Raw genomic sequence first — 342,566 nt, forward strand, 5'->3', positions numbered from 1 at the left:
GCTCTCCCGGGGCGAGGACGGGGGCGCCCGGTCTCCCGCACGTATGGAACTGGCCACGGAGCTGGTCGTCCGGGCCTCCACCGGCCCCGTCCCGGCAGTCGCGCCGTCACCGCGCTGACCGGGGCGGGCGGCCCCGGCCGCCCGCGTCAGGACGGCGCAGGCGTCACGACCTGAAGGACGAGTCGGCTCGGACGGGCCGCGCCATGACGGATCGTGTAGACCGCGACGACGGGCTCCGCCGCCTGCCCGGCCGGGTCGAAGACATTGCTCCCGACGTCCCAGCGCGGTGACGAACTGGGTGCGATGTCGACGCGCACCCGGTGGCCCGGCAGGAACGTGTGGGCCGTCGACCAGAGATCGATGACAAACTCGTGGTCCCGGCCCGGCTCCAACGGCCGCCGCTCGCCCACTCCCGTGACCGGGTCCACGAACCGCGCCGACCCGCGCTGCACCCCGTCGGAGACGACGCGGCTGACGCCGTCCGGGCCCTCGTCGCACAGTCGCACGATCACGTCCGCGTCATTCCCCGTGGTCGTGAGGTGGACGACGGCGCGGACCGCGCCCATCACGGTGAGTTCACCGGTGAGCGGCGCGGTGCGCCAGGAGACCACATCACGGCGCGCCTCGACCGCCGTCTGGTCGGCGGGCCCCGCCCCGAACGGCCCGAAGAGGAGCACCGGTCCGCCGCACGTGGGAACGGGGCACGACGGATCGCTCGTCAGCCGCCGTTCGCCGGGCCCGGCAGCCTCTGTCGTCAGCGTGCCTTCCGCGTTCAGGTACAGCTCAAGCGACCGTGAGCCGGGCGGAGGGAACTCCTCCAGTTCGATCCACCGGTTCGTGCCCATGAGGAACACGCGCACCGGCGGAAAGTCCGCCGGCGCAGCGCGCAGAGCGGCGTCGAACCACAGCACGTGCTGGGTGGTGAGGTCGCCGTGGCCGCCGAGATCGTCGGCGGACGCCTCCGGTCCGAAGTCCGCTCCGCCGGCCCGGCCCGAGAAGTCGTCGTGCGTCCAGGGGCCGACCAGAAGGCGGGGGGCCGGCCCGCCGGTGCCCTTGGCACGGCGCAGCAGCCGCCGGTAGAGCTCCAGGGTCGAGCCGAGGAAGACGTCGAACCATCCGGCGATCAGGAAGGCCGGTACGTCGACGTCGTCGATCCGGTCGACGACCTTCCCCTCGCGATGACGTGCCGATCCGAGCGGCTCCCGCAGCAGCTCCAGACCCCACGCGACGATCGCCTCAGGGTCCCGCCCGGTGTGCAGGGCTCCGGCCCGGAACGCCGAACGGTCCCTGACGGCCCGCTCGGTGGCTTCCCACCGTTCCGTCTCTGCCTCCCGCTCGCGTGCGGAACCGATACGCCCGATCAGTGCCGGGGCGATCGCGTAGTGGGTCCACGCCAGGGTGCTGCCGATCTCAGGCACCCCGCCCCGGAACCGGAAACCGTCGAGCGCCGACATCGCCGGCGTCATGGCCGGGGCGACCGCCCGCAACCCCGGTGAGCCTCCGAGCAGGGCGGCGAACTGGGTGTCCGAGGCGTAGGAGGCACCCCACATCCCGACGGTGCCGTCGCATTCGGGGAGCCCCGCGAGCCACGCCACGGCGTCCACGCCGTCGTCCACCTCCTGCGCACAGGGGACGAACACCCCTTCGGAGCCGAAGCGGCCCCGGACGTCCTGGAGCGCGACGAGGTATCCGGCGGCGACGAGCCGTCCCACGTCGAGCATTCCCTCGCGCTCCTCACGGGCGATGTCGTAGGGGTGGCGGGTCAGCAGAGCAGGCCAGGGCCCCTGTCCGTGCGGAATGAGGAGCAGGGTGCGCAGGCGCGTCCCGTCGCGCAACGTGCACCTCGTCTCGCGGCGTTCGGCGACCGGAGCCGCCGGCTCGTCCGCAGGGGCGGTCGCCCGGAAGCCGGTCCGCCGTTGAGCCGCGCTCGTGCCGTCGCTCACCGCAGGGCGACCGCCGTCCAGGAGGTCGGCGGCAGCTCGATGGTGAGCAGGCCTTCGGCGAGTGCCGCGCCGGTGTTCGGGACCGGGGTCACCCGGTCCCGGTGGGCGAGCGTGTTCCTGGCGTAGACGTCGGAGTCGGCCAGGGTCACCGCCTCCGTGATGCGCGAGCGGCCGAGGCTGCGCACGTCCACCGTGACCTCGGCCGCCTCCGCGATGTCGCGGTTGACGAGGAAGAGCGCGGCCCGGTCCTCGTCGGCGGTCGCCACGGCGTCGATGACGGATGCCTCACCGTAGCGAGCCGTTTCGTACGTCGGCGCGTCGATCAGAGGCCGGAGCACCTCGCCGGTGGCCAGCCGGCTCGTGATCGAGAACGGATAGAAGGTCGTCTGCCGCCAGGCCGGGCCGCCGGGTTCCGTCATGATCGGTGCTATCACGTTGACGAGCTGGGCCAGGGATGCCGAGGTGACGCGGTCGCTGCGGCGCAGCAGTGTCATCAGCAGGTTGCCGACGACCACGGCGTCCGCCACGGTGTAGGTGTCCTCCAGGAGACGGGGTGCGTGCTGCCACTCGTCCTGGACCTTGTCGGACTCCTGGTGCTCCTTGAGGTACCACACGTTCCACTCGTCGAAGGAGACGGCGATCTTCTTGGACGAGCGCTTCTTGTGCCCCACGTGGTCGGCGGTCGCGACGACGGTGTCGATGAAGTAGTCCATGTCGGTCGCCGAGGCGAGGAAGGAGCCGAGGTCGCCGTCGTGCTCCTGGTAGTACGCGTGGCAGGAGACGTAGTCGACGTGGTCGTAGCTGTGTTCCAGTACGGTGCGTTCCCAGTCGCCGAAGGTCGGCATGGTCGATCCGGAGGAGCCGCAGACGACGAGTTCGAGGTCCTTGTCGGCCCGCTTCATGGCGGCGGCGGTGCGGGCGGCGAGCTTGCCGTAGTCGTCCGCCGTCATGAACCCGGTCTGCCAGGGCCCGTCCATCTCGTTGCCGAGGCACCACATGCGCACGTCGTGCGGTTCAGGAGTGCCATGGGCGACGCGCAGGTCCGACAACGTCGTGCCGGACGGGTGGTTGGCGTATTCGAGCAGATCGAGTGCGGGCAGGATGCCCCGGGTGGCGACGTTGACGGCCAGCATCAACTCGGAGCCGGTGAGCCTGAGCCACCGGGCGAACTCGTCCAGACCGACCTGGTTGGATTCGAGTGAACGCCAGGCGAGGTCGCGGCGCACCGGCCGCTTCTCGCGCGGGCCGACCGAGTCCTCCCAGCGGAACCCGGAGACGAAGTTGCCGCCCGGGTAGCGGACGGTCGTGCTGCCGAGTTCCCGGACGAGATCGACGACGTCCATGCGGAACCCGTCCGCGTTCGCACTCGGGTGACCCGGCTCGTAGAGACCGGTGTACACGCACCGTCCGAGGTGCTCGACGAACGAGCCGAAGGTGCGGCGCTGGACAGGGGCGATGACGGCCTGCCTGTCTAGTTCTATATGGGCGCGGGGCAATGCGGCGGTCCTTTCGCGGTGATGGCGCGTGCCGGGCGGTCGGCATCGGGCAGCGGCCCGCCCCCGCCGAGACGTGCGGCAGGGGCAGGGCAGAGGTGGACGGTCCGGCGTGCCGGAAGCCCGCGTCAGCCCTTCACGGCGCCGGTGAGGCCACCGACGATGCGCCTCTCGAATATCGAGAAGAAGATCAGTGCGGGCAGCATGGCGAGTGAGGTGAAGGCCAGAACCTTCGCGGTGTCCGTGGAGTACTGGGAGGTGAAGACCTGGACACCGAGCGGCAGGGTGTAGTTCGCCTGCGTGTTGAGGATGTACAGGGGCAGGATGTAGTTGTTCCAGCTGCCGACGAATCCGAGAATGCCGACGGTCACCACCCCGGGAAGTGACAGCGGCAGCACCATGCGGAAGAAGAAACCGAGCCGGCCCAGCCCGTCGATCGCGGCGGCCTCTTCGATCTCGTTCGGGATGGCCCTGAGGAACGGTACGAGGATGATGACGGTGGTCGGCAGGCCGAAGGCGATCTGCGGGATGATTACGCCGAGCAGGCTGTCGACGAGTCCGAGGTCCTTGATGACGAGGTACAGCGGGGTGATCGCGATGACCAGAGGGAACATCAAGCCGGCGGCGAACAGGGAGTACATCGCCCCCTTGAGCTTGAAGTCGTAGCGCGCGATGACGAAGCTCACCATCATCCCCGTGGCCACGATGCCGACGGTGCTGGCGATCGCGACGATGAGGGAGTTGGCGAACTCGCCCCAGAAGACGTTCGACGTCAGGATGCCGGTGTAGTTGCCGATCACCCAGGGGCGCGGAAGGCCGGCCGGGTCCGTGGTGATCTGCGAGTTGGAGCGGAATCCGCCGAGCACGATGTAGAGAACCGGCGCGACGCACACACCGACGAAGAGCAGCGCGACGAAGTAGACGACGGGGCTGCCCCACTTCTGCGGAGCGTCGCGGCGGCCGGCGGGTGGCGTCGGCTCCGGCGCGGAGGACGTCCGGGATACGGAGGTCGTCACGCTCATCACACGGTCCCTTCCGTGACGGCGCCCCGGAGGTCGCGGCGCAGGACGAAGCGCTGGTAGATCAGGGCGACGACGAGCGAGATGACGAACATGACCACCGCGACGGCGCTGCCGTAGCCGTAGTTGCCCGCGTTGCGTCCCTGGGCGAGCATGTAGATCGCCATCGTCGACGTGCCGGTCGTGCCCGCGACGTACGGGCCCCAGATGATGTAGACGAGGTCGAACAACTGCAGTGAGCCGATGATCGACAGGAAGGCCCAGATGCGGATCGTCGGCCCCAGCAGCGGCAGCGTGATGCGGCGTTGGATCTGCCAGTAGGTGGCACCGTCGATCTGCGCGGCCTCGAAGATCTCCTCGGGGATCGACTGGAGGCCGGCGAGCATCAGGATCACCGCGAAGCCGATGTACTTCCAGGTGATGATGGCGACCAGGGTCCAGATGGCCAGGTCCGGATCGGCGATCCAGTCGGCTGCCAGGGAGCCGAGACCGATCCTTTCCAGCAGGCCGTTGGCGGCTCCGTCGCTCTGCAGTATCAAGCCCCAGCCGATGCCGACGATGATCTCGGACACGATGTAGGGCACGAAGATCAGCACGCGGATCGCCGAGCGGCCGCGGATCTTCTGGTTGAGCAGCAGGGCGAGGGCGATCGCTATCGGGCCCTGGACGACCAGTGACAGCACGAGGAGCAGACCGTTGTGCCACAGGACGTCGTGGAACGCGGGGTCGGTCAGGATCAGCTTGTAGTTGCTCAGGCCGACCCAGTCGGTGGGATCTCCGTAGCCCTTCCACCGGTAGAACCCGTAGTACGCGGCGAGCACGATCGGGAAGATCACGAAGGCCAGGAACATGATGATCGCCGGCGCGGACAGGGCCGCGATCTCCAGTCGCATCCTGGCACGGCCTCGGCGGTGGGCAGCCGCTCGCGGCGGAGCCGGGGTTGCGGACTTCGCCGCACCCCTGGCCCCTTGCATGCCCTGCGACTGGCGGCCACGGGCCGGTTCAGCGCCCAGGGTGTCGCTCATGTCTGCTTACTCAGCCCTTCTCGGCGGCGGCTTTGACGTCCTTCACGATGTCGTCGGCACTGCCCTTGCCGGCCATCAGGTTCACGACGGCGATGTTCATGGCGTTGCCGACGTTCTGGCCGTACACGGTGTCGAGGAACTGCATCGAGTACGCCGCCTTGTTGAACGCCTGCAGCGCCGAGATGTTGTACGTCTCGGTGACGACCCCCTGGGCGGCCTTGTTCACCGGAATGGTGTCGAACGCCTTCCCGTACGCTTCCTGCTGCTCCTTGGTCACGACGAACCGGAGGAAGTCCGCTGCCTCCTTCGGCGCGTTCTTGGCGAGGGAGTAGCCCCCGGCACCGCCCATGATGGCGGTCGGGTCGCCCTTGCCACCGGGCACCGAGGGGAAGGGGAACCATCCCAGGTCGGGCAGCTGCTTCTTGTCGGGCGTCAGGTCGGCGATCACACCGGGGTCCCAGTTGCCCATGAGCTCCATGGCCGCCTTGCGGTTGGCGAGCATGCCGGCGGACGATCCGGCTCCCTGCTGTGACGTCGCCGTCAGGAAGCCCTTCTGGAAGGGCTCGTGCCCCAGCAGACCTGCCAGGTCCTCGCCGGCCCTGTTCCAGCACGGGTCGTCGAACGTGAGCGACTTGGCGGCCTCCTGCATGGTCTCCTGGCTGCACTCACGCAGAACGAAGTTGTAGTACCAGTGCGCGGCCGGCCAGGCGTCCTTGGCGCCGACGGCGATCGGCGCGACCTTGACCGTCTTCAGCTTGGCAACGGCGTCCGTGAGCTCGTCCATCGTCGTGGGCGGCGCGGTGATGCCGGCCTTCTCGAAGAGGTCCTTGCTGTAGTAGATGCCTTCGGGCTGCGTGTCGAGCGGCATCGCGTAGACCTTGCCGTCGATCGAAACACCTTGCAGGGCCGCCTCGCCCACGTTCGCCCGGTCGGTGTCCGTCAGGTCCAGTGCCCGGATCTGCCCGGCGTCGACCATGGCCTGCATCTTGCCGCCGCCGCGCTGGAGGAAGATGCTCGGCGCGGAGTTCGAGTTGAGCGCGTTCTGCAGCTTGCCGTCGAGGTCCTCGTTCTGGACCGACTGGATCTTGACCGTGACGTCCTTGTGCAGGGCCTGGTACGCCTTCGCGGCGTCCTTCCAGTACTTGGCCCCCCGGCCCTCCATGGCATTCGTCCAGACGGTCACCGTGGCGTGCCCGTCGGACGTACCGCTGCCGTCGTCGCCGCCGCCCGCGCAGCCGGCAGCGGCGAGTGCGACGCACAAGCCGATGGCGGCACCGGTCGTGCTGCGGATTCTCCTCGTCATCGTGGGAACTCCTGATCTGTTGCCGGTGGTCCAACTGCCGGATTTTTTGCGCAAATTAATGAGCCATCCGTGAGGTAGGTGCAAGGTCTACCGCCTGAAATGAACGCCGAGCAACCATTAGTTTTCGCAAGTTGCGGGATCGTTATCGATCGTTTCGAAAGCTGGGGGAGCGGGTCGCGAAGGGGCCACCGAAGATCACCGGACGGCCCGTCCGACGTCTTGACACCGCTTTCCCGATCTCCCTACGGTGCGCAGCACATTGAGCGAGCGCCGGCCTTCCGCCCGCCCGTCCAGGCGCGCCTCGCGCCGCACCGCAGCAGAGGAACCCCACCATGCGGATCGTCGTCCCCCGACAGCCGACAGCCCGACTCTCCGATGCCTGGCGTCATTGCGTCGGCACCGGCCGCCTCGATCTCGCGCTCCGGCGCGACTACCAGGAATCGCTTGCCCTCATTCAGCGTGACATCGGCTTCCGGTACATCCGGGGGCACGGCCTCCTCAGCGACGGGATGGGTATCCACCACTCCTACCACCACGCAGGCGAGCGCCGCGTACGTCACGCTTTCACGTACGTCGACCAAGTGGTCGACGCCTACCTGGAGATGGGCATCGCACCCTTCCTCGAACTCGGGTTCATGCCCTCGGGGCTGGCCTCCGGCGACGACACCGTGTTCTGGTGGAAGGGCAACATCACTCCTCCGCGTGACGAGAGGGAGTGGGCGGACCTCGTCCGGGCCGTCATGCGGCACCTGATCGACCGCTACGGCGCCGACCAGGTGCGCCAGTGGCCGGTCGAGGTGTGGAACGAGCCGAACCTGGCTCCGTTCTGGGCCTCCGACCAGGACGGCTATCACCGCCTGTACGAGGTGACCGCACTGGCCCTCAAGGAGGTCGACGCCGAACTCCAGGTCGGCGGCCCGTCGCTGGCGCCGGGTTACCAGGACGAGTGGATCCAGCGCTTCGCGGAGTTCGTGGTGGCTCGCGACCTCCCCATCGATTTCGTCAGCCGTCACGCCTACTCGTCCGGCCCCGTCCAGCCCGTACCGTTCGGCGCTCACCAGACCCTCATGCCGGCGTCGGCGCTGCTGGAGCAGTTCGACGCCCCGCGGCGGCAGCTGGCAGGCACAGGACTCGCCGATCTCCCCTTGCACATCACGGAGTTCAACTCCTCGTACCGGCCGGACAATCCGATCCACGACACCGCGTTCCACGCGGCGTACCTGGCGCCGGTACTCGTGAACGGAGGGGACCTCGCGGACTCCTTCTCGTACTGGACCTTCAGTGATGTCTTCGAAGAGGTGGGCATACCGACGGCGCCGTTCCACGGCGGCTTCGGCCTTCTGACGCACCGCCAGATCAAGAAGCCCACCTACCACTTGTACGCGTTCATGGCGGAGATGGGGGAGCAGATCCTCGCCCGGGGCCAGGACCACCTGGTGACACGGCACGACGACGGTCGGATCACCGTGCTTGCCTGGGCACCGGCCGACCCGGCGGGCGGCGATCCAGTGAACGGGCACTCGCTCCGGCTGTCCCTGCCCGTCGGAGCCCCGGACGCGCGGGGCTCCGCCTATCTGCGTCGCCGCGCCGTGAGTGAGGAGGCGGGCAACCCCTGGGCCGCCTGGTGCGACATGGGCCGGCCGCTCGCGCCCGGCCACCGTCAGCTCGACGCCCTGCGCGAGGCGGCCGAACCGGCCCACTCGCACGGGAACATCCCCGTCGTCGGCGGGCGTGCCGATGTGCACCTCGTCCTGAGCCGGCACGAGGTGACGCTCGTGGAGCTCACGCCGGTCGCCGACGAGACGCCCGAGTGGTGGAGCGAGGACCGCCTGTTCGGACTCGGTGGTGAAGGGATCGACGCCGCCGCGAGCCAGGACTGAGCACTCCACCCCACCGCATGAGAGGAGCACACCCGTGCCGAAGGCGACCGTCTCCCTGCGGGATCGCCTCCACACGGCGGGCCTGACCGATGTCATCGCGGTCGAGCCGACCACTGGAGGCTTTGCCGCGTGGCCCGCCGCGCCGACGGCACGTCGGTCTTCGTCAAGGCATTCGCCGAGTCACCGTCGGACGACGTCTTCGCCGCGGAGGCCGAAGGGCTGACCGTGTTGCGCGAGGTGGGAGGCGTCACCACACCCGAGGTCGTTCTCGCCGACCGCGACGTACTCGTGCTGTCCGCGCTGGACCCCCGGCCGGAGACCGAGTCGTTCTGGGAGCAGCTCGCGCACGTGCTGGCCCACCTGCACACCGCCACGCGGCACACCCGGTTCGGGTGGCACCAGGACAACTGGCTGGGACGCCGTCGTCAGGTCAACACCTGGGCCGACGACGGATTCGAGTTCTTCGCCAGGAACCGTCTGCTGCGCCGGCTCGGCGAGCGACGCGTCGAGCAAGCACTCGACGCCGCGGACCGGGCGGCGCTGGAGCGGCTGTGCAACCGACTGCCGGATCTGCTGCCGGTCGCGCCGGCGTGCCTGACGCATGGCGACCTGTGGACGATGAACGTCATGGCCACCCCCCAAGTGCAACCTGCGCTGATCGACCCGGCCGTGTCCTACACATGGGCGGAGGTCGACCTCGCCCACCTGTGGACGACGTCGCCACCTCCGGAATCGCACGTGTTCTTCGAGGTGTACGCGGAGCTGACCGGCCTCGACCGGGACTGGCGCGCACGCATGCCGGTCCTCCAGTTGCGCCAGCACCTGGCCGTCATCGCCCAGTTCGACGCCGACTGGGGAGCCGCAGACCTCGTGCGTGCCACGCTCGCTCCGTTCCGGCGGTGCTGAGTTCCGGGATGGGGCACCGCCGTGCCCGGTGCCCGAGCGTGGGGGGCAGCGGCTGAACGCGGCCGGCGGTGCGACAACCAGAGCCCGACCCTGACCTCCTGAAACAGATGCACATCGCTGGCCTCCTCCGTCTCAGAGGGAGGGGGCCGGCCTGCCGCTCGGATCAGTCGCCGTGCAGTGCCCCGTGCAGGAAGTCCACAGCGAGCTTGCGGGCCACGTTGGCGGCGCGGGTGTCGCGCAGGCTGTCCAGGAGCAGGAAGTCGTGGACCATGCCCGCCACCCGGACGGAGGTCACGTCCACACCGGCCTCGCGCAGCCTGTTGGCGTACTGCTCGCCCTCGTCGCGCAGGACGTCGGCCTCATCGGTGATGACGAGCGTCCTGGGCAGGCCCTTGAGCTGGTCCAGGGAGGCCCGGAGCGGCGAGGCGTGGTGCTCGGCGCGCTGGGCGGGGTCGGTGGTGTAGGCGTCCCAGAACCACTTCATGCCGTCGAGGGTGAGGTAGTAGCCCTCGGCGAACTGGTGGTACGAGGGGGTGTCGAAGCCCGCGTCGGTCACCGGGTAGAGCAGCGCCTGGGCCTTGAGGTCGATCCCGCCGCGCTCCTTGTTCATCAATGCGAACACCGTGGACATGCAGCCGCCGACCGACTCGCCGGTGACGGCGATCCGCGAAGTGTCCAGGCCGTGGTCCGCGCCGTGCTCCAGGACCCACCGCCCCACGGCGTAGTTCTGCTCGACCTGGGTCGGATACCGCGCCTCGGGCGCGCGGTCGTAGACCGGGAAGACCCCGGCCGCCCCGGCGCCGACCGTGAGCTCGCGGAAGAGGCGGTCGTGGGTCTTCTCGTCCCCGAAGACCCACCCGGCGCCGTGGATGTAGAACACCACCGGCAGCGGCCCCGTGGACCCGGCGGGCCGGATGATGCGGGTACGTACCGTGCCCCACTTACCGGCGTCCACGTCGACCCATTCCTCGTCCACGTCGGGACGGGCAACGGACGCGTCGCTCTGCAGCCCGAGCAGGATGTCCCGGCCCTTCGCAGGCGGGACCTCGTAGATCCGAGGATGCGGATCCGTCGCCTCGCACAGCTCCTTCGCGGCCGGTTCCAGGTAGGGGGTGATCGGAGGAGGAAGATCAGTCATGTCCGCTCCATGTCATGACGCACGAGCGCCCTGTCCACGCGCCCTCGCGTCTCGGGAATCGGGCCCGACTCCATCGTTCGCGCTGGTTCCGCCCTTCGCAACGTGGGGGAGAGGGGGGCAGCGCGGTCCTACGTGGGAGGGCGTGGGCTCGTGGCTTTACGGGGCCGCCGGTCCAGTGGTGAAGAACGCCGTCATCTGCCGCAGATGCCACGATCCATGACCGCCATCCCCGAACGGTGCGGCGACCACGGCCACGACGAGCGTCCATTCCCCCCGTCGGGTCCCGGAACCGCATCGGGTCGAAGAACAACTCCAGCCACAAGGCATGCCGCTCGCCGCCCTCGGGCCCGGAAACCGGAGGCAGGGGCACCGCTCATCGAAATCGACATAACGGAATTATGTGCACCCGCACATGTCTCTCTGTGGCGCTTTGCGTGAGGGGTGTCGTTGGCTTCTGGGAAGTAGCCGGGTCACTGCTTGGGCGGAGCGACGGATTCCTGGCCCATGGCGGCCGATTTCCCCAGGCGCGGCCCGCTGGGCCATGTTACGTGCGACGCGGTGCTGGTCATAGCCACCCACCACATCGTCAGCGACTACACCTCGCACCACCTGATCCTGCGCGAGCTCCTCATCCTGCATCGGGAGTTCGCCGACAGTTCCGTCCCGGGTCCCGCACCCGCGAGCGGCGGCCCGGACATCCACGCCGAGCAGGTGGCGGCCGAACGGCGGTTCCTCTCCTCGGCCCGAGGCGTTCGGGCCGAGACGTACTGGCACCAGGTGCGTGCCGGTGCGCTCCCCGCTGAGCTTCCGACCGACCGGCCGCGCCCGGCCACCCAGCGGTTCTGCGGGGCCACCCATGAACTGCCCCTGCCCATAAGCACGGTCGAGCGGCTGACGAAGGCCGCGCGGTCGCTCGACGTCACACCGTTCGCCTTTCTCCTCGGTGTTTTCCAGGCCGCCCTGTACCGCCACTCGGGACAGCCGGAGGCCCTGGTCGGCTGCCCGATGTCCACCCGGGGCACCCTCGGAGCGGGACGCCGGACGGAGGCCGCGGTGGGCTACTTCGTCAACACCATTCCGGTACGCGGGAGCTTCCGGCCAGGCGACCGTATGAGCGACGCGATCCTGGCCGCGCAGCGGCAGCTCGTCCGGGGCCTGGCCAACGCCGGACATCCGGGCGCCCTGTCGGCCACCTCATCGGGCCGGCGCACCCCGCCGTTCCGTACCGCCGTGACCCTGATCGCCACGGACCGCACGGAACCGCGGCTCGGCCCTGTACACGCCGACGGTGAAGGGGAGCCCAGGCCGTACCAAGGGCTGCACGTCGCACGGATCGGAGTCCCGCGGCAGGAGGGGCAGTTCGACCTCATGCTGCGGATCGAGCAGAGCGGAGACACGCTCGACGCGATCTTCAGCTATGAACCTCACTCCCGGCGCACGCCCGGTGCCGGGGCCAGCGGGTCGTGGAATCGGGCCTGCGCCGTGTCCAGGGCCAGCCGGACCGCACCGAGCACGACCGCCCGGTCGCTCAAGGGGGAGAAAGCCAGCTTCGGAGGGGCCTTGGTCAGCCGGGCGACCATGTCTTCGAGCGGGGACAGCAGCACGTCACCGGCGTCGGCCACCGCGCCGCTGATCACGACGAGTTCCGGGTCGAGGAGGAGCGAGACGGTCGCGATCGCGCGCGCGGCCGGGCCCAGCACGTAATCCAGGACCTCCGGCGCCGAGGTGTCGCCCGCACGCAGGGCGTCGAAGACCAACGGGGCGTTCACACGCGCCGCGTCGCCCGCTGCCAGGGCGTGCAACACCGCCCCGGGGGTGTCGTGGGGGAGGTGCCGTGTATGCCGCGTGGCCAGGGCCGCAACACGACGCCGTCCCTCCGACCGGGCGCGGGATGCCAGCCCTTCGGCCGCGGTCAAGCCGTCCATCATGTCCAGGAAGCCGAGCTCACCCGCGCCCCCGCAGTAGCCGCGCACCAGGCCGCCGCGCACAACGATGCCGGCTCCGAGCCGCTCACCCGCCAGCATGCAGACCACGTTTTCGGAGCACGAGGCGACCCCGCGCCAGCGCTCGGCGACGACGGCCAGATTGCAGTCGTTCTCCGCGATGACGACGCAGTCGAAGGCTTCGCCGAGCGCGTCGGGCAGGTTGACGCCCACGAAGCCGGGGATGCCGGAGCGGACCCGCACCGTACCGTCCGCCGCGACCGTTCCACTGGATCCGGCACACACGGCGAGGAGCCGTTCCCCGGGGACGCCGGCAGCAGCCAGAGCGCCGGTGGCCGTCCGGATCACCGCTGCCAGCCGTTCACCGGAGGCCATGCCCGGATCGCTGAAGAGGTGCTCGTCCTCGGTGACGAGACGGCCGGCCAGGTCGGCCACCGCGACTCTGACCGTGCGTGCGCCGATGTCCATGCCCAGCACGTACCCGGCGTCCCGGCGGAAGGCGAATGCCCGGGAAGGACGGCCGCGCCCGGCGGCGGCCCGGCTCACGGAGCCGGTGACCCAGCCGAGCTCCACCAGACGGCCGGCCGCGGCCAGGACGGTGGGCCGGGACATGCCCGTCTCCTCGACCAAGTCGTTGGAGGACCAGGGGGCGTCGGGCGCTGCCCGCAGCACCGCCAGCAACCGCGAGGCGTTGAGCTGCCTCACCATCGCGGAGTCCACTCCGCCCCTTGACACGTCCTTCATGGCCTGCGAGCCTACCGCAGCCCGTTTTATTAAAATGGTCTAATTAAATGTGTGGGGTGGCCGCAGATGCCCATTCACCTGACCGCCGCAGGCGTCAGCCTGGTCGCCGACGAGACGGACGGGCGCGTCCTGCACTGGGGGAGAGGGCTCTCCGAGGGCACCGCCCGGAGCCTGGGTGACGCGGGCGCCGGGACCTCGCTCCTCCCGCTGAACGCCCAGGTCCACCAGGGCCGCCCCGGCCTCATCGGCCACCGGGCGGGCACGGCCTGGTCGCCCTGGTTCACCCACGGCCGCACCGTTCACGCCGACGGTGCCCGGCTCACGGTGCACGCCGAGGACCCGCACAGTCGGCTGGCGTGGCGGGCGGAGTTGGAGCTGACGGCTTCCGGGCTGCTGCGGATGCGGCACGGGCTGCGCAACACCGGGAGTGACGCGTACCAGTTGGACGAGCTGACACCGATGCTGCCGATTCCCTCGCGGGCGGTGGAGGCCATGGACTTCAGCGGCCGGTGGGCCAAGGAGCGCCAGCCCCAGCGTCATCCGCTCAGCCACGGCACGCATCTGCGGGAGAGCCGCCGGGGCCGTCCCGGTCACGACAGCCCGTATCTGGTGTCCGCCGGCACGCCCGGATTCGGCTGGGACGACGGCGAGGTCTGGTCGGTGCACCTCGCGTGGAGCGGAAACCAGCGCTCCTACGTGGAGCGCATGCCGTCCAACGGCTGCGTGATCGGCACCGGCGAACTGCTCCTGCCCGGCGAGTGCGCCCTCGCACCCGGGGAGGAATACGTGACGCCCTGGCTCTGTGCCGCGTACTCCGCGACCGGACTCAACGGCATCACGCCCCGGTTCCACGACTGGTTGCGGGCCCGCGCCCACCACCCCGACCCCGGGGCTCGGCCCCGCCCCGTCGTCCTCAACAACTGGGAGGCCACCTACTTCGACCACGATCCGCGGCGCCTCATGCCGCTGGTCGAGCGTGCGGCGGAGGTGGGCGTCGAGCGCTTCGTCCTGGACGACGGCTGGTTCCTCGGCCGACGCGACGACACCGCGGGTCTGGGGGACTGGTACGTCGACCCGGACGTCTGGCCGGACGGGCTCGACCCGCTGATCCGTCATGTCCGGGCGCACGGCATGGAGTTCGGGCTCTGGTGCGAGCCGGAGATGGTGAACCCCGACTCCCGGCTCCTGCGGGAGCACCCCGACTGGGCGCTGCACGCCGCCGACCGGCTCCCGCCGGACTGGCGCAACCAGCAGGTGCTCGACCTGTGCCGGCCGGAGGCGTACGCCTATCTGCTGGAGCGGTTCGACGCGCTGCTCTCCACCTACGACATCGCCTACCTCAAATGGGACCACAACCGCGACCTGGTCGAGCCGGGCCACGAGGGCCGCGCCGCCGTCCGGGCCCAGACCGGCGCCGCGTACCGGCTCCTGGCCGAGTTGCGCGGGCGCCACCCCGGTGTGGAGATCGAGAGCTGCGCGTCGGGCGGCGGCCGCGTGGACCTGGGCATCCTGGAACACACCGACCGGGTGTGGACCTCCGACTGCAACGACGCCCTGGAACGGCAGGAGATCCAGCGGGGCACCAACCTGCTGCTGCCCCTGGAACTGACCGGCGCCCACGTCGGACCGACCACCTGCCACAGCACCGGCCGTACGCACACCCTCGCCTTCCGCGCCGCGACCGCACTGTTCGGGCACTTCGGTATCGAGTGGGACATCACCACCGCCACCGACGCCGAGCGCGCCGAACTCGCCGCCTGGGTAGGGGAGTACAAGCGCCACCGCACCCTGCTGCACACCGGACGCCTCTACCGCCACGAGAGCCCCGACGACGATGCCGCCGCGCTCACCGCCGTCGTCGCCCCCGACGGCAGCGAGGCCCTGCTCGCGTATGCCCAACTCACCGCGACCCGCGCGGAGATCCCGGCCCGCGCCCGCTTCACCGGCCTCGACCCGGACGGTCTCTACCGCCTCACCCCGGTCGGCCCCCCGGCCTCTGCGGACGGGCCGCGCCCGGCTCCTCGCCCGTCCCCGGAACAGACCGAGGTCACGGGTGAGTTCCTGGCCGAAATCGGCCTCCAACTGCCGCGCCCGCACCCGGAGTCGGCGTTGGTTCTGCACGCCGTCCAGATCAGTTGACGGTACGTCAGCACAGCAGTGCCGTGCGCAGGTCCAGGCGGTTGTCCAGGCGGGACAGATCGCGGCCGGTGAGGAGTTCGATGCGCTGGACGCGGTAGTGGACCGTGTTGACGTGGACGTGCAGGGCCTCCGCGGTGCGGGCCCAGGAGCAGTCGTGGTCCAGGAACGCCTGCAAGGTCTCCAGGAGCATGGGGCCCGACTTCGGGCCGGCGGCCACGAGCGGGCCCAGGACCGTCTCGCGGTACACCTTCCGTACGTCGGCGGGAACCCCGGCCAACAGCACCGCCAGGCCGCCGAGTTCGCCCTGCACGACGACCGGCCGAGTGTCCGGCGCCGGGGAGCGGGCCGCCGCGAGGGCGTACCGGGCCTGCATCAGCGCCGTGTTCAGCCCGGCGGCGGTGGCGACCGGTGCGCTGACTCCGGCCCGCCAGGCGCTCTGCGGCCGGCAGTCCCGGATCAGGGGCCCGATCTCGCGCAGCCGCTCCCCGATCCCGGCCGCCGCGTCCCCCGTGTGCGCGACCACCGCCGTCGCCTCGTCGCCGGCGCCCCGGGCCACGGCGAACGTCACCGACCGCAGATGGGCCAGCGCCTCACCGAGGGCAGCGGTGCCGTCGTCCCCGGGTTCCAGCGCCGCCGTCACCACGGTGTACGAGGACATCCCGGCCAGGTCGCACGCCTCCAGCGCGCCCCGCAGGCCGTCCGGATCGGGGCGCAGGGCGCCGACGGCGGCCACGAGCCGGGCGGCGGCGGTGTCGCGCGCCGCCCGGTGCTGGTCGCGGCGGCGCCGGAACCTGCCGAGCAGCCCGGATATCTCCTCCAGCACGCGGGGCGGCACCTGCTCGCCCTCGGGGAGGTGCAGGTACCAGGTGTCGAAGGCCGTGCTCTCCGACTCGACGCGCACCGTCGTGCCCCGCCCGCCGCGCAGGGCCTCCGCGGCCCGGGGCGCGGGCAGGCGCGGCGCGCCGCCGGTCCGGGCGACGGTCCGGCCGCTGCTGGTGAGCAGATGGCAGGCGGGCGCCCCGAGGTGGGCGAACGCGCGGTCGAGCAGCTCCCCGGCCTCCGCCCCGCCCTCCAGTGCGTGGTCCAGGTCCCGGCGCACGTTCTCCGGCAGGGCGTGATGGTCGCCGGGGCGGCCGCTGAGGTCGCCCCACTGGCGCAGATAGACGGCTTCGGTCACGGCCCGGAAGCTGGTCTGCGGGGGTACGGCGATGAGCGCCACGCGGAACTTCCGGCAGGCGTCCACGAGCTGGCGCGGCACCTCCCCGTGGGTCTCCTCACCGGCCAGCAGCGCCACGGCGCCCGCCTCCCGCAGCGCCGACACGAAGCGGTCCGTCCGCCCCGGCCCGCCCTCCGGGGTCCACCACACGAGACCGCTCAGCACCACCTCGCCCCGCTGGAGGAAGCGGGCCGGGTCCTCCAGATCCGTCGCGGTGACTCCGGCGATCTCCTGGCCGAGCAGGGTCTCGTCGCCCCAGACGAGGGACAGATCCAGACGGTCCATCCGGAGGAGGTGGTCGACGTGCATACGGACTCCTTGCGCGGTCACGGGGCGAGCCCGCACTCGCATTCACGAGGCGAATGCGAGTAATCGCATCGTAGATGCAAAGCCGCAGGCGGAAAACGGCTCTTGTTTGATCCTCCAGGCGCAGGGGGTCGGAGGTGGACGTTTTCCGGGTTCGCGTCCAGTCGTGTCCGGACATTCCGGGGGCTTCACTGGCTCGAAGACATCGGTCGGAGGGCTGGGGCGGCATGGATCTGAACACGATCACCGACGTGCGGGACGCGCGGCTGCGCGAGCCGTGGCGGGCCGGAGACGCCTGGCTGGGAGGAGGGACCTATCTGTTCTCGGAGCCGCAGCCGCACCTGCGCCGGCTGGTCGACCTGAGCCGGATGGGCTGGGAGCCCCTGACGCGCCACCCGGACGGTTCGCTGGAGATCTCCGCGACCTGCACGATCGCCCAGCTGTCCCGCTACGGGCGGCGCTCGCTGCACGCGCCCGCCGCCCCGCTCTTCGAGCAGTGCTGCCGCGCCTTCCTCGCCTCGTTCAAGATCTGGAACATGGCGACCGTCGGCGGGAACCTGTGCAACGGCCTGCCGGCCGGGCCGATGATCTCGCTGACGGCCGCGCTCGACGGCAGCTGCCTGCTCCGGGCGCAGGACGGCTCCGTCCGCGAGGTGAAGGTGGCCGAATTCATCCGGGGCGCGGGCCGCAAGGACCTCGCCGAGGGCGAACTGCTGCGCTCGGTCACGCTGCCCGGCCGGGCACTGGAGTGCCGCACGGCCTTCCGGCAGGCGTCGCTGTACGGGCTCGGCCGCTCCGGCGCACTCGTCATCGGCACGCTCGATCCGGTGGACGGCTCCCTCGCCGTCACCGTCACCGCCGCGACCACCAGGCCCTTCCGGTTCTGGTTCCCGCTGCCGCCGACGGCCGGGCGGCTGCGGTCCGCGATTGACTCGGCGGTGTCCGGCACCGAGTGGTTCGACGACATCCACGGACTGCCCGAGTGGCGCCGCCACATGGGGCTGCGCCTCGCCGAAGAGGTCCGCCGCGAGCTGACCGAAGCGCCCGGGAGGGACGACCGATGAGCTACGAACTCCACGTCAACGGACGGACGTCCGAGGAGGAGCCCCGCGCAGGCCAGTGCCTGCGGACCTATCTGCGCGAACGCGGCTGGTTCGGGGTGAAGAAGGGCTGCGACGCGGGTGACTGCGGCGCCTGCACCGTCCACGTCGACGGCGAGCCCGTGCACAGCTGCCTCTACCCGGCGGCACGCGCCGCAGGCCGTACGGTGACGACCGTCGAGGGCCTGGCCACGCCGGACGGCGAACTCCACCCCGTCCAGCGCAAGTTCCTCGACGCGCAGGGCTACCAGTGCGGGTTCTGCACCGCCGGGTTCCTGATGACCACGGCCGCCCTGGAGGCGGAACGCGGCACCGAGCACGACGACGGCAAACTGGACGACCTGCCGCGCGCGTTCAAGGGCAACCTGTGCCGCTGCACCGGATACCGGGCGATCGAGGACGCGGTACAAGGGGTGCGGCACACCGAACGCCCGTGCGCCGGGCAGGCGGTGGGGCGGAACGTCGGCGCACCGGCCGGGCCGCAGATCGTCACCGGCACCGCCCGCTACACCTTCGACACCGAGGTCCCCGGCCTGCTCCACATGAAGCTGCTGCGCTCACCGCACCCGCACGCCCGGATCCTCGCCATCGACACGGCCGCCGCGCTGCGCGTGCCCGGGGTCGTCGCCGTACTCACCCACGAGGACGCCCCGGACACGCTGTACTCGTCGGCCCGCCACGAGCACCCCACCGAGGACCCCGACGACACCCGGGTCCTGGACGACGTCGTCCGGTACGTGGGCCAGCGCGTCGCGGCCGTCGTCGCGGACGGCGAGCAGGCAGCCGAGGAGGGGTGCCGCCGGATCGAGGTGACGTACGAGGTGCTGCCCCATGTCACCGACCCGGAGGAGGCGATGCGCCCCGGCGCGCCCGTCATCCACGCCGGGAAGGGCCCCGAGGTGCGCATCGCCCGGGTCGCGGACAACGTGGCGGGCGAGGTGCACGGCGAGACCGGCTCCGTCGAGGACGGGTTCGCCGAGGCGGACATCGTCCACGAGGAGACGTTCCGGACCCAGCGGGTGCAGCACGCCAGCCTGGAGACCCACGGCTGCGTCGCGTACTTCGAGCCGAAGGAGGACGGCACGGGGGAGCGGCTGACCGTACGCTCCTCGACCCAGACCCCGTTCCTGACCCGCCGGGCGCTCTGCGCGCTGTACGGACTGCCCGAGGACGAGGTACGGGTGGTCGCGGGGCGGGTCGGCGGCGGCTTCGGCGGCAAGCAGGAGATGCTCACCGAGGACATCGTCGCTCTCGCCGCGCTCAGGCTCCGGCGGCCGGTGAAGCTGGAGTACACCCGCGCCGAGCAGTTCTACGGTGCCACCACCCGCCATCCGTTCCTCATCGGCGTCAAGGCCGGGGTCCGCAGGGACGGCACGCTCACCGCCCTGCAGATGCGGGTGGTGTCGAACACGGGCGCCTACGGCAACCACGGTCCGGCGGTGATGTTCCACAGCGTCGGTGAGTCGTTCGCGGTGTACCGGGCCCCGCACAAGAAGGTCGACGCGTACTCCGTGTACACCAACGTCGTCCCGGCCGGTGCCTTCCGGGGCTACGGCCTCGGCCAGGTCACCTTCGCCGTGGAGTCGGTCATGGACGAACTCGCGCGGCGCCTCGGCATGGACCCGCTGGTGTTCCGCGAGAAGAACATCATCGGCCCCGGCGAGGCCATGATCAGCCCGATCGGCGAGGAGGAGGACCTCCACATCGCCTCGTACGGGCTCGACCAGTGCCTGTCCGTCGTACGCCGGGCCATCGCCGAGGACCGCAGCGCCGACGACGTCCCCGAGGGGTGGCTGACCGGCCAGGGCACCGGCATGGCGATGATCGCCACCGGTCCGCCCGGCGGCCACTACGCCGACGCCCGGGTCTCGCTCCTGGCCGACGGGACGTACGACATCGCCGTCGGCACCGCGGAGTTCGGCAGCGGCACCACCACCGTGCACAAACAGCTCACCGCGGGGGCCCTCAACACCACCGAGGACCGCATCGCGATCCGCCAGTCCGACACGGACGTCGTCCGCCACGACACCGGCGCCTTCGGCTCGGCCGGAACCGTCGTCGCGGGCAAGGCGGTGCTCCTCGCCGCGACCTCCCTCGAACAGCGCCTGCGGACCCTGGCCGCCCGCCACACCGGAGTCGCCCGGCACCTGTGCGTGCTCGGCGCGGAGTCCGTCGACTGCGCCGGGCGGCTCGTCACGCTCAAGGAACTGTACGAGGCGGGGCACGCCCTCGGCGCGGCGGACGAGCTCGCGGCCGACGGGCACTGGGGCGGCTCGCCGCGCTCGGTCGCCTTCAACGCCCAGTGGTTCCGGATCGCCGTCGACCCCGGCACCGGCGAGATCCGCATCCTGCGCAGCGTCCACGCCGCCGACGCCGGGAAGGTCATGAACCCGATGCAGTGCCGCGGCCAGGTCGAGGGCGGAGTGGCCCAGGCGCTGGGCGCGACGCTCTTCGAGACCGTCCGGGTCGACGACCGGGGCGAGGTCACCACGGCCGCGTTCCGCCGCTACCGGCTGCCCCAGTACGCCGACGTCCCCCGGACCGAGGTGCACTTCACGGAGACCTCCGACTCGATCGGCCCGCTCGGCGCCAAGTCCATGAGCGAGAGCCCCTTCAACCCGGTCGCGCCCGCGTTCGCCAACGCCCTGCGGGACGCCACGGGCATCCGCTTCACCGAGCTGCCGGTGACCCGCGACCGGGTGTGGCTGGCGCTGAACCTGCGGGCGGAGGGGGTCGGCCGATAGACCCGGGTCATGCCAGGCCCGTACTCGTACATAGCTCAGAAATGCGAGCCGAAGAGGCGACCTGGCATGGCAATCGCGGTTCACCGCTCCGGCGGTCGGGTATCACTGCGCGCAGCCGCCTCACCGACCGCCGCGAGGGGACCGACGATGAACCGACCGAGTACCGCCCCGCGCCCCACGCCCACGGGCACCTTCGCGCTCTGGGGCGACCTGGCCGATCCGGTCACCCTGTCCGTCGCCCGGCTGCGGCGGGACTGGGAGCAGCACCGGGCCGAGGTCGTCTTCGACTGCGCGACCTCCGGCCCGCAGCGCCACACCTTCGCCGGACCGCTGCTGCGCGAGGTGGTGGCCGCCACCCTGCCCGGTTTCGCCCCGCTCCGCCGCAAGGAGCGCTCGCGCTTCCTGCTCGCGGTGAGCGGCGGCGACGGCCACCACACCGTCCTGTCCTGGGCGGAGATCGACGCGGACTTCGGCAACGCGCCGGTCCTGCTCGCCACCCGCATGGACGGCCACGACCTGGACGAGGCCGGTACGCAGCTCGTCGTCCCGTCCGACCGGTGCGGCGCGCGCTACGTCAGCGCCGTCACCGGCATCTGGCTCGGCTGCCACCACCGCGAGGAGGCCGTCCCCGCGGTGGTGTGACCGTGCCTCAGGCGCCCCAGCGCAGGGCGATCGTGTCGCCGACACCGATGGACCGGTTGCGCGCGGCCGTGGTGAAGGCCGATCCGTCGACGCTCGCCTTCCAGGTGCTGGAACCGCTGTTGGCCTTGCCGTTGAGCGAGGTGAGCTGCCCGGTCCCGGAGGACGGGGTGACGCCGCTGACGCAGCCGGACGGGGTGGCCGCACTCGTGGCCGCGTCGAGAACCGCTCCGAGCGTGGTCGTGGACCCGGTCGGGGTGAGGGCGACGGAGCACACCTTCAGGCTGCCCGTGCCGTCGTCCACGGTCAGCGCGAAGGACGTCGCGGTGCCCGAGGTCAGGGCGGCCTGGCCCACCCACTGGGGTGCGCCCGAGGTGACCGGAGTCGGCGGGGTCGCCGTGAAGCCGCCGCCCGCCACCGCGCGCAGCCCGTCGATCGACGCGTACGCCTGCGGGGTGGTGTCGGTGGGCAGGTACTTGAACCCGCCACCGGGGTTGAATTGCTGGCCGATCAGGAAGTCGACCGGGGTCTTGCCCTTGCTGGTGAGGAAGTCGCCGGTCTGGGGGTTGATCCCGCAGGCGTTGAGACCGGAGACCGCCCAGCCGTTGGAGTCCGTGTTGACGCCGAACATGGCGTCGAACGCACCGGTGTTGGCGATCAGCTTGCCCTTGAGGAACGTCTTCGCCTGGACGATGTCCGGGTCGGTGTTCGCGACGCCCGACACGCAGAGCGCGGCCATCGCGGCGCCGGTCATGTCGATGTCGCTGTCGGCCGCCAGCGCGCCCGGATCGCCCTCGGCCTTGCTGTAGTTCCAGCCGCCGTCGTCGTGCTGGTTGGCCCGGATGCGGCTGATCACCGCGTCGCGCAGGGACTGCGGGACGCGTATCTGGCCGGCGGTGGTTCTGGCGCCGTTCAGCGCGAGCGCCGCGAACACCGTGCCGTTGAAGTTCGCGGACGGGCCGAAGTAGCCGGGCTCGGCGGTCTGCCAGTACCGGTACATGTCCGCGACGAGGTTGCGTGCCGCCGAGACGCGTGCGGGGTCGATGCCCGCCGCGTAGGCGTTGAGGGCGGCCCGCTCGTAGTCGGTGACGACGGGGGACGCGGAGGGCCAGGCGCTGGTGGCCAGGAGGTTTCTGTACACCGTCCGCGCGTTCTTGGTCGCGTCGCCCCCGGGGGTGACGTCCACTGCGGCGGTGCCCGCCGCCGCGAGCGCGCTGAAGGCCCACTCGTTGGACAGGCCGGTGCCCGCGTACGAACCGTCGGGCTGCTGAAGGGACTTGAGGTACGTCACACCGTTCGTCTTGGACGTGGCGATCTGCGCGGGCGTGGCGGTCGCCGCGGCCGGCAGGGTGGTGAGCGCGAACGCGCCCAGTGCGGCGACCGCGGTGAGGGCGGTGCGGTGGACAAGGGCGGGACGGGGCATGGCGTGCTCCAGGGTGAAGGGACGCCGACCCGCCCGGCGGCCGGCCCTTTCGAGCGCACGCAGCGGACTTGGCCGCCGTCCGCGAACGCGTGGACCGACTTCCAGATAGCCATCACCGCTTGGGCATTCGGGCTCGGAGGCGGTCGTCGCCCCCACACCGCTGCGCGTCAGCCCCGGATTCCCACCGGGTTCCCCCACTCGGCAGTGCGGGACAGTACCCGACGCCGGGCAGGGTCCGCCACAGGGCCCGGTGTGCCCGGGCGTCACGTCAGGGGCGGCCTTGACGGACCGTACGAACGCATGCTCCACTCGCTCCGATACGCAAGCTGTTCCAGGGGAAGCCGGTCGAATTCCGGCGCTGACCCGCAACCGTAGACCCGGCCTGGCCGGGTGAGCCGGAGTACCTGGGGCTTGTTCCACAGCAACAGACGCCGTCGCGGACTACGGCGTGGTGCGACCCGTAACGACGCGCGGTTCCCTGCGGAATCCGGGCGGCGTACTGCTGCCACGTCTTCGTACCCCCGCATCGGCCACACCCGAGGGGGGCCCGGTGGGGACCATGCAGCGCCCGGACACAGGCGCACGAAGACGGCAGGGCATTTTCACGGCCGCGCTCTGCGCACTCGGCCTCCTGGCCGCGGTCTGCTTCGCCTTCCTGCCCGGCGCCCAGCGCGCCGCGGCGGCCCCGGTCGGCGACTGCACCGCCACCAAGGGCGCGATCGTCGCCGTCGACTTCGGACCCTTCGGCGGCACCGTCGAGCGGGGCTGCGACACGACCCCCACCACCGGATACGAGCTGCTGCACGAAGGCGGATTCAGCACCGCCGGCACCCAGCACGACGGACCGGCCTTCATCTGCCGCATCGGGTACGGCGCCTTCAACTCCGGTACCCAGTACCCGACTCCGGACAAGGAAGCCTGCGTCCTCACCCCGCAGGCCACCGCGTACTGGTCCTACTGGGTCGCCGCCCCCGGACAGGACGACTGGTCCTACAGCCAGTACGGGGCCATGGGCCGCAAGCTCAAGGACGGCGACGTCGACGCCTGGGTCTACGGCGGCACCGACATCGGCGGCACCACCGGCAGGCCCACCTTCAGCCCCGACGACGTACGCGCCGGAGGCGGTTCGACCCCCGACCCGGGCGGCGAACCGACCGGGGCACCGGGCCGGGTGGACGTCGCCTCGGCCGCGGCCTGGCTGAAGAGGGGCCTCACCGACGATGAACGCATCGTGGACGAGGGCGCCGAGGATCCCAACTACCTGCTGACCACGGAGACCGCGTACGCGCTGGCCGCCGCCGACGGCAGGAGCGACACCCTCGACAAGGTCACCTCGTTCCTCGCCGCCCACGTCGACGACTACGTCGCACCCAACGGCAAGGACCAGCCCCCCGCGACCGGCGCCGCCGCCCGGCTCGCGCTGCTCGCGGAGTCCACCGAGGGCGACGCGCACTCCTTCGGCGGCCGGGACCTGATCGCCGACCTCACCGGCAACGTGTGCACGGAACGCGCCCCCGGCGAAGGCTGCACCGCCCCGGGCGACATCCGGAACATCACCTACGCCGACGAGCAGGCCCGCGCGGTCCTCGCCCTCCTGCGTGCCGGTGAGAAGCCGGACCCGGCTTCGGTCGAGCGGCTGACCCAGGTCCAGTGCAAGGACGGCGGCATCACCAGCATCCTCATCCAGCCGGGCGAGCGCTGCGAGGGCGACGCGGGCTCCACCGGGCTGATCGCCCTCGTCCTGCACACGGCGGGCGGCCACGACGACGCCGTCACCAAGGCCCGCGACTACCTCGCGAAGCAACAGCTCGACACCGGGGCCTTCCCGGGCTACGCCGGGTCCACCACCGGTGACGTGATCGCCACCGCCTACGCCGCCCAGACGCTGCGCGCGGTCGGCGACACGAAGCGGGCCGACGCCGCCGAGGGCTGGCTCTCCCGCGTTCAGCTCAAGGGCGGCGGCTTCGGGTTCGACCAGGACGCCGTCGACCCCACCCTGTACGCGACCCCCGTCGCCGTACTCACGGGAGCACGTACCGACATCGCGACGCTCACCACCGAGAAGGCCGAGCCCACCACCCCGCCGACCACCACCCCTCCCACCACGGAGGCTCCGACTCCCGGCAAGGGCCCCGACCTGAAGAAGGGCGTCGCCTACCTCACGGGTGCGGCGCAGCTCAAGCAGGGCCGGTACTACCCGGTCGGCCCCGGGTCCGGGCGCGCCGACTTCGGTCTGACCATCGACGGCGCCTACGCGCTCGCCGCCACCGGCCTCGACAACGCGAAGCTGCGCGGCATCGTGGACTTCCTGGACGACGAGGGCAAGGACGGCGAAGGACGGACGGTCAACGACTGGACGGGCGCCGGCACCCAGTACGCCGCCGGCGGATCGCTCGGCAAGACCGCGCTGCTGGCCGAGGCCGTCGGACGCGACCCGCGCGACTTCGCCGGACACGACCTGATCGCCGCTCTGGACAAGGCGGTGTGCCCCGCCGCGAGCACCGCCCCGGACCGCTCCTGCGCGGCCGAGGGCGCCTACACCTACGCGCCCTCCGTCTTCTCGCAGGCCCTCGCCGTGATGGCCCAGCTGCGCGCGGGGGACGAGGACCACGCGAAGGCCCCGGTCGCCTACCTGGAGAGCCTGCAGAACGACGGCAGCGGCGCCTGGCCGAGCCTGATCCCGCCGACCGGTGACTCCGACGTCGACTCCACCGCCATCGCCGCGATGGCCCTCGACCTCGCCGGTGGGAAGACGGCGGACGCCGCGGTCGGCAAGGCCCTGAAGTGGATCGCCGCCCAGCAGCTTCCCGACGGCGGATTCCCGGGCGCGGCGGGCAACTCCGTCAACTCCGCGGCCCTCGCCGTGCAGGGGCTGTCCCTCGACAAGGACACGTACAAGAAGGAGATCGACGCGGCGCTGAAGTTCCTCGCCGGGCAGCAGAACGCCGACGGCGGCTTCAAGGTCGCCAAGGAGGGCCAGCCGGGCTCCGACCTCCGCGCGTCGACCCAGGCCGTGGGCGGCGCCACCGGCATCTCCTTCGGGAAGCTGGACCGCAGCCTCGACGGCACCTCCGCCCAGCCCACCCCCAGCGACGACACCGACGGCACCCCGCAGATCATCACCCCGGGGGATGACGACTCCGGTTCGGGCGGCGGCATCGTCGACGCGGACAGCGGTGACGGAGGCGGCGCCCTGGCCTCCACGGGCGTCCAGGTCACCGCGCTGGCGGCCTTCGCCGTGCTGCTCACTGCCCTCGGTTGGTGGGCCGTCGTCGCCGCCAGGCGCCGCGTCGCCGGGGAGGCCGGGCGATGAGGCCGGTCCTGCCCACGCTCGCGCGCCTCGTGGCCGCGCTCGGCCTCGCGCTCGCGGGCCTGGGCGCGACCGCGTCCCCCGTCGCGGCCGACCCGCAGCCCATGGGCCGGTGCACGACCACGTCGGGCGCGGTCCTCGCCGTCGACTTCAGCCACTGGGGCGGGCCCATCTACCGGGCCTGCGGGACGACTCCGACGACCGGCTACGAGCTGCTGAACCAGGCCGGCTGGCGCACGGTGGGGACCGGGCACGACGGACCCGCGTTCATCTGCCGGATCGGCTTCAGCGGCTACAAGAGCGGCAAACAGTTCCCGCCCACGTCGGAGGAGGACTGCGTTTTGACGCCCCCGGCGTCCGCCTACTGGTCGTACTGGCACGCGGACCCCGGTGCGAACGACTGGGAGTACAGCCAGCTCGGCGCCATGCTCTACCGGCCGAAGCCGGGCAGCGTCGACCTGTGGATCTTCGGCGGCACCGACATCGGGGGGACCAAGGGCCGCCCCAAGGTCACCCCCGACCAGCTGCGGGCCCACAACACCAAGCCCACCGGGGCCGGTTCGCCCGCCTCCACCGAGAAGGCGCCCGACCTGCCGCCGGACGTCGACACGGGTCCCGCCCCGGAGCAGGGCGCCACCCAGGAGGACACCCCGCCTCCGACGCACTCGAAGAAGCCGAAGGCCTCCAAGAAGCCCGAGAAGAGCGAGTCGCCCTCACCCTCCCCGTCGCCGACTCCGTCGGACACCCCCACCCCCTCGGACTCCCCGAGCGCCGACGCGGCGGCCGCGAAGGGCAAGACGCCCGTGCTCGACGCCGAACCCACCGCCGACGCCCCGCACGACTCCGGTTCGGTGCTGCCCGTCGTCGCGGGCGCGGCCCTCGTGGTGCTCATCGGGGGCGCCGCGTTCTACGCCGCCCGCCGCAGGCGGCACGAGTGAGCGCGGTCGCCCGCACCGCCGCGCAGCCGCCGGCCGCCCCGCCCGGTCCCGGACCGGACCGGGGCGGCCGGCGGCTGCCGCGCGGCCTGCACCCGCTCGCCTGGTGGATCTGGGCCCTCGCCCTCGCCACCGCGGTCAGCCGCACCGCCAACCCGCTGCTGCTCTTCCTGGTGCTCGCGGTCCTCGGCTACGTCGTCACGGCACGCCGCACGACGGCGCCCTGGGCCCGGGGCTTCAAGTACTACCTCTATCTGGCGCTGACCGTCGTGGCGATCCGCGTCATCTTCCGCGCGGTCTTCGCCACCGGCATCACCCCGCACGACCACTTCCTCTTCGCCCTGCCGCACATCCCCACCCCCGACTGGTACGCCGGCATCCAGCTCGGCGGCCCCGTCTCACTGGAGGCGGTCCTCTCCTCCGCCACGGACGGGCTCCGCCTCGCGTGCATGCTGTGCTGCATCGGCGCCGCCAACACCCTCGCCAACCCGAAGCGGGCCCTGCGGGTCCTGCCCGGTGCGCTGTACGAGCTCGGCGTCGCCGTGACCGTCGCGATCAGCGTCGCCCCGCAGCTGGTGCAGAGCGTCCAACGGGTGTCCCGGGCGCGGAAGTTGAGAGCAGGCCGGACCCGGGGCCTGGGCGCCCTGCGCGGCATCGTCGTGCCCGTACTGGAAGACGCCCTGGAGCGGTCGCTGCGCCTGGCCGCCGCCATGGACTCACGGGGTTACGGCCGGGCCGGCACCGCGACCCGCACCTCCCGGCGCATCACCGGTGCCCTCATGCTCCTCGGCATGTGCGGACTGTGCGCGGGGGCGTACGGGCTCCTCGACGCCACCGCCCCCGCCTTCCTCGGCCTTCCCGCGATGAGCGTCGGCGCGGCGCTGTGCGTCGCCGGGCTCCGCCTCGGCGGCCGTCGCGTCACCCGCACCACCTACCGGCCCGACCCCTGGCGCGCCGCCGAGTGGCTGGTCGCGGGCAGCGGTGTGCTCTCGGCGGTCCTGCTCTTCGCGAACCTCGGCTACGACCCCGCCCAGCTCAACCCCACGTTCTACCCGCTGACGTGGCCGGAGCTCCCGCTCGTCCCGACCTCGGCGATCCTGCTGGCCGGGGCGGCCGGATTCCTCGCCCCGCCGCCCGCCGCGACCCACCGCACCGACCCGAAAGCCGGCACCGCGTGATCACCTTCGACCAGGTCACCATCGAGTACGACGACGCGGCGGGCCCCGCGCTCCGCGACGTCGACCTGACGGTCGAGGAGGGCGAGTTGTGCCTCGTCGTCGGCCACACCGGTGTCGGCAAGTCCACCCTCCTCGGCGCGGTCAACGGCCTCGTCCCGCACTTCACCGGCGGCACCCTGTACGGCAGGGTCACGGTCGACGGCCGGGACACCGCCCATCATCCGCCGCGCGAACTCGCGGATGTGGTGGGCGTGGTGGGCCAGGACCCCCTCGACGGATTCGTCACCGACACCGTGGAGGAGGAACTCGCGTACGCCATGGAGCAGCTGGCCGTCCCGCCCTCCACCATGCGCAAGCGCGTCGAGGAGACCCTGGACCTGCTGGGGCTCGCCGACCTCCGCCACCGAGCCCTGCACGAGCTCTCCGGCGGCCAGCAGCAACGCGTCGCCATCGGCTCGGTCCTGACGAGCCACCCCCGCGTCCTCGTCCTGGACGAACCGACGTCCGCCCTCGACCCCACCGCGGCCGAGGAGGTCCTGGCCGCCGTCACCCGGCTCGTCCACGACCTCGGCGTCACCGTCCTCATGGCGGAGCACCGCCTCGAACGCGTCGTCCAGTACGCCGACCGCGTACTCCACCTGCCCGGCGACGGCCACGTCCGCATCGGCGCCCCCGCCGACGTCCTGCGTACCTCCGCCATCGCACCCCCCATCGTGGAGCTCGGCCGCGCAGCCGGATGGGACCCGCTCCCGCTGTCCATCCGGGACGCCCGGCGCACCGCCCGCGAGCTGCGCACCCGGCTCACCGGCCGCACCCCGGCCCCCGTCCGCCGGGCACCCGGCCCCGACCGGCCCGACCTGCTCACCGCCCGCAAGGTGACCGTCGCCTACAAGGGCGTCCCCGCCGTCCGCGAGGTGGACCTGACCCTGCGCGCGGGCGAGGTCACCGCGCTGATGGGACGCAACGGATCCGGCAAGTCCTCGCTGCTGTGGGCCCTCCAGGGCACCGGGGCCCGGCACTCCGGCACCGTATCCGTGGCCGACGGCACACCCCGGGGCGCCGACCCGCACACCCTGCCCGCCGCGCGGGCCCGGCAACTGGTCGGCCTCGTCCCGCAGACCCCCGCCGACCTCCTTTACCTGGAAAGCGTCGAGCAGGAACTCGCCCAGGCGGACACCGAATCCGCGAACGGCCGGAACGCGCGGGAGATCCTGGACCGGCTCGCACCCGGCATCCACGGCTCCACCCACCCGCGGGACCTCTCCGAAGGGCAGAAACTGGCCCTCGTCCTCGCCATCCAGCTCACCGCGGCCCCCGACGTCCTGCTCCTGGACGAACCGACCCGGGGCCTCGACTACCGGGCCAAGAACCGGCTCGTGGAGACGGTCGACGCGCTGGCCGCCGAAGGGCGCGCGATCGTCGTCTCCACCCACGACGTCGAGTTCGCCGCCCGCGCCGCCGACCGGGTCGTCGTCATGGCCGAGGGTGAGATCGTCGCCGACGGGCCCACCACGGACGTCATCGTCGCCTCCCCGGTCTTCGCACCGCAGACGGCGAAGATCCTGGCACCGCTGCCCTTCCTCACCGTCGACCAGGTCACCGCGGCACTGGCCGCACCCCGACCGGAGGGCGATCAGCCGTGACGACGCCGAACACACCGACCGTGCCCGCGATCCAGCTCAACCTGCGCGTCACCCTCGTCATCGCCATGGCGGCGCTTCTCGGGATCGTCGCCTTCTTCTGGCCGTTCGTCGTGGCGCCGGGCACCTTCGGGTCGAACTACGCACCGCCCCTGATCTTCGGCGTGCTGCTCGTCCTGATCCTGTGCGTCGTGCTCTCCGAGATCGCCGAGGGCGGCATCGACTCCAAGGCCCTCGCCATGCTGGGGGTGCTGTCCGCCGTCAACGCCGCGCTGCGCCCCCTCGGCGCGGGCACGGCGGGCATCGAGACCGTCTTCTTCGTCCTCGTTCTCGCAGGCCGGGTCTTCGGCCCGGGCTTCGGCTTCACCCTCGGCTGCACCTCGCTGTTCACCTCCGCGCTCATCACCGGCGGCGTCGGCCCCTGGATGCCGTACCAGATGTTCGGCTGCGCCTTCGTCGGCATGCTCGCCGGGTTCCTCCCGCGTGCCACCGGCCGCCGCGAAGTACTCCTGCTCGCCGTCTACGGCTCCCTGTCGGGATACCTCTTCGGATTCCTCCTCAACCTCTCCTTCTGGCCGTTCTCCCTCGACCCGAACAGCTCCATCGCCTACCTGCCCGGCCTGCCCTTCACCGAGCAGTGGCACCGGTACGTCGCCTTCGACCTGGCCACCTCCCTCGGCTGGGACACCGGCCGCGCCGTGACGAACTTCGTGTGCGTCATGCTCGCCGGCCCCGCCGTGCTCACGACCTTCCGCCGTGCCTCCCGCCGGGCCCGCTTCCGCGCCCCGGCCCGCTTCACCGCACCTCAGCCGGTGGACCGCCCCGGGGGTCATGAGACGATGACCGCCGAATCGGGCGACGGGAGCTGAGGAAGCCGGTGTGAATCCGGCGCGGTCCCGCCACTGTGACCGGGCACGACCCGGGAGCCAGACACTCACACCGTCGCCACCTCCACGATGTCCGGGGCGGACCTCCCCGGTGAGAGGCGGACGGCCGCATGCCGGAAACAACTGGCCCTGCCGCAACGGCTTCCGCGCCCAGCAGGGTGACGGTGTGCCGGGACTGCTGCTGCGGCACGGTCAAGGTGCCGGGCGACCACGCGGCCCAGACCGCGCGCCTGCGCTCGGCCGTCCCGGTGCGCGTCTCCGCGTGCCTGGACGTGTGCGAACAGGCCAATGTCGTCGTCGTCCAGCCGTCGGCCGAGGCCCGTCGCGCCGGGGCCCGGCCGGTGTGGCTCGGCCTGGTCAACGACCCCGACGCCACCGAGGACGTCATAGCCTGGGTGAACGCCGGAGGCCCGGGCACGGCCCCGATGCCCGAGATCCTCGACCTGTACGCGTTCGACCCGGGCGCGCCCGGCCGGGGGCCGGGACGCGAGTGACGTCCCGGCCCCCGGCAACCCCGTTCAGGAGGAAGGCAGTTCCGCCCGGACGGTACGGGCGGCGGCGACCAGGTTCTCCAGGGAGGCCCGGGTCTCGGGCCAGCCACGGGTCTTGAGGCCGCAGTCGGGGTTCACCCAGAGCCGTTCGGCGGGGATCGCCTTCAGCCCCGTACGCAGCAGCTCTGCGGCCTCCTCGGCGCTCGGGACGCGGGGCGAGTGGATGTCGTAGACCCCCGGTCCCGCCTCACGCGGATAGCCGTGGGCGGCCAGCTCGCTGGCCACCTGCATGTGGGAGCGGGCGGCCTCCAGGCTGATGACGTCGGCGTCCAGGTCGTCGATGGCCTGGACGATGTCGCCGAACTCCGCGTAGCACATGTGGGTGTGGATCTGGGTGTCCGGCCGCACCCCGCCGGTCGTGAGCCGGAACGCCTCCGTGGCCCAGGCCAGGTAGTCCGCCCGGTCGGCCGCCCGCAGCGGCAGCGTCTCGCGCAGGGCGGGCTCGTCCACCTGGATCACCGAAGTACCGCTCACCTCCAGGTCGTTGACCTCGTCGCGCAGGGCGAGAGCCACCTGCCGGGCGGTCTCCCCGAGCGGCAGGTCGTCGCGGACGAACGACCAGGCGAGCATGGTGACCGGACCCGTGAGCATGCCCTTGACCGGGCGGTCGCTCAGCGACTGGGCGTACGAGGTCCAGCGCACCGTCATCGGCTCGGGGCGCGAGATGTCCCCGGCGAGGACCGGCGGACGCACGTACCGGGTGCCGTACGACTGCACCCAGCCGTGCTGGGTGGCGAGGTACCCGGTCAGCTGCTCGGCGAAGTACTGCACCATGTCGTTGCGTTCGGGCTCGCCATGCACCAGGACGTCGATGCCCGTCTTCTCCTGGAAGGAGATGACCTCCTGGATCTCCGTCCGGATGCGCTCCTCGTAACCCGCCGTGTCGATGCGTCCGGCGCGCAGGTCGGCGCGGGCCGTCCGCAGCTCGCCGGTCTGCGGGAACGAACCGATGGTCGTCGTCGGCAGCAACGGCAGTCCCAGGTGCGCCCGTTGGGCCGCGGCCCGCTCGGCGTACGGCTGGGAGCGGCGGCCGTCCGCGTCCGTCACGGCCTCCGCCCGGGCGCGTACGGCCGGGTCCCGGGTGATCGGGGAGTCCGCCCGGGAGGCCAGCGCGGCCTTGTTGGCGGAGAGCTCGCCGGAGATGGCGTCGGTGCCCTGCGCGAGAGCCTTCGCCAGGGTGACGATCTCGGCGGTCTTCTGCCGGGCGAAGGCCAGCCAGCGCACGATCTGCGGATCGATGTCCCGTTCGGCGGCGGCGTCCAGCGGCACGTGCAGCAGCGAGCAGGAGGCGGCCACGTCGACGCGGTCGGCCAGCCCGAGGAGGGTGCCGAGCGTGGACAGCGACTTCTGGAGGTCGTTGATCCAGATGTTGCGGCCGTTGACGACACCGGCGACCAGGCGCTTGCCGGGGAGTCCGCCGACGGCCGCGAGGGCGTCCAGGTTGGCGGCGGCGGAGTCGGTGAAGTCCAGCGCCAGGCCCTCGACGGGGGCCTTGGCCAGGACCGGAAGCGCCTCGCCCAGCCGGTGGAAATAGGAGGCGACGAGCAGCTTCGGGCGGTCGGTGAGCGCGCCGAGGTCGCGGTAGGTGCGCTCGGCCGCGTTGAGCTCGGCCGGGGTGCGGTCCTGGACGAGCGCCGGCTCGTCCAGCTGCACCCACTCGGCACCCGCCGCGCGCAGATCCGCCAGGACCTCCGCGTACACCGGCAGCAGCCGGTCCAGCAGGGTCAGCGGCTCGAAGTCGGCGGGCACGCCGGGAGCGGGCTTGGCCAGCAGGAGATAGGTGACGGGGCCGACCAGCACCGGCCGCGCGGCAAGGCCCTGGGCCAGGGCCTCCTTGAGCTCCGCGACCTGCTTGGCGGAGTCCGCGGTGAAGACGGTGCCGGGGCCGAGCTCGGGGACCAGGTAGTGGTAGTTCGTATCGAACCACTTGGTCATCTCCAGCGGCGCCACGTCCTGGGTGCCCCGGGCCATGGCGAAGTAGCCGTCCACCGCGTCGGCCGCGACGGCCTCGCGGTGGCGCTCGGGGATGGCACCGACCATGACGGTGGTGTCCAGGACGTGGTCATAGAACGAGAAGTCACCGGTGGGGACTTCCTGGATGCCGGCGTCGGCGAGCTGCTGCCGGTTGTCGCGCCGGAGCTGCGCGGCGGTCTGCCGGAGGGCGTCCGCGCTGACGCGGCCCTTCCAGTAGCCCTCGACGGCCTTCTTCAGCTCCCGGTCCTGGCCCTGGCGGGGGTAGCCGTACACGGTGGCGCGTGCTGCCGCGGCTGCGGACTTGGATGTCACGGAGATCTCCTTCGCGAGATGAATCCCTGAGATCCCGGAGACGGGACGGGGGCGCGAAGGTGACGACGACCCGACGGACACGGTCTGCGCGCGGCGCGGCGCGGCTGTTCCGTCTGGTGTGTACGCCGACCCGCCCACGAGGTCACCGGGATGTCCGCGTACGGAATGGTCCGTGCGCGGGCAGTTGGCAGGTCTTCGGACTCGCGGGCACACCCTCCGTACCGGAGGACACCTACTGGCCGTCGCTTCCCAGACCCGTCCCGGGTCCAGTGCGTATGACGGCGGTCGTTCCCGCTCACCGCTGCGGGGCAGTCCCGGATTCCCACCGGGTTCCCTCTTACGACACCCCGCCTGGCGGACGGGGCGAACCAGCTGCTGCGGCCACCTTACGCGGTGCCGCCGGGGGGAGGGGCACCCGTCTCACGCCGGGCTCCGCCGGTCCTCGGCCGGTCCTCAGCCCTGCCAGGGCGGGCCGGGTCCCGTCGGCAGCCCGGGGGCGAAGCCGGACCACGCCCCGGGCGAGCCCACGGGCCGGTGTCCCTGGAAGACTGGCCGCATGAGCACGGAACAGCGCGCGATCCTCGTCATCGGCATCGGGGCGGGCGACCCCGATCAGCTGACCCTCCAGGCCGTGAAGGCGATCCGGCGCACCGATGTCTTCTTCATCGTCGGCAAGGGCCCCCACAAGGCATCCCTCACCGACCTGCGCCACCACATGATCGAGGACCACGCGCAGGGCCCGTACCGGGTGGTCGAGGTCGAGGACCCCAGCCGCGACCGGCGCCCGATGGGTCGCTCCGACTACACGGCGGCCGTCCAGGACTGGCGCGAACGGCGCGGCGAGGTCTTCGAGGAGGCGATGCGCGAGGAGATGGCGGCCGGGGAGACGGGCGCCTTCCTCGTCTGGGGCGACCCCTCCCTGTACGACAGCACGCTGGGCATCCTCGGGGACATCGAGGACCGCGGTGCGCTCTCGGTGAGCGTCGAGGTGATCCCCGGCATCACGAGCGTCGCCTCCCTGACCGCCCGTCACCGGATCCCGCTCAACCAGGTGGGCCGGCCGGTGCACATCACCCCGGCCCGCCGCCTCGCCGACGTCGGCCAGAACGACGACGGCGACATCGTCGTCATGCTCGACGCCCACGAGTCGTTCACCCGGATCGCGGGCGACGACGTGTGGATCTACTGGGGCGCCTACCTCGGCACGCCGGACGAACTCCTCGTCGCCGGACCGGTCCAGGAGGTCTCCGACCGCATCCGGCGGCTGCGCGCCGAGGCCCGCGAGCGGCACGGCTGGATCATGGACACCTATCTGCTGCGCTTCACCCCGCCGACGGACGCCCCGTAAATCAGGGGGCCAGCCCCAGATTCCTGTAGATCTCCGTCGTCACGGTGGAGAAGTTCATGGTCATGAAGTGCAGTCCCGGCGCGTCCTCGGCGATGAGCCGACGGCACATTTCGGTGGCGTGGTCGATTCCGATCGCACGCACGGCGGCCGGGTCGCTCTCCGCGGCCAGCATACGGCCGGCGAGCTCGTCCGGGAATGCGGCCGTGGAAAGCTCCGGAATTCTCCGCAGCGAGCGCAGTGTGGTGACCGGCATGATCTCGGGAATGATGGGTGTGTCGCATCCCGCGGCGGAGACGAGGTCGCGAAACCTCAGGTAGGCGTCCACATCGAAGAACATCTGCGTGATGGCGTAGTCGGCACCGGCCCGGCACTTGTCGATGAAGTGCCGTAGGTCACTGGCGGAATCGGACGATCGCGGATGCATTTCGGGAAATGCCGCGACCCCGACGCAGAAGTTGCCCGACTTCTTGATCAGGGCGACCAGTTCCGCCGCGTGGCAGACGCCCTCGGGGTGTCGCGTCCAGGTGCCCAGGGGATCACCGGGCGGGTCGCCGCGCAGGGCCAGAATATTGCGGACTCCCTGGTCGGCGTAGTGACCGAGGATGTTGCGCAGTTCGGCCACGCTGTGGTCGACGGCCGTCAGATGGGCGACGGGGGTGAGGGTCGTCTCCTGCGCGATACGCCCTGTGACATTGATGGTGCGGCCCCGCGTGGAGCCGCCCGCGCCATAGGTCACCGAAACGAAAGTGGGCGAAAGGGATTCCAGTTTGCGGATGGCTTTCCAGAGGCCTGCCTCGGCCTCCGGGGTGCGCGGGGGCATGAACTCGAACGAATAGGAGCGGTCCCCCTCGGAGAGGAGATCGCGAATCGACTGAGCACTGTCCGACCGTGTGCTTGGGGTACCGAGAGCCATGGCGGAACCTTAGCGACAAGGTGAACTCCGCAGGATCGCAGTCCACTTTTTGATACGGTCTCCGGAAGTCGTTCATGCTTTTCCGGATCCCCCTGTACAGCGTGAATGCGGATGGGACATGCTTTCCCCATGAATGCGCACCCCCGTCCTTCTTCCGCGGCGCTGTCCTGGGACCGCTGCGGTGTCATGGGAATCGTGAATGTGACACCGGACTCGTTCTCCGACGGCGGCCTCTGGCTCGACCCGGGACGGGCCGTCGCGCACGGCCTCGAACTCGTCGCCGAAGGCGCGGACCTGATCGATGTCGGAGGGGAGTCCACGCGTCCCGGCGCCTCGCGGATCACCGGCGAGGAGGAGCTGAGGCGCGTGCTGCCCGTGGTGCGCGGTCTGGTCGCGGGCGGGGCCGCGGTGAGCGTCGACACCATGCGGGCTTCGGTGGCGCGGGCGGCGGTCGAGGCGGGAGCCTGTCTGATCAACGATGTGAGCGGCGGCCTCGCGGACCCCGGCATGGCCGCGGCCGCCGCCCGCAGCGGCGTCCCGTTCGTGGTCATGCACTGGCGCGGCCCTTCCGACGCCATGGACGGACTGGCCGGTTACGCGGACGTGCGCGCGGACGTCGTCCGCGAGCTGGACCGGCAGGTCGACGCGGTCGTGTCCGCCGGAGTCGACCCCGGCCGGATCATCGTCGACCCCGGGCTGGGATTCGCCAAGGACCGCGACGGCGACTGGGAACTGCTCGGCGGCATGGACGAACTGACCCGGCTGGGCTTCCCCGTCCTGGTGGGGGCCTCCCGCAAACGGTTCCTCGGCACACTGCTCGCCGACCCGGTGACCGGTGCGCCCCGTCCCGCCCGTGACCGCGACGCCGCCACCGCCGCGGTCTCCGCGCTGGCCGCCGCACGAGGCGCATGGGCCGTGCGGGTGCACGACGTGGCCGCGTCGGCGGACGCCGTACGCGTCGGATCGGCCCTGCGCCGGGTGGAGACGCGGGGCGGCCGGCACCCGCGTACGGCCGCGATGTCGGGTTCCTGAGGCGCGCCCGGAGGCCGCCGTCACCTGCGAGACCTCGCCCGCGTCGGTCATGGAGTCCTCCCTCGAGAGACGTATCCCTGGGATCCCGAGGACTCGCGTGCGCGAAGGAAGCGACAGAAGCGGAGGTACGACCAAGGCGCGGCAAAGGCGCGGTCGTCCGCCGGATATGTACGCCGACCCACCCACGAGGCCACCGGAATGTCCGCGCACGCGTCGTACGCGCACGGGCAGTTGGCAGGTCTTCGGACTCGCGGGCACACCCTCCGTACCGGAGGACACCTAATGGCCGTCGCTTCCCGGACCCGTCCCGGGTCCAGTGCGTATGACGGCGGTCGTTCCCGCTCACCGCTGCGGGGCAGTCCCGGATTCCCACCGGGTTCCCTCTTGCGACGCGTCCCGCCTGGCGGACGGGGCGTACCAGCTGCGGGGCCCACCCTACGACATGCCGGGGCGCACCTCTGGATTTACTAGGACGTCCAACTATATAGTCGCGAGTACAAGGCCCGCGGTGCAGGGAAGCCGGTGCGAATCCGGCACGGTCCCGCCACTGTGACCGGGGAGTACGCCGTCGAGCGTTACGCCACTGACGAGTTGGACGTCGGGAAGGCGGACGGCGCGCGCTGATCCGGGAGTCAGGATACCGGCCGCGGGATGTTCTGTGTTGTCCACGAGGATGGAGCTGACACGCATGGCACCGGTATGTATCCACGACCCAGGTGAGCCCGCCGTCTGACGGGGCCTCCGGCCATTCGCGATCTCGCGCCCACCGCACCCGTACGCCTCCGGCGCGGGTGCGCGCCCCGGCGCGCCATCCCCGGATCCCTCCTGACGGGAGCAGGCAGTCATGGTCCGCGAGCACGAACGCGCCTCCGTGCGCGAGTTGACCCACTTCGTCGGCGGAAAGAGCGTCCCGGGAACGTCGGGGGCGTACGGCGAGGTGTACGACCCCAACACCGGCGAGGTCCAGGCCCTGGTGCCCCTCGCCGACCGCACCGAGACGGAGGCGGTCATCGCCGATGCCGTCGAGGCGCAGCGCGGATGGGGCGAGTGGAACCCGCAGCGGCGCGCGCGGGTCTTCATGAAGTTCCTCCAACTGGTGGAGGGGGAGAAGGACGCGCTGGCCCGGCTGCTGTCGGCCGAGCACGGCAAGACGGTCGCCGACGCGCACGGCGACATCCAACGGGGCCTGGAAGTCGTGGAGTTCGCGGCCGGCATCCCGCACCTGCTCAAGGGGGAGTTCACCGACAACGCCGGTACCGGCATCGACGTCCACTCGCTGCGCTCCCCGCTCGGCGTCGTCGCCGGGATCACCCCGTTCAACTTCCCCGCGATGATTCCCCTGTGGAAGGCCGCGCCCGCCCTCGCCTGCGGCAACGCCTTCATCCTCAAGCCCTCGGAGCGCGACCCCTCCGTCCCCCTGCGGCTCGCCGAACTGTTCGTGGAGGCAGGGCTGCCGCCCGGCGTCCTGAACGTCGTCAACGGCGGTCGCGAGACCGTCGACACCCTCCTCGAAGACCCACGGGTCGCCGCCCTCGGCTTCGTCGGCTCCACTCCGGTCGCCGCACACGTCTACGCCACGGCCGCCGCGCACGGCAAGCGCGCCCAGTGCTTCGGCGGGGCCAAGAACCACATGATCGTGATGCCGGACGCCGATCTCGACCAGGCCGTCGACGCCCTGATCGGTGCGGGCTACGGCTCGGCGGGGGAGCGCTGCATGGCGATCTCCGTCGCCGTCCCGGTCGGTGAGGAGACCGCTGACGCGCTGGTGACCCGGCTGAAGGAGCGCATCGGCACGCTCCGGATCGGCCGCAGCGACGACCCCGACGCCGACTTCGGCCCGCTGGTCGGCCCGGAGGCCGTCGAACGGGTCCGCTCCTACGTCGGCCTCGGGATCGAGGAGGGCGCCGAACTCGTCGTGGACGGGCGGGACTTCGTTCTGGACGGGCACGAGGGCGGCTTCTTCGCGGGGGCCTCCCTGTTCGACCGGGTGACGCCGTCCATGCGCATCTACCAGGAGGAGATCTTCGGCCCGGTGCTGTGCGTCGTACGCGCCGCCGACTACGAGGAGGCCCTGCGTCTGCCCAGTGAGCACCTGTACGGCAACGGGGTCGCGATCTTCACCCGTGACGGGGACACCGCCCGCGACTTCACCCGCCGCGTCGACACCGGGATGGTCGGCGTCAACGTGCCCATCCCGGTGCCGGTGGCGTACCACACCTTCGGGGGCTGGAAGCGGTCCGGCTTCGGCGACCTCAACCAGCACGGCCCCGACGCCATCCGCTTCTACACCCGCACGAAGACGGTCACCTCGCGCTGGCCCGCCGGCCTGCGCGAGGGTGCCAGCTTCACGATCCCCACGATGGGCTGAGCGGCCATGACCAGCACCCTGCTCACCGAGGACCAGCAGGCCCTCACGGAGACCACCCTCGACTTCGCCCAGGACCACCTGGCCCCGCACGCCCTCGACTGGGACCGCGACAAGCACTTCCCCGTCGACGTCCTGCGCAAGGCCGCGGGGCTCGGACTCGGCGGCGTCTACGTCCGGGAGGAGTCCGGCGGCTCGGGGCTCAGCCGCGCCGACGGCGTCCTCGTCTTCGAGACCCTCGCCTCCGGCTGCCCGTCCATCGCGGGCTACCTCTCCATCCACAACATGGTCGCCTGGATGATCGACCGCTACGGCGACGACGCTCAGCGCGAACGCCATCTGCCCCGGCTGTGCGCCATGGAGGATCTCGCCAGCTACTGCCTGACCGAACCCGGCGCGGGCTCGGACGCCGCCGCCCTCACCACCCGCGCGCAGCGGGACGGGGACGGCTGGCTGCTCACCGGCGTCAAGCAGTTCATCTCCGGGGCCGGAGCCACACAGCTGTACCTCGTCATGGCCCGGACCGGCGGCCAGGGCGCGGACGGCATCTCCGCCTTCCTCGTGGACAAGGACGACCCGGGCCTCTCCTTCGGGCCCAACGAGCGGAAGATGGGCTGGAACGCCCAGCCGACCCGACAGGTGATCCTGGACGGCGTACGCCTCCCCGCCGACCGGCTCATCGGCCGCGAGGGCGAGGGCTTCCGCATCGCCATGAACGGCCTGAACGGCGGCCGCCTCGGCATCGCCGCCTGCTCGCTCGGCGGCGCCCGCAGCGCCCTGGACCGCAGCCTCGCCCACCTCGCCGACCGGGAGGCGTTCGGGCAGCGGCTCCTCGACGCCCAGGCGCTGCGCTTCCGCCTCGCCGACATGGCCACCGAACTCGCCGCCGCCCGCGCCCTGGTGCAGCAGGCCGCCCAGGCCCTGGACCGGGACGATCCGCAGGCCCCGTACCTCTGCGCGATGGCCAAGCGGTTCGCCACCGACACCGGATACGCGGTCGCGGACCGCGCGCTCCAGCTGCACGGCGGCTACGGATACCTCAACGAGTACGGCATCGAGAAGATCGTCCGCGACCTTCGTGTCCACCAGATCCTGGAAGGCACCAACGAGATCATGCGCGTCATCGTCGCCCGGGGACTGACGGAGGCGTTCGGATGAACGACGTCCTCTTCCGTACCACCGGCCACGCCGCCCACATCACCCTCAACCGCCCCAAGGCCCTGAACGCACTCACCCACGAGATGGTGCTCCGCATCGACCGGGCGCTCACCGAGTGGGAGCACGACCCCGCCGTCGAGACCGTCGTCCTCACCGGCGCGGGAGAGCGCGGCCTGTGCGCCGGAGGCGACATCCGGGCCATCCACGACGACGCCCGCCACGGGGACGGCACGGCCGCTGCCGCCTTCTGGCGCGACGAGTACCGCCTCAACGCCCGGATCGCCCGCTACCCCAAGCCGTACGTCGCCGTCATGGACGGCATCGTCATGGGCGGAGGCGTGGGCGTCTCCGCGCACGGAAGCGTGCGGATCGTCACCGAACGGTCCAGGGTCGCCATGCCGGAGACCGGTATCGGCTTCGTCCCCGACGTCGGCGGCACCTACCTGCTCGGCCTCGCCCCCGGCGAACTCGGCACCTTCCTGGCCCTGACCGGCGCACCGATCGGAGCGGCGGACGCCCTGCTCTGCGGGCTCGCCGACCACTTCCTGCCCTCGGCCGCCGTCCCGTCCTTCGTGGCCGATCTCGCCGGGCTGCCGGTACGCGACGCCCTCGCGCGCCATGTGCAGGACCCGCCACCGGGGCAGCTGGCGGCCGGGCGGGCGTGGATCGACGACTGCTTCTCGGCCGGGACCGTCGAGGAGATCGCCAAACGGCTGCTCGCCCAGGACGTGCCGGCCGCCGACGAGACGGGTGTCACCCTGCTCGCCAAGTCCCCGACCGCGCTCAAGGTCACCCTGGCCTCGCTGCGCCGGGCCTGTCGGCTCGGCGCCCTGGAGCGGGTGCTCGACCAGGAGTACCGCGTCTCCCGCGCCTGCCTGCGCAGCCCGGACCTGGTGGAGGGCATCCGGGCCCAGGTCATCGACAAGGACCGCCGGCCGCAGTGGTCGCCCCCGGCGCTCGCCGACGTCACCGAGGCGGACGTCGAGCGGTTCTTCGCCCCGCTGGGCGCGCACGAACTCGGGCTCGCCGCAGCAACCGACACGACCGAGGAGGTGGTCTGGTGAGCAGGACCGTCGCGTTCATCGGGCTCGGACACATGGGCGGCCCGATGGCCGCCAACCTGGCCGAGGCCGGTCACCGGGTGCTCGGCCACGACCTGGTCCCCGTGCTCTTGGAGGCCGCCGCCGGCACCGGCGTGGAGCCGGCCGCCTCCGCCGCCGACGCGGTCGCCCCCGCCGACGTGGTCATCAGCATGCTCCCCGCCGGGCGCCAGGTGCTCGGCCTGTACGACGACATCCTCACCGCGGCCCGGCCGGGCACCCTCTTCGTGGACTGCTCCACGATCGACGTCAGCGACGCGCGGACCGCCCAGGAACGCGCGGCGGCCGCCGGGATGCGGGCCCTGGACGCACCGGTCTCCGGCGGGGTGGTCGGCGCCGAGGCGGGCACCCTCACCTTCATGGCGGGCGGGGGAGAGGCGGAGTTCGCCGAGGCGCTTCCCCTGCTGGAGGTCATGGGCAAGAAGGCCGTGCACTGCGGCGGCGCGGGCGCCGGCCAGGCGGCGAAGGTCTGCAACAACATGATCCTCGGCGTCTCCATGATCGCGGTCAGCGAGGCGTTCGTCCTCGGCGAGAGCCTCGGCCTGACCCACCAGGCGCTGTACGACGTCGCCTCCACGGCCTCCGGGCAGTGCTGGGCGCTCAGCGTCAACTGCCCGGTCCCCGGACCGGTGCCGGCCAGCCCGGCCAACCGCGACTACCGGCCCGGGTTCGCCGCCGCGCTGATGGCCAAGGACCTCGGACTGGCCGCGAACGCACTGCGCGAGGGCGGCATCCACGCGGAACTGGGACTGCGCGCGGCCGAGTTGTACGCCGCCTACGCCGAACAGGTCGGTGACACGGAGGACTTCTCCGGCATCGTACGTACCATCAGGGACCGGACCGGAGACGCCGCATGACCACCGAGTACGAGACCGTCCTGGTCGAACGCAAGGGCCGCACGGCCCTCCTCACCCTCAACCGGCCGAAGGCCCTCAACGCCCTGAACCTCCAGGTCATGAACGACGTCGTGGCCGCGACCGAGGCCCTGGACCGGGACCCCGGCTGCGGCTGCATCGTGATCACCGGATCGGCGAAGGCGTTCGCGGCCGGCGCCGACATCAAGGAGATGCAGCCGCAGGGCTACCTGGACATGTACCTCGCCGACTGGTTCGCGGCCTGGGACCGGCTCGGGCAACTGCGTACCCCGACCGTCGCGGCCGTCGCCGGATACGCCCTGGGCGGCGGCTGCGAGCTGGCCATGCTGTGCGACATCCTGCTCGCCGCCGACACCGCGGTCTTCGGCCAGCCGGAGATCAGGCTCGGGGTGATCCCCGGCATCGGCGGCTCCCAGCGGCTCACCCGGGCGGTGGGCAAGGCCAAGGCCATGGAGCTGTGCCTGACCGGGCGCACGATGGACGCGGAGGAGGCCGAACGGGCGGGGCTGGTCTCGCGGGTTGTGCCCGCCGGTGAACTGCTCGGGGAGGCCCTGGCGGTCGCGGAGACCGTCGCTGGCATGTCGCTGCCGGTGGCGATGATGGCCAAGGAGGCCGTCGGCCGGGCCTTCGAGACGACGCTCACGGAAGGCGTGCGCTTCGAACGCCGCCTGTTCCACGCGGTGTTCGCGACCGCCGACCAGAAGGAGGGCATGGCCGCCTTCACCGACAAGCGGCCACCCGTCTTCGGGCACCGCTGATCCCGTGGCGGGGTGCGTGGCCCCGGAACCCCTCCGGGGCCACGCACGTTCCAGCTCACACGGCCAGGAGAACGGGGACTCGCATGAGCAGGCGTCCACAGCCCTTACGTATCGTCCTGGAAGGGGTGGAGTCGGTCGCCCTCTCGGTCGAGGAGTACGAACAACTCCTCGCGAGCCGGAGACAGGTGGGCGGCCAGAGCGCCCGCCTGCGGGCCCTGGGCGAGAGGATACGGAGAACCGACCAGCTGCTGAGCGACCTCCGGAGACTGGTGGAGGACCCGGGGCCGGAGACCGCCGACGCGGAAGCCCTCCGCAAGGCCGTGGCCGAACTGCTGGACGGCCGGGGCAAGCCCGCCTGAGAACCGCGCCGTCAGAGCACCGTGCTCTCCACCGGATACGGCACATAGGTGCGCCGGTCCGGATCGATGGCGAGCCGCCCGCCGGCCGGCGGACGGGCCCGCTGCGCACAGTCGCGGCGCTCGCAGATCCGGCAGCCCAGGCCGATCGGAGTCGCCGCACGGGGGTCGTCCAGGGCGACGCCCTCGGCATACACGAGCCGGTGGGCGTGGCGCAGTTCGCAGCCCAGCGCGACGGCGAACTCCGCACGCGGCGCCCGGTGCCCGAAGCCACCGCGCGCAACGGTCCGCGCGACCCAGAAGTACCGCTTGCCGTCCGGCATCTCCGCGACCTGGGTCAGGATTCTGCCGGGCGCCGAGAACGCCTCGTACACCGTCCACAGCGGGCAGGTGCCGCCGAGCCGGGAGAAGTGGAAGTCGGAGGCGGACTGGCGCTTGGAGATGTTGCCCGCCCGGTCCACCCGCAGGAAGGAGAACGGCACTCCGCGGCGCCCGGTGCGCTGCAGCGTGCTGAGGCGGTGGCAGACCGTCTCGAACCCGACGCCGAAGCGGGCCGACAGCAGCTCGATGTCGTAGCCCAGCTCCTCGGCGGCGGTGTGGAACGCCGTGTACGGCATCAGCAGGGCGCCCGCGAAGTAGTTGGCCAGGCCGATGCGGGCCAGCGCGGTGGACTGCGGTGAGGTCAGCTCCGCGGCGCTGTCCGCCAGCAGGCCGAGCAGCGGCCCGTGCTCCAGCAGGGCCAGTTGGGTGGCCAGCTGGAAGGCGCGCCGGCCGTCGCTCAGCCAGGGGGAGAGGAACAGCAGCCCGGACTCGGGGACGAAGCGCCGGGCGTCGCCGGTCCGGCCCGGAGCGGCCTGCACGACACGGACGCCGTGGCGCTCGGCGAGCAGCGCCACGAGAGGGTCCGCCGTCCGGCCCGGGCGCAGGTCCAGCGCCTGTGCGGTCCGCTCGGCCTCCTGGTCCAGGGGCTCGAAGTGATTGTGGTGGGCGTAGAAGAAGTCCCGTACCTCGTCGTGCGGCTCCGTGGGAGGCAGCAGCCCGTCGGCCGGTCCCGGCGACCCGGGCGCTCCGAGCGCGGCGGCCTGCTCGACCGTGTCGCGGTAGCGACGGTGCAGCGCGACCAGGGCACGCGCCAGATCGGGCTGGTCGCGGGCCGCCTCGGTGATCTCCTCGGGAGCGAGCGGCGGCAGCCCGCACGCCTCGTCGGCGACCGCCGCCCGCAGATCGGCGGCGAGCCGGTCCTCGTCGGCGTCCGAGAAGAACTCCGCGTCGACCCCGAAGACCTCCGCGATCCGCAGCAGCACGGCGGCGGTCAGCGGGCGCTGACTCTGTTCGAGCTGGTTGGCGTAGCTCGTGGAGATGCCGAGCGCGCGGGCCATCTCCACCTGGTTCATACCGCGCTCCCGGCGGAGCCGGCGCAGCTTCGCATGGGCGTAGACCTTGCGGTCGGTCGCTCCTCGCGCCATCGCGCACCTCCCCGTCACAGGCCGGTGGACACCTCGCGCACCGGCGCCCGCAGATTGCGAATTTAGCATCCGCCTTCTTCGCAGATTCCGCAGATTCGCAGCTCCGGGATGTACATGATCCGCAGATTGGAGAGGTGTCCGGGCCACCCCGGACCGGGCAAGGTCGTCAGCACCGGCAACGATCGTCCACACCCCCGAGGAGTCCCGTGAACGAGCACCACGTCCGTGTCCACCCGAGCGCCGACCGGCTGCCGCGCGAGGAACAGCTCGCCTGGAAGCTGGCCGCCGTGGCCACCGGCACCGAAGCCCCCGAGGCGGACAGCGCCGCCATGGCCGTCAACCGGGTGATCGACAACGCCTCGGTGGCCGTCGCCTCCCTGCTGCGCCGCCCGGTCGCCGTGGCCCGCGCCCAGGCCACCGCCCACGGCCCGGCCGCGCCCGGCGCCTCCGTCTTCGGCAGCACGGCCCGGGTCTCCCCGGAATGGGCCGCCTGGGCCAACGGCACCGCCGTACGCGAGCTGGACTTCCACGACACCTACCTGGCCGCCGACTACTCCCACCCCGGCGACAACATCCCGCCGCTGCTCGCGGTCGCCCAGCACACCGGCCGCTCCGGCGCCGACCTGCTGCGCGGCATCGTCGCCGCGTACGAGCTCCACGTCGCCCTGGTCAAGGGCATCTGCCTGCACGAGCACCGCATCGACCACGTGGCACACCTCAGCGCCGCGACCGCGGGCGGGCTCGGGGCGCTGCTGCGGCTGCCCACCGGGACCGTGTACCAGGCGATCCAGCAGGCCGTGCACACCACCACGGCCACCCGGCAGTCCCGCAAGGGCGAGATCTCCAGCTGGAAGGCGTACGCCCCCGCCTTCGCCGGAAAGGCGGCCATCGAGGCCGTCGACCGGGCGATGCGCGGCGGGACCTCGCCGTCCCCCGTCTACGAGGGCGAGGACGGCTTCCTGGCCTGGATGCTGAACGGCCCGGACTCCGACTACACGGTCCACCTCCCGGAGGCGGGCGAGCCGCGCCGCGCGATCCTCGACACGTACACCAAGGAGCACTCCGCCGAATACCAGGCCCAGGCGATCATCGACCTGGCGCGGCGGCTGCGCGAGAAGGCGGGCCCCCTGGACCGGGTGCGCTCCGTCGTCCTGCACACCAGCCACCACACCCACCACGTCATCGGCTCGGGTGCGAACGACCCGCAGAAGTACGACCCGGCCGCCAGCCGGGAGACCCTGGACCACTCGGTGCCGTACATCTTCGCCGTCGCCCTGGAGGACGGGACCTGGCACCACGAGCGCTCCTACGCCCCCGAGCGGGCCCGGCGCCCGGAGACCGTGGAGCTGTGGCGGAGGATCAGCACCGTCGAGGACCCGGCGTGGACCCGCCGCTACCACGACCCCGACCCGGAGCGCCGGGCCTTCGGCGGCCGTGCCGTGCTCACCCTGGACGACGGCGCCGTGATCGAGGACGAACTCGCCCTCGCCGACGCCCACCCGGCCGGGGCCCGGCCCTTCGACCGCCCGGCGTACGCGGCCAAGTTCCGCACCCTCGCCGAGGGCACGGTCGAGGAGGCCGCGCAGGAGGCGTTCCTGGACACCGCCGCCCGACTCGCGGAGCTCCCGGCGGCCGGTCTGGACGGGCTGTTCCCCGCCGTCGGCCCCGACGCCGTCGCCGCGTACGACGCGCACCTTCCGAAGGGACTGTTCTGATGGTGCTGCACACCCGCACCACCCCCGCCGAGCGCCGTCGCGCGTTCCGCGAGCAGCTGGCCTCGGGCCGTCTGCTGCGCGTCCCCGGCGCGGTCAACCCGTTGTCGGCCCGGCTCATCCAGGACACCGGCTTCGACGCCGTCTACCTGTCGGGGGCCGTGCTCGCCGCCGACCTGGGCCTCCCCGACATCGGCCTGACCACCTCGGCCGAGGTCGCCGCCCGCGCCCAGCAGACGGCCCGCGTCACCGACCTGCCCGTCCTGGTCGACGCCGACACCGGATTCGGTGAACCCCTGAACGCCGCCCGCACCGTCCAGCTCCTGGAGGACGCCGGAGTCGCCGGACTCCACCTGGAGGACCAGGTCAACCCCAAGCGCTGCGGCCACCTCGACGGCAAGACCCTCGCCCCGCGCGAGGAGATGGCCCGCCGCGTCCGGGCCGCCGTCGACGCCCGCCGGGACCCGGACTTCCTGCTGATGGCCCGTACGGACGCACGCTCGGTCGAGGGCCTGGACGCCGCGATCGACCGGGCCAAGGCGTACGTCGACGCGGGGGCGGACGCGATCTTCCCGGAGGCTCTGGCGGACGCCGCCGAGTACGAGGCGTTCCGCGCGGCGCTGGACGTACCGCTCCTCGCGAACCTCACCGAGTTCGGCAAGACCCCGCTGCTCGACACCGCCACCCTGGAAGACCTCGGCTACAACATCGCGCTCTACCCGGTCACCCTGCTGCGCCTCGCCATGGGCGCGGTGGAGGACGGGCTGCGCACCATCGCCGCGGAAGGCACCCAGGCATCGCTGCTGCCGCGCATGCAGACCCGCTCCCGCCTGTACGAACTCCTCGGCTACGAGGACTACGCGGCCTTCGACTCGGCCGTCTTCGACTTCACCCTCCCGCCCGGCACCTGATCCACGAAGGCAGGCACCCCATGACCACCACCACGCCCGAGATCCGCCGCGGCCTCGCCGGTGTCGTCATCGACACCACCGGGATCTCCACCGTCATCCAGGAGACCAACTCCCTCACGTACCGCGGCTATCCGGTCCAGGAGCTGGCCGCTCGTCGCTCCTTCGAGGAGACCGCCCACCTCCTGTGGTACGGCGAACTCCCCGACGCCGCCCAGCTCCAGGACTTCACGGCCCGCGAGCGCGCCCTGCGCCCCTTGGACCGCACCACGCTGGAACTGCTCACCCGGCTGCCGGAGACCTGCCACCCGATGGACGTGCTGCGCACCGCCGTCAGCTTCTTCGGCGCCGAGGACCCCACCGAGGACGACGGCTCGCCCGCCGCCAACCGGGCCAAGTCCCTGACCCTGTTCGCCAAGCTGCCCACCGTGGTCGCGGCGGACCAGCGGCGGCGGCGCGGGCTGGCACCCATCCCGCCCGACCCCTCGCTGGGCTACGCCGAGAACTTCTTCCACATGTGCTTCGGCCACGTGCCCGCCCCCGAGGTGGTCCGCTGCTTCGAGATCTCCCTGACGCTGTACGCCGAGCACAGCTTCAACGCCTCCACCTTCACCGCCCGGGTCGTCACCTCCACGCTCTCCGACCTCTACAGTGCGGTGACGGCGGCGATCGGCGCCCTCAAGGGCCCGCTGCACGGCGGCGCCAACGAAGCGGTGATGCACATGCTGCTGGAGATCGGTGACCCCCGGCGCGCCGAGGAATGGCTGGACGAGGCACTGGCGGCCGAGCGGAAGATCATGGGCTTCGGACACCGCGTCTACAAGAACGGCGACTCCCGCGTCCCGATCATGCAGGAGGCGTTGGACCGGCTCGTGGCCCGGGCGGGCGACCCGGAGGTCACCCGGCTGGCCACACTGCACGCGGCCCTGAGGCACGCGATGATCACCCGCAAGGGCATCCACCCGAACCTGGACTACCCCGCCGGGCTCGCCTACCACCTGATGGGCTTCGACATCGCGGCCTTCACGCCCCTCTTCGTGATGAGCAGGATCACCGGCTGGACGGCGCACATCACCGAACAGTTGGCGCACAACGCGCTGATCCGCCCCCTGGCCTCGTACGACGGCCCGGGCCAGCGAGTCGTGCCGGGCGCCGCCTAGCCACACCGAGGAAGGGGCCGGGACGCGAAACGCGTCCCGGCCCCTTCCTCTTCCCGGCCGGGTGGCCCCGGTCAGGAGACGGGCCCCTCAGCCCTGGTCATAGGTGTGGAACCCCCGGCCGGTCTTCCGGCCCAGCAGCCCTGCCTCCACCATCCGTTGGAGCAGCGGCGGCGGCGCGTAGAGCGGTTCCCTGAACTCGGCGTAGAGCGATTCGGCGATCGAGGCCACGGTGTCCAGCCCGATCAGGTCCGCGAGCTTCAGCGGCCCCATGGGGTGGGCGCAGCCCAGCTCCATCCCGGCGTCGATGTCGCCGGCCGTGGCGAAGCCGGACTCCGCCATCCGGATCGCGGACAGGAGATACGGCACGAGCAGGGCGTTGACGACGAAGCCCGCCCGGTCCTGACTGCGGATCACGGTCTTCCCCAGCACCCGGCTCGCGAAGTCCTCCACGGCGGAGACGGTCGCGGCCGAGGTGTGCAGGGAGGTCACGACCTCGACCAGCGGCAGCACGGGCACCGGATTGAAGAAGTGGAGCCCCACGACCCGGTCGGCGCGGCTCGTGGCCATGCCGAGCCGCATGACGGGCAGGGACGAGGTGTTGGTGGCCAGGACGGCCGCCGGATCCTCGATGATCTTGTCGAGGGCGGCGAAGACCTCGGTCTTGGCGTCGGGGTTCTCGATGATGGCCTCGATGACGAGCTGCCGGTCGGCCAGATCGTCCAGGCTGCCGGTGAACACGGTCCGGGCGAGCGCGTCCCGTGCCGCCACCCGGTCCAGCTTGCCGCGCCGCACCGCCCGGTCCAGCGAGGCGGCCACCCGTTCGCGGGCCGTACGCGCCGCCACCGCGTTCACCTCGCAGACCACGGTGTCCAGCCCGGCCCGCGCGCACACCTCCGCGATGCCCGCCCCCATCTGCCCGCCGCCGACCACGCCGACGCGTGTGATGCCCGTGCTCATGCCCGCACCTCCGGCCGGCGGACCAGGTGACGGGTGTAGGCGGCCGGAGTGAAGAACTGCGGCAACTCGCCCTGCATGGCGGTCTGTTCGAAGAGTTCGCGGATGCCGTCGACGGGCGCCCACGGGTATTCCGCGCCGAGAGCGGCGATCTCGTCGTCGAGCAACGCCGTCACGGTCTCCCGGTCGATCACCCGGTGCCGCAGCCACTGCCAGATCTGCACCCGGGCGATCTCGGCGGTGGCCGCGTCCTCCATCAGCCCGTCGATCGCCACCGCGCCCTGGCCGCGCAGCCATGCCGCGTAGTACCGCAGGGCGACGGCGATGTTGGTCCGGACACCCTCGGGGGTGGGCGGGCCGCTGATCCGGCGGACGGACAGCAGCTCGGCCGGGGCGACCTCGACGTCGTCGCCGGTACGGTCCAGTTGGTGCGGCCGTTCGCCGAGGACACTGTCGAACACCTCGCGGCAGACGGGCACCAGTGCCGGGTGGGCCACCCAGGACCCGTCGAAGCCGTCCTCCGCCTCCCGCTCCTTGTCGAGCCGGACCTTGGCGAACGCGGCCTCATTGGCGGCAGGGTCCTTCCCGGGGACCTGCGCGGCCATGCCGCCGATGGCATGGGCGCCGCGCCGGTGGCAGGTGCGCACCAGGAGTTCCGTGTACGCCCGCATGAACGGCGCGGTCATCGTCACCTTGGCGCGGTCGGGCAGCAGGAAGTCGGAGCGGTGGCCGAAGGTCTTGATGATGCTGAAGAGGTAGTCCCAGCGGCCGGCGTTGAGCCCGGCGCTGTGTTCGCGCAGCTCGTAGAGGATCTCCTCCATCTCGAAGGCCGCGGTGACCGTCTCGATGAGGACGGTGGCCCGGACCGTGCCGCGGGGGATCCCGAGGAGTTCCTGCGCGAGGACGAAGACGTCGTTCCAGACCTGGGCCTCGTAGCGGTTCTCCAGCTTCGGCAGGTAGAAGTACGGGCCGTACCCGGCGTCGATCTGCCGCTGCGCGCAGTGGAAGAAGTACAGCCCGAAGTCTACGAGCGCGGCGGGCACCGGGCGGCCGTCGTACTCCAGGTGCTCCTCGTCCAGATGCCAGCCGCGCGGGCGGACCATGAGGGTGGCCGGCCGGTCGCCGAGGCGGTATTCCCTGCCCTCCGGCGTGGTGAAGTCGATACGGCGCTCGACGGCGTCCAGCAGGGTGAGCTGGCCGTCGATGACGTTGTCCCACAGGGGCGCGGTCGCGTCCTCGAAGTCGGCCATCCACACCTGCGCGCCCGAGTTGAGCGCGTTGACGGCCATGCGGCGGTCGGGCGGCCCGGTGATCTCCACCCGGCGGTCGGCCAGTCCCGGCGCGGGAGGCGGCACCCGCCAGGTGGGGTCGTCGCGCACCGAGGCGGTGATCAGGGGGAAGTCGAGGGGCGATCCCGAGGCCAGTCGCAGTGCCTGGCGGCGGCGTTCCTTCAGCAGCCACTGGCGGCGCGGCTCGAATGCCTCGGCGAGGCGGCCCAGGAAGTCCAGGGCGGCGGGGGTGAGGATCTCGTCGTGCCGTCGCCCGGGCGCGGCGAGGACACGGACCTGCTGGGTGAGTGCGGTGGTGGTCATCGGGCTCTCCTGAGGTGTGGAGGCTGAGGGGGACGGGGACGGTCGTCCCCCTCAGCGGCCTAGTGGAACTGCTCTTCCTCCGTGGAACCGGACAGGGCGGTCGTGGAGGAGGCCGGGTTGACGGCGGTGGAGACCAGGTCGAAGTAGCCGGTGCCGACCTCGCGCTGGTGCTTGACGGCGGTGAAGCCCTGCGCCTGCGCGGCGAATTCCTTCTCCTGGAGATCGACGTACGCGGTCATGCCGTGGTCGGCGTAGCCGCGTGCGAGGTCGAACATCCCGTGGTTGAGGGAGTGGAATCCGGCCAGCGTGATGAACTGGAACTTGTAGCCCATCGCGCCCAGTTCGCGCTGGAACTTGGCGATCTGGTCGTCGTCCAGCGCCGCCTTCCAGTTGAAGGACGGCGAGCAGTTGTACGCGAGCATCTGGTCCGGGTACCGCGCGTGGATCGCCTCGGCGAACTCGCGGGCCTGCGCCAGGTCCGGGGTGCCGGTCTCGACCCAGATCAGATCGGCGTACGGCGCGTAGGCGAGACCGCGGGCGATCACCGGGGCCATCCCGTTGCGGACCTGGTAGAAGCCCTCCGCCGTACGCTCACCGGTGACGAATTCCGCGTCCCGCTCGTCCACGTCCGAGGTCAGCAGGTTGGCGGCCAGTGCGTCCGTACGGGCGATGATCACGGTCGGGGTGCCCGCGATGTCCGCGGCGAGGCGGGCCGCGTTCAGCGTACGGATGTGCTGCGAGGTCGGCACCAGGACCTTGCCGCCGAGGTGGCCGCACTTCTTCTCGGACGCCAGCTGGTCCTCGTAGTGGATGCCGGCCGCACCCGCCGCGATCATCGCCTTGGTCAGCTCGAAGGCGTTGAGCGGACCACCGAACCCGGCCTCCGCGTCCGCGACGATCGGCGCGAGCCAGTCGGTGGTGTCCCCGGCGTCCTCGGCGGTGGCGATCTGGTCGGCGCGCAGCAGGGCGTTGTTGATGCGCCGGACGACCTGGGGGACCGAGTTGACGGGGTAGAGGCTCTGGTCGGGGTAGGTGTGCCCGGCCTGGTTCGCGTCGGCGGCCACCTGCCATCCGGAGAGGTAGATCGCCTGAAGCCCCGCCCTCACCTGCTGGACGGCCTGACCACCCGTCAGCGCGCCGAGCGCGTGGACGTAATCGAGGTCGTGGAGCTGCCGCCACAGCCGCTCGGCGCCGCGCCGGGCCAAGGTGTGCTCCTCGCGGACGCTGCCGGAGAGCCGCACCACGTCCTCGGCGCCGTAGGTGCGCTCGATGCCCTTCCAGCGCGGGTCGGTCGCCCACTGCCGCGCCAGGTCCTCGATCGCCCGCTTCGTCTCTGCCATGGCTCTCTCCGTCTCCTCGGTTTGTGCTGGCTGCCAACATCGCGGCCCGGATGGACTGGAGGTGGCACCAAGTGTCTTTCGATGAAGGGTGCGGCCCGCCGGCGCCGGGCGATGGAGCTGAGCAATGTTGCCGGGCAGGGGGTGTCACCTCGGCCGGGATCTCCGGCGTCAGGGAATGAACCGGGCCCCGGTGCGGGCTGTTGTCCCTGCCGGTACCGGCGGGCCGCACCACGACTCTGGCACTGGCACGGAGTGCCATCAAGCAGGGATGTGTGCCAACCTTTGCGAATCTTCCCGGGCGTTTTTGCCAAGGTTGCAAAGGGTAGGGGGCGTGTTCCGTCCCGTACGCTGAGCCGGAAGACCCCGGCTTCGAGGAGCGGACTGGTGAGCAAGACATACGCGGGTGCGCGGCTGCGCCAACTGCGCACGGAGCGCCGGATGAGCCAGGCGGACCTCGCGCGGGTGCTCGGCATCTCGCCGAGCTACCTCAACCAGATGGAGCACGACTCGCGCCCGCTCACCGTGCCCGTCCTGCTCCGGCTGACCGAGGCGTTCGGTGTGGACCCGGGGTTCTTCTCGGAGCGCGATACGGCCCGCCTGCTGGCGGACCTGCGCGAGGCGCTCGCCGGGGAGATCACCGAATCCCAGGTGTCCGCCGCCGATCTCGGCGACCTGGCCACCCGGCTGCCCGCGGTCGCGAAGGTCCTCGTGGAACTCGGCCGCCGCAACCAGGAGTTGTCCGAGCGCCTGGCCGGGGTGGCGGACGGCCGGGTCCCCGGCCGCGCCACCACCACGCCGCACGAGGAGATCCGCGACTTCTTCTACCGCCGCCAGAATTACCTGCACGAAACCGACCTGGCGGCCGAGCGCCTCGCCGCTGAGATCGGCATACGGCCCGGAGAGGTGATCGGGGCCCTCAGCACGCGACTCACCGAGGCTCACGGCGTCCGCCTGGCCGCGAAGCCGGGCGAACGGCTGCACCATTACGACGACAGAAGCCGCACACTGCACCTCTCGTCGCGGCTGCGCCCCGGCCAGCGCGCCTTCCGCATGGCGACCCAGCTCGCCCTGCTGGAACACGGCGAAGAGCTCGGCCGACTGGCCACCGAGGACTTCGCGCCCGCGTCGGCCGCCCACGGCCTCGCCCGGATCGGTGTCGCCAACTACTTCGCGGCCGCCCTGATCCTGCCCTATGCCGCCTTCCACACGGCAGCCGAGGACGCCCGCTACGACATCGAGCGCCTGACCGACGACTTCGGCCTCGGCTACGAGACCATCTGCCACCGGCTGAGCACCCTGCAACGGCCGAGACTCCGCGGGGTGCCCTTCTCCTTCGTACGCGTCGACCGGGCCGGCAACCTGTCCAAACGCCAGTCCGCCACCGGCTTCCACTTCTCGCGCGCCGGTGGTACCTGCCCCCTGTGGAACGTGTACGAAGCCTTCTCCGCCCCCGGCCGCATCCACGTCCAGGTCGCCGAGATGCCCGACGGGCAGCGCCACCTGTGGACCGCGCGCGCCGTCACCCGGCACCGCGGCGGCTGGGGAGAACCCGGCAAGACGTACGCCATCGGCCTGGGCTGCGAGATCCGCCACGCCCACCGGCTCGTCTACTCCGACGGCCTCGACCTCACCAACGCCTCCATCGCCACCCCCATCGGCATGGGCTGCCGCGCCTGCGAACGCCTCGACTGCTCCCAGCGCGCCGCCCCACCCCTGGGCCGCCCCCTGCTCATCGACCAGAACAGCAGCACCTTCGTGCCGTACCCGGTCCGGGGCGACCAGAGCGCCGATTGACTGTGTCCGTGCCCGGCACGTCCCTTCGGCCACGCGTCATCGTCCGAGGGGAGGGGGGAGTCGTCAGCGGGCGTCGACGGCCGTGGGCAGGGCCGCGAGTGCGTCGGTGACGGCGTCGGGCCCGAGACCGCCGCCCTGGGCGACCTCGGCCGAGCCGCCGCCTCGGCCGCCGAGGAGTTGCTTGACCAACTGCGCGGCGTTCAGGCCCGCTTCCCGTGCCCGGGCGTTGAGGGCGAGGACGAGTGCGCCGTCCTGGGTGCCGACCGCGACCGCGCCCTGCGCGTCGGCGGGCAGACGGTCGCGTACGGCCAGGGCAAGGGCGCGGGCGTCCTGGGCGTTGCCGCCCACCGTGGTGGTGACGACCCGTACGCCGTGCGTCTCGGCCGCCGCGTCGGCGAGTTCCCCGGCGCGGGCGAGGGTGGCCTGCTGCTTGAGGCGTGCGTTCTCCCGGTCGGCGGTCTTGATCCGGTCCAGGAGACCGGCGATCCGGTCGGGCAGTTCGGCGCGCGGAGCACCGAGCTGTTCGGCGATCCGCGCCACCAGGTCCCGTTCGCGGGCGAGGTAGCCGAAGCCCTCGATGCCCACGGCCGCTTCGAGGCGGCGCATGCCCGCGCCGACGGAGCCCTCCGAGGTGAGCGCGACGGTGCCGATCTGCGCTGCGTGCTCGACGTGGGTGCCGCCGCACAGTTCCCGGGACCAGGCACCGCCGATCTCGACGACGCGTACCTGTTCCCCGTACGTCTCGTCGAAGAGGGCGAGCGCGCCGAGTTCCTTCGCCTCGGGCAGCGTCATCCACCGGACCCCGACGGGCAGGTCGCGGCGCAGGGCACGGTTGGCGGCCTCCTCGATCTCGCTGCGGACGGTCGTGGACAGGGCACCGCGCCAGGGGAAGTCGAGGCGCAGGTAGCCGGGGCGGTTGTAGGAGCCGGCCTGGAGGGCGTTGGGGCCAAGGATCTCGCGGAGGGCGGCGTGCAGGACGTGGGTGCCGGAGTGGGCCTGCCGGGCGCCGAGCCGCCACTCCGCGTCGACGGCGGCGTGGACGGTGTCGTGGAGGGCGAGTTCGCCCGCGGTGACGCGGACCTGGTGGACGACGAGGCCGGGCAGCGGGCGCTGTACGTCGATGACCTCGGCCTCGGCCGAGGCGGCGGACAGGAGCCCGGCGTCGCTGTCCTGGCCGCCGGACTCCGCGTAGAACGGGGTGCGGTCCAGGACGACGCCGACGATGTCGCCGGTGCGGGCCACCCGTACCGGGCCGGCCGGGCCGAGCAGCGCGAGCACGCGGGATTCGGTTTCCAGGGCTTCCCAGGCCCGCCAGTCGGTGGGGCCGTGCGTGTCGAGGACCGTGCGCAGGGCGGTGGTGTCCACGACTCCGCCGGCCTTGCGGGCGCGGGCGTCCGCGCGGGCCCGCTCGCGCTGTTCGTTCATCAGCGCGGTGAAGCCCTCGCGGTCGACCTCGACGCCCTGCTCGGCGGCCATCTCCAGGGTGAGGTCGATGGGGAAGCCGTAGGTGTCGTGCAGGAGGAACGCCTGCGCGCCGGGCAGCGACCGGCCGCCTTCGGCCTTGACCCGGGCGACGGCGGTGTCGAGGACGGTGGTGCCCTGCTTGAGGGAGGAGCGGAAGGCGTCCTCCTCGGCCCCGGCCTGGTCGGCGATACGGGGAAAGGCGTCGGCGACCTCCGGGTAGCTCGGCGCCATGCAGTCGCGTGCCACCGGCAGCAGCTCGGTCAGCGCCAGGTCCTCGTAGCCGAGCAGCCGCATGGAGCGGACGGCGCGGCGCAGGATGCGGCGCAGGACGTAGCCTCGGCCCTCGTTGCCCGGCGCGGTGCCGTCCGCGAGGAGCATCAGGGCGGTCCGCACATGGTCGGCGACGACCCGCAGCCGTACGTCGTTCTCCGGATCGGCGCCGTAACGCACCCCGGCCAGGTCCGCGGCCCGCTGGAGGACCGGGCGGGTCTCGTCGATCTCGTAGAGGTTGTCCACCCCCTGGAGAAGGGTCGCCATGCGCTCCAGGCCCATGCCCGTGTCGATGTTGCGGCGGGGCAGCTCGCCGAGGATCGGGTATCCGGACTTGCCGGGGCCCGCGCCGCGCTCGTACTGCATGAAGACGAGGTTCCAGAACTCCATGTACCGGTCCTCGTCCACCGCCGGGCCGCCGTCGCGGCCGAAGGCCGGACCCCGGTCGTAGTACAGCTCGGAACAGGGGCCGCACGGTCCCGGGACGCCCATGGACCAGAAGTTGTCCTCGTCCCCCCGCTCCACGATCCGCTCGTCGGGCAGGCCCGAGACCCGGCGCCAGATACCGCGCGATTCGGTGTCGGAGTGGTGGACGGTCACCCAGATCCTGGCCGGGTCCAGCCCGTAACCTCCCTCGCCCTGCAGGCTCGTGGAGAGGTCCCAGGCGTAGGCGATGGCCTCTTCCTTGAAGTAGTCGCCGAAGGAGAAGTTGCCGTTCATCTGGAAGAACGAGCCGTGCCGGGTAGTACGTCCTACTTCCTCGATGTCCAGGGTCCGTACGCACTTCTGCACGCTGGTGGCTCGCTCCCACAGCGGGGCCGCCTCACCGGTGAAGTACGGCTTGAACGGCACCATGCCCGCGTTGACGAACAGCAGCGTCGGGTCCGGGGTCGGCAGGGGTGCGCTCGGGACGATGGTGTGGCCCCGGGCAGCGAAGAAGTCGAGGAAGCGGCTGCGGATGTCAGCGGTACGCACAAGAAGTCCTTCGGTCGGTCACAGGGGGAGGGGGACGGCGGTCCGGCCCGGATGCCGGGGGCCGAGGAAGACCGCGATGCCGGTGTCCTCGCACGCGGGGTGCGTGGCCTGGGCCCAGCCCAACCGTCGGTAGAAGCTCATCGCGTCGCGGGCCCGTACGGAGGTCAACAGCCGGCACCGGCCACCCGGAGCGTCCACGGTGACCCGCTCCAGGAGACCCGCGCCCACTCCTTGGCCCCGTGCGTCGGCGGACACCGCGAGCTCGCCGACCTCACGGCTTCCGCAGAGCCACTGCGCCGTACGGTCGGGCCCCAGGGCAGACGCCGCCTGGGGATAGCAGCGGCTGGAGGGAAAGGGCGCAGTGCCACGGCGCTCACGCGGCTCTCACAGGTGCGGCGGCCGGATTGAGGGAGGCGTACTCCAGGGGAGCCGACGGGTCGATGGACACGTTCAGCTGCGCCGGGTCGGCGCCCGCCCGCACCAGCAGGTCGCCGACGGCGGCGATCATCGCCCCGTTGTCGGTGCACAGCGTCAGCGGCGGTACGCGCAGCTCGACACCGGCCGCCGCGCACCGCTCCTCGGCCAGGGCCCGGACCCGGGAGTTCGCCGCGACACCGCCGACGACGACGAGGGTACGGACGTCGTACTGGCGGCAGGCGGCCAGCGCCTTGCGCGTGAGGACGTCGGCGACGGCTTCCTGGAGCGAGGCGGCGCCGTCGGCCAGCGGGATGTCCTCGCCGCGCAGGCGGTGCTGCTCGGCCCAGCGGGCGGCGGCGGTCTTCAGGCCGGAGAAGGAGAAGGCGTATGGGTCGTCCTTCGATCCCAGCAGCGGCCGGGGGAAGGCGACGGCGCACGGGTTGCCGTCCCGGGCGGCCCGGTCGATGGCAGGTCCACCCGGATACGGGAGCCCGAAGACGCGGGCGACCTTGTCGAAGCACTCGCCCGCCGCGTCGTCCACGGTGTCGCCCAGGTGCAGGATCGGATCGCGCACCAGATCGCGTACCAGCAGCAGCGAGGTGTGGCCGCCGGAGACGATGAGGACCATGCAGGGGTCGGGCAGCGGGCCGTGTTCCAGGGTGTCGGCGGCCACGTGCCCGGCCAGGTGGTGCACACCGTACAGCGGCACCCCCGCCGCATAGGCCAGGGTCTTCGCCCCGGCCAGGCCGACCTGGAGGGCGCCGGACAGACCGGGGCCGGTCGTCACCGCGACGGCGTCGATCTGGTCCACGCGGAGCCCCGCCTGGCCGAGTGCTTCCTCCACCACAGGGTTGAACGCCTGGAGGTGGGCACGGGCCGCGATCTCAGGCACGACCCCGCCGAACCGGGCGTGCTCGTCCATGCTCGACGCCACCACGTGCGCCAGCAGCCGGCCACCGGAGACGATCCCCGCCCCGGTCTCGTCACACGACGACTCGATGCCCAGCACCACCGGAGTCCGCACGGCACCCTCTTCTCGCACATAGTTCGTTACTGCAATCTATGTGCAATAAGGTACTCGCTCGCGAAGAGGCCGGCCGATCCCCATGGGGTCGGCGAGTGTGGGGCACGGGTCCTGGAACGCTTGAGGAGGGCTGCCGGGAACAAGCGACTCGCTGTACGCTGGGCAGCCAGCCCTTGACCTGTAAGAACGCAGGCAGGGAGCCGTCCTCCAGGAGCCCCGCATGCTGCGCACCATGTTTAAGTCCAAGATCCACCGCGCCACCGTCACCCAGGCCGACCTGCACTACGTGGGTTCCGTCACGGTCGACGCCGAGCTCATGGAGGCGGCGGATCTGCTGCCCGGGGAGCTGGTGCACATCGTGGACATCGACAACGGTGCGCGGCTGGAGACGTACGTCATCGAGGGGGAGCGCGGTTCCGGGGTGATCGGGATCAACGGGGCCGCCGCTCATCTGGTGCACCCGGGTGATCTGGTCATCCTGATCAGCTACGCCCAGGTCGAGGATGCCGAGGCGCGTGCCCTGGTCCCGCGTATCGTGCACGTCGACGCGGACAACCGCATCGTCGCACTCGGTGCCGACGCCTCCGCGCCCGTGCCGGGCAGTGACACCGAGCGCAGCCCGCACGCGGTGCCCGCGGCGCGCTGAGGCGGCTCTCCGAACGAGGGGCACAGCGCCATGGCAGAGCAGACCGGGCCCGGGATCCGTGACGACCGGGCGGCCGGCAAGCTGTCCGCGTACGAGGACGGCGAGGCCGTCGGCGTGATCGCGTACTTCGTGATGGACGGTGAGCCCGCCGGGCTCGTCGCCGTCCACACGGTCGTCGGGTCCGGGCACGAGGGCAAGGGCATCGGCGGCTCCCTGGTCAGGGAGTTCTACGCCATGGCGGGGCGCGAGGGCGTCCCGGTCGTGCCGCTGTGCCCGTACGCCGCCAAGTGGGCCTCGCGCCATCCCGACGAGGCCCCCGAGGCGCCCGAAGGGCTGGTCGAGCGCGCGAAGACGCAGCTGGCCTCGCACCCCGAGCTGTACTGAACCGGAAGGAGCGGCCCGGCCATGACGCTCGCGCTGCTGCACACCTCACCCGTCCACGTCCCGGTCTTCGACGCCCTGCGCGACGCCGACCACCCGGGAACCGCCCTGCGCCACGTCGTACGGGAGGAGCTGCTGACCACGGCGGCCGCGCTGGGGCCCGAGGCGGTGGCCGACGAGGTGGAGGCGGTCGTCGCGGACCTGGTGGCCGAAGGCGCGGACGCCGTGCTCTGCACCTGCTCGACCATCGGGGCCGTGGCGGAGGCCGCGGGGGTCGCGGTCGGCGTCCCGGTCCTGCGTGTCGACCGGCCCATGGCGGCGGCGGCCGTCCGGGCCGGCCGGGTCACCGTCCTCGCCGCCCTCACCTCCACCCTGGAGCCGACCCGCGCGCTGCTCACGGAGGAGGCGGCCGGTGCCGGGCTGCCGGGGGCGGACGTGCGTACCGTGCTGGTGGAAGGCGCCTGGGACCGCTTCACGGCGGGGGACAACGACGGCTTCCTCGACCTGGTGGCGGCCTCGGCCGACGAGGTGCGCGACGCGGACGTCATCGTGCTCGCCCAGGGCTCCATGGCCGGCGCGGCCGAGCGTACGACCACCGCGATCCCGGTCCTGTCCAGCCCCCGCCCCGGCCTGGCGGCCGCCGTGGCGGCCGCGGGGCGGTGACCGGGCGGGGGCGCCCGTGTCATCCGTACGCGGCACTCTTCCGCGTTCGGACGTATGGCCTCGCCGGGCGCGGGCAGCCGCTCCGGGAGACGGTGGAAGAGGTCCACCCCCGATCGTTCGGAGGCCCGAGATGACTCATCCGTTCCCCGACCCCGTCCCTCCGGCGCCGACCCCGGGTCCGCTGCCGGAGCCGACGCCGCCCGCGCCGACCCCGCCCGTGCCCACGCCGCCGGGCCCGACGCCCACTCCGCCGGGGCCCGCGCCCGATCCGATCCCGCAGCCGCCGTCGCCGAACCCCGACCCGGTGCCGCCGCCCGAGCCCGAGCCGTCACCGGTCTGACCGGACGGACCGGCGGCCCAGTAGCGCGGCAGGCCCTCAGCCCGCGGCCAGCATCGCGTCGGCCCGGGCGGTGACCTCGGTCAGCACCCGGCCCGCCGCGGCCAGGTCCCCGGCCGGGAGGTCCCCGTAGAGCCGGGCCGCGAGGTCGGCCACGCCCGCCTTGTACGACTGGATCAGCGCGTCGCCCGCAGGGGTGAGCGCGAGCAGGTCACCGGGCCGCTCCTCCACCAGACCGGCGGACGTCAACTCGGCGACAGTGGCCTCTGCCGCCGGGACGCCGAGCTTCACGGCGCCGGTGAGGCGCTCGACCAGCGCATGGCGCCCGACCGTGCCGCCCGCGGCCTCGGCGGCGCCGAGCGCCAGGGCCTGGTGGAAGGTGGTGCCCCGGGGCAGCAGCCGTTCGGCGAGCGCGCGGGTGGCGTAGTGGGCCATGCCGATGACCTGGCCGTTCACGGTGGGTGGGGTGGTCATGATGACTCCTCGCGGGAAGCGGTGACTGGGGGGACCGGCACGTCGAGCAGGGCCGTCAGTGCCTCGGTGAACGCCTCGGTGCCCTGGCCGCCGAGACCGCCGAGGGGTGCGAGCAGCCCGTTGACGAGCTCCCGCACCACCGCGACCGCGCGCTCCGTCGTCGCGCGGCCCTCCTCGGTCAGCGAGAGCCGGACGGCCCTGCTGTCCGCGGGGTCGGTGGTCCGTTCGACCAGGCCCGCCGCCTCCAGGGCGCGGGCCAGCTTCGAGACGTAGAGCGCTTCGAGTCCGGTGTGGTCCGCCAGCGCCCGCTGACTCGGCCGCAGCCCCGCGTGCTCCATGCCCTGCAGGGATGCGACCAGCGAGTACTGCGCGTGTGTCAGGCCGAGTGGTGTCAGCGCCCGGTCGATGGCCACCCGCCACTTCATGGACAGGCGCCAGACCAGGAACCCCGGGGTCGCGCCCTCGATCGCGTTGCTCATGACGAATAACGTACATGGCTACTATGTCCATGGCTACTAAAATCTGCCAGGCCACCGCGGCGCGCACACCCGCCCGCTCAGTTCCGCAGATTCAGCAGCGCGTCGGCGTGCGCCAGGCCGCTCTCGGCGGAGACCGAGTCCAGCGACTGGGCGTCGCGGACCGGAGCGAACCGCACCACCGGATCCTCGCGGCCGCTCGTGCCGGCGAGGTCGAATCCGTACACCGCCGGGCGCGGCAGGCTGTTGTACGACCACGGGGTGGAGAAGTAGTACGCCCCCGTGTCGTACAGCACCACGAAGTCGCCCGACCGCAGCTCGGGCAGCTCCCGGGCGTGCGCGACGACGTCCCCGGCGAAACAGCACGGCCCCGCGATGTCCTGGACCACCATGGGCCCGTCCTTGGGGCGTCCTTCGGCGTCGAAGGTGCCGACCCGCAGGGGCCAGGCGTCCGGCATGAAGACGGTACGGGTGGCGGTCTGCGCCCCCGCGTGGGTCAGCGCGATGCGGCGGCCGCCCGCGTCCTTCGTGTACTCGACCAGCGCGCCGATGAAGCCGTTCTTCGCGAGCAGGGACCGCCCGAACTCGGTGACCAGCTCGTACCGCCCGTCGAAGAGCCCCGGCACCGCCGCCCGCAGCGCCGCCGCGTACGCCGCGAAGGTGGGGCGCACCTCGTCGTCGGCGAAGTTGACCGGCAGGCCGCCGCCGATGTCGAGCCCGGTGACCTGGCGGCGGCCCAGCGTCTCGTTGATCTCCTCGGCCAGCCGGTACGTCTCGGCGATCCCGGCCGCGATCAGCTCCAACGAGCAGCCCTGCGAACCGACATGGGCGTGCAGCCGGGTCAGCCACGGGTGCGCGGCGAACGCCTTCACGACCTGCTCGCGCGCGCCGGGGTCGCGCAGCGCCACGCCGAACTTCGAGGTCGCCGTGGCCGTGCTCATCGCGCCGATCGAGCCGCCGCCGACCTGCGGGTTGACCCGGAGGCCGATGGCGGACACCGCGTCAGCCGGGCGCAGCGAGGCGATCCGGGCCACCTCGTCCAGGTTGTCCGCGTTGATCGCCACGCCCACGGCCAGGGCGCGCCGGATCTCGTCCCGGGTCTTGGCGGGGGAGTCCAGCACGATCCGGGACGGCGCGAACCCGGCGTCCAGCGCCAGCCGCAGCTCACCCGGGCTCGCGACCTCGCAGCCCATCCCGCACCGGGCGAGCAGCCGCAACACGGGGACCAGCGAGGACGCCTTCGCGGCGAAGGTGTGCAGCACGGCGGGCACCCCGGGGAACGCCTCGTGCAGAGCGGCGACCGAGGCGCGCACGCCGTCCGTGTCGATGAAACCGGCGACCGGGCTCGCCTCGCCGAGCAGACCGGCGGCCACGGCGTGGCGGACGACCGCCGCGACACGCGCGGAGCCCGCCGGGATCGAGGGGGAGAGGGCGGAGGAGGGCGAAGAAGGGCTCATGGAGCCAGAGTCGGCGATGAGTGCCCCCAGGTCTCTGTCCGGGCGGCCAAGAATGGTGCGCTTCCTTGTCCGGTCGGCCAACAGCGCAGGGCGTGAGAAGCCGCAGCCGTACGGACAGACCGCAACCTACCCGCTGAGCCGGACGGCGAGCGTGACCAGCAGCCGGGTGTCGGGGTCGTCCAGATCCACCCCGAACCGCTCCCGGGCGCGCCGCAGCCGGTAGCGCAGCGTGTTCGGATGGACGACTAGGCGCTCCGCGGCCCGCGCCACGTCGCCCGACGCGTCGAGATAGGCCGTCAGCGACCGGACCAGCTCGCCCCCGGCCGCCAGATCCGTCCGGACCAGTTCGTGCACCGGCCCCCGCCCCGCCTCCCAGACCGGCCGCGCGGCGTCCAGGACCCGGGCGACGTCCAGCGAGGGGCCCACAACCGCCGCGTCCGCCGACCGTCGGGCGTCCCCCGCCGCCGCCCGCTCGCGCAGCACCCGTACGACGAGCAGGGCCTCCTCGCACGACTCCCGCACCCCGGCCGCCCCCGCCGCCACCGGACCGGCCCCCGCCAGCACCCCGGCGTCCTGCGCCTGGCCCGCCAGCTCCCGGGCCAGCGCCGCAGCACCCCGGTCCGGCCCGGCGTCCACGGGCAGCAGCACCAGCAACCGGTCGCCGTCGCGCAGCACGCGTACGGACGGGCGGTACGTCGCCGCCTGGAGCGCGGCCACGTCGAGGGTACGGTCGCCCGGGGCGGGCGCGGCGGCCAGCGGCTCGGCGACCACGACCGCGCAGGCGGCGTCGGGTGAGAGGCCGAGCGACCAGGCGTGCGTCCGGGCGTCGCCGTCCCCGTACAGCAGTCCGCGCAGGGCGAGTTCGCTGCGGCGGGCGGCGCCGCTCTCGCGCAGCCGGTGCCGCACCAGCAGGGGAGCGGCGACCTCGGCGGCCCGGCGCAGCGCGTCCGGCGCGTCCGGGCGCAGCGGCCGTCCGTCGCCTGCCACCCAGATCGAGCCCAGGACCTCAGGACCGCTGCGGACCGCGATGATCAGGCGCTCCGGTCCCTCGGCGTCGGCCGCGCGGTGGATCACGTCCCGGGACGTCCACAGCGTCCGCAGCAGCCCGCTGCGCCGCAGCTCCGCGACCCGCCACTCCGGGACCCGGCCGCCCAGGATGGTGGACCGGCGCAGCACATCGGCGTCGGGGCCGGTGGCGGAGTGGGCCAGCACCCGCAGGCGGGTGTCCTCGATGGTGATCGATCCGCCGGTGTACTCGGCGACGGCCGCCGCGAGCGCGCTCAGGCTCTCCGGCCCCCCGGGTGCCAGTCGGCCGGTGGCCCCGTCGTCCGCGCCCGCCCGGGCGCAGGCCAGCGCGGAACGCAGCAGCGCGGCGGCGTCCGTCCAGTCGGCCCACTCCGCGCGGGTGAGCAGGGCCACCCCCGCCTCCTCGGCGGCGGCGAGCACCTGCGGCGCGACGGCCACCCCCTCCACGGCGCGCAGCACCACGCCGGACGCGCCCCGGCGCGCGGCCTCGCGGACCGGGGCGGCGGCTTCAGGGGACGAGGCGGGCGCCCCGGTGACCAGGACCAGGCAGCCATCCAGCGACCGGGCCGGGCCCTCGTCGCCCACGGCCACCCCGCGCACCCCGACGTCACGGCCGGACGGGGCGAGCAGCAGTCGCAGGCTTCCCCCGTCGTCGAAGGCGAGGACCTCGCGCAGCGCGACGGACGGCTCCGGCGGGAGGGCGGCACGGCTCGTCATGGCAGCCGAGCATACGAGGAGCCCGCTGCTCGGGATGGGGGCTCACTCGTCGTTGAGGTCGTTCCGGCTGCACGCCAGGACCCCGGCCGTGCCCGCGAGCCGTGCCGTCAGCGCGTCGGGGTCGCCCCGCCCCTGCACGCTCAGCGCGATCTCCACGGTCCCCTCGGCGTCCGGCTGCGCGCGCCGCCGCCGGTATCTGCCGGACCCGGAGAGCGTGGTCAGCTCGGACACCGCGAACCCGGTTTCCGTGCAGTGGTTGACCAGCTCGCGCAGAGCCCCGACGCCCTCGGTGTACGTGATGCGGTAGCCGATCGACGCGTTGCGCAGGGTGGGGAGCCGGTGGGCGAGGGGGCGTACCCCGTACGACACCAGGAAGTACGCGAGCGTGGCCAGCGTCGCGAGCACGGGCAGCCCGGCGCCGGCCGCGCAGCCCACGGCGGCGGTGAGCCAGATGGAGGCCGCCGTGGTGAGGCCCCGCACCGATCCGCGGTGGACGAAGATGACGCCGCCGCCGATGAAGCCGAGCCCGGACACGATCTGGGCCGCGACCCGCGAGGGGTCCAGCTCCACCTGACCGGTCACCACGACGTCGGAGAAGCCGAATTTGCTGACCAGAGTGAAGAGCGCGGCCCCGAGCCCGACGATCGTGTAGGTGCGCAGCCCGGCCGCCTTCTGGCGGATCTCACGCTCGATCCCGATCGCGCACGACAGGACGAACGCGATGCCGAACTGCGCCGCGTGCGTCCAGTTCTGACCGAACGGTTCGTTGATGTCGAGTGCCACGCAGCCTCCGTACCCGTCCGGCGGAACATGATCGGACAGAGTCCACCGTACCCGCCGATTCGGGGCCCGGCGGCAGGAGGCGGGGCGGTCACGGGTCAAGGCCGCGGCAAGAAGGCGGCGGCTCCCTGGTCGTCCGGGAACCGCCGCCGTCCGCGTCAGGGGTTACGGGCTGACGCAGCCGATCGAGCCGACGGGGAAGTCATTGCCCGTCGAGGTGGCCGTGAAGCCGAACGTGACGCTGCCGTCCGGCGGGATCGACCGGTTGTAGTCGGCGTTCTTCACCGTCAGCGTGCCGTCGGACCCGGTGCTCAGCACCCCGCTCCACACGCTGCTGACCGTGGTGCCGGTGCCGGGCTTCCACTGCACGGCCCAGCCGTCGAGCGCCGTCGTGTTGTGGTTCATGACCTCGACGGAGCCCTGGAAGCCGCCGCTCCAGGAGTTGGTCACGTTGTAGACCGCCATGCACCCGGTGTGCGGGTCGGTCGGGTCCGTGGGGTCCGTCGGGTCCGGGGTCGGGTCGGTGGGGTCCGGGTCGGGGGTGCTGCCCGAGCCTCGGATGCCGGTGACCTCGCCGTTTCCGCCGTCGAAGACGATGTCGGAGCAGGAGAAGAAGTTCTCCTGGCTGTCCGAGCGCACCCACTGGATGAACATGACCGCGTCACCCGAGCGGCCCGAGGGCAGGGTCAGGTCCCAGTAGTAGTGACCGCCGTCGGTGCCCGGCGAACCCACCTGGGGCGGGTTGGAGACCGTCTGGATCAGGTCGAGGTCGTCCCAGCCCAGCTCGGTCGTGGGGGAGTACCCGGGCTTGGACATGTACACCCTGAACTCGCCCGGGTGAGCGGCCCAGTTGCTGTGGTCCACCTCGATCTTGGCGCCCGAGGTGAGGTGCGTACGCGGCCAGTCGCCGCGCGCCGCGTTGTAGCCGGTGAAGTTGTACGGAGAACGGTCACCGGCGCTGCACAGCGTGCCGTCCGGGACGTAACCCGCGCCCCGGCCGCCCGCGTTGGAGTCCAGCACGGCGAACCAGTTGTACAGGGAACTCGCGCCGCTCTCCGCGAGCGCGGCCTTGCACGCGGGGTTGGTCGGGTCCAGCGAGCCGGTGCTCGTCTTGGCGTCCAGCCAGCAGAGGTAGGTGCGTGAGCCCGGTGACATGGTGACACCGTGGGCCTGCGCGCTGCCCTGGCCCAGCAGGGTGAAGGCGATACCGCCGAGCAGTGTCGCCAGCACCGCCGCCAGGGAGGCGAGTTGTGTTCTGCGTCGTGCCATGGTGTCTCCTTCTGCGGGTGCGGGTGCGGGTGCGGGTGCGGGTGCGGGTGCGGGTGCGAAGGGAATACGCGGGTGCGAGATGTGGGAGCGCTCCCATGCTTTCGTTGGTAGGGGACTGTAAGGCAGTAGTCGTGTCCCTGACAACCCTGCGAACGGCATCGACTGAAACGGGCCGCGATTGGCGCGCGCATCCACCTTCGGCCGTCAACGACCCAGTGGATCAACCGGATTGACGCACCATCAGTCGCGTACGAAGAATCACGTGGTGCCACGCGACCTTCGGCCGGCTCATCTCCTCCAGCAGCAGCCGCACCATCGCCCGGCCGATCTCCTCCATCGGCTGCTGGACCGTCGTGAGCGGCGGGTCGGTCTGCTCGGCGAGCTCGAAGTCGTCGAAGCCGACCACCGCCACGTCCTCCGGCACCCGCCGCCCCGCCGCGCGCAGCGCGGCCAGCGCCCCGGCCGCCATGCTGTCCGACGCGGCGAACACCGCGTCGACCTCCGGGTGCCGCTCGATCAGGCGGGCCATCGCGCGCCGCCCGCTGGCCTCGGTGAAGTCGCCCTGGGCCACCAGGGACGGCGGCTCGGCGCAGCCCGCCTCGCGCAGGGCCTCCCGGTAGCCGCGCAGCCGGCACTGGGCGACGTACATCTCGGGCGGACCGGCGATCGCGGCGATGGTCCTGCGCCCGCCGCGCACCAGATGGCCGACCGCGTCCCGCGCCCCGCCAACGTTGTCGGCGTCCACATAGGTGACCCGTTCGTCGCCCGAGCGGCGGCCGAGGAGCACGGTGGGCACCCCGGCGTCCGCGAGCATGTCGGGCAGCCGGTCCTCGGCGCTCACCGACATGAGCAGCACCCCGTCGACCCGGCCGCCGCGCACGTACTCCAGGAGCCGTTGCCGTTCGCTGTCCGTGCGGACGAGGGTGAGCAGCAGTTGCACGCCCTGCTCGTCCAGGGCGTCCCCGACCGCGCGCACGATCTCCGAGAAGAACGGCTCCCCGAACAGCCGCCAGTCCGTCTTGGTCATCACCAGGGCGACGGCGCCCGCGCGTTGTCCGGCCAGCGAGCGGGCGGCCAGGTTGGGCACGTAACCCAGTTCGTCGATGGCGCGCTGCACGGCGCGGCGGGTGGACTCCCGGACGCCCGCCGCGTTGTTGATCACTCGGGAGACGGTGCCCCGGCCCACCCCGGCGAGCGCCGCCACCTCTTCCAGCGTCGGCGTGCCGGAACCCCTGTTCAGCATGGACCACCCCCAAGAGGCACCGATCCTACGGCCAGGAGGGTGAACGGCCGGTGGAGTCGGATCAATTGACGGCGTGATCGGGCCGTTCGTCTGGGAGCGCTCCCAAATTAATTTGTGCATGACAGCGTCGAATGGCTATGCGCGGAGACCCGCGGCGTGTACGGTCCAGGGCCGATGGGTTCTGGGAGCGCTCCCATCCAGTTGTTCCTCAGTTGGTCCCCCTACGAACGAGGAGAAATGCTGTGAAACGCTTCTTGGCTCTACTGGCGGCCGGTGCCACGGCCACGGGCCTGACGGTCCTGGCCGGCCCTCCCGCGGCGGCCGCCACCGGCTGCAAGGTGGAGTACACGGTCACCAGTCAGTGGGAGGGCGGCTTCCAGGGCGGGGTGAAGGTCACCAACCTGGGTGACGCTGTCAGCGGATGGCAGCTCAAGTTCACCCTGCCCGACTCGGGCCAGAAGGTGGTCCAGGGCTGGAACGCCACCTGGTCGCAGTCCGGCTCCGCGGTCACCGCGGCCGGCGTCGACTGGAACGGCTCCCTGGCCACCGGCGGCACGGCGGACCTGGGCTTCGTCGGCTCCTTCTCGGGCGCCAACCCGGCGCCCACGGGCTTCACGCTCAACGGCGTCGCCTGCACGGGGACCGTCGGCGGCGGGGGCGACGACGACGATCCGCCACCGGCCACGGGGGGCGGCACCCCGGTGGAGACCAACGGCCAGCTCCACGTGTGCGGCACGAACCTGTGCAACCAGTACAACCGCCCGATCCAGCTACGCGGCATGAGCACGCACGGCCTCCAGTGGTTCAGCCAGTGCTACAACAACGCGTCGCTGGACGCGCTGGCGAACGACTGGAAGGCGGACCTGCTGCGCACCGCCATGTACGTGCAGGAGGACGGCTACGAGACAGACCCGGCGGGCTTCACCAACAAGGTCAACAGCCTGGTCGACATGGCCGAGGCCCGTGGCATGTACGCCCTGATCGACTTCCACACCCTCACGCCGGGCGACCCGAACTACAACCTGGAGCGCGCCAAGACCTTCTTCGCGTCCGTCGCCGCCCGTAACGCCTCGAAGAAGAACGTCATCTACGAGATCGCCAACGAGCCCAACGGCGTGAGCTGGGCGGGCATCAAGAACTACGCCGAGCAGGTCATCCCGGTCATCCGGGCCGCCGACCCGGACGCGGTCGTCATCGTCGGCACGCGCGGCTGGTCGTCGCTCGGTGTCTCGGACGGCTCCAACGAGAGCGAGGTCGTCAACAGCCCCGTCAACGCCACCAACATCATGTACGCGTTCCACTTCTACGCCGCCAGCCACAAGGACAACTATCGCGCGACGGTGAGCCGTGCCGCCTCGCAACTCCCGCTCTTCGTGACGGAGTTCGGCACGGTGAGCGCCACCGGCGGCGGCGCGCTGGACCAGGCGAGCACGACCGCCTGGCTGGATCTGCTCGACCAGCTGAAGATCAGCTACGCGAACTGGACCTACTCGGACGCCAATGAGAGCAGTGCCGCCTTCAAGCCCGGCACCTGCGACGGCGGCGACTACAGCAGCAGCGGTGTCCTCACCGAGTCGGGCGCGCTGCTCAAGTCCCGGATCAGCACCCCGGACAACTTCCCCACCAGCTGATCCGTGAGATGCGGGGCCCCGGCGCGGCCGGGGCCCCGCATCCGTGTGTCCACGGGCCGAACCTTGACACTCCGTCGATAGCGGCGAGACACTGTGAGCGCTTTGGGAGAGCGCTCTCCCGGGCGATCCCGGCCACCGTGTCGACCCACTCCCCGCTGTCGGCGCGGTACGGAAGCCCGCGGCGGTCACGGCCATCCGTGACCACCGCGGGCTTCTGTGTATATTCGGCGGAGCGCAAAGCTAAGGGGTCTAGGAAACACGTCGGCAGGGGTGGACATGGTGCGCGCGGGGCTCACGACCGAACGGGTCGTGGCGGCTGCGGCCGATCTGGCGGACACGGCCGGCTTCGACAAGGTCACCATCTCCGCACTGGCCCGGGGCTTCGGCGTCAAGGACGCGAGCCTCTACTCCCACGTCAAGAGCCTGGGCGACCTGCGCACACGCGTCGCGCTGCTGGCCGCCGAGGAGTTCATCGACCGCATCGAGGCGGCGGTGGCCGGCCGGGCCGGGAAGGACGCGCTGGTCGCCTTTGCCGACGCCTACCGCACCTTCGCGCTGGAGCACCCCGGCCGGTACGCGGCCACGCAGTACCGCGTCAACCCCGAGATCGTCGCCGAGGCCCCCGCGTACCACCGCACCCTCCGCACCACCTCCGCGATGCTCCGCGCGTACGGCCTGACCGAACCCGACCTCACGGACGCGGTACGCCTGCTGCGCAGCACCTTCCACGGCTTCACCGCCCTGGAGGGCGACGGCGGCTTCGAGGCGCCGCGGCCCGTGCAGAAGTCATGGGAGCGTGCGGTGGAGGGGCTGCACTTCCTGCTGTCGAACTGGGCGCGCGCGACCGGGGCAGTGCAAGGCCGCTGATTGCCTCCTGCTCACCACGGTGCACATCTCGATCGGTCTGCTCTGGTCCGCCGTCCTCATCGGTTTCGCCCGCGCCCTGCGTGGGTGGCTCCGCAAGCCCCGGGCACGCCGGCTGCTCGACCGGGTCACCGGTACCGTCATCGGCGTCTTCGGAATCAGGCTGGCACTGAGCGACTGACGATCTCAGTGCCGGGTCGCACAGGGGCGTCCGGCATCACCGACAGCCTGGGTCCCGGCCTCCCGCCCGAGGACGTGGTGGTCGAAGAAGTTCAGCACCGTCTCGTACATGAGGCGGATGTGGTTCGGTGCCTCGATCCTGTGGCCCTCGTCCGGGAAGTGCAGGAAGCCGGCGGGCGTCCCGAGTCGTTGCAGGTCGCTGTGCAGGCTCAGCGCCTGGCCCATCGGGACGCGGTGGTCCTTGCCACCGTGCGCGATCAGCATCGGCGTCGTCAGCTCGGACGCATGGAAGTGCGGCGAGTTGGCTTCGTACCGTTCGCGCCGCGTCCGTGGGTCGCCGAAGATCTTCCGGAAGTACGCGTGCATGTCGGTGCCGCTCTGGAACGCCTCAAGGTTCCACATCCCGGCGTGGGTGACGATGGCCCGGAAGCGGTCGGTCAGGGTCGCGGCCCGGTTGGCCAGGTAGCCGCCGAAGGACCAGCCGGCGAGGCCGGTCCTGGTCGCGTCGAGGTCGTCGCGTGCCAGTGCCGCGTCCGTCAGCGCGATGAGGTCACGGTAGGGCTGACCGCCGTACTGGCCCCGGCCTCGTTCCTGCATGTGTTGCCCGTAGCCCGTGGACAGCGCCGGATCCGGCAGCAGCACCGCGTAACCGCGGGCCGCGAACGGCCATGGGTTCCACAACCACGTCCAGGCGCTCCAGGACGTCTGCGGTCCGCCGTGCGGGGCGATGATCAGCGGCGCCGGGCGCTCGGCCGAAGCATCCTCGGGCAGCGCGAGCCAGGCGTGCAACGGGAAACCGTCGTCCGCCTCGACGCGCACCTCGGTGAGCGTGCCGGGAAGCCGGTCGAGGCTGCCGGGCGCCCTGAGGAAGACGGGTTCTTGACCGGCTGTGACGGCGTCCAGCCGGACCACGCGAGGCGGGCCGTCGATCGTGCTGCGCAGCGCGTAGAGGGTGGCCCCATCGGGCGACACACAGAGCGAGGCGTACGCGCCGGAGGCCGTCAGACGGGTGATCGTGCCGTCCGCCTCACGGCGGAAGACCGGGCAGTGGCCCTGCTCGTCACCGGTGAACCACAGCGTTGCATCCCCACGGACCGGGGAGAGGACCGCCCGTCCCGGCCACGGCCAGTTGTCGAACTCCGGCAGGAGATCGGTCTCTTCACCCGAGGCCAGATCGAACGCGACCAGCGTGACTCGCCACTCCGTGTCGTACGTTTCCTCTCGCTGGCGCTGGCAGACCAGCGCCGAACCATCGGCCGTGAACGTCGGGTGGTAGTACCGCTGACCGGTGCGCGAGAACGCGTGGTGCTCGACACCGGTGGCCGCGTCGGCAACCACCACGACGTTCATGTCGGCAGCGAGGCCCCTCGCGTCACGCGTGTAGGCCACCAGCGATCCGTCCGGCGAGAGCGCCATGTCTCCTGCGCCCGCCGGGCCCTGGCCGCCGGCGTTCACCGGAGCCCTGTCGGCGTGCAGGACGAAGGTGTGGGGTTCGTCAGGGCCGAGTCCCGCGTCAACGGCCGACGTCATGGCCGCGTCGTACAGAACCGCGTCGACCAAGGCGCTCCGGCGCTCACGGAGAAGTACGGCGGATCCCTCGGAATCCACCGCGCCGGGCGGCAGATCAGCGGTGTAGGCGACCGTGCGGGCGTCCCCGGCGACGGCGAAGGCGGATATGCCTCCCGGGTGGTGGGCGATCTGCCTGGGCTCGCCGCGGTGCGGCAGTGCCCACAGCCCCACGCCCTGGCTGTCGCTCTCGCCCTTCGCGGCGGCGGAACCGGCGTTCTCGCGGCCGGAGAGAAACAGAAGTGTGCCGTCGGCGGCAAAGGCGGGAGCGAAGTCGCCCTGCGCGGACCGGGCCACGAGACGGCTCCCGCGTTCCCCTGAGGGGTCCACCTCCCACAGCCTCGAAACGTACCTGTTTTCCTGGTCGTTGATGGTCTGCACGGACGCGATCAGCCGCGTTCCGTCGGGAGACAGGACCAGGTCGGTGAGGCGGGGATGCGTGGCGAACAGTGCGTGGAACGAGGTGCCGTCACCCAAGGCACGGATCATGCCCATCATCCCCTACGGCAGAGAACGCGCGAGCCACACCAGCTCGCCGCGGTCGTCGGACGAGACGTGGTCGCGCTGGAACCCCAGCTTTTCGAGGACGCGGAACGATGGCGCGTTCCAGGGACGCACCGTCGACCAGAGCCGACTCCGCCCCGTCGCGATCGCCGCGTCGAGCACCGCGGACGCCGCCTCGGTGGCATAGCCCTGCCCGTGCACGTGCCGGAACAGCTCAAAGGCGATCTCCGGTTCGTCGATGGAAGCCCGGCCGACGGTGAGCCCGCAGTATCCGATGAAGTCACCCCCATCCCGGCGGATCACAGGCAGCAGAGCAATCCCTGTCAGCGACGAAGCGGTCCGCTGATCCTCGATCATCCGCCGATTGTCCTCGACCGACGGCATGCCACCACCCCGTTCGGCGACGAGCACGCGATGGGCATCGATGTCGGACTCGGTCCACTGGCGCAACGCCAGCCGGACGGTGTCGAGTTGGAGCGGCATCGGCGAATACGGCATGGCGCCACCCTACCGACGCCGCTCCCCGGGAGAGTCCGCCGGTCGCCGCTTCCCGCAGCGCGAAACCCCCGGCGGCGGCGGTGGTCCGTCGCGGCCGGGGGCTGCCGGTATGCCTGGTGGGGCGTCAGGCGGCCTTGCGGGAACGGGGTGTTGTCGCTTCGCGGATCAGCTCGGCGTAGCGGCGGCCGCTGGTCTTGACCGTGCGGCGCTGGGTCGCGTAGTCGACGTGGACCAGGCCGAACCGCTTGTCGTAGCCGTACGCCCACTCGAAGTTGTCGAGGAGCGACCAGGCGAAGTACCCGGCCAGCGGGGCGCCCTTGCGGACGGCGCGGGCGCAGGCCGCGAGGTGTTCCTCCAGGTACTGCGTGCGCTCGGGGTCGTGCACGGACCCGTCGGGGAGCACGACGTCCTGGTAGGCCGAGCCGTTCTCCGTGACGTAGATGCGCTCGACGCCGTACTCCTCGGTGAGGCGCAGGAGCAGCTGCTCCAGGCCCTGGGCGTGCACCTCCCAGTCCATGTGGGTGTGGCGGGACCCGGGCAGGTACACCTGCTTGGCGTGCGGGACCGGGCCGGACGGGTCGGCGGTGACGACCTGGCGGAAGTAGTAGTTGACGCCCAGCCAGTCCAGCGGCGCGGAGATGATCTCCATGTCGCCGTCCTGGACGGGGAGTTCGACTCCGTACAGGTCCACCATGTCCTGCGGGTAGCCGCGTCCGAGGATCGGGTCGAGCCACCAGCGGTTGATGTGCCCGTCACCGCGCACCGCCGCTGCCCGGTCCGCCTCGCGGTCGGTGGCCGCCTCGACGGGGCTGAGGTTGTTGACGATGCCGACCCGGGCGTCGGGGGAGATGCTCCGGATCGCCCGCACCGCGAGGCCGTGGCCCAGGTGCAGGTGGTACGAGGCGCGGACGGCGGCGGTCAGGTCGGTGAGACCCGGTGCCATCGTGCCCTCCAGGTGGCCGATCCACGCCGAGCACAGGGGCTCGTTGAGGGTCGCCCAGTCCTTGACCCGGTCCCCGAGGCGTTCCACGACGACCGAGGTGTACGCGGCGAAGTGCTCCGCGGTCTCCCGTACGGTCCAGCCGCCCCGGTCCTGGAGCGCCTGCGGCAGGTCCCAGTGGTAGAGCGTGGCGAACGGGGTGATCCCGGCCTCCAGCAGCCCGTCCACCAGCCGGTCGTAGAAGTCGAGGCCGGCCGCGTTGACCGGTCCGTCGCCGCCGGGCACGATGCGCGGCCAGGCGAGCGAGAAGCGGTACGCGTTCGCCCCCACCTCCTTGATCAGGCCGATGTCCTCCGGGACCCGGTGGTAGTGGTCGCAGGCCACGTCGCCGGTGTCGCCGCTGGCCACCTTGCCCGGGGTGTGCGAGAAGGTGTCCCAGATGGAGGGGGCGCGGCCGTCCTCGGCCACGGCTCCCTCGATCTGGTACGCGGCGGTGGCGACGCCCCAGGTGAAACCGGCCGGCAGGGCGCTGAGGTCGTTCACGGACTTCCTTTCCGGGGCGGTCACTTGACGGCTCCCGCGGTCAGGCCGGCCACCAGGTAGCGCTGGAGGAGCAGGAAGCCGGCGACGATCGGCACGCTGACGACGAGCGAGGCGGCCATGACCTGGTTCCAGTACACGTCGTTCTGGGTGGCGTAACCCTGGAGGCCGACGGCCAGCGTGCGGGTGGCGTCGTTGGTCATGACGGAGGCGAAGAGGACCTCGCCCCAGGCCGTCATGAACGCGTACACCGCGACGGCCACGATGCCCGGCACGGCGGCCGGAACCACGACCTGGAACAGGGCGCGGATCGGCCCGCAGCCGTCGACGAGCGCCGCCTCGTCCAGATCCCGGGGGATCGAGTCGAAGTAGCCGATGAGCATCCAGATGGAGAACGGCAGCGAGAACGTCAGATACGTGAGGATCAGACCGCCGCGCGAGCCGTACAGGGCGACGCCCGTGCTGTTGCCGATGTTCACGAAGATCAGGAACAGCGGCAGCAGGAAGAGGATGCCCGGGAACATCTGGGTGGAGAGGACCGTCACGGTGAAGACGCGCTTGCCGCGGAACTTGTAGCGGCTCACCGCGTACGCGGAGAAGATCGCGATGATCACGGAGAGGACCGTCGCCGCGCCCGCCACGATCAGTGAGTTGACGAAGTACCGGGCGAGCGGAACGGTGTCCCAGATGTCGATGTAGGGCTTGATGGTCAGCCCGGACGGGATCCAGTGGAACTTCCCCGACACGTCCTGGAGCGGCTTCAGCGAGCTGCTGATCATCACATAGACGGGCAGCAGGACGAATCCGGTCAGGAGCGTCAGGATGATCCGGCGGGTCCAGAGGAAGGACTGCGGCGCGGCCATCGGGGAACGGGGGCGGGAGCGCCCCGTCGTCTTCGCCGGCAGCACGGACGGCTGGGCAGGGCTGCTAGGCATCGGCACCCTTCCTTCCGCGTGAGGTGATGAACAGGTAGACGGCCGTCACGACCAGCAGGAACAGCAGCAGCAGCACGGACATCGCGGAGCCGGTGCCGAAGTTCCAGGTGACGAACGAGGACTGGTAGATGTGGATCGAGATCAGGTCCGCGTTCTCCGGGGCGGCCTTCCCGAACAGCACGTACGGCGTGTTGAAGTCGTTGAACGTCCACAGGAAGAGGACGAGCACCAGGACCTGGTTGACCGGGCGCAGCGAGGGCAGCGTGATCTTGCGGATCTGCTGCCAGATGCCGGCGCCGTCGATCGAGGCGGCCTCGTACAGCTCGCGCGGGATGTTCTGGAGCCCGGCCATCACGATCAGGAAGGCGAAGGGCCAGCCCTTCCAGACCGAGACGATGATCAGCGCGTAGATGCTGTTGTCGCCGATCAGCCAGAACGACGGCTGGTCGGTGATCCCGAGCTGGTCGTGGAGCACGTGGTTCACCAGGCCGTTGTCCCGCTGGAACATGAAGGCCCAGGTGATCACGGCCGCGTAGACCGGCAGGGCGTACGGGACGAGGAAGATCGCCCGCAGGAAGCCCCTGCCGCGGAAGTTCTCCTGCAGCATGATCGCCGCCGCGACCCCGAACAGCCACGCCAGGCCGACGGCGAAGAACGTGAAGACGCAGGTGACGAAGAACGAGTGGAGCAGTGCCTCGCCGATCGGGGCGTTGACGTCGACGGCGATCTTGTAGTTGTCGAAGCCACTCCAGGGCGCCCCGCCCCAGTTGTTGATGTAGAACTGCGTGAACTGGCGGAAGCTCATCACGATTCCGATGATCATCGGAATCACATGGACGAGGAGTTCGAGCAGGACGGCCGGCAGGAGCAGGAGATAGGGCAGTCCGCCCTGGCGGATCCGGTCGGGGATGCGCGGCAGTCTCCTGCGCGCACCCCCGCTGCCCCGGCTCGTCACCCTGTCCGACTTTTCCGTCAGGCTGTCGGTGGTCACGGTGGCGGTCATGAAGGGAGCCTTACTGCTGCATCGTCTGCTGGGCCTTTTCCAGGCGCGCCTTGACGGATTCGGTGGTCACGGGGCGTCCGGCGGCCGCGTCGGCCCACAGCTCCTTGACCGCGGTGCCGACGGCGGTCTCGAACTGCGACTCGTTGGGGACCTGCGGCAGCGGGGCCGCGCTCTTGGCCAGCGTGTCGCGCAGGACCGCGAGGTCGGGCGCCGAGAACGCCTCGTCGGCCTGGGCGGTCTTGACCGGCGGGATCGACCCGTAGGTCTTGTTGAGCAGCTTCTGCTCGTCGTCGCTCGTCATGAACTTCACGAACTTCTTGGCGCCGTCGATGTTCTTGGTGTTCTTGAACACCGCCATGTTGATGCCGGCGACCATGGAGTTGGTGTTCTTGCCCTGGCCGGGGGTGCCGGAGGCGACCGGGACGGGGGCGGCGCCCCAGTCCTCGGGCTTCATGCCCTGCGAGGCGAAGGTCGAGGCGGCGGCCTGCCACAGCACCATCGCGGTCTTGCCCTTGGCGAAGTCCGTCAGGGACTGGTTCTGGGCGTACTCCGCGTTGCCCGGGGCGATGATCTTGTCCTTGGCCATGAAGTCGATGTACTGCTTCACGGCCGCGACCGCGCCGTCCGAGGTGAAGGTCGGCTTGCCGTCGGCGTCGAAGAAGTCGGCGCCGTGCTGCTGGCCCAGGACGAACGTCTGGTGGATGTTGTTGGAGAGGTTCGAGCCCTCGGCGCCCAGCCCCCACTTGCCGTCCTTGGAGAGCTTCTTGCCGTCCGCGACCAGCTCGTCCCAGGTGGCCGGGGGCTTCTCGATGCCGGCGTCGGCGAAGCTCTTCTTGTTGTAGTAGAGGGCGTACGCGAGTGAGTACAGCGGGACGGCGGCGGGGTCCTGGCCCTCCGCACCGGCCGAGGCGACCGCCGAGTCGACGAACCGGTCACGGCCGCCGATCGCGTCGAAGTTCTCCTTGCTCCAGGGGAGCAGCGCGCCGGTGGCCTGGAGCGAGGCCGACCAGGTGTTGCCGATGTTCAGCACGTCCGGGCCCTGACCGGAGGTGGTGGCGGCGAGGATCCGGTTGAGCAGGTCGGCCCACGGCACGACCTCCAGCTTGACCTTGATGCCGGTCTGCTTCTCGAACTTCTTCAGCTCGGGCGTCAGGATCTTCTTGTCGGCCTCGATGCTGGGTCCCTGGTTGGAGGCCCAGTACGTGAGGGTCTTCGGCGAATCGTTGCTGCCGCCGCCCGAGGACGTACCGCCTCCGCAGCCGGTGACACCGGCGGCTATGGAGATCGCGAGGGTGACGGCTGCCGCGGCTCTGATGGTGCGCATACGGGATGGCCCCTTTCCGGGGAGGAAGGCTGTGTTCGAGAACCGAACGACCTTCAGGACTTAATTTATGACGTGATTTAAGAGGTGAGAGAAGGTCGCGTCAAGTCCCGGGGTCGCGGTATGTTTCCGCCAGGGAAGGAGCCACATGGCTGAGCGCAACAGACGGACCGTGCGTGACCTGCGACGCGGCAACCGGTCGCGGGTATTGCAACGGTTGTATTTCGACGGCCCGCTGAGCCGCCAGGAGCTCGGTCCGGCGACCGGGCTGAGTTCGGGTTCCATCAGCAACGTCGTCGCGGAGCTCTCCGCGGAGAACCTCCTGGAGGAGGCCGGGGTCGTGGACTCCGACGGCGGCCGCCCCCGCACCCTGCTGCGCGTCGCCCCCGGCGGCGGCCTCCTCATCGGCATCGACATCGGTGAGACTCGGATCAGGGTGGAGCTCTTCGACCTCTCCCTGACCGAACTCGCCCGCACCGAGCGGCTGCTCGCCCAGCACGGCTACGACGTGGACCGCATCGTCGGCCATGTCCGCAGCGGCGTCGCCGACGTGCTGCGGGACGCCGGCGCCGACCCGCACCGGCTGCTCGGCATCGGGATCGGCGTCCCCGGCATCATCGAGCGCCACGCGCCTGACGGCTCCGTCGGCGACGTGGGCTCCGTCGTGCACGGCCAGACCATCGACTGGAGCGCCGTCCCCTTCGAGCGGCTGCTCCGGGACGCCGTGCGGGTGCCGCCCGAGGTCCCGTTCTTCATCGACAACGGCGCCAAGACGCTCGGCCAGGCCGAGATGTGGTTCGGCGGCGGGCGGGGCGCGGGGGCCTCCGCGATAGCGCTCATCGGTTCCGGCGTCGGCGCCTGCGTCAACCACGGCGGACTCCTGGACGAGGACCGCAGCAGCCAGGCCCTGGAGTGGGGCCACAGCACCGTGCAGCTGCGCGGCCGGAGGTGCCGCTGCGGCTCGATCGGCTGCCTGGAGGCCTACGCGGGTGCCGAGGCGATGCGCGAGCGCTGGCACGAGGCGGGCGGCCCGCTGCCCGCCGACGCCGACGACGAGACCGCGCTCGCCGCGCTCCTCGGCGCCGCCTACCCGCCCCCCGGGGTCGAGCCGGACCCGGTCGCGGTCGCGCTCCTGGACGAGACCGCCGAGTGCCTGGGCGCCGCGCTGGGCGACCTGATCAACCTCTTCCTGCCCGAGCGCATCCTGCTCGGCGGCTGGGCGGGCCTCCTCATCGGCCCGCACCTGCTGCCCGACATCCGGCGGTACGCCCAGGAGTACGCGCTGAAGCACGCCGCGGCCCGGACCACCATCGAGATGGGCCGCCTCGGCCCGGACGCGGTCACGGTCGGCGCGGCGACCCTGCCCCTGGCCGACTTCCTGGCGCGCGGCGGCAGCCGCCCCGCACCGGCGACCCGGCCCGGCCCCACGTCACCGGCGGCGCTCCGGACCCCGGCGGACGCCGTACGCAGCAGGGAACGGCCCCGGACGGGGTGAGCGGGGCTCTCCGGCCGGGCAGGCCCTACGCCGAGTCCCGCACCACCAGCGACGGTTCGAAGATCACGGACGTCGCTGCGCCCTCCGGCTTGCCCAGCCGCTCGATCAGCAGCCGGGCCATCTCGGCGGCCATCGCCTCCACCGGCTGGCGGATCGTGGTCAGCGGCGGGCGGCAGGCCAGGGCCGCGCTGCTGTCGTCGAAGCCGATCACCGCGACGTCCTCCGGGACCCGCTTGCCGCGCTCACGCAGGACGTGGCAGGCGCCCGTGGCCATCAGGTCGTTGGCCGCGAACACCCCGTCCAGGTCCGGATGTTCGACGAGCAGCCGCTCCATCGCGGTCTCGCCGCTCTCCTGGGTGAACCGCCCCTCGGCGATCGCGATGTAGGGGTGCCCGTTCTGCGTCATCGCGTCCCGGAAGCCGGCCAGCCGCTCCTGCACCGCGGGCACGTCGAGGGGGCCGGTGATGGTCGCGATCCGGCGGCAGCCCCGGGCCAGCAGATGCTCGGCGGCCAGCCGCGCGCCGTCCTGATGGGCGACGTCGACGTAGCTGATCCGGGCCGCCCGCGCCGGGCGCGCGTACAGCACGGCGGGCAGCCCCGCGTCCGTCAGCATGCCCGGCAGCGGGTCCTCCGCGTGCGTCGAGACGACCAGCGCGCCGTCCGCGCTGCCCTGGCGCAGGAACGCCACCACGTCCTCCCGCGCCCGCGACGTCTCGGCGAACATCAGCACCGGGTGCATCCCGCGCGGCCGCAGATAGTTGACGACTCCGGTTACCACCCGCCCGAAGAACGGGTCGGCGAAGACCTGCCCGGTGAACGAGGCCCCCTCGCCCCCGTCCGCCTCGTCCACCGGCGCGTCCTCCTCCGTCTGCGTCTCCGGCTCGACGCCCGCGCCGGACACCACCAGCGCGATGGCGTCGGTGCGCCGGGTCACGAGCGAGCGCGCCGCGCGGTTGGGCGCGTAGCCGGTGGAGGCGACCGCGCGGCGCACCGCCTCCTGGATCACCGGGTCGACATTCCGTACGCCGTTGATCACCCGGGAGACGGTGGCGCGGGAGACACCGGCCGCCCTCGCCACGTCCTCAAGGGTGGGTGTTCCGGCCGGTCGCAGATCATCCGTCATGAGCGCATTTATAGCATCAGCGGAGAGCGCTCTCCATCGTGCTCCGAACCGTTACCGGATCCTTTCCCGGCCGAGTCCGCACCCGGCCCGGCCACGATCAGCGCGGTGAGCGGCAGATCGCCCGCCGAACGGCCCCCGAGCAGCGTGAACGCACCCGCCTCCGTCTCCCAGCCGCGCCCCCCGGGCGACCAGTGCGCCAGCGCCCGCCCGTCCACCCGGACCACCGCGACCGCGCTCTGCCCGGGCTCCGCCACGACCGCCGCGTAACCGATGAGCTTGCGCACCGGCCGCTCCACTGCGGACCCGCTCCGCGCCAGGTACACCTGCACCACCTCGCGGCCGCGCCGCCGCCCGGTGTTCCGCACCCGCACCCGTACGTCGAAGGGCTCCCCGGCCGGCACCTCCGCCGGGGCCGTCAGCTCCTCGTACGCCCAGCCGGTGTAGCCGAGCCCGTGGCCGAACCAGTACGCCGGAGCGGCCCCCGACCGCAGCCAGGCCCGGTAGCCGATGTGCGGGCCCTCCGCGTAGTGCAGCCGCCCGTCGCCGTCGGGCGCGGTCCCGAGCACCGGTACGTCGGCCTGGGCGGCGGCCCAGGTGGTCGGCAGCCGGCCGCCGGGCTCGGCGTGCCCGAACAGCACGTCGGCCAGCCCGTCCCCGGCCTCCTGGCCCGGGAACCAGGTGAGCAGCAGCGCGGGCACCCGGGTGTGCCAGGGCAGGGCGATCGGGCCGCCCGCGTTGACCACGACGACGGTGCGCGGGTTGGCCCGCACCACCGCCCGCACCAGCGCGTCCTGGCCCTCCGGCAGGTCCAGGTTCTCCCGGTCGTGGCCCTCGGACTCGCTCTGTTCCGTCGTGCCCACGACCACCACCGCCACGTCGGCGGCGCGTGCGGCGGCGACCGCTTCGGCGAGCGCGGTCTCCGCGTCACCGGCGGGCGGGGCGGCGGCGAGGATCGTCGCGACCCCCGATCCCGGGGCGAGCGAGCGGAGCGCGACGACCTCCACCTCGCGGCCCGCCGTCAGTTCCACGCGGGCGGTGCGGAGCGGTGGGGCGACGTGCACCCGGGTCGGGTCGTCGCTGTCCAGCGGGAAGGTGCCGGACAGCACCTCGTGCCCGTCGACGGAGAGCGAGATGTCGCCCCAGCCGCCCACCGCCCAGGTCCAGGTGCCGCCCTCGGCCGGCCGGTAGAGCGCCCGGATCTCGACGAACGCCGCGTCCCCCGCGGGCGCCGAAGGCTCCACGATCCGCCCGGACAGCCGGTGCTCCGCGTGGAGTTCGGCCCCGTCCGCGTCGAGCAGCCGCACGAGCACCCCGGGTTCGCCGTCGCGCGGATCGCGGGCCCGGTCGCGGCCGAGCGGTTCGGGCCGTCCGGACGGGGGAAGACCCGGCCGGTACGTCACCGCCGCCACCCCGTCGAGCTCCCGCTCGATCCCGGCCAGCGGAGTCACCACGTGTGCGGGGAACACCTCCGCGCTGCCGCCGCCCTGGATGCGTACGGCGGTGGCGTGCGGCCCGATCACGGCCACGGACTTCAGCGCCGACGCGTCGAGCGGCAGCAGCCCGTCCTCGTTGCGCAGCAGCACCGCACCGGCGGACACGGCACGGCGCAGCAGGGCGCGCCCGGCCTCCGGAGCCGTCGCGGGCCTGCGCGCCGGGCGGTCCGGGCCGAGCGCGTCCACCCGGCGGGCCAGCCGCAGCAGCCTGCGTACCTTGTCGTCCACGGCGTCGGCGGGGACCAGGCCCGCTTCGAGCGCCGCGAGGAGACCGGCCGCCCAGGGGCTGTCCGGGCCGGGCATCGCCAGGTCCTGTCCGGAGCGCGCGGCGTCGAGGAGGGTCCGTACGCCGCCCCAGTCGGAGACCACGAGACCGTCGAAGCCCCAGTCGTCCTTGAGCGGGTGCTCCAGGAGCGGTGAGGCGGACATGGTGACGCCGTCGACCTTGTTGTACGCGGACATCACGGCCCAGACCCCGGCCGCGACGGCTTCCTCGAACGGGGCGAGATACACCTCGCGCAGGGTGCGTTCATCGATCCGGACGTCGACGGTCAGCCGGTCCGTCTCGGCGTCGTTGCCGACGAAGTGCTTCGCGGTGGCGGCCACTCCGCCCGACTGGATGCCCCGGATCAGCGCCACGCCGGTGCGGCCGGTGAGCAGCGGGTCCTCTGAGAAGCACTCGAAGTGCCGCCCGCCCAGCGGGGAACGGTGCAGGTTGAGGGTGGGGGCCAGGAGGACATCGACGCTCTTGCGCCTCGCCTCGGAGGCGAGCAGCGCACCGAGGTCCGTCAGCAGTCGCTCGTCCCAGGAGGCGGCGAGCGCGGTGGGGGAGGGGAGGACGAGTGAGGTCTCGCGCTCGTCCCAGGTCTCGCCCCGGACACCGGCCGGGCCGTCGGAGAGGGTGAGCGCGCGCAGCCCGGCGGCCGGTTCGGCATACGTGCGCCAGGTGCTGGCGCCGGTGAGCAGACGAACCTTCTGTGCCGCGTCCAGCTTGTCGAGCAGCGGTTCGGTCTCTTCGTCCGTCATGGCGGCCATGCTCCTTCGTGCACCGCGCTCCCACGGATATCGGAGAGCGCTCTCCCAGCAGTCGCGCCCAGCGTCCCCGCTCGCCGCCGACCGTGTCAATGGGGGCCCGGGGCAGGCCTGTTCGGGCTCCCGGCCCAGGGACGGGGCTTACGATGCCCCCGGTCCTTGTTCTGGGGGGAAACATGAGAGCCATACGCGTCACGGGCGTCCTCGCCCTCGTCGTACTTCTGGCCGGGTGCGGCGGCAGCGGTCCCGGTCCGGAGCCGAGCCCGTCCGCCTCGCCGCCCGTGGGCGTCCGGCTGGAGACCATCGGCACGCCGGGGGACACCCGCCTCGGCCTGGCGATGCACCTCGACAACGAGGGGCCCACCCGCCCCGGAGTCCGCGTACGGGTCCACATCGGAGCCGCCCGGGCCGGCGATCCCCTTCCGGAGCTGGAGGAGAGGTCCGACGCGGGGTGGAAGGTCATCGCGCTCACCGCCGACCGGGACAAGCGCGGCTGGACCGGCACGTTCCGGACGAGCATGCCGAAGGGTGGCCTGCTCGGCTTCCTGGACGTCACCCCGCACGCCGGCCCCCGGGTCGAGGGCGATGAACTCCCGGTGGACGTCACCCTGTCCGACGGTTCCAGGACCCTCGCGCGCGGGCACGCGTCGGTGCGCCCGGCCACCCTGTCGCTCGACCACGCCGCCGTGGACGAGCCCGCCGCGCTGGGACACGGGCGCTGGACCGAGGTGACGTACACCGTCGTCAACCACTCCCACAGCGGCTACCCGCAGGCCCAGGTTCAGGCCGAATTCGGCGCCTGTGAGGCGGGGCCGGACAATCCGCTCGAAGGGGTCGGCTGCTCCGGCTCGCGGCGCCATGCCGTGACCACCCGCCTGCGCACCCAGTGGTACGACGACGGCCGCTGGCAGGACGTCTCCGCGCCGGACGACGGCACCCTGCTCGCCGAGACGTTCACCCTGCCGCTGGGGGAACTGCCCGCGGACTCCAAGCGGAAGGTCCGGCTCAGGTTCGCCGGAACCGGGGACCTCGACGGGAAGGACCGTCTGCTCACGATCACGTCGCGGGTCAACGGTCAGGCCGTCGGCGCGTCGGAACGCTCCCTGGGCACCGGGTGGCCGCTGACCTTCGCCCTCCGCTGACCGCCCCGCACCCGTGCGGCGCGACGATGGCCGAAACGTACCGTGGTCTTGTCATCACCCGCTGTCTGCCCATAAGTTGACCGCTTGCGACATGTCCTACAGCCAGTGGGGGAGCCAAGTCATGGCCGCGAACGGACGGCACCGCAGATACCAGCCGAGCCGCATCAACCGGGCTTCGCTCACCGTCACGGCAGGAGGCGCCGGCCTCGCCCTCCCGCTCCTCACCGCCGCCTCGGCGGGCGCCGCTTCGACGGACGTCTGGGAGAAGGTCGCCGCCTGCGAGTCCACCGGCAACTGGCACATCAACAGCGGCAACGGCTACTTCGGCGGCCTCCAGTTCACCCGCTCGACCTGGGCGGCGTACGGCGGCACGGTCTACGCGGCGCGCGCCGACCTCGCCACCAGGGACCAGCAGATCGCCATCGCGGAGAAGGTCCTGGAGGGCCAGGGCCCCGGCGCCTGGCCGGTCTGCTCCGGAAAGGCGGGCCTGACCCGGGGCGGTGCCACGCCCGACGTCAGCCCGCAGAGCGAGCGCAGGGCGAGCGTCCCGACGCCGAAGAAGCAGGACAACGCGTCGTTATCGTCCCGCCCCGTGCGGACCAAGCAGTCCACACCCCCGGCCACGCCGACCACGGTCCCGGGCAAGCGCGAGTCGTACACCGTGACGCCGGGCGACTCGCTCTCCGGAATCGCGGACGACCAGCACCTCCAGGGCGGCTGGCAGCGGCTCTACGCGGCGAACCGCGCGGTCGTCGGCGACGACCCGGACCTCATCTTCCCCGGCCAGCGCCTGACCCTGACGGGAACGCCCAGGACGGCCACGAAGGCCACGCCGAAGACGGCCACGAAGGCCGAACCGAGGACGGCATCCAAGGCGGCGCCGAAGACCGCGCCGAAGACCGCGCCGAAGCCCGTCCAGACGCCCAAGCCGCAGCAGAAGCAGCAGCCGAAGCCGCAGCCGAAGAAGACCCAGCCGCACAAGACCGAGACCCGGAAGACCCAGACCCACAAGACCCAGACGCACAGCGGGCTCACCGCCCCCGTCGTGGCCCGCACCGGCACCCCGTACCACCAGGCCGGTTCCTGGTCCAGCGGCTACCACACGGGTGTCGACTTCCCCGTCCCCACCGGCACCTCCGTCAAGGCGATGGCGGCGGGCACCGTCGTATCGGCGGGCTGGGCGGGCCCGTACGGCTACCAGGTCGTCATCCGGCACGGGGACGGCAAGTACAGCCAGTACGCGCATCTGTCGTCGCTGCTCGTGCGCGGCGGTCAGCACGTCGGCGGTGGCCAGCGGATCGCCCGCTCCGGCGCCACCGGCAACGTCACGGGGCCGCACCTGCACTTCGAGGTCCGTACCGGCCCCGAGTACGGCTCCGACATCGACCCGCTGGCCTACCTCCGGGCCGGCGGCGTCAAGGTCTGAACGCCCCGGTCACCGGCCTCCCCGGCGGCGGCCCGGCGCGCGGCGCCCGGGGGAGGGCCGAACTCCACCCGCCCGGCCAGGCCGTCCAGCGGCATCCGCACGGGCAGCGCCGGGCGCGGCATCCGAGGACCCGCTCCGGGACCGGCCGCGGCGGCCGGAACCGGCTCCACCGTGCGAGACAGGGTGCCCGTCGAGGCCGGCGGCCCGGCGGGCGCGGCGAAATCCGCGGGTTCCGCCGCGTCCTCCGCGGCCGCGGCCTCCGGCTCCGGCCCCTCGGCGGTCAGCCGTTCCGCGGTCATCCGTTCCGTGGTCAGCATGATCAGCCCGCCTGCCGCGACCGCCCCGCACACCAGGGCCAGCACCGTGCCCGTGACCCCGTGCCGGAACTGCTCGCCGAACAGCGTGATCCCCACCGCCGCGGCCACCACCGGATTCACCACGGTCACCGTCGCCAGCGGGGCCGTCAGACCCGCGCCCCGGTAGGCGGCCTGGGAGAGCAGCAGACCGGCGCCCGCCAGCGCCGCGATGACCAGCAGCGGCAGCAGCCCGGACTTCACGGCACCGGCCGTCCACTCCATGGCCACGGTCTTCGTGTACACCGACGCGATGCCGAACGCGACACCCGCTGCCCCGGCCAGCACCACACTCCGCATCACCGGCCGGCGCATCGCCCGCGAGAGCAGCATCAGCGCGGCCACCGCGCCGAAGGTCACCATCGCCAGCATCAGCTGCTGCGGCGCCCCCAGGCTGTGCGCGTCGGAGCTGCCCGTCAGCGCGAGCAGCCCGGCCAGACCCACCGTCGCCATGACCGCGCCGCGCCAGGCCGTGGCCCCGGCCCTGCGGCGTACGAACAGCGCGGCCATCGGCAGCGCGAAGACGATCGTGAGCGCCCCCAGCGGCTGGACGAGGCTCAGCGGGCCGTACGCCAGCGCCACGACGTGCAGGACGGCGCCCAGCCCGTTGAGCGTGACGGCCGCCCACCAGACGCGGTTGCGCAGCGGCGCGAGCGAGCGGCCGTCGGAGGCCGTGGCCACGCGCTCCTGGACGATCGCCCCGGCCGCGTAGGCGACCGCGGAGACCAGTGACAGGAGCACGGACAGCGCAAGGGAACTCATGTACACCACGATCCCCTTTTCCAGCCGCCGCGTCGTCGTCCCTGAGGCGGCGATCCGGCGTACTGCTTTGGTAGTACGGCAGTGGTCCGGGTGTCCTCCTCCTGACGGTAGTCCTCCGCGCGCCGGACGTCAGAAGGATCTTGCCGAGGGCGGCCTTCACGGGACCGACACGGATGGTGTCCGTCCGACCCCTTGACGCGGTCACAGCGGAATCCAAGAATGATCGCGCTCTGACAACGTTGTCCTAAGGAGTCTCACCATGCATCGGACCCCACGGCCGGGACTGCGCGGCCCGGCGGCCGTACTCGCCGCCGCCGCGCTCCTGGGCGGTGTCCTCCTCCCCGGGGCCACGGCCGAGGCCGCCCCCCGGAGCGACGGCCGGCTGACCGATCTGGTCAACCCGTTCATCGGCACCCAGAACGAGGGCAACACCTACCCCGGCGCCTCCGTGCCCTTCGGCATGGTGCAGCTCTCGCCGGACACCGGGCACAACACCGGTTACGACTACGGCGAGAACCACATCCGCGGCTTCTCCTCCGTCCACCTCTCCGGCGTCGGCTGCGGCCTCGGCGGCGACCTGCCGACGCTGCCCACCACCGGCGACGTCACGGAGACCGACTACGCGAAGTACGCCGCGGAGTTCAGCCACGACGACGAGAAGGCGAGCCCCGGCTACTACCAGGTCGGGCTCAAGACCGGCATCGAGGCCGAGCTGACCGCCACGCAGCGCACCGGCGTGCAGCGCTACACCTTCCCGGCCACCGACAAGGCCAACGTCCTGCTCAACGCGGGCCAGTCGCTGCACCGGACGCTCTCGTCCGACGTGGAGATCCTGGACAACCGCACCGTGCGGACCGCCATCACCGGCAGCGGCTTCTGCCAGGACACCAAGCCGTACACGGTCTACACGATCACCCGCTTCGACCGCCCCTTCACCACCTCCGGCACCTGGAACGGCGACTCGGTCACCGGTGCGAAGAAGTCCACGGCCACCGACGCCCGCAACGGTGCCTGGCTGCGGTTCGACACCACCAAGGACCGCACCGTCGAGGCCACCACGGCCCTCAGCTACGTCGACGCCAAGGGCGCCGCGCTCAACCTCCGCGCCGAGGGCGGCCACAGCTTCGACCACGTCCTGCGCTCCGCCGAACGCACCTGGGAGGACCGCCTCGAAGGCGTGAAGGCCCAGGGCGGCAGCGACGAACTGCGCCGGACCTTCTACTCATCCCTCTACCGGTCCTTCCTCGCGCCCAACGTGGGCAGCGACGTGGACGGCCGCTACACCGGCTGGGACCAGAAGAAGCACCGCGCCGTCGACGCGCACGGGACTTTCACGTACTACCAGAACTGGTCGCTCTGGGACACCTACCGCACCCAGGCCCAGCTGCTTTCCCTGCTCGCCCCGCGCGAATCCCGCGACATGGCGATATCCGTCCTGCGTATCGACGCGGAGAGCGGCTGGCTGCCCAAGTGGGGCTACGGCACGGTCGAGACCAACATCATGACCGGCGACCCGGTCACCCCCTTCCTCACCAACGCCTACCAGCAGGGCCTGCTGAAGGGGTACGAGGAGGAGGCGTACCGCGCGCTGAAGAAGAACGCGGACGGGGTGCCGCCCACCGACTCCGCGCCCGTGGGCCGCGAGGCCAACGTCCAGTACCTGAAGGACGGCTTCGCCCCGTACATCAAGGACCGGCCGCACGCGAAGCCCGGTGACTCGGACTTCGACCACGGCGCCTCCGCGACCCTGGAGTACGCCCTCTCCGACGGCATGCTCGCCGAGATGGCCCGCGACCTCGGCCACAAGGCCGACGCGGCCCGCTACGACGCCCGCGCGCAGAACTACCGGAAGATCTTCGACCCCTCGACCGGCTTCTTCCGCGCCCGCGACGCCGCCGGTGCCTTCACCGGTCCCGCCGACCCGGCCGAGAGCGAGGGCTTCCACGAGGGCACGTCCTGGCAGTACCAGTGGCTGGTCCCGCAGGACATCCCCGGCATGGTCGACCTCATCGGCGGGAAGGACGCCGCCAACCAGCGGCTCGACTCGTTCTTCGCGTACGACAAGCTCCTCGCCGACCCGGCGAAGACCGCCCGCGAGGTGTGGGTGAACGGCCCGTACGCGTACTACAACGCGGACAAGTACAACCCGCAGAACGAGCCCGACCTGATCGCCCCGTACACCTACCTCTCCACCGGCCAGCCGTGGAAGACGACCGACGTGGTCCACGCGGCCCTGACGCTCTTCACCAACGGCCCGACCGGCATGACCGGCAACGACGACCTCGGCACGATGTCCGCCTGGATGGTGCTCTCGTCCATCGGCGTCTTCCCGGTCCAGCCGGGCACCGACACCTGGGGCCTGTCCACGCCCGCGTTCGAACGCGTCGACATCAAGCTCGACCGCCGCTACTACCCGCGCGGCGCGCTGACCGTCAGGGCCCCCGGCACCTCGGACGCCGACCGCTACATCCAGTCCGCCCGGCTCGACGGCGCGACGCAGTCGCGTACCTACCTGACGACGGACGACATCCGCTCGGCCCGCTCGCTCTCCTTCACGGTGGGCGACGAGCCGTCGGCGTGGGGCACCTCGCCCGAGGACGCTCCGCCCGCCCTGGACTGACCGGGCGGCCGCACGGCCGAGCGCCCTTCTCCCCGTCGGCGGGGAGAAGGGCGCTCGGTGTTTGCCTCTTCGCTACGCGGGAAGCGGCGGGTCGATCGCCTCGGCGACGCTCGGGAAGACCGGGACGGCGCTGTCCAGGCCCAGAACGGAAATCAGCCGTTCCATGAAGACGGAGGGTGCGGCGAGCCGCAGCCGTGGGCCGAGGGCCGTCTGTCCCTGCAGCAGCACGTTCACCGTCGTGGAGTCGGCGAAACTCACGTCCGAGAGGTCCACGACGACCGGCCCGGCACCCTCACGCGACGCGTTCTCCAGCGCGGTGCCGAGGGGCGCCACGTTGTCGATGTCGAGGTCACCGGTTACAGCGAGCACCAACGCCCCACGTTCATGCCGTGGGACGATCTGCATGGCTCTGCCGGCGCTGGGCGGTGGAAGCACGTTCACCTCGTGTTGCACTGGGCGGCGGGGGTAACGCCGCGATCGGACGGGCAGTCCGATTCTGCTCCGTCCCTGCTCGCGGCGGGAATGCTCAACGATAAAAGTAACAGTTGCCATTTGACAACATTCTTCGTGGGGCAACAATCTGTACCGAACGATCAACGTGAGCGCCCGTCCGAGCGGCGCCTTCGGAACGCGGAAGCAGGGGCGTGCATGAAGCTAGGCGCTGTCCGCGACATCGTCGCGAAGCCGGGCGGCGGTACTCCGCTCACCGGTGAGCCGCTGCGATGCCGCCGAGCGGAAGGCGGCGAGCCCCACGGCCAGAGCCGCGACCTCGGAGGGTTGCATCCGCTCCAGCACTGCGGTCAGCTCCCGCGTGCGGATCGCCCGGTACTCCTCCAGCAGCTCCCGGCCCTGAAGGGTCAGCCGGAGCTCGACCTCCCGGCGGCTCGTCGGGCTCGGATCGCGCTGGACCAGGCCCATGGCCTCCATCCGGTCGCACAGCCGGCTCACCGACGGGGCCCGCGAGCCGAGCGCCTCCCCGAGCGAGCGCAGATTGCTCCCCTCCTGCTGCTCGATGACGAGGAGCGCGCGAAGCTGGGAGGGGGAGACAACTCCCCGGGCGGCGGCCTCCTGGCCACGCCCCCACAACACCTCCAGAAGTTCGGACGCGGCACAGACGTCCTCGGACACCTGTTCAGGGCGGTGAGGGAGTCCGGTGCGGTGGGGCATTCTTCCACTCTGTCACCCGTAGCGTGCTCCTGTCAGCCTGGCTCCGCTCCCGTTGGCCACCGAAGAATGGGCGAAACAGCGTGAATGCCCCCACGGATATCGAACGAGCGCTCCGCGCGGCGCCGCCGTATGCCCTGGTGAAGACGGTGCGCGAGATCCTCGCGAAATCGTACGGAGCCCTCTCGGTGCAGCTTCTGCTGGCGGATTACGGAATGACCGTGCTCAACCCGGTCGACGCCGGCGACGGACCCGGGCAGCCGCTCTCCCTGAACAACAGCCCGCAGGGCCGCGCCTTCGGCAGCCAGCGCCCGCACCAGGGCCGCACCGGCTCCGACGACGCGGCCGACCACCACTTCCCGGTCACCGTCCGGGGCGAACGCCTCGGCATCCTCACCGTCCGGCTGCCGTCCGCGCGGGCCACCCCGCAGATCACGGACGACCTCACCCATGTCGCGGACCTCCTCGGCCACGAGATCGTCGTGGCCGAGCGGGACACCGACCACTACCAGCGGGCCCGCCGCACCACGCGCCTCACCCTCGCCGCCGAGATGCAGTGGCAGCTGCTCCCGGCCAGGTCCTTCGTCGCCGCCGAGTACGCCATAGGAGCCCAGCTCGAACCCGCCTACGCCATCCACGGCGACAACTTCGACTGGGCGGCCGAGGGCGACCAGCTGAGCGTGGCCGTGACCAACGGCCTGGGGGAGGGCATCCGCGCCTCCCTCCTCACCAACCTCGCCGTCAACGCGCTGCGCAACGCCAGAAGGGCCGGGATCGGCATCGCGGACCAGGCGGCCCTGGCCGACCAGGCCATCTACGAGCAGCACCGCGGCGCCGCCCACGTCTCCACCCTGCTGCTCCGCTTCGACCTGCCCACGGGGTCCGTAGAGGCGGTGGACGCGGGCTCCCCGCAGCTGTGGCGGCTGCGGGGCCGCACGGTCACCCGGGTCGCGCTGGACGCCCAGCTCCCGCTGGGGATGTTCGAGGAGTCTCAGTACGTCGTCCAGCACCTCCAGGCCCGCCCGGGTGACCGGCTGCTGCTCGTCAGCGACGGGGTCTACGACGCGATCACGCCCGCCGGCGAGACGTTCGCGGAACGCGGCCTGCCCAGGGCCGTCCTCGCCACCCGGCTGCTGCCGGCGGCCGCCGTGCCCGGCGCGGTCCTGCGTGAACTGGCGGAACACCGGGTGTCCGACACCCTGGACGACGCCCTGGTCATGTGCATCGACTGGTTCGGCCGGCCCGAGGCCAGGGGCTGAGCCCGAGGCGATCGCTTGTCGCTCGAGCCCGGGCCGGGACACCGCCCGCCCGGCTCAGCTGCTGAGCGTGAACTCGGCCCGGATGCGCTTGCCGACCGGCACCCGCTCGGCCGTGACACGGTCGCAGAGAGCCACCACGATCTCCATGCCGTGGCCGCCCAGGCGGCTCGGGTCGGGGGCGTAGAAGACGGGCAGCGCGCTGCTGCTGTCGTACACCGTGATGCTGATCCGCTCCGCCGTGCCCTCCAGCTCCAGCAGATACGGGCCGTGGCTGTAGCGCTCGGCGTTGGTGACCAGCTCGCTCACGGCCAGCATCAGGTCGTTACGGGTGTGCGTGCCGAGCACGGCCATCCACTCGGACACCAGTCGGCCGAGAAAGCGGTCCGCCAGTGCCCGCGCCTGGGAAATGCACCCCGGCTCACCGTCGAACACCTCGGCGCTGTGCAATGCCTCCGTGGGCGGACAGCTCCGGGGGGAGTCGTCCGGCGGGGAGATCGCCTGTTCGTTCATGTGCTCCAGCCAGGGCGCAGCGGGGAGGTCGCAGACCTCTTTCTTGTGATCGTGTACCCGCGTCGGGAGATCCCACTCCCATGCGTCGTCAGCGAATATTACGCGCGGCCGGGAAGCCGCACCACGGTGACGAAGAAGTCGTCGATCTGCCGGACGGCCGCGATGAACTGGTCCAAATCGACCGGCTTGGTCACATAGGCGTTGGCGTGCAGTTTGTAGCTGCGCAGGATGTCCTCCTCGGCGGAGGACGTCGTGAGCACGACGACGGGGATCAGCGCGAGCTCCGGGTCCTGCTTGATCTGCTCCAGCACCTGGCGTCCGTCGTACTTCGGCAGGTTCAGGTCGAGCAGGATGAGATCGGGCCGGGGCGCGTCGGCGTGGGCACCCCGGCGGTACAGGAAGTCGAGCGCCTCCTCGCCGTCGCGGGCCACATGGAGCGTGTTGCGGATCTTGTTGTCCTCGAACGCCTCACGGGTCATCAGCTCGTCGCCCGGGTCGTCCTCGACCAGAAGGACCTCGATGGGCTCTACAGGGGTGTTCACGTGGTCGCTCCGGAGATCTCCGCAGGGGCTGCGGCGTCGTTGGTTTCCGCGGGTTCGGGTTCGGGCTCGGGGTCGGCGGGCAGCGAGAAGTGGACCCGCGCCCCCTGACGGGAATCGGGATCGAGCCAGATCCTGCCCCCGTGGAACTCGATGATCTTGCGGCACAGGGCGAGGCCGATGCCCGTCCCGTCGTACTCGTCACGGGCGTGCAGGCGCTGGAAGATGACGAAGACCTTCTCCGCGAACTCCGGCGCGATGCCGATCCCGTTGTCCGCCACCGTGAAGTGCCAGTCGTCGCCCTCCCGCTCGCAGCCGACCGTGATCACGCACGGCTCGTCGGCGCGGCGGAACTTCACGGCGTTCCCGATCAGGTTCTGCCAGATCATCGCGAGCGTCGTGGGGTCGCCGGTGACCGAGGGGAGCGGGTCCTCGCGGACGACCGTGGTCCCCGACTCCTCGATCACCATCCCCAGGTTGGCCAGCGCCCGGTCCAGGGACCGGTCCAGCTCCACGGGCGTCCAGCTGTCGTGGACCCGGCCGACCCGGGAGAACGTCAGCAGGTCGTTGATGAGCACCTGCATGCGCTTGGCGCCGTCGACCGCGAAGTCGATGTACTGCTTGCCGCGGCCGTCGAGCTCGTTCCCGTACCGCTTGTCCAGCAGCTGGCAGAACGAGGCGACCTTCCGCAGCGGCTCCTGGAGGTCGTGCGAGGCGACGTACGCGAACTGCTCCAGCTCCGAGTTGGACCTGCGCAGCTCCACGGTCTGCTGCGCCAGCACGTCCTCCCGCTCCTGCACGGCGTCGAGCTCGGCCACCAGCCTGCCCCGCATGTCCTCGACCGCGGCGGCCACCGCCCGTACGTCGGCGGGCCCGCGCACCTCGATCCGCTGGCGGCGGAAGCTGCTGGAGCGGACCCGCCGGGACGCCTCGGCCAGAGCGTTCAGCGGCCGCCCCACGGTGCGCTGGAGCAGCATGCTGAGGGCGATCACGCAGAGCGCGAACACGACCAGCAGGGCGGTGAGCACCCGGTCGCGGGTGTGGCGGGCGTCGTCCAGCTCACCGCGCACCCGGTCCCGGGCGTCGTCGAGATGCGCCTGCTGGGTGCCGTACAGCTGCCGCAGCTTGTCGAACGCGGCCTTGCTCTCGGCCGTCCCGGCGGCCGAACGCGCCCCGGGCCCGTCGCGCCGGACATCGGCGATCAGCGGGTCGGCGTGCACCCGGCGCCACTCCGCGGCGGCGGCGGCGATCCGGTCCAGGTCGCGGCTGTACGGCTGCTCACCGCCCATCGCGGAGCGCACCCGGGCCAGCCGGTCCGTCTCCTCCTTCTTGCCGGCGGCGAACGGCTCCAGGAACGAGTCGTCACCGGTCAGCACATAGCCCCGGACCCCCGTCTCCTGGTTCAGCAGCGCGTTCTGGAGCTGGAAGGAGGCGGAGCGGGCGGGCTGGATGCGGTCCACCAGCTCGGTGGTCCGGTCCGAGATGCCGGCCAGGACCAGGCCGCCCGCGACCACGCAGCCGCAGACGACGAGGACGAAGGCGCCCAGGATCAGATGGACCCAGTTCTGTACGGACAGCCGCGCCCACCTGCCGGCGGGCTGTACGACGGGGTCCGGTATCTCACTGCTCATGCGGGGTGCTTCTCCAGCCGAGGTGCAGGACGGCGACGTCGTCGGCGAGACCCCCGTGCGGGGCCGCGGCCTCCGAGGCGCCGGCGACCAGTGCGTCGATGAACGGGCGGGCGCCGAGCGGCGCCAGCTCCCGGGCCATGTCGAGCAGCCCCTCCTCGCCCAGCCGGCTGTGCGGTCCGGTGCGCCCCTCGAAGAGGCCGTCGGTGAACAGGACGAGGGCGGCGCCGGGCGCGAGTTCCACATCGGTGACCGACCACTGGCCGTGCCCGGGCAGCAGCCCGAGCGCCATTCCGCCCTCGGGCTCCACCCAGTCGACCTCCGAGCCGTGCCGGAGCAGCAGCCCGGGGTGGCCGGCCCGCATGACGCGGACGCGGTCGCGGCCGGGCGGGAAGGCCAGCGAGGTGACCGTCGCGAAGACATGGGGGTCGGAGCGCTCGGCCACCAGGATCGACTCCAGGAGCCCGAGCTGTTCCAGCGGGTCGGTTCCGCACAGGACGGCGGTGCGCCAGGCGACCCGTAGGCACACCCCGAGCGCCGCCTCCGCCGCACCGTGCCCCGACACATCGCCGATGACCGCCCACACCGTGCCGTCCGGCGTCTGGACCACGTCGTAGAAGTCACCGCTGAGCAGCCCGTGGGCCCGGCCCGGCTCGTAGCGGGCGACGGCCTGGAAGCTGTCGTCGTTCAGCAGGGGCACGGGCAGCAGACCGCGTTCCAGGCGCGCGTTCTCCTGCGCCATCAGCTGGTTGGCGCGCAGCGCGGAGGCGGCCCGCTCGACCTGCTTGCGCTGGAGGGCGTACCGGATGGCGCGCGCGAGGGCCTGCGGATCGAGCAGCCCCTTCATGAGGTAGTCCTGTGCGCCGGTCGCCACGGCGGCGAGCCCCGCGTCGGACTCGGCCAGGCCGGTGAGCACCACGATCGCGGCGTCGGGGGACGTCTCCACGATCTGGGTGACGGCCCTCAGCCCGTGCACGTCGGGCAGATGCAGATCGAGCAGTACGCAGACGGGAGCGTGGTGCGACCGCAGGAAGGCCAGGGCCTCGGACAGGGTCTTGCACCAGGTCAGCGTCGGGTCCAGCTCACCGTCGGCGAGCATCTCCTCGACGAGCAGGGCGTCACCCGCGTCGTCCTCGACCAGCAGAATGGTGCCGCCGACGTCCCACACTGAGTCGCGGTCGTCCGCCTCGGATGCCGCCTGGACCGGGAAGGCCCCTGGGACGGGAGGTCGGGCCGGGGCGCCCAGGCGCATCTCAGCCACGTTTCACTCTCTCCTTGTACCGAGCGGGCCGCCCGCCGGTGTTGCGCAGCATATGTGAACGACGCCCGGCGATCTGCCGCCGGGCGTCGTTCACATCGTCTTCGGCCACACTCCGTCGGTGTGTGACCGGATTGGAGAGGGTCAGGCCTCCACGGACATCCCCGCCCGCAGCCGCTTGACGATACGGGCGAGCAGCCGGGACACGTGCATCTGCGAGACCCCGAGCTCCGCGCCGATCTGGGCCTGCGTCATCTCCTCGCCGAACCGCATCTGGACGATCCGGCGCTCGCGCTCGTCCAGCTGCTCCAGCAGGGGCGCCAGCGTGTGCAGGTTCTCGACGGTCTCCATGCCGGGGTCGGCCTCACCGATCACATCGGCCAGCGACCGCTGCTCGTTGCCGGAGTCCGTCTCGGCGGTGGGGGTGTCGATCGAACCCGCCGAGTACCCGTTGGCCGCGACCAGGCCCTCGATGATCTCCTCCTCGGAGAGATCGAGGTGGGCGGCCAGCTCGGCGACCGTCGGATCGCGGTCCAGCCGCGCCGACAGCGCCTCCTTCGCCTTCGCCAGATCGACCCGCAGCTCCTGGAGACGGCGCGGCACGTGCACCGCCCAGGTGGTGTCGCGGAAGAAGCGCTTGATCTCGCCGACGATATAGGGGACGGCGAATGTGGCGAACTCCACCTCGCGCGAGAGGTCGAAGCGGTCGATGGCCTTGATCAGGCCGATGGTGCCGACCTGGATGATGTCCTCGGTGTCGTCACCGCCGCGGTTGCGGAACCGCGAGGCGGCGTACCGCACCAGCGAGAGATTCATCTCGATGAGGGTGTTGCGCGCGTACTGGTACTCGTGCGTGCCCTCCTCCAGCGTCTGCAGCTGGTCCAGGAACATCTTCGAGAGGGCCCGGGCGTCCTTGGGGGCGACCTTCCCGGTGTCCTCGATCCACGGCAGCTCCGCAGTCCCCGCACCGAGGGGTGCGCCGTCCTGTACGGGGAGCGTGCACGCGTCGCCGAGAACTCCGTCGGTCTGCTCCGTCGTGGTCGCCATGATGTGTGGCCCCTCCTGCTCGCCAAGTGCTTCGCACACCGCCTGCCCCGGATCCGTGAGGCCATGCACAACTGATGCGAAACTTTTTTGCGCGCCTTCCGCCGGGCCCCGTGCTCACCCGATCGGAGCAGCGCGTGGATCATGGCAAACTTGACCGAGCCCCACGTCCCCGGTGAGGCCGGCGGCACGAGCACAGAGGAACGGCGATGACGGTGACAGAGGACGGCCCCGAGATCGTGGCCGGGACCGAGACCTTCGGCCCGGGTATCGACCCCGAGCGGCTGGCCGTCTGCCTGAGCGTGCTCGACGAGCTCGACACCATCGAGGTCGACCACCCGGACGCCATCGCGGTGCGCCGGGCCACCGCCGGGATCTACCGGACCGTGAAGCAGCGCCGGCGCCAGGAGCGCCGGGCCGCCAAGACCGCGCACGACAAGGCGGTGACCGAGGCCACCGCCACCGGCTCGGCCGAGCGCATCGACGACGAGACCCAGGGGGTCCTGCCGTCCTCGTCCGCCCGGAGCGAGATCGCCGGCATCCTCCAGCGGCCCCGGTCCTGCTACGTGTGCAAGACGCGGTACGTCGAGGTCGACGCGTTCTACCACCAGCTCTGCCAGGACTGCGCCCGGGAGAACCGCGCCCGCCGCGACGCGCGCACCGACCTGACGGGCCGCCGGGCGCTGCTCACCGGCGGCCGCGCCAAGATCGGCATGTACATCGCGCTGCGGCTGCTCCGCGACGGGGCGCACACCACGATCACCACGCGCTTCCCCAACGACGCGATCCGCCGCTTCAAGGCGATGGAGGACAGCGACGAGTGGATCCACCGCCTGAAGATCGTCGGCATCGACCTGCGCGACCCGGCCCAGGTCGTCGCGCTCGCCGACTCCGTGGCGGCCGAGGGCCCGCTCGACATCCTGATCAACAACGCGGCGCAGACGGTCCGCCGCTCCCCGCAGGCGTACAGCGAGCTGCTGTCCGCCGAGTCCGCCCCGCTGCCCGCCGGTGAGCTGCCCGCCGCCGAGGTCATCGGCACCTTCGGCAGCGGCAGTGTCGACCGGGTCGCCGCGCTGCCCGCCGCGCGCAAGGAGTCCCTGAGCGCCCAGGAGGTCACGGACCTGGCCCTGGTCTCCGGTTCCGCGTCGCTGGACCGGATCGCCGCCGGTACCGCGATCGACGCGGGCGGTCTCGTCCCGGACCTGCACGACACCAACAGCTGGATCCAGACAGTCGACGAGGTCGAGCCGATCGAGCTGCTGGAAGTCCAGCTCTGCAACTCGACCGCGCCGTTCATCCTGATCAGCCGGCTCCGTCCGGCCATGGCGGCCACCGCCGCCCAGCACGCGTACGTGGTCAACGTCTCCGCGATGGAGGGCGTGTTCGGCCGGGGCTACAAGGGCGCGGGCCACCCGCACACCAACATGGCCAAGGCCGCGCTGAACATGCTGACCCGCACCAGCGCCCAGGAGATGTTCGAGAAGGACGGCATCCTGATGACCGCCGTCGACACCGGCTGGATCACCGACGAGCGCCCGCACCCGGACAAGATGCGGCTGGCCGAGGAGGGCTTCCACGCCCCGCTCGACCTGGTCGACGGCGCCGCCCGGGTCTACGACCCCATCGTGCGCGGCGAGGCCGGCGAGGCGCTGTACGGCTGCTTCCTGAAGGATTACGCCCCCGCCAACTGGTAGGGGAGCGGGGGCGGTCGCCCCGGAATGCGGAGACCCGGCAGGGATGATTTCCTGGCCGGGTCTTTTCCGTACGCGGTGGCTGAAAGTGACCCATGGCACACGTTCCATCGAGCGCGGACGCGCTCATTTGGTTACTCTGATGTGAACGGACGTCATCGAGGAGTCCACGAACCTTCCTCGACCGTCCTGGGACAGGCTTGTCAACCAAGTCGCCGTCCCGCCCCGTACCCGGCGCCACCGCGACCGAACTGTTCCTGCCCCTGCCCCGCATGGGCGGCTGATTCCCGGCAATGAGAACCGGAGCGTCGGCGACGCCCGGGGCTACGCGACACGAAGGAGTGCGCGGTGACGACACCGGAATTGACGAAGCAAGAGAAGCGTCCGGCCGAACGGCACGCAAAGCCGGGGCGCGGCAGCGACAAGCTCCAGAACATCGAGGTCTGGGCCAGATCCGCGCCGATCCGCCTGGCCGGTTACGAGGAGGACCTCGCCGAGCCGCACATCCTGCCCGGCATCGACTGACCCCTCGGACACGCACTGTGGCCCGCCCCCCACCGGGGCGGGCCACAGTGCGTTCCGCCGCCCCTCAGAACACCGCGCGCGCCACGGCGGCCCCGGCGAAGGAGAGCCCCAGCCCGGTGGCGACGGTGAGCAGCAGATAGGCCGCCGCCAGGCCCAGCCGGCGGGCCGAGTTGAGGGTGAGCAGTTCGTACGAGAACGTCGACCAGGTCGACAGGGCCCCGCAGAAGCCGATGGCCAGCAGCAGATTCAGCCGGGTGCCCAGATCGCCGTCGGTGGCCGCCTCCGCGACGAAGCCGAGGAACATCGCCGCACCCGTGTTGGCCGCGAAGGTGCCCCAGGGGAAGACGCTGTGCAGGCGGAACTTCGCGTCCACGCCGAGCAGATAGCGCACCGGCGCGCCCACCAGGCCGCCGGCCAGCACGAGCAGCCAGTCGGTCACGACGCCTCGCCCCGCTCGCCGTAGGACCGGCCGAAGGCGAAGTGCGCCGCGAACGCCCCGGCCGTCACGGCGGCCAGCGCCGCCGCCACGGTCAGCACCAGGCAGCCGATCGCGTAACCGGGCTGATGGTTCTCGAAGAGCTGCCGCACATTGTCCATGTAGTGCGAGAACGAGGTGAAGCCGCCGAGCACCCCGGTGCCGAGCAGCGGACTGATCAGCCGGGGAGCCCCGGGGAACCGCAGCTTCAGGGTGACCATCAGGACCCCCATCAGGAAACAGCCCACCGTGTTGACCAGCAGGACCGTCCAGGGGAAGGCGAAGGTCCCGGTCGGCCACAGGCGTTCGGCCGCGTACCGGGCGCAGGCCCCCGCGGCCCCGCCGACCGCGACGGCCATCACGACCGGGAACTGCACGCCGGGATGGTGATCGGGGTGGCTCTGCTGGTGCAACCGCATCTTCTGGGCCATCCCGCGAACGCTACGGACGACGGCCGGGCACCCGTGGCCGGGACGGCGGCGCGCCTCCCGCGGTGTACCCGAGTGGGCTACCCGGATCACTCCCAGCGCGAAGAAGCCAACTTTGTATGACTTCATGGCATATGACGGATGTCCTCGTGCATCCGTCGCGCCCCGACCCCATGTGACGACGAGCCGCTGGAGCCTGCCTTGTCCCTCGCCGAGCCGGATCTCGTCCGGAGGCTGGAGAGCCGCCAGCCGTCCGCGTACCTCCTGGCGTCACTGCGAGGCGTCGGGCAGGTCGACTTCCAGGCCAGCCTGTACACCGGCGCCGCGATCCTCGCCGGTCTCTGGGCGGCGGGCTGGCAGACCGGTCTGTTCGCGACGATCGGGACACTGGTCGCCACCGCCACCGCCTACGCGCTGGCCGTCGACCGGGGGAGCATCGCGCTCGGCATGCAAGGGTTCGCGGGCTGCCTGACCGGCATCGCCCTCGTCTCCTCGCTGGGCCACCACCCGGCCACCTATGTGCTGACCGTCGTGGGCGCCGTCCTCTGCGTCATCCTCATGGCGACCCTGGCCACGTTCCTCACGCCGTACAACCTCACGCCCATGACCGCGCCCTTCTGCCTGGTCTCCGGCGTGATGGTGGTCGGCGCCCCGTCCTTCGACCGCGTCTGGCACGGCGCCCCCGCGGCCGTCTCCAGCACGACGAGCGGCGACACCGGGATCACCTGGAACGACCTCTGGCACGCCTTCTTCAACAACGTCTCGCAGATCTTCCTGGTCGAGAGCTGGTACGTCGGACTGATCATGCTCGTCGGACTGGCCTTCGCCGGCCTGCGCGTCGTGCTCTACGCGGCCGTCGGCAGCATCGCCGGAATCGTCGCCGCCTGGCTGCTCGGCGCGCCCACCGACCTGATCGCCAACGGCATCTACGGCTACAACGCGGTGCTCGTCGCCATCGGCCTCGGAGCCGTCTTCATGGCCAACACCACCTGGACCGCGGCCTACGCGATCTTCGGCGCGATGGTCAGCACCGGCCTCACCGCCACCCTGACCTCCTTCTTCAAACCGTTCGGCGGCCACACCTTCACCTGGCCGTTCATCCTCACCACCTGGACGCTGCTGGCGGCCGTCCCCCTGCTGCCACGCCTGCGCCGCAGCTGACCCACCGCACATCCCGAGGAAGGCACCCACGATGAACCTCGCCCCCCGCGAGATCGACAAACTGCTCGTGTACGTCGTGGCCGACCTGGCCCGCAAGCGCCGGGACCGCGGCCTCAAGCTCAACTACAGCGAGTCGGTCGCGCTGATCACCGAGGCGATCCTCGAAGCGGCCCGCGACGGAAAGAGCGTCGCGGACTGCATGGAGCTGGGCCGCCACATCGTGGGCGAGGACGCCACCATGCCCGGCGTACGGGAGATGCTCGGCCTCCTCCAGGTCGAGGCGTCCTTCGTGGACGGCACCAAGCTGGTCTCCGTCCACGACCCCATCGGCGGCTGACCATGGCCCAGGACGCGGCCGTCATCGCCGTCTGCGGCCACGAAGCCGCGTACGGCCGGGCGCTGGAAGGACGGCTCGGCCCGGACGTGGACGTCGTCCCCAACGGGCGCGCCCTCTTCCGGGCCGCGGCCGCCCGTCTGCGCCGGGGCGAGCGCGTCGTCGTCGTCCCGATGACCCTCGGCCGTGAACCCGGGCTCGTCGCGGACACCGCCCGCACCCTGCGCGCCGTCCCCGACGCCGACCGGGGCGCCGTGCTGCTCGCCGAGCCGTTCGGCACCGCCCAGCACCTCGTCGCCTGGCTGCGCGCCGCCGCCGGCCGGGTGCCCGCCGACTCCGCGCTCCTCGTCGCCGCGCCCTCCGGCGACCCCTTCGAGGACGCCGAACTCCACCGCGTCGCCGCGCTCGTACGCCGCTACGGGCGCCACGAGCTGGTCGAGGTCGCCTTCGACGGCGGCGACCCCGACCCGGCCGGAGGCGTCCGGCGCTGCGCGCTGCTCGGCGCGGAGCGCGTGGCGCTGCTGCCCGCCTCGTTCGCGGCCGTGGACCCGGGCGGCGCGGGGCCCGTGCCGGTGGCGGACGCGGGCCCCCTCGTGCCGGACCCGGCGCTGCGCCGGGTGCTGGACGAGCGCGTGGCCGACGCGCACCGGCGCTGGGACGAGCACGGCGACGACGGCATCACGACCGGCCTGGCAGCGGCCGACCACCACGGCCACGCGCACACCCACCCTCCGGGCGAGGGCCACGGACACAGCCACGGCCACGAGCACGGCCCCGCGCACGAGCACGGCCCCGGGACCGGGCACCGGCATCACCACCACCCGTCCGCCGCTGGGGCGGACCTTGGCATCAGGAGCATCGCATGACGTTCCGTCAGCAGTACCTGTACGGGGACGACCCCATCGAACTCAACGCGGGCCGCCGCACGGTCAAGGTCACCGTGAGCAACACCGGCGACCGGGCCGTGCAGGTCGGCTCGCACTACCACTTCTTCGAGGTGAACTCGGCGCTCTCCTTCGACCGCGAGGCGACCCTCGGCACGCACCTCAACATCGCCGCCGGCACCTCCGTACGGTTCGAGCCCGGCGGGACGCGCGAGGTCGAGCTCTGCGCGTACGCCGGAACCGGCCGGCTCACCGGCTTCAGCGGGCTGCTCAACGGCAGCCTCGCCTCCCACCCCGCCCGCGTCGAAGCCGTCCGCAAGGCCATCGAACGCGGCTTCCAGGGTGCGCGGAACATGCCCGCCGGGACCGGCTCCAAGACGGGGTCCAAGGCCTCCGGCAAGGACGGGGCCAAGGGTTCCAAGGCCGCCAAGGACAAGAAGAAGGGTTCGCTCTGATGCCCATCCTGCCCCGCAAGCAGTACACCGACATGTTCGGTCCGACGGTCGGTGACCGCTTCCACCTCGCCGACACCAACCTCGTCGTGGAGGTCGAGAAGGACTACAGCGAGGGCCTGTACGGCGACGAGGTCGTCTACGGCGGCGGCAAGACCATGCGCGACGGCATGGCGTCCGACCCGCAGGCCACCGCCGCTCAGGGCGCGCTCGACACCGTCATCACCAACGTGGTCGTCATCGACCCGATGGTGGGCGTCGTCAAGTGCGACATCGGCATCAAGGACGGCTTCATCGTCGGCATCGGCAAGTCCGGCAACCCGCAGACCCAGAACAATGTCGATCCGGACCTGGTCATCGGCCCCGGCACGGAGGCCATCGCGGGCGAGCACCTGATCGCCACCGCGGGCGCCATCGACAGCCACGTCCACCTGATCGCCCCGCAGCAGGCCGAACAGGCGCTGACCAACGGCATCACCACCCTCATCGGCGGCGGCACCGGCCCCACGGACGGCTCCAACGGCACCACCTGCACCCCGGGCCCGTACAACATCGGCCTGCTCCTCCAGGCGGCCGAGACGCTGCCGGTCAACCTCGGGATCATGGGCAAGGGCAACGGCAGCCTCCCGGGCGCCCTGGAGGAGCAGGTCACCGCCGGTGCCTGCGCGCTCAAGGTGCACGAGGACTGGGGCTCCACCCCGGCCGTGATCGACAACGCGCTGAACGTCGCGGACGAGCACGACGTCCAGGTGGCCATCCACACCGACAGCCTGAACGAGGGCGGGTTCTTCGAGGACACCCGCTCCGCCATCGACGGCCGTGCCATCCACACCTTCCACAGCGAGGGCGCGGGCGGCGGCCACGCCCCCGACATCCTGCGCGTCACCGGCGAGCCCAACGTCATGCCGTCCTCCACCAACCCGACGCTGCCGTACACCAAGAACTCGGTGGACGAGCTCCTCGACATGGTGATGGTCTGCCACCACCTGAGCCGCGAGATCCCCGAGGACGTCTCCTTCGCGGACAGCCGGGTCCGGGCCGAGACGATCGCCGCCGAGACGGTGCTGCACGACCTCGGTGTGATCAGCATGTTCTCCTCCGACTCCCAGGCGATGGGCCGCATCGGCGAGTCCGTGACCCGGGCCTTCCAGACCGCGCACCACTGCAAGGACAAGCTCGGTGTGCTGGAGGGCGACTCGGAGCGCAACGACAACCAGCGGGTGCTGCGCTACCTCGCGAAGATCACCATCAACCCGGCCATCGCCACGGGCATCTCCGACTACGTGGGCTCGATCGAGAAGGGCAAACTCGCCGACATCGTGCTCTGGCCCATCCACTCCTTCGCCGCCAAACCGAAGATGGTCATCAAGGGCGGTCTGGTCTCCTGGGCCCAGATGGGCGACCCCAACGCCTCGCTGCCCACCCCGCAACCGGTCACCTACCGGCCGATGTTCGGGCAGTACGGCAAGGCGCTCCAGGCCACGCACGCCACGTTCATGTCGCAGGCGGGCATCGCCGCCGGGGTGCCGGAGCGGCTCGGCCTGGACCGCAAGATCCTGCCCGTGCGCCGCACCCGCACCGTCGGCAAGCACAACATGGTCCGCAACGACGTCCTGCCGGACGTGCAGGTCGACCCGGAGACGTTCAAGGTCACGCTCAACGGCAAGGTCGCCACCATCGACCCGGCCGAGAAGCTGCCCCTGAACCACCTCTACTTCCTGGTCTAGGGCCGATGTACCGCAAGGAGGGCGACATCGCGGGCGACCCGGGCCCGGCGGGTACCGCGGCGGCCACCGGCCTCGGACCGCTGCTGGTCAGCCTCCAGCTGACCGACTCGGCGTTCCCCAGCGGCTTCTACACCCTCTCGCACAGTCTGGAGGGCTTCGCGCAGGCGGGTGCCGTGGACGCGGAGAGCCTGCCGCGGCTGCTGGCGGACCTGCTGCTGCACGGCGTCGGTCCCGCCGACGCCACCGCGCTCGCCCTCGCCCACCGGGCGACCGCGGCGGGCGACCCGGAGGCCGTCGTCCGGATCGACGAGCACCTGTTCGCCACGAAGCTGGGCCGAGAGATGCGCCAGGCCGCCACCCGGACCGGGCGCCAGCTCCTGGACCTGGGCCACGAGGTGTTCGGCCGCCCGGAGATCGGCGACTACTACGACCGGGTCGTGCGCCGCGAGGCCCCCGGCACCCAGGCGGTGGCGGCCGGGGTCGTCTACGCGGCGACCGGCGTCCCGGTCCGCCAGGCGGTCGCCGCCGACCTGTTCGCGTTCTGCGTCAGCTTCGCGGGCGCCGCCCTGCGGCTGAGGCTGACCGATCACCGTACGGCGCAGACCCTGCTCCGAGGCGCCGCGCCCGTCATCGAGACCACCGTCGACGCGGCGCTGCGCAGGGAGTTGGACGACGTCGGCGCCACCGTCTTCGCCTCGGACGTCATGTCGGGCCGTCATGAACGCGCCGAGGCCCGCCTCTTCGCCAGCTGAGCACCCACCACGACACCCCTAGGAGCACCATGGACGACAACGTACTGCGGGTCGGCATCGGCGGACCCGTCGGCTCCGGCAAGACCGCGCTCATCGAGGCGCTGGTCCCGGTCCTGATCGCACGCGGTCACCGCCCCGCCGTCATCACCAACGACATCTACACCCAGGAGGACGCCCAGCACGTCCGCCGCACCCTGGCCGGCGTCCTCGAACCCGAGCGCGTCGTCGGCGTCGAGACGGGCGCCTGCCCGCACACAGCCGTGCGCGACGACCCGACGATGAACCTCGCGGCCGGCGCCGAGATGCTGGAGCGCTTCCCGGACACCGACACGCTCCTGTACGAGTCGGGCGGCGACAACCTCACCCTGACGTTCAGCCCCGCGCTGGTCGACCTCTTCCTCTTCGTGCTCGACACGGCGGAGGGCGAGAAGATGCCCCGCAAGCGCGGACCCGGCATCACCGACTCCGACCTCCTGGTCATCAACAAGATCGACATCGCGCAATACGTGCGGACGGACATCAACGTCATGGAGTCCGACGCCCACCGGGTCCGGGGCGACCGCCCGGTCGTCCTCACCGACTGCCTGACCGGGGTGGGCGTGGAGGAGATCGCCGGCTACCTCGAATCGCGCCGCAAGGTGCTGATCTGACATGCCGCTCGCCCCGCAACGGCCGAAGGACCGGCTCACCGAGGAGTACTACACGCCCGTCCGCCTCCCCCCGGACGTGGCGGCCCTGGCCTCCGTGCCGGACACCCTGGCGCCCGGCTCCCCGGCCAAGGTCGGCATCCTCGACCTCGCCTTCGCCGTACGGGGCGGGCGCACCGAACTCGTCGGGCGCTACCAGAAGACCCCGCTCCAGATCATGCGCCCGCTGTGGATCGACCCCGCGCAGCCCGGCATGAGTTACGTGTACCTGATGGCGACCGGCGGCGGCATCGCCCAGGCCGACCGCTACCGGATGGACTTCCACTGCGGCCCCGGTACGCAGGTCCACCTGACGACCCAGGCCGCGACCAAGGTCTTCCGGATGGAGCACGACTACGCGAGCCAGCGCGTGCACCTGACGGCGGAGGCCGACAGCTACGTCGAATACCTCCCCGACCCGCTCATCCCGTTCCGCGACGCGCGGTTCTACCAGCGCACCGAGGTCACCGTCGCGCCCGGCGCCACCGTGCTCGTCGGCGACACCCTCACCGCCGGCCGGCTCGCCCGGGGCGAGCGCCACGCGTACCGGATGCTGGCCACCGACCTCCGCGTCAGCCGGCCCGACGGCACCCTCCTCGCCATCGACACCCTGCGCCTGGCGCCGGGGGCCGGAGTCCTCGGGCCCGGGGTGTTCGCCGGGCACGACCACGTCGCCTCGCTCTTCGTGGTGACCGACCGCGTTCCCGCCGCCGGGCTCGCCGACACCCTGCACGAGGCGCTGGCCGGGCTCGGCGTCCTGTACGGGGTGAGCGTGCTGCCCCGGGACTGCGGGGCGTGGGTGCGGCTGCTCGACGACAGCCCGGTCCGGGTCGCCGAGGCGCAACGGGCCGTCTGGCACGCCGTACGCCGTCTGCTGACCGGCCACCCGCCGCCCGACCTGCGCAAGCCGTAGCGCTTCCCGCCCCGCCCGCTCCCTACCCGAGGTACCGCCGATGATTACCGCTCCCGCGCCCATGCCGGCCGCGTACGACTCCGGGGACACCGCCTGGCTGCTCGCCGCCACCGCCATGGTCCTGCTGATGACGCCAGGACTCGCGTTCTTCTACGGCGGCATGGTGCGCACCCGGCACGTGCTCATGATGATCAAGATGAGCTTCGCCGCGCTGGCCTTCGGCACGCTCGTCTGGTGGGTCATCGGCTACACCCTGGCGTTCGGGCCGGATGTCGGCGGTGCCGGGGTCATCGGGAACCTCGACCACGTGTTCATGAAGGGCATCGAGCTCAACACGCTGACCGGGGCCATCCCCACGTACATCTACAGCACCTTCCAGATGGGCTTCGCCGTCATCACCGTGGCGCTGATCAGCGGCTCCATCGCGGACCGCGCCACGATGCGGGGCTGGCTCGTCTTCGTCGTGCTGTGGCTGCTGATCGTCTACATCCCCCTTGCGCACTGGGTGTTCGACAAGGACGGCTGGATCGTCAAGCACCTCGGCGCCCTCGACTTCGCGGGCGGGCTGCCGGTGGAGCTCAACTCCGGGGTCGCCGGGCTCGCCGTCGCGCTCGTGCTGCGCGCGCCCCGCGACTTCGCCCGCCGCGAGGAGCGCCCGAACAACATCCCGCTCGTGGTCGTCGGCGTCGGGCTGCTGTGGTTCGGCTGGTTCGGCTTCAACTCCGGCTCCGCGCTCACCGACCAGGGCACGGCCGCGGCCGCCTTCATCAACACGCAGCTCGGCGCGGCGGGCGCCATGGTGACCTGGCCACTGGTCGAGAAGTGGCGCACGGGCCGGGTCACCACCATGGGCGTCGTCTCCTCCGCCGTCGCGGGTATGGTCGCCATCACCCCGGCGTGCGGCGAGATCAACACCCTGGGCGCGGTGATCACCGGCCTGGTCGTGGGCGCGGTGAGCGCGTACGCGGTCACCCTCAAGTTCCGCTTCAACGTGGACGACACGCTCGACGTGGTCGGGGTGCACGGGGTCGGTGGCTTCATCGGCCTGGTCATGGTCGGCCTCTTCGCCACGGCTCGCATCAGCGGCAAGGAGGGCCTGTTCTACGGGGGTGGCTGGGGCCTGCTCGGCAAGCAGTTGGTGGCGATCGTGTCCGTGATCGCGTTCTCGTTCATCCTCACCTGGCTCATCGCCAAGGCCGTCGACCTGACCGTCGGCTTCCGGGCGAAGGAGGAGTACTCCAACGTCCCGGGCGAGGAGGCCGAGCGGGCGTACGACTTCCAGACCGCCGAGCGGCTCGGCGCGCTGGTCTCCGGGCGGCGGGTGGCGAGCGACGACGAACTGGTCCAGCAGATCAAACGGTTGCTGAGGGCCCGCGAGAGCGAGAAGTAGCAGCTCACGCCCGGGTCGGGCGCAGGAAGTCGCGTACGAAGGTGCGGTGCCACCAGCAGCCGGTGGCCCGCAGCTCGCGCCAGGTCGTGAACCGGTAGCGGTAGACCCGGGCCCGCACCTGGGCGGGCGGGGCATCCGGGAACGGGTTGTGCCGCAGCAGCCGCAGCGTGTCCCGGTGGTTCTCCAGCAGCCGCTCCACGAACGGCCCGAACCAGGATCTGGCGTACGCGGGGGACAGGGCCGCGAACCACATCATCCAGTCGAGCCGCAGATGGTACGGGGCGAACTGGCGCGGCAGCCGGCGCGGATCACCCGGCTTGCCCTTGAAGCCGTACTCCTTCCACACCGTGCCCGGATGCACCACCGCGTCGTCCGTCCCCTCCACCACCACCTCCAGGCGGACCCGGCTGATGCTGCCGAAGGCGCCGTACGTGTTGACCAGGTGCAGCGGGTCGAAGGACCGGTTCATCACCTGGCGGCGGGAGACCAGATTGCGGGCCGGACGGTAGCTGAGGACCAGGACCAGCGCGGTGACCGCGATGACCACCACCTCGTACCAGACGGGTGCGCCCCGCTGGGCGGGCGGTTCGGTCAGCGGCGACCAGTCGACGGCCGGCAGCGCGAGGGTGATGGTCAGCCAGTTCAGCCAGGCGAAGTTCCCCGAGAGCACCAGCCACAACTGCGTGACGATCATCAGCCCGGCCGCCGCGCTCGCCACCGGCTGCGGGGTGAACAACAGCACCGGAACGAGCAGCTGCGTCACATGGTTGGCCGCCACCTCGACGCGGTGCACGGGCCGGGGGAGACGGTGGAAGAACCAGCTCAGCGGGCCCGGCATCGGCTGCGTCTCGTGGTGGAAGTCCAGACACGTCAGCTTCCGCCAGCAGGCGTCCCCGCGCCACTTGATGAGCCCGGCGCCGAACTCCACCCGGAACAGCAGCCACCGCAGCAGCCAGAGCACCAGCACCGGTGGCGCCGTGCCCGCGTTCCCCAGGAAGACGGCGAGAAAACCGGTCTCGAGGAGCAGCGATTCCCAGCCGAACCCGTACCAGACACCGCCCACCTGCACGATCGACAGATACAACAGCCACGGCACCGCCCACAGCGCCATCGCCGCCCCCAGCGGCACCTGGTTGTCCGCCCCGGCGAGCAGCGCGACCGAGACGGCGCACCCGGCCCAGGCGACCACGGCGAACAAGCGGTCGGAGTAGCGGAGCCGGAAGAGCCCGGGGGCGGTGCGCCAGGAGGTACGTCGCAGCTCCCCGGTCGCGGGCAGCATGCCGCGCTCCCCGATCAGTGCCCGGAACTGAAGCGCCGCGGTGAGGAAGGCGGTCAGGTAGACGACGGCGAGGGCCTTCTGGAAGACCAGCCGGCCGAGCCAGTACCCGTCAGCGGTGAACCACTCCATCGCTACCAGTATGGCCCGGTCCCGCCCCCGGGCTCATCGGCCGGGCGCCTCGCGCCGCTCGCGCTCCTCCGTGACGATCCGGCGCAGCGTACGGCCGAGCCGGCGCGCGTACCACCGCTGGAGCGGCGGCACCAGCGGACCGCCGAGCCGCGAGTACCAGCGGGCGGGCCGGCTGAACGCCATCACCCTGAACCAGACCGTGCCGTCCTCGGCGAGTTCGGCCGTGAAGCACTCCTCGCCGCACTCGGGGTGGCCGGTCTCCGTCCCGTATCCGAACCCGATCCGCTCCGGACCGTACTCGGCCCAGATCACCCGGCAGGGGACGGCGAGCCGCAGCGGGCCGGCCTGCACCGCCACCCGAACGGCCGTCCCCGCGTCGGCGCGTGGCGTGGACGCCGCCACACGCGCCCCCGACGCGCGGTGCATCCGGAACTCGGTGATCGCCGCCCCGGCCGCCTCGAAGTCGGCGCGGCCGCGCCCGACCCGGGTGCGGTGGTGCAGGTGGTGGTAGCCGTCGGGGAGCGGGCCGAGGCGGGTGACCCCCGCCTCCGGGTAGTTGAGGCTGCTCATCGGATGCTTCCTTCGCCGTCGTGGACAAGGCGCGGGCGCCGCCAGGCGAGCACCGAGCAGAGTGCGAACCCCAGCGCGTTGCCCACGCCGTGGGTGGCGGCCATCCAGAGAAGGCCGGGGTGCGGCAGCCCCGTCGCCTCGCCCAGCGCCCAGATCAGTGCGAGGACCATGGTCACCGCGAGCACGGCGGCCGAGACGGCGAGCAGCAGCCGGGTGGCGCGGTCGCGGTGGGCGGGCCGGACCGTGCGCCAGGTCAGCAGCGCCACGGTCCACATCCCGGCCGTCAGGACCACCGCCCCGGCGAGTTCGGCCCAGTCGCCGATGAAGTAGCCGGCCAGCACGGACAGGGTGCCCAAGGGCACGCTGAGCGCCGCGAACCGGCCCGCGGGACCGTCGGCCACCCGGCTCACCAGACCCGCGACCAGTGCGGCGGCGAACCCGGCGAAGTGGAAGTGCGGCACGGTCAGCGCCAGGATGCCGGGACCGAAGCCGAACAGCGGGTGTCCGGCGCGTTCGGCGACCAGCGCGGTGGCGGCGACGGCCGGGGTCACCAGTGCGGTGAGCAGGGCGATCTCGGCCGGCGCCGTGGTCGGGGAACGCAGGGGACCGTCGCGGCGGGCGGCACGGGGCACGGCGTGCAGCGCGAGAAGCGCGGCCCCGATTCCGTAGCAGAGGGCCAGGACCGCGGCGGCCGTACTGCGCGGCAGCCAGAGCGACACCGCGCCGGGGGCGGCGAAGACCGGCCAGAACCGTCTGATCCGGTCCAGTTCCGGTGCGTCGGCGAGCCGCAGCCCGGCCGGCACGATCACCAGCATCCCCAGCATCACGATCAGGCCGACAAGGACCGACATGACTCACCCACCCCCGAGTTGAACGCGTTCAAATCGTTGTCGACGCAGACTCTACGCTGCTTTGAACGCGTTCAAGAAGGCGGGGGCGTACACCTCCGGGGAAGCGGTTGGCTTGCGGCGGCGGGGGAAGTGCGGCAGACATGGAGGAGCGACCGGGAGACCGGTGACCAGGCAGGAGAACCGCCCGTGCCCCCACGCATACGCATGCGCCGCACCGCCCCCGCCCTGCTCTGCGCCGGCCTCCTCCTCACCGCGGGCTGCGCCCGGGACACCTCCGGCGGCGTCCCGGCCACGCGAACGGGCGCCGCCACCGGCCCCGTCCTCCAGCCCGCGTCCGACCCCGGCACCGCCCCCTTCACGGCCTCCACGGCGGGCGGCCCGGCACTTCCCCCTCACGCCGCACGCACCGGGGCACCCCGCTCCCCGTCGGCGCCCGGACAGGCGCTCAAGCGCACCGGATCGACGCCCGGCCTGTACGCCGGAACACGCGCCGTTCCCTCCTGCGACGTCGAGGCGCAGATCCGGATGCTTGCCGTGGACCCGGCGCGGGAAGAGGCGTTCGCGCACACCGTGTCCGTCGCACGCGACAAGGTCGCCGGCTTCCTGCGCGGCCTGACGCCCGTCCTGCTGCGCGCCGACACCCTGGTCACCGGGCACGGCCTCCGGGACGGCTCCGTCACCACCTACCAGTCCGTGTTGCAGGCGGGCACCGCGGTCATGGTCGACGCACGCGGGCTGCCCCGGGTCCGCTGCGTCTGCGGCAACCCGCTGGACCCGCCCACCGGCCGGGGCGACGCGGCCGCCGGGACGGGGAAGCGGTGGGAGGGGTTCGACCCGGCGCGGACCGTCGTGGTCGAGCCCGCAGCGCGGCCCGTGGCGGAGCTGGTGATCGCCGACCTGGCCCACCACAGCTGGATCGCCCGCCCGGCGGGCGACGCGGGGACCGGCGACCGCGTTCCCGCGAAGCCCCCGCCCTACACGCCCGACACCGACATCACCGGCCCGCTCCCCGACGTCACACCGCCCGGTACGAAGCGGCCGGAGTCCCCGACGGAGTCCGCGCGGCCGGAGGAGCCGACGCCGTCCCTGTCTCCGGAGGACTGCCCGACGCCCGACGTGCCCGCGCCGGAGACGCCGACACCGCCCGGTCAGCCGGCGGCGGCCCGCGGCGTACCCGCCCGGGCGCCGGGGGAGACGCACTGCCCGGCGCCGACCGGTGAGCCGACGGACGAGCCCACCGGGGAGCCGTCGATACCGGAGCGGACGCCCGCGTCCGACGAGCCGCCGACGTCCATCCGGCTGCCCCGGGGCGCCGACGACGGCCCGGCCGTGCGGTGGTGACCGGCAGCGGGTCCCCGCTCCCCGGCGGTCCTCACTCCTCGGTGGGCAGCCAGTTGCCGTGGAGGCCCAGGGGGACGCGGACCGGGATGCGGACCCGGGCGACCGGGCCCGATGCCGGGTCCTCGGACGGGATGACGAGCAGCCAGCTGGTCCCGTCGGTGCGGTCGGTGGCGTACGTCATCCAGTAACCGCCCTCGCCCGGCCCGGTGCCGGGGACGGGCGCGAAGACCGGCTCACCCACCGACAGGTCCCCGGCCCGCCACGCCACATGCGGACCGGCGGGGTCGTTGCCGTCGTACCAGCGCAGGGTGTCGTACTCGCCCGGCAGCAGGTCCAGGCTGCCGGAGTCCGAGGCCACGGCCAGCTGGTGGTGGCGCCTGCCGATCAGCCGGTCGTCGGTGCGGGGGAGTTCCATCCGGACGTCGTCCAGCACGGTCCGGCGCATCGTGCCCGCGTCGGGATCGATGACCGCGCGCACCAGTCCCGCGTGGTTCGGCCCCGCCCCCTCGGCGGGCGCGCCGAGCGACAGGCGGGTCCACTGCACGTAGTCCAGCACCACATCGCCGCCGCCGGGCTCGGTGTCGAACGCGTTGACCGTGTGCCACAGCCAGAAGGCGTCGTCCGAGGCCCAGCGCACCGGGCTGCCGTCGCGCGGGATCAGGGCCAGGCGGGTGCCGCGTTCGGGGCGCCAGTCGAGCATGGAGCCGCCGTTCATGGCCGCCGCGATGTCGAAGAACACCGGTGCCAGCACGATCACCAGGAAGCGCGGGGTGATCGCCATGTCATGGATCATCATCGGCTCGTCGGCCCCGTCCACGGGGGTGGGGCCCCGGAGCACGTCGCCCTGCGGGCCGATCGCGGACCAGGTGAGGTAGGGCGGCTCCAGGCCGTAGCAGAACACCAGCATCTCGCCCGTGACCGGGTCGGTCTTCGGATGCGCGGTGATGCCCGCAGGCAGCGCCCCGCCGAACGTCTCCTTGCCGACGGTCGCCAGGTCGGGCGTCATGAGGAACGGGCAGTCGGACTCCGCGAGCGCCAGCAGCCGTCCCGCGTGGCGCACCACGTTGATGTCGGGCATGTCGCGGAAGGTGCCGGCCAGCTCAGGGCCGACGTCCGGCTCCTGCGGCAGGATCATCGACTCGATGCCGCCCCACAGGGCCCGCCCGGCCCGCTCCTCGGCGACCACGGCGGGTGTCCGGACGAACCGGTTGCGGTAGCGGGCCCGGCCTTCGGAGATCCACACGCCGTGCAGCATGCCGTCGCCGTCGATCGGGTAGAGGTACGAACCGATCGGCGTGAAGCGGGGGTTGGGCCCGTTGCGCAGGAACACCCCGTCCAGCTCGCCGGGCAGTGCGCCCGTCACTTCAAGGTCCGCCTCGTCGACCTCTTCGGTCACGGGGGCGAAGCGCCCCGAGAGGTGGACGACCCGGCTCGGGTCGAAGGCGTGTGCGGCATGTGCGGCCATGGCGGCCTCCCTTGCCGGGACGTGGGGGCGCGCCCGGATGCGGGCCGGGCTGACTCCTCATTCAATCCCCGGGCCAGGACCGCCGCAACGCGGGTCGCTGCGTGCGAAGGGCCGTCCCCGGGCCCACCATGGAAGACGCGGCAGATCGCCGCGCCGGGCCACACCTTCGGAGGTGTCCGGTGTCCGAAGCCGAAACCCGCTCCGGGCGGCGGACGGGGAACCTGTTCTTCGCGTTCGCGCCCTGGATCATCTTCATCGTCGTCGCCTCTCCCAGCACCTGGGAGTACGCCGCCCTGGCCGGCCTGGTGGTCGCCGTGGTGCTCAACCTGCCGGACATGCGCCGGGGTTCCTTCAAGATCCTGGAGGTCACCGGCATCGTCTTCTTCGCGCTGCTGAGCGTCCTGGCCCTCTTCCTGGACCGTCAGGACCTGGACTGGGTCGAGAGGTACGCCCAGGTGCTGTCCAGTGGCGTGATCGCGGTGGTGGCGCTCGGTTCGCTGGCGTTCGTCCCGTTCACCGAGCAGTACGCGCGTGAGTCGACGCCCCGGGAGGTGTGGGGGACGCCGGTGTTCCGCCACGTCAACCGGGTGCTGACGCTGCTGTGGGGCGCGGTCTTCGCGGCCACCGCACTGCTGGGTCTCCTCGCGCTGCACACCTCGTCGGGGCGCGACTGGTTCAACTGGATCATCCCGATCGTGCTGCTGGTGTTCGCCGTCCGCTTCACCGAGCGCTATCCGGACCGGGTGCGCGAGCGGTCGCGTCAGGCGCACGCCTCCCCGTAGAGCACACCGGCCCCACTTTGGTCCAGACCTATTGACGGAAGGTCTGGACCACTTTACGTTGGGCGGCGTTCACGATTCCGCTGCGTGTTGTCAGGGGCATGCCACTTCAGGAAGAGGTCCCGCCATGTTCGGTCGCACATCACGTCTGCTGGGGGTTGGCCTGGCGGCGGCGTGCATCGTGCAGATGCTCGTCGGCGCGACGCCGAGCTCCGCGCAGGAGGACACCTGTGCGGTCAAGTCGAAGCCCGCGGGCAAGGTGCTCCAGGGCTACTGGGAGAACTGGGACGGCGCGTCCAACGGTGTGCACCCGCCGCTGGGCTGGATCCCCGTCACCGACAGCCGCATTCCGCAGCACGGCTACAACGTGATCAACGCGGCCTTCCCGGTCATCCTCTCGGACGGCACCGTCCTGTGGGAGGACGGGATGGACTCGACCGTCAAGGTGCCGACCCCCGCCGAGATGTGCCAGGCGAAGGCGTCCGGGCTCACCACCCTGATGTCGATCGGCGGCGCCACCGCCGGCATCGACCTCAGCTCCACCGCCGTCGCGGACCGCTTCGTGGACACGGTCGTGCCGATCCTGAAGAAGTACAACTTCGACGGCATCGACATCGACATCGAGACCGGCCTGACCGGCACCGGCAACATCAGCCAGCTGTCCGCCTCGCAGTCCAACCTGATCCGCATCATCGACGGCGTGCTCGCGAAGATGCCGTCGAACTTCGGCCTGACGATGGCCCCCGAGACGGCCTACGTCACCGGCGGAAGCGTCGTCTACGGCTCGATCTGGGGCGCGTACCTCCCGGTCATCAAGAAGTACGCGGACAACGGCCGGCTCTGGTGGCTGAACATGCAGTACTACAACGGCAGCATGTACGGCTGCTCCGGCGACTCGTACTCCGCCGGAACCGTGGAGGGCTTCACCGCGCAGACCGACTGCCTCGACAAGGGCCTCACCATCCAGGGCACCACGATCCGGGTGCCCTACGACAAGCAGGTCCCCGGTCTGCCCGCCCAGCCCGGAGCGGGCGGCGGCTACATGTCGACCGGCCTCGTCTCCCAGGCGTGGAACCACTACGGCAACAGCCTCAAGGGCCTCATGACCTGGTCGCTGAACTGGGACGGCTCGAAGAACTGGACCTTCGGCGACAACGTGAAGGCGCTCCAGGGGCGCTGACCCCGCAGACCCCCCTCAGGGCGACAGCCCCGCACCCCGCTTCGGGGAGGTGCGGGGCCGTCGCCGTGCGTGGTGTCAGTGGCCGGTCTCCGAGGCGTCCAGCATGGCCTCGCGCTCCACGACCTTGACGCGCTCGCGGTCCTGCTCGGCACCGAGGGCGCGCTCGTGCGCGTCGAGGCGGTACCAGCCCTCGCGGGTGGTGTAGCGGACGCCGCGCTCCTCCAGGAACGCGGTGACGGCCTCCGGCTCGGGCCGCGCCGGGGCGGGCAGCCGCCCGGCGGCGTGGTCCTCCAGCAGGCAGGCGACCGTCTCGTTGGCGTCGCCCTTGGTGTGGCCGATCAGGCCGACCGGGCCCCGCTTGATCCAACCGGTGACGTACACCGACTCCATCGGCTCGTCGCCTTCGAGGACCCGGCCCGCGGCGTGCGGGACCGTGCCGGACGCGACGTCGAACGGCAGCTTCGGCAGCTCGCGCGAGTAGTAGCCCACCGCGCGGTAGACGCTCTGGACGTCCCAGTCGTGGAAGGTGCCGGTGCCGCGCACGTTGCCGGTGCCGTCCAGCTCGGTGCGCTCGGTGCGCAGACCGGTGACCCGGCCGTCCTCGCCGGTGATCTCGACGGGGGACTCGAAGAAGTGCAGGAAGAGCTTGTGCGGCCGGTCGCCGATGTCGCGGATCGCCCAGTTCTCCAGCGTGGAGGCGACCATGTTGGCCTGCTTGTTTCCGCGCCGGGTCTCGATCGAACCCTCGTCGTAGTCGATGTCCTCGGGGTTGACGATGACCTCGATGTTGGGCGAGTGGTCCAGCTCGCGGAGCTCCATCGGGCTGAACTTCGCCTGGGCCGGGCCGCGCCGTCCGAAGACGTGCACCTCCAGCGCCTTGTTCGCCTTCAGGCCTTCGTAGACGTTGGCGGGGATCTCCGTCGGCAGCAGCTCGTCGGCGGTCTTCGCGAGGATGCGGGCCACGTCCAGGGCGACGTTCCCCACGCCCAGCACGGCGACCTTCTCGGCCTCCAGCGGCCAGGTGCGCGGGACGTCCGGGTGGCCGTCGTACCAGGAGACGAAGTCGGCGGCCCCGTACGAGCCGTCCAGGTCGTGGCCGGGGATGTCGAGCGCGCGGTCCGCGTCGGCGCCGGTCGAGAAGATCACCGCGTCGTAGAACGTGCGCAGCTCGTCGAGGTCCAGGTCGTTCGGGTAGTCGACGTTGCCGAACAGGCGCAGCTGCGGCTTGTCCAGCACCTGGTGCAGCGCCTGCACGATGCCCTTGATGCGCGGGTGGTCGGGCGCCACGCCGTAGCGGATCAGGCCGAAGGGGGCCGGCATCCGCTCGAAGAGGTCGATGGAGACGCCCGGATCGGCGGCCGCGTCGGATTTGAGCAGCGCGTCCGCCGCGTAAATGCCGGCGGGACCGGCTCCGACGATGGCGACGCGGACGGGGCGTGTCATGGCGAGCTGTTCCTTCGAACGGGCGAGCAGAAGCGGGGCCGGTTGGTAAGGCAAGGCTTAGTCGACCCCTCGCACACGTTAGCCGCTGCTCGGACCCGCTTTCGGGGCGGGGCGGCGTTACCGGGCGGTATTCGGGCCTCCCGTCCGCACCGGGATGCCGGGAATCCTTGTGACGCGGGCCTCCGGCACATTCCGTGAATGTGTCCTATCGCACGTTCACCAAATGGACGGTTCAGTCGAAGAATCGGACAAATGGTGGCAGAGTGACGCACATGGATGATCGGGTAGCGGGTGCCCTGTCACTCCCGGACGACTGGCCCGCCCACCCGGATCTCAGCCTCGCCCTGAACCGAATGGGCAGCTTCGACTGGGATCTCGACAGCGGCCTCATGCACTTGGACCGGCCCGCCCTCGAGGTGTTCGACCTGAGGGCCGACGAATACGACAACCGGCCCGAGACGCTCGGGCTGCGCGTGCCGCCCGACGAGGGCGTCCGGCTGGACGCCATGGTTTCGGAGGCGCTGAAGAGCGGCCGCAGCAACTACGGGGCGTACTTCCGCCTCCAGTCGCGCGACGGCACCCTGCGCTGGGCGCACACCCAGGGCTTCGTGCGCCGCGACGACGACGGCCGCCCCCGCCGGATCATCGGCATCGTCAGGGAGGCCGGCCCCGAGCTCGCCGAGTCCGCCGCCCGCCGCGAGTTGGACGAGGAACTGCGCCGCCGCACCAGCCTGGTCGACTCCACCACGGCGGCCCTGGCCCACGCCCGTACCGTCAAGGACGTCATCGAGGTCCTGAAGAACTCCGAGGGCCTGGCCCTGCTCGGCGCGACCAGCCTGGTCATGGGGCTCATCGAGGCCGGGCGCATCCACCTGGTGGCCGACGGGCCCGAGGGGTCGTTCGTGCCCGGCACCCGGTACACCCGGACGGACGAGCAGTACCCGATGAGCGAGGTCGTCCGCACACTGGGCCCTCGCTTCATCGAGTCGGCCGAGGACTTCGCCACCTCCTACCCCGTCCTGTGGCCGCACATCAGCCACCTCGGCATCACCTCCGCCGCCTACCTCCCGCTGATCGCCCAGGCCCGCCCCATCGGCGCGCTCGGCCTCCTCTACAGCGGCAAGGACGGCTTCACCGCCGACGAGCGGAACCTGCTCCTCGCCCTCGGCAGCTCCATCGCCCAGAGCCTCCAGCGCGCCATGCTCTACGAACAGGAGCACGACCTCGCCGAAGGGCTCCAGCAGGCCATGCTGCCGCGCCGGATCCCCGACGTGCCCGGCGCCCAGATCGCCGTGCGCTACCGCTCGGCCCGGCTCGGCCGGGACATCGGCGGCGACTGGTACGACGTCATCCCGCTGCCCGGCGGCCGGGTCGGTGCCGTCATCGGGGACGTCCAGGGCCACGACACCCACGCCGCCGCCGTGATGGGCCAGCTCCGCATCGTGCTGCGCGCGTACGCCGCCGAGGGGCACAGCCCCGCCACGGTCATGGCACGGGCCTCCGTCTTCCTGCACGAACTCGACACCGACCGCTTCGCGACCTGCACCTATGCCGAGGCCGACCTGACCACCGGCGTGGTCCAGCTGGTCCGCGCCGGACACGTCGACCCGCTCGTCCGCGACGCCGACGGCGGCTGCCGCAGGGTGCCGTCCGAGGGCGGGCTGCCGCTCGGGCTCTCCGCCGAGTTCGGCCGGCTCGAATACCCGGTCGGCACGGTCGAGCTGGACCCCGGCCAGACCATGGTGCTGTTCACCGACGGGCTGGTGGAACTCCCGGGCGCCGATCTGGACGAGGGCACCCAGCGGCTCACCGCCCTCATCACCAACGGCCCGCAGGACCTCGACCAGCTCGCCGACCGCCTCTGCGCCTCCGTGGACGAGCGCGGCGGCGAGGACGACGTGGCCCTGCTGCTCCTGCGCCGCAAGGCCGCCCAGGCCCCGCAGCCGGGCGGCCGGCTCCAGCAGCACGTCGGCCAGAACGACCCCGAGGCGCTCAGCTCGGCCCGCCACATGATCCGCGCGGCGGTCCGGGCCTGGGGCGCCAAGGACCGGGCCGACGAGGTCGAGCTGGCCGCCGACGAGCTGGTCACCAACGCCCTGATGCACACCGACGGCGGCGCGATCGTCACGATCCGGGTCCTCACCGGTCCCGAGCGGCGCCTCCGGGTCGACGTCGAGGACCGGTCGAGCGCACTGCCGCGCCGCCGGGAAGCCGGCGAGGCCGGGGTCTCCGGACGCGGCCTGCTGCTGGTCGACCAGCTCGCGGACGCCTGGGGCGTCGAATCCCGGGGCACCGGCAAGTGTGTCTGGAGCGAATTCGTCGTTCCGCCACGTGAATGACCCGCCGACCGGTTCTCGCCCGTCCGGCCGGGAAGTTGCACGCAATGGGAATGTAACTGAACGTAACGTGTCTGTACTTGACCGTGATGGACCACCGGAGATTGACTGCGACCTGGTCGGTCTCCCGTCTTCTACGACATGAGGACCCGTTGGGCACTGAGCTACTGGCACCCCTCGATCTCGCCTTCTGGCACCTCGAGTCCGCTGCCCACCCCATGCACCTCGGCGCGCTCGCCGTCTTCGCACCGCCTCCCGGCGCCGCCCCCGGCCCCGACGCGCTCCTCGGTCTCCTCGGCGCCCGCGCCGCCGCGATTCCCCGGCTCCGCATGCGGGTACGCGACGTGCTGCTGCCCGTCGGCGGCGCCGCCTGGTCCACCGACCCGGAGTTCGACGTGCACCGCCACGTCCGGCGCGTACGGCTGCCCGCCGAGGCGACGGAGCCCGGCGGCGCGGGCTTCATGCCGGCCGCGACCCGGCTCGCCGGAGAGCTGATGGAGCGGCCGCTCCGCCGGGGCCTGCCGCCCTGGGAGATGTACCTCATCGACGGACCGGACGGCGGCCCGTTCGCCGTGCTCGTCAAGCTCCACCACGCGCTCGCCGACGGGATGCGCGCGGTCACCATCGGGGCCGGGATCTTCGACGAGATCGCCTCCGCGACGACCCGCCCCCGCCCCTCCGCCCGGCCGCGTCCGGTCCCGCCCCGGTCCTGGATGCCGGGCCCGCGTCAGGTCGCCGGGTTCGCCCTGGGCCGCATCGAGGACCTGGGCCGCGCCTTCGGGGTCGGCGCCTCGCTGGTCCGGGCCGGCCGCCTCGACCCGCGCGGCGCACCGGTGCTCCGGGCCGGCTCCAGCGGGACCCGGCGGCTCGCCACGGCCGACCTCGACCTCGACGCCGTGCGGCGCGTCCGCCGCGTGACCGGGGGCACCGGCAACGATGTGCTGCTCGCCGTCGTGGCGGGTGCGCTGCGGCGCTGGATGCTGGAGCGCGGCGAGACCCCGCCGCGCGACGACCCGCGCGCCCTGGTCCCGGTCTCCCGCCGCCGTCCGGGCGGCGCGGCCGTGGCCACCGGCAACCGGCTCTCCGCCTACCTCCTGGACCTCCCCGTCTCGGAGCCGGACCCCCGGGAGCGGCTGCGCGCGGTACGTGAGGCGATGGACCGGAACAAGTCGGCGGGCCCGCTGAGGGGCGCCGGGGCGGTCGCGGTGCTGGCCGATCAGCTGCCGTCGCTGGCCCACCGTTTCGGCGCCCCGCTCGCCGGGAACGCGGCCCGGATGCTCTTCGACGTGCTGGTCACCAGCGTGCCCCTGCCGCGCTCGCGCCTCTCGCTGGCCGGCTGCCCGCTGAGCGCTCTGTACCCGATGGCGCCGCTGGCCCGGGGCCAGTCGATGGCCGTCGCGCTGACGACGTACGGCTCACGCGTCCACATCGGGATCGTGGGCGACGGCAAGGCGCTGCCCGGACTGGCCGGTCTCGCGCGGTGCGCCGACGAGGAGCTGGAGGCGCTCCTCGCAGAGGTGATCACGGCATAGATCGGACAAGTCGCTGCCAGATCGCCGTAATTGGCGGTTGCACGCGGGTTGACGCGCCCAAGTGATCCGATGAATATTCGCTGTGTGGCAGCGATCATCGGGGAGGGCGACGACAGGATGCGGCGCGGCAGGCTGGGTGGCAGCGCGGTCGAGATCACCGAACTCTCCTTCGGTGCGGCCGCCATCGGCAACCTCTTCAGCGAAGTGGAACCGGAACGGGCGGCGGCCGCCGTCGACGCCGCCTGGGACGCGGGCATCCGCTACTTCGACACCGCGCCGCACTACGGACTCGGCCTCTCCGAACGCCGCCTCGGGGAGGCCCTGCGCCACCGCCCCCGTGAGGCGTACACGCTCTCCACCAAGGTCGGCCGCGTCCTCGATCCGCTGCCCCCCGAGGAGACCGCCGCGTCCGACGGGCTCTCCGAGGGCTTCGCCGTACGCGCCACGCACCGCCGACGCTGGGACTTCAGTGCGGCCGGAGTCCGACGCAGCATCGAGGACAGCCTCGACCGCCTGGGCCTCGACCGCATCGACGTCGCCTACCTCCACGACCCCGACGACCACGCGGAACCCGCCTTCCGCGAGGCGTATCCGGAACTCGAGAAACTGCGCGCCGAAGGGGTCGTCGGGGCGATCGGCGCCGGGATGAACCAGACCGCGATGCTCACGCGCTTCGTCCGCGACACCGATGTGGACGTGGTCCTGTGCGCCGGCCGCTTCACCCTCCTCGACCAGTCGGCCCTCACCGACCTGCTGCCGGCCGCAGCCGCGCGCGGCCGGAGCGTCGTCGTCGGCGGAGTCTTCAACTCCGGCCTCCTCGCCGACCCGCGCCCCGGGGCCACCTACGACTACGCCACCGCCCCGGCCGGTCTGCTGGACCGCGCCCTCCGGCTGAAGGGCGTCACCGAGGCCCACGGCGTACCGCTGCGGGCCGCCGCCCTGCACTACCCGCTCACTCACCCCGCCGTCGCCGGGGTCCTCGTCGGCACCCGCTCCCCGGACGAGGTGCGCGACGCCGCCGCACAGCTCGGCCGGGAGATCCCCGGCGCCCTGTGGGACGACCTGCGCGACCAGGGCCTGCTGCCCGGGAACGGACACTGACATGCGCATCGCCCTGCACACCAAGGTCCGCGCCGACCGCGTCGCCGAGTACGAGGCCGCGCACCGCGAGGTCCCGCCGGAGCTGACCCGGGCGATCCGGGCGGCCGGCGCCGGTTCCTGGACGATCTGGCGCAGCGGCACCGACCTCTTCCACCTCATCGAGTGCGACGACTACGCGCGCCTCCTCGCCGAGCTGGAGCAGTTGCCCGTCAACGTCGCCTGGCAGGCCCGGATGGACGGCCTCCTGGACGTCGTCCACGATTACTCCGCCGAGGGCGCCGAGGCCGGGCTCCCCGTCGTCTGGGAGCTGTGAGATGACGGCCGGGCCCCGCGTCGTGGACGCCCACCACCATGTGTGGGACCTCGCGGTCCGCGACCAGGACTGGATCACCGGCGAGGCGCTGGCCCCCCTGCGCCGCGACTTCACCCTCGAAGACCTGGAGCCCGAGGCGCGCGCGGCCGGGGTGAGCGCCACCGTCCTCGTCCAGACCGTCACCGTGGCCGGGGAGACGCCCGAGTTCCTGGCGCTCGCCGACCGCAGCGAGCTGGTCGCCGGGGTCGTCGGCTGGACCGACCTCACCGCACCGGACATCGCCGACACCCTGGCCGCCCTGCGCGAACTGCCCGGGGGCGACCGGCTCGTCGGGCTGCGCCACCAGGTCCAGAGCGAACCGGACCCCGAGTGGCTGCTCCGGCCCGACGTGCTGCGCGGTCTGGCCGCTGTGGCCGCCGCCGGGCTCGTCCACGACCTGGTGATCCTCCCGCACCAGATGCCCGCCGCGACCCGGGCCGCCGCCGCGCTCCCGGGGCTCGTCCTCGTACTCGACCACGCGGGGAAGCCGCCCGTCGCCACCGGGCGCACCCGGCCCTGGGCCGACGACCTGCGGGCCTTCGCCGCCCTCCCCAACACCGTCTGCAAGCTCTCCGGACTCGTCACCGAAGCGGACTGGGGCGCCTGGACCCCCGAGGATCTGCGCCCGTACGCGGAGACCGTCATCGACGCCTTCGGGCCCGGGCGGCTCATGTTCGGCTCCGACTGGCCGGTGTGCCGCCTCGCCGCCACGTACACCGAGGTCCTGGACACCGCCCGCGCCCTGATCCAGGAACTCAGCGAGGACGAGCGGGCCGCCGTGCTCGCCACCACCGCCGAACGCGTGTACGGCCTTCGGTAGGCGTCCCGGGCGCGGCTGCGGCAGGCTGGGACCATGCCCGAACTGCCGGAAGTCGAAGCCCTGCGGCTCTTCCTGGACGACCATCTCGTCGGCAAGGAGATCGACCGCGTCCTGCCGCTCGCGATCAGCGTCCTCAAGACGTACGACCCGCCGCTCACCGCCCTGCACGGGGGCACGGTCACCGACGTGCGGCGGCACGGCAAGTTCCTCGACATCGGCGTCGGCCCGCTCCACCTCGTCACCCACCTCGCCCGGGCCGGGTGGCTCCGCTGGAACGACGCCTTCCCGGCGGCCCCGCCGCGCCCCGGCAAGGGCCCGCTGGCGCTGCGTACCGTCCTCACCGGCGGCGACGGCTTCGACCTCACCGAGGCCGGCACCACGAAGCGCCTCGCCGTCCACCTCGTGCACGACCCGGCCGAGGTCCCCGGGATCGCCCGCCTCGGACCCGATCCGCTCGGCCCGGAATTCGACCGGGACGCGTTCGCCGCACTGCTCGACGGGGAACGCCGCCAGATCAAGGGAGCCCTGCGCGACCAGTCGCTCATCGCGGGCATCGGCAACGCGTACAGCGACGAGATCCTGCACGTCGCGAAGATGTCGCCGTTCAAGCTCACCGCGAACCTCACCGACGACGAGATCACCCGGCTCCACGAGGCGATGCGCACCACCCTGGAGGACGCCGTCGCCCGGTCCGGCGGCGTCGAGGCCGGACGCCTCAAGGCCGAGAAGAAGAGCGCGATGCGCGTCCACGGACGCACCGGCCAGGCGTGCCCGGTCTGCGGGGACACCATCCGCGAGGTCTCCTTCAGCGACTCCTCGCTCCAGTACTGCCCGACCTGCCAGACGGGCGGCAAACCGCTCGCGGACCGCCGCCTGTCCCGGCTGCTCAAGTAGGGGCGCGATGCGCGGGGCACGCCCTACACTCCGGCCTCATGCTCCGCGTACTCGCCGTCGACGACGAAGAACCCGCCCTGGAGGAACTGCTCTACCTCCTGCGCGCCGACCCCCGCATCCGCAGCGCGGAGGGCGCCACCGGGGCCACCGAGGCACTGCGCCGCATCGGGAGCGCCGTCGACGCGGGGCCCGACGACCCGACCGCCATCGACGTGGTCTTCCTCGACATCCACATGGCCGGTCTCACCGGGCTCGACGTCGCCCAGCTCCTCGCGGGGTTCGCCGCCCCGCCGCTCATCGTCTTCGTCACCGCCCACGAGGGCTTCGCCGTGCACGCCTTCGACCTCAAGGCCGTCGACTACGTCCTCAAACCGGTCCGCCGCGAGCGCCTCGCCGAGGCCGTACGACGCGTCGCCGAGCAGGTCCAGGACCGTTCCGCCCCCGCCGTCCACGACACCGCGCAGGACCAGATAGCCGTCGAACTGGGCGGCGTCATCCGCTTCGTCCCGATCGGCGACATCACCTACGCCGAGGCCCAGGGCGACTACGCCCGGCTGCACACCGCCCACGGCAGCCACCTGGTCCGCGTCCCCCTCACCACCCTGGAGGAGCGCTGGCGCACCCGCGGCTTCGTCCGCATCCACCGCCGCCACCTCGTGGCCCTCGGCCGGATCGACGAACTGCGCCTGGACGCCGGCAGCATGAGCGTCCGCATCGGCACCGCGGAACTCGCCGTCAGCCGCCGCCACAGCCGCGCCCTGCGCGATCTGCTGATGCGGCGGACCGGCCGCTGACCAGCGGCTACCGGGCTCCGAACCCCTTCCCAGCGGGGCCGGGTGCCGCCTACACTCCGGCCCCATGTCCGCAGAGCCCACACCCCGGCGCGAAGTGGTGACGGGGGAGCCCCGGCGGGTGCGCCCGCTGCCCCGCTACCGCACCCAGTCGGAGATCGAAGAGCAGACCGCGCTCGGCGGCGCCTACGTCCGCTCGCTGATGCGGGGACAGCTGCGGGCCGGACTCACCGCCTTCGCCGTCCTCGCCGCCGTCGTGGGCACCCTGCCCCTCGTCTTCGAGGCCCTGCACAGCTCCGCCGTCGTCTGGGCGGTCCTCGGCTTCGCCGCCTACCCGCCGCTCACCCTGCTCGCCTGGTGGTACGTGCGCCGTGCCGAGCGCAACGAGAGCGACTTCGCCCGGCTCGTGGAAGGCCGCTCCGCCCCGTGAGCCGTACGTACGCGGTGACGGCCGTCGCCGTCGTCGTGCTGGCCACCGTCCTCGTCGGCGGCTTCGGGCTGCGGATCTCCCGCACCACCTCCGACTTCTACGTGGCCTCGCGCACCGTGCGTCCCCGGCTCAACGCGGCCGCCATCAGCGGCGAATACCTCTCCGCCGCCTCCTTCCTCGGCATCGCGGGCCTGGTCCTCGTCCATGGGCCCGACATGCTCTGGTACCCGGTCGGCTACACCGCCGGCTATCTCGTCCTGCTGGTCTTCGTCGCCGCTCCGCTGCGCCGCTCGGGGGCGTACACCCTGCCCGACTTCGCCGAAGGGCGGCTGGAGTCCCGGCAGGTACGCAGACTCGTCAGCGTCCTCGTCGTCGGCGCCGGCTGGCTCTACCTGGTGCCCCAGCTCCAGGGCGCCGGACTCACCCTCAAGATCCTCACCGGGGCGCCCGGCTGGCTCGGCGACGTGCTCGTCGCCTCCGTCGTCGTGCTCGCCGTCGCCGCCGGGGGCATGCGCTCGATCACCTTCGTCCAGGTCTTCCAGTACTGGCTGAAGCTGACCGCGCTCCTCGTCCCCGCGATCTTCCTGGTACTGGCCTGGCAGGGCGACGGACAGCCCCGCATCACCTTCGACGAACACCTCTCCGCGTTCCGCGCCGACCACCCGCTGTACGCGACCTACGGCCTCATCGTCGCCACCTTCCTCGGCACCATGGGCCTGCCGCACGTCGTCGTCCGCTTCTACACCAGCCCCAACGGCCGCGACGCCCGCCGCACCACCGTCGCCGTCCTCGCCCTCATCGGCGTCTTCTACCTCCTGCCACCCGTCTACGGCGCGCTGGGCCGCCTGTACGCCCCCGAGCTGATCCACGGCGGTGACGCGGACGCCGCCGTGCTCCTGCTGCCCGGCCGGGTCATCGGCGGACTCGGCGGCGATCTGCTCGGTGCGCTCGTCGCCGGCGGCGCGTTCGCCGCGTTCCTCTCCACCGCCTCCGGGCTCACCATGGCCGTCGCCGGGGTCATCACCCAGGACGTGCTGCCCTCGCGCGGGGTGCGGCACTTCCGGCTCGCCACCGTCCTCGCCATCTCCGTGCCCCTGGCCGGTTCACTGATGGTCAGCCGAGTCCCCGTCGCCGACTCCGTGGGCATGGCCTTCGCCGTCTCCGCGTCCTCCTTCTGCCCGCTGCTCGTCCTCGGCATCTGGTGGCGCCGACTCACCCCGCCCGGGGCGGTGGCCGGTCTCCTGCTCGGCGGCGGCTCCGCGCTGGTCTCCGTCGCCATCACGGTCAGCGGCGCGGTCCGCCCGCCCGGCTGGCCGCACGCCCTGCTCGCCTGGCCCGCCGTCTGGTCCGTGCCCGTCGGCTTCCTCGCCATGATCCTGGTCTCGCTCGCCACGCCGAGCCGGATACCGCCCGGCACCAACGCCGCCATGACCCGCTTCCACCTGCCCGAAGCGCTCACCACCGGGAGGCACCGGTGACCGGGGCCGGATACGCCGTCATCGTCGTGCTCGCCCTCCTGCTGTTCGGCGGGGGCCTCCTGCTCGGCCGCCGCACCGCCCGGCCGCTGCGCACCAGCGACGTCGGCACGCCCGTCGAGCACGCCACCTTCGAGACCCTGCACACCGCGTCCCTGGCCGCGCCCCCGCTCCGCGCCGGGCTCACCGAGGACAGCGCCCGCCGGTCGGCGCGCCGACTGCGCTCGCTGCTCGGCACCGACGCGCTGTGCCTCACCGACCGCGACGGGGTCCTCGTCTGGGACGGCGAGGGCGACCACCACGACCGGGACGTCATGGAGCAGGTCGCGGGCGTCCTGGAGACCGGCCGCGACACCGCCTTCCACAGCGACTGCGACGACCTGGACTGCCCGCTGAAGTGGGCCGTCGCCGTGCCGCTGACCGTCGACCACCGCGTCCTCGGCACCCTCGTCGCCTACGCCCCGCGCGAATCGGCCGTCCTGGCCCGGGCCGCGGGCGAGGTCGCCCGCTGGGTCTGCGTCCAGCTGGAACTGGCCGAACTCGACCGCTCCCGCACCCAGCTCATCGAGGCCGAGATCAGGGCCCTGCGCGCCCAGATCTCCCCGCACTTCATCTTCAACTCCCTGGCGGCCATCGCGTCCTTCGTCCGCACCGACCCGGAGCAGGCCCGCGAACTGCTCCTGGAGTTCGCGGACTTCACGCGCTACTCGTTCCGCAGCCACGGCGACTTCACGACCCTCGCGGACGAGCTGCACTCCATCGACCAGTACCTCGCCCTGGTCCGGGCCCGCTTCGGCGAACGGCTCTCCGTCACCCTCCAGGTCGCCCCCGAGGTCCTGCCCGTCGCCCTGCCCTTCCTCTGCCTCCAGCCGCTCGTGGAGAACGCCGTCAAACACGGCCTCGAAGGCGCCGTCACCTCCAGCCGCATCACCATCAGCGCCCTGGACGCCGGTTCCGAGGCCGAGGTCGTCATCGAGGACGACGGCACCGGCATGGACCCCCAGCGGCTGCGCCACATCCTGCGCGGCGAGGGCGGAAGATCGACCGGCATCGGCCTGCTCAACGTGGACGAACGGCTCCGCCAGGTGTACGGGGACGAGTACGGGCTCGTCATCGAGACGGGCATCGGGGCCGGGATGCGGATCACCGTACGGTTGCCGAAGTACCGCGCCGGGGTGCACGGGTCCTGAGCGGCGCCCCGTCGTGCGGGAACCCCGCCCTAGTACAGGTGCACCGCGAGGTGCCCCAGCGGCAGGCCCAGCTGCCAGGCCGGGGTCCACACCTGCGCCTCCTCCTCCGGGGCCTGTGCCGCGCCCTCCACCGGCTCCCAGGGCGGCAGCGGGCCGATGGCCTCCAGATCGGCGGCCAGCAGCTCGGTCTCCTCCAGCCACCGCCAGGCCGACCGGGCCAGCGCCAGATCCGCTTCGGTGCCGCCCGCCACCGGGGCGGCCAGCCGGGTGCGCACCCAGTGGCGCCACGGAGTCCCGGACGCGGTGAGCAGCCGCAGCTCGTCCACCCGCGCGGCCGGCAGCGCCCCGGCCACCGCACCGTCCAGCAGGAAGATGGTCAGCGCCAGCGCGTCCCGCCCCGCCCGGAACTCCAGCGTCGCCGGCTCCATCAGGTCGCCGGTGCGCAGCAGTTCGTCGGCCAGGTACTCCGCGTACATCCAGGCCATCGGGACCGGCAGCTCGCCCGCGCCGGACCCCTCGTGATGTTCCGGAGGCATCCCGTATCGCCCCATTCCCTCGGTCTCGGGCCCGTACGGCCGGCGGGCCGCCCGGCCGGTCGCCCACGCAGCATTGAACCGGGGGAGCGCGCCCCGCGTGGCCGGAAATGCAGGATCCGCCGCACCGGATCCGTCACAGGCACGAGCTGCCGACGACCGTCCGTCCCTGCGAAGGGCGGCGCGTGTAGCCCGGGAGGTTACGGGAGAGCAGCCGCAGCGCGTAGTGCGAACGCGACTTGACCGTGCCCGCCGGTATCCCGAGCACCTCGGCCGTCTCGCCCACGCTCAGCCCGCGGAAGTAGATCTGCACCAGCACCGACCGGTGCTCCGGGCTCAGGGCGCGGACCGCCTCGCGCACATCCAGCGCCGCGACCGCGGACTCCGCCGTGTCGGCCCCCGCCGGTGCGCACTCCAGACCGGCGTCACTGACCTCCGCCGGCCGGGCCAGCCGGGAACGCCGGGCGTCGATCGCCAGTCGGCGGGCCACCGTGAACAGCCAGGGCCGCATCGACTCGTACGGCCCGTCGAACGCCTCCGGGTGCTGCCAGGCCCGCACCAGCGTCTCCTGGAGCAGGTCCTCGGCCCGCTGCCGGTCACCGAAGGTCAGACCGAGCAGGAAGTGGAACAGGGCGGGGCCGTGGTCACGCTGGAGCTCCGCGAGCGCCCGCTCATCGGTCTTCGTCGTGGTCATGGTGAACGCCCTTCCCGCCAAGGTCCGCCTCGTTGCCGACCTGGCGTATACGAACGCATTCAGGCCACGGGGAACAGGACAAACACCGCCCCGTGCGACGAGCGGTCGCTCAGAGCGGCGAATGGTGCGGTGAACGGTCGGGCGGCACCCCGGGCGGGCTCACGGCACGACGGACGGGCAGGACTACGGCACCACGGTGACCGGCCAGCGGCCCGCCTTGACCAGGCGTACGGCCACCGAACCGATGAAGCGGTGCCCCGCCGACTCCGAGGCCCCCACCACCACGGCATCCGCCTTGAGTTCGTCGGCGGCGGTCACCAGACCGTTGTACGGGTCGCCCCGGAAGGTGTGGAACTCCCAGCGGACATCCCATATGTCCTTCATCCGGGCCGTCGACTGCCGGATCTCCTCCACCAGCCCCTCGGCCACCTCGGCGGTCGCGTCGCCGACCGGAGCCCCGAGCGCCGCGCCCGCCGCCAGCACCGGCTGGACGTACACCAGCGCCAGCATGGCCCGCTGCCGGCGCGCGAGCCCGGCCGCGTAGGCCGCCGCGCGCATGGACGACTCGGAACCGTCGAGGCCCGCGACGATCACCTTCGGTCCGTCTGTGCCACGTTCGAACTGGTGGGAGTGCTGATCTGTCACGGCAGTGAGGCTATCGGCTCGCCCCGGGGCTTCCGGCCCGGCCTCCCGGCGGCCGCGCCCCGCTCACCTCGGCCGTCGGGGCTTTCCCGCCATCCGGGTGCAAAACCCCCGGCGGCCGGTGTCGCTCAGGCGGGCGGCGGGACAGGCGTGCGAGCAGTGGGGGATGAAGAGTGAGCACAGGCTGCCCTCGCGGAGAACGGTCCTGCGACTGGCCGCCGGCCTGGGAACAGCCACCGCCGTGGGGCTCGTCGCCACGGACCCCGTCACCTCCCCGCCCCGGTCGGCGGCCCCCGTCACGGGGGCGGCGGGGGCCCCGGCCGTCGCCTTCCGCAGCGGGCCGCTCGCCTACCGGCTGCGGCCCATGACCGGACAGGCACCGCCCCGCTACCGCCCCGCCGCACCCCCGGTCCGCACCCGGCCGTTCGAGCACCTGCCCGACATCGGGAACGCCATGGTGCTGTCCTTCGACGACGGACCCGACCCGCTCTACACCCCGCCCATCCTGGACACGCTGCGCGCGCACGACGTACGGGCGATGTTCTTCCTGTGCGGGGAGATGGCGAACGACAACCGCGACCTGGTCCGCCGGATCTCCGACGAGGGGCACACCGTGGGCAACCACTCGTGGACGCACCCCCTGGTCACCAAGCTCTCCCGGGCCGGGGTCACCGACGAGCTGGGGCGTACCAGCGAGGTCATCGAGAAGATCACCGGCGAGGCGCCGCTCTGGTACCGGGCGCCCTATGGCGCCTGGAACCGCGACTCCTTCGAGATCGGCGCCGCGATGGGCATGGAACCGATGGCCTGGACCGTGGACACCCTGGACTGGACCGTGCCGGCACCGGCACCATCGTCCGCCGGGTCAGACAGGGCGCCGGTGCCGGGGTCGTGGTGCTCTCGCACGACGCGGGCGGCAACCGCTCGCAGAGCGTGGCGGCGCTGCGCCGGTATCTGCCGGAGCTGCTGGACGACGGATACCGGCTCACGGTGCCGCAACGACGCTGACGGGCGAGGGTCAGCGGGTCTCCACCAGGCGGGCGAAGACCACCACGTTCCCGTCGTAGCCGTTCGCCTTGGTGTAGCCGCCGCCGCAGGTGATGACCCGCAGCTCCGGCTGCCCGGTGTCGCCGTACACCCGGGCGCCGGGGAAGTCGTTCTTGGCGAAGACCTCGACGCCGTACACCTCGAAGACCGCCACCCGGTCGTCGCTGCGGTCGATCTCGATGTGGTCCCCCTTCTTCAGCGAGCCGAGCCCGTAGAAGACGGCGGGCCCCGCCTTGTTGTCGACGTGGCCGACGACGACGGAGGTGCCGGCCTGACCGGGGGAGACGCCGTTCTGGTACCAGCCCGCCAGGTTGGGGTCCTCCGGCGGCGGGGTCTCGATCCAGCCGTCCGGGTCGAGATTCACGTCGATGACCGGTGCGTCGACCTGGATGTCGGGGATCGCCACGCGGGTGACCGGGGCGTACGGGAGCGGCTTGACGACCGGGCCCGCGGCGGGTGCGGCGGGGGCGTTGTTCTGGTGGCCCACGGAGGCGGCCGCGACCGGCTGCGGGGGGCCGGGGGAGAGGTCGGCCCCGTTGCGCATGAGTGCCAGACCGGAGAGCATCGCCAGGGCGAGCGCGCCCCACGGCGAGTGTCGGATCCGTTCCGGTCGCCAGTTGTCCCGGCCCATGGTTCTCCCTTCGTCGCGACGAGCAGAACGCTAGGCGCGGCGCCACCGGGCGGCGATCAGAGAAGGGCGAACGGGTGGCGGCCCGCCACCCGGATGCTTATCGGAGTAGCGCGCGGATAAAACTTCTGACGGCCCGTGACCTGGGCATCCGTCAGCTTCCGGGCTCTCCGCACGGCGTGTCGGATCACCGGTCCGGAGCAGCGCCGAAATGCGGGCGATCAAGGTTCTGGTGAGGGTTCGTCATGGGAGGCGTTCTCGTCGATCCATCCCGGTGCACAGAGCCCCGGGGCGCTTCCCGGTGGAGGTTGGAACGATGCGTGCTACACGCGCTCTGGTGGTCGCGGCGGCCGCCGTCGCCGCCCTCGGGGCCGGCGCCCCGATGGCGACCGCCGGCGGAGATGTCGGGAACAACCAGAACAACAATCAGAACAACGGCAACAACCAGAACGACTGGAACGACCCGGGCGGCTGGAACAATGGCAACGGGAACAACAACGGCAACGGGAACAACAACGGGAACGGCAACGGGCGCAACAACGGCCCGAACAACGTGACCGTCGACCCCGAGCGCGTGCACCAGGGCGCCGCCATGCAGGTCAGCGCCGAGGGCTGCGGCCGGGGCGGCAGCGTCTCGTCCAACGCCTTCCGCACCACCCGGCTCTCGGCCGGCCGGGTCGGCCACGCCCGGGTCCGCATCTTCGACGACGCGACCCCCGGCACGTACAACCTGACGGTCCGGTGCGACGGCACCGACCGGACGGCGGGTCACCGCTTCACCGTGCTCGACAGCCGGGGCGCCCAGGGCGGGCTCGGCGGCTCGATGGCGGCGACCCCGGCGGAGATGGGTGTCGGCGCCGGTCTCGTCGCCTCGGCGGCCCTCGGTGGAGGCGTGTACATCATGCGCCGCCGGAGGACGGGCGATGCGACGGCCTGACCGTCAGGACGCCGCCGCCGGACCGATAACGAAGTCGCCCCGAGTCCTGAGTCAGGACCCGGGGCGACTCTCGTTTCCCATCCGCTCGAACCGGTCAGTGCGAGCGGCTCTCCCTGCGGCGGCGTACGAAGAACACGACACCGGCACCGGCGGCCACGGCGAGCGCGGTGCCCGCCACGATCTCACCGGAGTTCACGCTGTCGATGCTGCCGCCCAGACCGCCCTGCACACCGGCCGGCGAGGCCGTGGCCGCCGCCGTGCTGGTCGAGCTCGTGGTGGGCGTGCCCGTGGCCGCGCTGACGGTGAGATTCACCTTGGCCGTGGAGCTGGGCGAGGTGTTGCAGATGAACGTCACCTCGTAGGCGGCGCCCGGTTTGGCATCCCAGTCCACGGTGGCCTGGGCGCTGCCGTTCACCGGGATGGTGACGGTGTCGAACACCCCCGAGGACGCCGTGGCCGTCGTGGAGCAACCCCGGGCCGCCAAGGTGACCTTGCCCCCGGGCGCGACCACCGACGGCGTCACGGTGTACCCGTTCCCGCCGCCCGACGGACCGCCCGCGGTCGCCGCGTACGCGGTCACGGCCGGGCCGGTCAGGGCGAGTGCGGCGGCGCCGAGCAGAGCGACGGGGGCGACACGTATTGCGCGCATGGTGAATCCTCCGGGTCCCCGAGGAGCAGCTGCGGAACGGATTTCCACAAAGTGTCAGAAATGCACCTCGAATGCCGCCCACGCTAGAAGTGGTGCATTTCGCCCGCGATCGGGGTCCGGCGAATGGGGCACCGCTGTCCCCCGGGCGGCGCACCGGCCCCGGCTACCCGTCCGCCGCTCCCGGGAAGAGGTCGAGGAAGGGGGCGGCGGTGGCCGAGAAGCCCCGTCCGAACGGTGCGTCGAAGTCCCAGATCAGGAAGAGGAGGAAGGCGATCAGCACACTGAAGAGCCCCGCGAGCAGGAGTTCCCGGAAGGTGCGGCGGATCTGCAGGGTGAAGATCAGCCCCACGGTCACCAGGGCGCCGATGACCAGCCCGAACCACACCACCCCCGGCATGGTCGCGCCGGCACTCTGTCCCCGTGCGCTCCGGGCGTCGTCGGCGGCGGCCACCTGGTCGACCAGCGGCTGATACGCCTGCCCCTCGTGGTCCGTCTTCGGCCGGTAGTCCGTGACGTCGTCGCGCACCCGGTCCAGCAGTTCGGCCCCGCGGTCGCTGAGCGTCCCGTGCTCGGTCATGGTCCGCCACTCGTCGTGCACCACGTAGCTCACGTACGCGTCGACGTCGGCCCGGATGCGGGTGCGCACCTCCTGCGGATAGACGGCGGAGCGTGCGCTCACCTCGTGCAGGGCCTGGGCCTCCTGGCGTACGTACTCCTGCGCGGCGCCCCGGCCCTCCCAGACGCCCGCGATGGCGAGGCCCAGCACGATCGCGTAGATCACTCCGATCATCATCGTCATGTACTCGATGACGTCGGGGGTTTCGGACGGGTCGTCGTCCTCCGGGAGTCTGCGGTTGCTGAGGACGGCGATGGTCAGGACGACGGCGGTGGCCGCGACCATGGCGAGTGTGAGGACGAGCCATTCCGACATGGGCGTCTCCGGGATTCATCGGGAACGGGGGCGCAGCACGGCGACGGCGAACACCGCGGGGGCCGTGACCATCAAGCTGAGCGTGACCAGGGAGGTGTGACGCTGCGGCGGCTTCCGCACCGGTTTGCGGTAGGCGGGGAGGGCGACGTGGACGGAAGGCGAGGGTCGTACGGACGGCGAAGGGCTCGGCTTGGGCTTGGGCTTCGGCTCGGGCTTCGGGGCCGGCGGCGGAGGGGGCGGTGGCGGAGGCGGCGGTGCCGGTACGGGCTCGGGCGCCGGGGGCGGCGGAGGGGGAGGTGGTGGTGGTGCCGGCTTCGGGGGTGGCGGGGGCGGCTTCGGTTTCGGCGGCGGCGTCGGTGTGGGCTCCGGCAGCGGGCCGGCGAAACAGCTGCCGTCGCCGCTGACGGCCACGGCCATGCCGCCGTCGCCGTCCCCGATGGACGCGTACGCGCAGCTGTCGGCGGCCGCTGGGGTGGGGGCGGTCAGCAGCCAGGTGAGCGCGAGCGCCGCGGCCAGCCGCCAGAAGAGTGATCCGTACACGACCGGGAGCATGTTCCGGGCCGTGCGGCGGCACGCCGGACCCCCTGCGGATTCGCCTGATGGAGGGGACCTGGGGCGCGCGGGGTTTGGCGCCGGTGAAATGGAACAGGGGCCTGCCGGACCCCGGTCTCCGGAAATGGCCGATTGTCGACCCTCTCCGCGGGAATGCCGCCAAAGGCCGTGTCACCGGCCCGGGGTATTCCCGGGCTTGGGGCCGCGACGGGGAGGCGCGCGCCGGGCCGCCGGTCCCCGGGCGTCCCCCTCGCGCTCCGAGCGCTTCCGGCCCCCGAACGCCAACGTCCAAGGCACTCACGGGACATGGTGCCCGGCCTTCGCCGACTCCGACTTCACTGACGTGCCAAAGTAGTCCGGGAGTGAACTATTTGATACCTCTCGTTCGGCGAATGTGACGGGCAGCGACGAGTCGGTTGCACATGCCATGAGAGTGTGACCAATAACGGACGGCTAATTTCCGTTTCCGCTCGCTCTCTTGGCGGTCGATCAGTAGCCTCTGGTCCACACTGACCATGGACATGGCCGGATCGCCGTGGCGACTTGTTGGAGACATCGATGGAGCGTCCCGCCTGGGCACCGCAAGGCATAGACATTTCGGTGCCGAGCGTGTCCCGAATGTATGACTTCTATCTGGGCGGCTCGCACAATTTCGAGGTGGACCGGGAAGCGGCCCGGAAGGCCATGGAGTTCATGCCGGGACTTCCCAAGGCGATGCAGGCGAACCGGGCGTTTATGCGGCGGGCGGTGCGCTTCGCGCTGAGCGAGGGCGTCACCCAGTTCCTCGACATCGGTTCCGGGATACCCACCTTCGGCAATGTCCACGAGGTCGCCCAGGCGGTCGATCCGGCCGCCAGGGTCGCCTACGTCGACCACGACCCGGTCGCCGTCGCGCACAGCCAGGCCGTCCTCGACGGCAACGCCGGCGCCACGATCTCCTCGGCCGACCTGCGCCGGCCCCAGGAGATCCGGGACAGCCCCGAGGTCGCCAAGCTCCTGGACTTCGACCGCCCCGTGGCGCTGCTGCTCGTGGCCGTCCTCCACTTCATCGAGGACGCCGACGACCCGCGGACCGCCGTCGCCGCGCTCCGCGACATGCTGGCGCCCGGCAGCCTCCTGGTCGTCACCCACGCCGCGTACGAGGGCATTCCACTGCCCCGCGAGGAGGCGGGCGGCACGGTCGGCGTGTACCGGAACATCCGCAACCCGCTGGTCATGCGCACCCGCGAGGAGGTCGCCCGGTTCTTCGACGGCTTCGAGCTGGTCGAGCCCGGCCTCGTCGCGATGCCGGAATGGCGCCCCGAGAACGCCGCGGCCCCCGAGAACGAGGACCCATACGCCTTCTCGGGCATCGCGGGAGTGGGACGCAAGGCGTGAGCATTCCCGCCCAGCCGTCCGGATCCCCGGAGGCGGCACCCGACGGCCCCGAGGACCGGCTCCGGAGGTTCGCCACCATCTGGAGCCGGGCCATCTTCCCGTCGACGGCCACCTCCCTGACCCGGCCCGAGTTCGAGCAGCACCTGCTGCCGCTGGCCCGTGCGCTCAGCGAGACCCTGCACGCCCGCCCGTTCGACCCGGCCGCGGCCACCGGGGTGGGCGGCGCGCTCGTCGCCGCCCACTGCACCGACCCCGACGCGCTCAGCTCCACGCTCGGCGTCGTGGACTCGTACCTGGTGCTCTACTGCGGCAGCAACGGACCGGTGGACCTCACCACCGAGGACAGCCGGTCCCGCTGCGCCCGCATCCAGCACGCGGTGGCCGCCGGCTTCACCCAGGCCCTGCGCGAACGGACGCTGGCCGAGCAGGAGGCCATCGCCCGCTCGGCGCTCGCCGCCCGCTCCCACGCCGAACAGGCCCTGCACGCCACCGAGGCACGCTTCCGCGCCGTCTTCAAGGACGCGGCCATCGGCATCGGGATCGCCGACCTCGACGGCAACGTGCTGGAGGTCAACGACACCCTCACCCGGATGTTCGGCGGCCTGGAGAACCACGTCCTGAGCCACCGGGTCAACGAGTGGGTCCACCCCGAGGACTCCCCGCAGGTCTGGAAGTACTACAACGAGCTGGTACGCGGCGAACGCGAGCACTACCGGGTCGAGAAGCCGTACTACCGCAACGACGGCACCGTCCTGTGGACCAACCTGACGGTGTCGCTGCTCCGCGACTCCGAGGGCCGGCCCGAATACCAGCTGGCGTTGCTGGAGGACACCACCGAGCGCCGCCTGCTCAACCTCCGCCTCCGCTACGAGGCGACGCACGACGCGCTCACCGGCCTGCCCAACCGCACGCTCTTCTTCGAGCGCTTGGAGAAAGCGCTCTCAGCGGGCGACGGCAGCCGTTTCGGCCTCTGCTACCTGGACCTGGACGGCTTCAAGGCGATCAACGACAGCCTGGGCCACGCCGCGGGGGACCGGCTGCTCGTGGAGGTCGCGGACCGCCTCCAGAGCTGTGCGACCGCCTCCGGCGAGATGGTCGCCCGGCTCGGCGGCGACGAGTTCGTGGCGCTCACGACGAGCTTCGACAGCCCCGCCGAGGTGGACGAACTCGCCTGCCGCATCCTCGGCGTCCTCGGCACGCCCATCCGGCTGGACGGACGCGAGCTGACGGTGCGCGGCTCGATCGGGGTCGTGGAGGGCCCCGCCGGGGAACGCAGCGCCGCCGAGGTGCTGCGCAGCGCCGACATCACCATGTACCGGGCCAAGTCCGCGGGCGGCAACCGCTTCGAGCTGGCCGACGCGGAGGCGGACGCCCGGGCCATCACCCGGCACGGCCTGACCACCGCCCTGCCGGCCGCCCTGGAACGCGGCGAGTTCTTCATCGAGTACCAGCCGCTGGTGCACCTCGGCGACGGTACGGTGCACGGCGCCGAGGCGCTGGTGCGCTGGTGCCATCCGCAGCACGGGGTGCTGGGGCCCGACCGCTTCATCGCGCTGGCCGAGCACACCGGGCTCATCGTGCCGCTCGGCCGCTGGGTCCTTGAAGAATCGGTCCGGCAGGCCAACTTCTGGCAGGAGCGGCACACCGACGGCGGTCCGCTGCGGATCAACGTCAACCTCTCGCCGGCCCAGCTGCACCACCCGCAGCTGGTCGCGGAGACCGTCGAGGTCCTGGAGCGCTCCGGGCTCGAAGCGGGCGCGCTCTGCCTGGAGGTCACCGAGTCGGCGCTCATCGGGGCCGACGAGGACGTGCTGAAGCCGCTGCGCCAGCTCGCCGAAATGGGCGTCGACATCGCGCTGGACGACTTCGGCACCGGCTACTCCAACCTCGCGAACCTGCGCAGGCTCCCGGTGAGCGTGCTGAAGCTCGACCGGTCCTTCACCCAGGGAATGCAGCACCATCCGGCGGACCCGGTCGACCTGAAGATCGTGGAGGGGATCGTGTCGCTCGCGCACAGCCTCGACCTGGCGGTCACCGTGGAGGGCGTGGAGACGGGCGCCCAGGCCGAGCAGCTGAGGCAGCTGGGCTGCGACACGGCCCAGGGCTGGTACTACGCCCGCCCCGGCGCCCCGGACCGCATCCACTCGCTGCTGCTGGCCGACGCGGTGTGAGGCGGGCGGGCGCGGGGGCCCCTCCGGGCGTACGACGGGACTTCCCGGATACGCCTCAGGGGCTCGCTGTGCCCGCCCGCCCCCTGGGCCTGTCTGACCGTTCCCGTCTGCCGGGCGACGCCATGCACGCACTCTCGCCGCACCGGCCCCAGACCCCAGTACATCCAGTACAGGGGTCTGGGGCCGGCACGCCGAGAGCACGCACCTGACGCCGCCCGGCCCGCCCTCCGGGCGGACGACGGGAACGGTCAGACAGGCCCCAGCAGGACCCGCTGGAGCTCGCGGGCCGCGCGCGGCGGGGCCACGTCGCTGCGGTGCGCCAGCGCGATGGTGCGGCGCAGCCCGGGCCGGGCCAGCGGGGTCGCCCGCAGGTCGGCCCCGGAGCGGGCGGCGACCATGTGCGGGACGACCGCGATGCCCAGGCCCGCCCGGACGAAGCCGAGCACCGCGTCCATCTCGCCGCCCTCCACCGTGAACGACGGCTCGAAGCCCTCCGCCCGGCAGGCGGCCACCGTCAGCTCCCGCAGGTCGTAGCCGTGCCGGAACATCACCAGCGGCTCGCCCTCCAGATCCGCGATCCGGACCCGCCCGCCCCGGCCCGGCCGGGGACGCTGCGCCGACGAGACGACCACCAGGTCCTCCTGAAGCAGCTCCACCGTGGTCAGCGCCGGTGAGGCGGCCGGCAGCGGCAGCACCACCAGGGCCAGATCCAGCGCCCCGCGCGCCAGCTCCCGTACGAGATCGTGCGAACCGCCCTCCTCCAGCAGCAGCTGGATGCCCGGATGCAGGTCGTGGAAGGCGCGCAGCACCTCCGGCAGCAGGCCCGTGCACACGCTGGGCGTCGCCCCCAGCCGCACCCGGCCCCGGCGCAGCTGCGCCAGCTCCTGCACCTCGTGGCGCGCGGTGTCGGCGTCGGCCAGGATGCGCCGGGCGAGCGGGAGCAGCGCCTCGCCGGCGTCCGTCAGCGTGATGTTGCCGCGTGCCCGGCTGAACAGCTCGGCGCCCAGCTCGTTCTCCAGGGCCCGGATCTGCTGGGAGAGCGAGGGCTGCGAGACGTGCACCTCCTCGGCGGCGCGGGTGAAGTGCCGGGCCTCGGCGACGGCCACGAAATAGGTGAGCTGCTGGAACTGCATCACCCCACGCTACCCCGCTTCATAGGCAGGGGCTATGGAGATCAGCTGCTCGATGACTTGGACTGATCGCAGATCCGGCCCTAGCGTCGTGTCCATGGCATTGGCAACCCGGACGGACCGACGGCCGTCCATGACGCGTACGCTCTGGGGCTCGACCGTCGGCAAGAAGGCGATCATGGCCGCCAGTGGACTGGTCATGCTCCTCTACTTGGTCGTCCACATGATCGGAAACCTGAAGATCTTCTTCGGGTCCGGTGAGTTCAACGGCTACGCGCACTGGCTGCGCGTGATGGGCGAGCCGTTCCTGCACTACGAGTGGGCGCTGTGGATCGTACGCGTGGTGCTCGTCGCCGCCGTGGTGCTGCACGCGGTCTCCGCGTACCAGCTCAGCCGTCGTGACCTGCGGGCCCGGCCCAGCAAGTACGTACACAAGCGCGCGCGTGCCAGCTATGCCACCCGCACCATGCGCTACGGCGGGGTGATCCTCGGGCTGTTCATCGTCTGGCACATCCTGGACCTGACGACCGGCACCGTGCACTCCGGCGGCTTCCAGTCCGGCCATCCGTACCAGAACGTCATCGACACCTTCTCGACCTGGTACGGCAATGTCATCTACATCGTCGCGATGCTCGCCCTGGGGCTCCACGTCCAGCACGGGTTCTGGAGCGCCGCGCAGACCCTCGGCGCCGGCCGCGCGAGCCGCGACCGCGTCCTGAAGACCCTCGCCAACGTCCTCGCGCTGGTGCTGACGGTGGGCTTCATCTCCGTACCCGTCGCCGTCATGACCGGAGTCGTGAGCTGACATGAACGACTACACGCACTACACGACCGGCGAACCCGTCGCCGACACCAAGGCTCCCACCGGCCCCGTCGCCGAGCGCTGGGACACCCGCCGCTTCGAGGCCAAGCTGGTCAACCCCGCCAACCGGCGCAAGCACACCGTCATCGTCGTCGGCACCGGCCTGGCCGGCGGCTCTGCCGGTGCGACCCTGGCCGAACAGGGCTACCACGTCGTCCAGTTCTGCTTCCAGGACTCGCCCCGCCGGGCCCACTCCGTCGCCGCGCAGGGCGGCATCAACGCCGCCAAGAACTACCGCAACGACGGCGACTCGGTGCACCGCCTCTTCTACGACACCGTCAAGGGCGGCGACTTCCGCGCCCGCGAGTCCAACGTGCACCGGCTCGCCCAGATCTCCGTCGAGATCATCGACCAGTGCGTCGCGCAGGGCGTCCCCTTCGCCCGCGAGTACGGCGGCCTCCTCGACAACCGCTCCTTCGGCGGCGTCCAGGTATCCCGCACCTTCTACGCCCGCGGCCAGACCGGACAGCAACTGCTCCTCGGCGCCTACCAGGCGCTGTCCCGGCAGATCGCCGCGGGCAACGTCGAGCTGCACCCCCGTACCGAGATGCTCGACCTGATCGTCGTGGACGGACGGGCCCGCGGCATCGTCGCCCGCGACCTCGTCACGGGGAAGATCGACACCTACTTCGCCGACGCCGTCGTGCTCGCCAGCGGTGGTTACGGGAACGTCTTCTACCTGTCGACCAACGCGATGAACTCCAACGCCACCGCCATCTGGCGGGCCCACCGGCGCGGCGCCTACTTCGCGAACCCCTGCTTCACCCAGATCCACCCCACCTGCATCCCGCGCACCGGCGACCACCAGTCCAAGCTGACGCTGATGAGCGAGTCGCTGCGCAACGACGGCCGCATCTGGGTGCCGAAGGCCAAGGGCGACACCCGCCCGGCGAACGAGATCCCCGAGGACGAGCGCGACTACTACCTGGAGCGCCAGTACCCCTCCTTCGGGAACCTGGTGCCCCGCGACATCGCCTCGCGCGCCGCGAAGAACGTCTGCGACGAGGGGCGCGGCGTCGGGCCCGGAGGCCAGGGCGTCTATCTGGACTTCGCCGAGGCCATCGGGCGGATGGGCCGCGCCAAGGTCGAGGAGAAGTACGGCAACCTCTTCGACATGTACGCCCGGATCACCGCCGAGGACCCGTACGCGACCCCGATGCGGATCTACCCGGCCGTGCACTACACGATGGGCGGGCTCTGGGTCGACTACGACCTCCAGACCACCATCCCGGGCCTCTTCGCGATCGGCGAGGCCAACTTCTCCGACCACGGCGCCAACCGGCTCGGCGCTTCCGCGCTGATGCAGGGACTCGCCGACGGCTACTTCGTGCTGCCGTCCACCATCAACGACTACCTCGCCCGAAACCCCCACCACGACGACGTCGACGCCTCGCACCCCGAGGTCGCGGAAGCCGTCGCCGAGACCGAGGACCGGCTCCATCTGCTGCTGGCCGTCGACGGCGACCGCACCCCCGACTCCTTCCACCGCGAGATCGGCGAACTCATGTGGGAGTACTGCGGGATGGCCCGCAACGAGGAGGGGCTGCGCACCGCGCTCGCCCGGATCCCCCTGATCCGCGAGGAGTTCTGGCGCCGCATCAAGGTCCCCGGCACCGGCGAGGAGTTCAACCAGTCGCTGGAGAAGGCCAATCGCATCGTGGACTACCTGGAGCTCGCCGAGCTCATGTGCCTCGACGCCCTGCACCGCGCCGAGTCCTGCGGCGGCCACTTCCGCGAGGAATCCCAGACCCCGGACGGCGAGGCCGCCCGGCGCGACGAGGAGTTCTCCTACGGCGCCGCCTGGGAGTTCACCGACACCGGAGAGGCCCCGGTCCTGCACAAGGAAGACCTCGTCTTCGAGTACGTCCACCCCACTCAGCGGAGCTACGCATGAAGCTCACCCTGCGCGTCTGGCGCCAGAAGAACACCGACGCCCCCGGCGCCATGTCCACGTACGAGGTGGACGGCATCTCGCAGGACATGTCGTTCCTGGAAATGCTCGACACCCTCAACGAGGAGCTGATCCTCGCCGGTGACGATCCCGTCGCCTTCGACCACGACTGCCGCGAGGGCATCTGCGGGGCGTGCAGCCTCGTCATCAACGGCGACGCGCACGGTCCGGAGCGGACCACCACCTGCCAGCTCCACATGCGGTCCTTCGACGACGGCGACACCATCGACATCGAACCCTGGCGCGCCTCGGCCTTCCCGGTCGTCAAGGACCTGGTCGTGGACCGCTCGGCCTTCGACCGGATCATCCAGGCCGGCGGCTACATCTCCGCCCCGACCGGTACAGCCCCCGACGCGCATGCCACACCGGTGCCGAAGCCGGACGCCGACTTCGCCTTCGAGCACGCCGAGTGCATCGGCTGCGGCGCCTGTGTCGCGGCCTGCCCCAACGGTTCGGCGATGCTCTTCACCTCGGCGAAGGTCAACCACCTCAACGTGCTCCCGCAGGGTGGTCCCGAGCGGGAGACCCGGGTGCTCGACATGGTGGAGCAGATGGACAGCGAGGGCTTCGGCGGCTGCACCCTCACCGGTGAGTGCGCCACCGCCTGCCCCAAGGGCATCCCGCTGCCGTCGATCTCGGCCATGAACAAGGAGTGGCTGCGGGCGACCCGCAAGGCCCGCCGCTGAGCCGCCGCACGTCCTGATCCGAACGCAAGGCCCCGAGGGCCCCGGAGGCCGCCCGCCTCCGGGGCCCTCAGCGGTCAGGACTGGGTGACGGAGAGGTCGTCCCCGTACACCGTGCCCTGGCCGTACCAGCCGTGCAGGTAGACCGTGACCGAGCCGCTGGAACCGGTGGTGAAGGTCACCGACTGCTTGGTGTAGCCGTTGAAGAGGCCCCAGGTGCTCGCGGTCGCGCCGCCCCGGACGCCGAGGTAGGCGTAGTTCCCCTGGACGTAACCCTGCAGGGTGTACTTGGTGTTGGGGGAGAGGGTCAGCGTCTGCGCGCACTCGCCGGTCTGCGAGGAGGTGGCCGCGACGGACAGCGCGTGCGTGCCGCCGTGCACCGGCGAGGAGACGACCGCGCCGCCCGACTCGCAGGTCCACGGACCCAGCGCGCCGGTCTCGAAGTCACCGTTCACCAGGGCCCCCGTCCCGCCGCCGGGACCGGGCACCGTCAGGGTGAACGAGGCCGCGTGGCTGAGGGTGCCGGAGGTGCCGGTCACGGTGACGGTGTACGTGCCGGGGGCCGCCGACGCCGAGGCGTTGAGCGTCAGCGTGGCGGAGCCGCCCGCCGTCACCGAGGTCGGGCTGAGCGCGGCGGTCACCCCGGCCGGGGCACCGCTCGTGGTCAGCGCGACGGTCTTGGCGGCGCCGGAGGTCACCGCAGTCTTCACGGTGGCGGTCGTGGACTTGCCCGGCTCGACGGTGGCCGACGAGGGGGTCACCGCCACCGAGTAGTCGTCGGTCACCGGGCCGCTGCCGCCGCCCGTGAACGGGGCGAAGGTGTGCGTGAAGTACCAGGTGTCCTGCGCGATGCCGGAGCAGGTGTCGCTGCCGCCGGTGCCGGGGCAGCCGCCGTTGTCGCGCTGGAGCGCCCAGAACGACAGGGTGCCGACGCCCTTGGAGACGGCCCAGTCGTACACCACGGGCGCGTTGGCCGTGGTGAAGGTCTCGGCCGGTCCGTAGTCGTCGATGCCGGGCATCTCGATGATGCCGGTCATGCCCCACAGTTGGGCCTCGGTCTTCGACGGGTAGAGCTTCGCCAGCTGGCCCTTCAGACCGGTGATCGAGGTCTGGGTGTCCTTGGCCATGTCGTGCGCGGCGCCGTCGTAGTAGTCGAACGTCATGAGGTTGACGACGTCGACCTGCGTGCCGTTGGACACCGCGTTCTTGAGCACCGCGAGACCGCTGCTCGCCAGACCGCTGGTCGTGGTGGGCAGGGTGTACGAGATCTGGAGCGGGCGCCCACTGGCGGCGGCCCAGTCCTGGACCTTCTTGAGCGCCTTGTTGCGGCGGTCGATGCCGGCGCTGTTGTCGAGGGAGTTGTCCTCGATGTCCATGTCGAGGCGGGACACGTCGTAGGTCGTGATGACCTTCTCGTACGCGGCGGCGATCGAGTCGACGTCGGTGCAGCTGTCGGCGATCTCGGTGCCGGTGTTGTCCGCGGTGAAGCCGCCGAACGACGGGATGACGTCACCGCCGCGCGACCGCATCGTGGTGAAGTCGGCGCCGAACTCGGACTGGGCGATCGGCATGCCCGAATCGCCGTTCCAGTACGGGGTGCAGGAACCCTTGGTCGCGGCCTGGATGAAGGCCATCGTCAGGTACTTGGCACCGGACGCCTGGGCGAGCGCGGCCGGGCTGTCGCCGTTCCACGCCTCGAAGTACGGGGCGAAGACGTGCGCGGGCATGGGGGTGGCGGCGGTGGTGGCGGCCTGTGCGCCGGCGCCTGATCCGAGGACCAGACCTGCGGACGCGACGGCGGTGGCCAAGGCGCTCAGGACGGCGCCGACTGTTCTTGGACGTCTCATGGGGCAGCTCCCAGCGGGGTGGGACAACGGGCGGATGCACGGCTCGGCCGCGCCCGGGGAGGGGCGCGGCCCGTTCCTGTGATTCCCGGCCGGGGGTCACATGCCGCACGGCGGTGTACGACCGTGTGGCATGCCCATGATTGGTATGGACCAGATAACTGTCAACATTCTTTACTGTTTCATATCCCTTCCCCGCACCGGCCGCCAACCTGCCTGGCATCCGCCGGAGTTGAGCAGCCCCAACCGCTCAGGCAAGCCCCAGAGCCGCTTGCAGATACCCCGCCGTACGGCTCTTCGGTGCCTGCGCCACCTCCACCGGAGGCCCCTCGGCCACGATGCGGCCGCCCCGGTCGCCGCCGCCCGGACCGAGGTCGATCACCCAGTCCGCGCCCGCCACCACGGCCATGTCGTGCTCCACGACCACCACCGTGGACCCGGCCTCCACCAGCCCGTGCAACTGCCGCATCAGCACCTCGACATCGGCCGGATGCAGCCCTGTCGTCGGCTCGTCCAGGAGGTACAGCGTGTGGCCCCGCCGGGCCCGCTGGAGCTCCGCCGCCAGCTTGATCCGCTGCGCCTCGCCGCCCGACAGCTCCGTCGCGGGCTGCCCGAGCCGCAGATAGCCGAGCCCCACGTCCAGCAGTGTCCCCAGGCTGCGCGCGGCCGCCGGGGTCCGGGCGAAGAACCCGGCCGCCGATTCCACCGTCAGGTCCAGCACCTGGGCGATGTTCAGCCCGCGCAGCGTCACCTCCAGCGTCTCCGGGTTGTACCGCGCCCCGTGACAGTCCGGGCAGGGCGCGTAGGTGCTCGGCAGGAACAGCAGCTCCACCGAGACGAACCCCTCGCCCTGGCACGTCTCGCACCGCCCGCCGGTCACGTTGAACGAGAACCGGCCCGCCCGGTACCCCCGCTCCCGGGCCAGGGGAGTGGCAGCGAAGAGCTTGCGCACCACGTCGAAGAGACCGGTGTACGTGGCCAGGTTGGAGCGCGGCGTACGCCCGATGGGCCGCTGGTCCACCTGCACCAGCCGGTCCACCGCGTCCAGCCCCTCGGCCCGCGTGTACCCGGCGACCGGCCGCTCCTCGCCCGGGTCCTCGTCCGCCCCGCGCCGGTCCGCAAGGGCTCCCGCCAGCACCTGCCCCACCAGCGTCGACTTGCCGGAACCGGAGACCCCGGTCACCGCCGTGAACACCCCCAGCGGGAACGCCGCGTCCACCCCGTGCACGTTGTGCCGCTCCACGCCGTACAGCCGCAGCCACCCCGAGGGCGTACGCACCTCGCGCGACGGGGGCGGCGCGTCCGGGAACAGGAAGCGCCGGGTGGCCGACTCCGCGACCCCGGCGAGCCCGGCGGGCGGCCCGCTGTGCAGCACCCGGCCGCCGTGCTCACCGGCCAGCGGCCCCACGTCCACAAGCCAGTCCGCCCGCCGCACCACGTCCATCTGGTGCTCCACCACGAAGACCGTGTTCCCGGCCTCCTTCAGCCGCCCCAGCACCGCGAGCAGCGCCTCGGTGTCCGCCGGATGCAGACCGGCGGACGGCTCGTCCAGGACGTACACCACGCCGAAGAGCCCCGCCCGCAGCTGGGTCGCCAGCCGCAGCCGCTGGAGCTCACCGGAGGAGAGCGTGGGCGCCGTGCGGTCCAGGCTCAGGTAGCCGAGGCCCAGTTCGGTGACGGTCCCGATGCGGGCGAGGAGGTCCGCCGTCAGCACCCGGGCGGTCCCGTCGCCGCCCGCGGCCGCGAGCACACCGGCGAGCTCGGTGAGCGCCAGGCCCGCGAGCTCCGCGATGGTGCGCCCCGCGAACGTGACGGCCATGGCCTCCGGTCGCAGCCTGCTGCCCCCGCACACCGGGCAGGGCTCGCTGCTCAGGAAGCGCTCGGCCTTCGCCCGCAGGGTGGCGCTCTTCGAGTCGGCGAAGGTGTGCATCACATAGCGCCGCGCGCTCATGTACGTGCCCTGGTAGGGCCGTTGGATGCGCCCCGCCTCGCGCACCGGATGGACCGTCACCACCGGCTGCTCGTCGGTGAACAGGATCCACTCCCGGTCGGCCGGATCGAGCTCCCGCCACGGCCGGTCCACGTCGTAGCCGAGGGCGTCGAGCACGTCGCGCAGGTTCTTGCCCTGCCAGGCCCCGGGCCAGGCGGCGATCGCGCCCTCCCGGATCGACAGCTCGGGATCCGGGACCAGCAGTTCCTCGCTGGTGCGGTGGACCCGGCCGAGGCCGTGGCAGCGCGGGCACGCCCCGACGGCGGTGTTCGGCGAGAAGGCGTCCGAGTCCAGCCGCTCCGCCCCCGCCGGATAGTCCCCGGCCCGCGAGAACAGCATCCGCAGCGAGTTGGACAGCGTCGTCACCGTGCCCACGGACGACCGGGCGCCCGGCGCCGATCTGCGCTGCTCCAGCGAGACGGCCGGCGGCAGCCCGGTGACCTCGCCGACGGCGGGCGCGCCGACCTGGTGGATGAGCCGCCGGGCGTACGGGGCGACGGACTCGAAGTAGCGGCGCTGCGCCTCCGCGTAGAGGGTGCCGAAGGCCAGCGAGGACTTGCCGGACCCGGAGACGCCGGTGAAGACGGTGAGGGTGTCGCGGGGGATGTCGACGTCGGCGTTCCGCAGATTGTGCTCGCGGGCGCCTCGGACCCGGACGTACGGATCGTGGGGCGAGGTCATGGGGGAGAGGTCTCCGTGCTCGGTGCGGTGTGCCGGGGCCCGGCCGGTGGTCGCGCCGGTTGGCCGGACGGGGTGGCCGCTTGGTTTGCTGGCCGCATGGGAAACGACGTCCGGCCGGTGGCCGTGTTCGATCTTGACGGTACGCTCGCCGACACCACGCACCGCCAGCACTTCTTGGAGGGCCGCCGGAACTGGGCCGCCTTCTTCGCCGCCGCCGTGGACGACCCGCCGCTGGACGAGGGCGTACGGCTGGCGCTGAGCAGTGCTGAGGAGTGCGAGATCGTCTACCTCACCGGGCGGCCGGAGCGGTGCCGCAAGGACACCGTGGCCTGGCTGGACCGGCAGGGGCTGCCCGAGGGGCGGCTGCACATGCGGCGCAACGACGACCGCAGGCCGGCGCGTCGGACCAAGCTGGAGACCCTGGAACGGCTCGGCCGCGACCGTACGGTGCGGATGCTCGTGGACGACGACGAGCTGGTCTGCGACGCCGCCGAGCGGGCCGGATTCACCGTGGTGCGGGCCCGCTGGACCCCGGCTTCGCCCGCGCTGAAGGACGCGCAGGAACGCGAGGGACGCACCTGAACCGGATGTGCCGCACGCGCGGTCGCGTCACTGCGGGTCGTCGAGCCGGAAGCCCACTTTCAGGCCGACCTGGTAGTGCGCGATTCGGCCATCCTCGATCTGCCCGCGCACCTGGGTGATCTCGAACCAGTCGAGATTGTGCAACGTTTCCGAGGCCCTGGCGACACCGTTGCGGATCGCCTCGTCCACGCCCTCCTGGGAGGTTCCTACGATTTCAGTGACGCGATACGTGTGATTTGACACGGTTTGTCTCCTCTCGTTCCTACCAAGGTGCCCCACCTCGGCCCGGTTCGCGAGGGATCGCGGACATCGCGCATGTCCGTGACGGAGCTTGACCAAAGTATTGGTCCATACCAAAATCCAGCCACGCCCGTGCGAGCGCAGCCCGCAGTCCCCCACACCGGGTCCGCAATTTCGTCCTGCCGTTCCGCAGAAGGTGAATCGTGAAAAACCGCATGCTCGTCGGAGCTGTCGCCCTTATTTCCACTGTTGCGCTGGGTGGCTGCGGCGTGATCCCCGGAACCGGCGGCTCCGGCGGCAAGAAGGTGACGATCTGGCTGATGAAGGACAGCGTTACCGCCGACTTCCTGGACCGTTTCAAGAAGTCGTACGAAGACGAGCACTCCTCGGTCGAACTGGAGTTCAAGATCCAGGAATGGGGCGGCATCGGCCCCAAGGTCCTGGAAGCGCTCGCCGGCAAGGACACCCCCGACGTCATCGAGGTCGGCAACACCCAGGTCGCCCAGTACGCCGAGAGCGGCAACCTGCGCGACCTCACCCTCGAATCCATGCGTGACCTGGGCAGAGAGGACTGGCTGCCCGGTCTCGCCGAGCCGGGGAGCATCGGCGGTGTCCAGTACGGCATCCCGTGGTACGCGGCCAACCGCGTGGTGATCTACAACAAGGACATCTTCCGGGACGCGGGCATCAAGAACCCCCCGAAGACGCGCGCGCAGTGGATCGCCGACACCGAGAAACTGAACCACGACGGAATCCAGGGCATGTATCTGCCGGGGCAGAACTGGTACGTCCTCGCCGGGTTCATCTGGGACGAGGGCGGCCAACTCGCCAGCGACGGCGAAGGCGACTGGGAGGGCACTCTCGACACGCCCGCCGCGCTCAGGGGCATGGACTTCTATTCCGAGCTCCAGGCCCTGGGCGACGGGCCCAAGGACGCCGACGAGGAAAAGCCCCCGCAGGCCAATGTGTTCGCCGAGGGGAATGTCGCCCAGATCATCTCCACCCCCAGCACGGCGACCCTGATCGAGAAGAAGAACCCCGAACTCAAGGGCAAGCTCGGCTACTTCCCGATTCCCGGCAAGACCGCCAAGGCGCCCGGCTCGGTGTTCACCGGCGGCTCCGACCTGATCGTGCCGCAGAAGTCCGACCAGCGCGCCGCCGCCTACGAGGTCATCAAGGCGCTGGCCGGGGCCAAGTGGCAGGAGGACCTGGCCAAGACGATGAGCTACGTCCCCAACAAGCCCGAGCTCGCCCACGTCATCGAGGGCGAGGAGAGCACCGCCGCGATGGCCGAGGGCGCGGCGCAGGGCCACGCGACGCCCAACTCCCCGCAGTGGGCCGCGGTCGAGGCCGACAACCCCATCAAGACCTACATGACGGCGGTCCTCCAGGGCGGCGACCCGGCGACCGAGGCGAAGACCGCCTCCGAGAAGATCACCGCAGTGCTCGCCGGCAGCTGACCCCCGGCGCGGGTACGGGACCGGACACCGCCGGTCCCGTACCCGTACCGCACGCGGTCAGTCCACCGTGGACAGGGACAGCGCGAACCTGTCCTCGGAGTCCGTCCACCAGTGGGCCAGCCGGAGTCCCGCCGCGGCCAGTTCGCCGCGCACCCCGTCCTCGCGGAACTTCGCGGACACCTCGGTGCGCAGCTCCTCACCCGCCTCGAACGGCACCACCAGGTCCAGCTCCGGAATCTTCACCGTCAGCGACCGGCGGGCCCGCAGCCGCATCTCGATCCACTCCTCGCGCGGATTCCACCGCGCCACGTGCGCGAAGTCCTCCGGTACGAAGTCCGCGCCCAGCTCCCGGTCCACGACCGAGAGGACGTTACGGTTGAACGCCGCCGTCACCCCGGCCGCGTCGTCGTACGCCGCGACCAGCACCCCCTCGTCCTTCACGAGGTCCGTGCCCAGCAGCAGCGTGTCCCCGGGCGCCAGCAGATCGCGTACCGACTTCAGGAACACCGACCGCTCACCCGGCAGGAGATTGCCGAGGGTGCCGCCGAGGAACGCCACCAGCCGGGGCCCGGGCGTCTCCGGCAGCGAGAGCCCGGCCGTGAAGTCGGCGATCAGCGCGTGCACCGACAGCCCCGGCCGCTCCGTCAGCAGCGCCTCCGCCGCCCCGCGCAGCGCGCTCTCGCTGACGTCGACCGGCACGTAACTGTGCAGGTCCGTCAGCGCGTCCAGCAGATGACGGGTCTTCTCCGAGGAGCCGGAACCCAGCTCCACCAGCGTGCGGGCGCCGGACGCGGCGGCGATCTCGCCCGCCCGGTCGATCAGGATCTCCCGCTCGGCGCGCGTCGGGTAGTACTCGGGGAGCCGGGTGATCTCCTCGAACAGTTCGCTGCCCCGGGCGTCGTAGAACCACTTGGGCGGCAGGGTCTTCGGGCGCCGGGACAGGCCGTGCAGCACATCGGCGCGCAGCGCCGCGTCCGTCGCGTCCTCGGGCAGGGTGCGGGTCAGCAGGAAGGGACTCAACGGCGGGGCTCCTTCAGCGGGGTCAGCAGGACGTCGCCGGCGGTCGCGGTCAGCAGGGTGCGGTCGGGCACCTCGGACCAGCGGGGATCGTCGTCGTACGGCTCCGAGGCGACGACCGTGCGCCGCCCGGACTCGGTGAGATGCCACAGGGTGTCGCCCCAGGCGGTGGCCACGAGGGTGCGGCCGTCGGTGAGCAGCAGGTTGAGCCGGGAGCCCGGCGCCGCCTCCGCCACCTCGGGCACGGTGTCCGCCACGGCCTGCGCGAGCGCGTCGCCCGTCGCGAGCCGGTGCCGCACCAGCGCCCACACCAGGGCGGAGTCGCTGCGCGCGGCGAGCCGCAGCAGTTCGGCCGGGGGCAGGGTCGCCGCGAGGGAGGCCATCGAACCGGGCCACCCCTGCACCGCCCCGTTGTGGCTGAACAGCACCCGGTCCGCGGCGAACGGCGCAGCGGCCGCCTCGCCGTCCGGATCCGCGACGGTCGCGTCCCGGACCGCGGCGAGCAGGGCGTGGCTGCGCACCACCCGGGCCAGGTCGGCGAAGGTCTGGTCGCCCCAGATGGGGCCCTGGCGGCGGTAGCGCCCCGGGACCGGGTCGCCCTCCGCGTACCAGCCGACCCCGAAACCGTCGGCGTTGACCGTGCCGTGGCGCTGGCGGCGGGGCTCCCAGGACTGCCGCACCAGGGAGTGCGCCGGGCGCGACAGCAGCTCGCCCAGGGCGACCGGCGGCCCCAGGTAGGCGAGGTGCCGGCACATCAGAGGTCCCTCGCGGTGCGGAACCCCGCGAAGATCTGCCGCCGGACCGGCAGGTCCCAGTTGCGGAACGTCCCCCGGCACGCCACCTGGTCCACCGCGAACGAGCCGCCCCTCAGCACCTTGTGCTCCGGGCCGAAGAACACCTCCGAGTACTCGCGGTACGGGAACGGCGCGAACCCCGGGTACGGCAGGAAATCGCTCGCCGTCCACTCCCACACGTCACCGATCAGCTGACCCGCCCCGCACGGCGCCCGCCCGGCCGGGTACGCCCCGGCGGGCGCGGGCCGCAGATGGCGCTGCCCCAGATTGGCCCGCTCCGGCGTCGGGTCCTCGTCGCCCCACGGATAGCGGCGCGAGCGCCCGGAGACGGGATCGTGGCGGGCCGCCTTCTCCCACTCCGCCTCGGTCGGCAGCCTGCGCCCGGCCCAGCGCGCGTACGCGTCGGCCTCGTACCAGCTGACGTGCAGCACCGGCTCGTCGTCCGGCACCGGCTCGGTCACCCCGAAACGCCGCCGCAGCCACTGCCCGGCGTCCCGGTGCCAGAACAGCGGGGCGCGCAGTTCGTGCTCCCGGACCATCGCCCAGCCCTCGGGCGCCCACCAGCGCCGGTCACCGTAACCGCCGTCCTCGACGAACGCCCGGTACGCCCCGCACGTCACCGGAGCCGTGTCGATGACGAACCCGGGAACGTCCCGCCGGTGCGCGGGGCGTTCGTTGTCCAGGGCCCACGGCTCGGCCGACGTGCCCATGGTGAACGGGCCGCCGGGCACCAGCACCTCGACGGGCAGCGCGGGCGTGTCGGCCGCCGCGCGCGGCGGCTCCGGGGCCGTCAGCGCGACCGGACCCGAGCGCAGCTGATGCGTGATCAGCATCGTCTCGTCGTGCTGCTGCTCGTGCTGCGCGATCATCCCGAAGGCGAAACCGGACCTGACCAGCGCGGGCCCGTCACCGAGCGGAGCGGATTCCAGCACGTCCAGAGCCCGGCCGCGCACCTCGGAGGCGTACGAGCGGGCCTCCTCGGGCGCCAGCAGCGGCAAGGAGGGCCGGGTGGCGCGCGGATGCTCGAAGGCGTCGTACAGCCCGTCGATCTCCGGGCGCATCGCCTCCCGTCCCGCCACCCCGCGCAGCAGCCACAGCTCCTCCTGGTTGCCGATGTGCGCCAGGTCCCAGACCAGCGGCGACATCAGCGGCGAGTGCTGGGCGGTCAGCTCGTGGTCGTCCACGCTGTCGGTGAGGAGCGCGGTACGCCTGCGCGCGGTGAGCAGCGCGGCGAGCGCGTGTTCGCGCAGCGCCTCGGCGTCCCCGGCGTGCGGGGGCGCGGGGGATTCGGTCATGACAGGGTCCCCTTCGGATGGGCCGGGCGGCGCGCCCCGCCCGTGGTGAGCAGGTCCCGCAGGTCGTCGGCCGGGCATCTGCCCCGGGCGACGTAGCGGTCGTGGAACCCGGCGACGGCGTCCCGTACCGCCCCGCTCGCGCCCAGCCGGGGCAGCGCCTCCACGGCGAGCCGGAAGCAGAGGTCCGCCGCCTGGCGCAGCTCCGGATCGGCCAGGCCGTCGCGGGCGGCCGCGGTCCACAGCGGATTGCGCGGTGCCGAGCCCGTCCCGGCCGTCTCGGCGAGCGGCTTCACGGTCCGGTACACCGTCTCCGCGGCCTCCGGGTCGTCGAACAGGGCCGTCGTGACGGCGAGGGGCACGATCCAGCCGTCGTCACCGGGCTGCGCGTCGATCATGCGCAGCTCCAGGTGCCCGCGCGGCCGGGCCGGCGGGAACAGCGTGGTGACGTGGTAGTCGAGGTCGCTCCGGTCCGGGCGCCGGGGCACCCCGGACCGGATCCAGTCGCGGAACGTGAGCCCGTCCGGCACATGCCACGGCCCCTCGCCCCGTACGCACAGCACGGACGTGTCCAGGACGTGCGCGGCCCAGGCGTGCCGGGGCGGCAGCAGCCCGTCGGGGGCCAGCGTCCGCTTCGGGTCCAGGTCCGCCCACAGCGCCTGCCGCGTGGACCTCCAGGGCGTCGGCGCGCCCGTCCGGAACGGCGAGTTGGCGAACGCCGCCACCAGGACGGCGCCCAGCAGATGGGCGAGCTGCCAGCGTCGCGCGTAGCCGAGCGGACCGGGCTCCTCCTCCCCGGCGTCCAGGCAGACCTGGACCGAGGCGGTGGTGCACATCATGGCGCGGCCGGCCGGGCCCCACCGGTCGAGGGCCCTCTCCATGGCCTCGTACCGGGGCTCGTGCAGCAGCCGGCGCGGTGTCTGCCAGGGATCGACGCCCAGCCCGGCCGGGGCGAGGCCCAGCGCGCCGAGAGCGGCGCGTACGGCGGTGAGATCGGCGGCGGTGTCCTCGACACACGCCATCAGGGAAGCGGCGGGGCGCGAGCTGAGTTCCAGCTGGCCGCCGGGTTCGAAGGTGAGCGCCGCGCTCAGGGGCAGCGCCCGGACGGCCGTTGCGGCCGCCTCCAGCAGGTGGGGCGGGACGGTGCGATGCGGTTGGTCACGGTCGTGCAGGAGCCATTCCAGCTCGACGCCCACCGTGCTCGGCGGCCCCGTCTTGAAGCAGATGCCGCGCAGTAAATCCTCCGCCTCGCCCTCACCGAGGGGCGGGGCCTGACCGGGTGGCGGACCATGGCCGCCGGGTGTCTCGGATGACATGCCGGGCCTCCTTGTTCCGGTGCGTCCGTCCTACCCAAACCGCTGCCGAGGCATCGCACAAGAGTGCCTTCTTCGCCCGAAATTCGATTGCGTGGCCGGGAGAAGAACGCCAATCATGCCCCGTATGCACCATAAGGGGGAGGGCCCGTGAGCGCCCGGCTGCGCGGAATCGCGCGCGAAACGGAGGCCATCGTCCGGGCGGGTACCTACCGCGCGGGAAACGGCCGGGAGATCAGCATCGAGAAGGGTGTGGCGGCCGCCCTCGCGGGTACGCGGCTGTACGGCCCCGAGTCGGTGCCCGTGGCCGCCGACCGGGACCGGACCCCGGTCATCGAGGTCACCGGCGAGAGCAGTCTCCAGGCCGCCGCCCGGATGACCCGCGAGCGCCCCGTCGAGGTCGCCGTCCTGAACTACGCCTCCGCCCGCAACCCCGGCGGCGGCTACCTGAACGGCGCCCAGGCGCAGGAGGAAGCCCTGTGCCGGGGCTCCGCGCTGTACGCCACGCTGCTGCGGGCGCCCGGCTTCTACGCCCACCACCGCGCGGAACGCAGCGCGTTCTACACCGACCGGGTCATCCACTCACCCGGCGTGCCGGTCTTCCGCGACGACCGGGGCCGACTGCTCGACGCCCCGTACGCGGCGGGATTCCTCACCTCGCCGGCCCCCAACGCCTGGGTCATCCGCGCCCGGACCCCGCAGGAGGCCCACCTCATCCCGGCCGCGCTGGCCGCCCGGGCCGAACGGGTGCTGGAGGTCGCGGCGGTGAACGGCTACCGCCGGCTGGTCCTGGGCGCCTGGGGCTGCGGCGTGTTCCAGAACGACCCGGCGGTGGTGGCCGGGGCCTTCCGCGCGCTGCTCACCGGAGAGGGCCGGTTCGCGGGTCACTTCGAGGAGGTCGTCTTCGGCATCCTCGGCCGCGACGACGATTCGCCCACCCGGGTGGCCTTCGACCGGGTGTTCGCCGACCGGGGGTGACCCTCACCCTGAGGTCGAGGGTGAGGGCCGGGTCCGCCGAGCGCCTTCACGCCCAGCCGTAACGCTCCCTCAGCCGCTCGACGACCAGGTCGAACCTGGCCCGGTCCAGGGCGCACGCCTCGCGCCGCATCCCGTCCTCATGGACCCGCAGGACCCGGTCCAGGTCCACCCACGACGGACGGCCCGAGCTGTCCCAGGGGCCCGCGCCCAGCGACACCCACTCCCGGTCCATGTCGTGCTGCTTGCTGGACAACTGCACGGCCAGCAGCGTGCCCTTCGCCTCCCGCGCCACGACCAGGACCGGCCGGTCCTTGCCGCGCCCGTCGTTCTCCTCGAACGGCACCCACGTCCAGACGATCTCCCCGGGGTCGGGCGCGCCGTCCCGGTCGGGGGCGTACGAGGTGCGGACCGGGCCCACCTCGCGCGGATCGGCCTCGGCGGTGGCTGCGGAACCGGTCCGGCCCGGGAAGGCGGCCGGCTCGTCGTAACTGTCACGGTGCTGGATCGTCATCGCAACACCCTAGGCGGTCCGCGTGTACAGCCTGCGCGCCGGTGTGTCGCGGCGGTCTGGAAGACTGCGCGGAGCCATGAGCCAGTTACCCGATCAGCCCACCGAAGGCCCCGTCCCGACCAGCGCCGATGTCGCGCGGCTCGCCGGTGTCTCCCGGGCCACCGTGTCCTACGTCCTCAACAACAACGCGCAGGTGCGGATCAGCGATCAGACCCGCCGCCGGGTACGGGAAGCCGCCGACGAACTCGGCTACGTACCCCACGCCGCCGCCCGCACCCTGCGCGCCGGTCACTCGCGGATGGTGCTGCTGCCCACCGGCAACCTGCCGACCGGCCCCCTGCACCTGCGCTTCCTGCGCGACCTGGAGGCGGGGCTGCGGCGCCTCGACTACACGGTCGTCCAGTACGGCTCGCTCGGCCTCGGCGCCGACGACGCCGCCCGCGCCTGGGCTGAACTCCGCCCCGCCGCCGTCATCGTGCCCGGCTCCGTCCCCCTCGCCCCGCGCGGCACGGCCGTGCTCCGGCGCTCCGGCGCCAAGGCCGTCATCACCCTGGGCCCCGACCCGGTGGAGGGCGCCCACGCCCTGATCATGGATCAGCGGGAGGTCGGCGGCTGCGCGGTGCGCCATCTGCTGGAACGCGGCAGGCGCCGCATCGGCGTGGTGATGCCCGAGGACCCCGCCACCGCGCTCTTCGCCGCCCCGCGCCTGGCCGGCGCCCGCGAGGCCGCGCTGAACGGCGGCGCCCACGTCGAGGTGCTGCCGCTGCGCTACGAGGAAGAGTCGGCCGCGTCCCTGGCCGCCCGCTGGCCCGCGCTCGGCCTGGACGCCGTCTTCGCGTACGACGACACCTACGCGATGCTCCTGATGCGGGCCCTCCAGGACGCCGGGATCCGGATACCCGCCGAGGCCGCCGTGGTGGGCGCCGACGACTCGATGCTCGGGCGGCTGCTGCGGCCGAGGCTCAGCAGCGTACGGATGGAGCTGGCGACCGCCCAGCCGCTGGCCGACCTGGTGGACCGGCTCGTCCGGCACCCGAGGACCCCGCCCGAACGGCACGACCTGCTGCGCGCCCGCACCGTACGACGGGAATCCAGCTGAACCGGCCCGGCGACGTGCGCGGCGCCCCGCCCGTGCCTAGCGTCGTGACCATGAGCGTTCCACAGAGCTACGAAATTCTCATCGTCCCCGAGTTCACCGACGACAAGGCCCCCGCGGCCGGAGAAAGCGCGACGGGGGCCAGTGTCAGGGGGGTGGCGGCCAAGGGTTCCGACGGCAGCGGACCGGGCGCCGCCATCCGGGCGGCCGTGGTCACCGCCACGGGGGAGACGGGCGAGACCGGCTACCCGCGGTATGCGGGCGACGGCATGGTGGCCGACATCGACCCCAGGACCAAGACCGTCGAGGGCCTGCTCGTGGACGGCTCGGAACTCGCGTACGGGCTCTCGGCCCGCGTCGCGGAGCGCGGCACGGACACCTGAGCGCGCCTGCCCGGGAAGGGAGGGGCGGCGGCTCTACTGCTGCCCCTCCGCCTTGCCCTTCTGCTCGGCCTCGACGGCCTTGCGGACCTCGTCCATGTCCAGGTTCCTGGCCTGGCCGATGACGTCCTCCAAGGCCGCCTCCGGCAGCGCGCCGGGCTGCGCGAAGACCGCCACGTTGTCCCGGACGATCATCAGCGTGGGGATCGACCGGATGTCGAAGGCCGCCGCCAGCTCCTGCTGCGCCTCCGTGTCGACCTTGGCGAAGACCAGGTCCGCGTGGCGCTCGGACGCCGCGTCGTACACCGGGGCGAACTGCCGGCACGGGCCGCACCAGGAAGCCCAGAAGTCGATCAGGACGAACTCGTTGTCGCTGACGACCTGGTCGAAGTTTTCCTTGGTGAGCTCTACGGTGCTCATGCGTTGCTACCTCTTCCTGTGCCCGTATGAGACGTGTCCGGGTCAACGGTGCCCGATCTCGTGCTATTCCGTGCCTGCCCATGTGGCCGACGCCCACACCCCCCGCCAGAATGGGCCGCATGACACATGGAGCGGAGCCTGTCGCGTACGACGTCGTGGTCATTGGAGCGGGTCCGGTGGGTGAGAACGTGGCGGACCGGGCCCGGGCCGCCGGGCTGACCACCGCCGTGGTCGAGTCGGAACTGATCGGCGGCGAGTGCTCCTACTGGGCCTGCATGCCGAGCAAGGCGCTCCTGCGCCCCGTCGTCGCCCGCGCCGACGCCCGCCGCGTCCCCGGCCTGAGCGGCGCCGTCCAGGGCCCGCTGGACGCCGCCGCCGTCCTCGCCCACCGGGACGAGTACGCCTCGCACTGGAAGGACGACGGCCAGGCCGCCTGGCTCGACGGGATCGGGGCCGACGTCTTCCGCGGCCACGGCCGGCTGACCGGCCCCAAGCAGGTCACCGTCACCGCGCCCGACGGCACGGAACACCGCCTCACCGCCCGGCACGCCGTCGCCGTCTGCACCGGCAGCAGGGCCGTGGTCCCCGGCCTCCCCGGCATCGAGGACGCCCGCCCGTGGACGAGCCGCGAGGCAACGAGCGCCAAGGAGGTCCCCGGCCGGCTCGTCGTGGTCGGCGGGGGAGTCGTCGGTGTGGAGATGGCCACCGTCTGGAACGCGCTCGGCGCGAAGGTCACCATGCTGGTACGCGGCGAGGGCCTGCTGCCCCGGATGGAGCCGTTCGCCGGTGAGCTGGTCGCCGAGGCGCTGACGGAGGCCGGAGCGGAGATCCGTACGGGCGTCTCGGCCACCGCCGTACGCCGCCCGGGTGGCGAAGGCCCGGTCACCGTGGAACTCGACAACGGCGAGAGCGTCGAGGCCGACGAGGTCCTCTTCGCCACCGGCCGCGCCCCGAGCACCGGCGATCTGGGCCTGGAGACGGTCGGCCTGGAACCGGGCACCTGGCTCACCGTGGACGACACCTGCCGGGTCGAGGGCACGGACTGGCTCTACGCGGCGGGCGACGTCAACCACCGCGCGCTCCTGACCCACCAGGGCAAGTACCAGGCACGCATCACGGGCGACGCGATCGGCGCCCGCGCCCAGGGCAAGCCGCTGGATACCGCCCGCTGGGGCGCCCACGCGGCGACCGCCGACCACGCGGCTGTCCCGCAGGTCGTCTTCACCGACCCGGAGGCCGCGTCGGTGGGCCTCTCCCTGGCCGAGGCGGAACAGGCCGGCCACCGCGTCCGCGCCGTCGACTACGACCTCGCCTCCGTGGCGGGGTCCGGGCTGTACGCCGACGGCTATCGGGGCCGCGCCCGCATGGTGGTGGACCTCGACCGCGAAGTTCTGCTGGGCGTCACCTTCGTCGGACCCGGCATCGGCGAACTGCTCCATTCGGCGACGATGGCCGTCGCGGGCGAGATCCCCGTCGACCGGCTGTGGCACGTGGTCCCGTCGTACCCGACGATCAGCGAGGTGTGGCTGAGGCTGCTGGAGACGTACCGGGGATAGCCGCCACCCGTCCGCGTGTGCGGCTCGCGAGGTGTGCCTCGACTGCGTCGAGATCGCTCCACGTCCACGGGGCGGCCGGGGTGCCGTCGGTCTCCCGACCGTACGGCGACCCCTGGCGCGGTTCTACGGGATCCGGGGCGGCGGCCACCGGTGGCGGCACCGCGGATTCCAGGCGATCGGCGGCCTCGGTCTCGCCCGCGGCGCGCAGGGAGGACAGAAGTCCCGTGCGCCGCACCGCGTACGAGACGTCGCGGTGTGCGGCGGCCCGCTCGATCAAGGCATCGGCGTGTGCCGTCAGACCGTGTTCACGGAGCGTCCGGAGGAGAGTGACGAATCCGTGCCCGTAGGGTCCCACCGCCAGGACCGCGCGCTGGGCCAGCCGGTCGAGTGCCTCCGGCAGTCCCTCCCGGTCCAGCGTCTGCGCCAGAAACCGGAGCCTGGCCACCTCGGACGGTGGCACCTCGTCGGCGGCGCGCAGCGCGAACCGCCGCACGGTCTGAGGTCTGCCCACGCGCGCGAGTTCATCGAGGTAGGAGGCGGTGCACTCCGCGTCGTCGAGTTCGACGTACCGCACGCTGTCCCGCAGAAGACGCCGGACCAGGTCGTCCCGTTCGAGGCCCTGCAGGGCCCACAGGAGCAGTACCACCTTCTTGACCGATCCCACATCGATCTCCGCCAAGGGGTCACGCCCCAGCAACTCGGCGACCAAGTCGTTGAAGCCGCAGTACCGCAACTCGTCCAGAAGCCAGCCGACGGCTTCCGGCTTTTCCAACTCGGCTACGGGAACGGCCTGTTCCGCCAGCCTGCGGGAGGCTGCGGTCATGCCGAGTTCCCGTAGCTCGTACAGGGAGGAGGCCACGAAATCGGTGTCCCGCAGGTCGATGGCATCGGCCAGCCTGAGGGCGAGGAGGTGCGCGGCTTCCGTGTGTTCCTTCTTCAGTTCCTCCACCAGGCTCAGCAGCGGTTCGATGTCGCCGGACAGGTCGACGGAGGCGGCTGCGGAGAACAGGGCCTTTCCGTCCTCGCACCAGGGCGGGCAGACACGGTGCGCCACGACGAGCTTCAGCATCGTGGGGGGATGCTCCAGAGCGGAGCGGTCGGCGAGAATCCTCCCGGCGAGGCGCGCCGCAGGAGCGGGGTAGCCGTAGTCGAGGAGCTGTCCGAGGACGTCGGACACGCAGCTCACGTCCGACAGGCGCATGAGCCCCGCCGGATCACGGTCGATGAGCAGGGACTCGTGTCCCAGTTCGCGCAGGGCCCGAAGCAGGTGCGTGACCTCCTCGGCGTCGGAGACGTCGACCTCCTCGACGGCCCTCGCCGCGAGACGGAGGCGTGCGTCGGCGCCCTCGCCCACGAGTTCCAGCAGTCGTGCCCGCATGTCCCAGGCCGACTCCCACCGGATGTGGTGCGCCATCCAGAGCGCCATCTCCTCGCGCTCACGTGCCTCGACGGGCGTGGCCAGCAGGAGGCTGATCCACTCCGTGGGACAGCCCGCCACCGTCGCGCGGCGCAGCAGCACCCCGGCCTGTTTGATGAACCCTTGCTCCCGTGCCCGGTAGGACAGATGCATGAGCACAGCCGGGTCCGTGGTGAACGCGGTCATGGCGTCCCACAAGGCGGGCCCGGGAACGGCGGCGGCAGCGGCCACGGCGGCGTTCTGCTGGAGGTAGTCGGCCGGTCCGTACGTGGTCAGGCCGCCCGCGGTGTCCCGATGGGGGACCAGCGCGGTCAGGGACTTCCTGATGTCGGTGCGGCGGCCGTCGGCCCGCGCACCCGTGACCAGTGCGGTCAACGCCTCGCGGGCCCAGCCCGGTTCGGCGGGCCTGAGGCGCGGCGGAAGGGCGGCGTCGGCGATGTGCGCCAGCAGCTCCTCGGTCAGCGGCGCCCAGTGGCCGGTGTGCCGCACCGCGATCGCGGCGGTGATCAGCGCGTGCTCCGCCGGGGTGAAGTGCGCGCCGGGTCCCATGCGGTACGCGGCCAGGAGCTCGGGCCCACCGCTGAGGTGCTGGACCACCCGCCCGTCGGCCGCTCCGGCCCGTCCGGCCTGCCCCATGCGCGGGTCCCCGCTGGAGCGGGCGAGGCTCTGCCACTCCGCGTGCTGGGCCTCGCTCAGCTCGGCCGGAACCGCGATCCGGTGGGTGACCGGCGCCTCCAGGAGGGCGCGGACGTGGCTGGGCGCGCCCACCGACTCCGGAGGGCGGACGAACTCCTCCCAGTACGGGATCGTCCAGAGCGTGCCGACCACCACCACACCGGGCCGGGTCAGCAGCAGTTCGCGCAGGGCGGCGGCGGCCTCCTCGGCGCGGTCTCCCTGGAGGAAGCGCTGCGCCTCGTTGAGCCAGAGCACGTCCCCCGGTGCCACCAGTGCGTCCCCGAGCAGATTCGCCAGAGCGGCGGCATGCGTGGGCCGCCACAGACGGCGGTGCGGGGCCAGCCGGAGGAGCACTTCGAACAGGGCGCGGGTCTTGCCCGTGGAGGAGTCACCGGTGAGCAGGACGAAGCAGGACGTCCTTCCGTCCAGCGCCGGGGCAATCAGACGTTCCAGGTCGATGTCGTGCGGGCGGGCGTAGTAGGGGGTGAGGAAGGCGGTGACTGTCCCTGCCGTCAGGAACGGGGCCTGCTGGACCTGGAGCAGTGCCGGTCCGGCCAGTCGGACGCTGCCCGGACCGGCGGACACGTCCGTGCAGGGGGCTGGAGCAGCGACGTCCGGTCCGGGCCGGGACCGGTGCCAGAGGTCCCGGAGTTGCCGGTACGTCTCCGGATCGGCTTCCGCGGCCTGCGCGATGCCCGTCACGGTGCGCAGAGACGGTGCCGGGTGACGGTCGTTCAGGGCCTGGCTGATCGTGGTGGCCGACAAGGGGATCCGCGAGGCGCCGCTGCGCCGGACGATGTCCTTCCGGGTGTACCCCCGGCTGCCGAGCACTTCGCGCAGCCGTTCACGTAACGCGGCCAGAGCCTCGGCCCGGGCCGTGGCGTCGTCACCGGCCTGCATGCACCCTCCCTGCGGCGGCCCGGTCGGGCGCGCGACCACCGGTCGGGGACCCGTGGGCCGAGCGGTTCGGCTCTGTTCATTGTTGTCCGCCCGAACCCTGCCGTACGGCCGATCGGCCAATCTCGGCCTGTCCGCACACCATTCCGTGAGGAGACGCAAAGGTGCCGCTCGAAGCCGTCGTCGTACTGACCGTGACCGTCGTCGCTCTCGTGCTGCTGATCGCAGTACTGAGCGCTGTCACGGCCGTGTTGCTCGCCCGCCGGTCCGGAACGTCGACCGCCGCCGCTCTCCTGCGGGGAGGTACGGCCTTCGGCGCGGCGCTCTCCCTGCTCGCACTCCTCGCGTCCACGATCGCGGGGCTGCTCCGCTGAGCGTCCGCAGGCGGCGGAGGTCCCGCCGGGCACGCGCCCGACGGGACGGCCGCGATCAGGCCGGAGGCGCGCTGTCGCTCGTGGTGACGCGAACGTGGTCGACCACGAGTTCGCTGGGGAAGGCGGTGTTGCCGTCGGGGTCGCCGGGCCAGTAGCCGCCGACCGCGAGGTTGAGGATCAGGAAGAACGGCTTGTTGAACGCCCAGGCGTTCCCGTTCGTGTCGGCCGGGGTGCGGTGCTGGTAGACGTTTCCGTCGACCGACCAGGTGACGGAGTCGGGCGCCCAGTCGACGGCGAAGGTGTGGAAGTCGTCGGCGAAGGCTTGGCCGTCGGGCAGGGTGTAGCCCGCGCCGATGCCGCCGGATCCGGAGTAGCCGGGCCCGTGCAGGGTGCCGTGCACGGTGGAGGGCTCGAAGCCGACGTTCTCCATGACGTCGATCTCACCGGAGTTGGGCCAGCCGACCTGCCCGATGTCGTCACCGAGCATCCAGAAGGCCGGCCACATGCCCTGGCCGCGCGGGATCTTCATGCGCGCCTCGACGTGGCCATAGGTCTGCGTGAACTTGCCGGAGGTGTTCAGCCTGGCGGAGGTGTACTCGCAGGTGCCGTACCAGCACTGGTAGTTGGAGGGGTTCTCCTTGCGGGCGGTGATGACCAGATGGCCCTGGCCGTCGAGCGCGGCGTTGTTGTTGCCGGAGGTGTAGTACTGCCGTTCGTGGTTGTCGACGTTGTCGCCGGTCTCGATCTGCCACTTGCTGCCGTCCACGGCCGAACCGGCCGGGCCGTCGAACTCGTCGGAGAACGACGTCGCGGCGGCGGAGACCGTTTCCGGCTGCCTGGGGGCGCCCGACGCCAGGCCGGACGTGGTGGCGACCAGGGCGAGTACGGAGAGAGCGGGGACCAGGAGACGCCTGGCCCGGTGGGGGGAGTTCATGAACGTTCCTTCCCGTGCGGGACGGGGACATGTGATGCGTCATGCATATGACAAGTGGGGGCATGACCATCACGTGGGGGGATGATGGTGCTTTAGTTCACTACGTGATTTAAGAAGTGAACCATCGGGGTGTCAAGGCTCCGGTACGGACAACAGTTCTTGCACCATCCGGCTCAGGACACACCCCGCTCCGCCTCCCCGCCGCCCTGGCGGTCCACGAGCGGGCGCCCGACGCGGAGGTTCCAGCGCCCCGAGCGCCCGCTCAGTTCCGTCAGTGTGAGCGGGGCGACGTCGAGGCGCCAGAACGCCTGCGGCGGCAGCGCCAGCGCGTGGACCACGGCCGCGCGCACCAGGGACGGTTCGGCGACGGCCAGCACCCGGCCCTCACCGGTCAGCGAGTCGAGCCAGGCCCCGGCCCTGGCGCACAGACCGAGCAGCGACTCGCCGCCGTGCGGGGCGGCCGACGGGTCGCCCAGCCAGGCCGCGACCCCTTCCGGCTCCCGCGCGCCCACCTCGTCCAGCCGGGCACCCGACCAGCGCCCCAACTCCCAGTCCCGCACGGCGTTTTCGGCCACCGAGCGCAGCCCCAGCGCCTCCGCCGTCCGGGCGCACCGCTCGGACGGCCCGTGCACCAGCCGGTCCGCGTCCGGCACGTGGGGCGCGGCCAGCCGGGCCGCCCGCACGCCGGACGCGTCGAGCGCGGCGTCACCGGCGAACCGGGCCTCGCGCAGCGCCGCGTTCATCGCCGGTGAGATCAACATCACCCGTACCGTCACGACCACCCTCAACTCCCCGAACATGGGCCCCACGGCCAAGCACACCATGGCATCCGGGCCCCGCGGACCGCTTGTAAGGGGCATGGCGGTGCCCGGTGTCCAGGGGGTATGGTCGCGGCGACATGACGAGGGTGTGAAGGAAGTCCGGTGAGAATCCGGCACGGTCGCGCCACTGTGTACCCGCGCACGCGGGAAGTCAGACCCAGCACCTTCGTCTCAGGCACCACGATCGGGACGCGTGTTCCCACAGGAGGTTCTGCCATGGCGCAGACTGCTGCCCCCGCCACCGGCGCATCCGCCATCACCCCCATCTCCCTGAAGGCCATTGCCCCTTGGGCGGTCTTCTTCGGCATCCTCATGCTGGTCCTGCTCTACTTCGTCGGCGCCGAGCAGGGCGCCACGGCCGTCATCTCGGGCGAAGGCGTCCACGAGTGGGTCCACGACGGCCGCCACCTCCTCGGCTTCCCCTGCCACTGACCGACCGACCGGCTGATCCAGGGGAACCCCTCATGAACTCCATATCTGTCAGAGCCCTGCTCGTCCGCGGCATGCTGGCCGGACTGGTCGCGGGCGCGCTCGCGCTGCTCGTCGCCTACTTCCTCGGCGAGTCCCGGGTCGACGCGGCCATCGCGCTCGAAGAGGCCGCGCACAGTGCTCACGGCCACGACCACGGCGCCGGCGAGGAACTCGTCAGCCGCAGCATGCAGTCCACCGCGGGCCTGGCCACCGGTGTGCTCGTCTTCGGCGTCGCGGTCGGCGGTATCGCCGCGCTCGTCTTCTGTTACGCGCTGGGGCGGATGGGCCGGTTCGGCCCGCGCGCCACGGCCGCGCTGATCGCGGGCGCCGCGCTGGTGAGCGTGTACCTCGTGCCGTTCCTGAAGTACCCGGCCAACCCGCCGGCCGTCGGCAACCCCGACACCATCGGCAAACGCACCACGCTGTTCTTCCTGATGGTCGCCCTCAGCGTGCTGCTCGCGGTCGCCGCCGTCATCGCCGGCAAGCGGCTGGCGCCCCGTCTGGGCAACTGGAACGCGACGGTCGTGGCAGCCGCCGGTTACCTGCTGCTGATCGCCCTCGCCTATGTCTTCCTGCCCTCGTTCAACGAGGTCGGCAAGGACTTCCCGGCCACCCTGCTGTGGCAGTTCCGGCTGGCCACGCTCGCGGTGCAGGCCACGCTGTGGACCACCTTCGGCCTGCTCTTCGGCCACCTCACCGAACGCCTGCTGGTGCCGAGGGCCGACGCGCTCGCGGACGGCCGGGCGAACCGGACCGCCGCCGCGGTCGGCTGACGACAGCGGACGCGCCGCAACGGGCGGAGCCCGCCGGGTGGTCACCGGCGGGCTCCGCCCGTTCTACGCCGTCCACTCGGCCAGGTAGTACTTCAGCGACGCGTCCTCGTCCACCAGGCGCATCCCGGCCGCCGTCATCACGCGCTGCGAGGCGATGTTGCCGGTGTCGGCGTCCCCGCGCACCCGGACGACGCCCTGTTCCCGGGCGAACCGCAGCAGCGCCCGAAGCGCCTCGGAGGCGTAACCCTGTCCGCGCGCCGACTCCACCAATCCGTAGCCGATCGTGACGCTGCGCCGCTCGTCCGGTGCGGCGTGGAAGCCGATGCCGCCGATGACCACACCGTCGGCGCGGAGCCGTATCTCGTACGAACCGAAGGGGCTGGGATCACCGGTGGCCAGGCAGGTCGCGAGGTGGCGCGCGGCGGCTCCCCGCTCACCGGGGGAGGGGTAGCCGGGAGCCCAGCGTGCCCCGGCCGGCGGCGAACCGGCGGCGACGCGCTCGGCTTCGGCGGGGGTCATCGGGTGCAGGACCAAGCGCGGCGTTTCAAGGTCGGTCATGGTCCTGTGAAGTATCACGAGGCCGCCGGTACGGGCACCCGAAATACGACGGGTGCCCGTACGCGGTTACGCGGACCCGAGGTCACCGGACAGCGCGGCGGCCAGCCGCAGCTGCGTGTCCGCCTCGGTCTGCCGCCCCTGGCGCTCCAGGGTCCGGCCGAGCATCAGGCGGGCGTAGTGCTCCACCGGGTCGCGCTCCAGAACCGCACGAAGCTCCGTCTCGGCCCGCCCGAGGCTCGCCGAGTGGTAGTAGGCGCGGGCCAGCAGCAGTCGGGGCGCGACCTGCTCCGGGACCTCCGCGACGAGTCCGTCCAGGATGCGGGCCGCGGTCGTGTACTCCTTCGCGTCGAAGAAGAACCCCGCGCGCTCCCAGCGCTCGGCTGCGGTGCCGAACTCGTAGTAGCTGTCGCTCATGTCATCTCCTCGGTCGGGCGGGCGTCCGATCCGCACAACACCGACAAGTGGTTTAACATTCCACTAATTGTCCGGCGTGGGCGCCACCCGCCCTCACCCCGCAGCGGAATAGGTTGAGCGCCATGAGCAATCTCGATCGCCAGGCCGTCCCCACCGTCTGCGGAGGCCGCGGTTTCGTCGTCGCGGAGCCCGTACGTGAACTGCTCGCCCCGCGCAAGGTGCGGCTCGGCGAGTCCACCGAGGTCCGCAGACTGCTGCCCAACCTGGGCCGCCGGATGGTCGGCGCCTGGGCCTTCGTGGACCACTACGGCCCCGACGACATCGCCGACGAACCCGGCATGCAGGTGCCGCCGCACCCGCACATGGGCCTCCAGACCGTCAGCTGGCTGCACGAGGGTGAGGTCCTGCACCGCGACAGCCTCGGCAGCCTCCAGACGGTCCGCCCGCGCGAACTGGGCCTGATGACCTCCGGCCGCGCGATCAGTCACTCCGAGGAGAGCCCCAAGCAGCACGCCGCGCTGCTCCACGGTGCCCAGCTCTGGGTGGCCCTCCCGGACGCGCACCGCTTCACCGAGCCCCACTTCCAGCACCACAGCGACCTGCCCACGGTCACCGCGCCCGGCCTCACGGCCACGGTGATCCTGGGCGACCTCGACGGCGCCACCTCGCCCGGCACCGCGTACACCCCGATCGTGGGCGCCGACCTCACCCTGACCCGAGGCGCGCGGGCCCGGCTCCCCCTGGACCCCGACTTCGAGTACGCCGTGCTCTCGATGTCCGGCGAGGCCGAGGTCGACGGCGTCCCGGTCCTCCCCGGCTCCATGCTCTACCTCGGCTGCGGCCGCACGGAACTCCCGCTCCGCGCGGAGTCCGACGCGGGCCTGATGCTCCTGGGCGGCGAGCCGTTCGAGGAGGAGCTGATCATGTGGTGGAACTTCGTGGGCAGGACCCAGGACGAGATCGCCCGGGCCCGCGAGGACTGGATGTCCGGCGACCGATTCGGCACCGTACATGGCTACGACGGCCCGCCGATCCCTGCACCCGCGCTGCCGGACGTGGCGTTGAAGCCGCGGGGGCGGGTGCGGTGAGCTGGGCTTTTCACGTCTGAGGGAGCGTTGGGTCCCCGTCTGGGCCGGTGGGGTGTGTGGACGGGTACTCAGGCGCGAACAGGCTTAGTCAAGTTGACGTCGCCGTCCTCGCGATGGCCGGCGACGCGGGCGTAGCCCTGGCGCCGGTAGAAGGAGAGGTTGCGGTGGCTGGCGGCGCCGGTGGACAGGACGATCCGGGTGCAGCCCTCGTGAGCCGACTCGGCTTCGCGTAGCAGCCAGCGGCCTATACCGAGCCCGCGCAGATCGGGAGCGACGGCGAGCCGCCCGATGTGCAGGTCGCTTCCGTCGCGTCGGGTGCGGACCACGCCCAGGAGCCGGCCATCGCGCCACAGGCCCATCGTGTGCCATTCGGCCAGCCATGCGCGGATGTCGGCGGGGGACTCGTGGAGTGCGGGGATGGCCAGCGTCTCGTTGGCGAGCGCCTCCTCCGTCCAGCAGCAACGCTGCAGCACGGTGACTTCGGGGGCGTCGTGCGGGCTGAGCCGACGTGCGTACGAGCCGGGGAGGGGTCCCTGGACGGATGCCGGGTGCTCGCGCTCACGCATCGGGGCCAACGCGTGAGCGAGGCGGACGAGTTCCGCCAGCAGACCCTGCGCCGCGTCCGCGTGGTGGGGAGCGGGCTCCAGACCGTCGCCGCCCGTCATCTCCGCTATCCGCAGGGCGACGGTGGCTCCCAGAGGTACCAGTCGCAAGGTGCTCACCACCTGCTTGGCGTGCTGGACCGCGCGGGTGCCGGCCGAGGTGTGGCCGTAGCTGACGAAGCCGACCGGCTTCCAGGCCCATTCGGGGCCCAGGTAGTCCAGGGCGTTCTTCAGCGTCGCCGGCATGCCGTAGTTGTACTCGGGCGTCACGACGACGAAGCCGTCGGCTTCGTCAGCGATCCGGCTCCAGCGGCGGGAGTGCTCGTGGTGATGGATGCCGCTGGAGGGGTGCTCCTCCTCGTCCAGAAATGGCAGGTCGAGGTCGCCGATCGATAGGGGGACGAGCTCCACCCCGAGCGCCTCGGAGTCCGGCGCGAGTGTCTGCGTCAGCCAGCGCCCGACGGCGGGGCCGAGCGCGTTGGGGCGAGTGCTGCAGACCAGGACGAGGACACGCAGAGTTTTCGTTGTCATGTAAACGAAAGTAGCCAGTAGATTGATTACATGTCAACGAAGAAGGAAAGCGCCCCCGACGGCAAGTGGCTCACGCCCGACGAGGAACGTGACTGGCGGGCGTACCTGCGCATGGTCACCGCCGTCCAGGCCCGCACCGCGCACGACCTCGCCGCCCTCGGGCTCTCCGAACCGGACTACGAAGTGCTCAGCACCCTGTCCGAACGAACGGACGGCACCAGCACACTGCACGAACAGGCCACCAAAATGGGCTGGTCGCGCAGTCGCCTGTCCCGGCACGCCTCCCGCATGGAGGCCCGCGACCTCATTCGCCGCGCACCCGATCCGGCCGACGGCCGAGGCTGCCTGCTCGCCCTCACCCCCACTGGCCGACAGACACTCCGGGAAGCTGCCCCCCACCACGTCGCCTCCGTGCGCCGGCACTTCGTCGACCGCCTCACACCCGAAGAGCTCACCGCCCTCGGCCACATCGCGCGCAAGCTGTCGAAGGACCAGTAGGGCGAAGATCTCACCACCGATACGCCGGCGCGCGACCTGCTCCTCGATGCCCGGGAGCGCACAGGCGGCTACGAGCTCAAGCGCTGCGGGCATCGCTGCAATCACTCGTTCTGAAGCGGTGTCCCGTACGTGGCATCAAGCACCAGGGCGAGCAGCCGGTCGGGCTGTTGCGCGTCGTGGCTGCGAGCCGTGGACAGCGCGATCCCGACGACGAGTTGGATCAGGTCGTCGGCGGTCAGGTCGGCGCGTGCCGTGCCCCGCCGCTGAGCCTGGGCAAGAAGACCGGCTGCGGCGTCCAGGATCAGCTTATGGCAGTCGAGCCCCGGCGCGACCGGCTCCTCGACCATCAACGCGCCAGCCAGGCCTTGGTTGAGCCTGGCGTGAACGAGAAACGCGCGCAGCCATTGCGTCAGCGCGTCGTCGGCGGGTTCCGACGAGGACAGCGTCGCGGCGAGCTCGCACAACGTCTCGATCCGGCCTTTGAGGACCGCGGTCAGCAGGGCGGAGCGGTTCGGGAAGTGACGGTACAGGGTGCCCGGGCCGACGCCTGCTCGGCGGGCGACCTCGTTGAGCGACGCCTCCGGTCCGGATTCGGCAAATACTTCCTGCGCTGTGGCGATGAGACGTTCCCGGTTGAGTCGGGCATCGGTACGCCGCGGTCGTCGCGCGGAGCCGTGCCCGTCTGTGGTCGCCATCGTCCCGTCTTTCGGTCGAGTTCGGAGCAGTTAAGCGGAGTGCCTCTCCGTATAGTAGCGTCCGTCAAACGGAGAGGTTCTCCGGAAAACGTGACCTGAGGAGTGCGGATGACGGACAGCGGGCAGGCCGAACTGGGGCGCGTCGGGATCTGGACCTTCGCCTACGAGGGGCAGCCTGCTGGGCGGGTACGGGAATCGGCCGCGGAGATCGAGGAGTTGGGCTACGGGGCCATCTGGTACGGGGAGGCGTTCGGCCGCGACACAGTGGGCCAGGCGTGGCTGCTGTTGTCGGCGACACAGCGCATCGTCGTCGCCTCCGGGATCGCCAACATCGCGTTCCGGGAGCCCATCGCCACCGCTACCGCGACACGTGCGCTGGGCGAGGCCTTCCCCGGACGGTACGTACTCGGCCTGGGCGGTCACCGCGTCGACGACACCGTCCGCGAACTGGACGGCTACCCCGTACCGGCCCGCGGCAGAGCGGTGACCACCATGCGCGCCTACCTGCAGGCCATGGACGCGGTACCCGCCCACGGCCCCGTAGCGGACCCGGCTCCGCGCCGCGTACTCGCCGCCCTCGGCCCGAAGATGCTTCAACTGGCCGCCGAACACACCTGGGGCGCGCACCCCTACTTCGTGTCCACCGAGCACACCGAGCAGGCGCGCCGGATCATGGGGCCGAGCGCCTTTCTCGCTGTGGAGCAGGCAGTGGTGCTCGACACCAACCTGAGCCGCGCCCGCCAAGTGGCCACGTCACACGTAGCCGGCTACCTCTCGGCACCGCATCAGGAGGCGAACATTCGGCGACTCGGCTTCAACGACGACGACATAGTCGGTGGGCCGAGCCGTCGACTAGTGGATGCGATCGTTGTGTATGGGGGAGCGGAAGCCATTCGCCGACGTGTTCAGGAGCACCTCGACGCAGGAGCTGACCACGTCTGCCTGCAAGTACTCACCGCCGACACCAGCTCCCTGCCCGAGCGCGAGTGGCGCGAACTTGCCTCTGCTCTCCTGCCCCACCCCACAGCATGAGTGACGCCTCACCCCTGTGCGCCACGGCCCCGGAGTCCTCGTACGTTCATGTGGACGCCGGTCATCGACGGGCGGAGCAGAGTGCGCGGTCGACGAGAGCCGTCACGGCCTGCGTCTGCCGAGTGGCGGTGCTTTCGTCGCCCGGTCGGCTGTGCAAGGAGACCGTGACGATGGTCCGGCCGTCCGGAGTTGTGGCAGGCCACAACAGGTATCCGAATCCGTCGCCGCTGTGCCCCCAGTACCCGCTGCCGCAGGGCAGCGGTGTCCAGAACAGGCCGAGCCCGTCACGCGTGCCCGGTGGAAAGCCGCGGTCTGCGGGGACTTCGACGGTGCGCTGCATCTCAGCCAGCTGGGCGGGGGCCAGAAGCCTGCCTTGCACCAGCGCCGTATAGAACCTGTTGGTGTCCGCGGCTGTGCTGATCATCGACCCGTCGGCATCGGCGTCGAAGGGCAGGTAGGCGACCGTGGTGTCGGTCATGGCACCACCCGGCTCGAACTGCTGGTAGTTCCGGGCATGGGAGCCGGGCAGGAACGGCCAGTTACCGGGTGTGAGGGTGCGGGTGAGCCGCAGCGGACGAAGAATCCTGGCCCGCACCTCGTGCTCCCATGAATGGCCCGTGACCGCCTTGATGACCATGCCGGCGAGAACATAGTTGGTGTTGGAGTACTCCCAGCCGCGACCGGGTGCGAAGGACGGCGGGTGCTTCATCGCGAGGGCCACACGCTGCCGGGAGGTGTAGGTGGTCCAGCGGTTCACGCGATACCCGGCCGCGCTGAGATCAGGAACGACGTCGCCGATGTAGTCGGGCAGCCCGCTGGTGTGCTGGAGCAGGTGGCGCAGAGTGACCCGATGCCCGTCATTGCCGTGGCCACGGACCAGGCCGGGCAGCCACGTGTCCACCGTATCGTCCAGCGACAGGCGGCCTTCGCCGGCGAGTTGGAGCAGTACGGTCGCGACGAACGTCTTCGTGGTGCTGCCGATCCTCAGGTAGCCGTTCTTGGCCACAGGTTGCCCGGTACGGAGATCACCGACCCCGCTGCGGACGGTCCGCACTCTGTGGGGCGTCTCCAGTCTCACCGATACGCCTGTGACACCGTCGTCCCGCAAGTCGTCGGCATCGCGCTGAAGTTGGGACAGGCGACCGGGGGCCGCCGCTCCGGATTCTGCCGGAAGGAGTAGCGCCGGAAGGACAACAGCGAGCACGGTCACCGTCCGACGACTGATCCGACTCCGCATGATCGACATGAGGCAACGCTAGGAACGACGCGTCTCGCGAACCATCCGGCCAACCGGAGGTCCATGGTCGGGTTCTCCCCAGTGTGCTAGGTGTATTGATCCGTAGCGTTGTTGACGATGCGGGCAGACCTTGTTCGCACAGCCCCAGGGGGACGTTTACCGATGACCACACCACCATCGCCGTCCGGAGCGGAGCACGCAGAGGGATCGTCCGTCCGTGTGGGCGTGCTCGTCCCTTTGACGCGGCCGGGCTGGGCCGAGGCGGGGCGACACCTGCTCGCGGGGTTCGAGCTGGCCGTTGACAAGGTCAACGACGCAGGCGGGATTGACGGCAGACCACTGGAGCTGGTGGTTCGGGACACCGCGGCCGATCCGGAGCGGGCCGTGGCGGCCGTGGACGAACTGGCCGCCCTGGGCGTGGCTGTTGTGGCGGGCGAGTATCACAGCGTCGTCGCCCGCGCCGCCGCCGGCCGTGCCGATGCCCTGGGCGTGCCGTACCTCTGCTCGTCCGCAGTGCTTGACGAGCTCACCGAGGAGCCGACGAAGTGGATCGCGCGCCTTGCCCCGGCGCAGTCCCGTGGCTGGCGGATCTACGCGGACTTCCTCCTCGGTGAGGGACGACGCCGGATCGCCGTGGCGACCCAGCCGAGCGTCTACTGGGCATCCGGGACCCGCGTCCTGCGGGAGCACCTGGCTCCACACGGCGCTACCGTCGTAGAACTCGACGCGAGCGCACTCACCCCCGAAGCCCTCTGCGATGCGCTCGTGGACCACGGCGCGACGGCGCTGCTCCTGCTGGTCGGCCACCCGGAGCCGGCGGTGCCGATCGTCAGGGCCGTACGGGATGACATACGACTCGCGGAGATCCTGATCGGCGCTCCGGCCGGACAACCGGAGTTTGCCGAATGGGCCGCGCTTCTGGGCGAGGACGGCGCCGAGATCCCGTTTCTGCGTTACCTGCCTGAAGCCCTCGGCCCGCTCGGCGAACACGTCGAGAAGGAACTCCGGGACCGTCTGGGCGAAGCGCCTTCCTTCGTCGCCTTCGAGGGCTGGGACACCGTCACTGTCCTCGCCGAGGTGTTGCGTTCCCACGGCACGGACCGGGCAGCCATCGCCGAGTCATGGCCGCGCGTGGTGGTCGATGGCACCCGCGGGCCGATCCGGTTCTCCCGCACCACGGGCATCAGCGTCTGGCAATGGGCTTGGGCACCGATCCAAGTCGTCGACCGGGACCCCGCGGAGCCCGATCGCTTTCGGGTCCTGCGCGCCGGCTGAGAGGGCGCGGAGGCCCGACTGCCCAAGAGGCCATACGGATCGCACTCGACCCCATGGCGCTCGTGATAGTCCGCCGGGTCGAAGTACGGTGGCCGGCTGGCGGGCCAGGCCATGGTGCGTTCGCTCGTCCACCGGTGCCGCCCCAGCCGCTGCGAGGTCCGGCGCCTCCGGCACCACCCGCCGGAACAGCTCCCACGTCCACATGCTCGGATGAACCTTTGCGGACACCGCCCAAAGTGTCCTGGAAGGCTCACAACGCGAGCCGCTCACCGGCGTCGCGCCAATAGTCGGTGAGCATCTCGCCTGGCCAGGCCGGCTCACGCACGGCTCCGCGCGGTGCCATCTCCTCGAAGTACGGGGCCAGATCCAGGACCGGCGTTCCGTCGACGGCGTCGAGATCCGTCACGAGGAGATCTCGGCCCTCCACGCTGAGCAACCTGGGATAGCTGACGGCCAGTTGATTGGGCCTTCTGTGATTTCGGTGGACGAATGTACCGGTCGCCGGCCACTGCGGGTTGCCTCGCGGGCTGCGTGCATGGAGCTGGACATCGCCCGGCTTGGCCAGGTGGAAGGTCCAAGTCACCGTCAAGTGAGAGAATTCGTCGATGCCTTGCAGGGTTTCGAGAGGAAAGCTCTCGTTGAGTCTGATGATCGCTTGGACACCGCCCTGGTAGTCGTCCAGGACTTGAGTATGGCCGCCGACGACCGTAGCGATCGGTGCGACTTCATATGTTTCCATCGGCGCTCTTTCTATCCGCTGGGGTGACGTGGTGCTGCGGCGCAGCACCGCAGCGACGGTGCCGCATCGCGGTCAGCCTATGGCGCGCAGCATCTCGGCCGCGCAGCAGTCGAGTTCGGCGACGCGACGCACCCCGCTTGCGAACGGGGGAGAGGTCGCTTGGCATTTCGAGGAGTGGCTACGCTGCGCTTGAAATGGACCTCGGTGCGAGCAGCGGTAACCCCGGATGGGACCGCGGCGGGGCATGGGCTGTCCGGTCTTGTGGCGCAGGTGCCTTGACTGGGCGATGTGCGTCTGGTGCACTCGCATTCCGGCGATGGAACCCGCCTGGGCCGCTCTCTGGCCCGAACCGCCCTCCGGAGGCTGATGTCTCCTGACTCACTGTCAGGACGCATGCCCGGAGGAGGTGCACAGATGGAGCGGTCTCGCCATCCTGTTGTGTTCCCTGCGTGCGTCGATCCCGATTCCCGGCCCGGCCCGTACCGAGCGGTGAGTCGTCACGTGCCGCATGTGCCAGAAGAAGGGGCTCAACGATGAATTGCTACGACTGCCACACCGGCGACGTCAGTACCCCTGCGCTCGCCGTCTGCCGTCGCTGCGGAGCGGGGATCTGCGGTGCCCACTCCTCCGCCGTGCCCCACACACTTCACCGGATCAACGGGGTGGGCGTCGCAACCCTGCCGCGCGTCGCCCGACGGCTCGTGTGCCCGACGTGTTGCGCGGCCGAGCAGAGCGCCTGAGGGGTGTCTCCGTGCCGAGCCCGTCAGGCGATGTGCAACGACACACCGATCCAGGTCACGGCGATACCACCCACACCCATGGCCGCAGCCCACAGGCCCATCCGGCCGGCCAGTACCTTCCCGAGTGTCGCGCCGAGACCGGCGAGAGAGCCGATGGCCAGCACCACCACAGCCCACGAAAGATGAGGGAGGGCGGCCCCGGCGAGGAGCGGGAGCGCGGCACCGGCGAAACTCGCGGCACAGGCCACCACCATGCCCGTAGCGACCGGAACAGAGCCAGGTGCCCCAGCCTCGTTGTCGCCAGGTGCCCCCGTGAGTGGAGATTGAGCTCACGCGAAGCCCGGACGAGTTGCCCTCGGCGTTCCGCGTAGTCCGATACGAAGACCGAGAACGCGGCGGTGACCAGGGCCACGACCGCCACGCGTGCGGCCAGCGAATAGGTGATGGGCGACCCTCTGCCGACCAGTGAGGCACCCGCCAGGGTGAGCGCGTTCAGCAGCCCGTCCGTCAGCCCCAGAACCAGTGGCAGGCGGGTCTGGGCCAGTACGCGACCCAAGCGCCCCCTCATCGTCGGCGGGGCCTGCCCTCGACCATGTACGCGCCGGCAACCACCTGGTCGGTGCTGTGCACCACGGCTCCGGTGTGCTCGATGGTGCGGACAAGCGCCTCGACGTCGATGTCCTCCCCTTCGACGGTGACGTCCGTACCCACCGTTTCGAGATCGATCTCCGTGACGACGATGTTCACCGCCTGGACGCCGGCCGAGCCTTCGATCGCTCGGGCCAGCTGGACCAGGTCCGGTTCCTGAATGGTCTTGTCGACGTCGAGGACCAGCCGTCGGATTGGCATCGCTCTCCTTCTCGGGGGACCGGACACGAGGGAATGCGCCGGTCTCAATACGTACGACCAGATGCCCAGTCGCTGACCGTACCCACATTCAGGGCGGAGGCGCGTAAGGCACAGGAAATAGTCCGTCAGCCACCCTGCGAATATGCCCCGTTCGGGCTCCTGCGCTTGACGGGAAGCGGAAATCGAACCATAGGATTCCCACTGCCGTTCCATTCGGGCCGGCGCCCTTGGCTCGGAGTGAGCATCCAGATGCTTGCCGATGGAATGCGTACGTGGAAGGCGGTGAGCCCGGTAACCGCGCAGGACGACCATGTCGCATCCCTCAGGAATGAGCTGGAGCGGTCCGACGCCCGATTGCATCTGCTCGCCGATGTGAGTGCGGCTCTGGCCAGCATTCTCGACGCACGCGAAGCGCTCGGCCGGCTCGCGCGGCTCATGGTCCCGCAAGTGGCCGACGCGTGCGTGGTGGACCTGGTCGAAGACGGCGCCGTACACCGCGTCGCGGCAGTCCACCGGGATTCCGCCCGGACGCCGACGGCCCCTTCAGCCGGACCACTGCCCGGGCCGGACGCATCGACTGCCCCGCTGGCACAGGTGCTCCGCGGAGCAGGCCCGGTGACGCTCACCGATTTCGGGGCGCCCGGTGAGGCCGGGTCGCTTCAAGAGGCTCAACTCCGCCTCTACCGTGAGCTGGACGCCGCAGAGGTGCTGATCGTTCCCCTGCAGGTGCGCAGGCAGGTCTTCGGTGCGCTCAGCCTTGTACGGTCCGCTGCGGCGGCACCGTTCGACAGCCAGGTCACCTCCCTGGCCGTCGACCTGGGCCACCGTGCCGGACTGGCCGTCGAGAACGCTCGCCTGTACGCACTTCAGCAGAGCACGGCTGAGCAGCTGCAGCGGTCATTGCTCCCCGACCTTTCGGGGCTGCGCCATCTCGAACTGGCGGCACGCTACGTACCGGCTCGGGAGGGGGCCGAGGTGGGTGGCGACTGGTTCGATGCCTTCCCGCTGCCCGACGGGTCCACCGTGCTGGTCATCGGCGACGTCATGGGGCATGACCTCAAGGCGGCCGTGCGCATGGGGCAACTGCGGAACATGTTGCGGGCGCTCGCCTACGACAGCGGGGACTCGCCCGCGGGTGTGATGCGCCGCCTGGACGGAGTAATGCAGGGACTGAGCACCACGGAGCTCGTGACCGCGGTCATCGCCCGGATCTACACTCCGGCATCAGGCCCATGGCTCGGGCACTGGACCAACGCAGGACATCCCCCGCCCCTGCTGACCACACCAACCGGGGACACCCGCCTGCTGGAGGACGGGCTCGCGCCGGTCCTCGGTGTGGACCCCGCTCTCGCCCGGGACGACGCACTGCTGGTGCTGCCGCCGGGGGCCACGCTGCTGCTTTACACCGACGGACTCATCGAACGCCCGGGCGAGGACATCGGCCGTGGCTTCACCCGCCTCCGTCAGCATGCGGCCAGCCTCGCCACGCGGCCCCTGCAAGAGTTCTGCGACGAACTGCTTGCCAAGTCGAAGGACGGCCAGCACGACGATGTCGCCGTCCTCGGGTTGCGCGTTCCCAGCCATTCCACGCCTTTGACACCCTCTGCCGACTGATCATGAACGGTGACGGGTCGCGTCCGTATGCGTTCCTCAGGCATGGCTTGCCCTCCATTTGGGTTCGGTGGACCATGGATGGCGAACGGCGATGAGGCCCGCCATAACCGCGGAATTCCCCGCTGACGGTCTCTGTTTCTTGTGCGCCGCTCCTGAGGAGTGGCCCCGGAGGACAGAGGATTCGCATGCCGCCGACTGATCAAGCACAGCAGATGGAAACCCGCTGCTCCGTGGCCGTCTTTCGAGACGAACACGTGCTCGTGGTCCGCAGTGTCGAGAACGGGTCGCCCGTATGGAAGCTACCGGGCGGACACGTCCACCCTGATGAAGGGCTGGTCGCCTGCGCCCGCCGGGAACTGCGCGAAGAAACGGGGCTCGTTCTCGACGCCCTGCATTGCGCCTTCGTCCTGGACGTCCACGACCGGCTGACGGGGCGCTACATGGTGGAGATCATCCTCATTCCCGACGAAGAGGTCGCAGGCGAGCCGGTCGAGTGCGAGCGCGGCCGTGAACCGCAATTCGTGCGGGTCGAGGACCTGGCGGGGATGAATCTGAACCCGCCGATCCAGACCGTGCTGCACAGCCTTCGCTCCCTGCACGAGGAGAAGAGCACCGAGGGCGTGCCTCCCGACCCGGAGTCGTACATGGCGGGGATCGGGCAGCTCCACCTCGCGCCGCGCGGAACGACGGCATCCGTGGCGGATGCGGATGCGGACGACTGATGCGGATGCCGTGCGCCACTGGCGTGGCTCGCGTTGTGTTTCCTCCAGTGCAGTGCTGGAGTGGGAGGAGCACACTGGGAGTGTGTTCAATGCGTACCGGTGATGGGGCTCACCGAAACCGCGGCCGATGGCCGCTGACGGTCCCTGGTTGTTTGACCGCGACCAGGAGGAAGTATGTCCGCACCCATCGCAGCCGCCCCACCGGCAGGCCCGCACCACGGCGCCCGTGACGTTCTGACCCGGGCAGCCCACCTGCAAGGACACGTGCTGTGACCCGCGCGCTGCGCACCGGCGCCGCCAGGTCCCCGCGTCAGTGGGGTGTGCGTCTGCCGTGGTCCGCCCGGCCGGACCACGGCAGGGCGGCGGAACGCGAAGACCATGCGCGGGGCGAGGCGCTGCGGCTGGTGCGCGACGGATTGTGTGCCGTGTGCCGTGAACGCGATGTCGCGGCGACACGCTGGCTGTCGTACTTCGTCATGGAGAGCCACGCGCAGGAAGGGACCCGAGCCCGGGTTCACGCCGCCGCGGGGCTGTGCCCGGGCCATACCCGGTGCCTTCTCGCCGACGCGTCGGCGCCGTGGCTGATGCCCCAGTTCCTCGACCTCGCGGTAGGCGGAGGGACGCGTCTCCTGGGCGAGCCCGGGACCGGCCCGGCGCGGTGCCCGTGCTGCGTGGCGGGGGACGACGCCGCAGAGCGCGCGCTGGAGACGCTGCTGCGCGCCTTCGACCACGCGCCCGTCCGGGACGCGGTGCGGGACGGCGCGGTCTGTCTGCCCCACGCCGCCGCACTCGCCGCTCGGGTCCCGGCCCCGTACGCGCTCGAACTCGCCGGCGCGGCGTCGGCCGCCCTCGCGCAGGAGCCGTGCGAAACGGCGTGGCTGGCCGGCGCCGACGAGGATGCGGACGCCCGCGCCGAGCTGCACCTGCGGATGGACCCGCTCCTCCTGGACGAAGAACAAGGGCGTTCCCGTTCGGTGACGGACCGGTGGAACGCCGACGTGGGCCGGGGCTGCTGCCCCCTGTGCCTGGCCGAACACCGTGCCACGTGGCGCCTGCTGCGGTGGGCTGCCGCCGCCACCGGACCCGGGCGGCCCGCGCGCGAGGAATGTGCGCTGTGCGCGCCCCATCTGTACGACCTCGCGGCAATCGGGGGACCGAACGTCGACGCGGTTCTCGCCGAGAACCGAAGCCAGTGGGACGCACGCCTCAGCCGATTCGGCAGAGCCCTCTCCGAGAGCCGGAAAGCGCAGACACAACTCGGCACCCACCTGCTGTCCGCCCCACGCTGCCGCGCATGCGACGCGGGCGACGAAGCGGCCCAACGGCAGGCCTCTCTGCTGGTCGCTCAGCTCCACGACCCCGTACAGGCCGAGCGTTACGGGCACGAGCACGGCATCTGCCTGCGCCATGACCTCAATTGGCAGGGACGGCCGCCCGCCGTGGTCCGGGAGGTTTCGACGGCCCGGCTCGCGCTGCTGCGCTGGGAGATCGACGAGACGCTGCGTGAACAGGACTGGCACACACGGCACGAGATCAAGGGCTCCGCGGCGCGTGTGAGCGCCCGCGCACCCACCTTGCTCGACGGCCGGATCTACGCGGGGCTGCCGGCCCCGGACGAAAGCCGACATCCAAGCAACAGGGAGCGGTAATGGAATCGTTGGTGCTGCTGCGCCACGGACAGAGCCTCAGCAACGCCGAGGCACGCTTCACCGGCTGGACCGATGTCCCCCTCACCGCTCCCGGCGAGAAGCAGGCGGTCCAGGCGGCGGCGCTGCTGGCGCGAGAAGGGCTCGCACCCGATGTCGTACACACGTCGGTGCTGCGGCGGTCGATCCGGACCGCGGACATCCTCCTCGCGGAAATGGACCGTTCGTGGATCCCCGTCCACCGCACATGGCGGCTGAACGAGCGGCAGTACGGGGCTCTCACCGGTCGCGCCAAGAGGGAGGTGCGCCTGGAGACGGGCACGGAGCGGTACCAGAAGTGGCGCCGCTCGCTCACCGCGGCACCCGGCCCGCTGGCAGCGGACGAACTCGCCCGGCTACGGGCGGAGGCACGGTACGCGGCGCTGGGCGACGGGCTGCCCGCAGTGGAAAGCCTGGCCGACATCATCGCCCGCGTCCTGCCGTACTGGACCGACGTCATCGCCCAGCAGCTCTGCACGGGCCGCACGGTGCTCGTGGTGGCGCACGGCAATGCGCTGCGCGCACTGGTCACCGTCCTGGACCGCCTCACCGAACACGAGGTGGAAGGGCTGAACATCCCGACGGGCGCTCCGTTGTGCTACCGGTTCGACGCCGCGTTCCGTCCCGTGGCACGGGGCGGGCGCTATCTGGACCCGGCCGCCGCGTCCGCCGCGGCCGACGCCGTGGCCGCCGAGGGCCACGACTGAGAACACCTCGCCCATCCGCACTACTGCCGGCCGAACAGACAGGAAACCGGTCATGTCATTGCGTATCTCCGAACTGCGCGCGGTGGAGATTCTCGACTCCCGGGCACGTCCGACTCTCGACATCACTCTGACCACCGACACCGGTACGCGCCTGCGCGCCGGGGTCCCCTCCGGTGCGTCCACGGGCACACGTGAGGCCGTGGAACTGCGCGACGGCGACCCGGCACGGTTCGCCGGTCAAGGAGTCCTCCAGGCCGTCGACCACGTCAACGGCGAGATCGCGCAAGCCCTGGTGGGCCGCGACTTCGCGTCGGCGGCCGACGTGGATGCCGCACTCATCGCTCTGGACGGCACGGAAACCAAGTCGCGGCTCGGTGCCAACGCGATCGTCGGAGTCTCGCTCGCGGCCGCCCGGGCCGACGCCGTGGCAAGCGGGAAGGAGCTCTGGCGGTACCTCGCCGACACGGCCGGCAGGACCCCGCGCCTTCCGGTCCCGCACTTCAACGTCGTCAACGGTGGTGCGCACGCCGCCAACAACCTGGACTTCCAGGAATTCATGCTCGCGCCGCTCGGAGCCCCGAGCCTTCCGGAGGCGGTACGCGCCGGTGCGGAGGTGTACGCCCGGCTCAAGGCGCGTCTGGCGGCGGGCGGGCACCCGACCGGGCTGGGTGACGAAGGCGGGTTCGCGCCCGACATCGACCGTCCCGAAGACGTGCTCGCCCTGCTCGTGCAGGCGATCACGGACGCCGGTTACACGCCCGGCCGGGAAGGGATCGCTCTCGCACTCGACCCGGCCGCCAGCGAGTTCTTCGCCGACGGCCGCTACCGGGTAGCCGGCGAGGACCTGAGGGCGGAGCAACTCGTCGACCGCTACGAGGAGATGATCGAGCGGTTCCCGGTGTGGAGCATCGAGGACGGGCTCGCCGAGGACGACTGGGAAGGCTGGGTCCGGCTCACCGAACGGCTCGGGGACCGCGTCCAGCTCATGGGCGACGACATCTTCGTCACCAACCCGGCCATCATCACCCGGGCCGTCGCCCGCAAGGTGGGCAACTCCGCCCTGATCAAGGTCAACCAGATCGGAACCGTCACCGAGACCCTCGAAGCCATGTCCGTCTGCGACCGGGCCGGATACACGCAGATGATCTCGCACCGGTCGGGCGAAACCCCGGACACCTTCATCGCCGATCTCGCCGTCGGGACCGGCTGCGGGCAGATCAAGTCCGGCGCCCCCGCCCGCGGGGAACGCGTCGCCAAGTACAACCGCTTCCTCGAACTCGCGGCAGATCACGGCGACCTGCCGTTCGGGCTGGACAGCGCGGCCTGACCAGGCCCATCGAAACCGGCCCCATCGACGAACCGACTGCACGGCCGGGCTACCGGTCCTGGCCGCGCGCCTCGTATCTGACCGCTCACGCGGCGGCCGCGCCGCATGTGAAGAGGTCGTGACCCGGAAGGAACGCCGCGTGCGGCGTCCGGTAAGGCGGCGGTGTCAGCGTGGTTGTCATGACCGTCCTCGCCACCTCGGCCTCCGCGCCCACCTCCTGCCGCGACGTTGCGTGGACGAGCGCGCGCGAACGCGCTCACGCGGCGCCCACCCCGTTGCCCGCCACGCGGGTCCCCCTCGCCGACGCGGCGGGATTCACCTTGGCCGGGGCGCTGCGCAGCCCACAGCCGATGCCGGGGTTCGACACGGCCGCCATGGACGGTTACGCGGTCGGCCCGGGCGGCGGCCCCTGGCGGGTACGGGGCGTGGTGCGGGCCGGTGGCGTCTGGACGGGCGGGGCGCTGCACGCCGGAGAGGCGGTCGGGATCTCGACCGGAGCGCCGGTCCCGGCGGGGGCGCACGCGGTGGTTCCCCTGGAACGGGCCACCCGGTCCGGGGACCTCGTGCACGGGCCGTCCACGGCCGAGGGACGGCACATCCGCCGGGCCGGCGAGGACGCCCCGGCCGGATCGGTGCTGGCTCCCGCCGGGACCCGTATCGGCCCCGCCCTGCTCGGCCTGGCCGCGGCGTGCGGAGAAGACACCCTCCCCGTACGCCCCCGCCCACGCGTCCGGGTCCTCGTCACCGGCGACGAGCTCACCCGCGCGGGGCGGCCCGCGACGGGCCGGGTACGCGACGCGCTCGGACCGCTCCTGCCGCCCCTCATCGACGCGAGCGGAGGCGAGACCGCGGACGTCCGGCACGTGCCGGACCGCCCGGTCGGCTCGCTGCGCGCGTGCGTCGGCGCCGGGTCGTACGACGGCGTGGACGTCACCGTGGTCACCGGTTCCACCTCGGTCGGCGTCACCGATCAGTTGCGGCTGCTGCTCGCGGAGGCGGACGCGCACTGGGTGGTCGACTCGGTGGCCTGCCGCCCCGGACACCCCCAGCTCCTGGCCCGGCTGCCCGGGCACTGGGTGGTGGGCCTGCCCGGAAACCCGTACGGCGCCCTGGTCGCCGCGCACACCCTGCTGGCGCCGCTGCTGTCCGGACTCCTCGGCCGTCCGCTGTCCGCCCTGCCCCGTATCCCGCTCGCCGGCGACATCCGGCCCGTCCCCGGCCGCACCCGCCTGGTGCCGGTGGTCTGGGACGGCACCACCGCGCGCCCCGTCGGCGGTGACCGCCCCGCCTTCCTGCACGGAGCGGCCCTCGCCGACGCCCTCGCCGCCGTGGCGCCGGACTGGCGGCCCGGGCAGCCCGCGCCCCTGATCCTCCACCACTGAGACGGAGCGGCTTCGGGCCCGCGGCACGCGGACATTCCGGACAGGCGGCGGGGGTGGCTGGAATCAGTTGCCGCCGAGCGCCGATATGATCCCTCCGACCGTCCCGCGAGAAGAGCGCCAGGATCACCGCTGATGCCTGCTGCGACATCTCCGAGATTCCGCGGTGACAGGTCGGTCGTGTGGTGTGAGTGCCGCGTCCTGGGCATCGCGCCTTCTGACGTTGCCCGGGAAGAAGCGAGGTAGGGCAGTGATCTGCGTCGGCGGCATGATCGGGATCGGCAAGACCAGTGTGGCCGAACTGATCGCCAAGGAGCTGGGGAGCAAGGTCTTCTACGAGAGCGTGGAGGACAACCCGATCCTGCCGCTCTTCTACACCGCCGCCCCCGAGGAGATAGAGGCGAAGCGCTACCCGTTCCTCCTCCAGCTCTACTTCCTGCAGACGCGGTTCGCCGCGATCAAGGAGGCGTACCGGCAGGACGACAACGTCCTCGACCGGTCGATCTACGAGGACTGGTACTTCGCCAAGGTCAACCACGACCTCGGCAGGATCAGCTCCCTGGAGATGCGGGTGTACGAGGGGCTGCTCGCGGAGATGATGCGCGAGATCGACGGCCTGCCGTACCGCAAGGCGCCGGACCTCATGGTGTACCTCCGGGCCGACTTCGAGACCGTGCTGCACCGCATCGGACTGCGGGGGCGCGACTTCGAGCAGGACGAGGGGCTCGTGGAGTACTACCGGATGCTGTGGTCCGGCTACGACGACTGGGTACGCGAGCACTACTCCGCCAGCGACGTCCTGGTGATCGACATGAACCGGACCGATGTCGTGAACAACCCCGAGGACGCCGAGCGGGTCGTCCGGGAGGTCGTGGACGCCCTGGCCCTCGCGAGGGCTCGGCGTCTCTGATCCGGGCCGGGTCCTCGGACGAGAGGCGGGTGGCATGGTGGCCGGTGGCCGTGGTGCGGCGGACGACGTGACGACGGACGAGATCGAAGCGGCTCTGCGCGACGTCGCGCGGCTGGGTGGCTTCTTCGCCCTCGATACCGTCCGTGGGCCCGCGCCCGGCGAGGGGCGCCTCACACCGGAGGGGTTCGAGGCGCTGGCCAGGACCGTCAACGAACGTTACGGGACCGCCGAAGCCCGTATCGGCGTGTCCGTCGCCCACCTCGGACTCGCGGCGCGCCTGTGGTCGCCGGTCCTCGCCTGCGCCCTCGTCCACGGGGTGGTGCCGGTGATGGACACCGTGGAGTGGGCCGGTGACGGCTCGGCGCTCCGGCTGGCCGGGCCGCGTGGCCGCCGCGTGGCCCGGCCCATTGCGGCGTCGGCGGATGCGGTGGCCGAGCAGGCCGACGGCGTCCTCCAGCGCGTGGAGAGCCGGCTGCCGGCGAAGGTGGCGCCGCGGCTGCTCGCGGGGAACTCCGCTTCCGCGCTGGTCGGATCGGCTGCGCAGCTCCTGAGGTCCCGGCCCGGGCTGCGGGGGCCGCTCACCGAGCTGACGGGGGCGCTCCTGGAGACGGGACGGCTGCGCGGGACCGGCCGGATCACCGGCCCCGGGCTCACCTTCCGCCGCCGCAGCTGCTGCCTGTACTACCGGGTGCCGGGCGGTTCGACGTGCGGGGACTGCTGCCTGATCCGGTGACCGGCCTCTGCCCGCCGCCGCTTCGGCGGTGACAGGGACAGTTCCGGATGAGCGTAACCACCCCTTCTTGCTCCTTGGATCGATCATTCGATCAATGAGCGGTTGTATTGAGCGAATCTCTTGACCTGATCAATCGTGACCTCTACTTTCGGGCCACCCACCCCAGGAGGTTCTCGCATGAGCATCAGAGCCAGTCGTGTGCTCTTCGCCGCGTCCGTCGCCCTCGTCGGCACCGCCGTCCTGCCCAACCAGGCGGCGACGGCGGCCGGTTCCACCACCTACGTCGACTGCTCGCGCTCCACCGCGGGGAACGGCACCCAGGCCAGCCCCTTCAACAGCATCGCCCAGGCCAACGGCAAGACCTACGGAGCGGGTGACACGCTCGCCTTCGCCTCCGGCACTACCTGCAAGGGCGCGCTCGCCCCCAAGGGCAGCGGCACCGCGAGCCTGCCCATCACCCTGACCCGTTACGGTTCGGGCGCCCTGCCGGTCCTGAACGGCGACGGGGCCGCGGACGCCGTCTCGCTGACGGACCAGGACCACTGGACGATCAGCTACCTCAAGATCACCAACCCGGCCGACTCCCTCGCCCGGCGCACCGGCCTGCGTATCTCCGCCACGGACGGCAAGGCCCACACCGGGTTCGACATCGGCAACCTCGTCATCGACCGCGTGGCCGGCCAGACCAACAAGACCGGTTCGGTCACCGAGGACTACGTGCAGTCGGGAAGCGTCGTCACCGGTGCCACCGGGGCGAACTCCACGCTCAACGACGTACACGTGCACCACAACACCGTGAGCAACACGGGCGGCGGCGGCCTGAAGATCCGTACCGGTTCCATGGCCACCAAGGGCAACGGCGTCCTCGTGGAGTACAACACCGTCAAGGACGTCGGTGGTGACGGCATCATCGTCAGCTACGCCAACGCGCCGATGATCCAGTACAACGACGCGTCCGGCGTCGGCAACGGCGTATACCCGTTCTCCGGAGGCAACTTCGCGGGGATCTGGGTCCTCGGCGACCACAACCCGACCATCCAGAAGAACGCGGTGTACGACACCACCAGGATGTCCGTCGCCGACAGCCAGGCGTTCGACTGCGACTGGGGGAACACCGGCTACTGCACGATCCAGTACAACTACAGCCGCGACAACATCGGCGGCTTCTTCCTCGACTGCGACGGCTGCGGCACGATCGGCGGGGCCAAGCAGGTCATCCGCTACAACATCTCCGAGAACGACTGCCGCATGAGCAGCAACAGTTCGGGCCGGTCGGCACTGCACCTGTACAACAACGTCCTCTACTGCACGGACAAGAAGTTCAACGTCACACTCCCCGGCGACAGCGTGGTCGAGAACAACATCTTCGTCGGTACGGCCGACTCCCAACTGCCCGCCACGTCCGGGATCCAGTGGTACTGGAACGTCTTCCAGGGCGTGCCCCGGCCCACGGCCAACGGCATCGCAGGCGACCCGCAGTTCGTCGCTCCCGGCACCGGCGGCAGTTCGATCCACGAGGTCGACGGCTACCGGCTCAAGTCCACCTCGCCCGCTCTCGGCAACGGAGCCGTCATCACCGACAACGGGGGCCGCGACTACTGGGGCAACGCCGTACCGTCGACCACCAAGCCCAACCGGGGCGCCTATCAGGGCCCGGGTCTGTAGCCAACGGCCGTACCGACGTCAAGGAGTGTCATGCGCAAGCCAAATCGACGTGACTTCATCGCCCTCAGCGCGGCGACGGCGGCCGCAGCGGCCGGGGTGAGCGGGCCCCAGGCGGTCCGCGCGTCCGCCGCCGAGCCCCGGAAAGCCCCGGCCGGGGCGACGGCCGCGACCGGGACGCTGAAGGACGCGAAGCACATCGTGATCCTCATGCAGGAGAACCGCAGCTTCGACCACTACTTCGGGATGCTCAAGGGCGTCCGGGGCTTCTCCGACCGCAGCACCGTCGAACTCGCGGGCGGCCAAGGCGTCTTCGACCAGCCGAACGGCACCGGACGCCACTACCCCTGGCAGCTCAGCGCGACCGAGGCGGCCGGAGGCGCCGACCCCGAGCGCCTGGCCCAGTGCAGCGGGGACCTCGCCCACGACTGGGCCAGCCAGCACACCGCGTGGAACCACGGGAAGATGGACTCCTGGGTCGCGGCCAAGGGGCTGCGCTCCCTGGGCCACCTGACCCGCGAGGACATCCCCTTCCACTACGCCCTGGCCGACACCTGGACGGTCTGCGACGCCTACCACGCCTCCGGGATGAGCGCGACCGGCCCCAACCGCACCTACCTGTGGAGCGGGAAGATCAGCGAGTCGTCCAAGGACGGCGGCAGCGAGTCCGGGCTGACCTGGGAGACGTACGCGGAGGCGCTGGAGAAGGCCGCCGTCAGCTGGAAGGTCTACCAGTCGACGGACAACTACGGTGACAACGGCCTCGCGTACTTCGCGCAGTTCACCTCGGCCCCGGCCAGCAGCCCTCTGCGCAGCAAGGGCATGTCGACGGTCCCCCGGGGCACCACCGAGCCCGGCGACGTGGCCGCCGACATCTGCGACGCGATCGCCGCCGACGTACGCGCGGGCACCCTGCCGCAGGTGTCGTGGATCGTCCCCGACCAGAACTACTCCGAGCACCCCATGGCCACCCCGGCCAACGGCGCCCACTTCGTCCACAAGGTCATCGACGCCCTCAACGCCGACCCGGACGTCTTCAACTCCACGATCCTCTTCCTCAACTACGACGAGAACGACGGCTACTTCGACCACGTCCCGCCGCCCACCCCGCCGACCGGGACGGCCGACGAGTTCATCGGAGGGACGAGCATCGGCCTCGGCTTCCGCGTCCCGCTGATCGCGATCTCCCCCTGGAGCCGCGGCGGTTACGTCAACTCCCAGACCAGCGACCACACCTCGGTACTGCGGTTCCTGGAGAAGTGGACGGCCGCGATCGGCAAGCCGGCCACCTGCTCCAACATCAGCGCCTGGAGACGCGCGGTGTGCGGCGACCTCACCAGCATGTTCGACTTCACCAGCCCGGTCTACGGCCTGCCCGCCCTGCCGGCCACCGGGACCACCGTGGACATGAGCCAGTGCTCCGGCCTGCCCAATCCCGCACCGGTCGACAACAAACTGCCCACTCAGGAAGCGGGCACCCGCAAGGCACGGGCCCTGCCCTACCAGCCGACGGCCGATCTGGTCGCCTTCACCACCTCCGGCAGCTCCGTCCAGGCCAACATCAAGGTGGCCAACGGGGGCACGGCCGCCTGCCACTTCGCCGTGTACACCAACGGCACACAGCGCTCGGGAGGCCCCTGGCCGTACACGGTCGCAGCGGGCGGCACCGCCACCGACTTCTACAACTGCGGCCCCGGCTACGGAGACGGCCTCTACGACCTCACCGTCCTCGGCCCCAACCGGTTCATGCGCCGCTTCAAGGGAAACTCCACCCGCACCGGCAAGGACCTCCTCGTGGCCGCCTCCGCCGTCACCGTCTCCGGGGCCGTCAAGCTCCGTTTCACCCTGACCAACAACAGCGCGGCCGCCGTGACGTTCACCATCAAGGCGAACGCGTACCGCACCGGCGGGCCCTGGACGTACACCGTGCCGGCGGGCAAGACCGTCACGGACGACTTCTCGGTGCTCACCTACGGCTCCGGCTGGTACGACCACACCGTCACCGCCTCCGCGGACCCCACCTGGTCACAGCGGTACGTCGGCCACCTGGAGAACGGCCTGCCCAGCGTCAGCGGCTGAACCTCCCGGAAGGACGGCCAGGAGTCCCGATGGCGCTAGATTAGGCATACCTCACAAGCCGTGGGAGGACGGGAGAGACAGTGCCGAAGAAGCCGCGGGACGGGAGGCGCCCGCACGGCGAGCTCGTCGCGGATGTCCTGGCCGTGCTCTGGGAAGCGGGCGAGCCGATGACCGCGCAGCAGGTGAATGCCGCGCTGGACAAGGGGCTGGCCAGGACGACGATGGCGACCATCCTGGGACGCCTGTACGAGAAGGGCACGCTGCGCCGTGTCCCGGTGACGCGCGGCTTCGCGTACGAGCCGGTGCAGGACGAGGCCGGGATGGCCGCCGGGCGGATGCGCCGCGAGCTGGACGGCGACCCCCGCCGTGACCTGGTGCTGCAGCGTTTCGTGTCCTCCCTGTCCGAGGACGACGAGGAGACCCTGCGCCGCCTGCTCCTGGAGGCCGAAGGCGGACCCGAGTGACGTACGTACTGGTCGTGGTCGTGCTGACGCTCGCGTTCCCCTGGGGCGGCGCAGCCCTCGCGGGGCGTCTCGCGGACCGGCTGCCGCCCCGCTGGGCGTGCTGGACGCTCGTCGGTGCGGCCGTTCTCCTGGCGGGCGGGACACTGTCCGCGCTGATCGGCCTGTTCCACGTACCGTTCCTCGCCTCGCTGGAGCGGTTGCCGCTGAACCACGTGCTGAAGCTGTGGCCCGCGGCCGTGCCCCTCGCCTGCGCGGCCGGGGCCGTGATGCTGACGCAGCTGGTGCTGCTGGCCCGGCGCTGGACCCGGCACCGTTCGCTGCTCGGGGCGGCATGGCTGTCGGTCGGGGCGGGCACGGGGGACGGGGACGTGCTGGTGGTCCCGGGCACCGATGTGGACGCCTTCGCGCTGCCCGGGTACCGGGGGCGGCAGGGCAGGGTGGTCGTGACGTCCGGCATGATGCGGTCGCTGAAGCCGGGCGAGCGCGAGGTCCTGCTGGCCCATGAGCGGGCGCACCTCGCCGGGCGCCATCATCTGCTGTCGGCGGTGACCGACCTCGTCGCGGTCGTCCACCCGGCGATACGGCGCCTGCGGGAAGCGCTCGCCTTCCACCTGGAGCGGTGGGCGGACGAGGAGGCCGCCGCCGCCGTCGGGGACCGGCGCTTGGCCGCCGCGGCGATCGCGCGTGCGGCCCTGGCCGGGTCCGCGCGCGGCCGCGTCGCCGGGTATCCGCTGCTGTCGGCCACGAGGGGGCCCGTGCCGCGACGCGTCGAGGCGCTGCTGCTGCCCGAGCCCGTCCCGCCGCGCGGCGGCGTCCGGCGCGTCGGCGTCGCCGCTCTCGCCGCGTCGGTGGTGGCGGCAGCCGTGGCGGCGCTCGCCGTGGCGTTCGGACTGCACGAGTACGTCGAGTTCGCGGCGCGGCGGCTGATCTGCGGCGAGGTCTCCTGACGGCCGGTCAGTCCGCCTGCCGCGCCGGGGCCGTGCGGGCGTACCGGTGCTCCGGCCGCCCGGCGTCCCCGTAGCGCAGCGAGAGCTGGAGCGAGCCCTTCTCCTGGAGGTGGCGCAGGTAGCGCTGGGCCGTCGAGCGGCTGATGCCCGCGCGGGTCGCCACGTCCTGGGCCGACAGGGGGTGTTCGGCCCCGTCGATGACCTGCCGGATCAGGTCCGCGGTGGGCCTCGACCAGCCCTTCGCCGACGGTGTGGACGCGCTCGCCGGACCCCGTACCGTTCCGAAGATGCGGTCGATCTGCTGCTGGCCCGGGCTCGGCACGGTGCCGGCGTCCCGCAGACTGCGCCGCAACTCGGTGTAGCTGTCCAGCCGCGAACGCAGGCCGTCCAGCGTGAACGGTTTGACGAGGTAGTGCAGCACGCCGTAGCGGAGCGCGGCCTCGACCACCTCGACGTCCTGTGCGGCGGTCACCATGATGACGTCGCTGCGCAGGCCCCTCTGCCGCATCAGGCGTACGAGGTCCAGACCGTTGCGGTCGGGCAGGTAGTGGTCGAGCAACAGCAGGTCGACATGGCGGTTCTCCAGCATGTGCATGGCCTGCAGCGCGGTGTGGGCGGTGCCCACCACACGGAAGCCGGCCGTCTTGCCGACGTAGGCGGCGTTGATCTCCGCGACATGGAAGTCGTCGTCGACCACCAGGACGTCAATCACGGTGTTCTCCTGCCAGAGCGGGCTGCGTGCGGGCTGCTGATCCGGTGACGATGGCGGGGAACGTGACGGTGAACACGGCACCGCCGCCGGCCCGGGCGGCGATGCGGGCGGTGCCGCCGTAACGCTCGGCGAGGCTGCGCACCATGGCCAGGCCGAGCCCGCGGCCGCGGTGGTGCGGGGACTCCTTGGTGCTCCACCCCTCTTCGAAGATCGTCTCGCGCAGCTCCACGGGCACCCCCGGACCGTTGTCGCTGACGCGCGTCACGACCGTGTCGGCCTCCACGAAGACCTCGACCTCCACCGAGGGCCGCGTGGTGCGGCCGCCGACGACATCGAGCGCGTTGTCGATCAGATTGCCCAGCACCGTCACGATGTCCCGGGCCTCGACCAGCCGGCTGGGCAGCTGACTGCGGTCGGACAGGCGCAGGCTCACGCCCCGCTCGGCGGCGATGGCCGCCTTTCCGACCAGGAGCGCCGAGACCATCGGGTTCCGGACGCGTTCCGCGAAGCTGTCCGCCGACGCGCGGCGGGCATGGGTGAGCCCGGCGACGTAATCACGGGCCCGTTCGGGCATGTCCAGGTCGAGGTAGCCCAGGACGGTGTGCAACCGGTTGGCGTGCTCGTGGTCCTGGGCGCGCAACGCGTCCAGGAGGCCCTTGATGGAGTCGAGCTCGCGGCCCAGCAGTTCGACCTCGGTGCGGTCCCGCAGGGTGACGACCGCGCCGCCGTCGGGGGTGGGCATCCGGTTCGCGATGAGGACCCGGCTCTCCCGGACGGTCAGCAGGTCCCGTCCGGTGACCTGGCCGGTCAGGACGTCGCGGGAGCGCCCGGGCGGCAGCACCTCGCCGAGTTGCCGGCCCTCGGCGTCCGTCTTCAGCGCGAGCAGACGGGAGGCCTCGTCGTTCACCAGCCGGACGCGTTCGTGCCGGTCGAGGGCGATGACCCCCTCCCGTACGGCGTGCAGCATCGCCTCCCGCTCCGACAGCAGCGCGGCGATGTCCGCGACGGACACCCCGTGCGTGCGTTTGCGCAGGACCCGGGCCACCAGAAACGCGGCGCCCGCGCCGACCGCGAGCGCCGCGCCCGCGTAACGCAGCAGTCCGGGCAGCGCCGCCATGAGGCGCTCCTGTACGCCGGAGTAGGCGATGCCGACCGAGACGGCCCCGATGACCCGGTCCGTGCCGTCGCGGAGCGGGACCTTCGCCCGCGCCGAGGTGCCGAGGGTGCCGCGGTCCACTTCCAGGATGACGTGACCGTGCAGGGGAGTGGACGGGCTCGTCGACACCGGGCGGCCCACCTCGCGCACGTCCGTGTGGGACCAGCGAATCCCGCGCCGGTCCATCACCACGACATAGAGGGCGCCCGTCGCCTTCCGGGTGCGTTCGGCCTGCTGCTGCACGGGCCCCGCCGGATCGGGGGTGCTCGACAGGAGACCCGTGGCGATCTCCGGATCGGCCGCCGTCGTCTGGGCGATGGCCAGGGCCTCGTGCTCGGCCTGGCTGTCGAGCTGGGTGCGGAGCGGCTGGAGGAACAGACCGGTGAGAAGCAGCAGCACCCCGGTGGTGATCAGCAACTGCGCGATCAGCACCTGGGCGAACACCTGCCTCGGCCAGCCGACGCGCAAGCGGGCCACCTGTGACACCTGCCTTCGGGAAACAGCCCGCGCGACCAGTCGTTTCGCCGGGGTGAGCGCACCGTAACCGTCGCCGTCGCGGCCGGGGAAGAGCCCGGACAGCAGCGGGCCCGGATGCGGTCGGCACAATGAGCAGAATCGCCTTTACGGGAAATGGCAGCGGTTGCAGGCCAAAACTTCCCGGCCCGGCCGCCGGTTCCTAACGTCCCCGGCATGACAAGCCCATCGAGCCCGGCCATCGAACTGCGCGGTGTCCACAAGGCGTTCCGCACCCCGTCCGGCACCCTCCACACCGCTGTCCACGATCTCGACCTCACCATTCAGCAGGGCGAGTTCGTCGCCGTCGTCGGCCCCACCGGCTGCGGCAAATCCACCACACTCACCCTCGTCAGCGGGCTGGAGGAGCCGACCGAGGGCGAGGTGATGCTGTCGGGCACCCCGGTGCGCGGCATCGAGGACAGGGTCGGCTTCGTCTTCCAGCAGGACGCGACGTTTCCCTGGCGGACCGTGCTGTCCAACGTGATGGCCGGACCCCGCTTCCGCGGTGTGCCCAAGGCCGAGGCCAGGGAGCGGGCCCGGGAGTGGCTGGCCCGCGTTGGGCTGAGCGCCTTCGAGGACCGCTACCCGCACCAGCTGTCGGGCGGCCAGCGCAAGCGCGTCGCGCTGGCCGCCACGTTCGTCAACGACCCGTCGATCCTGCTCATGGACGAGCCGTTCTCCGCGCTCGACGTCCAGACCCGTGCCCTCATGTCGGACGAGCTGATGGAGCTGTGGGCCGGCACCGGCTCCTCCGTCGTCTTCGTCACCCATGACCTGGAGGAGTCCATCGCGCTGGCCGACAAGGTCGTCGTCATGACGGCGGGCCCGGCCACGGTCAAGGAGGTCTTCACGATCGACCTGCCGCGCCCGCGCCGCGTCGAGTCGGTCCGCCTGGAGCCGCGCTTCGTCGAGATCTACCGCGAGATCTGGTCGTCGCTGGGCGAGGAAGTCCGCATCACGCGCGAGAGGGGTGCCCTGAATGTCGCCTGACCTCACCACCGGACCGGCCCTGACCAAGTCCGCCACGCCCCACGCGGACGGCGCCACGCCATCCGTGCGCACCGAGGAGCGTGCCCGTGCCGCGCGCCGACGCCGGGGCATCGTCCTGCTGGCCCGCGCCGCCGTCCTGGTGTTCGTCCTCGGCGTCTGGGAGTGGTTCTCGCGCGCGGGGATCATCGATCCGTTCAACTTCTCGATGCCGTCGAAGATCTGGGACCAGATCCAGCAGTGGGCGCTGCACGGCACCCCGCAGGGCTCCCTGCTCGAACAGATCTGGTACACGCTCTACGAGGCGCTGCTCGGCTGGGTCGTCGGCGTCATCGCGGGCGTGGTCCTCGGCATCGCGCTCGGCCGCGTCCGGTTCCTGGCCGATGTGCTGGGCCCGTACATCAAGATCCTCAACGCGCTGCCGCGTATCGTCCTGGCCCCGATCTTCCTCATCTGGTTCGGCCTCGGCCCGGCGTCGAAGGTCGCCTCCGCCGTCGTCCTCGTCTTCTTCCCGGTCTTCTTCAACGCCTTCCAGGGCGCCCGCGAAGTGGACCGTCACCTCATCGACAACGCCCGCATCCTCGGCGCCCGCGACCGCCAGGTCACCTTCCAGGTCGTCATTCCCGCCGCCACCTCATGGATCTTCACCAGCCTCCATGTCAGCTTCGGCTTCGCCCTGATCGGCGCCATCGTCGGCGAGTACATCGGCGCCACCAAGGGCATCGGCCTGCTCGTCTCCGCCTCGCAGGGCACCTTCAACTCCGCGGGTGTGTACGCCGCGATGGTCATCCTCGCCGTCGTCGCGCTGCTCGCCGAGGGCCTGCTCACCTTCCTCGAACGCAAGCTCTTCCGCTGGAAGCCCGCCGCTGATGAAGCCCGCTAGATCCGCTCGCCGCCGCCCGTACCGCATTCAGGAGCCGCACATGTTCCGTCGCACCCCGGCCACCACCCTCACCACCGCCGCCGTGGCCCTCGCCGCGCTGGCCGCTCTCAGCGGCTGCGCCGACCAGGTCTCCTCCCACGCCGCCGACGGCGGGTCCTCGGGAGGGAAGGGCCCCAAGGTCAAGATCATGGTGGGCGGCATCGACAAGGTCATCTACCTGCCCGCGATGCTCTCCCAGCGCCTCGGCTACTTCAAGGACGAGGGCGTCAACGTCGAGCTGCTGAGCGAGCCCGCCGGCATCGACGCCACCACGTCCCTGGTCGCCGGGAACGTCCAGGGCGTCGTCGGCTTCTACGACCACACCCTGGACCTCCAGACCAAGGGCAAGCAGGTCGAGTCCGTGGTCCAGCTCGCCCAGACCCCGGGCGAGGTCGAGATCGTGTCGAACAAGGCGGCGGGCGAACTGAAGTCGCCGAAGGACTTCGCGGGCAAGAAGCTCGGCGTGACGGGTCTCGGCTCCTCCACCGACTTCCTCACCAAGTACCTCGGCGTCCATGACGGGGTGTCCACGGACAAGTTCAGCAATGTCGCGGTCGGAGCGGGGCAGACCTTCATCTCCGCACTGCAGCAGGGCTCCATCGACGGCGGCATGACCACCGATCCGACCGTCGCGCACATCCTCGACAAGAAGCTCGGCAAGGTGCTCGTGGACATGCGCACCCCCGAAGGCTCCCAGCAGGCGCTCGGCGGCCTGTACCCGTCGTCGAGTCTCTACATGAACACCGACTGGGTGAACTCCCACAAGGACACCGTCCAGAAACTCGCCAACGCCTTCGTGCGCACGCTGAAGTGGATGTCCACCCACAGCGCGAAGGAGATCGCCGCGCGCATGCCCAGCGACTACGCGCAGGGCGGCGACGGCCTCTACGCCAAGGCGATCGAGAGCACCCTGCCCATGTTCACCGAGGACGGAATGATGCCGGCCGACGGACCCGCGACGGTGCAGCGGGTCCTGAAGTCCTTCAACCCGAACCTGAAGAACGCCACGATCGACCTGCGCAAGACGTATACGAGCGAGTTCACGCGGAAGGCGGGCTGACCGGGGTGTCGGGGGCGTCGCGTCGCACGAGCCGGTACCCCATGGCCGGCGAGGCACGCCCCGGCTTCGGCGGCCGGCGGGACGGCGGTACACGGCTTCCGGCCCCGCGTGAGCGTCCGTGTCGCGCGGCGTCCACCAGGGCCACCAGCACGGGCGAGGCCCGCCACAGCTGACGGAGTCCGGAGCCGGTGATCCCGGCGGTGTCCGCGGCCGAGGACCAGGAAGCGCCCCCGCTCATGGCCAGGATCACGACGCGGATCATCGCCGGAGTCCTCCGTCGGCCCGGTTCCGTGCCGTGGGCCGAGGCCAGGGCGGAGGCCGCCCGCACGGCCGAGGCGAACGCCGCGTCATGCGCGAGCCACTGGTCCAGGAGGGCTTCGGGTATCCCGGCCCATACCGCGGCCGCCCGTGGCCCGAGCCCCTGTGCCGTCGCCTGCAGGACATCGCCCATACGTGCCAGGCGGTCGTCCCGTTCGGTGGGCAGTTCGCCCAGCGCCTCACGGAAGGGCTCGACGGCCTCGTCACGGGACCCCAGCCAGGCCACGGCGCGTTCGGCCCGCGGCGCCGCCTCCTGGACCGCATCGGCCTCGGGCCGGTGGCTCGCACCCATCAGCGCCCTCTCCGGGCCGCGCCGGGGCCCGGTGTCGTGATGCGGCGTCGTGCGACCAGTTCGAGGGTGACGCTGACGGCTATGGCCTGCACGGCCATGAGGGCGATGAGCACGAAGAGCTGCACGGCTCCGGCGGTCAGCGTGTCCGCCCCGCCCAGGAGCATGCCGACGAACGCCCCGGGCAGGGTGACCAGGCCGACGGTGCGGGTCTGGTCGAGTCCCGGAACCAGCGCCTCGGAGGCGGCGGGGCGGGCGATCTCGATCCGGGCGGCGCGTTCGGTCAGGCCGAGCGCGAGACCGGCTTCGACCTCACCGTGCCGCTGCTCAAGGGCCCCCGTGCACTGGCGGCCCGCCAGGACGGTCGCGGTGAGGGCACCGCCGATGAGGATGCCGGTCACCGGGACGAGGGCGATGCCGTGCGGCGGGAGCAGACCGGTGGCCAGCAGGAGGCCGATGGCCGGCAGCACACCGGCCGCGATGGGCAGGGCGGCCCACCACCAGGTGTTGTCACGGGTGATGCGGCGTCCGGCGGTGCGCGCCGCGACGGCGTACATCAGGAGCAGGAAGCCCAGCAGGGCCGCGCCGTGCCGGACCACCCAGCCGATCACGGCAGAGACGGCGGCCAGTTGGACCGCCGCACGGACTCCGGCGGTCAGCACCTCGCGGGCGCGGCTGAAGCTCTGTTCGGGGGAGAGCCGGGCCCAGGCGGTGACCGCGGTGGCCGCGGCGAGGAGCACGGCCAGGACCCAGCCGAGCACGGCGTTGACCGGCAGCAGCGTGGCCGAGGCGGAGTTCACGGGCGATTACCGCGACCTGAGGGAAGCCGCGACCTCTTCGGACATGCGGGTGCCTCGATTCGCGCGGGTGAGCCGGTGGCGCGGGCGCTGCTGCCCGGCCTCAGGTGAGTCTACGTAAATGTAGACGGTGAGGAAAGCCTGTCCTGCCTCTGCGGAGGCATCCCTTCCGCCTCATCGTCTACAGTGATGTAGACCGACTACATGCCAGTAGACGCGAGAGTCTGTGTGCGCGTCCCTGACAACGGTCGTCATCCGTCTCCGATTCACCCGACAGCCCATGATCGAAGGGGCCCAGCGCCGATGACGCACGCGCACCAAGCCGCACCCCCCTCCAGGCTGCGCTCCAGGCGCACGCACGGCACCGGCGTGGGTGAGGCCTGATGCACGGGACCGCGACGATCGCTGCCTCGGGCTACGACGGATCGGGCATCGACGGGAAGCTGTACACGACCGTCGTCCGTACCGCGGACGGCGCACCGACCTGGCTGGACAGCGCCGTCTCCGCGTTCTCCACCTACGGTCTCGTCCTCTTCGCCGTCCTGATGCTGATCGGATGGTGGCAGGCCCGCACCAGGGACGCGGGACACGCGGTGAAGGCGCTGGCCGCCCCGCTCGTCACCCTCGTCGCCTTCGCCGTCAGCACGGTGGTGAAGCAGGCGGTGCACGAGAGCCGGCCCTGCCAGTCCCTGCACATCATCACCCTCGAAGCCTGCCCGGGGCCCGGGGACTGGTCGTTCCCCAGCAACCACGCCACGCTGGCCGCCGCCGCGGCCGTCGCCCTGTGGTTCGTCGCGGCCCGCCTGGGCGTCCTCGCCACCGTCATCGCCCTGGCGATGGCGGCGTCCCGGGTGTGGGTCGGGGCCCACTATCCGCATGACGTTCTCGCCGGTCTCGCCGTCGGAGCCCTGGTCGCCCTGCCCCTCGCGCTTCTGATGGCGCGGTACGCCCCGACGCTGGTGCCCCTGTTCCATCGCACCCGTATGCGTCCGCTGATCGAGTCGTGACCCGCCGGGGTGCGGGCGACCGCACCCCGGTCAGGCGTGCCGCAGGCAGAGGCTGCCCCACTGGAAGCCCGCGCCGATGGCGGACAGCACATAGACGTCCCCCGGACGCAGGGCGCCCTCGGCCACCGTGGTGTGCAGAGCGGTGAAGACGCCCGCCGAACCGGTGTTGCCCAGCCGGTCGATGGTGACGGCGGCGCGCTCACGGGGGACGTCGAGGGCGCTCAGGGTCTCATTGAGGATGTTCAGGTTGGCCTGGTGCAGGAAGAAGTGCCGCACCTGGTCGACCGGCACACCGGCCCGGTGCGCGGCGCTGCGGATGCTCTCGGGGAGCCGCGTCGTCGCGGTGTTCCACACGGCGCGCCCGTCCATCCGCAGGTAGTGCTCCCCGGCGGCGACGGTGTCGCCGCTCGCGGGCAGCCGGGAGCCCCCGGCGGGGATCTGGACGTCGTACGAGAGCCGGGAGCCCAGGTCGTACGAGAGCAGACCGGCCCCGGACGTCTCGCTGCGGGTGAGCACGACGGCCGCCGCCGCGTCCCCGAAGAAGACACGCGTCGTGCGGTCGGCCGGGTCGGTGATCCTGGACGCGCAGTCGGCCGCGAGGACCAGGATCGTGCCGATGGAGGGGTTCTGGAGGAGGTGCGCGGCGATCAGCATGGCCTGGATGCCCGAGGCGCAGGCGGCCTGGGTGACGTCCAGCGACAGCGCGCGGTGGGCGCCGAGGGCGTCCTTGACGATCAGCGCGGTCGACACGAGCGGCTGGTCGCCCGTGTAGCTGGCGACGACGACCGCGTCCAGCCCGGCAGCATCCACCCCGGCCGCCTCCAGCGCCGGACGCGCGGCGGCGACGCACATGTCGGAGGTCGCCGAGTCCGGGGCCAGGCAGCGGCGTTCGCGGATGCCGGTGCGGCTGGTGATCCACGCGTCGGTCGTGTCCAGGGTGCGGGTCAGGTCCTGGTTGGTGACGACCGCCGGCGGGAGGTGCATCCCGGTCCCGGCGACGGCGAACGGCACGGACAGCCCGGCACCCGTCTGGTGGGACAGGGGCTGGTCGACCGACTGCTCGGACAGGGGCTGACCGGGCACGAGAACTCCCATATTCGGTACCTTTCGAAAGCGGTTCGAGAAAGGCCCCGTCGCATTCCGAAGCCGCCGTATCGTCTCACGGAAAATCAGCGCGAAAAGTGTGCGGTAATCCGTGAGCGTGAGGAATTGTGCGGCAGCTTGACTTCGAAATGGCGGGAATTAATCCCTGACGGTCACGGCGTCTTTTCCCCGCCCGGGGCCGTACGCAGAGTCGGTACGGAGTCGAGCAGCGCCCGGGTGTACGGATGGGCCGGTGCCCGCAGGAGTGTCCCGGTCGGCGCGGTCTCCACGATCCGGCCGTGCCGCATGACCGCCACCGCGTCGGAGACATGGCAGACCGCCGGCAGATTGTGGCCGATGAACAGCATGGACAGACCGAGCTCCCGCTGAAGCCGGCGGACCGTGTTCAGGACGGACGCCTGCACCGAGACGTCCAGCGCCGAGGTGATCTCGTCGGCGATCAGCAGACCCGGCCCGACGGCCAGTGCCCGGGCCAGCGCGACCCGCTGACGCTGCCCCCCGGACAACTGCCGGGGCAGCCGGTCGGCGAGCCGGACGTCCAGTCCGACCAGATCCAGCAGCTCGGCGACCCGCTCCGCGCGCCCCGCCCGGTCGAGCCGCCGGAACACCGTGGCCGCCTCGGCCAGCGCCTGATGGACGGTCATACGGGGATCGAGCGCGGTGTCCGGGTCCTGGAGAACCACCTGCACCCGGCGGCCCAGCCGTCGCCGGTCCCGGACGGTACGGGTGCGGACCTCCTCGCCGTCGACCAGGATCCGGCCGGCCCGCATCGGCACCAGGCCCACGATCGCGCCCGCCAGCGTGGACTTCCCGGAGCCCGACTCCCCGACCAGCCCCAGCGTCGTGCCCGGCGCGATCTCAAGCGAGACCCCGTCCACGGCGGCGAAGGAACCGCGGGGGCCGGTGCGCCGGACGGTGAGACCGTCCACCCGGAGGGCCGTCATGACGCGGTCACCTTCTCTGGGGCCGCCGTCACCGGCAGCGGGTACCAGCAGGCGACCCGGTGGCCGGAGCCCAGGTCGTCCAGCGGCGGAGCCTCCTCGGCGCAGCGGTCCCGGCGGCTCGGGCACCGGGCCTCGAACGCACAGCCGGGGGAGGGCGCGAGCGGATCGGGCGGCGCGCCCTCGACCGTCGGCAGCGGGTGGTCGCGGTCGGCGGTGAGGTCCGGGACCGACGCGACGAGCGCCCGGGTGTAGGGGTGCCGGGCGCCCGCCGCGAGCCGGCCGACGGGCAGGGCCTCGACCACCGTGCCCGCGTACATGACCAGCACCCGCTCGCAGAACTCGGCGACCAGCGCGACATCGTGACTGATGAACAGGATCGCGGCGGAGGTGTCCCGCCGGATGTCCACGAGCAGCCGGGTGATCTGTCGCTGCACGGTCACGTCGAGCGCGGTCGTCGGCTCGTCCGCGATGATCAGCCCCGGCCGCACCATCAGCCCGGCGGCGATCATCACCCGCTGGCGCTGGCCGCCGGAGAGCTCGTACGGGCGCGAGCGCAGCAACGACGGGGACAGGCCGACGCGTTGCAGCGCCTCGGCGGCCTGCGCGGTGGCCTCGGCGCGGCTCGCCCCGCGATGGGCCCGGACCGCCTCGATGAGCTGGGTGCCGATCCGCAGGGACGGGTTGAGCGCCGACGCCGGGTTCTGGAAGATCACCGACAGGCCCGTCGCGAGGTGCCGGTCCCGCTCCTTGCGCGTCAGCGCGCCGAGGTCGGCCCCGAGCAGCCGCAGCGTACGCCGGGACACCCGGGCGCCGTACGGGAGCAGGTCGGCGATGGCGAGCGCCGTCAGCGACTTGCCCGACCCCGACTCGCCGACGAGCCCCACGATCTCGCCCCGCCCGAGCGACAGGCTCACCCTGCGCACCGGGCGCACCGGCCCTGCCGGGGTCGGCAGTTCGACGCTGAGGCCGTCGACCTGGAGGACCTGCCCCTCCTCGGCGGGGCCGCTCGACGTGGACCGCTGCGCCGGGATGCGCGCCACCGGGCCGCGCCGGGCGGCGCCCCCGGCCAGCACCTCGCCCAGCAGCTGGAACGTCAGCGCCGCGTACAGCAGCGCCAGGCCCGGGGCGAGCGCGGGCAGCGGCTCGGCGTAGATCCGGTCGAGCCCCTGGCTGAGCAGCTGCCCCCAGTCGTAGCCCGGCGGCTGGACGCCGAGCCCGAGGAAGCTCAGCCCGGAGAGCGCGACCAGGGCGGTGCCCGCCGCCGTCGTGACGCTCAGGAGCAGCGGCTCGGCGATGTTCGGCAGGACATGGCGCCACAGCAGCCGCAGGCGACCGAGACCGAGGACCCGCGCGGCGGCCAGGTGGTCGGTGCCCGCCACACCGGCCGCGAGGGTCTGGGCCAGCCGCGCGAACCCGGGCACACTCGCGGCGGCCAGGGCCAGCACCGCGCCGGTCGTGCCCGCGCCGAACACCACCGCGAGGAACATCGCGACCAGCAGCGCCGGGAACGCGAGCAGCAGGCTGATCAGCCCGGCGGCCAGCCGTCGGGCGCGCCGGCCGACGACAGCGGTGCAGGCCCCGAGGAGCACCCCCGCGGTCGCACCGAGCAGGACCGACGCGAGCGCGAGCAGCAGCGAGGGCCGGGCGGCCGTCAGGATGCGGGCCAGCAGGTCCCGGCCGAGTCCGTCCGTGCCGACCGGGTGCGCCGCCGAGGGCCCCTGGAGCACGGCCGAGGGGTCCGGGCGGTCGGCCGCCGCGCCCCAGAACAGCGGGCCCGCCACGGCGAGCACGACGAGCGCCGCCAGCATGAGCCCGGTGACCCAGGCCATGGGGGAGCGCCGGAGACCGGCGGGAAGACTCATGATCACATCTCCCGGATCGCCGAGCGGGGATCGAGCAGGGCGAGCAGCACATCGACCAGGAGACCGGCGAGCAGCACGGTGGTGCCGAGCACCAGCACCATGGCCTGGACCACCGGATAGTCCTGCGCGACCACGGACTGGGCCATCGCGGACCCGATGCCCGGCCAGGCGAACACCTTCTCGACCAGGACGGTGCCCGCGATCAGGGCGGGCAGCAGGCTTCCGGCGACGGTGAGCGCGGCGGACGCCATGTTCGGTGCGGCATGCCGCAGATGGCGGCGCGCGGCGGACAGCCGCTTGCTCCGTGCGGTACGCAGATAGTCCTCGTCGAGCACCTTCAGCGCCTCCACCCTGACGATGCGCAGGAGTACGGCGGTGGGGGTGAGGGAGAGCGCGAGGACGGGGAGGACGAGGGAGGCGACGCCCGCCGCACCGGCCACCGGGAACAGCTGGAGGCCGACGGCGAGCAGGGCGGTGAGCCCGGCGGCCAGCACGAAGTCCGGCACCCCGGTCAGACCGGCGGTGACCGTGGTGAACGCCAGCTCGGTGCGCGGGTGGCGGCCGTCGCGGGTGCGGACGGCGGCGAGCAGCCCGCCGGGCAGGGCGACGGCGAGCGCGGTGAGGAAGGCGAGGCCGGCGATCTCCAGGGTGGCCGGCAGCCGGGTGCGGACCAGCTCCGCGACCGGCGCCCCGGTGACCAGCGAGGTCCCGAGGTCGCCGTGCAGCAGGCCGCCGAGGTACTGCCGGTACTGGGCCAGGAACGGCATGTCGAGCCCGAGCGCGTGTCGCCGGGCGGCGACGAGGTCGGGGGCGGCGTCCACACCGAGCGCGGCCCGCACCGGGTCGCCGGGGATGAGGCGGATCATCGCGAACGACGCGGTGAGGACGATGCCGAGCGAGACGAGGAGCCGGAGGCCGCGGCGGCCCAGGAACACCGTCCAGGGGTGCCGCAGCAGGGCGGGAACGGTCATGGCGGGTCCCGGGATCACTGGTGGAGGCGGATGCTCGTGGGGACGAGCTGACCGCCGAACGTGGTGGTGAAGGTGGTGCGATGGCCGTACACGCCGCTGCGGCCCTCGGCGATGGGCAGCGCGTCGGCCGAGCGGAAGAGCGCGGCGGCGGCCCTGTTCCAGGTGGCGCATCCCGTCGTGTCCGGCTCCCGGAGGGCCCGGGCGACCAGGGCTTCGTACTCCGGATTGACCACCCCGGCGAAGTTCAGGCCACCGGCGGGGGCGGGGCCGGAGAAGAAGGGGATGAAGCCCGCCGGGAGGGCGAAGCCCGGCGTACTGCCGACCACCACGTCGAAGTCGGCGGTCGTGTACATCGCGTTGACCAGGGCCGGAAGGCTCTCGGTGACCAGCTCGACCTTCGCGCCGAGCGCCGTCCACTGCCGGGCCATCAGCTCGGCGACGGATGCCAGGGTCGGGCCGAGATCGGGGCTGGTGATCAGGCGGAGCCGGAGCGCCCGGCCGTCCTTGGCGAGCGGACCGCCGGGCGATCGGGTCCAGCCCGCGTCCCGCAGGGCCTCGGCGGTGTCCCGGTCGGGCAGGTTGGCGTCGGCGAGGTCTCCGTGGCAGACGGATCCCTCGGCGCCGAAGTCCCGGGCGGGGGTGCCGGTGCCGCCCACGGCGACGTTGGCGAGGCCCCGGCGGTCGAGGGCGGAGACCAGGGCCCGGCGCACCGCCCGGTCGGCGAGGACCCGGCCGGGGCGCTGGTTGAAGAAGGTCATCCCGATGACGGTGGCGACCTCGGTGGTGGCCAGGCCGTGACCGGTGAGCCGGGCGCGGTCGGGTCCGCTCACCGACGCGATGTCGACGCCCCCGGTCAGCAGGAGGTTCGCCGCCGTGGACGTCTGGGGCACCACCGAGAGCTCGATGCGCTCGGGGAGGCCGCGCTCGGCGGTCGTCGCCCCGGCGGGCCCCCAGGTGTAGCCCTGCCGGACGGTGAACTCGTACGGTCCGCCGGGGGTGTAGCGGGTCAGCACGTAGGGGCCGGTGCCCTGCGTGGCGCGGGCGAGCGAGCCGGGCCGGTCCAGCCCGGCCGGGCAGACGACCGGCAGCAGCCCGACCGTCCGGATCAGGAAGGGGTACGGGGTGGCGGCGGACACCGAGACCGTGCGCCTCCGGTCGTCGGCGCGGGCGGTGAGCGGGACGTTCGGCAGGACCGTACGGGCTCCGGCGAGCTGGTTGTCCGGGTCGGCCGCGTAGGTCAGCGACCGGGCGACCGCCGAGGCGGTGAGGGGGGTGCCGTCGGAGCAGGTGACGCCCGCGCGGAGCGTGAACACCGCCTCGGTCGCCGTGGCCCGCCAGTCCGTGGCGAGGCCGGTGACCAGGCCGCCGTCGGGGGCGGGGTTCACCAGGGAGTCGTAGGCGTAACGGGCCTGGGAGGCGCCGAAGGTGGAGTACGGGTCGAAGCTCGGCGTCTCGCCCGCCTCGGCGATCCGGACGGTGCCGCGGTCCACCAGGGGGGTGGTCGTCGAGGAACGGGCGACGCCGCCGCAGCCGCTCAGCGCGAGGGCCGAGGCGGTGAGCGCGGCCGTCAGGGCGGCCGGCGGGGTGCGTCGGAGCATGGCGTCATGGTGCCACCGGGGAGCGGGCTCGATGATCCAACTTCCTTACGCGGAAAGCCTGTTCGAGCGCCGGAAAGTGCCTGGCCGTCGGGGCGGGCGCGGCCGGGGGCGGCCGGGGAGGCCGATCTTGATTCACCCGTACGAGTCGGGGCGGCGGTGTCGGGGGAGGGGCCGTGCGGCACGCTTCGAAAGGGTTAGTCGGATAATCGCTCCGGAATGATTCGGGGCTGCGCTCAATTCCGGACACGAGAAATGGCCACGGACACTCACACGAGTGAACCCGGAGGAATCCATTTGGCCCAGGCGGGTGTGGTTGAACTACCGTGATCAAGGGATCGGACGGCGTGATCCCGCGTCCGGGAATTCGATTTCCCGGCTCGGTACCGGATTTTCCGGGCCCGTACCGGATGTCGAAACGGAATACCTATTTCCGCCCGGCCGTGCGCCGCTCCCATTTCTCGTGCCCGGGTTCCCTGTCATACGTATGCGTGGAGAGGATGGAGCGTCATGCCGCCTGTAGTACCGCCGTTTCTCGTCGGACTCATCGTCGCGCCGCTGGCTAAGCGCCTGCTGAAGCCACTGGTGGGTGGAGTCGTCAAAGCGTCCGTCGGAATCGCGATGGAGGTGAAGAAGGCGGCCCACGAGGCCGGGGAGAACATCCATGACCTCGCGGCCGAGGTAGCCGCCGACGTGGTCGCCGCCCAGATGGCCGCCGCCGACACCGAGGGCCACTCCGTGCCCGGTCAGCACACGACCGGGGCCGGTGCCAAGGGGGACCGGAGGGCCCCGAAGATCCGCGCGACCGCCGAGAGCGCCGCCGGAAAGACGCACTGACGGCCTGTGTGACCCGCGGCCGCCACCGGGCGCGCCCGCCGACCGATTGCGGCGGAACGCGCCAGGGTGGCGGCCGTTCGCGGGCCGGTCCGCCCGCGCACCCCCTCCGGGCCCGCCCCGCATCTCATTTCCCGCTCCGTCGCCCCGATCCGTCGACTCCGTCACGGCCTTCCGCGACCTCCGCAAACAGGTGAACGTACACATGCCATCGCTACTGGGAGCCGCATCCGGATTCCGCTCCGTGGAACCGGCCGCGAGCCCTCGCTCGGTCACACCGGGCCGCCAGCGCTGGGACGTCGGGCTCGTCGTCGGACGCCCCCGGACGGCCGAGATCCTCGCCGCCGCGCTGCGCCACATCCCCGGAATCACCGAGGCCCAGGCCAGCCCGGTCACCGGCGGGGTGCTCGTCCGGCACGACGGGCGGCTGCGCGCCGCGGACGTCGGCCGGATCATCGGCCGCACCGTCGCCCGGCTCTCCCGGGAAGCGACCGGCACGGGGCGCGCGGCGACGGACCCGGCCGCGGAGTCCCCCAGGGTGGACCCGGGCCTCGTCGTACGGCCGGTGCTCGCCGTCGGCGGCGGGGTCGCGGCCGGTGCGGCGCTGGTCAAGGGGTCGGCCCTGACCCGGCAGTTGGTGGCCGTCGGCGGAGTGGCCGCCGCGACCGCGGTCGTCCTGCGGAAGGCATGGAGCAGAACGGCCGAGGCGGCCGGGCCCGAGGGAGAGGGCCACCCGCTGCTGGAGATCGTCGGACCGCACCGCCCCCGCCTCTACCGAGCCGCCGCCCTGTCCGTCGCCTGCCAGGCCGCGGAGATCGCGCTCGGCACCTTCCTCGGCTGGACCGGCCTGGTCCTCATCAAGGGCGAGGCGGCCCCGCTCGCCGGGCTCGGCCTGACCACGGCGTCCGCCCAACTCCTGGGCCTGGCAGGCCTGGTGGCCGCAGCCTGCGCAGCCGTCGCCGGACTCTCGTACGCCTCGAACGTCCAATGGCGACGGCTCGGCCAGGACATCGAGCACGATTGGCGGGGCCGCGCCTACCGGCACGTCCAGCACCTCGAACTGGGCCAGTTGGAGGGCGAGCGGACCAGCAGGGTCGCCGGCACCCTCACCAACGACGTCGGCCAGCTCGGCGCCTTCTTCGCCGGTCCGGCCAACGACGTCCTGCAACTCGGCACCAGCCTGGCCCTGCTCGTACCGGCGTTCCTCCTGCTGGCCCCCCAGATCGCCTGGATCGCCTTCCTCCCGATCCCGGTCATCGCCTGGCTGTCGTTGCGCCACCAGGAGAGGGCCGCCACGGACTACGCCGCCACCGGTGAACACCGCGCCAGGCTCGGCAGCCAGGTGATCAACTCGCTCGAAGCCGGTGCGACCGTGAAGAGCTTCTGCACCGAGGCGTACGAGGCCGAGCGCGTCGACCGGTTGAGCGAAGCGGTTCAGGAGAGCAGCCACCGCACCGACCGCAGCACCCTCCGCCACGGCGAGACCGTCCGGGCCTGCACCACCGCGTCGATGGCCGGCACCCTGCTCGTCGGTGGCCGCGCGGTCCTCGACGGCACCCTCCGCTTCGAGGTCTTCAGCCCCCTGATCGGCCTCCCGCAGATGCTGCTCATGCGGATGAGCCGGCTCGGCGGAATCGCCGACCAGTACCAGCGCACCCTCGCCTCCTACGACCGGGTCCAGCGCCTGCGCGAACTGCCCGTCGAGGCCGACAGCGGGGAAGGGACGCTCGAACTCCCCTCCGTGCGCGGCGAGATCGCCCTCGAAGAGGTCACCTTCGGCTACCCCGGCCGCCCGGCGACCCTGGACAACCTGTCCCTGACCATCCCGGCCGGACGGGTCACCGCCCTGGTCGGGGCCACCGGTTCCGGCAAGACGACGATCGCCAAACTGCTCATGCGCTTCCAGGACGCGGAGTCCGGCCGCGTCCTGCTCGACGGCCGGGACGTCCGCGACCTGCGCCGCCACGAACTGCGCCACGCCATCGGCTTCGTCTCCCAGGACCCGTTCCTCTTCGACGGCAGCATCGCCGACAACATCCGCTACGGCAGCTTCGGCGCCTCCGACGAGGCCGTCGTCCGGGCCGCCGCCATGGCCGAGGCGCACACCTTCATCACGACCCTGCCGAACGGCTACGACACCCTCATCGGTGAACGCGGCGCCGCGCTCTCCGGCGGCCAGCGGCAGCGCATCGCCCTGGCCCGCGCGATCCTCAAGGACTCGCCCGTCGTCATCCTGGACGAGGCCACCTCCGCCGTGGACAACGAGACGGAGGCCGCCATCCAGCGCACGCTGCACAGCTTCGCGGCCGACCGCACCATGGTCGTCATCGCCCACCGCCTCTCCACGGTCCGCCACGCCGACCGCATCTTCGTCCTGGACAAGGGCGGCATCGTCGCCGAGCAAGGCACCCACGACGAACTCCTCGCCCAGCACGGGCTCTACGCATCCCTCTGGCAGCTCCAGGCCGGCGAACTCGCCGCCTGACCGCAGGAACCCGCCCCACCGCCCGGCCGCGTGACGCCACCGCGGCCGGTGCGCCCTGCGCGCATGCCCTCTCATACCTCTGGAGGTACCCCCATGTCCCGACGCGACGGCGACGTCCTTCCCCTGACCGCGGCCCAACGGGAGATCTGGCTCGCCGAGCAGAGCTCGCCTACACCGATCCCCGGCTACCGCGTCGGTGAGTTCCTGGAGATCCACGGGCCGGTCGACCCGGAGCTGTTCGAAACCGCCCTGCGCCGGGTGGTGGACGAAGTCGATGCCCTCCACGTCACCTTCACCGACGAGGGCGAAGGCCCGCGCCAGACCCTCCGCGCGGCCTGGGACTGGGCACCGGTGCACCTCGACCTCGAGGCGGAGCCGGACCCCCGGGCGGCGGCCCGCGCATGGATGGAGCACGACCTCGCCCGCCCGCTCGACCTCTCCCGCGATCCGCTGTTCGGCCACGCGCTGATCCGGCTGTCGCCCACGGAACACCTCTGGTACCTGAACTACCACCACCTGGTCCTGGACGCGATCAGCGCCTCGATGGTCAGGCAGCGGGTCGGCGAGGTGTACTCGGCGCTGGCCGACGGCGCCGCCGTCCCGCCCACCCCGTTCGGCACGCTGCGGGACCTGATCGACAGCGACGCCGCGTACCGCGCCTCCGACGCCTTCACGGCGGACCGCGCCTACTGGAACGAGCGCTTCACCGACCTGCCCGCCCCCACCCGGCTCACCGACACCTCCACGGCCGACCCGCACCAGGTCCTGCGGGTGGCCGAGGAGCGGGAGCTGCGTGACGCGGAGGCGCTGCGGGCGGCGGCGGCCAAGGCCGGGGTCAGGTGGTCCCGGGTCGTGATCGCGGCGACCGCGCTCTACGCCCACCGGCTGAGCGGCGCCCGCGACGTGGTCCTCGCCCTGCCCGTCACCGCCCGCCGGGGCTCCGGCCGCGACCTGATGTCCGTGCCCGGGACGATGTCCAACGTGGTGCCGCTGCGGCTGACCGTGCGGCCGGACATGCCCTGGGGCGAACTCGTGGCCCAGGTGGCGCGCGAGGTCGAGGCCGCCGTCGCACACGAGCGGTACCGCAGCGAGGACCTGCTGCGCGACCTCGGCACACCCGGCGGCATCGGCACGGCGTTCCCGCTGATCGTCAACATCATGGCCTTCAACGCCAGGCCCGCCTTCGCCGGACACCCCGCGTCCGTGCACCACTTCGTGTCCGGCTCGACCACCGACCTGGCCGTCTGGCTGTTCGACTACCGGGACGGCAACCCCCCGCTGCTCAGGCTGCACGGCGCGCCGGACGCGTACGGCGACGACGACCTCGCCGCGCACCAGCAGCGGCTGCTCACCCTGCTCGACGCCGTCGCGGACCTCGACCCGGACGAGCCGGTGGGCGGGGTCGACCTGCTCACGGCGGATGAGCACCGCGAGAGCGAGGCGCTGGGGACCGGGCCGGTGGTCCCGGGCGGCACCGAGACGCTGCCGGAACTGTTCCGGGAGCAGGCGCGCAGCGCTCCGGACGCCACGGCCCTCGTGTGCGGCGATGTCTCTTTGTCGTACGCGGAGTTGGACGCGCGCACGAATCGGCTGGCGCGTGCGCTGGTGGCGCGGGGTGCGGGTCCGGAGCGGCTGGTCGCGGTGGCGTTGCCGAGGTCGGCCGACCTGGTGGTGGCGATTCTCGCGGTGCTGAAGTCCGGCGCGGCGTATGTGCCGGTGGACCCCGAGTATCCGGCCGCTCGGATCGCGTACCTCCTGGACGACGCCCGGCCCGTGCTGACGGTGACCGATACGCGTACCGGGCAGAGGCTGCCGGGCGACACGGGCGACCGGCTGGTGCTGGACGATCCGGAGACGGCGGCGGAGGTCGCATGCCGCCCCGCCACCGATCCGATGGTGGAGGTCGAGGCCGGCAGCCCCGCCTACGTCATCTACACCTCGGGATCCACCGGCCGTCCCAAGGGCGTCGTCGCCACCCACGGCAGCCTGGCGGACCTGCTCACCGACCACCAACATCGCCTTTTCGCACCGCTGTTGAAGGATCGGCAGCGGCTGCGCGTGGCGCTCACCACCTCGGTGTCCTTCGACGCCTCCTGGAACCAGCTGATGGCCCCCTTCGCGGGCCACGAGCTGCACGTCCTGGATTACGCGACCTGGACCGACCCGGAGGCATGCGTCGCCTACGCGGCGGACCGTGGGCTGGACTACGTCGAGGCCACCCCTTCGTACCTCCAAGACCTCGTATCGCACGGCCTGTTGAGCGATGAGCGACACAGCCCCACGCTGGTCGGCGCCGGTGGCGAGGCCGTCCCGCAGCACCTGTGGGAGCGGTTGCGGGCGGCCGACGGCACGCGCTGCGTCAACCTGTACGGACCCTCCGAGTGCACGGTCAACTCGGTGACCGCTGTCGTGGCGTCGAGCCCGCGCCCGGTCATCGGCCGGCCTGTCAGCAACGCCCGGCTGTATGTACTCGACGGCGCGCTCCGGCCGGTCCCTGGTGGTCTGGCGGGCGAGCTGTACATCGCGGGTACGGGGTTGGCGCGCGGCTACCTGAACCGGCCGGGTCTCACGGCCGGGCGGTTCGTGGCGGACCCGTACGGCCCCGAAGGCACACGCATGTACCGCACGGGTGACCGGGTCCGCCGGAACGCCGAAGGCGACCTCGAGTTCCTGGGGCGTACGGACGACCAGGTGAAGGTGCGCGGCTTCCGCATCGAACCCGGAGAGATCGAGGCCGTCCTCGCGGACCACGAGGACATCGCGCGCACGGCCGTCACCGTGCGCACCGACGACGAGCCCCGCCTCGTCGCCTACGTCGTGCCCGCCGCCGGACGGGACATCCAGCCGGACGCACTGCGCACCCGGCTCCGCGACCGGCTGCCCGCCTACATGGTGCCGTCGGCGGTCGTGGTCCTGGACGCCCTGCCGCTGACCCCGAACGGCAAGCTGGACCGGAGCGCCCTCCCGGCCCCCGGGCACCGGCCCACCGCGCCGGGCCGCGCCCCGCGCAGCGCGGTCGAACACCTGCTCGTCGGGCTGTTCGCCGAGGTGCTGGGCGCCCCCGAAGTCGGCCTGGACGAGAGCTTCTTCGACCTCGGCGGGCACTCCCTGCTCGGCACCCGCCTCATCGCCCGCGCCCGGTCCGTACTCGGCGTGGAGATGCGGCTCAGCGACCTCTTCGACGCGCCGACGGTGGCCCGGCTGGCGGCCAGGGTGGACGCGGCGGGCCAGGCCCGCCCGGCGCTGGTCCGGCGCGAGCGGCCCGAGACCGTGCCGCTGTCCTTCGCGCAGCGCCGACTCTGGTTCCTGCACCGCATGGAGGGCCCGAGTGCCACGTACAACATCCCACTCGCCCTGCGGCTGACCGGGAACCTGGACGAGCGCGCCCTCGAAACGGCCCTGGCGGACGTGGTCGAACGCCACGAGAGCCTGCGCACCGTCTTCCCGGCCGTCGCCGGTGTGCCGTGCCAGCGGGTCCTGGACGCCGACGCGGCACGGCCCCGGCTGCGCGTGACGGAGACCGCCGAACGCGAACTGCCCGACCTGCTGGCCGAGGCGGCACGGCAGGGCTTCGAGCTCTCCGGCGAACCGCCCCTGCGCGCCGAGCTGTTCCGGCTCACCGAGGAGGAACACGTACTCCTGCTCGTCGTCCACCACATCGCCGGTGACGGCTGGTCGACGGGGCCGCTCGCACAGGACCTGGCGACCGCCTACGCGGCCCGGAGCGAGGACGCGAAGCCGCAGTGGTCGCCGCTGCCGGTCCAGTACGCGGACTACGCCCTGTGGCAGCGCGAACTGCTGGGCAACGGCGGCGACCCGGACAGCCTGCTGGGCGGTCAGCTCGCCCACTGGCGCGAACGGCTCGCGGGCCTGCCCGACCAGATCGAGCTGCCCTTCGACCGGCCCCGGCCCGAGGCGATGTCCTACCGGGGCGCCCAGCTGCCGGTGCGCGTCGACGCGGAGCTGCACGAGGGCCTGCGCGCCCTCGCCCGCGACGGTGGCGCCAGCCTCTTCATGGTCCTCCAGGCCGGACTGGCCGCGCTGCTCGGCAAGCTGGGCGCGGGCACCGACGTCCCGATCGGCACGCCCGTCGCGGGGCGCACCGACGAGGCCCTGGACGACCTGGTGGGCTTCTTCGTCAACACCCTGGTGCTGCGCACCGACCTGTCCGGCGACCCGACGTTCACTGAACTCCTCACCCGGGTGCGCTCCGAGGCGCTGGCCGCCTACGCCCACCAGGACGTGCCGTTCGAGCACCTGGTCGAGGCGCTGAACCCGGCGCGGACCCTCGCACACCACCCCCTGTTCCAGACGATGCTCACCCTGCAGAACGCGCCGTCCGGCACCTTCGACCTGCCGCGCCTGCGCGTCACCTCCGACCTGGTCCCCACCGGCACCGCCAAGTGCGACCTGACCTTCGTGCTCGCCGAACAGCCCGGCGGGGGAGGCCTGTCGGGCGTGGTGGAGTACAGCACGGACCTGTTCGACGCGGCCACCGTCACCTCCGTCGTCGAGCGCTGGCTGCGGCTGCTGCGCGCCGTCGCCGCCGACCCCGGACGGCGCATCGGCCAGGTGGACGTGCTGTCGGACGACGAACTGCGGGCCCTGCTGCCGGCCGGGGAGGCCGTGGAACCGCCGCAGCACAGCCTGCCCGTGCTGTTCGAGCGGCAGGTGCGGGCCGATCCGGACGCCCTCGCCGTCACGGACGGCGCGACCACACTCACGTACGGCGGTCTGAACGCCCGGGCCAACCGGCTGGCGCACGCCCTGATCGAACGGGGCGTTGGGCCGGAGCAGCTGGTGGCGCTGGCGCTCCCGCGCTCGGCGGACCTGGTCGTGGCGGTGCTCGCGGTGCTCAAGGCGGGTGCCGCGTATGTGCCGGTGGACCCGGAGTACCCGGCCGCCCGGATCAGCTACCTGCTCCAGGACACCCGGCCCTCCCTGATCCTGACCACCAGTCAGGTCGACCTGGAAGGCGCGGACCGGCTGCTGCTGGACACCGCCGACCTGGACGGGCTGCCCGACACCGACCCGGGCGTCGCCGTCGATCCGGCCCACGCCGCCTACGTCATCCACACCTCCGGCTCCACCGGCAACCCCAAGGGCGTCGTCATTCCGCACCGCAACGTGGTGCGCCTCTTCGACACCACGCGCGAGCGGTTCGCCTTCGGCGCCGACGACGTGTGGACGCTCTTCCACTCCTACGCCTTCGACTTCTCGGTCTGGGAGCTGTGGGGACCCCTGCTGCACGGCGGCCGCCTGGTCGTCGTGGACCACGAGACCAGCCGCTCGCCCGGCCGCTTCCTCGACCTGCTCGCCCGCGAACGGGTGACGGTGCTCAACCAGACGCCGTCCGCCTTCCACCAGCTGATGCAGGCCGACGCGGAGGACCCGGACACCGGCGGCCGGCTCGCCCTGCGCACGGTGGTCTTCGGCGGCGAGGCACTGGAGCACGCCCGGCTGGCCAGCTGGTACGAGCGCCACCCGGAGGACGCGCCGCGCCTGGTCAACATGTACGGCATCACCGAGACCACGGTGCACGTCACCCACGCGGAGCTCGGCCGGACCGCCACCACCCCCGGTGACATCGGCACCGCCCTCCCCGACCTCCGCGCGTACGTCCTCGACGCGGGCCTGCGCCCGGTCGCCCCGGGCGTCCCCGGCGAGCTGTACGTCGCGGGTCCCGGCCTGGCACGCGGCTACCTGAACCGGCCCGGCCTCACCGCAGGGCGCTTCGTGGCCGACCCGTACGGACCTGCGGGCTCACGCATGTACCGCAGCGGTGACGTGGTGCGCCGCGCCGCGGACGGCACCCTGCGCTACGTCGGCCGCGCCGACCAGCAGGTGAAGGTGCGCGGCTTCCGCATCGAGCTCGGCGAGATCGAAGCGGCCCTGGCTACCCACCCGGACATCGCACAGGTCGCCGTCCTCGCTCGGCAGGACCGGGCCGACGACACCCGGCTCGCCGCCTACCTCGTACCGGCCGCCGGTACCGCCCCGCAGCCCGCCGCCCTGCGCGCGTACCTGCGCGAGCGCCTGCCGGAGCACATGGTGCCCTCCGCGTTCGTCACGCTGGACGCCCTGCCCCTGACCGTCAACGGCAAGCTCGACCACCGCGCCCTGCCCGCCCCCGGCCCCGCCCCGGCGACCGCATCCCGCGCACCGCGCACCGCCCGGGAGCAGATCCTCTGCGAGCTGTTCGCGGAGGTGCTGGGCGCCCCGGCGGCCGGTGTGGACGACGGCTTCTTCGACCTCGGCGGGCACTCCCTGCTCGCCACCCGCCTCGCCGCCCGGATCCGCGCGACGCTCGGCGTGGAGATGCCGCTGCGCACGCTGTTCGAGGCGCCGACCCCGGCCGCCCTGGCCGCGGCCCTGGGCGCCGCAGGCCCGGCGCAGACCGCCCTGGCGCGCCGCGAGCGCCCCGCGACGATCCCGCTGTCGTTCGCGCAACGCCGGCTGTGGTTCCTGCACCAGCTGGAGGGTGCGGGTGCGAACTACCACATCTCCCTCGCCTGGCGGCTCTCCGGCGACCTGGACCGGCGGGCCCTGGAGGCCGCCGTCGCGGACGTGGTCGAACGCCACGAAAGCCTGCGCACCGTGTTCCCCGCGGTGGACGGCGTCCCCCACCAACGGGTGCTGGACATGGACGAGGTCCGCCCCGGCCTGCCCGTGCACGAGACCACCGAGGCCGGGCTGCCCGCCCTGATGGCGGCGGCCCGGGACCGGCGCTTCGACCTGGCCACCGACCTGCCGCTGCGCGCCGAGCTGTTCGCCGTCGCACCGGACGACCACGTCCTCCACCTGGTCCTCCACCACATCGCGGGCGACGGCTGGTCGCTGAGCCCCCTCGCGCAGGGCCTGACCGAGGCCTACGCGGCACGCGTCCGGGGCGAGGCCCCGCAGTGGGCGCCGCTTCCCGTCCAGTACGCCGACTACACCCTGTGGCAGCACGAACTGCTCGGCGACTCCGCCGACCGGGACAGCCTGCTCGCCGCCCAGGCCGACTACTGGACCCGGCAGCTCACCGGGCTCCCGGAGCTGATCGAGTTGCCCGCCGACCGCCCCCGCCCGGCGGTCGCCTCCCACCGGGGCGGCTCCGTGCGCGCCGGTCTCGACCCCGAGCTGCACCGGGGGCTCAGCGAGCTCGCCCGCGCCCACGGGACGAGCCTCTTCATGGTGCTCCAGGCCGGGCTCGCCGCCTTGCTGACCAAGCTGGGGGCGGGCGACGACATCCCCGTAGGCAGCCCGGTCGCCGGCCGGACCGACCAGGCGCAGGACGAGCTGGTCGGCTACTTCGTCAACACCCTGGTCTTCCGCACCGACACCTCGGGCGACCCGACGTTCGCCGAACTGCTGGACCGGGTCCGGGACACCTCGCTCGCCGGGTACGCCCACCAGGATGTGCCGTTCGAATACCTGGTCGAGGTCCTGAACCCGTCCCGGTCCCTCGCGCACCACCCCCTGTTCCAGGTCATGCTGGTCCTCCAGAACGCGCCCCGGGCCGACTTCGCACCGCCCGGGCTGCGCGTCGAGGACGTGGCGTCCGCGTCGGGCACGGCCAAGCTGGACCTGATCTTCACGATGGCCGAGCGGCACACGGAGGACGGCACCCCGGACGGGCTCCACGGGACCGTCGAATACGCCGTCGACCTCTACGACCCGGCCACCGTCGAGACGATGCTCGCCCGCTGGGAGCGCCTGCTCCGCATCGCGGTCGCCGACCCCGGGCAGCGGCTCAGCGGGCTCGACCTGCTGACGGCCCGGGAGCACGACGCGCTCACGGCGCTGGGCACCGGGCCGGTGGTCCCGGGCGGCACCGAAACCCTGCCGGAGCTGTTCCGCGAGCAGGTGCGGAAGGTCCCGGACCTGACCGCCCTCGTGTGCGGTGAGGTGTCGTTGTCGTACGCGGAGCTGGACGCGCGGGCGAACCGGTTGGCCCATGAGCTGAGGGCGCGGGGTGCGGGTCCGGAGCGGTTGGTCGCGGTGGCCTTGCCGAGGTCGGCCGACCTGGTGGTGGCGATTCTCGCGGTGCTGAAGTCCGGCGCGGCGTATGTGCCGGTCGATCCGGAGTATCCGGCCGCTCGGATCGCGTACCTCCTGGACGACGCCCGACCCGTGCTCACGGTGACCGATACGCGTACCGGGCAGAACCTTCCGGGAGACACGGGCGGCCGACTGGTCCTCGACGACCCGGAGACCTCCGCACGGATCGACAGGTGCCCCGCCACCGATCCGGTGGTGCCGATCGACCCGGCCCAGCCGGTCTACGTCATCTACACCTCCGGGTCCACCGGCCGTCCCAAGGGCGCCGTCGTGACGCACACCGGCCTGGTCAACCTGTACGCCCACCAGGGCTCGCTGGTGTCTCCGGCGGGGGAGCGGCTGCGCGTCGGACTCACCACGTCCGTGTCGTTCGACGCCTCCTTGGACCAGCTGTTCGCCGTGTTCGCCGGGCATGAGCTGCACGTCCTGGACGACGCGACGTGGACCGACCCGCGTGCCTTCCTCGACTACGCGGCGCGCTGCGGCCTGGACTACGTGGAGGCGACGCCTTCCTACCTCGCAGTGCTGGTCGAGCAAGGTCTGCTGGACGGTTCCGGGCCTCGTCCGTCGCTGGTCGCGGCCGGGGGTGAGCCCGTCCCGCAGCAGCTCTGGGAACGGATGCGGGCCGCCGAGGGGACGGTGTGCCTCAACCTGTACGGGCCCTCCGAGTGCACGGTCAACTCGGCTACGGCAGAAGTGACGTCGAGCCCCCGCCCGATCATCGGCGGGCCTGTCGGCAACGCCCGGCTGCATGTACTGGACGGCGCGTTGCGCCCGGTCCCGAGCGGCGTGACGGGCGAGCTGTACATCGCCGGTACGGGGTTGGCGCGCGGCTACCTCAACCGGCCGGGCCTCACGGCCGGGCGTTTCGTCGCCGATCCGTACGGCCCCGGAGGTACGCGCATGTACCGCACGGGTGACCTGGTGCGCTGGAACACCGAGGGCAGCCTCGAATTCCTGGGCCGCACGGACGACCAGGTGAAGGTACGCGGCTTCCGCATCGAGCCCGGAGAGATCGAGGCCGTCCTCGCGGAGCGCCAGGACATCGCACGTACCGCCGTGGTCGTCAGGCAGGGCGGCACACAGGGCCCCAGGCTCGTGGCGTACGTGCAACCCACCGCCGGGACCGCGCCGCAGACCGAGGAGCTGCGGGCGCACCTGCGCGAGCGGCTGCCGGAGTACATGGTGCCGTCCGCGTTCGTGCTGCTCGACGCGCTGCCGCTGACGCCCAACGGCAAGCTGGACCGGCGCGCCCTGCCCGAGCCCGACGCCGCCACGACGGGCGGGCGGGCGCCGCGTACACCCGAGGAACACGTGCTGGCCGGGTTGTTCGCCGAGGTGCTCGGCGTGCCCCGGGTCGGGGCCGACGACGACTTCTTCGCCCTCGGCGGGCACTCCTTGCTCGCCACCCGGCTCGTCGCCCGCGTCCGTACGACGCTGGGCGTGGAGCTGGCCCTGCCCGCCCTCTTCCGCACACCGACCGTGGCCGGACTGGCCGCAGGCCTGAGCACCGCGGGCCGGGCCAGGCCCGCCCTCGTACGGGCGGAGCGGCCCGAGCGGGTGCCGCTGTCCTCCGCGCAGCGCCGCCTGTGGTTCCTGCGCCAGTTGGAGGGCGCCGCATCCGTCTACAACATGCCCCTCGCCTGGCGGCTCACCGGTCCGCTGGACCCCGCCGCCCTCGAAGCGGCGCTCGGCGACCTCGTCGACCGGCACGAAACCCTGCGTACCGTCTTCCCGGCGCAGGACGGGGTGCCGTACCAGCACGTCGTGGCCACCGGAGAGGCACACCCGGACCTGGTGGTGACCCCGGCAGATGAGCGCAACCTGACGGAACTGCTGACGGCCGCTGCCGCGCGAGGCTTCGACCTCGCCGCCGAACCGCCGCTGCGCGCCGAGGTGTTCGAGGTCGCCGAGGACGAACACGTACTGCTCCTGGTGATGCACCACATCGCCGGAGACGGCTGGTCGCTCGGACCGCTGGCCGCCGACCTGGCGACCGCGTACGCGGCACGCCTCCGTGGCGAGGCTCCGGAGTGGTTGCCGCTTCCGGTCCAGTACGCCGACTACACGCTCTGGCAGCACACACTGCTGGGCGACCCGTCCGACGCGGACAGCCTGCTCGCCCGGCAGACCGACTACTGGACGCGGACGCTCGCGGGCCTGCCCGAGCAGATCCGGCTCCCCGCCGACCGCCCCCGCCCCGCAGCCCCTTCCAGCTCCGGCGGCCGGCTCGCGATCGAGCTGGACGCGGAACTCCACGCCGGACTGGTCCGGCTCGGCCGCGAGCACGGCGCCAGCGTGTACATGGTGCTCCAGGCCGCCCTGGCCTCCCTGCTCGACAAACTGGGGGCGGGCCAGGACATCCCGGTCGGCAGCCTCATCGCCGGCCGCACCGACCAGGCCCTCGACGACCTCATCGGGTTCTTCGTCAACACGCTGGTCCTCCGCACCGACACCTCGGGCGACCCCACCTTCGCCGAACTCCTGGGCCGTGTCCGGGAGAACGCGCTCGGCGCGTACGCCCACCAGGACCTGCCGTTCGAGCAGGTCGTGGAGGCGCTGAACCCGTCCCGGTCGCTCACCCGGCAGCCGCTGTTCCAGGTGCTGCTGGCCCTCCAGAACGTGCCGCGCACCGATTTCGCCCTGGGGGGTCTCGCCACCGAACCCGTCCTGGTGGGGACGCCGACGACCATGTTCGACCTCGGCTTCCACCTGCTGGAGCGCGGCGGCCCCGGTGCGTCCGAGGGCATCGTCGGGCGCGTCGAGTACAGCACCGACCTGTTCGACCCCGCCACCGTGGAGACGCTGGTCGCCCGCTGGCTGCGGCTTCTCGCGGCGGTCGTCGCTGCGCCGGGGCTGCCGCTGAGCCGGATCGACGTCCTCACCGCCGACGAACGCCACGAGCTGCTGACCACCCGCAACGACACGGCCCGCCCCGCCGCCGACACCACCCTGCCCGCCCTCTTCGAGGAGCGGGTCCGGGCCACCCCGGACGCCCCAGCCGTGGTCTTCGAGGACACCGTGCTGTCGTACGCGGAACTGAACCGCCGCGCCAACCTCCTCGCCCATGCCCTGATCGCCCGTGGAGTGGGCCCCGAGCAGGTCGTCGCCCTCCGGCTGCCGCGCTCCGCCGAGCTGGTCGTCGCGATCCTCGCGGTGCTCAAGACCGGCGCGGCGTACCTGCCGGTGGACCCGGACTACCCGGCTGCCCGCATCGCGTACATGGTGGAGGACGCCCGCCCGGCCGTGGTGCTCGACGACCTCGCCTCCGTGACGCCGTCCGGCACGCTGCCGGAGCACGACCCCGGCGTGCGCGCGGACCCCCGCCACCCCGCCTACGTCATCTACACCTCCGGCTCCACCGGCCGCCCCAAGGCCGTGGTCATGCCCGCCGCCGCACTGCTCAACCTGCTGGCCTGGCACCATCGGGCCGTCGGCGGCGAACCCGGCACGCGCACCGCGCAGTTCACCGCGATCGGCTTCGACGTCTCCGTGCAGGAGATGCTGTCCGCGCTGCTGTACGGCAAGACCCTGGTGGTCCCCACCGAGGAGCAACGGCGCAGCGCCGAACTGTTCGCCCACTGGCTGGACCGCCACCGGGTCGAGGAACTGTTCGCGCCGAACCTGGTGGTCGAGGCGCTGGCCGAGGCCGCCGAGGAGGCCGGTCTCGACCTGCCGCACCTGCGCCTCGTCGCCCAGGCCGGAGAGGCGATGCGCCTGGGCGGTGCCGTACGCCGCTTCGCCGCCCGGCCCGGCCGGGTGCTGCACAACCACTACGGCCCCGCCGAGACCCACGTCATCACCGCCTACGCGCTCCCGGCCGACCCCGCCGACTGCCCGCAGCCCGTTCCGATCGGCCGCCCCGTCGACAACTGCCGGGTGTACGTTCTGGACGAGGCCCTGCGACCGGTCGCCCCCGGTGTCCTGGGCGAGCTGTACCTCGCCGGCACCGGGCTCGCCCGGGGCTACCTCGGCCGACCGGGGCTGACTGCCGGACGCTTCGTCGCCGACCCCCATGGCCCGGCCGGCGCGCGCATGTACCGCACCGGCGACCTGGTGCGCTGGGGAGCCCACGGCGAACTGGAATTCGCCGGCCGGGTCGACCACCAGGTCAAGGTGCGCGGCTTCCGCATCGAGCCCGGCGAGATCGAGGCCGAGCTCACCGCGCACCCGGGCGTCTCCCAGGTCGCGGTGCTCGCCCGGGAGGACCGGATCGTCGCCTACGTGGTCCCGTCGGCCCCGGCCGCGGCGACCCCGGCCGCGCTCGCCGCGTACCTGGGCGAGCGGGTGCCGGACTACCTGGTGCCGTCCGCGTTCGTGCTGCTCGACGCGTTGCCGCTGACGCCGAACGGGAAGCTGGACCGGGGCGCGCTGCCCGCGCCCGACGCCGTGTCCACGGGGGGCGGCCGGGCGCCGCGCACCCCGCAGGAGCAGATCCTGTGCGAGCTGTTCGCCGACGTCCTGGGCCTCGCCCGGGTCGGGGCCGACGACGACTTCTTCGCTCTCGGCGGGCACTCCCTGCTCGCCACCCGCCTCGTCTCGCGGGTCCGGGCGGCCCTTGGGATCGAACTGGAGCTGCGCGCCCTGTTCCGGACCCCGACCCCGGCCGGCCTGGCGGCAGGGCTGCGGGACGCCGGCGCCGCGCGCCGCGCACTCGTGCCCCGGCCCCGGCGCGAGATGCTGCCGCTGTCGTTCGCCCAGCGCCGCCTCTGGTTCCTCCAGCAGTTCGGGGCGCCGAGCGCCACCTATCACATGCCGCTGGCCCTGCGGCTCTCCGGAGACCTGGACCGGGACGCGCTCGGCGCCGCCCTGGCCGACGTGATGACCCGGCACGAGACCCTGCGCACGGTGTTCCCGCACACGGGCGGCATCCCGCACCAGCGCGTACTGGACACCGCCGAAGCGGGCGTCCCGCTCACCGTGCGCCCGGCCGGTGAGTCCGAGGTGCCCGCACTGCTGAGGGACGCGGCCGTGCGCGGCTTCGACCTGACCACCGAAATCCCGCTGCGCGCCGAGCTGTTCACGGTCGCGCCGGACGAGCACGTGCTGCTCCTCGTCATGCACCACATCGTCGGCGACGGCTGGTCGATGGGCCCGCTCGCCCGCGACCTGGCCACCGCCTACACCACCCGGCGGGGCGGCGGGGCACCCGAGTGGCCGCCGCTGCCGGTGACGTACGCCGACTACACCCTGTGGCAGCACGAGATCCTCGGCGACGAGAACGACGCCGACAGCCTCTTCTCGCGCCAAGTCGCCTACTGGCAGCGGACACTGGAGGGCCTGCCGGAACAGCTGCAACTCCCCGCCGACCGGCCGCGCCCGGCCGTCATGTCGTACGCCGGTGATCTGCTGGAACTCCGCATCGGCGCCGAACTGCACGCCAAGCTGGCGGAGTTGGCGCGCCGGTCCGGAGCGACCCTCTTCATGGTGTTGCAGGCGGGTCTGGCGGCGTTGTACACGCGGTTGGGTGCGGGGACGGATATCGCGATCGGGAGTCCGATCGCGGGGCGTACGGATGAGGCGCTGGACGATCTCGTCGGGTTCTTCGTGAACACGTTGGTGTTGCGGACGGACACGAGTGGTGATCCGAGCTTCGGTGAGCTGCTGGGCCGGGTGCGGGAGACCGCGCTGTCGGCGTATGCCCATCAGGATGTGCCGTTCGAGCATCTGGTGGAGGCGCTGAACCCGTCCCGGTCCCTGTCCCACCACCCCCTCTTCCAGACCGGTCTGGTCGTGCAGAACGCGCCGGGCAACACCTTCGACCTGCCGGGCCTTCAGGTCTCCGCACTGCCCGTGCTCACCGGCACCGCGCGGCTCGACCTGACCTTCGGGTTCGCGGAGGAGTACGGCCCCGACGGCGAGCCGGCCGGCCTCAGCGGTGCCGTCGAGTACAGCACCGACCTGTTCGACCGCGCGACGGTCGAGGCGCTGGCCGCCAGGTGGACCAGGCTGCTGGCCGAGGCCGTGGAAGCGCCGGAGTGCCCGATCGGCGCCATCGATCTGCTGTCCGCCGAGGAGCGCGTCGAGCTGATGCCCGCCGTGGCGGACGAGGTGGCCGGAGCGAGCCTGCCGGAGCTGTTCGCGGCGCGGGTGACGGCGACGCCGGACGCGGTCGCGCTCGTCTGCGGTGGCGAGAGGCTGACGTATCGTCAACTCCGTTGCCGTGCGAACCGGTTCGCTCATGCGTTGATCGCGCGTGGGCTGGGTCCGGAGCGGGTGGTGGCGGTGGCTCTGCCGAGGTCGGTGGAGTCGGTGGTTGCCGTGCTGGGTGTGTTGAAGGCGGGTGCGGCGTATCTGCCGGTGGACTCGGCGTACCCCGAGGCCCGGATCGCGTACATGCTCGATGACGCCGGTCCGGCGTTGGTGGTCGATGACCCGGCGATGGTGTCGGAGGGCGACTGGCCGGAGACGGACCCGCAGGTCGCGCTCGACGTGCGGCACCCGGCGTACGTCATCTACACCTCCGGCTCGACCGGCCGCCCCAAGGGCGTTGTCGTGAGCCATGCCGGTGTGTCGCGCCTGGCGGCGGTGCAGGCCGACCGGCTCGGCGTGGCGGCGGGGAGCCGAGTGCTTCAGTTCGCCTCGCCCAGCTTCGACGCGTCCTTCTGGGACCTGTGCAGTGCGCTGCTGACGGGCGCCGCGCTCGTCCTCGCCCCCGCAGACACCCCACTGGACGCCCTGACGGACCCCGGGCTCGCCGTCACCCATGTGACGCTGCCGCCCTCCGCCCTCGCGGCCCTGGGCGACGCCGAACTCACGGCCTCCACCCTGGTGGTGGCGGGGGAGGCGTGCTCGCCGGAGCTGGTCGAGCGGTGGGCGCCCGGACGCCGGATGATCAACGCGTACGGTCCGACCGAGACCACCGTCTGCGCGACCATGAGCGACCCGCTGGCCCCCGGGACCGGTGTGCCGCCGATCGGCCGCCCGGTCGCAGGCTTCCGCATTTACGTACTGGACGAGCGGCTGCGCGCCGTCCCGCCGGGCGTGACCGGTGAGTTGTACGTTGCCGGGCCCGGCCTGGCGCGCGGCTACCTGGGCCGCCCGGGCCTGACGGCGGGACGCTTCACGGCCTGCCCGTTCGGTCCGGCGGGCGCGCGGATGTACCGCACCGGAGACCTGGTCCGGCGCCGCGCCGACGGCGAGCTGGAGTACGTCGGCCGCGCCGACCAGCAGGTGAAGGTGCGCGGCTTCCGCATCGAGCCGGGCGAGGTCGAGGCCGCGCTCGCCGCGCACCCCGGTGTCGCCCAGGCCGCCGTCGTGGCCCGGGAGGACCGGCTCGTCGGCTACGTGGTGCCGCGTCCCGCTGCGGCCGTACGCCCCGCGGAGCTGGCCGCCCACCTGCGTGAACGGCTGCCGGACTACCTGGTGCCGTCCGCGTTCGTGCTGCTCGACGGGCTCCCGCTGACGCCGAACGGGAAGCTGGACCGGGGCGCGCTGCCCGCGCCCGAGGCCGCCTCCACCGAGGGCGGCCGGGCGCCGCGTACCCCGCAGGAGCAGATCCTCGCCGAACTGTTCGCCGAGGTCCTCGACGTCCCACGGGTCTCCGTGGACGACGACTTCTTCGACCTGGGCGGGCACTCCCTGCTCGCCACCAGGCTGGTCGCCCGGGTGCGCACGGTGCTCGGGGCGGAGCTCGGGCTGCGCGCCCTCTTCCGGACGCCCACCGTGGCCGGTCTGGCCGGGGCCCTCGCGGCGGCCGGCGGAGTGCGCCCGGCGCTCACCGCGTACGAGCGGCCCGACGCGGTGCCGCTGTCCTTCGCCCAGCGCCGCCTGTGGTTCCTGCACCGCATGGACGCCACCGCCGCCACGTACCACATCCCGCTGGCGCTGCAGCTGACCGGAACGCTCGACCGGGACGCGCTGGACCAGGCGCTGGCCGATGTGGTGGCCCGGCACGAGAGTCTGCGGACGGTGTTCCAGGAGGTCGACGGCGTACCCTGCCAGCGCCTGCTGGAACCGGCCGCCGTCCGGCTCCGGGCGCGCCCGGCCGACGTCCCGGCGGACGAGCTGCCGCACCTGCTCGCCGAGTCCGCCCGGCAGCCCTTCGACCTGTCGGCCGAACCGCCGCTGCGGGCCAATCTGTTCGCGGTCGCGCCCGACGAGCACGTGCTGCTCCTCGTCATGCACCACATCGCCGCCGACGGCTGGTCCACCGGGCCGCTGGCCCGCGACCTCGCCGAGGCGTACGCGGCACGCTGCGAAGGCCGGACGGCGGAGCGGCCGGAACTGCCGGTCCAGTACGCCGACTACACCCTCTGGCAGCGCGACCTGCTCGGCGACGCGGCCGACCCGGAGAGCCGCTTCGCCGAACAACTCGACTACTGGAAGCGGCAACTGGCCGATCTGCCGGAACTGCTCCCGCTGCCCACCGACCGACCCCGCCCGGCCGTCGCCGGCTGGCAGGGTGACCACATCGGCCTGGAACTCGACGCCGAACTGCACCAAGCCCTGGCCCAGTTGGCCCGGCAGACCGGGACCAGCCTGTTCATGGTGTTGCAGGCGGGTCTGGCGGCGTTGTACACGCGGTTGGGTGCGGGGACGGATATCGCGATCGGGAGTCCGATCGCGGGGCGTACGGATGAGGCGCTGGACGATCTGGTCGGGTTCTTCGTGAACACGTTGGTGTTGCGGACGGACACGAGTGGCGATCCCGGTTTCGGTGAGCTGCTGGGGCGGGTGCGGGAGACCGCGCTGTCGGCCTACGCCCATCAGGATGTGCCGTTCGAGCATCTGGTGGAGGCGCTGAACCCGTCCCGGTCCCTGTCCCACCACCCCCTCTTCCAGACCATCCTGGCCGTGCAGAACGCCCCGACCGGCCGGTTCTCGCTGCCCGGCCTGGACGTCACCACCTACGCGGTCGCGACCGGCACCGCGAAGTTCGACCTCGGCGTCAGCATGGTCGAGCAGTTCGGCCCGGACGGCACCCCGGCCGGGATCGTCGGCGCCGTCGAGTACGCCACCGACCTCTTCGACCGCACGACGGTCGAGGCGCTGGTCCGCCGCTGGACGCTCCTGCTGAAGGCCGTCACCGCCGACCCGGAACAGCCGATCGGCGGAATCGATCTCCTCGACGCCGACGAATGGCACCGGCTGCTGGAACGGGACAACGCGACCGCCCGTGACGTCGGCGCGGTCCCGCTGCCCAGGGCCTTCGCGGCCCAGGTGGCGAAGACGCCGGACGCGGTCGCGCTCGTGTGTGGCGACGACAAACTGACGTATCGACAACTCGACATCCGTGCGAACCGGTTCGCTCATGCGTTGATCGCGCGTGGGGTGGGTCCGGAGCGGGTGGTGGCGGTGGCTCTGCCGAGGTCGGTGGAGTCGGTGGTCGCGGTGCTGGGTGTGCTGAAGGCCGGTGCGGCCTATCTGCCGGTCGACCCGGCCTACCCCGAGGCCCGGATCGCGTACATGCTCGATGACGCCGGTCCGGCGTTGGTGGTCGATGACCCGGCGATGGTGTCGGAGGGCGGCTGGCCGGAGACGGACCCGCAGGTCGCGCTCGATGTGCGGCATCCGGCGTATGTCATCTACACCTCCGGCTCGACCGGCCGCCCCAAGGGTGTCATCGTCGGACACGGAGGCGTGGCGAGTCTGGTCGCCGGGCAGATTGAGCGCTTCGCGGTCGCACCCGACAGCCGGGTCCTTCAGTTCGCCTCGCCCAGTTTCGACGCCTCGGTGTCGGAGATCTGCACCGCCCTGCTCAGCGGCGCCGCCCTCGTGCTGCCCCCGGCCGCCGGGCCCGTCGCCGCACTCACCGACCCGGGCCTCGGCATCACCCATGTCACGGTGCCGCCGTCCGTCCTCGCCGCAGTGCCGGACGGGGCCGTGACCGCGTCGACGCTGGTCGTGGCAGGCGAGGCATGCCCGCCCGAGCTGGTGGCGCGGTGGGCGCCCGGACGCCGGATGATCAACGCGTACGGCCCGACCGAGACCACGGTGTGCGCGACCATGAGCGACCCGCTGGCCCCCGGGACCGGTGTGCCGCCGATCGGCCGGCCCATCGCCAATGCCCGGGTGTACGTGCTGGACGGCCGGCTGCGGCCGGTGCCGCCCGGCGTCACCGGCGAGCTGTACGTGGCCGGCGCGGGCCTCGCCCGGGGATACCTCAACCGGCCCGGGCTGACGGCGGGCAGGTTCGTCGCCTGCCCGTACGCGCCCGGGGAGCGCATGTACCGCACCGGTGACCTGGTCCGGCGGCTGGGCGACGGACAGTTGGAGTACGTCGGCCGCGCCGACCAGCAGGTGAAGGTGCGCGGCTTCCGCGTCGAGCCCGGCGAGATCGAGGCCGCGCTCGCCGGGCACCCCGCCGTCGCGCAATCCGCCGTCCTCGCCCAGGACGACCGGCTCGTCGGCTACGTCGTCCCGCAGCAGGACACGGCCCGGGACAGCGGCCTCGAAGCGGACCAGGTGGGGGAGTGGCAGGACATCTACGACGCCCTGCCCATCACCCCCGGCTCCGCGCCCTTCGGTGACAACTTCGTCGGCTGGAACAGCAGTTACGACGCGCAACCCATCCCCGAGGAGCAGATGCGGGAATGGCGGGACGCCACCGTGGCCCGCATCCTCGGCCTCGAACCCCGCCGGGTGCTCGAAGTCGGCGTCGGCACGGGCCTGTTGCTCTCCCAGGTCGCACCCCACTGCGCGTCCTACTGGGCGACCGACTTCTCCGCCACCGCCATCGACGCGCTGACCGCCCAGGTCGCCCGCGAGAAGCGGCTCACCGGGCGGGTGGTGCTCCAGACCCGTCCGGCGCACGACACCGACGGGCTGCCGGGCGGCGCGTTCGACACCATCGTCATCAACTCGGTGGTGCAGTACTTCCCGTCCGCCGACTACCTCGCCGACGTCATCGCCAAGCTCATGGGGCTGCTCGCCCCCGGTGGCGCGCTGTTCATCGGAGACGTACGCAATCTGCGCCTGCTGCGCCCGTTCGCGACCGCCGTCCAGCTGCACCGCACGGCCGAGGACGCCGACCCCGCCGCCGTACGCCGTGCGGTGGAGCAGGCGGTCAGGGTGGAGAAGGAACTCCTGGTCGACCCGGACTTCTTCACCGCCCTGCGGGAGCACGGCGCGGACATCGGCGCGGTGGCCGTCGAGATCAAGCGCGGCCGCCACCACAACGAGCTGAGCCGCTACCGCTACGACGTCACCCTGCACAAGGCACCGGTGGCCCCGGAGTGCGCGACCCCGGCCGCCGACCTGGTCTGGGGACGGGACATCGCAGGGCCGGACGCCCTGCGCCACCTGCTCGCCGAGCCGCCGACCGGCGCACTGCGGATCACCGGAGTCCCCAACGGCCGCGTCGTCCGGGAATCCGCCCTCGCCCGGGCCCTGCACGAGGAGGACGGCGCTCTCGCGGAGCTGCTGGAACGCCTGCACGCCCCGGAGCAGGAGCACCGCCTCCCCGACCCGGAGGACTTCCACGCCCTCGGCCGGGAGCACGGTCGCACGGTGTCCGTCACCTGGTCGGCCACCTCGGACGACGCCCTGGACGTGGTGTTCGGCGACCCGCGTACGCCCCACGGCTCCCCGGTCGAGTACCGCCCGGCCGGGCCCGCCGGCCGGGCGCTGTCCTCGCTGACCAACCGCCCCACCGGCAGCCGGAGCACCGGCGCCCTCCTCGGCGAACTCCGCGACTGGCTGCGCGAACGGCTCCCCGACTACCTGGTCCCGTCGGCGTTCGTGGCGCTGGACGCCCTGCCGCTGACCGCCAGCGGGAAGCTGGACCGGCGCGCCCTGCCCGCGCCCGACCTCGGCCCCGCCGCGGGCGGACGGGCACCCCGCACCCCGCAGGAGCAGCTGCTGACGGAGCTGTACGCCGAGGTGCTGGGACTCGCCCAGGTCGGCGTGGACGACAGCTTCTTCGACCTCGGCGGGCACTCGCTGCTCGCGACCCGACTGGCCTCCCGGGTCCGGGCGACCCTCGGCGCGGAGCTGGAGGTCCGCACCCTCTTCGAGACCCCGACCCCGGCCGGTCTGGCGGCCCGCCTCGACGGGTCCGGAGCGGCTCGCCCCGCGCTGACCGCCCGACCGCGCCCGGAGCGCGTGGAGCTGTCCTTCGCCCAGCGCCGCCTGTGGTTCCTGCACCGGATGGACGGGCCGAGCGCCACGTACAACATGCCGCTCGCGCTCAGCCTCGACGGCAGCCTCGACCGGCACGCGCTGCACGCCGCGCTGGGGGACGTCATCGCCCGGCACGAGAGCCTGCGCACGGTGTTCCGCGAAACCGACGGCACCCCGCACCAGGTCGTACTGCCCCCGGCCGAGGCGCGCCCCGCGCTGCGCGTGGTGGACCTGGACGAGAGCGCGTTGCCCGGACGCCTGGCAGAGGCGGCCCAGCGCGGCTTCGACCTGGCGGCGGAGCCCCCGGTCCGGGCCGAGCTGTTCGCGCTCGCCCCCGACCGGCACGTGCTGCTCGTCGTGGTGCACCACATCGCCGCCGACGGCTGGTCCATGGGCCCGCTCTCCGCCGACCTCGCGACCGCGTACGGCGCCCGGTGCCGCGCCGAGGAACCGGCCTGGTCCCCGCTGCCCGTGCAGTACGCCGACTACACCCGCTGGCAGCGCGACCTGCTCGGCGACGCGGGCGACCCGGACAGCCTGTTCGCCCGGCAGCTCGCCTACTGGCGGGACGAGCTCGCGGGCATCCCGCAGCAGCTCCAGCTCCCCTCCGACCGGCCCCGGCCGCCCGTCGCCTCGCAGCGCGGGGACCGGGTCGTCGTCCGGCTCGACCCCGAGCTGCACCAGGCCCTGCGCGACCTCGCCACCGAACGCGGCGCCAGCATGTTCATGGTGCTCCAGGCCGGACTCGCCGCCCTGCTCACCCGGCTCGGCGCCGGTACGGACATCCCCATCGGCAGCCCGATCGCCGGCCGCACCGATCAGGCGCTGGACGAACTCGTCGGCTTCTTCGTCAACACGCTCGTCCTGCGCACCGACACCGGCGGCGACCCCGGATTCGCCGAACTCCTCGGCCGCGTCCGGCAGAAGGCCCTCACCGCCTACGACCACCAGGACGTGCCGTTCGAATACCTGGTGGAGGTGGCCAACCCGGTGCGGTCCCTGGCCCACCACCCGCTCTTCCAGGTCATGCTGGCCCTCCAGAACGCCCCGCTGGGCGACTTCGCACTGCCCGGCCTGGAAACGGGCCACCTGGAGGCACCGACCGGGACCTCCCGCGTCGACCTCACCTTCAGCCTCGCCGAGCAGTTCCGCCCGGACGGCGGCGCCGACGGACTCGTCGGCGCGGTGGAGTACGCCACCGACCTGTTCGACGCCGCCACCGTGGAGCTGCTGTTCGAGCGCTGGGCCCGGCTGCTGTGGGCGGCCGTCGCCGAACCGGACCGGCCGGTCAGCCGGATCGACCTCATGTCCGCCGACGAACGCCACCGGCTGCTCCACGCGTTCAACGACACCGCTGCGGAACTGCCCCCGGACGCGCTGCCCGCGCTGTTCGCCCGCCAGGTGCGCGCCACCCCGGACGCCGTCGCCGTCGTGGCGGACGGCACCGAGCTGACGTACGCGGAACTCGACCGGCGCGCCGATACCCTGGCCCGGGCCCTGATCCGCCAGGGCGTCCGGCCCGAGACACCGGTCGCGGTCATGCTGGACCGCTCGGCCGAGCTGGTCGTGGCGCTCCTGGCCGTCATCAAGGCGGGCGGCGCCTACGTCCCGCTCGACCCGCGCTTCCCGGCCTCCCGCATCGACCTGATCCTGCGGGAGAGCGGCGCCGCCCTCGTCCTCACCCGGGAGGTCCTGGCCGCGCTGGAGGGATCCGGGCGCCATGAACCGGACGCCATCGAAGTCCCGTGCGAACCAGGGCAGTTGGCGTACATCATGTACACCTCCGGCTCGACCGGGCGGCCGAAGGGTGTGGCCGTCACCCACCGGGACGTGGTGGGCCTCGCGCTCAGCCCGGAGTGGCGCGGCGGCGGACACGAACGGGTGCTGATGCACTCCCCGACCGCTTTCGACCTCTCCACGTACGAACTCTGGGTGCCGCTGCTCAGCGGCGGCCGGATCGTCGTCGCACCGCCCGGACAGCTCGACCTCGACCTGCTCCAGCACACCGTTGCCACGCACGGCGTGACCGGACTCTGGCTGACCGCCGGTCTTTTCCGGCTCGTCGCCGAGGAACGCCCCCGGCTCCTCGCCGGAGTGCGCGAGGTGTGGACCGGCGGCGACGTGGTCTCCCCGGCCGCCGTCGCCCGGGTGCTCGCCGCCTGCCCCGGCATCGAGGTCGTCAACGGCTACGGACCCACCGAGGCCACCACCCTCGCCACCCGCCACCAGGTGCGCGGCCTCCCCGAGAACGCGGCGACCGTGCCGATCGGCGGACCCATGGCCAACATGCGCGCCTACGTGCTGGACGACCGCCTCCGCCCGCTGCCCGCCGGCCTCGTCGGCGAGCTCTACCTCGCCGGTACGGGGGTGGCGCGCGGCTACCTCGGACGGCCCGGCCTCACCGCGGAACGCTTCACCGCCGACCCGTACGGGCCCGCCGGGAGCCGCATGTACCGCACCGGCGACCTCGCGGCGTGGCGCCCCGACGGCACGCTGGACTTCGCCGGGCGCGTCGACCACCAGGTCAAGCTGCGCGGCCAGCGCATCGAGCCCGGCGAGGTCGAAGCCGTCCTCGCGGGCTGCCCCGGCGTCGCCCAGGCGGCCGTCGTCGCCCGCGAGGACCGGCCCGGGGACAAGCGCCTCGTCGCCTACCTCGTGCCCGCGCCCGACGCCGTGCCGGAGACCGCCGAGCTGTCCGGCCGGCTGCGCCGCGAGCTGCCCGACTTCATGGTCCCGGCCGCCTACGTCACCGTGGACGCGCTGCCGCTGACCGCCAACGGCAAGCTGGACCGGGCCGCCCTGCCCGCCCCGGACTACGGCGTGTCGGGGGTGGGGCGCGGGCCCCGGACCCCGCAGGAGCAGCTGCTGTGCGGGCTCTTCGCCGAAGTGCTGGGACGCGAGCAGGTGGGCATCGACGACGGCTTCTTCGACCTCGGCGGACACTCGCTGCTGGCCGCCCGGCTCGCCGCACGCGTCCGCGAGACCCTGGGCCTCGACCTGGGACTGCGGATGCTGTTCGAGGCGCCGACCGTCGCCGGGCTCACGGAACGCCTCGCCATGAACAACCCGGACGACGCGCTGGACGTACTCCTCCCACTGCGTTCCACCGGGACGGAGACCCCGCTGTTCTGCGTCCACCCCGGCGGCGGCATCAGCTGGTCGTACAGCGGCCTGCTCAACCACATCGGCCCGCAGCACCCGGTCTACGCCCTCCAGGCACGCGGCCTCGGACGCCCCGAGCCGCTGCCGGAGTCGTACGAGGAGATGGCGGCCGACTACGCCGACCACATCCAGAAGATCCAGCCGCAGGGACCGTACCTGCTGCTCGGCTGGTCCGCGGGCGGACTGATCGCCCACGCACTCGCCTGCGAGCTGCGGGCGCGCGGCGAACGGACCGCCCTCCTGGCCGTCCTCGACGCCTACCCGGTGAAGGACGTCCGGTTCGAGGACGAACCCGTGCCCACCGTGCGGGATGTGCTCGTCGGCGTGCTCGACGTCGACCCGGCCGAACTCGGCGACCGCGACATCACCTACGCGGAGGTCGCCGAGGTGCTGAACCGGCGCGGCAGCGCCCTCGCCGGGCTCAACGAACGGCAGGTCGAGGTCATCGTTGACATCATGATCAACAACGCGAAGCTGGCGGTGGACTTCGTCCCCGCCAGCCACGACGGCGACCTGCTGCTGTTCAACTCCACGATCGACCGGGCCCAGGACGACGCCGGACCGGACGTCTGGCGCCCGTACCTCACGGGCCGGATCGAATCCCACGAGATCACCACCCGGCACGACCAGATGACCCGGGCCGGTTCGCTGGCCCAGATCGGACCGGTCCTGGCCGCCAGGATCGCCGAGGTCACCGGTGACGCCGGTGACATCAATCTCACCCCTCAGGAGGACTGACCCATGACCAACCCCTTCGACGACCAGGACGGCACCTTCCTCGTCCTCGTCAACGACGAGAACCAGCACTCGCTCTGGCCGCAGTTCGCCGACGTCCCCGCGGGCTGGACCGTCGCCCACGGCCCGGACACGCACGCCGCCTGCCTGGACCACATCGAGCGGACCTGGACCGACATGCGGCCCAAGAGCCTCGCCGACGCCATGGACGCCCAGCGGTAACGCGGCCGACATGACCTCCACCCCCACCCCGGCCGGGGTCCGCGACCTCGCGGGCCCCGCCCCGGTCCGCGACCTCGGCGCCGCCCTGCTCACCCCCGAGGCCCGGCGCGACCCCTACCCGCTCTACGCCCGGATGCGGCGCGAGGACCCGGTCCACCGCAGCCCCCAGGGCGTCTGGTACCTCACCCGGTACGCCGACGTCGAGGCGGCGCTCGGCGACCTGCGGCTCTCCAACGACCGGGACAGGATGACCCGGGCCTACACCGCGCTCGGCGGCGACCTCAAGGAGTTCAGCCGGCTCACCGACCGGCTCGGCCGGGTGATGAGCAACACCGACCCGCCGGACCACGCCCGGCTCCGCAAGCTCGCCAACCGGGCGTTCACCGCCCGCCGCGTCGAGGCGCTGCGCGACCGCGTCCAGCACCTCGTGGACCGGCTCATCGACGCGGCGGTCGCAGCCGGGCCGGAGATGGAGCTGATCGAGGCGGTCGCCTCCCCGCTGCCCATGTCCGTCGTCTGCGAGCTCTTCGGCATCCCCGAGGCGGACCGGCCCCGGGTCAAGGACTGGTTCCGCCGCTTCGGCCGGCTCAGCGAGGACCTGGCCAAGTCCGAGACCGCGATCGACCAGTACGAGGACTACCTGTCCGGGCTCATCCGGCAGCGCCGACGCGAACCGGGCGACGACCTGATCAGCGCCCTGGTCGCCACCCAGACGCACGACGACCGGCTCACCGACTCCGAACTGCTCTCCACCTGCTTCGTCCTCATCACCGCGGGCGACGAGACCACCACCCACCTCATCACCAACGCCGTGCACGCCCTGCTGCGCCACCCGGACCAGCTGGCCCGGCTGCGCGAGGACCCCGGGCTCATGCGCGGCGCCGTCGAGGAGCTGACCCGCTACGACACCGTGACCCAGGCGATCGTCAGGGTCGTCGCGCAGGACCTGGAGATCGGCGGACGGATCCTCTGCGAGGGCGAGTTGGTGTACCTCTTCCTCGGCGCCACCAACCGCGACCCGGAACGCTTCGAGGACCCCGACCGGCTCGACCTGACCCGCCCCGGCAACCGGCACCTCGGCTTCGGGCACGGGCCCCACTTCTGCCTCGGCGGCCCGCTCGCCCGGCTCCAGACGGAGGTGGCCGTCGGCACGCTGGTGCGCCGGCTGCCGGGGCTGCGGCCGGCCGACGGGGCGGAGTTGTCCTGGCGGCCCAACCCGCTGCAACGACGGCTCAACGCCCTCCCGCTCACCTACTGACCATGAACGACGACGAAGGAGCAGCACCGACCATGGCCCGGGAATTCCGAGTCCGCAGGCAGCAGGACCTGCCCGTCGCACCCCAGCAGGTCTGGGACGCGGTCGCCACCGCCGCCGGAAACCTCGGCTGGCTCTACCCGATGGAGATCGAACCACGCGTCGGCGGCAAGGCCACCCGGGGCGACGCCACCGTTCTGACCTGGGAACCACCGCACCACCTCGCGCTGCGGGCCACACAGGACGGCGGGTTCTCCAACACCCTCAGCTATCGCGTCGAGCCGGCCGACGGCGGCACGAGCCACCTGCGCATGGGCATCCACTGGGTGCACACCGGTGTCGTGGACGACGCCTGGAACTGGGACGGCAAGACGGACGCGGCCGAGAAGTACGTCGACTTCCACCAGCACGCCCTCACGGAATACCTCCGCCACTTCGCCGGGCGCCCCGCCGTGTACGTACAGGCCCACCGACCCGAACCGACCGCCGACCCGGCCGACTTCGCCGCGCTGCGCCGCCGCCTCGGCCTCGCCGACGACGCGGTCGTCGGCGACCGGTTCACCCTTCTGGCCCCCGAGCCGGTGGAGGTGACCGTCGACTGGCTCAGCGCCGACTTCGTCGGACTGCGCGGCCAGGACGCCCTGTACCGGTTCTTCAACGGCAGCACCTGGAACGTACCGATCCGGCTCGGCCACCACCTGTTCGCCGAGGACGCCGACGAACAGCGGGCCACCGGGACGTGGTCCGCCTGGCTCAACGAACCCGCCCGGGAGCGCTGATGGAAACCTCCACCCGAACCCTGCTGTTCGCCGCCGAACTCATCGAGGAGAACGGCACGTACACCCTCGTCGTGGAGGACGTGGACAAGGGCACCGTCCAGTCCACACCGGTCCCCAAGGCGATGGTCGACAAACTCCCGGTCTTCCTCGCGGCCCTCACCGCCCGCCTCGGCCCGGTGCAACCGCGCCGCGGCTGGTGACCCCGGCCGTACCGCCCCCGACACGCGCGACCGGGCCCCGGCAGGTGCGCCGGGGCCCGGTGTCAGGGGAAGCGGTCAGCTGATCGTCAGGTGCTGGGCGATGACGTTCCCGTTGTAGGCGTTCACACCGAACCGGCCGCTGCCGTAGGTGGCGTCGGTGGTGTCGATGACGGGTGTGGCGCCGTCGCCGAGCCACACCCGTATCCGGTCACCCTCGGCGCGCACCTTCACGTGGTAGGTCCGGCCCTCGGTGATGGCGGTGTCGTGGGTGGCCAGGTCCTTGCCGGGGCGCCACAGCTTCACCTGGCCCTTGGTGTCCAGGGTCGCGGTGTAGCCCTCGCCCTTGTCATTGGCCCGGAAGGTCAGACCGGTCGCGGTGCCGTTGGTGACGGAGAGGTCGCCCTCGTAGGTGAAGTCCTCACCCGTCCGCTCGCTCAGATAGAAGCCGTCCCCCGAGGAACTGCCGTGCAGACCGTCGGCGGCCGTGGTCCAGTTCCCGCCCGTGGTGGCCCACTTGGCGGTGGGGAAGGCGTCGAGGCCCGCGCCGCCCGTGTTGAGGTTCTGGAGCGTAGCGGTGCCGTTGAAGACGTTGGCTCCGTATCGGCCGCCGGTGTAGGCGTCGTCGGTGGCATCGATGACGGGGTCGGTGCCGTTGTCGAGGAAGACCCGGATGCGGCTGCCCTCGGTGGTCACCTTGAGGTGGTGGGTACTGTCCGCCGTGACGGGGGTGTTGTACGTGGCGATGTCCCGGCCGGGACGCCACAGCTTGACCTTGCCCTCCTTGTCGATGTTGGCGGTGTACCCCTCGCCCTTGTCGTTGGCGCGGAAGGTGAGACCGGCCGCCTGGGCGGTGCCCAGGGACACGTCGCCCTGGTAGACGCCGTCGGCCGCCGTACGCGTACTGAGGTAGAAGCCGTTCCCGGAGCCCCGGCCCTGCTTGCCGCCCGACACATCGGTCCAGTTGCCGCTGACGGCGTTCCACCGGTCGCCCAGATCGGTGTCGAGCGTCGACTGACCCGTGCCCCAGCTGGAGTCGAGCCGGCGGAAGACGGCACTGTCCAGCTTGGCCGTGCCGCCCTCGGCGTACAGCCGGATGCCCTGGCTGTCGGCGCCGGAGTCGAAGTTGACGTTGTCCGAGAGGGAGTACGTGCCGCCGTCGGCGAAGACCTCCAGCTGGCCGCGGTCCACCAGCAGGCGCAGCTTCAGCTTGCCGTTCTCCAGGCCGACCGGGTGGCCGTCCAGGGTGCCCGCCGCCTTGTCGTAGACCACCGTGCGGTCGGCGGTGTCGTCGCTGCGGACGTGCAGGCCGAACGCGATCTTCCGCGCCGTGGACTTGCTCACGTCGACCGTGGCGCTGAGCTCGTACGTGTCGGCCCGGACGCCCTTGAAGGGGTTGGCGCCACCCTCCTTGACGTTCTGCTTCTTCCACGTCTTGCCGCCGGAGGCGAGGGACGACAGCTCGTCCACCGGTGTACGGGTGATCCGGAGGCCCTCAGGCGTGCTGATCAGGCCGAGCTGGGCGGGGAAGGTGGCGTTTCCGGTCCAGGTGGTGCCGACGTTGCCGCCCTGCCAGGCCATCTGGACGACGCGCCCGTCCGGGGCGTTCTGGAAGGTCTCGGCCGCATAGAACGTGCCGCCCGCGTAGGCGGTGCCGAAGTCCATCGGCTGGGGGGTGGGGTTGTCCGCGTGGAACCCGGTGCCGTCGAAGTCACCCACCACGTACTTGCCGGACGCGGTGGTGAGCACCCACTTCTTGCGGTTCGGGTCGCCGTCGACCGGGACCTGGAACAGGTCGGGGCACTCGAACAGCCACTCCGCGGAATAGCGGCTGGAGTGCGTCCAGTCGAGCAGGTTGGGCGAGGTGTAGATCTCGACGCCGTTGCCGTGGTTGTCGGCGTCGTTCTCCGACCACACCACCATGACCCACTGCTTGTGCGCGGCGTCCCAGGCCACCTTGGGATCGCGGCTCTGGACCGGGATGGTGATGCGCTTGCGGCCCTTGTCGTACGCCTGGAACGTCCTGCCGTTGTCGTTGCTGTAGTAGACGCTGACGCCGTCGGTGTTCGCGAAGACCACGATGGGGTCGTCGGCACCCGTCTTCAGACCCGAGGTGTTGTCCTTGTCGACCACACCGCCGCCGGAGAACAGCGTGCCCGGGTGCACGTCGGGCTCCAGGGCGATCGGCTTCTGCGTCCAGTGGACCAGGTCCTTGCTGGTGGCGTGGCCCCAGTGCATGGTGTCCCAGGCCAGCCCGTGCGGGTTGTGCTGGTAGAAGAAGTGGTACTCGCCGTTGGCGTACACCAGGCCGTTCGGGTCGTTCATCCAGCCCTGCTGGGAGCTGAAGTGGAACTGCCCGCGATACGCCTCGGTGTACGTCGTGGGCTGGTACGGGAACTCGGGGTAGTTCCACACCTCGCCCGCGGACGCCGGCGAGGCCGACAGCAGGGGGGTCAGGCCGAGCGCCATGGCGATCACCAACGCCTGGGCTCTGCGGCGTACACGCATGTCTCTCGCTCCGGTTCTGCCGCGACACGAGTGTCGAAGCGGCTGTGGTGGGGCGGCCAGCGGAGATGTCAACGCTGACACGGTGAATCGCGAACGATGATGTGCGGCCGGTATCCGGGGGTCAACACGCCGGACATGAACCGGAATTAATCCGGTCCTCCGCCGTGGGTGGCCGGATGATGCGGGATGCGCCGATCGCGAGATTTTCCGGGGCGCACTTGCTGCGGTTGGGGCCGTTTTGGGTGCCTGCCCTGCCGGGTGCGGAGCGGGCACCGCACCCATGGGAGGGGGGTCTTGCCGGAATTATCGGCGGCTTCTCCATTGACGGCGGGCGTCCCGCCGTCCAACATCCTCGGTACGAGCCGCTGTCAGCGTTGACATTCCGTCCGCCGGGGCGGCTCGGCCCGAGGCCGCACTGGCCCACGTACTCCGTCATCCCTTCGCACGAGGAGCCGACATGCCCAGAAGAATGCTTTTTGCCGCCGCCACCACTGTCACCGTGTGTGCTCTCACGCTCACCGGGTGTGGGTCCGGCTCCGGTTCCTCGGGCAAGGACGGCGGCAAGGTGAAGGTCGGGCTGATCACCAAGACCGACACCAACCCCTTCTTCGTCAAGATGCGTGAGGGTGCCCAGAAGGAGGCCAAGAAGAAGGGCGTGGAGCTCACCACGGCCGCCGGCAAGTACGACGGTGACAACGCCGGACAGGTCACCGCGCTGGAGAACATGGTCTCCGCCGGAGTCAAGGGCATCCTGATCACCCCCAACGACTCCAAGGCCATCGTCCCCGCACTGGCGAAGGCCCGTGCCAAGGGCGTCCTGGTGATCGCCCTGGACACCCCGCCCGAGCCCCAGTCCGCCGCCGACGCGCTGTTCGCCACCGACAACGTCAAGGCGGGCAAGCTCATCGGCGCCTACGCCAAGGCCGCCATGCAGGGCAAGGAGGCCAAGATCGCCACCATGGACCTGTCGCCCGGCGTCTCCGTCGGCGTCCAGCGCCACCAGGGGTTCATGGAGGGGTACGGCATCACCGACAAGGACTCCGCCCTGGTGTGTTCCCAGGACACCGGCGGTGATCGCGCCAAGGGCCAGACCGCGATGGAGAACTGCCTCCAGAAGGCCCCCGACATCAACCTCGTCTACGCCATCAACGAGCCGGCCGCCCTCGGCGCGTACACCGCCATCAAGGCCAAGGGCCGCGAGAAGGACGTCATGATCGTCACCATCGACGGCGGCTGCGAGGGCGTCGCCGCGGTCAAGGACGGCAGGATCGCCGCCACCTCGCAGCAGTACCCCCTCAAGATGGCCGCCGACGGCGTGTCCGCGATCGTGGACTACGCCAAGACCGGCAAGAAGGCCAGCGGCTACACCGACACGGGCGTCCAGCTGATCGCGGACAAGGCACAGCCGGGCGTCGACTCCAAGGACGCCGGCTTCGGCATCGACAACTGCTGGGGGAAGTAACCCCGATGACCACCTCCACCGCCTCGGCGCTGTACTCCGGCGCCAAGGAACCCACCACGCTCCGCCGCATCCTGATGGCGCCCGCGGCAGGCCCCCTGGGCGCCCTGATCCTCGCCTCGGTCGTCTTCGCGCTCAGCAGCGACGAATTCCTGACCGGCGGCAACTTCTCGCTGATCCTGCAACAGGTGATGGTCGTCGGCACGCTGGCGATCGGCCAGACCCTGATCATCCTCACCGCCGGCATCGACCTGTCGGTCGGCGCCGTGATGGCCTTCGGCGGGATCGTGATGGCCAAGCTGGCCGTCAGCAGCCCGCTGCCCGCACCGCTCGCGATCCTGGCCGGCGTCCTCGTCTGCGGGGCCTTCGGACTGGCCAACGGCCTGCTCGTACGGCTCGTCCCGCTCCCGCCGTTCATCGTCACCCTGGGCATGCTCAACGTCGCCTTCGCGCTGACGCACATCTTCTCCGAGGAGCAGACCGTCACCGGCCTGCCCAGCTCGCTCACGGCGCTCGGGGAGACCTTCCCGCTGGGCACCACCGACGTCACCTACGGCTCCCTGCTCACCGTCTTCCTCTTCCTGGGCTTCGCCTACGCCCTCGGCAACACCGCCTGGGGGCAGCACGTCTACGCCCTGGGCAACAGCGCCGAGAGCGCCCGCCTCAACGGCATCCGCGTCTCCCGGCTCACCATCTCCCTCTACACGGTGGCCGGTCTCGTCTACGGGATCGCGGCCCTGCTGCTGGTCTCCCGCACCGGCGTGGGCGACCCGCAGGCCGGCCAGACGGAGAACCTGGACAGCATCACGGCCGTGGTGCTCGGCGGCACCAGCCTGTTCGGCGGGCGCGGCACGGTCCTCGGCACGTTCGTGGGCGTCCTGATCGTCGGCGTATTCCGCAACGGCCTCCAACTGCTCGGGGTCTCCTCCGTCTACCAGACCCTGGTCACCGGCGTGCTGGTGATCCTGGCCGTGACGATCGACCAGTTCTCCCGGAAGAAGGGCCGATGAATACCCTCGACAAGAGCGCCGCCCCGGTGACCCCGGTGCTCAGCGCCCGCAACCTGGTCAAGCGCTACGGCCACGTCACCGCCATCGACGGCGCCGACTTCGACCTGATGCCGGGCGAGGTCCTGGCCGTCATCGGGGACAACGGAGCCGGCAAGTCCAGCCTGATCAAGGCCCTGACCGGCGCGGTGGTCCCGGACTCCGGGGAGATCCGCCTGAACGGCGAGCCCATCCGCTTCAACGGCCCCCAGGACGCCCACGAACACGGCATCGAGACCGTCTACCAGGACCTCGCCGTCGCCCCGTCCATGGACATCGCGTCCAACATGTTCCTGGGCCGCGAGCTGCGCCGCAAGGACATCCTGGGGCGGGCGCTGCGGATGCTCGACAAGAAGGCGATGCGGGCCCGGGCCGCCGAGCACATGGCGGAGCTGAAGATCGGCCTCGGCTCGCTGACCCAGCCCGTCGAGACGCTCTCCGGAGGCCAGCGCCAGGCCGTCGCGGTGGCCCGGGCGGCCGCCTGGGCCAGGAGCGTCGTCGTCATGGACGAACCCACCGCCGCGCTGGGCGTCAAGGAGTCGGCCCAGGTCCTCGACCTCATCCGCCGGGTACGCGACAAGGGCATCCCGGTCATCCTGATCAGCCACAACATGCCGCACGTCTTCGAGATCGCCGACCGCGTCCACGTGCACCGGCTGGGCCGCCGGGCGGCGGTGATCAAGCCGTCGGACCACTCCATGGCGGAGGTCGTGGCGATCATGACCGGCGCCCTGCGGGTGGAGGCCGACGGGGCGACGACGGTGGCCGACCACCGGGCTGTCGACGCCGTCGGGGTCGGGCACGACGACGGCTGAATCGGCCGTCGCACCCGCACCGTATTCTGTCGACCTGTCCTCGGTCGGCCGGGTCGATCACCCTCCCGGCCGAAGAGCCTCAACATGGAGAAGCCTGGCCATGGTCTCACCCCGCCGCCCGACTCTTGCCGATGTCGCCCAGGAGGTGGGCGTGAGCGCCAAGACCGTCTCCCGGGTGCTCAACGGGAACGGCCCCACCTCGGAGTCGACCCGGGAGCGTGTCCTCGAAGCGGTGGGCAGGCTCGGCTTCCAGCTCAACCCGATGGCGCAGAGCATCCGCAGCGGCGGACCGGACACCACCGTCGGGCTCGTCATCCCCGACCTGGCCAACCCCTTCTTCGGCTCGGTCGCCAGTGGGATCGAGGCCACCGTCCGCGATCACGGGCTGACCCTCGTCATGGGCTCGTCCGGGGACGACCCGGAGCGGGAGACGGACCTGACCCGGTCCTTCCTCGCCCGCCGGGTGAGCGCGCTGATGGTCGTGCCCTCCGTGGGCGCCGACCACAGCCACCTCAAGCAGCACCTGGCCCAGGGACTCCCGGTCGTGTTCATCGACCGCCCGGGCCACGGCCTGCCCACCGATACGGTCGTCAGCTCCAACCGCAAGGGCGCCCGCGAGGGCACCGCGCACCTGATCGCCCACGGCCACCGCCGCATCGGGTTCATCGGCGACCTCCCCCGGGGCCTGTACACGCGCCGCGAACGCCAGGCGGGATACCGGGCGGCCCTGGCCGAGGCCGGCATCCCGTACGACCGGGCCCTGGTCGGCGAGGCGCACGACGAACACGGCGCGGCAAAGGCCCTGGCCCGGCTGCTGGCCCTGCAGAGCCCGCCCACCGCCGTGGTCAGCGGGAACAACGTCATGACGCTCGGCGCCATGGCGGAGCTCGGACGGAGCGGCGCGCCCGTGGCCGTGGTCGCCATCGACGACGTGCCCATGGCGGAGCTGCTCACGCCCGCCCTCACCGTCGTCGCCCAGGACCCGGTCACCATCGGGCGCGAGGCGGGAGCCACCGCGCTGCGGCGGCTGGCGGGGGACCGGTCGCGCCCGCGCACCGTCGTCGTACAGAACAGGCTGATCCAGCGCGGCTCGGGCGAGCGCCGGTTCGCCGCCGACCAGGAGCTGCCCGCCTGAGCAGCCGGGCGGCCGCGCGGCCGCCCCGTCACCGCGGGCATTCCGCCCGCGCACCCACCACCGGCACCCGGGGGGCGGTTCGGCATGCCGTCCCTCCCACCGGCACGCACAGACAAGGAAGGCCGAGCGTGATCGTAGTAGGCGGAGAAGCACTGATGGACCTGGTACCGGCGCCCGACCAGGGCCGCGCGGACGGCGGGCTTCCCCTGATGCTTCCCAGACGGGGCGGCGGCCCGTACAACACCGCCGTCGCGCTGGGACGGCTCGGAGCGCCGGTCGCGTTCTGCTCCCGCGTCTCGACCGACGCCTACGGAGCCGCGCTGGTCGAGGGCCTTCAGAAGGCGGGCGTCGACACCGCACTCGTCCAGCGCGGACCCGAACCCACCATGCTCGCCGTGACGGCCATCAGCGAGGAGGGCTCGGCCGCCTATACCTTCTACCACCAGGGCACCGCCGACCGTCTCTTCACGGCCCCCGGCTCCCTGCCGCCCCTGGCCCGGGCCCTCGCCCTGGGCACGTGCTCCCTCGCCCTGGAGCCCACGGCGAGCGCGTACGAGCACATGCTTTTGCGTGAGTCCGGAAGGGGCCTCTTCATCGCACTCGACCCCAACATCCGGCCGAACGTCATCCCCGACCCGGACGCCTACCGGGCCCGCTTCCGGAGCTGGCTGCCCCATCTCTCGCTGCTCAAGGTGTCGTTCGAGGACACGGCGTGGCTGTCCGGCTGCGCGCCCGGCGAGGAGTCGGTGCTCGACGCCGCCCGCGCCTGGGCGCGTAACGGACCGTCCGCGGTCGTCCTCACCGGCGGCGGCGCCGGACTCTGGGCGGTCACCGCCACCGGCGACACCGTGCACGTACCGGCCGCCGCGTGCGAGGTGGCCGACACCATCGGCGCGGGAGACACGGTCTACGCGGCGCTGCTCGACGGTCTCCACCGCGGGGACGCGCTGCGCCCGGACGCCCGGCTCGCCCACGACGAGTGGCGCGAACTGCTGGCCTTCGCCGCCCGGGCCGCGGCCGTCACCTGCTCCCGGCGGGGAGCGGACTCGCCCCACCGGGCCGAACTGCTCGACTGACAGGAGCGCACCGACGTGACCGCCTCCCGAAGGACGTGCTGACCGGATGCCGGACCCCGAGAGCTCACCGGCGCACCTGCGCAGGAAGCCCAGCAGCAAGGAGATGGTCCTGCGGCTGGTGTCGCACCACGGCTCGGTGACCCGGGCCCAGCTGATGGACCTGAGCGGGCTGCCGCGGACCACCGTGTACGACGCCGTGGCCGCCCTGGTCGACAGCGGCGCGATCACCACCGCGCTCCAGGAGGAGGACGGCCGGGGCCGCGGCCGCCCCGTCGAGCGGCTCCGGCTCAACCCCGGACGCGGCCAGTTCATCGGCATCGAGTTCACCCGGCGGAGCACCCGGGTCGCCCTCGCCAACGACGCGTGCCAGCTGATCGGTGTCCGCAGCGCCGAGGAGCCGAGCACGGCCGGCCGGCGCGAGCGCGTCCTGACGGCGCACCGCCTCGCCACCGCGCTGGCGGGAGGCTCCCTCGTACCCGGGGCGGTCAAGGGCGTGGGGGTCGGCATCGGTGGCCCGGACCCCGGCGTCGAAGTGGCCCAGCTGGTGCGCGAGCGCTTCGCGGCTCCGGTCCGGGTGGAGCGCGGCCACCGCCTCGCCGCCCTGGGCGAAGCCACGTGGGGCGCGGCGGCGGGCGAGCCGGACCTGCTGTCCGTCTTCCTGTCCCGCGAGGTCGGGGGCGGGCTGATCCAGTCGGGAGCCCTGGTGCGCGGGCCCTACGCGACCGCGGGCGAACTCGGCCATGTCAACGTCGAGCGCGAGGGCGGGCGACCGTGCCACTGCGGCGGACGCGGATGTCTCGACACCGTCGCCTCCAGCCGGGCGGTCCTCGACCGGTACCACGCCTGCGGCGGACTGGCGGCCGGCATCGCCGACCTGGCCGTGGCGGCCCGCGACGCCGACGAGGCGGCCTGCCGGGTCCTGGCCGAGACGGGGCGCGCCGTGGGCGGTGTCCTGGCCGCCCTCGCGAACACCTTCGCCCCCGCCGTCATCGTCGTCGGCGGCGAGCTGACCCGCACCGGGGCGGCCCTGATGGACCCGCTGAAGCAGGAGCTGAACGAGCTGGTCGTCCCGGCCGTACGCACCCACATCAGTCTGCGGGCGGCCACCCTGGGCACGACCGCGACCGCCTGCGGAGCCGTCGCCCTGGTGGCCGGCGCGACGGGCGCGCGCACGCCCTCGCGATCCGTGGACGCGCCCGCCCCCGACGATCTAGCGTCGGGGGCGATCGCAACGGCGCAGCACCGGAGTACGGGGAGATCATGACCAACGGCAACAACACGCCCACCAGCGGCACCGAATCGCCCGTCACCTTCATCACCGGCGGGTCCAGCGGAATCGGCGCGGAGACCGTACGCAGGCTCCTCGGCCTGGGACACCGGGTCGCCGCGACCGGGCGCAGCGCCAAGAAGCTGGCCGTGCTGGCCGAGGAGATGGACGCGGGGGAGCGGCTGCTGACGTTCGAGGGGGACGCGGGGGACTGGGAGCACGTGTCGGCGGCGGTCGAGGAGACCGTACGCGCCTTCGGCCGGCTCGACCACGCCATCGCCAACGCCGGGTACTCGGCCGACGCCCATGTCGAGACCGGCGACCCCGAGAAGTGGCGCGGCATGGTCCTGACGAACGTGCTGGGTCCCGCGCTGCTCGTCAAGGCGGCGCTCCCCGCGCTCAAGGAGTCGCAGGGCCGGATCGTGCTCATCGGCAGCGTGGCCGGGTACAAGAACACGCCGGGCAACCTCTACTCGATGACCAAGTGGGCGGTGACCGGCCTCGCGGAGAACGTCCGCATGCTCACCACCGGGTACGGCGTCGGCACGACGCTGATCGCACCGGGCCGGGTGCTCACCCCGTTCTGGGACGAGCGCCCCGGCGGAGCGGCGGCGGCCGGTCCGATGATCACCGCCGAGCAGCTGGTGGACACGCTCGTCTGGGCGATCTCGCAGCCGCGCGGCGTCGACGTGAACACGCTGGTGGTCCGGCCGATCGGCCAGTCGAACTGACGCGGATTCATTCCAACGGCAGATGCGGAGGTGCGCCCCCGGCCCGCTGCGGCAGGATCGACCGGAGACCGACTCACGAAGGAGGTCACGCGATGATGCCGGAGCCCACTCCGCGATTCGCCCGGATCGCCCTGGTGTCCGCGCACACGGGGCCGCTTCCGCAAACGGACGGCCCCGACCTCGACGGGCAGAGCGTGTACGTGGCCCAGCTCGCCGCGTGCCTGGCGGGGCGGGGACACGACGTCACCCTCTACACCCGCCGTGACCGGCCCGACCGCCCGACCCTGGTCCGCACCGCGTCGGGCGTGAAGGTCGTCCACGTACCGGCGGGCCCGCCCGTTCCGGTGCCGAAGGACGAACTGCTCACGTGGATGCCGGAGTTCGGCGCGTATCTGGCCAGGATCTGGCGGCTGAACCGGCCCGACGTCGTTCACGCGCACTTCTGGACGTCCGGCGCGGCCGCCCTGACCGGGGCGCGGGGCGCGGGTATCCCCGTCGTCCAGACCTTCCACACGCTCGGCACGACGGAACGGCGTCACCGGGGCGGCGAGGACGCCGGGCCGCCCGAGCGCGCCGACCTCGAGACCCGGATCGCCCGTGAGGTCCACCGCACCCTCGCGACCAGCGCGGACGAGATGAACGAGCTGCTGGCGCTCGGCGTGCCCCGGGCCCGGATCACTGTCGTGCCCTGCGGTGTCGACACCGGGCACTACGCCCCCGTGCCGCTCGCCGCCCGGCCGACCGGTGCCGCCTTCCGGCTGCTGTCCGTCGGCCGGCTCGACCCCCGGCAGGGGTTCGACCGGGCCGTCGAGGCGCTGTCCGGCATCCCCGGCGCGGAACTGCTCATCGCCGGCGGACCGGACGCACAGCTCCTGTTCGCGGACCCGGAGGCCGAGCGCCTGCGCAAGGCCGCCGTCCGGTACGGGGTCGCCGAGCGGGTACGGCTCCTCGGCCATGTGCCGCGGGCCCTGATGCCGCACCTCATGTCCAGCGCGGACCTGCTCGTGTCCCTGCCCCGCCACGCGCCGTCCGCCCTCGTCTCCATCGAGGCGATGGCCTGCGGCACCCCGGTCGTGGCCACGGCCGTCGGCGGTCAGACGGACGCGGTGGTCGACGGGGTCACCGGCACGCTCGTGCCGCCGGCCGACGACGAGACGCACGACCTCGCCGCGACGATCCGGGGCCTGCTCGGCGACCCCGCCCGGCTGGCTCGCTACGGGGCCGCCGCCCGCACCCATGCGCTCGCCCGGTTCGCCTGGGACGAGGTGACGGACGCCGTCTGCCGGGTCTACGCGGACCTCGCCCGTACCCCCCGGGTCCGGAAGACGGGCCCGCTGAGCCCGGCCTGATCCGGGCACGGGAAGGGGCCTACCTCCTGGCGCGGGAAGGGCTTACGCCGCCTGACCGGCCTCCTGGAGCGCCTGCCTGCGCACCTCCTCGCAGCACCGGGCGATCAGCCGGGAGACGTGCATCTGCGAGAGGCCGAGCGTCTCGGCGATCCGGTCCTGTGTCATGTCGCGGAAGAACCGCAGGTAGAGGATGGTGCGCTCACGCTCCGGCAGGCTGCGCAGCCCCGGCTTCACGGCCTCGCGGTCGACCGCGACATCCAGCGCGTGATCGCACAGCCCCAGGGTGTCGGCGAGGCAGGACCCGTCCTTGGCCCCTGGCATCTCGGCGTCCAGCGACAGCGTGCGGTAGCTGTCCAGGGCCTCCAGACCGGCTCGGACGTCCTCGGCGCGGAGCCCCGTGGCGGCCGTGATCTCCGCCTCGGTCGGCAGCCGCCCGCCCAGCGTCTGGGCGAGGTCGCGGCGGGCCACGCGTACCTGATTGCGCAGGTCCTGGACCCGGCGCGGCACATGGACGTCCCAGGTGTGGTCGCGGAAGTGGCGCTTCAGCTCGCCGACCACGGTGGGGATGGCGTACGTCTCGAACGCCTTGCCGCGCGCCGGGTCGTACCGGTCCACCGCCTTGACGAGGCCGATCGCCGCCACCTGGCGCAGATCGTCCAGCGGCTCACCGCGGTCGCGGAAGCGCGAGGCCAGCCGATGGGCCATGGGGAGCCAGGCGCAGACGGTCGCGCGGCGCAGTTCGTCCTTCTCGGGGCCGTCGGGCAGGGCCCGCAGGCGGTGGAAGGCCGCCGTCCCCGTAGGCCGGTCCTGGTCTGGTGCGGGGGCAGTCTGTCGGGCACCGGCCATGGTGTTCACTCCTCGGCGTCGCCTGTCAGGACCGCCGTGGGAGCCTCCGCCGGACAGGCGGCACCCGGAGCAAAGCTCCCACGGGCGCGCCTCTTGTCCGAAGCACCCCTGGCCCATTCCCGTACGGGCCCGTCTCAAACACGACCCGGTTCCTGTCAGCGGTCCGAGACCGTGAAGAGCGCGCCCTCCGGATCGCGGAGCACGAACGCGGTCCCCGGCACCCCCTCCACCGGCGTCGCCTCGCCCCCGGCGGCCACCGCGGCCTCCGCCGTCCGCTCGCTGTCGGGCACCAGGAAGTCCACGATCCAGCGCGCCCGCACCCGGGCGTCCGTGGCGTTCTCCACCCCGCCGCCACGCAGCGTCACCACGGTGTGCCCGCCCGCTCGTACGAGGACGCGGTCCTCCGCGTAATCGACGGCGCACCTGCTCTGCGGCTTCGCCCAGCCGAAGACCTCCGCGTAGAAGATGGCCGCCTCGAAGGCGTGCCGCGACTGGAGATCCACCCGGGCCGGGGCGCGCGGCCCGTCGGCCCAGACGGGCGCCGGGCCCTCCCAGAAGCCGAAGACGGCCCCCTCCCGGTCGGCGGCGATTGCCGCCCGCCCCTCGCCCAGTGGCAGCGGACCCACGGCGAGCGTCGCCCCGCGCTCCCGGATGCGGTCGGCCGTGACGTCGGCGCCCGGCACGGCGAAGTACGGGATCCAGGCCGGAGGCGGGCCGCCGGGCGGGCAGGCCCCGATGCCGGCGACCGCCCTGCCGTGCGCCAGGGCCAGCGCGAAGTCCTCGCCGAGGCTGCTGTCGTGGAACTCCCAGCCCATCACCTGGCCGTAGAAGGCTCTCGCGGCCCGCAGATCGTGGGTCGCGAGACTCACCCAGCAGGGCGCGCCCGCCACGGGTGTCTTCCAGTCCAGACTCGGCATACGGCGCTCCTTCGCCGGGGGCCCTCTAGAACGATGCGCCCGTGCCCCGGCCCACGCACGCGCTCACCCGGCCGTCCACACCCGATTCCACGCCGGGCGGGACCGTGGGTCAGCCCTGGCGCCCCTGGTCCTCCTCCTCGTCCGTGGTGTGGACGGCGGCCTCCTCGGCCGAGGCCGCGCCGCCGTCGATGCCCACGTCGTTCGCGTAGACGTCGGTGCGGCGGCCCGGCACGTCGTCCGCCGGGCTCAGCCGCCCCGAGCGGGTCTCGCCCTCCTCCGGCTCCAGCGGTTCGCCCTCGCCGTCGTCCAGGTCCCCGATGCCGTCGCCGTCCGGCGGCTCGACGTCCTCGACCTCCTGGGCCAGGCGCTGGTCGAGGGATTCGCCGCGGCGCTCCTCCTCGCCCGTCGTGCCGTACTTGTCGACGCCCAGGGGGCGCTCGGGCGGCGAGTAGCCCTCGTCCAGCTGGTCGTCCAGGCCACGCTCGCCGAGCGCGTTCTCCAGGTCGAGATCGTCGTTGGGCGGGTCCTGGCCGACGTCCTGCGGCTGGTAGACGTCGTCGCCACGTGCCTCTGTCGGCATGATTCGTCCTTCCGTCGGAGGCGTCAGGGATGCCGGGGCGGCCGCGGGCGGCCGCCCTTCGCACCCTGCGGGTGCCCTGCCGGGCACGGGGAAAACACGCCTTTCGTCACCCTATGGGCGCGACCGTTCCGCGTCCTCCCGGGCCGGCCGCACGGGCCGGCCCGGGACACTGTCAGAGCGCGGGCGTGAAGCGGTCCCAGGCGCGGTGACCTGCGAGGAGTTCGGTGACGCCGTCCAGCACCGTGGACGCGGCCCCGCCCGCCACGACGCCCGGGGCGTCCGCGGCCACACCGGCCTTCTCCAGCACCGTCGCCCCCTCGCCGCAGGCCCCGACGGCCTTGCCGTGCCGGAACGCCTCGGTGACCAGCAGCAGCACGCGCGGGTCCACCCCGGTGGACCGGGCCCCGTCGTCGGTCTTGGCGTCACGGGCCCCGTACGCGTCCGGGGCCGGGGCGGGCGCCCCCACCAGCACGATCGCGTCGAACTCGATCGACCGGGCCGTGGCGAAGGTCCGCTGCACGGTGACCGCGTCGTCCCCGGAGCCCAGCTTTCCGCCCGTGGGCGCGATCACCAGGGGGACCATCCCGGCACCGAGGACGGCGCCGCGTACCTCGCGTACGGCGTCCAGACCGGCCTCCCCGGCGGTGACGATGCCGACGACCCGGCCGTCGACTGGCCAGGTCCGCCCCAGCTGGGACAGGGCGGGACTGGGCTCGGGCGAGGCCAGGGGCTCGGTCGCCTCGGGCGCGGGCAGGCCCAGCCCCTCGGCGACGCGGGCGCACAGCTCCGGGTCGATGTTGGCGAGCACCCGGAGGCCGCGCTCCTTGATCGCCTGGTCCCAGCACTTGCCGAGCTCGAAGGCGTACGCGGAGGTGATGTGCTCCCGCTCCGTGGGCGTCATGCTCAGCCAGAACAGCCGGGCCTGGCTGAAGTGGTCGTCGAACGAGGCCGCCGCGTCCCGCACCTTCCGGGCCGCCGGGACCTCGACGGGCACCTCGATGTAGGCGCCCGTGTCCGCACCTGCGGTGAACGGGCAGCCGCCGTCCAGGGAGTTGGGCCGGTACGGTGCCACGCCCCGGTGCACCGCCGTCTGGTGCATGCCGTCGCGCAGCATGTCGTTGACGGGCGCGTGCGTGCGGTTGATCGGCAGCTGGGCGAAGTTGGGCCCGCCGAGCCGGGTGATCTGGGTGTCGACGTACGAGAAGAGGCGCCCCTGCATCAGCGCGTCGTTGGTGACGTCGATGCCCGGCACCAGATGGCCGACGTGGAAGGCGACCTGCTCCGTCTCGGCGAAGTAGTTCGACGGGTTGGCGTTCAGCGTCATCAGCCCGATCGGGCGGACCGGCGCCAGCTCCTCCGGCACGATCTTCGTCGGGTCGAGCAGGTCGATGCCCTCGAACATCTGGTCCTCGGTGTCCGGGAACGTCTGCACCCCCAGCTCCCACTGGGGGAAGGCGCCCGCCTCGATCGCGTCGGCCAGGTCCCGGCGGTGGAAGTCCGGGTCCATGCCGCAGGCGATCTGGGCCTCCTCCCACACCTGCGAGTGCACGCCCAGCTTCGGCTTCCAGTGGAACTTCACCAGCGTGGTCGCGCCCTCGGCGTTGACCAGCCGGAAGGTGTGGACGCCGAAGCCCTCCATCATCCGGTACGAACGCGGGATGCCCCGGTCCGACATGTTCCACAGGGTGTGGTGGGTCGCCTCGGTGTGCAGGGTGACGAAGTCCCAGAACGTGTCGTGGGCGCTCTGCGCCTGCGGGATCTCCCGGTCCGGATGCGGCTTGCCCGCGTGGATGACGTCGGGGAACTTGATCGCGTCCTGGATGAAGAAGACCGGGATGTTGTTGCCGACCAGGTCGAAGACGCCCTCGTCGGTGTAGAACTTCGTCGCGAAGCCCCGGGTGTCGCGCACCGTGTCGGCGGAACCGCGCGAGCCGAGCACGGTGGAGAAGCGCACGAAGACCGGCGTCTCGGCGCCCTCGGCGAGGAACGCGGCCTTTGTGATGCCCGCGGCCGCTCCGTACGCGCGGAAGACACCGTGGGCGGCGGCACCGCGGGCGTGCACCACCCGCTCCGGGATGCGCTCGTGGTCGAAGTGGGTGATCTTCTCCCGCAGGTGGTGGTCCTGGAGCAGCACCGGGCCGCGGGGCCCGGCCTTCAGCGAGTGGTCGGTGTCGTACAGCCGGGCACCCTGCGCGGTGGTGAGGTAGGCCCCGCCCTGAGCCACCTTGTCCTGGTCGGCGCCGGTCGGCTGCCCGGTCGGGCTCACGGTCTCGGGACCGCGCTGGTCGTGCTTGGGCGGCAGCGGGCCGCGCGGCTTCGTGGGCTCTTCGACCGGGGCGGTCTCGGGACCGGGAGCGCCGGGGATCTCGTTGTCGCTCACTGGATTCCAATCTGGTGGGGGGAGGAAACGGTGCCGCGCGGAGTGGTCGGCACGCGCGGGGGACGGCACCGCCTGACCACGCGTACCCCCCGCCCTCCGGCCGGACACATCGGTTGCGCCATCCGCCTCTACGTCCCGTTCCTACGGGCGACCCATCGCCGTGCGGCCCTGAACTGGCCGGTCGGTAGGCTGGCTTCGTCCACGCGGGCGACGAGGGGGACGTGGTGAGCGGAAGACCTGCCGACGGTCCGGCGATTGCATCGGTGGCCGGGCGGCCCTGGTGGGCGGCCAACGAACTGCTCGCGTTCCTCGTGGAACTCGCGGCGCTGGCCTGCCTCTTTTGGTGGGGCTTCGCCCTGGCGGACAACCTGGCCGTCCAACTGCTCACCGGCACCGCCGTCCTCGCCGCGGCCGTCGTGCTGTGGGGTCTGTTCGCCGCCCCGCGCGCCCGGTTCCGCCCGCCGCTCGCAGGGGTCCTGGCGGTGAAGGCCCTGGTGCTCGGCGGGGGAGCCCTCGCGCTGTACGGGGTCGGGCACCCGGTCGCCGCGGCGGTGCTGGGTGCCGTCGTCGTGGTCAATACGGCCCTGGCGGAAACCTTCCGGCGCCGCATCGCGCCCGCCGCCTGACCGAGGGCTCGGCACGCGGGCCGGTTTCCCGCGGGCGCGACCGGGCAGCCGACCCGTGAAGTCGGTAGCGTGGAACATGACGACGACGACCGGGCGCCCCAGGGACCGAGGCCCGCGGAAGCACCACCGGCGCGTCCGCGCAGGCCCGTGCCCGCCGCCCGGGAAGGGACGGCCGCACATGTGCCGATGGCTGGCCTATTCCGGCACGAGTGTCGTGCTCAGCGATCTCCTCTACAAGCCGGAGCACTCGCTGATCGATCAGAGCCTGCACTCCACCATGGGCGTGGAGACGACCAACGGGGACGGATTCGGGGTCGGTTGGTACGGGCCCGAGCAGGAGACGCCCGCGATCATCCGCGACACCGGACCCGCCTGGAACAACCGCAATCTGCGGGAGATCGCGGGCCACATCCGCTCGCCGCTGTTCTTCGCCCATGTGCGGGCGTCCACGGGGACGGCCATCCAGGAGACCAACTGCCACCCCTTCCGGCACGGCCGCTGGATGTGGATGCACAACGGCGCGATCGCGGACTTCCACCGGCTGCGGCGCGATCTCTCCCTGGCGCTCGACCCGGCCCTGTTCTCGGCCCTGGAGGGGTCCACGGACTCCGAGGTGATGTTCTACCTCGCGCTGACGTTCGGGCTCGACCAGGACGTGCCGGGCGCCGTGGCCCGGATGGCCGGGCTGATCGAACGCGTGGGCCGCGACGAAGGGGTGGAGAATCCGCTCCAGATGACCATCGCGGTGTCCGACGGCGAGCGGCTGTGGTCGTTCCGCTATTCGAGTCTCGGCAGGTCGCGCTCGCTGTTCTACAGCAGCAGGGCCGAGACCGTGCGTGCCCTCCACCCGGACTCCGACTTCCTGCGGGGCGTGTCCGACAGCACCCGCCTGGTGGTGTCGGAACCCCTGGGCGGTCTGCCCGGCGTGTGGAAAGAGGTGCCGGAGAGCAGCTACGGGGTCGTGCAGCCGGGCGAGGACGAGTTCCGGCCCTTCGCGCCCGAACCCGTGTGAAGGCCGCCCGGACGGATCACCGGGCGGCCTTCGTACGAAGGTGCCTCAGCCGGCGAGCGCGGCGTCGATCTCCTTGAGGAACGGGTCCAAGTCGCCCGGGTCGCGCGAGGTGATGAGCTTCCAGCCGCCGGACTCGTCGGTCACGACCGGCTCGTCCACCCAGTCACCGCCCGCATTGCGTACGTCGGTCCGCAACGAGGCGTACGAGGTGAGCCGCTTGCCCTTGACGTTGTCGGTCTCCACCAGCATCCACGGTCCGTGGCAGATGGCCGCGACGGGGCGCCCGGACGTGGTGAACGAGCGCACGATGTCACAGGCCGGACCCTGGAGCCGCAGCGTGTCGGCGTTCAGCGTGCCGCCCGGTACGAGCAGCAGGTCGTAGCCGGCCGGGTCGACGTCGTCCAGCGTGAGCTCGGGGCTTACGGATGTACCGGGGTCCTTGTCGCCGACCAGCGTCTCGATGTCGTCCTTCTTCAGGGCGGCCACATCGACCCGCACGCCGCGTTCGCGCAGATGGCCGAGCGGCACGAGGAGTTCGTCCTGCTCCACGCCGTAGTTGGTGACGATGGCCAGCACCTTGCCCTTGCCGCCGTTCTCGCTCATCTTCTGCCGTCCTTCCGTCCTACGGGGAACACGCCCGGTGACGTGGCTTCCGGGTCGCAGCCTCTGGGTTCCCCGCCCGGGCGCGCTCATTCATGTAGCGGCATCGGCGGTGCGCCCACATGGTGGGAGAGCGGCGCCGAGCCAGACGCACGAGGAGTGAGACCATGACCGGTCGGACGGGCGGACCCGGGCTTCCGCAGGCCCGCGGCGCGCTCTCGGCGGCGGTCGTCGCCCATCTCCGGGGGAGCGGCCCCCTGCCCGCCCCGTCCCTGGCGGACGCGGCCGAGCCCTATGGCGACGACCTCCAGCTCGCCCTGTACGTCTGCTACGAGCTCCACTACCGGGGCTTCGAGGGCGTGGACCCGGCCCGGGAATGGGACCCCGCGCTGCTGGCGGTCCGGGCGGCCCTGGAACGCCGCTTCGAGTCCGCGCTGCGCCGGGACGTCCCGCCCGGGGCCGGTCTGGACGACACCCTGGACGCGCTGCTCGTGGAGCCGGTCGACGGCACGGGCGTATCGCACTTCCTCCAGGAACACGCCACACCGGACCGGCTGCGGGCCTATGCCGCCCAGCGCTCCCTGTACCACCTGAAGGAGGCCGACCCGCACGCCTGGGTGCTGCCCCGGCTCAGCGGGCGCGCCAAGGCGGGGATGGCCGCGATCGAGTACGACGAGTTCGGCGCCGGCCGCGCCGACCGCGTCCACGCCCGGCTCTTCGCCGACCTCATGACGGACCTGGGCCTGGAGACGGCGTACGGCCACTACCTGGACGAGGGCCACGCCGAGATGCTGGCGCTCGTCAACCTCATGTCCCTGTTCGGCCTGCACCGGCGGCTGCGGGGCGCCCTGGTCGGCCACTTCGCCGCCGTCGAGATCACCTCCTCGCCCGCCTCGCACCGCCTCGCCCTCGCCATGAAGCGGGCGGGCGCCGGGCCCGCGGCCGAGTTCTTCTACACCGAACACGTGGCGGCGGACGCGGTCCACGAACAGGTGGTGCGGCACGACGTCGTACGGGGGCTGCTGGACGACGAACCCGGCCTGGAGGCGGACGTCGTCTTCGGCATCGACACCACCGGCTTCCTGGAGGACCGCCTGGCCGCCCGGCTCCTGACGGACTGGGGCGCCGCTGCCTAGAATGGCGACCCGGCTGGGTGGGGCACTGAAAAGGACACATGTGAACAGGGTGGGGTGGGCTGCCGTCGTCGCGGCAGTGTTGATCGGCGTGACCGGCTGCGGGGGCGGCGGCAACGACGGGGATGCGAACGGGGCGGCTGCCCCGGGCGGGCCGGGACCGGAAGACTCCGGTCCGATCACCAAGGCCAAGATGCGTCTGGTACTCGACGGTGTCACCAAGGACACGGGGGCGCTGCCGAACGACCCGGAACGGGCGGCCTTTCCTGCCGACTCGTCCAGTCCGCTGGCCGGGTGCTCCGCCACCTACAAGTCGTACGACAAAGCCGCCTCCACACTGGACCTGCACCAGACCAACGCTCTGGCGGCCGCGCTGACCGGCCGAGGATGGACAGAGACCAAGAAGCGCGACGTGCGAAAGGCACGGGACGGCACAGCCCGCGAGGTGCAAGCGGTGTTCAAGAAGCGTGGCTGGACCATAGTCATGGACCACTACCTGGGCATCGGTGACCAGATGCTCAGTCTGATCGCCTTTGAAGACGCCTGCGTCAAAAAGGCCGGAGGAGCCGAATACGTCACGCCCTCCAGCTGACGGGAACCGGCCGGACACGTCCTTTCAGGCTTCGTCCGCCCGCACCTCGTCCAGCAAGCGGCGCAGTTCACGCGTGCTGCCCCGGCCCTTCGCCCCTACGATCTGCGCCGCCACGGCGCTCAGCTTGCGGTTTGTACGCTGCGACAGCACGCGCAGTACGTCGAACGCCCGGCCCGGTTCGCAGTCCAGCAGATGCGTCACGATGCCGATGGCCTGGTCGATCACAGCCCGTGACACCATCGCCGTCCGCAACTGCTCCGCCTCCGCCTCGGCTCCGGTACGGGCATGCTCGTGCAGAAGTCCGCAGACCGTCTCCTCGGCCAGCACCGCGATCGCCTCCCGGGCCGGCGCCGTCAGCCGCCAGGGCCGGAACGCGTACAGGGTGACCGTCGCCGTGGCGCCCGCCGCCAGGACCGGCACCGCAGTGCACGCGCGCAGACCCCGTTCCAGCGCCGCCACCCGGAAGCGCGGCCACCGCGCCTCGGCGACCAGATCGACGGCCGCGACCGTCCGCAGCGAGCGGGCAGCCTCGACGCACGGCCCCTCGCCGGTGTCCTCCTGGAGCGCGGCCAGGACCGCGAGATCCGGGTGGGTCGCGGCGCCGAGTTCTTCCCCGCCGGGGCACCGCAGAAACGCCGTCGCGCCCCGGCATCCCGCCGAGCAGCGCATCGCACGCCGTCCGAGCCGGACGAGCGACGGCGCCACGGCCGCGTCATCGGTCACCGCATCCATCGGCCGCGTCACCCTCAGCCTCCCTCGGACTCCGTCGAACCGGACCGGGACCCCGCCGCGCCGCTCGGCGCCGACGCACCGGTGATCGGTTAGCTTCGTCGTATGAACGGGCCATCGGAGGGCGAGAGCGGTCTTCCGGCCCTCGTCGCCCGCGCCCGGGAACTGCGCGCGGCCCGGAACCATCCTCCCGCCGAATACCCGGTCCTGCTCGACGCGGCCCTCGCGGAGCTGGACCACGCCATCGAGGCCCTGCGCCAGGCGGAGGACCCACCAGGACCGCCCCGTACACCGGGCGCGAAGGCGGCGCCGTTCAAGGCCATGTTCGACCACCTGCCCTGGCCCGTCGTCCTGACCGACGGGCACACCGTGGTGCGCCGCCTCAACCGCGCCGCCGCCGCACTGACGGGGCTCCCTCCGGGGTACGCCGCAGGCCGCCCGCTCGCCGCGCTCCTGCGCCCCGCCGACCGGGCCGCCCTCCGCGCCCACACGGCGGCCGTGGCCGGCGGCGAAGGAGGCCGCAGCCTCCCGGTCCGCCTCCCCGGGCTGCCGGACGGCCCGCTGTACGCCACGCTCACTGGCATCGCCGCGCCGGGGGAGCGGGGGCAGGACGTACTCGTGGTGCTCGCCCCGGGTCCCTTCGCCTCTGGCCGTCCCGCTGACCGGGCCGAGCCCTCGGCGGTCGTACGCCAGGCCGAGCTGACCGCGCTCCTGGACCGGACGGCCCGGGCGCTTCTGGACGGCGAGCCCTCCGCAGCGGTCCTCGGGACCGTCGCGGGGCTCCTGCGCGACGGCCTCGCGGACTGGGCGCTGCTCGACCTGGGGCCCGTGGACGAGCCGGTCCGGAGCGCGGTCCACGGCCCTCCGGCGCCGGAGGACGCGGGGCTGGAGAAGGCGTTCCTGCGGCAGGACCCGCGCGCCTGCCCCGTGGCCGTCGAGGTCATGGCCTCCGGCGCGGCGGCGGTGGAACAGCTGACGGAGGACCTGGACCGGCTGGGCGCGGACGAGGACGGGGCGCCGCTCATGGCCCGCGCCGATGTCACCGCGCTGGTCTCCCTGCCGCTGACCGCGCCCGACGGCACGACGGTGCTGGGGGCGCTGACGCTGCTCCGGGCCGGGCCGCCGTTCTCGTTGCTGGAGGCCGGTGCCGCGGAGATCGCGGCGGGGCACATGGCCGTCGTCGCGCGGCGGGGCGGCGTGGGCGGGCCCGGCGCGCGCTGAGCGGCGGGCGGGGCGGACCGGGCGCGGAGAAATTCCGGCCGGTCAGGGGTGCCCGCGCCATGAGGTGGCATACGGCGAAGTGGGGCAGGGTGGAAAGCGTCTCGGCGCGAGCGGGCCCGCCCCTGGCCGACCGAGCATGGAGGACATGATGGTGCGGACTGTGGGTGTCGAGGAGGAGCTGCTGCTCGTGGATGAGCAGAGCGGCGACCCCAGGGCCCTGTCGACGGCTGTCCTGGCTTTGGCCGAACGGCGCGCCGAGGGTGACTCGGCCTTCGAGCAGGAGCTGCACCGCCAGCAGTTGGAGTTCGCCACCGAGCCGCGCGCGGACATGCGGGAACTCGCGGACGAGATCCTGCGCTGGCGGGCGGAGGCGGCCCGCAGCGCCGCCGAGGCCGGGGGAGCGGTCGCCGCGCTCGCCACGTCCCCGCTGCCCGTCAGTCCGTCCATCGGCGAGGGCGAACGGTACCGCTGGCTCGCCGACAAGTTCGGGCTGACCACGCAGGAGCAGCTGACCTGCGGATGCCATGTGCACGTCTCCGTGGAGTCGGACGAGGAGGGCGTCGCGGTCCTGGACCGCATCCGCCCCTGGCTCGCGGTGGTGCTCGCGCTGAGCTCCAACTCGCCCTTCTGGCAGGGCCAGGACACCGCGTACAGCAGCTACCGCAGCCAGGTCTGGGGCCGCTGGCCGTCGGCCGGGCCGATGGAACTGTTCGGCTCCGCGCGCCGTTACCACGACGAGGTCGAAGCCCTCGTCGGCACGGGCGTCCTGCGCGACAAGGGCATGATCTATTTCGACGCCCGGCTCTCGCACCGCTATCCCACCGTCGAGGTCAGGGTCGCCGACGTCTGCCTCGACCCCGCCGACGCCGTGCTGCTCGCCACGCTGGTGCGCGGTCTGGTCGAGACGGCGGCCCGGGCCTGGCGGGCGGGCGATCCGCCGGAGCCGTACGGGATGGGCCTGCTGCGCATGGCCGCCTGGCAGGCCGGCCGCTCGGGCCTGGAGGGCGAGCTGCTGCACCCCGCCACCATGCGCCCCGCCCCCGCGCCGACCGTGGTGCACGCCCTGCTCACCCATGTGCGCGACGCGCTGGAGGACACCGGGGACCTGGCCGCGGCGCGGGAGGGGATCGACCGGCTCCTGAAGAGCGGCACGGGCGCGCGGATCCAGCGCGACGCGCTCGCCCGCACGGGCAGCCTCCACGACGCGGTCACGGAGTGCGTCAGCCGCACCCGTGGCTGAGACGCGCGACGACGCCCTCCCGCGCCGGGCGCTCAGTAGCCCGCGCAGACCCGTACGCTGCGCAGCTCGGTGTCGGCCGGGTCCGGCAGGCTCATCCCCGCCTCCAAACCGGTCAGGAGGTAGCGCAGCACCGGCTCCGTCAGCCGCTCGCCGGGCAGCACCACCGGGATCCCCGGGGGATACGGCGTGATCATCTCGGCGGCGACGCGCCCCACGGCCTCCTCCACCGGGACATCCTCCGTTCCGTGGAAGTAGGCGTCGCGCGGCAGCCTCGCCTGCTCCATCCGCAGCTCCGCCGGCGCCGGGACCGCCACCTCGGGCCCCCGGGGCAGCGAGGGGGCGTGCCGGGCGAAGTCGCGCAGCGCCGTCAGCAGCCGCTCCGTCGTCTCGGCATCGTCGGCGTGGGTGAGCTGGGCGCTGACGCGCCGGTGGTCCATCAGATGCGCGTCCACGTGGTGGTGCTCGCGCAGCCAGTCCGCCGCCCGATAGCCGGAGACCCCGAGCTCCGTGAGGTCGATGACCACCGGCAGCGGGTCGAACTCGGAGCCTGCACCCGGGCCGCAGAAGTCGTCGGCGTCGTTGACGTGCATCCCGTCGACCGACTCGATCTCCTCGCGCACGGACGCGGCGAGGGCGAGGGCGCGCGACATCAGCGTGTGCCCCTCCAGCACCATCTGGCGCCGCTAGCCGTCCATGCCCGCGTACAGCAGGACGGAAGGGCTCGTCGTACCCAGCAGATCGGCCCGGGACGCCAGCGTGTCGTGGTCGATCAGGTCGCCCCGCAGATGGAACACCGACCCCTGTTCCAGACCGCTTCCCATCTTGTGGATGCTCGTGACGCAGACATCGGCACCGGCGTCCATCGCCCAGGTCGGCAGGTCCGGATGGAACGGCAGATGCGCGCCCCACGCCTCGTCCACGACGAGTGGGCGGGAGCGCCGGTGACACACCTCGGCGATGGCCCGGAGATCCGCTGCCACCCCGTACGGCGTGGGGCTGGTGACCAGGGCGCCCTGCGCGTCCGGGTGCTCCTCGAAGGCCCGCTCGTACGCCTCCGGGGACGGCGGGTGCGCGAGGTGGCGTTCGATGTCCCACTGCGGTTCGACCCACACCGGCCGGATGCCCGAGAGGATGAGCCCGGAGATCACCGCCTTGTGGGCGTCCCGCCCCACCAGGAGCTTCTGGCCGTGCGCGGCGACGCTCAGCATCGCCGCCTTGACCGACAGCGAGCTGCCGCACGTCGAGAAGAACGCGTGCTCCGCGTGCACCGCGTCGGCCATCAGGTCCTCCGCGCGCTGCAGCACCCGGGACTTCATCCGCCGGTCGTCGAGCCCGCCGCTGGCCAGGAGGTCGCCGAGGAACACGGCGTCGCCCAGCACGGCCCTGACCTCCGGCGCGGCGCCCCGGGCCTGCTTGTGTCCCGGGGTGTGAAGCCCAGCTCGCCCCGCTGCCGGTAGGCGGCCAGGGCGTCGAGAACGGGTGCTTCCGCATGATTCTTCGGCATGTCCGCCGCCTTCCCGTGATCGCCCCGTCGATCCTGGGCGCCGCAGGACCGGCGCGCGAGTCGGAGTCCGCCGGGCGGCGCTGCGGCTGTGGTCCCAACCGGCAGCGCCTGCTCCCGCGTACGCCGGGAGCCTGGCGAGGCGGGTACCCGCACCGCCCGGCGACATGCGAACCGGCCGGGACGTTTTCGTACGATCTGACTGATATGCCCAGCTCTGCCCAGGTTCGAATCGGGCATTCCGGTTGAACCTGGATTTCTTGGGAACCCGTCGCACGGAACCGCTGTGCGGGTCCGCCCGCAGCACGACCCGGGAGGAACCGAGGAGATATGGGACGGCATGCCGAAATCGCTCGCGCCCTGGCCATGAGGGCGAAGGCGGCGAAGCTCAAGTCGGACGGCGCCGCGCTGGGCGACGAGAGCCTGAAGGCGGAGGGGCGCAGGCGTGAGACCGCCGGGCGGATCGCCCAGGCGGAGGCCAGGGCGGCACGCCGCACGGACCGCCACTGACCCCGACAGCGAGGAGACCACTCATGCGTGCACTGACCTGGCAAGGAAAGCGTGACGTCCGCGTCGAGACCGTTCCCGACCCGGTCATCCAGGACCCGACCGACATCATCATCCGGGTCACCTCGACGGGCATCTGCGGATCGGACCTCCACCTGTACGAAGTGCTCGGCCCGTACCTCGACCCCGGCGACATCCTGGGCCACGAGCCGATGGGTGTCGTGGAGGTGACAGGGCCCGAGGTGACCGCCGTGTCGCGCGGCGACCGGGTCGTCGTCCCGTTCAACGTCTCCTGCGGCACCTGCTTCATGTGCGGCGAGGGCCTGCACTCGCAGTGCGAGACGACGCAGGTCAGGGAGTACGGCACTGGCGCCTCGCTCTTCGGTTACACCAAGCTCTACGGCCAGGTGCCCGGCGGGCAGGCCGAACTGCTGCGGGTCCCCTTCGGCAACACGCTGCCCATCAAGGTCCCCGAGGGACCGCCGGACGACCGGTTCGTCTACCTGTCCGACGTGCTGCCCACCGCCTGGCAGGCCGTCGAGTACGCGGCGATCCCGCCCGGCGGCAGCGTCACCGTCCTCGGCCTGGGCCCGATCGGCGACATGGCCGCCCGCATCGCCCTGCACCGGGGCGCCGGCCTGGTCATCGGCGTCGACCTGGTCCCCGAACGCCTCGCCCGCGCCGCCGCGCGCGGCGTCCAGACCCTCGACCTGAGCCGCTACGGCAAGGACCTGCCGGACGCGGTCCGGGACCTCACCTGCGGCCGGGGCACCGACGCGGTCATCGACACCGTCGGCATGGAGGCCCACGCCACCGGGGCGCCGATCGGCAGGGCCGGTCAGTGGGCCACCGGGCTGCTGCCGGACGCGGCCGCCCGCAAGCTCATGGAACGCGCCGGCATCGACCGCCTCACCGCCCTGCTCACCGCCATCGACGCGGTACGCCGGGGCGGCACCGTCTCCATCTCCGGCGTCTACGGGGGCGCCGCCGACCCGCTGCCCCTGCTCACCATGTTCGACAAGCAGATCCAGCTCCGGATGGGCCAGGCGAACGTCAAGCACTGGGTGCCCGACATCCTGCCGCTGCTCGTGGACGAGGACCCGCTGGGCGTGGACGGCTTCGCCACGCACCACCTGCCGCTGGAGGACGGCCCGAAGGCGTACGAGACCTTCCAGGCGAAGGCCGACGGCATGGTCAAGACGCTGCTGCGGCCCTGACACCGCTACGCGAGGAGTCACCGTGAACGCATCGCAAGGGCTGCGCGTCGTCGTCACGGGCGCCACCGGCAACGTCGGCACGAGCCTCGTACGAACCCTGGCGCGGGACCCGGACGTCGGATCGGTCCTCGGCCTGGCCCGGCGGCTGCCCGACCTGGCCCTGCCCGGCGTCGAGTGGGGGAGGGTGGACCTCTCCCGCCCGGACAGCGCCCAGCGGCTCGGCTCGCTGTTGACGGGCGCGGACACCGTCGTCCATCTGGCCTGGCGCTTCCAGCCCACCCACGACCCCGTCGTCACGTGGCGCAGCAACGTCGAGGGCTCCCTTCGCGTCTTCGACGCGGTGCGCACGGCGGGCGTCCCGGCGCTGGTCCACGCCTCGTCCGTCGGCGCCTACGCGCCCGGGCCGAAACGGGAGCCCGGAGTGGACGAACAGTGGCCCACCCATGGCTGGCCGGACGCCGCCTACTGCCGGGAGAAGGCGTACCTGGAACGGGTCCTGGACACCTTCGAGCTGCGCCACCCGCAGATCCGGGTGGTACGGATGCGGCCCGGTTTCCTCTTCAAGGAGACGGCCGCCCCCGAGCAGCGGCGCATCTTCGGCGGGAAACACCTTCCCGGGGTACTCCTCCGCCCCGACCTGCTGCCCTTCGTACCCGACCTGGAAGGGCTGAGGTTCCAGGTGCTGCACACGGACGACGCGGCCGAGGCGTACCGGCTCGCCGTGCTCGGCGACGTACGCGGCCCCTTCAACCTGGCCGCCGACACCGTCACCGACGCCCGGTCCCTCGGCGCCCTCCTCGACGCGCGGGTGGTACGCGCGCCCGTGCCGCTCGTACGCGGAGCGCTGGCGACCGCCTGGCACGCACGGGCAGTCCCCGCGTCGCCCCACCTCCTCGACGCCGTGCTGCGCCTCCCCGTCATGGACTGCGCCCGCGCCCACGAGGAACTGGACTGGCGGCCCCGCTACTCGGCGTCCGAGGCACTGACGGCGTTCCTCCGCGGCGTCGTACGCGGCACGGGCGAGGAGACGGCCCCACTGGCGGGCAGTCGGTGGAGCTGAGGGGCGCCGGGCGGAGCCCGAAGCGACGGTTCGCCGCAAAAGCCCACGGATGCCACCATGACACCCATGTCCCGCAAGGCGCTGATCGTCATCGACATGATCAATCCGTACGACCACGAGGACGCCGACCAACTCCTTCCCTCGGCCGAGCGGGCCATGCCCGTCATCGCGGACCTGCTGAAGGCCGCCCGGGGCAGCGGTTCACTCGTGATCTACGCCAACGACAACTTCGGCGACTGGCGCTCCCACCACGGGGAGATCGTGGACGCGGCCATGGCGGGCGCCCGCCCCGACCTCGTGGAACCCCTGAAGCCCGACGCGAACGCGCTCTTCGTCGTCAAGGCCCGGCACTCGATCTTCTACGAGACGCCCCTGCCGTACCTGCTCCACCAGCTGGACGTCGGACACCTCGTCCTGACCGGCCAGGTGACGGAGCAGTGCATCCTCTACTCCGCGCTCGACGCGCACATCCGCCACATGGACCTGACCATCCCCCGTGACGGGGTGGCCCACATCCACGCCGACCTGGCCGACGCCGCGCTGCGGATGACCGAACGGAACATGGGCGCCCTGGTGTGCGCCGCCGAAGAGATCGCCCTCTGACACCGGCGAGCCATGCCGGTACGAAAGGACTCCCATGACGCGCGCCGCGCTGTTCGACGTGGACGGCACCCTGGTCGACACCAACTACCTGCACGTCACGGCGTGGTGGGAGGCGTTCCACCAGGCCGGGCACACGGTGCCGATGCCCGCGATCCACCGTGCGATCGGTCTCGGCTCCGGTGACCTCGTCGCCCATCTGCTGGGCCCCGACCGGGACCGGGAACAGGACTCCGGCATCAGCGCCACGCACTCCGCGCTGTACGCCACCTACTTCGAACGCCTGCCCCCGCTGGACGGTGCGGCGGACCTGCTGCGCGCCCTCGCAGGCCAGGGCTGGACGATCGTCCTCGCGACCTCCGCCTCCGGGCACGAGCTGAAGGCCCTGCGGCGCGCGCTCGACGCCGACGACGTCATCTCCGGCACCGCCAGCTCCGACGACGTGGACGAGGGGAAGCCCGCCCCGGACCCGATCCGCCACGCACTGGACATCGCGGGGGCGACCGGCGACGAGGCCGTGTACATCGGCGACTCCGTCTGGGACATGGCGGCGGCGACCAGGGTCTCGGTTTCCGCCGTGGGCCTGCTGTCGGGCGGCATCCCCCGGGCGGACCTGGAGGCGGCCGGGGCCGTGGAGATCCACGATTCCCCGGCCGCGCTCCTGGACCGCCTCGACTCCGGCGTCATCGGCCGGATGAGCGCCTGAGGCCGTGCGTCCTCAGGTCCCGCCGTTGCACAGGCAGAACGGGTGCCCCGCCGGGTCCGCGAAGACCCGGAAGCCGCGCTTGCCGCCGTCGTCGTCCACGTCGAGCGGCGTGGCCCCCAGGGCCAGCACCTCGCGCTGGGCGGCCTCCATGTCGGTCACCTCGAAGTCCAGGTGCTCCTGCTGGGAGTTCCGGTCGGCGCGCGGCCACTCCGGCGGGCGATGGTCGGGGGCCAGCTGGAAGGCCAGGCGCGCTCCGCCGGGGACGCGGAGGTCGTACCAGCGGTCGTTGTCGTGCGTCACCTCCCCGCCCAGCACCTTCTGGTAGAAACCGGCCAGCGCCGCCGGGTCCGGGCAGTCGATGGCAACCAGGTAGTAGGTCGCGACAGCCATGTCGTCCCTCTTTTTCGGTGTACGCGGTATGCGGACGTCCCCCTCACGGGTTCCGCGACCGGCTCCGGCGGAAACATGATCCGGGGACCGCACGTTTCGACCGCCGGGGATCGGTAACCCATCCCATATGGTGCAATTCGGATACACGATGATGACCGAGCAGTCCGGACCGCGGGCCCTCGTCGAGGACGTGGTGGCGGCCGAGCAGGCCGGCTTCGACTTCTCCGTGACCTCCGACCACTACTTCCCCTGGCTGAAGTCCCAGGGCCACGCCCCGTACGCCTGGAGCGTGCTGGGTGCCGCCGCGCAGGCCACCACCCGCATCCCGCTGATGACGTACGTGACCTGCCCGACCACCCGCTACCACCCGGCCGTCGTGGCGCAGAAGGCCGCGACGCTGCAACTGCTCTCCGAGGGGCGGTTCCGGCTCGGGCTCGGCTCCGGCGAGAACCTGAACGAACACGTGGTGGGCGGCGGCTGGCCGGACGCCCGGGTGCGGCTGGACAAGCTCGAAGAGGCGGTGGAGATCATCAAGGCGCTCCTCGCCGGCGGCTACGTCAACCACCACGGCGCCCACTTCGACGTGGAGAACGCCAAGCTGTGGGACGTGCCCGACGTGGCCGTGCCCCTCGGCGTCGCCGTCTCGGGCGACCGGTCGTGCGAGATCGCGGGCCGCCTCGCGGACCTCGTGATCGCCACCGAGCCCAAGGAGGACCTGCTCGTCGACTTCGACCGGCACGGCGGCGGCGGAAAGCCCCGGGTCGGCCAGCTGCCCGTCTGCTACGACCCCGACCGCGACGCGGCGGTGAAGCGGGCGCACGAGCAGTTCCGCTGGTCCGTCGGCGGCTGGAAGGTCAACTCGGAGCTGCCGGGCCCCTCCGCCTTCGACCAGGCCACGCAGTACGTCCGGCCCGACGACATCGCCGGGGCGGTGCCCTGCGGCGACGACGTCGGGCAGTTCGTGGAAGCGGTGCGCCCTTACGTCGAAGCGGGGTTCACCGAGGTCGCCCTCGTACAGATCGGCGGAGACCACCAGAAGCCGTTCATCGACTGGGCCCAGGAGAAGCTGCTCCCCGCGTTGCGCGCCATGTGACGTGCGTACGAGGTCACTCGTCGCTGCCGGAGCCGTCGCGTCCGTTGGGGGAGCGCGCCATCGCCCAGGCCGGGAAGACGAACCAGCAGATGAACGACCACAGGGCCATCCCGCCCACCAGCCACAGGGCGAGCGTGTTGTGCAGCGCCACGCGCATGATGAGCAGCAGCGCCGAACACATCGTGCAGAACAGCAGCACGAGCCCGAGCAGGGTGAGCCGCGACGCCCACACCACCGTCTCCGGCTTCAGATGGCGGCCGGTCAGCAGCCGGTGGTAGCTGACCGGTCCGATCAGCGCGGCCGCCGTGGCGGAACCGAGGAGCACGGTGACGACGTAGATCGTCCTGTCGGTCTCCGCGAGGGTGGTGAAGCGCGGCTGGAAGACCACCGCGAGCAGGAAGCCGAAGAGGATCTGCACCCCGGTCTGCGCCACCCGCAGCTCCTGGAGCAGCTCCGTCCAGCGGCGGTCCGCCCGCTCCTCGGTCGTCTCGTCACGCCCCCGGCGGGCGTTCTCGCGGTCGTCCTCGTCCACTCGTCCGTTGTCCATGTGCGGTGTCCCTCCCTCGTGCCGAAACCTTTGTGCGCGGGCCGCCCGGCCCGCGCACAAAGGTTTCGGCCACACCCCGCTGATTCAGCGGCTGACGGCCTTCAGCAGCTGCTCCTTGTTCATCGTGGAGCGGCCCTCGATGTTCTTCTTCTTCGCCTCTTCGTACAGCTGGTCCTTCGTGCGGCCCTGCGCCCCCTTGTGCGAGCGCTCACCGCCGCGCTGGGAGGCGGACTTGGGGTCGCGCGTGGAGGTCCTGCTCGCCGTCCGCGACTCGCCGGAGCGGGCGCGCTCCTTGTTCACGGTGCGGGCGGCGATCTCCTTGGCACGCTTCTCGGACGTGCCGCGCTTCTCCGCGCTCTCCTTCACGTGCTCGTACTGACGCTCGCGCTTGGGGCTGGATCCTGCCGGCATGGCGCTGTCCTCCTCGTTCTCGCCTCGGCCCCTCGGGCCCGGTCCGGGGTCACCCACCCGGGTTGCCGGGGGGCCACGTCCGAAACATGGCACCGCCCCGCCGGGTACGCCCACCGGGCCGCGCGCTCGGGTGACACCACGCTCCGCCCTCAGGTGAACCGGCCGACTTCGGGTACCGGGTTCCTGCGAGGCCGGGCGCACATTCCGGATGAAAAGGAGGTGCGGCAGATGCCCGTTCGGAAGATCCCGGAGATCAGCCGCCCGGACAAGGTCCTCTTCCCGGACGACGGCCTCACGAAGGCCGATCTCGCTGGCTACTACCGCACGGTGGCCCGCCGCATGCTGCCCCACCTGCGGGACCGGCCCCTCGTGCTGGAACGCTTCCCCGACGGGATCGGCGGACAGGGCTTCATGCAGAAGGACGTGCCCGGCTACTTCCCCGACTGGATCCACCGCGTCGAACTCCCCAAGGAGGACGGCACCGTCACCTACCCGATCGCCGACGACACCGCCACCCTCGTCTACCTCGCGGGGCAGGCGAGCATCACCCCGCACCGCTTCCTCTCCCGCGCCGACCGGCCCCACCACCCGGACCGGCTGGTCTTCGACCTCGACCCGCCCGGCGACGACTTCGCCCCGGTCCGCGAGGCGGCCCTCGGCCTGCACGGGCTCCTGGACGAGCTGGAACTGCCGTCCCTCGTCATGACCACGGGCTCACGCGGACTCCACGTCGTGGTGGCGCTCGACCGCCGGGATGACTTCGACGCCGTACGGGAATTCGCCCGCGCGGTCGCCGACGCGCTCGTCACCCGTCACCCCGACCGCTTCACCACCGAGGCCCGCAAGAAGGCGCGCGGCGGCCGCCTCTACCTCGACGTCCAGCGCAACGCCTACGCCCAGACCGCCGTCACGCCCTACGCGGTCCGGGCCCGCCCCGGAGCCCCCGTCGCCGCGCCCCTGGACTGGGGGGACGTCGACGACCCGGCGCTCGACGCCCGCCGCTGGACCCTGCGCGACGCCGACGCGCTCGCGGACCGGAACCCCTGGCACCAGCCCCCACGGCCCCGCTCCCTCGGCCGGGCCCGCACCCTGCTCGACGCGCTGAACACGTAGCACCGAACGGAGAACCACCATGTCCAGAGCCACGACCGTGCGGAACCTGCTGGACGAGCACGGGCGGACCTACGCCGAGGAAGCCGGGATCCGGCTCCGCGACACGCCCATGCCGCTGTACCAGCTGCTGACCCTGTGCGTCCTGTTCTCGGTCCCCATCAAGGCCGACGTGGCGGTGGCCGCCGCCCGGGAACTCTTCGCCGCCGAGCTGCGCACCCCGCGCGCCATGGTGGACGCGTCCTGGCAGGACAGGGTCGACGCGCTGGTCCGCGCCCACTACCGCCGCTACGACGAGAGCACCGCCACCGCCCTCGGCGAGGGCGCCCAGCTCGCCCTCGACCGGTACCACGGGGACCTGCGCAGACTTCGCGAGGAAGCCGGCGGGGACGCGGGGAAACTGCGCGAACTGCTGAAGGAGTTCCCCCGGATCGGCCCCACGGGCGCCGACATCTTCAGCCGCGAGGCGCAGGGGCTGTGGCCCGAGCTGCGCCCCGCCTTCGACCGGCGCGCCCAGGACGCCGCCGAAGGGCTCGGGCTGCCGCGCGCACCGGAGAAGCTGGCCGGTCTCGTCGCCGACGAGGACCTGCCCCGGCTCGCCGCCGCGCTCGTCCGGGTCGGGCTGGGGTGACCGGCTCCGCCGTCACCACCCCGTCCAGAGCAGATGGTTGACGGCGAGGGCCACCACCGCCTGCGCGGCGAGCCAGCCACGGCGCCCCCGGTCGGGCAGCAGCGCTGCCGCAGGGAGCAGCCACACCATGAACGGCTGCCAGATCCGCTCGGTCTCCGCCTTGCTCATGCCCGACAGATCGGCCGCCAGCAGCAGGAACAGCGCCACGAGCACCAACGGCACCAGCCGCTCCGGCGTGCTCGCCTCCCCGCCGCGCAGCGCCCGTACGGCACCCGGCGCACCCGCGAAGACGCGGCGCAGCCCGGCGACTGTCACCGGGCCCACCGCGATCACGGTGCACGCCAGATTCGCCCACACCCAGTACCCGAACGGCCGGAACCCGCCCGCACCCTGGTGGTAGCGCTCCACGAGCAGGTGGTACGCCTCCCACCAGTTGAAGCCCGCCGCCGTGAAGGCGACCGGCGCCACCAGGGCCCCGAGCAGCGCGAGTGGCAGCGGCCGTGCGGTGCGGGCGAGCACGAGGACGGCCAGGAGCAGGAGCGCGATCAGCGGCAGCCCGTAACTCAGGTAGCAGAGCCAGCCGTAGAGGAGGCCCGCGCCCAGCGCCGCGGCCCCCGGGCTCCGCACCGTGCGCGTCGCCGCCAGGGTCAGCAGCGCGACGGACCAGGCGGCCACCGCCGCGAAGTAGGCGTCCGCCGAGGTCCCGGCCCAGACCGCGACCGGGGCCAGGACGAGGAACGGTGCCGCGCGCCGGGCGATGTCCTCACCGGCCAGGGCCCGCACCGTGACCAGCACGGCGAGCAGGGCGGACGCGCCGGTCAGGATGCACCAGACGCCGGCCCAGGCGCCGCCGCCGAGACCGGCCCGGTCCAGGAACACGAAGGTGAGCGTGGCGCCCGGCGGATGACCGGCGACATGGGTGGGCCAGTTCCCCGGCGGGCCGATCAGGATGTGCGTGTCGAACGTGCGCAGCGCGGCGCCGATGTCATCGAAGCGGCCGATGACCCGCAGATACTCGTGCTTGGTGGTCAGCCGCTCGGCGATGCCCCGGCCCCAGCCGTCGATCAGCGCGAGCGAGAAGATCCACGCCAGCGAGGAGGCGTAGACAGCCAGCAGCAGGGACTGCCAGCGCAGCCGCCGGGCGAGCAGCGGCCCGTACGCGATCACGGCGACGGCCACGAGCGGAGCGGCCACCGTCCCGGGGCCCGTGTGCGGGTACCAGGACGCCAGCAGCGGGGGCCAGTGCACGTAAAGCGTCCGCGCGTAGTCCTCGATGGCCCGCCCGCCCAGTGCGGCGACGGCGACGAGCGCGACACCCGCCCCTGCGGCCACCAGATCCCAGCGCTGTCCGGAGCTCCGGGCGGTGGCGCGTTCGGTACGGGGCTCGGTGCGGTCCTCGGTCTTCACGCAGGCACCGTACGCACCGGGAGGCCGCGACGACGGGTACCGGCGGGGCGCGTCACACAACCGTCAGATTCATGACCCCGGCCGTACGTTCGCCAGGGTGACGTCATCGTTTCGTCAGGAGTCGCGCCCACCGAACGCGCAGGCCACGGGCATAGCGTCGGGCCCATGGGCGACAGCCGTCGGAAGACTCCGACATCCTCCTTGGTTTCCTCCCGGCCCCGCGCCGCCGCGCTCCTCCAGCGGCTGCCGTCGGCGCCCGGCTTCTGGCGCAGCCCCGTGCGCGGCGTGCCGTTCACCGCCGTGCTCGGGCTCGTCCTGCTCGCCGGGATCACGCTGCTCTTCGTGACCGGCCTGCTGTCGTACGCCGCGTACAACCCGGATCTCGCCCCGGTCAACGACAAGACGCCGGACAAGGGGCTGCTCGGCTTCTACCTCTTCCCCTGGCCCACCTCGCCGCACTGGCTCTACCGGCTGACGCAGGGACTCCACGTCACCCTCGGGATCGTCCTCGTTCCCGTCCTGCTGGCCAAGCTCTGGTCCGTGGTGCCCCGGCTCTTCACCCTTCCCCCGGCCCGGTCCCTCGCCCACGCGCTGGAACGGATCTCGCTGCTCCTGCTGGTGGGCGGGGCGCTCTTCGAGTTCGTGACCGGACTGCTCAACATCCAGCTGGAGTACCTGTTCCCCGGCTCCTTCTACCCGCTGCACTTCTACGGGGCATGGGTGTTCTTCGCCGCCTTCCTCGCCCACGCCGGACTGCGCACCCCGCAGGCCGTACGGGTCCTGCGGTCGGGCGGGCTCAACGGGCCGGTCGCCGGCGACGTGCTGGAGTCGCCCGCCCCTGCCTCGCCGACCCTGTCCCGGCGCGGCGCCCTCGCCATGGTCGGCGCGGGCTCCCTGCTCCTGCTGGTCACCTCGGTGGGCCGGAGCTTCGACGGGCCCCTGCGCCGCCTCGCCGTGCTCACCCCGCGCGGCGCGGCCGAACCGGGATCCGGCCCCAACGGCTTCCAGATCAACAAGACCGCCGCCGCCGTCGGGATCACCACCGCCGACACCGGCGAGGGCTGGTGGCTCACCGTCAGCGGCCCGGCGGGCGACCTGCGGTTCAGCCGGGAACAGCTGCTGGCCATGGAACAGCACAGCGCGGCCCTGCCCATCGCCTGCGTGGAGGGCTGGTCCACCTCGGACCAGTGGTGGCGCGGCGTACGGCTGAGCGACCTGGCGGCCCTCGCCGGGTACCCGGACCGGCCGCCCGGGGTGCTGGTGGAGTCCCTTCAGCGCAGCGGCCCCTTCCGCCGGGCGGCGCTCCGGGACAACCAGGTGCGCGACCCGCGCTCACTGCTGGCGCTGCAGGTCAACGGCGAAGACCTGTCGCCCGACCACGGATACCCGGCCCGGATCATCGTCCCCGCCGCCCCCGGGGTGCTCAACACCAAATGGGTGGCCCGGCTGACCTTCGGAGAACTTTGAATCCTCCCCCCGCTGAAGCTGGGGGATTCCTGGCTCACGCCGCCTGCGGGTCAGCGATCCGACAGGTCTTCCACGATCGTCACCAGCCGGGACGGAACCTGCCCGGTTTGGTAGAGCACAACTTGGAGGTGCATGTGCCGTCTTGGTTCTCGATCAGCACGCGTACGGAGCTTGGTTCTCGCACCGCACGTCAGGCGGCCTACCCGGTCATTCGGGCTGTCCTCCGCCCTGAGGGCGAAACTCCGTCCCCCGCCTTGCTCCGCAGGAGTTCGATTCCTCCCCGCCCCGAAGGCCAAAGCATGCTCGGAGGCCTTCGGTGAACACCACCGGCCCCCGTGCCTTCCTGCGCCGCCGCTACGGAGCGGGGCCCCTGCACCTTGTACTCCTGGCCGCCTCCTTCGCGCTCGCCGGATACGCGGGCGTACGCCTGCTCGCCGGCGACTGGCTCGGCGTCACCCTGTGGTTCGTGGGCGCGGCCCTGATCCACGACCTGGTACTCGTACCCCTGTACGCGGCCGTGGACCTGGCGCTGCGCCGGGGCCTCGGACGGCGAAGGCCGGCCTCCGTCAATTACGTACGGGTGCCGGCCTTCCTGTCCGGGCTGCTGCTGCTCATGTGGTTCCCGCTGATCGCCCGGCCCAGGCGCTACGAGCCCGCGAGCGGGCTGTCCCCCGATGTGTTCCTGGGGAACTGGCTGCTGACCACGGCCGCGCTGTTCCTGCTGTCGGCGCTCTGGTGGGCGGTCCGGACGCTGCGGCTCCGCCGCAGGGCGACGAAGGCGCGGCCGTCCGCCTCCCACTGACCGTCGGACCGCAGCCCGTGCGGGCGGGCGTACCCGAGCAGGGCGGAGGAGCCGAGCCGCGCCCACGGGAAGAGCCCGTCCGCCGCGCTTCCCTCCGGGGCGCGTCCGTCGTCCAGCCGCACCCGGACCCGCTCGTCCAGGTCGTGCGGCACGGTCTCGGCGATGAGGAGGCCGCCGGGCGCGAGGAGTTCCGCCGCCCGGCGCAGCAGCCTTTCCGGGTCGCCGCCGATCCCGATGTTGCCGTCGGCGAGCAGCACGGTGCCCCAGCGGCCCTCGCCGGGCAGCGGGTCGAACACGGACCGGCGCAGGGCGTACCCGCCGAGCCGGACCGTCCGGGCGACCGCCGCCTCGCTGACGTCGATGCCGAGGGCGCGGTGGCCGCGCGACGCCAGTGCGGCGACCAGGCGGCCGGGCCCGCACCCGACGTCCAGGACCGGTCCCTCGCAGCGGCGCAGCGCCGACAGGTCCGCCGCGTCGGCCCCGGCGCACCAGCGCTCGACGTCGAGCGGCAGCAGCCAGCCGTCCGTACGGCGCAGGAACAGCGGCCCATGCCCGTTGCGCAGGGCGTTGGCGTACGGGTCGGTGCCCCACGCGTCGGCGTCCGGACGGCCGACCAGCACGTTCGGCCCCCGGTCGGCGCGGCTCATCGGACGGCCGTCCGGCGCGTCCGGCCGAGCTCGGCGGCGAACCGCCCGTCCGGCGCGAGCGCGGCGACCTCCGCCGCGTCGGCCGCCGTGTCGACGTCCCGCAGCCGGGGCAGGTCCCGCACGGTCAGCCCGGCGTCGACCAGTCGGCGCCGCTGCACCGCACCCGTCTCCGGCACGGACATCGGCACCCCGAGCAGCAGCCCGGGGTCCGGCTCCGCCAGGCCCAGCGCCCAGAATCCGCCGTCCTCCGCCGGGCCGAACCAGGCATCGCACCCCTCCCAGGCCCCGGGGGCCAGCGCGGGGGCCAGATCGGCCGCCGTGATCTGGGGGGTGTCCATCCCGATCAGCAGGGTCGGTCCGGTGCACGCCCCGAACGCAGCGGCCAGCCGCTCGTCCAGCCCGCCCGTCCCCTGCTCCACGACCTCGATGCCCGGTGGCAGCCACGGTCCCGGCGCCCCCGCCAGGACGACGGCGCGCCGGGCGGCCGGCAGGGCCAGGACGGTGTGCAGGGTGTCGGCGAGCGCCGCCTCCGCGAGGCGCGCGGCCTCGGCGGGGGAGAAGGGCGGGGTGAGCCGGGTCTTGACCCGCCCGGGCAGCGGCTCCTTGGCGATGACCAGCAAGGTCGTCGCACCGGCCGGCCCGGGGCCGGGCGTTCCCGCGCTCACTGGGGCACCCCCGCCGGGACCGGCGGCTCGGCCAGTACGGCGCGCATGTCGCGGACCGCGTGCCAGGTGCCCAGCCAGGTACCGGTCACCTTCGACTTCCCGGTACGCGCGAGGTACGGCACGTCCGTCTCGGCCACCCGCAGCCCCGCGTCGGCCGCCCGCACCACCATCTGCAACGGATAGCCGCTGCGCCGGTCCGTGAGCCCGAGCGCCAGCAGATCCGCGCGGCGTCCGGCGCGCATGGGGCCCAGATCGCGCAGCCGCAGCCCGGTCCGGCGTTGCAGCATCCGGGACAGCGCGGCGTTGCCCGCCCGCGCGTGCGCCGGCCAGGCGCCGCGCTCCTGGGGGCGCCGCCGCCCGAGCAGCAGATCGCACTCGCCGTCGGCCACCCGGCGGACGAAGCCTGCGAGGAGGGCGGGGTCCAGCGAGCCGTCGCAGTCGCAGAAGCAGACGAACTCCGCCTCACTGGCGAGCAGCCCGGCATGGCAGGCCGAGCCGAAACCGCGTCGGGGCTCGTGCACCACGGTCGCGCCCAGCGCACGGGCCACATCGGCGGAGCCGTCGGTCGAGCCGTTGTCCACCACGATCGCCCGCCAGCCCCGGGGCACCCGGGCCAGCACGCCGGGCAGGGCCGCGGCCTCGTCAAGACAGGGGAGGACGATGTCGGCGCGGGGGCCTGAGTCATCGGAAGGAAGGATCACCCGGCTCACCCTACGGAGCGAAAACCGGCATTTCGGGCTTTGGATTCTTACGAAACATGGACGTCGCCCGTCACCGGCCCGCCCGCGTTTCCGGCTGCGCCGCCCCGGGTGCCAGGGTGGTTCCATGCAGACGACCCCGGACACCCCGCCACCCGACCCCGCGGGCGAGGCGCCCTCCGCAGCCCCGGCGCGCGGCCACGTCCTCGTCGTGGACGACGACCCGACCGTCGCCGAAGTCGTCGCGGGATACCTGACCGGGGCGGGCTACGACGTCGCCCGGGCGGCGGACGGACCGGCCGCTCTCGCGCTGTACGCGGCCCGCCGGCCGGACCTGGCCGTCCTCGACCTCATGCTGCCCGGCATGGACGGCTTCGAGGTCTGCCGCCGGATGCGGGCCGGGGGGCCGGTACCCGTCATCATGCTCACCGCGCGCGGCGACGAGGACGACCGCATCCTCGGCCTCGAAACCGGCGCGGACGACTACGTCACCAAGCCGTTCAGCCCGCGCGAGCTCGTCCTGCGGGTCGACTCCGTGCTGCGGCGCGCCAGGGCGGCGGCGGTCCCCGCCGGACAGCCCCGGCTGCTGGAGGGCGCGGGTCTCGTGCTCGACCCGGCGGCCCGGAGCGCGACCTGCCGGGGCGGGCGGCTGTCCCTCACGCTCCGCGAGTTCGACCTGCTCGCCTTCCTCCTGCGCCACCCGGGCCGGGTCTTCACCCGGGAGGAGCTGATGCGCGAGGTCTGGGGCTGGGACTTCGGGGACCTGTCCACCGTCACCGTGCATGTGCGGCGGCTGCGCGGGAAGGTCGAGGCCGACCCGGCCCACCCGGAGCTGATCCGTACGGTCTGGGGCGTCGGCTACCGCCTCGACCTGCCCGCCGGAGACGCCCCCGCCCCGGACGCCGGAGCCGCGTCATGACCGACACGCTCCTCATCGCCCTCTTCGCCTTCCTCGGCGCAGCCGCCGCGGGGCTGCTCGGGGCGTTCGCGCTGCGGCTCACGCGGCACCGCTCGCTCGTCGTCTCCCTGAGCATCGTGGCCACCGTGGCCGTCACCGCGATGCTCGCCGGGACCCTGGCCGTCGCCTGGGCGATGTTCCTGTCACCGCACGACCTGACCGTGGTGACGACCGTCGTCGCCATGGCCGCCGTCGTCTCCCTCGTCACGGCGATGCTGCTCGGCCGCTGGGTCGCCGCCCGCAGCCGCGAACTGACCCTCGCCGCCCGCTCCTTCGGCGACGGCGGCACCTTTGCCGCGCCCGAGGCCCCGGCCACCGCCGAACTCGCCGCCCTCACCCGCGAACTCGCCGCCACCAGCGCCAAGCTGGACAGCTCGCGGATGCGGGAACGCGCCCTGGAGACCTCGCGGCGCGAACTCGTCGCCTGGATCTCGCACGACCTGCGCACCCCCCTCGCCGGACTGCGCGCCATGTCCGAGGCGCTGGAGGACGGCATGGCCGTCGACTCGCCGCGCTACCTGCGCCAGATCCGGACCGAGGTCGAGCGGATGAACGACATGGTCGGCGACCTCTTCGAGCTCTCCCGCATCCACGCGGGCTCCCTCGCGCTGACCCCCACCCGCGTCTCCGTCTACGACCTGGTGGGCGACGCCCTCGCCGGAGCGGACCCGCTCGCCCGCGAGCACGGGGTGCGGCTGGTCGGCGGACGGATCGAGGAGGTGCCCGTGGAGGTGGACGGCAAGGAGATGAGCCGCGTCCTCGGCAACCTCCTGATCAACGCGATCCGCCGGACGCCCGCCGACGGCACCGTCGCCGTCGCGGCCCACCGCGCGCCGGACGGGGTCGTCCTCTCGGTGACCGACGGCTGCGGCGGCATCCCGGAGGAGGACCTGCCGAGGGTCTTCGACACCGGCTGGCGCGGCAGCCATGCCCGTACACCACCGGCAGGGGCGGGCCTCGGGCTCGCCATCGTGCGGGGCATCGTCGAGGCCCACGCCGGACGGGCCGAGGTCCGCAACGTCACCGGCGGCTGCTGCTTCGAGGTGACCCTGCCCCCGGCGTGAGCACGAGGGCCTCCCGCAGCGGCGCCGCCGCGAAGTCGGCCATGCCCTCGGCGAACCCCACCCGCGGCCGCCAGCCCAGCTCCTCGCGCAGCCGCCGCGAGTCCGCCGTCACATGGCGTACGTCCCCGAGCCGGAACTCGCCGGTCACCACCGGCGCCGGACCTCCGTGGGCCGCCGCGAGCGCCCCGGCCATCTCGCCGATCGTGTGCGGCTCGCCGCTGCCGGTGTTGTACGCCGCGAAGCTCCCGGGACCGCGGGCACCGACGGCCTCCAGCGCCACCGTGTTCGCGGCGGCCACATCGCGTACATGGACGAAGTCGCGCCGCTGTCCGCCGTCCTCGAAGACGCGCGGCGCCTCGCCCCGGGCCAGCGCCGACCGGAAGAACGACGCGACCCCCGCGTACGGCGTGTCCCGGGGCATCCCGGGCCCGTACACATTGTGGTACCGCAGCGCGACCGCGCGCCCGCCCGTCGCCCGCGCCCAGGACGAGGCCAGGTGCTCCTGCGCGAGCTTGGTCGCCGCGTATACATTGCGCGGGTCCGCCGGCGCGTCCTCCCCGACGAGCCCGGGAACCAGCGCCTCCCCGCAGTCCGGGCAGCGCGGCTCGAACAGGCCCGCCGCCAGGTCGGCCGGGTCCCGGGGGCCCGGACGGACGGTGCCGTGACGCGGACACGCGTAACGGCCCTCCCCGTACACGACCATCGACCCGGCGAGCACCAGGCTCCGCACCCCGGCCTCCGCCATCGCGGCGAGCAGGACGGCGGTGCCCAGGTCGTTGCACCCCACGTACTCCGGGGCGTCCGCGAAGTCCTTGCCCAGGCCGACCATCGCCGCCTGGTGGCACACCGCGTCGACGCCGTGCAGCGCACGGTCCACCACCGTGCGGTCCCGTACGTCCCCGACGATCAGCCGCCCGTCGTCACCCCCGGCCGGCCGGTGTACGGAGGGGCCGTGCGCCGAGGCGAGCAGTGCGTCGAGCACCACCGCCTCGTGCCCGGCCGAGGTGAGACCGCGGACGATCTCCGAACCGATGAACCCGGCGCCGCCGGTGACAAGTACGCGCATGCGGGCCACGCTAGGACGCGCACGGCCCCGTCACGTGCTTTGGAAGCGGCACGTCACGGGACCGTAAGCCTTCGGCCGTGGGCTAGCGGAGTTCCTGGATGCGGACGAGGTTGCCCGCCGGGTCGCGGAACGCGCAGTCGCGGATGCCGTACGGCTGCTCCGTCGGCTCCTGGACCACCTCCGCGTCACCGGCCTGCACCTTCTCGAAGGTGGCGTCCAGGTCGTGGGTGGCGAGCAGGATCCAGCCGTACGTGCCCTTGGCCATCATCTCCGTGATGGTGCGGCGCTCGTCGTCGGTGATGCCGGGGTCCGCGGCCGGGGGCGCCAGCAGGATCGACGTGCTCGGCTGGTCCTTCGGGCCGACGGTGATCCAGCGCATCTTGCCCTGGCCGACGTCATTGCGGACCTCGAAGCCGAGCGTGTCGCGGTAGAAGGCGACGGACTCCTCCGGGTCGTCGTGCGGGAGGAAGCTGGTGTGAATGGTGATGTCCATGAAGATCATGCTAGGCAGCGGGCCACCGCCGCGCTTCTCGAATCCTGACCGGTTCCCCGACTCCGGCCCGGCGGCCTTCCGGACCGCCCCGCTGCCCGAAGAGGCACCCCGCCGTGCCCCGCACCGGACAGGGCCGGGCTGGACGGGGCAGCGGAGCCGCCCCCAGGGTGGAGGACCGGCAGGAGCGGGCGGTCCGCCGCGGCCGCCCCCGATGCGGTCAGGGGAGATGACGGTGAACGCACAGGACCACGACCACGAGCACGAGCACCATGTGAAGCCCCCGGAGACCGGGGAGGACCACGAGCGGTTGTCGGTCGACGTCCCGCACGACGCGCCCGCCGAGGCCCCTGCCACCTCCGACGCGCACCACCTCTTCCGGGCCGCCGCCACCGGCCGGACCGACGTCGTGGGCACCTCCGGCATGGGCGTCCTCCAGCGCACCGTCGGCAACGCCGCGCTCGGCCCCGTGATCCAGCGTGCCCGGGCAGCGGCCCCGGAGCAGGCCGAGGAGGCGGAGCCGCGCTCGCCCGTGCACGACGTCATCTCCTCCGGCGGCGGCACCCCCCTCGACACCGACACCCGGGCCGACCTGGAGCACCGGATGGGCGCCGACTTCTCCGACGTACGGATCCACAACGACTCGGCCGCGCACGAGTCGGCGAAAGGCGTCGGCGCGCACGCGTACACCGTCGGCAACAACGTCGTCTTCCAGCGCGACGCCTACGATCCCTCCTCGCCCCAGGGCCGTACGACGCTGGCGCACGAGCTGACCCACGTCATCCAGCAGCGCAGCGGGCCCGTCGAAGGCACCGAGGCGCCCGGCGGCATCCGGGTCAGCGACCCCTCCGACCGCTTCGAGCGCGAGGCCGTCGCCAACGCCGACCGGGTGCTCTCCGACCCGGCCCCGGCGCCCCAGGCGGCGCCCGGTGCCGCACCGTCTGCCGCAGCGCCCGCCGTCCAGCGGGCGGCCACGGAGGACGAGGACGAGCAACCGGCCGACGTCCAGGGCTCGTTCGTCCAGCGTGCGGAGGAGCAGGGCCCGGAGGAGGAAGAGGAGGCCCCGCCGGCCTGACGTGCCGCCGAAGGAGCTTGGCGCCTCGTCAGCCGCCGTCGGCGTCCCGCATGGTGCCGCCCAGGAACATCGACTCGGCGCACCGCGCCGGCGCCTGCGCACCCACCGGCTTGCCCACCTTGCGGCAGTCGATCGTCATGGTGACCTTGCCCCCCGCCGGGACCACGATCGGCGTCACGAAGTGGTAGTCGGAGTCCCGGAAGTTCTCCAGACCCAGGCTCAGCACCCGGGTCTCCCGGCCCGCCGAGACGACCAGCGTCCCGGCGTCGCCCTGCGGGTTCTGGACCACGATGTCGGTCAGCTGGAACGCCTTCCCGGCCGGCACGGTGAGCGCCGTCCCCGTGTTCGTCCCGCCGCCCAGCGCGTCCTGCACCCTGACCTGCGCACTCGTCGGTGTCGCCGCTCCCGCGTCGGCCGCCGCCGACGGGCTCGGGCTCGGCGTGGGCTTCGACTCTCCGCCCCCGCCCGATCCGCTCCCGGCGGAGTCGCCCCCGCCCGCTCCGGAACCGCCCGAGCCGCCCTGCTCCGGCGCCTTGCTCTTGTCGGCCGCGGCGGCGGACCGCACCGCCTCCGGGGTGACCGCCTCCCGCGCCGCCGACTTCACGGCCGGGCGCAGCAGCGCGTACCAGAGGCCGACCAGCGCGAGCACCAGGACCGCCGCGGTGATCAGGGCGCGGGGCAGCCAGCGGGGGAGCAGCGGCTCCTGCTCGTAACTGCCGTCCACGAGGACCGGCTCCACCGGGTCCTGCCCCTCGGCCACCTGGGTCGCGGCGAACACCTGGAAGGGGTGCGTGACCGGTGTGCCGCGCCACATCCGCTTGACGGGACGCACCCGCAGCTTCGCGAACTCCGCCTTTCCGGGAGCCACTTGGAGCTCCGGTGCGGCGAACACGACCCGGGCCCGCTCGGTACCGGGCTGGGCGCCGAGGCGCACCGTGACCGGGGTGTTGCCCCGGTTGTCGACCGCCAGCTGATGGCGTCCGGCGAGCGCGCCGTGCGAACCGCGCGGGACCAGCTCGGCCGTCGTCTCGGTGAACGGCAGCACGGTCACCCGGCCCTCGGGCACCACCGTCTCGCCCTGCTCGCCGGTCGGCACCACCCGGACCCCGAACGGCGTCTCGCCCGCCGGTACCGTCGCGTCGCGGGGCGGCCGCAGCATGAGCGATACGGTGCCCGAGTCGCCCGGGTAGAGCGACAGCACGGCCGGCTCCACCGCCGCCCAGGCGGCGCACGCGCCGACCACCTCGAAGCGGTACTCCTCGACGGTCCGACCGGAGTTGCGGACCTGAAGGGGGACAGCCGTCTCGGCGCCCGGTGCGGCGCTGACGGTGGACGCGTCGAGGCTTGCCGTGAGACTCATACGGCGGACCGTAAGGTCGCCGCCCAGGTCGCACATCGGCCGCGAAGGAACACTTTCGGGCACATTCGGTGCCCCGCCCAAGCAAATTGGTTTCCTCCTCAATGAACGAGGGCATCTTCTGTCCGCCTCCTCACCAATGAGGCGCACGAACACGGCTGCGAGGCGTGTGCCAGATGTGCTTCCGGCCGTCACACAGGGGGAGCACACATGGAGCGCACCACTGTCGCGTTACGGGCCCAGGATCCGATCTCGCAAGCCGGAGTGGCCAGCCAGTTGAGGGCGCGGCCCGAAGTGAACGTCGTGGACTGGAGTGAGGAGGGGCCCTGGCCCGATGTCGTCGTCATGGTCGTGGACGCCGTGGAAGAGGACGTGCTGACGACTCTGCGCCACATCCAGCGGACCACCGACTGCCACGCCGTGCTCGTCACCACGGACATCGACGAACAGAAGCTGGTGAGCGCCGCGGAATGCGGGGTCGTCGGGGTCATCAGGCGGGCCGAGTCCACCCCCGAGCACCTGGTGCACGTCATCGAGACGGTCGCCCGGGGTGAGGGGCACCTCCCGTCCGACCTGCTCGGCCGACTCCTCGCGGAGGTCGGCCGGCTCCAGGGACAGGTCCTCGCACCACGCGGTCTGCACTTCACCGGGCTCGCTGCCCGCGAGGTGGACGTCCTCCGCCTCGTCGCCGAGGGCTACGACACCGCCGACATCGCCACGAAGCTCGCCTACTCCGAACGCACCATCAAGAACGTCCTGCACTCCGTCATGACCCGGCTGCAACTGCGCAACCGGTCCCACGCCGTGGCGTACGCGATGCGCCAGGGCCTGATCTGACGCGGCCCGGCGCCACACGGCCCGGGCGGCTGCCCCAAAGGGCAGCGGACGCTACCCGCCGAAAAGCCTGACTTCCCGCTGTGCGCGCGGCGTGCGCGGGGGACCGTGTGGGCGCTGTTCTTCGGTGGGAGGTCCGGGTGCGGGGGAGAGAAGCTGTGCGGTGGATTCGGCCGGCTGGACGCCCACCCGGACCGGCCGGCGCGCGCCGTTCGGCGGCGCTCGCCCTGCTCCTGCTGGCCACCGCGTTCGTCCCGGGGCCGGGCCCGGCCGGTGCCGCGCCCGCCGTGCCCGTCCCCCCGGACCCGTGGGTCACCCCGGCGACCGTGCACGAGGCGCTCGACCCGGGCGGCTCGACCAGTGTCGACAAGTCGGTGCGTACGCCGGCGATCCCGCCGAAGCCCGAGGTCGTCCTGCTGGTGGACGGTACGGGGAGCATGGAGAAGCCCATCGCGGACGTGCAGCAGAACCTGCCGGCCATCACCGAGAAGGTCCTTGCCGCGCAGCCCGAGTCGCGCTTCGCCGTCGCCACCTTCGGGGACCAGCAATTCGACCCCACGGGAGGGGAGTTCGAGGTCCTGCAGGGACTGACGAATGATCTCGGCAAGGTGCAGGACGGCGTCGACGCGCTGACGACGGACCGGGGCGCCTACAGCATGGGCCCCTCCGAGGACTGGATCAACGGACTCTGGCAGATCGCCAACGGAGCCGGTGGCGAGACGGTCTTCCGCGAGGGCTCCAACCCGGTGATCGTGCTGGTCAGCGACGCGTCCAGCCACTCACCGAGCGCAGGCCACACCATCGACGACACGATCTTCGCCCTCCAGGACAAGGGCGTACGGGTCGTCGGCGTCGATGTGGACAGCGCTCTCGGCGACGGGCTCAACGGAACCGGCAACGCGCACAACCCCGACTACCCCGACCAGGTCGAGAACCCGCCGACCGACCCGGACCAGGCCACCCGCATCATCGAAGCCACCCAGGGCCGGCTCCTGGAGGGCATCCAGGGTGACCAGGTGGCCCAGGCCATCGTCGACGGCATGGACAACCTCCCCACGTCCGTCGGCTACCAGCTCAGCGGCTGCAGTCCCTACCTCACCGTCGCGCTCGACCCGCCCACCCGCCGGGTGACCAGCGGCGAGACCGCCCACTTCGCCGAGACCATCGACGTCGCGGCCGACGCCCCGCAGGGCGCCCGGCTCACCTGCACCGTCCAGTTCCTGCTCGGCCCGCAGATCCCGGGCACGGACCGACTCGCCCCCACGGCCGCGCCCGACCCCGACTTCCAGCAGAAGATCACCATCGACGTGAACGACGTCGACGCCCCGATCGTCACCGTGGACGACCGCATCGCCCGGGCGGACGACGCGGACGGTACGAGGATCAGCTACTGGGCGACCGCCAAGGACGCCCACGACGGCCGCCTCCCCGTCACCTGCACCCCCGCGTCCGGCTCCCTCTTCCCGATCGGCTTCACCACGGTCACCTGCACCGCCACCGACTCGGCGGGCAACACCGCCACCGACACCGCCGAGTTCCAGGTGCTGCCCGCGCCCCCGGCGCCGCTGCCCCCGCCACCCGCGACGGACATCGCCGTCACGACCGACCTCAGCCCCGCCCGTACCTACATCGGCCGACAGACCCACGCCCGGTTCACCGTGACCAACGCGGGCCCCGACACCGCCAGGGACGTCGTCCTCGCCACGAGCTGGCCGAAGCCCGGCAGCACGAAGGGCCGCACGCTGACCTCCCTCGGCCGCTGCACGGCCGCCGCCCCCTGCACCATCCCGCCCGGCGGCCGGATCGAGGTGACGCAGACCGGCACCTACCGTGAACCGATCACCGGGGACGTGCGCGCCACCGTGAGCGGCAATCTGGGCGAACTGCACCCCGTCAACAACCAGGACACGGAACGGCTGCGCGTCCTCAAGCCCTCCCTCACCGTCACCCCGCAGGTCGCCAAACCCGGCCAGCCCGTCGTGGCGCGCGGCAAGGACTACCCGCCGGGCGAGACCGTACGCCTGACCTGGAACACCGGCATCACCGCGGACCGCACCGGCGTACGCGTGGGCCGCGACGGCACCTTCGAGGTCCAGGTGCTGGTGCTGCGCAAGGACACCCTCGGCCCCCGCGTCCTGCGCGCGGACATCACCGGGCTTCCCCGGCTCCAGAAACCCGTCCTGGTCGTCCAGCGCAACCTTCAGCCACCGGACTTCAAGGGCCGTACGTGAGAGGGGCGGGCACCAGGTGATCCACGAGGTGGACGACGTACTCCGGTCCCTGATCCGGGCGGAGGTGCTCGGCGGCGGCCAGATCACGGTCGTCTTCGACGCCCCCACCCGGGAGTGGGCCGCCAAGGTCAACGCCCCCATGGTCAACCTCTATCTGTACGACATCCGCGAGGACATGCGGCGCCGCGAGCGCGGCCTGCACAACGAGTACGACGAACGCGGCGCCGTCGTGGCACGCCGCCGCCCGCCGCGCTACTTCAAGCTCTCGTACCTGATCACGGCGTGGACCAAGCGCCCGGAGGACGAACACCGGCTGCTCTCCTCCCTGCTCGCCTGCCTGCTCGGATACGAGGCCCTGCCCCCGGAGCGCCTGGCCGGTTCCCTCGCCGGGATCGGGGCCGCCGTCCCGATGTCGATCGCCCTGCCCCCGCCGGAGGACCGCTCCTTCGCCGATGTGTGGAGCGCGCTCGGCGGCGAACTGAAGCCGTCGCTCGACCTGGTGGTGAGCGTGCCCGTGACCGCCTCGCCGACGTACCCGGCGGGACCACCGGTCGGCGACGAGGGCCTGCACGCACGGTTCGGCGACATGCCGGAATCCCCGGAGCCGGAGTGGGGCGCTCCGCGCGGTCTGCCGGTGTACGGAAGCCGTCCCGGCCGTCCGGTACGGGAGGAGCCCGTAGCCTCCGCGGCGCGGCGGGGACTGGGGCTGCGGATCACCGAGACGCGCGCGGCCACTGACGCGACGACGGAGGACCCCACCGCATGACGTCCCCGGGCCGCCCCGACGACGACCTGAACCTGCGCCACCTCCTCGCCCGGGCGACCGCCGTCGAGCAACGCGTCCGCCGCGCGGTGGAGGCCCGGCAGCGCACGGATCCGGACCCCGAGGACGCGTTCCGGGGCCTGTATCTGACGGACGAGAACATCGCCCGGCTGCTGGACGAGGAGGGGGCGCGGGGGTTTCCGGACCCGGTCGGGGAGGAGGGCGGGGCCGCTGGGCCCTCCCGGCTCACCGCTCTGGAATCGGACTTCGAGCTCACCCCGCTCGACACCGAGATCCTGCTCATCGCGCTCGTACCCGACCTGGACGACCGCTTCGAGGCGTTCTACGGGTACCTCAACGACGACGTGACCCGGCGGCGCCCGTCCATCGGCCTGGCGCTCGGCCTGTGCGGGGTGTCCCCGGCCGACGCCGTCGCCCGCGGCCGGCTGGCGGCGGCCGCCCCGCTCCGGGACGCCGGGCTGCTGCTCGCCGAGGACTTGGACCGCCCCTTCCTCAGCCGGGCGCTGCGCGTGCCGGACCGGGTCACGGCGCATCTGCTCGGCGACGACACGAGGGATCCGCGTCTCGCGGACGTCGTGGCGCCCTGGGCGGCGGTCTCGGGCGTCGGCGACCCGGCGGCCCTGGCCCGGGTCCTGGCCGGTGGCGTCCCGCTGGTCTACCTGGGCGAGGACCAGGGCGGCGCGGGCACGGCCCTGGCCGCGTCGGCACTGGAGCGGGCGGGCCGGAGGGTCCTCGGCGTCGACCTCGCCCGCCTGGCGGCGGACCCGGCTCCCGCCGACGCCGTACGCGCCCTGGTCCGCGAGGCGCGGCTGACCGGGGCGGGCCTGGTCTGCGCTCCGCTGGACGCGGTGTCCCGCGAACACCCCGCTCTGTTACGCCTCCTGACGGCCACCTCGGTACCGACGGTGTTGGTGGGCCGGGTGCCGTGGGACGCCTCTTGGTCCACGGTGCCGCCGCTGCTGGTGCACGCCCCGAGGGTGGAGCCGTCGGCGCGCGGGGCGCTGTGGAGCGAGGCGTACCGGCGTACGGGGTCGGGCGCTGTGCCTGCCGGGGTCGACCCGGACCACCTCCTGGCGCCGTTCCTTCTGACGCCGGAGCAGGTCCGGGGGGCGGCCCTGAGCGCCGCGCAGACGGCCCGGCTCGACGGCGGGGCCCTCACCCCGGACCATGTGCGCCAGGGGGCCCGCGCCCAGAACGCGGCCGGTCTTGACCGCCTGGCCCGCCGCATCGAACCCACGGTGACCTGGGACGACCTGGTCCTCCCACCCGACGCCCACGCCCAGCTCCGCGAACTGACCGCCCGCGCCCGGCACCGTGACCGGGTGCTGGGGGAGTGGGCGATGCGGCCGGGCGGGGGCCGGGGGCGCGGGGTCTCGGCGCTCTTCGCGGGGGACTCCGGCACCGGCAAGACCATGTCGGCGGAGGTGATCGCGGCGGACCTCGGTCTCGACCTCTACACGGTGGACCTGGCGACGGTGATCGACAAGTACGTGGGCGAGACCGAGAAGAACCTGGAACGCATCTTCACGGAGGCGGCGGGGGTCAACGGGGTCCTGCTCTTCGACGAGGCGGACGCGATTTTCGGGAAGCGCTCGGATGTGAAGGACGCGCACGACCGCTACGCGAACGTGGAGAGCGCGTACCTCCTCCAGCGCATGGAGTCCTTCGACGGCCTGGCGATCCTCGCCACCAACCTCCGCGCCAACCTGGACGACGCCTTCACCCGCCGCCTGGACCTGGTCGTGGACTTCCCGGTCCCGGACCCGGAACAACGCCTGACGCTCTGGGACCGCTGCCTGGGCCCGACGCTCCCCCGCGCCGCGGACCTGGACCTCCCCTTCTGCGCCGAGAACTTCGAGCTGGCGGGCGGCAACATCCGCTCGATCGCGGTGACGGCGGCGTACTTGGCGGCGGACACGGGCGGCGAGGTGACGATGGCGACGCTGATCCACGCGGTCCAGCGCGAGTACCAAAAACTGGGCCGCCTGACGCTGGCTTCGGAATTCGGGCCGTATCTGGACTTGGCCCAAGGGTGAGGCCGCCCCGGTTCAGTGCGCCGGGTTGCCGAGTTCGCGGGTCGCGGCCCAGTCAAGCCGATGCGGGTTGAACGTGGGCTCCGTGAAGGCGCGGGTTGCCACGGGCGTGCCGGGGTCGCTGAGTTCGGCACCCTGCACGTGGGTCCACTGAACCGGTGGCGCCGGCTTGAGGATTTCGGCGGCGTATTGTGCGATGATTTTGGGCTTTCCGCCGACGTCCTGAGTGAACAACTGGAGTTCGTACGCTCCCGTGATGGTGGGGCCTGCCCCCGAGACGTATCCGCAGAACATGGTGTCCCGCTCCTTGTGTTTGAACTCCACGACCATGAAAAGTATGCGGCGGGCCACTTGGTCAAGGGTCTGCGCGTACTCCTCCAATTCGGCATCGGTGTATCCGGGGCGGCGTCCGATGACGGAGAACATGGGGGATTCGGGAGTGGACAGGAAGTGGTTTTCACTGACCCTTCGACGCTCGCTCAGGATTTCGTCACCTTCGCTTCGTAAGGCTGTCGCTTCGGCGTACTCAGCGTCCAGATAGGAGTTGATGAATTCCGTGGCCTGGTCAAGATCCATTGCTCGTCACCTCACGTTTGAGGAAGAGGAAATCATCGGGTCCTATGGTTGTCTTCCGGGGTCCGGAAGGTGCACCCATGGGGCCGGAAATCTTCCACTCGTATTCGGTCTCCATCACCCTTCGGGCTGGTTCTTTGAACATGGATTTGATCATGTCGCTCAGCTCCTTCTCGGCTGCGGCGTCGCCGCTCTGGAAGTCGGGAAGGGAACGAATCTTGTTTTCGAAGTAATCCTTGAGGAGTTCGCCGAACGTGATCGTCACGGTGAGGTCGAGGGAAACCTCGCCGACCCGTGCCGGATCTCCCGCGAACACGGCTACTTCCGTCTCGATCCGGCGTTCGGCCGCGCGCATGGTCACCTGGTTGTATGTGTCACTGGTGGTGACGATGTTGAGACCATCCCGGTATCCGGAGCCGCCGAAGATGTCTGCGACAGCGTGCGACCGGTTGAAGTCCTCCCCTCCTATGTAGCCGGGGGAGTTCTGTGTGACGCCGCGAGGGTCGCCTTCGGGCTTCAGTTGGAGGTCGAAACCCTCCACTTTGAGCTGGGTATCGCGACTTGGATCGGTCTCGGTGATCCTGAACTGCTTCCCGGCGCGAGTGGTGTACGTCGTGATCCGCCGCTCGCTGTTTCCATCCAGATGGATGCGCTCCGGGTAGTAGTTGGTGTGCTCGGACTTGCCCGCGGAAGGGAGGTCGAGGCGGCCGTAGGGTCCTATGTCCTGCTGATACGAGTGGGACCCGAGCTCGTTGAGTTGCTCGACCAGGCCGGCGTTGTTCGTACCGCCGGGGTCGACCTGCCGAACCTTCGTCAGCCCCTTGTTCTTCAGTTCCTCGGGCACGGGGGGCCCGAGTTTTTCCAGGAACTTCTTCTTCGCAGGGCTTCCGATCCTTCGGAACGTGTACCAGTGGAAGTTCCCGGACTTCTTGAACTCATTCGATGTGAAGTAGGGCGTCAGTGCTTTCTGGAAGTCTGTGGTTTCAGTGAGCTGGTAAGCACCCTGTGTGGTGCTGTCGATGTCATTTCTGGCCCACAGCGGGGAGGATTCACCGCCACTCGTCTGCACCTTCACCTTGGTTATGTAGAGCCTCCACCACTCGTCGTGCGCCGACTTGGCGTACTTCTCGGCTGCATCCGGGAGGCTTTCCTGGACCTTCTTGAGGGCTTCTTCCTCGGTCACGGGGCGGGGGGCGCGAGTTCCGCGTGTGCTTGTCGGATTGACCTTTCCGCGTACGGACCAGCGCTCCCCGTCTTCGACGGGTTCGAGCGACTTCATGCCGTAGCGTGCGCGGATGCCCGCCAGAACGGGTGTGAGGGCACGGCGTCCGACTGGCCGGTCGCTGAACCTGTTGAGTGCGGCGACAGCGGCGTCCAGGCCCTTGTCCAGGCGCTTCTGCTTGCCCTGCGGACTGTCGTCCCGGCCCGGCGCTTTGCCCTTGAGCTTGTTCCAGAGCGCCTTGCCCTTTTTGGCGATGAAGTTGACGATCTTGTCGATCGCTCGGTTCACCGGGCGGGATACCGCGTGGAAGACGGACTTGACCTTTGCGGCGAGGCTGCCGATTCCCAGGAGGGAGGCGAGGAAGCCGATCAGGAGGGGGACGCTGGCGGCGAGGGCGGATTCGACCATCTTGGGGACGCCGGCCTTGCCGCCGTTGGCTATGGCCACCACCGCGTCCAGGACCGAGTTGACGAACTCCACGATCTGGGAGCCCTGGTTCACCACGAACGTGACGATGTCGATGATTCCCTTGACCGCGCGGACGAATGCGGAGGCGGGGTTCAGGAGGGAGAGGATCCAGGTGATGCCGGCGATGATGACCGTGGGGATCAGGTAGCTCGTCAGCTTTTCCAGGATCGTGGACTTGAGGTCGCCCGCCTCCTCCTGGATCTCTTTGACCGCGCCGGCCGGGCCCTCCCGGGCGATGTTCTGGGCGACCGGGACCGAGGACTCGACCGCCGTCATCGCCTGGTCGGGGACGCCCTTGCGGGTCACCCGGGCCCGGATGTTGGCCCAGGTCAGGCCCAGGAGCGAGCCGATCAGTTGGATGATGCCCTTCATGTCGAACTTCTGGGGGAGTTCGAGGCCCGCCTTCACCGCCGTGCCGAGCAGCCACGACACGACCCCGGTCTTCAGGTGGCCGGCGATGTTCGTCAGGAAGAGATTCAGACCCGCGCCGACGGCCGACACCAGGTTGCCCAGGAAGCCGATGGGGTCCTTGATGATCTTCATGATCGCGCCGGCGGCCTTGGCAAGGATGTCCAGGAGGAGGTTTTTCAGCTCGTTGATGGTTTTTATCGCGCCGACAATCGCGTCCTTCGCCTTGTCGATCAGACCCTTATTGGCCTCCTGGAGTTTCTTGATCTCCTCGTCGACCTTGTTGAGCGCCGCCGTATATTTCTGGGCCAGGTCCTGGACCAGCTGTTCTGATTTCTCGTTGACCGACGCTTCCAGGTCGTCGAATTTCCCCGCGAAGTCCTTCGCGGCCTCCTCGCCGAACTGCTTCAGGTCGGCGGGGAGTTTGTCGACCTCCGCCTTCAGCTCGCCCCGGCCCTTCGCGATCCGGGCCTTCGCCCTGCCCAGTTCGGTGCCGATGATGTCGGCGACCGATGAGATCACCGTCTGCATCTGGGAGACGTACAGCTTGCGGGCCTCCTGGTAGAGGTTGTTCGCCTCCTCAGGCAGGCCCGCGAACTTGTCCTTCACCCAGCGGGCCTTGCCGGTCCAGCCGGAGTACCGCTTGTCCTTGTACTGCTTCATCCGGCGCTTGTGGTCCGCCGTGAACGCGTCCCGGGCCGCCTTCTCCCCGGAGGTGAACGCCGCGTCGACCTTCTTGTCCAGGCCGGACAGCGTCGCCTCGACGTCCTTCTTCGTGCCGTCGTAGACCCTCTGGAGCTTCGCCGTGACCTCGGCGCGCTTCTTCTCGTCCTTCGACTTGGTCTCGCCCTTGCCGCCGTCCACCTTCTGCCCGGCCTGCGCACGGGTCGCGGTCAGCGTGCTCATCGCGGCGGCGCCCGAGGCCGCGGCGCCCGCCTTTGCGGCGGACAACTGGCGGCTCTCGGCCGACCTGCCCTTCGCCGGGGCCTTCGCGGAGTCCGCCTCGGCGGTCTTCTTGGCGCTGAGAGCCTCGTTGAACTCCGGTTCGTTGCCCTTGGCGAGCTGGTCCTCGGTGACCTCGGCGTCCGCCATCGCCTTGTCGTTCTGCGCGGGCCCCTCGGAGAAGTCGGTGACCGATGCCGGCTGCTTCTCGGGGATCGCGGCCGCTGCGGACGGCGCCCCGGGGTTGCCGGGCGGCTGGTCCGGGGTGAGCGGGGTGACGGGCTTGTCCTTGGCGGCCGACGTGTCCGGCGGGGCCTTCGTCGCGGTGTCGATGTCCTTGGACGACGCCTCCTTGCCGTCCGAGACCTTGCCGTCGACCTCAGCCTTGACCCGCTCCGCCTTGCCGGACTTGGAGAACTTGTCGGCGTCGTCGAGGTTCTTCGGCGCCTGCGCGTCGATCGCCTTGTTCACCGCGTCGATGAACGCCTTCTTGTCGAACTCGCCCGGCTTCGCGGCGTTCATCTTCTCCGCGTTGGCCGCCTTGCCCTGCGCCTCCTTGTCATCCGGAGGCGCGACGGCGGCATCCTGCGACGCCTTCGACTCCGTCGTGGCCGGCCGGTGCTGGGCCAGCCGCTGCTTCTTCGCCGCGATGTCCGCCTTGACGCCCCGGAACCCCGGCGCCTGGGCGGGCGATGGCTTGACGGGGGCCGTGTAGCGCTGGGCGACCAGGCGCGAGACGGCCGCGTTGCCGGCCGCGCGTTGCAGCCGCTGGAGACTGCGGCGGTCCGGTGTCGCCGCAGGGCCGGGCGTGGGGGCCAAAGTCGCTTCCGTACGAGCGGGAGCCGTTTCCGTACGAGGCGAGCCGGTGCGGGACGCGGCGGCGGTCGACTTCTCGGGAACCCCCTTCATACGTCCCCTCCCGCCAGCACAGCTCCGCCCGCACACGGTGGCTAGCCAGGCTGCCGGGCGCCCGAGGGGCGCAGGGAGCACCGGTGGGACGGGGGAGGGGCAGGCCCGTGCGGTGCGCGCGGCGCGGCCCGTTTGCCTCATCGGGCAGCTGCCCATGCACGCCGGGGCGGCCGACTATCCGTTCCCGGTGATCGCCGAAGTGGCGAGAATCGCCGGTGTTCCCCGGTCGGGCAGCGGTCACGCGACGGGGTGGGAAGCACGTCGAGGAGCACGTCAAGGAGAGGCCCATATGCCGTCGTACCTGTCCCCGGGCGTCTACGTCGAAGAGGTCGAGTCCGGTTCCCGGCCGATCGAAGGGGTGGGCACGTCGGTCGCCGCCTTCGTCGGGTTCGCCCAGCGCGGCCCCTTCGACGAGCCGACGCTGATCACGAACTGGAGCCAGTTCGTCAGCACCTTCGGCGACTTCGTGGACGGCACGTACCTCGCAGCCGGCGTGTACGGCTTCTTCGCCAACGGCGGCGGCATCTGCTACGTCGTCCGCATCGGCGACGGCTCGGACACCGTGGCCGGGGGAGCGGAGGGCGAACTCGCGGCCGGCTCCGAGGTCCAGGTCGGGCCGTACGCCGTCAAGCCGAAGCCGGGCGTGGCCGGAGAGATCAGCGTGGAGGTCGCGGAGGCCGAGGGCGACGATCCGCCGTCCGACGTGTTCCAGCTGATCGTGAAGCGCGACGGCCAGGTCGCGGAGACGTATCCGTCCGTGACGACCAAGCGGAGCAAGGAGAACGTCGCCACCCGGGTCAACGCCAAGTCGGAGCTGATCGAGATACGGGAGTCGGGGCGCGGCGCCGCCCCCGCCCGGCCGACGCCGCAGACGGTCACCCTCGCCCCCGCCGCACCACCCGCCGGAAGCGCCGGTGCGCTCGCCCCCGAGGTGTACGTCGGCGACGCCGACCGCCGCACCGGCCTGGGCGGCCTCGAAGCGGTGGACGACGTCACGATGATCGCCGTACCCGACCTCATGGGAGCGTACGAACGCGGACTGCTCGACCTGGAATCGGTCATCGCCGTGCAGCAAGGGCTCATCAGACACTGTGAGTTGATGGGCGACCGGATCGCCATCCTCGACCCGCCGCCCGGCCTGACGCCGCAGCAGATCCGGTCCTGGCGCACCGACCGGGCGAACTTCGACTCCAAGTACGCCACGCTCTACTACCCGTGGATCAGCGTCGCCGACCCGGCATCCGGCCGCGCGACCCTCGTACCGCCGAGTGGTCACATCGCCGGGATCTGGGCCCGCAACGACGACTCGCGCGGTGTGCACAAGGCACCGGCCAACGAAGTCGTGCGCGGGGCCGTCGCGTTGCAGACGCAGCTGACCAAGGGCGAGCACGACCTGCTGAACCCGATCGGGCTGAACTGCATCCGTGCCTTCCCCGGACGCGGCATCCGGGTCTGGGGCGCCCGCACCCTGGCCTCCGACCCGGCCTGGCGCTACCTGAACGTGCGGCGGCTCTTCAACTACCTGGAGGAGTCGATCCTCGCCGGGACCCAGTGGGTGGTCTTCGAGCCGAACGACGACGCCTTGTGGGCCCGTATCAGGCGCACCGTCTCCGCGTTCCTGGTGAACGAGTGGCGCAAGGGCTCGCTCTTCGGGCTCACCCCGGACGAGGCGTTCTACGTGAAGTGCGACCGGGAGACGAACCCGCCGGAGAGCGTCGACGCGGGGCAGGTCGTGTGCGAGATCGGCGTCGCGCCCGTCAAACCGGCCGAGTTCGTCGTGTTCCGGCTCTCCCAGCTGACCGGCGGGACCGGAGGCGTGGACGAGTGACCGGCGCGCGCCGCCCTTCAGTGACCGGCCCGTTCCCGAACCTGGCGTAAGGAGCCTGTGGTGCCACTTCCCGATCTCGACAGTTCCGTCGGGCACTCCTTCGGTCTCGAATTCGACAGCGTCGTCATCAAGCAGATCACCGAGGTCAGTGGTCTGAAGATGGAGCAGGACGTCATCGAGCTCAAGCAGAACACCGCCGACGGCAAGTACGCCATCAAGAAGCTGCCCGGCCGTCCCAAGGCCGGCGAGGTCACCGTCACGCGCGGCCTGACCGAGGACAACAGCTTCGAGCGCTGGATCAAGGACTCCCGCTTCGGCCGCATGACGAACGCCCGCCGCAACGGCGCCGTCATCGTGTACGACTACGAGGGGCTGCCCATCAAGCGGTACAAGCTCATCAACGCCTGGCCCAAGTCGCTGGAGATCGGCACGCTCAAGGCCGGGGACACCTCGGTGCTCACGGAGAAGCTGGCGATCACGTACGAGAGCATGGAGCTCGACTGATGCGGCGTTCGGTCCAGTTCCAGGCGCCTCCGGAACGGGACGCGGGCCCGGGCCGCTCCGAACCGTTGCGGACCGAGTTCACCTTCGAGCTGCCGCGCGGCTACGTGGACGAGTCGGGCACCGTGCACCGCAGCGGGGTGATGCGGCTGGCGACCGCCCGGGACGAGTTGGTGCCCCTGCGCGACGACCGGGTCCGGGAGAACTCCGCGTACCTCTCGGTCGTGCTGATCTCCCGGGTGGTGACCCGGATCGGGACGGTCGAGGACATCCATCCGGGCGTCATCGAGGACCTGTTCGCGTCGGATCTCGCGTTCCTGCAGGACTTCTACCGCCGGATCAACGCTGAGGGGCACACCCGCGCGGCCGTCACCTGTCCGTCCTGCGACGAGGAGTTCGCGGTGGATCTCGCCGGCGGTCGCCTGGGGGAATCGTGACGTACGCGGCCGACCTGCTCTACGAGGAGGTCGCGTACCTCGCCTACCACTTCCACTGGCCGCTGGACGACCTGCTGGACCTGGAGCACCCGGAACGCCTGAAGTTCGTCGCGCAGGTCGCCCGCCTCAACGGGCAGTAGCCAGGAGCACGGAGGAGGACGAGGACCATGGGGCTGATGTCCTGGCTGCGCGGGGGCCGTTCCGCCGATGCCGCCCCGTCCCGGGAGCGCCCTGGACCGGATCGGTCCGACCGGGTGGACGTGAGCCGACTGGCACCCGTCCAGCGGTCCGTCACGGGCCAGGATCTGGTGATCAACCCAGCTGGTTTCGAGGCAGAATTGACGACACGTCAGAATGCCTCGATGGGGACGCCTCTGGGGCATCTGGTCAGCCCGGAGGCTCCCGCCGGTCTGGTACGCGGTGTGGTCGACGCCGCTCCGGGAAGCCCGCCCCCACCGGTCCAGCGGGCCGTCGAGATGCCGATGTCCGCGCGGCGTGGAGCGTGGACGGTGGCCGTACAGCGGGCGTATGGGGACAGCCTGCCGAGCCTGACGTCGGCCGGACCCGCCGCCGTATTGGCAGCGGGCCTTCCGGTACGCCAACTGGTCGGTGAGCAGCCCCTCGTGCCCCCTGATGAGCACATTGAGGGTCCGCTGCCTCAGAGGGGCGCCGTCGAGCCCGACCCCCCGGCGCGGGGTGCTCCGCCCGTGCAGCGCACCTCCGACGACGCACCACCCCTGCCCGCGCCTCGGCGCACCGGCGGCCTCGGCGCACCGCTCCCCGGCCTGCCGCCCACGGCCCAGCGCAAGGCGGTCCCGCCGTCGCCGCCCCAGGTGCAGGGCGGCAGCGCCCGGCCGCCGGACCCCGTCCACGCGGTCGACCCGGTGCCCACCCCGGGCGAGACCACCACCCCGGACGCCTTCACCGGGACGGAGACCGTGGCACCGCTCCTGGGCGACGCCCCGCTGAAGGCGGAGGACGGCGCGCACGTGCCCGAGTCGGCGCCGGACCGCCAGGAGCCCGCCGTGCCAGTGCAGCGGACGACTGCCCCGCCGCCCGTGTCCCCCGACCGCCCCACCGCGCCCCTGCTCGGGGACCGGCCCCTGACTCTCCGTACGGCCGACGCGCCCGGCGCCCCCCGGGCCGTCCAGCGTGCGGCGGAAGTAGCCGACGACGCGGGCAGCGCATCCGCGCCGTCCCCCTTCGTCCCCGCGCCCCCGGATCCGCCGCCCGCCGTGGCCGTCCGCTGGACCGCGACCGACCCGGGCGCGGGCATCGGGCTGAAAGCGCCGAGAGCACCGGAAGCGCCGAGAGCCACCGGAGCGATGGCCGCCCCGGCGGCCCCGTTGCAGCGCGCGGTCACCCCCGTACAGCGGCAGACCGCCTCGCCGCCCGCACCCGGCCGGGGCCCGCGCGTGCCCGCATCCGTGCGGAACGCCGGGGCGGTCGCCGTGGCGGCCGGGGTGGCACAGCGCATGGCGGACGGGAGCTTCGTCTTCCCGTCCGCACCCCGCGACGGCACCTCGCGGCCGGTCGTCCAGCGGGACTCCGAGACCACCGAGGAGCCCCCGCCGCCGCCCCTGCCGGAACCCGGTCCGGAGCCGGAGCCGGAACCCGATCCGGAGCCCGGACCCGGCCCCGAGCCGCCCACCGCGGAACATCCGGCGGCGACGACCACCTCCACGAGCCCCGACGGGAGTCCGCAGACGCCACCCGTCACCGACGAACTCGTCCGGGCGCTCTACACGCCCCTCAGCAGGCTGCTGAAGGCCGACCTGCGGCTCGAACGCGAGCGCTCCGGCTCCCTCATCAACACCCGTCACTGATCGAGAGGCACGCGCATGGCCAACGCCCCGGACGACGACCCCGCAGTCAGCGTCTGCTTCGTCGTGACGATCGATGACATCGAGCTCGGGTCGTTCAACACCTGTGACGGGCTGGGCTGCGAGGTCGTCCTGGAGACCCGCGAGGAGGGCGGCAACAACGGGCATGTGTGGCAGCTGCCGACCCGGCTGAAGTACTCCAACGTGAAGCTGTCGCGTCCGCTCACCCGGGAGACGGAGAAGGTGGCGCGCTGGTTCGCCACCATGACGACCGGGTTCAGCCGCAAGACCGCGCACATCGAGGCGCGGACCGGCGACGGCCGCAAGGTCGCCCAGTGGGGGCTGCTCGAAGTCGTGCCGGTGCGCTGGACCGGGCCGTCGTTCACCCCGGAGTCGCCCAAGGTCGCGATGGAGACCATCGAGATCGCCCACCACGGCTATGTGATGGAGGGCTGAGCGGCGTGAGCGCGGGACCCATCGCCTTCAGCGCCGCCGGGACGTCCGGGGTGGCGTCCGCCGCGAAGGGCGGCTCCGCCAGGCCCAAGCTGGAGCACGCCTACTTGGAGCTGCGCACCCCGCCGACCGGGGGCGGGCTGACCCCGGGCGGGCCGTGCGGGCGGATCGACTTCCAGTTCAACCCCAAGGAGCTGAGCCTGACGAAGGCCGCCTCCTGGAAGCGCACCCCGGCCAAGGGCGCGAAGAGCTCCGGGCCGCCGGAATACCAGGGTTCGCAGCCCAGCAAGCTGACCGTCGAGATGTTCTTCGACGCGGGCGACACCCAGGACACCCGGGTCGTGACGGCGGTGGAGCAGCTGTTCGCGTGCTGCGTACCGACCAACGAGACCCGGCAGCAGCAGCGTTCCTCGCCGCCCTGGGTGGTGTTCCACTGGGGCGGACTGACCGGCTTCCCCGGTTACGTGAGCCAAGTCGCCGCCAAATACACGCTGTTCACCACTTCGGGCGTGCCGATCCGGGCCGTGTGCCAGGTGACGATGGAGGAGATCAGCGGGGAGACGCCGGGCCAGAACCCCACCTCCGGGGCGCTGGCCGCCCGGCGGGTGCACCGGGTCGCCTCGGGGGACTCGCTGCCGTCGCTGGCCCACCGGGAGTACGGCGACGCGGGCGCCTGGCGGGTCATCGCCGAGGCCAACGGCATCGACGACCCGATCAGGCTCGCCCCGGGCACCCAGTTGCTGCTGCCCGCGCTGGACGAGCTGAGCCGCCTGGACGACAACGGTGGCCGGGGGGCGGGGCGATGACCCGCCCCGGGGTCTCGAGCGCGCTGGTGGTGGAGTTCGACGGCCGCCCGCTGCCCGCGAAGTTCCTCAACACCCTGGTCGAGGGCTATGTGGACGACAGCCGTACGCTCCCCGATCTCTTCCTGCTCCGGTTCCGCGACCCGGACCGCGTCCTGCTCGAACAGACGGGCCTGAAGATCGGCAGCGAGGCCCGGCTCCTCGCCCGGGCCGGTGGCGGAACCGCCCCGAAACCGCTCCTCGAAGGCGCGGTCACCGCCCTGGAGATCGAGCTGGACGAGACCGGCACCTTCACCGTGGTCCGGGGGCTCGACGCCTCGCACCGGCTGCTGCGGGGCCGCCGCGTCGCCAGCTACCAGAACATGACCCTGTCCGACATCTGCGGCCAGGTCGCCCAGCGCGCCGGACTCAAACCCGGCACCGTGGACATCGCCGGACCGGTCATCGAGCACATCGCCCAGCCCAACGTCACGGACTGGGAGTTCGTACGCGGCCTCGCCGAGGAGGCGGGCGCCCAGGCATACGTACGCGACGGGCAGCTGCACATCACCCGGCCCGCCGAGGCGAGCGGGGCACCGGACAGCTCCGCGCGCGCCGACCGGGACCCGCTCGTCCTCGAGCTCGGCAGCAACCTGCTGCGCTGCCGCGCCGGGGTCTCGGCCGCCGAACAGGTCTCCGAGGTGGAGGTGCGCGGCTGGGACATCGGCGCCAAGGAACCGCTGGTCGGCCGGTCGCCCGCCGGGAAGTCGGCCACGCTGGACCTCGGCGTCACGGCGGCCGAGGTCACCGCGCCCTTCGGCGAGGCCCGGTTCGTCGTCACCGACGCGGCGTACGGCACCCAGGCACAGGTGGACCAGGCGGCGAAGGCGCTGGCCGAGCGCATCGCGGGCTCCTTCGCGGAGCTGGAAGCGGTGATCCGGGGCAACCCCGAGGTCACCGCGGGCAGCGCGGTCGCGCTCAACGCGGTCGGCGCGCCCTTCGAGGGCCGCTACACCGTCACCTCCTCGCGCCACGTCTTCGACGCCGTACGCGGATACGAGACCTGGATCACCGTGTCCGGTCAGCAGGAACGCTCGCTGTTCGGACTCACCGGAGCCTCCGGCGCCTCCGGGAGCGGCCCGCGCTGGGCGGGCCTGGTCAGCGGGACGGTCACGGACACCCAGGACCCGGAGGGCTCGGGCCGGGTGAAGGTGCGCTTCCCGTGGCTGTCGGAGGAGTACGCGAGCGACTGGGCGCGCACCGCGCAGTCCGGCGGAACGGGCGGCGGCGAGGCCTTCATCCCGGAGGTCGGCGACGAGGTGCTGGTCGGCTTCGAGCAGGGGCACCTGGACCGGCCGTACGTGCTGGCCGGTCTGTACAACGGCAAGGACCGGCCCGGCGGGGGAGGAGGGGGCGGCGGAACCTCGGGCGCGTCCGGCGCTCCGGGCACCCCCGGCGCCTCCGACGCGGGCGGCGGCGACCTGGTCGACCCCACCACCGGCGCCGTGAACCGCCGCGCCTTCGCGTCCAAGAGCGGTAACCAGTTGGAACTCCTGGACGCCGCCAACGGCCCGCAAGGCGTACGGCTGCGCACCGGCGACGGGAAGCTGACCATCGACCTGGACCGCCGGGGCACCGCCGTTGTCATCAACAGCGACGGCAGCGTCACCATCGAGGCCAGGGAACAGGTCTCCGTCAGGGCCGCCAAGGGGGTGTCCCTGGACGCCGGACGCGGGGAACTGACCCTCACCGGCGAGAGCGTCACCCTCACCTCCCGCAACGGAGTCGCCCTGAACGGCGGCACCGGCAAGGTGGCCCTCTCCACGGACGGCGCGGTGGAGGTGCACGGCGGACAGGTCACGGTCGACGGCAGCAGGCGCACGGACCTGAAGAGCGGCGGCTCGGTCTCCGTCAACGCACCGATGATCCAGCTCAACTGACGTACCACCACATTCACGGCGAACAGGAGCGCACCGCATGCCGTCAGCAGCAGCCGCCCGGGTCGGCGACCCCACGGGTCACCCCGGCACGGTCGGACCGCCCGGGGTGGTCACGGTGCTGATCGGCGGCAGACCCGCGGCCACGGTCGGCACCCTCCACCAGTGCGCCTCGCCGTTCGGCCACCCGCCGTCCCCGATCGCGCCCCCGGGCAGCCGGAGCGTGTTCATCGGCGGCAGACCGGCCGCCCGCGTCGGTGACCTGAGCGGATGCGGGGCGCCGATCCTCTCGGGCTGCGCCACGGTGCTGATCGGAGGCTGAACGGACATGGGAGAACAGTTCATCGGGGCCGGGTGGGCCTTTCCGCCGCGTACGGACGCCACCGGGTCCATCGCGCTGGTGCGCGGCGAACGCGAACTGGAGGAGTCCATCCGGCTGATCCTGGCGACCTCGCCCGGCGAACGCCCGATGCGGCCCGAATTCGGCTGCGCCGTCAACGACTACGTGTTCGCCCCCGCCGACGCGGGAACGGCCGGGCAGCTCGCGTACGAGGTGCGCCTCGCCCTGGAACGCTGGGAACCGCGCATCGAGGTCGCCGACGTCACCGTCCGGTTCGACGCGGCGGACAGCGGGGTGCTGTACATCGACATCGGCTACACCGTGCGCGGCTCCAACGACCCGCGCAACCTCGTCTTCCCGTTCTACGTGATCCCCCAGCACGGACCGGAGACGAACCCCGACGACGAGGAGGCCGGCGCGTGACGCTGCCCAGTCCCCATCTGGACGACCGCCGCTTCCAGGGCCTGGTGGACGAGGCCAAACGCCTGGTCCAGCAGCGCTGCCCGGAGTGGACCGACCACAACGTGTCGGACCCGGGAGTCACGCTCATCGAGGCCTTCGCGACGATGGTCGACCAGCTCGTCTACCGGGTGAACCGGGTGCCGGAGAAGAGCTACCTCACCTTCCTCGACCTGATCGGCGTACGGCTCCACCCGCCGACGGCCGCGCGCACCGACGTGACCTTCCGGCTGTCCGCGCCCCGCCCCGACCCCGTCGTGGTGCGCGCCGGGACCGAGGTCGCCACCGTCCGCACGGAGACGGAGGAGGCGGTCGTCTTCACGACCTCGTCCGAACTGACCGTCGTGCCCTGCTCGTTCGCCCACCTCGCGACCTGGCCGGCCGCCGAGGAGGTGACCGACCGCACCGAACAGCTCGCCATCGGGCGCGACGTGGCCTGCTTCGGCGCGACGCCCGCCCCCGGGGACTGCCTCTACGTGGGACTGTCGGCCGCCGTGCCCGCCGGGGTCGTCGTCCTGCGGCTCGACTGCCGCGTCGAGGGCGTCGGCGTGGACCCGCTGCACCCGCCCCTGGTCTGGGAGGCCTGGGACGGCACCACCTGGGCGGCCTGCGAGGTCGAGAAGGACGACACCGGCGGCTTCAACCGGTCCGGCGAACTCATCCTGCACCTGCCGAGAACCCACACCCCGGCCGCCGTCGTCCGGCGCACCGGTGGCTGGCTGCGCTGCCGGCTGATCGAGGCCGAGCCCGGCCGCCCGACCTACCTCGCGCCGCCCGTGGTCCGGTCGGTCACCGCCTTCACCATCGGCGCCACCGTCGCGGCCGAGCACGCCGAGACGATCACCGACGAGGTGCTCGGCGCGGCGGAGGGCGTACCCGGCCAGGCGTTCACCCTGGCCCGCTCGCCCGTCGTGCCGGGGGACTTCGTGGTCGAGGTCGCGGACCCGGCGAGCGGCCCCGAGCCGGAGTACACCCGCTGGACCAGGGTGGACGACTTCGCGCACTCCGGCCCCGAGGACCGGCACATCACCCTCGACCCGAACTCCGGCCGCGTCGAGTTCGGCCCCGCCGTGCGCGAACGGGACGGCTCCATCCGCTACTACGGGGCCGTCCCCGCCAAGGGCGCCACGGTGCGCGTGCGCGCGTACCGCACCGGCGGCGGGCTGCGCGGCAACGTCGCCCGGTCCACCCTGAGGATCCTCCGCAGCGCCATCCCGTACGTGGCCCGCGTGGAGAACCGCAAACCCGCGCTCGGCGGGGTCGACGGGGAGAGCGTCGACAGCGCCCGGGTGCGCGGCCCGATGACCCTGCGCACCCTGCACCGGGCCGTCGTCCCGCACGACTACGAACTCCTCGCCCGCGAGGTCGCCCCGGACGCCGCCCGCGTCCACTGCATCAGGGCCGGGGCCGACGGCGACGAGAGCGACGCCACCGCGCAGGGCGTACGGCTCCTCGTCGTCCCGGCCGGGCGCAGCGACGACCAGGGCCGCATCGAGTTCGACGAGCTGATCCCGCCCGCCCAGACCCTGCGCCTCATCGCCGGGCACCTGGACGAGCGCCGCCCGATCGGCGCCCGCCTCGTCGTGGAACCGCCGTTCTACCAGGGCGTCACCGTCGTCGCCTCGGTCCAGGCCGAGCCCGGCGCGGACCGCGACCGCGTACGGGACGCGGCACTCGCCGCGCTGTACGGGTACTTCAACGCCCTGACCGGAGGACCGGCCGGACAGGGCTGGCCGTTCGGGCGCCCGGTCCAGTCCGGGGAGGCGTTCGCGGTGCTCCAGCGGGTGCCGGGCGTGGACCTGGTGGAGGACGTACGCCTCTTCCGCGCCGACCCGGTGACCGGCGAGCGCACCGACGCCACCGCCAAGATCCCGCTCGACCGGCACGCGCTGGTCTTCAGCTACGAGCACCAGCTCCGCGTGAGGGGAGCCTGACCCATGCGCACCGGCGTCCCCGGACTCCCCACCCCGCACCCCCTCACCGACCAGCTCCCCGCCGTCTACCTGGAGCAGGACTTCCTCCGCCGCTTCCTCACCGCACTGGACGACGTCCTCGCCCCGGTCCTGCTCACCATCGACAACCTTCCCGCCCACCTGGACCCGCGCAGCGCACCCGACGACTTCCTGGCCTGGCTGGCGCAGTGGGTGGCGGCGGAGTCCCCCGAGGACGGGCCGGTCGAGCGGCGCCGGGAGACGGTACGCGGCGCGGTGGCCCGGCACGCCCGGCGCGGGACGGCGGGCGGCCTCGCCGAGGCGGTGCGCCTGGCGACCGGCGCGGAGCCGGAGGTCACGGAGAGCGGCGGCACCGCCTGGTCCACCGGACCCGGCACCAGGCTTCCGGGCGCGCCGCGCCCCTGGGTGACGATCCGGGTCCGGGAGGGCCGCGAACGGCCCGTCGACCGGGCCCGGCTGGAAGAACTCATCGGCACGGAGGTGCCGGCCCACGTGGGCTTCACGCTGGAGATCCTGCCCTCGGACGGGGGCGCGGGGGGTGCGACGCGGTGATCTGCGAGTCGTGCGGGACGAGGAACGAACCGGGGCGCGAGTTCTGCGTGTCGTGCGAGGCGTTTCTGGCGTGGGAGGAGGGGGACGGGCCCGCGCCCGGCCCACCGGTGACGACCCCGCCGGTGCCCGTCCCGCCACCGCCCGTGACCCCGGAGCCGCGCCAGGGCACCGCGCCCCCGGCCCCCGAGCCCCCCGTTCCGGCGCCCCAGACCCCCGTAACCCCGCCCCCACCCCGCGCGGTGAACCCCCTCCCCGCCATCCCGCCGCAACGCCCGCCGAACCCCGCGTTCCGCGCACAGGACCCGGACCGCCCGGGCCCGTCACCCCGTACGCCGTCCGGCGCCGCACCCCGCCGCCCCGGCGACCGGCCGGACGTGCCGCCCGGCCCCGCGGCCTGGACGCCCGACGCGTCCGCGCCCGAGCCGCCCGCCGCACCGGTCGGGGCACCCGTCCGGTGCCCCGGCTGCGGCACCGAGAACGCACCCGACCGCACCCTGTGCGTCCGGTGTGCCCTGGTCCTGGACCCCGGACCCGCACCCGAGGCACGCCCGCCCTGGTGGCGCCGCCTCTTCCGCCGGGGTCCGGCGCGGGGCCACGAGGCCGGGGCGCGTCCGCGACGCCGCCGACGGGGGCCGAGGCTCGGGATTCCCCTCGCGCTGCTCCTCGTCCTGGCCGGGGTCTGGTTCGCGCTGCCGCACCTGTCCGGGCTGCTGGGCCTCGCCAAGGAGGAGACCGGCGCGCCGGAGTCGATGCCGCCCTCCGCGTGCCACGCGTCGAGCGCGGCGCCCGGGCATGCCGCGGCCGCCGCCGTGGACGGCTTCAACAACCGGTACTGGGCGCCCAAGGCCACCGGCGCCGGGGCGGGGGAGTTCCTGGAGTGCACCTTCGACGCGCCGGTCCGGCTGCGGAAGATGGTGGTGTTCCCCGGCACCTCGACGCGCACGGACGAGTATCTGACGCAGGCCCGGCCGTCCAGGCTCATCGCCGAACTGACCGCGGAGGACGGCACCAAGAGCACGAAGACGATCCGGCTCGCCGATCAGGCGGGCCAGCAGACGTTCGACGTACGGGGCTCGCAGACCGTCCGGATCCGGCTCACGGTCGACTCCGCGTACGGCACCGGCAAGGGGCGCCGGGTGGCGGTCGCCGAGGTCGAGTTCTTCGGCCACCGCTCCTGACACCACCGCGCACCACGCGCGCCCGGCTTGCGACGGAGGGAGGGGGACGGCAGGGTTCGGTGCTGTGCCCACTCTCCTGATCGTGCATCACACGCCCTCGCCGAACTGCCAGGCCCTCTTCGAGGCAGTCGTCTCCGGAGCGACGACGGACGGGATCGAGGGCGTACGCGTCGTACGGCGCGCCGCGCTCGCCGCGACGGCGTCCGACGTCCTCGAAGCGGACGGGCTGCTCCTCGGCACCCCGGCGAACCTCGGCTACATGTCCGGGGCGCTCAAGCACTTCTTCGACCAGATCTACTACCCGTGCCTCGACACCACGCAGGGCCGCCCCTTCGGCTACTACGTGCACGGCGGCAACGACGTCACGGGCGCCGTGCGCGGCATCGAGACGATCACCACCGGCCTCGGCTGGCGACGGGCGGCGGAGGCCGTGAAGGTGACGGGCGAGCCGGGCAGGGCCGACACCGAGGCGTGCTGGGAGCTGGGTGCCGTACTGGCGGCGGGCCTGACCGAATAAGGGCTGCGCGACCCGCCTGCGGAAGCTACGCTGTGCCGCGATGACGACTCACTCTCTCCAAAGATTGGGGGCCCCGTCCGCGCAAGGTGAGTGCTGATGACCACTCACCGGCCCGACGAGGATCCCTTCCTGTCCTTCTGGCTGCGCGTGCGCGAGTTCGCCGTGCCGCCCTCCATGATCGAAACCGCCACCGCCCGGCGTCGTACCGGCGACTGGGCCGGTGCGTGCGCCGCCGCCGGAATCGACGTCGACTTCACGCCCCGGGCCCTGGCCCGCACGTACGGGCGGGAACTCGCCGCCCGCGTACGCGCCGACCTGCGCCACCTGGCACCGGACCTGCTGCGCTGGCACATGCCGAGGATCGCCCCGCGCGGCCTGCTGCGCCCCGGGCTGACGATCGCGCTCGCGCGGTACGACTCCGAGCCGCGTCCCGGAACCGCGCGTGCCCCGGCCACCGTGCACCTGGTGGCCAGGACACCCCCGGCGTGGGCGGATGCCGGGCAGCGGATCAGCCTCGGCCTGTGGGACGGCACGGGCTCCGGGACCGTACGCCTGCATCCGCACCCCTACCCCAGCCGACGGTTCCGGCTCGATCTGCACCGCCATCTGTGGGACGCGCGCAGCGCCGGTGACCTGCACATACGTTCCGGAGGCTCCGAAGGCGACGACGACTCGGGCCTTCGGCTTCCGCCGGGGCGACGCTGTGCCGTGGGCCGCTGGGCGGCGGAGGCCGCGCTGCTGCTCGACGCCGAGGGCCGTACCTCGGGCTCCGTCACCGTGCGGCTGGGCGGGCGGCACCGACTGCTGCTGCACGCGACCGCGGAAGGCCGTCTGCGGCTCGCGGACGCCCGGACGGCCGCCGCCCGCAGCCCGCTGGTGCTGCCCGACGCGGCCACCTGGGCGCTGCCCGACCTCGAACTCCTGCGCTCCGGCGCGATCGAGGCCGACCGGCTGCACCCGCTCGTCGCCGCCGCGCTCGCCCCCGGGCACGCACCGGCCGGTCCGCCACCGGCCCCGTCAGGCGCCGGGCACCCGCGCGTCGTGGACTGCCGGGGCGCCCCGCACCGGATCGGCCTGGTCGACGGGGTGCTGTCCGCCCTGGACCACGACCCGGCCGAGATCCGGCGCGAGGAGCTGCTGGTCGCCCTGACCGGGGCCCCGCTGCCGTGCCTCAGGGCCATCGATGAGGCCCACCGCCGTCCGGACTGCCTCGCCGGGGTACGGGAACGGCTGGACCACGGCGACATCGCGGGCGCGCTCGCCGTCGTGGAAGGTCTCCTCGGCCCCGGCGCACAACTCCGGGACGGCCCGCTCCGCGACGAACTGGAGACGGCGGCGCTCCGCCGGATCACCTACGGGCTGTACCGGGCCGACCTCATCGAACCCGGCCCGAGCACCTGCCACCCCGTTACCCCGCCCGCCCCCGCACGCCGCACGCGCCCGCGCCGGGCGGGGGCGCGCTGACGGGTGCGCCCGCACCCCCCCATCCCGCATCCCGCACCGGTCCACCACGACTCACAAGGTGATGACACATGCCCGTAAGCACTCTTTCCGCCCTGCCCACGGCCTCCCAGCTCGACATCGCCGGGGCGCTGACCACCCTGCTGCGCGACACGACGACCGAGGCGCGCCCGGACACCCAGCTGGAGGCCCTGACGCTGGCCGTCGCCGCCGACCTACCCGTGCTTCTGTGGGGCGAGCCGGGCATCGGCAAGACCGCCGCCCTCACCCAGCTCGCCGACGACCTCGGGCTGCCCCTCACCACGGTCATCGCCAGCGTGCACGAGCCGTCCGACTTCTCCGGGCTGCCCGTCGTCGGTGACGACCCGGCGGAACAGGGTGTCCCCATGGCGCCGCCGGACTGGGCCGTGCGCCTGGTCCGGGCCGGGCACGGACTGCTCTTCCTGGACGAACTGTCCACGGCCCCGCCCGCCGTGCAGGCCGCCCTCCTCCGCCTCGTACTCGAACGGCGTGTCGGTGCGCTCCAACTGCCGCCCGGTGTACGGATCGTGGCCGCCGCCAACCCGCGTTCGTCGGCGGCCGACGGCTGGGAGCTGAGCCCGCCGCTCGCCAACCGGTTCGTCCATCTCCAGTGGACCCACGACCAGGACGTCGTCGTGCGCGGTCTCGGCGGGACCTGGCCCCGGGCGACCCTGCCCCGGCTCAGGCCCGAACGCCTTGGCGAGGCCGTCGACTTCGCCCGTCGCGCGGTGTGCGGACTGCTCGCGGCCCGGCCCGCGCTCGTCCACCGGCTGCCCAGCGGCGAGACCCGCAGGGGCGGCCCCTGGCCGTCGCCCCGGAGCTGGGACATGACCCTCACCCTGATCGCCTTCGCCACCGCCGCCGGAGTCTCCCGCGAGGTGCTCTCCCTGCTCGTCAGGGGCACGGTCGGAGACGGTCCGGGACTCGAACTCCTCGCGGCCGTCGACCGCTTGGACCTCCCGGACCCGGAAACGCTCCTGGCCGACCCGGCGGCCGCCGTGCTGCCCGAGCGGGGGGACCTGCGGCAGGCCGTGCTCGACGGGGTGGTCGCCGCGGTGCGCAATCGCCTCGACCGGTCGCGCTGGGACGCCGCCTGGACGCTGCTGGTGCGCGCGGTCGAGACCGGGGCGCCGGATCTGGTCGTCGTCCCGGCGACGACCCTCGCCGCGCTCAGGCGGGAGGAGTGGGACGTGCCCCCGTCGATCGAGGCGCTGGCGGGAGTCGTGTCGGTGTCACGCCGCGCCGAGGACGCGGCGGCCCGGGCCGCCGTGGCGACGAAGGGCGGCCGGTGACCGGGGGCGAGCTGGACCGCGACAAGCTCTTCGCGGCCCGGTTGCAGGCCGTCAGGGCCCGCCCGTTCCTGGCGACGGCGCTGTTCGCGCTCCATGTGGTCGAGTCGCGGCGCGTCCCGACGATGGCCGTCGACCGCTACTGGCGGTGCTACGTGTCGCCGTGGTTCGTGGACCGCACACCGGTGGAGGAGCTCGCCGGGGTGTGGGTGCACGAGGTGTCGCACCTGCTGCGCGACCACCACGGGCGCGGCGACCGGTTCGCGCGCCAGGAGGGGCTGACCGGGCCCGGGGAGCGGTTGCGGATGAACATCGCGGCCGACTGCGAGATCAACGACGACGTGTACGGGGACGGGTTGGTGGCTCCCGAGGGAGCCGTGTGGCCCGGGACGCTGGGGCTCCCCGAGGGAAAGCTGATGGAGGAGTACCTGCGCCTGTTCCGGCTCGGGTCCCGTACGCAGGACTTCGCCTGGCTGGACTGCGGCAGCGGCTCCGACGGGCTCGACCGGGAGTGGGACCTCGGACCCGACGGCGCGCACGGGCTCAGCGAGCAGGAGCGCGACGCGGTGCGCTTCCGGGTCGCCCAGGGCATCACCGGCCGCCCGGGCCATGCGCCGAAAGCGTGGAAACGGTGGGCGGAGGAGGCGTTCCACCCGCCCCAGGCCTGGCGCGACCTGCTGGGAGCCGCCGTCCGGTCGGCCGTGTCCGGCCACGGCGCGGGCGACGACTACTCGTACGGGCGTCCCTCGCGGCGCTCGGCCGGGCTGCCCGGGGTGGTCCTGCCGAGCCTGCGCCGCAGACCACCGCGCGTGTCCGTGGTCATCGACACCTCGGGGTCGGTCAGCGACGCCGAGCTGGGCAGCGCGCTCCTGGAGGTGTCCGCGATCACCCGTGCCGTGGGCGGCCGCCGGGACCTGGTCCAGGTCCTGTCCTGCGACGCGGCCGCCCGGGTCGTGCACCCGCTGTGCCGCGCGGAGGGCATCCCGCTCGTGGGCGGCGGCGGAACCGATCTGCGCACGGGCTTCGCCAAGGCACTGCGCACGCACCCCCGGCCCGACGTCGTCGTGGCCCTGACCGACGGCCAGACCCCGTGGCCCTCGGACCGGCCCGCGTGCCGGACGGTGGTGGGCCTCTTCGACCGGCCGGACCGTGGCTCCTGGGACGAGGACGACCCCGACTACGTACCGGACTCGCCGCCCCCGTGGGCGCGCGTCGTCAACATCGGCTAGTCGGCGGGCCGTTGATCCGGGTGACGGGTCATGCGTTCGACACTCGGCGCCCCCGCCCGCAGCCCGTCCGCCACCAGGTCGAAGAGGCGGGCGGCGCGGGGCTGCCAGTCGCTGTGCGGATCCAGTTGCCACAGGCCCGCTATGGCGAGCAGGAAGTCGTCCGGGGTCACCCCGGGGCGCAGCGTGCCCGCCGCCTCGTTCGCCGCCAGCAGGAGCGCGATCGCCTCGGTCACCGGACCGTGGCCGACCTGCGCCAGGCTGCCGTGCCCGCTGGTCGCCGCGCGCAGGGCGTCCGCCAGGCCCGCCTTCGCCATGGCGTACCGGGCGAGGCGGTCCAGCCACTCGCGCAGGGCGCGGTCGGCCGGGCGGTCGGCGAGCAGCTGGGCCGCCGCGTCGGCGACCTGCCGCATCTCGTACCGGTACACCTCAAGCACCAGCGCCTCGCGGTGCGGGAAGTTCCGGTAGAACGTGCCCTGGCCGACCCCGGCCTTCCGCGCGATCACGCTCACCGGGGTGTCCGCGGCCCGGGTCAGCTCGGCGAGCGCGACCGCCAGGATGCGTTCGCGGTTGCGCTGCGCGTCCGGGCGCGTGGGCGTGCTCCTCGCGTCCCGCACCCTTCCCCCCTCCCGAGCCGCGGCCGGGGACGGCCTTGCTCGCCGGACAGCCGTCCGTTAGGTTCGACAACCAAGCGGACAGCTGTCCGCTTGTCTCCACCGCAGCGCCGGATCAGGCCACTTGACCGACCGGCTTCCGTCGGCCCCCCCACCCGCACGCCGCGCTCTCCGCCTCCCGCACCGGCCGCTCGCCGCCGGGCGCGGAGCGCTCGAAGCACCTGCGAAAGAAGGCTGATCATGGCCCCATCGACGTCCAGCACCGTCACCCTGCGCGTCAACGGCGAAAAATACACGCTGACCGTCGACCACCGCACCACCCTCCTCGACGCGTTGCGCGAACGGCTCGACCTGACCGGCACCAAGAAGGGGTGCGACCAGGGCCAGTGCGGCGCCTGTACGGTGCTGCTCGACGGCCGCAGGGCCGTGGCCTGCCTCCAACTCGCGGTGGCGGCCGAGGGGCGCGAGATCACCACCATCGAGGGCGTCGCGGACGGCGACCGCCTGCACCCCGTGCAGCAGGCGTTCCTGGACCTCGACGGATACCAGTGCGGCTACTGCACCCCGGGCCAGATCTGCTCCGCCCTCGCGGTCATCGAGGAGCACGCCGCCGGATGGCCCAGCGCCGTCACCGAGGACGTGCGGGCCGGGGCGCCCGCGCTCACCGCCGACGAGATCCGTGAGCGCATGAGCGGCAACCTCTGCCGCTGCGGGGCGTACGCACAGATCGTGCAGGCGGTCGCCCGCGCCGCCGACCAGGCCAAGGAGACCGTCGCATGAGGGAGTTCGGCTACGAACGGGTCCATGACGTCGCCGGAGCGGTGGCCCTCCTCGGCGCCGACCCCGGCGCCCGGCTCCTCGGCGGCGGCACCAACCTGGTCGACCTGATGAAGGCGGGCGTGGAGCGCCCCAGCCTCCTCATCGACGTACGGGAACTCCCCCTGGACGAGGTCCGGTTCAGCCCCGAGGGCGGCCTGCGCATCGGTGCCACCGTCACCAACAGCGACCTGGCGGCCCACCCCGACGTGCGGCGCCACTATCCGGCCCTCTCCCAGGCGCTGCTCGCCGGAGCGTCCGGGCAGCTCCGCAACATGGCCACCGTCGGCGGCAACCTCCTCCAGCGCACCCGCTGCGGCTACTTCGCCGACCTCGCCAAACCCTGCAACAAACGCGCCCCCGGCACCGGCTGCCCCGCCCGCGCGGGCGACCACCGCAACCACGCCATCCTCGGCGCTTCGGACCACTGCGTCGCCACGCACCCCTCCGACATGGCGGTCGCGCTCGCGGCGTTCGAGGCGGTCGTCTCGTACGAAACGGCCGACGGACCGGGCGAGTTGCCGGTCGAGGAGTTCTACCTTCCGGTGGGCGACACCCCGCACATCGAGACCGCGCTGCCCGCCGGAGCCGTGATCACCGGCGTCACGCTGCCGCCCGCCCCGGCCGCCGCGCACTCCCGCTACCGCAAGGTGCGCGAGCGTGCCTCGTACGCCTTCGCGATCGGCTCGCTCGCCGCCGCCCTCGATGTACGCGACGGCGTCGTGCGCGACGTCCGCCTCGCGTTCGGGGCCGTCGCCTCCCGGCCGTGGCGGGCCCGCACCGCCGAACGGGCACTGACCGGCGGCCCGGCCGACGAGACCGCGTTCGCCGCGGCGGCCGACGCCGAACTGGCCGCTGCCCGGCCGCTGCCCGAGAACGGCTACAAGGTGACGCTGATGCGCAACCTCGTCGTCGCCGAGCTCACCCGACTCGCCGAGGAGGCCGTCCGATGACCACGACGACCGGCACCACCACCGCCACCGGGGCCGCGGGCTCGGGCCGCGCCCGGGTGGAGGGCCGCGACAAGGTCACCGGCGCCGCCCGGTACGCGGGCGAGATCCCCTTCGCCCGGCTCGCCCACGGCTGGCTGGTCCTCTCCACGATCGCCCGGGGCCGGATCACCGCCGTGGCGGACGAGCCCGTCCTCGCCCTGCCGGGCGTGCTCACCGTCCTCCACCACGGGAACGCCCCGCGCGTCGACACCGGCTACGTGGGCATGCTGGGCCGCCCCAACCCGGTCGTCGGGCTCTTCCAGAACGACCGGGTGCCGTTCGCGGGCTGGCCGGTGGCCCTCGTGGTGGCCGAGACCCCCGAACAGGCCCGGGAGGCCGCCGAGGCGCTGGTCGTCGGCTACGAGGAGGAACCGCACGACGTGGCGTTCCGCGCCGGGCGCGCCGACGCCTACCGGCCCGAGGACTCCCCGATGGTGCGGGCCGACACGGAGAAGGGGGACCTCCGGGCGCGGATCGACGGGGCCGCCTTCGTCGTGGACGCGGAGTACACGACGCCGGAGGAACACCACTGCTCGATGGAGCCGCACGCCGCGACCGCCCGCTGGGACGACGGCCGGCTCGACGTCACGGACTCCAACCAGGGCAGCTCCTGGGTGGCCGGAGAACTCGCCCAGCTCTTCTCGCTCGACCCGTCCTCGGTGCGGGTGCGCTCCGAACACATCGGCGGCGCCTTCGGATCGAAGGGCCTGAGTGTCCATCAGGTCGCCGCCGTCATGGCGACCACGACCCTCCAGCGGCCCGTACGCGTCGTCATGACCCGGCGTCAGATGTTCTCGCTCGTCGGTTACCGCAGCCCCACCGCCCAGCGTGTCAGGGTCGCGGCCGACTCCGACGGCCGACTGTGCGCCTTCGACCACGAGGCGCTGAACCTCACGTCCAGCGTGCATGAGTTCATCGAGACGAGCGCCGTGCTCGGCCGGGTGCTGTACGACGCCGACGCGCACCGCACCCGGCACCGGGTCCTGCGGCTCGACGTGCCCACGCCGACCTGGATGCGCGCCCCCGGCGAGGCACCCGGCTCCTTCGCCATCGAGTCGGCCCTCGACGAACTCGCCGAGAAGTGCGGCGTGGACCCCATCGCCCTGCGGGCGCGTAACGAACCCGTCACCGGCCCGGTCTCGGGTCTGCCCTTCAGCAGCCGCAACCTGCTCGCCTGCTTCGAGGAGGGTGCCCGCCGGTTCGGCTGGGCGGACCGCGATCCGCGCCCCGGCCTGCGCCGCGAAGGCCGCTGGCTGATCGGGACCGGGACGGCCGCGGCCTCCTACCCCTCGGGCGTCGGCCGCTCCACCGCCGCCGTCACCGCCGAGGCCGACGGCACCTTCACCGTACGGGTCAACGCGTCGGACATCGGCACCGGAGCCCGCACCGCCATGACGCTCGTCGCCGCCGAAGCGCTCCGGGCGGACCCGGACCGGGTGCAGGTGCGCATCGGCGACAGCGACCTGGGCCACGCGATGATCGCGGGCGGCTCCACCGGCACCCGCTCCTGGGGCTGGGCGGTGCGCCTCGCGGCGGCCGACCTCCGCGAACGGCTGGCACTGGGCGGCGGCATCCCGCCCGAGGGGATCACCGCCCGCGCGGACACCGCCGACGCCATCGCCGCCCTGCCGCAGCAGGAACGGCACTCGTTCGGCGCCCAGTTCGCCGAGGTCGCCGTCGACGTCACCACCGGCGAGGTACGGGCCCGCCGCCTGCTGGGCATCTTCGCGGCGGGCACCATCGTCAACCCCCTCACCGCCCGCAGTCAGCTCATCGGCGGCATGACCTGGGGCCTGTCCATGGCGCTCCACGAGGAGGCGGTCCGCGACGCGGCGACCGGCGGCCACGTCAACGCCGACCTCGCCGGATACCACGTCGCCTCGCACGCCGATGTGCCGCTCATCGAGGCGGACTGGGTGGAGGACCCGGTGCCCGGCGACCCCGTCGGCATCAAGGGCATCGGCGAGATCGGCATCGTGGGCGTCGCCGCCGCCCTCGCCAACGCGGTGTGGCACGCGACGGGCGTACGCCACCGCGACCTGCCGATCCGCCCGGACCGCGTCCTGCGAGCGGCGGCCGGACACCCCTAGAGCGTTTCCCGAAACGCTCTAGTCGCCCAGCCGCACCTCGCGCCCCCGCCAACGACGCCGCAGCCAGCGGTCGTGGCTGGCGACCACGACCGCGCCCGGCCCGGGCCCCAGCGCCTCCTCCAGCTCGTCGCACAGCGCGGGGGAGAGGTGGTTGGTCGGTTCGTCGAGCAGCAGCAGCTCCGGCGGGCGGGCCATCAGTAGCGCGAGCGCGAGCCTGCGCCGCTGGCCCGCCGACAGCTGCCGCACCTCCTTGCCCAGGTCCGCCTCGCGCAGCAGCCCGAGCGAGACCAACGGCACCAGCTCCGCCCGGTCGGCGCCCAGCACCCGTACATAGGTGTCGGCGACGGTCCGGTCCGGCCGGGCGAACACGCTGTCCTGCGCGAGCACCCCGACGGTGAGACCCGGCCGCCGGACCACCTCGCCGAACGCCACCGGCCGGCCCGCGAGCACCGCGATCAGCGTCGACTTCCCCGTGCCGTTGCCGCCCGTGACCAGCAGCCGGTCGGACGCCTCGACGTCGAGCTCGTCGATGGCCAGCCGGCCGGGGAACCGCACCCCGCGCAGGGACACCAGCGTGCCCGGCTCGGACGGCCGGGCCCGCTCGGGGTACCGGAACCGCAGCGGACTGGGCGGTTCGGCGACCTGGCCGCGCTCCGCCTCGTCCAGGCGGCGGGTCGCGTTGCGGACCCGGCGCGCGATCTGGCTCTGCACCCGGCCCGCCCGCACCCCATACCCCATCTTCTCGTTGTCGCGGGGCCCCCGGTCGGGCGCGACCTGGCGCGCGGTCACCGCCGCCGACCGGCGCAGCTCCCCGATCTCCTCCTGCTCCTCGGCGTACCGGCGCTCCCACCGGGCCCGCTCCGCCCGCTTCTCCGCCAGGTACGCGCTGTACCCGCCGCCGTACCGTACGGGCCCGTCGACCGCCGGATCCAGGTCGATGAGGTCCGTGCAGACGGCGTCCAGGAACGCCCGGTCGTGGCCGGCGACCACCACGGGCCCCGGCATCGTGCGCAGCTGCTCCTCCACGAACGCGGCGGCCTCGTCGTCCAGATGATTGGTCGGTTCGTCGAGGAGCAGGGCGGCCGGCCGCCGCACCAGCAGCGCGGCGAGCGCCAGCCGGCCGCGCTGCCCGCCCGAGAGCGAGCGGATCGTCCGGCCGTGCGGCAGGGAGCCGAGCCCGAGACCGTCGAGCACGACGGCCGCGCGCCGGTCGGCGTCCCAAGCCTCCCGCTCCTCCGCCTGTTCGAGCCGTCCGCCGTACGTCTCCAGGAGCTCCGCGTACTCCGGAGCGTCCTCCGGCGTACGGGAGAGCAGACCGGAGAGCCGGTCCAGTTCGGCGAGATCGGCCCGCGCCTCGCGCAGCGCGTCGTCCAGGACGCCCGCGAGGGTGGAGCCCGCGTCGAACGGCATCTCCTGGTGCAGGAATCCCACATCGGCGGGGCGGGTGACCTGTCCGGCGTCGGGTTCGTCCACCCCGGCGAGCAGCCGCAGGAGTGTCGACTTGCCGACACCGTTCTCTCCGATGAGGCCGATGCGGTCGCCGGGCGACGCGGTGAGCGAGACCCCGTCCAGGACACGCTTCGTACCGAGGACGCGGACCAGGTCGTGGGCGTGGAGGGCGCTGCTCATGCTTCCGGTGCCCCCGTCTCCCGCAGCTCCCCGTCCGCCAGCCGCAACCACCTGCTCACTCCGATCCGTTCCAGGAACCGTTCGTCGTGGCTGACCACCACGAAGGCGCCCCGATAGGAGGCGAGCGCGCTCTCCAGCTGGCCGGCGCTCACCAGGTCCAGGTTGTTCGTCGGCTCGTCCAGGAGCAGCAGCTGCGGGGCCGGTTCCGCGCACAGGACGCAGGCCAGGGTGGCCCGCAGCCGCTCGCCGCCGGACAGCACGCCGACCGGCAGATGGGCGCGGTCGCCGCGGAAGAGGAAGCGCGCGAGCAGGTTCATCCGCTCGGCCTCGTCCCGGTGCGGGGCGTACGCGGCGAAGTTCTCGGCCACCGTGCGTCCGAGGTCGAGCAGGTCGAGGCGTTGCGAGAGGTAGGCGATCCGCCCGTCGGCCCGCCGGATCGACCCGCCGTCCGGCTCCAGGTCCCCGTTGACCAGCCGCAGCAAGGTGCTCTTGCCCGCGCCGTTGGGCCCGGTCAGCGCGATGCGCTCGGGGCCCCGGATCGTCAGGCCGACGCCCTCGCCGGAGAACTGCTCCCGGCCGCCGAGGCGCACCCGCAGCTCCTCGGCGAGCAGCACGGTGCGACCGGCGGGCACATCGGTGTCCGGCAGATCGAGCGTGATGCGCTGCTCGTCGCGTACCGCACGCCCCGCCTCGTCCAGGCGGGCCTGTGCCTCGCCGACCCGGGCGGCGTGCGTCTGGCCGGACTTGCCGGCGGCCTCCTGGGCGCCGCGCTTCATGTTCCCGGCGAAGATGCGGGGCAGGCCCGCGTTCTTGAGGTTGCGGGCCGCGTTGCTCGCGCGCCGGTCGGCCCGCTCGCGGGCCTGCTGCATCTCGCGCTTCTCCCGCTTCAACTCCTGTTCGGCGTTGCGGACGTTCTTCTCCGCCACCTCCTGCTCGGCTCGCACGGCTTCCTCGTACGCCGTGAAGTTGCCGCCGTACAGCCGCAGTTCCGACGGACCGAGTTCGGCGATGCGGTCCATGCGGTCCAGGAGCGCGCGGTCGTGGCTGACGAGCAGCAGCGTCCCGTTCCACGACTCCAGCGTGTCGTAGAGGCGGAGCCGCGCGTCGAGATCGAGGTTGTTCGTCGGCTCGTCGAGCAGCAGCACGTCCGGCCGCTTGAGCAGCTGGGCCGCGAGGCCGAGCGAGACGACCTGCCCTCCGCTGAGCGTGCCGATGCTGCGGTCCAGGGCGATGCCGTCCAGGCCGAGCCGGTCGAGCTGGGCGCGCGTGCGCTCCTCGATGTCCCAGTCGTCGCCGATGACCGCGAAGTGTTTCTCGTCCACGTCACCGGACTCCACGGCGTCCAGCGCGCGGATCACCGCTTCGACGCCCAGAACCTCGGAGACCGACAGGTCACCGGTCAGGGGGAGGCTCTGCGGGAGGTAGCCGAGGGTGCCGTCGACGGTGACGGAACCGGCGCCCGGCCGCAGCTCACCGGCGAGCAGCTTGAGCAGGGTGCTCTTCCCGGAGCCGTTGGGGGCGACGAGACCGGTGCGGCCGCTGCCCACGCTGAAGGACAGGCCGGAGAAGACGGGGGTGTCGTCCGGCCAGGAGAAGGAGAGGTTCGAGCAGATGAGGGATGCGTCGGACATACGGGGACCTCGCGTGTGAATCCGGGAACGGCAGACACCACGGCCCCGGAGAAATGGTCTGAGGGAACAACGACATGGCCACTGCGGCGGCGCCCTGGGCGCCCGCTGCGGCTATGGAGCTCCGGGATCACCCGGAGATGTCGTCGTCGCCTGCCATGTCTGGTCTCCTCGTACACGCTGAACGGCCCGTCGAGCTTAGCAGCCGTCCCCGTTCACGGCCTTCCGATTCAGGTGCGCGCCCGTCGGCGCAGGTCGGCGATGCCCTGGTCCAGGGCCGCCTCCAGGTGTCCCAGGCCGCCGGTGGACAGCAGGATCACCACACCGCCCTGGATCCCGGCCAGCAGGGCCGCCGCCGAGCGGTCCGCGTCCCGGTCGGCGTCGATCTCGCCGATCGACTGCATGTGCCGGATTCCGGCGGCCAGCGCGTCCTGCCAGCGTCGCAGCAGTTCGGTGGCGACGGCCTGCGCGCCCGACGAGGCCGGCCCGATCCGCGAGACGGCGATGTCGAGCGGACACTCCCGGCCCTGCTCGCGGTAGCGGGCGACGACCTTGTCGCGCCAGCTCAGCCAGGCCGGCCACGAGGTGAGGGCGCTCAGCTCCGGCTGCTGGTCGTCGATCACCCGGTCCGCCTCGTGGTGGGCGACGGCCAGCATCAACTCGTCCTTCCCGCCGGGGAAGTAGTGGAACAGCTGGCTCTTGCTGGTCGACGTGAGCGCCAGGACGTCATCGAGCGTCAGCGTGAACACACCGTGCCGCCGGATCGCAGTGGCGGCGCCTTCGACGATGCGCTGTTTGGTCGCGGCGCCCTTGGCGGTCAGCGGCACGATGTCTCTCCTTCTCCGCGGTCATGAACGGGTCCGTGCGTGCGCTCAGGGAATCAGCAGCAGCTTCCCGGTGGTCCGGCGGGACTCCAGATCGCTGTGGGCCCGCGCCGCGTCCGAGAGCGCGTACCGCCCGCCGATGCGCGGGGACACCTTCCCCGCCCGCACCATCGCGAAGACCTCCCCGGTCCGGGCGACCAGCGCCTCCCGGGTGGGGACGTGGTCCTGCACGGTCGGGTACGACAGCAGGATGCTGCTCGGCAGATCGGTCACCGAGAGCGACGGTACGCCCATAAAGGGGCCGTAGTAGGCGTGCACCCCGTGCAGACGCAGGGCCAGCTGCGAGGACCGGAACGTCGAGGTTCCGCCCCCGTCGTACACGACATGGGCACCCTCGCCGTCCGTCAGCTCGCGCACCCGGTCCTCGAAACCGGCGCCGGACGACACCAGGACGTGGTCCGCACCGGCCTCCTCGGCGATGGCCGCCTTCTCCGGGCGGGACACCAGGCCGATGACCCGGCCGCCGCGCGCCTTGATCATCTGGGTCAGCATGAGCCCCACACCACCGGCGGCGGCGTGCACCACGGCGGTGTCGCCGGGGCCGACGGCGTACGTCTCGGTGGTGAAGTGGTTCGCCGTGAGCCCCTGCATCATCACCGCGGCCGCCGTCTCGTCCGGCACCTCGTCGGGCACCTTGACCAACCGGTCCGCCGGGACGGCCAGGAGCTCCGCGTAGCTGCCCGGGTGGTAGAACCAGGCCACCCGGTCGCCGACGGCCAGATCCTCCACGCCCTCGCCGAGCGCGGTCACGTACCCCATGCCCTCGGCGCCGAGCACGGTCGGCGCGGCCCAGCCCGGGCCGCCCACCTTGCGGGCGCCCACGTCCATGAAGTTCACCCCGGCGGCGCCGAGGCGGACCAGGGCCTCGCCGGGGGCGGGGACGGGGTCCGGGAGTTCGGTCCAGGCCATGACCTCGGGGCCGCCGTGCTCGGTGATGCGGATCGCGTGCATCGGGTGTGCCTCTCCGTGAGCCGTCACCGCGACCCGTGTGCCGCGGTGAGTCAGGCCACCGTAGGAAGGCAAAAATGGACCGGCAAGTCCAGTCCAGGGGCGGGCGCGACATCCCGCCCGCCCCGCGATGTCACCCGCGCGGGCTGTGGCCGAACCGGACCCCCTCCCATGGCGTTCCGGCCGGGAAGGACTCCGCGCGGCGCTGCCCCGACGGGCGTGCCGAGGCCCGTACGACGGAGGCCTTCGCGCCCTCGATCCGTACCAGCCAGTCCAGGAGTTCCCGGCGCAGTTCGTCGGCGACCGCGCGGTGCGAGTCGAGGCAGACGAGATTGTCCAGCTCGTACGGGTCGGCCGCCAGGTCGTACAGCTCCGTCTCCGTGTAGTGGTCCGCACCCGGGTCGTTCCAGGCGTCCGCGTCCGGCGCCTCCACGGCGTACTTCCAGCGTGAGGTGCGCACCGCGCGCCCCACCCGGTCCTCGCTGATCTGGACGAACACGGAAGCGGGCCGTTCCGGATCGCGGCCCCCACCGGTCAGCGGCAGCAGGGAGCGCCCCTGTACGCCCGGCGGGACCGGGAGGCCCGCCGCCGCGAGCAGGGTCGGCATCAGGTCCACCGTGGAGACCGGCCGGCGGACGAGCCCGCCGCCGCTGAAGCCGGGTCCGGTGGCCGCCAGCGGCACCCGGACCGATGCCTCGTGGGCCGAGCGCTTGTACTCGCTGTTGCGGGTACGGAAGTGGGAGCCGTGGTCCGCCGTCCAGGCCAGGACCGTGTTCTCCTCGGTGCCCAGGCTCCGCAGGGCGTCGCGCAGCCGGCCCACCCCCTCGTCGACCCGTTTGATCTGGCCCAGGTACCCGGCGAGGTGGCGGTGCGCCCCGCCCTGCTCGGCCCCCGGTGAGAGTGCGGCCAGGTCGGGCGGCAGCCAGGCACCCTCGTAACGCTCCCGGTAGCCCGCCGGGGCCGGGTAGTCGTCGGTGGGGTTCTGGTGGTGCGGCTCCAGCAGCGACAGGAAGAGGAGGTACGGCCGGTCGTGGTGGTCGGCGACGAACCGGATCGCCGCGTCGATCAGCGCGTCCGAGCGGTAGCCGGGCAGCCGCACCGGCGCGCCGTCCTCGTCGTGCACCACCGTGCGGTACGCGTCCGAGGTGAATTCCAGCCGGTCGGACGCCAGCCACGTGCCGTAACCGCCCCGGCGGCCGGCCGGCACCGGCCCGTCGGGGTTCGCTTCGCCCGCCAGGTGCCATTTCCCGATGTAGCCGGTGGCGTATCCGGCGGCCGCGAACTCACCGGCGAGCGTGGGGATGTCCCCGGGGAGCGGCAGACCGTTGCGGAAGACACCGGTGGCCGTGGGGTAGCGGCCGGTCTGGAGCGACGAACGGGCGGGCGCGCAGACCGGGTTGGGGGTGACCGCCTGCTCGAAGAGGGTGCCCTCGCGCGCGATGCGGTCGAACTCCGGTGTCACACCGGCCCGGTTGCCGTGCACCCCGGCGGTGTCCCAGCGCTGCTGGTCGGTGAGGACCACGATCACCTGCGGGCGTGCCCCGGAGGGCGGCGCCGGGACGCCGCCCTCCGGGGCCGTGGAGTGCTCGCTCACGCAGCGGTCGCCTCGGTGGTGGAGGCGCCGGACGGGATGCCGAAGGACGGGTCCGGCACGGCCTCGGGGGTGATGAGGGTGGAGGAGCGGCCGTCGACGCCGACCGGGACGTCACCGTCGATGGTGACGCGGCGGAGCTTGCGCTCGTGGGTGTCGGAGTCGTCCACGCCGTAGTGCTGGGTGGCGCGGTTGTCCCAGATCGCCACGTCGCCGACCTGCCAGTCCCAGCGCACGGTGTTCTCCGGGCGCTCGATGTGCGACTGGAACAGCTCGACCAGGGCCCGCGAGTCGCGCCCGTTCAGCCCGCTGATCCGCTGCACGAAGTTGCCCAGCAGCAGGACGCGTTCGCCGGTCTCGGGGTGCACGCGGACCACCGGGTGCTCGGTGAGGAACTTGGTCGACGTGAACACCTCGCGGTACTGCTGAAGCGCCTCCGGCAGGGCGTTGGGCCGCACCGCCGCGTAGTCGTAGTCGTTGGAGTGGACGGCCCGCAGCCCGTCCGCCAGGGTGCGCAGCTGCTCGGGCAGCTCCGCGTAGGCGGCGGCCGTGTTGGACCACAGGGTGTTGCCGCCGTACGGGGGGATCACGACGGCCCGCAGGATGGAGAAGGCCGGGTAGGCGGGGACGAAGGTGACGTCGGTGTGCCACTGGTTGGCCCGGCCGCCGTGGTCGGAGTCGATGCCCAGCGAATACCGCCCGTCGGCGGACGGCACGGTCGGGTGGGCGACCGGCGTGCCGAGCAGCCGGCCGAACGCCTCGTGGCTGTCCTCGTCCAGGTGGTCCTGCTCCCGGAAGAAGACGACCTTGTGGGCGAGGAGCGCGGCCCGGACGGCGGCGACCGTCTCCGGGTCGAGGTCGCCGCCGAGCCGTACACCGGAGATGACCGCGCCGATGCGGCCGCCGAGCTGCTGGATGGTGACGGCGGGGGCGGTGGTCGTGGAGGACATGGGATTTCCCTTCGAGGAGGTGCCCGTCACGGCCGGGCGCAGGGCGCGGCCGGTGGCGAGCCAATTACTTGTGGAGCGGAATTAATTGGGGCGGGAGGTGCCCACGGGCGGAGCGGTGCACTGCCCGGAGCGAGAACGCGCAGGGTGACCGGCTCGGGAGAGGGAGTGGTGGTGCGGTGGTACGCCGGTGAGGTCAGGCGGCGGTACAGCGGCCCGGACACACGGGCTGAGGGGCGGGGCGGCCGGCGCGGGCGGGCCGCGCATCGGTGAGTGCCGTCGCGAACATGTCCCGGAGACTCGCAGCGCCCCGCCGGGTACGTCAAGCGCCCGCCGCCGCCCCGCGGGGCGTACGGCAGTGGTTCAATCGGCGCCTGCACCGGGCCGCCGGGCATCCCCGACGGGCGCCGAAAAACCCTTGCTGGCCTGCGAGTTCACCCGACCTCCCGGGCAGTGCGCGGGCGCCGCCCCCGGACCCGGTCACCGGCCCCGTGCGAATTCACGCCGCCGTAACGTTGCGAGCGCCCCACCGGCGCAGGACCGAAGGAAGGCCCCCATGACCGCCGCCCCCCGCCTCTTCCGCGCGACCGGTGACGGAAGGCGCGAGACCAACGCCGCCACCGTGCTGCGCACCGTCCTCGACCACGGACCCGTCGCCCGCCGGACGATCGCCGACCGCTCCGGGCTGAGCCAGGCCGCCGTGTCGCGCCAGTGCACCGATCTCGTACGGCTCGGCCTGGTCCGGGAGTTGCCCGAGCTGAGCGCCGGAAACGGGGTGGGCCGGCCGCAGATCCCGGTCGACCTGCACACCGGTGAGAGCGGCGGGCCCCTGGTCGCCGGGGTGCACATCGGGGTGCCCGCGTCGACGTTCGGCGTGCTGGACCTGCGCGGCCGGCTGCTCGACCGGCGCACCTTCCCGCACGACGGCATCGCCGCCGGGGACCTGCCGCCGAGGATCGCGCGCGGGCTGCGCGCCTTCCTGGACGACGTCCGGCGCGACCGGCCGCTGCTGGGGGTGGGCGCGGCCCTCGGCGGCTGGGTCGAGCCGGGCTCGGGCACGGCCGTGCGGCACGCCTCGCTCGGCTGGGCCGGCCGTCCGCTCGCCGCCGAACTCGCCCGTGGGCTGGGCGGTCCGGAGGTGCGCGTCGACAACCACGCCCGGGCCGTCGCGCAGTCCGAGATCCTGTTCGGCCGGCCCGAGGCGCGGCGCAGCCTGGTCCACCTGTTCATCGGCAACGTGGTCGACGCGGCGCTCGGCATCACCGGTGTGGTGCACCAGGGGCCCGGGTCCGGTGCCGGGGACGTGGCCCACCTGCCGGTGCCGGACTCCACGGTGGTCTGCCCCTGCGGGCGCTCGGGATGCCTGGAGGCGACCGCCTCGAACACCGCGATGGCACGGACCGCCGTGCGGCGCGGCATCGTGCCCTGGGCCGACGCCTTTCTGGTGGTGGACGCGGCGGCGGCCGGTGACCGACGCGCCGACCGGCTGCTGCGCGAGCGGGCCCGCGCGGTGGGCCGGGCGACGGCCCTGCTGCTCGACGTCCTCAACCCCGACCTCGTGGTCGTCACCGAGCACGCCAGCCTGACCAACCCGGAGTACCTGGAGGAGATCAAGGGCGCCGCGGTCGATCACTCGCACGTCTGCCGGGACCCCGAACGCATCGTCAGTCCGCATGCCGGGACGGCCGTCCTTCCGGTCGCGGCCGGTGCCGTCGTCCTGAACCCCCTGTTCAGAAGCCCTCTGGCGGCGTCGGTGCGGTAGCCGGCCACCGGAGGGCGGAAAGCGCTTCGTACCAGGATGCGGACATGGCAGGTTGACCGTCCGGCGAGGCCGCTGTCATATTGCTCCCGTGAACCCGGACAAGCGCCTCGTCTCCCGCAGGCACGTCGACCTCTGTCGACAGGCCAGCGCGGTCTGTGCCGTCCGCCGCTGACCCGGACCGCGGCGCGTGGCCGAATGGCCCCCACCCCGCTGACTTCTCACGGGTGACCACCACCCGCTGAGACCCGGGAATCGCCCCTCCCTTCCGGCTTCCCCGCTCCCGTGCGTCGCGGGAGCCCCTGACGCCTACCCGCGCCGATTCCGTACGGCCGCCGCAGCGGCCCCGGTCCGGTGCGCCTTCGTGCAGCGCATCCCCCTCGCTCCATTCCTCCCGCAGCGGAACGAATACGCGGACGTGCTGCGCCGCGCGCTCCCACCTTTCCTTTTCCCACCGTCACAGGCAGGCATCGATGACCGAGCTGTACCCCCTCACGCCCTCCGGACCGTCCCGGCGCTCCACGCTGCGCGCCGCGGGTGGCGGCGCCCTGCTCCTCGGACTGGGCCTCGCGGGATGCCGCTCGGCCGTGTCGGAGACCTCCTCCGCCCCGCAGGGCGCGAGCGCCGCACCACGGCGCGGCGGGGTGCTGAACGTCGCCGTGAACGCCGACTTCACGCCCGCCCTGCTGTTCTCGCAGAGCGGCCAGTCCCTTCAGCAACGCCTCATCTACAACACCCTCACCCGCTACGACGACCGCCTCCACCCGAAACCCGAACTCGCCACCTCCTGGACGTACGCCAAGGACGGACGCAGCATCACGCTGCGGCTGCGCGACGACGTCACCTTCCACAACGGCCGCAAGTTCACCGCCGACGACGTGATCTTCGCCGTGAAGAACCTTCAGAACCCGGTGCGCGCGGCGCAGTTGAGGAGCACGGCCGCCACGATCACCGGGTTCGAGAAGCGCGGTGACCACGAGCTGGTGCTCGCGCTGGCGCACCCGGTCAACAACCTCTTCGACCTGTTCGAGTTCATGATCATCGCGGACTCGGAGAGTGTCGAGGACGCCGTCGCCGGGAAGCAGCTCATCGGGACCGGCCCGTTCAAGCTGAAGAAGTGGAGCCCCGGCTCCGGTCTGAGCCTCACCCGCAACGACACGTACTGGCAGCCCGGCCGCCCCTACCTGGACGGCGTCGAACTGCGGGTCATAGCCCAGGCCGACGCGCTGATCTCGTCCCTGCGCTCCGGCCAGTCCCAGCTCTCCTTCGACGTGCCCGGCAAGAGCCTCGGCGTCGTCAAGACCGACAGCAAACTCGCCATCAGCGACTACGACACCGGCGCCGGAGCCGTCTACCTGGGCGTCAACACCACGGTCACCCCGCTGAACGACCGCACCGTCCGCCAGGCGCTCGCCTGGGCCGTCGACCGGGACCGGCTCGTCGCCCAGACCCTCGGCGGCTACGGTCTCGCCTCCGCCGCGCCCTGGCCCAAGTCCTCACCCGCCTTCAGCGAGGCCAACCGCACCCACTACACCCACGACCCCGCCAAGGCCCGGGAACTCCTGAAGTCCGCGGGGCACACCAGGCTCGACCTGCCCATGCTGCACATCGCGCTGCCCGGCGAGACGGCCATCGCCGAGTCCATCCAGTACGACCTCAAGCAGGTCGGCGTCCACGTCACGCTCCAGCCCACCGACGGCGCCACCGCGCAGAAGAAGCTGATCTCGCAGGGCATGCCGGCCCTGTGGTCCCTGGGCCACGGATTCGCCCAGGTGCAACCCTCCACCCTCGCCGTCAGCGCGTACCCCTTCAACGAGGCGAAGAACACCTCCAAGTACCGCTCGGCCGCCTACACCAAGGTCGTCCAGGAGGCGTGGACCGAGCCGGAGACCGACACGGCCGCCGCCAACGCCCTGCACCAGAAGATCTCCTCCATCCTGCTGGACGAGGCGTTCCTCATCGACCTCGTCGTACGCGGACAACTCCAGGTCTCCGCCGCCCGGCTGCACGGCGTCACGCTCAACAAGTTCTCCTACCTCAACCTCGACAACGCCTACCTGGTGTGACATGCGCAGCTACCTGATCCGGCGGCTGCCGTCCGCCCTCCTCGTCCTGGTCGCCGCCTCCTTCCTCATCTTCACCATCCTCAGGCTGGTGCCCGGCGACCCCGCCACCGCGCTCGCCGGACCCGACGCGGACGCGTCGACCGTCGCGGCGATCCGCGAACGGCTCGGCCTCGACGCACCCCTGCTCTCCCAGTACGCCCACTGGATCGGCTCGCTCCTGAAGGGCGACCTCGGACCCTCGTACGCGATCGGCGGACAGACCGCCGACCTCATCGGCGACGGACTCGGCGCCACCACCGAACTCACCGTCGCCGCCCTGGTGTTCGTGATCGTGCTCGGTACGGCCTTCGGCGTCGTCGGGGCCACCTCGCGCAACCGGTGGCTGACCGCGGCCGTCCGCGTGATCACCACCGCCGCGCTGGCCGTACCGCCGTTCGTCAGCGGCGTGCTGCTCGTCCTGGTCTTCGCCGTGGCGCTCCCCGTACTGCCGCCCGGCGGCCGGGTCGCCTTCCTGACGGCCCCGGACCTCGCCGCCCAGTACCTCGTGCTGCCGGCGCTCTGCCTGGCGCTGCCCAGCGCCGCCGTGCTCGGCCGCTACCTCAAGGACGGCATCGAACGCGGCCTCGCCGAGGACTACATCCGCACCGCCACCGCCGCCGGGATCGCCCCGCGCCGCCTGCTCTGGCGCCACACCCTGCCCAACGCCCTGCCGCCCGTCGTCACCCTGCTCGGCATGCAGGTCGGGAACCTGCTCGGCGGGACCGTCCTGGTCGAGGCGATCTTCGCCTGGCCCGGCCTCGGACAACTCGCCGAACAGGGCCTCCAGCGCCGCGACTACCCGGTCGTCCAGGACCTCCTGCTGCTCCTGGTCGGCGTCTTCGTCCTCGTCCAACTGCTCACCGACCTCGTGTACGCCTGGCTCGACCCCCGGATCAGGTGGGAGTAACCCTGATGACCCAGACGACCGACCTCCTCGCCGTGGCGCCGCCCCCGGCCGCCCGCAAGCCGCGCGCCACGGCCCGCCCCCGCCACCCGTACCGCACCGCCCTGTCCACCGCCCGCGCCCGCACCGGACTCGTCCTCGTCGGCGTGGTCGTCCTCGCCGGGCTCCTCGCACCGCTGCTCGCCGGACACGGGCCCACCGACCAGAGCGGCCAGAGCCTCGCGGGGCCCGGCACGCCGGGACACCTCCTGGGCACCGACGACCTCGGGCGCGACCTGCTCAGCCGGGTGCTGTACGGCATCCGCACCGACCTCACCATCATCACGATCGCCGTGCCCGTCGGGGCCGTACTCGGCTGCCTGCTCGCCCTGGCCGCAGCCGCCCACCCGGTCGCCGACACCGTCGTCCAGCGCGTCTTCGACCTGCTCCTCGCGTTCCCCGGGCTGATCCTGGCGCTCGCCGTCACCGCGATCCTCGGCCCCGGACGCGTCCCCGTCGTGCTCGTCATCGCCCTCGCCGAGGTCCCGGTCTTCGGCCGGCTGCTGCGGAGCGGCGTCCTCGTCCAGCGGGAACGGGAGTACGTCACCGCCGCCCGGGTCGGCGGCGGTTCGAGCAGCCGGGTGCTGGTCCGGCACATCCTGCCCAACGCGGCCGATCCGCTCGTGGTGCAGATCGCCGTCTCGCTGACCGTCGCCGTCTTCATCGAGGGCGCGATGAGCTTCCTCGGCGTCGGCGTCCGGCCGCCCGAACCCACCCTCGGCGCGGTGCTCAGCCAGTCCATGCCCTATCTCGCCCAGTCCCCGCACTTCGCCGCGGGCCCCCTGATCACCGTGACCGCGCTCGTCCTCGGACTCTCGCTCATCGCCGAGGCGCTCAACCGGGAGATACGCCGATGACCGCCCCCGAGCTGCTGGAAGTCCGCGACCTCGGCGTCGAGTTCACCGCCCCCGACGGTTCACCGCTGCGCGCCGTGCGCGGGGTCTCCTTCACCCTGCGCCGGGGCGAGACCCTGGCCGTCGTCGGCGAGTCCGGGTCCGGCAAGTCCACCACCGCGCTCGCCCTGAACCGCATGCTGCCCGGCACCGGCCGCATCACCACCGGCACGGTCCGCCTGGACGGCCGCGACCTGGCCGCCGCGGACGAGGCCGAGCTGCGCGCGGTGCGCGGCGCCCGCATCGGCATGGTCTTCCAGGACCCGATGACCGCCCTCAACCCCGTCCTCACCGCCGGCCGCCACATCGAGGAGGCCCTGCGCGCCCACGGCAACCACGACAAGGCCGCCCGCCGCGCCCGTGCCGTCGAACTCCTGGACCGGGTCGGCATCCCCGACCCGCACCGCCGCGCCGACGACCACCCGCACCAGTTCTCCGGCGGCCAGCGCCAGCGCATCCTCATCGCCATGGCCCTCGCCGGTGAACCCGACGTCCTCCTCGCCGACGAGCCGACCACCGCACTCGACGCCACCGTCCAGGACCAGATCCTCACCCTGCTCGGCGACCTCAACCGTGAGACCGGCACCGCCCTCGTCCTCATCACCCACAACATGGGCGTCGTCGCCCGCGCCTGCGAACGGGTCCTCGTCATGTACGGCGGCACCGTGGTCGAGGACGGGCCCACCGCCGAAGTGCTCACCCGCCCCCGCCACCCGTACACCGCCGGGCTCCTGGCCGCCGTCCCGCGCCTCGCCACCCCGTCCGGGACCCGGCTCACCGGCATCCCCGGCAGCCCGCCCGACCTCACGCTCCTCGGGGACGGCTGCGCCTTCGCCGACCGCTGCACCATGGCCGAGGACCGCTGCCGCACCGCGACCCCGCCGCTCGCACGGGTGGCCGGTGACGTCCGGGTGGCCTGCCTCCCCGCCGCCGGGCGCACCGAGCCCCTGCCCGCCCCGGCCCCGCCCGTCCGCATCGACCGCCCCGCACCCGGAGCGGTCGTGCTGGAGGCGGACGGGCTCACCAAGACGTACGGGGGACGCGGCGCGCGGCGACGCGGGGTGCCCGCGCTCGACGGGGTGTCGCTGACGCTCAGGGAGGGCGAGACGCTGGGCATCGTCGGCGAGTCCGGCTCCGGCAAGTCCACCCTCGCCCGGGTCCTCGCCCACGCCCACACCGCCGACGGCGGCACCCTGCGGCTGCGCGGTGAGGACGTCACCCGGCCCTCGCGCCGGGCGCTGCACGCGGTGCGCCGCCAGGTCCAGATGGTGTTCCAGGACCCCTACGCCTCGCTCAACCCGCGCATGACGGTGGGCGAGATCGTCGCCGAACCCCTCGTCGCGTTCGGCATCGGGGACCGGGAGACGCGCCGGGAGCGGGTGGCGGAGCTCCTGGAGCTGGCGGGCCTGGACCCCGCCGTGGCCGGACGCCACCCGCGCTCCTTCTCCGGCGGCCAGCGCCAGCGCATCGGCATCGCCCGCGCGCTCGCCCCGGCGCCGACCGTCCTCATCTGCGACGAACCCGTCTCCGCGCTCGACGTCTCCGTCCAGGCCCAGATCACCGGCCTGCTCACCGACCTCCAGCGTGACCTGGGCCTGTCCCTCGTCTTCATCGCCCATGACCTCGCGGTCGTCCGGCAGATCAGCCATCGCATCGCCGTCATGCACCGAGGCCGGGTCGTGGAGACCGGCACCGCCGACGAGGTGTGCGAGCACCCCCGCGACCCGTACACCCGCGCCCTGCTCGCCGCCGCGCCCGAACCCGTACCCCCGGCGTTCCGGACCGAGCACGCCGAGAAGACGGGAGCCCTCGCATGACCGACCGCACCCCCGAGCCGCCCACCCCGACCCGTGACGGAGCCACCCGCCGATGACCACCAGCACCCGCCGCGACCCCTACGACGGCTTCCCCGGCCGCATCGGCCGCACCTTCGCCGCCTCCGAGCCCGCCTGGCCGGCGCCCCGGACACCGGGGGAGAAGGCCCCGAACATCGTCGTCGTGCTCGTGGACGACATGGGCTACAGCGACATCGGACCCTTCGGCTCCGAGATCCCCACCCCCGTGCTCGACACCCTCGCCGAGGACGGCGTACGGCTCAGCAATTACCACACCATGCCGCTGTGCTCACCGGCCCGCGCCGCCCTGCTCACCGGCCTCAACCCGCACCGCGTCGGCTACGCCATGGTCGCCAACTCCGACCCGGGCTTCCCCGGTTACGGCATGGAGATCGCCGACGACATCCCCACCCTCGCCGAACTCCTCCACGACTCCGGCTACGCCACCTACGCCGTCGGCAAATGGCACCTCGTCCGCGACTCCGCCTCCAACGCCGCCGACGACCGCGACAACTGGCCGCTGCGCAAGGGCTTCGACCAGTACTACGGGGTCCTGGAAGGGCTCACCAGCCTCTTCCACCCGCACCAACTCGTCCGCGACAACAGCCCGCTGGACATCGACGAGTTCCCGGACGACTACTACTACACGGACGACATCACCGACCAGGCGATCTCCATGGTGAAGTCGCTGCGCGCCCACGACCCGGACAAACCCTTCTTCCTCTACCTCGCGCACAACGCCGTCCACGGCCCGCTCCAGGCCAAGGAGGAGGACATCGCCCGCCACCGGGGCCGCTACGACGAGGGCTGGGACGCGCTGCGCGACCGCCGCTTCGCCGCCCAGATCGCCGACGGCCTCTTCCCGCCCGGCACCGAACTGCCGGAACGCAACAGCGAGGCCGGGCAGGACGTGCCCGCCTGGGACAGCCTCACCGAGGAGCAACAGCGCCTGTACGCGCGCTACATGGAGGTGTACGCGGCACTGGTCGACAACATCGACCAGAACCTCGGCCGGCTCACCGCCACCCTCGAAGCGCTCGGTGAGCTCGACAACACCATCATCGTCTTCACCTCCGACAACGGAGGCACCGGCGAGGGCGGCGCCGAAGGCACCCGTTCCTACTTCAGCCGCTTCGTCCACCACCCGGCCCTGCCCGAGGACTGGACCCCCGACGTCGACCGGGACCCCGGGCTGATCGGCGGCCCGCGGAGCCTGGTGCACTATCCGCGCGGCTGGGGCATGGCCTCCAACACCCCGTTCCGGCTCTACAAGGGCCACACGTACGCGGGCGGGGTGCGCGTCCCGTTCGTCCTGTCCTGGCCGAGGGGCGCCCGCGAAGGGCGGCTCACCCCGGGCACCCGCCCGCAGTACCAGTACGTCACCGACATCGCCCCGACCCTCCTCGAACTCGCCGGTCTGGAACGGCCGGAGCGCCGGCGCGGGGTCCCGCTCCAGGAACCGGACGGCGTCACCTTCGCCCCCGTACTCGCCGACCCGGAACACCTCTCCACCCACCCCGAGCAGTACTGCGAGATGACCGGCAACCGCAGCTACTACCGCGACGGCCGCAAACTCGTCACCCTGCACCGCCCCGGCGCCCCCTACGACGACTCCGAGTGGGCCCTCTACGACATCAGGACCGACCCGACCGAGATCCACGACCTGGCCGCCGAACACCCCGGCCTGGTCAAGGAACTCTCGGCGGCCTGGGAGAAGGCCGCCTGGCGCAACGGCGTCTTCCCGCTCCCCGACGGCAGCGGCGCCCTGGCCCGCCGCAACCCCGCCGAACAGCGGCTGTCGCGCCCCCTCACCCTGCTGCCCGGCACCCCCGAACTGGAGCGCTACCGCTCCTCCCGGCTGGTCTCGTTCCGTTCCTTCGAGGTCACCGTCGCGATCGAGGAGACGGGCGAGGGCGTCCTCGTCTCGCACGGCGACCAGGGCGGCGGTTACAGCCTGTACGTGGAGGGCGGCCGTCTGCACTTCGCGTACAACGAGTACGGCGTGCTCCACGAGACGGACGCGGGCCCGCTCGCACCGGGCGGGCACACGGTCCGGCTCGTGGCCACCGCCGAGCGCGGCCTGCGCTGGAGCTTCCGGATCGAGGCCGACGGCGAGACCCGGGCCACCCCGCCCAGCGTCCACCAGCTCATCGGCATGGCCCCCTTCCAGGGCATCAGCATCGGCGTGGACCGCAAGTCGCCCATCTCCTGGCCCCTCTTCGAACGCCACCGCTCCTTCCCGTACGAAGGCCGCCTGCGCGCGGTGACCTACACCCCGGGAGACCCGGGCCCGGACTCCCCGGAGGCGGTGGCCCAGGCCCTGAAGGAGGCAGCAGCGGCGTTCGAGTAGAGATCGATTGGCGACGACCCTCACGCAGGTCTAACGTCGGGGGAGTGAACGACCACGTTCACTCCCCGCACAACAGCGGCACCGAACCAATGACCGGCTCCCACGCGACACCCGCGCAGGCCACCGCACCCCCTCGGAGGGACCGCGGCGGCACGATAGCCCTGCTGGTCATCTGCTCGTGCCAGCTGATGGTGGTCCTCGACATCACCATCGTGAACATCGCTCTGCCGCACATCCAGACATCCCTCGGTTTCTCCACCGAGAACCTGTCCTGGGTGATCAACGCCTACACCCTCACCTTCGGCGGCCTGCTGCTGCTCGGCGGGCGGATCGGCGACATCCTCGGGCGACGCCGGGTCTTCATGACCGGCGTCGCCCTCTTCGTTATCGCCTCCCTGCTCGGCGGACTCGCCCAGGAATCCTGGCAGTTGCTCGCCGCCCGCTCGCTCCAGGGCGTCGGCGGCGCCATCGCGTCGCCGACCGCGCTCGCCCTCATCACGACGACGTTCCACGAAGGCCCCGCGCGCAACAGGGCGTTCGGCGTGTTCGCGGCCGTCTCGGCAGGCGGCAGCGCCATCGGACTGCTCGCGGGAGGCGTGCTGGTCGAATGGCTGGACTGGCGGTGGATCTTCTTCGTCAACGTGCCCATCGGCGCACTGATCGTGCTCGCGACCCGCCGCTACATCCAGGAGTCCGAGCGCCACCCGGGCCACTTCGACATACTCGGCGCCCTCACGGCGACGCTCGGCATGGTCAGCCTCGTCTACGGGTTCATCCGCGCCTCCGAGGAGGGCTGGAGCGACACCCTGACCCTGGCCGCGTTCATCGCGGCGGTCGTGCTGCTCGGGCTGTTCATCGTCAACGAGAGCCGGTCCCGGCAGCCGATCACCCCGCTGTGGATGTTCCGCGACCGCAACCGCGCCGGCACCTACGGGATCATGCTGTGCCTCGCGGCGGCGATGTTCGGGATGTTCTTCTTCCTGACCCTGTTCGTGCAGAACATCCTCGGCTTCAGCCCGCTGCGTACGGGCCTCGCCTTTCTGCCGGTCAGCGTCATCATCGCGATCGGCGCGGGATTCACCTCGAAGCTGCTGCCGAAGTTCGGGCCCAAGCCCTTCATGGTGACGGGCGCGGTCCTCGCGGCGATCGGGCTCGGCTGGCTCACGCAGACCGACGTCCACAGCTCGTACCTGGGCAGTCTGCTGGGCCCGGTGCTGGTGTTCGGGCTCGGGATGGGCCTGCAGTTCGTCTCGCTGACCCTGATGGCACTCTCCGGCGTCGCGCCGCACGAGTCGGGCGCGGCCTCCGGAATCCTCAACACGACGCAGCAGGTGGGCGGATCGCTCGGCCTGTCCATCCTGGTCACCGTCTTCGGTACGGCCAGCCGCAACGAGGCGACCGACCAGGTGCCCAAGTTCATGTCCGAGGCGACACCGGCGCAGCTCGCCCAGTTCCGTAGGACCGGACAGCTCCCCAGCCCCTGGGGCGATCAGGTTCTGGCATCGGGTGTCTCCACCTCGTTCCTGGCCGCGGCGGCCTTCGCCGTCGCCGCCGCGCTGATCGCGCTCTTCGTCATCCAGGTCCGCCCCTCGGACCTGGAACGGCTGCGCGGAAGCGGAAGCGGGAGCGGTCAGCCGGGCGCCTGAACACCCGGCCGACCGCTCCCCGCCGACCACCCCCGCCCGACGGCTCAGCCCTTGACGGTGAAGCCCGCCCGCAGCAGGTCGTCGTCGCGCGACGACGGACCGACCAGCAGCTCGAAGGCCCCCGGCTCCACGACCCGCCGGCCCTCGGCGTCCACCAGCGCGCAATCGGTCACCGGCAGCTCGATCGTCACCTCACGCGACTCGCCCGGGGCCAGCCGGATCTGCCGGTAGGTCTTCAGCTCCTTCTCCGCCCACGTCACGGACGTCACCAGGTCACTCACGTACGCCTGCACGGTCTCCAGCGCGGGGCGCCCGCCGGTGTTGCTCACGGTGACGCGCGCCCGCAGCGTGTCGCCCGCGCCCAGGACGTCGGTCAGCACCTCCAGGTCCGTGTAGGCGACGGTGGTGTAGCTCAGGCCCTCACCGAAGGCGTACGCGGGCCGCTGCGTCAGGTCCGCGTACCGCGAACCGTGCTGGCCGCGCAGCTGGTTGTAGTACGTGGGCTGCTGCCCGGCGTGGCGCGCGAAGGACACGGGCAGCCGGCCGGACGGCTCCACGAGGCCGAGAGCCAGCTCGGCCACCGCGCGGCCGCCCTGCATGCCCGGGTTGAAGGCGTACACGATGGCGGAGGCGCGGTCGGCGGACGGCGGCAGCACCAGCGGCTTGGAGGCGATGACGACCACGGTGAACGGCTTGCCCGTCGCGGCGAGCGCGTCCAGCAGCGCGATCTGGCCGCCGATCAGTTCCAGGGTCGCCGTCGAGCGCCCCTCACCGATCAGCTCGATGCGGTCGCCCACCACGGCGACGACATGGTCGGCGGCCTCGGCGGCGGCGACCGCCTCCGCGATCAGGTCCTCGGACGGCTCGCACGGGACCACGATCTCGGGGCGCGGCTGCCCGTCCGGGAAGAACGCGCCCTCCGGGTCCGGGCCCACCGTCAGGATGTCGGCGCCGCGCGCGTGGGTGACGGTCCAGCCGGCGGGCACATGCTCCCGGAAGCCGTCGAGGACGGTACGGATCATGGCGCGCGGATGACCGTCCGGCAGCCAGTCCGCCTGGCCGGAGGAGCCCGCCCAGTCGCCGAGCTGGGTCTGCGCGTCATCGGCGTTGGGGCCGATCACGGCGACCGTACGCGGCGCCGCCCCGGCGTCCGCGACCGCCCGGCCGTCCGCCCCGGCCGCGAAGCCGCCGTCCAGGGGCAGGACGCCGTCGTTGGCCAGCAGGACCAGCGAGCGACGGGCTACCTCGAGGTTCAGCTCGGCGTGCCCGGAGCTGCCGATGACCGCCTGCTGCCGGTCCCGGTCGGGGTGGCGCGGGTTCTCGAAGAGGCCCAGCTCGAACTTGAGCGTGAGGATGCGCGCGACCGCCGCGTCGATGTCCGTCTCGGCGAGCCGCCCGGTCGCCACGGCCTGCTGCGCGCCCTCGAAGAAGTCGGGCGTGGTCATCACCATGTCGTTGCCCGCCCGGACCGCCGCGGCCGCAGCCTGGGTGTGGTCGGCGTACACCTTCTGCTCCCACACCATGCGCCCGACGTTGTCCCAGTCGGTCACCAGCGTGCCGGTGTAGCCCCACTCGCCGCGCAGCACCTCGTTGAGCAGCCAGTTGTTGACGGTGACGGGGACGCCGTCCATCGACTGGTAGCCCAGCATGAACGTCCGGCAGCCCTCCTTGGCGACCCGCTCGAACGGCGGCAGGAACCAGGAACGCAGCTTGCGGCGCGAGATGTCGGCCTCGCTCGCGTCCCGGCCGCCCTGCGTCTCGGAGTAGCCCGCGAAGTGCTTGGCGCACGCCAGGATCGCCGTCGGGTCGTCCAGCCCCTCGCCCTGGTAGCCGCGCACCATCGCCGACGCCAGCTCGCCGATGAGGTGCGGGTCCTCGCCGAACGTCTCGCTGACCCGTCCCCAGCGCAGGTCCCGGGTGATGCACAGCACCGGCGAGAACGTCCAGTGGACGCCGGTCGCGGCCACCTCGACGGCGGTCGCCCGCGCCACGCGCTCCAGCAGCTCCGCGTCCCAGCTCGCGGCCATGCCCAGCTGCGTCGGGAAGATGGTGGCGCCCTCCCAGAAGGAGTGCCCGTGGATGCAGTCCTCGGCGACCAGGAGGGGGATGCCCAGCCGGGTGCGCCGGGTCAGCTCGGCGGCCTCCAGGACGCGTTCGGGCGAGGCGTGCAGGATCGAGCCCGCGTGCATGTCCTCGATGTGCTGCCGCACCCCGTCCTTGCCGTTCAGCTGGAGCATCTGGCCGACCTTCTCGGGCAGCGTCATCCGGCCCAGCAGGTCGGAGACGCGCTCCGGAATGGACAGGCGGGGGTCGAGATAGGGCAGGGAGGAGCCCACGGGAGGTCCTTTCGCGACGTCGGCGACGTTCTGTCATGCGGAGGCTGTGCGCTCCGGGCACCACCGTACGCCGAATACCGACCTAGTGGTAAGTAAGTAGGATGCGAACATACGCAGTGGTGCCTGCCGAGACGACCGGGGAGCGTGGAGAGTGACCGGCGAAGAGCGGCGTGGATACGCCAAGGGCCGGGCCAAACGCGGGGAAATCCTCGACCAGGCCATGGCCATGTTCGGTGAGGCGGGGTACCGGGGCGCGTCGCTGCGGGTGATCGCCACCCGTTGCGGCATCTCACATCCCGGACTGCTGCACCACTTCCCGACCAAGGAATCGCTGCTGCTCGCCGTCCTGGAACACCGCGACGCCGTGGACGACCAGTGGCTGGAGGCGGGCCGCCCCACCGGCGTCGACCGGCTGCGGCGGCTGGTCGGGCTCGCGGCGCTCAACGCCGAGCGGCGCGGCATAGTCGAGCTGTTCTGCGTGCTGTCCGCCGAGGCCACCTCCGCCGACCACCCGGCCCACGCCTACTTCGTGGAGCGGTACCGCTGCTCCGTCCGGTCCACGGCCGTGTCGTACACCGAGGCGCGCGACAAGGGTGTGCTGCGCGAGGACATCGACCCGCGGGAGGCGGCGCAGCAGCTCATCGCGCTGATGGACGGGCTGCAGATCCAATGGCTGCTCGGCAACGGTGAGACCGACATGGCCGGGGTGCTGCACGCGCATGTGCAGGCGCAGTTGACGGTGCCGCTCTGAGTGGAGGCGGCGGGCGGCGGGCGTCGCGAGACGGGTGCCCCGCACCTCTTTACGGGCTTGTCATGTGCCGGTAACTTCCGTGCTGCAAGAGATTGCAGCAACATTCCGGCTTGATTTACAAGCTCGCTCGGACCTTGAGGCGCGTCAGGGTCTCCGGCGGGACGGCACGGGCCCCACCTCCCGTGCCTCGGACGCCACTGCTTCGCCGCCGCCGTGGCCCTTCCCTGGAGACACCATGAAACGCAACGCCCACCGGGTGCTGAGACGCACCCTGGCGTCCGCCGCTGCCGCCGCCGCGGTGTGCGGGCTGCTCACCGCACTGCCGGACACCGGCATCGACGCCCGGCCCGTCGCGGCCTCCGACGCGACGACCACCGTCTTCTACTTCACCAAGACGAAGAACTGGGCCGCCTACAACCTGCATTACGCCCCCGACGGCGGTTCGTGGACCACCGTGCCCGGGGTCGCCATGGAGGCCGCCTGCACCGACTGGGTCAAGAAGACCGTCCCGCTCTCCGGTGCCGAGGGCATCCAGGCGACCTTCAACAACGGATCGGGCGTCTGGGACAACAACGGGGGCGCGAACTACGACCTGGGCAGCGGGAACATCACGGTCAAGGACGGGGTCGTCGCCCACAGCGACCCGTGCGCGGACAGCGGTGACCCCGACCCGAGCCCCACGCCGTCCGACGCGGCGCACACCGCCTCGGTGTACTACTCCACCGCCACCGTCGGCTGGACGACCACCAACCTCCACTACCAGCCCGCGGGCGGCTCGTGGACCACCGTGCCCGGTGTCGGTATGGAACCGGCCTGCACCGGCTGGGTGAAGAAGACGGTCGACCTCGGAACCGCGACCTCGATGAAGGCCGCGTTCAACAACGGCAACGGCGTCTGGGACAACAACAACGGCGCCGACTACACCATCCCGGCCGGCCTCAGCACCGTGAAGGACCGCGCGGTCGCCAAGGACGCCCAGGACCCGTGCGCCGCCGAACCCGCCGACACCGAGGCGCCCACCGTGCCGTCGGCGGTCACCGCGAAGGCCGACGGCGTCGCGGTCGTCCTGAGCTGGGAACCCTCCACGGACAACACGAAGGTGACCAAGTATCAGGTCACCCGCACGGGCGGTACCAAGGGCAGCGTCGTCACCGATGTGACCTCCACCGTGCTCTCCGAATCGGGCCTGGAGGAGCACACCGCCTACACCTACACCGTCAAGGCGATCGACGCGGCGGGCAACACCTCCGCCGCCTCCGCGCCCGCCACGGCGACCACCGGTGACAAACCCCCGGCGGCCGCCCAGGGCACACCGCTCGGCACCGACCCCCGCAAGGACCCGATCTACTTCGTCCTCACGGCCCGCTTCAACGACGGCGACGCGAGCAACAACCGGGGCGGCAGCCAGGACGTCAAGTCCGGCAACGCGGCCAACAACGACCCCATGTTCCGGGGGGACTTCAAGGGCCTGGTCAACAAGCTGGACTACATCAAGGGGCTCGGCTTCTCCGCCATCTGGATCACCCCGGTCGTCCTGAACCGGTCCGACTACGACTACCACGGCTACCACGGATACGACTTCTACAAGGTCGACCCCCGCCTGGAGTCCGCCGGAGCCTCCTACCAGGACCTCATCAACGCCGCCCACGCCAAGGGCATCAAGATCTACCAGGACGTCGTCTACAACCACTCCTCGCGCTGGGGCGCCAAGGGCCTGTTCACGCCCACCGTCTACGGCGTCCGCGACACCCAGTGGAGCTGGTACTACGACGAGAAGAACGAGGGCTTCGAGTACGACGGGCTCACCGTCGAATCCAAGAGCGGCAAGTCCTACTACAACGGCGACATGTGGTCCACCGCCGAGCCCGCCGGCAACACCTGCCTCAACTGGGGCAAGCCCACCGGCGGCAAGTCCGCCGAGGGCTACACCCTCTACAACTGCCAGTGGCCCAACCCCACATCGGGGATGTTCCCGAAGGAGTACTACCACACCTGCTGGCTCGGCAACTGGGAGGGCGAGGACTCCCGCTCCTGCTGGCTGCACGAGGACCTGGCCGACTTCAACACCGAGTCCGCGCCGGTGCAGAACTACCTGATCGGCGCCTACGACAAGTACATCGACATGGGCGTGGACGGCTTCCGCATCGACACCGCGGTGCACATCCCGCGCACCACCTGGAACCGCCGCTTCCTGCCCGCGATCCAGGAGCGCGTCACCCAGAAGTTCGGCGCCGAGGCCGCGAAGAACTTCCTCGTCTTCGGCGAGGTCGGCGCCTTCGTCAACGACAAGTGGAACCGCGGCTCGGTCAACCACTCGGCGCAGTTCTTCACCTGGAAGGAACGCAAGGAGTACGACGCCGACGACGCCAAGGCAGCGCTGGAGATGTACGACTACGAGGAGCAGCTCGGCACCGGCAACCAGCCGACCTCCGCCAACGCGTTCCTGGACGGCAACAGCTACCACACCCCGGACCACAGCCAGTTCTCCGGCATGAACATCATCGACATGCGCATGCACATGAACTTCGGTGACGCCACCAACGCGTTCAACAACGGCAAGGACTCCGACGACTCCACCAACGACGCCACCTACAACGTCGTCTACGTCGACAGCCACGACTACGGGCCCAACAAGAGCAGCGAACGCTACGCGGGCGGCACCGACGCCTGGGCCGAGAACATGTCCCTGATGTGGACCTTCCGCGGCATCCCGACCCTCTACTACGGATCGGAGATCGAATTCCAGGCCGGCAAGAAGATCGACTGCGGCCCCACCTGCCCCCTGGCCACCACCGGCCGCGCCTACTACGGCGACCATCTCGCGGGCAACGTCACCGCCTCGGAGTTCTCGCAGGTCGACTCCGCCTCCGGCGAGGTCGCGAACACCCTCGCCCAGCCCCTGGTCAAGCACCTCCAGCGGCTCAACCAGATCCGCCGCGCCGTCCCCGCCCTGCAAATGGGCCAGTACTCCACGGACGGCATCACCGGCCAGATGGCGTACAAGCGCCGCTACACCAGTGGGACGACCGACAGCTTCGCCCTGGTCACCGTCACGGGCGGCGCCTCGTACACCGGCATCCCCAATGGCACCTACAAGGACGCCGTCACCGGTGACACCCGGGTTGTCACCGATGGAAAGCTCACCGTCGACGCCCCCGGCAAGGGCAACATGCGCGTGTACGTGCTGAACGGCCCCGGAAAGATCGGCACCGCGGGCCCCTACCTGAAGTGACCCGTCCGTGTGGGTGCCCCGGCCGTCCGGGGCACCCACACGTCGTCACGCGCCCAGCAGCTCCGCCCGGCCGATCATGGCCGTCGAGCCCGGAGCCGTACACGCGAAGGCGCCCGCCACCGCGCCCAGCCGGGCGCACTCGGCAGGCTCACGCCCGTCGAGCCTGCCGTACAGGAAGCCGGTGACGAACGCGTCGCCCGCCCCGTTGGAGTCGACCACCGGCGCCGGCGGCACCACCGCCGGAACACGCACCGGCTCGTCGCCGCCGTCGCGCGTGAGGAGGTACGCACCCTCCGCGCCCGCCGTCGCCACCACAGCCCCGGCCCGGCCCTCGCGCAGGATCTCCCGCATCAGCGCGGGCGCGCGCTCCCCGGTCGTCGCCGCGCTGAAGAACACCAGATCGGACCGGAGCGCGAACTCCCGCTGATGCGCGTTCAGCCCGTCCCAGTCGTGCAGGTCCGTGGAGACCGGCACCCCCAGCGCCTCGATGTCGTCGTACAGGAACCGGGCGAAGTGCGTGATCGACAGATGGACATGGCGGGCCCGCCGCAGGTGGGGCAGATAGAACTCCCGGGGCATCCGCAGATCCTCCGGGTCCCGGGCGTCGTAGAACGACATCCGCCGGCCCGTGGCGTCCACCAGATTCACCGCACGCCGGGTCCCCGCCGGCGAGATCACCGCGTGGAACTCCACATCACCCTTCGCCAGGCGCTCGCGCACCTGGTTGCCGGTCCAGTCGTCACCGATGCAGTCCAGGAACGCCACATCGAGCCCCAGCGCGCGGGCGCCGAGCGCCACATTGCCGCCGGTCTGGCCGGGCCACTCCTGGATCGGGCCGACCATCACCGCGTCCGCCAGCGGGACCGGCAGGGCGTCGACGCGGACGATCGTGTCCACCCCGCTGCCGCCGACCACCACGACGTCGTACTCCGCTTGTCGTTGGACCACTGAGCCCCCTCTCGTGTTCCCGCCGCGCCCAGTATCGCCCACCTGACCGGCCGCTCGACGCGCGCCCGGGACACCCGCTGGCTAGGCTCGACCGGGGGCCGACGACCTTGTTCCATGGAGGCTCACGCCATGATGCTGTTGCCCGAACCGCGCGACATCCCGCCGCGCCTCGCCACCGGCGCTTTCATCCTCAACTCCGGCCTCGGCAAGCTCAAGGCCGACGAGGCGACCGCCCAGGGGCTGCACGGGATGGCCAGCAACGCCTATCCGTTCCTCGGCAAGCTGGAACCCGCCCGGTTCACCCGGTTGCTCGCCTGGTCCGAGATCGCCGTCGGTGCCGCGCTGCTGACCCCGGTCGTGCCGACCCGGCTCGCCGGACTCGCCCTCACCGGGTTCTCCGGCGGCCTCTTCGGCCTCTACCTGCGGACCCCCGGCATGCGGGAGCCCGGCAGCCTGCGGCCGACGCAGGACGGGATCGCGCTCGCCAAGGACTCCTGGATGCTGGGCATCGGCCTCGGCTTCCTCGGCGCCGGCGGCTCCTGCGCACGCGCCGCCTCGAAGTGCCGCACCCGGCGCCGGTGCTCGCGCTGAACCGACGCCGTCACGCGTGGACCCGGGCCATCAGCAGCGCCACGTCGTCGTGGCCGTCCGGGTCCCGCAGCTCGCGCAGCAGCCGGTCGCACGTTGCGTCGAGCGACGCGTCCGGGGTGCGCAACAGCCCCAGCAGCGTCGCCAGGCGGCTGTCGATGTCGTCCTCCCGGGTCTCGACCAGGCCGTCCGTGTAGAGGACCAGCCGGTCGCCCGGGCCGAGCGGGACCGTGACATCGCTGAACGGCACCCCGCCCACGCCCAGCGGCGCCCCGGCCGGCAGATCGAGCAGCACCGGCTCACCGCCCTCCGGGATCAGTACCGGCGGCAGATGCCCGGCCGTGGACACCCGGCACCGCCCGGCGGCCGGGTCGTACGCCGCGTAGACACAGGTGGCGAACCACGGGTCGAGGCCGGCGGTGATCTCGTCCAGGTGCCCCAGCACCTCGGCGGGCTCCAGGGAGAGCCGGGACAGGGTCTGGGTGGCGGTGCGCAGCCGGCCCATCGTGGTCGCCGCGTTGATCCCGCTGCCCATCACATCGCCCACCACCAGGGCGGTCCCGCCGCCGCGCAGCCCGATCACGTCGAACCAGTCGCCGCCGACCTCGTAGCGCGAGGCGGCGGGCCGGTAGCGGGACACCACGTCCAGGCCCACCGGGTCGTGATGGTTGCGCGGCAGCATGCTGCGCTGAAGGGTGAGCGCGGTCTCCTGCTGCTGGCGGTAGAGCCGGGCGTTGTCGATGCCGACCGCGGCCCGGGCCGCCAGCTCGGCGGCCAGCGCCTCGTCCTCCGCCGTGAACGGCAGCGGGTTGTCCGTCCGGATCAGGTCGATCGCCCCGAGCACCTCGCCCCGTGCGATCAGCGGCACCGCCAGATACGAATGCGCACCGGCCTCCGCGAGCAGGGCGGCCGACCGCTCGTCCCGGGCCACCCGCGCCAGCTTCTCCGCGTCGAGGTGCGGCACCCGCACCGGCCGGGCCGTCCGCACACACTGGGTGACCAGGCGGTCGGCGCCGTAGCGGGCGGCCCGGCCCGGAGGGTCCGCCGCCTCCACCACGGGCGTCGGCCGGGCCGCGACCACGGCGAGGGCCTGGATGAGGAGCGGGCCGTCCACCGGTCCGGGGCGCCCTTTCAGGACGCTGTCCAGCACGTCCACCGCCGCGACGTCGGCGAGCTGCGGCACGGTGACCTCGGCCAGTTCCAGGGCCGTCTGCTCCAGGTCGAGCGTGGTGCCGATGCGCACCGAGGCGTCGGCGATCAGCGCGAGGTGCTGCCGGGCCCGCTCCGCCTCGGCCGCCGCGCGGTACCGGTCGGTGACGTCGATCAGGGACACGGCGATGCCCAGCACCCGTCCCGCGGAGTCGTCCAGCCGGTACAGCGACACCGACCAGGCGCGGTCGGCGTCCGGTGCGGCGGGGGAGCGGCCGGCCACCTGGCGCGACACCTGCGGCACACCGCTGTCCAGCACCTCCCGCGCGGCCGCCTCCAGGCCCTCCGGGTCCAGGAACGACAGGGCCTCGCCCACCGGCCGCCCCAGATGCTCGGCGGCGCTCAGGCCGTCCATCCGTTCCAGCGCGGCGTTCGCGGACATGAAGCGCAGATCCGGGCCCAGCACCGCGAGGCCGATCGGCGACTGGTCGACCAGGCCCACCGACAGCGCCAGATCCCGCTCCAGGCGGCGCAGCACGTCTCCGTCGGCCGCCAGCCCCAGCGCGTAGAAGTCACCCCGGTCGTCCTGCAACCGCATGTTGCGGAACTCCAGCAGCCGCGTGGTGCCGTCCTTGTGCCGTACGGGGAAGACCCCGGCCCAGGCCTCGCCGCTGCGCATCACCTCGCCGAACAGGCGCAGCACCAGCTCGAAGTGCTCCTCGTCGACCAGCACCCGGGCGGCGAACTCGCCCAGCGCCTCCTCGGCGGAGTACCCCAGCAGCCGTTCCGCCTGCGGGCTCCACAGGACGATCCGGCCCTGGGTGTCCAGGACGAGCGCGGCGACCCCGAGGACGTCGAGCAGACCGCTCTCGGACGACTGGCGCGCGCCCGCCCGGCGGGCCTCGCCCCAGCCGATCCGCATGTCATCACTGCCGCCCACGGACGATCCTTCCCAGCCGCCACCGTGCCCGACGCAGGCCCGCCGTCTCCCATGATCGCCCCTGAGCCGCCGCCCCCGCAGCTTCGCGGGAAGTGAAGAGGACGCGAAGGAAGCGTCAGCGGGGTTTCGGGGGCGAAATGCCGGTCACCCGCAGCGTACCGAGGCAAACGCGACGCAACGACCGTCAGGAGTGAGAGTCCATGGAGAACTGGCGCATGCACGCGGCCTGCCGCGACGAGGACCCGGACCTGTTCTTCCCCATCGGAAGCACCGGCCCGGCGCTCGGCCAGGTCGAAGAGGCCAAGGCGGTGTGCCGACGCTGCCCCGTACAGGAGGAATGCCTGCGGTGGGCCCTGGAGAACAACCAGGACGCCGGGGTGTGGGGCGGACTGGGGGAGAACGAGCGGCGCGCCCTGAAGCGTCGTACCCGGCAACGGTCGCACCGCTCCGGATAAGGCAGGATGAAGCATGGACACCAAGGCTTGGATCATCGTCGGCGTGGCACTCGCGCTGCTCATGCTGGCCGCCGTCGGCGTCCTCCTGGTGCGGGTCCTGAAGGCCAGGAAACTGCTGGTGGACGCCGGTGTCCCGCTGCACAACAAGGCGCTGGTCTGGGCGGCGGTGCTGTACACCGTGTCGCCGGTCGACCTGCTGCCCGACCCGGTCTATCTCGATGACATCGGGTTCCTCCTGCTGGCCCTGCGCTCGCTGCACGCCGCGGCGCGGGCGGCGGGGGTCGGCGGTGGCGGCCGCGCGGAGCACCCCGTCGAGGCCGGGCCGAAACTCGTTCCGTAGCCCTTCGCGCACATTCCGGTGAACCCGGCGCGTCCTGATCGTTGACAGCTGGACGAGTACACGTCACTCTCCTGGGAGAGCGCTCTCCCAACCCGCCGCGGGATCCCCGTCCCGCACTCTTCCGCCAGGAGAGAATGTGCACAGAGCCGGTTCAGCCCTGCCCGCGAGACCCCGCGCGGGCACGCTGCTGATCACCCTTCTCGCCCTCGTCGCCTCGTCGCTGGTCATGCTGACCGCGCCCGGCGCCCGGGCCGCGGAATCCCTGCTCTCGCAGGGGAAGACCGCCACCGCGTCCTCGTCCGAGGGCGCCGGCTACGCGGCCTCGGCCGCCGTGGACGGCAACCTCACCGGCACGCGCTGGGCCAGCGAGTGGAGCGACCCCCAGTGGCTCCAGGTGGACCTGGGCGCCAAGGCCGACCTCAGCAGGGTCGTCCTCACCTGGGAGTCCGCCTTCGGCAAGGCGTACGAGATCCAGGCGTCCGACAACGGTTCCGACTGGCGCACCCTGAAGACCGTCACCAACGGCGACGGCGGCACCGACGACCTCGCGGTCAGCGGTTCCGGCCGCTACGTCAGGATGAACGGCACCGCCCGCGCCGGCGGCTACGGCTACTCCCTGTGGGAGTTCCAGGTGTACGGCACCACCGGCTCCACGAACCCGGACCCCGGCACCGGCGGGGCCGTCCGGGTCACCGGTTCGCAGGGCAACTGGCAGCTCACCGTCGACGGCAAGCCGTACCAGGTCAAGGGACTGACCTGGGGCCCGTCCGTCAACGACGCGGCGCGCTACATGCCCGACCTGAAGTCCATGGGCGTCAACACCATCCGGACCTGGGGCACCGACGGCACCTCCAAGCCACTGCTCGACGCGGCGGCGGCCAACGGCATCCGTGTGGTCAGCGGCTTCTGGCTGCAGCCCGGCGGCGGCCCCGGCAGCGGCGGCTGCGTCAACTACCTGACCGACGACGCGTACAAGTCCTCGTCGCTCACCGAGTTCGCCAAGTGGGTGGACACGTACAAGAGCCACCCCGGTGTGCTCATGTGGAACGTCGGCAACGAGTCGGTGCTCGGCCTGCAGAACTGCTACAGCGGTGACGAGCTGGAGAAGCAGCGCAACGCCTACACCACCTTCGTCAACGACGTCGCGAAGAAGATCCACACCATCGACCCGGACCACCCGGTGACGTCCACCGACGCCTGGACCGGTGCCTGGCCCTACTACAAGCGCAACGCCCCCGACCTGGACCTCTACTCGGTCAACTCGTACGGCGACATCTGCGCCGTACGCAACACCTGGGAGACCGGCGGCTACACCAAGCCCTACATCATCACCGAGGGCGGCCCGGCCGGTGAGTGGGAGGTCCCGGACGACGCCAACGGGGTCCCGGACGAGCCCACCGACGTACAGAAGGCCGAGGGGTACACCAAGGCGTGGAACTGCGTCACCGCCCACCAGGGTGTCGCGCTGGGCGCCACCTTCTTCCACTACGGCACCGAGCACGACTTCGGCGGTGTCTGGTTCAACGTGGTGCCGGACGGCAAGAAGCGGCTCTCGTACTACGCGCTGAAGAAGGCGTACACCGGTTCCACCGCCGGTGACAACACCCCGCCCGTCATCAGCAACATGACGGTGCAGAACGCCGGCGGCGCCCCCGCGGGCAAGGAGTTCACCGTCCGCGCCGACGTCCGCGACCCGGACAACGACCCGGTCACCTACAAGATCTACCTGAGCGGCAACTACGCCACCGGCGACAAGGGCCTGGTGGAGGCCACCTGGCGGTCCACCGGCAACGGCACCTTCGCGGTGACCGCACCCGCGCGGCTCGGGGTGTGGAAGGTGTACATCCAGGCGGAGGACGGGCACGGCAACGCCGGCATCGAGACCAAGTCGGTGAAGGTCGTGGTGCCCCCGGTCAGCGGCACCAACATCGCGCTCGGCCGCCCGGCCACCGCCTCCTCCGCCCAGGCGGGAAGCAGCGGCTGCCCCTGCACCGCGGCGATGGCGGTCGATGGACGCCTCGACACCCGGTGGGCCAGTGACTGGAGCGACCCGCAGT

281 protein-coding genes, 3 pseudogenes and 8 riboswitches (1 of these 292 only partly in view) are annotated in these 342,566 nt (G+C 72.1%); of the genes and pseudogenes, 169 read left to right on the forward strand and 115 right to left on the reverse strand.

Annotation, left to right across the window (positions count from 1 at the left end):
- Positions 1-118, forward strand: the end of a protein-coding gene (locus AMK18_RS05100; protein WP_073861792.1) for a LacI family DNA-binding transcriptional regulator. The gene continues 944 nt to the left of window position 1, outside the view; the window shows 118 of its 1,062 coding nt (coding positions 945-1,062); its start codon lies beyond the left edge, outside the window; its stop codon occupies positions 116-118.
- A 28-nt stretch (positions 119-146) separates the two neighbouring features.
- On the opposite strand, the gene AMK18_RS05105 is transcribed toward AMK18_RS05100, so the two are convergent.
- The 5 genes from AMK18_RS05105 to AMK18_RS05125 all read right to left on the reverse strand — a co-directional run bounded on the left by AMK18_RS05105 (position 147) and on the right by AMK18_RS05125 (position 6,783).
- The gene (locus tag AMK18_RS05105; RefSeq protein ID WP_073861793.1) at positions 147-1,943 is read right to left on the reverse strand and encodes a CocE/NonD family hydrolase; all 1,797 of its coding nucleotides are present in this window, start codon (positions 1,941-1,943) and stop codon (positions 147-149) included.
- Positions 1,940-3,439 carry an arabinosylfuranosidase ArfA gene (gene arfA, locus AMK18_RS05110; protein WP_073861794.1) on the reverse strand — a complete coding sequence of 500 codons (1,500 nt, stop codon included), beginning with the start codon at positions 3,437-3,439 and terminating at the stop codon, positions 1,940-1,942. The genes AMK18_RS05105 and arfA overlap by 4 nt, the downstream gene beginning before the upstream one ends.
- A 125-nt stretch (positions 3,440-3,564) precedes the next feature.
- Positions 3,565-4,458 carry a carbohydrate ABC transporter permease gene (locus AMK18_RS05115; protein WP_073861795.1) on the reverse strand — a complete coding sequence of 298 codons (894 nt, stop codon included), beginning with the start codon at positions 4,456-4,458 and terminating at the stop codon, positions 3,565-3,567.
- Entirely contained in the window at positions 4,458-5,480 is a 1,023-nt protein-coding gene (locus AMK18_RS05120; RefSeq protein ID WP_073861796.1) for a carbohydrate ABC transporter permease, read from the reverse strand. Before AMK18_RS05120 ends, AMK18_RS05115 begins: the two co-directional genes overlap by 1 nt.
- 10 nt (positions 5,481-5,490) lie before the next feature.
- Positions 5,491-6,783 (reverse strand): ABC transporter substrate-binding protein, encoded by a 1,293-nt coding sequence (locus AMK18_RS05125; protein WP_073861797.1) that lies wholly within the window; start codon positions 6,781-6,783, stop codon positions 5,491-5,493.
- Between the two features lie 332 nt (positions 6,784-7,115).
- Between AMK18_RS05125 and AMK18_RS05130 the strand changes: the two genes are divergently transcribed.
- A complete protein-coding gene (locus tag AMK18_RS05130; RefSeq protein ID WP_073861798.1) occupies positions 7,116-8,663 on the forward strand; it encodes a GH39 family glycosyl hydrolase in 1,548 nt (515 codons plus the stop codon).
- Positions 8,664-8,792: 129 nt separating this feature from the next.
- Positions 8,793-9,569 carry a fructosamine kinase family protein gene (locus tag AMK18_RS05135; RefSeq protein WP_241836451.1) on the forward strand — a complete coding sequence of 259 codons (777 nt, stop codon included), beginning with the start codon at positions 8,793-8,795 and terminating at the stop codon, positions 9,567-9,569.
- A gap of 163 nt (positions 9,570-9,732) precedes the next feature.
- Here AMK18_RS05135 and AMK18_RS05140 read toward each other — a convergent pair whose 3' ends face one another.
- Entirely contained in the window at positions 9,733-10,707 is a 975-nt protein-coding gene (locus AMK18_RS05140; RefSeq protein ID WP_073861799.1) for an alpha/beta hydrolase, read from the reverse strand.
- Between the two features lie 504 nt (positions 10,708-11,211).
- On the opposite strand from AMK18_RS05140, the pseudogene AMK18_RS35655 reads away from it, so the two are divergent.
- Positions 11,212-12,117: pseudogene (locus AMK18_RS35655) on the forward strand (condensation domain-containing protein); the annotation flags it as partial.
- 14 nt (positions 12,118-12,131) lie between these two features.
- Here the strand turns inward: AMK18_RS35655 and AMK18_RS05150 are convergent.
- Positions 12,132-13,394 carry an ROK family transcriptional regulator gene (locus AMK18_RS05150; RefSeq protein WP_079199224.1) on the reverse strand — a complete coding sequence of 421 codons (1,263 nt, stop codon included), beginning with the start codon at positions 13,392-13,394 and terminating at the stop codon, positions 12,132-12,134.
- Positions 13,395-13,460: 66 nt separating this feature from the next.
- On the opposite strand from AMK18_RS05150, the gene AMK18_RS05155 reads away from it, so the two are divergent.
- Positions 13,461-15,533, forward strand: coding sequence for an alpha-galactosidase (locus tag AMK18_RS05155; protein WP_073861802.1), 2,073 nt, complete (start codon positions 13,461-13,463; stop codon positions 15,531-15,533).
- 7 nt (positions 15,534-15,540) lie between these two features.
- Here the strand turns inward: AMK18_RS05155 and AMK18_RS05160 are convergent, their stop codons facing one another.
- Positions 15,541-17,058: a PucR family transcriptional regulator gene (locus tag AMK18_RS05160; protein ID WP_073861803.1), complete on the reverse strand. Its 1,518-nt coding sequence runs from the start codon at positions 17,056-17,058 to the stop codon at positions 15,541-15,543.
- Positions 17,059-17,282: 224 nt separating this feature from the next.
- On the opposite strand from AMK18_RS05160, the gene AMK18_RS05165 reads away from it, so the two are divergent.
- The 3 genes from AMK18_RS05165 to AMK18_RS05175 all read left to right on the forward strand — a co-directional run bounded on the left by AMK18_RS05165 (position 17,283) and on the right by AMK18_RS05175 (position 21,541).
- Positions 17,283-18,119 (forward strand): FAD binding domain-containing protein, encoded by an 837-nt coding sequence (locus AMK18_RS05165; protein ID WP_018100026.1) that lies wholly within the window; start codon positions 17,283-17,285, stop codon positions 18,117-18,119.
- Positions 18,116-20,899: a molybdopterin-dependent oxidoreductase gene (locus AMK18_RS05170; RefSeq protein ID WP_073861804.1), complete on the forward strand. Its 2,784-nt coding sequence runs from the start codon at positions 18,116-18,118 to the stop codon at positions 20,897-20,899. The genes AMK18_RS05165 and AMK18_RS05170 overlap by 4 nt, the downstream gene beginning before the upstream one ends.
- Before the next feature lie 147 nt (positions 20,900-21,046).
- Positions 21,047-21,541: a molybdopterin-dependent oxidoreductase gene (locus AMK18_RS05175; RefSeq protein WP_018100024.1), complete on the forward strand. Its 495-nt coding sequence runs from the start codon at positions 21,047-21,049 to the stop codon at positions 21,539-21,541.
- Positions 21,542-21,548: 7 nt separating this feature from the next.
- Here the strand turns inward: AMK18_RS05175 and AMK18_RS05180 are convergent, their stop codons facing one another.
- Complete coding sequence (locus AMK18_RS05180; RefSeq protein ID WP_073861805.1) at positions 21,549-22,961, reverse strand: hypothetical protein; 1,413 nt, start codon at positions 22,959-22,961, stop codon at positions 21,549-21,551.
- Between the two features lie 121 nt (positions 22,962-23,082).
- Positions 23,083-23,156, reverse strand: a riboswitch (cobalamin riboswitch).
- Positions 23,157-23,520: 364 nt separating this feature from the next.
- Here AMK18_RS05180 and AMK18_RS05185 point away from each other — a divergent pair.
- From AMK18_RS05185 to AMK18_RS05210, 6 genes are all read left to right on the forward strand, one after another.
- Positions 23,521-26,274, forward strand: a complete 2,754-nt coding sequence (locus AMK18_RS05185; protein WP_073861806.1) for a prenyltransferase/squalene oxidase repeat-containing protein — start codon at positions 23,521-23,523, stop codon at positions 26,272-26,274.
- The gene (locus AMK18_RS05190) at positions 26,271-27,209 is read left to right on the forward strand and encodes a hypothetical protein (protein WP_073861807.1); all 939 of its coding nucleotides are present in this window, start codon (positions 26,271-26,273) and stop codon (positions 27,207-27,209) included. Before AMK18_RS05185 ends, AMK18_RS05190 begins: the two co-directional genes overlap by 4 nt.
- Complete coding sequence (locus tag AMK18_RS05195; protein ID WP_073861808.1) at positions 27,206-28,384, forward strand: energy-coupling factor transporter transmembrane component T; 1,179 nt, start codon at positions 27,206-27,208, stop codon at positions 28,382-28,384. The genes AMK18_RS05190 and AMK18_RS05195 overlap by 4 nt, the downstream gene beginning before the upstream one ends.
- Positions 28,381-30,027, forward strand: a complete 1,647-nt coding sequence (locus AMK18_RS05200) for an ABC transporter ATP-binding protein (RefSeq protein ID WP_073861809.1) — start codon at positions 28,381-28,383, stop codon at positions 30,025-30,027. Before AMK18_RS05195 ends, AMK18_RS05200 begins: the two co-directional genes overlap by 4 nt.
- 65 nt (positions 30,028-30,092) lie before the next feature.
- A complete protein-coding gene (locus tag AMK18_RS05205) occupies positions 30,093-30,893 on the forward strand; it encodes an ECF transporter S component (protein WP_241836504.1) in 801 nt (266 codons plus the stop codon).
- A riboswitch (cobalamin riboswitch) is annotated at positions 30,852-30,975 on the forward strand. Its footprint overlaps the gene before it by 42 nt.
- Before the next feature lie 46 nt (positions 30,976-31,021).
- The gene (locus tag AMK18_RS05210) at positions 31,022-31,405 is read left to right on the forward strand and encodes a hypothetical protein (protein ID WP_073861811.1); all 384 of its coding nucleotides are present in this window, start codon (positions 31,022-31,024) and stop codon (positions 31,403-31,405) included.
- A 24-nt stretch (positions 31,406-31,429) separates the two neighbouring features.
- Here the strand turns inward: AMK18_RS05210 and metE are convergent, their stop codons facing one another.
- Positions 31,430-33,748, reverse strand: coding sequence for a 5-methyltetrahydropteroyltriglutamate--homocysteine S-methyltransferase (gene metE / locus AMK18_RS05215; protein ID WP_073861812.1), 2,319 nt, complete (start codon positions 33,746-33,748; stop codon positions 31,430-31,432).
- Positions 33,749-33,929: 181 nt separating this feature from the next.
- Positions 33,930-34,123, reverse strand: a riboswitch (cobalamin riboswitch).
- A 181-nt stretch (positions 34,124-34,304) separates the two neighbouring features.
- On the opposite strand from metE, the gene cobF reads away from it, so the two are divergent.
- Positions 34,305-35,096: a precorrin-6A synthase (deacetylating) gene (gene cobF, locus AMK18_RS05220; protein WP_073861813.1), complete on the forward strand. Its 792-nt coding sequence runs from the start codon at positions 34,305-34,307 to the stop codon at positions 35,094-35,096.
- A 1-nt stretch (position 35,097) separates the two neighbouring features.
- On the opposite strand, the gene metF is transcribed toward cobF, so the two are convergent.
- Positions 35,098-36,009, reverse strand: a complete 912-nt coding sequence (gene metF / locus AMK18_RS05225) for a methylenetetrahydrofolate reductase [NAD(P)H] (RefSeq protein WP_073861814.1) — start codon at positions 36,007-36,009, stop codon at positions 35,098-35,100.
- 186 nt (positions 36,010-36,195) lie between these two features.
- On the opposite strand from metF, the gene folP reads away from it, so the two are divergent.
- The 7 genes from folP (at position 36,196) to AMK18_RS05260 (ending at position 43,656) form a co-directional block, all read left to right on the forward strand.
- Positions 36,196-37,041 (forward strand): dihydropteroate synthase, encoded by an 846-nt coding sequence (gene folP, locus AMK18_RS05230; protein ID WP_073861815.1) that lies wholly within the window; start codon positions 36,196-36,198, stop codon positions 37,039-37,041.
- 216 nt (positions 37,042-37,257) lie between these two features.
- Positions 37,258-37,478: riboswitch (cobalamin riboswitch) on the reverse strand.
- 52 nt (positions 37,479-37,530) lie between these two features.
- A riboswitch (cobalamin riboswitch) is annotated at positions 37,531-37,704 on the forward strand.
- A gap of 181 nt (positions 37,705-37,885) precedes the next feature.
- Positions 37,886-39,409 (forward strand): CoA-acylating methylmalonate-semialdehyde dehydrogenase, encoded by a 1,524-nt coding sequence (locus AMK18_RS05235; protein ID WP_073861816.1) that lies wholly within the window; start codon positions 37,886-37,888, stop codon positions 39,407-39,409.
- A gap of 6 nt (positions 39,410-39,415) precedes the next feature.
- Positions 39,416-40,564, forward strand: coding sequence for an acyl-CoA dehydrogenase family protein (locus AMK18_RS05240; protein WP_073861817.1), 1,149 nt, complete (start codon positions 39,416-39,418; stop codon positions 40,562-40,564).
- A complete protein-coding gene (locus tag AMK18_RS05245; protein ID WP_073861818.1) occupies positions 40,561-41,628 on the forward strand; it encodes an enoyl-CoA hydratase/isomerase family protein in 1,068 nt (355 codons plus the stop codon). The genes AMK18_RS05240 and AMK18_RS05245 overlap by 4 nt, the downstream gene beginning before the upstream one ends.
- The gene (gene mmsB / locus AMK18_RS05250; RefSeq protein ID WP_073861819.1) at positions 41,625-42,521 is read left to right on the forward strand and encodes a 3-hydroxyisobutyrate dehydrogenase; all 897 of its coding nucleotides are present in this window, start codon (positions 41,625-41,627) and stop codon (positions 42,519-42,521) included. The genes AMK18_RS05245 and mmsB overlap by 4 nt, the downstream gene beginning before the upstream one ends.
- Positions 42,518-43,297: an enoyl-CoA hydratase gene (locus AMK18_RS05255; protein WP_073861820.1), complete on the forward strand. Its 780-nt coding sequence runs from the start codon at positions 42,518-42,520 to the stop codon at positions 43,295-43,297. The genes mmsB and AMK18_RS05255 overlap by 4 nt, the downstream gene beginning before the upstream one ends.
- An 83-nt stretch (positions 43,298-43,380) precedes the next feature.
- Positions 43,381-43,656 carry a hypothetical protein gene (locus AMK18_RS05260; protein ID WP_073861821.1) on the forward strand — a complete coding sequence of 92 codons (276 nt, stop codon included), beginning with the start codon at positions 43,381-43,383 and terminating at the stop codon, positions 43,654-43,656.
- 11 nt (positions 43,657-43,667) lie between these two features.
- On the opposite strand, the gene AMK18_RS05265 is transcribed toward AMK18_RS05260, so the two are convergent.
- Positions 43,668-45,119 (reverse strand): short-chain fatty acyl-CoA regulator family protein, encoded by a 1,452-nt coding sequence (locus AMK18_RS05265; protein ID WP_073861822.1) that lies wholly within the window; start codon positions 45,117-45,119, stop codon positions 43,668-43,670.
- Positions 45,120-45,325: 206 nt separating this feature from the next.
- On the opposite strand from AMK18_RS05265, the gene AMK18_RS05270 reads away from it, so the two are divergent.
- From AMK18_RS05270 to AMK18_RS05280, 3 genes are read left to right on the forward strand one after another with little or no spacing between them, the layout of a single operon-like run.
- Positions 45,326-46,834: an MmgE/PrpD family protein gene (locus AMK18_RS05270; RefSeq protein WP_073861823.1), complete on the forward strand. Its 1,509-nt coding sequence runs from the start codon at positions 45,326-45,328 to the stop codon at positions 46,832-46,834.
- Positions 46,834-47,742 (forward strand): methylisocitrate lyase, encoded by a 909-nt coding sequence (prpB, locus tag AMK18_RS05275; RefSeq protein ID WP_079199226.1) that lies wholly within the window; start codon positions 46,834-46,836, stop codon positions 47,740-47,742. The genes AMK18_RS05270 and prpB overlap by 1 nt, the downstream gene beginning before the upstream one ends.
- A 20-nt stretch (positions 47,743-47,762) precedes the next feature.
- Positions 47,763-48,899 carry a bifunctional 2-methylcitrate synthase/citrate synthase gene (locus AMK18_RS05280; protein ID WP_073861824.1) on the forward strand — a complete coding sequence of 379 codons (1,137 nt, stop codon included), beginning with the start codon at positions 47,763-47,765 and terminating at the stop codon, positions 48,897-48,899.
- A gap of 87 nt (positions 48,900-48,986) precedes the next feature.
- Here AMK18_RS05280 and AMK18_RS05285 read toward each other — a convergent pair whose 3' ends face one another.
- From AMK18_RS05285 to aceA, 3 genes are read right to left on the reverse strand one after another with little or no spacing between them, the layout of a single operon-like run.
- Positions 48,987-49,856: a 3-hydroxybutyryl-CoA dehydrogenase gene (locus AMK18_RS05285; RefSeq protein ID WP_073861825.1), complete on the reverse strand. Its 870-nt coding sequence runs from the start codon at positions 49,854-49,856 to the stop codon at positions 48,987-48,989.
- Positions 49,853-51,445: a malate synthase A gene (aceB, locus tag AMK18_RS05290; protein WP_073861826.1), complete on the reverse strand. Its 1,593-nt coding sequence runs from the start codon at positions 51,443-51,445 to the stop codon at positions 49,853-49,855. The genes AMK18_RS05285 and aceB overlap by 4 nt, the downstream gene beginning before the upstream one ends.
- A gap of 59 nt (positions 51,446-51,504) precedes the next feature.
- Positions 51,505-52,785 (reverse strand): isocitrate lyase, encoded by a 1,281-nt coding sequence (gene aceA, locus AMK18_RS05295; protein WP_073861827.1) that lies wholly within the window; start codon positions 52,783-52,785, stop codon positions 51,505-51,507.
- A 384-nt stretch (positions 52,786-53,169) separates the two neighbouring features.
- Between aceA and AMK18_RS05300 the strand changes: the two genes are divergently transcribed.
- Positions 53,170-54,579 carry a short-chain fatty acyl-CoA regulator family protein gene (locus AMK18_RS05300; RefSeq protein WP_073861828.1) on the forward strand — a complete coding sequence of 470 codons (1,410 nt, stop codon included), beginning with the start codon at positions 53,170-53,172 and terminating at the stop codon, positions 54,577-54,579.
- Between the two features lie 63 nt (positions 54,580-54,642).
- On the opposite strand, the gene alaS is transcribed toward AMK18_RS05300, so the two are convergent.
- The 3 genes from alaS to tsaD are packed head-to-tail and all read right to left on the reverse strand — an operon-like array spanning position 54,643 to position 58,717.
- Positions 54,643-57,288: an alanine--tRNA ligase gene (gene alaS / locus AMK18_RS05305; RefSeq protein ID WP_073861829.1), complete on the reverse strand. Its 2,646-nt coding sequence runs from the start codon at positions 57,286-57,288 to the stop codon at positions 54,643-54,645.
- Between the two features lie 18 nt (positions 57,289-57,306).
- A complete protein-coding gene (locus AMK18_RS05310) occupies positions 57,307-57,603 on the reverse strand; it encodes a GNAT family N-acetyltransferase (protein ID WP_443333217.1) in 297 nt (98 codons plus the stop codon).
- 58 nt (positions 57,604-57,661) lie between these two features.
- Positions 57,662-58,717 carry a tRNA (adenosine(37)-N6)-threonylcarbamoyltransferase complex transferase subunit TsaD gene (gene tsaD, locus AMK18_RS05315; RefSeq protein WP_018099996.1) on the reverse strand — a complete coding sequence of 352 codons (1,056 nt, stop codon included), beginning with the start codon at positions 58,715-58,717 and terminating at the stop codon, positions 57,662-57,664.
- A 232-nt stretch (positions 58,718-58,949) separates the two neighbouring features.
- On the opposite strand from tsaD, the gene panD reads away from it, so the two are divergent.
- The 3 genes from panD to AMK18_RS05330 are packed head-to-tail and all read left to right on the forward strand — an operon-like array spanning position 58,950 to position 60,419.
- Positions 58,950-59,375, forward strand: coding sequence for an aspartate 1-decarboxylase (gene panD / locus AMK18_RS05320; RefSeq protein WP_018099995.1), 426 nt, complete (start codon positions 58,950-58,952; stop codon positions 59,373-59,375).
- A 30-nt stretch (positions 59,376-59,405) separates the two neighbouring features.
- Complete coding sequence (locus tag AMK18_RS05325; RefSeq protein ID WP_073861831.1) at positions 59,406-59,759, forward strand: GNAT family N-acetyltransferase; 354 nt, start codon at positions 59,406-59,408, stop codon at positions 59,757-59,759.
- 21 nt (positions 59,760-59,780) lie between these two features.
- Positions 59,781-60,419, forward strand: coding sequence for an aspartate/glutamate racemase family protein (locus tag AMK18_RS05330; RefSeq protein WP_018099993.1), 639 nt, complete (start codon positions 59,781-59,783; stop codon positions 60,417-60,419).
- 376 nt (positions 60,420-60,795) lie between these two features.
- Here the strand turns inward: AMK18_RS05330 and AMK18_RS05340 are convergent, their stop codons facing one another.
- The 7 genes from AMK18_RS05340 to AMK18_RS05370 all read right to left on the reverse strand — a co-directional run bounded on the left by AMK18_RS05340 (position 60,796) and on the right by AMK18_RS05370 (position 68,198).
- Positions 60,796-61,230 (reverse strand): hypothetical protein, encoded by a 435-nt coding sequence (locus tag AMK18_RS05340; RefSeq protein WP_073861833.1) that lies wholly within the window; start codon positions 61,228-61,230, stop codon positions 60,796-60,798.
- Entirely contained in the window at positions 61,227-61,709 is a 483-nt protein-coding gene (locus tag AMK18_RS05345) for a MarR family winged helix-turn-helix transcriptional regulator (protein WP_073861834.1), read from the reverse strand. The genes AMK18_RS05340 and AMK18_RS05345 overlap by 4 nt, the downstream gene beginning before the upstream one ends.
- 77 nt (positions 61,710-61,786) lie before the next feature.
- Positions 61,787-63,163 (reverse strand): hypothetical protein, encoded by a 1,377-nt coding sequence (locus AMK18_RS05350; protein WP_073861835.1) that lies wholly within the window; start codon positions 63,161-63,163, stop codon positions 61,787-61,789.
- A gap of 126 nt (positions 63,164-63,289) precedes the next feature.
- Positions 63,290-64,906 carry a PucR family transcriptional regulator gene (locus AMK18_RS05355; protein WP_073861836.1) on the reverse strand — a complete coding sequence of 539 codons (1,617 nt, stop codon included), beginning with the start codon at positions 64,904-64,906 and terminating at the stop codon, positions 63,290-63,292.
- 42 nt (positions 64,907-64,948) lie between these two features.
- Positions 64,949-65,689: an MgtC/SapB family protein gene (locus AMK18_RS05360; RefSeq protein WP_018099988.1), complete on the reverse strand. Its 741-nt coding sequence runs from the start codon at positions 65,687-65,689 to the stop codon at positions 64,949-64,951.
- A gap of 162 nt (positions 65,690-65,851) precedes the next feature.
- On the reverse strand, positions 65,852-66,955 hold the full coding sequence (locus tag AMK18_RS05365) for a lytic polysaccharide monooxygenase auxiliary activity family 9 protein (protein WP_018099987.1): 1,104 nt from the start codon (positions 66,953-66,955) through the stop codon (positions 65,852-65,854).
- Between the two features lie 220 nt (positions 66,956-67,175).
- Positions 67,176-68,198 (reverse strand): LacI family DNA-binding transcriptional regulator, encoded by a 1,023-nt coding sequence (locus AMK18_RS05370; protein WP_018099986.1) that lies wholly within the window; start codon positions 68,196-68,198, stop codon positions 67,176-67,178.
- 242 nt (positions 68,199-68,440) lie between these two features.
- On the opposite strand from AMK18_RS05370, the gene AMK18_RS05375 reads away from it, so the two are divergent.
- The 3 genes from AMK18_RS05375 to AMK18_RS05390 all read left to right on the forward strand — a co-directional run bounded on the left by AMK18_RS05375 (position 68,441) and on the right by AMK18_RS05390 (position 70,874).
- Positions 68,441-69,829: a cellulase family glycosylhydrolase gene (locus AMK18_RS05375; RefSeq protein ID WP_073861837.1), complete on the forward strand. Its 1,389-nt coding sequence runs from the start codon at positions 68,441-68,443 to the stop codon at positions 69,827-69,829.
- Between the two features lie 276 nt (positions 69,830-70,105).
- On the forward strand, positions 70,106-70,696 hold the full coding sequence (locus tag AMK18_RS05385; RefSeq protein WP_073862298.1) for a TetR/AcrR family transcriptional regulator: 591 nt from the start codon (positions 70,106-70,108) through the stop codon (positions 70,694-70,696).
- A 19-nt stretch (positions 70,697-70,715) separates the two neighbouring features.
- Positions 70,716-70,874 carry a LysE family transporter gene (locus AMK18_RS05390; protein ID WP_241836452.1) on the forward strand — a complete coding sequence of 53 codons (159 nt, stop codon included), beginning with the start codon at positions 70,716-70,718 and terminating at the stop codon, positions 70,872-70,874.
- 5 nt (positions 70,875-70,879) lie between these two features.
- On the opposite strand, the gene AMK18_RS05395 is transcribed toward AMK18_RS05390, so the two are convergent.
- The 6 genes from AMK18_RS05395 to AMK18_RS05420 all read right to left on the reverse strand — a co-directional run bounded on the left by AMK18_RS05395 (position 70,880) and on the right by AMK18_RS05420 (position 78,183).
- Positions 70,880-72,928 carry an alpha/beta hydrolase family protein gene (locus AMK18_RS05395; protein WP_073861839.1) on the reverse strand — a complete coding sequence of 683 codons (2,049 nt, stop codon included), beginning with the start codon at positions 72,926-72,928 and terminating at the stop codon, positions 70,880-70,882.
- Between the two features lie 12 nt (positions 72,929-72,940).
- A complete protein-coding gene (locus AMK18_RS05400; RefSeq protein ID WP_073861840.1) occupies positions 72,941-73,441 on the reverse strand; it encodes a GNAT family N-acetyltransferase in 501 nt (166 codons plus the stop codon).
- A 124-nt stretch (positions 73,442-73,565) separates the two neighbouring features.
- Positions 73,566-74,924 carry a GH1 family beta-glucosidase gene (locus AMK18_RS05405; RefSeq protein WP_073861841.1) on the reverse strand — a complete coding sequence of 453 codons (1,359 nt, stop codon included), beginning with the start codon at positions 74,922-74,924 and terminating at the stop codon, positions 73,566-73,568.
- A 20-nt stretch (positions 74,925-74,944) separates the two neighbouring features.
- A complete protein-coding gene (locus AMK18_RS05410) occupies positions 74,945-75,856 on the reverse strand; it encodes a carbohydrate ABC transporter permease (RefSeq protein ID WP_073861842.1) in 912 nt (303 codons plus the stop codon).
- Positions 75,849-76,859: a carbohydrate ABC transporter permease gene (locus AMK18_RS05415; RefSeq protein ID WP_018099970.1), complete on the reverse strand. Its 1,011-nt coding sequence runs from the start codon at positions 76,857-76,859 to the stop codon at positions 75,849-75,851. The genes AMK18_RS05410 and AMK18_RS05415 overlap by 8 nt, the downstream gene beginning before the upstream one ends.
- A 10-nt stretch (positions 76,860-76,869) precedes the next feature.
- Entirely contained in the window at positions 76,870-78,183 is a 1,314-nt protein-coding gene (locus AMK18_RS05420) for an ABC transporter substrate-binding protein (RefSeq protein WP_018099969.1), read from the reverse strand.
- Between the two features lie 145 nt (positions 78,184-78,328).
- Between AMK18_RS05420 and AMK18_RS05425 the strand changes: the two genes are divergently transcribed.
- The gene (locus AMK18_RS05425) at positions 78,329-79,675 is read left to right on the forward strand and encodes an ROK family transcriptional regulator (RefSeq protein WP_198956939.1); all 1,347 of its coding nucleotides are present in this window, start codon (positions 78,329-78,331) and stop codon (positions 79,673-79,675) included.
- A 25-nt stretch (positions 79,676-79,700) separates the two neighbouring features.
- On the opposite strand, the gene AMK18_RS05430 is transcribed toward AMK18_RS05425, so the two are convergent.
- Together AMK18_RS05430 and AMK18_RS05435 are read right to left on the reverse strand one after the other, a co-directional pair.
- Entirely contained in the window at positions 79,701-80,798 is a 1,098-nt protein-coding gene (locus AMK18_RS05430) for a LacI family DNA-binding transcriptional regulator (RefSeq protein ID WP_073861844.1), read from the reverse strand.
- Positions 80,799-80,806: 8 nt separating this feature from the next.
- Entirely contained in the window at positions 80,807-83,326 is a 2,520-nt protein-coding gene (locus AMK18_RS05435; protein WP_073861845.1) for a beta-glucosidase family protein, read from the reverse strand.
- Positions 83,327-83,499: 173 nt separating this feature from the next.
- Between AMK18_RS05435 and AMK18_RS05440 the strand changes: the two genes are divergently transcribed.
- A complete protein-coding gene (locus tag AMK18_RS05440; protein WP_241836453.1) occupies positions 83,500-84,465 on the forward strand; it encodes a hypothetical protein in 966 nt (321 codons plus the stop codon).
- Positions 84,466-84,586: 121 nt separating this feature from the next.
- Positions 84,587-85,891, forward strand: coding sequence for a transglycosylase family protein (locus AMK18_RS05445; protein ID WP_073861847.1), 1,305 nt, complete (start codon positions 84,587-84,589; stop codon positions 85,889-85,891).
- Here the strand turns inward: AMK18_RS05445 and AMK18_RS05450 are convergent.
- Positions 85,861-87,015 carry a DMT family transporter gene (locus tag AMK18_RS05450; protein WP_073861848.1) on the reverse strand — a complete coding sequence of 385 codons (1,155 nt, stop codon included), beginning with the start codon at positions 87,013-87,015 and terminating at the stop codon, positions 85,861-85,863. The two genes, AMK18_RS05445 and AMK18_RS05450, sit on opposite strands and share 31 nt — an antisense overlap.
- Positions 87,016-87,265: 250 nt before the next feature.
- On the opposite strand from AMK18_RS05450, the gene AMK18_RS05455 reads away from it, so the two are divergent.
- Positions 87,266-89,626, forward strand: coding sequence for a GH92 family glycosyl hydrolase (locus AMK18_RS05455; protein ID WP_073861849.1), 2,361 nt, complete (start codon positions 87,266-87,268; stop codon positions 89,624-89,626).
- 72 nt (positions 89,627-89,698) lie between these two features.
- Here AMK18_RS05455 and AMK18_RS05460 read toward each other — a convergent pair whose 3' ends face one another.
- Complete coding sequence (locus AMK18_RS05460) at positions 89,699-90,031, reverse strand: STAS domain-containing protein (protein ID WP_026171109.1); 333 nt, start codon at positions 90,029-90,031, stop codon at positions 89,699-89,701.
- A 249-nt stretch (positions 90,032-90,280) separates the two neighbouring features.
- Positions 90,281-90,793, reverse strand: coding sequence for a MarR family transcriptional regulator (locus tag AMK18_RS05465; RefSeq protein WP_026171108.1), 513 nt, complete (start codon positions 90,791-90,793; stop codon positions 90,281-90,283).
- Between the two features lie 80 nt (positions 90,794-90,873).
- On the opposite strand from AMK18_RS05465, the gene AMK18_RS05470 reads away from it, so the two are divergent.
- Positions 90,874-92,049 carry a PP2C family protein-serine/threonine phosphatase gene (locus tag AMK18_RS05470; RefSeq protein WP_198956940.1) on the forward strand — a complete coding sequence of 392 codons (1,176 nt, stop codon included), beginning with the start codon at positions 90,874-90,876 and terminating at the stop codon, positions 92,047-92,049.
- 54 nt (positions 92,050-92,103) lie between these two features.
- On the opposite strand, the gene AMK18_RS05475 is transcribed toward AMK18_RS05470, so the two are convergent.
- From AMK18_RS05475 to AMK18_RS05495, 5 genes are all read right to left on the reverse strand, one after another.
- Positions 92,104-92,559, reverse strand: a complete 456-nt coding sequence (locus AMK18_RS05475) for an ATP-binding protein (protein WP_018099958.1) — start codon at positions 92,557-92,559, stop codon at positions 92,104-92,106.
- Positions 92,560-92,657: 98 nt separating this feature from the next.
- Positions 92,658-93,101 (reverse strand): response regulator, encoded by a 444-nt coding sequence (locus tag AMK18_RS05480; RefSeq protein ID WP_018099957.1) that lies wholly within the window; start codon positions 93,099-93,101, stop codon positions 92,658-92,660.
- The gene (locus tag AMK18_RS05485; RefSeq protein WP_073861851.1) at positions 93,098-94,729 is read right to left on the reverse strand and encodes a sensor histidine kinase; all 1,632 of its coding nucleotides are present in this window, start codon (positions 94,727-94,729) and stop codon (positions 93,098-93,100) included. Before AMK18_RS05485 ends, AMK18_RS05480 begins: the two co-directional genes overlap by 4 nt.
- Positions 94,719-95,978 (reverse strand): PP2C family protein-serine/threonine phosphatase, encoded by a 1,260-nt coding sequence (locus tag AMK18_RS05490; protein ID WP_073861852.1) that lies wholly within the window; start codon positions 95,976-95,978, stop codon positions 94,719-94,721. Before AMK18_RS05490 ends, AMK18_RS05485 begins: the two co-directional genes overlap by 11 nt.
- Before the next feature lie 150 nt (positions 95,979-96,128).
- Positions 96,129-97,031 (reverse strand): RNA polymerase sigma factor SigF, encoded by a 903-nt coding sequence (locus AMK18_RS05495; RefSeq protein WP_018099954.1) that lies wholly within the window; start codon positions 97,029-97,031, stop codon positions 96,129-96,131.
- A gap of 206 nt (positions 97,032-97,237) precedes the next feature.
- On the opposite strand from AMK18_RS05495, the gene AMK18_RS05500 reads away from it, so the two are divergent.
- Together AMK18_RS05500 and AMK18_RS34735 are read left to right on the forward strand one after the other, a co-directional pair.
- Entirely contained in the window at positions 97,238-98,722 is a 1,485-nt protein-coding gene (locus tag AMK18_RS05500; protein ID WP_073861853.1) for an SDR family NAD(P)-dependent oxidoreductase, read from the forward strand.
- A 345-nt stretch (positions 98,723-99,067) separates the two neighbouring features.
- On the forward strand, positions 99,068-99,244 hold the full coding sequence (locus AMK18_RS34735; RefSeq protein ID WP_158071800.1) for a hypothetical protein: 177 nt from the start codon (positions 99,068-99,070) through the stop codon (positions 99,242-99,244).
- A 64-nt stretch (positions 99,245-99,308) separates the two neighbouring features.
- Here the strand turns inward: AMK18_RS34735 and AMK18_RS05505 are convergent, their stop codons facing one another.
- Positions 99,309-99,683 carry a fluoride efflux transporter FluC gene (locus AMK18_RS05505; protein ID WP_073861854.1) on the reverse strand — a complete coding sequence of 125 codons (375 nt, stop codon included), beginning with the start codon at positions 99,681-99,683 and terminating at the stop codon, positions 99,309-99,311.
- Positions 99,680-100,150 (reverse strand): fluoride efflux transporter FluC, encoded by a 471-nt coding sequence (locus tag AMK18_RS05510; RefSeq protein WP_073861855.1) that lies wholly within the window; start codon positions 100,148-100,150, stop codon positions 99,680-99,682. Before AMK18_RS05510 ends, AMK18_RS05505 begins: the two co-directional genes overlap by 4 nt.
- A 198-nt stretch (positions 100,151-100,348) precedes the next feature.
- Here AMK18_RS05510 and AMK18_RS05515 point away from each other — a divergent pair, with 198 nt between their 5' ends.
- From AMK18_RS05515 to AMK18_RS05555, 9 genes are read left to right on the forward strand one after another with little or no spacing between them, the layout of a single operon-like run.
- The gene (locus tag AMK18_RS05515; RefSeq protein WP_018099949.1) at positions 100,349-101,308 is read left to right on the forward strand and encodes an urea transporter; all 960 of its coding nucleotides are present in this window, start codon (positions 100,349-100,351) and stop codon (positions 101,306-101,308) included.
- Between the two features lie 31 nt (positions 101,309-101,339).
- The gene (locus tag AMK18_RS05520) at positions 101,340-101,645 is read left to right on the forward strand and encodes an urease subunit gamma (protein ID WP_018099948.1); all 306 of its coding nucleotides are present in this window, start codon (positions 101,340-101,342) and stop codon (positions 101,643-101,645) included.
- A gap of 2 nt (positions 101,646-101,647) precedes the next feature.
- A complete protein-coding gene (locus AMK18_RS05525; protein WP_073861856.1) occupies positions 101,648-102,508 on the forward strand; it encodes a sirohydrochlorin chelatase in 861 nt (286 codons plus the stop codon).
- On the forward strand, positions 102,505-102,981 hold the full coding sequence (locus tag AMK18_RS05530) for an urease subunit beta (RefSeq protein WP_073861857.1): 477 nt from the start codon (positions 102,505-102,507) through the stop codon (positions 102,979-102,981). The genes AMK18_RS05525 and AMK18_RS05530 overlap by 4 nt, the downstream gene beginning before the upstream one ends.
- Positions 102,981-104,705, forward strand: coding sequence for an urease subunit alpha (gene ureC, locus AMK18_RS05535; protein WP_018099945.1), 1,725 nt, complete (start codon positions 102,981-102,983; stop codon positions 104,703-104,705). The genes AMK18_RS05530 and ureC overlap by 1 nt, the downstream gene beginning before the upstream one ends.
- 5 nt (positions 104,706-104,710) lie before the next feature.
- Entirely contained in the window at positions 104,711-105,457 is a 747-nt protein-coding gene (locus AMK18_RS05540; RefSeq protein ID WP_018099944.1) for an urease accessory protein UreF, read from the forward strand.
- A 29-nt stretch (positions 105,458-105,486) separates the two neighbouring features.
- Entirely contained in the window at positions 105,487-106,107 is a 621-nt protein-coding gene (ureG, locus tag AMK18_RS05545; protein ID WP_073861858.1) for an urease accessory protein UreG, read from the forward strand.
- Between the two features lies 1 nt (position 106,108).
- Positions 106,109-107,056: an urease accessory protein UreD gene (locus tag AMK18_RS05550; protein ID WP_018099942.1), complete on the forward strand. Its 948-nt coding sequence runs from the start codon at positions 106,109-106,111 to the stop codon at positions 107,054-107,056.
- Positions 107,057-107,096: 40 nt separating this feature from the next.
- On the forward strand, positions 107,097-108,446 hold the full coding sequence (locus AMK18_RS05555; protein WP_073861859.1) for an ammonium transporter: 1,350 nt from the start codon (positions 107,097-107,099) through the stop codon (positions 108,444-108,446).
- A 4-nt stretch (positions 108,447-108,450) separates the two neighbouring features.
- On the opposite strand, the gene AMK18_RS05560 is transcribed toward AMK18_RS05555, so the two are convergent.
- From AMK18_RS05560 to AMK18_RS05570, 3 genes are read right to left on the reverse strand one after another with little or no spacing between them, the layout of a single operon-like run.
- Positions 108,451-109,854 carry a lipase maturation factor family protein gene (locus tag AMK18_RS05560; RefSeq protein WP_073861860.1) on the reverse strand — a complete coding sequence of 468 codons (1,404 nt, stop codon included), beginning with the start codon at positions 109,852-109,854 and terminating at the stop codon, positions 108,451-108,453.
- A 33-nt stretch (positions 109,855-109,887) separates the two neighbouring features.
- Positions 109,888-110,424: a DUF1990 family protein gene (locus tag AMK18_RS05565; RefSeq protein WP_073861861.1), complete on the reverse strand. Its 537-nt coding sequence runs from the start codon at positions 110,422-110,424 to the stop codon at positions 109,888-109,890.
- Positions 110,421-111,275 (reverse strand): YndJ family protein, encoded by an 855-nt coding sequence (locus AMK18_RS05570; RefSeq protein ID WP_073861862.1) that lies wholly within the window; start codon positions 111,273-111,275, stop codon positions 110,421-110,423. The genes AMK18_RS05565 and AMK18_RS05570 overlap by 4 nt, the downstream gene beginning before the upstream one ends.
- 186 nt (positions 111,276-111,461) lie before the next feature.
- Between AMK18_RS05570 and AMK18_RS05575 the strand changes: the two genes are divergently transcribed.
- On the forward strand, positions 111,462-112,616 hold the full coding sequence (locus tag AMK18_RS05575) for a DUF6777 domain-containing protein (RefSeq protein WP_241836454.1): 1,155 nt from the start codon (positions 111,462-111,464) through the stop codon (positions 112,614-112,616).
- Positions 112,617-112,647: 31 nt separating this feature from the next.
- On the opposite strand, the gene AMK18_RS05580 is transcribed toward AMK18_RS05575, so the two are convergent.
- Positions 112,648-114,081, reverse strand: coding sequence for a carotenoid oxygenase family protein (locus AMK18_RS05580; protein WP_073861864.1), 1,434 nt, complete (start codon positions 114,079-114,081; stop codon positions 112,648-112,650).
- A 179-nt stretch (positions 114,082-114,260) separates the two neighbouring features.
- Here AMK18_RS05580 and AMK18_RS05585 point away from each other — a divergent pair, with 179 nt between their 5' ends.
- Entirely contained in the window at positions 114,261-114,863 is a 603-nt protein-coding gene (locus tag AMK18_RS05585) for a hypothetical protein (protein ID WP_073861865.1), read from the forward strand.
- Positions 114,864-114,987: 124 nt separating this feature from the next.
- Complete coding sequence (locus tag AMK18_RS05590) at positions 114,988-116,040, forward strand: chitinase (protein WP_073861866.1); 1,053 nt, start codon at positions 114,988-114,990, stop codon at positions 116,038-116,040.
- Positions 116,041-116,115: 75 nt separating this feature from the next.
- Here the strand turns inward: AMK18_RS05590 and AMK18_RS05595 are convergent, their stop codons facing one another.
- Positions 116,116-117,483 carry an FAD-dependent oxidoreductase gene (locus tag AMK18_RS05595; protein WP_018099933.1) on the reverse strand — a complete coding sequence of 456 codons (1,368 nt, stop codon included), beginning with the start codon at positions 117,481-117,483 and terminating at the stop codon, positions 116,116-116,118.
- Positions 117,484-117,755: 272 nt separating this feature from the next.
- Here AMK18_RS05595 and AMK18_RS05600 point away from each other — a divergent pair, with 272 nt between their 5' ends.
- The 10 genes from AMK18_RS05600 to AMK18_RS05645 all read left to right on the forward strand — a co-directional run bounded on the left by AMK18_RS05600 (position 117,756) and on the right by AMK18_RS05645 (position 128,404).
- Positions 117,756-119,822, forward strand: coding sequence for a SpoIIE family protein phosphatase (locus AMK18_RS05600; protein ID WP_198956941.1), 2,067 nt, complete (start codon positions 117,756-117,758; stop codon positions 119,820-119,822).
- Positions 119,823-119,971: 149 nt separating this feature from the next.
- Positions 119,972-121,351, forward strand: coding sequence for a wax ester/triacylglycerol synthase family O-acyltransferase (locus tag AMK18_RS05605; RefSeq protein ID WP_073861868.1), 1,380 nt, complete (start codon positions 119,972-119,974; stop codon positions 121,349-121,351).
- 117 nt (positions 121,352-121,468) lie between these two features.
- Entirely contained in the window at positions 121,469-122,452 is a 984-nt protein-coding gene (locus AMK18_RS05610; RefSeq protein WP_073862299.1) for an aldo/keto reductase, read from the forward strand.
- Position 122,453: 1 nt separating this feature from the next.
- Positions 122,454-122,765, forward strand: a complete 312-nt coding sequence (locus AMK18_RS05615) for an L-rhamnose mutarotase (RefSeq protein WP_018099929.1) — start codon at positions 122,454-122,456, stop codon at positions 122,763-122,765.
- A 1-nt stretch (position 122,766) separates the two neighbouring features.
- Positions 122,767-123,624 (forward strand): amidohydrolase family protein, encoded by an 858-nt coding sequence (locus AMK18_RS05620; protein WP_073861869.1) that lies wholly within the window; start codon positions 122,767-122,769, stop codon positions 123,622-123,624.
- Between the two features lie 33 nt (positions 123,625-123,657).
- Positions 123,658-124,518, forward strand: a complete 861-nt coding sequence (locus tag AMK18_RS05625) for an Fpg/Nei family DNA glycosylase (RefSeq protein WP_073861870.1) — start codon at positions 123,658-123,660, stop codon at positions 124,516-124,518.
- Positions 124,519-124,556: 38 nt separating this feature from the next.
- On the forward strand, positions 124,557-125,312 hold the full coding sequence (locus AMK18_RS05630) for a LytR/AlgR family response regulator transcription factor (RefSeq protein WP_018099926.1): 756 nt from the start codon (positions 124,557-124,559) through the stop codon (positions 125,310-125,312).
- A gap of 64 nt (positions 125,313-125,376) precedes the next feature.
- Positions 125,377-125,739, forward strand: a complete 363-nt coding sequence (locus AMK18_RS05635) for a hypothetical protein (RefSeq protein WP_051083887.1) — start codon at positions 125,377-125,379, stop codon at positions 125,737-125,739.
- Positions 125,736-127,217: a sodium/solute symporter gene (locus AMK18_RS05640; RefSeq protein ID WP_018099924.1), complete on the forward strand. Its 1,482-nt coding sequence runs from the start codon at positions 125,736-125,738 to the stop codon at positions 127,215-127,217. Before AMK18_RS05635 ends, AMK18_RS05640 begins: the two co-directional genes overlap by 4 nt.
- Complete coding sequence (locus AMK18_RS05645; protein WP_073861871.1) at positions 127,214-128,404, forward strand: sensor histidine kinase; 1,191 nt, start codon at positions 127,214-127,216, stop codon at positions 128,402-128,404. The genes AMK18_RS05640 and AMK18_RS05645 overlap by 4 nt, the downstream gene beginning before the upstream one ends.
- A gap of 29 nt (positions 128,405-128,433) precedes the next feature.
- Here AMK18_RS05645 and AMK18_RS05650 read toward each other — a convergent pair whose 3' ends face one another.
- From AMK18_RS05650 to AMK18_RS05660, 3 genes are all read right to left on the reverse strand, one after another.
- Positions 128,434-128,940, reverse strand: coding sequence for a hypothetical protein (locus tag AMK18_RS05650; RefSeq protein WP_018099922.1), 507 nt, complete (start codon positions 128,938-128,940; stop codon positions 128,434-128,436).
- Positions 128,941-129,073: 133 nt separating this feature from the next.
- On the reverse strand, positions 129,074-129,631 hold the full coding sequence (locus tag AMK18_RS05655; RefSeq protein WP_018099921.1) for a sigma-70 family RNA polymerase sigma factor: 558 nt from the start codon (positions 129,629-129,631) through the stop codon (positions 129,074-129,076).
- Between the two features lie 183 nt (positions 129,632-129,814).
- Positions 129,815-130,276 carry a universal stress protein gene (locus AMK18_RS05660; RefSeq protein WP_026171102.1) on the reverse strand — a complete coding sequence of 154 codons (462 nt, stop codon included), beginning with the start codon at positions 130,274-130,276 and terminating at the stop codon, positions 129,815-129,817.
- Positions 130,277-130,439: 163 nt separating this feature from the next.
- Between AMK18_RS05660 and AMK18_RS05665 the strand changes: the two are divergent.
- Positions 130,440-131,281 (forward strand): annotated as a pseudogene (locus tag AMK18_RS05665) (polysaccharide deacetylase family protein).
- A gap of 10 nt (positions 131,282-131,291) precedes the next feature.
- On the opposite strand, the gene AMK18_RS05670 reads toward AMK18_RS05665, so the two are convergent.
- Positions 131,292-131,951 carry a class F sortase gene (locus AMK18_RS05670; protein ID WP_018099918.1) on the reverse strand — a complete coding sequence of 220 codons (660 nt, stop codon included), beginning with the start codon at positions 131,949-131,951 and terminating at the stop codon, positions 131,292-131,294.
- A 313-nt stretch (positions 131,952-132,264) separates the two neighbouring features.
- Here AMK18_RS05670 and AMK18_RS05675 point away from each other — a divergent pair, with 313 nt between their 5' ends.
- Positions 132,265-132,885, forward strand: coding sequence for a hypothetical protein (locus tag AMK18_RS05675; protein WP_073861872.1), 621 nt, complete (start codon positions 132,265-132,267; stop codon positions 132,883-132,885).
- A 94-nt stretch (positions 132,886-132,979) separates the two neighbouring features.
- Here AMK18_RS05675 and AMK18_RS05680 read toward each other — a convergent pair whose 3' ends face one another.
- From AMK18_RS05680 to AMK18_RS34820, 3 genes are all read right to left on the reverse strand, one after another.
- The gene (locus AMK18_RS05680; RefSeq protein WP_018099917.1) at positions 132,980-133,534 is read right to left on the reverse strand and encodes a hypothetical protein; all 555 of its coding nucleotides are present in this window, start codon (positions 133,532-133,534) and stop codon (positions 132,980-132,982) included.
- 163 nt (positions 133,535-133,697) lie between these two features.
- Positions 133,698-134,465, reverse strand: a complete 768-nt coding sequence (locus AMK18_RS05685) for a bestrophin-like domain (protein ID WP_073861873.1) — start codon at positions 134,463-134,465, stop codon at positions 133,698-133,700.
- A gap of 15 nt (positions 134,466-134,480) precedes the next feature.
- A complete protein-coding gene (locus tag AMK18_RS34820) occupies positions 134,481-135,005 on the reverse strand; it encodes a hypothetical protein (protein WP_198956964.1) in 525 nt (174 codons plus the stop codon).
- A 570-nt stretch (positions 135,006-135,575) separates the two neighbouring features.
- Between AMK18_RS34820 and AMK18_RS05695 the strand changes: the two genes are divergently transcribed.
- Together AMK18_RS05695 and AMK18_RS05700 are read left to right on the forward strand one after the other, a co-directional pair.
- Positions 135,576-136,394, forward strand: a complete 819-nt coding sequence (locus tag AMK18_RS05695) for an SAM-dependent methyltransferase (protein WP_073861874.1) — start codon at positions 135,576-135,578, stop codon at positions 136,392-136,394.
- A complete protein-coding gene (locus tag AMK18_RS05700; protein WP_018099913.1) occupies positions 136,391-138,565 on the forward strand; it encodes a putative bifunctional diguanylate cyclase/phosphodiesterase in 2,175 nt (724 codons plus the stop codon). The genes AMK18_RS05695 and AMK18_RS05700 overlap by 4 nt, the downstream gene beginning before the upstream one ends.
- 248 nt (positions 138,566-138,813) lie before the next feature.
- Here the strand turns inward: AMK18_RS05700 and AMK18_RS05705 are convergent, their stop codons facing one another.
- Positions 138,814-139,698 carry a LysR family transcriptional regulator gene (locus AMK18_RS05705; RefSeq protein ID WP_073861875.1) on the reverse strand — a complete coding sequence of 295 codons (885 nt, stop codon included), beginning with the start codon at positions 139,696-139,698 and terminating at the stop codon, positions 138,814-138,816.
- A gap of 94 nt (positions 139,699-139,792) precedes the next feature.
- Here AMK18_RS05705 and AMK18_RS05710 point away from each other — a divergent pair, with 94 nt between their 5' ends.
- Genes AMK18_RS05710 through AMK18_RS05720 form a run of 3 tightly spaced genes read left to right on the forward strand, consistent with a single transcriptional unit; the run spans position 139,793 to position 143,194 of the window.
- A complete protein-coding gene (locus AMK18_RS05710) occupies positions 139,793-140,500 on the forward strand; it encodes a succinate dehydrogenase (RefSeq protein ID WP_073861876.1) in 708 nt (235 codons plus the stop codon).
- Position 140,501: 1 nt separating this feature from the next.
- The gene (locus AMK18_RS05715) at positions 140,502-142,451 is read left to right on the forward strand and encodes a fumarate reductase/succinate dehydrogenase flavoprotein subunit (RefSeq protein WP_073861877.1); all 1,950 of its coding nucleotides are present in this window, start codon (positions 140,502-140,504) and stop codon (positions 142,449-142,451) included.
- Positions 142,448-143,194, forward strand: a complete 747-nt coding sequence (locus AMK18_RS05720) for a succinate dehydrogenase/fumarate reductase iron-sulfur subunit (RefSeq protein ID WP_018099909.1) — start codon at positions 142,448-142,450, stop codon at positions 143,192-143,194. The genes AMK18_RS05715 and AMK18_RS05720 overlap by 4 nt, the downstream gene beginning before the upstream one ends.
- A 74-nt stretch (positions 143,195-143,268) precedes the next feature.
- On the opposite strand, the gene AMK18_RS05725 is transcribed toward AMK18_RS05720, so the two are convergent.
- Together AMK18_RS05725 and AMK18_RS05730 are read right to left on the reverse strand one after the other, a co-directional pair.
- Complete coding sequence (locus tag AMK18_RS05725) at positions 143,269-145,038, reverse strand: glycosyl hydrolase family 18 protein (protein ID WP_073861878.1); 1,770 nt, start codon at positions 145,036-145,038, stop codon at positions 143,269-143,271.
- 247 nt (positions 145,039-145,285) lie between these two features.
- The gene (locus tag AMK18_RS05730) at positions 145,286-147,706 is read right to left on the reverse strand and encodes an excinuclease ABC subunit UvrA (protein ID WP_073861879.1); all 2,421 of its coding nucleotides are present in this window, start codon (positions 147,704-147,706) and stop codon (positions 145,286-145,288) included.
- Between the two features lie 96 nt (positions 147,707-147,802).
- Between AMK18_RS05730 and AMK18_RS05735 the strand changes: the two genes are divergently transcribed.
- A complete protein-coding gene (locus AMK18_RS05735; protein WP_073861880.1) occupies positions 147,803-148,288 on the forward strand; it encodes a phosphatase domain-containing protein in 486 nt (161 codons plus the stop codon).
- Positions 148,289-148,315: 27 nt separating this feature from the next.
- Here the strand turns inward: AMK18_RS05735 and AMK18_RS05740 are convergent, their stop codons facing one another.
- Positions 148,316-148,531: a dodecin gene (locus tag AMK18_RS05740; protein WP_018554210.1), complete on the reverse strand. Its 216-nt coding sequence runs from the start codon at positions 148,529-148,531 to the stop codon at positions 148,316-148,318.
- Positions 148,532-148,731: 200 nt separating this feature from the next.
- On the opposite strand from AMK18_RS05740, the gene AMK18_RS05745 reads away from it, so the two are divergent.
- Positions 148,732-149,988, forward strand: a complete 1,257-nt coding sequence (locus AMK18_RS05745; protein ID WP_073861881.1) for an extracellular solute-binding protein — start codon at positions 148,732-148,734, stop codon at positions 149,986-149,988.
- 57 nt (positions 149,989-150,045) lie between these two features.
- Here the strand turns inward: AMK18_RS05745 and egtD are convergent, their stop codons facing one another.
- Genes egtD through egtA form a run of 4 tightly spaced genes read right to left on the reverse strand, consistent with a single transcriptional unit; the run spans position 150,046 to position 154,407 of the window.
- Complete coding sequence (gene egtD, locus AMK18_RS05750) at positions 150,046-151,008, reverse strand: L-histidine N(alpha)-methyltransferase (RefSeq protein WP_018099903.1); 963 nt, start codon at positions 151,006-151,008, stop codon at positions 150,046-150,048.
- Positions 151,005-151,760, reverse strand: coding sequence for an ergothioneine biosynthesis protein EgtC (gene egtC, locus AMK18_RS05755; protein WP_073861882.1), 756 nt, complete (start codon positions 151,758-151,760; stop codon positions 151,005-151,007). The genes egtD and egtC overlap by 4 nt, the downstream gene beginning before the upstream one ends.
- Complete coding sequence (gene egtB, locus AMK18_RS05760) at positions 151,760-153,094, reverse strand: ergothioneine biosynthesis protein EgtB (protein ID WP_073861883.1); 1,335 nt, start codon at positions 153,092-153,094, stop codon at positions 151,760-151,762. Before egtB ends, egtC begins: the two co-directional genes overlap by 1 nt.
- The gene (egtA, locus tag AMK18_RS05765) at positions 153,091-154,407 is read right to left on the reverse strand and encodes an ergothioneine biosynthesis glutamate--cysteine ligase EgtA (protein ID WP_073861884.1); all 1,317 of its coding nucleotides are present in this window, start codon (positions 154,405-154,407) and stop codon (positions 153,091-153,093) included. The genes egtB and egtA overlap by 4 nt, the downstream gene beginning before the upstream one ends.
- 147 nt (positions 154,408-154,554) lie before the next feature.
- Here egtA and AMK18_RS05770 point away from each other — a divergent pair, with 147 nt between their 5' ends.
- Positions 154,555-155,382 (forward strand): TIGR02452 family protein, encoded by an 828-nt coding sequence (locus AMK18_RS05770; protein WP_073861885.1) that lies wholly within the window; start codon positions 154,555-154,557, stop codon positions 155,380-155,382.
- A 46-nt stretch (positions 155,383-155,428) separates the two neighbouring features.
- Here AMK18_RS05770 and AMK18_RS05775 read toward each other — a convergent pair whose 3' ends face one another.
- Complete coding sequence (locus AMK18_RS05775; protein WP_073861886.1) at positions 155,429-155,893, reverse strand: type II toxin-antitoxin system PemK/MazF family toxin; 465 nt, start codon at positions 155,891-155,893, stop codon at positions 155,429-155,431.
- 76 nt (positions 155,894-155,969) lie between these two features.
- Between AMK18_RS05775 and AMK18_RS05780 the strand changes: the two genes are divergently transcribed.
- Together AMK18_RS05780 and AMK18_RS05785 are read left to right on the forward strand one after the other, a co-directional pair.
- The gene (locus AMK18_RS05780) at positions 155,970-156,992 is read left to right on the forward strand and encodes a LacI family DNA-binding transcriptional regulator (protein WP_073861887.1); all 1,023 of its coding nucleotides are present in this window, start codon (positions 155,970-155,972) and stop codon (positions 156,990-156,992) included.
- Positions 156,993-157,042: 50 nt separating this feature from the next.
- On the forward strand, positions 157,043-157,372 hold the full coding sequence (locus AMK18_RS05785) for a hypothetical protein (RefSeq protein ID WP_198956942.1): 330 nt from the start codon (positions 157,043-157,045) through the stop codon (positions 157,370-157,372).
- A 33-nt stretch (positions 157,373-157,405) separates the two neighbouring features.
- Here AMK18_RS05785 and trxA read toward each other — a convergent pair whose 3' ends face one another.
- Positions 157,406-157,789, reverse strand: a complete 384-nt coding sequence (trxA, locus tag AMK18_RS05790; RefSeq protein WP_018099895.1) for a thioredoxin — start codon at positions 157,787-157,789, stop codon at positions 157,406-157,408.
- A 119-nt stretch (positions 157,790-157,908) separates the two neighbouring features.
- Here trxA and AMK18_RS05795 point away from each other — a divergent pair, with 119 nt between their 5' ends.
- Entirely contained in the window at positions 157,909-159,345 is a 1,437-nt protein-coding gene (locus AMK18_RS05795) for a dihydrolipoyl dehydrogenase family protein (protein WP_241836455.1), read from the forward strand.
- On the opposite strand, the gene AMK18_RS05800 is transcribed toward AMK18_RS05795, so the two are convergent.
- Positions 159,302-162,337: a hypothetical protein gene (locus AMK18_RS05800; protein WP_073861890.1), complete on the reverse strand. Its 3,036-nt coding sequence runs from the start codon at positions 162,335-162,337 to the stop codon at positions 159,302-159,304. The two genes, AMK18_RS05795 and AMK18_RS05800, sit on opposite strands and share 44 nt — an antisense overlap.
- A gap of 161 nt (positions 162,338-162,498) precedes the next feature.
- Between AMK18_RS05800 and AMK18_RS05805 the strand changes: the two genes are divergently transcribed.
- Positions 162,499-162,708 (forward strand): hypothetical protein, encoded by a 210-nt coding sequence (locus AMK18_RS05805; protein ID WP_018099892.1) that lies wholly within the window; start codon positions 162,499-162,501, stop codon positions 162,706-162,708.
- A 55-nt stretch (positions 162,709-162,763) separates the two neighbouring features.
- On the opposite strand, the gene AMK18_RS05810 is transcribed toward AMK18_RS05805, so the two are convergent.
- The gene (locus tag AMK18_RS05810; RefSeq protein WP_073861891.1) at positions 162,764-163,642 is read right to left on the reverse strand and encodes a glycoside hydrolase family 16 protein; all 879 of its coding nucleotides are present in this window, start codon (positions 163,640-163,642) and stop codon (positions 162,764-162,766) included.
- Between the two features lie 173 nt (positions 163,643-163,815).
- Complete coding sequence (locus tag AMK18_RS05815; protein WP_073862300.1) at positions 163,816-164,403, reverse strand: histidine phosphatase family protein; 588 nt, start codon at positions 164,401-164,403, stop codon at positions 163,816-163,818.
- 139 nt (positions 164,404-164,542) lie between these two features.
- Positions 164,543-164,634, forward strand: a riboswitch (adenosylcobalamin (AdoCbl) riboswitch).
- Positions 164,635-164,679: 45 nt separating this feature from the next.
- Here AMK18_RS05815 and AMK18_RS05820 point away from each other — a divergent pair.
- Together AMK18_RS05820 and AMK18_RS05825 are read left to right on the forward strand one after the other, a co-directional pair.
- Complete coding sequence (locus AMK18_RS05820) at positions 164,680-164,895, forward strand: CbtB domain-containing protein (protein ID WP_018099889.1); 216 nt, start codon at positions 164,680-164,682, stop codon at positions 164,893-164,895.
- A gap of 32 nt (positions 164,896-164,927) precedes the next feature.
- Complete coding sequence (locus tag AMK18_RS05825) at positions 164,928-165,707, forward strand: CbtA family protein (protein ID WP_073861892.1); 780 nt, start codon at positions 164,928-164,930, stop codon at positions 165,705-165,707.
- A gap of 63 nt (positions 165,708-165,770) precedes the next feature.
- On the opposite strand, the gene AMK18_RS05830 is transcribed toward AMK18_RS05825, so the two are convergent.
- Positions 165,771-166,265, reverse strand: a complete 495-nt coding sequence (locus tag AMK18_RS05830; RefSeq protein WP_018099887.1) for a GNAT family N-acetyltransferase — start codon at positions 166,263-166,265, stop codon at positions 165,771-165,773.
- Between the two features lie 66 nt (positions 166,266-166,331).
- Positions 166,332-166,679, reverse strand: coding sequence for a tetratricopeptide repeat protein (locus AMK18_RS05835; protein ID WP_018099886.1), 348 nt, complete (start codon positions 166,677-166,679; stop codon positions 166,332-166,334).
- Positions 166,680-166,801: 122 nt separating this feature from the next.
- On the opposite strand from AMK18_RS05835, the gene AMK18_RS05840 reads away from it, so the two are divergent.
- The gene (locus AMK18_RS05840; protein ID WP_018099885.1) at positions 166,802-167,767 is read left to right on the forward strand and encodes a pirin family protein; all 966 of its coding nucleotides are present in this window, start codon (positions 166,802-166,804) and stop codon (positions 167,765-167,767) included.
- A 68-nt stretch (positions 167,768-167,835) separates the two neighbouring features.
- Here the strand turns inward: AMK18_RS05840 and AMK18_RS05845 are convergent, their stop codons facing one another.
- Entirely contained in the window at positions 167,836-168,900 is a 1,065-nt protein-coding gene (locus AMK18_RS05845; RefSeq protein WP_073861893.1) for a bifunctional NAD(P)H-dependent oxidoreductase/GNAT family N-acetyltransferase, read from the reverse strand.
- 30 nt (positions 168,901-168,930) lie between these two features.
- On the opposite strand from AMK18_RS05845, the gene AMK18_RS05850 reads away from it, so the two are divergent.
- Positions 168,931-169,398 carry a MarR family winged helix-turn-helix transcriptional regulator gene (locus AMK18_RS05850; RefSeq protein WP_073861894.1) on the forward strand — a complete coding sequence of 156 codons (468 nt, stop codon included), beginning with the start codon at positions 168,931-168,933 and terminating at the stop codon, positions 169,396-169,398.
- A gap of 101 nt (positions 169,399-169,499) precedes the next feature.
- Here AMK18_RS05850 and AMK18_RS05855 read toward each other — a convergent pair whose 3' ends face one another.
- Positions 169,500-170,093, reverse strand: a complete 594-nt coding sequence (locus tag AMK18_RS05855; protein WP_073861895.1) for a TetR/AcrR family transcriptional regulator — start codon at positions 170,091-170,093, stop codon at positions 169,500-169,502.
- Between the two features lie 108 nt (positions 170,094-170,201).
- Between AMK18_RS05855 and AMK18_RS05860 the strand changes: the two genes are divergently transcribed.
- On the forward strand, positions 170,202-171,125 hold the full coding sequence (locus AMK18_RS05860; protein WP_073861896.1) for a TIGR03620 family F420-dependent LLM class oxidoreductase: 924 nt from the start codon (positions 170,202-170,204) through the stop codon (positions 171,123-171,125).
- A gap of 61 nt (positions 171,126-171,186) precedes the next feature.
- On the opposite strand, the gene AMK18_RS05865 is transcribed toward AMK18_RS05860, so the two are convergent.
- Positions 171,187-172,362, reverse strand: coding sequence for a serine hydrolase domain-containing protein (locus AMK18_RS05865; RefSeq protein ID WP_241836505.1), 1,176 nt, complete (start codon positions 172,360-172,362; stop codon positions 171,187-171,189).
- 162 nt (positions 172,363-172,524) lie between these two features.
- Here AMK18_RS05865 and AMK18_RS05870 point away from each other — a divergent pair, with 162 nt between their 5' ends.
- Positions 172,525-173,637: an ABC transporter substrate-binding protein gene (locus tag AMK18_RS05870; protein WP_073861897.1), complete on the forward strand. Its 1,113-nt coding sequence runs from the start codon at positions 172,525-172,527 to the stop codon at positions 173,635-173,637.
- Positions 173,638-173,887: 250 nt separating this feature from the next.
- Here the strand turns inward: AMK18_RS05870 and AMK18_RS05875 are convergent, their stop codons facing one another.
- Complete coding sequence (locus AMK18_RS05875) at positions 173,888-174,376, reverse strand: SAM-dependent methyltransferase (protein WP_073861898.1); 489 nt, start codon at positions 174,374-174,376, stop codon at positions 173,888-173,890.
- Between the two features lie 533 nt (positions 174,377-174,909).
- Here AMK18_RS05875 and AMK18_RS05880 point away from each other — a divergent pair.
- Positions 174,910-175,116, forward strand: a complete 207-nt coding sequence (locus AMK18_RS05880; protein ID WP_073861899.1) for a DUF2180 family protein — start codon at positions 174,910-174,912, stop codon at positions 175,114-175,116.
- 23 nt (positions 175,117-175,139) lie between these two features.
- Here AMK18_RS05880 and AMK18_RS35140 read toward each other — a convergent pair whose 3' ends face one another.
- Positions 175,140-175,370 carry a hypothetical protein gene (locus tag AMK18_RS35140; protein WP_241836456.1) on the reverse strand — a complete coding sequence of 77 codons (231 nt, stop codon included), beginning with the start codon at positions 175,368-175,370 and terminating at the stop codon, positions 175,140-175,142.
- Positions 175,371-175,680: 310 nt separating this feature from the next.
- Positions 175,681-175,965 (reverse strand): DUF211 domain-containing protein, encoded by a 285-nt coding sequence (locus tag AMK18_RS05890; RefSeq protein WP_018099873.1) that lies wholly within the window; start codon positions 175,963-175,965, stop codon positions 175,681-175,683.
- A 237-nt stretch (positions 175,966-176,202) separates the two neighbouring features.
- Between AMK18_RS05890 and AMK18_RS05895 the strand changes: the two genes are divergently transcribed.
- From AMK18_RS05895 to AMK18_RS05950, 12 genes are all read left to right on the forward strand, one after another.
- Positions 176,203-177,579 carry a PP2C family protein-serine/threonine phosphatase gene (locus tag AMK18_RS05895; RefSeq protein WP_079199229.1) on the forward strand — a complete coding sequence of 459 codons (1,377 nt, stop codon included), beginning with the start codon at positions 176,203-176,205 and terminating at the stop codon, positions 177,577-177,579.
- A 78-nt stretch (positions 177,580-177,657) separates the two neighbouring features.
- Positions 177,658-177,721, forward strand: a riboswitch (Fluoride riboswitch).
- A gap of 43 nt (positions 177,722-177,764) precedes the next feature.
- Positions 177,765-178,301 (forward strand): NUDIX hydrolase, encoded by a 537-nt coding sequence (locus tag AMK18_RS05900; protein WP_241836457.1) that lies wholly within the window; start codon positions 177,765-177,767, stop codon positions 178,299-178,301.
- 89 nt (positions 178,302-178,390) lie between these two features.
- Positions 178,391-178,455, forward strand: a riboswitch (Fluoride riboswitch).
- A gap of 115 nt (positions 178,456-178,570) precedes the next feature.
- Complete coding sequence (locus AMK18_RS05905; RefSeq protein ID WP_073861901.1) at positions 178,571-179,950, forward strand: hypothetical protein; 1,380 nt, start codon at positions 178,571-178,573, stop codon at positions 179,948-179,950.
- A complete protein-coding gene (locus AMK18_RS05910) occupies positions 179,950-180,693 on the forward strand; it encodes a 2,3-bisphosphoglycerate-dependent phosphoglycerate mutase (RefSeq protein ID WP_073861902.1) in 744 nt (247 codons plus the stop codon). The genes AMK18_RS05905 and AMK18_RS05910 overlap by 1 nt, the downstream gene beginning before the upstream one ends.
- 52 nt (positions 180,694-180,745) lie before the next feature.
- A complete protein-coding gene (eno, locus tag AMK18_RS05915; protein ID WP_073861903.1) occupies positions 180,746-182,020 on the forward strand; it encodes a phosphopyruvate hydratase in 1,275 nt (424 codons plus the stop codon).
- 179 nt (positions 182,021-182,199) lie between these two features.
- Entirely contained in the window at positions 182,200-183,402 is a 1,203-nt protein-coding gene (locus tag AMK18_RS05920; protein ID WP_073861904.1) for a molybdopterin molybdotransferase MoeA, read from the forward strand.
- Positions 183,403-183,649: 247 nt separating this feature from the next.
- Positions 183,650-184,309, forward strand: coding sequence for a deoxynucleoside kinase (locus AMK18_RS05925; RefSeq protein WP_018099866.1), 660 nt, complete (start codon positions 183,650-183,652; stop codon positions 184,307-184,309).
- Positions 184,310-184,343: 34 nt separating this feature from the next.
- Positions 184,344-185,042 carry a (2Fe-2S)-binding protein gene (locus AMK18_RS05930; protein ID WP_073861905.1) on the forward strand — a complete coding sequence of 233 codons (699 nt, stop codon included), beginning with the start codon at positions 184,344-184,346 and terminating at the stop codon, positions 185,040-185,042.
- Positions 185,043-185,240: 198 nt separating this feature from the next.
- Positions 185,241-186,707, forward strand: a complete 1,467-nt coding sequence (locus AMK18_RS05935) for a right-handed parallel beta-helix repeat-containing protein (RefSeq protein ID WP_073861906.1) — start codon at positions 185,241-185,243, stop codon at positions 186,705-186,707.
- A 30-nt stretch (positions 186,708-186,737) separates the two neighbouring features.
- The gene (locus tag AMK18_RS05940) at positions 186,738-188,783 is read left to right on the forward strand and encodes a phosphocholine-specific phospholipase C (protein ID WP_073861907.1); all 2,046 of its coding nucleotides are present in this window, start codon (positions 186,738-186,740) and stop codon (positions 188,781-188,783) included.
- A gap of 80 nt (positions 188,784-188,863) precedes the next feature.
- The gene (locus AMK18_RS05945; protein WP_018099862.1) at positions 188,864-189,247 is read left to right on the forward strand and encodes a BlaI/MecI/CopY family transcriptional regulator; all 384 of its coding nucleotides are present in this window, start codon (positions 188,864-188,866) and stop codon (positions 189,245-189,247) included.
- A complete protein-coding gene (locus AMK18_RS05950) occupies positions 189,244-190,194 on the forward strand; it encodes a M56 family metallopeptidase (RefSeq protein ID WP_073861908.1) in 951 nt (316 codons plus the stop codon). The genes AMK18_RS05945 and AMK18_RS05950 overlap by 4 nt, the downstream gene beginning before the upstream one ends.
- 7 nt (positions 190,195-190,201) lie before the next feature.
- Here AMK18_RS05950 and AMK18_RS05955 read toward each other — a convergent pair whose 3' ends face one another.
- A complete protein-coding gene (locus AMK18_RS05955; protein WP_073861909.1) occupies positions 190,202-190,906 on the reverse strand; it encodes a response regulator in 705 nt (234 codons plus the stop codon).
- On the reverse strand, positions 190,899-192,539 hold the full coding sequence (locus AMK18_RS05960; protein ID WP_018099859.1) for a sensor histidine kinase: 1,641 nt from the start codon (positions 192,537-192,539) through the stop codon (positions 190,899-190,901). The genes AMK18_RS05955 and AMK18_RS05960 overlap by 8 nt, the downstream gene beginning before the upstream one ends.
- 213 nt (positions 192,540-192,752) lie before the next feature.
- On the opposite strand from AMK18_RS05960, the gene AMK18_RS05965 reads away from it, so the two are divergent.
- From AMK18_RS05965 to AMK18_RS05975, 3 genes are read left to right on the forward strand one after another with little or no spacing between them, the layout of a single operon-like run.
- Positions 192,753-193,568 (forward strand): ABC transporter ATP-binding protein, encoded by an 816-nt coding sequence (locus tag AMK18_RS05965; RefSeq protein ID WP_073861910.1) that lies wholly within the window; start codon positions 192,753-192,755, stop codon positions 193,566-193,568.
- Positions 193,558-194,448, forward strand: coding sequence for an ABC transporter permease (locus AMK18_RS05970; RefSeq protein WP_073861911.1), 891 nt, complete (start codon positions 193,558-193,560; stop codon positions 194,446-194,448). Before AMK18_RS05965 ends, AMK18_RS05970 begins: the two co-directional genes overlap by 11 nt.
- A gap of 40 nt (positions 194,449-194,488) precedes the next feature.
- Entirely contained in the window at positions 194,489-195,547 is a 1,059-nt protein-coding gene (locus AMK18_RS05975) for an ABC transporter substrate-binding protein (RefSeq protein WP_073861912.1), read from the forward strand.
- Here AMK18_RS05975 and AMK18_RS05980 read toward each other — a convergent pair.
- Both AMK18_RS05980 and AMK18_RS05985 read right to left on the reverse strand, forming a co-directional pair.
- The gene (locus AMK18_RS05980; RefSeq protein WP_073861913.1) at positions 195,528-196,157 is read right to left on the reverse strand and encodes a hypothetical protein; all 630 of its coding nucleotides are present in this window, start codon (positions 196,155-196,157) and stop codon (positions 195,528-195,530) included. The genes AMK18_RS05975 and AMK18_RS05980 overlap by 20 nt on opposite strands.
- Positions 196,157-196,954, reverse strand: a complete 798-nt coding sequence (locus AMK18_RS05985; RefSeq protein WP_073861914.1) for an ABC transporter permease — start codon at positions 196,952-196,954, stop codon at positions 196,157-196,159. Before AMK18_RS05985 ends, AMK18_RS05980 begins: the two co-directional genes overlap by 1 nt.
- A 380-nt stretch (positions 196,955-197,334) precedes the next feature.
- Between AMK18_RS05985 and AMK18_RS05990 the strand changes: the two genes are divergently transcribed.
- Complete coding sequence (locus tag AMK18_RS05990; RefSeq protein ID WP_073861915.1) at positions 197,335-197,958, forward strand: phosphatase PAP2 family protein; 624 nt, start codon at positions 197,335-197,337, stop codon at positions 197,956-197,958.
- Positions 197,959-197,988: 30 nt separating this feature from the next.
- Here AMK18_RS05990 and AMK18_RS05995 read toward each other — a convergent pair whose 3' ends face one another.
- From AMK18_RS05995 to AMK18_RS06015, 5 genes are all read right to left on the reverse strand, one after another.
- Positions 197,989-199,053: a 3-oxoacyl-ACP synthase III family protein gene (locus AMK18_RS05995; RefSeq protein WP_073861916.1), complete on the reverse strand. Its 1,065-nt coding sequence runs from the start codon at positions 199,051-199,053 to the stop codon at positions 197,989-197,991.
- 161 nt (positions 199,054-199,214) lie between these two features.
- On the reverse strand, positions 199,215-200,006 hold the full coding sequence (locus AMK18_RS06000) for an ABC transporter ATP-binding protein (RefSeq protein WP_073861917.1): 792 nt from the start codon (positions 200,004-200,006) through the stop codon (positions 199,215-199,217).
- Positions 200,003-201,868 carry a dipeptide/oligopeptide/nickel ABC transporter permease/ATP-binding protein gene (locus tag AMK18_RS06005; RefSeq protein ID WP_241836459.1) on the reverse strand — a complete coding sequence of 622 codons (1,866 nt, stop codon included), beginning with the start codon at positions 201,866-201,868 and terminating at the stop codon, positions 200,003-200,005. The genes AMK18_RS06000 and AMK18_RS06005 overlap by 4 nt, the downstream gene beginning before the upstream one ends.
- Before the next feature lie 2 nt (positions 201,869-201,870).
- The gene (locus tag AMK18_RS06010; protein WP_073861919.1) at positions 201,871-202,839 is read right to left on the reverse strand and encodes an ABC transporter permease; all 969 of its coding nucleotides are present in this window, start codon (positions 202,837-202,839) and stop codon (positions 201,871-201,873) included.
- A 14-nt stretch (positions 202,840-202,853) separates the two neighbouring features.
- The gene (locus AMK18_RS06015; protein ID WP_073861920.1) at positions 202,854-204,437 is read right to left on the reverse strand and encodes an ABC transporter substrate-binding protein; all 1,584 of its coding nucleotides are present in this window, start codon (positions 204,435-204,437) and stop codon (positions 202,854-202,856) included.
- Between the two features lie 507 nt (positions 204,438-204,944).
- On the opposite strand from AMK18_RS06015, the gene AMK18_RS06020 reads away from it, so the two are divergent.
- The 7 genes from AMK18_RS06020 to AMK18_RS06050 all read left to right on the forward strand — a co-directional run bounded on the left by AMK18_RS06020 (position 204,945) and on the right by AMK18_RS06050 (position 234,212).
- A complete protein-coding gene (locus tag AMK18_RS06020; RefSeq protein ID WP_018099847.1) occupies positions 204,945-205,271 on the forward strand; it encodes a DUF5132 domain-containing protein in 327 nt (108 codons plus the stop codon).
- Positions 205,272-205,473: 202 nt separating this feature from the next.
- Positions 205,474-207,753, forward strand: a complete 2,280-nt coding sequence (locus AMK18_RS06025) for an ABC transporter ATP-binding protein/permease (protein ID WP_241836460.1) — start codon at positions 205,474-205,476, stop codon at positions 207,751-207,753.
- Positions 207,754-207,846: 93 nt separating this feature from the next.
- Positions 207,847-231,759, forward strand: a complete 23,913-nt coding sequence (locus tag AMK18_RS06030; protein WP_073861922.1) for a non-ribosomal peptide synthetase — start codon at positions 207,847-207,849, stop codon at positions 231,757-231,759.
- A 3-nt stretch (positions 231,760-231,762) separates the two neighbouring features.
- Positions 231,763-231,978 carry an MbtH family protein gene (locus AMK18_RS06035; RefSeq protein ID WP_073861923.1) on the forward strand — a complete coding sequence of 72 codons (216 nt, stop codon included), beginning with the start codon at positions 231,763-231,765 and terminating at the stop codon, positions 231,976-231,978.
- 10 nt (positions 231,979-231,988) lie between these two features.
- Positions 231,989-233,236 (forward strand): cytochrome P450, encoded by a 1,248-nt coding sequence (locus AMK18_RS06040; RefSeq protein WP_073861924.1) that lies wholly within the window; start codon positions 231,989-231,991, stop codon positions 233,234-233,236.
- 2 nt (positions 233,237-233,238) lie between these two features.
- Complete coding sequence (locus AMK18_RS06045; RefSeq protein WP_241836461.1) at positions 233,239-234,012, forward strand: SRPBCC family protein; 774 nt, start codon at positions 233,239-233,241, stop codon at positions 234,010-234,012.
- Positions 234,012-234,212 carry a hypothetical protein gene (locus tag AMK18_RS06050; RefSeq protein ID WP_018099841.1) on the forward strand — a complete coding sequence of 67 codons (201 nt, stop codon included), beginning with the start codon at positions 234,012-234,014 and terminating at the stop codon, positions 234,210-234,212. The genes AMK18_RS06045 and AMK18_RS06050 overlap by 1 nt, the downstream gene beginning before the upstream one ends.
- Positions 234,213-234,287: 75 nt before the next feature.
- Here AMK18_RS06050 and AMK18_RS06055 read toward each other — a convergent pair whose 3' ends face one another.
- Positions 234,288-236,717, reverse strand: a complete 2,430-nt coding sequence (locus AMK18_RS06055) for a glycoside hydrolase family 32 protein (protein ID WP_073861926.1) — start codon at positions 236,715-236,717, stop codon at positions 234,288-234,290.
- 469 nt (positions 236,718-237,186) lie between these two features.
- On the opposite strand from AMK18_RS06055, the gene AMK18_RS06060 reads away from it, so the two are divergent.
- The 8 genes from AMK18_RS06060 to AMK18_RS06095 all read left to right on the forward strand — a co-directional run bounded on the left by AMK18_RS06060 (position 237,187) and on the right by AMK18_RS06095 (position 245,595).
- Positions 237,187-238,179 carry a sugar ABC transporter substrate-binding protein gene (locus AMK18_RS06060; protein WP_073861927.1) on the forward strand — a complete coding sequence of 331 codons (993 nt, stop codon included), beginning with the start codon at positions 237,187-237,189 and terminating at the stop codon, positions 238,177-238,179.
- A gap of 5 nt (positions 238,180-238,184) precedes the next feature.
- Positions 238,185-239,186 (forward strand): ABC transporter permease, encoded by a 1,002-nt coding sequence (locus tag AMK18_RS06065; protein ID WP_073861928.1) that lies wholly within the window; start codon positions 238,185-238,187, stop codon positions 239,184-239,186.
- Entirely contained in the window at positions 239,183-240,037 is an 855-nt protein-coding gene (locus AMK18_RS06070; protein ID WP_018099837.1) for an ATP-binding cassette domain-containing protein, read from the forward strand. The genes AMK18_RS06065 and AMK18_RS06070 overlap by 4 nt, the downstream gene beginning before the upstream one ends.
- A gap of 100 nt (positions 240,038-240,137) precedes the next feature.
- A complete protein-coding gene (locus AMK18_RS06075) occupies positions 240,138-241,172 on the forward strand; it encodes a LacI family DNA-binding transcriptional regulator (RefSeq protein ID WP_073861929.1) in 1,035 nt (344 codons plus the stop codon).
- A gap of 128 nt (positions 241,173-241,300) precedes the next feature.
- Complete coding sequence (locus AMK18_RS06080; protein WP_073861930.1) at positions 241,301-242,248, forward strand: carbohydrate kinase family protein; 948 nt, start codon at positions 241,301-241,303, stop codon at positions 242,246-242,248.
- Between the two features lie 46 nt (positions 242,249-242,294).
- Positions 242,295-243,512, forward strand: a complete 1,218-nt coding sequence (locus AMK18_RS06085; protein WP_073861931.1) for an ROK family transcriptional regulator — start codon at positions 242,295-242,297, stop codon at positions 243,510-243,512.
- Entirely contained in the window at positions 243,509-244,246 is a 738-nt protein-coding gene (locus AMK18_RS06090; RefSeq protein WP_073861932.1) for an SDR family oxidoreductase, read from the forward strand. Before AMK18_RS06085 ends, AMK18_RS06090 begins: the two co-directional genes overlap by 4 nt.
- 92 nt (positions 244,247-244,338) lie before the next feature.
- Complete coding sequence (locus AMK18_RS06095; RefSeq protein WP_079199231.1) at positions 244,339-245,595, forward strand: glycosyltransferase; 1,257 nt, start codon at positions 244,339-244,341, stop codon at positions 245,593-245,595.
- Positions 245,596-245,637: 42 nt separating this feature from the next.
- On the opposite strand, the gene AMK18_RS06100 is transcribed toward AMK18_RS06095, so the two are convergent.
- From AMK18_RS06100 to AMK18_RS06115, 4 genes are all read right to left on the reverse strand, one after another.
- Entirely contained in the window at positions 245,638-246,441 is an 804-nt protein-coding gene (locus AMK18_RS06100; protein WP_073861933.1) for a SigB/SigF/SigG family RNA polymerase sigma factor, read from the reverse strand.
- Positions 246,442-246,596: 155 nt separating this feature from the next.
- On the reverse strand, positions 246,597-247,358 hold the full coding sequence (locus AMK18_RS06105) for a VOC family protein (protein ID WP_073861934.1): 762 nt from the start codon (positions 247,356-247,358) through the stop codon (positions 246,597-246,599).
- 109 nt (positions 247,359-247,467) lie between these two features.
- Positions 247,468-247,938: a DUF5709 domain-containing protein gene (locus AMK18_RS06110; RefSeq protein WP_073861935.1), complete on the reverse strand. Its 471-nt coding sequence runs from the start codon at positions 247,936-247,938 to the stop codon at positions 247,468-247,470.
- 172 nt (positions 247,939-248,110) lie between these two features.
- On the reverse strand, positions 248,111-250,318 hold the full coding sequence (locus tag AMK18_RS06115; RefSeq protein ID WP_073861936.1) for a catalase: 2,208 nt from the start codon (positions 250,316-250,318) through the stop codon (positions 248,111-248,113).
- 263 nt (positions 250,319-250,581) lie between these two features.
- Here AMK18_RS06115 and AMK18_RS06120 point away from each other — a divergent pair, with 263 nt between their 5' ends.
- Positions 250,582-250,944, forward strand: coding sequence for a YrdB family protein (locus AMK18_RS06120; protein WP_073861937.1), 363 nt, complete (start codon positions 250,582-250,584; stop codon positions 250,942-250,944).
- 178 nt (positions 250,945-251,122) lie between these two features.
- Positions 251,123-251,956 carry a class II glutamine amidotransferase gene (locus AMK18_RS06125; RefSeq protein ID WP_073861938.1) on the forward strand — a complete coding sequence of 278 codons (834 nt, stop codon included), beginning with the start codon at positions 251,123-251,125 and terminating at the stop codon, positions 251,954-251,956.
- A 45-nt stretch (positions 251,957-252,001) separates the two neighbouring features.
- On the opposite strand, the gene AMK18_RS06130 is transcribed toward AMK18_RS06125, so the two are convergent.
- On the reverse strand, positions 252,002-252,559 hold the full coding sequence (locus AMK18_RS06130) for a type 1 glutamine amidotransferase domain-containing protein (RefSeq protein WP_018099825.1): 558 nt from the start codon (positions 252,557-252,559) through the stop codon (positions 252,002-252,004).
- A 164-nt stretch (positions 252,560-252,723) separates the two neighbouring features.
- On the opposite strand from AMK18_RS06130, the gene AMK18_RS06135 reads away from it, so the two are divergent.
- Complete coding sequence (locus AMK18_RS06135; RefSeq protein WP_073861939.1) at positions 252,724-253,692, forward strand: iron-containing redox enzyme family protein; 969 nt, start codon at positions 252,724-252,726, stop codon at positions 253,690-253,692.
- 1 nt (position 253,693) lies between these two features.
- Positions 253,694-254,281 (forward strand): hypothetical protein, encoded by a 588-nt coding sequence (locus AMK18_RS06140; protein ID WP_241836464.1) that lies wholly within the window; start codon positions 253,694-253,696, stop codon positions 254,279-254,281.
- A gap of 24 nt (positions 254,282-254,305) precedes the next feature.
- Here AMK18_RS06140 and AMK18_RS06145 read toward each other — a convergent pair whose 3' ends face one another.
- On the reverse strand, positions 254,306-255,025 hold the full coding sequence (locus AMK18_RS06145; protein ID WP_241836465.1) for a GAF and ANTAR domain-containing protein: 720 nt from the start codon (positions 255,023-255,025) through the stop codon (positions 254,306-254,308).
- 90 nt (positions 255,026-255,115) lie between these two features.
- On the opposite strand from AMK18_RS06145, the gene AMK18_RS06150 reads away from it, so the two are divergent.
- Both AMK18_RS06150 and AMK18_RS06155 read left to right on the forward strand, forming a co-directional pair.
- On the forward strand, positions 255,116-256,231 hold the full coding sequence (locus tag AMK18_RS06150) for a PAS domain-containing protein (protein WP_073861942.1): 1,116 nt from the start codon (positions 255,116-255,118) through the stop codon (positions 256,229-256,231).
- 136 nt (positions 256,232-256,367) lie between these two features.
- Positions 256,368-257,471 (forward strand): glutamate--cysteine ligase, encoded by a 1,104-nt coding sequence (locus AMK18_RS06155; RefSeq protein ID WP_073861943.1) that lies wholly within the window; start codon positions 256,368-256,370, stop codon positions 257,469-257,471.
- Positions 257,472-257,503: 32 nt separating this feature from the next.
- On the opposite strand, the pseudogene AMK18_RS06160 reads toward AMK18_RS06155, so the two are convergent.
- Positions 257,504-258,975, reverse strand: a pseudogene (locus tag AMK18_RS06160) (aminotransferase class I/II-fold pyridoxal phosphate-dependent enzyme).
- Positions 258,976-259,302: 327 nt separating this feature from the next.
- On the opposite strand from AMK18_RS06160, the gene AMK18_RS06165 reads away from it, so the two are divergent.
- From AMK18_RS06165 to AMK18_RS06185, 5 genes are all read left to right on the forward strand, one after another.
- On the forward strand, positions 259,303-259,482 hold the full coding sequence (locus AMK18_RS06165; protein WP_018099818.1) for a hypothetical protein: 180 nt from the start codon (positions 259,303-259,305) through the stop codon (positions 259,480-259,482).
- Between the two features lie 23 nt (positions 259,483-259,505).
- Positions 259,506-260,696: an alcohol dehydrogenase catalytic domain-containing protein gene (locus AMK18_RS06170; RefSeq protein WP_073861944.1), complete on the forward strand. Its 1,191-nt coding sequence runs from the start codon at positions 259,506-259,508 to the stop codon at positions 260,694-260,696.
- Between the two features lie 22 nt (positions 260,697-260,718).
- Positions 260,719-261,756 carry an NAD-dependent epimerase/dehydratase family protein gene (locus tag AMK18_RS06175; protein WP_073861945.1) on the forward strand — a complete coding sequence of 346 codons (1,038 nt, stop codon included), beginning with the start codon at positions 260,719-260,721 and terminating at the stop codon, positions 261,754-261,756.
- Positions 261,757-261,822: 66 nt separating this feature from the next.
- Complete coding sequence (locus AMK18_RS06180; protein ID WP_073861946.1) at positions 261,823-262,359, forward strand: cysteine hydrolase family protein; 537 nt, start codon at positions 261,823-261,825, stop codon at positions 262,357-262,359.
- Between the two features lie 34 nt (positions 262,360-262,393).
- Positions 262,394-263,062, forward strand: coding sequence for an HAD family hydrolase (locus tag AMK18_RS06185; protein WP_073861947.1), 669 nt, complete (start codon positions 262,394-262,396; stop codon positions 263,060-263,062).
- 12 nt (positions 263,063-263,074) lie between these two features.
- Here the strand turns inward: AMK18_RS06185 and AMK18_RS06190 are convergent, their stop codons facing one another.
- Positions 263,075-263,452, reverse strand: a complete 378-nt coding sequence (locus AMK18_RS06190) for a VOC family protein (RefSeq protein ID WP_073861948.1) — start codon at positions 263,450-263,452, stop codon at positions 263,075-263,077.
- A gap of 127 nt (positions 263,453-263,579) precedes the next feature.
- Here AMK18_RS06190 and AMK18_RS06195 point away from each other — a divergent pair, with 127 nt between their 5' ends.
- Positions 263,580-264,545 carry an LLM class F420-dependent oxidoreductase gene (locus tag AMK18_RS06195; protein ID WP_073861949.1) on the forward strand — a complete coding sequence of 322 codons (966 nt, stop codon included), beginning with the start codon at positions 263,580-263,582 and terminating at the stop codon, positions 264,543-264,545.
- Between the two features lie 13 nt (positions 264,546-264,558).
- Here AMK18_RS06195 and AMK18_RS06200 read toward each other — a convergent pair whose 3' ends face one another.
- Positions 264,559-265,092, reverse strand: a complete 534-nt coding sequence (locus AMK18_RS06200) for a DUF6328 family protein (RefSeq protein WP_073861950.1) — start codon at positions 265,090-265,092, stop codon at positions 264,559-264,561.
- A gap of 84 nt (positions 265,093-265,176) precedes the next feature.
- Positions 265,177-265,503: a hypothetical protein gene (locus AMK18_RS06205; protein ID WP_018099813.1), complete on the reverse strand. Its 327-nt coding sequence runs from the start codon at positions 265,501-265,503 to the stop codon at positions 265,177-265,179.
- Between the two features lie 228 nt (positions 265,504-265,731).
- Between AMK18_RS06205 and ligD the strand changes: the two genes are divergently transcribed.
- Both ligD and AMK18_RS06215 read left to right on the forward strand, forming a co-directional pair.
- Positions 265,732-266,616: a non-homologous end-joining DNA ligase gene (ligD, locus tag AMK18_RS06210; protein WP_073861951.1), complete on the forward strand. Its 885-nt coding sequence runs from the start codon at positions 265,732-265,734 to the stop codon at positions 266,614-266,616.
- A 19-nt stretch (positions 266,617-266,635) separates the two neighbouring features.
- The gene (locus AMK18_RS06215; protein ID WP_073861952.1) at positions 266,636-267,244 is read left to right on the forward strand and encodes an endonuclease; all 609 of its coding nucleotides are present in this window, start codon (positions 266,636-266,638) and stop codon (positions 267,242-267,244) included.
- A gap of 12 nt (positions 267,245-267,256) precedes the next feature.
- Here the strand turns inward: AMK18_RS06215 and AMK18_RS06220 are convergent, their stop codons facing one another.
- Complete coding sequence (locus AMK18_RS06220; RefSeq protein WP_073861953.1) at positions 267,257-268,651, reverse strand: hypothetical protein; 1,395 nt, start codon at positions 268,649-268,651, stop codon at positions 267,257-267,259.
- Between the two features lie 165 nt (positions 268,652-268,816).
- On the opposite strand from AMK18_RS06220, the gene AMK18_RS06225 reads away from it, so the two are divergent.
- Positions 268,817-270,118: a molybdopterin-dependent oxidoreductase gene (locus tag AMK18_RS06225; protein ID WP_079199232.1), complete on the forward strand. Its 1,302-nt coding sequence runs from the start codon at positions 268,817-268,819 to the stop codon at positions 270,116-270,118.
- Between the two features lie 645 nt (positions 270,119-270,763).
- Here the strand turns inward: AMK18_RS06225 and AMK18_RS06230 are convergent.
- The 3 genes from AMK18_RS06230 to AMK18_RS06240 are packed head-to-tail and all read right to left on the reverse strand — an operon-like array spanning position 270,764 to position 272,933.
- Positions 270,764-271,567 carry a class I SAM-dependent DNA methyltransferase gene (locus tag AMK18_RS06230; protein ID WP_073861955.1) on the reverse strand — a complete coding sequence of 268 codons (804 nt, stop codon included), beginning with the start codon at positions 271,565-271,567 and terminating at the stop codon, positions 270,764-270,766.
- Positions 271,564-272,232 carry a TIGR04282 family arsenosugar biosynthesis glycosyltransferase gene (locus tag AMK18_RS06235; protein ID WP_198956944.1) on the reverse strand — a complete coding sequence of 223 codons (669 nt, stop codon included), beginning with the start codon at positions 272,230-272,232 and terminating at the stop codon, positions 271,564-271,566. The genes AMK18_RS06230 and AMK18_RS06235 overlap by 4 nt, the downstream gene beginning before the upstream one ends.
- Positions 272,229-272,933: a glycosyltransferase family 2 protein gene (locus tag AMK18_RS06240; protein ID WP_073861957.1), complete on the reverse strand. Its 705-nt coding sequence runs from the start codon at positions 272,931-272,933 to the stop codon at positions 272,229-272,231. The genes AMK18_RS06235 and AMK18_RS06240 overlap by 4 nt, the downstream gene beginning before the upstream one ends.
- Before the next feature lie 124 nt (positions 272,934-273,057).
- Between AMK18_RS06240 and AMK18_RS06245 the strand changes: the two genes are divergently transcribed.
- The gene (locus tag AMK18_RS06245) at positions 273,058-273,849 is read left to right on the forward strand and encodes a response regulator transcription factor (protein ID WP_018099805.1); all 792 of its coding nucleotides are present in this window, start codon (positions 273,058-273,060) and stop codon (positions 273,847-273,849) included.
- Positions 273,846-274,952 carry a sensor histidine kinase gene (locus tag AMK18_RS06250; RefSeq protein WP_018099804.1) on the forward strand — a complete coding sequence of 369 codons (1,107 nt, stop codon included), beginning with the start codon at positions 273,846-273,848 and terminating at the stop codon, positions 274,950-274,952. The genes AMK18_RS06245 and AMK18_RS06250 overlap by 4 nt, the downstream gene beginning before the upstream one ends.
- Here AMK18_RS06250 and AMK18_RS06255 read toward each other — a convergent pair.
- Positions 274,909-276,018 carry an NAD-dependent epimerase/dehydratase family protein gene (locus tag AMK18_RS06255; protein WP_073861958.1) on the reverse strand — a complete coding sequence of 370 codons (1,110 nt, stop codon included), beginning with the start codon at positions 276,016-276,018 and terminating at the stop codon, positions 274,909-274,911. The genes AMK18_RS06250 and AMK18_RS06255 overlap by 44 nt on opposite strands.
- A gap of 82 nt (positions 276,019-276,100) precedes the next feature.
- Entirely contained in the window at positions 276,101-276,511 is a 411-nt protein-coding gene (locus tag AMK18_RS06260) for a VOC family protein (RefSeq protein ID WP_073862304.1), read from the reverse strand.
- A gap of 226 nt (positions 276,512-276,737) precedes the next feature.
- On the opposite strand from AMK18_RS06260, the gene AMK18_RS06265 reads away from it, so the two are divergent.
- A complete protein-coding gene (locus AMK18_RS06265; RefSeq protein WP_073862305.1) occupies positions 276,738-277,583 on the forward strand; it encodes an eCIS core domain-containing protein in 846 nt (281 codons plus the stop codon).
- Between the two features lie 28 nt (positions 277,584-277,611).
- On the opposite strand, the gene AMK18_RS06270 is transcribed toward AMK18_RS06265, so the two are convergent.
- Positions 277,612-278,943: a COG1470 family protein gene (locus tag AMK18_RS06270; RefSeq protein WP_018099800.1), complete on the reverse strand. Its 1,332-nt coding sequence runs from the start codon at positions 278,941-278,943 to the stop codon at positions 277,612-277,614.
- A gap of 207 nt (positions 278,944-279,150) precedes the next feature.
- Between AMK18_RS06270 and AMK18_RS06275 the strand changes: the two genes are divergently transcribed.
- The 4 genes from AMK18_RS06275 (at position 279,151) to AMK18_RS06290 (ending at position 284,825) form a co-directional block, all read left to right on the forward strand.
- Entirely contained in the window at positions 279,151-279,777 is a 627-nt protein-coding gene (locus tag AMK18_RS06275) for a helix-turn-helix transcriptional regulator (protein WP_073861959.1), read from the forward strand.
- A gap of 155 nt (positions 279,778-279,932) precedes the next feature.
- Positions 279,933-282,005 carry an HYR domain-containing protein gene (locus AMK18_RS06280; RefSeq protein ID WP_073861960.1) on the forward strand — a complete coding sequence of 691 codons (2,073 nt, stop codon included), beginning with the start codon at positions 279,933-279,935 and terminating at the stop codon, positions 282,003-282,005.
- Positions 282,006-282,021: 16 nt separating this feature from the next.
- Positions 282,022-282,771, forward strand: a complete 750-nt coding sequence (locus tag AMK18_RS06285; RefSeq protein ID WP_073861961.1) for a DUF4255 domain-containing protein — start codon at positions 282,022-282,024, stop codon at positions 282,769-282,771.
- Positions 282,768-284,825 (forward strand): ATP-binding protein, encoded by a 2,058-nt coding sequence (locus AMK18_RS06290; protein ID WP_073861962.1) that lies wholly within the window; start codon positions 282,768-282,770, stop codon positions 284,823-284,825. Before AMK18_RS06285 ends, AMK18_RS06290 begins: the two co-directional genes overlap by 4 nt.
- A gap of 12 nt (positions 284,826-284,837) precedes the next feature.
- Here the strand turns inward: AMK18_RS06290 and AMK18_RS06295 are convergent, their stop codons facing one another.
- Together AMK18_RS06295 and AMK18_RS34740 are read right to left on the reverse strand one after the other, a co-directional pair.
- A complete protein-coding gene (locus AMK18_RS06295) occupies positions 284,838-285,398 on the reverse strand; it encodes a hypothetical protein (RefSeq protein ID WP_073861963.1) in 561 nt (186 codons plus the stop codon).
- Entirely contained in the window at positions 285,388-289,344 is a 3,957-nt protein-coding gene (locus tag AMK18_RS34740) for a DNA/RNA non-specific endonuclease (RefSeq protein WP_158071801.1), read from the reverse strand. The genes AMK18_RS06295 and AMK18_RS34740 overlap by 11 nt, the downstream gene beginning before the upstream one ends.
- A gap of 289 nt (positions 289,345-289,633) precedes the next feature.
- Here AMK18_RS34740 and AMK18_RS06305 point away from each other — a divergent pair, with 289 nt between their 5' ends.
- The 17 genes from AMK18_RS06305 (at position 289,634) to AMK18_RS06380 (ending at position 306,103) form a co-directional block, all read left to right on the forward strand.
- Positions 289,634-291,172 (forward strand): phage tail sheath family protein, encoded by a 1,539-nt coding sequence (locus tag AMK18_RS06305; protein WP_073861964.1) that lies wholly within the window; start codon positions 289,634-289,636, stop codon positions 291,170-291,172.
- A gap of 60 nt (positions 291,173-291,232) precedes the next feature.
- Positions 291,233-291,676, forward strand: coding sequence for a phage tail protein (locus AMK18_RS06310; RefSeq protein ID WP_018099792.1), 444 nt, complete (start codon positions 291,233-291,235; stop codon positions 291,674-291,676).
- The gene (locus tag AMK18_RS06315; protein ID WP_018099791.1) at positions 291,676-292,110 is read left to right on the forward strand and encodes a hypothetical protein; all 435 of its coding nucleotides are present in this window, start codon (positions 291,676-291,678) and stop codon (positions 292,108-292,110) included. The genes AMK18_RS06310 and AMK18_RS06315 overlap by 1 nt, the downstream gene beginning before the upstream one ends.
- Positions 292,107-292,250, forward strand: coding sequence for a DUF6760 family protein (locus AMK18_RS34825; protein ID WP_018099790.1), 144 nt, complete (start codon positions 292,107-292,109; stop codon positions 292,248-292,250). Before AMK18_RS06315 ends, AMK18_RS34825 begins: the two co-directional genes overlap by 4 nt.
- Positions 292,251-292,817: 567 nt before the next feature.
- The gene (locus AMK18_RS06320) at positions 292,818-293,936 is read left to right on the forward strand and encodes a hypothetical protein (protein ID WP_073861965.1); all 1,119 of its coding nucleotides are present in this window, start codon (positions 292,818-292,820) and stop codon (positions 293,934-293,936) included.
- A gap of 15 nt (positions 293,937-293,951) precedes the next feature.
- Positions 293,952-294,389 carry a phage tail protein gene (locus AMK18_RS06325; RefSeq protein WP_018099789.1) on the forward strand — a complete coding sequence of 146 codons (438 nt, stop codon included), beginning with the start codon at positions 293,952-293,954 and terminating at the stop codon, positions 294,387-294,389.
- Positions 294,390-294,394: 5 nt separating this feature from the next.
- The gene (locus tag AMK18_RS06330; RefSeq protein WP_018099788.1) at positions 294,395-295,192 is read left to right on the forward strand and encodes a CIS tube protein; all 798 of its coding nucleotides are present in this window, start codon (positions 294,395-294,397) and stop codon (positions 295,190-295,192) included.
- Positions 295,189-297,108 (forward strand): VgrG-related protein, encoded by a 1,920-nt coding sequence (locus AMK18_RS06335; RefSeq protein ID WP_073861966.1) that lies wholly within the window; start codon positions 295,189-295,191, stop codon positions 297,106-297,108. The genes AMK18_RS06330 and AMK18_RS06335 overlap by 4 nt, the downstream gene beginning before the upstream one ends.
- Before the next feature lie 37 nt (positions 297,109-297,145).
- Complete coding sequence (locus AMK18_RS06340; protein WP_073861967.1) at positions 297,146-297,427, forward strand: PAAR domain-containing protein; 282 nt, start codon at positions 297,146-297,148, stop codon at positions 297,425-297,427.
- A gap of 6 nt (positions 297,428-297,433) precedes the next feature.
- On the forward strand, positions 297,434-297,868 hold the full coding sequence (locus tag AMK18_RS06345) for a GPW/gp25 family protein (protein ID WP_018099785.1): 435 nt from the start codon (positions 297,434-297,436) through the stop codon (positions 297,866-297,868).
- Complete coding sequence (locus AMK18_RS06350) at positions 297,865-299,838, forward strand: putative baseplate assembly protein (RefSeq protein ID WP_073861968.1); 1,974 nt, start codon at positions 297,865-297,867, stop codon at positions 299,836-299,838. Before AMK18_RS06345 ends, AMK18_RS06350 begins: the two co-directional genes overlap by 4 nt.
- Before the next feature lie 3 nt (positions 299,839-299,841).
- The gene (locus AMK18_RS06355) at positions 299,842-300,408 is read left to right on the forward strand and encodes a phage tail protein (RefSeq protein WP_073861969.1); all 567 of its coding nucleotides are present in this window, start codon (positions 299,842-299,844) and stop codon (positions 300,406-300,408) included.
- 239 nt (positions 300,409-300,647) lie between these two features.
- A complete protein-coding gene (locus AMK18_RS06360) occupies positions 300,648-301,586 on the forward strand; it encodes an NADase-type glycan-binding domain-containing protein (RefSeq protein ID WP_073861970.1) in 939 nt (312 codons plus the stop codon).
- 64 nt (positions 301,587-301,650) lie between these two features.
- The gene (locus AMK18_RS06365) at positions 301,651-302,103 is read left to right on the forward strand and encodes a flavodoxin family protein (protein ID WP_018099781.1); all 453 of its coding nucleotides are present in this window, start codon (positions 301,651-301,653) and stop codon (positions 302,101-302,103) included.
- A gap of 96 nt (positions 302,104-302,199) precedes the next feature.
- Positions 302,200-303,567 carry a hypothetical protein gene (locus AMK18_RS06370; protein ID WP_073861971.1) on the forward strand — a complete coding sequence of 456 codons (1,368 nt, stop codon included), beginning with the start codon at positions 302,200-302,202 and terminating at the stop codon, positions 303,565-303,567.
- Positions 303,568-303,635: 68 nt separating this feature from the next.
- Positions 303,636-304,877 carry an AAA family ATPase gene (locus tag AMK18_RS06375; protein WP_073861972.1) on the forward strand — a complete coding sequence of 414 codons (1,242 nt, stop codon included), beginning with the start codon at positions 303,636-303,638 and terminating at the stop codon, positions 304,875-304,877.
- On the forward strand, positions 304,874-306,103 hold the full coding sequence (locus tag AMK18_RS06380; protein WP_073861973.1) for a vWA domain-containing protein: 1,230 nt from the start codon (positions 304,874-304,876) through the stop codon (positions 306,101-306,103). Before AMK18_RS06375 ends, AMK18_RS06380 begins: the two co-directional genes overlap by 4 nt.
- On the opposite strand, the gene AMK18_RS06385 is transcribed toward AMK18_RS06380, so the two are convergent.
- Complete coding sequence (locus AMK18_RS06385; RefSeq protein WP_073861974.1) at positions 306,100-306,717, reverse strand: TetR/AcrR family transcriptional regulator; 618 nt, start codon at positions 306,715-306,717, stop codon at positions 306,100-306,102. The genes AMK18_RS06380 and AMK18_RS06385 overlap by 4 nt on opposite strands.
- A gap of 237 nt (positions 306,718-306,954) precedes the next feature.
- Here AMK18_RS06385 and AMK18_RS06390 point away from each other — a divergent pair, with 237 nt between their 5' ends.
- Genes AMK18_RS06390 through AMK18_RS06400 form a run of 3 tightly spaced genes read left to right on the forward strand, consistent with a single transcriptional unit; the run spans position 306,955 to position 310,612 of the window.
- On the forward strand, positions 306,955-307,494 hold the full coding sequence (locus tag AMK18_RS06390) for a 2Fe-2S iron-sulfur cluster-binding protein (RefSeq protein WP_073861975.1): 540 nt from the start codon (positions 306,955-306,957) through the stop codon (positions 307,492-307,494).
- Positions 307,491-308,483, forward strand: coding sequence for an FAD binding domain-containing protein (locus AMK18_RS06395; RefSeq protein ID WP_073861976.1), 993 nt, complete (start codon positions 307,491-307,493; stop codon positions 308,481-308,483). The genes AMK18_RS06390 and AMK18_RS06395 overlap by 4 nt, the downstream gene beginning before the upstream one ends.
- Positions 308,480-310,612, forward strand: a complete 2,133-nt coding sequence (locus tag AMK18_RS06400) for a xanthine dehydrogenase family protein molybdopterin-binding subunit (protein WP_073861977.1) — start codon at positions 308,480-308,482, stop codon at positions 310,610-310,612. Before AMK18_RS06395 ends, AMK18_RS06400 begins: the two co-directional genes overlap by 4 nt.
- Positions 310,613-310,630: 18 nt before the next feature.
- On the opposite strand, the gene AMK18_RS06405 is transcribed toward AMK18_RS06400, so the two are convergent.
- The 6 genes from AMK18_RS06405 to AMK18_RS06430 form a co-directional block, all read right to left on the reverse strand.
- Complete coding sequence (locus AMK18_RS06405) at positions 310,631-312,241, reverse strand: ABC-F family ATP-binding cassette domain-containing protein (protein ID WP_073861978.1); 1,611 nt, start codon at positions 312,239-312,241, stop codon at positions 310,631-310,633.
- Entirely contained in the window at positions 312,238-313,872 is a 1,635-nt protein-coding gene (abc-f, locus tag AMK18_RS06410; protein ID WP_073861979.1) for a ribosomal protection-like ABC-F family protein, read from the reverse strand. Before abc-f ends, AMK18_RS06405 begins: the two co-directional genes overlap by 4 nt.
- A 227-nt stretch (positions 313,873-314,099) precedes the next feature.
- Positions 314,100-314,696, reverse strand: coding sequence for a TetR/AcrR family transcriptional regulator (locus tag AMK18_RS06415; RefSeq protein ID WP_073861980.1), 597 nt, complete (start codon positions 314,694-314,696; stop codon positions 314,100-314,102).
- A 45-nt stretch (positions 314,697-314,741) separates the two neighbouring features.
- Positions 314,742-315,704, reverse strand: a complete 963-nt coding sequence (locus AMK18_RS06420; protein WP_073861981.1) for a quinone oxidoreductase family protein — start codon at positions 315,702-315,704, stop codon at positions 314,742-314,744.
- A gap of 130 nt (positions 315,705-315,834) precedes the next feature.
- Positions 315,835-317,295: a sulfatase-like hydrolase/transferase gene (locus AMK18_RS06425; RefSeq protein WP_073861982.1), complete on the reverse strand. Its 1,461-nt coding sequence runs from the start codon at positions 317,293-317,295 to the stop codon at positions 315,835-315,837.
- Positions 317,292-318,242: a TauD/TfdA dioxygenase family protein gene (locus AMK18_RS06430; RefSeq protein WP_073861983.1), complete on the reverse strand. Its 951-nt coding sequence runs from the start codon at positions 318,240-318,242 to the stop codon at positions 317,292-317,294. The genes AMK18_RS06425 and AMK18_RS06430 overlap by 4 nt, the downstream gene beginning before the upstream one ends.
- Positions 318,243-318,795: 553 nt before the next feature.
- On the opposite strand from AMK18_RS06430, the gene AMK18_RS06435 reads away from it, so the two are divergent.
- From AMK18_RS06435 to AMK18_RS06465, 8 genes are all read left to right on the forward strand, one after another.
- Positions 318,796-320,001 carry an ROK family transcriptional regulator gene (locus AMK18_RS06435; protein WP_073861984.1) on the forward strand — a complete coding sequence of 402 codons (1,206 nt, stop codon included), beginning with the start codon at positions 318,796-318,798 and terminating at the stop codon, positions 319,999-320,001.
- A gap of 88 nt (positions 320,002-320,089) precedes the next feature.
- Positions 320,090-320,173, forward strand: a complete 84-nt coding sequence (locus AMK18_RS35660; RefSeq protein ID WP_361031313.1) for a putative leader peptide — start codon at positions 320,090-320,092, stop codon at positions 320,171-320,173.
- 298 nt (positions 320,174-320,471) lie between these two features.
- The gene (locus tag AMK18_RS06440) at positions 320,472-322,064 is read left to right on the forward strand and encodes an ABC transporter substrate-binding protein (RefSeq protein WP_073861985.1); all 1,593 of its coding nucleotides are present in this window, start codon (positions 320,472-320,474) and stop codon (positions 322,062-322,064) included.
- Between the two features lies 1 nt (position 322,065).
- Complete coding sequence (locus tag AMK18_RS06445) at positions 322,066-323,010, forward strand: ABC transporter permease (RefSeq protein WP_073861986.1); 945 nt, start codon at positions 322,066-322,068, stop codon at positions 323,008-323,010.
- Positions 323,011-323,015: 5 nt separating this feature from the next.
- Positions 323,016-323,903 carry an ABC transporter permease gene (locus AMK18_RS06450; protein WP_073861987.1) on the forward strand — a complete coding sequence of 296 codons (888 nt, stop codon included), beginning with the start codon at positions 323,016-323,018 and terminating at the stop codon, positions 323,901-323,903.
- The gene (locus AMK18_RS06455) at positions 323,900-325,756 is read left to right on the forward strand and encodes a dipeptide ABC transporter ATP-binding protein (RefSeq protein WP_073861988.1); all 1,857 of its coding nucleotides are present in this window, start codon (positions 323,900-323,902) and stop codon (positions 325,754-325,756) included. Before AMK18_RS06450 ends, AMK18_RS06455 begins: the two co-directional genes overlap by 4 nt.
- A 52-nt stretch (positions 325,757-325,808) precedes the next feature.
- Complete coding sequence (locus AMK18_RS06460; RefSeq protein ID WP_073861989.1) at positions 325,809-328,124, forward strand: arylsulfatase; 2,316 nt, start codon at positions 325,809-325,811, stop codon at positions 328,122-328,124.
- Positions 328,125-328,213: 89 nt separating this feature from the next.
- Positions 328,214-329,770: an MFS transporter gene (locus tag AMK18_RS06465; protein ID WP_073861990.1), complete on the forward strand. Its 1,557-nt coding sequence runs from the start codon at positions 328,214-328,216 to the stop codon at positions 329,768-329,770.
- 44 nt (positions 329,771-329,814) lie between these two features.
- Here the strand turns inward: AMK18_RS06465 and AMK18_RS06470 are convergent, their stop codons facing one another.
- Positions 329,815-332,106, reverse strand: coding sequence for a glycoside hydrolase family 3 N-terminal domain-containing protein (locus AMK18_RS06470; protein ID WP_073861991.1), 2,292 nt, complete (start codon positions 332,104-332,106; stop codon positions 329,815-329,817).
- Between the two features lie 151 nt (positions 332,107-332,257).
- On the opposite strand from AMK18_RS06470, the gene AMK18_RS06475 reads away from it, so the two are divergent.
- Together AMK18_RS06475 and AMK18_RS06480 are read left to right on the forward strand one after the other, a co-directional pair.
- The gene (locus AMK18_RS06475; RefSeq protein WP_073861992.1) at positions 332,258-332,857 is read left to right on the forward strand and encodes a TetR/AcrR family transcriptional regulator; all 600 of its coding nucleotides are present in this window, start codon (positions 332,258-332,260) and stop codon (positions 332,855-332,857) included.
- A gap of 235 nt (positions 332,858-333,092) precedes the next feature.
- Positions 333,093-336,089 carry a carbohydrate binding domain-containing protein gene (locus tag AMK18_RS06480; protein ID WP_073861993.1) on the forward strand — a complete coding sequence of 999 codons (2,997 nt, stop codon included), beginning with the start codon at positions 333,093-333,095 and terminating at the stop codon, positions 336,087-336,089.
- A gap of 45 nt (positions 336,090-336,134) precedes the next feature.
- On the opposite strand, the gene AMK18_RS06485 is transcribed toward AMK18_RS06480, so the two are convergent.
- On the reverse strand, positions 336,135-337,037 hold the full coding sequence (locus AMK18_RS06485) for a carbohydrate kinase family protein (protein ID WP_073861994.1): 903 nt from the start codon (positions 337,035-337,037) through the stop codon (positions 336,135-336,137).
- A 129-nt stretch (positions 337,038-337,166) separates the two neighbouring features.
- Between AMK18_RS06485 and AMK18_RS06490 the strand changes: the two genes are divergently transcribed.
- A complete protein-coding gene (locus tag AMK18_RS06490) occupies positions 337,167-337,628 on the forward strand; it encodes a hypothetical protein (protein ID WP_073861995.1) in 462 nt (153 codons plus the stop codon).
- Between the two features lie 10 nt (positions 337,629-337,638).
- Here AMK18_RS06490 and AMK18_RS06495 read toward each other — a convergent pair whose 3' ends face one another.
- Positions 337,639-339,696 carry a SpoIIE family protein phosphatase gene (locus AMK18_RS06495; RefSeq protein WP_018099755.1) on the reverse strand — a complete coding sequence of 686 codons (2,058 nt, stop codon included), beginning with the start codon at positions 339,694-339,696 and terminating at the stop codon, positions 337,639-337,641.
- A 218-nt stretch (positions 339,697-339,914) separates the two neighbouring features.
- Between AMK18_RS06495 and AMK18_RS06500 the strand changes: the two genes are divergently transcribed.
- From AMK18_RS06500 to AMK18_RS06510, 3 genes are all read left to right on the forward strand, one after another.
- Entirely contained in the window at positions 339,915-340,169 is a 255-nt protein-coding gene (locus AMK18_RS06500) for a WhiB family transcriptional regulator (protein ID WP_018099754.1), read from the forward strand.
- A 13-nt stretch (positions 340,170-340,182) separates the two neighbouring features.
- The gene (locus tag AMK18_RS06505; RefSeq protein WP_073861996.1) at positions 340,183-340,509 is read left to right on the forward strand and encodes a YkvA family protein; all 327 of its coding nucleotides are present in this window, start codon (positions 340,183-340,185) and stop codon (positions 340,507-340,509) included.
- Between the two features lie 136 nt (positions 340,510-340,645).
- Positions 340,646-342,566 (forward strand): discoidin domain-containing protein (locus AMK18_RS06510; RefSeq protein ID WP_073861997.1); only part of this gene is annotated, 1,921 nt, incomplete at its 3' end.

It is taken from the genome of Streptomyces sp. CB01249 (genome assembly GCF_001905735.1).
Lineage (GTDB): Bacteria > Actinomycetota > Actinomycetes > Streptomycetales > Streptomycetaceae > Streptomyces.

What these genes read in the sequence shown, in the direction of transcription:
- AMK18_RS05840 (WP_018099885.1), top strand. Translation starts at nt 166,802, where the DNA reads ATGAGCAATCTCGATCGCCAGGCCGTCCCCACCGTCTGCGGAGGCCGC.
- AMK18_RS05965 (WP_073861910.1), top strand. Translation starts at nt 192,753, where the DNA reads ATGACAAGCCCATCGAGCCCGGCCATCGAACTGCGCGGTGTCCACAAG.
- AMK18_RS05165 (WP_018100026.1), top strand. Translation starts at nt 17,283, where the DNA reads ATGGATCTGAACACGATCACCGACGTGCGGGACGCGCGGCTGCGCGAG.
- AMK18_RS06040 (WP_073861924.1), top strand. Translation starts at nt 231,989, where the DNA reads ATGACCTCCACCCCCACCCCGGCCGGGGTCCGCGACCTCGCGGGCCCC.
- AMK18_RS06315 (WP_018099791.1), top strand. Translation starts at nt 291,676, where the DNA reads ATGCGGCGTTCGGTCCAGTTCCAGGCGCCTCCGGAACGGGACGCGGGC.
- AMK18_RS05425 (WP_198956939.1), top strand. Translation starts at nt 78,329, where the DNA reads ATGGCTGAGCGCAACAGACGGACCGTGCGTGACCTGCGACGCGGCAAC.
- AMK18_RS05170 (WP_073861804.1), top strand. Translation starts at nt 18,116, where the DNA reads ATGAGCTACGAACTCCACGTCAACGGACGGACGTCCGAGGAGGAGCCC.
- AMK18_RS05820 (WP_018099889.1), top strand. Translation starts at nt 164,680, where the DNA reads ATGGCGCAGACTGCTGCCCCCGCCACCGGCGCATCCGCCATCACCCCC.
- AMK18_RS05495 (WP_018099954.1), bottom strand. Translation starts at nt 97,031, where the DNA reads ATGGCGACCACGACGGAGCAGACCGACGGAGTTCTCGGCGACGCGTGC.
- AMK18_RS05940 (WP_073861907.1), top strand. Translation starts at nt 186,738, where the DNA reads ATGCGCAAGCCAAATCGACGTGACTTCATCGCCCTCAGCGCGGCGACG.
- AMK18_RS05500 (WP_073861853.1), top strand. Translation starts at nt 97,238, where the DNA reads ATGACGGTGACAGAGGACGGCCCCGAGATCGTGGCCGGGACCGAGACC.
- AMK18_RS05420 (WP_018099969.1), bottom strand. Translation starts at nt 78,183, where the DNA reads ATGCGCACCATCAGAGCCGCGGCAGCCGTCACCCTCGCGATCTCCATA.
- AMK18_RS06170 (WP_073861944.1), top strand. Translation starts at nt 259,506, where the DNA reads ATGCGTGCACTGACCTGGCAAGGAAAGCGTGACGTCCGCGTCGAGACC.
- AMK18_RS05785 (WP_198956942.1), top strand. Translation starts at nt 157,043, where the DNA reads ATGAGCGTTCCACAGAGCTACGAAATTCTCATCGTCCCCGAGTTCACC.
- AMK18_RS05720 (WP_018099909.1), top strand. Translation starts at nt 142,448, where the DNA reads ATGAAGCTCACCCTGCGCGTCTGGCGCCAGAAGAACACCGACGCCCCC.
- AMK18_RS05810 (WP_073861891.1), bottom strand. Translation starts at nt 163,642, where the DNA reads ATGAACTCCCCCCACCGGGCCAGGCGTCTCCTGGTCCCCGCTCTCTCC.
- AMK18_RS05850 (WP_073861894.1), top strand. Translation starts at nt 168,931, where the DNA reads ATGTCAACGAAGAAGGAAAGCGCCCCCGACGGCAAGTGGCTCACGCCC.
- AMK18_RS05345 (WP_073861834.1), bottom strand. Translation starts at nt 61,709, where the DNA reads ATGAGCAACGCGATCGAGGGCGCGACCCCGGGGTTCCTGGTCTGGCGC.
- AMK18_RS06075 (WP_073861929.1), top strand. Translation starts at nt 240,138, where the DNA reads ATGGTCTCACCCCGCCGCCCGACTCTTGCCGATGTCGCCCAGGAGGTG.
- AMK18_RS05710 (WP_073861876.1), top strand. Translation starts at nt 139,793, where the DNA reads ATGGCATTGGCAACCCGGACGGACCGACGGCCGTCCATGACGCGTACG.
- AMK18_RS05655 (WP_018099921.1), bottom strand. Translation starts at nt 129,631, where the DNA reads ATGACCACGACGAAGACCGATGAGCGGGCGCTCGCGGAGCTCCAGCGT.
- AMK18_RS05265 (WP_073861822.1), bottom strand. Translation starts at nt 45,119, where the DNA reads ATGGCGCGAGGAGCGACCGACCGCAAGGTCTACGCCCATGCGAAGCTG.
- AMK18_RS05455 (WP_073861849.1), top strand. Translation starts at nt 87,266, where the DNA reads ATGCATCGGACCCCACGGCCGGGACTGCGCGGCCCGGCGGCCGTACTC.
- AMK18_RS05340 (WP_073861833.1), bottom strand. Translation starts at nt 61,230, where the DNA reads ATGACCACCCCACCCACCGTGAACGGCCAGGTCATCGGCATGGCCCAC.
- AMK18_RS06150 (WP_073861942.1), top strand. Translation starts at nt 255,116, where the DNA reads ATGAACGGGCCATCGGAGGGCGAGAGCGGTCTTCCGGCCCTCGTCGCC.
- AMK18_RS06100 (WP_073861933.1), bottom strand. Translation starts at nt 246,441, where the DNA reads ATGGCCGGTGCCCGACAGACTGCCCCCGCACCAGACCAGGACCGGCCT.
- AMK18_RS05990 (WP_073861915.1), top strand. Translation starts at nt 197,335, where the DNA reads ATGCACGGGACCGCGACGATCGCTGCCTCGGGCTACGACGGATCGGGC.
- AMK18_RS05530 (WP_073861857.1), top strand. Translation starts at nt 102,505, where the DNA reads ATGACGTTCCGTCAGCAGTACCTGTACGGGGACGACCCCATCGAACTC.
- AMK18_RS06105 (WP_073861934.1), bottom strand. Translation starts at nt 247,358, where the DNA reads ATGCCGAGTCTGGACTGGAAGACACCCGTGGCGGGCGCGCCCTGCTGG.
- AMK18_RS05680 (WP_018099917.1), bottom strand. Translation starts at nt 133,534, where the DNA reads ATGCGCGCAATACGTGTCGCCCCCGTCGCTCTGCTCGGCGCCGCCGCA.
- AMK18_RS06390 (WP_073861975.1), top strand. Translation starts at nt 306,955, where the DNA reads ATGGCCCCATCGACGTCCAGCACCGTCACCCTGCGCGTCAACGGCGAA.
- AMK18_RS05205 (WP_241836504.1), top strand. Translation starts at nt 30,093, where the DNA reads ATGGCGGCGCTTCTCGGGATCGTCGCCTTCTTCTGGCCGTTCGTCGTG.
- AMK18_RS06275 (WP_073861959.1), top strand. Translation starts at nt 279,151, where the DNA reads ATGGAGCGCACCACTGTCGCGTTACGGGCCCAGGATCCGATCTCGCAA.
- AMK18_RS05400 (WP_073861840.1), bottom strand. Translation starts at nt 73,441, where the DNA reads ATGCCGTATTCGCCGATGCCGCTCCAACTCGACACCGTCCGGCTGGCG.
- AMK18_RS06130 (WP_018099825.1), bottom strand. Translation starts at nt 252,559, where the DNA reads ATGAGCGAGAACGGCGGCAAGGGCAAGGTGCTGGCCATCGTCACCAAC.
- AMK18_RS06045 (WP_241836461.1), top strand. Translation starts at nt 233,239, where the DNA reads ATGAACGACGACGAAGGAGCAGCACCGACCATGGCCCGGGAATTCCGA.
- AMK18_RS06450 (WP_073861987.1), top strand. Translation starts at nt 323,016, where the DNA reads ATGACCCAGACGACCGACCTCCTCGCCGTGGCGCCGCCCCCGGCCGCC.
- AMK18_RS05175 (WP_018100024.1), top strand. Translation starts at nt 21,047, where the DNA reads ATGAACCGACCGAGTACCGCCCCGCGCCCCACGCCCACGGGCACCTTC.
- AMK18_RS05395 (WP_073861839.1), bottom strand. Translation starts at nt 72,928, where the DNA reads ATGATCCGTGCCTTGGGTGACGGCACCTCGTTCCACGCACTGTTCGCC.
- AMK18_RS05410 (WP_073861842.1), bottom strand. Translation starts at nt 75,856, where the DNA reads ATGCCTAGCAGCCCTGCCCAGCCGTCCGTGCTGCCGGCGAAGACGACG.
- AMK18_RS05245 (WP_073861818.1), top strand. Translation starts at nt 40,561, where the DNA reads ATGAACGACGTCCTCTTCCGTACCACCGGCCACGCCGCCCACATCACC.
- AMK18_RS06190 (WP_073861948.1), bottom strand. Translation starts at nt 263,452, where the DNA reads ATGGCTGTCGCGACCTACTACCTGGTTGCCATCGACTGCCCGGACCCG.
- AMK18_RS05435 (WP_073861845.1), bottom strand. Translation starts at nt 83,326, where the DNA reads ATGGCCGCCATGACGGACGAAGAGACCGAACCGCTGCTCGACAAGCTG.
- AMK18_RS05185 (WP_073861806.1), top strand. Translation starts at nt 23,521, where the DNA reads ATGCAGCGCCCGGACACAGGCGCACGAAGACGGCAGGGCATTTTCACG.
- AMK18_RS05635 (WP_051083887.1), top strand. Translation starts at nt 125,377, where the DNA reads ATGTCCGCAGAGCCCACACCCCGGCGCGAAGTGGTGACGGGGGAGCCC.
- AMK18_RS05430 (WP_073861844.1), bottom strand. Translation starts at nt 80,798, where the DNA reads ATGACGGATGATCTGCGACCGGCCGGAACACCCACCCTTGAGGACGTG.
- AMK18_RS05210 (WP_073861811.1), top strand. Translation starts at nt 31,022, where the DNA reads ATGCCGGAAACAACTGGCCCTGCCGCAACGGCTTCCGCGCCCAGCAGG.
- AMK18_RS06155 (WP_073861943.1), top strand. Translation starts at nt 256,368, where the DNA reads ATGGAGGACATGATGGTGCGGACTGTGGGTGTCGAGGAGGAGCTGCTG.
- AMK18_RS05190 (WP_073861807.1), top strand. Translation starts at nt 26,271, where the DNA reads ATGAGGCCGGTCCTGCCCACGCTCGCGCGCCTCGTGGCCGCGCTCGGC.
- AMK18_RS06305 (WP_073861964.1), top strand. Translation starts at nt 289,634, where the DNA reads ATGCCGTCGTACCTGTCCCCGGGCGTCTACGTCGAAGAGGTCGAGTCC.
- AMK18_RS05725 (WP_073861878.1), bottom strand. Translation starts at nt 145,038, where the DNA reads ATGAGACGTCCAAGAACAGTCGGCGCCGTCCTGAGCGCCTTGGCCACC.
- AMK18_RS05860 (WP_073861896.1), top strand. Translation starts at nt 170,202, where the DNA reads ATGACGGACAGCGGGCAGGCCGAACTGGGGCGCGTCGGGATCTGGACC.
- AMK18_RS05775 (WP_073861886.1), bottom strand. Translation starts at nt 155,893, where the DNA reads ATGACGATCCAGCACCGTGACAGTTACGACGAGCCGGCCGCCTTCCCG.
- AMK18_RS05630 (WP_018099926.1), top strand. Translation starts at nt 124,557, where the DNA reads ATGCTCCGCGTACTCGCCGTCGACGACGAAGAACCCGCCCTGGAGGAA.
- AMK18_RS06135 (WP_073861939.1), top strand. Translation starts at nt 252,724, where the DNA reads ATGACCGGTCGGACGGGCGGACCCGGGCTTCCGCAGGCCCGCGGCGCG.
- abc-f (WP_073861979.1), bottom strand. Translation starts at nt 313,872, where the DNA reads ATGTCCGACGCATCCCTCATCTGCTCGAACCTCTCCTTCTCCTGGCCG.
- AMK18_RS06355 (WP_073861969.1), top strand. Translation starts at nt 299,842, where the DNA reads ATGCGCACCGGCGTCCCCGGACTCCCCACCCCGCACCCCCTCACCGAC.
- AMK18_RS05330 (WP_018099993.1), top strand. Translation starts at nt 59,781, where the DNA reads ATGACGCTCGCGCTGCTGCACACCTCACCCGTCCACGTCCCGGTCTTC.
- AMK18_RS05525 (WP_073861856.1), top strand. Translation starts at nt 101,648, where the DNA reads ATGGCCCAGGACGCGGCCGTCATCGCCGTCTGCGGCCACGAAGCCGCG.
- AMK18_RS06180 (WP_073861946.1), top strand. Translation starts at nt 261,823, where the DNA reads ATGTCCCGCAAGGCGCTGATCGTCATCGACATGATCAATCCGTACGAC.
- AMK18_RS06260 (WP_073862304.1), bottom strand. Translation starts at nt 276,511, where the DNA reads ATGGACATCACCATTCACACCAGCTTCCTCCCGCACGACGACCCGGAG.
- AMK18_RS06090 (WP_073861932.1), top strand. Translation starts at nt 243,509, where the DNA reads ATGACCAACGGCAACAACACGCCCACCAGCGGCACCGAATCGCCCGTC.
- AMK18_RS06290 (WP_073861962.1), top strand. Translation starts at nt 282,768, where the DNA reads ATGACGTCCCCGGGCCGCCCCGACGACGACCTGAACCTGCGCCACCTC.
- AMK18_RS06500 (WP_018099754.1), top strand. Translation starts at nt 339,915, where the DNA reads ATGGAGAACTGGCGCATGCACGCGGCCTGCCGCGACGAGGACCCGGAC.
- AMK18_RS05795 (WP_241836455.1), top strand. Translation starts at nt 157,909, where the DNA reads ATGACACATGGAGCGGAGCCTGTCGCGTACGACGTCGTGGTCATTGGA.
- aceB (WP_073861826.1), bottom strand. Translation starts at nt 51,445, where the DNA reads ATGACCACCACCGCACTCACCCAGCAGGTCCGTGTCCTCGCCGCGCCC.
- AMK18_RS06505 (WP_073861996.1), top strand. Translation starts at nt 340,183, where the DNA reads ATGGACACCAAGGCTTGGATCATCGTCGGCGTGGCACTCGCGCTGCTC.
- AMK18_RS05875 (WP_073861898.1), bottom strand. Translation starts at nt 174,376, where the DNA reads ATGGAAACATATGAAGTCGCACCGATCGCTACGGTCGTCGGCGGCCAT.
- AMK18_RS06420 (WP_073861981.1), bottom strand. Translation starts at nt 315,704, where the DNA reads ATGCACGCGATCCGCATCACCGAGCACGGCGGCCCCGAGGTCATGGCC.
- AMK18_RS05920 (WP_073861904.1), top strand. Translation starts at nt 182,200, where the DNA reads ATGACCGTCCTCGCCACCTCGGCCTCCGCGCCCACCTCCTGCCGCGAC.
- AMK18_RS05845 (WP_073861893.1), bottom strand. Translation starts at nt 168,900, where the DNA reads ATGACAACGAAAACTCTGCGTGTCCTCGTCCTGGTCTGCAGCACTCGC.
- eno (WP_073861903.1), top strand. Translation starts at nt 180,746, where the DNA reads ATGTCATTGCGTATCTCCGAACTGCGCGCGGTGGAGATTCTCGACTCC.
- AMK18_RS05325 (WP_073861831.1), top strand. Translation starts at nt 59,406, where the DNA reads ATGGCAGAGCAGACCGGGCCCGGGATCCGTGACGACCGGGCGGCCGGC.
- AMK18_RS06030 (WP_073861922.1), top strand. Translation starts at nt 207,847, where the DNA reads ATGTCCCGACGCGACGGCGACGTCCTTCCCCTGACCGCGGCCCAACGG.
- AMK18_RS05570 (WP_073861862.1), bottom strand. Translation starts at nt 111,275, where the DNA reads ATGTCGGTCCTTGTCGGCCTGATCGTGATGCTGGGGATGCTGGTGATC.
- egtA (WP_073861884.1), bottom strand. Translation starts at nt 154,407, where the DNA reads ATGTCATCCGAGACACCCGGCGGCCATGGTCCGCCACCCGGTCAGGCC.
- AMK18_RS05115 (WP_073861795.1), bottom strand. Translation starts at nt 4,458, where the DNA reads ATGAGCGTGACGACCTCCGTATCCCGGACGTCCTCCGCGCCGGAGCCG.
- AMK18_RS05900 (WP_241836457.1), top strand. Translation starts at nt 177,765, where the DNA reads ATGCCGCCGACTGATCAAGCACAGCAGATGGAAACCCGCTGCTCCGTG.
- metF (WP_073861814.1), bottom strand. Translation starts at nt 36,009, where the DNA reads ATGGCTCTCGGTACCCCAAGCACACGGTCGGACAGTGCTCAGTCGATT.
- AMK18_RS06255 (WP_073861958.1), bottom strand. Translation starts at nt 276,018, where the DNA reads ATGCGCGTACTTGTCACCGGCGGCGCCGGGTTCATCGGTTCGGAGATC.
- AMK18_RS06340 (WP_073861967.1), top strand. Translation starts at nt 297,146, where the DNA reads ATGCCGTCAGCAGCAGCCGCCCGGGTCGGCGACCCCACGGGTCACCCC.
- AMK18_RS05355 (WP_073861836.1), bottom strand. Translation starts at nt 64,906, where the DNA reads ATGACGAGCCGTGCCGCCCTCCCGCCGGAGCCGTCCGTCGCGCTGCGC.
- AMK18_RS05155 (WP_073861802.1), top strand. Translation starts at nt 13,461, where the DNA reads ATGCCCATTCACCTGACCGCCGCAGGCGTCAGCCTGGTCGCCGACGAG.
- AMK18_RS05150 (WP_079199224.1), bottom strand. Translation starts at nt 13,394, where the DNA reads ATGAAGGACGTGTCAAGGGGCGGAGTGGACTCCGCGATGGTGAGGCAG.
- AMK18_RS05350 (WP_073861835.1), bottom strand. Translation starts at nt 63,163, where the DNA reads ATGAGCCCTTCTTCGCCCTCCTCCGCCCTCTCCCCCTCGATCCCGGCG.
- AMK18_RS05625 (WP_073861870.1), top strand. Translation starts at nt 123,658, where the DNA reads ATGCCCGAACTGCCGGAAGTCGAAGCCCTGCGGCTCTTCCTGGACGAC.
- AMK18_RS05180 (WP_073861805.1), bottom strand. Translation starts at nt 22,961, where the DNA reads ATGCCCCGTCCCGCCCTTGTCCACCGCACCGCCCTCACCGCGGTCGCC.
- AMK18_RS05685 (WP_073861873.1), bottom strand. Translation starts at nt 134,465, where the DNA reads ATGTCGGAATGGCTCGTCCTCACACTCGCCATGGTCGCGGCCACCGCC.
- AMK18_RS06070 (WP_018099837.1), top strand. Translation starts at nt 239,183, where the DNA reads ATGAATACCCTCGACAAGAGCGCCGCCCCGGTGACCCCGGTGCTCAGC.
- AMK18_RS05385 (WP_073862298.1), top strand. Translation starts at nt 70,106, where the DNA reads ATGGTGCGCGCGGGGCTCACGACCGAACGGGTCGTGGCGGCTGCGGCC.
- AMK18_RS05705 (WP_073861875.1), bottom strand. Translation starts at nt 139,698, where the DNA reads ATGCAGTTCCAGCAGCTCACCTATTTCGTGGCCGTCGCCGAGGCCCGG.
- AMK18_RS05980 (WP_073861913.1), bottom strand. Translation starts at nt 196,157, where the DNA reads ATGGGTGCGAGCCACCGGCCCGAGGCCGATGCGGTCCAGGAGGCGGCG.
- AMK18_RS06405 (WP_073861978.1), bottom strand. Translation starts at nt 312,241, where the DNA reads ATGAGCAGCGCCCTCCACGCCCACGACCTGGTCCGCGTCCTCGGTACG.
- AMK18_RS06025 (WP_241836460.1), top strand. Translation starts at nt 205,474, where the DNA reads ATGCCATCGCTACTGGGAGCCGCATCCGGATTCCGCTCCGTGGAACCG.
- AMK18_RS05870 (WP_073861897.1), top strand. Translation starts at nt 172,525, where the DNA reads ATGACCACACCACCATCGCCGTCCGGAGCGGAGCACGCAGAGGGATCG.
- AMK18_RS05800 (WP_073861890.1), bottom strand. Translation starts at nt 162,337, where the DNA reads ATGCAGGCCGGTGACGACGCCACGGCCCGGGCCGAGGCTCTGGCCGCG.
- AMK18_RS05120 (WP_073861796.1), bottom strand. Translation starts at nt 5,480, where the DNA reads ATGAGCGACACCCTGGGCGCTGAACCGGCCCGTGGCCGCCAGTCGCAG.
- egtC (WP_073861882.1), bottom strand. Translation starts at nt 151,760, where the DNA reads ATGTGCCGGCACCTCGCCTACCTGGGGCCGCCGGTCGCCCTGGGCGAG.
- AMK18_RS06460 (WP_073861989.1), top strand. Translation starts at nt 325,809, where the DNA reads ATGACCACCAGCACCCGCCGCGACCCCTACGACGGCTTCCCCGGCCGC.
- AMK18_RS06110 (WP_073861935.1), bottom strand. Translation starts at nt 247,938, where the DNA reads ATGCCGACAGAGGCACGTGGCGACGACGTCTACCAGCCGCAGGACGTC.
- AMK18_RS05160 (WP_073861803.1), bottom strand. Translation starts at nt 17,058, where the DNA reads ATGCACGTCGACCACCTCCTCCGGATGGACCGTCTGGATCTGTCCCTC.
- AMK18_RS05975 (WP_073861912.1), top strand. Translation starts at nt 194,489, where the DNA reads ATGTTCCGTCGCACCCCGGCCACCACCCTCACCACCGCCGCCGTGGCC.
- AMK18_RS06445 (WP_073861986.1), top strand. Translation starts at nt 322,066, where the DNA reads ATGCGCAGCTACCTGATCCGGCGGCTGCCGTCCGCCCTCCTCGTCCTG.
- trxA (WP_018099895.1), bottom strand. Translation starts at nt 157,789, where the DNA reads ATGAGCACCGTAGAGCTCACCAAGGAAAACTTCGACCAGGTCGTCAGC.
- AMK18_RS06225 (WP_079199232.1), top strand. Translation starts at nt 268,817, where the DNA reads ATGGGCGACAGCCGTCGGAAGACTCCGACATCCTCCTTGGTTTCCTCC.
- AMK18_RS06185 (WP_073861947.1), top strand. Translation starts at nt 262,394, where the DNA reads ATGACGCGCGCCGCGCTGTTCGACGTGGACGGCACCCTGGTCGACACC.
- AMK18_RS06335 (WP_073861966.1), top strand. Translation starts at nt 295,189, where the DNA reads ATGACCCGCCCCGGGGTCTCGAGCGCGCTGGTGGTGGAGTTCGACGGC.
- AMK18_RS05730 (WP_073861879.1), bottom strand. Translation starts at nt 147,706, where the DNA reads ATGACCTCGCCCCACGATCCGTACGTCCGGGTCCGAGGCGCCCGCGAG.
- AMK18_RS06265 (WP_073862305.1), top strand. Translation starts at nt 276,738, where the DNA reads ATGACGGTGAACGCACAGGACCACGACCACGAGCACGAGCACCATGTG.
- ureG (WP_073861858.1), top strand. Translation starts at nt 105,487, where the DNA reads ATGGACGACAACGTACTGCGGGTCGGCATCGGCGGACCCGTCGGCTCC.
- AMK18_RS05125 (WP_073861797.1), bottom strand. Translation starts at nt 6,783, where the DNA reads ATGACGAGGAGAATCCGCAGCACGACCGGTGCCGCCATCGGCTTGTGC.
- AMK18_RS05815 (WP_073862300.1), bottom strand. Translation starts at nt 164,403, where the DNA reads ATGTTGATCTCACCGGCGATGAACGCGGCGCTGCGCGAGGCCCGGTTC.
- AMK18_RS06065 (WP_073861928.1), top strand. Translation starts at nt 238,185, where the DNA reads ATGACCACCTCCACCGCCTCGGCGCTGTACTCCGGCGCCAAGGAACCC.
- AMK18_RS05540 (WP_018099944.1), top strand. Translation starts at nt 104,711, where the DNA reads ATGTACCGCAAGGAGGGCGACATCGCGGGCGACCCGGGCCCGGCGGGT.
- AMK18_RS05970 (WP_073861911.1), top strand. Translation starts at nt 193,558, where the DNA reads ATGTCGCCTGACCTCACCACCGGACCGGCCCTGACCAAGTCCGCCACG.
- AMK18_RS05610 (WP_073862299.1), top strand. Translation starts at nt 121,469, where the DNA reads ATGCGGCGCGGCAGGCTGGGTGGCAGCGCGGTCGAGATCACCGAACTC.
- AMK18_RS05465 (WP_026171108.1), bottom strand. Translation starts at nt 90,793, where the DNA reads ATGCCCCACCGCACCGGACTCCCTCACCGCCCTGAACAGGTGTCCGAG.
- AMK18_RS05485 (WP_073861851.1), bottom strand. Translation starts at nt 94,729, where the DNA reads ATGAGCAGTGAGATACCGGACCCCGTCGTACAGCCCGCCGGCAGGTGG.
- AMK18_RS06245 (WP_018099805.1), top strand. Translation starts at nt 273,058, where the DNA reads ATGCAGACGACCCCGGACACCCCGCCACCCGACCCCGCGGGCGAGGCG.
- ureC (WP_018099945.1), top strand. Translation starts at nt 102,981, where the DNA reads ATGCCCATCCTGCCCCGCAAGCAGTACACCGACATGTTCGGTCCGACG.
- AMK18_RS05910 (WP_073861902.1), top strand. Translation starts at nt 179,950, where the DNA reads ATGGAATCGTTGGTGCTGCTGCGCCACGGACAGAGCCTCAGCAACGCC.
- AMK18_RS05735 (WP_073861880.1), top strand. Translation starts at nt 147,803, where the DNA reads ATGGGAAACGACGTCCGGCCGGTGGCCGTGTTCGATCTTGACGGTACG.
- AMK18_RS05650 (WP_018099922.1), bottom strand. Translation starts at nt 128,940, where the DNA reads ATGCCTCCGGAACATCACGAGGGGTCCGGCGCGGGCGAGCTGCCGGTC.
- AMK18_RS05865 (WP_241836505.1), bottom strand. Translation starts at nt 172,362, where the DNA reads ATGCGGAGTCGGATCAGTCGTCGGACGGTGACCGTGCTCGCTGTTGTC.
- AMK18_RS06205 (WP_018099813.1), bottom strand. Translation starts at nt 265,503, where the DNA reads ATGCCGGCAGGATCCAGCCCCAAGCGCGAGCGTCAGTACGAGCACGTG.
- AMK18_RS06230 (WP_073861955.1), bottom strand. Translation starts at nt 271,567, where the DNA reads ATGAGCCGCGCCGACCGGGGGCCGAACGTGCTGGTCGGCCGTCCGGAC.
- AMK18_RS05565 (WP_073861861.1), bottom strand. Translation starts at nt 110,424, where the DNA reads ATGAGCAGCCTCAACTACCCGGAGGCGGGGGTCACCCGCCTCGGCCCG.
- AMK18_RS06440 (WP_073861985.1), top strand. Translation starts at nt 320,472, where the DNA reads ATGACCGAGCTGTACCCCCTCACGCCCTCCGGACCGTCCCGGCGCTCC.
- AMK18_RS06085 (WP_073861931.1), top strand. Translation starts at nt 242,295, where the DNA reads ATGCCGGACCCCGAGAGCTCACCGGCGCACCTGCGCAGGAAGCCCAGC.
- AMK18_RS06430 (WP_073861983.1), bottom strand. Translation starts at nt 318,242, where the DNA reads ATGTCCTCCACGACCACCGCCCCCGCCGTCACCATCCAGCAGCTCGGC.
- AMK18_RS05615 (WP_018099929.1), top strand. Translation starts at nt 122,454, where the DNA reads ATGCGCATCGCCCTGCACACCAAGGTCCGCGCCGACCGCGTCGCCGAG.
- AMK18_RS06375 (WP_073861972.1), top strand. Translation starts at nt 303,636, where the DNA reads ATGCCCGTAAGCACTCTTTCCGCCCTGCCCACGGCCTCCCAGCTCGAC.
- prpB (WP_079199226.1), top strand. Translation starts at nt 46,834, where the DNA reads ATGGTGCTGCACACCCGCACCACCCCCGCCGAGCGCCGTCGCGCGTTC.
- AMK18_RS05490 (WP_073861852.1), bottom strand. Translation starts at nt 95,978, where the DNA reads ATGCGCCTGGGCGCCCCGGCCCGACCTCCCGTCCCAGGGGCCTTCCCG.
- AMK18_RS35140 (WP_241836456.1), bottom strand. Translation starts at nt 175,370, where the DNA reads ATGGTGGTGGCCTGTGCCGCGAGTTTCGCCGGTGCCGCGCTCCCGCTC.
- AMK18_RS06015 (WP_073861920.1), bottom strand. Translation starts at nt 204,437, where the DNA reads ATGCTCCGACGCACCCCGCCGGCCGCCCTGACGGCCGCGCTCACCGCC.
- AMK18_RS05415 (WP_018099970.1), bottom strand. Translation starts at nt 76,859, where the DNA reads ATGACCGCCACCGTGACCACCGACAGCCTGACGGAAAAGTCGGACAGG.
- AMK18_RS05595 (WP_018099933.1), bottom strand. Translation starts at nt 117,483, where the DNA reads ATGACACGCCCCGTCCGCGTCGCCATCGTCGGAGCCGGTCCCGCCGGC.
- AMK18_RS05930 (WP_073861905.1), top strand. Translation starts at nt 184,344, where the DNA reads ATGGTGGCCGGTGGCCGTGGTGCGGCGGACGACGTGACGACGGACGAG.
- AMK18_RS05590 (WP_073861866.1), top strand. Translation starts at nt 114,988, where the DNA reads ATGTTCGGTCGCACATCACGTCTGCTGGGGGTTGGCCTGGCGGCGGCG.
- AMK18_RS06195 (WP_073861949.1), top strand. Translation starts at nt 263,580, where the DNA reads ATGGTGCAATTCGGATACACGATGATGACCGAGCAGTCCGGACCGCGG.
- AMK18_RS06020 (WP_018099847.1), top strand. Translation starts at nt 204,945, where the DNA reads ATGCCGCCTGTAGTACCGCCGTTTCTCGTCGGACTCATCGTCGCGCCG.
- AMK18_RS05830 (WP_018099887.1), bottom strand. Translation starts at nt 166,265, where the DNA reads ATGACCGACCTTGAAACGCCGCGCTTGGTCCTGCACCCGATGACCCCC.
- AMK18_RS05995 (WP_073861916.1), bottom strand. Translation starts at nt 199,053, where the DNA reads ATGGGAGTTCTCGTGCCCGGTCAGCCCCTGTCCGAGCAGTCGGTCGAC.
- AMK18_RS05285 (WP_073861825.1), bottom strand. Translation starts at nt 49,856, where the DNA reads ATGAGCACGGGCATCACACGCGTCGGCGTGGTCGGCGGCGGGCAGATG.
- AMK18_RS05260 (WP_073861821.1), top strand. Translation starts at nt 43,381, where the DNA reads ATGAGCAGGCGTCCACAGCCCTTACGTATCGTCCTGGAAGGGGTGGAG.
- AMK18_RS05475 (WP_018099958.1), bottom strand. Translation starts at nt 92,559, where the DNA reads ATGAACGAACAGGCGATCTCCCCGCCGGACGACTCCCCCCGGAGCTGT.
- AMK18_RS06215 (WP_073861952.1), top strand. Translation starts at nt 266,636, where the DNA reads ATGTCCAGAGCCACGACCGTGCGGAACCTGCTGGACGAGCACGGGCGG.
- AMK18_RS05715 (WP_073861877.1), top strand. Translation starts at nt 140,502, where the DNA reads ATGAACGACTACACGCACTACACGACCGGCGAACCCGTCGCCGACACC.
- AMK18_RS06400 (WP_073861977.1), top strand. Translation starts at nt 308,480, where the DNA reads ATGACCACGACGACCGGCACCACCACCGCCACCGGGGCCGCGGGCTCG.
- AMK18_RS05600 (WP_198956941.1), top strand. Translation starts at nt 117,756, where the DNA reads ATGGATGATCGGGTAGCGGGTGCCCTGTCACTCCCGGACGACTGGCCC.
- cobF (WP_073861813.1), top strand. Translation starts at nt 34,305, where the DNA reads ATGAGCACGGAACAGCGCGCGATCCTCGTCATCGGCATCGGGGCGGGC.
- AMK18_RS06055 (WP_073861926.1), bottom strand. Translation starts at nt 236,717, where the DNA reads ATGCGTGTACGCCGCAGAGCCCAGGCGTTGGTGATCGCCATGGCGCTC.
- AMK18_RS05460 (WP_026171109.1), bottom strand. Translation starts at nt 90,031, where the DNA reads ATGCAGATCGTCCCACGGCATGAACGTGGGGCGTTGGTGCTCGCTGTA.
- AMK18_RS05890 (WP_018099873.1), bottom strand. Translation starts at nt 175,965, where the DNA reads ATGCCAATCCGACGGCTGGTCCTCGACGTCGACAAGACCATTCAGGAA.
- AMK18_RS05580 (WP_073861864.1), bottom strand. Translation starts at nt 114,081, where the DNA reads ATGGCCGCACATGCCGCACACGCCTTCGACCCGAGCCGGGTCGTCCAC.
- AMK18_RS05130 (WP_073861798.1), top strand. Translation starts at nt 7,116, where the DNA reads ATGCGGATCGTCGTCCCCCGACAGCCGACAGCCCGACTCTCCGATGCC.
- AMK18_RS06395 (WP_073861976.1), top strand. Translation starts at nt 307,491, where the DNA reads ATGAGGGAGTTCGGCTACGAACGGGTCCATGACGTCGCCGGAGCGGTG.
- AMK18_RS05670 (WP_018099918.1), bottom strand. Translation starts at nt 131,951, where the DNA reads ATGGGCCGGGACAACTGGCGACCGGAACGGATCCGACACTCGCCGTGG.
- AMK18_RS05445 (WP_073861847.1), top strand. Translation starts at nt 84,587, where the DNA reads ATGGCCGCGAACGGACGGCACCGCAGATACCAGCCGAGCCGCATCAAC.
- AMK18_RS34740 (WP_158071801.1), bottom strand. Translation starts at nt 289,344, where the DNA reads ATGAAGGGGGTTCCCGAGAAGTCGACCGCCGCCGCGTCCCGCACCGGC.
- AMK18_RS05555 (WP_073861859.1), top strand. Translation starts at nt 107,097, where the DNA reads ATGATTACCGCTCCCGCGCCCATGCCGGCCGCGTACGACTCCGGGGAC.
- AMK18_RS05280 (WP_073861824.1), top strand. Translation starts at nt 47,763, where the DNA reads ATGACCACCACCACGCCCGAGATCCGCCGCGGCCTCGCCGGTGTCGTC.
- AMK18_RS05510 (WP_073861855.1), bottom strand. Translation starts at nt 100,150, where the DNA reads ATGGCCCAGAAGATGCGGTTGCACCAGCAGAGCCACCCCGATCACCAT.
- AMK18_RS06035 (WP_073861923.1), top strand. Translation starts at nt 231,763, where the DNA reads ATGACCAACCCCTTCGACGACCAGGACGGCACCTTCCTCGTCCTCGTC.
- AMK18_RS06270 (WP_018099800.1), bottom strand. Translation starts at nt 278,943, where the DNA reads ATGAGTCTCACGGCAAGCCTCGACGCGTCCACCGTCAGCGCCGCACCG.
- ligD (WP_073861951.1), top strand. Translation starts at nt 265,732, where the DNA reads ATGCCCGTTCGGAAGATCCCGGAGATCAGCCGCCCGGACAAGGTCCTC.
- AMK18_RS06370 (WP_073861971.1), top strand. Translation starts at nt 302,200, where the DNA reads ATGACCACTCACCGGCCCGACGAGGATCCCTTCCTGTCCTTCTGGCTG.
- AMK18_RS05240 (WP_073861817.1), top strand. Translation starts at nt 39,416, where the DNA reads ATGACCAGCACCCTGCTCACCGAGGACCAGCAGGCCCTCACGGAGACC.
- AMK18_RS05370 (WP_018099986.1), bottom strand. Translation starts at nt 68,198, where the DNA reads ATGCTGAACAGGGGTTCCGGCACGCCGACGCTGGAAGAGGTGGCGGCG.
- AMK18_RS05520 (WP_018099948.1), top strand. Translation starts at nt 101,340, where the DNA reads ATGAACCTCGCCCCCCGCGAGATCGACAAACTGCTCGTGTACGTCGTG.
- AMK18_RS06495 (WP_018099755.1), bottom strand. Translation starts at nt 339,696, where the DNA reads ATGCGGATCGGCTGGGGCGAGGCCCGCCGGGCGGGCGCGCGCCAGTCG.
- AMK18_RS06250 (WP_018099804.1), top strand. Translation starts at nt 273,846, where the DNA reads ATGACCGACACGCTCCTCATCGCCCTCTTCGCCTTCCTCGGCGCAGCC.
- AMK18_RS06010 (WP_073861919.1), bottom strand. Translation starts at nt 202,839, where the DNA reads ATGACCGTTCCCGCCCTGCTGCGGCACCCCTGGACGGTGTTCCTGGGC.
- AMK18_RS05825 (WP_073861892.1), top strand. Translation starts at nt 164,928, where the DNA reads ATGAACTCCATATCTGTCAGAGCCCTGCTCGTCCGCGGCATGCTGGCC.
- AMK18_RS06465 (WP_073861990.1), top strand. Translation starts at nt 328,214, where the DNA reads ATGACCGGCTCCCACGCGACACCCGCGCAGGCCACCGCACCCCCTCGG.
- AMK18_RS05675 (WP_073861872.1), top strand. Translation starts at nt 132,265, where the DNA reads ATGCGTGCTACACGCGCTCTGGTGGTCGCGGCGGCCGCCGTCGCCGCC.
- egtB (WP_073861883.1), bottom strand. Translation starts at nt 153,094, where the DNA reads ATGACCGAATCCCCCGCGCCCCCGCACGCCGGGGACGCCGAGGCGCTG.
- AMK18_RS05440 (WP_241836453.1), top strand. Translation starts at nt 83,500, where the DNA reads ATGAGAGCCATACGCGTCACGGGCGTCCTCGCCCTCGTCGTACTTCTG.
- AMK18_RS06200 (WP_073861950.1), bottom strand. Translation starts at nt 265,092, where the DNA reads ATGGACAACGGACGAGTGGACGAGGACGACCGCGAGAACGCCCGCCGG.
- AMK18_RS06455 (WP_073861988.1), top strand. Translation starts at nt 323,900, where the DNA reads ATGACCGCCCCCGAGCTGCTGGAAGTCCGCGACCTCGGCGTCGAGTTC.
- AMK18_RS06435 (WP_073861984.1), top strand. Translation starts at nt 318,796, where the DNA reads ATGACCGCCGCCCCCCGCCTCTTCCGCGCGACCGGTGACGGAAGGCGC.
- AMK18_RS05550 (WP_018099942.1), top strand. Translation starts at nt 106,109, where the DNA reads ATGCCGCTCGCCCCGCAACGGCCGAAGGACCGGCTCACCGAGGAGTAC.
- AMK18_RS06050 (WP_018099841.1), top strand. Translation starts at nt 234,012, where the DNA reads ATGGAAACCTCCACCCGAACCCTGCTGTTCGCCGCCGAACTCATCGAG.
- AMK18_RS06490 (WP_073861995.1), top strand. Translation starts at nt 337,167, where the DNA reads ATGATGCTGTTGCCCGAACCGCGCGACATCCCGCCGCGCCTCGCCACC.
- AMK18_RS06165 (WP_018099818.1), top strand. Translation starts at nt 259,303, where the DNA reads ATGGGACGGCATGCCGAAATCGCTCGCGCCCTGGCCATGAGGGCGAAG.
- AMK18_RS05695 (WP_073861874.1), top strand. Translation starts at nt 135,576, where the DNA reads ATGGAGCGTCCCGCCTGGGCACCGCAAGGCATAGACATTTCGGTGCCG.
- AMK18_RS05255 (WP_073861820.1), top strand. Translation starts at nt 42,518, where the DNA reads ATGACCACCGAGTACGAGACCGTCCTGGTCGAACGCAAGGGCCGCACG.
- AMK18_RS06060 (WP_073861927.1), top strand. Translation starts at nt 237,187, where the DNA reads ATGCTTTTTGCCGCCGCCACCACTGTCACCGTGTGTGCTCTCACGCTC.
- AMK18_RS05235 (WP_073861816.1), top strand. Translation starts at nt 37,886, where the DNA reads ATGGTCCGCGAGCACGAACGCGCCTCCGTGCGCGAGTTGACCCACTTC.
- AMK18_RS05620 (WP_073861869.1), top strand. Translation starts at nt 122,767, where the DNA reads ATGACGGCCGGGCCCCGCGTCGTGGACGCCCACCACCATGTGTGGGAC.
- AMK18_RS05880 (WP_073861899.1), top strand. Translation starts at nt 174,910, where the DNA reads ATGAATTGCTACGACTGCCACACCGGCGACGTCAGTACCCCTGCGCTC.
- AMK18_RS06140 (WP_241836464.1), top strand. Translation starts at nt 253,694, where the DNA reads ATGGCGACCCGGCTGGGTGGGGCACTGAAAAGGACACATGTGAACAGG.
- AMK18_RS05365 (WP_018099987.1), bottom strand. Translation starts at nt 66,955, where the DNA reads ATGGCACGACGCAGAACACAACTCGCCTCCCTGGCGGCGGTGCTGGCG.
- AMK18_RS06095 (WP_079199231.1), top strand. Translation starts at nt 244,339, where the DNA reads ATGATGCCGGAGCCCACTCCGCGATTCGCCCGGATCGCCCTGGTGTCC.
- AMK18_RS06125 (WP_073861938.1), top strand. Translation starts at nt 251,123, where the DNA reads ATGTGCCGATGGCTGGCCTATTCCGGCACGAGTGTCGTGCTCAGCGAT.
- AMK18_RS05855 (WP_073861895.1), bottom strand. Translation starts at nt 170,093, where the DNA reads ATGGCGACCACAGACGGGCACGGCTCCGCGCGACGACCGCGGCGTACC.
- AMK18_RS06000 (WP_073861917.1), bottom strand. Translation starts at nt 200,006, where the DNA reads ATGACGGCCCTCCGGGTGGACGGTCTCACCGTCCGGCGCACCGGCCCC.
- folP (WP_073861815.1), top strand. Translation starts at nt 36,196, where the DNA reads ATGGGAATCGTGAATGTGACACCGGACTCGTTCTCCGACGGCGGCCTC.
- AMK18_RS06295 (WP_073861963.1), bottom strand. Translation starts at nt 285,398, where the DNA reads ATGGATCTTGACCAGGCCACGGAATTCATCAACTCCTATCTGGACGCT.
- AMK18_RS05835 (WP_018099886.1), bottom strand. Translation starts at nt 166,679, where the DNA reads ATGAGCGACAGCTACTACGAGTTCGGCACCGCAGCCGAGCGCTGGGAG.
- AMK18_RS05560 (WP_073861860.1), bottom strand. Translation starts at nt 109,854, where the DNA reads ATGGAGTGGTTCACCGCTGACGGGTACTGGCTCGGCCGGCTGGTCTTC.
- aceA (WP_073861827.1), bottom strand. Translation starts at nt 52,785, where the DNA reads ATGGCAGAGACGAAGCGGGCGATCGAGGACCTGGCGCGGCAGTGGGCG.
- AMK18_RS06325 (WP_018099789.1), top strand. Translation starts at nt 293,952, where the DNA reads ATGGCCAACGCCCCGGACGACGACCCCGCAGTCAGCGTCTGCTTCGTC.
- AMK18_RS06005 (WP_241836459.1), bottom strand. Translation starts at nt 201,868, where the DNA reads ATGAGTCTTCCCGCCGGTCTCCGGCGCTCCCCCATGGCCTGGGTCACC.
- AMK18_RS06480 (WP_073861993.1), top strand. Translation starts at nt 333,093, where the DNA reads ATGAAACGCAACGCCCACCGGGTGCTGAGACGCACCCTGGCGTCCGCC.
- AMK18_RS06345 (WP_018099785.1), top strand. Translation starts at nt 297,434, where the DNA reads ATGGGAGAACAGTTCATCGGGGCCGGGTGGGCCTTTCCGCCGCGTACG.
- AMK18_RS05780 (WP_073861887.1), top strand. Translation starts at nt 155,970, where the DNA reads ATGAGCCAGTTACCCGATCAGCCCACCGAAGGCCCCGTCCCGACCAGC.
- panD (WP_018099995.1), top strand. Translation starts at nt 58,950, where the DNA reads ATGCTGCGCACCATGTTTAAGTCCAAGATCCACCGCGCCACCGTCACC.
- AMK18_RS05140 (WP_073861799.1), bottom strand. Translation starts at nt 10,707, where the DNA reads ATGACTGATCTTCCTCCTCCGATCACCCCCTACCTGGAACCGGCCGCG.